This is a genomic window from Treponema bryantii NK4A124, from assembly GCF_000421345.1.
Taxonomy (GTDB): Bacteria; Spirochaetota; Spirochaetia; order Treponematales; family Treponemataceae; genus Treponema_D; species Treponema_D bryantii_B.
Genome location: NZ_ATWV01000002.1, coordinates 1 through 379,140 on the forward strand (window position 1 = coordinate 1; position 379,140 = coordinate 379,140).

Genomic DNA, 379,140 nt, shown 5'->3' on the forward strand with positions numbered 1-379,140 from the left:
CAAACTTTGTCTTTGTTACAGAGGTTTCATGTTCTATCATTCCTCTTTTTTTCTCCCTTTGAATACTTCGCCGGCTTTTATGGAAAATAGCAGCAAGTTCACCTGTGTCAGTTATCCGAGGAAAGAGATTTGTTCCCTTTAGATAAAACTCAAGAACAAGTCGTTCTTCGTATTTAAAATGGGTGAACTTTTTTTTCTTTTCTGCTATTGTTTTCATAGGTTTCTTTCCTCCGTTATTGTTTTTGTGTGGTAACAAAATTATAACAGTTCAAAGAAACCTTTTCTTTTATTTTGACGACATTATATTTTACTGCTTACAATGACGCAATAAAAATGATTGTAATACCAGTTTTGCTCTTGTAAGTTCTTTCTTCAGGCTTAACCGCATTCTGCAATATTCTTTTATGGCTTCCTCATGTTCTGTTGTTACATGAACAGAACTGTAATCTTTTGTGAACAAAGTTTTTGCTAAAAATCTTGCATCAACTTTGTCATTTTTAATTTTATGATTTGACGAATGCTTTAATGAAGTTGGAGCAATTACAACACAAATATATCCGGCTTTTATTAAATCCCTGTAGAGGCCGAATCCTGTTGGACCGGCTTCATATCCACACATTAATAAACAGTCTTCACCAAATTCTTTATTAACCGATTCCAGATATTTTAATACTCTCTTGGATTCGGCATTTACTTTCTTTTCGTAATAGAATCTGTCTTCGTCAGCTTTATAACAGCAGATTGAGTAACTGTCCTTGTGGACATCCATGCCTACATAAATTATACTTTCCATGTTGTGCTCCTTTTGCATTTTGGTAATGCTATTTATAAGATTTGTCTAACTTTATTGTAGCTGAATCCATGATTCTGCAAAAGGAAGACACAACATATTGTCTTAGCCATAAAAAAAATCCGAGGATTTTCGCTTGCGAAAACCGCAGGATTCTTTCACAAAAAAGGGAGAGCGAGCAGATTTTGCAATCGTCGTAACGGAAGCCCATTAGATTTTATAGCGAACCTTCTTTGATTTGAATTTTTTGTAATTTTGTGATATATTATAAATATATGGCAAATAAATTTAAAATAAACCAGAAGGTTGTTTACCCAAGTCAGGGTGTTGGAATTGTAAAGGAAGTTTTTGAAAAGACTTATAAAGATCAGACAACTCCTTACTATAAGATTTATATTGAAGCCTCTGACATGGTTGTGATGGTTCCTGTTGAAAATGCAGAGAACCTTGGAATCCGCCAGATTGTTTCAGCTAAGGAAGCACAGGAAGCCCTTAATCTTCTTTCAGATGATTTTGAACCAATTACTTCAGACTGGAAACTCCGCTATCAGATGAACCTCGACCTTCTTAAAAAAGGAACTGTAAAAGATATTGCGACAATTGTTCGCTGCCTTTATAACAGAAGCAAGGTAAAGGAACTCCCTATCCTTGAGCGCAAGCTTTATGATTCAGCAAAAAAACTCCTTGAAGATGAAATTGCATTTGCTCTTGGTAAATCTTCAAAAGAGGTTGAGCAGGAAATCCATACAAAGCTCGAGCCGCCTGGAGCAGCTCCAAAAATCAAACATACAATGATTCTTGATGATGATGAAGATGATGATTTGATGGATGATATTTCGGAAGGAAACAACAGACGCAGCTCAGATGATTCTGATGATGAAGATGATTCAGCTGACGATATGGGTGCGGATGAAGATTTTGACGACGAAGACGATTCTTTCTAAAATTGCAATTATTATTACTGCGGCCGGTTCTTCTACAAGAATCGGTGGCGGAATAAAAAAAGAATATCTTCCTTTTAAGAACGGCACAGTCCTTTCGGTCTGTGCCCAAGCTTTTTTAAACGCTTGTGCAGATTATGAAATAACTGATTTTATTGTGACTTGTCCGGTTGGGGGAGTTGAAGCCTGTCGTGCGGCCCTGGATGGGGTGGATTGCCACGCGCCTTCGGCGCTCGCAATGACGGAAGGTGTGCGTATTGTCGAAGGCAGCGATACCAGACAGAAGTCTGTTTACAATGGCCTGCTTGCGGTTAATGGCCAGCCAGATATAGTTTTGATTCACGACGGGGCCAGACCCTTTGTCAGCCGCCAGGTTATTATGGATGCTCTGCAGGCTGCCTGCGAGTACGGTGCTTCCGTTCCCGGAGTGACACCAACTGACACCCAGAAAGAAATTGATGCCAACGGCTTTATAAAACGCCACCTTGTAAGAAGTTCACTTACTGCGGTACAGACTCCGCAGTGTTTCCGTTTTAAGGAACTGCTGGAAGCACACGGTCGCGCTGTCGCCGACGGCCACGAGTACACAGACGACACAGAAATCTGGGGAGCCTACTGCGGCCCTGTCCGTGTTACAAAGGGCGATGTAAATAATATTAAAATAACATATCCGTCAGATCTGGAGGCACTTAAATGATTCGCGTTGGACTTGGTTATGATCTTCACCGCCTTGTAGAAGGCCGCCGCTTGATTCTTGGCGGAGTACTTTTTGATTTTGAAAAAGGGGAGGACGGCCATTCAGATGGAGACGTTCTTCTTCACGCAATAACAGATGCTCTTCTTGGAGCTGCCGGACTCGGCGATATTGGTTCATACTTTCCGCCGGAAGACGCTAAGTGGAAGGATGCAGATTCTGCCGACCTTCTTCGCGCAGTCTGGAAAGATGTTCAGGCTGCCGGCTGGTCTCTTGTGAATCTCGACTGTGTAATCAAACTTGAAAAGCCAAAGTTTCTTCCTCGCCGCGACGAAGTAATAGAGAGTATCGTGGCCATACTGGGCGTGGGAAAAAATCAGGTTTTTGTTAAAGCAAAAACCGGCGAGAAACTCCCGCCGGTTGGTACTAGTGAAGCCGTAGAGGCTCAGGTTGTTTGTTTATTGGAATCACTCCGGTAACTGCAAAATCAAATCAACTTCGTTCTCTGTAAGGTTCAAACGTTTTGCTATATCAGCAATTGTCCAGCCCTGTCTCTTAAGCTGTCTTACACTCTCGTTAATCTGAGGGTTGATTGCATTTCCTCTTTTGCTAGGAGACTTAGCTCTTTCCTGCTTTGTAATATTGTTCAAAACTTCGAACTTCTTATCTACATCACGTGAAAGTCCCTGTAAATCAAGCTCTGTTTTCTTAATACCCGTAGTTACAGAATTAAGAGCTTCAATTCTCTTGTCTGTATCAGAAATAATTGCATCAAGGCTTTCGAGTCTGCCGATTGCATCTGTAATCTTAGGACCGTTCTGGAGAATGCGGTCTACGCTGTTCTGAACTTCCTTGATTTCCTGTGGAAGAGAAACTGCCTGGCGGTTACAGTTTGTAAGTCTCTGTTCAAGATCCTTGAGTTTTTCAAACTGAGAATCAACATCAGTCTTAATACGGTTAATAACATCGTCCTTTTTCTCAAGGCGTTCATACTGCTCAGAAACATGCTGGAGGCGGTCGTTGTAATTGCGCACGGTAACTTCCATAGCCTGCAGGTCATCTGAAGTTGTGTTCAAAGACTGAATGCGTTCATCGATTGTGTTAGAAAGTGCTAACATCTTGTTGAACTGCTGCTCAAGACCAACAACGCGGTTCTTCTGGGCTTCCATTCCGGAAAGCTGACGGTTAATTTCTTCATTAATCTTAAGGATTGAGTTGTACTGGATATTCATCTTATCAGCAGCATCTGAATAACCCTTAAGCTTTGTAAATGAAGCGTTGAGTTCAGCAACATTTTCTTCCAGCTGGAGGCGCATTTTGTCTGCTTTTTCGTAGCTCTGAATATTAGCTTTTACATCCTGCAATTCCTTTTCAATTCCACCAAGGTTTGACTGAAGCAGGTTTACTGCGTTCTGCATCTTGTCGGTAAAGGCAGACTGGTTTGCAAGGTTTTTATCCTCTGCTTCCTTAATGCTTTTCTTAAAGGCGTCTGTTCTTTCTTTTGCAGCAGCATCCTGTTCTTCAAGGTGCTTCTTTGTATCTTCAACCATCTGCTTGTAGGTGCTGTTCATCTGCTTCAGAATTTCAGCAGATTTTTGTTCATATTCTTTAATTGAAGCGCCGGTCTTATTTTCAAGGTCAGAAATCTTATCATTAAGTTCATTATGCTGATTCTGAACGGCAAGAGCATAATCATTCATATTCTGAATAAGCTTCTGGCTTTCTTCCTTGATTTTATCATCAGACTGGGCTTTAAAGCTTTCGAGGTCACGGTTGAAAATAGAAGCTGAATCTTCGAACTGACTCTTAAGCTGCTGCTTCCAGGTATTGAATTCTGCAAGAGCCGCATCGATAGAAGAAGATCCATTTTCCTGTCTGACTCTGATTGTTTCTTCAAATGATTTAAGGTCATCAGAAAGTTCATCCTGAAGCTTGGCAAGAGAAGTCTGTACAAGCTGCTTGTTATTTTCGATTTCTTTCTTAAGGGCATCCTGAGAAGCCTTTGTAAGAGAATCAATAGAATTGTCTGTATCATTCTTAAAGCGGTTTACAAAATCCTGAATGTCTTTTATAGAATCCTGCATTTCCTGCTTTGTGCGTTCAATAGCTGCGGCAACCTTTGAGTACTGATCAGAAGCTCTTGTCTGCAGTCCTTCAATTCCATTCTTAAAATCTTCAAGATACTTACTCTCAACTTCCTTACGAGAATCCTCATAAGTATTGGAGATTGTTGTGAGCTTTGAATCAAGGTCGTGCTTCCATTCTGCGAGGTCAGTATCAATTTCGTTGCTCTTTGTGGAAAGAATCTGATTAAACTCAGACTCAAATTCCTGAATCTTAGCACTCATGCTGCCGGTTGCAGTTTCCTTGAGGCTGTCGAGAGAGCGGTTGATTTCGCTGATTTTCTCTTCGATTTCTGCAGAATCTTCCTTAATAGTATTGCTGAATTCTTCGTGCTTCTGCTTCTGATTTGTAGTAAAGCCTTCGAACTCACGCAGTACTCTGTTCTGAACTTCGGCCATTGCAGCTTTGAGGCTCTTTTCAAGAGTATCGATGTCGCTTTCGGAAACCTGAATCTGAGAAAGCTTGTATTCAATATCCTTTTTGTAAGCCTGAAGCTGAGAGTCAACATTCTCGAGAATGTTAAGATGCTTAACCTCACTTTCGCTAACAGCCTTGCGTACAGAATCTGTAATGATTTTGGTAAGACTCTCGAGGCGGGCATCTGTTTCGTTCTGGAAGTTATCCAGGCGGGCAGTAGTGTCACCTTTAAAGCCTTCCAGCTGACGTTCTGTCTCATTGCTAAAGGCTTCAATTTTAGCAAGAGTTTCTTTCTTGAGACTTTCGTACTGATTGTCTGAATCGCCCTGCAGAGATTTGAGAGTCTGAGCAGTTTCTTTCTGAATTGTTTCAAGCTGATTTTCTGCGGCATTCTGGAAGCTGTCGATTTTGCTTGAAGTTTCCTTCTGAATTGCTGCAATCTGGTTTTCTGCACTAGTCTGAAGAGCGCTGATTTTTTCTGAAGTTTCTTTCTGAATTGCTGCGATCTGATTTTCAGAAGAATCCTGGAAAGAGCCGATTTTTGCAGAGGTCTCTTTCTGAATTGCAGCCAGCTGATTTTCTGTAGAGCTCTGGAAGTTTTCAAGCTGAGCAGAGGTTTCTTTTGAAATTGCGGCAAACTGATTTTCTGCAGAGGTCTGCAGTATATCAATTTTTGAAGTAGTATCTTTTGTGATTTCTTCAATTTTGCTTTCTGTTGCAGACTGGAGTCTTTCGAGTTTAGAAATTGTTTCATTCTGAACGTTATCCAGACTCATGTTCATCTGGCTGATTTTTTCTTCGAGTTCCGGCTTAAGTTCTGCGGCCTTGCGTTCTGCTTCATCGCACTGCTGCTTAATTGCCTGAACAGAAGCTTCTGCATTCTGTACTGATGTAGTTGCTTCTGAAGCAACCTGCTTGAGGGTTTCAGAAAGCTTTTCCTGCATGTCTGTAATTTCAGTCTGAAGAGACATTGAACGTTCGTTGCACTGTCGCAGGCTTGTTTCCAGCTGAGTTCGCAGACCTTCAATGCGGGCTTTGTAATCTTCTTCTGTATTAGAAAGTTCTTCTATGCGGTTTCCGAATACATTTTGAAGTCCATCAATCTGCTGAGAGTATTCATCCTGTAAGCCTTCAAAGCGGCCAAGGTATTCTTCCTTGATTTTTGTATATTCAGCATTGTAGAGTTCGTTGAGGTTGTTAATCTGCTGGTCCTGACTTTCTTTAAGCTCAGAAACTTTTCTGTCATTCTCAACCTGAGAAGAATTAAGCAGCTCTGTAAAATCGTTTATAAGGCGCTGATGTTCGTCTGCAAACTTTTTATGCTCTTCAACAAAGAGAAGGTTAAAGTCGTTTACCTTTTTGTTGTTTGTTGCAGTTGCATTTTCAAAGGCTGCTGTATAAGTTTCCTGGAACTTCTTGAAGTCATCATCGAACTTTTCTGAGAGGGCAGAGTAGTTACCTTCGTTCTTCTTCTGAATGCTTTCCATCTGTTTTGTGTATTCAGCTTCGAGCTTGTTGCTGTCTTCGTTAAAGCGGGCCTGGATTTTTCCAATGATACCATCGTTTTTACCGCCAATACTTTCAAGCTGCTGGTTGTATTTTGTCTGGAGTGCATCTACCTTTTCGGCAAAGGCTCCGGAAAGCTGTTCGAGTTTTTCATTAAACTTTTCGTTTATCTTGATAAGGTTTGCCTTTGCATCTGAAAGAAGTTTGCTTTCAGATGCTTTATATGCAGAGCTTGCGGCAGCTGTCTTATCATCAAACCTCTTTGTAAGCTCTTTTGCTTTTGTTTCAAGCTCTTCGTGAATAATGCCGGTTCTGTTTGTAATATCATTTCTGATGGCAAGAGTCTGCTTTTCAAGCTCACTCTGAAGGGCAGCAGTCTGGTCTCCAAGGTCTTTAAGATACTTGTCTGTTCTCTGCTGGGCCTGCTCGCTGAGGTGAATAAAGGCTGTGTTTTCCAGCTTTTCTGCACTGGCAGCAGCCTGATTGTAAGCATCCTGAATACTCTGCTTAATTTCTCCAAGAGCCTTTTCGGCCTCGCTTTGTGAAGCTTTGATTTCTGAGGCAAGCTTCTGGGCACGGTTTTCGTAATTTTCAATGAGGGTAGTGCCAACAGCCTTAAGCTGCTCTGCATTTTTTACAGAAAATTCTTTTGAAACTTCCGGAATACGTTTTTCAATAAGGGTAATCTGCTGCTGCTGTGTAGAAAGCTTTTTGTCGAGAGTGGAGATAATGCCGCTTTCCTTGTGGAGGCGTTCCAGATTTTCTTCTACCTGAGCAGTCATATCATTAAGTTCAGTGAGAATTTTAGAGTAGGCATCAATCTGGGCTTTGATATTTTTTACAGCGTTAATACTCTGGTCAAAAGTCTGCATCTTTGAATTGAATTCATCGTTCTGCTGCTTTAAAAGCTTTACGGCTGCATTAGCCTGAGTCTGCTGCGCCTGGAATTCGGAAATAATCGTATTGAATCTGGTTTGAATTTTTCCAAAGGCTTCGTTCAACTCATTTGTTTTCTTATTTGCAAACTTGTTAATTCTTTCCAAAGGATCATCTTTTTTTCCAAGCATACGGAAGTAAAGCGATACTCCCATTGAAATGACAGTTGAAAAGAGAATTGCAATTACGATTTCCATTTTTTATCCCCACCCAATTTTTTTTTATTTATTTTTCCCCAAAGAATAATTCAGAAAGCTGGCCGTAATGCCAGAATGTAAAGTCAGCGATTTTTGATTTTTTGCCGACCCATCCCATGTGAGGAAGAATCAGCCAGGCTGTTTTCATTCCGATATTATGTGCTCCCTGAATATCGTATGCATGATTATTACCAACGTACAGGATTTGCTCTGGAGGAAGATTTAATTCCTGAGCAAGTCGTAGAAAAGGAGTTGAATCCGGCTTAAGAGCTCCTGCTTCTTCTGAGCCAAGAACTACATCACATAAATCACGGATTCCCCAGATAGAGCCTTTTTGTTCCGGCGGAAAGTCTGAGAGAAGTCCGATTTTGTAGCCTTTTTCTTTAAGCTTTTTTATAAACTCAATTGAACCCCTGCAGGGTTTGATGTTTACAAAGTATTTTTCCAGCCCTTTATAGACAACTTTTTCGAGTTTTTGCTGAGCTTCTTCAGGGCTGCAGTTTAATTTTTTTGCCATATGAGAAGCCTGAACCTTTATGAATTCATTTGTAGCTTCTGTTTTGTGCATAATGCTGCGTACAAGTCCGTATTTGAGAAAGAAAATTGAATGCGCGAGAAAATAAGGTGCAATACGCAAATTGAACTTCCATGCTCTGTAAAGAGTTCCGTCGATGTCAAATGCCACAGCCTTAATCTGTTTTAAATCAACATTATTCACCTTTCTATTATAACATAATATAGAAAAAACGTATATATAATTGTGCAAGGTATGCATTTTAAGTATAATCGTGAACTATGCCTGGTTTTTATGATTATTATGATGTTGCCGTAGTCGGCGCGGGACATGCCGGAATTGAGGCGGGACTTGCCTGTGCCCGCATGGGACTTAAAACTGTATTGATTACCCAGACTCCGGATGCCATTGCCCGCATGAGCTGTAACCCTTCTATCGGCGGAATTGCAAAAGGAAATATTGTCCGCGAAATAGACGCTCTTGGCGGCCAGATGGCCAAGCTGATAGATAAGTCTATGATTCAGTTCCGCATGCTCAACAAGAGCCGGGGCCCTGCAGTTCAGGCTCCTCGTTCCCAGGCAGATAAAATTACCTATTCAATGCTGGCCCGCAAAATCTGCGAGACAACTCCAAATCTCTATACTTTAATGGATACCGTAATTGATATCCTGACAACTGCTTCGTCTACTCCGCTGCCACCAAACAGCGACTCTGCTGCAGAAAAGGGAACTATCCCTGGCGAAAAACGTGGTGAAGCCCGCACCCAGGCGGCCCTCAGCGGAATGCGTCAGAAGGTAACCGGTGTAGTAACAGAACGCGGCCGGGTAATTCCTGTGCGCTCTGTTGTTTTGACAACAGGAACCTTCCTTGGCGGCCGTATTTTTATTGGTGAATATGATGCCCCTTGCGGACGTGTAGGGGAGCCTGCTGCTTACGGACTTACAGAAAGTCTTCACAGACTTGGCTTTACAACCGGCCGACTCAAGACCGGAACTCCACCTCGTATTCTCCGCAAGACTGTAGACTTTAGCAAACTGGACGAACAGCCGGGCGACACTGAGGTTATTCCTTTCAGTTTTGAAACAGAGAAAGTAGAACGCCCTCTTGTAAACTGCCACATTGTTTATACAAACGAAGAAACTCATAAAATCATCCGCGACAACATCGGCCGCTCTCCGCTTTACTCAGGAAAAATCAGCGGAATTGGTCCGCGTTACTGTCCAAGTATTGAAGACAAGGTTATGCGCTTTGCAGAACGTGACCGCCATCAGATTTTCGTAGAGCCGGAAGGTCTTGAAACTGATGAAATCTACCTTAACGGACTTTCTTCCAGCCTGCCGGAATGTGTGCAGGATGCCTTTATGCGCACAATGCATGGTTTTGAAAATGCCGTACAGAGCCGCCCGGGCTATGCTGTAGAATATGACTTTGTTGAACCGACACAATTGTATCCTTCTTTGGAAACTAAGCGTGTTGCAGGTCTCTTTAATGCCGGTCAGATAAACGGAACTTCCGGTTATGAGGAAGCTGCCGGCCAGGGCCTTATAGCAGGAATGAATGCCGGACTTTATGCCCGTGAGCATATAAAAGTATGCGGCCCATTGGCAGAGATTCCACACAGCCTCAACGGTGTGCCAAGCTCAATGGAAAAAGACGCCTTCCATCCTAAGGCTGATATGACAAACGAAGAAAAAGCCCGCTTTGCAGAAATCTCTGAGCGCGAAACTGCCGAACTCAACGCTTACGAGCGGGGTGTTCAGAAGGATGCAGGCTTTGATGCTTTTGACAAGATTCCGGATTTTGAGCCGGTAATTCTCGGCCGCGACGAAGGCTACATTGGAGTTCTTATTGATGACCTTGTAACTCTTGGAACAAAAGAGCCTTACCGCATGTTTACAGCCCGCGCCGAATACCGCTTAAAGCTCCGCCACGATACTGCAGACCGCCGCCTTGCAAAGTACGCCTTCCGCTGCGGTCTTAAAACTCAGGCTCAGTTTGATGCAATAAACGAAAAATATGCCCGCCTTTCCGAAATTGAAGCCCTGCTTCTTAAAAAGCCTGAAATGGAAAATCCCGGCTACCCTGAAGCAGACTGGGAAATGGCAAAGATTGACGCAAAGTATAAGTACTATATTGAAAAGCAGGACAAACGCGTTGAAAAGCTTCACAAAATGGAGAACGCCCGCATTCCTGCAGACTTTGATTACGGCAGCATTCCGTCACTTTCTGCGGAGAGCCGCAATAAGCTGGAAGCAATCAGACCTGTTACATTAGGCCAGGCTAACCGCATAAGTGGAATACGAAACAGTGATATTATGCTGTTAATGGTTTATTTGAAACGGTAGATTGCACCGGTGGTTGAGTAGGCCATAGGCCGTATCGAAACCACATTCTAGTTCTGCGATGGTTTCGATACAACGCTTCGCGTCACTCAACCATCGACTTATAATATTCCTCTAACTGTTGCCGGCACTCAATAAATATCTGGCCAATAACCGGGTCAAAATGCTGGCCCAAATCATTTTTGATAATCTCAAAAGCTTCGTCAAAGGACTTTGCTTCCTTGTAGCAGCGCTTACTTACCAGGGCGTCAAAAACATCAGCCAGGGCCATAATGCGGGCTTCAAGAGGAATTGCTTCTCCCTTAATTCCTTCCGGATATCCGCTGCCGTCCCACTTTTCGTGATGGTAGTGGGCAACGTTTACCGCAATCCGGCGGAATTCTTCATCATCGATGCCGCCCAAAACCTTATCTACTATAACGGCACCCTTGGCTGGATGCTCCTTCATCTTTTCGTATTCTTCGGGAGTGAATTTTCCAGGCTTGCGCAGGATTGCGTCATCAACGGCAATTTTTCCAAGGTCGTGCATAGGAGCAGCTTTTACCAGAAGCTTTAAGAAGGATGGCGAAAGCTTTTCAATTTCCCCGTGCTTTATAAGCTCTTCTGCAAAAATCTGAATACAGTCACTTGTGCGCAGAATATGACCGCCGGTAGAGTTGTCCCGGCTTTCTACCATTGTTGCAATTCCTCTGATGATGGAATCCTGCATGTCGGTAACCTGTTCTGTTTTTTCTTTTACCAGATGAGAGAGCTCTTTGTTAAAGGAATTCAGGCCTTTTATGTAATTCTGCTGTTCAGAATCATCCCTTAATTCAAGAAAATACCCCATCTTCATTCGGCTTGCAGAAAGCTTATGAATGGTACAGATTCCGGCCTTGTCTTCAATGTTAATCTTAAAATCTTCGTTGCAGTGCTTGTTCCAGTCCCAGTCGGGATCTGCATAATGAAGGGTTTCGATGATATTTGAAAAGTCTGCGGGAATATATGAATCGAGAGCAATTTCCTTTAGCTTTGGAAAAAAGGTAAGGGCAAAGTCGTTACAGCCCAGAAATCGTTTTTTATTGTCGAAGGCAATATAGCCGTAGCCGGTTCGGTTCTGTAAAACATTTATAAGATTGAGCTGCAAATCATAAGTATTTGTTTTAGCAGAATAGTAGAGAAAGAGTATTTCAAGAATAAGATAGATGTAAGGCATTAAGTTGAGTCTTGTTCCGGCTGCCATTGGAATAAGGTAGGCAAGAGTTCCCAGAATCAGGGCGCATAAAAGAATCTGAAGAGATTTTTTTGAAACATTCTTTTTTGTAAAGATGGAAGTTATAACTACAAGTATTGCAGAAAGATTTACTCCTCCAAGAAAGGCCATGTACATAAACATTGCCGGGCCCATTTTGAATTTTATGAGGGTGAGACCATGTTCTTTTATAATATATGGATTATCAAAGAAAAGATGTGTTTCTTTTGTTGTTGCAAGAAGAAAGCCGAGTATTGTAGCAAAAATTACAAGGCCAAAACGCAGACCAAAGTAGAAGCGTTTATGACACATGTCAACAATAACAATAAGCCCGAAGAGAATTGTAAAAATACTGCCTACATACGAAAGAAGATTTCCGGAAAGGGCACCCTCCAGGGTATCTGCATGAATGGACATTGCATAACCGAAATTTGAAATAAAGGTTGTAAGAAAAAGGGTGAGATAGTTTTTATTGAGATTATTAGAGTTTATTTCGTAGTAGACGAATAAAGCAATAAGAGAGAGAAATAAAGCTACTAAATAAAAAGGTCTCAAATCCATAAAAATAATTATATGCCTCTTTCCATTATTTCACTAGTTTTTTCGCAGTATATCTACGCAGTGACTGCCGGCTCCCACAAGCTCCGGTCTCTCACAGTTTGCAAGCTGAAAAGCGCAGAAGGCTTCGAACTCTTCCGGGCTCATTTCGTTAAGTTCCCGTCTCATATAGTCCGCGGCTCCGTCCGGTGAAATTATTTTGATTCGCTGGAGGCCGGCGGCATCATTCAGACGGTTTATGTCTTCCAGACGTACATAATCATATAAATCTTCTTCTGTGCAGATTGTGTGGAAGTCTGGAGACAGCCCGCCTTTTGCAGCAACCTCGCTCCACTTGTGTTCCTTAAAGCAGTAAGAGATTACGCTGTACTCATTCATAACGTAGGCAACAAGAATTATGCCGCCTTTCTTTGTGATTCGTTTGGCCTCGTTCAGCGCTTTGAGCTTTTCCTGGTCGCCATGAAGATGATAAAGGGGACCAAAGAGAATGGTAATGTCAAAAGTTTCGTCTTCTAAAAAGGGGAGGCTGCGGGCATCTCCCTGCCAGGTTTTTATGTTTTCGTGCTTGGAACGGAGAATCTCAAGATTGTGTTTTACAAGTTCTACGGCAGTTACATCGTAGCCGCGGTGGCAGAGCTCTACGGAGTAGCGGCCGGTGCCGGCACCTATGTCGGCGATTTTGATTGTTCCGGTGGTTGAGTAGCCCTCAGGGCGTATCGAAAACACATCAGACGTCGTTTCATAAGGTGGTTTCGATACGTTCGCTTCGCGAACACTCAACCACCGTACAGCCTCTTCGATGTAGTGCAGGGTCGTGCGGAATTCTACCTGGCCATGGCGGGTTTTGAGGCGGCCTTCTTCGTGGAATTTGTTGTAGTATTTTTCTAAATCTGCCATGCATCATCAACAGACTTAACAGCCTTTTTCTTATCGGCCTCACTCATAAAGGACTGGCGGAAACTGTTCTTAACAAGGTCTTTAATTTCGTCCATTGTAAAGTTCAGATCTTTGTGACAAATCCAGAACTCGTCGAGCAGGGTAGTCTTAAAGAAAACCGGGTCATCTGTGTTGATGTTTACAGGGAGTCCCTTGTCGTAGAAGGCGCGAACCGGATGATCCTTTGCCTTCTGAACAATTTTCTTTGTAAATGTATTTGAAGTAATACAGATTTCGATTGGAAGCTTTGTCTTTTTGATTTCTTCCATGAGTTTTTCGTCCTGAATTGCTGTAATTCCGTGGCCGATTCGCTGGGCATGGAGGAAATTAATAGAATCCCAGATTGATTCAGGGCCTACATCTTCGCCGGCATGGGCAACTGCCTTAAAGCCGTCTTTGAGAGCCTGCTCGTAAACAGGAGCATACTCTTTTGCAGGTCCCTTTGCTTCTGCACCACCAAGACCAATACCGATGATGTCTTCGCAAGGGAATTCCTTCAAAAGATTATAGTTCTTCATGGCATTTTCGCAGCCAAAGGTGCGGGAAACGTCCATAAGAAGTTTAACAGTAATTCCACGCTTTTCTTTGATTTTGCTGATTTTTTCGTGGAAGATTTTTACCATATCTTCGTATTTAAAGCCCATTTTGAGGAAGGCAGTAGGCGCAAAAAAGACTTCTGTATAGGTAATTCCGTTTTTTACAAGGTATTTTTCAAGCTCGTCAAAAACAATCTTAAAATCATTTACAGATGAGTACATTCCTTGAATCTTAAGGAAAGACTGGATAAAACCGTTTAAATCATTATATGAGAAAAGCTCCTTCTGCTCTTCTTTTGTCATTTCTTTGCCGAATTTATTCTTGTAAAGCTTTTTAATTCCGCTGATAGTGATTACTGCTTCCAGGTGGAGGTGCAGCTCTGCCTTTGGAACAGCTGATAAAAATGTTTTGAATTCCGACTTGTTCACTTTATTCGTCTCCTAACTTTTTCGCACCCATAATAATTTTATCACGGTTCTACAGATAATGCAATTAGTGCACAATTATACCTTATTAATATCGGCGGAAAGTGACGGAAACTTTAGGAAAAAGTTGAATGTCATGCTGAACATGTTTCAGCATCTTTGAATAGATTCCGAAACAAGTTCGGAATGACGGATTTATTGTTTTGAAGCGTGCTTTATCTCTTTTTCTTCGTAGAGCTTTTCGTCTGCGCGGGAGAGAAGGGCATCCAGGTTTGATTTTTCAGGCGTAAAGGCAACATGCCCGAGGCTTAATGAAAGGGTAACCGGCAGCCCTGCTTCCTGAGACAGGAGCAGATTCAGCTGTTCGATTCTGGTCCTTATGGCTGAGATGTAGCCCTTTGTAAGTCCTGTAGAAAGAATTGCAAATTCATCACCGCTCAAGCGGCCTACAATATCAGAATTACGGAAGGCTGCGCTGAGAACCCGTGCTTCTGTCTGGATTGCAAGGTCTCCGACTTTATGTCCATAGGTGTCGTTGATTTTCTTGAGTCCGTCCATATCTGCAAAGAAAACCATGCCGCTCAGGCCGTTTTTTACTGCTCTTTTGAGTTCTTTTTCGGCCTTTTCCATAAAGCCCCGGCGGTTCAGTACCTGGGTAAGCTCGTCTATGCTGTTCTGGAAGTTTAATTCCTGATTATTTCTTAAGAGCCTTTCGTTGCGGCTTGTAAGAGCCTCGTTTTTATTCAGTGCCTGTGTGTATTCCCATGCATTTGCAATGGCATTGATAATAAGCTTAAGGTAAACATGATGCATCTGAAATTTTGAATCTGTAGGCTTTACCATAAGATATCCGTATTGCTTTTCGCCTGCAAATATAGGATGTACAATATATGTACCGGTAGTTACTGAATGAAAGGCTGGCGGAATAAGATTTTTGTGAGGATTTGTTTCAATGCCTTTTTCATCGTAAGGAATAATCTGTCTGTCACCTTCTATATAAACCTTCAGATAAGCCTTGTCTGGAATTTCGATTTTGTCGCTTTTCTTAAAATAGACCGGCTCCTCATATAATACGACTGACATGGAAGCAAATTTTAATTGCCCTGCAATTGCAGTAAGAGAATTAAAAAAGTCTTCCAGCGTATGATTTTTGTGGAAGATGTCTATAAGCGTATAAATTCCATTAATGTCTTTTGAAGATTCTGTATATTCTTCTATTGTGTTGGAGTTTATATGATGATTTTCAACAATTTCGCCTGCCTGATTACGGCTTACGAAGGAAATATTACTTGATTTTACGCAGCCGCAGGACTGACGGTAGATTGGCTCTGTGGTAGTTTTTGTTTCGCGGGGCAGTTTTTCGCCGTTTAAGATTTTCCAGGCAATTTCGGCTGCTTTATAGCCCTGACCGGCAACATTCTGGTCTATTGTAGAAAGAGAAGGGCTTGTAAAGGATGCCCGAACCGAATCGTCAAAGCCGACAAACTTTACATCCTTAGGAACTTTTACTCCCAGCTCCTGAAGAGCCTTCATACAGCCTTCTGCCATAAGGTCGTTTGCAGCAAGAAAGGCATCTACCTTTACATCTTCCTTTGATTTATATTTTTCGCGGGTAATTGTATAGGCTGCCTCGCGGATAAACATTGCTTCTATAACGTTATCCGGGTTAAATATCAGATTATTATTTTCCAGGGCCTTTTTAAAGGCTGCAAGCCTTGCTATTCCTTCGGCAGAGTTTGTTTCTGCTGCAGAAAGAAAACCTATGTTTTTACAGCCGTGCTCCTTTACCAGGTGTTCAATAACCTGATTATAAGCCTGGGTACAATCACTTGTAGTGTAGTGAACATCATCAAAAGGAAGATCTGCTGCAATTGAAACTATAGGCTTTTTTGAAAAGGGCTTAAGAAAGGCTTCCAGCTCCTCTGGCGGAGTAAAGGTTTGATAGGCACTTGTGACTATTATAATCAGGTCTATATCTTCGGCCTTTAAAAGCTCTGCCGAGGTCCAGTACTGGTATTCGTAAAGTCCATGCGGGTAATTAGGCTGATTTGTCTGTGCAAGAATCAGCTTTACATCCTTGTCTGAAGTGAAAAAGGAAGCAACGCCCTGTGCTACTGAAAGAGAGTATTCTACTGTTAGGTTGTGTACAAATAATGCTACTCGCTTCATAAAAACAACACTGTCATTCTGAACTTGTTTCAGAATCTAATGCAAATGAGACCCTGAAATAAATTCAGGGTGACATATTTCTTAATTATGTAACAGTTTTTCCAAATCCGCAACGATTTTCTTGAATTCATCGCAGGCAGCCTGTACAGGCTCTGTTTTTGCCATATCTACACCGGCAACCTTAAGACTTTCGATAGGGTAGCGTGAACCGCCGCTCTTAAGGAAGGCAAAATAGTCGTCCCGCTCTGCTTCTCCACCATTTGTTACGCGTTTTGCAAGTGCAAGGGCTGCAGAAATACCTGTTGCGTACTTATAAACATAGAATGCTGAGTAGAAGTGAGGAATACGCAGACCTTCCATGTCGCTGTTAGGCTCAAAAGTCATTTCAGGACCAAAATAAAGCTCCAGAAGCTCGCGGTAGGTCTTGCGGAGCAGCTCTGCAGTAAGAGGAGTTCCATTTTCTACAAGCTCATGGGCCTTAAGTTCGAACTCTGCGAACATAGTCTGGCGGTAAAGGGTTGCAAGAATATCATCTGCCCGCATAGAAAGCAGGTATTTTTTCATCTCGTCGTCTTTTGCGTTTTTGTAAAGGTATTCGAATACAAGCTCTTCGTTGAAGGTAGAGGCTACTTCTGCTTCGAAAATTGTGTAGTCGTAGCACATAAAAGGATTATAGTGTACGGAATACCAGCTGTGCATAGAGTGTCCGCCTTCGTGTGCCATTGTAAAGACGTCGCGGATGTTGTCTTCATTGTAGTTGAGCAGAATATATGGGTCGCCTATGTAGCAGCCAGAGCTGAAGGCGCCGCTTCTTTTTCCTACATTTTCATAGCGGTCTGCCCAGCCGTTTAAAAGACCATTGCAAAGGCGGTCTGTGTATTCTGCTCCCAGAGGGGCGAGTGCGGCGCGGCAGATTTCTACAGCTTCTTCGTAAGTAGTTTTTGATTTAACAGATTTTACCAGAGGTACATATACGTCGTAATGGCGGAGTTCTCCTTTTGCAAGACCCAGAACCTCGCGGCGCAGCTTGTAATATTCGTGAAGGGCCGGCAGATTCTTATGAACGCAGTCAATCAGGTTGTGATAAACTTCTGTAGGAACCTTGTTGCCGTAGAGGGCCATTTCAAGAGAAGATTTATAGCCGCGGGCACGCATGCTGAATACATCCTGATTTACAGAACCTGCATAAAGGGCCGCAATAGTATTCTGGTGTTCTTCGTATTTAGCATAGAACTTTTTATAAGCTTCTTCGCGTACCTTGCGGTCCTGGGAATGCATGAAAACTCCCCAGGTAGTCTCTGTAAGCTGTTTTTCTTCGCCGTCTTCGGTAACTGTACCAAAGGTTTTGTTCATATCAACATTTGTAAGCACGCTGAAGGCAGTTTCTGCAGTCTGAGCAGGCTGCATGGCAAGAGAAAGAATGCGTTCTTCCTTTTCGCTTAAGATATACTGCTTAAAATGTAAAAGTTTTTCTATATATATACGGTAATCTTTAAATTCTTTGGTTGAAATCCACTTGCGGAGTATACCTTCGTTAATTGCCTGAATCTCCGGGTCAACAAAGCTGAGTTCAGCCTGCATCTGAGTATAAGCCATCATAGCGCGGCCGTCGCGGTCTGTCGCCTTAGGATCGTCTTCATCGGCCTCGTGCTGGAGAGAAGCGTAATGATATACGGTCTCCATTGTAAGATTTACTTTTTCAAGCTCTTTAAGGGCGGCAAGAAGTGTTATGGCTGATTCGCCAAGGCGGCCCTTGTAAGCGGCGGCTTTTTTTGTAAGTTCTGGAAGCGATTTTAAGGCTGCTTCCCATTCATCATCTGATTTGTATATAGAAGATAAGTCCCATTTATCCTTTGCAGGGACATCTTTTCTAGCGGGTATTGTTTTTGCGCACATATTTTTTCCTCTTTTTGATAATTACTGTCCCCCCGAATGGTAACTGTCCCCCCGAATGGTAACTGTCACCCCGAATGATGGCTGTCACCCCGAACTTGATTCGGGGTCTCTTGTTAGAAGTATATAACTTTTTTTATTTATTGTCAGTCATAAAAAAAAGACCCGGCATAATACCGGGCCTGAAAATCAATTATTCTGTCAATTATTAGTACTGAGGCTGTGTTTTATATAATCTCATTATTCTATTATTATCAAATGATACTGAATCAGCACCAAGATAACCGGCTGTAAAGTCGTCTGTTTTTGAAAGGGTTAGTGTTACAGTACCATCTGTATTTGTTATTGAATAGTTAAGGGTTATTGTTTGAGGTATATTGTGAGCAGTACGATAGGTTTCACCGTCCTGAGCTGCAGCAGGATCTCCATAGTCATATTTATATGTACCAGAGATTGTTTTTGAAGCTTCATTAAAAGAAATAAGATAAGCATAAGGATCTGCCTGTTTATTTAAATACAATAGTCCACCAAAGAAACTGATGTTACTGCTTTCACTGCCTAGTAACCAACTTGGATTTACATAATCATCTTCATCCTCGTAATAAGACTTAAAAGCATAGTAGTCATTACTATCTCCTGTCATTTTGTAAGAAAATTGGTATATAAATCCATCTTTAAGAATTTCCCTCGTATAATAAAAATCACTTTGTTCATGTGCTCCTGGAATCATTAATTCAAAACACCTTCTGATGTCACTAGTAGAACAGAGTCTCTTTGTACCGGAGCCGATGTTGTCAGGATCCATAAATAATATTGCAGTTATTTGGTAAGTTATGATATCACCGTCATACTGGTATTGATAGCGTTTCTCAGCTAACCAATCATCATCTTCTGTATTATCAGGAGTATTATTATCGTAATAGGAATATTCCGTAAAATAACTGTACTTTTCATTATCTGCATTAGTTTCAGTGTCATTATCAAATACCCATTTTCTGAGTGAAGCTAAATAATAAGTTTTTCCTAAAAAGCTTTCATCAAAAACATAACTGCTGCTGCTTCCTCCGTTGTCTTGCGTACCACCATTAGTAGTTACAGTTGTTCCAGAGTTTGTATCAGTATCAGAAGTTGAGTTAGCGTCTGAAGTTGAATTTGAATCTGTTTCTGTTTTTTTTGTGGTTGAACTACTTGAAGAAGTAGGCGAAGAACATCCAAAAAATAGAGCAATAATAAGCACTGTACCTAAAAGTTTAATAGTCTTTTTCATTAAAATCTCCTTTTGAAAAAATCCTTTCTTTCATTATAGAATACCCTATACAAAAAAAAAGTAAATCTTCTGTCTACCTGTTTAATTAAAATTAAGAGAAATATGGGAGAATATTGTCATAAAATAAGTTTGAACTAATACTGTCATTCCCGGGCTTGCCCCGTAGTTATACCAAAATCCGTCATCGCCATGTGTAGATTCATCATATTATAGTTTGAGTGTCAATTTTTTTGTATGGCAACTCTGATTCTTCGGTTTCTTCTGCAGGCGTTTCAGGCTTTTTTGGTGTGTTCGAATTTGCACAGCTGATAATAAAGCCGGAAAACAAGGCTGCTGCAAGGATTATCGTAAGATTTTTGATTTTTTTTCATAAAGAGTTATCCATTTTTTATTCAAGGAAAATATAATCTGTAAAATAAATACCGCTGATTTTTCCCAGGGCTAAATCAGCGTTAATTTCTTCCATAATAATCTGAACTATTTTTTCTTCGGTTTCGCTAAGCAGCTGATTTTTTGTTCGAGCCGAAAAGTAAGCCTGGAAGATTCCCTTGATAGCACCGCTTTTTCTGGAAAGCTCTTCAAAGAAAACTGTGTCGCCGGCAGGGTAGGCAAGCCAGGGAGAAAGAACCATGATAGAGCCGCTTTCCTCTGAGTCTGCGGCGGCGCAGGAAACGCGAATTGTACCAAGTTCAAAATAAGCCACCTCGTCGGTATCAGAAGGGGCCATGAGAGAAACTGCTTTTCCCTGAGAAATGAGAACCTCGGGAGTATTTTTCTTTTTTCCAACCAGACCGATTATTGTTCCGACTAATATCACAAGTAAGAGCCCGGCTATTATTCCAAGCAGAATTTTATTGAGCAGGTCCTGGTTGTCTTTCATTTTAATCAATTCCTTCTATATATAAGTGTTATTCTGTGATGTAAGGTGAAAGAAGTGCTGCAAGGCGGCCGGTGGCGCGGGCGGTAATGTGAACTCCGTCATCAAGCCATTCTTCCTTTTCTATGCAGCCGGCCTTTTTAAGTTCGCTGATAAGCAGGCCCTGGGTAGCCGGAAGAATATAGTCTGCAACATCTCCGTAGAGCAGCTCGTAGATCTTAGATTTAAGATCCAGAAAGCCTATTTCCTCTTTTGCACTTATAAGAATTGCATCCGGGAACTTAAGGCGCAGCTTCTGCAGGGTGTGATTATCATCTTCTGTTTTATCAACCTTGTTCAAAAGAATAAGGCGGGGATTTTTATCGGCTCCAATATCTTCTAGAACATTACAAACCGTTTCGTACTGCATTTCTGCGTCCGGGTCAGAAGAGTCCAGAACCAGCAGCAGTAAATCAGCATACACCGCTTCTTCCAGGGTAGACTTAAAGGCATCAATCAGGTGATGGGGAAGATTGCTGATGAAACCAACGGTATCTGTAATAAGAACTCCGGCACTGTCGTTAAGGGGCAGCTTACGGGTAAGAGGATCCAGAGTTGCAAAAAGCTTGTTTTCTACATAGGCATCGGCGCCGGTAAGGGCGTTGAGCAGGGATGATTTTCCGACGTTTGTATAGCCGACCAGGGCGCAGGAAGGCATTTTGTCCCGCTGCTTGCGCTGGGTCTGACGGTTAAGCTCAATTTCTGCCAGTTCTTTTTTGATTGAGCTGATTTTTTCGCGAACAAGGCGCTGATCCAGTTCAAGCTGAGTTTCTCCGGCACCCTTTGCACCAAAAGCGCCACCACGCTGTCGTGAAAAGTCTTTGTTCATGTGAGCCAGGCGGGGCAGGGAGTAGGAAAGACGGGCAAGTTCAACCTGTAAAACGGCCTCTTTTGTCTGGGCCCGCTGACCAAAAATACGGATAATTACTTCCTGGCGGTCAAAGCAGGAGATTCCTGAGAGCTCTTCCCAGTTTCTCTGCTTGCGTGGTTCAAGATTGAAGTCAAAAATGATACAGTCGGCCTCAATCTGCTTAGCCAGCTCAGCAATTTCCTGAGCCTTCCCCTTGCCGATTCCATAAGCCGGATGCACTTCCATGCGGTTTAAGGTGAGACGCTGAACTACATCCATGCCCAGAGTGAGCACAAGACCTTTGAGTTCCTGTAAATTGTTTCCAGGCTCGCCAACAAGCAAAGCGCGTGGCACAGCCGTTTCTTCCTTCTCTACGTCAATCATCGCCTTAAGTTTAACCTATTTATGGCTATTCCGCAAACTTTTTTTATTTGAATAAGCGTCATGCTGAACTTGTTTCAGCATCTTTCTAAATGAGACCCCGAAACAAGTTCGGGGTGACAGTATCTTTTCAGTGCAGAAATCAGCCCTGTATGCCGATAATCTAAGGGTAGAAATGACTTCTGGCCAGAAGATTGCTTTCAGTCTGCTAGCAGCCCTTGCGCTGTTTGCGGTTTTTGTTATGAGCTTGAATTCCAGACTATTTACGGAACTGGAAACGCGCTTTTATGCTCAGGCAAAAATCGAAGAAAACACCGGGCAGCTGGATAAGATTTCAGAAAGCTGTGATTTGTACATTTCGGAAATTCTCTCTCTAATTGAAAAAGGCGACAATGCCTGGGTAAAGAACGCCTCTGTGCGCTCCTATTACGTCCAGAATCCTTCGGAAAGTGATGTAAATACCCGCCGCCGCCTCACAGAATCCCTCTTTTCTGATATACCTGCCCTGCAAGGCATCAGAATTGTGGATAAAAACGGGCGAAACGTTCATTACAGCTCTTTTGACGATACCGACCTCTTAAAACAGAGCGGAATCACCAAGGTTTACAAAAATTACAACGACATAATTAAAGACGCGGGTGAAATACCTTTCGAAACTCTGCAGAAAATCACTTCTGAAACAAAGGCCGTGCTTTTGTGCGACGAAAGCCGCAGCCGCCTTATTATCAGCGTGCCTTTCTGCTGGGTAGACGGTATTTATTCCGGTCTTGCGCTTTTCTACCTCAACATGCACGAGATAGAAAAAACTCTCATCACCCGTGAGGTTATTTCTCTTGGCCAGAGTCTAACCCTTTATTCTGATGATGACTATAACGGCGGTCTTTTACTCAATCTTCCTCATGGAAAGAAAAATGATTTCCGCCTGCCGGTACTCAATTACTGGAAGACCAGAAGCGGTCAGCAGCCGGAAAAACTTCTTGCAATTCCGGACGGTGGTTTTTATCTTGGACTTTCAAGCAACCGCATAGGAAAAATCCGTGTAAGTGCCGTATATACAAGCGACATTTTTGAGCTTTCTACAGAGCTCCGCGTTCTCATTTATATCTGTATTTTCATTTCGATTCTCCTGATTGTCTTTTTGATTTTCAGCTTCTTCCGCGATCCTATGGTTACCCTCAAGAAGCGCATTAAAAAGATTCAGCTTGAGATTATCGAAAATTATATTGACGGCAAAGACAAGCGCGAGTGGGGTGAAGTTGCCCGCCATCTCCGTGTTCGCCGCAACGATTTAAGCGATGACATTATAAAGAGCCTCCACGTTCATTCTAAAAAGCGCCGCAAAGAGCTTTCTGATTATCTGGACAAAAACTGGGATGAGATTTTTGCTATTTTTGATACAAAGGCGGGAGAGACCTCTGGAACAGCAGCTCAGACTGGCGCGGCTGCTTCCGCTGGTGCCGCTGAATTAACAGGGGCTTCAATTGCTGAAATCCGCCGCATGCTGGAAGAAGTGCTTGCAAACAGAAATCTTGTTGCTCCGGTTGCTGCGGGTGCGGCTGTCGGTGCTACTGTGGCTGCGGCAGGTGCTGCAAGTGCGGTTAAGAAGGCCCAGCCTGCGGTTCAGGAAGAAGTTGATGATATTGATGAACTCGACGAGGTAGAAGAGCTTGCAGAAGATGTTGATGAACTTGATGAGGTAGAGGAACTCGCAGAAGACGTTGGTGAGCTTGACGACGCAGAGGAAGTCGAGGAGCTCGCAGAGGATGTTGATGAGCTTGATGACGCAGAGGAAGTAGAAGAGCTTGCAGAAGAAGAGCCTGTTGAAGAACTCGATGATGCAGAAGAAATTGAAGAGGCTGAAGAAGTCGTTGAAGAACTCACAGAGGAAGAGTCTTCTGAAGAAGCCTCTGAAGAAGCCTCTGAAGAAGAAATCGAAGACCTCTCTGATGCAGAAGAGCCTGTAGATGAACTCGACGAAGTAGAAGAGCTGAACGAAGAGGTTGAAGACCTCGATGAAGCAGTAGATGAACTCGATGAACCTGTAGAAGAACTTGAGGGAGACGATGAACTCGAAGTTCTCGAAAGTGCCGAAGATGAAATCGATGCCATGATTAAGAGTATGGCACCTCCTCCAAAAAATTACGTGCCATCGAACGAAACTTACTTCGCTACAGAAAAATTTGCCACAGTAGAAAATCTCTATGCCGAAGAGCTCAAGCTTGGAAACTTCACTTCATATTTCAAGAAAGGTGCAATGCCAATCGAAATCAAAATCTATCCACTCCCGGCATATGAAGCTGAAGAGGCAGAACCCGAAGAAGAGTTGATTGAAGATACAATTGATGATGTCGTAGAAGAGACTCCGGCTGAAACAGCGGTTGAAGAACCTCCGGTCGAGGAGCTCACAGAAGAAGTTCCTGATTATCTTCCAGAACCAGATTTCTCAATGACCAGCTTCGGCGAAAACCTTTCAGACGACCTCCCTGAACTCCAGGAAGAAAAAGTAATCGTCGAACAGGATGACGGCGTTTTCAGCATCGCCGAAGACCTCAAATACACCGACATAATCCAGGACGCCGACTTCAAGAGCCTGGTTGATTCAGTTCTATAATCTCAAATCCCACTTGCCCTAAATCAAGCATAGATTTATAATATTTTCGTTATTTTTTATTTTCAGAAGGTTTCTTATGACTTTAGAGATGCTTGATAAGGCTGTGCGCCGTGTTCCTGATTTTCCAAAACCTGGAATTCTTTTCTATGATATTACCGGAGTTCTTGTAAATCCGGATGCCCTTAAATTCTGTATTGAACAGATGATAGAAAAGTATAAGGACGTAAAGTTTGATGCGGTTGCCGGTGTTGAAAGCCGCGGTTTTATCTTTGCAGCTCCTTTTGCAGAAAAGCTTGGAATCCCTCTTGTTTTGATTCGTAAAAAAGGAAAGCTCCCTGGCGAAACTTACCAGTGCAGCTATTCTCTTGAATATGGTACTGCAACAATCGAAGTGCACAAAGCCGACATTAAAAAAGGCGGACGCTACCTTGTTGTAGATGATTTGATTGCGACTGGCGGCACGCTCGCAGCTGCCAAGAACCTGATAGAGCAGGGAGGCGGGGAAGTTACTGATTTCTTTGGCGTAATCGGTCTTCCCGCATTAAATTATAAGTCTGTTCTTGCTCCGTGTAATGTTACTACATTAATCAATTATGATGGCGAGTAGATTGCCACGTCGCTAACGCTCCTCGCAATGACGGAGCGTCGCAGAACTCCTCGCAATGACAAAAGCGTCATTGCGAGCGTAGCGAAGCAATCCATATTATTAAGAATAAGGATAAATACTATGATAAAACTACCAAGTAAATATAAAGCAATTCTCGGAACTCGTGAAACCGAGCATGCAATTGTTGCAATTAAAGATTTCTTTCAGCTGGCCTTGAGTACAGAACTCAACCTCACCCGCGTTACTGCACCTCTTTTCGTAGATGCAGGAAAAGGTATTAACGATGACCTCAACGGTGTTGAACGCCCTGTAAGCTTCCCGGTTAAAGACCTGGGTGATGCTAAAATGGAAATCGTTCAGTCTCTCGCTAAATGGAAGCGCCTTAAGATTACTTCCCTCGGACTTGAACCAGGCTTTGGTATCTATACAGATATGAATGCCCTTCGCCCGGATGAAGAACTTGATGCAATTCATTCTATTTACGTTGACCAGTGGGACTGGGAAATGGCAATTGATCCAAAGGACCGCACTGTTTTTTACCTTCACGAAATTGTTAAGAAGGTTTACCGCTGTATTCAGAGAACTGAATTCTTCCTTTATGACCGCTATCCACAGCTCAAGCCAATTCTTCCAAAGGATATCAAAATTCTTTACGCAGATGATTTACAGAGACAATATCCGAAGCTGACTCCAAAGGAGCGCGAGGATAAGGTTGCCAAAGAATACGGTGCTGTATTTATTACCGGTATCGGCGGCAAGCTGGACGATGGCACTATTCACGACGGTCGTGCTCCGGATTACGACGACTGGATTACAGAATGTGGAGATGGTCACCGCGGATTGAACGGAGATATTCTTGTATGGAACCCTGTTCTTGAACGAGCTTTTGAGCTTTCTTCTATGGGTATTCGTGTAAGCCCTGAAAGCCTTAAGGCCCAGCTGGAAGAACGCGGCTGTCCTGAGCGCGCTAAGCTTGAATTCCATTCACGCCTGCTTAAGGGTGAACTCACACAGACTCTGGGTGGCGGTATCGGTCAGTCACGTCTTTGTATGTTCCTCCTTCGCAAGGCTCACATCGGTGAAACTCAGGTTAGTGTGTGGACAGACGCAATCAAGGCCGACTGCAAAAAGCACGGTATTGAGTTACTGTAGATTGCCACGTCGCCCTGCGGGCTCCTCGCAATGACGTCATTGCGAGCGTAGCGAAGCAATCCATTGTTATAATTGATAATGAACACTGAATATAAATTCACATCGCAGGAACTTGAGTCTCAGATAGCAACCCTTTCACAGAAAGGTATTACTGAACTTTCTATTACTGATGAAAAGGTTTCTCATGACAAAAACAGGCTCCTGCGACTTATGAAACTTATCGCGCAGCATGCGTCCGAGGTGTTCGTTTCTTTTCTTGTAGATGCAAGTCTTATAGACCGCGAGGTTATTTCTGCTGCTCAGAACATTTTCTGTTCTTTTGACATTCCCCTTGAATGCAGCGAGAAGGGCGGGCATCTTCTTTTTGATAAAAAGTTTTATGCAAACAAAGCCCGCCTCTTAAACGAGTCCGGCCTTGTTTTTGGTTTTCATCTTACCTATGCAGCAACACCCGGCGACAGCTTAAAGCTCTGTTCTGAGCGCCTTGATTTTGCTGTGCAGCAGTATCCGAATCATATTGAATTTCCTCAGATAATGAACAATGAGCTGGAGCCTCCAAAGGTTAGCGGAACTTTTTCTGCCCAGGATATCCGCTGGTGCCGCGACACTGCCTTTGCCTGCCGAACCTTTTACACAGCCGGCCGCGCAGTTCCATGGTTTCTTTCGGTGCTAAAACCTCTGCGCATTTATCCTTCCCGCTTTTTTTCAGATTTTGCAGAATGGCAGCGGGTAAATAACTGCTCTTACAAAAGCGGCTTTTATCCAGAAGGTGAAAATCACAAATCAATAGAAAAAATGCAGCTGCTTTTTCTTGATGAAAAATATGAAGAAAAGCATTGCCACTCTTTAATCAGTCTTATGCATGACATTGTAAAAATAAACGGTGCAATGTCGCGCCTGGCCGGAGAGGGAGAAGAGTCAATAATAACCACTTCCTATAATCCGGATGATTTACTTAGTGAAGAAGCCTTTGATCTTACTGCCTTTGCAGAAAATGTCTGCATGGAAGAGTGTAAGGTAAAGATTTTTTCTAATGGCGAATATCCTGATTATGAGATACAATAATTTGTATGTATAACATAGCTGTTTTTGTACATAACTTTTCGGTCGAATATGCCGACCTGGTAATTCAAGGAATTTATAAGTTTTTCTCAGAACGAAAAGATGCCCGGGTTTTCTTTGTGCAGACAGCAACTCCACATATAAAAGACGGGCTCTATGAATATCAATACTGGGCTTCTACAGAATATCTCAAATCAGAAGTTATAGATGAAATAATCGTTGTTTCTAATACCTATTGTATTTATAAAAAGCAGGATGAACTTAAAGAACTCTTAGAGCCTTTTAAGGGTAAAAAAATAGTTTCCATAGGAATGAAGTTTGATGACCCTGACATTCATTATACAACGGCAAATTGTGATTCTGTTTATGATGAAATTGTGGGGCATTTAAAGAAAGTTCACGGCTGTACAAAAATCGGTTTTTTTTCTGCAAATAAGATTCAGTCTCAGGAAGGCTGGGAACGCTTTGAAGCTTTTATGAGAGCTCTTAATAAACATGGCCTCGAGTTTCATCCGGAATGGGTGCTGGACGGGGCTTTTACAAAATCATCTGCTTTTGCAGAAATGAAGCAGAAGTATCACCGAAAAGAAGATATAAAATACGAAGCTATAATTTGCGCCAACGACCTTATGGGTATGGCCGTCCTCGATTATTTTACTGAGCTTGGAATTAAGATTCCTTCAGAAATGAAAGTCTTTGGTTTTGATAATACTTCTCATTCAGTTTTGAGTGTACCGAGTCTTTCTACAATAGATCAGAATATAGAAGAGCAGGGCTATGCAGCGGCAGAGCTTGGTTTTAAGCTTTTGAAGGAAGGAAATAAAAAGAAGAATAATCAGCAGCTTACTGTAAATACAAATCTTAAAGCAGTTTACCGTCGTTCCTGTGGTTGTGAAGATTTACTTGAACGTAAAAAACGTGACGTATTTAAAGTGGCCGCTTCGCATTATGATGAACTTCGCAGAATCGGAAACCTTTTTGATGTAATGAAGGGAACTTCTAATCTTGATGATTTTGCAAAATCCTTTAAAGCAATTGTTGACAGTTCAGGCTTTTCAAAACTGGTTGTCTTTGCCCTGCGAGAACCGGTAAATGTTTTACGCGATGATGATTTTGTAATGCCGGCGGAAGCAAGACTTCTTCTTAATATCGATACGGAAAATGATATTGCAAAATATTACGAAGATAATGATTATATAGAACTAAAAAAATCTCTCTTTATTAAAAAACAGGCAGATAAGAATTCGGGCTGCTTTATTTTTCAGCCGGTAGCCCAGGGAACTCTGCAGTACGGATATTTGTTTTGTAAGGCAGAACGTACTGATTTTGGCATGAACAATATTCTGCTTAAGGTAATTACCAGTGTAATTGTACAGGCTTATGATTACACCAAAACTCTTAAACAGAAAAATCTTCTTGAGACAATGAATAAAGAGCTGAAGGAAAAGAATATTGACCTTAGCATCAGCTCTAAAACAGATGAACTTACAAAGCTTTTGAATCGCCGAGGTTTTATGGAATACGGCCAGAAGCTGATTTTCTTTTCTCAGGAAATTGACAACGACGGTGTTGTCTTTTTTGCAGATCTGGACGGCCTTAAGAGGATTAATGATAAATATGGTCACGAATATGGTGATAAGGCAATTATCGGTGTAGCAGAGGTTTTAAAAGCTGCTTTCAGAAAAATGGATATTATCGGACGGTTAAGTGGAGATGAATTTGGAATTATTGCTTCCGGAATGGATACAACACATATTGATAAGCTTAGGGAAAAAGTTGATTCTATGTGTGCTGATTATTCTGAAAAAAATAAATTTCCTTTCCTGCTTTCCGTGAGTCTTGGAGTAAGCAGTTTTGATTATATGAATAAAGATTTGAATGAACTTTTGATGGCTGCTGATCAGAGCCTTTACGAGCAGAAGAAAATACATCATGCAAGAATTAAAATTTAGTACAAGCCAGACTGAGCGGCTGGATGAGTTTTTAAGACGGGAATTGCCTGCTGCGGTGGTTGAGTGTGCGGGTTCTAAGCGGTCCCTGAGCGGAGTCGAAGGGATCGAAACCACGCAGAAAAACGAAGTTCCGGTTTTTTCAAATTCAAAAATAAGACGTCTCATATTAGCGGGGGCCGTCCAGGTAAACAGCCGCCCCGTTTTGCGCCCTGCCTTTGAGCTCCGCGGCCACAGCAATATTACGGTTCGCTTTGAAGCAGAGCGCTTTTTTTACGAAAAACAGCCCGACGACCTTGCCTTTGAAATGTCGGACCAGGCCATTTTATATGAAGATGAAAATCTCATATTTGTTAATAAACCCGCAGATTTTCCTGTTGAACAGACAATTACCGGAAACCGTGCAAATCTTCATGATGCACTTGTAGACTATTTGTGGAAAAGAAATCCGTCTCTGCGAAATCCGCCTTATGTTGGAATTATGCACCGCCTGGACCGCACGACCAGCGGAGTAATTATGTTTACAAAAACAAGGACTGTGAATAAGGAAGTGTCGGAAATCTTTCAGAGTCATAATCTTACCAAGCAGTATCTTGCTGTGGTGGAGGCCCCTCGCGGCACCGATGCCTGTCATCCTGAACGCAACTGTAATCACGAACGCAACTGTCATCCTGAACTTGATTCGGGATCTCAATTCACCGTCGAAATGTTCATGGGCCGTATCAATGGAAAATCCCAGCAGGGGAAGTGGGGCCAACTCAGCGAGGCCCGCGGCGGCCAGTATTCAAAAACAGACTTCCGTGTCCTAAAGCCGGTCACTGTTGAAGGCCGCAAGTGTCTTCTTATAGAATGCAGTCTTTACACAGGCCGTACCCATCAGATTCGCGTTCATCTGGCAAGCCGCGGCCTGCCGATTCTGGGCGATACTTTATATGGCGGAGCCCGGGCAAAACGCTTATATCTCCACGCAAATCATCTTTCTTTTACTCTGAATGATAAAAACTACGATGTTTCCGCTCCTTTGAATTTATAATAGTGTCAATATTTACCATTGATTTACGGCCTGAATCGTGTTATAATTTTTAGACTGATTTTATAATCAGATTTTAAAAACAGGATGGAAACATATATGTCATTTATCCCATTTTTGCAGGCAGGTGGAGCAGCAAGTGCTTCTACTTCTGGTTCACTTGTAGGAAGCCTTCTTCCTTTTCTGCTCATTATCGTTATTTTTTATCTCTTTTTGATTCGTCCACAGAACAAGAAACAGAAAGAAACACAGAAAATGCTCGACGCATTGAAGAAGGGCGACAAAGTAATCACCATCGGAGGAATCCACGGAACTGTATCTTCTGTTAAAGAAAATACTGTAATCGTAAAAGTTGATGATGACTGCAAGCTCGAATTCAACCGCACAGCTATTTCTTCTGTAGAGCTCACAGAAGCTGAAAAAGCAAAGCTCGCTGAAGAAGCAAAAAACAAAAAACTTTTCAAAGGTAAAAAATCTTCAGACCCTGTAGCAGCAGAAAAAGCTGCTGAAAATGCTGAAGAAAACAAATAATTGGAGTCTATAAAAAAATGAACAAAAGAACTCGTTTATTGGTTCTGCTGGCTGTTATTGCCCTTTGTTTCGTTTTCCTCTGGCCGTCAATCAGCTGGTACGGAAGAACACCAAAGGAATTGCAGCAGCTTGCTTTAGGTTCAACAGAAAACATTAAGAACTATGCTGAACTTAAGGCTGCAGAAGATGTACGTAAAATTAAGAAGCTTGATTTGTCTTCTACAATCACAGAAGATTATTCATGGCTTAAAAAAGATGTAAGCAAGAGATACAAGGCTCTTGATAAAAAGGTTCCTGCTGAACTTACATGGAAGGATGTCCTTTCTGCATACGACAGTGAACTTGATTTCCTTACTGTTTTCCAGACACGCTATCGTGAGGAAATCCTTAAAGCAAAGCATTACTACGAAAATTCCGTAAAGCTTGGTCTTGACCTTTCCGGCGGTATGAACATTATCGTTAAGGCAGACCTCGATGCAGCCCTTGAATCTATGGGTGATGCAGTTGCTACAGAAAATGCCGCTGACTTCAAAAAGGAAGCAATGGCTAATGCAATTGAAAATCTTTCAAGCCGTATCGATAAGTTTGGTCTTACTTCTCCTGTTATCCGCCAGCAGGGCGATGACAGAATCTACATTGAAATTCCTGGTGCTGCTCAGGCAGACGCAATCAATACATTGATTATGGGTAAGGGTATTTTGAACTTCCGTCTCGTAGATATGGAAGCAACAAACCAGTTCAAAGCATACTATGCTCAGAATCCTGCAACAACCTTCAACGCAATCGGCGAATTGATGGATCCTTCTATTATTCCTGAAGACTGCGAAGTTTTCGGTGAATATAGAAAAGATGAATATGGTCTTGATGAGCGCTATGACTGGGTTGTTGTAAAGAAGGAAATTGCCCTCGATGGTCAGCATGTAAAATCTGCTATCGTAGGTTCTGATGAATTTACAAATCAGCCGGAGGTTCACTTCCAGCTGGACAGCGAAGGTGCTGTAATTTTTGGTGACTTCACAGGTGCTCACGTTGGCGAAAACCTTGCAATCGTAAGCGATAACAAGGTTAAGTCTAATGCCCGCATTCAGACAGCTATCACTGGTGGTTCAGTTTCCCTTTCTGGTGGTTTCAGCTACGAAGAAGCAGACAATATCAAGAAGGTTCTCCAGACAGCATGGCTCAACGTTCCTCTCGAGGTAGAAAGCCAGCAGGTTATCGGTGCTTCTCTTGGTGAAGATGCAATCCGTGCAGGTGCCAAGGCAATTCTTCTTGGTCTCGGCCTTATCCTCATCTTCATGCTGATTTACTATAAGGCTTCTGGTATCAACGCTGTAGTTGCTCAGGTTTTGAACCTCTTTATGATGTTCTCTATCCTTTCTGCTTTCAATCTTACACTTACACTTTCTTCTATTGCCGGTATGATTCTTACAATCGGTATGGCCGTAGATGCTAACGTTTTGATTTTTGAGCGTATCAAGGAAGAGCTTCGTCAGGGTAAGAGCCGTCCAGTAGCAATCTCTATGGGATTTGATAATGCTTTCTGGGCAATTATGGACTCTAACATTACAACATTCATCGCTGCTATCTTCCTGAGTCAGCTTGGAACTGGTGCTATCCAGGGCTTCGCTGTTTCTCTTGCAATCGGTGTTGTTTCATCTGTATTTACAGCTTTGTTTGTATCACGCCTCATTTTCGACTTCGATACAGATGTACTTCATGCTAAGAAAGTAAGCATTGGTTGGGGGATTAAACAATGAAAAAGACAATAAACTTTAGTAAAGGCTTCCTTCCTGCCGCTATTTTTTCTTGTGCAATTATTGCACTTGGTATTGTTGGTTTTTGTGTAAAGGGAATTAACCTTGGCTTGGATTTCCGTCCTGGTCTTATTGAAGAGATTCGTGTAGCAGAGCCTGTTGCAGAAATTTCTTATAAGGGTGCTGCAAATGTTTCTATGGATCTTTCTGCCGGTCAGATGGATATCATCATTTCTGGTACTGGTGCTGATAACGAAACACGTTCCTTCAACTTTGCAGTTCTCAAGACTGTTGGTGAACTTGCTGCTGAAGTAAATAAGCTTGCTGATGTTACAATGACTGTAAAGAATGCTTCTTATGATTCTACAAAGCTCTTCTTGAACTCTGCCGTTACAAATCAGCTTACTTCTACACCTATTTACATTTATCCGGCTGGTACTTCTGAAATTACAACAGATGATATCCGTAACGCTCTTGGCGAGGTTGGCGGAAACATCAAACAGCTTGGTACTGGTGCAGATGCTTCTTACCAGATTCGTATGGGTGTAAGCGAAGGCGATGCTCAGAATGAGATTCAGTCTTCTATTAATGACAAGCTTTACAAGGCCTTTGGAAAAGAGAAGGTAGCTATCGTAAAGACAGACTTTATTGGTGCTGGTATGTCAAAATCAACATCTATCAAGTCTATCATCATGTTCATTGCAGTAGTTGGACTTATCTGGCTCTATGCAACAATCCGCTTCCACTGGGACTTTGCCCTTGGTTCGGTAATTGCCCTGATTCATGATACTTTGATTATGTTCACCTTCATCATCTGGACTCAGATGGAATTCTCTTCTACTGTTCTTGCTGCCGTTCTTACAATCGTAGGTTATTCTATCAACGCTACAGTCGTAATCTTGGACCGCGTCCGCTATAACCTTAAGATGATGCCGGAAGCAAAGACCTTCAACGAGATTCTGAACAAGTCTTTGAGTGATACTTTCACACGTTCTGTTTTGACAACTGTAACAACATTGTTCGCTGTAGTTTCTCTCTTTGTATTTACAAGCGGAAGCATTAAAGACTTCTCTCTTGCAATGATTGTCGGTTTGATTTGTGGTATGTATTCTTCTATCTTCATTTCAAGCGGCTTCATTTCTGCTTCAAGAAAGAACTGGAAAGCAGAGTACGGTGTACACCACTCACTCAAGCACGTTCGTGCTGACGAAGAATAGTATGTCATCCTGAACCTTCGCAGCATAGCTGCTCGGAGACTCGCTAAAAATAGTCCACTGGACTATTTTTGCCCTGCTTTGCAGTGCCGCTCCCTATGTTTCAGGATCTTTCTAAAAGATGCTTTGTTTACACAAGGCATCTTTTTTTTTATACTAACGGAATGGAAATTATTAGAGCTTCGGTGCTGGGGTTTTGTTTTGGTGTAAGACGCGCCGTTGAGCTGGCAGAAAAAGCCCTTGCCGAAAATCCGGGCAAAAAAGTTTATTCTCTGGGGCCTTTGATTCATAACGAAAATGCCTTGCGTGCTCTTGAAGCAAAGGGACTTCATATTTTAGAAGAAACAGAAATCTCCGCTCTCAAAGAGGGCAGTGTAGTAATAATCCGTGCACACGGAGTTGCCCCGAGCGTAACAGATGCCCTGGAAAAACGAAGCTGTCAGATAATTGACGCAACCTGCCCGCGCGTAAAAGCCAGCCAGAAAATGGTTGAGCGGTATTCCTCGGAAAATGATTATGTTGTGCTTACCGGCGACCGTAACCACGGCGAGGTAATTGGAATTGCAGGTTATGCTGGTGAAAACTTCAGTCAGATTCAGGATTTTGAAGAGGCAGAAAAGTTTGATATTCCCCGCAGCGAAGAAAAAAATATAATTCTTTTGAGTCAGACAACCTACAGCCCAAAAGAGTTTGAGAAAATAGAAGGCCTCTTCCGCCAGAAATTTCATAACCTTGCAGTAATGAATACAATCTGCCCGGCTACAAACGAACGCCAGCAGGCTTTGCTTGAGCTTTGTTCTAAGGTAGATGGTGTGCTCGTAGTAGGCGGTAAGAACTCAGCAAACACCAAACGCCTTTATCAAACCGCCGTCGCAAACTGCAAACAGGCAGCCCACATCCAGTCCGCCGCCGACATCCCTCAAGAGTTCTTTAATCTAAAAACAATCGGCATAACAGCCGGCGCATCAACCCCAGACGAAATCATCGAAGAAGTAGAAAATGGATTGCTTCGCTCCGCTCGCAATGACGTGTAGCAGTCTATATATTGAAAAGACTTCCTACTTCCTATATAATAATAAAATTATGAGTAGATGTTTTACAATGTTAAAGCCAGGTGTAGTTAATCGCCGCCTGGTAGGCGAAGTTATTGAGCGCCTCGAAAAAAAAGGTTTTAAACTTGTTGGTATGAAGATGATGCATGTAACTCCTGAACTTGCAGGAAAACACTATGCAGAACATGATGGTAAACCATTTTATAATGACCTCGTAGACTATGTTACTTCTGGTCCTGTAATTGCAATGGTATGGCAGGCTGATGACTGTGTAACTCTTATGCGCAAAGTTGTTGGTGCTACAAAGCCTACAGAAGCAGTTCCTGGAACAATCCGTGGAGATTATTGTATCCACACAGACAGAAATATTATCCACGCTTCTGACAGTGACGAAAGTGCTGAGCGCGAAATCAACCTCTGGTTTAAGCCTGAAGAGCTTTATGACTGGAAGGATTGTGAGGACGGATGGTTTTAATTTCCATCTGTTGAGGGGATAAATCATGTCTGAAAAAACAGTAGGCGTTATTGGTGGTGGTGCCTGGGGAACTGGACTTGCTCAGGCTCTTGCACGCGGTGGACATAAGGTTCAGATCTGGGCTTTGGAAGATGAAGTTGTTAATTCAATCAATAACGAACATGAGAATAAGAAATTTCTTCCAGGTTATATACTAAGTGAAAAAATTACCTGCTCAAAGGATATTATTGAAGTTGCAACTGGAAAAGAATTTCTGATTATTGCATCTCCATCTCTTTATCTTGCTTCTACACTTAAAAAGATTATTGATGTTCCGAACATTGCGGACGGTTCTACTGTTATTACAGCCATAACTAAGGGCTTTGTTCCTTCTGATAAGGGACCAAAATTGATTCTTGAAACTATGGAATCAATTTTGCCTGAAGTTTATAAGGACTGCACTGTTTATGTTGCAGGTCCTAGTCATGCCGAAGAAGTTGCAATGGGTAAGCTTACTGGTCTTGTTGCAGCTTCTTTGAATCCTAAAAACTCTATCCGCGTACGCGAGCTTTTGCGTGTGCCAGGTCTGATGGTATTCTCAAGCTTTGATGTTGTAGGTGTTCAGATCTGTGCCGCTGCTAAAAACGTTATTGCCTGTGTTTATGGTGCACTCGACGCAATTGCCGAAGATTCAACTGTATTTGGTGATAACGCAGAAAGCCTTCTTCTCGCTGCCGGTCTTAATGAAATCCAGACAATTGGTTTTGCTATGGGTGCAACTCATGCTGAAACCTTTACTTCAATTTCCGGAGTAGGTGACCTCGACGTTACCTGTAAATCTAAATATGGACGCAACCGCCGCTTTGGTCAGGATTTAATCAAAACTGATATGCTTTCAAAATTCAAGGATATTGACGATTTAATTGCTAACGTTTCAAAAATCGGATATCTTCCGGAAGGTGCAATTGCCTGCAAATATGTTCACGAAATTGCAGAGAAAAAGGATTTGAAGCTTCCACTTTGCGACGGACTTTATAAAATCTTAAATAAAGAAACAACTATAGAAAACACTTTGTATCAGTTGATGCACCTTTAATAGATTCCGAAACAAGTTCGGAATGACACCGGGGTAAACATGTTAGAAAAAATTACAAGTACCTTCAGTGGCATTGTAAAAACACTGAGCGGTAAATCAACAATCACCGAGAAAAATATTGAAGACGCCGTTGAAGAAATCAAAATGGCTCTTCTCGAGGCCGACGTAAACCTTCGCGTTGTACGCCGCTTTGTTAATTCTACTATAGAAGAAGCTAAGGGTGAAAAGGTTCTTAAGTCTGTAGACCCGGGCCAGCAGTTTACAAAAATCATCTACGACAAGATGGTTTCGATGCTGGGAGATACCAAGGTTGATTTACACCTTAAAGGTCCAGATACTCAGTCTGTGATTTTGATGCTTGGTCTTCAGGGTGCCGGTAAAACTACTGCGGCCCACAAGCTTGCCGCCCGCCTCAAGAAGGAGGGTAGAAAACCGCTTCTTGCTGCCTGTGACCTTGTACGTCCGGCTGCCGTAGAACAGCTCAGCCAGCTGGGTGAGAAAATCGGTGTTCCTGTTTACAAAGAAGATTCTAAAAATGCCGTTCGTAATGCTGAGGATTCTATCAGCTTTGCCCGCAAGAACGGCTACGATACAATCATCATAGATACTGCCGGTCGTCTTCAGATTGATGAAGAGATGATGGCAGAGCTTGTAAAAATCAAAAAGGCAACCGGTCCTGTTGAAGTGCTGCTCGTTGCCGATGCAATGACCGGTCAGAATGCAGTTGATATTGCCAAGACTTTTGATGAACAGCTTGGCCTTACCGGTGTTATCCTTACAAAGTTTGACTCAGATGCCCGCGGTGGTGCGGCTCTTTCTCTTAAAACAATCACAGGAAAGCCAATTCTCTTTATCGGTACCGGTGAAAAAACGGAAGACTTTGAAGTTTTCCATCCTGAACGAATTGCCAGCCGTATTCTTGGTATGGGTGATGTTGTTTCTCTTGTTGAAAAAGCCCAGGAGACAATGGACGCCGAAGCCGCCCTCAAAATGCAGAAAAAGCTTCAGAGAAACGAGTTTACCCTGCAGGACTATCTTGAGCAGTTCCAGCAGGTTAAGAAGATGGGCAATATGCAGTCTATCATCGACATGATTCCTGGAATGAGCGGAATGGATGCTTCTCAGATGGATTTTTCAAGCCTGAAAAAGAACGAAGCAATTATTCAGAGTATGACATATAAAGAGCGCCTTAATCACTTGATTATCGGTCCTAGCCGCCGCAAGAGAATTGCAAAGGGTAGTGGAACATCAGTTGCGGACGTAAACAAGCTTTTGAAGCAGTTTGAAAAGACTAAGCTTATGATGAAGAAGGTTAGCCGAAACCGCGGAATGCAGGGCCGTATGATGAATCAGCTGGGACTTGATCCTTCTATGATGGGTGGCATGGGCGGTGCAGCTGGTCTTGGTGGTGCTCCAGGAGCCGGCGGACTTCCTGGCGGCTTAGATCCAAGTGCCCTCAAAGGCATGGACATGAAAAAGCTGATGGAAATGGCTAAGAAGTTCCGCTAACGTACCGTCAATACACTGGCACTTCGGCCGTCGTTTGTGTAAATCTTCTGAGGATTTGTGTTGTCGAGAACCGGTGTAAGTCCAATATAATAATTGTAATAGTATTTTCCGGCCGGGAGGGGCAGCTCAAGCTCATAAAGTCCCGGCGAAGTTTCTACCATTTCGTAAATCCATGGGTCCCAGTTTGTAAAGGTTCCTGCAAGATTTATTTTCTGGCCGGATTCTCCCTTGTAAATAAAGTGGGCATAATCGTTGCGCGGAGATTCTGTATAAACATTTATGCTTCCAAGATTATCCAGCTTTGAAAAATAGAGATTTACATTCTGGTCGTATTCTTTGTTAGGATTTAAAGGATCCGTTGTCCATAAGCCGTCAAAAACAAGACGGTAACGCAGCTCTGTGAACTTATGCTCCCGTTTGTAAACGTAAAACATATGCTTACGGCTTACTTTTTCTTCATCATCCTTCTGGGTAAGAATCTGGAAGGGGTGAATAACCTTGTATTCTTCAAAATCAAAAGCAATACCAACAAAACGGTGCCTTGTATCCGCAGTGAAAATAATATAATCGTCGGTAACTATAGGAGCCCCCGGCTTGTCAATCCCATGCAAAAGTGTATCAAGCTCAAAATTCTGATAGTTAGTCTGTTCTGCGGCAAAGAGCGGTGCCCCCAAAAGCCCCACACCCGCAATCAAGAGTAAAATAAGCTTTTTCATACTTTGATTATCGGACTTCTGTTTCGAGAGTTTAGTGAAAGTAAATACAAGTATAATATACTTGTCGGGTATGTAATAATGACTTAAGAAAAAAAACTATGATTATAATTTAATATGCGAGAACGGAGATGTATGATTTAATGGACGGGAGCAGAGGCAGAAGCGAAACGCACTCTTGAAGTTTTTGGCGCTTAGCCATAAAAAGAATCCGAGGATTTTCGCTTGCGAAAACCGCAGGATTCTAACCCAAAAAACTGAAAGCCGCGCGGTTTCGCTTATGCCGCCGCGGTAGTCCATTAAATCATAAGATTCGCAGTGGAAGCATATTAAATTATAAGATCTCTTATATTATATATATTTCTCTTAAGTCATTATTAAAATCATCCGTTCATATAATAAGTATATTATACTTGTAATTTACAAGGGTTGTGGGGTAAAATTAAAGTAGTATGCCAGGATTAAGTCAGCTTAAAAAATTCAGCAGCGATCTTCTCTCGCTCGGTGATGAAACAAATCTCCGTGCGGCACGAGGAGAAAAGCCTGTAAAAGTAGAAATTCCAAAAGAAATTGAAGATAAAAACGACTCAGAAGACTTTGTTCTTGGTATGCCTCAGATTGAGGCCGAGGTTGAAGATAACTCAGCCGAAGAAGACCTTTCTGATTTAACTGCCCTTGTTAATCCTGGAGCCGCTGAGAAAAAAGACGGCGGCGAAGCAGAGCCTGCCCCAAGCTTTGAAGCTCCAGATATGTCTGCTCTTTTGAATCCGGTTGCTCCTCCTGCAGATGATGATGCCGGAATGCCGGATCTTTCAATGTTTGATGAACCGGAAGAAGAGCCTGAAGAAATCGTTGAAGAAGAACCGGAAGAAGTTTCAATTGCCGATATGGGCCTTGATGCCCTTCTTGCTGGCGGTGGTTTTGATGAACCTCAGAAAGAAGAGGAAGAAGAAACTGAGGAAGCTTCAGATGCAGATATTGATTTAGACGATTTTGAAGATATTCCTGATTTAGATGATATCGGTTCAGAGCCTGCTGCGCCAGAAGCAGCTTCAGACTCTATCGATGATATAGAGCCACTTGATGAAGCGGAACCTTTAGACGAACCTTCTCCTTTAGAAGAAGCTGCTCCTTTAGATGAACCTGCAGCAATGGACGATCTTCCGTCATTAGATGACATGGCTTCTTTAGATGAGCCTGCGCCTTTGGATGATGCAGACGCACTTGAAGAACCTGCTCCTTTAGACGATTTTGCGGCTCCGGAGGATGCAGCTCCTTTGGATGACTTTGCCGTCCCTGGTGATGCAGCACCTCTGGATGACTTTACAGCTCCAGGTGACGCAGCTCCTTTAGACGACTTTGATTTTGACATACCTGCAGATACAGGCACCGATACTGCTTCTGCAGAAACTCTTGAAGATTTAGGCAACCTTGATTTTGATGCACCTGAGGCAGCTGAAGTTCCAGAGACCACAGAGGCTCCTGAGTCTACAGAGTCTACAGAGTCTACAGAGTCTACAGATGCAGCCCTCGATGATTTTGATTCTTTACCTCCAGATAATTTTGATGAAGATGAGCCTGAAAGTGCGATTCCTTCTGAAACTGAAGCTCCTGCCGAAAGCGAAGATGTGGCTGAAACCGAAGATGCAGCAGAAGCATTTGAAGCTGCCGAACCAGCTGCTGAATCAACTGGTGACTCATTCGGACTTGAAGAATTAGGTAATTTAGATTTTGATGCACCGGATGCTGCAGCAGATTTTTCAAATGCAGAAGCAGCTCCTGCAGCCGACGCTGAATCATCAGAAGAAGACGGCGGAATTCCAGCCGGTCTTTTTGATGCCGGTGATGTAGAAACTCCTGAAACTCCAGAGTTCTCTGCAGAAGATGAAATTCCTGATTTTGATGATACAGCCGGACTGGATGATATTGGTGGAAGTGACGATGCCGGCGGAGAAGAAGGCGATGAAAATGCACCTCTTGAGGTATTTGATACTTCTGAGATGGAGGGCATGGACTTTGGCATTCAGGATACAGACTCGCAGTTGAGTGGTGGCGGAGACGGAGACTTTGAATTCGGCTCACACGACGACTTTGCAATGGAAGGTGAGTTTGAGATTCCGGGCTTCTCAGACGTTACAACTGCAAAAGAAGAAAAATCAGCAAAACCAAAGCTTGCCACAGGAAAAGATAAAAAAGCCAAAGGAAAGGGTAAGAAGGCAAAAGAACTTGATGAGCCGGACTTTAGCGCTGCAGCAGAATCAGAAGAACTGCCTCCAAATACACTTTCTGATGAGCAGTATAAAATCTTCCTTGCTAATCTTGCAGAATATCCGCTGAACGTACGACTTGCTTTTGAAGACTTTATTGTTCAGGATGAATTTACAGATGACGCTGAATTTGAAATCATAGAAAAAATCCTCAACAAAGCACCTGCCCGCCAGGTTGCCGGTATGCTGGAAAAGATGCTCGATACATCTATTCCAATTCCTCGCGACTTTGAACACAGAACTGCGGCAGAATACGAGGCTTATAAAAAGTCTCTTTCATATCAGCTTAGAAATAAAATCATTCCAGGTGTTCTGCTTGGACTTCTGCTTACAATTGTTGGCTGGGGACTTGTTAAATTTACGGACTACTGCATTTACAGACCACTTAAAGCTAATTCCCTCTATAAACAGGGCTACGCTTTACTGCAGGCAGATGAATATCCTCAGGCAGAAATGCGCTTTGAAGAAGCAGTTAAAAAGCGCATAAATAAAAAATGGTTCTTCAGATATGCCCGTGGCTATCGTGAACATAAACAATATCAGCGGGCTGGAAAAATGTACCAGAATATTCTGCGCTACTTTAAGCACGATAAGATGGCTGGTCTTGAGTATGCAGATATGGAGCTTAATGATCTTGCAAATTATGAACGCGCAGAAGAAATAGTCCGCCGTGAGATACTTGATTATCATATAAATGACGCAGATGGAATCCTCAAACTTGGAGATGTATTCCTGGAGTGGGGTACAGAAAAAGATCCGTCTAAGCTTGAGCTTGCCCGTGAACAGTACGCAACACTTATTCAGCTTTACAAACCTACAGATCTTTATCTGTCCAGAATGATGCGTTACTTTATCCGTACAGACAATTTACGCGAAGTAATTCAGATGCAGAAAACCTTTGAGCCTCGCGAAAAATCTCTCAGTTCAGAAGACTGGGCCGAACTCAGCGGTTATCTGCTGGATAAATATTATGGTGCTCTGGCTCCATCAGAAGAATATCTGCGCTACGAAATTGAAGGTCTTCGCGGACTGCTTTTACGTGCTGTTAAGACTAATCCTGATAATCCTATTGCTCAGTATAATCTTGCCAAGTACTTCCTCAAGACAAATGAAACTTCTTCAATTGAAGCAACTCTTCAGCGTGCTATTGAAAAGTTTAATACTGTTCCTTCTATGAAGAAGCGTGATCTTTACAAGTATATTGATTCTTACCGCCTGCTTGGTGAACATTATATTGAAACAACAGATTACCTCCAGGCTCAGGAACAGTTTGCAGAAGGTATTTCTCTCTTTACTACAGAACGCGACAATGCCGGCTTCCAGGGAACTCCTGCGATTGGTAAGCTTTATGAGGATATGGGAGATATCAAGTATTCAATTTCCGGAGACTATGATGATGCTCTCTTTAATTACAAATATTCGGTAGAACTCGAAAACGACAGTCCTTCAATCCGCTACCGCATCGGCTACATCCAGTATAAGAAAAAGAATTATATGGAAGCTCTTGGTGCCTTTATGAAGTCTGGTGATGGAAATATTAAGGAACGAAATCTTATGCTGGCAATGGGTAACACTCTCTTCCTTCGTGGTGATGAATATGCAGCTCAAGGCTATTATGATCAGCTGATTGATGAACTTGACGATAAGATTGCAGAAAATGGTCTTGTGCTTCCACAGGCAAATGTAAAGGATTATGACCTGATTAATACATATCTTTATGCTTCGAATAACTACGGTGTAACTTTGTATAAGCTTGCAAAGCGTACTGGTAACTCTGCCCTTAATGCTCAGGCTATGGTTCAGTTGAGCCAGTCTGTTCGTGCCTGGGATGCTCTTACCCGTAATCAGGAAACTATGATGAGACTTGAAGGCAGCAATCTTGCAGAACAGAATATCAAATATATTACACATCCTATTCCAGAGTTTGAGCCTTCTATTTATACTGATATTTCTAAAACTCTGCTCGACAATGAGCGTTTATAAAATATGGAAGAAAAAAGTATGCCTGGCCAGAGAAATCCGGTTTACGGAATTGTTCAAAGACAGCGACTCAATGCGATTTTTAAGGAACTTTTTCGTAAATCAATTCATATATGTTCAAGCTTTATTCCTTTTTTCCTCAAGCTTGCTTATTGGCCAGTAATCGGTCTTCTTGTTTTTGCCCTTATTATTTATTCTGTCAGTGAAATTCTTCGTTCAAAAAATATTGAGATTCCCCTGATTTCTAAGGTTACTGAAATTGCTGCCCGTAAACGTGATGAGAACCGCTTTGTACTGGGGCCTGTTACTCTTGTCTGCGGAATTATTGCGGCAGCCCTTCTTTTACCATTGGATTGTGCAAGAGTAGGTATTTTTGCTCTTGCTTTTGGAGATGGACTTGCAAGCCTTATGGGCAAGTTGTTTGGTAAAATTACAATTCCGGGTGCTCATGGTAAAACTGCAGCCGGAAGTCTTACCTGTTTTTTTGCGGTTTTCATTACAACCTTCTGCTGCTGCCAGAACACTTTAATTTCTCTGATAGTTGCTTTATGCGCAATGTTTATAGAAATTCTTCCGCTTGCAGATTTTGATAATCTTATTATTCCGCCGGCAATCGGATTGTTATTTTCCCTTTTGTCAGCAGGCACACTTGTAAGCGGCTAGTCAATCCAGAGATAGTGCTTGTGAACCTCATTCAGATAAAGGTAAGAACCTGTTCCAAGTAAAAGAGTTCCTGCAAAAAGTGTCAGAATATTGAAGTTGAAGAAAATCAGAGAATAACCAAAACAAAGAAGTATAAAGCCGATAGTCATTGTCTGACGGTAATCATTTTTATTGTTTGTGCGGAAAAGCGAGATAGCACTCATTGAACAGGTTAGAAAACAAAAGCTTCTGATAGCCTTTTCATATCCATAGGAAATACAGAAATTGGGCATGATTACAGAGGTGTTCAAAGGAATCATTTCAGCGAAGAACATAGAAATAATAACAATTATGATGCTGTTTCTGTCGGTGTTCTGTTTGAAATCTTCTGTGCTTAAAACTGTTGTGCCCATAAGTGCAAGAGGGGCAAGCAGACGGGCAAAGAGATGAAGGTTGCCTACTTTCAGAAGAAAAAGAGAAAAACTTCCGGAAAGGTGGAAAGCAGGAACTAAAAGTCTTGATGTATCGCAAAGACAGGCAAAGAGAAAGAGCAGAAAGAAAACAATATCCGGGGCCTGTGTCTTTTCAAAACTATGATAAATAATCATTGTACTAATGCAGATGTAAATTAAAAGAATGAAAATGCCTGCATAAACACAAAGAGGATGATATTTGAGCAGAAACTTCTGTGAAAGATTGCGGCTGTAAACTTCTGGTAAAACGATTCCGCCGGAAAAGAACTGATAAAGTGTAAAGAAGGTGCCCAGCATCAGGCAGGAAATTGCAATTATAAAGAAGATAAGCGTCATTCTGTTTCTGAATCTGATTGTCATAATTTAAAGATACAGTGAAGACAAATAATAGTAAAGAGTTTATTTTTTCTTCCGAAAATTTAATAGAGAAATCTTGGGAGGATTCGAAAATGAAAAAGACTCTTGTTTGCACTCTTGTAATGGTTCTTGGACTTTCTGCTCTTTGTGCGGGCGATGTTGCAACCTTTGTAGATAAAGGTTTTTCGGAGGACGGAAAATATTACGTGTTTGGTCAGTATGGTAAGACCGACAAAAAATTCCAGGGCTGGGCAGAGCTTTACCAGGTAGATATTGCCGCTAACGATTATACAGATAACGGAGTTTTCAAAACAAAGCCTTCTGCAGTAACTGCCGGCAAAAACGGCCGCGATGTTTTTGAAGCGCTTGAAGGAAAAAGCTTTTATTATTTCAAGGATTTAAAGTGTGAAACAGCAAATATGGATCACGTTCTTTATATTCTTGATGATGTAAATAAAACCGGAACTGATGAAATTGTTTTCAAGGATTTTAGAAGTGCAGATCTGGAAAATGCTGATCTTTATAACATCAGACTTTATCCAACTGTAAATGGAAGCGGAAAAAATGCCCGTTCTTCTTTCTACATCATGCTGGAAAAGAAAAATGCTGAAGGCGAAATTATCATGAGCCGCAAAATTGGAAATCCTGATATCAGCCGTAAGGGCGTAACAAATTATAAGATTGAAAGAATCTTCTGTGATAAATCTGAAAAGAATCTCATTTTCGTAATTGAAAAGATGATGGAAGATGATACAGGAACTTCAATCAGATATATGATTGAAGCTGCAAAATTCTAAAAAAATATTTGTAAAAACTTCCTGAAATGAACAAGTAAGGTCTATATTATATATAGATAATATAAATGAACTTATGAAACACGGCTTTTGAAGGCCGTGTTTTTTTTATTTCTCTGGAGGCTTTTATGAAAAAAAATAATAAAAATATTCATGGCGGCGGAGCCCTGATTTTGCTTGTTCAGACTTTTCTGCTTACAGCCATAACTCTTTTTTGTGTAATTCCTTTTTCCTGCAGGGTTTCAGAAGAAGGAATTATTTTTGTCGGCGGAGATTATAATTCTCCGGTTCTGGAAGATGTAAATGTGCTGGATGAAAAAACTGTGCAGATTACCTTTTCTGAAAAAGTAAAATTACGAAATTATACGGTTTCACAAGTTATTAAGGAAATATCTGATTCGTCTGAACATTCGGAAACAATTGAATTATCACCGGCCTTAAAAGCTGCAAGCGGGGCTTACGGTAAAGTAGAAGCAGACTGTTCGCTTTCTGAAGATGGCTGTGTATTAACATATAGTGTCGCAGACAGATATGAGGTTGGTAAAGCCTATGAAATATTCAGCACTGTAGAAGACCGGGCGGGGAACTCTCTTACCTTTTGTGTTCCTTTTTGCGGCTACAATGCCTGTATTCCAAAACTTATAATGACCGAGCTTCTTGTAAAGCATGATAAAAATACTTCTAAAAATGAGTTTATAGAAATACTTGCCCTGACTTCCGGGAATCTTGCAGGGCTCGAACTTGTGAGCGGTTCTGACGGCGAAAAGAAAAAGTTTGTAATGCCGCCGGTGGAAGTAGAGACAGGCGAGATTCTTCTTATTCATCTTCGCAGCCTTGGTGAGGGCTGTCTGACCGAAACTGATAATCTTGATGAAGCAACAGCTGCTTATGCACAGCCTGGTATTCGTGATATATGGGCAGAGAATGAAGGTTCTGCATTGAGTGATACAAGTGATGTAATCATATTACGGAAGGGAACTGAAGGAGAAATTCTGGATGCCTTTATGTATAACGACAAAAAGGCTGAAGACTGGAAGAAACCGAAGCCTTATGCAGAAAAAGTTTATGAGTCAGGTATTTACGATTCTGTGGCTGTAGAGCAGGCCTTTCCAAGCAGCGGGGCTTCGTCAACAAAATCATTTCAAAGAACGAATGCGGCAGACCTGAGAGCTGCTGCGCTGAATGGCGTTATCGAAGAGTATCCTGTAAAGTATGATGATGAAAACTGGGCTTTACTGAAAGCGACGGCGGGAACGCTTTAATAAAGCGTAATTTTATGATACATTTTCCCCTATGGTAGAATTATTAGCTCCTGCGGGAAATATTGAATCGCTCGACGCCGCTATTGGCGAAGGCGCGGATGCTGTTTATCTTGGTTTGCGCAGTTTTAATGCGCGAATGCGAACAACAAACTTTGCATGGAATCAGTTTGAGGCAGCAGTTGAAAGCCTTCATAAAAAGCAGAAGAAGGTTTATGTAACTGTAAACACTGTCTGCGAAGAGCGCGAAACAGAACGTCTTTATCGTTTTCTCTCTTATCTGAACGAAGTAGGGCCGGATGGTCTTATTGTGCAGGACTATGCTGTTATGCGTATGGCTCAGGAATTCTTCCCGAATCTTGAGCTTCATGCTTCTACCCAGATGAATGTAGAAAGCAGCAATGCTGTTCGTCTTTTGCAGGGCTGCGGTGTTAAGCGCATGGTGCTTGCCCGCGAGCTTGGTCTTGAAGAAATCAAAAAGGTAAAAGCAGAAACTGGTGCTGAACTCGAAGTTTTTGTTCATGGAGCCTTGTGTGTAAGTGAAAGCGGTCTTTGTTTATTCTCAAGCTTCCTTGGAGGTAAATCTGCTAACCGCGGTATGTGTACTCAGGCCTGCCGTCGTTTCTATACTGCAGAGGTTCCAGGTGGAGTTCGCCAGGGCTACTATTTTTCTCCTTGTGACCTTGAACTCATCGAAAAGATTCCGGATTTAATTGAAGCCGGTGTAGATTCCTTTAAAATTGAAGGCCGCATGAAGAGTGCCGAGTATGTAGGAAGCGTAGTTTCTGCCTACCGTTATGTCATTGATCATTACAAAGAAGATAAAAAAGGCGCAATCGCTGCCGGTAAACGTATGCTTGCTTCAGATTTTGCCCGAAGTAAAACTTCTTACTGGTATGGCTTTAAGTCTCTTGAAGATGGTGTAAATAATGCCGCTTCTGCAATTTTGAATCCGGACCAGGCTGGTGGAACAGGTATTTACCTTGGAAAGATTTCTGCAACAAAAGCGGCTCCTAAAGAACTGGTTGCTGCAATTACTGAAAATATGAGCGATGACGTACCGCCAGAACAGCGTCATATTCAGATGGCCCTGCTCAAGGGTGGTTCCTACGATCCTGACCCGGGTGACTCAATCCGTCTGCATAAAAAAGACGATACAGGACGCGTAAGTCATAAGGTGCATTCTGTAGAAGTTGAAGATAATGGAGACCGCTGGCTTGATATTCCGGGCGGCTTTAATACCGGAGACGAAGTATATCTTCTTCAGATTAAAGCAGGTTCTAAACGCTACAACCGTGTACTTCCAAACGACCTTGGCCGTTTCAGAAAACAGCCTAAGGATGAACGTCTCCCTATTCTCGACCTTACTCCTGTTGCTAATAAGGAACTCGTATATTTCCCTGAAGGAATCTATGCACAGGTTTCTTCTGTACAGGACATTTTTGCAGTTCAGGGACTCAAGCCTGTTCGTGTAATTCTTGAATACAACAGCGAAACTTCTTACGACCTGCTTAACCACAAAACTGTTCTGCCTTTCTCTAAAAAGCAGACTTATATTTCGCTTGATCCATTCTGTTCTGCTGCCCAGGAAGACAAACTCAAGGAAGAACTGGACCGCCTTATTGCAGACGGATATTTAAATTTTGTTGCAAATAACATTGCCCACCTGCAGATGCTTAAGGGCTGCAAGGTAAACATTATTGCGGGACCTTATCTCTATACCTTTAACCGCTGGGCTGTGAGCTGGCTGGAAAATCAGAACGTTGGTGCCTTTATTATGCCTTATGAAAATTCAAGACGTAATCTTGAGGCAACCTTTGAGCAGAATGTGCGTGAGCGTGTACTCGTACCTGTATTTGCATATCCGGCACTTTTCCGCATGCGCTTTAAGCTTCCATCTGACTACGACTTTACTTATTTTGAAGACAAGGAAGATTCTGTGTTCAAAGTGAACTCTACTGCCGATGGCTCTTTTGTTATGCCGGAAGAACCTTTTGCAATTACCGACAAAACAGATTTCATTACTTCATCGGGTTTTAAACGTCTCCTTGTAGATTTCTCCAAAACAAAGGTATCACGCAGTCAGATAAAAGCTATTACAACCTCCATGATTAAGGGACAGCCGCTCCCTGGCGTTTCCCGCTTTAACTGGAAGGACGGATTCTATTCTCCTCAGCAGATGGAAGAATACCGCCTTTCCAACGAAAGAGCAGCAGAACGCAAGGCAGCAGCCGGCCGTAAGTCTCCACGCGGTGGTTTCGACAAGCTCAACCACCGTGGTGGACGCAAGCGCCGTTAGTTTTAGAATACTGCCTCCTCTGCAGGAACCTTGACTTCTTCGGCCTTTGCTTCAACAGAGGCTTGAGGAGGAGTTGCTGCTGGTGTCTCTGTACTTTCTCCGGCCTGGGCTTCTGTCTTTTTCATAGGCTTGTATTCAATGTGCTCTGCAACAACGTAGATTCTGCTTGCAGTCTTACCGCTTTCGTCTTTCCAGGTGTCCTGCTTGAGTCTGCCTACAACGCGTACTCCGCGTCCCTTTGTTGCCTTTTTTCCGCACCATTCTGCAACCTGATTATAGGCTTCTACATCAAAAAAGGATGCTTCATTAACATCTTCATTTTTTCTGTTTTTGTAGTAGCGGCTAACACCCATAGTAAAATTACATTTCTTAAAACCTGGTGCCGGCTCCGAAAGTACAGCGTCGCGCACAAGATTTCCTTCCAAAATCAAAGAATTCAACTGGTTCATACTTCAACCTCTTTTAATAAAATTTTAAAATGATGTCCGGCCGGGGCAATCATCATACGGGCTCTAAATCCGTACACATATATAATTGCCCTGATATGTCATTTTTGACACTTTTTGAGAAAAAAAGTTTAAAAAAAGTGAAAAAAAGTCTAGATTCCCCGGTCAAGCCGGGGAATGACAGGTTTTTTACTGGAAATTGCTTACCAGACGCAGCATGTAAAGAATTACGTACTCTGTAAGAGCCTTGTCTTCCTTGATTTTCTGCATGTTAGGTGTGTTTACAAGAGTCTTAGCAAGGTTTTCTACACGCTCCTTTGTGAAGGACGTTGCAGAAAGAGTTTTTACGACACGTCTTGTATAATCTCGGATAAGAGAGTTTACATCCTCGGTAAGATTGTTGTAAGCCTCTTTAGAAATCATTTTGTTCCACTGCTTTGTAAGATAGTTTAATTCGCGGTCAATGGTTGAACCTTCCGGAACAAGGTCTTTTGCAATAGCCTTTGCATTAGATGCAAGTGCCTGAGTTTTAGACTGCTTTGGCGCTGAATCTGCTTTTTTCTCTTCTTCTTCAAAAGGATTTTTTTCAAGGGCAGCAGTGGTTTTAGAGGTTGCCCGTTTTTTGTCTTTGCTTCTTCCGTTGAAAAGGCTGATAATCCATGAAATAACAGGAAGGGTGTAGTAGAAAGGAAGACGGGATTTTGCATTTGCCAGAATTTTTGAATTCTTAAGCATGAGAAGATCGCTGTAAGGTAAAAGCTTTCCGTCTACAAAGAGTCTGAAGCCTTCGAGACTGTCTTCATCATGCTCATAAGAAAGAATTGTCATAAAGTTTGCATTCAAAAGTGCATAAAGAATAGGAGAGTTCTTTTCTACAAGCTCATGAAGACAGGCTTCGAACTCAGAAGCATTGGACATTTCCGGCAGACGTTCATAATCCATCATTACATCATACCAGTGGTCTTCCAGCTGCTTTTCGATAGAGTCATGGGCTTCGTTACAAAGACGCACAACAACCTGGCTTACCTTTTTCTTGTAAACGTAATAGCGGGTGCCTGATTCAACCTTAAATACCAGCAGCTGAGGAAGTTCGTTTGCTTCGCCGTCTGTTGTCATTTTCTGCAGGAACTCTTTAAGGTCGTCTTCGGTATACTGACCGTAGAGAAGGCGGCCGTTCTGATCCTGAAATTTGAGAATCTGAGGCATAGAGAAAAAGTAGGGAGACTTAGCCAGAGCGGATTCCAGTTCCTTTATTGCCTCTGAACGTTTGTGCTCGTTCTGGAATTTTTCTTTAAGATAAGAAGAGTGAGTTTCGAGAATCTGAACAGCCTGTAGAATATTTGTATCTTCTACAGTGCGGTCCTGGATTTTTTCGAAGTCCTGGCGGATATAGTAGAGCGCCTGATTCCAGATGTAATAATCTTCTCCATCCTGAAATTCAGCAAACTGATAGTTTTCTGTATCAACAAAGTGAGTGTAAAAATTCTTGATTGAAATCTCTTTTGTAGGGTTTGTACTTCTAAGCTTTTTTAAGAAGTAATCGTGGAATTCATCTTTCTTAAGAATCTTTCTAACCTTCTGCTGAGCTGTATCGAGCAGGACCTTAATTGGAACGCAGGCCGGAATAAGCATGGAAGGCAGGTCTCTTGCAAAATCCAGAATATAAAGCAGAGGCGATTTTGAATTGTCCTTTTCAATTATTGATGGAATGTACTGGCTGATAACCTTATGTTCAAGCACCTGATTTGGAAACTGTTTAGGCAAATCTGTAACCTGCGGATAAGGGGTAGATTCATTCTTCATCATATCTTTATAAAGATTTGCATATTTTGAAGAAAGAAAAGTTATGGAAACGATAGTCTTTTTATTGTTTGCATTAATTATAGCAACAAGGTGCTTTTCAGAAAGGCCCTGTAACTCTGCAACAACAGTGCCGGAAGGATCTCCAAGATATTTTACGAGCTCACTCTGCTCTTCTACATGGTGCTCTGCATATTTTTTTACATATGCACAGAACTCCTTGAGATCGATAAAAGGTGATTTTTGTTTCTCCGCATAATATCTGATTATTGCACTTAAATTAGATGTTGTTGCCATAGGAGTATTTTATACCATATGTGCGTTTTTTTAAAGGGATTTCCTTGACAGTAAATAAAATCTGCGTTATATTTTACTACGACAGACGTAGTACGACAGTCGTTGCAACGTCACATGAAGTAATTTGATTATTCAGTGGCCTGCCGGCTCAGCCTGTACTGCAGGAGGTTGTATGACAGCAATCAGTAGTGATGTTATACGCGGTTATAACGATACGATGATTTTGTTCTTACTCCACAAAAAGCCTTCCTACGGCTATGAAATTTCCAAGGATATTAAGGCCTTATCCCGGGAAAAATACATCATAAAGGAAACAACCCTTTATTCAGCCTTTACCCGTATGGAAGCAAACGGTTATGTAGAATCCTATTCGCAGGAAGCGGAAAATGGTAAGCGAAGAACCTACTACCGCATAACCGATAAAGGGCGGAGTTATTACAAGGAAAAGTGTGAAGAGTGGAACCTCACAAAAGAGGTTATTGAAAATTTTATAAGTAGAGATAATTAGAGGAGACAGTAATGGAAACAATTAAGAATTATCTGGAATCAATGTTCCGGGGCTTACCGCTTACAGATAAAGTAATGAAGGCAAAGTCAGAGCTTCTTCAGATGATGGAAGACAAATATACCGAGCTTATTCGCAGTGGTAAAACAGAAAATGAGGCTGTTGGAGAGGTTATTCAGAATTTTGGAAACCTTGAAGATTTAGCTGATGATCTTGGCATTCAGGATATTCTGCATCAGACAAAAAATCCGGAAATAAGCCGCAGAAAGCTTTCTTTTGAAGAAATCACAGAATATATTACAGCAAAAAAACGTGTAATTTTATTGAGAGCAGCAGGAATCTTTTTGTGCATCAACTGTGTAATATTCCCTATTCTTACAGATGCAATGCATATTAATGATATTATTGGCGTAGTTCTTATGTTTGTTGCAATTGGATTAGGCGTTGTTCTTATATGCTTTAGCTCAAGTGCCCTTGAACAGTGGCGTTATATCAAGAGTGAACCATGCAGTATAGATGCAGTTTCTATTGATTATCTGAAAAATAAAATCAGAGATTTTACACCTACTTACAGCGTGCTTTCTTCTGTTGGTGTTTTGTTGTGTATCCTCTGTTTTATTCCTGCAGTAATTTTTGATGAACTTGGCGGAAGGTTTATGGATGAGCTTGGCGGTGCATTGCTCTTTATTTTTGTAGGAAGCGGAGTATTTATGATGGTCTATGCAAAGCAGATAAAGAAAACTTACCACAGACTTTTGAATATTAATAATCAGATTGACTTTGAAATGGATGAAAAGAAGTCTATTGAAAAGATTCAAAACAAAAAGGTGCGTGCAATAATGAGTGCTTACTGGGCTGTAGTTACATGTATCTATCTGTGTGTAAGCTTCCTTACTTTCCGCTGGGAAATCACATGGCTTATCTGGCCAATCGCTGCTGCTGTGAACACAATCATCAGAGCTCTCTATACAGTAAATGATGGAGCAAAGAGAAATGAAAAAGCTTTTGAAAAAGAAACTGGAAAGAACGTAGAAAGAATTTATGAAGACTAGAGGTGAGTAAAATGAAAAAAACTGTATTATTAATCATTCTTTGTGTTATTACTGTATTTTGTATAATTATCGGGACAATCAGGAATGTTGGCAGGGGATTTAACCTTTTCAATAATTCTGTCATTAGTCTTGGAGAGGATGAACCTGAAGTTAATTTTAAATGGCATTGGCATTCTGACAATGATGGAAATAAAGAAAGTAATTTCTCTATCAATCAGAGTCTGGATAAGTTCTCTGCAATCAGAATTGATGGAAGTGTTATGGAGATTAGAGTTGAAGAAGGGGATAAATTTTATTTTGACAGTACCTTTACAAGAGACTGGCTGCGACCAAATGTTTCTGTGGAAAACGATACTCTTGTAATTAAGCAGGGAAGACAGAAGAACGGCTTTAAAGGTGGAAATAATAACTGCAGAATTGTTATTACACTTCCCAGTGGCACTAAGCTTTCTGATATTGTTATTGATTCCAATGTTGGTGATATAAAGCTCAGAAATCTTTTTGCAGAAAGGATTGATATCCAGACAAATGTTGGTGAAGTTTCTGTTCGTGATGTAAGCTTTGATAAACTTGAAGTTAATTCTAATGTCGGCGAAATTTCTATTGCCCCGGTTTACAGCATAGATGAATATTCAATTTCTGCTTCAACAGATGTAGGTGAAGTTCGCGTAGACGGTAAAAAGTACAAGCGTAACTACAATTCATCAGGCAGTACTGGCAAGAGAATTAAGCTCTCTGCAAATGTTGGTGAGGTTAATATAAAGTAGTTACGTTATTAAAGAAGCGTTGGAATTGAAATAAACCCGATAAAGGGTTAAAATGGATGTATGATAACTTCAAGTCGTGTAAAAAATCTACATCCATACGTTCCGGGCGAACAGCCTAAGGATCGTGTCTATATAAAGCTTAATGCTAATGAAAATCCATACGCGCCTTCTCCAAAAGTGCAGGAGGCCGTACTGGATTTCGTAAAAAATAATCCAGAAAAACTTGGTTTATATCCTGACCCGGATTCACTCGAGCTTCATGCAGCAATTGCAGATATGCTCAATAAGTGCGGCGGAGTTCTCTGCCGTGCACAGGTTCAGGGTGGCGAGGTACAGCCTGCCCCGGAAGATAAAATCCCATTCACAGTAACTCCTGATATGATTTACACAGGAAACGGAAGTGACGAGGTTTTGTCTTTTGTTTTCTATGCCTTTTTTGATTCTTCTAAAAAATTTGTAATGCCTCAGTTTACCTACAGTTTTTATCCGGTATATGCAGGCTACTATAATATTCCAATGGATCAGGTTCCGCTTAAGGAAGACTGGTCGCTTGATGTTGATGAAATGCTGACTCGTGCCGGCCGTAACGGTGGCGGAATAATTTTTGCAAATCCTAATGCACCAACCTCGCTTGGTTTGACTCGAGATGAAGTGCGCCAGATGATTAAAAAGTCTAGCCCAGACGAGATTTTTATTGTGGACGAAGCTTATGTTGATTTTGGCGGCGAGTCCTGCATTCCTCTCTTAGCTGAGTTTAAGAATCTTGTGATTGTAAGAACCTTCTCTAAGAGCCTTTGCGGCGCGGGGCAGAGACTCGGTTACATTGTTGCGAATCCGGAGCTGGTAAATATTGTTACAACTGTAAAGAACAGCGTAAATCATTTTCCGCTTGATGCAGTAGCACAGGTGAGTGGAACTGCTGCCTGCAGAGATGTGGCTTATTATGTGGAGACTTCAAGAAAGGTTGTCCAGACCCGTGATGATTTTTATAACTTTTTGCGCGATAAAGGGTTTTACGTATTAAAGAGCCAGACAAACTTTTTGTTTGCAAAACATCCGTCTATTGCTGGGGATGAATTGTATCAGAAAGTAAAGGCTCAGGGCCTTTTGATAAGACACTTTAACACACCGGGAATTGAAGATTTTGTGAGAATCACAGTTGGAACTGCTGAGCAGATGGAAGAACTGAAAAACTGTTTTAACAAGATAATATAACAATGTGGTTTCGATACGGCTTACAGCCTACTCAACCACCAGATAAACTGAATAATTACGGTGATTGAGTGATGCGCAGCATCGTATCGAAATCACCAGGAGACTAAAATTATGAAACTTTTAGTAATTAGTGACTTACATGCACACAACGATGTGCTGGATAAAATGGACGAGATTTTCAAGCAGGCTGATGCCGTAGTTTTTGGCGGCGACTTTGCTGAATGTTTTAAACCTGAAACTGGTAAGGAAGCCCTTGAGAGACTCTGCAAAAAGCACGATTCAATTTTTGCCGTTCTTGGTAACTGCGATAACGAAGATTTTCTTGAAGATCTGGAAGATGCCGACATCAGCGTAGAAAAGGCACTTGTGTTCCATGAAGGACTTGCATTTGCGGGAAGCGGCGGCGGAACAAAGTTTACCGGTAAAACTGAGTTTGAGCGCGAGGAAGATGAATGCCTTGCAGATTTTGATATTGTAAAAAACTCTGTAGAGCAGAGCGGGGATGGCAGCCTGTGGAAGAGTCTGATTCTTGTTAGTCATAATCCTCCGGTTGGAGAAAAGATTGACTCTTTTGACGGCGAACATCATGCGGGAAGCCAGAAGTTTACAGACTTCATTAAAGAGAATAAGCCGCTTGCTGTAGTTTGCGGTCATATTCACGAAGGTACAAATATTGAAAAAATTGGTGACACTGTAGTGATTAACCCCGGCAGCCTTGGTGAGGCCGGAACTTATGCCTGGCTGGAAGTAGAAAAAGACGGCGAGGGCTGGAAGGTAAAGAATACAGAGTTGTGTAAATTATAAGTCATTGCGAGGAGCAAGACGGAAGGAGGCGATGGTGAGAAAGAACTGTAAAAAAGCGATTTTTGTTTTATCCTCAATTTTGATGATGGCAGGCGGTTTTGCACAGTCTTCTTCTTTTTCACACATCAGCCTTGTTACCTTTAGAAATAATCTTACCTACACAATAGGAGAAGACACTCAGGCCTATACTGCCGAACGTGAGCTTGCTCCTTTTTCAATAAATAAATTCGAAACAACTTATACCCTCTGGCATTCGGTTCGCCTTAAGGCTGAAAAAATCGGTTACAATTTTGCAAACCCAGGACAGGGCGGTTCTAACGGCAAACGTGGTGCTGCTCCTACGGACGATAATTATGCGCAGCCGGTTACTATGATTAACTGGTATGATGCGGTGGTCTGGTGTAACGCTTTGAGTGAGCTGCGCGGGAGAACTCCATGTTATACATACAACGGAGAAGTAATCCGCGATTCTGCCGACACAGCGGCCTGCGATTTGTGTGAGTGCGACTGGGAAGGTAACGGCTACCGTTTGCCTAGTGAGGCAGAATGGGAGTATGCAGCCAGAAAGACACGCGTGGGCTTTCAGCGCGGCGACTTAGTGAGTGGTCAGGTTTCTGATGATGCCGAAGAAGGTTTACTCTATGCCTGGACCAGTGAGAATTCGGACAGCTCACATAACGTTGGAACTGCCGGTCTTCCTTTTGAACCTGGAGAACAAACTTACCCGGCCAGCGGTAATGCAAACGCTGCAGGCCTTTACGATATGAGCGGAAATGTAATTGAGTTCTGCTGGGACTGGTTTGAAGATTATACCTCTGATAATCCGCATGGACCTAAGGTTGGCTTTGAACGCGTTAGCCGCGGCGGCAGCTGGAGCGAGTACACAATGTTCCTCTATGCCGGCGACCGCTACAGCTACGATCCTAACGAATGCTACAACTATATGGGCTTTAGAATCTGCTGCAGTGCACGATAAGTGGTTTCGATACGCCCTGCGGGCTACTCAACCACCGGTGGTTGAGTGCCGCGAAGCGGTGTATCGAAACCACATTATTTAAGCTTCTTCTCTAACTTATGTAATTTCTTTGTCTCTGCGCGGACCGTGCGTTGCTGCTTGCGGTTCATTTTTTTTGCCTTACGGATGGCGCCTACAGTTTCACGGTTAAAATTGAGCATCCAGCTGCAGAGGAAAACTGAAACAAGACAGATTATAGTTGCAATGAGAACCGGCACGTAGCCCGGCAAATCATCAAACGGCAGTTTAAAGTTCATTCCAAAGAAGCTTGTTACAAAGGTTGGCGCCATCATTACCAGGTTGATGATTGCAAGCTTTTTCATTACAACGTTCAGGTTGTTTGAGATAACCGAAGAGTAAGCATCCATTACGCCAAAGAGAATGTTTGCGTAAGTGTCGGCCATTTCAATAGCCTGTCTGTTATCAATTGTAACGCCTTCAACAAAATCAAGGTCATCTTCATCAAACTTAATAAGACGGGTACTCTTCATTTTCATAAGGAGAAGAGAATTACTTTTAAGTGAAGTAGTAAAGTAAACCAGAGATTTTTCGAGTCCCAGCATGAGGATAATTTCTTTGTTTTCAACCTCAAGTCTCATTTCATTCTGAATGCTGGTAGAACGGCGGTTTATTTCCTTAAGGTAACGGAGGAAGTTTAAGTTTGCCCGGTTGATAATCTGTACGATGAATGAAGGGAAGTCGTTTAGTCTTACATTTCGTACTCGGTTTGAACCAAAGTCCTTGAGTACTTCGCAGTCTGTCCAGCAGATGGTGATGATGGTTTTTCCCTTGATGAGAATACCAACCGGTCCTGTGAAATATGGAGTTTCTGCGGACGGGTCATAAAAAGGAACTCGTACAATTGTAAGAATGTAGCCCGAGTCGCCGTCTTCGATACGCGAAAGCTCATCCGGGTCGAGAATGTCGAGAATGTGGTCCTGTTCTATCTGATATTCTTCCTGAAGAAAGGTTGTTTCATCTCTCGTAACACTGCGGGCATCTACCCAGAGCGGAAGCTTTGAGTTTATTTCTTCTTTTTTGGTCTTTGTAAACTGGCCGTCAATCTGCTGCCAATATGTAATCATGATTAACCTCTCATACTTTTGAGGCCTCTATGACTTTTGCGCGGGTAAATATTTTTAGAAGTGCTGAGTCAGGAGGCTGATTTTATTGATTAGAAAACGTATGGGGTAACTCGATCCACCGTCCATAAAGGCGCCTCCTGAATTAAAAGATGTTTATATTTTACTGCATTTTTTTAGAGCATTCAAGTGCGGGGGCTTTTTCAAAGAAATTTGCACTTTTTTTTAAATTTTTTTCCAAAATTTTGTCAAAAATGACATATCAAATCTACTTTATAGGTGGAGGTTAAAGATCTTGAGACGGACGGTTATGGGAGTGAAAAAGCAAATCAAGAGGGCTCTGATGATTCTCGGGGGTGCACTGGTTTTCTGTCATTTTGCGGTGGCGCAGGGGGCGGTGTACAGCTGGGATTTTTCGGATTGTGAGATTAAGGATATTTTGTTTGCGGTGTCGGTGGACACTGGGATTTCGATTGTGCCCGATGACACTGTCAGTGGTAAGGGTGATTTGAAGTTTGCAGGCGGGAACTTTGATCTGGCTTTTGAGGCTTTTTTGAAAACTAACAGATTGTTTGTGAAGCGCGAAGGCAGTGTTTGGACTGTGAGCAGGTGTAGTGTGTCTGTAGAAAATGGTTTGTATTTTCTTGAGGCTTATGATTTGCTTCCGGTGCAGATTGTGGAAAAACTGTCTGGTGTGATGAATAAGGTGGTGACATATGAGTCTCTGCCGGCGCAGAAAATTTCGGTTTGTTTCAGAGGTGTTAGTGAAGCAGCTCTGGTGGAGTGTCTGGCGAAAAGGTTTGGTGGTATTAACTTTGAGCAGGATGCGACTGGATATCATTTTGTGAAAAATAATTATCTGCAGAAAGGGAGTGATTTTAATAACCTTCGTGGTGAAAGTTTTTCGGGAATGGTAAAAATCGAAGTTCTGGAGAGTGGTTGTTTTTCTGTGGATGTGGAAGATTGCAGATTGTCGGCTGTTCTGGATAATCTGGGACATAAGGCGGGAAAAGAATTTTGTCTGCTGTCTGATGCGCAGTGTAAACTGCAGAGGTCTGTTTTTGTCGGTTCGGATTTCGAAGATACTCTGGAGATTCTTTGCGCTCAGTGTGGATTTGATTTTCTTGTTGAAAACGGAATCTATTACATCTTTGAAAATGCACAGGTTCGAAATGAGCTTGTGAGTGGAAAACGAAGCTGGCGTAAATTCACCCTGTGTTTTACAAAGTCTCAGGATTTTTTAACCTTCATTTTTAAGAGACTGGGTAAGCTGGAAACTATTTTACTTCCTGATGAGTATTCATTTTTGTGTTTTGCAAGTGAGAAGGAAGCTTCTGTGGTTGAGGATTTAATTTGCGAAGCAGACATAAAACAGTCTGTTTATATTGTGAATCTTAAGTATCTTAAACCTTCAGAATTTCTTGAACATTTGCCTCCTTCTGTTGACAGAACTGCTCTTTTTGTGGCAGATGATTCTTCACGTCTTTATTTCAGAGGAACTGAGGATGCTTACAAAAATCTTTGTCAGCAGATTGAAATATGCGACAGACCTGAAATCCGTTTAAGTTACGATCTCTTGATTTTGCAGTATGACGAAACTTTGCAAAATGACTGGGCATCCTCATTCGGGGTAAAGAGACTGGCTTTGGGAGACCGGAATGAAGTGTCTGCCATTCTGGGCTCTGTGATGGGACTCAATCTGAATGTTGTCAGCTCTTTTGGTTTGACCTTTGCAGCAGATTTACAGGCATCTATTGAAGAGAGTAAAACCAGGGTTTATGCAGATACAACTTTGCACGGTATTTCTGGCAGGGAGATTCATTTTCAAAATACAAATACCTATCGCTACAGAGATAACAATGTTGATCCTGAAACCGGAAAGCCTGTATATTCCGGGGTTACCAGGGAAATCGCTTCGGGAATTAAGCTTGATGTTTTGGGCTGGGTAAGCGGGGACGGGATGATAACCAGCAAGGTAACGGCCTCTGTTTCCCGTCAGGGGAATGATACTTCTGCTTCAACAGGTAATCCCCCTCCTACATCTGAAAAAATTGTTACAACAGAAGTCAGGGGGAAAAGCGGTGAGCCTCTTGTTTTGAGCGGGCTTGTTCAAACTGCTCATAGTGAACAGGAAAAAAGAAGTCCCTTAATTTCGAAAATTCCGGTGCTTGGAAATCTCTTCAAATCAAAAAATAAAACAGAAGAAAAAATGCAGATGGTGATTTATCTGGTGCCTCATGTTCAGGGAGAAAAGGCTGAAGAAATAAGCAGCACGTGTAGTAATGAAGATTACAAACGGCTTGAAGAAGGTTTATGGAATTTGTATTCGCATTATGAAAAAGAGGAGGTTTTGTATGAAGAGTAAATATGATTTTACGCTTACTCCAGCTTATTGTCTGTTTAATGGGGCTGCGGTTCTGGAGCAGGATGGAGCATATATAAAATTTCTTATTGAAAATAAAAATGATTCTTTGCTTTGTGGAAGACTTTCCAGGGCTTTTGAAAATCATGTATGGAATATAAGGCGTTTTAAGGATTGCCCTGAAGTATACAGGCGGCTTATAAAAATTGATTTTGAGAAAGCAAGCAGGGCTCAAATAAAAAACTGTATTCTTTCTCTTTATAAGGCTGATTCTGAAAAAAATAGTAGATCTGATAAAGTTGAATCCGCACAGACTGAACGTGAGGCTGCAGCTGTTCTTTTGCTTGATTCTATATTAAATGAAGCCCGGCTGCGAAAGGCAAGTGATATTCATATAGAAAATGCCAGTGTCAAACTGAGGGTCAATGGCGGCCTGGTAAAGCTGATGGAACTTCAAAGCGAAAAAAGCAGGGAATTGATTCAGAGAATAAAACTTCTTGCCGGATTAAATGTAATTGAAAAGAAAAAATGTCAGGATGGTAATTTCGTATACGGAAATAAGAATCCATTTTTTATACGGGTTTCTACTATGTCCGCAATAGGTGAGGTCAGGGAAAAATCCAGTGGCCTTATATCTTCTGTTGAGTCTCTTGTTATGAGAATTCTTGATACTTCAAGGATTCCGCTGGCACTTGGAGAACTCGGATTTAATAATCTTCAGCTGGAAAAAATCGGAGGAAATAAGGGTTTGTGTTCTCTCGCAAATGGTCTTCTTCTGGTGTGCGGACCTACCGGGGCTGGTAAATCTACAACTGCTGCGGCAATGCTGGTTGAAATGAGTAAACTAACTAACGGTAGTATGAAAATTTTAAGTCTGGAAGATCCTCCTGAATATGTTATTCCTGGTGTAACTCAAATAAAAATTGATGATGATAACAGTTTTACAGATGCCTTGAATCATATTTTTCGTCAGGATCCGGATGTAATTATGATAGGGGAGATTCGTGATGAAGAAAGTGCAGCTGCTGCATTAAGAGCCTCTTTGACCGGACATCTGGTGTTAGCAACCCTGCACTGCGGATCTGCTTCGGAGGCTTTCTTTCGTCTGGAAAACCTGGGAGTTGATAAAAGACTCTTGAGTCAGGTGCTTAAGGGAGTTATCTGTCAAAATCTGAATCCAATGGGTGGAAAAATGCGTCTTTATGCTGATGTTGCTCTTGCAGATGATTCATTCGGTGAAAAAGCATTTAAAGCCCTGTCTGGAGATCAGATAGAAAGTCTTTTGGAGCATTATACAAATTACAGCGAAATACTGAAGGAAACAATTGTTGAACTTAAGCATAGAAAGCAACTTCCATTTTATAACAGGAGGCGTGAAAATGCTGGAATTCACAAAGATGTTATATGAGCTTTTTGTTATTCAGGGAATTAATCTTTCAAAAAGCCTTTTGATAATGAGTTCAAAACCCAGGAAAAATGCCGTCAGCAGAACAGCAGGGTATATTTATTCTGCACTTGAGAATGGTTCATATTTTTCAAATGCATTAAAAAGTTGCAGTGAAATTAACTTTGATGATGTTTATGTTTCATTTATAAGTATTGCTGAAAAAAATGGAGATTTAAAAACTGCACTTTCGTATTTAAAAGAAAAAATCGAGCGTGAAAAAGAATGCAGAAAGAAGATTGCAGAAGCATCTGTTTATCCTTTTTTTGTAATTATTCTGGCAGTTACAGCAAGCATCTTTATAGGCCTTTATACAAGTACTGCAGATCTCTGGCTTTTAGCAAAATATGTATCAGCTTTAATTTTCATCAGTATTTTTATGTATCTGGCAGTTATAAAGATATTAAGTGAAAACACTCTTTATGAAGCTTTTTCGGCTGTTGATTTTCTTGTGACTCATGGAGTTGAGCTTTCTGAGGCAGTAGGCTGTGCTATTCAGATTGCAGGACCTTCAACAAAAACTGGAAAACTTTTTGAAAATGCAAGAGTAAATCTTTCTTATGGGATGGATTTACAAAGGGCTTTTAGTTGCAGAAATAAAGTCGGGGCACAGCTTTCTGAAGCTTTTTATTATGCAGATCTTGGTGGCAGTAAAAATGATTTGTTCGGAAAAATCGCTGCATATTTGAAATTAGAAAAAGATAAAAAAAGGATGATTTGTTTTTCCTTAATGGAACCTGTTTTTATTGTGATTACAGGTCTATTCATTCTTTCCATCATGATTACTTTTTTTATGCCACTGATAAATGAAATTGGATTTATATAAATCAAAAAACTATAAGGGGGAAATATGAATAAGCCAAAAAAAATCAGGAGGATTTGTTATGGTAACAAAAAACGAAAGGAAGCGGAAGGTTTTACCTATGTCGAAACTGTGGCTGTCATTGCGATCGGAGCCTTGCTTACGGCAGGGAGTGTATTCTCGGCATCAAAAGTTATTTCCGCCGCGCGAAAGACTGCTGCAAAAACACAGATTGAGCAGTACAGCAGCGCACTGCAAACTTACTTCCTTGACTGCGGACGCTTTCCAACAAGCGAACAGGGACTCAATGCTTTATGGGAAAAACCAGTTTTATATCCGATTCCGGAAAACTGGGATGGACCATACCTTGACCGTGAGCCCGGCAATGATCCGTGGGGAACCGATTATAAGTATCTCAGCTCTGAAAGTTCCATTATGCCGTCAGAGGTTCCTGAGAAACTGCCCTTTGTACTTATCTCATACGGACCAGATGGAAAAGAAGGCTTTGGCGAAAAAGGAGATTCAGATGACATCTGCTCATGGAAATAAAGTTCTGGTTGGGGCCGTTTGTATTTGTCTGGTTTCGTTAATGATTTTGTCGGCGAAAATCCTTTCATCCAGAAAAACAAAACTGCAATTATATGAAAAAAAATATTCAAATGCAGTGTATGCGCTGGAAGTTAAAAATCAGGAAGCAAAAAAATGAGACTGGTCCATATCATCTGTTATGCTTCTCTGCTTGCTTTATCTGCTTCTTTGTTCAGCACCGGCTTTTTTGAAACCAGGGAAATTGACAGGAGAATAGAAAAACTTTGTAAAAAAACTGATTCATTAATTTTTATTTCCAGAAGTTTTTGCAATTCCTGTGAAGGTAAGGGTTTTGAAAATCTGGATGAATGGAAGCAGGTTTGCTGCAGTATGTGGAATTTAACTGATATTAACTGGATTTATTTAGAAGATGAAGACAATGGACTTTTTTATGGGAACTGGAAAGGTCCTTATGGGAGTGGTGAAGTTTATGCAAAAAAGCAATGTGATAAAGAAAACTGATTTTGAGAAGTATGAACTTGTAATTCCTTTTATAAGTTTAACGGGAAAAAAATACAATCATTTTATTTGTTCAGAACTTGAAAAAAGGCATCCCTGTTTTTCTGATGAATTTGCTTTTGATTCCTTTGTAAAGAAAGTTACCAGAAAGGGGCTGACAGAAGAGGTTTATGTAATGAATAAATACAAGCTTGCAGAATATGAAAGCCGCAGGACTTTTCCGGGTCTTGGTTTTTATCTGGAAAATTTAAAACACAGGCGCAGATTTTTTGTTGAAAGAAAATGGAAACTGACTTTCTGGACCTTTTTTTTCTGTTTGTGTCTTGGACTTTCCGGGGCTATTGCTGGAAAGATTAAGGGGCAGAAAATTGCCGAAAAGACAGAAAATGATTCCTTAATTTCTCTTAGTGATTCTTCAGAAGGAGAAATTAAGGAAAAGGAAATGCTAACCCCTTTTTCAAAAACATTTTTTTCAGATGTAAATCAGGTTGATGGAAAAATAAGCAGATACGAATGGAGACTGGAAGAAAAAAAAGGCAATTGGTTTGAAACTGTTACGGCATCTCTTAAAGGGGTTTTTCCGGAAAATTTAAGCGGATATTCTGGCGGAGCTGTAAGTTATTCAAACGGACTTCCTGTTATGGAAATCTCTGTGGTAGAGAAAATCGGGGGACATGATTCAGAAAATCAGATTGTTTCAATTAATAATGACAAAATGCCTAACGCAGATTTTAATCAATTGCTAAGGAAAATAATTTCTGAAAATGAAGCTGTTCTGCTTAATGAAAAAGCTCCTCCCTATCATATTGAATTTCTTTGCAGTACTCAAAAAGAAAATCTGATACACAGAATTCTAAATGAAAGTGCTCTGCTTATTTCAAAAGACTTCCGAATGATTTCCAGCGTAAAAATTCAACAGACAGAAGAAGATAAAATTTTAATTGGCTTTTCAATAGAAGAAGATTCATCTTTATTTCCTGCTGATATGGTTTATATAAATCTTAATTCCATATCTGAATATCTGAAATTATTCATTGAAGAAAGTAAAAAAACAGTTCCTTTACAAACAAAGCAGGAGAAGGAAAATGAGTTTTCTTATAAAGAGCAGAAAGAAAAAGATAAAAAAATTGGAGAAATACGAAGACCGGATAATACGGCCAGTCTTTTTTTCAAAACAGAAGAAGGAAAAATAAAAACTGTAAATGCAATTCTTAAGGAGGATTTATGAAATTAAACATTGGTAAGTTGTGTCTGTTTTTCACAGGCGCTTTTATTTTCTTTTTATTATCATGTGCGTCAAAACCTCATTTTGAGGGGCAGGGTGATTTGTGTGGAATAATAATTGATGAAAATAATAAACCGGTAAAAGATTTTATTGTCTATTGTAAGGTTTCTGATAAAAAAGTTCCTGCAAAAAATCCCGGTCCTGTAAAAACAAATGAAAGTGGGCTCTTTGTAATTTATGGTGTTCCATCTGGTGACTACCTGCTCTCCGGCTCTAAAAATAATTATTTAAGTATAGATCCCGTTTTATATTCTTTTGAAGATCGGACAAGAATTATTTGTCTTCAAACGAGAAGTTATAAGTCTGCAATTTTAAGGGCAGAGGAACTTATTGGAATGGGACAGATAAAAGAAGCTGAGTCTTTAATCGCTAAAATTAACTGCGAGAAAGATTCCAGAGAAGAACTTTACATAAAGTTTTATCAGTTTCTTTTATCAGAAGATAAAGACAACAGAGTATCAATATTCAAAAATTTGAGAAAGAGTAATTTTCCAAATGATTCATTTTTTATGGATTTTACAAATAAACTTGAGGAGATGTTGAAATGAAAATTGTAAGAAGAAAAATATATCGAATTTTGCTTTTCATGATGTTTCTGATTCTTTTTGGAACTGGTTGTAAAACATATTCTCTTGAAAAAATACCTTATGTAATGACAGGTGATTTTGTAATGGAAGAAAGTTCAGCTGATTATTCAATTTGTGGTGTCGATTTTTTTCTATTAAATAAAAGTGAAAAAGAAATCAAAAGCCTTACTGTAGTTTTCTTTTTATTTGATAAAGATGGAGAGCCGGCTTTTGAGTGCCGGAGCAAAATATCAGCTCAAATAGAAAAAGATATATCTGCAGGAGAGGATTGCTCTTTTTGTATGAGTCTGGACAACTTTATGAATTCAATTCCTTCTGAATATCTGATAGTTGATTATCTTTATCTTTCAAAAATCGAATATCAGGATGGAAGTGTATGGGAGGATCCTTATGGGCTTGTCGCATTCAGATAAGAAAAATAATAAACATACATTCCTGGTCTTTATACTCTGTCTTATGTGTTTTTTCTCTGCTTGTTCTTTTAGTGATGATCCGGTCCTGATTACAGATCAGAAGGGAAATAAAAAAATGACTCTTATGATTTATATGGCAGCAGATAATGATCTCGAAAGTTATGCTCTGGCAAACTTGAAAGAAATTGAAAAGACGCTTATTCAGGAAGTAAATGTTCTGGTTTTACTCGACCGTTCCGAAGGTTACGATGAAACTTGTGGAAACTGGACTGATACCAGACTTTACGAAGTACTTCATGATGATGGTGGAAGCAGCTCAATTAATTCCAGAAGACTTGAATGTCCTGCTTTAGATTTGTCTTCTTCTGAAGCAACAGAGCTGGATATGTCAAATTCTTCTGTTCTTCAAAAGTTTATAGAGTTTGGAAAGTCTAAATACAAGTCTGAAAAATATGCTCTTATAATCTGGGGGCACGGTGGCGGCTGGAAGGCATTTGCAATCGATGACAGAAGTAAATCCTATATGAGTGTGAAGGAACTTGGAAATGCTGTTCGGAATCAGGGGCTTGATGTAATTGGCTTTGACACCTGTTTCGGAGGTGTTATTGAAAATATTTATGAACTTAAAGATTGCGCAGAGTTTACAGTAGGTTGTCCTGGAGTTAGTCCGAATAACGGATGGGATTATAAAAGTTTTTTTGAAATGCTTTCAGAAGGAGATTATTCTTCCAATAGTATTGCTTTTGCCATGAGCAAAAGTTCAAGAGCAGCAGCTTCTGTTTTTGAAAATAAAAAGGTATCAGAGCTTATGGCTTTATTTGAAAACTTTTGTAAGGAACTTTCGCTAAGCATTCAGAATGAAAATGACAGAAGACAAATTCTGGACTCTCTATTCGCATCAAAATCATACAGTTACACTCAGTATCCCTGCGATATGTTTCTTGACATAAGGGCAATGGCAGGTCTTTATACTTCCAGTGAAAATACTTTGCTCTCAGCAGCGGCGGTAAGACTTTCAACTGTTGCAAGTGATATATCCGCGACAGGTATAAGTCTTCATTTTATTCCGCTGGATTCTGCAAATATTATGGCTGTAAGGCATTCGGAAGATTATGTCAGGAATGAAAACAAAACAGATCAGTGTGCATTCATAAAAGAGAGCAGATGGTGGGTGCCAAGCCTTTCCGGAGATTCAGGAAGCCTACTTGATAAATTATTTTATACGATTTTTTAAGGGAGGAAACATAAATGAAAAAGATATTTATTTCTATACTTTCCATATTTTTATTATTCAACTTCGCTCTTTATTCGGAGGCAATGGTGCCAGGAGAGTTTCTTCCGGAAAGCAGCAAAGAAGAGGATCCGCCGCCGCCACCACCTCCTCCATCTTATAAAAATGATATTGATAGCGAAGAAGGAAAAACTGCTGCGGTAGAAAAGAGTGACGGTGAGGTTGGTGATGCCGGAGATGCGTCTGGCGAAACAAATGAAACTGTAGCGGGAATAAATGCTAATCAGCAAGAAATAGCTGAAGAAGAAGCAGAGGGTGAAAAAGAACAGCAGAAAAATCTTGTCGAAGTAAATGACAAAAAAGATAAGAAAAATTCTGAAAAAAAGGGTGATCCTGTGAGAATAAGCAGCGGTTACTATGAACAGACGGAAACAGATTTTTCATGCGGAAATGGAGTATCGTTTGAGCTGAAAAGGCAGTATGAATCAGATAATAAAATTGTATCCAGCTTCGGCTATGGCTGGAAAACAAATCTTGATGAAAGGATAATCCTTGGAATTGATGCGAATGTGGCAGATATAGAACAGAAGCTTGTTGATTACTGCCAGAGTATATTGAATGGTATATCTCACCTCGAAGCAAAGTATGCGGAAATTTACGGAGTAAGCAGTATTTATTCAGCAAAGACAGAACTTGATTCAAGAATCTCAAGCTGTGCCAGTAACTACAGTGATGCAGATGGAATTGTTACAAGGCTTACAACTCTTGAGCCAAGTGTAGCAATCGATACAGAAAAAAAACAGATATCAAATGCAATAAGCAATGCTAAAACTGTCCGTAGTAAAATAAGCAGTAAGAAGGGCAGACTGGAAGCAGCAAAGAACAGTGTGGATGGAAACCTTGCAGTAATTGCAGACTTGAGAAACCGTTATGATGCGGCTGTAAAGGCACTGGAAGAATTCAGAAAAAAGATAGAAGAAATAAAGGTGCGTAAAAAGCGTAATGCAAAGGCAATGTTCTCCGGCATGGAAAAGGCCTTTGAAGAAACCGGTCTTAATACAGTCATTGTGATTGATGCAGAAGGTTTTCCTCATATTCTTTATGAAAATAAAGATAAAACAGGGTGGAGCAGTTCTTCAGAAAACAATTATATAAAATGTATGCCTTATGGTAACGGCCTACGACTTTATGAAGCTGACGGGCATGTAAAAGATTTTGATAGTCTTGGTTTTCTTGTAAAAATTACAGATAGAAATGGAAACAATCTTGTTATTCATCGTGATGAAAGTGAGCAGATTGAAAGTGCAGAAAGTTCTTATGGTGAACATTTTAATTTTGAGTATAAGAATGGATTTATAAGCAAAGTTGTAAATATTCGCTCGCCGAATCAGAAATCAGAATATACTTACAACGGAAAACGGCTGGTTTCTGTAACGGACATAGATGGCGATACTGTCAGTATGGAATATAACGAAGGCGGTAGACTTACGGCCTTGAATAAGTGTGACGGCAGCAGTGTAAGTTTTTCGTATAATGAGCAGACTTCTGATGGAAAAATTCTTGCAACCGCTACTACAAATGAAGAAGGTTTCAGTGAATATTTTGAATATAATATAAGCAGCAGACATACAATTTACATAGATCATGACGGAAACAAAACTTCTTACTGGTATGATGACAGACACAGAACAGTAAGGGAAGAGTGTCCGGATGGTAGTGTGATTAAATATGAATATGCAGATGATTCAAATCCAGTCAGTATAAGTGAAAATGGAAACCTTGTACGCTACGGTTATGATGGTCGGGGAAATCTGATTTGGGCTTCATACGAAGATGGTAGCCGCGAATACTGGACTTACGACACTTTTGGACTTGTAACGTCATATACAGACAGAGACGGAGTTCAGGAAGAATGTCTCCGCGATGAAAAGGGAAATGAGATTGAATATCGCAGGGGAGGGGAGACTGTTTACAGTCGCAGCTACGATTTAAAGGGGCAGGTAATAAGGCAGACAATTTACAGCGGAAATCCTGTTGTTACAGATTATGAATATGATGATTTTGGAAATGTTCGTGTTGAAAATTGCGGTGGAGTAAAAAAAGAATATGAATATGATGAACAAAATCGAGTTACTGAAATAAAAGTTTCTGGAAAAACTTTGACGGAATATGAATATGACAAACATAAAATTATTCAGAAGAAATATAATGGCTTGGAATCTGTTTACTTTACAAATGGACGAAAAGACCTTGTGAAGATAACACAGAAAGACTCTGTTACGGGTGTAGTTCACGAGACTCGTCTTGAATATGACAGACGCCATCTTCCTGTCAGATTTTATATCGGAGACGGTGAGACAGAAGAACTTGTTCGCTCATATTCGTATACTCAGGAAGGAAAACTGCACTCAGAAATAATGCATGGTGAAGAAAGCTGGATAAAAGTCTACGAATATAAAAACGGGCAGATAAGCGAATACAAATTATTTAAAACTGCAACAGACCTTACGGTGGTTGAGTCCGTGCAAAGCGCAGGTATCGAGAGCACCGCTAAACACGCTAATATTTATATCCAGAAGATAAATTATTCACATGACTCCCACAACCGAAAGAAACTCACAGTTACAGATGCTCTTGGAATCCAGAATCTGTTTGAATACGACAGTTATGGTAATCTTATAAAGGTTACAGACGGCATCGGCGAAGTGTGTCAAAAGTCTTATACCAGGGCAGGACGCCTTAGTGGTGAGCAGTCTTCCTATGGTGGCTGGTATGAATATGTCTGGGGAAATAATGGTCTGAATTCACAGGCGGGTGAAAAGAATAAGGCAGCGCTTAGTGTGGAATATTTTCCAGATGGAAGTAAAAAGGTACAGACTGACCGTTATGGAAAAACAGTTTATTACACTTATGATTTTCGGGGCCGGCTTGAATCTGAGAAGGGGGATGTATGCAAAGTCTGGTATCAGTATGATGATTTTGACAGACTTGAGAGACAGGTTGTTGGTGAAAGTCAGTCTGTGTCGGGGGCAGTTTATTATGTACAATTTGATTATTCAGAAGATGGAAGAAGTGTTACTGTAACTGAAGGCGGAAAATACAAAACTGTTTATGAACTGGATGCTTTTGGAAATATTATAAAGCAAATAAACGATAATACAAACGAACGTTCGTTAGTATATGATGCACAGAATCAACTTATTGAATCTTATGATGGATATGGAAACAAAAGCTCATACGAATATAATGCACTGGGGCAGGTGAGCAGACAGATATTAGCAGATGGAGCCGAAATAAAATATCATTACAATTATATGGGTTTGCCTGTTAGCGTAACAGACTCTTATGGAATTGTTTACGAAGCGTCTTATGATAAAGCAGGTCGTCTGATAAAAGAACGTAACCGTGCTGACGTTGAGAAATCGTATGAATACGATAAGGCGGGACGCGTTACCCGAATTCTCTGCGGTGGTGAAGTTTTAGAATCTTACACCTACTCAGCAAACTCAAGGACAGTCATTGTAAAAGATGGAAGGGGTGAAAACTATATCTATAACTATGATGATTTCGGAAGGCTTACTAATGAGAGAAACCGTAACTCTCTGGAACAGAATTATTTTTATGACGATGACGGAAAACTAAAATCAAAACAGACTTTCGACGGCTCTACCATAACAATCAACTGGTCAGGCGATAGAACTATCTATACAATATATTATGACGATGGTAGTGAAAATCGCTTCGTTTACGATATGCTTGGAAATATTCTGGAATCCGAAAATTGCTATGGTAAAAGCATCTACCGATATGATCAGGGGGGTAGACTTGTTTATCAGAAAGAATTAAGTACAGATGAAGAAATTAGTTTTGATTATGATCAGGCCGGAAATAGAATAAAGTTATCCAGTACAAATATGGAAACAAAATATGTATATGGAAAAAATAATGAAATAAAAGAAATTTTTGACAATAAGCAGCGTATAAGTATAAAATTAGAATACGATAAAAACGGAAGGGAAGTATTGAGAAGATTCGGAAACGGAACATACGAAGAAACTCTTTATGATAAAGCAGGCCGTGTCACTGTAAAAATGCAGAAATCGGCACGAGGTGATCTGCTCTGGGGAGAGGGCTATGCTTACGCTGAAGATGGAAAACGTATGGCGACTGTTGATAATCAATGCAGAATAACCTTCTATGAATATAACAAAACAGGTCGACTTGAAACTGTTTATTATCCATATACACAGGATTTGGAAGATTGTCAAAAAAAAGAAGCGGAAATTAACGGACTTATAACAGGTACTGCTTCCAGAGAAAATCGATTTATTAGCAGCGAAGAAAAATCAATCTTCAGTCAGCTGCTAAATTCAATGCAATATGGACTTTCTTATCATCTGCCTTCCCTGCATATTTTATTAAAAGAATCATATAAGTACGATAAAAACGGAAACCGTGTGGAAAAACAAATTCCATATGGAAAAATTGAATACACTTATGACAAAGAAAACTGCCTGCTGACAAGCGGTTCAAATGGACAAGCTTTTATTACATATTCATATGATTCCCTTGGCAATCTTATTAAGGAAGAAAGTAAAGAAAAAACTGTCAGATATGCGTATAACTCCCAAAGCAGAATGATTTTCTGCGAGGTAGCAGATAAATCTAAAAAAGAATATGTTCAGACAATTTTTGCCTATGATGCATTTGGACGTCGTGTTAGTGTAAAGGATAAAGATCAGGTTGCAGTCGGAACTCTTTATGATGGACTTACTTTTGATGTGATAAAGCAGAGTCCTGTTTTTGAAAACGGAGTCTTTACCGACTCAAAAGAAAGCGGTATTAAGTTTGAAAAAACAGGCAGACCAACAGGCGATCGTTACCGTTTTATCAGTGATAATGATTTGCACGATGGAAACCGGTATCTGTATTTAGATGAAAGTGCAGATAAAACCGTAAACTCTCGTTACCGGGGAGAGAGACTTTTCTTTTCTGCAAATGGAAGTCTCGGCGCACAGGTAACCACAGATTTCGGAAGCGAATATTTTTCAACTGATCTTCTAGGCAGCATCTCCTGCATCACAGACTCTTACGGGGATTCAAAATCTCAATACACTTACGATGTCTTTGGTAATCTTATCCAGGGTAATTTCACCGCCTCCGCAGATTTCGGTTACCTCAGCAAGCAGCACGACTCCACCGCCAGCCTCTACAACTACGGCTACCGCGACTATCAGCCCCAAACCTCCCGCTTCACCACCCCCGACCCAATCCGCGACGGAAGTAACTGGTTTGCTTATTGTAATGGAGATCCGGTAAATTTTATAGATCCTGATGGATTCTTCTATTATACCGCAAATGGTCAAAAATCAATCAATGATTATAAGCGGACAACTGTAACTATATTGCGTAACGATGATGGATTAGGAAATGAATTTAATTCTATTCGAATTATAAAAAAGACTGATGCGTATGGGAATTCTGAGTATTATACAGATGTTGTTGGGGCAAACTGTAGAGATAAGTATTATAAAGAAAACTTTAATACTACAACGCCTGATGGTGTTTATTATTTAACTTCAAAGAATCTGATTAAACAGGATGATGGTACTTATGATTCAAAAAATTATAAAAATGTTCTTGCACTGGCTACTAGTGATAAAAGTCTTACAAAGCAACAAAGAGATACTGTGAATATAGGAGACCGTTATTTTCATGCAAATCAGAAAAAAGATAGTGCTATTTATACAGATAATAAAACACCCGAAAGTGCTGGCTGTATAATTGGAGAAGGGGGGCAAGAGCATCATGATGAAATGATGGAATTCTTATTGGATAGTGTTGAAAATCCAGAATCAATTACAGTAATTATCAAGTCAATTTCAAATATTGAGGATGTGAAAAATGAAAAAAAAGATTTTTAATGTGATTTTTCTAGTTGTCGGAAGCTTATTGTATGGACAGAATTATACCTTGAATGGAGAGTATCGTTTTACAGTATATTCAGGCTTAGCTAGGATAGACATCGCAGATAAGAATATAATGTATGTACCTTTAGATGATGATAAAGAAAATGTCCAAGATATTTTTAAGATTACTCATATATCTCAAATGCCTTTCATTCAATTAAATAATTCCTTTCCTAAAGAGTATACAAAGGATTATATTTATAATGAAAAGAATGATCTAATAACAGATAATAAAATTCTTTTTCTTTCTGGAAAAACAAAAATAAATGGATATGATAATATAATTCTGCTTACCACAACAAAAGGGTTTGATAAAGAATCGTCTTGTACAGAGTCTTTGATAAGTGAAAAGGTTCAGATCTATAAAGATTGTTCTTCATACTTGAAGGAAAAGAATGTAGATTATCCAGTTACCAATTTATGTGAGTTAGCTATTGATTCTCCATGGGTAGAAGCTGTACAAGGAGATGGTAAAGGTGAAGGTTTTACATTAGTTAATAGTTGGGGAGTTATTTATTCGTATATTTTGTTAATGAATGGCTATATTTCCTACAATAAACCATATCTTTACAAGCAAAATAATCGTATAAAGAAAATCAAAGTAACAGGCCTAAAATCAGGAAAATCACAAATCCTTGATGTTCTCGATACTCCACATCCTCAGACCGTAGACATATCTTTTATTACCGAAGCTGAAGATGTTCGTGTAGAAATTGCAGATGTATATAAAGGAACTAAATACGATGATACTTGTCTGCATTATTGTATAACTTTTAATGAGCCTGTCATTCCGTATGAAGACTCAATAGAAAAATGATATCTTGACTATCAAATTTCTTTTTTCTAAATTTTGTTTGTGAGGTAATAATGCTTTTTCTAACAATTCCCTATGAAATTCAAACAGTAATAAAAAATGAATCTTATCTTACAGGAAAGCCTGCTCGTCAGATTCTAATAGAAAAACTTCGTGGTGAGACTGTTGAAAAAGAATTTTCTCCAGAGCTTAAAAATAATATGTTGAAACTTGATGAAATAAAATCACTTAAAAGAAACTGGAATGGAAACCATGCAAAAAGTATTTCTGGTAAAATTGTAAAAAAAACAAAATCACTTATTATCAATCTTGATAAACAACCACAGATTTTTCCAACAGCTAATGACTCAATCCAAATTGAATACGATGGGGAAAATGATTCATATCTTGAATTACAGATTACGAAAGGAAAAGAATTGTCGTATTATAAAGTAGATAAATCTGGAAAAGAAATAACAGGTACAATTCCATGCTCTTCTTTTGCATTAAATGCTTTAGTGGAGGATTTTTATGAATAAAAACTTTAGTGATAATGAATCCTTGTATAGAGCTGTTTATCCTCCCGAAGTTAGTCATATGTTTTGGAAAGATGAAAATCATATTTCATCTGCAGTCTTTCTTGATAAGAAAGGTGTATCTGTAGAACGTGGAAATTTCCGTTTGGATGAAAATGTTGTATTAGAAATGAAAAAGTTCTTTATTGGTAAAATTGTTGCAATCACAGCTGGCATTTGCCATGAAGTCAATGCAAAAGTTTTATATAAACCTACAAAAAGAAGTGTTTATCATAGTGAGATTCATGGTGGAGAAAAACAGATTGTTTTGACTCCATCACAAAGACACTTTTTAGCTGCTAATTCTAGACTTCTCGAATCTGAGGCCTAAAAACAACACCGGCCCATAAGAGGCCGGTGTTGTTAAGACTATTAATCCAGACAAGCATCCAGGTTTTTGCAGATTTCTTCCTTGTTCAGGTGGCGGCCGATTATGACCAGTTTAATCATGCGGTCGCCGACTTTTTCGTCCCAGTCTTTTTTCATTTCTGGTTCTTCGGCAAGTACGCGTTTCTGTTCTGCAGGAGGGCAGGAAGCAAGCCAGTTTCCTGAGTAGCCTGCCTGAATCTGGCGGCCTGAAGTTTCAAGAACGTAAGCCATATCATCTTCATCGCTGAACCAGATTACGCCCTTAGAACGGATAATGTTGCGTGGCCACTTTGAAGCAAACTCATCCAGTTTCTGGCGGTTGAATGGACGACGGCGGTAGTATACAAATGAACCGATTCCGTATTCGTCTTCACTCTCGCCCTCATGCTTGTGCTCGTGGTGATGGTGATGTCCTTCATGCTCTTCATGATCGTGGTCGCCATGCTCATGATGCTCGTCATGCTCGTCGTGATCATCATCATCATCTTCTGCATCGTGCTCTTCCAGAGCTTTTACCCAGCCGGCACTTGCATAAACCGTTTCAAAATCAAAGCGGTCTGTACCAATAATTTCTTCTACAGGTACATCACATCTTGTAGTTTCAATTACCTTTACAGTAGGCTGAATCTTGTTGATTACGGCACGAACCATTTTCATCTGCTCGTCTGTAACAAGGTCTCTCTTGTTTACGATAAGAGTAGAGCAGAACTCAATCTGCTGAATAAGAAGAGACTCGATATCCTCTTCGTCAATTCCTTCCTTCAGCAGAGCCTTTCCTTCGTCAAATTCATCAACAAGGCGGCTTGCATCAACAACACCAACAACGTTATCAAGCTTACCAATTTCAATCTGTTCAATAGCCTGAGCAATAGGCATAGGCTCGCAGACACCGCTGGCTTCAATCATAATATAGTCGAACTTTCCGGTCTTCATCAGGTTTTCAATCTGATTTACCATGTCGCTCTTGAGAGTACAGCAGATACAACCGTTTGTAAGAGGAACGAGGCTGCTTGAATCCTCAATTTTTGCTTCTTTAGAAATAAGGCGTTCGTCTACGTTTACTTCACCAATATCATTAACGATAACAGCTACCTTGTAGCCCTTCTGATTTGTAAGAACGCGGTTAAGCAGGGTAGTTTTTCCTGCACCAAGATAACCGCACAAAAGTGTAATAGGGATTTTTTTATCAGACATGATTTATACCTCACAATATATTATAAAATATAATAAAAAAAACGCTAAAAGTACATAAAATTTCCTATATTACCCCCTCAGAAAATATGTTATAATTCTAATAATGAAGCGAAAGAGAATCTGTCTTGTAACAATTTCTCCAGAAACCGAATATTCTCGTCGTGTAATAGCGGGTGTTTGTGCTCAATGTAAAAAATACGGCTATGATGTAGTAGTTATTTCGGCACTTGTTTCTATCTGCAATTATTATAAGAATTATCTCAACGGTGAATTAAACATTTACAATCTGATTAATTTTGATCTTTTTGACGGCTTTATAATTACGCCTGTTCCAATGACAGAAGATAACAATAACTTTCTCTATGAAAAACTTCTCGAACAATTCAAAAACTGTCCCAAACCGGTAGTCACCTTAGACAAAGTTTTTGCTGAATATCCTGTTATTTATACTGATGATAAAACTCCTTTTAAGCGCATTACCGAACATCTTATAAAAAAACATAACTGCCGCACTTTTGATATCCTTAGCGGGCCTGATGCATCTGAACTTACAAGCATGCGCATAAACGGAATTATCGAAGCACTTTCAGATAATAGTATCCCTATCGATAACGATCATATTTTCAAAGGCGACTACTGGTATTTTAGCGGCGAACGTCTGGCAAACCGCTATATCTCAGGTGAACTTGAACTCCCGGATGCAGTAATCTGTCTTTCAGATCATATGGCACTTGGCCTGATAAACAGACTCAAAAAAAATAATATCAATGTTCCTGAAGACCTTATAGTTACCGGATTCGGCGCAGTTCGAGAGGCTGCAATAAATACACCGCCGCTCACTTCCTATGTTCCAAGTCAGGCAAAAACCGGAGCTGAGGCGGTTAATTATCTTCGTACAATTATAGATCCTGCTGCTTCAATTATGGACTATGAAGAAAACTTAAATGACACCCTTAAGCTTGGCAGGTCCTGTGGCTGCGAAGAAGATTTTTCTTATACTCGTGCATATTTAAAAGAACAGTTTGGTACAAAATATAATTATGATGATTCCTCTATCTGGGATAATATCAATATGACTATGCTGCAGGAAAGCTATATGGCAGAAACTCTCACTGGAGCAGAAACCCCGGAAGTTTGTCTAGGAAAAATCTATGAATCAAAATATCTCCTCAAGCCTTACAAACGTTTTTACATCTGTCTTAATGAAAACTGGCTGAACACGGATGTAACAATTACTCAGGGCTATACAGATTCAATTCTTCTTGCAATTTCTGCCGAAGCTAACTCAAAACTGCATGGTAAGTATAATCATGTTTTTATAGGCGAGGGTAGAGAACGGCTTTTTAATAAAGCAGAAATGCTTCCTGCCTTTACAGAAGATTTAAAAGAAGCCTTTAAAGAGCCTCAGATTTTTTATTTTGCTCCGCTTCATTTTGGTGATGTTAGCCTTGGCTACGCAGTATTACAAAATGATTTATCTAATCCCGGATTTATAGGAGAAGTTTTCAGAAACTATCTTCGAAACATAAATAATGCTCTGGAAATGAGCCGCACAAAATATCGTTCAATTTATCTTTCCGAACACGATTCTATGACCGGCCTTAAGAATCGTCGTGGTCTGGAATTTTTTATTCAGCAAAAAATACAGAACGCAGCCAGCGATGCAAAAATATTTGCCATTGTAATTGATATGGATGGCCTTAAAAAACGAAACGACACTTATGGTCACGCAGAAGGTGACAAGGGAATTATGGTCGTTGCAAAGGCAGTGCAAAGTATAACTGAAGCTGGAGAAGCCTGTGCCCGGGATGGTGGTGATGAATTTGTAATTCTTGGTGTCGGCGGCTATACTGATTCTCAGATGAGGGAAAAGCTTTCCCGCTTTCATGGTTACCTTGAAACTGCAAATGAAACAATGTCTATTCCTGTAGAAGCAAGTATTGGTTATAGCCTTCAGCCTGTTGATAAAAAAGAAGGTTTTCAGCTGGTACTTGATAAAGCTGATGCAAAGATGTATGAAGATAAAAACTCAAAAAAATCAGCAGCATCAGAAAAGGTAAAAAAATGAAACGCATAATTACAGTTCAGGATATTTCTTGTGTTGGTAAGTGTTCCCTAACAGTTGCACTTCCTGTTATTTCAGCAATGGGCGTAGAAGCCTGTGTTCTCCCAACGGCAGTTCTTTCTACTCATACAGCTTTTAAAGGATTTACATTCCGTGACCTTACCGGCGACCTGCCCGCAATTACCCGTCACTGGCAGGAAGAAAAAATAAATTTTGATGCCATTTACACCGGCTACCTCGGTTCCCTCGAGCAGATAAATCTCATGCATCAGCTTATAAAAGATTTTGGTGCCGGCTCTACACGTGTAATAGTAGACCCCTGCATGGCAGATAATGGTTCCCTTTATTCCGGCTTTACTCCGGAGTTTGCAAAAGCAATGGCGGGGCTCTGTGCAAAGGCAGATGTAATAGTTCCAAATCTTACAGAAGCAAGCTTCTTGTTAGGTCAGCCTTACGTTGCAAGCGGATATAATAAAGATTATATTGAAGAGCTCATTAAAAAACTTGCCGGCCTGGGTGCCCGCCGTGTAGTATTAAAAGGAATTTCTTTTGATGAAAAAAAAATCGGCATCGCAAGCTACGATTCCGATTCTCAAAAAATCAACTGGTATTTTCACGAAAAAATGCCGCAGAACTTCCACGGTACAGGTGACATATTTGCCAGCGTGCTTACAGGAGCCCTGGTCCGCGACTTCAGCTTAGATAAAGCCTGCCGCCTGGCAGCAGATTTTGTCGTAGAATCAATCCGAGCTACACTTTCACACAAAGACTACAACTGGTACGGCGTCGACTTCGAATCTGTACTGCACATGCTCACGGTGGTTGAGTAGGCCGAAGGCCGTATCGAAACCACCGCAGGGCTCAATCATGTGGTTTCGATACGACGCTGCGCGTCTACTCAACCACCGGGTCTACTTTGCCGCCTTCTGGTAGCTGGCGCGAATACCATCTGCAAATAACTTGTTCTGATCTTTGCGCTCTGGTACAGAGAACTGAGGTTTTCCATCAGAATCAGAAACACGCCAGATATGCATAGGGTCGGTAGTATATGCAGGACTGCCCGGGTTGTTAATCCACCAGTCAAGAACAGCCACAAAACACAAAGTATACTTCAAAAGATTTGCATTATTTGCAGTTGTGTTGGCAGTTTTATTCTGGGCACCAAGCAGAACATCCAGACGTTTAGAAACTTCGTTAGGAATATCAAACTTATAGTGTTCCCAAGGATTTTCAATTAAAGAACAGGTTGCCTTAGTTGGAGCCTTCTGATCACACTCATTAATAACCAGAGTCAAAAACTTTCTTGCATAGTCAGTGCGGTGGAATAAAGGTCTGTACTTGCTCTCATCACTAGGGTGCTCAAGCAGAAGCTGCTCAAACTTAAAGTTTGGCATGTAGTGATATGTTGTCTGCCAGAGCAGGGAAGTAATCATCTTTTTACCGATATGAGACTTATCAAAATCAGGCTGAGAATAAACAGAATTTACAAGGTCGCAGAGAGGCTCACAGTAGAGCTGTTCAAAAGTATCTTCACGGTAAGCAGACCAGTCATCCATAACAGCATAAATCGAATCTGCACCTTTTTTCTGTTCACCAGGCTCAGGGAACTTAATGTTTCGGCAGCCCTGGAAGCAGTCTTCAATGATATGCTGCAGAACACAGATAACCTGAATAGGATTTTCCGGAGAAAGAATATTAAATCCATCCTTAAAATTGAAAAGAGGCTGGAAGTAAGGATACATATCCGGATGTTCATCAAGGCGGTCAAAGCCTGCATCAGGGAACATCTGGTTCAAAAGCTTAAGACCGGTAATTACAGTAGAATCTTTAATTCCCTTTTCCGGAGGTGCAGCCTTTGGCTTCTTTTCTTCTGGAGCCGGCTCTTTTGGTTTTTCCGGAAGCAGCAGATCAAATTTATGCAAGCCAACAAACTTCAAAATCTCACCAACCTTTGCATTAAAAAAGTTTGGATAAGATTCGTAAGTGTCGGAACACATGCGCATTAAAAGAGGGTAGAGCTTTTTGATTACTTCAGTTTCAATGTAAAGCCATTCAGTAATAGCCTGCTTTGCATATAAAGAAAGCTTGTCTTTTGGAGAATCCGGATAAGCTGCCTCATCAGAATAAATCTCTTTAATCAGCTTTGGAATTTTTGTGTTACCGAAATAGTAAACTGTAATGAGAGGCTTGTAGATAGCCCTTACTAAAGGAATTAAATCAGCAACAAGAATTTCATTCATTCCCTGAAGGTTTACATATTCAACCTTAATCGGCTGCATAGCCCAGCCCGCAACGTCTCTCAAGAATTTGAATTTAGATTCAGTTCCGCTTGCAATTTTTCCTTTGTAAGTAGAAGGGGCAATCTGAATCAAAGTTTTGATTACAGTAATAAAGCCTTCCATGTGCTCTGTTGCCTGCTTCATTGTATAGAGGTAAAAATCCGGAATGATTTTTTCCATACCGTTTTTCTGGAAGGAGCGGATAAAATTAAACATTCCATAATTTGGTTTGATTTTATATTCAGCAGACATCATGAGCTTGTCCATAATGCTGGCTGCTTTTTTAGAAATAACAGGAAGATCTTCGCGTCTGCGTCTGGCTGCAGAAGCACCACCCATACCGGCAGCTCCAGAGCCTCCTGCTCCACCAGCACCTCCCCGGCTACCGGCTGCTCCAGCCCCTCCCGGAGCCTGACGTACAATTCTTCCGGCCTTGCTGGCTCCACCTGCGGCACCACCACCGGCAGTAGTTCTTTCGTACAAAACTTCACCGCCAAGTTTTTTTGCCATCACAGCAGCATCTTTATCGCTAATTTCACCAATATTCTTTCTTGTTTTGTCCAGAGTACCCGGAGCCCAGTCCGCAGTTCCGTTAATTTTTTCAGCCATATATATCCTCCAGAAATCAGCCTAAAGCCTGAGCATTCCTTTATGAAGCAGGCCAGGAAAATTTTTAAGAATTATTTTATCACCATTAGAATCAAGAAGAACGCCTTCAAAGGTTCCATACATAGTATAATAGTTTGTTCGCAAAGCAATAAGATTCAGCGTGCGTGAATTTACAGAAAGTGGAGTAAAAGTTAAATCCACCATGCTTTCAGTGTCCTGAATAATCCAGTTTTTGTCTATGCCAAAAGGATGAGTCATATAAACCGGAGGCAGGGCAGTCTGCTTTCCATCAACTACAAGTACATTACTGTTATAGGAATCGGAATCAGCTGCATCCATATTTGATGTATTTATATAGAAGATAATATCTTTTCCGCGTACATTTCCAATGCCGTATACACTGGAAGATTTTGAGTGGAACTTATAATAGGCCCGGTTCAAAATCTGCATGCCAAGCCCTTCAGAATCCTGGGCAGGCTCTCCGTTTATGGCAATATGTCCCATAACCTTCATAGAAGAAAACCAGGTAGCAGAACATCGTGAAGAAGCTGGAGAAGGGCAGACAAAAAGAGAATCAGTATGCATATTATCCTGCAGGGGAGAAAAAACATAACCTTCTGCATTCGGGCGGGCACTGTCTCCGCGAACCTTAAAAGTAAGGGCGTGGTGCTTATGCTGCCTTCCCCAGGAAATCTTTATAAAGCGGGCTTTGCGGTAACAGGCACAAATACCACGGGTAGTAAGAACAGGGACAAAACGCCTGCGTGAAGGCATAATTGTATGGTAAACATATTTTTTGCCGGATTCTTTATTCCAGAAGATGATTTCACCAAGACCAATTACCTTAAAATCATAAAACTGTGAAAGGCCAATAAAATCCTTAAGTGAAAAAACATATTCCAGCCGGCTTTTAATTCTGAGGTTTGATATTATAGAAGGAACCGGAATTCCTGCGTAAGGCGCTCTCATTCCCCTGATGTCAGTTTTTGGAGAAACTCCGTCAAAAGAGCCAAAATGCGCCTTTCCGTTTTGAACCAGAAACTCTGGCGGTTCAATAAACTGCCGCGAATACATTCTTTTATTATAAACTAATTATGGAGAAAATACAAATTAACCTTATTGCATAGTTATTCCTGACACTTTTCTAAGAAAAAAGTTATAAAAAGTTAATATTCCTAAGAGATTAACCTTATAAATCTAAATTAAAAGAGATAAAAAATAATATTTTTCTTGACTTCACTATTGCGCCGTGGTAGAATTATAAAAAAAAGAGGATTTTACGCAAAGAACCGTTGGTTTGTAAAATCCACAAATAAAAAGGAGGATTTTTTCAAATGAAAAAAATCGTTGGAATTTTCGCAGCAGCAGCTATGGTTGCTTCTGTATTTGCAGTAGACTTCACTGCTGGTATGCAGATTAAGGGAAGCTTGTTCAACTACGACGGAGCATCTAAAGGCGTTTCTGCTATGAAACTTTGGAGCGCAAACGGTCCAGATGACAAGCCATTCATTTTCTCTGCTTCAGATGATAGAGCTGGTGCAACAATTAAGATTTATGATGCAAAGGCTACAAAAGTTAATGCTGAAGAATTGGCAAAAATGGGAGAAGAAGACTTTGATGAAACAAAGGCATTCTCAACATTCTCTTACATGGAAGCTAACAAGTGGAACATCTGGTTCAAGCCATTCGATATGTTGAAGATTGACTTGGGTACAGTAGATACAAAACTTAACTGCGAAACAATCACTTACTGGAAGGGTAAGGTTCTTGGTGGTGCTGACTGGGCTTACAAAGCAACTGTTAATGTTGATGCAATCACATTCGCTGTAGCACTTGCTACTGGTGGAAATGACGATGGAAAAGCATGGTTCACATTGCCAGATGGTGGAGATGCAGCTCTCGGTGAAACAGATATCTATTTTGCTTACTCAGCTGACTTCGGAACAATCTCTGCTTTGTTCGTAGGAAAAGATACATTCAAGGACATCAGCGTAGGTGCTGGTTACAAGAACACATTCGGTGATCTTTCAATCTTCGCTGATGCTGCATTCTTCCACACAGATGCTGCTAACGGTCTCAAAGTTGATGCTGATGTAAAATATGCTAAGGATGCTCTTACAGCAGAAGCATATGCACAGCTCGGAGCTACAAGCCTCGATGCATTCGCTGATACAATGTCTATCGCTACATATGCTAAGGTTTCATACGCTCTCGACTTCGGTACAGTATATGCTAAGTTCCTTGATGACAACCTCAAGGCTGACCCAGCTGCTCTCGAATTCGAAGCTGGTCTCGACGGAAGCGTTGGAGCTATGTCTTACGAGCTCGCAGCTAACGTTACTTTGAAGGACGAGAAGGTTAACTTCGGTATCCCATTCTGGACACGCTTCAGCTTCTAATCTGAGCTAATTCCAAAATGAAAAAGAAGCTCGCCGTATGGTGAGCTTCTTTTTTTTTATAACCTCTTCCTTTTTATTTTGTTATATAGTTAAAGAATACATAAAAACTGGAGTATAAAGTGAAAAAGACAATTATTTATTCATGTTTATTAGTAGTATCTGCAATCTTAATTTCCTGTGGTACTACTAAAGAGGTACAGAGCACACCTGATTCTTACGTTGCAGAAGGTGAGACTCTTCCTGCAATAGAAGAAAATGCAGATGTTGCTGCAACACCTCAGCAGGCAAAAAAAGCTAAAAAGAAAAAGAATGCAATTGAAGATTTCTTTACCTTTGGAAATAAAGACGACTATATTATTTATGATAACACAACCGTTTTTGCAAAAGAAATAACCGGTATGAAAGAAAAGAATGCAAAAATGGCAATCCGTTATGATAACTACATGGCAGGTTTTGGTTCTTATAATTCAGGACTCTTCTATTTTGTACAGTTCGATAAAGAAAACCGTAAAACTCTCGCTACAGCAATCGAATCTTATTTATCAGATTTTGAAAACAAACGCCTTCAGCGTAAAGGAAAACATACAGAAAGAGCCTATGGAAAAATCAATTACCGCATAGACTGGGGTACAATCTCTTCTTCTACTCCAAATAACGGCCAGGGCGAAGGCTACTGCGGCTATGAATTCTATAAAGGTTCTCCTTATTTTGTAATTTCAAATTATCCTTTCGAAAATAACTACTATGAGCGCTCAGGCGGAGCAGCAAATAGAGAATCTGCATCTTTACAATACTACTTCACCCGTTCACAGTTAAAACAGCTGACAGACCTGCTGGCAGAAGATGTTATCACTAAACACATTGCCGAAAACGACTACGAATTCGCCGCCGGCCCGGCAACAATCGATGAATACTAAAACAAAAGGCTACCCGCAGGTAGCCTTCATTATTTAATAAGGATGGAAATTAACTAAGATTTACATTCAATCAAAATGTAAATAGTTCGTTTTGTAAAATCTTTTCCTGCTCTTTTGTCTGAAATATTTTATCAGTCACAATTTCATTATTTCGTATTACATAAAAATGCTTTCCAAGATTTAGCATTTCATTTATATTGTTTTGAGTTCCCTTACTTAGCCCATCCCAAATCATAAGACCGAAATCTGAATCAGATGCCATTCTCAAATCTTTTAATGTATACTTTGCACGTCCCTGCAGGTTACCGGAAGGAACGTTTTCGGTAGTCCAGTGGCCAATATTATTTCTTATACAATTTCCGGCATAATAAACAACAACATTATTGTAATGGTTATCAGAAAGATATTCCTGTACGATTTTATCAATTCCATTTGCATCACCAACAAGAACGGTAAGATTATTATTCATAATATTGTTTAATTTTTGTTTAGCAATTAATGGGAGCGATTTAATACTTATTGAACCAGAAACAAATACTTTCATTAGTCATTTATCCTTGTATGAGTTAGCGCAAATGCATATAAGTTTTTATAACCATTTTGCTGCAATAAATCAGCTACTACATTCATTGTACTACCACTATCATAAACGTCATCAAAAATAATTATTTTAGATTCTTTATTTACAGAAAGATTTTCAGAATAACTATAACTGCTTTTTAATATATCAATTTTTTTTGCTTTTTCAACCTGTTTAATTTCTACATGGTTATCAGCTTCAATCATATTTTTTATTATTTTTATATTAAATTCTTTTCCAATTGCATCTGCAACAACTTCAACAGGCTGAAACTTTCTGTTTTTGTTTGTCGCAGGAACCATGATAACGAAATCTTTATTTATATATTCAAGAAAAGTATTATCTGATTTTAGCAGTTTTATGATTTCAGGTAGAACTGAAATATTCTGCTTATATTTTAATTGATAAACTAATTCACCCATTGGAGAACGTTTTGTATCAAACTGAGGGTGTCCATATTCATTTTCACCTGTGTAAATACTGTAAATAGTATGAACAGAAAATGCATATCCTTCAATCCACTTGTCTGAAAAAAGATGAACCATAAAAACCTCATCAATTATTATACACTAAAATAAAATATAATATAACAAAAAAAATGCTTTATTATAAAAAAATCAGGCATACCTCCTTTTGAAAAAAAAGGAGGATTTTTTCAAATGAAAAAAATCGTTGGAATTTTCGCAGCAGCAGCAGTTCTTGCTACTTCTGTATTTGCAGCAGATGTTTCTGCTTCAACAAAGATTGGTGGTAAATTGTTCCATTATGATGCTGACAAAACATTTGGTTTGTTGACAGAAAACAATGACAGCCATGACTATGCAAACCCAAATATCACTTTCAGTGCATCTGATGAAAAAGCTGGTGCTACTGTAAAGCTTACTACTGATGGTGGTGACAAAGCTGTAAAGATGACTACACAGACAATCTGGTTCAAGCCATTTGATGCATTGAAACTTACAGTTGGTAACTTCGATGTTGCATTGAACAAGGAACAGATTGACTGGACAGAATCAGTTACTGCTCTTGGTGGAAACGGTTTCTTGGCAACAGTTGATGTTAGCGGATTCACATTAGATGTAGGATTCGAAGCAAATGGTGCTGATTGGATGAACAAGAAAGACGGTGAAGATCCAGTACTCAGCAAGTTCTTCGTAAAGGGTGCTTACTCAGCTGACTTCGGAACAATTGGTGCATATGTAAAGCTCAACGGATCTAAGGCTCCAGATGTAAAAGATCTTCTCAGTGATGATGAAGAAAAAGCTAAGAAAGCTAAAAAAGCTCTTGAAGATTTCTATGCAGCTCCATACAAGTTCGTAATTGCTGAAAAGAGCGGTGCTGTTCAGACTGTTGAATTCGGTGCTGGTTACAAGAACACATTCGATCCAATCACATTGTTCGTAAATGTTGTTGGATTTATGGATGACAAGTTCGAATGGGTACGCCCAGAAGTATATGCTTCAGGTAACTTTGATGCATTTGGATTCCAGGCATTTGCTGCACCTGCTATCGTAATCGACAGCGATGCTAAAGATGCATTGGATGCAATGGACATCAACCCAATCTTCTTCGAAGTACTTGCTAAAGTTACATACCAGATGGACCCATGTACTCTTTATGCATACTTCAAAGATGCTAACCTCTTGGCTAAAGACTTCGCTTGTACACTTAAGTTCGGTGCAACAGGAAGCCTTGGTGCTATGGGATGGGATGCTTGGGCACAGGTTGATGTAGCTGATAAGGTTGGATTCTCAGTTCCATTCGCTTTGACATACAACTTCTAATCTGAGTTAATTCCAGAATAAAAAAGAAGCTCGCCATATGGTGAGCTTCTTTTTTTTATCACCTATTCATTTTCTTTTATAAATAATAAAAGAATGGAGTAATAATGAAAAAAACAATTATTTATTCATGTTTATTAGCTGTTATAACAATTTTTATTTCTTGTGGTACAACAAAAGAAGTGCAAAGTACCCCAGATTCTTATATAAATGAAGATGAAATAACACCTGCTTTAGAAGAAAACGCAGAGTCTTCAACAGGCACAAAAAAAACAAATGCTGGAAGAAAGAAAAAAAATGCAATCGAAGATTTTTTTACACTCGGCAACAAAGATGACTATATAATTTACGATGATACAACTGTTTTTTCAAAAGAACTGTCAGGAATGAAAGAAAAAAAGGCAAAAATGGTTATTCGTTATGATAATCATATGGCAGGTTTTGGGAGCTTTAATTCTGGAGTTTTTTACTATGTACAATTTGATGCTGAAAATCGAAAAAAGTTTGCAAATGCAGTAAATAAATATTTTGATGATTTTGAAAATAAACGTCTTCAGCGTAATGGAAGACATACAGAAAGAACATATGGAAAAATTAATTACATGATAAATTGGGGACAAATCAGTTCCTTAACCCCTGCAAATGGGACTGGAGAAGGCTATTGCGGGTATGAATTCGAAAAAGGTTCTCCATATTTTACAATTTCTAATTTTCCATTCAAAAACGACTACTATGAACGAGCTGGAGATGCAACATCAAGGGAATCTCCATCATTAAAGTATTACTTTACCCGATCTCAGTTAAAAAAATTGCTCGAATTAATGTCAGAAGAAACAATTGCTAAACAGATTGCGGAAAATGATTTTGATTATTCCTCAATTTCAACTGAGGCCGACGAGTATTAAAACCAATCCAAAATAAAGAAGGCTGCCCGTTTGGACAGCCATTTCTGTTTTTTGAGTAATTACTTAATACTCATCGACCTCGGTTGGGGCCCGCATGTAGCCGTTATCAACGAGCTGGGCATTGATTTTGTCTTCGGAGAGAAGTTCTACCAGCTGTTTTATCTGAGCTTTTGTAAAATAATAATGAAGCTGATGAGATTCTCTAGTTACGGAATCGCCAATGATGTCGAAGGCATCGTTGTAGAATGGATAGTTACTTATAGTGAAATATGGAGAACCCTTTATGAATTCATAACCAACGTAACCAGAACCTTCTCCGTGATTAGGAGTAGAAGAGCTTAATGTTCCCCAGTCCAGACGATAGCTGATTTTACCGTAAGCACGTTCTGTATGATTACCCTTTCGCTGCAGATTCTTGTTTTCAAAATCCTGCAGATATGCTTCCATAGCTTCTGCAAGTTTTTTTCGGTTTGTTTCATCAAACTGAACGATATAATAAACTGTTCCATAATAGCAGCCATAACCTGCTTTTTTATCATTTGGGCGAACTAAAATAGTAGCTCTCTTTTCTTTTAATCCAAATTCTTTTACAAAAACAGATGATTCATCATATTTAATGTAATCATCACGGTTTCCGTAAGTAAAAAATTCTTCTAAAGCATTCTTTTTCTTTGGTGTTACTGGTGTATTTGAAGCAGCAGGAGATGAGGTTACTTCTTCTCCCTCTGCATTTATTTCTAAATCAGGTGAATCGTTATAAGTATCGCTTGCAGTTACGTTATTTTTTGAACTCTGACAAGCAGAAAATATAATTGAGGTTGAAAGTAATGAAATTAAAAAGACTTTGTTTTTTTTCATAATTAATCCTGTTTGATAGATTGTCGGGTCAAGCCCGACAATGACACATTATAAAAAAAGGGCTGTCCGTTGAAGGGCAGCCCTTTATGTTAGACTAAAAGTCTATTAGAAGTTAACCTTGAAATTAACTGGTACAGAGATATCAACTTTCTTAGCAATATCGAACTTTACTGCAATTTCGTAGTCCATGATAGATACCTTGCTTGTGAAACCAGGTTTGATTGTGCAAGAGAAATCATCTGCCATCAAGTCAGCATCTTTGAAGTAGAGATATACAGTTCCTGCATCGAGTGTATAAGAAACCTTAGCAAGTGCGAGAAGGTCCATTGTTCCTTTTTCAATTTTCTCAAGATTATTTGCCTTCCACTGTACATATGCCTGAGCGTTCAATGCATCCTGAGCGAATACTACGTCTGCATCAACACCAAGACCGTTTACATCGTCTGCACCTTTGTAGAATGCTACATCAGCGAAGATTGTAAGAGGGTCGAATGTGTTCTTGTAACCAGCACCGATAGCGAGGTCTTTGAATGTGTTCTTAGCATCGAACATAGCAGAGATTGTTCCGAAGTCAGCTGAGTACTGAGCGTAAAAATTGAATTCACCAACTGATGCATCTGGATCAGCAGCACCATTAACAGCTGCTTCTGCCTTTTTACCAGCTTCCTCAATTTCAGCCTTTGATTTATACTCTTCTTTTGCCTTTGCTTCAGCCTCTTCTTTTGCCTTTTTAGCAGCAGCTGCCTTCAAAGTTTTTCCGTCCTGGAACCAGTATGTACCATTTCCAGAAACTACAGAGAATGTCATTGAGAATGCGTCAACATTTACATCCAAAGATGCACCGAAGCTATCATAGTTGATAAGGCGTCCACCGTAATCAATTGTTTCAACGTTCATTGACTTATCAATTGTACCGAGGTTTACCTTAAGCATATCCATTGGCTTGAACCAGATTGCCCACTTGCCAGTTTCGAATGCATTGCTTTCGTTATCTGTGAACTTGAAAGTTCCACCAGCTCTGTCATCAGAAATTGTCAAAGTAAGTGGTGCCTGCCAGAAGTGATTTGCGTTCTTAAGCATAAGAGCCTTAGCACTTTCTGAAGTGCCGTTGTAGTTAAACAAATCTCCTTCAAGTCTTACACCAGCTGTGAGATCTGCTGCAAATACAGAAGTAGCAAGAACTGCTGCTGCTGCGAAAATTCCAACGATTTTTTTCATTTGAAAAAATCCTCCCTTTTTTTCGAAGGGAGGTGTTTCACGCAGAATGTTTCACGGGGGGACGGTGGTTTCGATACATTTGCTTCGCAAACACTCAACCACCGTATGTGAATGTTTGCTTCGCAAAGGCTCAACCACCGTATTTCTTTTATAAATGAATATTTTTTTTCTTCAGGTAGAGGTAGAGCGTAGAAGGGGAGACGTTTAGCTGTTTGCTGATGAGGGTTTTGGGGTAGCCTTCGTGCAGCATCATTCTGATTTTGTATTCGCAGCCGGAAAGTTTGTAGTGGGAGTTGAGTTTGCCTTTTGGGCGGCCGAGTTTTACGCCTTCTGCCTTTTTGCGTTGAAGAGCCTCTTTTGTGCGCTGGGAAATGAGGGATCGTTCAATTTCTGCAGAAATGGAGAAGGCAAAGGCGAGGACCTTGCTGGTAAGGTCTTCGCCAAGTTTGTAGCGCTCTTTAACTGTGTAAATGATTACGCCGCTTTCCATGAGAATGTTGAGAATGGACATTATCATAAACATATTGCGGCCCAGACGGGAAAGTTCGGAGCAGATGATTATGTCGCCTTTTCTGGTTTTGCTGATAAGTTTGCCGAGGTTGCGCTTGTTTGGAGCTACAGTGCCGCTTATTGTTTCTTCAATCCAGGACTCAACGTGGAGTTTACTTTTTTTAATAAATCGATTGATTTCGAATCTCTGGTTTTCTACAGTCTGTTTGTCTGTACTTACTCTGATGTATCCGTAAATCATAAAGCCTCCTTGGGATAATCACTATGTCATGCTGAACTTGTTTCAGCATCTTTACATAGATTCCGAAACAAGTTCGGAATGACGGTCTGTGTTTATCCCCAAAGCTTTATTGTGGATTTATTATTTTTTAGAATCAACCGAGTAGATTCTGGACGGTGCGATTACAGGGAAGTATTCCATTATTTCAAGATAATCCTGAGCAGTAGCGGTCTGAATATAATTGTATTCGGTCAGGTACCATTGAGGGGCTGCCTGATTTGTAAAAACTTCCAGTCCTTTTTGCATAAGAAGGGCAGTGCCGGTGTTTGAAGAGGTTTGAGCCATTTCTTTTTGAATCCAGGTGTTTTTGATTTCGCGGATTATTGTTTCATTTGCCTGGAGGCGGAGCATCTGGTCTTTTGTGCTCTGAATAAGGCTTTTATATTGTGCATCCAGTTCACGGGTATGGGCTACATTTTGAATGGTGATAGAACTGAAATTTAATGAATTTCGTGGAAACCGAAGAGTTACCGGATTATTTTTTTCGAGTTTTGCTCCAAGATAGCACAAAAGTGCGTTATAAAGGGCTGCCTGCCTGCTGCCTGGAGCTGGAGCCTTATTTACATAGATTACCGGGTCTAAAAATTCTGTTGTTGGAATGAGAACTGCCGGCTGGGGACCTGCTTTTTCGGCTGGAATATCGGTTAAGAAGGTGTGGCGGAGTTGAACTGTCAGATTTTTTGCGGAATTGAAGTCTGCTTCAGCTGATGTGACAGATCCTTCAGTTTTTTCTGTATTTTTTTCTGATTTTTGTGCTGCAAGCTGGCCAAGGTTTTCTTCCAGAAGACTTTGAAGATTTTCATGAAGGGCTCCGCAGACTATAACTGAATAGCGTGAAGCATTGAGCATTGCAGGGTAGGCTGCAAGAATCTTTGTGTAGTCTGTTTCCAGTAAGATTTCCTTTTCTGCGTCGAATACAGAATCTATGCTGCCTTTTCCATAAGCTTTCCGGATAAAAGCACTGTAGAGCTGGTTTGAAGCCGTACCGTTTTCCAGTCGTTTTCTGTATTTTCGTGCAGAAACTGCTCTGTCTGCATCAGCTGGAGCAATTTCGCCGTATACTATTGCCTGATAAACTGATTGTAAAACGGCATTTGTGTCTTCTTCATCAAATTCTATAATTATTTTGCCTGTAGAGAGGTCTGTTTCGGAACTTACATAAAAAGCACCGGTTATAAGACCTTCAGACTGGGCGCTCCTGAGCTTTTTTTGAATAAGGGTGGCAGTAAGATTTACCATTACCTCTTCAAAACCATTGTCGTCTGCAGAATTGAATTTTCCACCGGCAATGGAAAGAATCATAGAGGTCTGTTCTGAAAGTGGATTTTGTTTTGTATAAACACGGATTCCGTTTGAAAGGGTGAAGTTAGACATAGAATCCAGATTTTTCTGATAGTAGCTGTTGTCGTCGGCAATCGACTGGGTGGTGTAGAGTTTTTGAACATTTTGTGTCTGTGCTTCGGTCAGGGAATCTTTATAAATCTGCTGTACATACCAGGATGCGTTTTTTTCTGTGATTTCTTCGAAGCCTGCTGCGGCGTAGGCCTTTTTGTTTGCTTTATAGTCTTTGCTGTTTATGATTACAAAAACAAAAGGTTCTTCGCTCTGGAGTTGAGAAAGACTTTCGCTTAATGTACTGGCATGAAGTTTTTCTGGCCGGCTCATAAGCTGTGCCGCAGTCATTGAATTAAAGCCTTCTGGCTCGGTTTCTTCATTTTGAGCATAAGGCTGAACAGCCCAGAATTCCGCCAGGGTATGCATGAGTTCAGAAGGAAGATTTGCCGTACGATTGAGACTGTAGACCAGCTGGTTTTTTGCATATTCGTACTCCTGCGGGTCTACAAGCTGGGGAATCAAAGAAATCTGCTTTAAGAAAAGTTCAGCCTGTTTAAAGGAGTTAGTAGCTGCTGCCTTTTTCTTATCTTCCGGAGTCTGTAAAAGAGTTTGAATGATAAGGCGGGAAGAGTCTTTTTTGTGGGCGGCTGAAACATTTATGTATTCATCGCCGGGAATATTGAGCTCTTCAAAACTCAAGACCTGCTGCTTAAAAAGGGAACCTTCGTAGCCAAGGGCAAGGGCCATTAAATCAGCCTGCTCCATATCCAGCATTGTATATTGAATTACAAGCTGGGTAAGCTCCGGAGAAATCTCGCTGGAGTGGAGAACGTATTTTCTATGATGATTTACAGGCAGGGCAGGCTTTTCTACGGGAGTTCTGAAGTTAGAATAAAAACGGCCAAAGCTGTTTCGCAGCATGAGCAGGGTGTGTTCTGTATTAATGTTACCGCAGATAAAAATGGCGCTGTTTTTTGGGGTATACCACTGTTCGCTTATTTCTTTTATAACCGTGCGGGCTGTTTTTTCGCTGGTTTTGCGGAAAACAGGAGGGTAAATGCCAGAATCGTGTTTCCACGGTGCTGCTGAAAAAACACGGGAATCAATTGCGGCGTTTATACAAACCGACATGGAGTCTTTATTGTCGTTTACTTCTTTTTTGAGGGCGTTAAGCTGACTTCGTAAAAGTTCATCGGTAAAATCCGGATTAAAAAGGGCTTCTGAAAGATTAAAAAGAATGTCGCTTACCTGCGAAGGACTTGCTTCTATATAATAGCGGGAAGAATCGGCATTGCACTGAACATCTGCAAAGTTTATAGAAGGATTTGCAGCCTGAATCAGGCGGGTAAAAAGCTTAAAAAAGCCATTTGTGGTCTGAGTTTGCGAAGAAAAACCTGCCCGGCAGCTGTATTCGATATGTACCTGGGCGTCTGTGGAATCTTCCAGAAGAAAAACCTGCATGCCGTTTTCGAGGGTGTATTCCTGCACCTGATTTACCGGGGAAGAGAAAAGGGGTACGGCGAGGAGAAAGGGTAATAATATCAAAATTCTTCGCATATTTAATCCGGTGGTTGAGTAGACACGTAGTGTCGTATCGAAACCACATTGTAGAGTGCTCTTTTATGGTGGTTTCGATACGCCCTTTGGGCTACTCAACCACCGTTATCATTATTTGAATTTATTCTATCATATAAATATTTTACTTTCCACTTTTTGCAATATAGGTTAAACTGAATTATTATGGTTAAAATTGAAAAGCCTGCAGATTATTCTAAAGTTGTAGTTCCTGCAGAATTATTACAAAATAAACGCCGTCTCACACCAGCCGAAATAGAAATCCTGGAAAAAAATCTGAATCATAATGACGATCCAAGCTGGAGTAATTTTTACGTAGACGATTCAGAAGATGGCTTTGATCCTTCATTAATTCATCTTTCATTCTTTTCGGGTTATGTTGTTCTTGGAAAACTTCAGAATCTTGTTCTCAAATATAACGACCTTAGACTTCAGTGTGGTATCCGCCGTTCTAAGGTAAGTAATACAGTTACCGGTGACTTCTGTGTAATCCGTAATGTATTTTATCTGGATAATTACCGTCTTGGTAACAGGGTAATCCTTTTTAATATCAACGAAATGAGCTGTACCAACCATGCAAAGTTTGGTAACGGTATTTTGAAGAAGGGGGAACCGGAAGAGCACCGCGTATGGATTGGTGTTGCAAACGAAAACGAAGGCCGTAAAATTCTTCCTTTTGAAGATTTGATTCCGGCAGATGCCTATCTCTGGTCTCATTACCGCGATGATGCCGAGCTCTTAAAGCGTTTTGTTGAGCTTACAGAATCCGGAGTTTCTCATGAGCTTGATACCTACGGAATTGTTGCCGATGACGCTGTAATCAAAAATGTAAGCATTATTAAGGATGCAAAAATCGGTCAGGCAGCCTATATCAAAGGTGCCTTTAAGCTTAAAAATATTACCGTTCTTTCTTCCGAAGAAGAAGCTTCGCAGATTGGCGAAGGTGTAGAAATGGTAAACGGTATTATGGGCTATGGCTGTAAGGTCTTTTATCAGGCAATTGCCGTGCGCTTTGTCCTTGGCCGCAATTGTCAGGTAAAGTACGGTGCCCGTGTTCTGAACTCTGTGCTCGGAGATAACTCAACCGTTTCCTGCTGCGAAATCTTAAATAATCTTATTTATCCTTTCCATGAACAGCATCATAACTCTTCATTCCTGATTGCTACAACTGTAATGGGACAGAGTAATATTGCGGCCGGTGCTACAATCGGTAGTAACCATAACAGCCGTTCGCCTGATGGTGAGATTTTTGCAAAACGCGGTTTCTGGCCGGGACTTTGCAGTGACTTTAAACATAATTCCCGCTTTGCTTCCTTCGTACTTGTTTCTAAGGGCAGCTATCAGTATGAGCTGGATATTCCTTATCCTTTTGCTCTGGTTGCTCCGGGAAATAACGGCTCTCCTAAAATCTCTATTATTCCTGCCTGGTGGTTTATGTATGATATGTTTGCCATCACCAGAAATAAAGATAAATTCCTTAAACGAGACAAACGTAAGAAGAAGGTACAGATAATAGAAACAGATCCTCTTGCTCCGGATACAATGCAGGAGATAATGACCGCACTTGACCGTATAATTGGCCTTACAGCCGGCTATTTAAAATCAATTAATGATGAATATATGGAAGGAAAGCTTACTGCAGAAGAACAGTATCAGGCTGCCAAGGACTACCTTCATCAGAATACAGAAGCAGATTTTACACTTGAAGATTCAATCTGTCAGAAAAAATATGGTGCAGTAATTTATAAACCGGTTCAAGCTTACAAGATGTATCGCAAAACTGTAAAGTATTTTGCTACCCGTACCCTTATGGATTTCTGCCAGGACTTGAATCAGGAAATGCTTACACATGAACTGGTTGACCGGATTCGTAAGCTGCCTCTTTACACCGAATGGGAAAATGTGGGTGGCCAGATTATTCCGTCAGAAAAAATCCGTGAGCTTTTTGAAAATATCAAAAATGGCAGCATAAATAACTGGGAATCGGTTCATCAGTTCTATAATCTTTGTAACTGTGCTTATGAGCAGTACAAGGTTCGTTATGCCCTTTATCTTCTTGAGCAGCTTTATTCCCGCCCGATTGAAGAATTCTCTGTAGATTTATACCGCAATATTACAGATGACGTTTCTATTGTGGCTTATGATATTTACAATGCTTCTTTGAAATCTCGCGAAAAGGATTATACCGATTATTACCGCAATATGGTTTACCGCAGCGAAAAAGAAATGGATGAAGTTATCGGCCCTCTGGAAGATAATTCCTTCCTGCTTAAACTTCGTAAAGACACTGCAGATTTTACAACAAAAATCAGGGAAATGTTTGTCGGTTTGACTAAGTAGGGGATAACCGTTAAAATCTATTGTATGAGTGAAAAGACTTTACTGCCGATAAGGCTTGGTATAGATGTTGGTTCCACAACTGTTAAGGTTGCGGTTCTTGATGATGATGACAAACTGATTTATGGTGACTATCAGCGTCACCGTGCAGATATTCGCAGCACAATTATTGCTGTAGTAAATAAAGCGCTTGATTTTTTGGAGCAGAATGTAGAGGGAGGTTCGGCTCGTACAATTACCGCAAAGGTAACCGGTTCGGGCGGTCTTTCTGTTTCTCAGTGGCTGAATATTCCTTTTATTCAGGAAGTTATTGCGGCTACTACTTCTGTAAAAAAGCTGATTCCTCAGACTGATGTTGTAATTGAGCTTGGCGGTGAAGACGCTAAGATTACTTATTTCCGTGGCGGTGTAGAGCAGCGTATGAACGGTACCTGTGCCGGTGGTACTGGTGCCTTTATTGACCAGATGGCAGCCCTGCTCGAAACCGATGCAATGGGACTGAATGAGCTTGCAAAGGGTATGCAGCAGATTTACCCGATTGCGGCCCGCTGTGGTGTATTTGCCAAAACTGATATTCAGCCTTTAATTAACGAAGGCGCCCGCCGCGAGGATATTGCGGCTTCTATTTTTCAGGCTGTTGTGTCGCAGACTATTTCCGGCCTTGCCTGTGGTAAGCCGATTCGCGGTCACGTTGCCTTCCTTGGCGGACCTTTGCACTTTTTGGATCAGCTGCGCCAGCGCTTTATTGAAACTCTTAAGCTTAAAGATGATGAGATAATCGTTCCTGAGGATAGCCAGCTTTTTGTGGCTTCGGGTTGTGCTTTTGGTGCCGAGCGTAAGTTTAATACGGTGGTTGAGCCTGTCGAAACCACCAGTGATTCGAATTCTGGGGTGGTTTCGATACGGCCTGCGGCCTACTCAACCACCGGTGACTTCCATTTCCCTACAATCACCGAGTTCCGCGATAATCTTAAAAATCTTGTAGGTGCTGAGCTTAGCGAAGTTCAGCGTCTTGAGCCGCTCTTCAAAAATCAGGCAGAGCTTGACGAGTTTGAAGTTCGCCACAGCGAGCAGAAGGCTAAGCGCGGAGACTTGAAAAAGACTCACGGACCTGTTTTCCTTGGTCTGGACTCTGGTTCTACAACAACTAAGGCTTGTTTGATAGACAAAGACGGCCGCATTATCTGGGACTTCTACGCTCACAATCAGGGTAATCCGGTTGAGCTTGCAGTTCAGGTTCTTAAAGACTTATATGCTCAGCTTCCTGAAGATGTATATATTGCCCGTGCAGTTTCTACCGGTTATGGTGAAGCTCTTTTCCAGGCAGCACTTGGCGTAGACTCCGGTGAGGTTGAAACAATCACACACTTCCGTGCCGCTAACTTCTTTGTTCCTGGCGTTGAGTTCTTACTGGATATCGGTGGTCAGGATATGAAGTGTCTCCGCATGAAGGACGGTGCAATCGTAAGTATCCAGCTGAACGAAGCATGTTCTTCTGGTTGTGGTTCCTTCCTTGACAACTTTGCCAACACCATGGGCATGGACGTAAAAGAGTTCGGTAAGATTGCTTTGATGGCCCAGAAGCCTGTAGACCTTGGTTCCCGCTGTACTGTATTTATGAACAGCCGCGTTAAGCAGGCTCAGAAGGAAGGTGCTTCTGTTGCAGATATCGCTGCAGGTCTTTCTTATTCTGTAATCAAAAATGCCCTCTTCAAAGTAATCAAACTTCGCAAGGCAAGCGACATAGGTGAAAAGGTAGTAGTTCAGGGTGGTACCTTCTTTAATGATGCCATTCTCCGTGCCTTTGAAAAAATTGCAGGTGTTCAGGTTTATCGCCCGGATGTTGCCGGCCTTATGGGTGCTTATGGTTCTGCCCTTATTGCTTACGACCAGTGGCAGGATCTTATGATGCCAAAGCCTGGCGAGCCGGAAGATACAGTTCATGATGTTCGTTCTGGCATTGCAACTCTTGAGCAGCTGGAAAACTTCCACGTAGACCTTGAGCTCCGCCGCTGCGGTAAGTGCCAGAATAACTGTCTTCTTACAATTAATACCTTCTCAACCGGAGACGAAAAACGAACCTTCATTACAGGTAACCGCTGCGAAAAGGGTGCTGAGCTTGAAGGTAATGTAATTGACGCAAGCAACAAAAAGAATACCGGACTTGATGACGATGACGCAGGTCCATTACCAAATCTTTTTGAATGGAAATACAAGAGACTTTTCAACTACGTGCCTCGTAAGCCGGAAGATGCTCCAATGGGAGACGTTGGTATTCCGCGAGTTCTCAATATGTATGAGAACTACCCGATGTGGTTTACTTTCTTTAACGAGCTTGGCTTCCGCGTAATTTTGAGCCAGCGTTCAAGCCGTAATGTTTACGAAAAAGGTCTTGAAACAATTCCTTCTGAATCTGTCTGCTACCCTGGAAAAATCAGCCATGGACATGTGGTTTCACTTTTGCAGCGTGGCGTTAAATTTATTTTCTATCCTTGTGCACCTTATGAGCACCAGGAAGATGCGGGTGCCGGTAACCACTATAACTGTCCTATCGTAACAAGTTATCCGGAAGTTCTGCGCAACAACGTAGACGAGCTTCGCCAGGATCCGACAGTTACTTATATGGATCCATTCCTTCCTATTTATGATAAGAAAGCACTTGCAGAACGCCTTTGCGAAGAGATGCAGAAAAAGTTCCCGAGTCTTACCCGAGATGCAATTTTTGCCGCTGTAGACAAGGCCTGGGCAGAGCAGGAAAAATTCCGTGAGGAAGTGCGCCAGAAGGGTGAAGAGGCTCTCGAAGAAATCATTACAAAGGGCGGAAGCGGTATTGTACTTGCCGGACGTCCTTATCACCTGGACCCGGAAATTAACCATGGTATTCCTGAGATGATTAACGGGCTTGGACTTGCCGTTCTTACAGAAGACTCTGTTGCTCACCTTGGAAATATTGAACGCCCTCTGCGTATTATTGACCAGTGGGTTTACCATAACCGTCTTTACCGTGCCGCTCAGTTTGTAAGCGAGATGCCGTCGCTTGAACTCGTGCAGCTCACTAGCTTCGGCTGCGGTCTCGACGCCGTAACTGCAGACCAGGTAGACGAAATCCTTCGTGCCAAGAGCCGCATGTACACTCTTATCAAAATTGATGAGGGAAGTAACCTGGGCGCGGTTCGTATCCGTATCCGCTCTCTTATTGCAGCAGTAAAAGAACGACGCCGCAACAAGACTAAGCCTGTAATCAAATCTTCAGCTTATAACCGCGTAATCTTTACAGAAGAGATGCGCAAGAACTATACAATCATCGGCCCTCAGATGTCGCCGATTCACTTCAGAATTCTGGAAAAGGCCTTTGCTGCCTGCGGCTACAACTTTGTTGTTCTCGATGCCGTAGACCCTAAGGCTGTAGAAGCCGGACTTAAGTATGTAAATAACGACGCTTGTTATCCGTCACTGCTGGTAGCCGGTCAGATGATTTCTGCCCTGGAAAGCGGTAAGTATGACTTAGACAGAACTGCCCTTATTATCACACAGACCGGTGGCGGCTGCCGTGCAACTAACTACATCGGCTTTATCCGCCGTGCCTTAAACGATGCGGGCTGGGGACACATTCCTGTTCTGTCACTTTCTGCCCAGGGCTTTGAAAAGAATCCTGGCTTTAAGATTAATTTCCCTCTGATTGATAATCTTGTTAAATCAATTATGGTGGGCGATGTGTTTATGCGCGTGCTTTACCGTACCCGCCCTTATGAGGCAGTGCCGGGCAGCGCAAATCAGCTTTACGAAAAATGGAATGCCCGTGCAGAAGCACTTTTCTCAAAGCGAGTTTCTAACCATGACTACAATAAACTGATTAAGGGAATCATCCAGGATTTTGATAAGCTTCCTCTTAAGCCTATTAAAAAGCCACGCGTTGGTGTAGTTGGAGAAATCCTTGTAAAGTTCCATCCGACTGCAAACAATCAGATTGTTGAAACAATTGAACGCGAGGGTGCTGAGTGTGTAATGCCAGACCTTGCAGACTTCTTCTTCTATTCATTCTCTGATGATATTATCCGTCACAGAGATTTGAAGTTCACAAAGAAATCTGCTCTTATTGCAAGACTTCTTGTATGGGGCCTGGACCTCTACCGCAAGAAGATGATTAAGTACTTAAAGCGCAGCCGTCGTTTTGAAGCTCCTTCTTCGATTTACGAATTGATGAAGGGAGTTGATGATATCGTACAGCTTGGTAACATGACCGGAGAAGGCTGGTTCCTTACTGCCGAAATGGTAGAGCTGATTCACGAGGGTGCTCCAAGCATTGCCTGCGTTCAGCCTTTTGCCTGCCTTCCAAATCACGTTACCGGAAAGGGGATGATTAAGGAATTGCGCCGCCGCTTCCCGGAAGCAAATATCAGCGCAATCGACTACGATCCGGGCAGCTCTGAGGTAAATCAGCTTAACCGTCTTAAGCTTTTGCTTTCTAATGCGCCGGTTGGAAAACATCCGGATGAAGTTGAGAATAATATGATTCGTATGCCGGACGGAAGTCTTGTAAAAGCAGAAATCCGTCTTGCTGCCGGGGCAACAGACACTGACCCTGCCGGAGAGGCAATGAAGGCTTAGCTGCAGGGGTTGGGGGAGGAAAAATTGAAAAAACTGATTTGTCTGATTACTGCGTTATTTGCGCTGCTTCCGCTTTTTGCAGCTTATAACAGACTTGGAATTCCAGATTCTTCAGAAATCCGAGCAGGGCTTGAGGAAGTGTGGTTTACTGCACCTTTGAGTCAGGTTCGAATGAATGCCCCTGAAATCCGTGCGAATAACAACGGTGAAAAATTTCAGATTCGTCTGGAAGAAAATGAAACTACCTTTAATGTTTTTGTTTCTCCTAGAGCCCTCATAAAAGTAAATGTATTTTCCGACAAGGGAATGTATACCGAAGAGCAGGAGCTTTATCCTGGAGATGCGGCCGGCAGCTGGGTATTAATCCGCGATAAAAGAAACGGAAAGCCTTTGCGCATCCGCTACTACTTTTTGAAAAACAGCGAAGTATTTATTCAGTTTACTCCTCAGGGAAAAATTGCCCTGGCTGATCTTGTGATTTTTGGTCACTATGCAGCCCGAGGAGTTCCTACCGGAATGCCTTTTGAAAAATTCTATTCTGCTTCTTTTGAAGATGTAATGAATATTACAGAAACAAAGCTTCCATGGAATTATGTGCTCGCAGATCCTCAGCAATACAATGGAATAAAACAGATGATTGCTGTAATCCGTGAAAAACTGCCTTCAATAACAATTGCCCCGGATGCTATGTACGATGAATCCGGCGACCTGGTTCATATTTCGAATGGAAAAAAGTTTGAAAAAGCTGAAAGGGCTGACCTGCCGGAAAATAATATTATTCTTTCGTCTGCCGGCTTTGTAAAATGGATTGCAGATGGACTTGTTGAACCTATGTCTGGCGGCCTTTTAAAAAGAGATCCGCTTATCAAAGAAACCGTTGAGGTAAAGGACAACGGAAGACAGGGGGTTCTTTCTCAAAAGTATGATCTTTTCTTTTCTCTGAACTGGGTTAGAAACCTTGCTTCTGCGGTTGTTTCTGTTTATTCCGGAAAAAACTATATGTTTAATCAGTCTGGAGTTGATGTAACTGTAAATCCTTTTGCATCATCAATTACAGACAAGGGTGTTGCAAATACAGTTACCTTTGTTGAAAATTCCGGACATACAGTTGCAGTGCTTCCATCGCTGCTTTATGTGCTTGCCTCTACAGAGCCTGGTACACTTTACTTTGGAGCAATAAGAGGTACAGACAGAACTGTTTCGCCTGAAATTATGGCCTTTAATGAGTGTGTTGCCTTATTCCCTTACTTTACAGAGGACGGAGCTTTTGCCTGCTCTGTATTTATGAATGGCCGCGAAATGACACTTGAAAATTTCTGTTACTATTATGCAGATGACTTTGTTTATCTTACAAGGGTAAAATCGTCGGAGAGATTTTTCCCAAAATAGAATTGCTTTTGGTGGTTGAGTAGGCGAAGCCGTATCGAAACCACCGGTGTCTAAAATATGAAACGATTACTTACAACTTTACTACTTCTTACGGCTTCTGCCTTCTGCTTTGCGCAGGCAGAAACGGATGTGCAGCTTTTTAACGAAATAAAGCAGTCTTTTGATAATGGATTTTATCCTGGTGCAGTAACTGCGGCAGATAAACTTCAAAGCAGCTATCCCGAATCATCTTTTTTTCATTCAGCCTTAGCATATAAAGGCCAGGCTCTGATTTATATGGAAAATTATGATGAAGCCATAAGCTCTCTGGAGCAGGCTCTTTCCCGCATGCATTCCGGTTCTCCGGAAATTACCCGCTGTAATTATCTTTTGGGCCGTGCTTTTTTTGCTAAGAAAAAATATCCTGCAGCGCTTGAAAAATTTCATCTTGCCTGCAGCCTTGCCCTTACAAATAAAGATATGGAGTATTATGCTCCCTCTATTTTGTATTCGGGCCGTGCATTTTACGAGCTTGAAAAATGGAAGGAAGCAGCAGGGCCTTTTGAATATGTGACTGCCAATGGAAAACTTTTTGATTCAGCTGATTATGGCGAGGCAGTTCAAAAACTTTTTATCTCTTATAACAAAAGCGGAAATGCAGCAAAAACTGCTGCTCTTTTTAAGAAGTTACCGGAAGAGGGCTTTGAGCCGGCCGTTTATCTTTCTCTCTGTTTTTATTATGGAGATGCCTGCGCTGCATTAAAAAATAATGATGAAGCTTACAAGGCCTACAGCCGGGTTCTGGACAGCAGCAGTAAGAATATTCCCGGCATAAACAGCTTTTTGCTCAGGGTAGCAGTTGATGAATTTAATGCCGGAAATTATGAAAAAGCAGAAACTTATCTTTCTAAAATTGAGATTGAGGAAGATGGTGGAAATACAGAATTAAAGCTTTTCCGAAATCTTTACAAGGCAAAAATTCTTCTTGAGCAGGGGCAGGTTGCAGCCGCAGAAAAAGAACTCTCAGGTCTTGAGTCTCTGGCTAAAAAATCAGAAACTTCGGGTGCGGCAGATTCATATTATTCAACTCTTTTACAGTGTAAAATCCAGAGTGAAAAATGGGAAGAGATTCCGGGCCTTTATGGAAAAATAAAAAATCCGGGGCGCTCTGACCGTCTGGCAATATCATCATATTATTATAAAAAGAGCCAATTCGAAAAAGTGGACCCTATAAGCGGCGAGCTTTATGCTTCTGCCTTGTGTAAGCAGGGAAAGTATAAAGAGGCTTGTGACGAGTATAAAAAATTGATTGACGCGCAGGCTTCTCTGCAAGCCCCGTCTTTTGATTACGCACTTGCTCTCTTCCATTGCGGCCGCTATGACGAGGCTTTGAAAATTGCTGATGCAGCTGAATCTAATCAGAAGGATTATCTTTGCGGCCTTTGCCTGATAAATCAGAAAGTCTGGAAGTCTGCAGCAGACCGTTTTGCTTCTTACATCCGACTGCTTTCTGGAAAGTCCGAACTCAATAAGCTTGCCTATTATTATAAGGGCTATGCTGAATATAATCAGGCTCAATTCAAGGATTCGTATTCGTCTTTTGTAAGATACTGTATGGAAGAGGGGGGAGGTTCACAGACTGGCAGCTCCGCAGGTGCCGGCCTTGCCAGCCCATACATTCTCCGCAGCTACGAGTATGCTGTAAAATCAGCCCTGCAAACCGGCGACTTTAAAAACGCTTCGGTGCAGGCTGCAAATCTCGTACGTTATTCACCGGCCGGCCAGGCCCAGCAAAAAGCTGTGGTCCTCAGTGCCGAAATATTTACCGACTACGAAAACTACGATGCGGCAATAGAACTGCTTGCGCCATATACCAGTGGCCGCGACGATTTTGCGGCCCAAAGCATTTTCATGACTGCAAAAATCTATGAGCGTCAGAATAAGCTTGAGCGAGCAGACGAGCTTTACCGCCGCATTTATGAAGGCCTGCCGCGTTCTTCTTATGCGGAGGAGGCTATGTACCGGGCCGGCGAACTCTATTATACACACGGCGAATATTCACAGGCTTTCTCAAGATTTAATTCTTATATTTATAAGTACGCTAACGGCCGCTTCAGCGATGCGGCACTCTTTTACAGCGGAGAATGTGCCCTGCGTCTTGGAGAAAACGACCGTTGCGTAATGTTGAATAAGACTATGCTGCAGAAGTGGCCGCAAAGTGTTTATGCTTACGGCGCAAATAAAAATCTGCTCGAGGCTTATTATAAACAGGAAGATTATTCTCAGGCGTTGAGTATTGCCCGGGGAATGCTGCGAGATTTTGCCAAGCAGGCGGCAGATGATGAAATTGGAAAACGCGCAAGGGAGCTCGAGAAAATCGTTGGCGGTGTAGACCGCCGCGTTGCAGAAAAAGAGAGTGCTTTTGCTGCGGCCGGGGAGGCTGGCACTGTTGAAGGGCGCAGAGTGGGAACTGAGCTTGTGCGCCTGTATGCGGAAAGTCTTTCTACTCAGCGAGAAGCTTTTGAACTGGCGGAGCGTCTTTTTGCAAAACAGACCGGGGCCGGGGAGAGGGCGGATGCGGCTTACAACGCAGAGTTTATTGCGGAATATAGTCGAAAAAATGGAGAAAATAAAAAGGCTGCCCAGACCTATCTAAAGGCAGCTGAATATTATAGAAGCGTAAAAAATGAGGGTGGGGCGGCAGCAGCCCTTTATGGTGCGGCAGAAGCTTTTGCTGCAGAAGGACTCGCCGGCGATGCCCGTGAGACAGCTGCTCTTCTCAAAGAGCTTTATCCTCAGAGTATTCAGGCAGAGCGTGTTGACCGGGTAACCGGCCAGGCTCGTAACTAGAACGCAACTAGGACGCAAGCAGGAGATTTTTATGAAGTGTAATAAAAAATCAGTAATTATATTATCATCAGTTTTGATTGCCCTTGGAGGCGTAAATACAAATCTCTGGGCTCAGAATATTGAGCTGCCCGAAGTTACTACAGTTATTTCGGGAGATACAGAAAAGGCCGGTGCAGATGCACTTCCAGATTTTAGTGATGTTCTGAAACTACCGGTCGGTAGTGGAGACTTGCAGCCACAATTACCTCAGGAAGATTCAAGCGATAATACAGATATCGCTGCCGGTAAAGCTAAGCCTGTAGAAAAATCTGTTTATGCTGAAGGATTAATCGGCGGCGGATACCCTGCTTTCTTTACAGGAAATATTTCTGTTGCAAGAACAATTGGTGCAAGTCCTTTTAAGTTCAGCTTTGAACATGATGCAGCTTCAGGTTATGCAAAACATTCATTAACAGATGGCTTCAGTGACAGAACTACAAAACTTGCTCTTGAAAAGCAGTACAAAAAAAATCATCTTGAGTGGGGAGCATCCGGGTCTTATAAATCTGCTTCAGACGGTTTGCAGGGAAATCTTATTTTTGATGATTCTAAAATCGGACTCTTAAACCGCGATTTGTATAATGCCGGAGGAAATATTGCTTATTCTTTTGATAACGGTTTTTCTCTTGGAAGTGCTGCCACTGCAGATTTTTATAATCGCTATGCAGATATCGAATGTTCTCAGATTAAAACCGTAAGATACTTTTCTCTAGCTCCTTCTGTATTTTTCCGCTGGCAGGGCTATGGTTTTGATACCGGCTTTACAACAGATTATGATTTTGATAATGAGCTTACTGAAAATATTCTTTTCCCGAAAAGTCATCGTGCAAAATTTACAATTGATTTGCAGTGGAAAAATGACATTATCAGACTTTATGGTAATGCAGCTGCTGTAGTTGGAAAAAATATTATGGAGAATTCTGTTATTGTTCCATTCACTGTAGGTGTGGAATCTTCATTCCCTGTATATTTTGCTAACCGCCGGGTTTCAATTTCTGCAGAAGGTGGAATTGATTCTTATAAGCCTAAAAGCTTGGAGCTGGAAGAAAAATACAAGTTTACAAATCTGAACTGGAATCCTTCAGAAGTTTCAGAATGGTACGGTAAGTTTAATCTGAGTATTCCGCTTAAAGATTCCTTTACAGGAACTGCTGGTATTGAATACAGGCAGACTGCTTATGGCAATGGCAGATGGCAGCCGGCTTATGACGAAACTGCTGCAATCTATGGGTATAGTATAGATGATTATAAGGGACTTTCAACAGACTTTGGGCTTTCTTATCATCAGGGAATATTCGGAGTAAGCGGAAGCTGGCACTCAAACTGGATGGATGTAGCAGTCGGCGAAAATATTCAGACTGTAAAGCTTGATGTTAATGTTCAGGATGAAAATTCAAAATGGGGAGTTGATGTGAATTGTACTCTTCCGATTAATAAAGAAATGGAGACACCGCTTGTGAATGCAGAAGGCTTTGTTCGTGTGACACAGTCGGTGAGAGCAGTTCTTAGTCTTAATGATTTAATCAATCTGTATAAGGGCGAAACAAGAACTTATGCAGGAATATATGAGGGCAGGGGTGGTTCTGCTGCCTTGCTTTTAAAATTCGTATTTTAAGAGATTCCCCGGTCGAGCCGGGGAATGACATGGAGGATATATGTTTCAGACATTAAAATCAGGTGGACCGTTGATGATTCCAATTATCATCTGCGGAATTATTGCAACTTTTATTATTATTGAACGATGCATTTATTTTTTTAATATCAATAAGCGTGATGTGAAATTGATGAGTGATTTAGACGGTTCTCTTGCAGCCGGAAATTATGAGGCCTGCGCCGTTGCCTGTGCTCAGGCAGACACACCTCTTTCTCAGGTTGTTAAAAAGGCTATGGACTGCCGCCGTTATGAAGAGCATGATTTGCGTGAGGCTGTTGAAGCCGAGATGGACTTTGTTGTTCCCCGCCTTGAACATCTTTTAACTCCTCTTGGAACAATTGCAAATATTGCAACTTTGCTCGGTCTTCTGGGAACTGTAACCGGTAACATTAAAGCCTTTGGAGTTCTTGGTGCCGGCGGTTCAATGGGAGATCCTTCGCTGCTTGCAGGCGCAATCGCCGAGGCCCTTGTAACTACCGTTGCAGGTTTGTGTGTTTCAATTCCATCAGTTATTTTCCATAACTATTTCGTTTCGCGCGTAAACCGCCGTCTTGTTGAAATGGAAGCAAGAGTTACTTCTGTACTTTTGCGTCTCACAGGCCGTGTCCGATAGGAGCTGCTTATGAAACTTAAAACAAAGAGGGAAGGTATCCGCTCTAACGTGGATATGACCCCGATGATTGATATTGTATTTCAGCTGATTCTCTTCTTTCTGGTTTCTACAACCTTTGCAACCCTGCCGGGAATCAAACTGAATCTTCCCCAGAGTCATACTGCCGAGTCAACAAGTCTTATGGGAATTACGATTACGGCAGATAGTAACGGGGCTCTGTATTTTAATGATAAGGAAGTTTCCATGACCGGTCTTGGCGAAGAGCTTTTGACTTTTGATACCGGTACTACAAAGAAAGAAGAATTTCCTGTCTCGCTCGAAGCTGATTCAGAAGTAACAAACGGAACCATCGTAAAGATTTTTGATGTGATTCGTGAAAGCGGTTACTGTGTCATTAATTTAAGGACTACTGCAGAAAAATGATAAACTATAGAGGTAAGCCGCTTTTTGGCGAAGACAGTTCAGTTTCCAACACCAGCGAGTTTTTCGCAATTGCCGGCACCATACTCTTCTGGCTGCTTTTTTTGATTTTCTCTTTTGTGATTAAGCCGCAGCCGAAGAAGCAGTACAAGGAAGTGCAGATTGTGCTTTCTTCTACGCCTGTCGTGCAAAAAACTGAAGAAGCTCCGGCCCCGGCAGAAGCGGCGAGTGCGAGCGCAAGTGAGGCGAGCGTACAGAGTGAGCCTGCACAGGTTCAGCCGGTTATCGAAAATCCACCTGCACCAGCCGTAAAGGAAACTCCAAAGCCAGCTCCCAAAAAAGTTGAGACTCCAAAACCTAAGACCCAGCCGAAAAAAGAGCTTGCTCCCGCACCTCAAAAAACTGTCAGTGAACCGATTGAATATGCAGTAGACCCGATGGAAGCCTTTGCAAATCAAACAAAACAACAGCCTAAGAAAAATGTTGATTGGGATGCAATGTTTGCAGATGACGAACCTGAAGAAATTAATGAAAGTGCACAGACTCGTACAGTTCAGAATAATGCACCTGCCTTCTCAGGTTCGGCAGGAACTGCGGCTGCATCAGATTCTTCTAAAATAACAAGTACAAACTCGAATACCGGCAGTAAATCAAATACTGCATCAAGTTCAACTTCAAGTGCGCTTGAGGGAATTAAAAACTCTACTTTCAAAGGCAATGCTGCAAACGGAGTTCAGTCAGAAACATCAGCTAAAGCAAAAACAAGCGGCTCTGGCAAAGTAGAAATGGAAATGTCCAATGGTCGTTCCCGCGCACTTATAAGCCCTGCGAGCCCGGTAATCAATCTTACAGCTCCAGCTGCTGCTACAATCGATGCTTCTATAACAGTTTCTATTTCTTTCAGGGTAAATGAAAAAGGAAATGTTTCCGGTGTAACAATTAGTCCTTCCTCTGCTTTCAAGGATATTGTAAAGCAGGAAATTACAGGTCAGTTACTCGACTGGCTTTTTGAACCTGCAGACTATTCTGCAACTGCTACCTTTGAGTACAAGATTGTTAAAAAGTAAAAGTTAGCCAACAATTTTAAAGTTGACCATAATGTTTTCTCGTGCTATAATCCTTACAGAAAATTAGAAAAGAGGTAAAGCTAAAAAATTGCTGCATCGCAATTTTTTTTAACGCTTTGCTATTGAACACCGGCTGCTCTGACCGGCAGCCTTACACAGGAGGTATCTATGTGCAGAACTTCTATTTATGAGGCGCGCAATAATTTTTCGGCTCTGGTAAAAACGGCCGAAGAGGGCGAGGTTGTTGAGCTTACCCGCTATGATAAGCCTGTGGCGGTGATTATGAGTTATTCTGAATATGAGGACAGAAAAGCAAATAAAATTGACTGGCTTACTAAATGGCGTAATGAGCATAAAGGTGAACTCGATGATATGGGCTTTGATTTTACACCGTCAAGAGAATGTCCTGACTATTCAAAAGATCCATGGGCTTAGGGTAGAGGAGGTAATGAAATGAAAAAGACTTATTTATTGGATACGAATATAGTATCAGAGTTTGTTAAAGAAAGACCTGATGAACAGGTAATTGATTTTTACAATGCAAGAAGAGACTTATGTGCAATATCGGCTGTTACCTGGCAGGAAATAATTCGTGGAATAACACGAATGCCAGAAGGTAAAAGAAAGAAAACATTGTTAAGCTTTTTGAGTGATTTAGATTCGAATATGGATGTAATTTCCTACGACAAATTTGCTTCTCAAATCTGTGGTGAAATTCAGGCTGCTGCAGAAAAAGACGGTAAAAAAGTTCCTTTTTATGATTCTCAGATTGCGGCTACTGCCATTTCTAACGGAATGGTGCTGGTAACACACAATACTTCAGACTTTGAGCAGTTTAAGGAAAAATCATTTCTGCGTCTGGAAGACTGGTTTACAGCGTAAATAATCTTCTGTGGTAAAAGCGGTCGGATTCGGCCGCTATTTTTTTTAGGGATATTTCCTCATTTTTAATATTGTTATACTAGTATGCAAGTATTTTAGTTGATAAATCGATTGACTAATGTTATACTGAAAATACTAGGAGTATATTTTTATGGAAATGACTTTGCGCTGGTATGGAACCGGCTTTGATTCAGTTACTTTGCAGCAGATTAGACAGGTGCCGGGAGTTCACGGTGTTATCACCACTTTGTACGATTCTGTTCCTGGTGATGCCTGGGAACTTGCTGCTATTCAGAAAATCAAAAAGGAAGTTCAGGACGCTGGTCTTAAGATTGCCGGAATTGAAAGCGTAAATATTCACGACGATATTAAAATTGGTGGCGGCGACCGCGATAAATACATCGAAAACTACATTAAGACATTGGAGCGCCTTGGTCAGGAAGATATCCACATGGTTTGCTACAACTTTATGCCTGTTTTCGACTGGACCCGCAGCGAGCTTGCCCGCGTTTGCGAAGATGGTTCTACTGTTCTTGCCTACAACTCTAAGGCAATTGATGGTGTTAAGCCTGAGGAAATGTTTGCTTCTATTGATAAGGATTCAAACGGCTTTATTCTTCCTGGCTGGGAACCAGAGCGCATGGCCCGCGTAAAAGAGCTTTTTGAAATGTACAAGAGTGTAGACGAGGAAAAGCTTTTCAATAATCTCGTTTATTTCCTTAAGGCAATTATGCCTGTCTGCGATAAATACAATATTGATATGGCAATTCATCCGGATGATCCGGCCTGGCCTGTATTTGGTCTGCCACGCATCATCACAAGTCAGGATAAGGTTTGCCGCATGCTCAAGGCTGTAGACAACCCTCACAATGGTTTGACCTTCTGTACAGGAAGCTACGGTACTAACCGCAAGAATGATCTTTGTGAGTTTATTAAGGCTGCTCAGGGACGCATTCACTTTGCACATGTTCGTAACCTTAAGTTCAACACTGCAATTGATGATCCTGTCCTGGACTTCCAGGAATCTGCTCACCTTTCGAGCACAGGTTCTTTTGATATGTTCAAGATTGTAAAGACTTTGTACGAAACAGGCTTCGACGGAGTTATCCGCCCGGATCACGGACGTATGATCTGGGGTGAAAAGGCAATGCCAGGCTATGGTCTTTACGACCGCGCTCTTGGTGCTACATATCTCCAGGGCCTCTGGGAAGCCTGCGAAAAGACAATTGACCGCAGCAATGTAAAACTTTATAGATAGAAGGCACATTATGAAATTAACTATCGAAGGAATAAAAAATACTGCGGAATGGGAAGCAAAAGGTTATTCCCTTCCAAAATTTGACCGTGCAGCTGTTGAAGCTGCCACTAAGGCAAATCCTTTCTGGATTCATTTTGGTGCAGGAAATATTTTCCGCGCCTTCCAGGCTAACGTTGTTCAGGAGCTTTTGAACAAGGGAGTTCTTGACCGCGGTCTTGTTGTAGCAGAAGGCTACGACTACGAAATCATTGAAAAGATGTATCGTCCACACGACAACATCGGCGCTCTTGTTACTTTGAAGTCCAGCGGTTCAGTTGAAAAAACTGTAGTCGGCTCTATTATGGAAGCCCTTGCCGCAGACAGCGAAAACGAAAAAGACTGGGCCCGCCTTTGTGAGATTTTCCGTAATCCATCCCTTCAGATGGTTACTTTTACAATTACAGAAAAGGGCTACCTTCTTCGCAATGCAGCAGGCGTTTCAATGCCTGGTGTTGAAGACGACTTTGCGGCAGGCCCAGTTCTTCCAAAATCATACATTGGTAAGGTAGTAACTCTTCTTCACGAACGCTATGTAAATGGCGAGCTTCCAATCGCTATGGTCAGCATGGATAACTGTTCTCACAACGGTGACAAACTTTATGCTGCTGTAAACGAGTTTGCAAAGGAATGGGAAAACCGCGGTGTATGTAAGCCTGGCTTCCTCGACTATGTAAACAACAATTCTAAGGTCAGCTTCCCTTGGACAATGATTGATAAAATCACTCCTCGCCCTGACGCAAAAATTGAAAAGATTCTGGCTGATGATGGAATTGAGCAGCTTGAGCCGGTTATCACAAGTAAGAAAACTTACGTTGCTCCTTTTGTAAACGCAGAGGAGTGCCAGTATCTTGTTATTGAAGATAATTTCCCTAACGGCCGCCCTGAACTCGAAAAGGCAGGTCTTTACTTTACAGACCGCGCAACTGTAGACAAGGTAGAAAAGATGAAGGTTTGTACATGTCTCAATCCTCTTCATACCTTCCTTGCTGTTAGTGGTTGCTTACTCGGTTACACTTTGATTGCTGATGAAATGAAAGATCCTGATTTGCTGCGTCTTGTTAAGAGACTCGGTTACGACGAAGGACTGCCTGTTGTAGTTGATCCTGGAATCATTAAGCCTCGCGACTTTATTGACGAGGTTGTAAATATCCGTATTCCAAATCCATTTATGCCTGATACACCACAGCGCATTGCCTGCGATACTTCTCAGAAACTCAGCATCCGTTTTGGTGAGACTATAAAGGGATACCTTGGTCGCAGCGACCTCCACGTTGCAGACCTCAAGGTTATTCCTCTTGTATTTGCCCTCTGGCTGCGCTACCTTACAGGAATCGGTGATGACGGAAAAGCTTTTGAACTCAGTCCGGATCCTCTGCTGGATGAATGCAAGAAGTATGTTCCTGACGACATTGATTCACTTCTTCACCGCAAGGAAATTTTTGGCGTAGACTTGTTTGAAGCAGGTCTTGCTGATATAGTGAAAGAGTACTTTGCAAAACTTTCTGCCGGAAAGGGCTCAGTTCGCGAAGTGCTTAAGTCACTATGAAAAAACTTTTCTTTATAATCTTCTTTTTTTCACAATTCTTTGCAATTGCTTTTGCTCAGGAAGAGACACAGCCTCAGCCTGAGCGGGCAGTGCAAAGTCCAAAAAATCTTTTTATTCCAAATCTCACTTTTAAAATGCTTCAGATTGATGAAAAGGACTTTGTCTTTTCACCTTCTGCAAATCTTCAGTACGCCAGAATAAAAGGGCAGAATACTGAAGCTAAAGGACCGGACATGATTATGACTGGTCTCAGTTATTCTCAGGATTATTTTACGCAGGGACTGGGGCCAGATGAAGTAAAGCGGATTCATGGCTGCAGTGCCATGCTGAATATTACGGCCGGAAAAAATGGTTTTATGGGAATGCTGGCTTCTAATGGGGAGGTACCTTTTTCAAGTCTTAAGACTCTGACAGGAGCCTTGCTCTATACCCGCCAGTTTATCAAGACGGAGAATAAAAATCTTACCGGTGGCATTGGACTTATTGTGGGCGACTTTGATGTTAGTTTTAAGGGCATGGATATTTATTTTTTTCTGCTTCCTGTTTTCTCCTTTAATTATAAGAATGATATTTTGTCTGCCTCGATTTCAATGATGGGACCTCCTTCTGTAAAGTTTACTCTGTTTCCCAGGTCAATGTTCCGTTTCAGAGGCAGCCTTGGTCTGATTGGTTTTAAGTCCATAAGAGATTTAGGTTTTGACTGTGCAATTATGTGCTATCCTTTTGTTAATACCAGGGCAAAAGATTTAATTTATTTTGCTGTCGGAGTCATGAATAAAAATTCCAGCTTTGTTCTTAAGGATAAAACAAAATACAGCTTTCAGTATTATTCTTTTTATGGAGAAATTAATGCTTCTTTTGCTTCCCTGCAGTGTGGTTATAATTTTGATGGAAAAAGAATGATAGAAAAAGAAATTGCAGGAGATTTGTATAAAGGACTCTTTGCTTCTCTTAACCTAATGTTTATGTTGTGATATACTAGTATTCGAGGTAAAAACATGAAAACTTTTCTTGATGAAGATTTTATTTTGCAGAGCGAAGCAGCTCAGACTTTATATCATAAATATGCAGAAAATCAGCCGATTTTCGATTTTCATAATCATTTGAGCCCTCTGGAAATTTTTGAAAACAAACCTCTTGGAAATCTTGCAAATGCCTGGCTGGATCATGACCACTACAAATGGCGGGCAATGCGTGCAGCTGGAGTTGATGAAAAGCTGATTACCGGCCATCTCAATAAAGATGGTTCGGTGAAGCCGGTGGTTGAGTGTCCGCAAAGCGGACGTATCGAAACCGCCGAGTACGATTACAACAGATATCTTGCCTTTGTCCGCACTCTTCAGCTCTGTCCGGGAAATCCTTTGTATCACTGGAGTCATCTTGAGCTCAAGCGCTATTTTGGAATTGATGTTCCTGTGACAGAAAAAAATGCCCGCGAAATCTGGGACAAGTGTAATGCCCTTCTTGCAAAAGCAGAATATAGCCCACGCGGCCTGCTCGAAAAAATGAATGTCCGCGAGCTTTGCACAACCGACGACCCTCTGGACACTCTTGAATGGCATAAAAAAATTGCCGGCGATTGGAAGAACTGCAAGGTTCGTCCTTCCTTCCGCCCGGACATCCCTCTGTCTCCTGAAAATCCGGCATATCCGGCATATATCAGCCGCCTGCAGGAAATGGACGGTACAAGATTTACTTCTATAAATGATATGATTGCAGCCCTTGGCCGCCGCATGGACTTTTTTAAGACTAACGGCTCTGTTGTTAGTGACCACTCACTCGAAGGGGATTTTTATCTTCCAACAAAATTTGATGATGTAAACTACATTTTCGAAAAAGCCTGGATTGGTAAAAAACTCCGTCCAGATGAAATTGCACAGTATAAGGGCTGGGTGCTCACAGAACTCGGCAAGCTTTATGCTCAGAAAGGCTTTGTAATGCAGATTCATATCGGAGCCCTTCGCGACAACAACTTTGCAATGCTTTCTGCAGCCGGAAAAAATATCGGCGAAGACAGCCTTAATGATTTTAATTTTGCTCCTCAGCTTGGCGCAGTTCTCAACGCAATTTACAGCGCATTTGGTGGTTTCGATAAACCTGCTTCGCAGGCACTCAACCACCGTGGTCCACGCACAATTCTTTACAATCTCAATCCAAAAGATAACGAAGCTCTTGCTACAATGGCCGCAAACTTCCGCAACTGTCAGTTTGGTCCGGCCTGGTGGTTCAATGATCACAAAGACGGAATCGAAGAACAGCTTCGTGTGTATGCCCGCACAGCTCCCCTGGGCTCTTATGTGGGTATGCTTACAGACAGCCGCAGCTTCCTTTCTTATCCTCGCCACGAATACTTCCGCCGCATTCTCTGCAATTTTGTCGGCAACTTAGTAGAGCAGGGCGAGTTCCCCTGGGATGAAGAAAATCTGGGCGAACTGGTAAAGCGCATTTGCTATGAAAATTCAATTGAGTTCTTTAAGCAATAATATTGCCACACGGATTCGGAATTACTAACGTAATTCCATTATATTTTGTTTATGATTTTGCGTTAGCAAAATCCAATCCGTGTGGTTATATTCTCCACTTGCAAAACACTTATATTTCTTCCATAATCAGACTATGAAGAAAATTGAGATTCTTGATTCGACATTACGAGACGGTGCTCAGGGCGAGGGTATAAGCTTTTCTGTTCAGGACAAGCTTCACATCTGCCGTGAGCTCGACGAGCTTGGTGTTACCTATATTGAAGCGGGGAACCCGGGGTCGAATCCTAAGGATATGGAGTTTTTCAAAGCGGTAGCGGATGTTAAATTTAAGAACGCACAGGTTTGTGCCTTTGGTTCTACCCGCCGTAAAAATTGCCGCTGCGAAGATGATGCAAATCTCAAGAGTCTTCTTGCTGCCAATACAAAAACAGTTGTAATCTTTGGTAAGTCCTGGACTTTCCAGGTAACAGATATTCTCAAAACTACTCCTGAAGAAAATCTCAAAATGATACGCGAGTCCTGCGAGTATCTTGTAAAAAACGGTCGCAAGGTAATCTACGACGCAGAACATTTTTTCACTGCCTACGAAGAAGACAAGGCCTATGCCCTTGAATCTCTCAAGGCAGCTGTAGAAGGCGGTGCCAGTGTACTTTGTCTCTGCGAAACAAAGGGCGGCTTTATGATTGATGAATGCCGACGAGCTGTTGCTGAGGTAGTTAAACTTTACGGCAAAAAGGTTACCGTTGGAATCCACACTCATAATGACTGCGGCTTAGCCGTGGCTAACTCACTTGTTGCGGTAAAAGAAGGCGCTACTCATGTTCAGGGTGTTCTCCTTGGTTTTGGCGAGCGCACCGGTAACGCAAATCTTTCAACAATCATTCCTAATCTTCAGATAAAAATGGGCTATCAGGTTATTCCCCAAGAGAGCCTTAAAAATCTTACTTCTAGCTGCAAGCGTGTTGCGGAGCTCACAAATATCCGGGTAAATCCTCAGTCTCCTTATGTCGGTAAAGATGCCTTTGCCCACAAGGCCGGAATGCATATTGATGCTGTACTCAAAAATCCTTTTGCCTACGAGCATATAGAGCCGGAATCTGTAGGCAACAGCCGCGTTTTCCTTATGAGTGAAGTCGCAGGCCGTTCCACAATTCTCGAAAAAATCCGCCGCTTTGCCCCGGAAGTAAAACGCAACGACCCGATTGTAAGCGACCTTATGGCTAAGGTAAAAGAACTCGAGTCTGCAGGCTATCAGTTTGAAGGTGCCGACGGTTCTTTTGAGCTTCTGGTTCGCAAAATGCTTGGCCAGTATAAGCCTTTCTTTAAGCTTCACTACTATCAGACAACCGGTTCTAATCCGCGGCCGGAAGAGGGCGTTTGCTGCTGTGCCCAGATTAAGGTTGAAGTAGACGGTAACTTTGAAATTACAGCGGGTGAGGGAGACGGTCCTGTCAACGCGCTCGATATTGCCCTTCGTAAGGCTCTGGAAAAGTTTTATCCGGTTGTTTCTAACTTCCGGCTTGTGGACTATAAGGTACGTGTTCTCGACTCTAAGTCTGCAACTGCGGCCCGCGTTCGTGTAATCATTGAATCTACAGACGGCCAGACCAGCTGGACTACCGTGGGCGTTTCTTCCGACGTAATTGAAGCCTCATGGATAGCCCTGGTAGATTCATTTGAATTAAAGCTTAGTAAATAGATTGCTACAAAATCCGTGTGACAAATTCTCTTTCCTATGGTAAAATAGACAAAACTGTTTTTAAGGAAAGTTTATGAGCTCTTATATCAAAAAAAACGGACTTATTTATTCTGAAGATTTACACACTGTTCTTGGTGTTGATGATACAGTTCCAGATTTTACCGGCCGTATTCCTTTTGGCGCCCATATAATTGATGACGAAGTTTTTACAGAATGCCCTTATGAATCAATCTCATTGCCGGATTCTGTAACAAAACTTGGTAATGCTCTTTTTGCAGATTCAAAGGCTCTCGAAAAGGTAAAGCTTCCTTCCGGTCTTACAGAGCTGCCTGATAATCTTTTTGCGGGATGTTCGGCTCTTACTAAAGTTACAATGCCTAATGCAGTTTCAGCTTTTTCTAAAGGGCTTTTTAAAAACTGCGAATCTCTTCCAGAAATTCCTTTCCGTGCAGGAATTACTACTTTACCGGAAAGTGTTTTTGAAGGCTGTAAATCAATTAAATCTCTTGTAATTCCACCAACAGTTCGCCGTATTGAGTCTCGTGCTGTTGCAGATTGTACTTCGCTCGAAAGTGTAGTTTTCCCTACAAGTCTTGAGTATGTAGCCCCAGATGCCTTTGAAGGCTGTACAGCTCTCCGCAATCTTCGTGTAGATGGTGATACAGGTCTTTTCTACATTGGTGAAAATGACGGCTGTTTGTATGAAGCCGCAGACGAAGGAGACAGAATTGTTCTTCGTGTAAACGGTGCTGCAGGTCAGTCAGTTTCTTTCTATAAGGATAATGCTGATGATATTTCTGCCGGTTTTGCAGAAGTTGATGATGAAGATTTCGAAGAGGATGATACCTTCAGCGCAGAAATTGGTGCCTCTGCAGAAGAAGCAGAATTTATGCAGGTAAAGGAGCAGTCAGAAGCATCTGGTCCAGCTGCCTTTGCCGATGAAGGAAAATTTGAGAATAATCCTCCTGAGCCGGTATTTGAAAAGCCTCAGGTTAATGAAGATAGAGCAGTTGATTCTATGCTGGCTGATATTATGGGCGAAGAAAAAGAGCGTTCTGCTGCCACTGAAGATGTAGCTGTAAGTGAAGAAGAAAGTCAGGTGCTTTCACATACTATGTCTGTTATGTCTGATTCTTCACTTTCAACTGAGCCTGCTGTTTCTAATGATGAACTTGAAAAGCTTTTTGCTAAAAACGAAGAGGCTGAACTTGCTACTCACAATGCTGATAATCCAGATGTTCTCGACAGCAAAGCCCAGATTCTCACCGATTCTGTCGGCTTAAGTAAGATAATAGAGTGCCAGCCAAAGGGCCAGCTTCCAGATGATCCTGAATTATTTGTAATTGCTGAAAAGCTTGTTAAAGATGAAAATGGAAAAGATAACTTCTCATCTAAGCTTATAGCCTGCTGTAATTATTTTGCAAAGATTCAGGATTACAAGCGAATCATTATGCTTTATGGACTCCCACTTGATAATGATGAATTTGCAGAGTTCTTCAGACATTTTATTTCTAAAAAGAATGTTATACTTGCCTGTGAGGCAGAATCTCCTTCGACACTTTCTGATTTTGGAAAAACAATCTGCGATTACGCCCGAATCAGTTTGAAAAAAGAAGAGCTTGCCCAGCAGCGACACTCTGCTCTTGAAAAAACAAAAACACTCGTAAAACTTGTCATTAGAGATAAATACGAGTAAAATCACCACGAGGAAAAAAATATGAAAAGTGATAACGCAAAAAAAGGTGTTGCCCGTGCGCCACACCGCTCATTGTTTTACGCAATGGGATATACTGATGAAGAATTAGATCGCCCTCTCGTTGGCGTTTGTTGTGCAAAGAACGAGATTATTCCCGGCCATATTGAACTTGACCGCATTGCCGAGGCTGTAAAAGCCGGCATCCGTATGGCTGGTGGTACTCCTGTAGAGTTCCCTGCAATCGGTGTCTGCGACGGAATTGCCATGGGCCACGAAGGAATGAAGTATTCCCTTGTTACCCGCGAACTCATTGCAGACTCAATTGAATGTATGACAAAGGCTCATCAGTTTGATGCCCTCGTTATGATTCCTAACTGCGACAAAATTGTTCCCGGTATGCTGATGGCCGCAGCCCGCCTGGATCTTCCTACAGTTTTCTGTTCCGGTGGACCTATGATGCCAGGTCACCTGCCTGGAAAGGATGAGTCGAACCCATACAGCGGCCGTAATTTGTCGCTTACTGATATGTTTGAAGCCGTTGGCGCTGTTGCCAGCGGACGTATAAATGAAGACCAGCTTCGCGAAATGGAAACTGTTGCCTGTCCTGGCTGTGGTGCCTGCTCGGGAATGTTTACCGCAAACTCTATGAACTGCCTTACAGAATCTATTGGCCTTGGCCTGCCTGGAAACGGAACAATTCCTGCTGTAAGTGGCCGCCGTATAGCTCTTGCAAAGCACGCCGGTATGAAGGTTATGGAAATGTTTGAAAAGGGGATTACAGCCCGCAAGATGCTCACAATGAAAAACTTTGAGAATGCCCTTGCTGCAGATATGGCTCTGGGCTGTTCTTCGAATACAATGCTGCACCTGCCTGCAATCGCCCACGAAGCAGGCTTAAGCATTGACCTTCACATGGTAAATGAAATCTCTAACAGAACTCCAAATCTCTGTCACCTGGCTCCTGCCGGTCACACCTTTATGTGCGAGCTCGATGATGCTGGTGGTGTACAGGCTGTTCTTGCAGAGCTTGCTAAGAAAAATCTGATTGATACAAGTCTTATGACTGTAACCGGCCACACAGTCGCAGAAAATATCGCCGGAGTTCGCAACCGCAACCCGGAGGTTCTCCGCCCAATTGAAAATCCATTCAGTGACAACGGTGGACTCGCTATTTTGTTTGGAAATCTTGCTCCAAACGGAACTGTTGTAAAACGTTCTGCCTGTGCAAAAGAGCTTATGAAGCACACAGGACCAGCCCGCGTTTTCAACGACGAAAGCGAAGCAATGGATGCAGTACAGAACCGCCAGATTAAGAGCGGGGACGTTGTTGTTATCCGTTACGAAGGACCAAAGGGCGGCCCTGGTATGAGAGAAATGCTTGCTGTAACTGCCGCACTTGCCGGCCAGGGACTGGACAAGGAAGTTGCCCTCATTACAGACGGCCGCTTCTCAGGTGCTACCCGAGGTGCTTCTCTTGGTCACTGTTCTCCTGAAGCTGCCGTAGGCGGTCCAATTGCTCTGGTTCAAGAGGGTGATATGATTACTCTCGACATCAATAACTACAAGATTACCCTTGAAGTAAGCGATGAAGAGCTTGAACGCCGCCGTGCTGCCTGGAAAGCACCGGAACCTAAAGTAAAGTCAGGATATCTGGCACGTTACGCTAAGCTTGTCTCTTCTGCCGATAAAGGTGCTATTCTTGAATAAATAGACAATTTCCAGATTTCTCTATATAATGTAATGATATGAAAAAGCATGTAATTTCATTTTGCGCACTTTTTATTTCTACAGTTTTATTTGCACAGAACATAACAACTGCCAGCGCATATTTTAAGACTATTTCTGAATATTACGGCACAATTAAAGATTACGAAGTAGATTTTGAAATCAAAATAGAAAAGAACGAGTCTCGAGGAAAGCTTTCTTTTAAGGCACCTAATCTTTTGAGAATGGACTACACAAATCCTGAAGAACAGGTAATCTGCTTCAACGGAGATATGCTCACCATCTACATCAAAGAGCCGGCAGAAGCAGTTCTTCAGCAGCAGGTAACTCCAGGTTCTGCCGGTAATGCAACAAATCTTTCAACACCTCAGGGGCTCTCTCTCATGTCCCGCTATTATACTGTCGCTTATGAGACTGGCCAGAACCCGGAACCTCTCGAAGAAGGTTCTGACGAAATGGTTGTAAAACTGATTCTTACAAGAAAGAGTGCTTCAGAAGCCTTCCGTTATATAAAACTTGCAATTAACAATGAAACAAAGCTTATTCGTCGTATAGAAGCAGTTACTCCTAAAGGGGAGGAATTTGTTTTTGACTTCTTTGATTATGTGCTGAATCAGGATCTTTCTGAACAGCGTTTTGTTTACGATGCTCCATCTTCGGCAAACAATTACAATAACTTCCTCTTTACGGAGTAGTGTGGTATGGAAAGCTACGGCGAACTTTTAAGAACAACACGCGAATCAAAGCAGCTTGACCTGGACCGTGCAAGCCGCGAAATCTCAATAGAAAAAAGATATCTTGCAGGACTTGAAGAAGAAGACAATTCTGTTTTCCCTGGCGATGCCTATATGGTGGGCTTTCTTAAGAATTATGCAGATTACCTTGAACTTGATTCTGAATTCATACTTAAGCTTTACCGCAACAAACAGATTCAGGAATCGCCGCTGCCTCAGGGGCTTTACGAGCCTCACCGCCCGCGCTACTTTTTACCGGCAATCATAATTCCTTCTGTTCTTCTTGTAGCAGTTGTCGTAACTGTTCTTATTCTTATCAACGTTAAAAAGAAAAATAAGACAGATGATGGTGTAGTTGTTGCCAGCGGTATGAAAAGCCGTCAGTACGAACTTTCTGATAAAAAGTTTACCCAGCGTGTTTATAAGGGAGATCAGCTTTTTATTCCTACAGAAAACGATGGAAAAATCATTCTTACAGTACGCGATACTCTTTCTGCCTTTGGAATTGATACTCCTTCCGGAGTTTACTATATCGAACTTGCAGAAGAATCTGAACTTGATATAAACGGCGATAATGCGTCGGACATGATTGTTTATGTTTCGGACATTTCTTCAACTGATGAAAGCCGTGGTGCCGAAGTAAGCATTCTTCTCCGCCATGGTGTTGCAGTTGAGCCAACTTCTGTTGTTGCGGCAGAAGAAATTCCATTTGCTTCAGAGGTTAAGTCTTCACATCCATATAAGGTTATTCACGAAGATAACCGTGCATATCCGTTTACGGTTAATGCAAGCTTCCGTGGTCCTTGTCTCTTCCGCGACCGTGTTGATAATTCTCACTCTGTAGAGTCTTACTTTGCCCGTGGCGATCTCTTTACTGCAACTCCACGTAACGGTATCCGCCTCTGGATGTCTAACTTCAACACTGTAAAAATCACAATCATTGCAGATTCCAAGTCTTTCGATCTTGATATTGGTGCTGCAGGTCAGATTTTCGTTGAAGATATCAAGTGGATTAAAGATACAGACGGCAAGTATAAGCTTGTTGTAATCGAACTCGACTAATCATCCCCAGGGAACAATATGAAATTTTTTATAGACCAGCACGGTTGTGCCAAAAACCAGACCGACGGAGAACTCATTGCGGGCTTTTTGATGGAGCGCGGCTATGAGTTTACCCTCAATGCCGATGAAGCAGATTTTATTCTCGTTAATTCCTGCGGCTTTATTCAATCAGCTAAAAAAGAATCAATTGATGCTGTTTGTAATATCAAACAGGCATATCCAAATGCAAAGCTTGTACTTACCGGCTGCCTGGCCGAGCGTTATGCAGACCAGCTTATAGAACAGATGCCCGAACTAGACGGTGTTTTTGGCAACGGCGACCTCTCTAAAATAGCTGATTTTATGGACAGCATAAAAAAGCAGCGTGGAGCAGAAACTTTCCCCCAGAAGGGTGTTTGCGGTGGTGACCGCCCTGTAATTTTCAACTTCCCGGGCTCTGCCTTTGTTAAAATCACAGAAGGCTGTTCAAATCACTGTTCATTCTGTGCAATTCCTCTTATCCGCGGTGAGCTTAGAAGCCGAAAAGAAACAGAAATTCTCCGTGAAATAAAAAAACTTGTAAAAGACGGTGTTTACGAAATCAATCTGATAGGGCAGGATCTTGCTGCTTATGGTAGTGATACAAAGACTTCACTGGCCGAGCTGCTCAAAAAAATCACCGAAATTCCGGGCGACTTTATTGTACGTCCTCTTTACATCCACCCGGATCATTTCTCTGATGATATTATTGAAGCAATTAAGGCCGGAAAAGGCCGCCTGCTTCCATATTTTGATATTCCTTTTCAGAGCGGCGATGACGGAATAATTCTTGCAATGAACCGCACCGGTTCTTTTAAGGAGTATACCGCTCTTGTAAAGAAAATCCGCCGCCAGTTACCGGGAGCTGTCCTCCGCACAACCTTCCTTACAGGCTTTCCCGGCGAATCAGACGAGGCGGCCGAAAATACAGCCCGCTTCCTCGAAGAAATTCAGCCGGACTGGTCTGGCTGCTTCCCTTACAGCCGCGAGGAGGATACTCCTGCCTACAGTATGAAGGGCCGTGTGCCTGCTAAAACCGCCAAAGCCCGTGCAGCACGGCTTGAAGAGCTTCAGACAGCCATTACTGCAGACCACCTGCAGCGCTATGTAGGAAAAGAACTCGAAGTTCTGGTTGAAGAACTTGTGACAGGCGGCGAGAGCCAGGAAAACTCAGAAAATGTGGAAGAAGAAGGCCTCGCAATCGGTCGTGCCTGGTTCCAGGCTCCGGAAGTAGACGGTTCTGTTGTAATCCGCTACGACCTGGATGATAAAGAGGCCCTTACATCCCTAAAAGCCGGCTCGGTAGTAACTGTAAAAGTGCTTGCCAGCACAGGTGTGGACCTGGATTCCAGATTTATCAAAATTTCTCGAAAAAAGAGCGAAAAAAACGAGCGAAAATTTGTTTTCTAGTGTATAATGGTAAAATCGGACTAGAAAAATGAAAGTTATTGCAGTTTTAATTCCGACATTTAATATTGAATACAGCCTTGATGTTTTAAGTGGTATTTCTGATTATTTTCATGACAAAGAAGCTAAGGTAGTAATCATTCAAACACGAATTCCCGGTATAAATACAGGTGCATTTGATTACCAGTACTGTACCGGCTTTGAATATGCAAAATCAAAGGAAGTAGATGCAATAATCTGTGTAAGCGGACTTTATGCTTCCCAAATGAAGGAAGACCGCCTCCGCGAAATGTTCAAAGAATTTGAACCAAAACCTATAATTTCCATTGCTCTGGACCCGCTCACAAAAAACGGCTATGTCATTCAGGCAGACTGCCGCAAAAGCATAAAAGACATTGTAAATCATCTGAAACGTGAGCATGACTGCAAAAAAATTGCCTTCTTTTCTGCAAACGAAACAAAATCCAAAGAAGCCCTTGAGCGCTACGACGCTTTTACAGCAGCTCTTGATGCCTGTAAGCTTACTTTCTATCCGGATATGGTTTATGACGGTAATTTTACAGACTTTAAGGCTCATGATGAAATAATTGCCCGCTTTAAATCAAAAAATGACATTCCTTTTGATGCTGTTGTCTGTGCAAACGACATGATGGCTTCCGGCTGTATCCGAGCCTTTGAAGAAATAGGGGTAAGGGTTCCTCAGGATGTTAAGGTTATTGGATTTGATGATGCCATTGTTGCAAGCATGATGACTCCAAAACTTTCAACAATCAATCAGGATATTTACAGCCAGGGCTATGAAGCAGCGGAAATTGCAGACCGTGTTTTGAACGGCGAAAAAATGAAAAAGATTCTTTTGAATCCTCTGGTTCCAAAGTTCCGTCAGTCCTGTGGCTGCATAGGTATGGACCGTTCAATGCCTATCTACAAAAATGTTGATGGCGAAATCTGTTCTGATTTGAACGAAAAGAATGACGGCGTAATGCAGTTTGTAAATGCTCTGAATGAAAAAAATACAATTGTAACCCTTATGGATACAATCCGGGGCTTTAATACCCTTAAGCAGATGTTCTTCAGCTTAAAGTATATTACAAGTGAGTGTGCTATGAGCGGTCTTGCAATTCACTTTTTTAAGGAAGTTCAGCTTATAGATTCAGAAAAGGAATTTGTTTTGCCGGATAAGGCAGAACTTCATATGTTCTATACTGAATTAAATAAAACAGAAGTTTTCAGACCAGGGCTTACATCAGATCCACATGAAAAGATTTTCCCTGCCAGAACAATGGAAGACATAAGCGGAGTATTTCTTCTTAATCCGATTTTCCTTGGAGAAGCAAACTATGGATACATGATATGCCGCATAAAAGAAAAAAAGTTTGCTGATTATAACGTGTATCTTAAAATCATTATGAATGCTGTTGCTCAGGCTTATGAATATACAAGTAAGATTCAGGAAGGCCGCAATCTTGAACGGGAAAATTCTGATCTTGCACTGCAGTCTCGTATGGATGAGCTTACCGGTATTCTTAACCGCCGCGGCTTTATAGAGCAGGGCCAGGCTGCCCTTGACCTTTTGCAGGAAACCGATACTTCTGGTGTAATCTTTTTTGCAGATATGGACGGCCTCAAAAAAATCAACGATACTTACGGACACGAAATGGGTGACAAGGCAATTATGCTTCAGGCTCGTGTTCTTAAAGATATTTTCCGTTCTTCTGATGTTATTGGCCGTCTGAGTGGAGATGAGTTTGGTATTGTTGCTCTGGGTATGAAAATTGGTTATGTAGAACATACAAAGCTGAAAATTGATATGCTCTGCAAAAAAGTTTCAATAGAAAATCAACTGCCATTTACACTTTCAATAAGTCTTGGTGCGGTTGATTTACAGAAGTCCAGTGTTTTGAAACAGTTACTCAGCGAAGCAGATAAAGATCTTTATAAAGAAAAAAAGAAAAAGCATGCAAGACAATAATTATCTCGATTCACTTAATGAAGAGCAGAGGGCGGCCGTAGTTCACGAAGGTTCGCCCCTTTTAATTCTTGCGGGTGCCGGTTCCGGCAAGACCCGTGTAATTACAACTAAAATTGCCTATCTCATAAAAGAAAAGAATATAGATCCCTGGTCTATCCTTTCGGTAACCTTTACAAAAAAGGCAGCCAACGAAATGCGCGAGCGTGCCGTTGCAATTGATGAACGTGCTTCTGATGCAAAGATTCAGACTTTCCACTCCTTTGGTTCCTGGTTTCTGCGAAAGTTTGCAGAGCATGGTGGGGTAGAGCCAACCTTTTCTGTTTATGATGATGATGATATGGCAACTCTGATAAAAAAGGCAGAACCGTCTCTTTCTGCAAAAGAAGTCCGCCTTGCAGCTCATCAGATTTCTCTTTGTAAGGATTATTGTCTTACACCGGAAGATGACCTTGGAATTATAGGCAGTGAGTTTGATTTAAACGATATCTATTCAAAATATCAGAAGCGGCTTCGGGCAACCGGTAATGCTGATTTTGGTGATTTAATTATGCTGCCGGTACAGATTCTCGAGTCTTACAGTGAAATTGCAGACTACATTCACAATCTTTTTAAAGTGATTATGGTGGATGAGTATCAGGACTCTAACATTGCTCAGTACCGTCTGCTTCAGAACCTTTCCGGGGTAAAGCAGGGCAGCGGAACTTACGTCTGCGTTGTTGGTGATGATGACCAGTCTATTTACAAATTCCGTGGCGCAGAAGTAGAAAATATTCTTACCTTCCCGGAAAAGTTCCCGGGTACTGAAATCATAAAACTTGAGCGAAACTACCGTTCTACTGCAAGTATTCTTAATGCGGCAGGCCTTGTCGTAAAAAAGAACCATCACGGTAGCCTTGAAAAAACTCTGGTTGCCGACCGGGGTGAGGGTGGAAAGCCTGTTCTTGCATTTTTACCTGACCAGAATGCAGAGGCAAAGTTTACGGCAGACCTTGTGTTGAAATCTCTTGAGGGGGAAGGGGGCCGGCCTAAGGCTAAATATTCGGATTGGGCAATTCTTTACCGTACCAATGCTCAGTCTCTCGGCTTTGAAAAAGAATTTCTGCACAGAAAGATTCCTTATGTTGTTGTTGGTTCCCTTAAGTTCTATGAACGCGAAGAAATCAAAGATACTCTTGCCTATATTTCCTTCTGTGCAAACCACAAGGACGAAATTTCCTTCCGTCGAATAATAAATAAACCGCCGAGGGGAATAGGCGAAAAAACACAGGACAAGCTGATGGAAACGGCCTTCACACTTAATCCGGAAGGAGTGCCTGTATATTCTGATTTGCTTGAAAACCTTAAAAACCATAAGGATGGACTTTCCAAAAAGGCAGGCGAGGGGGCCGGTACTTTTATAAAGCTTTTTGAAACTCTTGCCGGCTGCTTTGATGAAAATAAGAATCTTTCTGATTTTGTCGAAAGGGTTATCCGCGATTCCGGCCTGGATGAATACCATAAAGCCGGAGACGAGATTGAAGGAACAACCCGGGTACAGAACCTTCAGGAACTGGTTAATACTGCAGTTCCGTATAAGTGTACAATGGATGGTCTCTTGCAATTCCTTGATGCTATCAACCTGGACCGAACTCTTGATGCAGAAAATCAGGCTGTTGGCGACGATGCAGTTACTCTTATCACACTGCATAATACCAAGGGTCTGGAATATAACCGGGTAATCATAACCGGCCTTGAAGAAGGTGTTTTTCCCCGTATGGAAAAGGTTGGTGCAGAACTGGAAGAAGAACGCCGCCTCTTTTACGTAGGAATTACCCGAGCCCGCGATGAACTGTACGTTACATCAACTGCAAAGCGCTGTCTTTACGGCCGCTGGGATTTTATGCGGCCAAGTCCTTTTATAAAAGAAGCCGCAGAAGCCTTTACGGTGATTGGCCAGGCTCCTTTTGGCTTCTCGACCCGAAAATCTTCTCCTTACGGACAGTTTGGCCGCGATGCCTCTGCTTTTGCTGCTGCAGGTTCTGCTCCTGGGGATTCTGGACTGGCTTCTAAGTGGAAAAAAGGCCTGCACGTTTACCACGATGACTATGGAGACGGTGCAATTGTGAATGCTTACAATAATTCCGGCGAATTTGTAATAGAAGTGCAGTTTTCTACCGGTACAAAAAAGAAATTCCTGCCCCAATATCAGGCCAAATCGCTCGAAATTATAAAGGATTAACTATAATAATTTTTTATAATGACAAACCCATATTTTTCATTTATAATTAACTTAGCCCATAAAGTTAACAATAATTTATTTAAAAATATTTATTTAAAATTTTAATGATTGGTATGAGAGTATGCGAATAGGGCTTATAATCGATTATGTAGTTTCTGAATACGCGGAAAGAATAATCCGTGGTGTCTCGCTTGCGTGTCAGGAAAAAAATGCAGAGCTTATTGTCTTTTCAATAGGACGAATTCAAGATTTAAGCGGTGCATTTGACTATCAGAATGCAGCAGTATCTTCCTTTGTTTCTTCAAAGAATCTTGACGGAGCAATTTTTATTTCCGGTTCAATAATGCATTCTTTTAATAAAACAGAAGCTGCATCTTATATAAAATCCTTTAAACCTCTTCCTATTGCTAACATTTCAATGGAAATACAGGGAATTCCTTCTGTAATTGTAGAAAATGAAGAGGCTTATCAATCAATTATTGATGAACTTATAAAAAGACAGCACTGTCATAAATTCGGTATTCTTGGAGTTCGAGGAAATTTACCGGAAATAAAGAACCGTATTAAAAACATTAAGGCAATTCTTACAGAGCACAATATTGATGAAGATGATATTGTGGTATGGAAATCGGAATTGAGTTATGGTCCGACAATAGAGGATCTCCGTTCTTTTTACAGGGTTACAAGCAACTTTGATTTTGATGCAATTATATGTATGAATGATGAAATGGCCTTTGCCGCAATGGACTTCTGTAATGAAATCGGTAAAAAGGTTCCTGATGATGTTGTAGTTGTTGGTTTTGATAATCTTTACAATGCAGATACCTGTATACCAACTCTTACAACAATAAAGCAGAATTTTGAAGGCCAGGGCTACCTTGCTGCCTTAAATCTTATGAAAGAAATTGAAGGTAAACCCTGCGATAAGCTTACTGTTATGACTGCAATTCCTGTAATGAGGGAATCTACAAGGCGTGTAGCTTACGACAAAACTGCTCCTCATGCAAGAAATTTTGAATTTGAATCTGATGCAGAAAAGCCTTATTTAAGAACAAGCTCTGGCACTGAATGGTATAGAAAAAAGGGCGAGTTCTATCAGACTACAGCCTTTTATACAGAAATGCAGTCAGATATGACTTATGACCAGTTGTGCAAAAGAATAAATGATGATGTTCGTTCTTTTGGAATAAGTGCCTGTGCAATTGTTCTTTATGAAAAGCCTATAGAAATGGCTACTCCTTTTGATTATTTTCATCTTCCAAAGCAGGCTCATCTTTTTTCGGGTTTTGATGATACAACAGGCTTTGATTCAAATCTTGAAAAGAAAGAGATAAAATGTAATCCAAAAGAAATGATGCTTCCGGAAGGGGTAATGAAAATTACATCGGAAGGCGTTATTGTTTTTTCAATCTATCATTCTACCCTGCAGTATGGCTATATCGTTATAAGGCCAGGAAATTATGACAGTATTATTTATGATCTCTTTGTAAGGCTTTTATCTTCCACAATTGCTTCAGTTTATTCTTTCTCACTGGCTCACAGCGAAACTTCCCGTGTTCGTAAAAAGATTGATGAGCTGGATCTTATTGCTTCTACAGATGAGCTCACAGGCCTTTATAACAGACGTGGTCTCTTTTCTTTTGGTGAAACTACGCTTAAATTTGCAAAAGCAATGGGACAGAGCGGTATGGTAATTTACTGCGATATGGATGGTCTCAAAAAAATAAACGACCTTTATGGTCATGAAGCCGGCGACCGTGCAATACTTGCAGAATCAATTATCTTAAAGAGTAACTTCCGTTCTAACGATATTATTTCCCGTATTGGTGGTGATGAATTTGCAATTATAAGCCCGGGCCTTACAAAAAAAGCCTTGAAAAAAATCCGGGAGCAGATAGATGAAGACTGCAGAATCTGGTCGGGAGGAAATGAACAGGGCTTTACTCTTTCTATAAGTATGGGCTTTGTTCCTTATCCATCTACAAAAATGGGCTATAAAATAACCCCGCTTTTAAGCGAGGCTGATGCATTAATGTATATGGAAAAAAGAGCTAAGAAAAAGAAGTCTTAGTTCCAGTCGCGCTGAATGTAAGTGGCACGCGGGCGGGCAATAATACGAACGCGGCGGTTCTGGGCGCGGCCGGCTTCTGTATCATTATCAGCAACAGGCATAGTACCGCCAAAACCCTTATAGGTGAAAATCTTTTCGTCCAGTCCTTCTTTTATAAGGGCATTCATAACTGTGCGGGTTCTTTCAATTGAAAGGTTTAGCTGTCCAACCGGTTTACCTACATCTGCAGTGTGTCCTTCTATCAGAATGGAATATCCTTCATCTTCCAGAATATCCATAAGTTTTTCTGCAATGAGCTCAATGCGGCCTTTTTCTTCAGGTAAGAGCTCTGGAGAATCTGGATAAAAACGCAGGTTCACATCAAACATATAACCAAGACTGGTATCAGAAATTGTAACTCCAGGAATCTTATTTTCATAGAAGTACTGCTTTACGGCATTATATTTTACGTAATAAGCAGGTGTTTTTTCCGGAACACTGATATCATAAATCAGGTTTTTCTTATCCAGGAGAATTACAACCTTGCCTTCCTGCAAAAGCTTAATGTTTTCTGGTACAGTAAGGATTTTAAGTGCATCGCGGTGCTTAATTACCGGGTCTGTGCGGTTGCGGCCGTAAACCTGAGAGGCCTTTATATAAAGCGGGTCTGAACCAACACGGTCTTCGTATTCTGCAACATCATCAGAATAATGATAACCGGCGAGGCCTTTTTCTGTAACAATCGAAGGTGTTACTATATTTTTTTCATAAATGCTGTTCATCTGGTCATCCCAGATTTGAGGGAAGAAGCAGGCATAAACTTCACTTTTTACATATTCACCGTGAACGGGAAAGGCTCCGCGGGCATCAATGATAATTCCGCTGAAGGCTCTTGAAGGAACCGACTCAATTGGTTTCTGCGGATTAAACGGATAGTTGTGTCTTACAAGCTGCTTTCCGATATCATTTATATTTGTCGTATTAGTAGTATTTAAATAATTGAGGTCTTTAGAAAAAACATCCGGTGTTTTGTGGCCGCTCATAATAAAGCTGTAAACCTGGTCTAAAGTAAGGTCTTCGTTTATTACTGCTTCAGAAAGGTCGTTTTCTGAATTCTCAAAAAGTGAAAGCAGGGGAGGCTGAATCAGGGGAAGCATTTTAGATTTGATGTATGCAGAAGCAACCTTTTTTCCAGATGGCATCTGAATATTTGCCTTGTTTGCATCCAGGGAAATATTTGTAACAAATTCCTTAGTAATCCAGTTGATTGAACTGATTGCTTCTATTTTAGTGTCATAATTTTGACTTGCCTGAGCAAAAAGTGGAACAATTGAAAAAACTGCCAGTGCTGCAGCAAGGGCAAGATGTCGTTTGAACATAATGGTTTTCCTCTTCTTCTACAATCGGCTTATTTTGAAGGAATATAAAGTATTTTTCCAATTTTGAGGATTGCGTTTTCCTTTATGCCGTTGAGCTCGCAGATGGCACTTACGCTGGTTTTGTACTTGCGGGAAATAGACCAGAGGGAATCTCCTGCAACAACCGTATACTTAAAAGGAAATTCTACCGGTGTCAGGTTTGCAAGGGCGTCTTCGGCAGACTGTTTCATACCCAGGGGCAGTCGGATTTCGCTTGCTTTAGACGGATGGGTCATGCCCATTGTATAAGAAGGATTAAGGCGTTTGAGTGTTGCTGCATCCATGCGCATTTCCTGGGCCAGCTGATTGATGGAGTAGGCCTTGTGCACTGTAAGATAATCGAAGTTTCCGTTTTTTTCATTTTCCAGAAGCTCATATTCTTCCTTGTGGTTTGGAATGTCTATGCCGTAATACTCACTGTTGATTGCAAGGTCTGCAATGGCAATAAGCTTTGGAACATATTCGGCGGTTTGCTTTGAAAGATAGCCGTTTTCTGCCAGATACCAGAAATCTTTTACCCCGCCGGCTCTTTTAATGGCGCGGTTCATAGCACCAACTCCGCAGTTGTAGGCACCTATTGCAAGCAGCCAGTCATTAAAGATATTGTAGTTATCTGTAAGTTTTCGCAGTGCTGCATCTGTAGACTTCCATGGGTCAAGGCGTTCGTCTACAAAATCGTTGAGTGTAAGGAAGGGCCAGACGCTGTTTGCCATAAACTGCCACATGCCGATTGCACCTGAGCGGCTTTTTGCGCTTGTTTTGTAATTGGATTCTACTACCGGAAGGTATTCCAGCATTTCCGGCATCTGGCGGTCGCTTACTGCCTTTCGTACAAAAAGACGGTATTCCATTGCGCTTTCAAGGTAGCCTCTAAGCAGGGCAGACCATTTTGGGGACAGGTACATTTTTCGAAAGCGCTCAACTTCGGGTTTTGCAATTTCTTCATCAGAAATAAAGGATATGGCTATGTGCTCCGGAGGGGCTCCGTTTTCCTTATCCAGGGGATGCAGTTCTGGAAGGAGGGCGGTTTTTAAAAGCTCAAGAAAAGCTTCGTCTTCTACAACCTCTTCTTCCATAGGTTCTTCGGTAAAGGAGAGGGGAGCTGCGTCATCACTTGCAAGAGGTTCTGCGGCCGAGCTACCGGTGGTTTCGAGGGCCTCAACCACCGCATCTTCAGCAAACATGGAGGCAGAAATAATCAGTGCAGCAAAAATGGTGAAGATTTTTTTCATTACAGCTTATTTCCAAGGTAAATACCGGCCCATTCCCAGTTACCGTGAATATCCGGATCAAGCGGGAAATCAACCTTGCGGAAATACAGGTACCATACAGGAACATAAGAGTTCCAGCCCCAGGTTCTGAGGTATGCTTCGTTAGGGTTAGAGGCTTCGTCCAGACTGTCGTTATAGCGGATTCTCTTTCCACGCATCCATGAGTACATAGAAAACTCTTCCTGGGCATTGGCATCGTTTTCATCCTGCTTCCAGGACATAGAGAAAAAGTTTACCTTAGCCTTATATTTATCCAGAGAACGCCAGTCGTAATTGCGGATAGCCTTTTTAACGGCTTCTTCAAGGGCAGAAAGGCTTTCAAAGGTCCAGTCTTTAGAAGAATTATTAAAATCTACCAGGTGGCGGGCATTTTTGTAAGCATCCGGCTCGCCAGGAATCTGAATTGTAGTTGCATCAGGCTGTTCAAGGAAGAGAGAGTAGGTTTTGAGGGCCTGAGACCACTGGCTGTCGTTCTGATATTCCAGGGCAAGGCGCAGGTAAAGCTCTGTTGTGTTTACATTCTGAGGAAAACGGCTTATCAGTTCATTAAAATACTTAATTCTGTGAGAAGGTGTTTTACTTATCTGAATAAGCTTTTGCAGACAGATAAAGTGAGCCGAATTGCCTTTTATTAAAAGGTCGGGACACTGCTGTAAAATGCGGTCAAAATAGTATTCAGCAACCGGCTCTGCTCCCTGGGCAAGGTAGGCGTCTGCAGTCATCAAAAGCCAGTAGGAGTTGTACATATCATCCGGATTTTTATCTACCCAGTCTGTTAAAAAAAGAATGAGTCCCTGATAGTCCTTTTCGCTGCGAAGGGTATCTGCAATCTGTTTTATGAGGGAATATTTCTGTTTTCCATTAAATGTCTGTGATTCCAGCAGATTCTGCAGTTCCTGCTGGTGGTTTTGTAAAGCTTCTGTTTTCTGGGGATTTTTACTTGTTTTAGTGTTTTTACAGGCCGAAAATAATGTAAGTGGAATAAATAATGATATATATAGAAGATTAGTAATAATTCTTTTTAATTTCATATTTTTGAATTTATCATAGTGAATTGTTATTGTAAAGATTATTTTTTACTAGTATTATAGAAAAATAGGATACAAGCGCATTTCGATTGTAATTGAGTGTTATATTTATAGGGGAGCTGACCTATATGGATACTGAGAAAAATATAAAATCAATTTATGTCCTTTTAGTTTTTGGCATTCTTTTTGCATTTGGTTGTGCTGCCATTGCTCTGGTACAACCAGTCTCTACTTCTGCAAATATCTTAAATATAATTTTCATTGTTGCCCAGGCAGGAATTGGTCTTGCAACTCTTCTTATCGCAAAAAAAGTTACTAAAAAGTTTTTTCACTTTTTCATGGGACTTTTATATTTAAGCTGGAGTTTAATTTATCTTATTACATATATCTTTTTTTCATTTGCACTTCACGAAATGTGGCCTCTTTTAGGTGTTTCTGCAGGCCTTTTATGGTTTGTTGCCGGTAAATGGAAGTATAAGGTTTTAAAATTCGGTTATCTTATTCCTTCCATTACATTGTTTGGTATGGGCTGCTGGTATTCCTTTTTTTCTTTCGGCCTTATTAAACTTTCTTTCAGAACTGTTGCAATTACTCTGGGACCGCTCTTTATGCTCTTAATAGCTGTTTTTTTAATTTGTTTCTTCTTTTTGCAACAAAAGCACAAGGAACTTGTTTTCTCTGATGAGGAGACTGGAGTTTTTGCAGATGAAGAGGCATCTTTTAAGGCAGACGAAGACGACGAATAATCAGGAATAGAAGTTGGAAAAAACTTTTTGGGAAAAATCTATAATTCTCATTGCGCTGGCTGCTTTTGTTTTAAGCAGTCCGGCTTTTTCTGCTTCAAAAAAGAAAAAGAAATCAAAAGAAAAAGATACTGAACTTGTAAAAACAGAAACAACAGAAAATGTAGACGATACTTCTTATTCAATTAAACTTCCTGTAGAAAAAAATAAGAGGGAATATTTTTCTAAAGTTGATCCTGCAGTTTTAACAAATGTTTATAACGGCAGTCCGGATTCATTGCGCGAAGGAATGGCCCTTATGCGTAAGAAGACTACAGAATTTGATGAAAGTGAAAAGGTTCTTGCAGTTGTTTCTGCAGAAATAATGAAGCTTGTCTGGCCTTCGGAAAAAATTACCTGGGATATTCCTGTAGTAACAGAAGACAATCCATATACCGGAGCAATCTCTTCTGTAAAACAGGGTGTATTTGATTCCAGTACCGGTAATGTAGACTTTCTTACAACAATATTACCTGCCCTGGTAATAATGAATAATAATTCTGATATTTCAATTTATGAGCCTTGTGAAAATGCTCTTATGGCAGCCCTGCAGATTCAGGGTGATTCGGTTCTTGCAAATTATCTTTTATCAAAGGTATATGAGAAGAAACGAGGTTTTGAAAATGCAGAAAAATATATTTCACAGGCTTATGCGGCATCGCCAAAAACAAGCGAAATTAATCTTGCCTACTCAAGAATCTTGAGGGCAAACGGTAAACTTGCAGAGGCATCTCAGGTTCTTAATTCAATTGATAATACTGTAAATGATATAGCAGTTCTTAAACAGAATGCCTATATTTCTTTTGATGCAGGAGACTATGATTCTGCAGAAATGTATGTTGCAAGAGTTTTGCAGCAGACTCCAAATGATCTGGAGTTCCTCCTTTTCCGTGCAAAAATTCTTGTAGAAAAGAAAGATTACATACATGCAGTTTCTTTGCTTGATGTTTATGCCCGACAGGATTCTTCTTCTATTGATTATCTTGTTTTACGTGCAAAGGTTCAGCTGGACTGGAGTAAAAATACTGCTGCTGCCTCTGAAACTGTAGAAAAGGCCCTGCAGATGTACCCGGATAATGTGGATGCCCTTATGTTTGCAGCCCGCATTTCTTCTGAAACTGATTCACCTGTGGCAGGAAAATATGCAGATGAACTTGCAGCAAGGGTTCTGGAAAGAAGACCGGGTAATCAGGAAGCAATGACATATGCCTTAGACGGACTTATTCAGAGGGAAAACTGGCAGGAAGCTTATACTGCAAGCCGTAATCTTATTACTTACGGTAATGTCAGTCCTGCTGTTGTAGAAAAGTATGTAAAGGTTTGTCTTAAACTTGGTAAAAACAACGAAGCCTATGAATATGCAAAAACAAGATACGAAGCAAATACTTCAGATGAACTTCTTCTGGAATCCTATATTCTTGCCTATAGCAGGGTAGGTAACAGGGATGCAGTTTTAAAGTATATTGATTCTCTTATGGGGACAGCATCTCCAAAGGTAAAAAGTAATCTTTATTATAGAAGAAGTTATCTTCAGTTGACCGAAGAAAAGGCTCTGGCAGACCTGCGTTCAAGCCTTATCTCAAATCCTCGTAACAGTGATGCACTTTTCCGTCTTTACGAGCTTTATTATGCAAAACAGGACTACCGCAAGGCTCAGTATTACCTGCGCCAGGTAGTTGCCATAAATCCTAACGATTCTTCCTTCAAAAAACTCAACGAAGCCCTTACCAAGCTGATTCAGTAGTTTATAGAGAACGTCATTGCGAGGAGCGCAGCGACGAAGCAATCTATAAAATTCAAAAAAAAATCAAAAAAATATTGACGATTAACCCTCAAAATTAGTAATTTTAACTATAGAATATAATTTTCATGGTGGAAAAGAATGGCTGAAGAAAAAACAGAACAGACTGACCAGACAGAAGAAAAGGCAACTTCACAGAAAACTGCTGATTCACAGGCTGCAGACGGAGCTGAAAAGGCTGCCGAGACTGCTGCAGAAGGTGAAAAAAAGGAACTTACTCCGGAAGAGAAGATTGCTGCTCTTGAAAAAGAGAATGCTGACCTTAAAGATCAGCTCTTGCGCCGTGCAGCGGACTTTGACAACTACCGCAAGCGCATGATGAAAGAAAAGCAGGACACTTACGATTATGCTAACGCAGGACTTTTGGGCGACCTGCTTGATAGTTTGGATAATTTTGACCGTACAATTGATGCTGCAAAGGACGCAAAGGATGCAAAAGCAATTGCCGACGGTATCAAGATGATTAACAAGAATCTTGTAAAGATGCTCGAAGATAAATACGGTCTTACAGGCTACGGCAAGGAAGGAGATGAATTTAATCCTGACGAGCACGAAGCAATCGGCCGTATGGAAGATGAAAAAGCCAAGAAAGAAACTCTGGCTCAGGTTTATCTTAAGGGATATAAACTTAAAGATAAGGTAATTCGCCATGCGAAAGTTATGGTGAAGGTACCGAAGCAGTAATCACGTAAATAATATAGCGAGGTATATAAAATGGGAAAAATTATTGGTATTGACTTAGGAACAACAAACTCTTGTGTTGCCGTAATGGAAAACGGTGAACCAGTAGTAATTCAGAACTCAGAAGGTGGACGTACAACTCCATCTATCGTTGGTTTTACAGCTAAGGGAGACCGCATTGTTGGTGCACCTGCTAAAAACCAGATGGTAACAAATCCAAAGAACACAGTTTACTCTGTAAAGCGTCTTATCGGACACCGCTACAGTGAACTTCAGGGCGAAGCAACAAAGCTTCCATATACAATCATCGATAACGGTTCAGACTGCCGTGTAGAAGTAGAAGAGGGTGGAGCTAAAAAGCGCTACTCACCTCAGGAAATTTCTGCTTTCATTCTTCAGAAAATGAAGAAAACTGCTGAGGATTACCTTGGAACAGAAGTTACAGACGCTGTAATTACAGTACCTGCTTACTTCAACGACTCTCAGCGCCAGGCTACAAAGGATGCCGGTAAGATTGCAGGTTTGAACGTTCAGCGTATTATCAACGAGCCTACAGCCGCTTCTCTTGCTTTCGGTTTCAAACAGGATCAGGACAAGGAAAAGACAATCGCTGTATACGACCTTGGTGGTGGTACATTCGATATTTCTATTCTCGAACTTGCAGACGGCGTATTCGAAGTAAAATCTACAAACGGTGATACACACCTTGGTGGTGATGACTGGGACCGTGTTATTGTAAACTGGCTGATCGACGGCTTTAAGGCTGACACTGGCATTGACCTTTCTAAAGATCCAATGGCTATGCAGCGTCTTCGTGAAGCAGCTGAAAATGCAAAGATTCAGCTTTCTTCTCAGACTTCAACTGATATCAACCTTCCATTTATTACTGCTGATGCAACAGGTCCAAAGCACTTGCAGAAGTCTTTGACACGTGCTCAGTTTGAACAGATGACAGATGACCTTTACGAACGCACAAAGGAACCTTGCCGCAAGGCTCTCCAGGATGCCGGCATCACAGCAGACAAGATTGACGAGGTTCTCCTTGTTGGTGGTTCATCTCGTATGCCAAAGGTACAGGAAGTTGTTAAGGCAATCTTCGGAAAGGAAGGAAGCCGTGCTGTAAACCCAGATGAAGCAGTTGCTGTTGGTGCTGCAATTCAGGGTGGTGTACTCCAGGGTGATGTAAAGGATGTTCTTCTTCTTGATGTAACTCCTCTTTCACTTGGTATTGAAACAATGGGTGGCGTATTCACAAAGCTTATCCCAAGAAATACAACAATTCCTACAAAGAAGAGCCAGATCTTCTCTACAGCAGCTGATGGACAGACTGCAGTATCAATTCACGTACTTCAGGGTGAGCGTGAAATGGCTGATCAGAACCGTACACTTGGCCGCTTCGACCTCGTTGGTATTCCAGCCGCTCCTCGTGGTGTTCCACAGATTGAAGTTACCTTCGATATCGATGCTAACGGTATTGTTCACGTATCTGCTAAGGATCTTGGAACCGGTAAGGAACAGCACATTCAGATTACTTCTTCTTCAGGTTTGAGCGACGAAGAAATCGAAAAGATGGTTAAAGATGCAGAAGCAAATGCAGCTGCAGATAAGGCAAAGCGTGAAGGTGTTGATGCCCGCAACGAAGCAGACAGCCTGATTTATGCTACAGAAAAGACACTTAAGGATCTTGGAGACAAGGTTGACGGTGGCGAAAAGCAGAAGATTGAAGATGCAATGGCAGCCCTTAAGCAGGCTATGCAGGGCGACAATGTAGAAGATATCAAGGCTAAGACAGAAGCCCTCAAACAGGCTTCATACAAGATTGCTGAAGAACTCTATAAGCAGCAGGCCGCAGCCGGACAGGCAGGAGCAGGTGCTCAGGGCGCTGAAGGTGCCGCAGGTGCCGATGCCGGAGCTGATGCAGGTGCTGCAGGTGCTGAAAACAAGAGCGGCTTTGACAAAGGCTCAGCCGACGACGTTGAATACGAAGTTAAAGACGAAGACAAATAAAAAAATGGATTGCCACGTCGCTGCGCTCCTCGCAATGACGTCATTGCGAGCGTAGCGAAGCAATCCATGTATCAGGATAAATCAAAATGGCAAAACGCGATTATTACGAAGTATTAGGTGTAGACAAATCTGCTGATCAGGAAGCTATCAAAAAAGCTTACCGTAAGCTTGCTGTAAAATATCACCCGGACAGAAACCCGGGCGATAAAACTGCCGAGGAAAAATTCCGTGAGGCAACAGAAGCATACGAAGTTCTTTCTGATGCAGAAAAGCGACCTATTTACGACCAGTACGGTTTTGCCGGTCTTGACGGTATGGGAGCCGGAGGCGGTGGTGGAGCACAGTATTCACACGCCTTCCACGACTTCTCAGACCTCTTTGGAGGAGCCGGCGGCGGCTTCTCCGATATTTTTGACTCTATTTTTGGCGGCGGCTTTGGCGGCGGTTCAAGAAGCTCTCGCAGTTCTGGACCTGCAGCCGGTGCAAGTCTCCGCTATGACCTTCATATTCAGTTTAAGGATGCAGTTTACGGAACAACTGCAGACATTCATTTTAAGCACAACGAAGCCTGCGAAGCTTGTAAGGGTAGCGGTGCTGCTGCCGGCGCTTCTAAAAAGACTTGTCCTACCTGTAATGGTATGGGTCAGGTTCGCCAGGGTAACGGCTTCTTTACAATTCAGCAGACTTGTCCTAAGTGCGGTGGCCGCGGTACAACAATTGATAAGCCTTGTCCAAGTTGCCGTGGAACTGGTATTCAGGAAAAATCTAAGCAGATGTCTCTTAAGATTCCAGCTGGAGTTGATAACGGAAAACGTATCGTAATCCGCGGAATGGGAGATGCCGGTGAAAACGGTGGACCTGCAGGAGACCTTGTTGTTGTATTACACGTAGAACAGCATCCATTCTTTGAGCGCGATGGTGCAGATCTTTACTGCGCTGTTCCAATCTCTATTGCTCAGGCTGCTCTTGGCTGTGAAATCACAATTACAGCCCTTGATGGTAAGAAACTTGCCATCAAAATCCCTGATGGAACTGCAAACGGAAAACTTTTGCGCATAAAAGGCGAGGGTGTACCGCTTTCTGGTTCTTCACGCAAGGGTGATTTGTACGTAAAGATTATGGTTCAGGTACCAACACGCCTTTCAAGCAAACAGAAAGAGCTGCTTAAGGCCTATATGGACCTGGAAAATCCTCCTAAGGAACCAAACTTGCTGAATCTGTCTAAGCTCGGCGATTAATACGCACTTTTCCTTATTTATTGAACTTTTTTCCCAATTTTTCCGATAATATGATAGAATAGTATTATTCTATTTAAAATATTTGTTTAGGAATCAGGGGTAATCATGTACAAAACAAGGAAAAGAGCCGTCTTAATCTCTATAAATGTTTTGACAATCATATGCTTTATCGGGGCTTGCCTTCTGCTTTTACCGCAGAAAACCTCAGAAGGTTTTTCATGGATAACGCTGCTTGTTGCGTTTATAGTCTTTTTTGCTACCGTTTTCTGGGGAAACAGATTCCGTTCCTTCCTCATGGCCAAGGTTCGCAAAGACACTCTCGAAACCGGTGAAACAGTTATTCTCAACGACTTTATTGACAGACTTCGTTTCTGTTATTCCCTTGATGATTTTTATGTTGTAATTGGAGATGTTCTTGAAAAGCAGGGTGACTGTTCTGTTCTGCTTATTGACCGTACTAAAAATTACATCCTTTATAACAGTCCTAACCGTACTTCAACCTCTGAAACTGTAAGAAATAAACTGGACCAGCACTTTACAGAAAGCTGGCCTGAAGGTTTTTATTTCTTTGACCGCCATATTGGTGTAACAACAAACTATCGCAAAGCCCGCGGTTTCTTTATGTGCTGCGACGGCTATCATCTTTATGTATTCTGCCGCTATACAAGACTTTTCGACCTGGATGTATATAAGAGACTTTACGAAGAGTATAAGCGTTTTGTAAGCCGTTCAAGAACTATTACAACTCTTTCTGAAATTTCTGCTACAACAAAGGAATGGGAACAGCTTGCCGAAACCCAGCAGTCCTTCCTTCCTCAGAAGATTCCTAATATTCCAAAGCTTAAGATCGCAACTTATTACCGACCTCTCGTAAACGTATCGGGAGACTACTTCTCAATTCTTCCTATTGATTCTTCAAAGACACTGCTCATGCTTGGAGACGTATCAGGTAAGGGACTTCCTGCCGCACTTATCATGGGTCTGGTAATGAACACTGTAAAGATTATCGAAGACAAGGAAGATCTTGTTGGTGTACTTCATGCTATTGATAAGGCTATTAAGGGAATGCACCTTCAGGATAAATATACCGTATTGTTCCTGAGTATTGTTGATACAGAAAAAATGCGTATCCGTTATATCAATGCTTCCATGTCAGACCCTATCATTCTTTCACCTTCTCCAGACGGTTACCGAATCAAGCCTCTTACATCAAATGCTTCTCTTATCGGTATTCTTGATGTAGGTGATGTTACTGTTGCAGAAAAGCGCCTCTTCCGCGGAGACACCATTCTGATGGCAACCGACGGTGTATCTGAAGTTATGGATGATAGTGGAGTAGAGCTTGGTGATACTGATATCTATAAGAAGACACTTATGGCTGGTGCTGCAAAAGAGCCTCAGCAGATGGTTGATGATATTGTAGACCTTATTATGAAATACAACGGTGATAAAAAACTTCATGATGACGTTACAATGATGATTGCCAAGGTAGGTTACTAATATGATTTATATAATTCTTAATATAGTTTGTGCTTTGTTTATAGTCTTCTTTACTCATCTTATTGATAGTAAAGCAAAATCAGATAACCTGGGAGTTTCATCTTTCTCTGTAGCGATGCTCGTTGCAACAATCGAGTCAATTCTTTTTGTACTTGTGCTTATAATGCGTTTCACTAACTTTGAGTCGCTTATAGTTCCTGTAATGAGAATCTGTCTTTCTCTTGATGGAATTTCCTTTGTAATTGTAGGATTTGGTATTTTTGAAATTGGAAGACCTAAAAAACTTTTGATTACTTCGATTTTAAAATATGGTCTCATCATCTTTGCAGTATTCATTTCATTCTTTAAGTTTACAACAATTGATGTTTCCTTTGAACACGGAATCGTAATCGCTTCAGAATATCTTATTCCGGCACCTGCCCGTGAATTCTTCCCGCTTACCTGGACAGCTCTCTTTACATATCTTTACCGTTATGTAATTCCTGTTACAGGACTTCTCTTCCTTGTTATTTTGCAGGAAGATAAGAATGCAACCCAGCTTGAAAAATACCAGACTTCAGTAATGACAGAAGGTGTTCTTTTGATGTGGGCTATCAATCTTGCAATTAAGTATATCTCTGCATCGGCACCAGCCTTCTCACTGCTGTTTATGTTCTCATATCTCTTTATGTACGTTGTATTCTTTATGGCGCTCACAAAGATTTCGGTTCCTTCCGGCAAGGCTATGTTCGTTACTATGTTTAAGACTGTAGTATCATATATCGTGCCGGCTGCCGCAGTAGGTTTCCTTTCTATGATTCTTCAGCCTCTTGGTGGCGCCTATACATCAACCTTTATTGCAGAATTTGTAATTTATTCAATAGTAGCAGTTCTCTTCTCTCTCTGGATTTCTTCTGTGCTTTCTTCTTCTTCAAAACTTTATACTGCAGATTATGAAGCCTCACTCGAAAAGGAACTTGCACGTATTGATTACCGCGAAGCAGAAATGGACCAGATTACTGCTAAGATGTTTGAAATCATGCGCCGCAACGTAGAATCTTCTTCTATGACAGTTTACATTCTTACTGGTCAGAACGAACTTGATGTAGCATATTCTTCAAATAAAATGGAAAATAAGATTCCTTTGAATAACCCGATGTTCGATACTCTTCTTAATATTGGTAAGAGTATTGTCATTAAGAGTCAGATTGAAAAGGAACATGATATTTCTTCAGTTCAGAAGGAACTTACAGCTTTCTTTGAACAGACAAAATCAGATGCCTTCTTTATCTTAAATGAAGGTCACAACATCTTTGGTATCATCACTCTTGGTAAAAAGGCCTCTGGCGACCACTATAAGGAATATGACTACAACGTATTTGTAAAGCTCTATTCTTACTTCTTCGTATTCGGTTACTACATGCGTAACATTTCTAACAAAGATGTATTGAGTGTCGTAAACCGCGAAATTAAGATGTCTTCTCAGATCATTACTTCCATTCAGGAAAACATTGATCATGTTAAGTCTCCAAAGGTTGATATCGGCTATATGATGGTTCCTGCTCACAACATTGGTGGTGAGTTTATTGATATGATTCGTCTTACAGAAAATCGTCACCTCTTTGTAGTAGGCGACCTTTCAGGAAAGGGTATTGCGGCTTCTATGAACATGGTCATCTTAAAGTCCATCATTCGTTCTTATCTTGCAGAAGTTCATGACTTTAAGCAGCTGGTTGTAAAGCTTAATACCTTTGTAAGAGATTCTTTGCCAAAGGGAACAATCTTTGCCGGACTTTTTGCCCTTATTGATTTTGAAACTGATACAATGTACTACATCAACTGTGGTGTTCCAGCCCTCATGATGTATACCCAGGTTTATAACAACGTAATCGAGATTCAGGGTTCGGGCCATGTTCTCGGATTCGTAAAAGACCTTACACCTTATGTTTCTGTAAAAACTACAAAGCTTAACCATGGTGATATCATCATGGCTTGTACAGATGGTTTGATTCAGTCTCACTCACTTCGTGGTGAACAGTTTGGTAAGGAACGCGTTCAGCAGGCTGTTCTTGATAACTCTACTTATCCGGCTCAGCGTATGGCCCAGTTTACTTTTGAAGGACTGTTAAAGTTCATGTCAAAGGAAATGGAAGACGACGTTTCTATTCTCGTAATCAAATACGAAGGTCTGCCGGAAGAGAAGAAGGAAGAAGTGGCTGACGCTCCTGCTGAGGGCGAAAATGTTGCAGCAGAAGCAGGTGAAAATGCGGAAGCTGAATCGGCTGCTTCTGAAGAGGCTCCGGTTGAAGCACCTGTAGATTCTCAGATGGAAGCTGTAGCAGATGAAACTGTAACTCCAGAATCTGCACAGGCAGAAATGGAAGCAGCAGCTGCAGAAGAAACTGCTGCTCCAGAGCCAGAACCTGAAGCTCCTGCAGAAGAAAAAAAGGAAATACCTGTTGATGATATGACAATGCCGGAAGGCTTTGAAATGCCAGATTTAAGCGATCTTGATGCAATGATGAAGGAGGCTGGTTTATAATATGGAACAGTTATCAATTGTAGAAAAAGACGGTGCAAACTATCACTTATATGAACTCGAAGGCGCTTTGAACGCCTATACAATCGGTGAATTTCAGAACACTTTGTATGAGGCTGTTCACAAGAACAACATCGTACTTGATATGTCAAAGCTCGTAGAACTTGATCCTGCAGGAATCGGCTTTTTGATGGCAGCCTTCAACGACAGCGAAGATGTTGGAAATAAATTGTATTTTATGTCGATGTCAAACGAAGCAGAAAAAGCAATTTCTGCGACGGGGTTTAAATACTTATTCAACCTGATAAACTCGGTGACAGAAGTTAATTAACCGGCTCATATAAAAAAATTCCCCGGCTTGCCCGGGGAATAATTATTTAACTTGCCGTCATTGCGAGGAGCGCAGCGACGTGGCAATCTACTTAACTACGATGTTAACCAGTTTGTCCTTAACAACAATACATTTTACTATCTCATGACCATCAGTGAACTTCTTTACACCGTCACGAGCAAATGCAATTTCCTTAAGGCTATCATCAGATGAACCAGGTGCTGCTTCAAATGTATCGCGTTTCTTACCATTAACCATTACAACGATTGTCTTTACATCATCCTTTGCAAAGTCTTCGTTAATCTTTGGCCAAGCCACGTAAGCGATAGTTTCCTTGTTTCCAAGTTTCTCCCAGAGTTCTTCGCCGAGGTGTGGTGCATATGGTGAAAGTACTTTTACGAAGTCGCTCCACATTGCCTTTGGAACTTCAGGAAGCTTTGAGAGCTCGTTGATGAAAATCATCATCTGGCTGATTGCTGTGTTGAAGTTCAAGGTTGCGGTATCATCAGTTACCTTTTTGATTGTCTGGGCAAAAGTCTTGCGGGCAGAAATCAAAGCTTTGTCTTCGAGTTTGCCTGTGATGTCGATGTCGCTCATTGGTTTTTCAGAAACTGACCAAACCTTTTCAAGGAAGCGGTGAATACCAACAATACCCTGAGTAGCCCATGGCTTAGACATTGTAAGAGGTCCCATGAACATTTCGTACATACGTACAGAGTCTGCACCGTAAGCTTTAATTTCATCATCAGGATTTACTACGTTTTTCAAAGATTTAGACATCTTAGCAACAATCTGCTCGAGTTCTTCGCCGGTTGCTTTTTCGTAGTATTTTCCATCATCCTTCTGTTCAACTTCATCAACTGGAACCAGAGTCTTGTTCTTTCTCTGGAAGGCGAATGAAGTAATCATACCCTGGTTTACAAGGCGCTGGAAAGGTTCTTTTGTGCTTACTACACCAATATCATAAAGTACCTTGTGCCAGAAGCGGGCATAGAGAAGGTGAAGAACGGCGTGCTCAGCACCACCAATGTAGAGGTCTACAGGCATCCAGTACTTTTCTTTTTCTGGAGCACAGAAAGCCTTGTCGTTGTGTGGGTCCAGGTAGCGCAGGTAGTACCAGCAGCTTCCTCCCCACTGAGGCATTGTGTTTGTTTCTCGCTTAGCAGGTTTACCGCACTTTGGACACTTGCAGTTTACCCATGAATCAATAGCAGCAAGAGGAGACTCACCGGTTCCTGTAGGCTGATATGATTTTACCTCAGGAAGCTTCAATGGGAGCTCTTCTTCCGGAACCGGAACTGTTCCACAGTCTGGACAGTGTACCAGAGGAATTGGTTCACCCCAGTAGCGCTGGCGGCTGTAAACCCAGTCGCGGAGTTTATAGTTGATAGCCTTGCGGCCGATTTTCTTTTCTTCGAGGAATTCCAGCATCTTTGCAATTGCGTCTGCCTTGTTGAGGCCGTCGAGAAATTCTGAGTTTACGTGGATTCCGTCCTGTGTCCAGGCCTGCTGCTGTACATCAACTTCAGATTTGAGAACTTCGATGATAGGAAGATTGAACTTCTTAGCAAATTCCCAGTCACGGTCATCGTGAGCAGGTACAGCCATAATTGCACCAGTACCGTAAGAAATCAAAACGTAGTCTGCAATCCAGATTGGAATGAGTTTTCCATTTACAGGGTTGATTGCGTAGCTTCCAGAGAATACACCGGTCTTGTCCTTTGCAAGGTCTGTACGCTCAAGATCAGACTTCTTTGCTGCAGCTTCCTGATAAGCCTTAACAGCGTCTGCCTGCTCAGCAGTTGTGATTTCAGGAATAATTTTGTGTTCCGGTGAAACTACCATGTAAGTAGCTCCGAACAATGTGTCGCAGCGGGTAGTGTAAACTGTAAGCTTGTTATCAGTTGGCTTTCCGTCTTTATCTGCTACAGTAAAGGTAACTTCGGCACCTGTTGATTTTCCAATCCAGTTGTGCTGCATTGCCTTTACGCTTTCCGGCCAGTCAAGGCCTTCAAGGTCTGCATCCAGGCGGTCTGCATAATCAGTAATTTTCAAAATCCACTGGCGGATTGTTTTGTGAGTTACTTCTGCACCACAGCGGTCGCACTTTCCGTCTTTTACTTCCTCGTTTGCAAGACCAGTCATACAAGAAGGACACCAGTTGATTGGAGTCTGTGCTTCGTAAGCCAATCCCTTCTTGTAGAGCTGGAGGAAAATCCACTGTGTCCATTTGTAGTAGTCCGGCTCACAGGTAGATACACAGCGGTCCCAGTCGTAGCTGAAGCCGAGCGACTTAATCTGCTGTGTAAAGTGTTCGATATTTGCGTTAGTTGTTGTCTTTGGATGAGTTCCAGTCTTAATTGCATAGTTTTCTGCAGGAAGACCAAAAGCGTCGTATCCCATAGGATGGAGTACGTTATATCCATTCATGCGCAGGTAGCGGCAGTAAATATCTGTTGCAGTGTAGCCTTCCGGATGACCTACATGTAGTCCGGCTGCACTTGGATAAGGGAACATATCAAGGACATACATGCGTTTGTCTGCAGGATACTTTTCGTCCTCTGTTACCTTAAAAGTTTTGTGTTCGTCCCAATACTTCTGCCATTTAGGCTCGATTGATTCAAATGGATACTTGCTCATACACGCCTCACAATTTATTTAAAATGATTGAAATATTATAGTAAAATTTAAGAGGTCTGTGAAGAACTTAAAACTCAACAGAGCTGGCGTCTAGATAATTGTAGGTAATTCCATCATTTTCAATGAGCTTGTAAATGCCGGTTACGGTGATGTCCTGTCCAGGTTCTGGAAAATCGTCCGGATATTTATGATTTCCAGGCCATACGAACTCCAGTCCCTGCTGGCAGCAGGCTGTAGCATCCGGGACAACTACGGCATAGTAGAGTTCACCTGTCTGTGGATCTGTGTAAGTTTCGAACCAGCCTGAAACCTTTATGTTTTTTTCGACATAATCTTCCGGCATTACCAGCATGTCGAACATTGTTGAGTAAATCATTGTTGCGGACATTTTTGTCAGGTCCAGATCGATTTTTGATGGATCGGAGCTGGCGGTGGAGCTGGTTCCGTGAGCCTCAGCCACCGAAGTTTTTGCGGCTGCAGCAGCCTGGAGCCCAGAGTTATCGGTTTTGTCTTTTGCTTTACATGAGAGCAAAGTTAAGCATGTCAGTAAAATCAGAATCTTTTTCATTTTATAAAAACTCCCACAGCTGTAAAGAGCAGGAAGGCTGCAAGGTCAACGGCAACAATTGTGCTTCCAACCGGAGTGCCTGCGAGAACTGAAATCAAAAGACCTGTTACCGAACATACAACAGAAACCACTGCCGAACACACTGTTACAGAACGGAAGCTTTTGAAAACTCTCATTGCAGAGAGGGCGGGGAAAATTACCAGTGCAGAAATCAAAAGGGAACCAACAAGGTTCATTGCAAGCACAATAATCACCGCAATAATAATTGCAATTACAAGATTATAAATCTGAGCATGAGTTCCTACTGCGGTTGCAAAATTTTCATCGAAGGTTACGCAGAAGATTTTGTTATAGAAGATAATGAAGGCAATTATTACTGCCACCGAGAGCCCTGTACAAAGCCATACTTCACCAATGGTGAGCGTTAGGATTGAGGTTGAGCCGAAGAGGGTGCTGCATACGTCGCCGGTGATGTTTGATGAAGTTGAAAAAATATTCATCAAAAGATAACCGATTGCAAGGGATGCTACAGAAATCATGGCAACTGCGGCGTCTCCCTGAATTTTTGTGTTACGGCCGGTACGAAGCAATAGTACGGCACATAAAATTGTAAGAGGGAGAACTATGTACATATCATTAGGAATCTTAATGAAGGTGCCTAAAACAGTTGCAAGACAGATTCCGCCAAAAGCTACGTGAGAAAGTCCGTCGCCTATAAATGAAAAGCGTTTGAGTACCAGGGTAACGCCCAGCAGGGAAGAGCAGAGGGAAATTAAAACTCCTACTATGAAGGCGTAGCGTACAAAGGCAAAACTAAAGTATGTTGCTAAGGTGTCTATCATATTCTTTTACGTCTCCAAAAAAACTTGCGCCGCCACTTCCGATGTGAAGCACATGGCTGGCATATTTTAGCGCGGCATCTGTATCGTGGGAAATCATTATGATTGTGATTCCGTCTTTATTTAACTGTTCTATAAGGTCGTACATTTCCTGGGTGGCTGCAGGGTCAAGACCGGTTACAGGTTCGTCGAGTAAAAGCATTTTCTGGGCGGCGCAGAGGGCACGGGCAAGCAGGGTTCTCTGCTGCTGACCACCGGAAAGTTCACGGTAGCATTTTTTTGCCAGGTGGGTAATACCAAGTTTTTCCATTGCGGCCAGGGCAAGTTCTTTTTCTTCTTTTATATAAAAGGGGCGGCGGCCGCATCGAGACTGACATCCGGAAAGAACAATTTCTCTGACACTGGCCGGGAAGTCTCTCTGCACATCTGTCTGCTGAGGCAGGTAGCTGATTTCATCGGGGAGAAGACCATCGCCGGTTTCAATAGTTCCTGCGAGTGGTTTTAGAAGCCGCAAAATAGTCTTCATCAGCGTGGTTTTTCCAGAGCCGTTTTCGCCCACTATGCAGAGATAGTCGCCCTTGTTTACGCTGAAGGAGAGATTTTCTATTACTGTTTTTGTACCATACCCCAGGGTAAGGTTCTTACATTCTAGTTGAGACATTAAAAAGTCCTGTCACCCCGAACTTGATTCGGGGTCTCAAGTTATAGATGCTGAATCAAGTTCAGCATGACGATTAAAATTGATAATGATTATCAAATTATACATATATTTTATTATTTTACAATATGTATTTTCTATAATATAATTATACAATTATGACAGTATTTGCTACTTTTGTTATAGTATTATTTGCAGTCACTTATGCAAGTGTACTGACATTGAGATGGTTTGCCCTTGAGTTTATTTACAATGATGTTGCCGCCATGTGGGGAGGTACTCTTCCTAATATCATGGTTGCATCTTTGCTTTTGTTTATTGCCGTTGCCATAGGGTATTTTATATCAAAGCCTTTTGATCAGATAGTTAAAAAGATTCAGACGGAAGGGCGAAAAGCCACTAAGGATGAAATTGCAGCCTGCCTTAAAAGCTACAGGGGAATCATTCTTCTTATTATTGCTGCAAACGTAATCGGATTTTTTATCGGTCAGATTATCATTGTGTATATCGGAATTGCAAACGGATCAAACGTGTATTATTTTTCGCGCGTTTTCCTGGTTGTAGCACAGGCTATGGGCTTTGGAGGTATTTCTGCAATTACAGCAATTAAGATTGTAGATTATCTTCTTATCAAAAAGCGTGAGATGCTGGAGATGGGGTCTATTGTCGAATTCAGAAGCCGCTCTTCAAAAATCTCTATTTCAATTGGTCTGGTTTTCTTCCTTTCGCTATACTTCCTGGGTATCAACATGCTTACTGTTCCTTATGGAATTCTTCTGGAATCACACAATGGAACTTTCCAGGGGGATCTGCTGATAGCCTTTTTTAAGAAGGGTGCACTCTGTATCATTCTTTCTACTGTTATTGGTGCAGTTCCATTTCTTACCGTTCTTCACGGCCTTTCACAGCGAATCAAACTTACATCAAGACTTCTTGATGATATTGCAAACAACGGTGACCTTACCTGCCGAATCAATATCAATATGATTGATGACTTTGGTGTTCTTATTTCTTCTGTAAATACTTTGATTGAAAAGCTTTCTTCTATGATTAAGGACTTTAAGGCAGAGACAAATGCCGTAACTGAGTCGGCCGGAATTATTTCAAAATCTGCACGTTATGCTACCGGTGCTATCGGCGTTATGAATCATTCACTTCAACATATTGATGAAAACTCTAAAAAGCAGGATGAGCTTGTTTCTGTTACCGGTGAAAATCTTGTAATGCTTGCAGATTCTATTGATACTGTAAAACTACACGTTACTCAGCAGACAGAAGCAGTTCAGAGTATTTCTACTGCTATTTCTAAGATGACCGACAGTATTTCCAGCGTTGCTAATACTGCTAAGCAGGCCCAGGAGGTTTCTCAGGGGCTTTCTGAACGTTCTGATATTGGTAACACTGCTGTTGAACATGCTGTAAGTACAATGAAAGAGATTCAGACTGTATCAGAAGAAGTTAGAAAGCTTTTGAAGGTTATTCAGGGTATTGCGGCTCAGACAAATCTCCTTTCTATGAACGCTGCAATTGAGGCGGCACATGCAGGTGAATTTGGTGCGGGCTTTGCGGTTGTTGCAGACGAGGTTCGTTCTCTGGCTTCTTCTTCATCTTCAAGTGCCCGCAATATTCAGGTTAAGATTAAAGAGATGATGGAAAAGACTACGGCCGGTGTAGAGGCTATTACTTCTGCCGGTACAGCCTTCCAGGGAATCCGTGATAATGTAATTGAAAATGCGGCTCTCGTAAAGAATATTTATGATGCTATGATTGAGCAGAATCAGGGCGCAGCCGATACTAAGCAGGCTGCCGATGACCTTGTAGAAGCCATTCATGCTATTCGTGATCTGGCGGAAGAGGAAACAGAAGAGGCGGGTAAGCTGCGCGAGTCTATGGATGCGGTAGTTGCGGCTTCTAAGTCTACTGTAGCTGCGGTTCAGGAAAGTATGGAAGCTACGGCTAATATGAAAATGACTGTTGAAAAGGTTGATTCATCTGCAGCCGGCAACGTAGAGTCGGTAGAAAAGATTCACAACCATGTTGAACAGTTTATCGTTTAGAGAAACTGATGTTTGTCTGGTAGTACAATGAACTATTGGACAGACGGATATAAAAGAATAAAGGCTGTGGGATACACTCATTCCTCGTGTAGACCATAGCCTTTCTTCTTTTATGTGTTTTTGTTTAATTAAAAGATCTTTTTAAACTCACCAAGCAAAATGTCTGTTTCGATAGATGCATCGAGGTCGGTAATCTTGCCCTTGTTCTTGTAGTAGTTGATGAGCGGTTCTGTCTGCTCGCGGTAAACGTCCATACGGTGGAGGATAGATTCCTGCTTATCGTCATCGCGCTGATAGAGTTCGCCGCCACACTTGTCGCAAACGCCTTCTACTTTTGGTGGAAGAGTTTTGATGTTGTAGTTAGCTCCACAAGCCTTACAAACACGGCGTGTAGAAAGACGGCCGATTACGATATCATCTGAAATCTGGAAGTTTACAACCTTGAGGTCTGCAACAAGTCCGTCCAGCATTTCTGCCTGTGGAATTGTACGTGGGAAACCGTCAAGAATGTATCCGTTTTTGCAGTCGTCCTGAGCAAGGCGGTCTTTTACAAGTTCAAATGTGAGTTCGTCGCTTACGAGAGAACCTGAATCGATAATTGCCTTTACCTTTACTCCAAGTGGAGTCTGTGCCTTAATATTTGCACGGAAAATATCACCAGTTGAAATGTGTGGGATTTTGTAGTCTTCTGCTACCTTTACTGCGAGAGAACCTTTTCCAGCTCCCGGTGGTCCCAAAAATACGAAATTGTTCATCTATTATCTCCATTAAATTGATTTCTTCTATTTTATTATGAAAGTGACTTTCGGGCAAGGGATTTTTTTTCCACACGGATTGGATTTTGCTAACGCAAAATTTTTATATAATATGGAATTACGTGAGTAATTCCGAATCCGTGTGGAAATTTTAATTGACTATATTACAATTCATTTATAAATTTAAAGTAATGTCATGCTGAACTTGTTTCAGCATCTTGTAATGGATCCCGAATCAAGTTCGGGATGACGGTAGGAGGATTTTTAATGAAAAAGATTTCGAAGGGGCTGATTGCTCTTATTATTGTGCTTGTTTGTGTGCTTGGAGTTTTTTCTTTCTATAAGAATACTTACAACTCGCTGGTTACTATGGATGAAGGCGTTTCGGCTTCCTGGGCTGAGGTGCAGAACCAGTATCAGCGTCGTCTGGACCTGATTCCAAACCTGGTTTCTACAGTAAAAGGTTATGCTAAGCATGAAAGCGATGTATTTACTCAGGTTTCTGAGGCCCGTTCTAAGGCAGGCGGACAAATCAATATCAGTGATGAGGTTTTGAATGATCCTGAGGCTTTTGCCCGCTATCAGCAGATTCAGGATAACTTGGGTGCCAGTCTGCAGCGCCTTTTGATGGTTACAGAGCAGTATCCGGAATTAAAAGCAGACCAGAATTTTATGGCCCTGCAGGATCAGCTGGAAGGAACTGAAAACCGCATTACAGTTGCCCGCAACCGCTTTAATGAAACTGCAAAGACCTATAATACAAAGATCCGCCAGTTCCCTGCAAATATCATTGCAAATATGAGCGGCTTTGAAAAGAAGTCTTACTTTACAGCAAGTGAAGCTGCGCAGTCTGCGCCTAAGGTTGAGTTTTAGATTGCCCGGTCAAGCCGGGCAATGACAATTGTGTCATTCTCGGGCTTGACCCGGGAATCTATACAGGAAGGATAATGTGAAATATAAGACTTTAATTAAAAAACTTAAGCTTAAAGATGAAGATTTCAAATCTATAAAAGATGCTGTTGCAGCGGCCGAGGCTAAGACTACCGGTGAAATTGCAGTAGCAGTTACTCCGGAATCTGCCCGCTACTGCTTCTGGGAATTGCTGGCTGCAGACTTTTTCGGTGCTCTGGTGCTCGTTTGTATGCTTCCTTTTTCGGAAAAGATTCTTGCTCTCTACCACAGGCTTTACTGGCAGAATGAGCCCGGCTGGATTTTACCGCTCTTCTTTGTAATTTCCTGTCTGGCAGCAGTCGTTGTAGGATTTTACATCTGTAATATTCCGGCAATAGACCGTCTGGTAATTCCGCCTTCTGTACGCAGGGCCTGTGTAACAAACCGTGCCTTCCGCTATTTTACAGAAAGCGGAGTTTACGATACAGCAGAGCATTCTGGTATTTTGATTTTTGTTTCATATATGGAACGCCAGGTTCGCATTGTTGCTGATTCCGGTATTTCAAAGCATATTTCTCAGGACTTGTGGAATCTGATTGCAGACGAGCTGGCTGAAAATCTACGCAAAGGCCAGGCTGCTACAGCCTTTACTACAGCTATAGAAAAATGTGGCGAACTTCTTGCAGAACATTTCCCGCCTCATGAAGAGAATCCAAACGAGCTTCCTGATGGCCTTGTAATTCTGGAGGATGCAGAATGGTAAAGAAAAGATTTTTTTCAGCTGCTCTTACAGCTATTTTGATTTCCTCTTCAATTTTTGCCGCAAATGTGCCAACTCTCAAAGGCCGTGTAAACGATTATGCAAAAATAATCCGGGACAGCGACGAGCGTGAAATAGAAGAATACCTTGCTGGAGTAGAGCAGGCTTGTGGTGCTCAGATTGCAGTTCTTACAATGCCTTCTCTGGATGGAGAAGATATTTCTTCTTTTGGAATCAGGGTTGCAGATAAATGGCAGCTTGGTGATAAGGAAAAAGATAACGGCGCAATTCTGATTGTTGCCTATGCAGAGCATGATTTACGCATTGAAACAGGTGATGGACTTGAAGGTTCTCTTACCGATGCAAAGTGCGGCCTGATTTTACGAAACGTAATAGTTCCCGAATTCCGTGACGGAAATTATTCCAAAGGTATTCTTGAAGGCGTTAAAAATATGGGTGCCATTGCGACTGGTGATGAAAGTGCACTTTCCCGTTCTGTAAAAGAAGGAGAAGATAAAAGCTCTAATGACCTTGTTCCAGTTTTTGCAATGCTTATATGGCTGATATTTGTCGTAAGCATGATCAGCGCAAATGCAAGACGTGGTCGCCGCCGTGGCCGCTATTATCATAACGGAAATACTATTGCCTGGATTGCAGCCGATGCAGCACTCCGCTCTATGATGGGTAGTGGCGGACATTCAGGAAGTCATTCATCCGGTGGTTTCGGCGGCTTTAGCGGAGGAGGCGGTCACTTTAGTGGTGGCGGCGCCTCGGCACACTGGTAGGAAGTATACGGTGGTTTCGATACGGCTGCGCCTACTCAACCACCGTGCTTAGATGTGAGTGTTCATTATTTCCATAAGCTCTCTGGCAACTCTTACAGTGCTGTCTGCAAGTTTTGCCAGATTCAGGGCTTCCCGACCCAGGTTTTCTGTGAAGGCTGAAATACCGCTGCTGGCATCGTTTACAGCCTGAGAAGCCTGACAGAGTTCCTGCATATTATTCATTACGCTGGCAGCAAACTTATCCTGGCTTATAATTTCATTCTTCATATGAGCCGCACTTGTTGCAAGGCTTGATACATCTTTTTCAATTGCGTTTCCGGCATTCTGCTGGGCTTTCATTCCTTCCCAGGCAGCATTTACACGTTCAGCACTCTTTACAGAGCCATCTTCAATCTGCAGGAGTGCCTGGTTAACCTTAGAAGTAAGGTCAGCACTGCTATCGATTGAGCTGATAATGGAAGTGATAATTTCTGCAATCTTACCTGACCACTGAGAGGTCTGTGATGCAAGGTCTTTAATTTCGTGGGCAATTACGGCAAATCCTTTTCCTGCTTCTCCCGAATGTGCCGCTTCGATACTTGCGTTCATAGAAAGCAAGTCGATTTTATGGGCAAAGGTAGAAAGTGTACTTGCAACGCCTAAGATTTCTGTTGAGGAGTCCTGAATCTCTTTCATAACAGACATGAGCTTCTTCATGTCGTCACTTCCGGCCTGAGTAAGTTTTGAAAGGGAAGATGTAAACTGGGCTGCAGTAGAAATACCTTCGCCTACAGTTGAAATACCATCAATAATATCCTGAGTACCCTTTGTGGTATCCTGAATCATTATTGTTTCGTTTTCAAATTCCTTTGAAATTGATTTTAAGAAGTTTGTAAGATTATCAATTGCAGTTGCAGTTTCTTCGCGGATGCGGTTCTGTTCGGAAATTGCTTTATTAATATCAGCTACCTTATCTTGAGTCTCTGATGAAGATTCAATCATGGAATCTACAGATTTGTTAAGCTTTTCAGCAACAGAGTTAGAATCTTCTGCCATCAGCTGGGCCTTGGCAACAACGTTAGAAAGCTTATCCTTCTGAGCCTGAGTTTCTTTTGCAAGTCGCTGAACTTCTTTTTTGATGTTTGATTCGCGGATTGCAAGGGTGATAAATACAGAAAGGTCTACAAAGAAGAAGGCAAAGCCCTGGGTCCACATAAAGGGAACTATGCCCGCAACCTGGCAGACAATATCATGAAGGGCACAGCAGGAACCAACAAAGAAACCGACAAAGACAGGAATGGAATCATACTGCTTATGCTTTATACCCTGAACGGTAACAATAAAACCATAAACAATTACAGCCACGGTAGGAAGCATTGCAATTAAGAATAAGTTATCAACTGCAATATCATTTCCTGTGCAGGCCAGGAAAGCAGCAAAGAAAATTACTGTTATAGAAAAGGCAATTATCAGAGTAAGCTTTGTTTTTTTTCTGTTATAGAATCGGTGCAGGAATAACATCAGGAACATCATACTTGACGGTAAACAGGCTCTTGCAAAAGCTCTCTGAAAATTATAATTGAGGACTGTGTTTTCTGAACCCATGTCATAAAAGTAGATAATGATAAAGAGAAGACAGCCTACAAAATACAGGAAGGCTGTGTTTTTTCTATCCATGCAAAACTGCAATAATGAATAAAAGAGAATGAAGGCACACAAAACTCCAATACAAAGGAATATCTTCTGATTGAAAATGTTTTTGATTTTATTCATGAAGTAGCCCTGGGTATCATCATCAATAGAAGGACAGATATCCTTTGCTGTATTACCAGGAGCGTAAACTCTTAAGGCAATTTCTACACTGCCGTCTTTAATGCAGTTTGAAGGAATTAATACATCTGTATTCTGTTCGATTTTTACGCTGACATTAGGCGGGAAGCTTCCGCGGGTACCAACATAAACGCCATCTGCATATACTTCAATGGCACAGTTTGTTTTCTGAAATCCTAACCATATATTAGAGGTCTGGAAGGCTGCTGGTATATTTACCTTTTTTCTAAGCCAGAAATAATGCTGATTATTTTGCATTGCAATGAGCCCGCTGGCATTTGAGTTCTGCCAGGAAGAGTCGTCAAAATCTGCAGCAGCATAGTTTTTGTTATCTCCAAACTTAATTTTCCAGTCTTCGTATATAGGCTGGCTTTTTCCCATTTTCATGGAACATGATGTGAAAAGGATTGTAAAAACAAAAAGTGAATAAAGTGATTTCTTAAAATTTTTCATAATTATTCTCTCGGATTTGAATTAATAGAATAATTATAACATAGGTATTGAGAATTTACGAAGAAAAATTAAGAGTCTATTTTCTTTTGCTTACTGCGATTCTGTCGCCGATTTCATAAAAAGTTGTTTCAAACTCCTGATTTGTGCGAAGGAATTCTGCATACTTCTGGATTTTTTTTACCAGCTTTTTGGTGGAGTAATTATGGGTGAGGGAAAGGTCGTCTACCATACCGTGAAAGGAGAGGTTGTCACTTATGATTACTCCGCCAGGAGCCAGATTTGCCTTGTATTTTTCGAAGAACTTTATGTACTGGGCTTTTGCGGCGTCTATAAAAATCAGGTCAAAACTACCTTCAAGGGGGCAGGTGAGGGCGTCTGCGTGGATTGCGGTGATGCGGTCTGAAAGTTCTGCTGCCTTAAAGTTTTCTACAGCCTTGAGGTGACGGTCTATGTCGAGCTCGATTGTTGTGACCTTTATGTCGTCAGCAAGGCTTGCAAAGCGGATGGAAGAATAGCCGATGGCAGTTCCAATTTCGAGGATATTTTTGCAGCTGTGTTCCTTGATGTAATCGCAGATAAAGTCACAGCCTTCGTCCTGCATGATGGGAACTGCCTCGCGGCTTGCGTATGCTTTTATTGAAAGTAAGTTGTCCATAAGTTCCTTAGATTATCGGGTCAAGCCCGATAATGACACTAACGTTGCATGGCGATTCGTTTCTGGCGAACGTCTGCGAGTAATGATTGTAGCCCATTTGCGTCCTGAGTTTCAATCAGTTTTTTCAGATTATCCAACTGGCTTTCAAAGTTTTCTATATGGGCAACAAGTTTTTCCCGGTTAGCAAGAAAGAGCTCTGTCCAGAGGGGTGCGTTAATCATTGCAATTCTGGTGAGGTCTTCAAAAGAGCCGCCACCGAAGCTTGTGATTTCCGGGTCGCCGGCACTTTCTACCATGGCACTTGCTACAACGTGACAAAGCTGAGAGGTAAAGCCAATCTTGTTGTCGTGGGTATCGGCATCTACTTCGGTGATTCTGGTAAAGCCCATGCCGCGGATAATCTTACGGAAGATTTCTACTGCAGCTTCGTCCTCGTAGCCGCCTTTTGGCTTGATCAGAATATAATTGTGGTTCAAAAAGTATTCGCCTTTTGATGCGGCAAAGCCTTCTTTTTCACCGCCTGCCATTGGGTGGCCTAAAATCAGATGGGCATTTGCCGGCCGGATTTCGTCCTTGTCCAGGGCTGCTGCCAGGTCATGCTTTACACCACTTATGTCGGTGATGATTGCGCCGTCCTTAAAATCTCCCTTGTGCTCCCGTAAAAAATCCAGGGTTGCAGCAGGGTAGAGGCAGATAAAAATCATGTCAGCCTGGCCTAACAAATCTTTTGTTTCGCTTGGCGTAAAGGCGCGGTCGATGATTCCCGAGGTGAGGGCGGCAAAGAGCGACTCATTGTTTTTGTCGAGTGCAAAGATTTTGCCGTCCGGGTCTTCATGTCCGATAATGTTTGAGCGGATTGCCTTTGCGACAGAACCGCCCATTATTCCAAGTCCTATGATTGCGTAAATCATACGTTGCGTCCGTTGATTGCGGCAATCTGAGGAAGAATCTTCATAAGTGAAGCAAACTCTGTTGGGTGCAGAGACTGTTCACCATCGCAAAGTGCTTTTTCAGGATTGTTGTGAACTTCGATGATAAGTCCGTCTGTGTTGCAGGCAACTGCTGCCTTTGCAAGCTCAGGTACCATCCAGCGCTGACCGCAGGCATGGCTTGGGTCAATGATAATTGGAAGATGGCTTACCTTGTGAAGGTATGGAACGATGCTTACATCAAGACAGTTTCTTGTGTAGTTATCGAAAGTGCGGACACCGCGTTCACAAAGAATTACGTCTTCGTTTCCGCTTGCCATAATGTATTCTGCAGACATCAAAAGTTCTTTTACAGTTGCAGCCATACCGCGCTTAAGCAAAATAGGTTTTCCAACCTTTCCCATCTCTTTAAGAAGGTCAAAGTTCTGCATGTTGCGGGCTCCAATCTGGATAACATCAACATCATCAAAATATTTAAGCTGGCGGATATCCATAAGCTCAGTTACGATTGGAAGTCCTGTTTCTTTTTTAGCTGCTACGAGGAACTGAAGTCCTTTTTCACCAAGTCCCTGGAAGCTGTATGGAGAAGTACGTGGCTTGAATGCACCGCCACGGAGAAGTTTTGCTCCGGCTGCCTTAACGTCGCGGGCAATTGAAACAACCTGCTCTTCAGTTTCAACAGAACAAGGTCCTGCAATTACAGGAATTTCGCCGTTACCAAAGCTTGTATTTCCAACTTTAATTACCGAGTTTTCCGGATGGAAAGTGCGGCTTGCCATTTTATATGGAGCAGAAACCCGCTGTACTGTATCAACAAAAGGATTTGCGCTTACCATTTCGGTGTCGAGTGAGCTGGTGTCGCCCAAAAGTCCGAGAATTGTAAGGTTTTCACCCTTTGATACATGTACTCCAAAGCCTTTCTGCTTCCATGAGTCGATGAACTCATTCATCTGCTGATCTGTTGTTCCGTGTTTTAATGTTATGATCATTTATGTTTCCTCTCTTGGTAATTTTACGACAGGCACCGCTTTCGAGTCCCTCTCTTTCAGCGCGCGCATGCAAAAAAAAAGGAACTCTTTTTCAGAGTTCCTTGAAATTACCGATTTATATACATCAGCATCTATTTTGCCAGAACTCTGCAACTTTTGTGAGAATAATAGTAATAATAGTATGCGTAAGTGATGTTTTTCATTTGTTTTTAATTTACTGATATGAAAAAAAAGTGTCAAGTAGTGTTATTGTAAATAGAAACGTTTTTTTTACCGTCATTGCGAGCCGAAGGCGAAGCAATCCATTTATATAGATTGCCACGTCGCCCTGCAGGCTCCTCGCAATGACGAGCATTATGTAGTATAATATATCCGAGGTGATAAAATGAAAGAAGTTTTTGATTTTATAAAAAAATGCGGCACTTATTATTTGGCTACAGTTGAAGCAGATGGACAGCCACGTAACCGTCCATTTGGCACAATAAATCTTTTTGAAGATAAGCTTTACATCCAGACAGGAAAGAAAAAGGATGTTTCTAAGCAGATTCAGAAGAATCCTAAGGTTGAACTTTGCTGCTTTGACGGTGCGACAGGTACCTGGCTCCGTCTTGCCGGAGAACTCGTTCGCGATGACCGCCGTGAGCCAAAGGTTGATATGCTTGAACACTATCCTGACCTTAAGGCTATGTATTCTCCAGATGATGAAAACACAGAGGTCCTTTACTTTAAGAATGCAACTGCAACATTTTCAAGCTTCAGCGCAGCGCCAAAGGTTGTAAAGTTCTAAACGATTAATAAACATATATATCCGGGGCTCCCACTAAGACAGCCCCGGATTTTTTTTTATAAAACTTTAATTTCATCTGCCAGTTCTGCGAATGGACCTGGCAGAACGTGAGTGCCGCGGTGGTTGCCGAAGAAGTCTTCATTGAAGATGATGTCACTTCCGTCGCGGTTTTCAAAGCGCTGTTCAGGTTCAAAGGCAGAGCCGAGAACTTTAGTTGTGATTTCGCCTGTGGTGTAGTTGCCAATCAGTTCTTTAAGGTTGTTCTTTAGGCTGCCAGATTTCAAGCTGATTTTAGCCTTGTTTTTTCCAGCCACTACGAGCTTGTCTTTTTCATGCTTGCAGACTGTAGCCCCGTTCAGGTAAACGTTTCCGCCCAGCCATACAGGGAGGTGACCAAAATGATACTGGGCAAGAGGCCCCATATCAGGCTCTCTGTCCATCATAAAGTTTTTAATCCATTCATCATAAGTAGGGAAGATATCAAATGGAGCAGTGCCGACAACTTCGTAGTCGGCAGCGGCTGCAGTCTTTTCCTTATCCTTTACATCAAATATCTGAACAAAAACATTATTGTAGATTCTGTCGTCGCCGTGAAGAATTGTCATAAAGCCTGCAACCTCTGTGCGGTGGCGGATATGGTAAGGAGTATAGCGTGGTTCGCGCTGGTCGTTTATAATGCTGTCTACGCCGGAATTGATGAGGCTGAAAGAGCCGTGAATCAAATTGTGAACAACGGCAATTCCTTCGCTCGGGATTGTGATGGAAACCTTGGAAAGCAGGAGGTTGTTGTCGATGGTTGTAGGACCATGTCCAACTTCAATAAAGACGTCTGTGCTGAACATTGCGCCTTGAGCGGCTTCGCGGCCTTCCGGTCTCTGGTTGTTGTACATGAGGTTCTGGCTTACACGGGCACCCTGAGCTTCCCAGTCCAGCCATACGCCCATAATGCAGTCGTGAATGTGGTTGCGGCGGATTACAACATCGATTGCGGCATGCAGCTTGATTCCTGCAGTTTCGGCACCGCCCAGCTGCTGGGAGTTACAGATGTGGTGAATGTGGCAGTCTTCGATTGTAGAGAAAACGCCGCCCATACGGCCGACAATACCGGTCTGCTCGCAGTGGTGAACGTGGCAGTGGCGTACGATGTGTGAGCCGATATTTTCTTTTGTCCAGCCGTGATACTGACCGCGGCAAACTGCATCGCGTTCCATCTGAGTAGGGCTCTTGAGGTGCTTTGTATAAAAGTACATGTCGTTTTCTTCGTCGCGGTATTTACCAAGTGAGATTCCGCAGCAGCGGCTGTTGCAGACTTCCAGGTCTTCGAAAATCCAGCCCTTGCTCCAGTGTGGGCCGATGAGTCCATCCTGGTAGGCAGCCGGCGGCGCCCATGTTGTAGCACCGTTACAGATTTTAAAGCCGCTTACGGTGATGTAGTTGAGCCCGTTCTGATCCGGCATAAAGCAGTTGCGGCGAACGAGGATTTCGATATTTTCCTTGTTAGGGTCCAGTCCCTTAAAGTTACAGTAGAAAACTGTAAATTGGCCTCGCTTAATTTCCTTAGCCTGTGCGTTTACGATATATTCAGCTGCTTGTACCGGCACAGTCCCGTCATCATTATACTGGAGGGCAGGGGCCTCTCCTTCCTGCTCGCAGAACCATTTGTATTCCGATTCCTTCTGATTCCAGGCGCAGGGATCTGCTTTTCCTGCAAGACACTCATCTAAGCTTGCAGTTTCATACATCATTCTGTCGTTGAGGACAACGCAGCCTGTGTGGCGAACAGTCGGTGCAAAGTACCAGTCTCCGCAAACATAGCTCGTATAAGGATTGTAGCCACCGAAGATGCCGTTATCTACCTTTGCAGTCCATACGTCGCCCTTGAACTTTTTCCAGCCCTTGAGGGCTTCTGAACCTGTGATTATGGCTCCCAGTGGTTTTTCTGATTTATAGGTGATTCTCTGGTCCGGTTCATCGCCGCAACCGCCGGCCTTTGGAACTACCTGTTCGCGGTAGATTCCCGGCGCAACAAGAACCTGGTCTCCCGCCCTGGCAATGGCAGCCGCCTGATTGATTGTCTTAAAAGGGGAAGCCTTGCTTCCGTTTCCGTTAGTTTTTGCTTTTGCGTTTACATAAAAAATCATTGTGTTCTCCAATTTGTCGTCATTCCGAACTTGTTTCGGAATCTATATAAAAGATGCTGAAACAAGTTCAGCATGACAGTTATTGTTAAATTATATAACGGATTTGAGAATAATATTGAAATTTTATCTACAAGAATAGGAAGAAAATATCTCTATCTGGAATAACCGAAGGCGAGAATTGTAAAGGCTTTTTTTTCTTCACCGGCTGCAGGTTTTATTTCTACAGTGTGCTTTCCGGCCTCAGTCTCATCAATCAGCATTACAATCATGCAGTTATTCCAGCCGCCTTCTTCGTGACCGGCGTAGGTATTCTGTAGCTTGCCGTCTACATAAACTTCGTATTTTCCAAACTTATCAGTATTGGCATTTTTGTAAATCATGATGAGGCTCTTGCAGTTAAGCTCCATTTTGAAGGCCTGAGAAGAACTGCCGTCATTTTTCCAGTTTTCGGGGAAGCATTTTCCGCCATGCAGGTAAGCCTGAATCTCTGTATCTTTTTGACTAAAGCCTCCTGCATTTATTGTGACGTTTTTATCCTGTGTATCTGCATAAAGGGTGGTAAAATTTTCGAATGGATTTTCGTTTTTGTAAGTGGCAGGAATCTCAAAAGAAGAATCTGCTTCTGAAGCGTCGATTTCATCAATAAGATTGATAAGACAGCGGGCCATATATTTGTGACCGTTTTTTGTCGGGTGAACAAAATCAGAATAATAAATCTTTGAATCCTTTTCCTGATTAACACCTGAGCCGGCAAGTCCCTTGCTGATGCTTACCTGAGGCAGCTTATAAAAATCAGCTACAGGAGAAATCTGGCCCTGCTGATTCTGATAGGTTGCGGCGGCATAAAGCATGATTACGGCAGTATTGTTTTCGAGAGCCGTGCGGACAAGCTTTTCCATGGCGCGGGTTTTGGAACATTCAAGCCAGTCGTTTACGGCAAACTCAATTACAAGAAGATCTGGATGTCGGCCGGCGCGGGAAACGACGTCTTTCTGGTAACGGATTAAGCCCATTGGAGAAGGGGTGCCGCCGATTCCTGCAGGAATAAAATTTACTTTTGATTTATCAGCGGCATATTTTTCTATGAACATATCCCGGAACTGATAGGCATAACCTTCTGTGTAAACAGCTGGACCTGCGCCTTCTGTAACGGAGCCTCCGATTGCAGAAATAATAACCTGGTCGCCGGCACGTAGTTTTGCAAGCACCTGCTTTATAAGATAATTGTTTCCTTTTGTTACAAGACTTTTTTTTATGATTTCTTCGTATTTTGAATCAGGAATCTTGAGGCCGTTAGTAGATGGCTCTGTATTTGTATCCTGATTTTTCTGGGCTTCCTGAGACTGCATAAATCTCTGTGCGAGTGGATTCGATTCTTCTGTAGTTACTGGCTGATTCATTCTGCTCTCCTGTTTAGTACAACTGATTAGTGGAAATAAAAAAATGAAAATTGCTCCGGTGAATAAAAATTTGGAGCATTTAGAGAAAGTAATTTTCATGATTTTAGTTATACAACTAAGAGACAGATTTTTTTATCGGAAAAACTACTTATTCCTAGTCATGCTTGCCCTGACCGTGGCGAACCTGCTCAAGTCCCCGCTTGAACTGAGGAATACGGGCACAGGTAACAGTGTTCATGTCGCTGCGGTCGCCGCGCTGGAGGAAGTGGTAGGCAACACCCGCAATCATAGCGCCATTGTCTCCGCAAAGCTTGAGGGGAGGGAAGATGCAGTTGAGGTCACTTCTTTCTGCCAGCATTGCGCGAAGTCGGGAATTAGCTGCAACACCGCCGCCACAAACAACTGTTTTGAGGCCGGTGTCGTCTGCGGCTTTGAGTAATTTTCCTACCAGAGTTTTGATTGCAGTTTCCTGGAAGGCGGCGCACATATTTTCTGTTGAGTGCTCGTAGCCTGGCTGCCAGAAAAGATCGCACTGGTGAATTACTGCAGTTTTAAGACCAGAGAAAGAAACATCATATTTGTGTTCATTTTCATCCAGCTTTGGAACAGGGAACTTTGCAGCCTTGGGGTCACCTTTTTTTGCAAGGTTATCAATGATAACTCCTCCAGGGTAGCCGAGCCCGTAGAACTTAGCAACCTTATCAAAGGCTTCTCCTACAGAGTCATCAACTGTAGTTCCCAAAATTTCAAGGTCATCAAATCCGTTTACCTTACAGATAATAGAATGGCCGCCGCTAACGAGGAGACCGAGGAATGGATATTCAACCGGAGTCTGCAGCTGGGCAGCGTAAAGGTGACCCAGCATATGATTGATTGCGATAAAAGGCTTGTTTGTTGCCCAGGCAAGAGTTTTTCCAAAGGTAAAGCCAACGAGAAGTGAGCCCATGAGACCAGGTCTGTTAGTTGCGGCTATCGCATCAACCTGGTCCAGAGACATGTTTGCTTCTTTGAGGGCCTGACGTACAACCGGCAAAATCCATTCGGCGTGTTTGCGGCTTGCAATTTCCGGAACTACGCCCTTGTATATTTTATGAAAAGGAATCTGTGTTGCAACTACGTTGCTGAGAATTGTTCTTCCGTCTTCTACGATTGCGCAGGCTGTTTCGTCACAGCTGCTTTCTATACCTAAAACTTTCATTTAGATCCTCGTCTATGTCATTGTCGGGCTCGACCCGACAATCTAGTTCTTCTTTGCTTTACTTTTGCTTACCGTGCTGAATGTATATCCCTGAGCTTTAAGCTCCGGGTAAACTTCCTGTAAAAATGCCGGTAGAAAATCTGCACTCCAGATATGGCCTATCATTATAACGCTTCCATTTTTATTTGCAAGGTCAAGGCCTTTTTTAAGCTCCTTAAGGGCATTTTCTTTTGTTTTTTCGTTGTCTAAAAATATGTTGCGCTCGTAGTAAGAATAGCCCAGCTCGCGGGCAACGTAAGGCACTTTTGTTTCGACGTTAGTGCGGCTGTCGAGGAAGTAAATACCTTCCTGGGATGCAAACTGCAGAACTGTCGCCATTTTTTCTGCATCGGCAGTAATTGCAGAACCTTCATGATTATTCAGTCCGGCAATCGGGCCTATTTCTGTTATGTTTTGAAAAAGCAGGGATTTTATCTGCTCTTCGGTCATATCCGGTTTAATTGCACCGGGTCCCGGATTCACACTCGCATTTACAGACTGCATAGGCTGATGAAGAATAAGCTCGTTGCCGGAAGCGCGTACCTGGGCAGCACTTTCTTTCGAGTGGGCAATTTGAGGAAGTACGGCAACTGTTATAGGGAAGGGCAGCTTTAAGAATGGCGCAAGGTGAGAAAGATTCTGTCCGCCGTCGTCAAAAACAAAAATCAGCTGGGCACCGTTTTTTGCTGCCGGGAAGTTGTATTTTGATTTCTGCTCGTTCTGAACTTTTGGGGGTGTGGCCGGGGCAGCCTCTTTTACTTCGGCCGGCTTTTTTTCTTCCTTTGCCTGTGGAGTTTCTATCTTTTTAGGAGCCTCGGTTTTCTTTGGGACTTCCTCTTTTGAAGCTTCCTTTTTCGCAGTTTCTGTTTTTTTGTTATCAGTCTTAGGAGCTTCGGCTTTTTTTGATGGTTCGGCCTTTTTTGTAGCTTCAGTTTTTTTTGCTGTCTCAGTCTTTTTTGATGAATCAGCTTTTTTAGAAACTTCTTTTTCTTTTACTTCTTCAGCTTTATTTTTTGAATCAACAATCTCTTCTTTATATCTTTGAATTGCGGCATCAGAAAGCTTGCGGTCCGGCTCCTTAAGGGTAGTTACCAGCAGAAGACTCATGCAGATAGTAATAATGACGCAACAGAGAATGATTGCCTTGTAAGCAGGAATATAAACCTTAGGCTTTTTCGTCGTTCGGCGGGTCGTGCGTTTTGTGCTTGTCTTACGAGTAGATTTGCTTGATGTAGTTCGAGATGTTTTCTTCTGCGGCATAATGTTTTACGCTTTTACGGCAATCTGCTCCTGTAATTCGAGGACTTTTTTTAGCGGTAACTTTTCGCATTTTGCAATGATTTTCGGGTCTATTTTTTCTTTGAGAAGATTAATTGAGGCTTCAATGGCTTGTTGTTCCCGTCCATAGTCTATATCATAAGTTCTTTGTCTCTCATAATTCATAAACTGAATCCTCCATTGCATATTTTGTTTAGCGTCTTTTACATAACTATCTAGTTCAGATGTATATTGATTTGCCGCTTTATTTGAGATGAGAAATTTAAAGAAAGACTTCAATTCCTCATCTTTAAGCATTTTAGCACATCTTGGAGCAATAAAAAAGTGTTTGTAAGAGCGGTCATTCAGTTTTGTTACACCATCTTCTTGACAGATATTCTCGAAAGTATTTACAGGCAGCCTGTTTTCAAATACGTCTTCCAGACAGATAAAGATTACATGCGAGTCCTTCAGTTTGTTATACTTTTCTCCCGGCTTCAAATTATCTAAGTCCATAAGGGCAGAATAGTACCTCGAACGCTTTGGAAGTTCTGATGTGTTTATGACCTGAAGTTCAATATCATGCATACGCTTTGTTTCGGTAACATATACATCCAGTCTGATGCTTTTTGCATCTTTGTCTACTTCAATAATCTCTTCGTTAGACATTTTCATGCGTTTGATTTTGATATTCAACAACATTTCCAGAAGGTATTTACAAGCTTCCGGATGATGCCGCATGACCTTGTAGAATATGAAGTTGTTTGCTAGAGTCGCCTTTTTCCATTCTTTCAGGATTTCAGAATCGGTTTTACTGGTTTTTGACATATTGTAGCCTCCAACAAAAAAGTGGAGGAATGTCGCTTAGAGACGGAAGTGCGGCTTTTATCCATATATAATATAGTTTGACTTGTTGCAAAAAAGGAAGTTTTTCTGAAAAAAAATCCACGGTTGGCTGATTCTGTGGTATAATTTTACTATTATACAATGAAAAATATATTACACTTGCTTGACATAAAAACTCTCTTCATGAAACAATTCGCAATTCGCAATTCGCAATTCGCAATTCGCAATTCGCAATTCGCAATTGTTGCGTCATACTAACGCAAATCACAGAAAATATACAAAATCTAACTCACCCGGAAGGTTACCCTTGCTCAGGCATTATATGTCTGCGCAAGGTGTCTATATTTAAAAATAATTCAATTTGGAGGAATAAATAATGAAAAAACTTTTATTTGCTTTATTTGCAGCAGTCTTTGCTGTAAGTATAATCGGCTGTTCAAATTCAAGTGGGGGAGACTCACCAGCTGAACAAACGCCACCAGCTGAACAAACGCCACCAGCTGAACCAACTATGCAGGAAACGCCGCTGACGCTTGAGGCTATTGCGGCCGGTACGATTACGCTGGAAAATCCGTGGTCTACGCTTAAGTATAAGAAAAACGGCGGCGATTTTGTGAGCGTAACTGCAAACGCGAACACGATTACTGTTGCTGCTGGCGACAAAGTCGCGTTTTATGCAGACGGCTCGGAGAATATATATGATTTAGATACGCTTACAATGATATTGTTTAACATTAGTTGTAGCAGTGACTGCTACGTTTACGGTAATGTTATGAGCCTTTTGAGTTCATCTAACTTTAAAAATACTACGTTAATTAGTACAGAATATGCATTTGCAGAATTATTCTATTATCACGATTATTCCGCAAACATTTCTACAAATACTCATATAAAAAATCATGCGCAAAAGGCACTTGTGCTTCCTGTGACGACACTGGCAGAAGGTTGCTATTACAGAATGTTCCAAGGTTGTAAAGGATTGACAAGAACGCCGTCTCTTCCTGCTACTACGTTGGCAAAAGAATGTTATTACCAAATGTTTTATGGCTGCACAGGATTGACAAGCGCACCGTCTCTTCCTGCAACGACGCTGAAAGATATTTGCTATATGGAAATGTTCTATGACTGTACAGGGTTGACAAGTGCGCCTACACTTCCTGCGACAACACTGGCAGATTACTGCTACGGCGGTATGTTTTATGGTTGTACAGGATTAACGAGTGCGCCAGCTCTTCCTGCTACTACATTGGCAGGTTCTTGCTATAGCCAAATGTTCTATGGCTGTACAGGATTGACAAGCGCACCTGTACTTCCTGCGACTACGCTATCAGTTAATTGCTACAGTGGTATGTTCTATGGCTGTACAGGATTGACAACTGCGCCAGTGCTTCCTGCTACTACGCTGACAGATTTTTGCTATGCCTCAATGTTCTATGGTTGCACAGGATTGACAACTGCGCCGACTCTTCCAGCTACTACGTTGTCAGATTATTGCTATGAACAAATGTTCTATGGTTGCACAGGATTTACAACCGCACCAGTACTTCCTGCGACTACGCTGACTATTCTTTGTTATTACCAAATGTTCTATGGATGTACAGGATTAACGAGCGCGCCAGTTCTTCTGTCAACTACGCTAGTAAGTGGTTGCTATTGGGGAATGTTCTATGGCTGTACTAATTTATCATCTGTCACTTGTTTGGCTACAAATATTTCTGCATATAATTGTACAGAAGAGTGGTTGTGTGGTGTTGCTTCGACAGGTACATTCACGAAAGCTGCGTCAATGACAAGTTGGGCAACAAGTACAACTGATAATACGTCTGGCATACCTGAAGGCTGGACAGTAGCAGTCTATTCAGCACAATAGCATCGCAGTGCTATGTGCTAGCGATTAAACTATATAACCAGTCTGTATTTGCAGGCTGGTAAGTTATATCAAACTATCCCAATCATGCCAGCTTACATACTGAATGCCGTTGATGGTGCAGGTGATGTCTCCGAGATTTAGATTATTAAGATGGTAAAAATCTAAAGTCAAGAGTGGTAAAAATCTAAAGTCAAAGGTGGTTAAAATCTAAAGTGGGGTTTTAGGGGCGGAGTCCCTAGGTGAGAGGGTAGCGAGCAACGAAGTGCGAGCGAGGGGGAGACTTCCCCCTCCTTTTTTTAATTCCTTGATAATTTTCTATAAATAAGGTATTTTACTTACTATAATAAAAAACGAGAGGAAGAAAAATGATTATTACCTGTCTTGACCTTGAAGGTGTTCTGGTTCCGGAAATCTGGATTGCTTTTGCTGATACTGTTGGAATTCCTGAATTGCGCCGCACAACCCGCGACGAGCCTGATTATGACAAGCTGATGAAATATCGAATCGGGATTCTTAAAGAGCACGGACTCGGTCTTAAAGAAATACAGGATACAATCAAAAAAATTGAACCTCTTCCCGGGGCAAAAAAGTTCCTCGATGAACTTCGTTCCTGCTGCCAGACTATTATTTTGAGTGACACCTTCAGCCAGTTTGCGGCTCCTCTTATGGAAAAACTTGGACAGCCTACAATCTTCTGTAACGAACTGATTGTTTCTGATTCGGGCGAAATTACCGGCTACAAGATGCGCTGCGATAAGAGCAAGCTCACAACTGTTAAGGCTCTTCAGTCTATCGGTTTTGAAACTATTGCATCTGGTGACAGCTTTAATGACCTTGGAATGATTGAAGCTTCTAAGGCTGGCTTCCTCTTCCGCTCAACTGAAAAAATCATTAAAGAGTATCCGCAGTATCCTGCATTTACTGAATACTCGGAACTGCTTGACGCTATCAAAAAATATCTGTAATTTAATCTGAATTAAAAATACAGTCCAATCACTGTACCGGGGGTGGCGGTTTTGCGACGTTGTCGGGGCCGCCTGAGATTATACCCTTAGAACCTGATCCGGATAATACCGGCGGAGGTAGGTATGAAAAAAGTTCATACTCTCATCGTTTTATCAATTCTTATGGTTTGCTCTCTCTTTGCGGGAAGTAAAAAATCCAAAAAATCAACAAAAGCTGATGCAGCTCGTCTTAATGAAGTAATCGTTTACACTTACGATTCTTTCTGCGGTGAATGGGGCTCTGGTCCTGAAATTGCAAAGCGCTTTGAAGAAAAGACTGGCATGAAGGTTACCTTCATTGACTGTGGCGACGGTGTTCAGATTCTTTCTAAGGCTCAGCTCGAAAAGAATGATCCTTATGCTGATGTTTTGTTAGGCCTTGATAACAACCTTACAGAAAAGGCAGCAAAGAGCGGCGTATTCGAAAGCTTTAAGCCTGCTAATGCAACTGTGCTTGACGAAGGACTTGAAGAAGCTCTCGGCGGAAACTGGCTTATGACTCCTTATGATTACAGTCCTTTTGCAATCATCTGGAATTCAAAATCTGGTGTTGAAGCACCAAAGTGTCTCGAAGACCTTACAAAAGACATCTACAAAAAGAAGCTTATCTTGATGGATGCCCGCACAAGTACTCCTGGCCTTGGCTTTGAAACCTGGGTTAATAAGGTTTACGGCAAGAAGGCAGCTGATTATATGAAGCGCCTTACTCCTTCTATTTTGACTATGGCTCCGGGCTGGTCTGTTGGCTACGGTATGTTTACAGACGGAGAGGCTCCTCTCGTAATCAGCTATACAACAAGTCCTGCTTATCATATTGAATATGGCGAGGGCGACCAGTTTAAGGCTCTGACTTTTACAGATGGTCACGTTATGCAGGTTGAAGGTGCCGGCCTTGTAAAGGGTGCTAAGAACCCTGAAGGTGCAAAGAAGTTTATTGAGTTCCTCATCAGTGAGGATGCTCAGAATGTGATTCCGACAACTCAGTGGATGTATCCTTCAAACAAAAATGTAAAACTGCCGGCATGCTACGACACAATTGAGATGCCGGAGATTTTGAAATAAACATAAAGTGTCCCGTCATTGCGAGCGCAGCGAAGCAATCTATTGCAATGGATTGCCACGTCGCTGACGCTCCTCGCAATGACGTATTGTTGATTTCTGTATGTTCCAAATTTACCTTTACACCCTCGAAATTGCGCTTTTCTCAACACTAATCGCGGCGGCGGCCGGCATTCCCGCGGCTTACTTTACAGCCCGCAGGCGTTTTCCCGGCCGCCGTCTGCTCCTGTCTTTTTCGGCGGTTTCACTTTGCGTGCCTTCCCTTATTGTTGCCCTCGGCTATGTAAGCTTCTGGGGAATGAACGGCTTTGTAAACCGCCTCTTTGGAACGGAGTTTTCTTTTCTATATAGTACTGCGGGCATTGTGATTGCCCAGGGCTTTTACAATGTTCCCTTTATTACGGGAATTGTGAGTGAGGCCTGGGAACGCCTGCCCCGCGAGCAGGAAAATGCAGCGAGACTGCTTGGGGCGGGCGAAGCGCGCATCCTTCGCACTGTTACCCTGCGTCAGCTTTCGGGTGCAATCGGCGCTGCCTGCATTCCGGTTTTCCTTTTCTGCTACTTCAGCTTTATGATTGTCCTGCTTTTTTCTCCGGTGGGACGTTCCACTCTCGAAGTAGAAATCTATCATTCAATCAGAACAACTCTGGATATTGGAGCGGGAGCAAAGCTTGCCCTGCTGGAGACAGTGACAGCTTTTGGCATTGTGCTTGCTTACAGCTTTATGGCCCGCAGAAGTCAGACTGCTTCGAGTGGCGTTGATTATGTGCCGGTGGTGAGAAGGCGGATTCGCGGCTCGGCCGTAGCCTTTGTGCCGCTTGTGTTTTTGATTTTGATATTTTTGATTTTTCCTTTGCTGTCGGTTTTTATAAACGGAGCGGGGAATTTTGGAAAAGTTCTTGGGGCCCGGGGCTTTTGGAAGGCTTGTGCTAACTCTGTAAAGTGCGGAGTGGCTACCGGCGCAGCCTGTACACTTCTTGGCTTTGCTTATTCGGTGGCAGTAAAGCTGGCTCGCCGCCAGGCCAACGTTCTTCTTCAGACTATCCCTGTCCTTCCTATGGCGATTTCCTCAGTCGTAATTTCCTGGGGCGCTACTATGATTTTTCACAGGGGAAGTCCTGCACTGCTTGTTGTACTGGAGACGGCTCTTTACTGGCCAATTGCTTACCGGCAGATTCAAAACGGAATTAACAGAATTACTTATGAGACAGATGCTGCAGCCCGTCTTTTGTCGCGCGGATGCTTTGACAGTGTGGTAAGAATCTATCTTCCAGCCTGCCGCCCGGTTTTAATATCAGCCTTTGCCTATTGTTTTGCAATAAGTCTTGGTGATGCGACAATGCCTCTGGTACTTTCAATTCACAATTTTGATACGCTAGCCTTGTATACTTACAAGCTGGCCGGAGCCTATCGCTTTGGTCAGGCCTGTGCCTGCGGTGGTATAGTGGCCCTTTTAAGCATGCTGATTTTCATGCTGGGGAAAAAATAAGGAAGAAAAAATGAGCTATTTTACCGTAAAGAATATTCATAAAACCTGGGAGTCTGTAACCGTAGATTTTTCTCTTGAATGCGAAAAAGGTACTATGACCTGTCTGCTAGGCCCAAGTGGCTGCGGAAAATCTACAGTCCTCAATATAATTTCCGGTCTTGAAAAAAATGACCCGGACTACCAGACTCAACTGGAAATAGAACTCGACGGACAGCGGATTGAAAAGCTGCCACCCCGCCTTCGCGGAGTTGGTATGGTTTTTCAGAGTGGTGCTCTCTTTAATCATATGAACGTAGTAAACAATGTGGCCTATGGACTCATTTCCCAAGGCATGAAAAAGAAAGAAGCACTTGCCCGTGCTTCTGCCTTTCTTCCTGAGTTCGGTCTCGAAGATTTTGACCGCCGCATGCCTCAAACCCTCAGTGGGGGTGAGCGCCAGAGAGTGGCTCTTGCCCGCACCCTCATCACCCAGCCAAAACTCGTTCTCTTAGACGAACCCTTGTCGGCCCTCGATGCAGACTTGCGCCAGCGCCTTGCCAAGCAAATCCGCGAATGGCAGAAGACTATGGGCTTTACCGCCATTATGGTAACCCACGATATCGCCGAGGCCGAAGCTGTAGCCGACAAGATTGTAAGATTTTCAAAATAATGTTATGTTTGCGGAATATAAAATTTCCGGAGGTATAACATGATAAGAAAAAATGATTATCCAGTTTTAGAGTTTGATGATGACAAGGATGCCGTTGTAAATCCATTTAAATGGAACCTCGAGCCTTTCTCTTCCGACAAATTGATTATTACTTTTTTCCCGGATGTAATGAAAAATCTGATGGAAAATAATCAGCTGGAACTTGAGCGCGAAATCAGTGGTGAAAATCCTGTTTATGTTTATCGCTTTAAAGAGCAGCCGGAAATTCTTATTACCCTTGGTTATGTTGGGTGCCCGGCCTGTGCAGGTAACCTTGAGTTTTTTGCGGCTTGCGGCGTAAAGAAGGTTATCTTCTGCGGTGGCGGCGGAGTTCTCGACAAGAATATCAAAGTAGGTCAGCTGCTTGTAGTAGAAGGGGCAATCCGCGATGAAGGTTTTTCTTACCGCTATATAGAGCCTTCCCGCTATATTTATACAGACAAGAACATCACAAAGAAAATTACTTCATATCTGGACCAGCATCAAATCTCATATCTCACTGGTCTTACCTGGACTACAGATGCAATGTTCCGTGAGACCCGTGCTCTTGTTGAACAGCGCAAGGCCGAAGGAGCAAAAATTGTAGAGATGGAGCAGGCCGGCTGTATTGCAATTGCCCAGTACCGCAATTTTGACTACGGCGCAATTATCTACGGAGGCGACGACGTTTCGCAGGATGAGTGGGATACCCGTTCCTGGGATAAGCGAAAGGGCATCCGCTATAATCTTGTGATGTTGTGTAAGGAACTGGTGAAAGAGATTTAATAAATCATCGTTCTACGTAAAATTGCTTACGCAATTTTACTACCAAGTTTGCTACGCAAACTTGCGATTAATATATCATAGTTCCTATACCTCTATCGCTAAACATTTCGATTAGCAGAGAATGTGGCACACGGCCGTCGATGATATGAGTGCGTGGAACTCCACCCTTAAGGGCAGTTTCACAGCAATCGATTTTTGGAATCATACCACCGCCGATAACACCAGTTGCCTTAAGGGAACCGATAGCAGTTCTTTCAATTCTCTTGATGAGTGTGCTCGGGTCATCAATGTTGCGGAGAATTCCTGCAACATTTGTAAGTTGAACAAATTTTTCAGCGTGAAGTGCGACTGCAATCTTAGCCGCTGCAGTATCAGCATTAATATTGTAGCGGGCATTGTCTCCGTCTTCTCCAAGAGCTACAGTTGAAACAACCGGAATAAAGCCCTTGTCAAGAAGAGAAATAAGAATTTCTGGATTTACCTCAGTTACATCACCAACAAAGCCAAGATCCTTTTCGGTTTTTACAGCGCGGAGAAGGCCTGCGTCAACACCGGAAAGACCAACAGCCTTACCGCCTTTATGCAAAAGAATACCAACAATGTCCTTGTTGAGTTTACCAGTCAAAACCATCTGAACAATTTCCATGGTTTCTGCATCTGTGTAGCGGAGTCCGTCAATAAATTTGCTTTCTTTACCAACGCGCTCCAGCATATGATTGATTTCAGGGCCACCGCCGTGTACAAGTACAACCTTAATTCCAATTGTGCTCAGAAGGACAATATCATCCATTACAGCTTCTTTGAGCTCTTCGTTGAGCATTGCGTTTCCGCCGTATTTTACTACGACAACCTTACCGCACCACTGTTTAAAATAGGGCAGAGACTGAACCAGTACTTCTGACCATTGTTCTGTAGTTAATTCCTGCATTTCTGTTGTAGTCATATTTAATTCCACTCTTATATTATCGGCAAATCAGTTTCTTTGATTATGTCCTGTAATCTCCGTTTATCTTAACATAATCATAAGTGAGGTCGCAGCCCCATGCAGTACCAGAGGCGTCTCCGTCGCCGCACTGAACGAGAATCTCAACTGCTTCCTGACTCATAATCTGCTTAGCGAGGTCCTCGTCAAAGTCCAGAGGAACTCCGTCCTTGTAAACCTGAACGCTGTCACTGCCGTGAACCTCGAAGTCATCATAATTTTCAAAATAGCGTTTAGCGCCCTTGTTGCTTGTAAACCAGATGCTGGTCTTGTCCGGGTCAAACTCAATTCCGCTGTAACCCATAGCACAGAGGAAGCGGCCAAAGTTAGCATCACTGCCAAACATTGCAGCCTTAACCAAACTGGAACAAATGATTTCCTTAGCAAGACCGCGAGCCGCTTCAACCGACTTAGCTCCGCGAACGTTACATTCAACGAGGCGGGTAGCGCCTTCACCGTCGGCAGCAATCTTCTTTGCCATTACAGTATTCATTTTGTTGAGTGCAGCAAGGAAAGCGTCGTAGTCTGGGCCGGTCGCAGTGATTTCTGCGTTTCCAGCCAGACCATTTGCAAGAATACATAGCGAGTCGTTAGTAGAAGTGTCGCCATCAACTGATACGCAGTTATAAGTTCCCAAAATAGATTCGTGAAGAGCCTTGCTCAACATCTCCGAGCTGATTGCGCAGTCAGTAGTAATCATGGAAAGCATGGTTCCCATATTAATATGAATCATGCCCGAGCCCTTACACATAGTGCCCATGCGGCAGAGCTTTCCGCCCACAGTAAACTCAACAGCGCATTCCTTAAACTGAGTATCAGTTGTCATGATTGCAATGCGGGCTTCTTTGTTGCCTTCGCGGGAAAGCCCCTTAGCGAGGGCTGCAGCATTATTTTCAACCTTAGTAACATCAAGCTGGGCACCGATAACGCCTGTAGAATAAACAATCACGTCCTCAGCCTTAATGCCAAGCTGGCCGGCCGCAGCCTTAGCCATACGAAGAGCGTTCTCAGCTCCCTGAGCTCCGGTACAGCAGTTAGCGTTGCCGGAAATTGCAATAAGAGCCTGCGCCTTGCCGTCTGCAAGGTGTTTCTGAGTCAGCTTTACACTTTCAGCCTTCACGCGGTTCTGAGTAAAAACACCGGCCGCATTACAAGGAACCTCAGAATAAACAAGTGCAGTATCATTCTTAGTTCTGCTTGCCTTAATGTGGCAGAGCATTCCGTTTGCGGTGAAGCCCAGAGGAGCACAAACACCGCCGTCTATAAATTTAATTTCATTTTGCATAAATATACATTCCCTTTGTATATTTATACTATTTAATCAGAATAAATTCAATAAAAAAATCCCCGATTCTGGGGATTTGCAGGTTTACACTACCGTCCAGTTCTGGCCGTTGTCTTTCATTGGTACACCCTTGAGTTCAAACAATTTCGGTGCAGTAACAAACTCAAAGCCCTGTTCCTTAAGAACCGGAATGGCGCGGTCAACAAGTTTAAGTGTATTTTCGTTACCATCATCCACGTGAAGCAGGTACATAACGCCGTCCTGAACATTGTCCATCATCAGTTTGTAGCGTTCGTCGGCAGTGCGCTCTTTTACCCAGTCTTCGCAGCCGTGGCCGCAGATAAAAGGTACATGAATTACCTCGTGCATCAAATCATTTACACAGATGTAAGGAGGGCGGAACAAAACAGGTTTCTTGCCTGTAATCTTAATGATTGCTTCGTCGCACTTGTTGTATTCTTCAATCATCTCTTCACGAGTAAGCTTTGTCATATCCGGATGGCTCCAGGTATGATTTTCGATGTCGCAGCCCATTTTCACTGCGCGCTCAATAACTGCAGTGTTTTCATCAGAGATTTTATTTGCAATCAAAAAGAAGGATGCAACAACGCCATGTTTTTCCAGAATATCCAGCATTCTGTTCATTGTGTTGTCGCCGGCAAAGTTTGGGCCGTCGTCGAAAGTTAGACTGCAGTATTTCATAATCCTATGCCCTCATCAATACCCATCATGATGTTCATGCACTGAACGGCAGCACCGCTGGCACCTTTACCAAGGTTGTCGAAGCGGGTTGTAATCATAATGCGATCGTCGTTTCCGTATACAAATACCTGCATATTATTTGTACCGGCCAGAGTGTTTGCAGGAATAAACTGTTCTGGCAGCACGCCTTCTCCCATAAAGCCCGCAACCTGAACAAAGCGGCAGCCCTGGTAGTGAGCGGCAAACATTTCCCACACGTCATGTGCAGTAACTTTTTTTGCCAGCAGACGTGCATGCAAACCAACCGTTACCGTCATACCCTGGAAGTAATCACAAACATATGGATTAAAAACAGGCTCAAAGTCCAGGCCACTTATTTTCTTAATTTCAGGCAGGTGCTTATGCTGCTGAGTCAAGGCATAAAGGCGAGGGGAGTCAAGCTCCGGATTTCGCGATGGATCTTCATACTGGGCAATAGCCTTTTTTCCTGCTCCAGAGTATCCGCTTACTGCGTGAATCACTACAGGGTAATCAGATGGCATTATACCGCTCTTTACAAGAGGGTAGCAGATTGCGATAGAGCCCGATGCATAACAGCCCGGCACTGCAACGCGGTTAGATCCCTCAATTTTCGAACGGAACTCTTTTCCAAGCTCCGGGAAACCGTAAGCCCAGTCAGGATTTGTACGGTGTGCTGTAGAAGCATCAATAATTCTTGTTTTAAGATTTGTGCAAAGCCCTGCAGACTCAATTGCGGCCGTATCCGGCAGACAGAGGAAGGTAAAATCCGAGGCATTAATCATTTTTGCCTTTTCTACCGGGTCTTTACGCTTGTCTTCATCAATTGTAATAATTTCAATATCATTGCGCTTTTCAAAACGCTCAAAAATCTTAAGGCCAGTTGTGCCTTCTTTTCCATCAATAAATATTTTGTAAGCCATGGTGATATTATAGATAAAAGCAGGGGCTTTCTCAATATGGGGTTATTAATTGATTGCTTCGCTGCGCTCGCAATGACGGTTTTGCTGCCCTAAAAAGTTTGACCGCTCCAAATTTGTAGATTATAATAATTTGTTAGAAGTAATCGCCAGTTGCTGATTACCTTAAGGACTTTTTTTGCCACAGATTTATCAGTATGCCGTTGCGGCCCTATTCATTGAAGCTGTCATAATTTTTTTCTACTTTCAAAAGAGAAGTCTGCCAACCTTCCAGAATATAATATTCCTTATAATCCTCACTGTTGTAACAATGAATAATATAACAGAATTGAGTGCCGTATATATGGAATGCGAAAGAAGTAATATTTCTGTTACGCCGCTTTATATTGTTAATTGTCTTTATTTTACTTTCAATGTAACCTTTGGAATCCTTTTTGCAATATATAATCTTTCGGCTTTTGATATTTATGGAAAACTTAATAAGCGTGCAATCAGTATATTTAAGCTCAGCCTGCTGCTTCCATATTTTATCTTTCTGGTAGTAATCTGGCTTTCCTGGGCTTTAGACGGCCGCTATACTTTGCTTTTTACAATAGATCCTCTTAATGGATACCAACGTGGAAGTGATTTATGGTTTTACGGTTTTTGTGCAATTAAGGCTTTTTATATTCTATTTTCTTTCATAATCATAATTGCTCATCGTCGTCATATTCCAAAAACAAAAAGGCAGATAATTTATTTCTTCCTGGTTACTATTTCCAGCACGGCACTTTTACAGCTTTTTAATAACGGTCTTTTGATAGAATCCTTTGGTATGGCCCTTGTTACTCTGGTTTATTTCTTCTTTATTCAAAAACCGGAAGAGATGATGGATGCCTCTACCGAAACGCTGAATCATTCTGCCCTGCAAAGGATGCTGCGCTATAATCTTGCCGTAGGTCATAAATTTACCTGCCTTACGATTTATATTGATGATACAGTGTTTATTGCCAACACCTTCGGTATTCTGCAGCTGAATGCTTTTCTTACAGATGTTGGAACTTTTCTTAAGCAGAATTTTTCATATGCAAATGTCTTCAGTCGTCAGCAGGGCTGCTTCTGTATTATCTTAAAAGATGCAGATGAAGACACTATCAATAAAACTCTTACAATTCTTAACAGCCGCTTTCAGGGCACCTGGATCCGCGAAAATGTAGAACTCAAGCTTTATATTCGCCTGTGTATTATTGATTGTCCTAAGGATGCAGAGAGTCCGGAAGAGATAATGGATATAATCAATATGATTTCGACTGATGAGCGTTACCGTCAGAGTGTTGTCTTTGCCAGCGAAATTGATTTGAAGTATCGCCGCCGAACCATTTATATAGAACATTGTTTGCGAAACGGTCTTACAGAAAACCGTTTTGATGTATTCTATCAGCCGATATGGTCTACTGCGGAAAAGAAGCTGATTGGCGCCGAGGCTTTAATTCGCCTTAAGGATGAGCAGGGACATTTTATTTCACCGGAAGATTTTATTCCGATTGCCGAAAAAACAGGTGCCATTCTCCGTATTGGTGAATATGTTTTTGAGTCGGTTTGTCTTGCTTTGTCTCAGATTAATATAGAAGAATATGGCATCAAAAAAATCGACATAAACCTTTCTGTTGCCCAGTGTATGCAGGAGATTCTTGCCGAACAGATTCTGAAAATTCAGAGCATTTATCAGATTCCAACTTCAATTATAAATCTGGAGATTACCGAGACGGCTGCTGCCCATACTCCGGAAATCCTCCTTAAAAATATGCAGGATCTTTCGGATGCCGGATTTGAGCTTTCTCTGGATGATTATGGCTCGGGATATTCAAATATGAGTTATATGCTGAACCTGCCTTTTAAGATGATTAAGATTGATAAGTACATTGTCTGGGCAGCCTTTACCGACAAGAGGGCAGAGAAGGCACTTGCGGCTACAATCAAAATGATTAAGGAAATTGGAATGACAGTTCTTGCAGAAGGTGTTGAAACTCCTGAGCAGGCAGAATGGCTGACTGCCTCTGGCTGCGATTATCTTCAGGGCTTCTATTTTTCACGTCCTATTCCAAAAAAAGATTTTTTGGATATAATGAAACAAAATAAGGAAAACTAAAAATATGACATTTTATAATAAACTTCGCCACGGTATCTGCCGCCGCTTTGCTGCATTACTTGTTTTGTTTAGTGCGGCTGGCATGGGAGCCGGCTCCGGTCTTTTTGCCCAGAATTTAGATTATGTTCAGCCATTTTCTCTCAATCCTGTAAATGAAGGAATTCAGCTTGGTCTTGGCGCGGTTCTGTCAGGCTCAGCTTTAGTTTGCGATAAATTTATTGATTTTAAGAAAAATGAATATAATCCGGATGACTGGAAAAAAAGTGATATTCCAACCTTTGACCAGATTTTCATGAACCCTTATAGTAAGCCTCTTCATATTGCGGGAACAGGAACAACAGCGCTTATGCTTGCGGCACCTGCCATTTTTGCAATAATGCCCAGCAGCGAGTGGCTCACAATAGGTACAATGTATGCAGAAACTTTGCTTCTGGCAAATGGAATTAAGGAATGGACGAAACTTTTAGTTTACCGTGCCCGCCCTTACATGTATTTTGATGATTACCCGGAAGACAAACTCGAGGACGGAGACTGGAACTGCTCTTTCCCTTCCGGACATACAACATTTGCCTTTGCCGGTGCTGCTTTTACAACAATGGTATTCTGCCAGTGCTTTCCTAATTCAAAGTGGAAGTATGCTGTAGCAGGAATTTCCTTTGGTATGGCGGCAATTACCGGTGGTTTAAGAATGGCAAGTGGAAATCATTTCTTTACAGATGTTTTTGTCGGAGCATTGATTGGTACTGCAGTAGGTTTTGCTGTGCCTTATATGCATTCAAAAACCTTCTATGGCAAGTTTGAAAGAAAATCAAAGACAGGTCAGGCTTCTTTAACACCAGCCGGCTTTTCTTTTGTTTATAATTTTTAATAAAAATCAAGGCTCTCCTATTGACAATACTTAGAAAAATCTTTATATTATTAAAACATTCGCAAGAATGGATGGGCTACTAGCTCAGTAGGTAGAGCAACGCCCTTTTAAGGCGTGGGTCACTGGTTCGAATCCAGTGTAGCTCAGTAAAAGGATTCTGGTTGTTCCAGAGTCCTTTTTTTTTGTATCCACATAAAACGAGGTTCTATATGGCAGACGCAAAAGAGACTTGCCGCACTATTATTGCAGCGGCTTTGAATGAGTTTATAAAAGAAAAGAATCCAGATGCAGAGGCTGTTGCCCCTGAAAGCATTGTTGTTCAGAATGCGCCTAATCCGGAAATGGGAGACCTGGGCGCTCCTATGTTCGCTTTTGCAAAGGCTCTCCGTATGGCACCTCCTCAGATTGCAGCGGGAGTTGCTGCAAAAATCACAGACAAATCACTTGGTGAATTTATTGCTGTTGGCCCTTACGTAAACGTAAAACTGGATAAGTCTGGTGCGGCTGCTCCAATTCTCAAGGCTGTAAAAGAGCAGGGCGATAACTACGGTTCTGTAAACAGCGAGGGTAAAAAGCCTCTGGCTGGCCGCCGTGTAATGATAGAATTTTCTTCTCCAAATACAAACAAGCCTCTTCACCTTGGTCACGTGCGCAACGATGCCCTTGGTGAGTCTGTAAGCCGCATTCTTAAGGCTGCCGGTGCGGATGTTTACAAGGTAGACCTGATCAATAACCGCGGTGTTCACATCTGTAAGTCTATGCTGGCTTATAAACTCTTTCACGAAGCAAAGGGCGACACTCCTGAAAGCCTTGGTATGAAGGGTGACCACTTTGTCGGCCAATGCTACGTTGAATTTGATAAATATCTCAAGGGCGAAAAAGACAAGCCTGAAACTGCACATCCTGAAGCAAACCAGATGGCAGAAGATATGCTGATTAAGTGGGAAGCAGGCGATCCTGAAGTCCGCGCCCTCTGGGAAAAGATGAACGGCTGGACTTTTGATGGTGTAAAGGCAACTTACGAGCGCACTGGAATCAGCTTTGATAAATACTACTTTGAAAGCGAAACTTACCTTAAGGGAAAAGACGAGATTATGAAGGGCCTTGAAAAGGGCGTTTTCTTTAAGGCAGAAGACGGCTCTGTGCGCATCGATGTAACCGATGTAGTAGGCAAGGGTAAAGACGAAGACAACCACGAAAAGGTTCTTCTCCGCAAGGACGGAACTTCTGTATATATCACACAGGATATCGGAACTGCAATCAGCCGCCACGACGACTGGGCTTTTAATCAGCTGGTTTACGTTGTTGCAAGCGAACAGAATTATCACTTTAAGATTCTCTTCCACATCCTTAAGAAGCTTGGCTTTGACTGGGCAGATAAGCTCTATCACCTCAGCTATGGTCTTGTAAATCTTCCAAGTGGCCGTATGAAGAGCCGCGAAGGTACTGTAGTTGATGCAGATGACCTTGTAGATTCACTTCACGCAGATGCACTTGCCGCAATCAAAGAGCGTGGCCGCGACGGCGAAGTAGGAGATGCAGACGAAGTTGCAGAAAAGGTTGCTCTTGGTGCTCTTCACTATTATATGCTGCAGGCAACTCCAATTAAGGATATGCTCTTTAATCCGGCAGAATCACTCAGCTTCAACGGAAACACAGGTCCATACCTTCAGTACATGGGTGCCCGCATCAATTCTATTCTTGCTAAGGCTGCAGATAGCGGTCTTGCAGAAGATACAAGCGACGCTGCTGTTGCACTTCTTACCAGTGAAGATGAATGGGCTTTGATTAAGCAGCTGGGAGATTATCCTGCTGTAATTGCAAAGGCAGCAGAAAATCTTGACCCAAGTGCTGTTGCTGCTTATGTTTATGAAACTGCAAAACTCTTCAGTAAGTTCTATCAGAATTGTCCTATTGTTTCTGCCGCAGAAGAAAACAAGCAGCTTGCCGGTGCCCGCCTTTACCTTGCAGACTGTACACTCCAGGTAATCAAGAACGCAATGAAGCTTGTTCTTGTACCTTATTTGGAGAAGATGTAAGGCTAAGGCTACAATCGAAGAAGTTTTTCAATTTCTTCAAATTCGATATTTTCAACTGCCCGGGTCAGCTCGGGCAGTTTTTCTTTTAAAGCGGCCGGCAGTTTTATTTTCTGCAGCTTTGCAAAGTTTTCTTCCAGGCCGGATAAATCACAGTCCTGACAGGCCTGCAGAATATCTTTGATGATTTTATCAATTTTTTCAGGGGCTGCGTCTTCTTTTTCACAGTCATCAGAATCCGAATAATTTTTTACAGGCTCAAGAAGCTTTATATAAGACTGATATTCTTTGAGTAAATCAGCTGCCTTTTGAAGGATGGTACCGGCCTTTTCCTCCTCTTCTGCCATAGAAGAAAGTTTTTCGGCCCCGATAATCCTTGCGGCACTTTTAAGGGCATGTACCTGAATTGTAAAGTTTTTATAATCACCCTTTGTATAATATTCCTGAATCAAAGAGACTTTTTCTTCGATTGATGAAAGAAAAGTTTTTGTTACGCTCAGCCAGTTTTCAAAACCGCTTGCATTTTCAAGAGCCTTTGAAAGATTGATTTTGTCTGCAGGCAGGACAGGGAAATCCTGAGGTATGATTGAATCTCCGGAAATAAATGCCGGCGCTGCTTCAGTACTTTCTGTAGTTTTTATCAGTTCAGGTTTAAGCCACTTAGAAAGGCAGGCAGCAAAATCTTTTCCCTGTACAGGCTTAGACAAAAAATCATTAAAGCCCTTACTCAAAAACATTTCACGGGCTCCGTAAACTGCATTGGCACTAAGTACAATCACAAGGCTCTTTTCAGCCTGCGGCAGCTTCTCTTCCATTGCCCGGATTTTTGCCAGAGTTTCAATGCCGTCCATTCCCGGCATCTGGTGATCCATAAAGATAATGTCGAACTTTTCTTTTTTCAGAATATCTAAAGCCAGGTAGCCGCTCATGCAGCGGGTACATTTAATTCCGAACTTCTGTAAAAGACCGTCTGCAACCTTAAGGTTTACTTCATTATCATCAACAACTAGAATACGGGCTTCCGGCGCGGTAAAAGGCAGAAGGCTTTGTTTTTCGCTGAAGAGGGCTGCATATTCCGGCTTGTTGATTAAGGATAAACTGATTTGCTTTAAGCCTGCCGCGTCACAGCTTTCTGAAGCCGCGTCAAAGAGGGCTTTGTAAGCCTGGCTGCAGCTTTCTTCCGAAACTCTTTCCTGTGGAAGAGTTATAGAAAAAACAGAGCCCTTTCCATATTCAGATTCTACGCTTATTGTACCTTTCATAAGAGTAATAAGATTTTTGCTTATGGAAAGTCCAAGCCCTGTGCCGCCCTTGTAACGGTTTGTCTGCAGGTCTACCTGCTGAAAGGCCTTAAAAAGTTTTCCAAGGTCTTCTTTTTTAATTCCAATTCCAGTATCAATTACACTGATTTTTAAGCCTTCCTTATCCTGGTATTTAGAAAGGTCTTCAACACGAAGTTTTATGTAGCCCTGTTCTGTAAACTTAGAAGAGTTTCCGGCCAGGTTAATTAAAATCTGACGCAGTCTTAAATCATCTCCCCTGTAAACTTTAGAAAGAGAGGGATCTATTTCCAGCATAAGCTCAACAGGCTTGCCGCTAAGACGGACCTCTACGACATTCATAATGTCATTCATCAGTTTTACAAGGTCGTATTCAGCCGGATTTATATCCATCTTGCCGGACTCAATTTTAGACAAATCAAGAATATCATTTATGATTCCAACAAGATTGATTCCTGAAGAACGAATCTGGCGAAGAATATTTTTTTCGCTGTCCTTAAGATCAAAATCCAGAGCCAGTTCGCTCATGCCAACAATGGCATTCATAGGAGTTCGTATTTCGTGGCTCATGTTTGCAAGGAAAAGAGATTTAAGTCTTTCGCGTTCCAGCACTTCGTAAAAATATTTTTCCTTAATAAAGGCAACGCCTGTGCTCATCAGCATAAAAACAATGATGTAAGCCCAGTAAGGTTCATAAGTGGCGGCCATGTTAAAAACTTTTATCAGAATAAAAGTTATGACAAAACAAAGGGCGTCTACAATTATTGTTACCATGCTGTTGATAAAGAGCAGGGCAGAGGTAAGAAGAATGATGATAAAGGCAAAGGTAAAATCAGCTACACCAAAAGTTCTTGCCGTAACAAGAACTGCTATAAAAGAACAGAAGGTAATAAGCAGTCCGTAAATCTGAACAATCTGAAAATAAAAATTATTCCACTGATCATTGCGCAGTCTTTTTCTGGCAACAAGAGTAAATCCAAAAATTACCAGAGAAGAAATAACAAAAATCGCATCAAGAATTACAAAAAGAAGATAAGCATTTACGGTAAAAAAGGGGCGGGTAGCAGAGCCTATTATAAAAAGTTTTTCTGCATAAGCAGGAGACAAAAGTTTTAATAAATCCCTGAAGAATTCTGTAATCAGGTAAAGAGCCATAGAAGGAGCAAAAATCAAAAGCCTTTTAAGATTTGCAAGGTTAGCAAGTTTTTTTGCAGGAGTATCCATGGCTGCCTCTTACGCTGATATTCTAGTTTCCGAAAATCTGATTTACTTTGTTCAGAAAATCAACTCTGTCTGTGTTTTTGAGAATATAGCCCTGAGGTTTGAGTTTTAAGGCTTCCTTTACCTTATCCATATCGCTTACACCTGTAAGGAAGATAACAGGAATGTCTGCATATTCAGGTTCGCTTCTAATCATTTCCAGAGTCTGTACGCCGTCACAAACCGGCATTTCATAATCAAGAAGAATAAGGTCCGGACGGTTTTTGCCCAGGTAAGAAATACAGGCGGCACCGCTTTTTGCAACCGAAACATGATAAAAGTTTTTAAGCCAGTTTGTCATATTGCGGAGGCAGACAGGATCATCATCAACTAAAAGAATGGAATGCATGCGTTCTGCACCTTTAAGCACAGAAGAACTGAGTTCACTGTTTTCACCCAGCATAAATTCAAATTCATAAAGAAAATCTTCAACAGAAAGAGCTTTATCAAAGCAGTGAACATTTTCCTTTTCAGTATATTCCTTATATTTTTCCAGTTCGGCCTGAGAACCGATAAAGCAGAAGATGACATTCTTCAGATACATCATAATTCTGCGCAATTCAAGCATGCTTGCGGCCTTAAGATCTTCTACAAAAATAATTACAAGTTTGTGCCCGTAAGAGGCTGCAGAATTTTCTGCCTGAACAGAATCAAAATCAATAGAAACTGTTTCATATCTGTTTTTGATAAGTGTAAGAATTGCCTCATCTTTTGATTTTTCTTCGCGTATAATCAGGATATCTTTCATAAATAAAATTATAACATTGATTATATTATTTTACAAATTAGACTTTCTGGGTTATCATTTTAGGTATGGGAATGGACGCTAAAATAATTAATGCATTTCTCACGGAAGGAATAAATACATTCCAGAACATGTTTAACATTGGCCCTGTGAATAAGGAACCACATCTTCTTGATATTCATGCAGGTCATCCGTGGGAGATTTCGGGTTTACTGGGAGTTACCGGCGAAATTAAAGGAATTGTAGCATTCCGTCTTCATAAGATTCTTGCAAATAAAATGCTTGAACTTTCAGGCTTGCAGTGTAAGCCGGAAGATTATGAAGATATGGCGGTTGGTCTCGTAAGCGAATTTACAAACATTATTTCAGGACATGCTGTAACAGCACTTAGTGAATACAACATGGATATTTCGCCACCATTCTGTGTAATGGGACACAATCATATGATTGCCTGGCCAAAGAACTATCCTGTAATTGCAATTCCGTTTGTTACACCATATGGACCTTTCGAAGTTGATGTGTGTTTCAAATAAGGAAGCAAATAATGACTTCCCTGCTTTTTTCTGATATAATAGAAGAATGAGTAAAAAAAAGCAGGGGAGAGCCAAACGAATTAAGCGTACTCTTAAGTACGCACTCAAAAATCCTCTAACATATATCTGGCTTCTCATCTTTATAATAATTGCTGCAGCAACTCTTGTTGTCTTTGCATCAGAAACTCAGACTGAAAGCGGCATTGAAACAATGTTCGACTCGGTATGGTTTACTCTGGTTGCGGTTTTTGCTGCATACTTTGATTATTGTGTAAAATCTGTTCCCGGCCGAATGTCTGCACTTGTGCTGCTCGTGCTTGGAATGCTTTTGTTCAGTGCCGTAACCGGTAAGCTTGCATCCTACTTTATGGATCTGCAGATGAAAAAAAATAAGGGGCTTAAAAAGTTGAAGAATATGAAAGGACATTTTTTACTTTGCGGATGGAGACCGGGCTTTGAAAAGATTCTGGATACCGTTCTCACAACAAATCCTGATATAACTCCAGACATGGTGGTAATGATTAATGACGCTTCGGACCAGATAGAGCAGATTCGTTCGCAGCCTCGCTTTAAGGAGCTCAATTATGTTTCGGGTGACTTTGCTGATGAAGCAGTTCTTAAGCGGGCCCAGATTGATACTGCCGAGCGTGCCCTTGTAATCTGCGACCGTTCAAAAAAATATTCTGACCTTGAAATAGACAGCCGTACTGTTCTTGCGGTTTTGACAATGGAAAACCTGAACCCTGGCATTTACATTGCGGCAGAGCTTATTGATGCAAAGTTCCAGAAGCATCTTGAGATGGCCCACTGTGATGAAATTATTCTCACCCAGGATTATGAGCACAGCCTTCTGGCTACTGCTTCTTCGGGAATGGGCTACTCTAATGTTATCCGTGCCCTTATTTCTGACGACGCAGATACAGGAATCATCATCGAAAATATTCCGGCTGCCTTTATTGGAAAGACCTACGGCGAGTATGAAACTCACCTTGAACAGAACGGAAACAAGGGCGGAGTTCTTGTAGGCCTTCTTTTGAATACCGGAAACTTCCACCAGCGCCGTAAAGATGCTTTACGGGAAGCTCAGAAGAACCCGGATATTAAGGCAATTGTAGATAATCTGAAAAAGGTTAAAACTCTCAAGAGTAACGAGCCTGTGCTGACCCCGGCAGCAGATTTTGTAATTCAGAAAAACACCAAGGCAATTCTTGTCCGCGGGTAAGACTTGAGAGAGAGGTTTTGATATGGATAAGTTTGAAGAAGTTTTACCAAAGCTTGTAAAGATACAGCTCTTTTCTGATTTTAGTATTGATAATGAAAATGACTGCCGTATTCTTAAAGCTGTTTACGAGAGTATGGAAATTGAAAACTACCAGAAGGGCGAAGTGATTATTGAAGAAGGAAAGCTTGGAGATGATTTTTATATTCTTTATAGCGGTAAGGTTCATATTTCCAGAAAGACTCCTGCAGGTGATGAAATTGCCCTTGCAGATCTTTCAAGTGAAATGAACATTTTCTTTGGAGAAACTGCACTTATAAGTGATGATCCTAGAACCGCTACTGTAAAGGCTTTGACAGACTGTAAATGTATTGCGCTTTCGAGCACAAAGTTTCTGGAGGTTTGCGACCGCGAACCGCTTTTAGGTTACCGCGTGCTTTTAAAGCTTGCACAGAGAATGGCAAAAACTGTCCGCGATACAAACAGTGATAAGGCAACCTTATACGAAGCCTTGTTCAATGAAATAGAATCAGGAGTGTAAATTGAAAGGCACTGTAATAGCAGGAACAAATAATCTTTTTACTGTTGAATGCGAAGACGAAGTAATCCGTAACTGCACCATTAAAGGCAAGGTTATAAAAACCGAAAAGGAATATTATAACCCGATTGCACCGGGCGATATTGTTGAGATTGAACCTGATGAACTTAATGATGAAAAGGGACAGATTATTTCTCTCGAACCTCGCCGCAATACTTTTTTACGCTGGAACGTAAAAGGCCGTTGTCCTCAGCTTCTGGCCAGTAATCTTGATTATCTGATTCTTGTCTGCACTCCGGACGAACCTCCTTTCCGTCCCCGCTTTACAGACCGTGCTCTGGCTCAGGCAGAGCATCAGGGAATTACTCCGGTAATTGTCTGCAACAAGTGGGATTTAGCCGAAGCCATGCAGACCGATGGCCGTGAAGAAGAGTTTGAAGAAATAGACCACCGTCTTTCCATCTGGGAAGATTTGGGCTACAAGGTTCTTCGCATTTCTGCAAAAACCGGAGAAGGCATGCAGGAGTTTGCAGAGCTGCTTGAAGATAAGCTTTCGGCTTTTGTGGGCCAGTCGGGAGTAGGTAAGTCCAGTCTTATAAACGTTATGGATAATTCCTGCGTTCTTAAAACAGGAAGCCTTTCTAAAAAATACGGTCGGGGAAGCCATACCACAACCAAGGGTACGCTGATTCACCTGACTTTGAATGAGACATTGACAGAAGGAATACAGGGCCGTAAGGCAAATATCATAGATACACCGGGTATCCGCCGTTTTGTGTTAGATGATATCGAAGCCGATGACCTTGCACTCTACTTCCGTGAATTTGAACCATACGTCGGCAAGTGTAAGTTTGGAATGAACTGCCGGCACATAACAGAACCAGACTGCGCGGTGCGCAAGGCTGTTGAAGACGGAGCAATAACTGCAGAACGTTACGACAGCTGGCAGAGAATCAGCGAAGAAATCCGCACAGGTAGCTGGAGCGATTAACTGCGGTGGTTTCGATACACTCGCTTCGCGAGCACTCAACCACCGGTGGTTGGAGTAGTACGGTGCTGACGCACCTATCGTATCGAAACCACCATATTATAAAGAACTATGAATACCAAAACTTTACAGGAAATAGACTATTTTAGAATCCGTGAGGAAATTGCGGGTTATTGTGTTTCGGCAGAAGGCCGCCAGAAATTGCTTGAGCGCGAGCCTTTACGAAAAACCGAAGAAATTGAAAATCTTAAAAATCTCAGCCGAGAATGGAGCACTTATTTTGCTGCCGGCAGGGCAAATCCTGTCTCTGCCTGGGAACCTGTGCATCCGCTTTTAAGCATTATAAAGGCTCGGGGTGCATCCCTCAGCCTTGAGCAGGTGCATTATCTCGGCCAGTTTATTACAAGCATCAACAGTGTTAAAAAAGCAATCCAGCTTCATGCTCAGGAATTGTCTCTTAAGCTGCTTGCAGAACAGGTTGCTTCCCTCCCTGATATTTCTGATATGGAAAAAAAGGTCTTCAGAATTATCACACCGGATGGAGAGATGCGGGAGCTTCCGGAAGTTGTGGCAATCAGAAAGCAGATTGCTTCCCTTAATGCAAAAATCCGTACGATTATGCAGGGCTTTACTTCTGACCAGAAATTGTCAGATGTTCTTCAGAGTAACCTGCCTGTTTTGCGTAACGGCCGTCAGGTGCTTGCTGTAAAGGCCAGCCTGCAGAATCGAATCCCCGGTATTGTGCACGAGGTAAGCCAGACTGCTCAGACAGTTTACGTTGAACCGGAAGAGGCTGTGCTTTGCAGTAACGAGCTTATTCAAAAAGAGTTTGAGCTGCAGGCTGTAATCAAAAAGATTCTTCTGGAATTAACAGAGGCACTGCAGCCATATATTCCGGCTATAAAGCAGGCTCTGCCTGTCATGATATTGTTTGATACAACCCAGGCCGCTGAACGCTGGGGAGCAGAACATAACTGTACCTACGCCCAGGAGGCAGGAAAAGAACCTCCGCTTCTGCTTAAGGCCCGACACCCACTTCTTGGTGACAAGGCTGTGCCAATTGATATCCGCTTTATGGAAGGTAAGCGAGTGCTTATTATCACCGGCCCGAATACCGGCGGTAAAACTGTTTCCCTTAAAACATTTGCTCTGCTTTCCATGCTAAACCAGTCGGGCTTCCCGATTCCTGCCGGAGATGGAACAAGGCTTCCTGTTTTCAGTAATGTCTTTGCTGATATTGGAGATGACCAGTCTCTGGACCAGAGTCTTTCTACCTTCAGCGGCCACATGAAAAATATTGCTCAGGCTGTAAACTCTGCAAAGGCAGACACTTTGATTCTGCTCGATGAGCTTGGAAGCGGAACTGACCCTCAGGAAGGAACTGCAATTTCTATGGCAGTTCTGGACGAGCTGATTAAGAAACAGTCCTTCGTGTTAGTTACAACTCACCAGGGAATTTTAAAAAATTATGGATACACAAATCCCTGCTGTATAAATGCCAGTGTTGAGTTTAATCAGGATACACTTTCGCCATCCTATCATCTTTTGATGGGAGTTCCGGGAGAAAGTCATGCTCTTGATATTGCACAAAAGAGCGGGCTTCCGGGTGGCATCTGTAAGGCTGCCCGTAATTATATTGCAACAGAACAGGCTGATGTTTCTGCTCTTATCCGCGGTCTCAACCGCAAGCACGTAGAGCTCAATAAAGTTCAGAAGGAAGCAGAGCGGCTTGCGGCAGAATCTAAAGAAAAATCTGAAAAGCTCCGACAGAGAGAGCTTGAACTTCGCCGCCTTGAAAATAATCTTAAGAAGGGCAAGCAGCAGGAGCTTAATGATTTTCTTATTCACAGCCGTCGCCAGCTGGAAAATCTTGTGCGCACACTTAAGGAAGGTGAAATCACAAGAGAAAAAACTTTGAGCGTAAAGCAGTACATTGCAGAGCTTACAGAAGACACCATGCGGCTCGACAATAAGATTGAAGCTGAAGAAGAACGCCTTGCCCGTGATGAAAAGCAGTTTGCAGAAGAAAAGGCAAAAGCACCAAAGCATTCAACTTCAAGCAATAAAAAGACAAAGAAAAAGATGAGCAATGCCGAGGCTCTTAAGTATGCAACCTCAAATGCACAGCTGGAAGCACAGACTACAGGCACTGCCGCAGAAAAAAGCCGCCAGTCTGCAGCCACGGTTCCTCTTACCTTTGCACCAGGGGCGCGTGTAAAAGCCGGCAGTTCAGGAAACGAAGGCCTTCTCATTGAACTTGCAAAGAAAGGCGTATGGCAGGTTCAGTTTGGCAGCATCAAAATGCAGATGAAGGAAAAGGACCTGCGTCTTATACAAGGGGCTGCCGCAGAGAGCTCGGCGCCTCTCAAGGCAGACGTTTCCATTGAACTTGCAGACGATGTGTCAAACGGAATTTACGAGCGGCCGGTATTTGAACTGCGCCTTTTAGGAATGCGTTCAGACGAAGCAGTACACGCCCTTGAGCGCCAGATAGACCTCTGCGTGCTTCATAACTTCCCTCATTTTAGTGTAATTCACGGAAAGGGCGACGGAGTTTTGATGCAGGCTGTAAGCGATTATCTTTCCCACTGTTCGGTGGTTGCAGAGTTTTCCAAGGCTCCGGCAGAAGACGGCGGGGCTGGTAAGACTTACGTGACACTAAAGTGACGGGGAAGTTCGGAGAATTTATGGACTGGTTTGAATCAGAAAAGTTCTGGACACAATATGCGCCGATAATGTTCGACGATGCCCGCTGGGCCGAAGCACCGGCGGTAGCACAGTATGTAAAAGACCTGGCAGAGCTGGAAGAGGGCTCTAAGGTGCTGGATGCAGGCTGCGGGCTTGGCCGCATTTCTGTAGAGCTCGCTGCCCTGGGCTTAGACGTAACCGGCGTAGACATAATCCAGAGCGAGCTCGATGCTGCCCGCGACTCCGCCGAAGCAGAAGGTGTTCCACTTACTTTAATCAACCACGACCTCCGTACCTTCCACGCCCCAGAACAATTTGACTGCGCAATAAATCTTTATACATCCTTTGGTTACTGTGCCACAATAGAAGAAGACCTGCAGATTCTCCGCAACATCTGCGAAAGCTTAAAAACTGGCGGTACCTTTATTCTTGAATGCACCAGCCGCGAAACTGCAATTCTCTACTGGACACCCGGCGAGGAATTTGAACGCGCGGGCTATAAGGTTGTAACCCACTTCGAAGTAGTTGGCGCCTGGGAAGGATTACGCTCGCAGTGGACCCTTTATCCCTTAGATACCCCGACATTGCGAGGTACGCAAGAACCCCCGTCATTGCGAGGTGCGCCAGCGACGAAGCAACCTATAATAGATCACACCTTCATTCAGCGCCTTTATCCGGCCAGCTTCCTCAGAGACAAATTAATTGAATTCGGATTTTCAAAAGCAGAAGTCTTCGGAGATTATGATAAATCACCGTATAACGAGAAAGCAAGAACTATGGTGATTATAGGTACAAAATAATTACGGTGGTTGAGCCTGTCGAAACTACCGCAGAATAACGGTAGTTTATGATATAACCCGATTCTTTCCAGAGCTTTTTGCAGTATAAAGCTTTTTATCAACTTCCTGCAGAAGAATATCGTAAGTCATATCTTCTGTACAGGTCATAAAGCCGGCACTTACAGTTATAAAGCGTCCGTCTTTTACTTCAATTGTAGTGCGGGTTTCTTCAAGAATATCTTCTACAATTTTAAGAGCCTCGCTTCTGTTCTTTTTAGGAATCAGTACAAGAAACTCCTCTCCGCCATAGCGGCAAACTGTTGTACCGTTTTTTTCAGTTGCTTTTAAGAGACTGGCAAACTTTCTTAAAATAACGTCTCCAAAAGGATGTCCATATTTATCGTTTACAAACTTAAAATCGTCGATGTCAAACATTGCAATATGGAGTTTTTCTGTATCACCAAGGGTAAGAATTGCTAGCTTTAAGAAATTGTTGAAGTAGCGGCGGTTGTAAAGGCCTGTAAGTTCATCTGTATTAGCCTGTCTTTCATAGAGCATAGAAAGCTGCTGGATGGTATGTCTGTCGTGAGAATTCTGCTTTGAAACAATATAAGAGAAAGTAAAAAGTACACAGCTTGCAATAATCATACTGCAAAGCTGATCTATAAAAGCATCTTCATGTTCCATTGTTGTAAAAAACTGGGGACAATATTGATAGGTAACAAAAAGTCCGGAATACACAAGCAAAATCAGAATAAAAATAATGATTCTTGTTTTTCCTCTGAGGGCCAGAGCTGCACATACTACGGCTACAAGCAGATAAAAAGGCATTCCGCCATGAAGTCCGGCATTTGCGAAAAACATCATAGGAAAAATAATCAAGCCTGTAATAGAAATACAAATTGTTGCAAAAAGATTTGTTTTTTGAGTTTTAATACCCCAGATTGAAAGTCCTGTTAAAAGAAAAAAAGATATTAATGGAAGAAGCCATGCCATAGCAGGAAGGCCTATCAGATAAGATTCAATGGCTCCGAACAACTCTCCAAAACCTGCACATAAAACCATTGCATATGTTATGCGTTTTTGAAGAGTTACTTTTGGAGAGAATATAGTGGAGCGGATTTTTTTTAATGCTGATATAATTCCTTCCATTTTAACTATTATATATCCATAAATGGACTACTGCAAGGTATATTTTCTGCTGTTGAATTATCCGAAAATGGGTATTATAATAAACGAATTATGTCGAGAAAAACAAAAACCAAGAATGTAGCATTCATCAATTTTGCATTGGGAATGGCTGGAAGAATTCATTTAAGCAAGGTCAAAAAGGCCTCTAAAAACTGTAAAAAAGCTTCAGAGAACACATTACGTGGTATTCTTGAGTATGCAAAAGACTCAGAATGGGGTAAAGCACACAATTTCGCTGAAATACTGAAAGCAAGCACGTATGAAGAACTTGTAGAACTCTGGCAGAAGAATGTTCCTCCTCAGGATTACGAAGATTTGCGTCCTTTTGTTGAGCGTCATAAAAATGGCGAGGAAAACGTACTTTTCCCTGGAAAGCCTAAAATGTACGCAACTACCAGCGGTACAACAAATGAACCAAAGTGGATTCCAATCACAAACGAATATTACGACAATGTTTACAGCAAGATGACAAATATCTGGCTATATACTTTCCTTATGCACCGTCGTCATTGTTTTGAAGGACCTGCTATCTCTATTGTAGGAAAGGCTATTGAAGGTTCTGCTCCAGATGGAACTGTTTACGGTTCTGTTTCCGGAGTTACCCGCCGTGATATTCCTGAATTTGTAAAGCCAATTCATTCTGCTCCTGCAGATGTTTTTGATATTAAAGATTATACCGCCCGCTATTACACAATCATGCGAATAGGTATTGAACAGAATGTTCACATTATCATTACAGCAAACCCTTCTACAATTGTAGAAATGCAGAATAACGTTAATCAGTTCTTTGATGAATACTGCAATGATATTGAAAAGGGTACTCTTAACGAAAAACTGGATATTTCGCCGGAAATCCGTGCAGCTTTGCAGCCTGTTTTCCATCCGAATCCAGAACGTGCAGCAGAACTTCGTGCTCTTAAAGCAAAATACGGTCAGGTTCTTCCAAAACACTACTGGCCAGACATGCAGATTCTTACAACCTGGAAGTGCGGAAACACCAGTGTTTACATGGAAAAGTTTAAGAACTCTTTCCCGGAAAAAATGCTCTACCAGGAATTCAGTTACTTCTCTTCTGAATGCAGAACAGGTCTTGTATTGAACGGAAAAAATGATACTGTTCTTTTCCCTCATATGCATTATTTTGAATTTGTAAAAGAAGAAGAAATAGATTCACCTGAAAAGCACTTCTTACAGATTAATGAAGTTGAAGTAGGTAAGCGCTATTCAATTTACGTAACAACTTATGCAGGTCTTTACCGCTACAATATGAATGACCTTGTTGAAGTAACAGGTTACTATGGAACAATTCCTACAATTCAGTTTATTCAGAAGATTAACGGAATTATTTCTATGACTGGTGAAAAGATTCATGAACGTCAGTTTATTGAAGCTGTGCATCTTGCAGAAAAGGAGTCTGGCATTAAGACTAAGTTCTTTGTAGGTTTTGCTGATATTCAGAATTCTGTTTATAACTTTTACTACGAGTTTGAAAATACTTCTCTTGCAGATGAAGAAGTTAAAAAGTTCAATGCTCTCGTAGATAAAAAACTGATGGAAATAAACTGCGAATACCAGGCAAAGAGAGATTCTCTCCGCATTGCAGAACCTCTTCCATTTGTTTTGCAGAAGGATTCTTTTGAAACTTACAAGGAACGCTGCATTTTGGCAGGTGCCCGCGACGGACAGTTTAAGTTGAACCTTCTTATGCAGGATGAAAAACGTCATGCAATGTTCAAAGACCTGGTTAGAAAATAAAGGGATTTCTGCCGTCATTTTTGATTTTGACGGCACTCTTTACGATAACTCAAAGGTTGCAAAATATCTTATAAAAGCAAAGCCTCTTTATATGTTTCGTATGCTTGCAGACCGTAAGACCCGCAAAAACTTAAAAGGTGCTTACTATGAAACAGAAGAGGCCTTTTTGAGAGAGTATTCTAAAACTGCTTCAAAAAAATGCCTTTTCCCTTGCAGTGCAAAATCTTTTCTGGGCTGGTATCAGAATACCTATATGCCGCTTATGACAAAAGTTTTACACGACAAATGCCGGGCAGGGACCGGTTCAGATGGAAACGGTGCATTTGAAGTGAACAAGGTTTTTGCCGAACTTCAGGCCCTTAATATAAAAACTGCAATTTTAAGTGATTATCCTTTTGTAAAAGAAAGAATGGCAGCTCTTGGAATTTCAGAAGAAAACCTGGATCTTATAAAAGCTTCTCAGGAACTTGGCGGACTCAAACCCGCTGCGGCTCTTTTTGAAAAAGTGGCGGGGCAGCTTGGTGTAGAAGCTGGCCGGGTTCTTGTAGTCGGCGACCGGGATGACACAGATGGCCAGGGGGCCAGAAATGCTGGCATGCAGTATCATATTATTAATCGAGAGTTTCCGGCCACATGTTTTGCTCAATACCTGCCATTTTCTGCATCTGATGGTGAGCCTTCTTAAGCATTTCTTCGCAAATCTGGTTACGGCTTTTAGAAGAATCTTTTTCTGCTACAATCGGCTCTCCAATGTTCAGTGTAATGAGAGGATCTGTTTTTCCTAAAAGCTTTCTCAGCTTACCAGGTTCTCTGTAAGAAAAGACCATTGGAATAACAGGCAGGTCATACATCAAAGCCATCTTAAAAGTTCCCTTCTTAAAAGGGCGGATAGGCTGATAATAATCCCAGCGGCAGCTTTCTGGAAAAAGATGAATCCACTTCTTTTTTGCATGGAGTTCATCAAAGGCTTTGTAAAAACGTCTTGTGGCTGCAATGGTCCGAGGAATAGGAATACCGCCTGCACCACGGATTAAATATGAGTCTTTGCTTTGAATCTGCAGGGCACGGGTAGGAAACCACATCCTCCGGAATTTTACTGCCTGCAGAACAGCAAGATAATCCCAACGGTAAACATGATTTGCAACTGTCATGGCACCATTCTTAAAAAGCTTTCGGTTTTTGCGAAGATTTTTTTTGCCTTTTATTTTGAGACCGTATTTAAAAAGATTTACAGGAAAAACAAGAAAAAATATTCCTGCATAAATTCCAAAGTTTAAAAGTCTGCCTTTGAGTGATTTATCTAAAAAAGGGTAGTCGCCTTCAATATCATAATTATGAACAATTTCCGGATTTAATAAAGGAGTGTCAGGAATTGAAGGATAAGTGTTTAAATTTACAGGGATATAGGTGCCGTCTTTTACAATGTGCTCATTCATTCTTTTATTATACAAACTTGTTAAGGTTTAGTGAATTCTTGTATAATACAGAATAACAGATAAGGAGATTTTAATGAAAAAACACATTGCTTTTATGTTTGTACTTGCCTGCTGCCTTTCTTTTGCAGCCGCTTCAGAAAATCAGAAGCTTAAAGAAGTATGTGCAATGCTTTCAGAACATCCTGTTACAAAAGGAAACTTTACACAGATAAAAAGTGTAAAAACCGCCAGAGGCTCAAGAGAATTGAAGTCTTATGGAGATTTTATTTTCTGCCCTGAAGGAATTATGTGGAAAACCACAAAACCTTTTCCATCATCAATGATTGTTGGAAAAGATTTTATTAGCCAGATTGCAGCCGACGGAACAAAAAATGTAACTGATACATCAGATAATCAGACTTTTGCAAGTGTGGCTTCTACCATATCTGCAGTTTTTTCAAACGATTATGATAATCTTACAAAGGCATTTAATACAAGTCTTACTGCCCAGGCAGACGGAAATATAAAAATTACTCTTGTGCCAAAAGATTCCACAATTGCTTCTGTCCTTACTTCTATTGATTTACTCGTTTCTGGAAATCAGATAAATGGAATTGTTATGACAGAGGCTTCTGAAAACAGCACTTCTTATATTTTCGAAAATCAGACATATCCAAAGGAACTTTCAAAGGATGAATTGGCTTTATTCACTAATAAATAAACTTTCAGACAAACACTTTTTAAGAATATGGTTTACCTATCATTTTGGACTTTTAGCTTTCTTTCTGATTGTGCTTGCAGTAAATCCATCACGTATAAAAATTGATGCGGATTTATTTAACATGTTTCCACGTCCTTTTGAAGAAGAAGGCGTTCGCAATGCAGATGAAAAACTTACAGAAATTGTAGGTCAGAATGTTTTTATTCTTGTTTCTCATGAAGATTTTCCTAAGGCTCGTGAAACTGCGGTAAATGTTTATCAGCAGCTTGAAAACAGCGATAACTTTAATACGGTAAGTCTTTATTCTGATATAAATAATCTTTCCGGTATTACAGATTTTCTTTACGACTACCGCTGGAATCTTTTAGATGAGGCTGCCATAAGTATGATTAATTCAGAAGGTGGGGCAGAAGCTTTTGCTGAAAATGCACTTATGCAGGCCTATAGTCCTTTTAATATGATTTCACTTGATAATCTGGAATCTGACCCTTTTATGCTGACTCAGACAAATGCAGATAATCTTCTCGAAAATGTTCGTAAGTCTGGTACGGCTATGTCTGTAAAGGATGGAGTTCTTGCGTCAAATAAAGACGGTATCTGGTATATCATGATTCGCGGAATGCTCAGTAAAAAGGGGGCGGGGCTGGCAAGTAAAGATAATGGAATTACCGAAATCTACAGTATCTGCAACCCTTTAGAAAAAGACGGCATACGCTTTGTATTTTCTGGCACCCCATTTAACAGTCACCAGAGTTCTAACGAAGCCATGAAAGAAATTACGCTGATAACTTCAATTTCTATGCTTTTAGTTATCATCATTCTGCTGCTGGTATTCCGTTCTTCCGTGCCGCTTTTAATGAGTCTTTCTTCAATTCTGATTTCTGTACTTACTGCGGTAATTACAACTCTTGCAGTTTTCAAAAAGATGCATATTCTTACCCTCGTTTTTGGAACTTCCCTAATTGGTTCCTGCATAGATTATAGTCTGCATTATTTTACCCAGTGGGCCGGTAACTCTCTTTTGAAAACAGGAAGCGAGATTCGCCGCCACCTCTTAAAAAGTCTGGGAATGGCAATTATTTCTTCAGTTCTATGTTATTCTATTCTGCTTCTGGCTCCATTTAATATGCTTAAACAGATGTCTCTTTTTTCTGTTTCAGGCCTAATCAGTTCATTTCTTACAACTGTTGCAATATTCCCTTATATTCCTATTCCCAAAAAAGAGCGTACAATTAAGATTTCTTCTCTGGTAAAAGAATCTTCTTCACCGCTGACAAAAAAGATTTTTGGCCGCATTGCAATTACTCTTATGTTTGTTTTTACAATTTTTACGATTATGCTTATGCACAAAAACTTCAGGGTAAAAAATGATTTAACCAGACTTTATACTATGGAAGGCCGTATCTTAGACGACAAACTTCTTTCTAACGAAATTACAAAGTACAATCCAACCGGCTGGTTTATAATACGCGGTACAAGTGAAGAAGAGACTCTTAAAAGAGAAAGTGAATTTTGTAAGATTCTTGATAAAAAGCTTGGAAATGATTTTTCTTATGTAAGTACTTCAAACTTTATTCCGTCAATTGACCAGCAGAAAAAATCAAGAGAAGCAGCAGAAAAACTTCTGGCACTTGCGCCACTTCAGTTCGAAGCCCTGGGCTATTCTGATGAAGATGCTTTATACTTAACTAATCAACTGCTTGCAGATTTTAATGCTTCTTCAGAGAATTATATTTCGATAGAGAAGGGTAATGTACCTGATTATCTTATGAACTCAATTTCTACAGCCTGGCTTGGTTCTATTGGTACAGACTACTATTCGGTAGTTATGCCGGCCTTAGTTCACGACAATGCACTGATGAAAAATCTTGCAGCCGAGGATTCAGATATTTATTTTGTAAATAAGATTGCAGATATGGGAAGAGACCTGGACCGTCTCACAAGCATGGTTCTTTTTCTCTTTGCAATTGCTTATGTAATAATGCTGATTGTGCTTAAGGTCTTTTATAAGTGGAAGCAGACTATGAAAATTATTTCTGTTCCTCTTTTGATTATGCTTATGACCGGGGCAATATTCTCTCTTTCTCATATAGATCTGGAGTTTTTCTCTGTAACAGGCCTTATTCTTGTCTTTGGACTTGGACTTGATTATATCATCTATATGATGGAGAACGAAAAAAATAGAGCAGGCAGCATCAAGACTCTTGAGCCTTTTGCCACCATGCTCTCTTTTATAACAACGATAGTTTCTTTTGGAGCTTTAAGTCTCAGCACTTTCCAGCCGGTACATCTGATGGGCCTTTCCATTTTTATTGGGCTGGCCACAGCGTACACGGCTTCAATGCTTTACGACAGAAGTCTTTAGTTAAAGAAACCTTTTGCCTTCAAAAGTTCTGCATTCAAGATTCCGCCAAGAGCTGCACCACGTTTTGTGTTGTGGCTGAGTGCTACAAACTTAACGTCGAATACGTTACATGGGCGAAGGCGTCCGATAACACATGCCATTCCTTTTTCTGTTTCGCGGTCACGGCGTGGCTGTGGGCGGTTTTCCTCATGACGAACAACGATTGGATGCTCTGGAGCTGATGGAAGCTTAAGCTCCTGTGGAAGTGATGTGTAAGATGTCCATACGCGCTCAATTTCTTCCAGGCTTGGCTTTTTGTCATCAGGCAAATCAAACTCAAGAGATACGCAGGCTGTGTGTCCGTCTACTACAGGAACACGAGTACAAGTAGAAGAAACGATAGGGTAGCTTGCGTTTTCAATCTTTCCGTCCTTTACGCTTCCCAAAATCTTAAGACATTCTTTTTCTGTCTTTTCTTCCTCGCCGCCAATAAATGGAACGATATTATCAATCATATCAAAAGATGCAACACCAGGATAACCTGCACCAGAAGTAGCCTGAAGAGTTGTTACGATCATTCTCTTTACAGGGTAACCAGCCTGAATTAAAGCGTGAAGTGGCATCATGTATGTCTGCAGAGAACAGTTAGGTTTTACAGCAATAAAGCCCTTGTCCCAGCCGTGATGCTTTTTCTGTTCAGCAATTACGTCCAGGTGAGAGTAGTTGATTTCTGGAACCAGCATAGGGACGTCTTCTGTCCAGCGGTTTGCGCTCGCGTTACTTACTACAGGAATGCCTTCAGCAGCATAAGCGGCTTCCAGAGCCTTAATCTCATCCTTACCCATTTCAAGTGCAGAGAATACAAACTGACACTTGCCGAGAGCCTTCTTTTCGTCGTTAGCATCCTCAACGATGAGGTTTGCAACGCCTGCAGGAATCTCAGCGCCAATCAGCCAGCGGTTCTTTACTGCTTCACAGTAAGGTTTACCAGCTGAACGAGGGCTAGCTGCAACGTAAGAAACTTCAAACCATGGATGGTTTTCCAACAATTTAATATATCTCTGGCCTACCATACCAGTAGCGCCAAGTACACCAACCTTAATCTTATCACTCATAATTTATCTCCTTAATGAGACCCCGAAACGAGTTCGGGGTGACAGTGTTCTACAAACCACAGTCCTTAATAGCCTGTTCAATCTGCTTCTTTGCAGCGTCGTTAACTTCAACCAAAGGCAATCTCAAGCCGCCTGCCGGCATGCCCTTTACGTTCATTGCATATTTAATAGACGAAGGGTTTCCGTCGCAGAACTCTGCCTTGAAGAATGGAGCGAGTCTGTAGTGAATCTCGCGGGCCTTCTTAAAGTCGCCGTCGAGTGCAGACTGTGCAAGCTCGTGCATCAAAGCAGGAATCATGTTAGAAGCAACAGAAATAATTCCGTCTCCACCTGCTGCAATCAAAGGAAGGGTAAGACCATCATCGCCGCTCAATACAGCGAAGTCAGGCTTCTTATTCTTAATCTGGCCGATAACTTCCATCATCTGAGCTACGCTTCCGCTTGCTTCCTTTACACCAGCGATGTTAGGGAGCTCTGCAATGCGTGCCAGCAAATCAGTTGGAATATTCAAACCTGTACGGCCTGCAATGTTGTAAACGATGATTGGGATTCCAACCTTGCTAACTGCTGCAAAGTGCTGATAGATTCCTTCCTTTGAAGGCTTGTTGTAATAAGGAGTTACAACAAGTGCTGCATCAGCGCCTGCTGCCTTAGCGCGTTCAACGTAGGCAACTGCATCCTTTGTATTATTTGAACCGGCACCAAGAATTACCGGAATCTTTTTTCCTGTTTCCTTTTCAAAAGCACGAACTTCTTCAAAAACAATCTGTATAATCTGATCTTCTTCGCTGCCCGGCTTTTCATCAAGGGTAGGGGTTTCTGCGGTGGTTCCAAGTGGAACTAAACCATCAATCCCCTGCTGGAGCTGATGTTTGACATTTTTTCGGAAGCCCTCAAAATCAACTGAACCATCAGCCTTCATTGGTGTAATCAAAGCTGTAAAAGCGCCACGAAAAATACTCATAACATACCTCCTGAGTCTATATATATTTTGCGAAATATTTTAATGATTTTTGATGTGAAATTCAATATATATGTAGATTTTAAGTAGAATTAAAAATGGTGGTTGAGTAGGTGAAGCCGTATCGAAACCACCGTTTTAGGGATGTCATCTTATCAGGTGGTCTCGATACACCGCTGCGCGGCACTCGACCACCGTGCATTTTATATTTTTTTAAAGGAGTCAGAATTCTTTAATTTCACCTTATGCGAGTACATGCGTTCGTCGCTGAGTGTAATAACCTTTTCAATATCATCACCAGGAGTATATTCCGCAAGGCCACAGGCAACCATATATTCTGTGGCCTTTAGAGCAGCCTGAAAATCTTCAACAAGCTTTTCGATAAAGCTTTTATCCTGCTTAGTGAAGATTGCCATGAACTCATCGCCGCCTGTTCTGTAAAGCTTTGCGTACTTTGCAAAAACATCTTCCATAATTTCAGAAACAGTAATAAGAGCCCTGTCTCCGGCAGCATGGCCTTTTGTATCATTATAAATTTTAAGATTGTTCAAATCCATGGAAAGAATAATCATTTTTGATTTTTTAAGATGATTAACTTCAAGATAAAAGCAGCGGCGGTTCAGCAGGCGTGTAAGGGTATCGCGCTTGTAAGTCATTGTCATCAGGAAGAAATAATAGAAGATGACAGAAGAAACCAGAACCTGCGAAAGAACAAAATCAAAATCATAAAGCATTTCTACGACCATCGCAGTAAAGGCTGCAAGCTCTATAATTATTACTACCAGAGGTTCATATTTGTTGTGACTAAAATTCTTAAAAGAATAGTAAAGAAGTAAAAGCGAATAAATTAAGCATATCAAATGCGGAGTATAGCCAAAGGGACCTCGGTGAAAAACGTTGTTCTCATCGCAGATAAACATAAGACCTCTTCCAAATGGTAAAGTATTTAATGTACAGATGGCGATACAAAAGAGAAGTGGAAGGGAATATAAAAACGGGTGGCGGGATCTTCTACGTTTTGCAATCAATGTAATCAAATAAATTACCAGAACCCGGAGAATATAACCGACGTCCTTTGAAAAATATCTTAGGAAAGTTGGATGATCCATTCTTGCAGTTACAAAGCGGGTGCTGTCTGCAACAACCAGTAAGAAGACTGATGCACAGGCAACAAAAAAGATTCTGTTAATTATATCTGAAAATGTAACATTCGTTTTAATAAAGGCAACGAGAATGATAATGGAAACAATTGGGGGAAAATTTACAAAAAATAAGAGCCTTGCAGCTGAAAAACTAAACACCATAAGAATTATTATAATATAATCTCTTCAATTAAACTAGACTTTTTATTATAATGTTTTTTTATGAGTAGTAACGGCAATACATTTGGAAAAAGGTTTTGTGTAACAACCTTTGGTGAAAGTCACGGGGTGGCTTTGGGCTGTGTTATTGATGGCTGCCCGGCAGGAATCGAGCTTACTAAAGAAATGATTCAGGCGGCCTTAAATCGTCGTCGTCCGGGGGCTTCGGTTACGGGCCAGGTAAGTGCTTCTGTAACAGCCCGCAAAGAGGCCGACGAAGTTGAGATTTTGTCCGGTGTTTTTGAAGGCCGTACTACAGGAACTCCTATTGCCCTTGAGGTTAGAAATACCTCTCAGCATTCCGGTGATTATGGAAACTTAGATTTAACCTTCCGTCCGGGGCATGCAGATTTTACTTATGATATTAAATACAAGGGTAATCGTGATTACCGCGGCGGCGGACGTTCCAGCGGACGCGAGACTCTAGCGAGAGTTGCAGCGGGTGCGGTGGCACAAGAGGTTCTCAAACAGAAGGGGATTAAAATTACTGCTTATACAATCCGCGCTGCAGGTATTAGTGCAGAAAAGCGGGACCTCAGTCAGATAGAAGAAAATAATCTTCGTGCGCCGGATAATGAGGCTGCGGCAGAGATGAATAAAAAAATCGAAGAACTTCGTGCGGCCGGCGACTCTGCGGGTGGGGTAATTGAATGCTTAGTTACCGGCTGCCCGGTTGGACTTGGCCAGCCTGCATTTGAAAAACTCGATGCCCAGCTGGCGGCTGCAATGCTCAGCATTGGGGCAGTGAAGGGCTTTGAAATTGGAGACGGCTTTGCTGCAGCAGACAGCTTTGGAAGCCAGAATAACGACACTATGCATGCCGAAAACGGAAAGCCCCTTTTTGATTCAAACCATGCAGGCGGAGTTTTGGGTGGCTTGAGCAGTGGAGCTGATATTTTATTCCGCGTGGCTGTAAAGCCTGTTCCTAGTATTTTTAAGAGCCAGCAGACAGTTCGCCGTACAAGTGATTTTAATTCTGATGGCTCTGCAAGCTATGAAAGTACAGAACTTCAGATAAAGGGTCGCCACGACGTTTGTCTTTGTCCCCGCATTGTTCCTGTTGTAGAAGCAATGACTGCTCTTGTTTTAGTTGATTCACTTTTAAGAGATTTACAATAGAGAGAAAATCATGTCAGAGAAAAACAAAGAATCCCGCTTCCGTCTGTGGCAGGCCTTTACAGCCGCAGCAGCCTTACTATTAATCACTTTTTGTGCATATACAGCTTGCCGGGCTTATGATTTTAAGCAGACAGTGGATGCAACTCCTCTCACTGCAGAGCAGATTTACGACCTCAATGAAATCCTTTATTCACAGTATTCTTCTGAACATCAGCTGCTTAAAAAACTTCCTTATAATATAGGGCAGCCTCAGCTGGATGTCTGGGCTAAATCTGCAATTTTGTTAGATGTGTCTAACGGTAATATCCTTTATGAAAAAAATGCAGATGCAATAATTCCTCCTGCTTCTATGACAAAACTTTTTGCCATGTATGTTGTAGAGGAGGAGATTGCCAGCGGTCGTTTCAGCTATGACCAGGTAATTCCGCTTCCGCCGGAAAGCTGGGCCTGCAACATGCCTCCTCACTCTTCCCTTATGTTCCTGGGTAAAGGTCAGCGGGTTACAATGGAGGAACTTCTCCTTGGCCTTTCAATCTGTTCCGGTAACGATGCGGCTTATGCCCTTGCCTATACAGTAAGCGGAAGTATGGAAGCCTTTGTTGAGCGAATGAATCTTGTAGCTAGTGACCTGGGGCTTGAGCACACTCATTTTGTAGAAAGCTCAGGCTACAGCGAAAAGAATCAGACTACTGCCCGCGAAATGGCAGAGTTTGCAACAGTCTATCTTCGCCGCCATCCACAGTCGCTGCACCGCTTTCACAGCGTATTAGATTTTACCTATCCTAAGGCAAAAAATCTTGCACCAGGAGATAAGCCTCTTGCCCAGGATTTTACCCAGGGGCTGCCTCAAAAAATCACAATGCCAATTACTCAGCAGAATACAAATCCGCTGCTTGGAAAACTTCAGGGCTGCGACGGTCTTAAAACAGGTTATATTGATGAAAGCGGATATAATCTTTCGCTCACAGCAGTTCGCGGGGAAACCCGCTTTTTGTCCGTTACAATGGGCGGTCCGGGTAATAATGCAAAAGAAGGTCAGGCAGGCCGTGTACACGACGGTACAGAGCTTATGGAATGGGCTTTTAAGAACTTTGCTGATACTTCCCTCGAGCTTAAGGTTCATCCATATCTGGTACGCAGCTTTAATGCATCAGAAAAAATGATTCGCCTTGTTCCGGCTTTTACAGAAGAAACCTTTACAGTTCCTTACGTCTCAGGCGCTTCTATGGCAGAAAATATTGATTCAGTGCGAATAGAAGTTCAGCTGCCGGATTATTGCTGGGGCGCAGTAGAGCAGGGGAGTATGCAGGGAAAGATTGTGATTTCTCTTGCAGATTACATTCTTCAGGAAATCCCCCTTGTTGCAGACCGAAATCTTAACAAGGGAAACGTTTTATCTGCAATGTCAGACTTGATTTTAATAAAATATAAGCATACAATTAAAGATAAATAAAGGAGCGTCATGCTGAACTTGATTCAACATCTTTTCATGGATCCTGAAACAAGTTCAGGATGACAGTACCTTAAACAACAGGAGATAACAATATGTCATTGAAGAAAACATTCTCAAGTGATGGTAAAAAGTGTACAGTTGTATTTACAGTAAACCCGGAAGCTGCTGCAGGTGCAACAAAGGTTTATCTTGCAGGTGATTTTAACAGCTGGGACCCAACCTCAATTCCTATGAAAAAAGATCCGAATGGTTCTTTCTCAGTAAAGAAGCAGCTCGAGACAAATAAAGAATTCCAGTTCCGCTACTGCCTCGATGGAAACACCTGGATTAACGACTGGAAAGCAGACAAGTATGTTCGCTCAGAGTTCGCAAGTGATGATAACTCTGTAGTAGACACTACAGTTCCAAAGGCTCCAAAAGTAAACAAAAAGCCTACATCAAAAGCTGTAAACAAAACTGCAGACAAGAAGCCGGCCGCAAAAAAGCCTGCTGCTAAAAAAACTGCAAAAAAATAATAAAAATAGGTTTAGACCTGTTGACAAAGTGAGCGTTAATCAATATATTAATACTCACTTATTTATTCCCCGATTGTGTAATGGTAGCACTTCAGATTCTGGTTCTGACTGTGGGGGTTCGAATCCTCCTTGGGGAACTAAGCTGAATCAGGAATGGTTCAGCTTTTTTTTGGCTCCCTCGAATATCGGTTTAGTTCATCGCCCTCTCAAGGCGGAGAGACGGGTTCGACTCCCGTGGGAGCTATAACAAGGATAATCCTAAAACAGACTCGCTGAAAAGCGAGTTTTTTTTTGTCTTTTTTCAAGTTTCCTCCAAAAAAACTGCGTAAAATGATTAAGTTCGGACAATATTATATGTAGAAAAAACTATTGCCGCGGGGCGGTATTGTGCCATGACGAGGAGGGCCTAATGTCTTTTGAAAACAGAGAAATCAAATCAAGTGTATTTGCCGATATTTTCGGAGATGATGAACTGGACGGAAAGAAAAATTTTCTTTCACTTTACAATGCGATTCATGGAACAAATCTGAAGCTTGAAGATACTGTCATTGAACACAAAAAGATTCCACAGTCCATCTGTAAGCCTTACGATAACGACATCAGTATGCTAATAAATGACCGCCTGATAATTCTGGTGGAACATCAAAGTACGCCCAATGAAAATATGCCGCTGCGTTGCCTGGAATACTATGTTCATCTGCTTTATGGAATTATTCCTGCCCGGGCTAGATATAATGAAAACATCGTTAAAATCCCAACTCCCGAGTTTTATGTTTTCTACAACGGGAAAAGAAAAACGGAAAAGGAATATACAATGAAACTTTCAGATGCATTTTGGGAACCTCAGCAAGAACCCTTGTGCGAACTTAAGGTTCGGTTTATGAGCATAATTGGTGACGAGGGAAAAAACTTGCCGGTTGTGCAGAAGTGTGATATGCTAAGGCAGTACTGCGAGTTCATGGATATTGTATTCCGTTATCAGGCTGTGCTGAAAGAAGCACCGACTAAAGACGAGCAGAATACCTGCTACGAAAAAGCAATCCGCGAAGCAATCTCCAGAGGCATACTCGTAGATTATCTTACCAGGAAAGGTACGGCGGTAATCAATATGCTTACAGATGAATATGATTATGAATTAGACATGCAGGCAAAGATTGAAGATGCGACTATAAGAAAAGCGGTGGAAGCTGCCCGTAGCTTCTATGCTAATGGAGTCTCAATTGAAATTATCGCAAAATCCCTGAATATGACTGAAGACCAAGTTCGGGAATTAGTGAAAGAATCTGTTTCTGTGAAAGCATAAGACCTGCCGCTTGAGCAGGTGCTTGAATTACAGAAGCAGATTACTGTTCAGGCTTAGGTGGCTAGACAGTGTTTTAGTCGGCATTGCGGACTACGCGGAAGCCGAGGTATTTAAACCTGTCTTGAGAATAGTCATATGTTGGTCTATGGACTACCTTGTTATTTCCAGCGTCATAGCTATAAGAACCACCTCGTATAATTCGAGAATTGTACATGCCTGCTACTTCTGGTCCATTTGCACCTGTAGTAGCAGGGAGAGGATTATGATTTGTGTATAAATTATAATCCCAACACCATTCATATACGTTTCCACTCATATCATATAAACCTAACGCATTAGGCTTTTTTGTACATACAGGATGTGTTTGTATCTGGCCATCTACTGCAGAATTTCCTGAATACCAGGCTACTTCATCTATATTATCACTGCCACTATATGTGTATCCTTCGGATGAAAGATCTCCACCTCTTGCAAGAAATTCCCACTCTGCATCGGTAGGTAACCTCCAGCCATTAGCGCTTTCATCAAAACGAATTCCGCCATCAGTATCTCCTGAACCCGTATAATCTAATTGTGAAACTTCTTCAATTGTATAATCGCTTTTATTGCGCTTTGCAATACTAGAAAAATATTTTCCGTTTGATTCATTTATAAGTGTTGTACCACATAGTGCTTTCCATGTAGAAATTTCGCGGCCGTTTGCAACTTCATTGCCAGTTGCATCAGCAAGATAATATACAGGAGTAAGGTTCTCTGCTTTACTTCTTAAATTACAATACATAACGGCCTCATACCAGTTTACACAGTAAACTGGATAATCCGGCCCTTTGCCATATTTTTCACTTGGAGCGTTTTTCTCATCATCTGCACAGTATATACAGTACTGCTCGTATTCTCCCTGTGTTACTTCATGAATACATGCAATCAGGTTTTTCATATTTTCAACACTTACTCTGTTATGAACAAAGACTTGAGAATTTGGAAGAGTTGTAGAAGAGTCATAATGACCTGCACCTGAAGTTATTTCTGGATCAGTAACAATAATGTTAAACTCGGCTCCGTGTGGCTGGCCAAGGTAAGTTGCGGTTACCAGGAGTTTGTAGTTGCCAGCTGGCACTGCAGGGAAGGTGAAGCTGTTAGAAGAGAATGCGGCAACCTGAGTACCGCCGTTCATTACCTTTACAGACCAGCTTACATCAGAAGCAATTGAAGAGTAAGCTATTGGTGTTGTTGCAGGATCACTGCCTGCCGGTTCTTTTCTTGTAATTGTTGGAGTAATTGTTATAGTCTTAGTCTGAGTTGGTTCAACCCATCCACAACTTGCCGCAAATGTAAATTCATAATCTGTAGCCAGATACTGGCCGCCGCTTGAACCGGATTTAGCAATGTTTACGGCACCGCCGGCACCCGCAACAATGCTGAAGCCACGGTCGCTTGAAAAGTACTGTGATGGTGAACCTGAGTTTACATAGCCGGTTGCAAAGTCATAGGTGTGACCAATTTGTGTTGGTTCATTTGAAGTATCTGTAGTTACACCAATCTTGGCACCACTACTAAGTGGACCGTCTACGATTATTTTATTACCTGCAGGAAGAATAACATTTGCTTTTTCTGGATTTCCTGCTGTTGTTTTTGTGTTATTTTGAACTTTTGGATTACCCTTTACTTTGAGTGTAGCTCCATTTTCAAGTTCTATACCACCTGCTCTATTCGAAGATATTTCTCCACCATAAAGTTTAAGAACACTTGAATTGTCATATGTCACATAAATACCAGCTGAATGATTTTCTTTTATTACACCACCTGAAATAATACAGTCAGCCGTGCTGGCAGTTTTTATAAAAATGCTGGTGAGATAACTAGATGCATTATTTTTGAATGTTCCACCAGAAATTGTATATGTTCCATTACCTTCAAAATAAACTGCCATTGAAGTATTAGAATCAAACAAGCCGCCCTGAATATCGCAGCGGGTACAATCGTCAACTCGTAGACCTACAGTATTATTTGATACAGTACAGTTCTTTATTGTCAGAGAACCTGTAGTTTGATGTATTGCCTGAGTACAGCCGGTTATTGTTGTTCCATCAATAGTAAGAGTATTCGATGCACTATGTGTAATTCCTGCTCCACTGGTTTCACTATTGATTATCTTAACATTTCCAATAGTAATCTTAAGTGCAGGATCTAATCCGCTGTCGAGGTTGATAGTCTTTAATATTGCCTGAGTAGCACTTGATCTAGGATTCTGGGTAATTACAAGCTCGCCTGTATTTACTTCGTTATCATCAAGTGTGATTTCGCCATTACTTGTTGATGCCACACCAGTAGAATCATAAGTAGTTCCTGTAAAGTCGCCGGCTACGTAGAGTGTGAACTTGGCGTCTTTTCTTTCGCGGCTTTCAATGTCGGCGAGGGCTTCTGCGATTGTTCTGAATGGAGCTCTTTCTGAACCGTCGCGGTTAGAGCCATCGTAAGAATCGCAGGCGGTTACAAAGAGAACGTTGTTGAGGAAGCGGAACTTAACTGTTGTAGTAGAAGAGTTCTCATAGTTAGTAAGAGAAGCATAGGCTTCTACACGGTAGGTGTTCTGAGGAAGTTCTATTGTCTTTGCATCTGTTGTAGTGCCGCTGGTGTAAATGAGGCCGCTTCCTGTTGCTTCATAAACTTTATAATAAACTGTTGTACCGCTTACAGGGTTGCCGAGGTGGTCTTCTGTTGGAGGTATAATTGTAACGGTACCTTTTTTAGTATCTTCATCAAATGGAATACCTGTAAGGCCTTCTTCTGAAACAATACCGCCGTTCTGGTCCATAATAACAGGTTTCACCAGCTTAGAAATACTTGTAGAAGCCTTTACTTCACTTGTAAGGCCTGCGGAATCGCGCAGGATGATTGAATATTCTTTGTCGCCATTTGTAAAGGCGTCGTCGGTTTCAAAGTAAACAGAGTTATTTGCCTTGTGTTCAAAGGCCTTTCCTTTGAGTGTGATGTAGCTGCTGCTGTAAGAGCGTTTAAAGTGTGCATCTGTAAAGGTGTAGCGGGCTACCTGCAGGTTAGGATGTTCCGGGTCTGATGTTGAGTCTGTTTCTGTAGTAACCTGAACCGGATAGCTTACTCCGTTAATTTCTACAGAGGCAAGGTCTTTATGGCGGATAGCCACTTCTTCTTCGTTAGGCATGTCAAAGGCAACTACGAAGGTCTGGTTACCCTTGTTTAAGATTGTAGGATTTAAAATTGCAGGCGGCTTTGAGTTACAGCTCAGACTTACTGAATAGCGGTCAAAGTCACGGCCACTCATAGGCTCGTAAAGATTGATGAGAGGAGTTATGTCTTTTCCTTCGTCTGCCGGAATAAGGAAGTCCTGCGGCAGAGTAAGGTTTATGATTGCAAATTCAGTCTGTTCAATGCCGACTGCAGAACGGCTTATCTGACCGTCCAGGTTTTCAAAGTTTACAGAAGGAACAAGATTAAACTGTTTCGGGTTACGCATGTAGAAGGTGATTTCTACATCCTGATCAGAAGGAATACAGAGCTGGTTTGCAGCGTCGGTGTAAGTTTCTATGCTGAAAGTGTGCTGTTCAATTGCGGCTGTTTCTGTGTATTTTTCCATGAAGTCTGCAACGTCGTTTTCAAAAAGTGCACAGGAAGAAAAAATTAGAGAAAGTCCCAGAAGAAGGGTATGAAGTTTTTTCATTCTAAACTCCTAGAACTGCCAGCCAACAGCAGCAACAGGTTTTACATAGGCCCATGGAAGATTTTCCATAAGAGGCATTACAAAATCAGCACCAATTTCTGCATAAAGTCTGTTTGTAAAATAAACTTGTCCGCTGACACCAGCCATAGCACAGAAGTCCAGACTGTTAAGAGGCTCAGAATTAATGTCGTGAGGGAAGTGGAAAACTGTGTTCTGGAACATAGCAATACCGGCTCCACCGTGAAGTTCAAGAGTTGCAATATGACGAAGCTTTGTTGCATCTTTTTTACTCTTAATACGGATTGGAAGCTGATATATAAAGAGCGCGTTTCCGCAAATGTAGTTACCGTCAAGGTCGTAACCAAGGGTTTTAGTCATAAGTCTTGAGAAGGTAGCATCTACACCAAGACCAAGGTAACCAAAACGGCGCTTAAATGGCATAAGAGAAATTTTTGCATTAACAGAAAGCGGAAGCACGCTTGTGTTAAGGTATTCTTTCATTTTGTCGCCAAATACAATGACAGGGCAGGTGTAACCGCCGGCAACATCAAAGTCTACTGCCTTACGGAATTTTACGGTAAAGGTGTTGTCCTTAGAGTTCTCTGATCTAAGGCCGCTGGCGTCAACTGCAGTAAAGTAATAGGTACCAGTATCAAGTTCATCCATATTAAACTGAACCTTAAGCCTGCGGTTGTTATCGCTGAATTCGGTAATATTAGGAACTATAGGTTCAGAGTTTTTTCTACGACTATTTACTACTTCGTAATTTGTAAATGATGTATCTGTAGGGCCTTCCTGCAGTTCAAAAAGATTTCGTCCGGTAACTGTAAAAATACCATCGTTAATTTCATCAAGATAAATTGTAGAAGAGTGGGTTACAGAAGCTTCCACGCTACGGATTTGTGGAATATATGCTCTGTAAATATTAAATTCAAACCAGTCTGACTCAATTTCCGGAATGCCGATAAGGTCGTAAGTAATTACCTTGTAGCGGTAGAGGCCTGGGGTAAGAAGAGGCTGGATCTGAACACGGGTTGTGTTGTCTTCTGTAAAGAGGCGGTTTATTTCTGTCCAGTCTGCAGTATCATTTTTCTTTTCTTCAATTACAACTTCGTACTTTTGAACGTATTCTGGAAAATCTTCTATCCATTCAAGATACTGCCAGGATGCATCCGGATTTTCGTCGTTTTTAATTTCCTCTTCAGAAACTTCGCCGTTTTCAGTTTTTGCTGTAGCGGCCGCATCTGCAGACGGAGCTGCGGCATTGAATCCGTTTTTTGATTTCTTTTTTGACTTAGCCGAAGCTGCTCCTAAAATCATAAGGGCTATACACAAAGAGCAGAGGAGCTTTTTTCTAATTACCATATGGGTTACGAGCTCCTTTTGCCTTGGTTTTTCTTGGGGTAGGAACATCGGTAGAGAAGGTTGATTCAGCCGAAGGTCCTTCCTGAAGAAGTTTATCTACAATACCGTCTTTGTTGGTATCAATACGTCTTATAGCATGTACGCTCCACTTAAAGGTTCCCTTTGCGAAGGTTGATTTATTTGTCTCATAGAGCTTCATAAAATCAATTTCGTAACTAGGTTTGTCTACCATTTGAGTGAGTACTACTTTATTTTTCTTGTCTTTAATTTCTACTATGTAATCAGTTGCTTCACGTACTTTGTTCCAGCTGAGGGTAATTGTTCTTGGATTTTCCGGATTACGCAGGTAGTCTGCACCGAGCAGCTCTGGAGTAGCAGTAAGACCAATTGTTCCTTCAAGAGGTTCAACCGGCAATACTGTAAAGCGTCCTCTGTACTTGTTGTCTGTGTTAGAAATATCAACGCCGTCTAAGGTTTCTGCGTAAACAACAATTTCGTAACGACCAGGACGAAGACCTTCAGCAGTGTCGAGTTTTACTGTTTTTGGTGCAACTCTCTTACCGTTTGCCATATCTTCATCTGATGGAACCTTAAGAATAACAGAGTTTTTTTCATCTGCTTTTATAAGAACAAACTGAGCTTTTGCAACATCATCAACACTTGTCCATTTAGCAGAAGCAGGATTCAAAACAGCTTCAACACCATTGAACTCAGTTCCCTTTGCAGGGCTTGTAATTTCTACCGGTCTAAGCTTAAGAAGATAGAATGAATTTTCTGCAAGACGTCCTGTTCGGCGGGAAGAAACTCCCGGAATTTCATTTGCAAAGGCCTGAATGCGCCATTTGTAATTTGATTTGTCTACAAAGTCTGCAGGATTAAACATATCTACGTTATCTTCCGGCTCATAAACAACATTTTCATAAATCAATTTGTCGTCAGACTGGCGGAAAATTGACAGCTTGTAGTAATCTGCTCCATCTACGTCTGACCACTTAAACTTAAACGGAATAGTTTCGCGGGCAATAGCACGACCACCTGGTGCCGAAAGCTGTGCCTCTGCAAGGTTACCAATTACGTTGAGGGTCTTTGCAGGAGTAATGAGCTCTGTTTCGTCTGTTGTGCTGGAAGATTTTAAGCGCCAGTAATAAGTTCCAAGAGGCAGGTTTACACCGCGCAGACTTGTAGAGTTTACAGGAGCCTTATAAACAACGTTCCTGAAGCCCTGGTCCTGAGCAATTTCCAGTTCGCTTGTAAAGTTTGCCGGAATATTACGCTTCCAGGTGAACTTTGTATCCGGTAAAAGGTTGAGGGCACATTTGTAGCCTTCTGCAGGTTCAACAGTGTGCTGTTCTGGTACACCCTTCATAGTATAGAAGGTGCGGATTTCTGATACAGGAGAATTGTTGCCTTCTGTATCGCGCATTGTAATTCCCCAGTACCATTTGCCGTCTCTAAGCTTTGTTACATTAGGATTATAGGTATAGAAGTTATCTGTAGTTTCAAAAGAAACTGCCGGATTACGAAGGTTTTCGTTATCTGCAATGCGAACTGTGTAGCTCTGTGCTTCATTTTCAATCTTCCATGAGAAGCTGGTTGGTTTAGCCTTTGTTTCTGTATTTACAATTCCATTTACAGAAGGCACTAAAAGCTCCGGAGCAGTAAGTTCTCCCTTGCGCTCTACCTTAAAACTGCGTACTTCCGAAGGAGCGGCAAAACCTTTTTTATTCATTGTATAGTAAGGAGTTACACGCCAGTAGTAAGTGCCCTGGTCAAGGGTAGAAATAATAGAAGAGGTTGTAGAAGTTCTCTGTTCTATAACCGGATTATTCATATTAGGATTTCTTGAAATTTCAAGCTTGTAGGTAGAAGCGTATGGGCTTTCTGTCCAGATAATACGCACTGCAGGATTTCTTGTGCGGTAGCCGTAGCTGTAGTTTTCTGCCGGAGCAACAGGGGTTGGTGGCAGAGACTGAATTACCTGAACTTTTCCTGTTTTTATCTGGCCGTCGTTTACAGCCTGCTCCAGGGAAACTCCGTCTTCTGAGCCGTCCAGCTTCCAGTACCAGATGCCGGCTTCCAGTTTAATATCAGTTTCGGTTAAGCCGTCTGAATTAAGGCTGTATAAAATATCATTAAAATCTTTATCTTTTGAAATTTGCAGCATGGTTGCAGCTGCAGTCTGGCTCCAGCTAAAGTGTACGTCTGTAGCGCCAGGAGTATGGTAAAGAACTTTCTGGTTGCGGGCAGGGGCGTAAACGGTGAGGGCAGGCTTTGCAGGAATTGTCTGTGCTGTGCCTGTGCTCATATTTAGCTCTTCACCCTGATTGATTGCAAGAGTAGATCCGTCTGCATTCTGCAGGGAAGCAGAACCCTTTAATACCTGTACAGAAAGTCCTGAACCGCTGGCTGCACTTCCTCCACTTCCGCCTTTTGCAACAGAACCTGCGCTCAAACTGGTTCCAGACTTTACATCAACCTGAACTCCGCCCGAAGAAAGGGTCATTCCGTTTTCTGCGTCTGAAGAGTCTACGGTTGCATATCCGTCTTCCAGTTCTACGGCAGCACCCTTATCTTCTGTAAGGAATACCTGAGCCATGGTGTTTTCCATAAGGTCCATAACGTTACCGTCGTTAAACCAGATGGTTGCTTCTGAAAGGGCAGCAGTGTGAATTGTGTCTCCATTGTAAACAGGAGATTCCTGACGTAAGCGGTCCCAGACAACGCGGTCTAAGAATTTTCGCTGGGCAGTTTTATATTTGAATGTAATGGTTGCAATAGGCTGCTCGTTCTGCTTTGTAAGGGCACGGAAGAAGCTTGTATAGAACAACCAGGAGTTTGCTGAAGCACCAATGAGACAGATAAAAATAGTGATGAGGAAAGGAAGAAGCAGACTATTGCTTAACCTGGATCTTGTTTTCTTCTTCATTCAAGTTTACCTTTTCAAATTCTGGGATTGGAATACCAAGGAGGTTACGAACTTCGTTGAGAGTTTTCGGTCCCTTAGGGCCAAGGGCTCTTGCGCAGTCCGGGTCTGCCTTGAAATCCGGTTCATTAGGCTTAAAGAAAGCTTCAATATCAAACTGAGGCATATTTACAACACCGTAGAAGTGCTGTGTTCCTTTACCTTTTACTTCAAATTCTACTGGAATCATCTCTACAATCAGTTCGTTAGGCTTGTCGGCCTCTGCAATTGTAAAATGATTCTCTTCGCACTTGATAAAGCGCTTTTTGAGCAGGCTGTAAGTGTCTTCGGTAATAAGAATATCAGTTCCACAAGGCTTGTTAGAGCTTTCTGTACGAGATGCAAAGTTTACAGCATCTCCAATAGCCGTATATTCCATTTTACCGTCTTTACCCATGTCGGCACCCATAAGGCCACAGGTTGCGCGACCGGTATTCAATCCGCTACCAATGCGGATGTGAGGCTTATATTTAGCTTTCGGTTCTTTTTCGTGTGCTTTTGTAAAGGCTTCTGCTTCCTTATTGTATTTCATAAGGGCATAACGCATGGCAATTGTACCGCGAATGGCGTTTGTAGCATCTTCCATAACGTGTTCGTCGTGGATTTTCTGCAGTTCCTTCTTTTTCGGGTCTGAATCGGGTAGGGATTCAAAGTCAAGACTGTCGTTTCTCATAATTCCCCAAACGGCCATGATAGCGTCACCTTCGAATTTATCGATGTTTCCGTGGCTGAGCACGATACAGTTTACCATTCGGCTCATATAGTCGTTCAAGAAGCCGATGATTTCGCTTGGCGAATCGTTTCCAAAGCGGTTTTTAAAGCCGTCTGAAATAGCTGTAAAGCCTCGGATATCGCTGAAGAAGATTGTTACGTCCTTGAGGTGAGGATTAAAGTCGATTTCCTGGCGGGCAATAGCCTTTGCAACGTTTCTGTTAGTGAATTTTGCGAAGGTGTTCAGGGAGTAAAGTTCATCTTTTGTACTCTGGTTCAAAACACCAATTTCATCCTTTCGTTTAGTGTGAAGGCGTTCAAAAATATCAGATTCAAAGTTACCAAGCTTGATTTCTTCGGCTGCAGCAGTAAGTTTTCGCAGATGTCGCGAAATTGCAAAGCGGGAGAAAACAAGAATGAATATAATAGAAAGGAAGAATACAACACCCATAAGGTAAATGTTGTTTCTGCGGGTTGTAAGAACTCCTTCCAGTACCGAATTGAGCGGTACGGTTGTCATTACAACAATATCACCAAAGGAAAGCTTTTCGTAAGCACCGTAATAGTCAACTTTTTTTTCTTTTCCATCAACAATTTCTGTGTCTACGAATGGAATCTGGCGGCTGTCGTCGTTATTCTGGTTATTCTGGCGCATTGCGGTAACCAGAGGGTAGTTTTTAAGGCTTTCTCCACGTAAAACACGGTCTGTTTCCGGGTGAGAAAGCAGTTCATCTGAATCGTTTATGATAAATGTAGTGTTTGTCTGGTCTGTACCAAGAATATCAGAAATACTTTCGATAGAGAATGTAATTATACAGGTCTGGTCGAGACCATTTTCCTTGTAAGGAAAGAGCATAGACATAACCGGAATGCCAAAAAAAGGAGACGCATTCAGGGCAATTGTTTCACCATTGCAGGAACGGGTAATTGCGCTCTGAGAAGCCTGAATAAAAGTCTCCATTACAGAAGTGTCGAGTTCGTTTGAGAGGAAAAAGCGTGTGTTTAAGATTTTATTGTCTGTACTTTCCGGGCGGGAAAGACTGTTTTCAGAAAGAATATAAATAGAAGCTATATCCTGATTTCTTTCAAAGAAGAAGGCTTCTGCCTGGCGGGCGAGGGCAGCCTGACGACCTCCGCTTACTACGTTCAAAAGGTCCAGTAACTGGAATACATTTGAACGAATTGTGCTGATTTTATCTTCCATGGTAGAAGCAGCACGAGTATTTGTAGAAAGATTGTTGTTTTCGGCAGTGATTTTTACATCTTCACCGACAAAGTGGCTGTTAAGGTAGGTTACTGTTCCAAGAGATACAAGAACAATAAATCCGATGATAAGTGCAAGTTTTACACCTATAGGGAACTTTACTACATAGGCTCCTTTTTTTTCAGGAGTCGATTTTGTTTTGTTACTCACGATATTTCTCTCTCTAGCATAAAAATCGGTAAAATCTCTTACTGATAAAATGCAGAAACTTTTTCACATAATTATAACATTCAATTATAGAAAAAACAAGTTTGGGTATAAAATAACGTATTTTTATATCTGATTTTTTACTTTAATTGATAAATCCGGCTTATAGACAAATTTAAGAATAATGTATATAATAAGAAGTTAGTTGTATTTTAGGCTTTGTGCCGATAATATAACACAGAGTGAGTTTAATTTTATGAAAAAAGTTTTGTCTCTTATCCTGGGTATGCTCCTTGCTGCCGAGGTCTTTACTTATGATTTCACGTTAAAACTTTCGCCTTCAGTAATGTTACCTTTTCTTTCTGCCGGAGAGAAGAAGTACGCAAATGTTGGTTATGGTGGCTTTATAGATGCCGGTATTACCTTTTTTGATCTTTTGAATGTTGGACCAGAATTTGGTTTTATGATTCTTCCAAAATATAACGCAAAAGAGCTTGAAGGTGGTAGTGAGCCTAATGTTTATGTAGTTCCATTTGGTGCACAGGCCGGAATTTTTTATTATCCATTTTCAAGAATAGAACTTGCAGCAGGCCTTGCCGGTGGAGTAGCGGGCAGCTTTACAAACGACCGTTCTCATTACGCTCCCTGGTACCGCGCCTATGCAGATGTAAACTTCCGAATTAATACAAGATTTTCTGCCGGAGTTGACTTTTCATGGTTCAATGTGCAGAACAATACCTGGTTTGGAAATCCGGGTGCGGCAGGCATTACTGCAGGGCTTGTCTTAAATATCAAATTCAGTACAGAAAAAGCTTCGGGAATGGTAGATGCTTCTGTAGAGTGTGATGAAAATGTATTCCCATTAATTTATACGATTTATAAAAACAATCCGATTGGAACTATTACAATTTCGAATAATGAATCAGCTGAAATTCGTAACGTGAATGTAAGATTCCGCTCAGAAGGCTATACAGCATCGGAATTTGAGTGCGGCGAAATCAAAATGCTTAAAAAGCACAGAAGCGAACAGGTTCCTTTTTATGCAGACTTCAGCGACAAGATTCTCCGCTTCTCGGAAGCAGGAAAAGTTTCCGGCGAAATTGTTATTGAATATGAACTTTTGGGCGATAAACGTGTTTCTGTAGTACCGGTTACAATTTCGGTTTACAACAGAAACTCAATGCGCTGGGTAGATTCGTCAATTCTTTCCAGCTATGTTTCTACAAACTCTCAGGAAGTTCTTGAGCTTTCTAAATATTTTGTAGGAGTTGCCCGCAACCACTTCCGAACTGGTTTGAACAAGAACATGCAGTTCTCTATGTATGTTTACGAAGGAATCCGCAGCCTTGGTATTGTCTGCGAAGAAAAATCAGATACTCCTTATAACGAAACCCATCTTGATTTTACTCTACTCGATTATATTCAGTATCCATATCAGACTCTTTCTTACCGCTCTGGCGAAAAAGATGATATTGGAGTTCTCTTTATGTCTATGCTGGAGTCTGTAGGTATTGGCGCGGCTTATCTTCCTTTGCAGGATGATTTTATAGTAGCAATTGAACTTGGTGATAATGAAAGGGCTCTTTTGAATCTCTTTAATAATACAGACAATCTTCTTGTTGTTTACGATAAAATCTGGCTGCCTCTTTCTATGTCTGTAATTCATAAAGATTTTTCTGAAAGCTGGAAAAAAGGTGTAGAGAAGGTAAACGAAGCACTTGAAAATGAAGATGATGTAGAATTCATTATGCTTGCAGATGCATGGCAGACATATCCTCCTTCAGGCTTTTCTTCTGATGATGTTAAAAATAAAATCCCTTCAGAAAAAGATCTTGTACGTGCCGGTGAAGATGCAATTGCCAAATATATCACTCAGGAATTTGGACCACAGATTGCAGCCGTTCAGGCTCAGATTAAGGAAGAAGGAGCTTCGATCACTCTTTATAACAGACTTGGTTTGCTTTATGTACGTGCCGGTCTTTACGACAATGCCGTTTCTGTTTATGAAATTTCTGCAAAGATGGGTTCTGTCCCAGCTATGAATAACCTTGGAAACATTCTTTCCCTTCAGAAAAAATATACTAAGGCTAAAGAATGGTATGAAAAAGTTCTTGCAGTTGATCCTAACAATGAAACTGCCCGCAAGAATCTCTTGAGAATCGAAACGGAACTGGAACAATAAAAAATGTCAGGAAAAATGGCCAGAAGGCTTAGAAAAAAGAATCCTTTCTCAAAAAAGACACTTGCCTTGTGTGCAGGACTCTGCATTTCTTCTGCACCAATTGCAGCCGGCGGTGAATTTTTAGTAAGCGTTTTTCCTCAGTTTACAAAACCTTTTGGCGAAGCTCACAGCATAGAGTACGGAATGGGGGCGGGCTTAAAGGCAACTTACCGTCCAATAAAGTTTCTTAATCTTTTTGCTCAGGGTGAATATCTTTCTGCGTCGCTGCCGGGAATTGCTCCAATCACAATTCTGGATGCATCCCTGGGTACTGGTTATCATATTGATGTTACAGACCGTATTTCTTTTGATTTAAATGTGAATGTCGGCGCATACAATGCAAGAACAGAAAAATCTGTAGCAGGTATTTCTGCCGGCGGTTCTCTTGTTTTTTCTTATAAACTTACTCCTTCCATTTATTTAGATGTAAATGCTTCTGGCAAACATTTTGCGGCAAAGCCTTCTCCTTTGATGATGGTTAATGCAGGCATTGGTCCTGGAGTTACCTTTAACATTACAGAAATATTTAATAACAAGACAAACCTTGGAGTTGAGGTTAACGAGCTTGCACCGGTTTTCCCGGTTTTGTATTTCTGGTATGAAAACAATCCTTTTGGTTCGGTAAATATTACAAATAACGAAGACACTGCAATCAGTGATGTTACAGTAAGCTTCTTTCAGCCGCAGTACATGGCACATGCAAAAGAGTGTGCAACTTTTAAGAGCATTAAGCGTGATGAAACTGTTAGTGTAGACTTACTTGCTTTCTTTAATGAGCAGATGCTTGAGCTTACAGAAAAAACTGATACTTCGAGTTACATCATTGTAAATTATTCCCGCCTTGGTAAAAAACTTTCGCAGAGCTACGCGCTGGACGTTCCTGTTTACGGCCGTAACAACATGTCCTGGGATGACGACCGCCGTGCTGCCGTATTCGTATCTTCTAAAGACCCTGCCGCAATGCAGTTTGGTAAATACGTTGCAAGCTTTGTGCGCGATAACCTTCTTACAGATATGCCGGTAAACATTCAGTACGCAATAGGAATCTTCCAGACATTAAACGAGTTTGGTTTGAACTATGTAGTAGACCCTTCTTCTGCTTTTGAAGATAACGTTGGTACTTCTTCCATAGACTTTTTGCAGTTCCCTTACCAGACCCTTATGTATCGTGGCGGCGACTGTGACGACCTTTCCATTCTTGTATGTTCGCTTTTTGAAGCAGTTGGAATTGAAACCGCTTTTATTACTGTGCCGGGGCATATCTTTATGGCCTTTGATTCGGGCCTTACTCCGGATCAGGCAAAAATGATTTACCGCAATTCTTCTGAATATGTAGTTATAGAAGATCAGGTCTGGATTCCTCTCGAAATTACTCTTTCTGATGAAGGTTTTTACAGAGCCTGCCGTTACGGAGCCCGCGAGTGGAACTCGGCAGATGCCCAGGGTACAGCTGCCCTTTACAGAATGCGTGACTCATGGAAAATCTATCAGCCAATAAGTGTTCCTGGTGCCAGTGCATATTTTAATCTGCCGGAACGCGATGCAATTATTGTTGCATTTAATAAGGGAGCAGAAGAGTGGAAGCACGGTGAACTTAGAAACGATCCTCTTCGTCCGGATATTCAGTTTGTTGCCCTGGAGGAAGAAGAGGAAGATGAGTTTCTTGTAATAAAAGGAAATCCGCTTTCAAGAAAATCTTTAAACGACATAGTTTCTATTGGTAATGCAGTTGCGGCTCTTGCGCCATCTCAGCCTCACGAAGAAGAGGATAAAAAAGATGAAGAGTTTGCAGCCGGTGGTGCAGATGGCGATGGCTTTGGCGGCGATGACGACGAAGAAGAGCTTCTCGAAAATATCATTCCGCTCGACTATGCAATTGCAACTGCAACTTTGCAGACAGACGTTCAGATAAAGCAGAACGAAAACGCAGTGGTTGACTGGTCGCAGGACAAGGAAGACAGCCAGGTGGTTGAGTGGTCGCAGAGCGACCGTATCGAAACCACCGAAGAAAACTTTACCGACGACCTTTCCTTCCTCGAAGATTACTACGAGCGTGTAACTCAGCCAAAGACTCCTGCCGCAGCCCCTGCAGATGATAACAAGTTTGAAACAACAGACGAGTTCTTAGAAGAACTGGAAGCAGCAGCCAGCCAGAAAGACAACACGGTGGTTGAGGGTGAAGCTGCGGTGGTTGAGTTACCGGGCAGCGACAATGACAATGCGGTGGTTGAGTGGTCGCGCAGCGACCGTATCGAAACCACCACAGACGACCGTCATCCTGGCGAGAGTCGTCATCCTGAACTTGGTTCAGGATCCCGCACCAAAACTATCATCATAATTTCATCAGTAACAATCGCCGCAGCCCTTGCTGCCGGCATAATCATAAAAGGTAAAAAGAGAAGAGAAGAGGAATCAAAATGAAAAAAGGATTTTTAATTATTTTATCAGCAGTTTTACTCATTACAAGCTTTTTGTTTACAGCCTGCGATTCATGGATGCAGGACGACGACTTTTATTCTGACATCGAAAACGACGTAAAGGTGGCGAATGCGCAGCAGATTAGCGTATATGTTCGCTATGCCTTAACCCGCCAGGGAAAAACCGACCCGGACGGTACTGCCGTTTTTAAGGTAGAAATACCACATGAAATTTCTGCAACCACAGAACCAGAATTTGGTTTTGTACGCTGGGCTGCCTTCTCTACAGAATTCCTCGCAACCGGTGATAATCAGAGCCAGAACAAAGACATATATTATATAGATGATGAAGATTACAACGAACGTATTGCTCCAAACGAAATTACAGCACCTGCTGTAGTTTTCGAAGATGCCAGTCAGCCTGATACAAAAGTAACAATCAATGTAGCCCGCAACGACATCTTCCTTGTACCTATCGTAGCACAGCGCCCGGCTGTTTCTTTGACAATTCCTGCAAAAGGTCAGAGCAACGTTGTACGAAACATGTCTGTTCGTATCAACTTCTCAAAGCCTATGGATCCGGACTCATTTAAAAATGAAGCCGGAGAATTTGATAAAATTACCATTGAACAGGGAACCCAGGCTTTTGGTGCCGATGGTGATATTGAAATTATAAGTGATGATATTACAAACCGTTTTGAAACTCCTGTCTTCAGTAAGAATAAAAAAATGATTACGCTTAAGTTCAAACCTTCTGAAATCAACGAGGGTTATACAGCGAACTCAATTGTAAGCGTAACAATTTCGAAAGATGTAAAAGATGCCTATGGCTTTACAATGTCAGAAGACGATAAAGTAAGCTTCTCAATCGGAAGCTTTATGGATACTCTTGCGCCTCGTATTACCCAGCTTAACGGATGGACAACTCTCAATACAGCATCTTCATCTTTCAAGACTTTTGAAGGTATGTATAAGGATGCTGCAACACATGACCTTGCCGGTACTTCTATGAAAGACTGGCAGCTCAGTGGTTCAGATATTGGTGCCGACGATGCTCCAACAGCAAATCTTGATTCTGCATTCTATGATCCTTTTGCTCCTCTACAGTCTTCTAGCGAAACTGGTTACCGTGTAACAGATTCTCTTTACATCCGTGTTTATGCAGAAGATATTGCTGCTTCTGGTTCTGGAAACGATGTTGCCGATAAACTTGCTGAAGCAGATGTTGCTATGATTGGTGCACGGGCAACTCTTATGTATGCTGCAGATGGAAGTGCACCATCTTCTCCTGTTGTAAGTGATGTTTCTTCATTCAACTATCTGCCTCAGAACAAGACTTCAGATATTGAAGGATCATATCAGACTATTATTAATTCAATTAACAATGTAGTTACACCAGCTGGAGAAAACCCTGTTTATTCAGCAAATACCGGCTTCCTCTTTAAGTACGACCTCAAATCAATGCCAGACGGTTTGATTCGTATTGACGTATTCGGCGTAGATATGGTACAGAATAGTGGTCTTACAGAAGGCGGTATTTACTCAGCAGAGTACGGAAACGGTTATGCATCTCTCTTTGTTGTTAAGGATACAACTCCTCCGGATGCTCTTGCAAATTCAACTTATGTCATTCCGGATGTAAGCCAGGCAACAGCTGCTCGTTACTTTAACAACACTGCAGGAAACAGTCATAACAGAAGCAAGATTAAGATTAACGGTGATACTTCTTCTATTGTGGATTCTGGTCACGAACGTTTACGCTCTAAGCATAACAACATTAAGTGGGTTGCAAAACTTACTTCAGATACAAGCTGGAAGAATACAGTTTCTGCTTCTGCATGGACATCTGTTACAAATGCTCTTGGTGGAGATACAAATCCTAATTACTTTGCAGCACCTGCAGTTCAGGGACAGATTCCATTTACTTACGCCCTCATGGATGACCTTGGAAATATTTCAAATGTTGTTGCTATTTCTCCTGCAAATCCTGTTTACTATGATAGTGTTATTCCTTCTGTAGGAAGTCTTGAATGGACACCAGAAAGCGGTTCAACAGCCGGAATTGCAAAAGAAAATATTCTTACAAAGCAGACCCTTGTTATTCCAATTACAGAAGCAACTTCTGGTATTAAGGAACTTGAGTTTACAATTACAAGAGATGGCAACAGTGTATCTTCTGATCCTCTGTCTGCAATCACACTTAGCGGCACTTCAATTTCTTATACTAAATCTGGCAAGACTCTTACATTTAATTCTCCGGTAACAGGAAGTCCAAACATTACTGTAAAGGGCTTGACTCTTACAGATACAGATATTGGTGAAAGTGAAAATTATACTGTAGCTGTTAAGGTAAAAGATGCGGCAGATAACATTTCTATAATTAAGAATACACTTATTTCTATAGATTCAGTTGAGCCTGAAATCAAAAAGCTTTATATTCCTGGAATTACGGGAACTGCAGAAATTTCTTCTACTGGTACTGTAGGTACAGAAACTAAGTACTGGATAAATAATACAAGCACAAGCTCTTCTATTCCAAGAACTTATATTGATATTACTTTTGAAGAAACAGGTTCTGGAGCTAAGGTATTCGACTTCGCAGATTCAACAGTTAAGCTTACAACTGATTCAGCACTTTATGTAAACTATGGTACAGCTTCTCAGAGACAGATTTCTGCTACTGTAAATACTGGTAACAAGACTCTTACAGTCAACAGTCATGCAGATGCAGGTGCTTATCTTGCAAAGAAGGATAATTCCGGCAATGCTCTTCCTGTTACAGTAAGAATTACAAATATCGAACTTGCTTCTTCTTCAACAGAGTCTAAGGCTGCTGTTATTATCCGCGATACAGCAACTAATGTTTCTGGATTATTTAAGACAATAGTTAGTGATAACAATTTACAATTAACTCCGAATGCTGATGGATATTCATGCTTCAGATATGATTATGTTACACCAAGTGCTTCTTCACCAAGTCTTACAGACCGTAACTCTACAGAAGTAGAATCAACAGAAACTTCAGCAACTGGTAAAACATCTGCTGAATCCGGCTATACAAACGAAGCTTATATAAATGCAAGTGTTACTTTATATCCAAAATCTTCCGGAATTGCTTCCCTTACAATTTCCGGCGACGCCGTTTTTGATGCAGATACAAAACTCTATATTGGTGAAAACCAGATATTCTATAGCAGGTCTGCAGACGGAAAAACTGCAACTTTCCAGAAATCTGCAACAGATAGCGGCAGCGCAGTTATTACTGCTTCTTCTTCTGTAAGTCTTTCAATTAAAGATCTTAAGCTTACAGCCGGAGAGGGAACAAACCGAGTAAGCTTCTATCCAAAGGGCTTTGGCGGCCTTTACAACTCAAGTATTTCTTCCAGCTCAATAGTTCTGGATACTATACCTCCTGAATGGAGCGGTGCTGGTATTTACGGATATGCTGATTCTGGTTATGAGAATCAGACATATCCTCATTCAACTTCTGCAGCAGCTGGACTTACAAATGTAGACCCTTCTAAAACAAATGATATTTATTTCTACTGCGCTTGTACTACTTATCGTTTCAATATAAAAGGTACATTTTCAGATACAAATAAAAAATCAAGCAATGCAATAGAGTATAAAAAAGGTTCAACTACTTTTACAGTAAGTGATAATTCAGGTTTTTATGATAAAGGTTTTGGAGAATACACCGCAGTTGCCAGAGACAAGGCTGGTAATAAGTCTACAGTAAAAACTTTCCATATTATTCAGGATACAACTTTTGCTTCTGAAGCAGAATGTAAAGCAATTGACAATTACATGACAATCGAAATGCCAGATTCTACTGCCCGTGTATTTGCAAACACCGGAACAAAACTTCATCAGTATTCAGACTTTAATTATCTTGAGTCAACAAACACAGATAACTGTCCTATGATTACCCGTGACTACATCATAAAACAGGCTGCAAATCCATACAAAATTAAAATTAAGCTTGCTAGCGGTACATCTTCTTCAGACAAGCAGGTAGACGGTAAAACTGCCGTCCCAACAGATGGCAATACAGCGTATAACAGACTTAAGGCTACAACAAGTTCTGCCCCTCTGGAATATTATTCTGTTTCACACTGGTATGCACAATTTAGTTCTACATCTGGCGATCTTCAAAATAACAGATTTGAACCATTTAGCCCGGATAATATTCCTGGAACCAAAAAACTGTCTTGGCATAAATATCAGACTTCTTCTTCAGATTATACCGATACCGACATAAAGAGCCGCGTAGATTCCTATGGAAATATTGAAATTGAAATTCCAAGAACTGCAAGCTGCGCACCATTGTCTATTTTCCTTAAAGATGCTTGTGGAAACATTACCTGGCGACTTATAAGACCAGTTAGCTTTAATACAGATGAAGGTTCCTATACAAACAACTATTCTGTAGCCTGGATTGTAGATAAAGAGGTTGGTGTGGATGACTATAAAGGTTTAACCACTTTCACCATATCAAACGCAAAATCATATTCTGATACAGCATTTTATAAAGGAACAGTTACGTTAAATAATGGTTCCAGAGGTGTTGATGATTATGCCTGGAGCGAAACCTGTCGTTACCCTACAACTAATGTTACGGGTGGTGATGCAGGTAACTCAAGTGAATACTCTCTTAAGAGCCGAATTATTGCAAGCTCAAACACACCAAGTCAGAATGATTTTGAGACAGCAGTTACAGGTACAAATGCTTCTGACTGGTACTACAGAAAACAGTCTAACAGTGAAACAGGCAATACAAGTTTTTATCTGGAAAATACTTTCCCTAGACCAACAACACGCACAAAACTCTTCTATATCGTACAGGACACAGTAGGAAACTATAAGATTTACAGAATTGACAATACATCAAATACTACATGTAAATTAGTAGAAGTTTATCCTAATTCAACCTCAAGCTCTTCTGTACAATACTGGCTTTATGATGCAACAGGTCCTACAGTAAGTAATATTAATTATTATAAAATTAATCAGGTATATGCTGGCAGCGAAACTTACAATTATTATAGTAATAACTCTTATGTAACATACAATATTCAAGATTCGGGTTCTGGTGTCTGGAATGCCGGTAAGGATGAAACAACTTATCCTGGCTGGAATTATATAAGTCAAAGACAATCTATTTCAAATTACCAGGTTAATCTGAGTAATTATGCAAGTCTTCGTTCTGATAATACATTAATAATTAATCGTAATAGTATTTATGACTATGCTGTAAACAACCCCGCTTCGGATCTTACACTGAGCAATAACTCAAATGATAAATGGCGAAAACTGACTTATGCTCCAACTCTTGCTGCAAATGCTGCAGTTGCAGTTAATACTACACCTTTCGCTAGTGAAAATGATAATCTTACAGGAAATACAACTACTCAGACAGATTCTGATACCAACGGACAGGAGCTTTTATTAACTGCTAAATGGGGCGTTACAAATATTAAAGTCCAATTAAAAGCTTCTCAGTCTGGTACCGCTACAGGTGACACAGGAATTCTTGGCTGGGTTGTAAGAAGCTCTCCATTTACTTCATTTGCAGACTTCTATTCAACAAGTGATGTTTCATCTGATGTAACCTGGGATTCAACAAATAATTACTGGAAGTATGAATATTCCAAGGGTGTATCTGACTGGGGAACTCCTTGGCATGAATTGCATTCAGGTGCAAAGTATTTCTACCCTGTAAATAAGGCAGGTCTTATCTGCCAGACTCCGGTTAAGGTTAAGTTTAAGACTAATAAAAAACCAACTATTACAAATGGTAGCAGTGCTTCTGGTTATGATTATACAGATAACGGTGCAATCGGTAAGATTAATGCAGATTATCTTAAAGCTGATGCTCCAGAACCTGCACATATTATTAAGGTAAGCGGTACCGGGGCTTCTGCAATCAACTACACAAGAAGCGGGGCTAAGGTTACCTTTACAACTACAGAAGGTCCTACAAAATACAGATTCGTTTACTCTGGTTCAGACGGAGTTCTGGGAACCAATAATGGAACAAATGATGATACCTATGGAAGCTGGGCTACTCTTTCTGGATCTGGCCCTTCATATACAATCAGCTTAGGTTCAGATGCCGTAGGAACTGCATTGGGAATTCAGCTTGCCCGTGGTAACGAAGAGGACTCAGATGTTTATCCATTGTATGGTCCAGGCTTTACTGGTCATGCAGGAAGTAACAACTGGGTTTATGATAGTGTTACACCAGGAATTGCTTTTGCGAATACAAATCCAATAAAGTCTGGTTCGGCTTCTGGTAGTGCTGCAGCTACCTTTACCGGAGATGAAACCGGAACTAAGTACATCCAGGCAGCTGATGCATTTATTAAGTTTACTTTGACTAACACCAGCGCTACTGACCACTACCAGTGGAAGACAAATACCGGTTCAAGCTGGTCTAACTGGACAGATATCCCTTCTTCATATATGGATAGCAGTAATGGACAGCTTACATTCCCGGCTCCGGAAAACAAAACAGAATATATGTTCCGTGTTGTTGATGCTGCCGGTAACATTTCAACTGCAACCGATCCCGAAAAACTTCAGCGTGACCAGTGGGCACCTGAGGCTGATGGTGGACTTTCATATCAGCTTAAAAATGGTACAAACGCCGTAACCACAGCAGGTATGAATATTCCTTATAATAACGCTGGTACAGTTGATGAAGATACCCGTGTTATTTCATACAGTAAGGCTGCAAGTCTTCAGAATGGAAGTGCTAATCCATATTATATAGAAAGTATTTATATCAATCTTTCTAACGTTACAGATAAACGCGACAGCTCTGGTAATGTTTCTTCAGATGGTATTGAACGTTCGGGAATAAATACTTTCAGGGTTTATGAAGGTTCAACTTTAATTGCATCGCCAGATAAGGATTCAACTTATTACGAAATTACCGGACTTAATAATCATGATGATGATACAGTTTATGTATATACAATAAAGGTTATTGATAATCTTGGTCAGGAAAAGACACTTATAACCTTCAGAACAAATGCCGATGGTACTGCTCCTGACCTGGCTCTTAAAACAGGAACTGAACTTGTTCAGAAAGCTTCAGACGCAAATGGGGCTGATGCAACTGACTGGGTAGCAAAGACAACTTCTACCTACTATCTGAATTCAGCTTACACAATCATCAACTTAAAGAAGACTGCAACTGATGTATTTAAGTATCAGGTATCAACAAATGGCGGTTCTTCATGGACAGATATTACACCTCAAGTAGACACATCAACATCGTCTCATACTGTAAAATACATTTTTGCAACACCAGAGACTGCAACTTCTTACCGGTTCAGGGCAATAGACGGTGTAGGAAACGATTCTGCTCCAACTACAGCTATCACAATTCAGAAGGATACAACAGCACCATCTAATACTGTAACCTGGGCATTTAAGAAGGACAGTGGTGCAGAAGCAATTGGCAGTGATTTCTATAACATTACAGTTGACGGTACGGCAATCAAATCTATTACTTATAATGGTAATAAGATGAATAAGTTTGAGTTTGATGTTTCTACAATTGCAAGTGCTTCAGATACATCCGGTATTAGAAGATACTGGCTTAAGATTGGTGATTATGATGCAATTGATTCGCTTACAGCATCAAGTCCGACATTCTCAACTTCAACCAATACATGGGCTCCGGGAATTGCCACAAGTGGTTCTGCTGAAGTAAGCTACAAAATCTGGGCAGAAGACTGGGCTGGTAACACTACTGCCGTAAAAGAGTTTAAGCTCACTAACGATGTTGAAGCGCCTGAAATTTCTTTCGCAGCTTCTGATATAGTTCAGACAAAGGCAGGAGATGAAACTGCAGTTAATGCAACTTTGATTGGCGAAGGCAGCAGTGCGGTTTATTACCTCAATAAAGCAAAGGCTGTAATTAATCTTGGTTCAACTTCAACAGATAATAAAAAATACCTGGTAAGTGTTGGTGGTGCAACTTATTCTGAAATAACAGCTGAGTCTGGTCTTTCTACTTCACCTTTGTCTTATACCTTTGCCGCTCCGACATCACAGACAACTTACAGCTTTAAGGTAATAGATAATGTAGGTAACGAATCTTCTGCTACAGGAACTGTAAAGCTTGTTCAGGATATTACTGCTCCAGCATTCAAAGAGGGTGTAAGTGCACTTTCATATGCAGTTTTGAAAGAGGATGGAAATGCTGCAACTCCTGTTTCAGATTCAAATCCGGTTGCAGATTATATTCTTTCAACCGAAGGAACAACTACAACAGTTACTTATAATCCGGCTGTAGTAAAAACAATTGCATTTAATGCTCTTGCTGATGAATTAACTGAATACGAAACTTCTGGTGCTGATTCAGGTTATGCAAAACTTTATTATAAGATTGGTTCAGGTGATGCTCAGGATATGGGTGGAACTGGCTTTAATGAAATCTCTCTCGGAAACGACTTGAATAATAAAACATACAGCATTTATGCAGAAGATAAAGCTGGAAATCAGTCTGCAGCATTAATGACATTTAAGTTTGTTGCTGATTCTACGGGACCGGTAGTTACAAGTACTGAAGCAACAGTTAATAATCGTAAGGTACAACAAATTAATGGTTATACAAGCTCTGTTGGCGATATTCCTTATGCTAAATGGATACCAAAAGTTGGATTTCAGAGAGCAAGCTGTTTCCCTAGTGGTACACAAATTATGTTTGCGAAGACTGCTATTCCGGGGGCTGTTCAGTATCAGTTGGTACAGACTGTAACTACTGGCGAATCTAAAGATACAGATGGTTATACAGCAGTTGTAGGTGCTAATGGTGCTACATGGGAAAATCTGACTGGTGATGATACAAATTTTGTATTTGACCTTCCGGATATTCACACTCCATATACCCGACTGTCATTCTTCTTCAAAGATTCTGTTGGAAATGTAACAGGTCCTTATTATCTTGGAAATAATACTTCTGGTCAGGTAGGTATTCAGTGGTGGATTACAAGTAATACGTTAACTGCTGATAATATAACAATTGCTTCGGTAACATATAATAATGGAGCTGGTTTAGGATGGAATTCTTCTGCACCACAACAGGATTACACGGTCACTGTTCAACTGCCTGTAGGAACTATTATAAAATCGGTATATCTTGCTCCAAAACCAAATGGTAATAGTACAGGATTAGTTCCTTCATCAACTGGTGCTCTTTTCACTTTAAGTGGATATACAACAGAACAAACAGATAAAATCAAGGAAGCCTACGATGGTGAAGGTTTCATAGTTCTTCCATCTTCTGAAGGCAGCCAGACTGGAGAACTTGTCTGGAAAATTTATCCTCATACTAATGTTACAGATTCTTCCAGTGCATTGATTAAGTTTAATGGTGCTAATGCAGACGCAGCAGGTGTTTCAAAACAGATTTTTGGAACACCTGCCGGTGGAACAAATCCTAATATTGCTTCAAGAGGTACTTCAACCTTTGTTAAAGCGGGAACTTCATTGTTTAGCGGCGAAGATGTTACAGCCGATGCTCCAAAGTCTAGACTTGTTCAGTTTATCAATACTGTAACAGACAGCTTCTCAACTGACTCAGACTTTACTGCTGACAGCAGCGTAATAGAAAAGCCGGCAAAGAAGGCTAAGAAAGCTGCTAAGAAGGCAAAGAAACAGGCTAAGAAGACGAGTGCGAAAGTGGTTTCGACAGGCTCAACCACCACAGCTGCCGAGAAGCCGGTTATGGCTGTAGAGGCTACGGAGATCCTTGAGCAGACTCTTACATCTAACGTACCGGAAGTGGCAGTGGCTGGCGAGTCTGTGGTAAGTGAGATTACCGGAGTTACAGAAAAGGTAAATGCTGCGGAGCAGGTGGTTTCGATACGCCCTACGGGCTACTCAACCACCGCAGAGGCTAGCTCAACCACTGCAGAAGCAGAGGCAACTACTGCGGATGCAGGCGACGCTGCCGACGCTGCTGAAAAGAAGACTCCTTCTAAGTCTGCAAGCATTGTAATAATGCTTGCAATCCTCAGCAGCTTCAGCGCAGTCTGGTACCTTCAGAGGAACCGTAAGAAGTAGTTTTCTAAAAAATAACAGACTTGCTTTTTGAGAAATTCTGTTATATATTAAAAGAAAGGCACCACGCGACAAGCGTCTTGCCCCACTAGTGTGTTTACCTAATTATTAGGTTCGCTCCACTCTGTGGCTAGACAGGGTGGAGCTATTTTTTACTTATCTTCTTCTTTCGCTTTCGTCTGCGATGAAGGGTGCTAAGTACGTCATAGATAAACTTGATGATACGTAGTACCAGATCAAGAATCTCATATAAACTCAATAGCATCGCCTCCCAAATTAGAAATCCAGTTTTTCAACTGGTCATAATTGGGGGCAATCCGCCCATGCCACGGGTGCCAGATTTAGTATAATAGACAACTTGACAAAAAGTCAAGTTGTCACGTATAATTTAATTATGTTAAAGATGACAGTAGGTGAATTAAAAGCGCAGTTTTCAACTGTGATTGATGAAGTGAAAAAAGGTAACTCTGTAGAAGTTCTCTATGGGCGTTTAAAGAAGCCTCTGGCGGTTATTTCGCCGGTTGGTACAATTGAAAAAAAGAAACGCCGGATACCTGGCCTTTGGGTTGGAAAAGGAGAACTTACAGAAGTAGGTGATGGAAAAATTACCCTTGAGGAATTTTTTGGTGTTAATTCATTGGATGAGGTAAAACCAATAATAATATGAAATATTTATTAGATACTCACACATTCTTATGGTACTTATTAAAACCTGAAAAGCTTTCTCCAAAAGTTCTTGATATCATCAATAACGAAGATACTGATATTTATGTAAGTACAACAACAGTTTGGGAAATTGCAATTAAGGTTCAAATTAACAAACTTTCACTCGGAAATATTTCTGTATATCATATTCCAAATGTAATAAAGCAACTAAATTTTACAGCAATAAATCCTGATATTTATGATTATGTTTCTTTTACTGACCTTGCAACAAAAGAAAACCACCGGGATCCCTTTGACCGCATGTTAATTCATACGGCCATCCGGAATAACCTGGTGGTTTTAAGCTGCGATGCCTCCTTCAAACAATACGAAGAAAACGGCCTGCAGCTTTTGTGGGATTAAATTATTATTGACAATACGTATAATGCGCATTATTATGGGATATGAAAGATAAAGAACTTGTAAAACTTTTACAAAACAATGGATGGTCTCTTGATAGAATACATGGAAGCCATTATATCCTTGTAAAAGGTAAGCAGACTTTATCTGTTCCAGTCCATGGAAGAGACATGAAAAAAGGTCTTGAAACTGCAATTTTAAAACAGGCTGGAATAAAATAAATGGAGTTTTATATGAAGTTTACTTATCCTGCAATTTGTCATTATGAAGATGGCGGATACTGGTGCGAATTTCCTGATCTTGAAGGATGTTTTTCACAAGGTGATTCTGAAAGAGAAATAGTAGAAAATGCCCATGATGCTTTAGAAGGTTTTCTTATCTCAGTTCTGGAAAATGGTAAAAAGATTTCAAAACCAAGTAAAATTACAGATCTTAATGTTAAGGGAAAAGACTTTCTGACTTATGTTACTTGTGATATTGAAGGTATAGGAAAATCTGTAAGAAAGAATGTTACTCTTCCAGCCTGGTTAGATAGACTTGCAGAGAAAGCATCCATAAACTTTAGTCAAACTCTTCAGGAATCGTTAATGCAAAAACTAGGATTATATTAATTTCTATGCGTTGAACTGCGCGCGCGAAAGCGTAAGTCAGTTTGAACGTAATTTATAAGGTTGGAAACGAGCGAAGCAAGTTTCCAATCCTTATATGATTGCATTAAACAGCACACGCGAATGCGTGTGTCCGCTTTGAATGCTATTTCTGAAGCAAACGGAAGGTTCCCTTAATCTCGTACTTTGTTCCAACCCATTCCGGATTCATATCTGCCGGGTTTTCAGTGTTGTAAGCAACTCCGAAGTCGTCGGCATCTGTTGGAACCTTGCCCTTAGCAAAGAACTTTTCTGTAAGCTCGATGTAGTAGGTAACAACATTGTCGTGGCTGTTCTGTGCGGCAAGAGCCTTAAAGTCTGCAAGGGCGCCTGTATAGTCACCGGCTTCAAACTTAGTCAGTGCTGTTTCCCAGTCTGCAAGATATTTAAGTACTGCATCATTTGCTTCTGATCTAAAACCAATCAGTTCGTAAAGGCGGATAGGGGTTTTTACGTTTACTACCTGAACACGGTCAAGGCTGCGAACCAGGAACTTGTCCGAAAGCTTTACGCGGGTTGCTTCGCTTATAAGTACACCGCCAGTATGATACTGTTTGTTTACACCTTCGAGGCGGGCAGCAAGGTTTACATTGTTACCCATCATAGTGTAGTTTTTCTTGCTGTCGGAACCCATGTATCCGGCAATCATTTCGCCAGAGTTCAAACCTATGCGGGTGAAAATGCTTCTCTTGTTTGCAACCATAATCTTAAAGGCATCGTAAAGATCCTGCTCCATATCAGCAGGTTTGTCGCCGGCAGCAATTTCTTCGATGTACTTATTCATCTCAAGTTCAGACTGCTTCATTTTAATGGCTGCAGCACAGGCACGTTCAGCATGATCTTCCATTTTGATTGGAGCACCTACAAGGGCGATAATAGCATCTCCTTCATACTTATCTACAGTACCGCGTTCTTCCATAATCAGGTTAGACATTTTTGTAAGATAGAAGTTTAAGAGGGCAACCAGCTGGGCCGCATTCAAAAGTTCACTGAAGCCCGAGAATTTCTGGATGTCGGTAAACATCGCCGTCATCTCAACCCGTTCACCACCAAGCTTGAAAGAAGAAGGGTTAGCAACAATTTCGGCAACTACTTCTTTTGAAAGACACTGGCTGAAGGCACCGGTAATAAACTTCTTATCCTTTGAAGTAGAGATAAGATTTAATACTGTAATTGCAATAAAGGTAACTGCAAGTGAGATTGCAGGAATTGCTGTTCCCACGTAAATCTTAGTTGTTATATAGAAGAGAAGTAAAAGAATTATAGCAGCACCTTCAAGTACACCGCCTGCTACAAGCTGACGTCCTGTGCTGTTGATTTTCTTAGATGCGAATCCATAGCCAAAACACAAAAGAATTGCAATGATTACAGAAATCCACCATGGAGAATCAATTACAAAATCACCTGATAAAAGCTGATTTGCAATAGTGTAGTGTACACCCGGATTAGGATACTTTTCTTCATACTGAATCAAACCAAAGTCGGTTGTACTTGTAGCGGAGGTTCCGAAAATACAGAAGGCTCCTTCTACCTTTTCTTTTACGCGGTCACGGGAAGAAACAAGTTCCTCGTAAATCTTACGTACTGTATTCATATTGTAAGAAATATATTCTGCAGTTTCATCATCACCTTCTACAGATTCAAGAAGAAGTGCTTCTGTGTCGCCATAAAGGAAGTCTTTTGTTCCCTGATAAAAGGCATCTTTGTAAGCAAAATAATCATCATAAGTTACGCCTGAATCATCATTTTCTGTAACAAGGGCATCGTGAATAAAGCCTGAAGCTGCATCATAGAGTTCGTAAGGAAGGTCGCCTTCCCAGAAACTGAAGAAGCCGTTTTCGTTAAGCTCTTTAAGACTCTTTACAAGGTCTTTTTCAAGCAGCAGAATGCGGTAGGCAGACCAGAGGGTAATTGCTTTATAATCGTAATAACTTTTTTTAGGATATTTGATTATTACAGAACCATCCTGAGCAAGAGGAATTTTGAGATCTCGCTTTCCATCAGGGAAGTTGCAGTCTCTAAGGATGATTTTATGGCGGCGAACATCAATATGAGGATTGCCAAGATAATTTAAGATTGGAGCAAAAAGCAGCTGAGGGTAATAGTTTCCTTTGTATTCAAAAACCAGGTGAAGGCGGCGAAGGTAACCGTCGTCATCGGCAGGTGCGTTTACAAAGCCTGCTTTTTTGGCTTCAAAAAGGAAGTCGCTGATTGCAGGTTCAACACCCTTGAATTTTGGAACGCGGGCGTTTTTTGCAACTGAAATATCTTTAAGTGAAAGTTCTTCTGAAAGATAATTTTCTACTACTTCACCTAAAGAAGGAAAGCCATCGTCAAAGGTGAGGGTTAGGTATGAGTTTTCAAAGAACTTAAGGTCCTGGGCAAGAACCTGATCTACATCGCGAACAGAATACTGAATGGCAGTTTTAATTCGGTTCTGAACAGAATCCATTACGCCGTTAAGGTCTTCTGTTACATCGTAGCCCTGGGCTTCTGACACAAGCCAGGCAATCTGTTCTGAAAGCTCACTAAAGTCTTCGTCTACATAGTGGGGAAGTTCACTTTCTACATATTCTTTATTTACCTTTGATTGAGACTTGTCGAGGAAGCTCAAATCGAATACGGCTGCTTCTGCACCAAGGTCTTTTAAGATAACCAGTGCGTCGGCATAAACATCGCGTGAAAATGGCCATGTACCAATTGCATCTACAGAAGAGTCATCAATGTTTACCATTATTACATTGTCTGATTCTTTAAGGTCTGGCAAAGTTCGCTGGAACAAATCTGCAATTTTATAATCGAGACTTGTAAAAACGAGCAGGGTACATACAACAACAGAAATAAAAGGAATTAAAAGGAATGAATACTTTTTCATATTTCTCTCTCTTTTTTGATAATGTCATTCCGAACTTGTTTCGGAATCTAATTAAATAGATGCTGAAACAAGTTCAGCATGACTGCTTTTTGTTTTATAAAAAAAAATCCTGTGTCGGAAAAACCTAAACACAGGATATTTTGTCTTTAATTAAACTGTACTATTCTTCCCAGCTAAAATCTTCTTTTGCCTCGCTGGCACGTGAAGAAGCAGTTACTACAGACTTGCTTGTTTTGTTTGAATCAGCTGCTACAGCAGAACTCTTAAGTGCAGAGCCCTTTTTGATTCCAGCGCTTCCTGAAGAAGCAACAGAAGAAAGGCTTTCGATAGTTCCTTTCTGCATAGCCTTGATGTTTACCTTTGAGCCGTCTGCTGAAAGAACGAGGGTAGAATTAACACCTGTCTGAACAACAGTTGAAGCTGACAATTCCTGTCCGGCTTCTACAGCAACCCATTTTCCTGGTGCAGATTCATAAGTAACCTTACCAGTAAAAGATTCAACCTTGTAACTTGCAGCGAATAATGAAGATGCCGCAAACATTGTTAAAGCTGCACAAACCAAAACCTTAAGTTTTCTCATAGTAATCTCCGAATCGACTTCCGTGGAAATCGTTATATTTTTGATATAGTTCTTCCAACAATAAAGAACTAATATATTATCCACTATAATTAGAAATTTGTCTAGTAAAAAATTACTTTTTTTTTGATTGCCACGCCCTTCGGGCTCGCAATGACGGTGAAATCTTCGGGCTCGCAATGACGTCGAAATCTTTAGGCTCGCAATGACGGTGTAACATTTTGCATAGCAAAATCCATATCACTGTGTTATAATTATATTTATGGCAGATTCATTAAACAGAAGCGCGTTCGATAAGCTTGTTGCCGGCATGGATTCGGAAGAACGCAGTACAATGCTTGAAAAACTTAACTCATCATCTGTTTCTGTAGTTCAGCTTTCGGAGACTGAAAATCAACTGCCAGAAAAAAATATTTCCCTTCATATTCGTTTTAAAGAAGAATCTGCTTTTTATAGACTTTTACTCTGGTTCAGAAGTTTAATTGAAAAGAAAAATCCAGAAAAAATTTATAATGAAGATGTTCTTGCTTCCATGGCCCGCCGCATTAATCGTGACCACCCCGGTATTTTGAATCATAAAAACGGACTTCTGGATTCTGTTTTTTATGAACATTTGCGGGCACTAAAAACCGCCGCAGATTTTTTTAAGCCTTACTTTAATCTGATTGATGATAACCCTGGTGATTTCTATGTTTTTTTAAGTTCCTTTGTTACACCCGAACTTTCTGATCAGATTACCTCAGAAGCAGATCCCTTTTCGCTTCCATTTGATACGGATCCAGATATTGAAAATAAAAACAAGCTCTTAAAAAATCTTGATAATATACTTAAAAATATTGATGGGGGAGCTAAAAGCAGCCTTTATTCGGCTATCAGTTCTTTGAACTGGCTGCGTCAATTTACAAGGCTTCCTTATATTCATTTTACTTCTCAGTTTACAAATCTTACTGAAAATAATTATACCTGTCCTTATAAAAATGCTGCCAGCGATTTTTCTGCATTTGCGGCTGTTTTTACAAATATAATGTCTGTACAGAACGAAGTGCTGGAAGCAATGCTCATGTTCAGTCAGCGTAAAGAAATAACAAAGAATGCCCAGGAAAAAGACATTGAGCGGACTATAAAAGAATTTATTGCAAAAGCAAATCAGTGTCTGGGTGCAATTCAGATGTTTATTTCCAGCGTGCCTATATTAAAAGTTGGAAAAATTATAAATGCTGATTACGACTGGACTCCGGGAATTATCGAAGGTTCAGAGGCATGGTTTCCAAACTTCCGTAACCAGTGGCGTAAAATTATTGAGGTGCGCTGGGGCGACTGGCTGCGCGAACGCAAAAAGAAAAATCTGGAAATATACCTGGGTAACGACTTTGGCCTTTTTGAATTCCCAACCTTAAAATATAGACCCTGGCAGGCTTTGTGGCTGAGGGTACCTTTTGCCTGCGAGCTGACCGGAGGCTTTTTGTCCTGGTTCTGTGAAAACCGTTATGAAGAAATGATGCCTTACTTAAACGATGTTATGATGGAAGGTGTTTTTATTCGTAACGAAAACCGAATTGAGTATTCTGAAGGCTTAAATTTGTTTGTTCAGGCTAACAGTCAGATGAAGGAACTGCTGGACCGGCTGGCACCGGAAGGGGAGTACGGTGCTCAGTTTGATGAATTTGCAACAAGCAGAATCCGTTCCTTCCAGGTGCAGAATCAGATTGATTCTATGATGGCTACAACAGAATCTGAAATACGTGAATGTGTAAAAAAATTCAGTAAGGGCGGTAATATGATGGATAAATGTCTGAGCGGTATTCTTACTGATGAACGCGATAAAGTTCATGAGGGACTGCAGAACATTGCTTCCATAAAAGGCCACCACAACAGGACCTGGAGAGATTCTCTAAGATCATGCTGGGAAGTTTTGAAAAAAGCTGATTTTTATCTTTCTGAGCTGGAGCCGATTGACGCGGCTACAGCGCAATGATGGTGGTTTCGATACGATAGGTGCGTCAGCACCGTACTACTCCAACCACCGGTGGTTGAGTGATGCGAAGCATCGTATCGAAACCACTTTATTACAGCGGAATATTTCCGTGCTTCTTAAGCGGCTTGTTTGTAAAAATCTTTGTTTCGAGGAAGTCAAAGCTTGCAACAATGCGCTTACGGGTTTCTTCCGGCTGAATGATTTCTGTGATGTAGCCGCGTTCTGCTGCAATATAAGGAGTCATAATTTCGTTCTTATATTTTTCTGAAGCAGCCTGAACTTCTGCAGCCTTGTTAGGATCCTTGAGTTCTTTTGCGAACAAAATCTCAATTGCACCTTCTGCACCCATTACGGCAATTTCTGCCTTTGGCCATGCATAAACAAAGTCTGCACCAAGATGCTTAGAACACATTGCAATGTAAGCACCGCCGTAAGCCTTGCGTAAAATTACTGTGAGCTTAGGAACAGTAGCTTCACTGTAAGCATAAATTACCTTTGCACCGTGGCGGATAATACCCTTCTGCTCTTCCTGAGGTCCCGGAATAAAGCCTGGAACATCAACAAAAGTAAGAAGAGGAATATCAAAGCTGTCGCAGTAGCGGATAAAGCGGGCAATCTTATCAGAAGCATCGCAGTCGAGAACGCCGCCAAGTCCCTTAGGGTTGTTAGCAACAATACCAACTGTACGGCCTTCAATCTTACCAAAGCCAACAACACAGTTGATTGCGAACTCCTTCATAATTTCGAGGAAGGAATCTTCATCGATTACGCAGTTGATTACTTCGCGAACGTCGTAACCCTGACGTGGATTTTCAGGAAGGATTTCCCGAATCTTCTTTGCTGCCTTTTTCTCGTCGAACTTGAACTTTTCATTTGGTTCAATCTTGTCACCAAAGTAGTGTGGAATGTAGTCGAGCAGGCGGCGTACTTCTTCGTAGCATGATTTTTCATCTTCGCAGCGGAAGTGTGAAACACCAGATTTTGTTGCGTGAATGTTTGCACCACCCAGGTCTTCTGCAGAAATATCCATGAACATTACAGATTTTACAACCTTAGGTCCTGTAATGAACATCTGAGTTACCTTATCAACAGTAAAAATAAAGTCTGTGATTCCAGGTGAGTATACGGCACCACCGGCACAAGGACCGGCAATGATAGAAATCTGAGGAATGGCACCAGAAGCGCGAACGTTCTGATTAAATACGTTACCGTAACCGCCCAATGCTTCTACACCTTCCTGAATGCGGGCTCCACCCGAGTCGTTAATTCCGATTACAGGGCAGCGGGCATCGATTGCCATTTTTGTAAGGTCTGCAATTTTGCGGCCGTGCATGTGGCCAAGAGAACCGCCCTGAATTGTAAAGTCCTGTGCATATACAGCAACCTTACGTCCGTTTATTTTTCCAAATCCTGTGATTACGCCATCATAAGGAATATCTTTTTTATCCATTCCAAAGCTTGTACAGTTATGCTTAACACCCTGATAAGTCTCTACAAATGAATCTTTGTCGCAAAGTGCATTAATACGTTCAATAGCATGAAGTTTACCTTTTGCGTGCTGTTTTTCAACATTGTATTCCATTGTTTACCTCGTGAGTTTATTATGACAAAAAATGCAACTTTGTCAATATGATGTGGTTTCGATGTGGTTTCGATACGCCCTGGCGGGCTACTCAACCACCGGGTGTGTACTAAGATGTCGGTGGTTGAGTGATGCGAAGCATCGTATCGAAACCACCTACAACCCAAAGTCGCCGAAGGGGTGTTCAATCTGATAGATTATGCGGTCTCGTTCTCTCTGCATTGCAGCATCTTCCGGCAGCCATTCGTATTTTGAGCGCAGGGCATCTACGGCAGGAATTACTTCGCCGTTAGACTTTTTAAGCTCTTCAAAATAATCAGCCTTAAACTTAGCGCAGTCTACATTAAGTTTTATCCGCTTGTTTTCTTCTATATCAGTAATAACCCAGCGGTTCTTTTTGTAGGTGAGGGTGATTGTATCTGTAATTTTATCTACAAGGTAATCAACATCTTCGCCTTCTGTATAAATCATATAGAATTCAATTTTGTGGACAGAAATAGAGCCGTCCTGCAAAGTGACTCCGCCTTCTTCTGTGAGAGGAGGAGCCTTTTCGTTTTTCTTATGAATCTGAGTTACGTGTTCTGCAGGCTTTCCATCAATTTTAAGATTTGTAAGGCCGTATACTCCGGATTTCTGGTACTTTGAATCATCTGTAATATAGAAAAGCCAGTTAGCAGGGTAGCCAAAGCCGTTGTCGCCATAGGTAATGCGCTGCTTGTGCAGAACGTAGATTCTGCTGACCATGTCTGCAAAGCTGTTGGCAGTTTTTCCATCACCAAAATCAGAAAGAAGCATTGTGTCTTTTTGATTTACGCCGTTCATATAGGCGCTGATTGTCTGAGTAGAGGTGAGGCCTACAGAAGTTAAATCTGTGCCCCGGGTTTTGATTGTATTTATAATGATTACAGCAAGAATTACAACTGCGGCAAGTGCTGCAATAATGCTTGTTGAATTGCGTTTAATTGTTCGCTTTGTATTGATTTTTGAGCTTTGTGATTTTTTATAAGCGGCAACTTTTTCTTCAAAATCCTTGTCGCTGCCATTTGCTGCCTGAGCCTGGCTAAGCTTCCAGGCTTCTTCCAGTTTTTCCAGCGGGAAGTCTGCTTTAGGTCGAAGGTCTTCACTGGATTTTCCCTTTTTACGTTTACCGGGAATATTAACAGCTGTAGAGTTCAGTCTCAGGGCTCTGTTTATTTCTCCTGCCAGTTCGCTGTCTATTCCGTTTATGCAATAGTGTACAGGCAGAAAGTTATTATCAAGAATATCTGCATTGCGGGCTATGCTTTCTGTAGCTCCAAAGGCATAGTTTTTTGTGAGCAGACGGTAAACAATTGCAGCCCTTTCAAAGCAGATTGCAGGCAGGTCTTTGATTGTTTCGTTAAGGTAACCGTGCTGCTGGGCAAGAGCATCCTGGGCAGAAAGTGTATTTGCTGCATAACTAAAAAGTTCTTCCGGAACAAAAAGAACCTTGTCTCCGTCTACCATAATTCCACCGGCACCAACCATAGGAATCTGGTTACTATTTTTTGCGGCAGAGGTCAGAGCTCTGCAGACTGCCAGGGCTGCGTCGAAAGCGGCAGGGCCGTCTTCTTCGAGCAGCTCGGCGAGTGTGCGGGCAGAACTGCCAAGCGGATTTTTTGCACAATAGAAAACAAGACGCTCAGCTTTGCCGTTTTTTTCGGCGTCAAAAGATTTTACCTCTTCAAAGGTCCACTGACGAAAGTTTTTCCCGTCGAAGAGGGTGCCTTCGTAACTGAGTATATTGTCGTGCCCTGTTTTTCCAAAGGTGTACTCATCGAGGTTTGAATTAAGTCTAAGTTCGTTGTTTTCAATGTGTAATAAATTCATAAATATGTCTCATGCGCAAGGTGGTTTCGATACGATAGGTGCTTTAGCACCGTACTACTCAACCACCGGTGTACTGTAATGCGGTGGTTGAGTGATGCGAAGCATCGTATCGAAACCACCATTATAATTCATTATCTTTTACCATCTGCACTATACAGATAGTCGAAATAATCCATCTTAGTGCTGTAGGTAGCAGGGTAGTTTTTGAGGTTCTGCTTGTACGATTCCATACTCTTCCAGAAGGTATAGAACTCAAGGTCCTTGTTGTAAGCGGCAGCGTAAATTGCGGCAGCTTCGGCATCGGCAGCACCCTTAATTTCCTCAGACTTGCGGTAAGCTTCAGAAGCGATTGTACGCTTGTCGTTTTCAAGGCGACCAAGCCATTCAGCTTTTTTACCTTCACCAAGTGAGCGGTAAGCCTGTGCAACCTGATTTCGGTCCTTAATCATTGAGTTGTAAACTGATTCATTGAGTTCATCAGAATATTTTACCTGGCGTGGAACAATGTCCAGAAGCTCAATTCCCCAGCCCTGAACTTCGCTCTGGGCCTTTGCGGTCATCTGGCGGCAAAGTTCGCTTCGGCCCTTTGTTACAACTTCGTTTACAGTATCTGCATTTACAAGCTTGTCAATTTCTTTTGTCTCTTCATCCTTTTCAACATTGTCGTTTTTACGCTCGTTGATGATGTTAGAAGAACGAACAATTTCGCTCATACGGTTCTGAGTAATAACAGTGCGGCATGAAGAATCTACGATATCAGAAAGCTTATTGTAAGCATTGTCCAGAGTCTGGAAGTTCTGATAGAAGGCAACCGGGTCTGTAATGCGCCATCTTGATGTAGTATCTACTATTATGTACTGATTTTCTTTGGTGGTGATGCTCTGAGGGTCGCCGTCAAGAGAAAGAATCAGTTTTGGATATTCAGTTACCTGGTCAAGGAATGGCACCTTGATGTAAAGACCTGCTTCTTCGTGAGAATCAACAATTTTACTGAAGCGGGTAATTACAACCTGCTTTCCTTCATTTACAATATAGAAAGGTCCTGTTAATACAAAGAGGATAAATAAAATCACAAGGGCTATCAGCCAGCCTACAAATCTTTTCATTGCTCTAGTCATAATTCTATCCCCCCTTAGTCCTTAATATTATTGAGATTCTTTACCGGAACAAGATTTTCAAGCTCGCTGTCAATCAGCTCAGGCTTTGTCTCGCTGCCGAAAATCTCTGCCATAGTTTCAAGGTAGATTCGCTCTTTAGTTGCCTTTGGAGCGCGCTTGTATTCTTCGTAAACGGCGTTGAAGCGGGCAACATCACCCTTTGCCATATTTACACGCTCAGAAGCATAACCTTCTGCAACCTGAATCTGGCGGTCTGCTTCACCCTGAGCCTTAGGAATTTCTTTGTTGTACTCTTCCTTACCTTCGTTGATAAGGCGCTTCATATCCTGGCTTGCCTTGTTTACGTCTTCAAAAGCAGCCTGAACTTCAACTGGTGGAACTACGTTCTGGAACTGAACTGTTGTAACGTTAATTCCAAGTCCGAGAGCCTTGAAGTTTTCGTTCATCTGCTCCTGGGCCAGGTTCTGAATTGTAGAACGGTCGGCGCTGATTACGTCAAAAATTGCACGGTCTCCAACCAGAGTGTTGATTACCGAGCGGGAAATGTCGCGGATTGTCTGTTCACGCTCGTAAACGTTGAAAAGCCACTGGCGAGGGTCAACAACCTTGTACTGAATTACCCATTCAACATCTACTATATTAAGGTCGCCTGTGAGCATTTCTGATTCTTCGGCAATATTGTTTTTATACTCATTGTTGCGGCCTGATTTAATTGTCTTAAAACCAAACTGCTCGGCGCGGAGAGTTTTAATATCAACATTGTAGTTTTTGTCGATTCCGAATGGCAGCTTTACGTGAAGGCCAGAGCCTACGGTCTGCTGGTATTTTCCAAATCTGGTGATTACCGCATTTTCTGTTTCATCAACTACATAAACACTTGAAAATCCTGCAACTACTGCAAGTGCAAGGACAATCAGCCAGAAAAGCATGGCAGGGCCTACGCTTCTACGCACACGTTTTGCTTTTTTTACTTCTTCGTCAGCCATCAGTGTCTCCTTTTCAGCACGTCATTGCGAGGAGCGCAGCGACGTGGCAATCCATAATGACAATATACTTTAAAGATATTGATTAATAGAAAAAAAAACAACAAAAAAAGCGGATATGGAGTATAATATTTTATATGGAAGAAAAAACTAAGAAATCATCTAAATCAGAAAAAAAACAGAGTTCCCGCAAGGCAGGGCTGGGTACCCGCATCATTCTGCGCATTGTGACGATTCTTTTAATAACCCTGATTGTACTTTGCGGCGGATATTTTGGCTTTAAGCGCTTTACCACCGTAAAATCAGAAAATAAACTGGCCCTGGTAGACCGCCAGCTTTCTTATTGCCAGGAACTGGTTACGGCAAAGTACCGCTACAGCGATATTATTACCCTTAAGAAGACCTCGGGTTTTGCAAAGAGTTACAGCATTATTAAGTACACGGGGCTTGTGAGGGCAGGGCTGGCAGATATAACTGATGTTTCTTACAGTGTTTCTCTCGATGGAAAATCTATAACGCTTACTGTGCCAGAGGCAGAGGTGCTGGGGAATGAGATTGTGAGCCAGAGTGTTTTCGACGAAAAGCAGAGTGTTTTTGTGCCTATTTCTACCCAGGAGATATTTGATGAAATTGACAGGGCAAAGGACCTGGCTGTAGAAGATATGATTGCCGAAGGCATTCTGGAAGACGCCCGTGCTTACTCTGTGCGGATCATCACCCAGTTTATGCTGGCCCTGGGCTTTGAAGAAGTTAGAATTAAATAGAGTCCCCACGGTGGTTGAGTGCCCGCTCAGCGGGCGTATCGAAACCACCGCAGAACACAGAAGATGTGGTTTCGATACGGCCTTCGGCCTACTCAACCACCAGCACTTCCCTTAAATACGGATTTTTCCCCTTGAATTCCCTCTATAATTTTATTACCTTTAATTTATGTCTACAGTCAGAAAGCTTACTCAGGGCCTGAGTAAGAAATATATCGTTAATACTATTCTTTCGCCCCTTGTTATGATTGGCGAAGTAGTAATGGAAGTAATCATTCCTTTTATAATGGCCAGAATTATTGATGTTGGAATTGCAGGAAAAGACCTGCCTTTTGTTGTCCGCTACGGCGCAATCATGATTGGTCTTGCAATAATTTCTTTAACCTGCGGAGTTCTCGGAACCCGCTTTTCTACTGTTGCGGCTCAGGGCTTTGCCTACACTTTGCGCACAAGGATTTATAAAAAAATCCAGACCTTTTCTTTTGCAAATATAGACCACTTCAGCACAGCCTCTCTGGTAACCCGTCTTACAACAGACATTAACATGACTCAGAACGTCTACCGCATGCTCATTCATATGTGCGTACGTTCGCCTTTCATGCTGATTGCCGGAACCATTATGGCCTTTAGAATGAACTCGCAGCTTGCAATTCTCTTTTTGATTGCGGTTCCTGTTATTGTAATTTCTGTACTTGCAATTTCAAATCTTGCACATCCGCGTTTTAAGATTATGATGAAAAAGTTCGACGGAATGAACTCAGCAATTCAGGAAAATCTTATTGGTATCCGTATTGTTAAGGCTTATGTCCGCGGCGAGTTTGAGGAAAAGAAATTCCGTAAGGCTGCCGACGAGGTTCGCCGTGCCCAGGTTCATGCAGAAAAGCTCATTATCTTTATGATGCCTATTATGCAGCTGGTAATGTATGTTTCTATGATTGCCGTTATGTGGTTTGGCGGCCGCCTGGTTGTTGGTGGTCACATGCTCAGCGGTGAGCTTATCAGCTTCTTTACTTATGTAACTCAGGTTCTTTCTTCCATCATGTTCCTGGGAATGGTTTTTGTTTCGCTTGTTATGGTACAGGCTTCTAACCAGCGTATTGTAGAAGTTCTGGATGAAGTTCCGGATATTGAAAATCCTCAGTCGCCGGTTATGGAAGTTCGCAACGGTTCTGTTGAATTTGACCATGTTGATTTCAGTTACAATAAAAAAGCCGATAACTGCATTCTTAAAGATATCAATTTGAAAATTAAGAGCGGCCAGGTTGTTGGAATTATCGGTTCTACCGGTTCTTCCAAAACTTCTCTGGTTGCACTTTTGCCTCGTCTTTATGATGTTCTGAAGGGGTCGGTTAAGATTGGCGGAGTTGATGTTCGCGATTATGACATAACAGTTTTGCGAGACAGCGTTGCCATGGTACTTCAGAAGAATGTTCTTTTCAGCGGGACTATCCGCGATAACTTGAAGTGGGGTAACGAAGCTGCCACAGACGAGCAGATTATTGCAGCCTGTAAAGCAGCCGATGCCGACTCCTTTATCTCTACCTTCCCGGAAGGCTACGACACAATGCTTGGCCAGGGCGGCGTAAACGTTTCCGGCGGTCAGAAGCAGCGTCTTTGTATCGCCAGAGCCCTTTTGAAAAATCCTAAAATTTTGATTCTTGATGATTCTACTTCTGCAGTTGATACTGCAACAGAAGGGCGAATCCGCGGGGCTTTGAAGGAGCTGGCACCTGAGACTACAAAAATCATTATTGCCCAGCGTATTTCTTCTGTAAAAGAAGCAGATATGATTATTGTTATGGACGAGGGCAGCGTAAGTGCGGTAGGAACTCACGACGAGCTTCTGGAAAGCAGTAAGATTTACCGTGAAGTATTTGAATCGCAGCAGCAGGGCAGCGGAGACGCAGACCTTGCAGATGAAAGTGAAGGAGGTAATGCATAATGCCACCTATGAGACAAAAGGGCTTTGGAAAGCCTAAAAATGCTAAAAAGACAATTGGCCGCATCCTCCAGTATATGGGAAAATTCAAGGCTTTATGGATTGTTGTATTTTTGTGTGTACTTATCAGCTCCGGTGCATCTGTAATCGGAACCTATCTGATTAAGCCAGCTCTGAATAATTATATCATTCCAATGATTGGTCAGGAGAATCCGGATTTTGGCGGCTTTGCAAGACTGCTGCTTGGAGTTCTTGCTCTCTTCTGCCTTGGAGTTTTTGCTTCCTGGTGTAACTCCCGCCTCATGATTTATATTTCAACGAACCTGCTTTACAACGTTCGCTGCGATCTCTTTAGCCGGCTGGAAAAGCTTCCAATCAAATATTACGATGGTCATACTCACGGCGAACTCATGTCCCGCTTTACAAACGATACAGATGCCCTGCGCGAAATGATGAGCCAGACAGTTCCTCAGCTTTTCTCTTCAATAATCACAGTAGCTTCGGTATTTGTGATGATGATTTCGCTTAGCCCGCTTCTTACTCTTGTAATGATTATTACAATGTTTTTGATTACTTTGGGCATGGCTGCCGTTGGTAAACGTTCTGCAAAAGCCTTCCGTGAAAATCAGAAGTGTGTCGGCGAATTAAACGGATTTATAGAAGAGATGATTGAAGGCCAGAAGGTAATCAAGGTATTTAATTACGAGCCAAAGGCAATTGAACGCTTTGAAGCTTTGAGTGAAAATCTTCGCAAGGCCGGAACCTCTGCCATGACTTATGGTGGACTTATGGGTCCAATGATGAATAACTTCAGCCATATGCAGTATGCGGTTGTGGCAATTCTTGCAGCTGCCTTGATGATTATGGGCGAGAGCGGTTTGATGTCTTTCAACCTTTTTACCGGCGTTATGAATCTTGGAACCATTGCGGCCTTTTTGCAGTATACAAGATCTTTCAGTCAGCCAATTTCTATGATGTCTATGCAGGCAAACTCTGTGCTCAATGCTCTTGCCGGCGCGGAAAGAATTTTTGCTGTTATTGATGAAGAAGAAGAAATTGACCAGGGCGCTTTCACTTTGGTAAACGCTTATGAAGCAAAGGAAGCAGACGGACAGTCAAAACTTGTTCAGTCTTATGCTTCAACAGGTGAGTGGGCCTGGAAAAATTCTGCAGATAATTCTCTGCGTAAACTGGAAGGGGAGGTCGTTTTTGATCACGTAACCTTCGGTTATAAGCCGGAGAAAACTGTTCTGCACGATATCTGCATTCACGCAAAGCCCGGTCAGAAAATTGCCCTTGTTGGTTCTACCGGTTCGGGTAAAACTACAACAATCAATCTGCTTTCCCGCTTTTACGATGTGCCGGAAGGCTGCGGTAAAATCACTTACGACGGCATTCCTTTGAATGATATTTCTAAGGGCTCTCTGCGTAAGTCGCTTGGTATGGTTCAGCAGACAACACACTTGTTCACAGGAACCATTAAAGATAATATCCGCTATGGAAATCTCGAAGCGTCAGATGCGCAGATTTACGAGGCTGCAAAACTTGCCAATGCAGATCATTTTATCCGCCATCTGGAAAATGGTTACGATACAGTTATTACAGGAGACGGTGCAAGCCTGAGTCAGGGACAGAGACAGCTGCTGGCTATTGCAAGGGCTGCGGTTGCAAATCCACCGGTACTGATTCTTGATGAAGCAACATCTTCTATCGATACCCGAACTGAAAAACTGATTGAAGATGGAATGGACTCACTGATGAAAGGTCGTACAACCTTTGTTATTGCCCACCGCTTATCTACTGTCCGCAATGCCGACGAAATTATCGTTCTGGAACACGGAAATATCATAGAACGCGGTACCCACGACGAGCTTATTGCCGCCAAGGGCCGCTACTACTTCCTCTACACCGGAAATAAAATTACGCTTGATGAATAATTTTTTTTGTCATTCCCCGGCTTGACCGGGGAATCCATTGTGTTATAATTAAATAACAATCTATTAAGATTAAGGAGTTATTGATTATGAAAAAGCTTATAGCTTTAGCAGTGGCTGCTGTAATGACAGCAGGTGTCTTCGCTCTGGATCTTGGCGGAATCAAAGGAACCTGGCAGGACAAAAAATGGGATGCAGACTGGACCTTCTCTGCAGATGGAAAAATTGTGCTTACAAAAACAAGCACCGGCGAAGAAGTCTACACCTTCAAAGACGGCACCGTACAGAATTTTAAGGTAAATGCTGATACTACCGGTGTTTCAATTTCTTTCGACTGCAAGGATACAGAACGCTCTTATTCCTTCAAAAAAGGAATTTCCCTTGATGCAGACCTGGACATGGTCGTAAATCCAGATTGGACAACAGAAGACTACAACACTGTTATTAAATTCAAAAAATAATCAATCTCAAAAAGTAATAAATTAAAAATAATGAATTAACTTGCAAAAATGACATAATAGTCATATAGTTAACAACGCGTGCAGAAAAAAAACTTACTTTTTTCGCACAAAAAACTAAACCCGCGCAAAAAAAGCACGGGAAAAAACAGGAGATATTACTATGAAAATGGTAAAGAAAATTTTGTTGGGAACTCTTGCAGTTGCTGCAATCTTGTCATTCGCTGGCTGTCAGCGTGAAACTGCAGGAAACGAGGATCTCATCCAAGTAAACTCAGCAAGCAGTAAAGCATCAATTAGTTATACAAATGATGGCGACAGTGTAACTCGAGGTTTTAAATCATTAAACACAAAGCACCTTGATGCAATCTGTAAAATTGAAATGAAAGTTACAGATCTTGTTGATAAGACTGTTGAGGGAAGTAAAATTGTTTCTAATGGTACCATGGGATATATTTTCAATATCGTAAAAGGCGCAGATGAAAAATATGCATTCTCAATTGCAGGTGTTAGATACAATCAATCAACTGGTGAAGTTCAGGCTTATGTTGAGTCATTCTCAGGAATTGAAGCTGCAAAACTTGAGGATAAACTTGAAGGTGGTGTTGTAGCAACAGGTCTTCCTAATTATGGACAGTCTTATGGATTTACATTGTTGGATAAGGCTGCTGTTGATGCTCTCCTTACTGCAAACCCAGGAAAAATTACTCTTTGGATTGATTTAGTTGCAAACGGAAAGGCTTCCGCTGATGCTACAGCATATCCACAGGGTCGCGAGAGAGCAGGAAAAGATGGATCTTATACAGTTTCATTCTATGCTACTGATCCAGCAAGAAAATCTTCAGCAACTAACTATGATTTGACATATACAAATCCTGTGGCATTGAAGACTTGTTATGTTGAAGCTGACAATGTTAATGCTAAATATGACGCAACTAAGGGGCTTACATCTATGCAGTCAGATGTAGGTTTCTATGCTAACGTATATGCTGGTCAGACTCTCGAAGGAACTTGGGAATTCTCTGAAATCAAGAAAGAAGCAGAAGAAATCGAAGAATAAGTTTAATTCTTGATTCTTTTGAATGAAGGCCGTCAGTTTGTAACTGGCGGCTTTTTTTGTTTATAAAGAGAATTTTACTGCGATGCCGCTTTTGAGGGAGTGGGTGGCGGCGCCGCTTTTCTGGCAGGGGCTTTTTTCCATGGTGGTGGAGCAGTAATCGGTGTAGATGGGGCCTTTGTCTGGAAAGCCGAAAAGCAGCTGGGCAAATATCTGAAGGGAAATATTTTTGTCTAAAATTATACCGGTGGTCAGGCCGGCTTTGTATTTTGAGAAAAAGCCGAATTGAATGTCTTTTGTTGAAAAGGGATTTTTTACGCCATGGTGGTAGTCGAAACTAAGCTGGTAATTCCATGGAGCCAGCATAAAATCAACCTGAATAAAAAGTTTTGAGAAAGGCTGAACTTTTACTGCGGTCCCTGTAAAAATGAAAAACGAATGTCTTCTATAATCAATTCCATAAACGCGGATGTTTCTGCCATGACGGATACCGCTTCCAATTCCCGCTTTAAAATCATTAAATAAATAATTAAATTGAAGCGCCGGAATTATTGATATTTTTTTACTTACAGGAATCTGATAAGCCAGACTTAATGCTGTATCTATATTTTTTGAACTTTCAATGGGGTGTTTTGTAAGACTGTATTTTTCATCTCCTTCCCAGTCTGAATCATACATGTAAGAAGTGCCTGCAGGCAGACAATAATCAAAATCTGCTGAGATAAAAAAGTTTTTGTAACCGGCACTTGCATTAAGTCCAAGGTTTACGAGAGGCTTTTGTTCCCAGTCCAGCTGACTTACTATTTCGTTGTCAGTATAAAGCAGTTCTGTGAGTTCTCCGACTGTAAATGAAATTCGTGGGGCCAGGGAAAAATGAAAATCAGTCTGTGCAAAGCAGAGCAGGGGAAAGAGAAGCAGAAAGATTACAAGGCAGAAGTTTTTTTTCATTTAATTTAATAATACTCTATTTTATTGCTAATGACAAATAATAGTAAAATCATTATAATTTTGAGCAATATTTTTACAACAAAAATGCTTTTATGGAGGATGACAGAATGAAAGCAATTGAACTTGAAAAGGCCTATGAGCCTAAATCCTTTGAGGACAGAATTTACAACGAATGGGAAAGCAAGGGCTATTTTAAACCAGCCAGCGATGAAGCTTCTCCGGTACATGAACAGTACAAGTGCCAGTGTGCAGACTGCAACAAGAAAACCAATACTTATTCTGTCGTCATTCCTCCTCCTAACGTAACAGGTGTTCTTCACATGGGACACGGTCTCAACAATACTCTCCAGGATATCGTAGTTCGCTACCACCGTATGAAGGGCGACAATACTCTCTGGCTTACAGGTACAGACCATGCCGGAATCGCTACTCAGAACGTAGTTGAACGTCAGCTAAAAAAAGAAGGAAAGACTCGTTTTGACCTTGGTCGTGAAAAGCTTGTTGAACGCACATGGGAAGTAACTCATCAGCACCATGATATTATTGTAAAGCAGCAGAAAAAACTTGGTAACTCAACAGACTGGGACCGCGAGCGCTTTACTTATGATGAAGGTTTAAGTGCCGCAGTTCGCGACGTATTCGTAACTCTTTATGAACGTGGTCTTATGTACAAAGGTAAGCGCCTTGTAAACTGGTGTCCTCGCTGTGGTACAGCTCTTGCAGATGACGAAGTAGACCACGAAGATACACCGGGTGCAATGTATCACCTTTATTATGAATATGCTGATGGAAGCGGAAAAATTGAAGTTGCTACAACTCGTCCAGAAACCTTCTTTGGTGATACAGCCGTTGCCGTAAACCCTAACGATGACCGTTACAAGGCACTCGTTGGAAAAATGCTCAAGCTTCCTCTTACCGGAAAAGAGATTCCAATCATCGCTGATGAATATGTTGATATGGAATTCGGAACTGGTATGGTAAAGATTACTCCGGCTCATGACCCTAACGACTGGGAAGTAGGTCTCCGCCACAATCTGGAAGTAATCAATCTTCTTACTCCAGACGGAAGAATGAATGAAAATGTTCCTGAAAAATACCGTGGACTCAAACCAGAACAGGCTCGTGCATTAGTAATTGAAGATTTGACAGCCGCAGGCCTCTTCAAGGGTGAAGAAAAAATCGTTCACGCAGTTGGTAAATGTTACCGCTGTAAAACAGTTGTAGAACCTTATCTTTCTGACCAGTGGTTCGTAAAAATGAAGCCAATGGCTGAGAAAGCCCTTGAATCATGGAGAAAGGGTGAACTGGTATTCTATCCTAAGAAGTGGGAAAATACTTACAGCCACTGGATGGAAAATATCCGCGACTGGTGTGTAAGCCGTCAGATCTGGTGGGGACACAGAATTCCTGTATGGTACTGTGAATGTGGTGAAACAATCTGCAGCCGTACAGATCCAGTTTGCTGTCCAAAATGTGGTTCAAAAAATATTGAACAGGATCCGGACGTACTTGATACATGGTTCTCTTCATGGCTCTGGCCTTTCTCTACTTTGGGATGGCCTCAGGAAACTGAAGATCTTGCAAACTTCTATCCTACACAGGCACTGCTTACAGCATACGACATTATTCCATTCTGGGTTTGCCGTATGATTATGGCCGGTCTTGAGTTTACAGGAAAAGCTCCTTTCCACGATATTTACATTCATGGTCTCGTTCGCGATAAGCAGGGCCGCAAAATGTCTAAGTCTCTTGGAAACGGAATGGACCCTCTTGAAATTATTGATATGTATGGTGCCGATGCCCTTAAGTTTACACTTGGCTTTATGTGTGCTCAGGGACAGGATGTTCTTATTGATAAAGACTCATTCAAACTTGGTTCTCGCTTCTGTAATAAAGTATGGAATGCTTCACGCTACCTCTTGGGTAACCTCGAAGGACGTAACCTGGTTCCTCTTACTGATGCAGACCTTACAGAACTCGATAAGTGGATTTACAGCCGCCTGAATCACGCTGTAAAGACAGTAAGAGAGGCGCTTGAAGGCTATCGTTATAACGATGCAGCTTCTGCCCTTATGGAATTCTTCTGGAATGAGTTCTGCGACTGGTATGTTGAAGCTACAAAGATAAACTTTAAGAATGGCGATGATAAGGAAAAAGACCGCCAGGCTACAGTTTTGATGGATATCCTCGAAGAAAGCATCCGTCTGCTGCATCCATATCTTCCATTTGTTACTGAAGAGATTTACGGAAAGCTGCCTCTGGCTGAACTTGTTGCTACACGCAATGCTTCAAATAAGATTATTACTACTTCAACATATAATGGCATGCTTATTAATGCTCCTTATCCGGAATTTTCTGAAGCACGTCAGAATGCAGAGGTAGAAGCCCGCTTTGAAGCTCTTAAAGAGCTCATTGGTAAGGTTCGTGCTACAAAGGTAGACTGCGGAATTGACCCTGCAATCAAAATCAATATTGCAATTAAGATTGAAAAGGGCAGTGCTGCAGAAGTTGCCCGCGAAAAGGTTGAAATGATTCAGCTGCTTGGCGGTGTTGCTAAGGTTGATTTTGTTGATGCAAAACCTGCAAGCTCAATTGGTGCTGTTGGAGCCGGCTTTGAAGTATTTGTTCTTGTTGATGAATCTATCAATAAAGAGCAGCTTATGACCCGCTTCCAGAAGGCAATTGAAAAAGAGCAGGGCTATGCAAGAATGAGCGAAAACAAGCTCAACGGAAACTTTGCACAGCATGCTCCTGCAAACCTTGTACAGGAAGAGCGAGACCGCCTCGCAGAAAGCCAGAGAAAGATAAAAACTCTCGAAGGTTATCTTGCAGAATTAAAATAATAAAAAAATCGGTGGTTGAGTTTATCGAAACCACCGATAAATATGTAGCAGGTGGTTTCGATATACCGCTTTGCGGCACTCAACCACCGTGAGGGTTTAATGGGAAAACAGCATTACGAAATGAAAACTGACAGACCTCAGAATATGAATGAGCAGCAGATGCTTCAGCTCAGTAGTATTCACTTTGCTCCCTATATTCAGCTTGCCACAGCCCTGATTGGTAAGGCCCGTCATGCGGGCGGTAATATGTTCCGCCACCAGATGGATACCTTTGCAATTCTTCTGGACTACGGCTACATTGACCCGGTTCTGCTTAAGGCTTCTATTATTCACGATACAATAGAAGATATTCCGGGCTTTATTCCTGAACTGATTATTAATGCTGACGAAGACGGTCCTGATGTTTTAAATCTTGTAAAAGAAGTTACCCGTAAAGAGGGTGAATCTAAAAAAGAATTCCTTTGCCGCATCCTCGACGAAGGCAGCCAGAAGGCAAAAATCTTAAAATGTGCAGACCGCATTTCCAATATGATTTCTCTGGGCTACGTTACAGACCCGGCCTTTATTGAACGCTACTGCGACGAAACCGAATACTTCCTTTTGCCAATGTCTATCCAGGTAGATTTCAACATGTACCAGGAACTTATCAATCTGATTATGACAAGACGCCGCTACCTCGAAGACGGCGGATATTTTGACACAAGAATAAAAGAGTCTTCAAGCAACTAAACGGGGGCGTTACGGGGGCGGAGCCCCCGTTAGAAGGGGTCGGGCGCAACGAAGTGCGCCCGAGGGGGAGACTTCCCCCTCCTTACTTAAAACCTATCTATAGACTATTTCCTGTAAATTCATTATTTTATATGGTATAAAATCTTAATCTAATTTTTAGGAGATATAAAATGGCAGATGTAAGAGTTGCTATTAATGGTTTCGGCCGTATTGGTCGTTTGGCTTTCCGTCAGATGTTTGACGCTAAAGGTTATGAAGTTGTTGCTATCAACGATTTGACAAGCCCAAAGATGCTTGCTCACCTTTTGAAGTATGATACAGCACAGGGTGGTTTCTGTGGTAAGATTGGTGAAGGAAAGCACACAGTATCTGCTACTGATGATTCTATCATCGTAGACGGAAAAGAAATCAAGATTTATGCAGAGAAAGACGCTGCTAACTGTCCATGGGCAGCTAACAAGGTAGACGTTGTTCTCGAGTGTACAGGTTTCTACACATCTAAGGAAAAGGCTCAGGCTCACATCACAGCTGGTGCCCGCAAGGTAGTAATTTCTGCTCCTGCTGGAAACGACCTCCCAACAATCGTTTACAATGTAAACCACAAAACTTTGACAAAGAACGACAACATCATTTCTGCAGCTTCTTGTACAACTAACTGTCTCGCTCCAATGGCTAAGGCTCTTAATGATGCATACCCAATCCAGTCTGGTATCATGTCTACAATCCACGCTTACACTGGTGATCAGATGATTCTTGATGGTCCACAGCGCAAGGGTGACCTCCGCCGTTCACGTGCTGGTGCTCAGAACATCGTTCCAAACTCAACAGGTGCTGCTAAGGCTATCGGTCTTGTAATTCCTGAATTGAACGGAAAATTGATTGGTTCTGCTCAGCGTGTTCCAACACCTACAGGATCTACAACTCTTCTTTTCGCTGTAGTTAAGGGTAAGGACATCACTAAGGAATCTATCAACGCTGCTATGAAGGCTGCTGCTACAGAATCTTTCGGATACAACGAAGACGAAATCGTATCTAGCGATATCATCGGTATGCGCTATGGTTCACTCTTCGATGCTACTCAGACTATGGTATCTAAGATTGATGATGATACATATCAGGTAGAAGTAGTATCTTGGTATGATAATGAAAACAGCTACACATCTCAGATGGTACGTACAATTAAGTACTTCTCTGAGAACTGCTAAGTTTTCACTCAGATAATCTGAGATAAAAAAAACGGTGGTTGAGTGCTTCGCGAAGCGAAGTGTATCGAAACCACCGTTTTTTTATTGTGGTTTCGATACGCCCTTCGGGCTACTCAACCACCGGTATTTTAAGGTTAGCTTAGTCGAGGAGGGCGAGCAGCGATTCCTTTGGCTGAACTCCTACGCTTGATTTGTGGAGCTGGCCGCCTTTGAAGCTTGCTACGAAAGGAATGCTCATAACACCGAACTGCTGAGCCAGGTCTGGCTCATCGTCTACGTTTACTTTGCATACCTTAATTTCCGGATGCTCTTCTGCGAGCTCACTGATAACAGGACCAAGCATGCGGCAAGGGCCACACCATGTTGCCCAAAAATCTACGATAACCGGTTTGTCCGATTCCAAAACTTCACTCTTAAAATTTGCACTTGTGATATTCAATTCTGCCATATAAATCTCCTTGTAATTAAGTTGTGTACAATTAAAAATATATACAATAAATGATTTGTTGTCAAGTAAATTGTATACAATTTAATATTTTTTTTCAAAACTATATTGACATTTATTTAATAACCTAGTAAACCTATAGGTATATTAAACAACACAAGGAGAACTTAATATGAAAAAAATTATTGCACTTGCAGCAGCCGCTGTACTCGCTTCATCTCTCTTCGCAGAGACTATTAAAGTAGGTGCTACACCAGTACCACACGCAGATATCCTTAACCTCGTAAAGGATGACCTTAAGGCAGAAGGAATCGATCTTAAGATTGTTGAGTTCACAGACTACGTTACACCAAACGAAGCTGTAGAATCTGGCGAAATCGACGCTAACTACTTCCAGCACATTCCTTATCTTGAGTCTTTCAACAAAGAAAGAGGATATCACCTTTTCAATGCTGGTGGAATCCATGTTGAACCATTTGCACTTTATTCAAAGTCAAAGAAAGTAAAGTCTATCAAAGACCTTAAGAAAAAGGCTCGCATTGGTGTTCCTAACGATCCTTCAAACGAAGGCCGCGCTCTTCTTCTTCTTCAGGAAGCAGGCCTTATTAAGATTGATCCAAAAGCCGGAATTGAAGCTACTCCTGCAGATATCATTTCAAATCCATTGAACCTTAAGTTTGTAGAAGTTGAAGCTGCTTCTCTTCCACGTGTTCTTGCAGATGTTGATGCTGCCGTAATCAATGGTAACTATGCAATTCCTGCAGGACTTTCTGCAAAGAAGGACGGACTTTTTGTTGAAGGTTCATCTTCTCCATACGTAAACGTAATTGCTGTAAAAGCCGGTAACGAAAACAAGCCTGCAATCAAGGCTCTTGTAAAGGCTTTGCAGAGCGATAAGGTTCGCAAGTACATCGACGACACCTATCCAAACGGTGAAGTTGTTGTAGTATTCTAATTATACGGTGGTTGAGTAGCCCGAAGGGCGTATCGAAACCACCAGCGTGAAAGCCCTGTGCACAAGAGTAGTCTTGCCACAGGGCTTTCTTTTTTCTATCATATCAATATGTCTTTGATAGCTGATTCCAAAAAATACTGGCCGCTGCTGCTTGCAGATGGCTTTTATTATTTATTCACCGGACTTTCTGCTGCAGTAATCAATAAAGAAGTTTATGCAATTTTGTCTCCCCGCCTTATTTCCCTGCAAAGTATAATTGGCTGGGGCGGGGGAGTTCTTCTTGGCTTTATGTGGTCTCACTGGAACAAAAAACTTTTGCCCCTGATGCTGCCATTTTTCCTCATGCAGGCGGCGGCCAGTGTTTTGTATTTTATCTACTCCGAAGCAACCCTCAACATGTTCATCTTCTGGGTAATCAGCATGGGCATGTACATTTTCTTCGGCGGCATCAGCGACAAAGTCTTTGAAGGTGCAAAGGCCTGGTTTTTTAAGAAAAGTGAAGAACGTGCTTCTTATGATAACCTGATTGATATGACGGGCAGTATTTCCGGTTTTGCAGGATACTTTCTTTCGATGATTTATGTTCCTTCTTTGAGAATGGCAATCTTTTTTAATTTTATTGCAACCTTTTTCTGGTGCCTTGGAATCATCTTGTATACACTGCGGCATAAGGATGAACTAAAAGATAAAGCTGACACTACAGTGCAAACAAAAGATAAGTAGGGCGCTTCCTTCGCTTTGTCATTGTCCGGCTTGACCGGACAATCTCCTCTAAAAAATCATTTTTTTTCTTACTTAGTCATTAAATGACTATCCCCCCCCGTTATAATCTTTTCAAATTTTAATAGCATTAAGGAGATTAAAATTATGAGAAAGATTTTTAGTATTTTGGTTGTATTGATGATGGTTGCTGGAACTTTTGTTTCTTGCAGTATGCCTACAAATGATTCTACTGGAGCTGGAACTTCAGTAAGTAATGCCATCACTGAAACTTCAGTAAAGAGTAAGGTTATCGCGGAGAGTTCAGATGGTGCTCTTAAACTTGTTAAAGATGAATATGGTGATTTGCATATCTGTTCAAAAGCATTCAGTGGTGATGTAAAGAACGGAAATAAGCTTATCTGTGGAGCAATCACCTGTATCCCTGGAGTAAAAGATAATGGTATATTCCTCACATATAGTGAGTGGAATGCAAGTGGTACAAATGCCGTATATGATAACGGTAACAGTATGCTTACAATTACCTGTTCTGAGATGCCTGCATCAAATGGTATCCAGACACTTATATACAATGGATACACACTTAAGTATAAGATTAACTAACTTTTGACGGGTCTGCCTCGACTTCATTTTAGTAGTCGGGGTAGATTAAAAACTCAGTAGTGTACTGACGGTCCGAAATACTGTCGGCTCCGGATTATCTATAGAAAAAAACAAAATCTGTGCTATAATATCCCTATGGAAAAACTACAGCTTTTACCGCTTGGCGTGCAGGATTTTAGTATTCTTCGCGAAGGGGATTATCTTTATGTTGATAAGACTTCTTTGATTTATGAGCTTACCCACACTCAAAGGGCTGTCTTTTTAAGCCGTCCCCGCCGCTTTGGTAAAAGCCTTTTACTTTCTACTATAAAGTATTATTTTCTTGGTCGGAAAGATTTGTTTACTGGGCTTGCTATTGAGCAGCTGGAAGAGCAGAGTAAGGAGCCCTGGGCGGAATATCCTGTTATGTACTTTTCACTTGCAGACGGGGAATTTACTGAGAAAGAAGGTCTTGCAGAAAAGCTCAGGGCTTCTTTAAATGATTTTGAAGAAAAGTATGAGCTTCCTCACGATGAGGTAACACTTGCCATCCGCTTTGCAAAAGCTCTGGAAAATGCAAATAAAAAAACAGGCCGAAAGGTTGTTGTCCTCGTAGACGAATATGACAATCCTCTCCTAAAAAACATGACGGTAAATCCCCGGCAGGAAGAAGCCAACCGCAATCTGTACAAGGCCTTTTTTGCGACCCTTAAAGATTGCGATGAGTACCTGCGTTTTTACATGTTCACCGGAGTTACAAAATTCAGCAAGGTAAGTATTTTCAGCGATTTGAATCAGCTTACTGATATATCTTTGATTTCGAAATACAATAATATTTGTGGAATTTCTCAGTCCGAATTGGAAGGTACTTTTGCACCGTATGTAAAGAAGCTTGCAGAATCTTTCGGCTTTTCTGAATCAGAAACTCTTGCTGAATTAAAACGGATGTATGATGGTTATCATTTCAGTGGTGATGGTGAAGGAATGTATAATCCTTTTAGTCTGCTGCATTGTTTTAATGAAAATGATTTTGGCAGCTACTGGTTTGAAAGCGGAACGCCTACATTCCTTATAAATAAACTTAATTCTGCAAATTACGATATTCGTCAGTTTATGTGTGAAGTTAAGGCAAATGAGAGTGAGTTAAAAGATTACCGCCCTGAAGCTGCTGATCCAACGCCACTTTTTTATCAATCCGGTTATCTTACCATAAAAAGCTGGAATCAAAGGCAACGTTCCTTTAAGCTAGGTTTTCCAAATGCAGAGGTAAAATACGGATTTTTAAATTCCCTTGCCCCAAGCTATCTTCATGTAGAAGATAAGCCTGCTCCCTTTAATATTGATCTTTTAGACGATGCCGTAGAAGAAGGCGATACGGATGGAATGCGGAAATGGTTCACTGCGCTCTTTGCTCTTTTGCCATATCCGGCCGGTGCAGACACAGAGACAATAACAGAGCAGAATTTCCAGAATGTGATTTTTATGGCTCTGACAATGATGGGAAAATACGCCCGAACCGAAGTTCATTCAGCAAAGGGCAGGGCAGACTGCATACTTGAAACAGATGACTACGTTTATGTCTTTGAGTTTAAGCGCGATGTCAGCGCTGCTGAAGCACTAAAGCAGATTGAGGAACAGGGCTATGCCGCACCATATTCTGCCGACAAACGCAGGCTCTTCAAAATTGGTGTGAACTTTAGTAGTGCAGAACGAAACAGCACTGAATGGGAAGTTCGGTAAAAAATGCCCGGTCATAAAACAACGCACTCACAGCTGGAACGCTTTCGCCTTATCGACAGTATACTTGCTGGCGGAGATGTGCTTTCTTTTGAAAATATTCTTGATTCTCTGCGACTGGGGCTGCGGGATGATTTGCTTTCAGACAGTTCTCTTCGCCGCGACTTTCGCTACATGAAAAACGAGCTTGGCGCGCCGCTTGCTTATGATAAAAAATTGCATGGCTGGCATTATACCAAGCCCTTCAAACTGCCGGCAGAGGCTTTTAGTGATGATGAGATTCTTTATCTGAAGCTAATACGAGGCCTGGTGAATCAGAATTCAAATGATGATTTTCTATACAAAGCCTTTGATAAGCTGCTGAATAAAATTATCCCTGCAAGACATGCTGAGAAAGAGACCCTGAAACAAGTTCAGGGTGACAGCCTGCGTCATGCTGAACTTGTTTCAGCATCTATACGAGACCGCTTCTACATTGCCCCGCGCCCAAAGCAGCTGATTGACGAAGGCGTGGTAGAAAAAATCCTTGAAGCCATCAAAAATAATTATCTGCTTGATTTTAATTACTTCAGCAAATGGGAGCCGGAAGAGAGGCACAGAAAAATCATGCCCTTTCAGCTCGTCTTTGACAGCGGCAGCATGTATTTGTACGCTGCATCAAGTAATCCAAGAGTGCCCGGCCCCCGCCTTTATAAGCTTTCAAAAATGCACAATGTTCAGGTGATAACTTCAAAAACTTTCGACCTGCCGGCAAATTTCCGTTTTCGAGAAGCTTTTGAAGAGGGGCGTTTTGGTGCCTTTCAGTATGACGAGGCCTATGATTTTAAGCTTGAATTTTCTGGTGAAGCCCGCAGCATAGTCAGAGAGTGTGTCTGGTCTGATAATCAGGAAATAGAAGAAAATCAAAAGGAAGGCACAACTGTAATTTCCTTTACCAGTTCCCAGTGGATTCCAATTTTCAGATGGCTGCTTTCCTTTGGCGAAAATGCCCGCCCCCTCGAGCCTGACTGGTTTGTTGAACAATGGAAAGAAACTGTTCGTAAAATGTCAGAATAAAACTACTTGTGTTTGATAAGGTTGACTATAATGGAACTACTATTTGTAGATGTGAAAATGTAGAAGATCTTTTCTTTGGTGGAGATGATGACTTCCGACTCCAAAAGGGGCAAAAACTTCCTTACGATGTAGAGAAACAGTCAGATGGCAGTTATGTTGCAACTACTCAAATTTTTAAATATTCAGTTGTTATTCCAAGTGCAACTTCAACTACAGGTTATATTGCGGTAGAGCATGAAAATAAAATACTAAAAATTAATATAACTAAGAAATAGTTTTACATACAAAATCGCAGAGAGTACAAATGTCGCCTGTGGTGCCGGGAAGCTTTTTTCCCTGTGAGCGCAGCGATTTTTTTATGCCGTGGCGGCGGTAGTGGGAAAGGCTTTCTTCGTAGCAGATTGGAAAGAAGTTGTAAAAAAGATGTCGGAAAGTATTTAAAAAATTATACCTAGTCATTAAATGAATAAGTGAGTGACTATAATATCAATTGAAACAAACATAAAAAGGGGTATTTTATGAAAAAATTAATTTGTGCTTTGGCAGTATGCCTGGCATTCTGTGTTGGTCTTTTTGCTTTGGAAAGTCCTGATCGTCCAATACGAGTTGAAGCGGATCTTGGTTTTGGTATTTCTAATGCAGAAGTTGAAGCAAGAGGTGCATATCTTTTCCGTATTAATGATACTTTCAGATGGGATGTTGGGGCTGGAATAAGTTTCGTAGATCACGCATTTTTCACTAAAGCATTGGGTGCTTCTGCAAACATTATCGGTTTTGGTTCATTCTGGTTTGGTGACTGGTATGTAACTTATGGAACTGGCGTTGGAATTAATAAGCTTGGAGGTGCTGCTTTTATTCCTGCTGATTTAAGAATCGGCTGGGAGCCTGGTTCTCGTAAAAATAATCGTTGTGCTTTTAAGATGGAATTTGCAGCCATGGGTACTACAGGCTACACTGGTGATGATATAGAAGAAGTATCATTGGATTCTGGCAAAACAGAAGTAAAATTAAAGGATGATGCATCGGTAAGATTTTTAATTGCTCCAACTTTTAATCTTGGAATTGCGTTTAGATTCTAAAAAACAATTGCTAAAGCTATATATCGCTGTGCTTGCAGGGAATGTATTTTCTGTGAGTACAGCGTTTTTTTTCTTGATGTATAGTGGAAGTTTAATTACATTTCTTGCAGACGTAATCGCAGAAACTGCAGATATCGCTGCATTTGCCTGGTAGTTTTTCTTTTTTTTGAACGGAGCAGATTTTTTAGGCCGTGGCGGCGGTAGTGGGAAAGTCCTTCTTCGTAGCAGATTTTTATCATCGGATTAGCGGCGGCTTTTTGAATGATAGTTTCGAAGCTGTCGTGGATTGTGCCTATGAAGAGGGCGGGATTTTCGTTTGCAAAACCGCAGCATGGGGCTATGTTTCCGTCTGCGTGAACGTAGAGAATGTTGCCCGGGCCCTGACAGTAATCTTCCTTGAACCAGCGGCGGGCCTGCCAGGCTCGTGGGTCGTCTGAGGTGTAGGTGCGGGGCAGGTGGAACTCTGTCACCCCGAACTTGTTTCGGGGTCTTCTAGTAGATGCTGAAACAAGTTCAGCATGACGACGTTCTATGGTGGTTTCGATACACCCGCTTTGCGGGCACTCAACCACCGTGTTTTCTGTACCGCCGGTGGTTGAGTAGTCCGAAGGACGTATCGAAACCACTTGTTTTTCTTCTTCCACTGTCTGAATATTTATCGAATCTTCGCCAAAAATCTCCCGAACCTTGCGGATAAAAGCTTCCATACGTTCGGTAGTTTGTCCGTGGTAGGAATCCCAGCTGAGGCCGATTTTTCCGTCGTAGCCGGCGTCGTATAATTTTTGAAGTGTGGCGGTAAGGTCTGACTCGTCACGCCACCAGTCGCCGTTTGTCATAATCTGGTCAAACATCAGGTCGTGAGAAATTGCAGCTTTAGTTACTTCAATCAAAAAATCCATATACAAAAAAGGCTCGCCGCCCGAAAAACCGATGTGGTCAATGTCACTGCCGCTTTCCACGCAGCTTTCAATCAATCTTACAGCATCTGCAATTTCCAGTTTGTGAGGAGTGCGGTTTATAAAACAATGCTCGCAGTGCAGGTTGCAGGCGGTGGTTGTTGAAAAAATAATTTCGGTGGGGTGGAAGCCTTTTGATTTCATAGAATTATTATGTGAAAGAAATGATTTCGGGTCAAGACGATTTTTATTGACACATTGCGAATTACACTATAAAATCTAGTCAGATTGACTAAGGCTAAGCTGACTAATTTGTATAAGGAGGTTTCCTATGTGCCAGATGAATGTTTTGGAAGCAAAAACTAATTTTTCTAAGATTATTGCAATGCTTGAGCGCAAGGAAGAAAAAGAGGTGATTATTGCGAGGGCGGGAAAGCCGGTGGCTAAGGTTGTGCTTTATGATAAGCCGAAATCATTTGATGACATTTTTGGAATTGCAAAAGGAAAGTTTACGATTCCAGATGATTTTGATGAGCCTGATGAAGAAATTGCTCGTATGTTTGGAATGATAGACTAGGAGGATTTTTATGAGAAGAAATGAAATACTGCTTGATACGCATATTATACTTTGGATGATTTTAGGTGATGAAAGGCTTTCGCAAAAAGCCAAAAACTTGATTAAAGAAAATATTGGATCGATTTATTACAGCATAGCTTCTATGTGGGAAGTTCAGATTAAATATGATATAAAGAAGATGCCAATTTCTGGAATAGAATTCATGCATTACTGCGAGCAATCAGGTTATCACAAGCTACCTATAGATGATTTGCATGTGGCTGAGCTTGCTGGTCTTGTACGCGATGAAGCTGCTCCTTATCATAATGACCCTTTTGACCGTATTCTTATTTCGCAGGCAAAAGCAGAAGGTTTTACATTTTTGACTCACGATTCTCTGCTCCGCGGCTATAACGAGCCTTGCCTTGTCGAAGTCTAATTTTTTTACATTGAATTTGTCTATAAAACTCATTATATTTTATTATATATCGTAAATTTCCCTGCATTGTTTGTGGGGTAAATATAAGGAGTTAAACGATGATTAAGACCGTTAAAGACGTAGACTTGAAAGGCAAGCGCATCATTATGCGTGTAGACTTCAACGTACCAATGAAGGACGGAGTTGTACAGGATGATACTCGTATCATGGCTGCACTTCCTACTATTAAATACATTCTCGAGCAGAACCCACGTTCTCTCGTTCTTATGTCTCACCTTGGAGACCCTAAAAAGGACGTAAAAAAGGCTCAGGAAAAAGCTGAAAAGGCTGGAAAGACCTGGACAGACGCTGATGCTGAAAAGTTCATCAACGGAAAGAACCGCATGAAGCCGGTTGTAGAATATTTCGCTTCAAAACTCGGAAAGCCTGTTACTTTCCTCCCAGATGCTCTCGGACAGAAGGCTGCAATCGACGCTCTTCCAGAAGGAGCTGTTGCAATGCTCGAGAACGTTCGCTTCCACAAGGAAGAAACTTCTAAAGATCCTGCAGAACGCGATGTAATGGCAAAAGAGCTTGCTACATACGGAGACATCTTCGTAAACGATGCTTTCGGTACAGCTCACCGCGATCAGGCTTCTACAGCTTCTATCGCAAAGTTCATGCCAGTTCCTTCTGTTGGCGGCTTCCTCATGGAAAAAGAAGTTAAATACATTCAGCCAATGGTAACAAACCCAGAAAAACCAATGACTGCAATCATCGGTGGTGCTAAGGTTTCTTCAAAGATCGCTGTTCTCGAAAGCCTTATGAAGAATGCTTCTACACTCATTATTGGTGGTGGTATGGCTTATACCTTCCTCAAGGCACAGGGACACTCAATCGGTAAGTCTCTTGTTGAAGATGACTTCCTCGATACAGCAAAGGATCTTCTTGCAAAGGCTGAAAAGGCTGGAGTTAAGATTCTTCTTCCTGTTGACCATGTTGGTGGTGCTGAATTTGCTGATAAGGATCCAGTTGCAGTTGATGCAGTTGATCTTCCAGATAACCTTATGGGTATGGATGTTGGTCCTAAGACTGTTGAACTTTACAAGAACGCAATTCTTGCTTCAAAGTCTATCGTATGGAACGGACCTGTTGGAGTATTCGAGTTCGAAAACTTCGCAAAGGGAACTGAAGCTGTAGCCCGCCTCGTTGCAGAAGCAACATCTAAGGGTGCTATGACTGTAGTTGGTGGTGGTGACTCTGTTGCCGCTGTAAACAAGTTCAACCTTGCAGACAAGATGAGCCACGTTTCAACTGGTGGTGGAGCTTCTCTCGAATTCCTCGAAGGAAAGACATTGCCTGGTATCGCAATCCTTGCAACAAAATAGTCGAGTTTTACGAAGTAAAACTCGGTAAGGTCGCGCTAGCGACCGACTTTCACACGGACAGTCAGTCAAGCTGACTGCCGTGTAAAATGTTTAATCTCCCGACAGACCTTCGGTCTGCGGGAGAAATCAATTTCGACACGACAGCTTCGCTGCGTGTCAAATCATAGCGTAGTCACAGAAGCCATTTCGGCATCGACTACAAACTCTTCAGCATTTTCTTGTTTTCGTACATTTCTGTATCTGCACGCTTCATAACATCATTAAAGCATTTGTCGCTTGTTGAATCGTAAATCGCAAAGCCTGCTGCAAAAGATTTCTTTTCAACAAGAGGGCAGTCTTTTGTGATTTCGCTTCTGGTAACATCGTCAACAATCTGTTTCAGACGTTCTATGTTTTCATAATCATCATTCTGCAGAATTGCAACAAACTCATCTCCGCCAATTCTGAAGACTGGACTGTGCTTAAAAATATCACAGATTGTCTTACAGCAGCCGATTATGTATGCGTCACCACTGTCGTGGCCGAAGCTGTCATTTACGATTTTAAGATTATTTAAGTCACATTCGCAGATGGCAAATTCGAGAGAATCAGCCTGAGAAGAAATCTCTTTATCAAAATCTCTGATTTTGTTTTCAAAGGAAACTCGGCTCATAACCCTGGTAAGCGCATCATGATTAGAAATATCCTTTTCCATATTGATTGTTTCTATCATAAGGTGGCGCAAAATAGTTTGAACTAAAATGTAGAGAAGGATAGCCGTAACACAAATACTCATGTAGCCGGAATTAATACTTCCGTCTATGGCATTTGCAACATTTCCTACTATCATAATGGAAGTAATTAAAAGAATGTTAATCAAATAACGAAGCTTAGATCTTATTCCAATCAGAATAAAAACAAAAAGCACATAACCAAAATCTATAGCACAGAAGATAAGATAAGAGGCATAGGCCGGGCCTCTGTGGAAGATTCCGCTGGAATCAATATAAAAAACAATTCCTGTAAAAAGGGAAATAATTTCAACGACGACATTAAGAGTCATAAAGCCCAGCATGAATCTGATTGAATGCTTCATTCCGCTGCTGCGGGCCAGGCAGACACCAAGATAAGGAGAAATACAAAATTCGGAAAAGGTTATGAACCAGTGAATCTTTGGAGAACAGAAATTTGTTTTATCAGCTAAAACGCCCAGATATTCACAAATTGCTCCGAGAGCAGCAAGAATAAAAGTAATTCTGAACCATTTGATGTCATCTTTATTAAGAATGGTATTCTTGCCGGCGTCAATTGCGAGAATAATCATGCTGATAACACAGACTGCAATCGTTACTGTGTAGTTATGATCCATAGATTTATATTATACACCCACAATGTTGAAAGTCTCAATTAAATTTATTAAAATAAATAATCATGTCATTGCGAGGCCGTAAGCCGAAGCAATCTAAAATAAAAGGAGTCATAATTATGGCAAGAACACATTATATTGCTGGTAACTGGAAGATGAACACAACAAAGGCTGAGGCTGTTGCACTCGCAAAAGACCTTGTTGAACAGTTGAAGGGAAAAACAAATAAATATATGATTGGTGTTCCTTTTGTATACCTCGATGCAGTAGCTCAGGTTGTAAAGGGGTCAAACATCATTCTTGCAGCTCAGGACTGTGCTGCTACAGATAACGGAGCTCACACAGGTGAAGTTTCCTGCGCTATGCTCAAGGATATTGGATGTCAGTGTGTAATCCTCGGACACTCAGAGCGCCGTCACGAAATTGGTGAGTCTGATGAACTTATCAACAAGAAGGTTCGCAAGGCACTTGCAAGCGGTCTCGAAGTTGATCTTTGTATCGGTGAGCTTTTGAGCGAACGCGAAGCTGGTGAAGCTGAACAGGTTTGTGCATTCCAGCTTTCTGCAGGTCTCGCAGGTGTTACAGAAGAGCAGATGAAGAACGTAACAATCGCTTACGAACCGGTTTGGGCTATCGGTACAGGTAAAACTGCTACTCCGGATGATGCTCAGGCTATCCACAAGTTCATCCGCGGTTACATCGCAAAACTTTACAATCAGAAAGTAGCTGATGAAGTAATTATCCAGTACGGTGGATCTATGAAGGCTTCTAACGCTCCAGAGCTTCTCGCTCAGCCAGATATCGACGGTGGTTTGATTGGTGGAGCAAGCCTTAAAGCTGAGACATTTGTACCTATTTGTGTACTCTAATTATAGATGCTGAAACAAGTTCAGCATGACGTCATCCCGAAACAAGTACAACTTTACGTCATCCCGAACTAGTTTCGGGATCTAAAAACCGATGGTTTGATGTAGTTAACAACTGCATAGCCATCGGTTTCTTTTTTTAACGGATTTTCGATTGTTGGCTTGTGAAAAATTCATCATTTTTTATGCGTATTTACTGACTACAAGTTTTTCGTAAGTTGCTATTATCTGATACAAGGTTCAAAAGGATTTTATCGGATAGGGTTATGAGAAAAACAATTCTTGTATCAGTAAGTTTTTTTCTTATATTAAACACAAGTCTTCTCTCTGGGCAGGAAACAGAGGTAGAAACTGTTCCAGAAATTGAAGTAGAAGCAGAAAATACCGCCGCAGTTATAGAATCCAGTTTTGATGCCTGCTTTGGTTCTGTTTCTCAGATTGTTCAGAATGCAGCTGGAACTCTTCTTGCCGCTTCTGATGAAAATAGTATTACTGTTTATGACGCAAAGACTTTTACCCCGATAGAAAAGTTTTATGACGGAAAACTTTCCAGATTTTATTTTTATTCTGAAGGTGAAAATGACTTTTTTGCCGTAATAACGGATAACGGACAGTTTGTTGTAAGAAAACTTATAAAACTTGATGAAGGCTGGTGTTTTGAAGAGGGTGAACCCTATTATTCTGCCGATTGTTCCGATGTTTCAGGAAGAAAAAAACTTACGGCAGTTTCATTCAGCAGCAATTCAGACTATGTAGCAGCTGCTTTTAATGATAATTCTGTTCAGGTTCACTTCCGTCTTCGTTCAACAGCTTCTTCTATTTCACATACAATTAATACTCATAGAACTCCAGTTTACGGGCTTGAATTCAGTAAGAATGGAGATTATCTGGCCACGGTTTCAACTGATGGCGAGGCTTATATCTGGAATTCTTATACAACTTCGCGCATCACTCATTTAAAAGGAATATATGCACGTGCGAGAGTTCCTGTCTGTTTTACAGATGATTCAGTCTATATAGTCAGTCTGGACAGCAGAAACTCCTTCCGTATTTCAGATTTTTCGGGAAATACTCTTTATTCAATTTTGACCGGTCGTCCTATTACCGCAATTAAGCCTCTTAAAGATCCGGATCTTCTTGCAATCAGAAACGATAAGAATGAAGTAATGGTTTACAGCATTTCTTCTCGCAGACCACTTTCGGTTACAAGTGCCGTTCGGGAAGATGGCGGGGATGCTGCATTTACAGCCTTTGAGTTTGATGCTTCGTCTGATCTTATGTACGCAGGTTATTCTGATGGAAAAATTTGTCTTATAGAACCCCTTCCATATCTTGATGACACTTCAATGCTTGTTACGGATGCTGCTCTAGCCGGCAAAGGTGAGGGGAACTTTATACATCAGAAGTTTTCAAGCCTTTCTGTCTGCGCCGGAACAAACTATATGACAAAGCCTTATCTGCTTTCTGTAAATCTTCGCGGCGAATATCTTTATTCCGAAGCAATTTCGCCGTTTTTTGTGGGAGGCGGGCTCAGTCTTGCAGTCGGATTTCCTCGTAATGAATATCCTGCCACATACAAGCTTGGGGGTGAGTATGTAGATGCGCCAAAACTGTTTTCTGCAACTCTTTATGCACCGGCAGGTTATGCTTTTTCGCCATGGAATAATGAAATAAGAATCCTTACAACCTTGAAAATGGGCGCAAAAATGTCCTCTCTTACTCTTATAAATGGCGGAAATTACATTCTGGGAGACCCGGTTTTTTCTTTTTTTGCAGCTGTTGGAGCCGGAATGCAGATTAAATGGTTTGAATTTGATTTGAATATTGAATACGACACATTGGGAAAGTTCAGTCCTTCGCTTTATGCAGGCTATGCTTTCCGATGGGGAGAGAAATAATGAAAAAGTTTTTTTTGATAATAGCTGTTGTTCTTTTTGTTTTTGCGGGCTGTGATAATTCTTACGACCAGATGATTGAAGATTTTAACAGTTCATATTTTTCAAAAGGGTATAAAGAACCGGAACCATACACAACCGGCAGCAGTACTTTTGAAGAAGGTCAGATGCTGGATGAAATTGTGAGTATGATTGACGGTTCAGTAACAATGTTTACTGCACCAGAGGGTGGGGAAGGCTGTGTGTATGAATGGAAAGCCCATATTCCATGTAAAGATTCCAATGGAAAGGACTATATGAAAGAGACTGTTGTTGGAAATGAAAGAGTGTTGTGTTATACAGCTCCTGGAGTTTTCAATTCAGATAAAGAAAACAAGCTGACTCTTACGCTTACAGAGGCTTCTGGTAAAACGTATACAGATACAGCAATGGTTTTCATAACAATAGAATAAAAATAAAAAAAATGCCGGCATGTAACCGGCGCGGAGGAAAAATGAAAAGTAAATTTAAGAGTTTGCTTTTGGCTGCAGCAGCAGTTATGCTATTTGCAGGTTGTTCAAACGTTGCATTGGAAGATGCAAGCGCAGAAGGTTCGGATGCAGGCGACAAGTGCGTGCTGTCTATTGGTATTACTGGATATGATGGTTATACAAAAAAATCTAATTCTGTAAATAGTAAACGTACTATTGCTCCAGATCCTATTTCATCAAAGGAAGGATTAACCTTTGAAATTGAAGGTAAATCTGCCCGCAATTATGAACTGGCAAAACAGGCTATTGAGTTTGATGATGATGATAAATCAACCACAAGAATTGCCCTTGAGTATGATGTCTGGTATCTTGTATTGCATGCAAAGCTTGATGGTAAAGAAGTTTTAAGAGGTATGACAACTGTAGACTTAAGAAAGGCTAACAGCGGAGTTGTATTTAATCTTTCTTCAAAGAATCTTACAGGAAACGGTTCTCTTAAAGTTACATTAACAGTTCCTTCAACAGTAATGACAAAATACGAATCTGGTCTTTATGATGTAAATACAGACAAACTTTTGTATTCTCTTACATCAGGAACTGCTCCTGCTAATAATCCAAAAATTATAGAAATTACAGGTAGTGATATTCCTGCTGGTGACTATATTATTAAATTCTTCCCTCTTAATGAAAATGACGAATCTCTTGGTGCCTGGTCAGATGTAATCAATATCCGTCCTGGTCGTGAAACTACAGGTACTGCAACTCTGGATGGTCTTCTTACACCTCCAGATGCACCAGAAGGATTTACGGTAACCCTTGATACAGATGCAGCTAAAGGTCAGTACTATGTAGTAGATCTTGCTTGGAGTGATAAATCATTTAATGAAGAAAACTTTGTTTTGTATCTCTATAATGCAGATTCAGGAAGTAATGTTCTTCTTAAGAAATTTGATAATGATTTCTATGGTGATACAACTTACTGGGTTGAAGGCACTCTTGGTATGTCAACAAAGTCTTGTAAGCTTAAACTCGAAACTGGTCACCTTTATGAAATGGAATTAACTGCAAAGAACAATGCTGGTGAATCTGGTAAAGCACCTCGCGAAGATTCTGCGGATTTTGCTGCAGATAACACAGTAAACCAGCAGAGATTCGTATATCACCTGAATGGTGGAAAATATGAAGGTTCTACAAGAGATAATTTTGATTATGTAACATATCCAAGAGCAAGTACCTTTACACTCTGGACTCCTGCCGCAAGTGATCTTAAATATAATGGTCATAACTTCAGCGGCTGGGTAGATTCAACGGGTGCTGCGCCAAGTATTGCTGCAACTGATTTCTCTAATATTGATTTGTACGCAACTTACCTTAATGACGATACAAACTTCAGTTTTAATTTGGATGATGTAGAAAAATCTAAGACATTAACAGTATCAGTTACAAAGCCTGATTCAAATCGTGTTACACAGACAGGTAATACTTTTGTTGTTAAAACAAAGAATTCTGATGGTAATGCCGGCGGAAATGCAGGTGTTAATGCAAATATCTGGAATTCAAGCCTTACTTTTGCTATTACTGACGAAGATATTGCTGCTGCTGATATTACAAAGATGGCGGTATATGTAAGCTCAGAAGAAAAGGCTTCTGCTACAAATGCTAAATCTTGTGAATGTAGCCTTTCTAACTTCAAGAATGGTGGAAACTTCTACGTTTCTGTAACATGTCAGATTGGCGAAAGAACATACTCTTGTAATCCAATTTTGATAACAGTTGATGTTCAGGAATAATAGTTAGAAGTATATAAATTTCTTTTTATGTATAGAAAGAGCCGGATCGGACCTCTCCCTTCCGGCTTTTTTGTGGCTGTTATTTGTGGTCGAAACATTGACGAAAGCCCCTGTTTTCACTAAAATATAATACACTTTATTTGATTAAAAATTTTTGGAGATATTATTTATGGGTACAATTGGCGTTGTTCTTCTGGTATTTTTTGTAATCGTTTGTCTTTTGCTGGTTCTTCTTGTTTCAATTCAGGACGACGGTGAAAACGGAATGGGACTTCTTGGTGGTCGTGGAACTGCTGCATTTGGTTCACATTCTGCAAGTGTTCTTACCAAGACAACTTTCGTATTAGTTTTCCTTTTCTTTGCTCTTTCTTTTGCTCTTGCTATGGTAAATAAAAAGCCTAAGCTCGATAAGGACCTCGTTCCAGCAACAGCAGTTGAATCAACAGAATCTGCTGCAGAAAGCACTTCAGCTGACTGGTGGGCAGAATCAGAATCTGCTAACTAAGGAGCCTTGAATGCTCAGCAGTTTCATTTCTCCGGCCAGCATAAAAGTAGGGCTGGAGAGTTCCGAAAAAGAAGAAAGCTTTGCGGAACTTCTCGAGATCCTGGTTGCTAAAAATCCCGACTTAAACAGACGGGAGGCAATGGATGCCCTTATCGCAAGGGAAGAGAAAATGTCTACTGCTGTTTTTCCTTTCGTAGCTGTTCCCCACGCTTTATGCTCTTCTGCGGGAACAACTCTGGTTGCTATGGGAATCAGCCGTTCGGGAATTGAGTTTGAAACTCCCGAACCGGAAACAAACCCTGAGCATCCTGTAGTTAATGTAATTTTTGAAATCCTTTTTGAAGAAAAAGATACCGAGACTCACCTTCATGTTTTAAGAGATATTCTTGAAATAGTGAGCAAGCCGGATTTTGTAAAAAATGTTTTGCAGGCTAAAACTTCGCAGGAAGTTTATGAGCTTATAGAATCTTTGGAAATGTAACGGTGGTTGAGTAGGCGAAGCCGTATCGAAACCACAATAGTAGAGGAGGCGGTAAGGATGTCTGAAACAACAATGGAAATAGATGCCATCAATCATCTTCTTGAGGTTGAAAAAAATGCCTCGGCGCTTATAAACGACGCCGCTCAGGAAGTAGACCGCCGCCTTTCCGAAGCCCGTGTAAAATATAATTCAGAATATAAGGCCCGCTACGATCAGATTGCGGCCTCTCTCGAAGCTGAATATCAGACAAATCATAATTCAATAGCAGAAAAATATCAGAAAGAAATTGATTCCTATAAAGAATCGCTTGAAGCAAAAGCCCAGGATTACGAAGCTTTTTCGTCTTTGCTCGACAAGCTGATTTTTTAATAAGCTGGTCTGAATTAGGAGTTCCTTTATGGATAAGACTGGTGCTGGTGCTTACATCTTTGCAAAGGCAAATGGAATCTTAGGCAAATCATTTACAGGTAAACGCGCTCAAAAGCTTTTTGCTGCAAAAAGTCTTGGAGAATTATGGACTCTTCTTTTTCGCAGTCAGCCTCCTATGGTTCCAGAGGTAATGCTTTCCCAGCAGATTGAAGAAAAAGCATTTTCTGATTTTACAAATCAATTTGTTAATTTTATAAGCCTTTACGATAAGCCGGAAGAGGTTCTGAAAGATCAGCTTCTTATGTATGACGGAGAAAATCTTAAGGAACTTGGTGCTGCCCTGTGTAAAGGGGAGCCAAAATGTCCTGCAGTAATCAGCTTAAAAAATTATTCTTCCCTGAATTATGCAGCCTGGCCTGATATCAAAAAAATAACTAAGGGAAGCCCATTTTCATGGTATAATAAAGTACCTGGAATTCATGAGCAGCAGGAACTGGATTTTAAAATTGATATTCAAATCTGCCGTCATCTCTGGGACTCTGCTGCAAGACAGAAGGGAGAAGCGGGGGAGGCTCTGCTTAAGCTTTACCGCCAGGAGTTTATAATAAAAAATATTGTCTGGGTTTTACGCCTCAGACTTTATTATAATATGAAGGCAGAAGACATAACCAAAAATCTGATTTATGTAACTGATAAGCCTGGCCACTCAGACCCTATTGCGGCCCCTGCCTTGAAGATTCTCGACTGGCCTCTTGATGAATATGAGGTATGGAGTAACTGGAGATATGCTTCTCTGGTAAATCCTTATGAGCCGGGCACTGTATGGCAGATAGATCCAATCTGGATTGAAAAAAGAAACCGCGTGGAAATAAACAGAAAGGCAGCAATGCTTTTTCATCAGTTTCCGGGCGAGCCTGCCAGTCTTATCGGCTGGTATAAAATGAAGGAATTTGAACTCAGCTGTATACGTACTGCTGTTGAAAGTATAAGATTAAATGTAAATCCCGAAGAAGCAATGGATGCTATTGGAGGTATAAATGGCTAGAACTGCAGAAATGACACTTCTGGAGCTTATGGTTCTTAAAGATGATATTTCGTCGGTAATAGAATATATAGGTAAAAACGAAAATTTTCAGTTTCAGTCTAAGCTAAAAGAAAGCTCTGCAGGAGCGGGTCCTTCACCTGCCGAAGATTCTTCTGCAGATGCCCTTAATATAGATTCTCAGTTTTACGACGGCCTTTTAAAAGCTTACAAAGAGCTTGGTTTTGAAGATGCCGCTTATGATATTAAAAACTGTTCTGCTCCCCGCGACGAAGACCGCAAAAAGGCTGCAGACGTAATTGCCGCTTATACTCAGCTTAAAACAAGACTTTCAGAAGCAACTGATGAAGCCACAAAGGTAAACGATGCATATAAAGAAGCTATGGCTTTTTCAAATCTTCAGGTTTCTTATTCTGAACTGGAGCATCTTTCCTTTTTGTCTCTCAGGATAGGTCGCATTCCGGAAGATAAGTTTGAAGATTTAAAAGACCGCCTGGAAGGTTCTGCTGTAGTAATCAAGCTTGGAAACGATGCTTCTCACATTCTTGTTGCATCTTCTAAGAAAGGCCGCTTTGCTCTTGATGCAGAGCTTAAAAATCATAACTTTGTTGAGCTTGAAGTTCCTGCTGATTTTAAGGGAGTTCCGGAATCTGCACTAAAAGGACTTGAAGAAAAGAAAGTACAGGCAGAAAAGCTGCTTGAAGAATTGAATACAGAAAAAGCAAACTTTGCAGAAACTCACCGGGCACAGCTGGAGCATCTTCTAGGCTGTTTTACAATTGCCGTTCAGATTGAAGATGTTACCCGCCGCCTTGAGTCTACCGAGCTTGTATACCGTATTACCGGCTGGATTCCTGCCAGTGAAACAGAAAGTTATATGAAGGGGCTGGACGAGCTTACAGAAGGACGTATTGCCATTCGTGCTTATGAGCCTTATGAAGTTCCTTCTGTTATATCCGGAAAAGAACAGGTACCTGTAAAGCTTGAACACGGTAAGCTTGTAAAGAGCTTTGAACGTATGATTTTCTCATACGGTTCTCCGGTTTACGGAGCAATAGACCCGACACCTTTTGTTGCAGTTTTCTTTACAATCCTCTTTGGAATTATGTTCGGAGATTTTGGCCAGGGCCTCTTCTTTGTTCTTTTTGGAATTCTTATGGCCTGCAAGGTAATAAAGGTTGGAGTATGGAATAAGTTTGCGCCGATTTTTATGGCTATTGGTGTATCAAGTTCGATTATGGGACTTTTGACAGGTGAGTTCTTTGGAACAGAGACTGTACTTGAACCATTTGCAGAATTTGTAACAGGTCTTTTCGGAAAGCCTCATGCACCGATTTTACACCTTATGCCTTCTGCAGATCCTAAATCAATTTATGTAATGTTTGGTGTCTTTGGTGTTGCAGTTGCAATTGGTTTTGTAATCAATACCTGCGGCCTGCTTTTGAACATCATCAATAACTTTATGCGCAAAAGATATGCCGAAGCAATTTTTGGTAAAAACGGAATTGCCGGAGCTGTTTTCTTCTGGTATGTAGTTGCCCTTGTACTTCGCATTGTTCTTGCAAAACATACTGTTGCCGCTTACGACATAATCATAATTGCCGTGTCTCTTTTCTTTGCTGCCTTCGCTGAACCTTTTGAGCGGGCAATGGAAGGTAAAAAGCCTCTTTTTGAAAACGGCTTTGGTACATATATAATTTCCAGCCTTGTAGAAATTATCGAAGTTATTTCGGGCTATCTTTCAAATACCGTAAGTTTTGTGCGTGTTGGTGCCTTTGCGCTTTCTCACGCAGTTTTGAATTTTACAATTCTTACGCTTACCAATATGGTTGGCGGACCGGGCAGCATCGGCGGAATCATAGTTCTGATTGCCGGCAATGCGCTCATAATTGTACTGGAAGGAATGATTGTTGCAATTCAGGTAATACGTCTTCAGTATTACGAATTCTTCAGCAAGTTCTTCCATGAAACTGGTAAAGAGTTCAAACCTTTCCGTTTCGAGATGAAGTAAAGGGAAAAGTTTATTTATATAGACTAACTTTTTATATGCCGAAGGTTGAAAAGATACCAGATAACATCATTCCCGTTATCTGGCGTCTTTTCAACCGGGAGGCATATATGATATAGGAGTATTTTTATGAAAAAGAAAATTTTATCTTTCATCACTTTGCTTGGTGCTAGTGCAGCACTTTTTGCTGAGGATACCGCTGCTGCTGCAGCTTCATCAGCTGGTGCAATGAAATACCTCGCAGCTTCAATTGCCGTAGGTCTTGCCTGTATCGCCGGTGGTATGGCAGTAGGAAAAATTGGTGCTGCTGCAATGGGCGCAATGAGCGAAAATCCTGAGCTTTCTGGTAAGGCACTTCCTTTCGTAGGTCTTGCAGAAGGTATCTGTCTCTGGGGTATGCTCGTAGCAGTTCTTATCCTCTTCAGATAAAAAGGATTGGCAGGGGAGCCTTTTGAAATTTTATATAATTGGTGAACGCGAATTAGTTCTTGCCTTTAAGCTGACTGGAATTGATGGTGCGGTGGCAGAAAACAGAGCCGAGGTTCTGGATGCCTTTAACCGCGTAACCGGCAAGGGTGGAATTGTAAATGTCCCTTCCGGAGAAATTCCCCGCGTGCTCATTTTAACGGAGCAGGCGGCAAGTTATATTGAAGACGAAGAAATCGCGTGGCAGAAAACAGGAAAATTTCCTCTGATAGTAGAAGTACCCGGCTTGAACGGACATCTCAAGGGTAAGAAGACCCTTTCTGATGCAATTAAAGAAGCCGTAGGTGTTGAGGTTTAGAATGCAGGAATTACGATCTACAGATATTCTGGATAAAGAGATTCAGGCAGATGCACGAAAAAAAGCGGAGCGCATGCTGGCAAAGGCCGATTTAGACTGCGAAAAACTGCTTGCTTCAGTTGATTCTGATATTGAAAAAGCAAAGCAGGAAAAAGAAGAATTTTTCGCTCATAAACTGGAAGCCTTTGAAAAAGACCGCATGGCAGTAGTGCCTCTGGAAAAAGAACGCTTTAAGGTTTCCTTTATTCAAAATGCTGTTATTCAGAATATAAATAAATATCTGGAAGGGCTTTCAGAAGAAAAAAGACTTGCCCTTGTTGCACGCGATTTTAATTTTAAGACAGACCTTAAGCTTAATGCTTTTGTTTACGGTTTTTCTCTTTCGGGTGCAAAAAAGTTTCTGTCTGAAAAACTTGGCAGCAAGCTCGCTTCTGTTTCAGAAACAAAGTTTGGCGCAGAAACTCTTGAAGATGAAATTGGACTTGAAAAGCCTCAGGGAATTATTCTTGAATCAGAAGATAAAAACTTCCGCTGCCGCCTTACCTTAAGCGAAGTAATAGCAAAGCTTCTCGACACAAAACGTTCAGAACTTTCTGCCACCTTGTTCGGAGGCCAAATATGATAGAAGGAAAAATTACCCGCATCTCTGGTCCTATCGTTTATGCAGAAGGATTGGACGGCTGCGGTCTTTATGATGTAGTTGATGTTGGTGAGAAAAAACTCATCGGTGAAATTATCCGCCAGAACAAGGGAAACGCAACCATTCAGGTTTACGAGGAAGACACCGGTATGCATATTGGTGAAAAGGTTGTGTGTACACAGAGACCTCTTTCTCTACGCCTTGGCCCTGGTGTAGTTGGAAATATTTATGACGGTATTCAGCGTCCGCTTAAGGCAATGTATGAACAGTCAGGCGGATTTTTGCTGCCGGGCGAAAGAACTCAGCCTCTGGATGAAAGCAAGGTCTGGCATTTTGATGCTGTAGAAGGCATAGGCGAGGGTACTCCAATTAAGCCTGGTATGGTGCTTGGAACTGTAAAAGAAACTGAATCAATCACAGAAAAAATAATGGTGCCGCCGACAATTCGTGGCCGCTCTCTTAAGAGCTTCAAAGGCACAGGCGACTACACAGTAAATGACGTAATTGCCACCACAGAACTTGATGAAGAAATTCAGCTGGCCCAGTACTGGCCTGTTCGTAAGCCTCGTCCTTACAGTGCAAAGCTTGGCGTTACAGAACCTCTTATTACCGGTCAGCGCGTAATCGATGTTTTCTTCCCTTTGAGTAAGGGTGGTACAGCAGCCATTCCTGGCGGCTTCGGAACCGGAAAAACAATGACTCAGCATGCCGTTGCAAAATGGTGTGATGCAGATTTAATCGTATATATCGGATGTGGTGAACGCGGAAACGAAATGACCGAGGTACTCACTGAGTTCCCTGAACTTATTGACCCTCGTACCGGCCGCTCAATTATGGAGCGAACAATCCTCATAGCAAATACTTCTAACATGCCGGTTGCGGCGCGAGAAGTTTCCCTTTATTCGGGAATCACTCTTGCAGAATATTTCCGCGATATGGGTATGCATGTTGCAATCATGGCAGACTCAACTTCCCGCTGGGCCGAAGCTTTGCGTGAGCTTTCCGGCCGTATGGAAGAGATGCCTGCAGAAGAAGGCTTCCCGGCTTATCTGCCAACCCGCCTTGCTTCTTTCTATGAACGTGCAGGCCGAGTAATTTCCCTTGAAGGACAGGAAGGTTCTGTCAGCGTAATTGGTGCGGTATCTCCTCCTGGTGGTGACTTTTCTGAGCCTGTTACCCAGCATACAAAGCGCTTTATCCGCTGCTTCTGGGCTCTGGACCGTGAGCTTGCAAACGCCCGCCATTATCCTGCTATCGGCTGGATTGATTCTTACTCAGAATATGCTGATGAAGTACGCGACTGGTGGGAAGTTCATAATCCTCTCTGGGGAAGTCTGCGTCAGGAAGCTCTTGAGCTTTTGAAGAATGAAAACCGTCTTCAGCAGATTGTCCGCCTTATCGGACCTGATGCTCTGCCAGACAGCGAACGCCTTGTCTTAAGAGTTGCAGAAATGATTAAGAACGGCTTCCTTCAGCAGAATGCTTTTGATGATATTGATAAGTATTGTTCAACAGATAAGCAGATTGCCATACTTGAACTGATGATGGAATATTACAAGAGGGCTGCAGCCTGCATTAAGGCCGGAGCAACTCTTTCTCAGGTTGTGGCTCTTCCAGTTTGCGATGAAATTGTCCGAATCAAAATGGTTTACAAAAACGAAGAGATGGACAAAATCAACGAAATCAAGAATCATCTTGATTCTCAGATTAGTGAAGTAGAGCGGCTTTATCGCTAGGTGTGGAGGGAAACAGATGAAAGGTATTGAATATCGTGGTGTTACTTCTGTAGACGGACCAATCGTTGTCCTCAAACGCACCGAAAATGTTTTTTATAATGAAACTGTCTGTGTTCGCGACCGATTGGGTGAAAAGCGTACCGGTAAAGTTGTTGATATTTCAGAAGAGGCTGTTGTAGTTCAGATTTTTGGAAGCACAACAGGTCTCGACCTGGATCAGGCAACCTTCGAGTTTCTTGAAGAGCCACTTGAACTTCGTGTAGGCGAGGGGCTTCTAGGCCGCGTTTTCAATGGACTTGGAAAGCCAATCGACGGATATCCGGAAATCATTTCCAGCGAAAAGCGAAATGTAAATGGAAATCCTATGAATCCTTATGCGCGAATCTATCCGCGCGACTTTATTCAGACTGGAATTTCTTCAATTGATGGAATGAACTCTCTGGTTCGTGGACAGAAGCTTCCTATTTTCTCCGGAAACGGTCTGCCACATAACAAGCTGGCTGCCCAGATTATCCGCCAGGCAAAGCTTCGTAACAGTAACGAAAAGTTCGTTATGGTTTTTGCCGGAATGGGTATTAAATACGACGTTGCAAAATTCTTCGTAGACACTTTTGAAGAGTCCGGAGTTCTTGCAAACGTAGTTATGTTCCAGAGCCTTGCCGATGCTCCTTCAATTGAACGTATTATCACACCGCGCTGTGCACTTACTGCCGCAGAATATCTTGCCTTTGAAAAGGGAATGCACGTACTCGTAGTAATGACAGATATGACAAACTACTGCGAGGCCCTGCGTGAAATTTCTACAACCCGCGGTGAGGTTCCTGGTCGTAAAGGTTACCCTGGATATTTGTATTCAGACCTTGCAGAGCTTTATGAACGTGCAGGTCGTGTAAAGGGCAGTGAAGGTTCAATCACTCAGATTCCAATCCTCACAATGCCTAATGATGATATTTCGCATCCTATTCCGGACCTTACCGGTTACATCACCGAGGGCCAGATTGTACTTGGCCGCGAGCTTGCCCAGCAGGGAATCTATCCGCCTGTTGCGGGCTTGCCAAGCCTGAGCCGTCTTATGAAGGACGGTATTGGACCTGATATGACCCGCGAAGATCACGCAAATGTTTCAAGCCAGCTTTTTGCAAGCTACTCAAAGGTAAAGTCAATCCGAAACCTTGCAGCAATTATTGGTGAAGAAGAGTTGAGCGAACTCGATCGTGCTTACCTTCATTTTGGTGAGCGTCTCGAAAAAGAATTCTTTGGTCAGGGTGAATACGAAGACCGAACAATTGAACAGACCCTCGACCTGGGCTGGAAAATCCTGGCAGAGCTTCCACGCGAAGAGCTTACCCGAATCAAGCCTGAGTTTATAGATAAGTATCTTCCGGAGGTTGAGAACTAACAGTCATCCCGAACTTGTTTCGGGATCTCCTGATAGATGCTGAAACAAGTTCAGCATGACGTGGCTATATAACTATGGCAAGACTAAATATCGCACCAACAAAATCAAACCTTCTCATGATGAAAGAGCAGCTGGCGGTTTCTACCAACGGCTACGAGTTGCTTGAAGAAAAACGCGAGATTCTTGTCCGCGAGCTAATGCATCTTGTAGAGCGCGTAAAGCTTCTGGAAAAGGATATTGATGCGGCAGTTGAAAAAGCATATCCGGCTTTTAAGCGAATGCTTATGCTGGATGGTGCAGACCAGATTGAGCGCATTTCTCACGCTGTTCATTATGATTTTGATTTTACGGAAAAACGTGTAAATATCGGCGGTATGTCCTTCCCGACAATTGATGTACTTATGCCGCAAAAAGAACTCTTTTATTCCTTTATTGGTACCGATGCTAATATGGATGCCACAATAAACTCTTTCTTTGAACTGCTGCTTCTGCTTACCCAGATGGCGTCGATAAGAACGATAGTCTGGCGCCTTGCCGAAGAGGTTCGCAAAACTCAGCGTCGTGTAAATGCGCTGGATAAAATGATTATTCCTCAGGCTAAGGAAACCAAGGCTTATATTGAAAGTGCGCTCGAAGAGCGCGACCGTGAAAATATATTTGTGCTTAAGGCACTAAAGAGGAAAAATGGCGAAAAACTTCTTTAAAAAAATGATTGTCGCAGTAAACGGTCATCGTTCATCAGTGCATTCTGCAATGTATGCAATTATGATGGCCCGCTCTTATAATATTTCCATCAAATTTGTTTACGTAGTTGATACGGCAACCGTAAAGTTTCTTTCAATGAACAAGTTTCTGGTTGCCGATGAACGCTATGATTATGAAGAACGCCTTAAAGAAGACGGCGAGCGTTACCTGGCTTATGCCCAGATGCTTGCGGGGTCTAAGGGAATATCTTGTGAAACGGAGCTTCGAAGCGGCGGTGTATTTACCGAGATTTTAAGGGCTGCCGACGAATACGAAGCAGATTTGATTATTCTTGGTGGAAACGAAGCCGAGGGTGAAAAGCATCAGATAAAGCGCAATGTACTTTCTACTGATCAGAACGAGGTTTTAGCACATTCAAAAGTTCCTGTAATGATTATCCAGAAGCCTGATATTGAAAAAATCTTCAAAATATTCTAAATATTTAAGCCGTAATGAAAGATTTTTATAAGATTCTTGGAGTGCGGCCAAATGCAACTCTTGCAGAAATAAAACGCGCCTATCGTGAAAAAGCAAAACTTCTCCATCCGGACCTCACAGGTGACTCAACCCGCCGGGATGAATTTAACGAAGTAGTGCAGGCTTACCGGGTGCTTTCCGACGTCCGCCAGCGCTCAATTTTCGACGAATCTTTCTTTATCAAAATCAAACGCTCATATAAAAACGCAGATACCTTTAATTACTACGACTGGCTCAAGGCCCGCGAAGACGAAGAAAGCCGGGCCAAGCTGATTTTTTATACCCTCATGCATCAGAAGGAAGACGAAGCTGTTGCCGAGTTCAAGCGCATGCAGATGAATCATGCAGATTTCAGCCTGAAAAAATGGTTTACCCGCGAAGACTTTATGGACTACGGTTACATTCTTGCAGAGGAGCTGGTAATCCGTGGTGAATATTACGATGCAATAATTCTTCTTGAGCAGATTATACAGATGGAATATTCCTATCAGTATTTCTATATTTTCTTCCCGGAAGTAATAGATTTTACCTTGAACATCCTCAAAAAAAATATAGACGGAGTAATTTCCGATGAACTTGCTCTGGACGTCTTCGAACGAGCCCTGGACTTGAACCTGGGTACAAAAAACGACGCCTTCTTCCTCCGCAAAATGAGTGAGGAATATAAACGTTTGGGTGATTTGAGCACCGCAGAGATTTGTTTAAGAGAATCAGAGAAACTATGATATAACATACTTCCGTTGCAGAGGAACCCAAACTGCGGCTGGGCGTAAGTGGTATCCGACTCGTTACGCTTCGCTTCACTCGCGAACGCCCAGATGCAGTTTGTGTCCCTCTTCCACTCGCGTATGTTATATCATGCCTTTGTGAGTTTTACCTAACAACTCTCTAGCCAACAATCACCAAAAGTGTTATATTCTTCACTAAGGACACGTTATTATGATTCAACTCAAAACACCAGAACAAATTGCCGGTATCCGCAAGGTATGTCATATCACAGCCGACATGTTTAATGAACTTATTCCAAAGGTAAAGGCCGGAATGTCTACAAAACAGGTAGACGATATGTTTAAAGATTATATGATTTCCCATGGCGGCAAGCCTGCCTGGTGGCGCGAAGACTTCCCTGGAGCTACCTGCATCAGTATCAATAACGAAGTAATCCATGGAATCCCTTCTAAAAAGCGTATTATCAAAGACGGTGACCTTGTAAGTATCGATGTAGGTATTGATATGAACGGCTATATCAGCGATACAACTCATTCTCTTTTGATTGGAAAAGTAAATCCTAAGGTTCGCAAGCTGCAGGAAGTAACAGCTGAATGTCTTAAAGCCGGAATTGCTGCCTGTGTTGTCGGTAACCGCATCAGCGATATTGCAAATGCAGTTTACGAAATTGCAGACCGCAACGGTTACGGCGTAGTTTATGATTACTGCGGACACGGGGTTGGACTTGATGTTCACGAAGATCCAAGTGTTCCAAACTGTCCTTTCCGCGGTCAAAATCCACGCATTAAGCCTGGTATGGTGCTTGCAATTGAGCCTATGATTAACCTTGGTGTTCCTGATGTAGAAACTGCAGCTGACGGCTGGACAGTTCTTACCTGCGACGGCAAGGTAAGCTGCCACGAAGAGCATACAGTAGCAGTTTTCGAAGACCACACCGAAGTCCTCACAGCCCTGGATTATAAAAAATAAGAAAACATTTATGTTACCTTTTCTCAAAATTTTAGTTATATTTAACGTAAGCGCTAACAAAAAAAATAACTAAAATTTTGAGGAGACATAGATATGAAAAAACTTAAAAAGGTACTTGCAGCAGCCTCTATGCTGCTTCTGTTATCTGCATCACTTTTTGCAGACCCTCCAAAAAAGTCGGCTGACCCTTCTATGAGCGTGGTAGAAGCCCTTCAGAATTCCTTCCGTTCAATCAGTAATACAATGCTTCCTGCTGTAGTAGAAGTTGATGTAACTGAAACAAAAACTTATACAGATCCATTCGGTGGAATGTCAAATCCATTTGAATTCTTTTTTGGAAGCCCAAGAGGAAAGGATAACGAAGACGACAATAAGAAAAATCAGCGTGAATATGAATCAAAAGGTCTTGGTTCGGGCGTAATCGTTCGTAAAACCGGTAACACCTATTACGTACTTACAAATAATCACGTAGCGGGCTCTGCTACAAAAATCAGCATTAAGCTTAATGATGAGCGTGAGTTCGAAGGAAAGCTTGTAGGTGCAGACAGCCGCATAGACGTTGCTCTTGTTTCTTTTGAATCAAAGGATTCTTCAATTCCTGTAGCAAAGCTTGGTGACTCAGACAAGGTTCAGCCTGGCGATATTTGTATGGCCTTTGGTGCTCCTCTAGGTTACAGCCAGTCTGTTACACAGGGAATTATATCTGCAGTAGGCCGAAGCGAAAGCCACATGTCTGCAATCAGTGATTATATTCAGACAGATGCTGCCATCAACCAGGGTAACTCTGGTGGTCCTCTTGTAAACATCTATGGCGAGGTTATCGGTATCAATACCTGGATTGCTTCTTCATCAGGTGGTTCTGTAGGTCTTGGTTTTGCAATCCCAATCAACAATCTTAAATCTGCAATTGATTCCTTTATTAAGAAGGGTAAGGTTGTTTACGGCTGGGTTGGTGTTTCACTTGTTGATGTAACAAATGAATATAAAGAAGAACTTGGAGTTGGTGATACAGTAGGTGCTTTTGCTGCTGAAGTATTCTCTAATTCTCCGGCTTTCAAGGGCGGAATTAAACCTGGTGACTATATCATCGAAGTAAACGGCAAGAAGGTAAAATCTACAAACCAGCTTGTCCGCGATATCGGCAGCCTCGAAGCAGGTTCTACAGCAAACTTTACTGTAATTCGTGGCGGCAAAAAGCTTACTGATATTGTAGTTAAGATTGAAGAGCGCGCTAACGAAAGCGATATCAATAACAGCCGCATGTGGCCTGGCTTTATCGCAAGCCCTCTTACAGACAAGGCCCGCGAGCAGCTCAAGATTGACGACAAGAAAATCAAGGGTGTAATTGCAACTAACGTAGAAGAAAAATCTCCTGCAGCAAGCCTCCGCATCCAGAACGGCGACGTTATCACCGCAGTAAACGGCAAGAAAGTAACAAACCTGGCCGAGTTCTACGATGAACTTGCCGCTGCCCAGAAGTCAGTAAACTTCGACATCTATAGTAACGGCGGAACAATTACCACAGGTACATATAGATTCTAATTTAAACTTCTGATATTACGAACTATAAAAGAAACCCCGAATCCTACGCAGTATAACTGCTTAGAGTTTCGGGGTCTTTTTTTATATCGAAAAAAAATACTCCATACTATTGACAAAAATAATCGGGGGGGGGGTACAATTGTATTGTATTTCTCTACTGAAATACAAGGAGTATGAAAATGAAAAAACTTAAGTTGTTTGGAATGTTCGCTTTGACATTCGCTCTGGTATTTGGAGTAGTATCTTGTTCTAGTGGTTCTTCAAATGATGACCTTGAAGAAGTTCTTAAGGAAGATGATGTAGACCTTTCAGGAACTTGGGAAGTTACAGATATTGATATGGCTTATGATATTGATATTGACGGTGAAGGTATTACATCTGATGCAAAGAAACTTGCTAAGGAAGAATTTGAAAAAAGCATGTTAAAAGGTAAAACAATTGATGATTTGACTCTTGATGAGAAAATCGCAATGGTTGGATGTCCAAAAACAGTTACTCTTTCTACTAAAGAAGAGGCAAAGACATTCTTTGATAGCATGGTTAAGCAGGCTAAAGAAGTAAATGATAAATACAAGAATGGACCTGTTGAAGAAAAAGCATTTGGTGTGTCTGCAAAGGTTACAGAAGAAATGTCTGTAGAAATGAATAAAGACAGAACAAAGTTTATTTACGGAACTGCATTTACATATGAAATGGATTATACAGTTTATAAAATTACAATGGATTCTGATGCTGAAGTTACTTACACAAAGAAGTAATAATATGATTATTCAGTTCTAAAATCCAAAACAGCACTTCGGGCAACCGGGGTGCTGTTTTTTTTATCTTCTCTAAGCCTTGTAAATCTGATATAATCCCACTATGTATCGTTTATATGTAGAGCGCAGACCTGGTTTTGAAAACGAGGCTCGCCGTTATCTTTCTGAAATCAATGGATTTTTGGGAATTGCCGGAGTAAAGGCAGTTCGTTATTTCAACCGCTACGACATTGAAAATGTGAGCGAAGAAGTTGCAAAAATTGCTGCAACCCGCATTTTCTCTGAGCCACAGAGCGACTTTGTTTTTACAGAAAAGTTGCCTGAACACAGCGGAAAAGAAATTATCTGGGAGTTCCTTCCAGGCCAGTACGACCAGCGTGCCGACTCTGCTGAGCAGTGTCTTTCTTTGCTTCGCGCAGGTCTTAAGGGTGTAAAAACTCTTACTGAGCCACCTGTTGTTCGCTGTGCAAAAATCGTTGTTCTTGAAGGCAGCGTAAGCGACGAAGAAATCAAAAAGATTCAGAACTATCTTATCAACCCTGTTGATTCCCGCCTTACTGATGATACAAAACCTGAAACATTAAAAATGCATGTTGAAGAGCCTGCAGACATTCCTGTTGTAGAAGGCTTTATCAAGATGAATGATGAAGAAATTGAAGCATACCGCAACAAGATGGGCCTTGCTATGGATCATGCTGATATCGTATTCCTTCAGGATTATTTTAAGGGTGAAGGCCGCGACCCTGTTGAGACAGAAATCCGCGTTCTCGACACTTACTGGTCAGACCACTGCCGCCATACAACATTCTTAACAGAACTTAAGGATATCAAAATTGAAGATGGTCCTTATGCACCTCTCTTCAAAAAATCCCTTGAAAATTATCAGGCTATGCGTACAGAAATGTATGCCGGCCGCACAGATAAGCCTGTCTGCCTCATGGATATGGCTGTAATCGGAATGAAGTATCTTAAAAAGCACGGAAAGCTTGAAGATATGGAAGTTTCGGAAGAAAACAATGCCTGCTCGGTTTATATAGACGTACATTACACAGCAGATGAAAACGGTAAGCCGCTTGCTGCCGACGACCCTCGTGCAACAGAACGCTGGCTTATGATGTTCAAAAACGAAACTCATAACCACCCTACAGAAATTGAACCATTCGGTGGTGCCGCAACTTGTCTTGGTGGTGCTATCCGCGACCCACTTTCTGGCCGCTCATGGGTTTACCAGTCAATGCGTATTACCGGTGCTGCAGACCCTACAGTACCGCTTTCAGCTACAATGAAGGGTAAGCTCCCTCAGATTAAGCTCTGCCGCGAGGCTGCCCAGGGCTTCAGCTCATACGGTAACCAGATTGGTCTTACAACAGGTCAGGTAGAAGAAATCTACCACCCAGGTTATGCTGCAAAACGTATGGAGCTTGGTGCCGTTATCGCTGCCGCTCCTGTAGATACAGTTATCCGCGAACGTCCTGAGCCGGGCGACATCATCATTCTTCTTGGTGGTGGTACAGGCCGCGACGGTATTGGAGGGGCTACAGGTTCTTCTAAAGTTCACACTGTAAAATCTGTTACAACTGCCGCTGCCGAAGTTCAGAAGGGTAACGCTGTAGAAGAGCGTAAGATTCAGCGCCTCTTCCGCAATAAAGAAGTAAGCCTTATGATTCGCCGCTGTAACGACTTTGGTGCCGGTGGAGTTTCAGTTGCTGTCGGCGAGCTTGCACCAGGACTGGACATCAACCTCGACGCAGTACCAAAGAAGTACGAAGGTCTTAACGGAACTGAGCTTGCAATTTCTGAAAGCCAGGAACGTATGGCTGTTGTAGTTCGCAAAGCAGACGTAGACCGCTTTATTGAAGAAGCAAAGAAAGAAAACTTAAACGCTGTTGTAGTTGCAACAGTTACAGATACAAACCGCCTCGTTATGAAATGGCGCGGTAAAACAATCGTAGACATTGGCCGTGAGTTCTTGGATGCCGCAGGTGCTCATCACGAAGCAACTGCCCTTATCGAACAGCCTGCAGAGCCTGCTAAGTCTCCACTTTGCAACCCTCTTGAGTCTGCAGCTGCAGAACTCAACAAACCTGTTAAGTGTGAAGGCTGCGTAAAGAATCATCTTACAGATGCATGGCTTGCTAACATCAACGACCTTGCCTGCTGTTCTCAGCGCGGTCTTGGTGAACGCTTCGACGGCTCAATCGGTTCAAGCACAGTTCTCTTCCCATACGGAGGAAAATATCAGAATACACCGGAAGCAGGTATGTCTGCAAAGATTCCGGTAATGACACCGCGTGAAACATCAACTGCCAGCCTTATGGCTTACGGCTTTGACCCGCGTGTTGGACAGTGGTCTCCATGGCACGGAGCAAAGACTGCCGTATTGAGCAGCCTTGCAAAAATTACTTGTATTGGTGGTAAGGCCCGCACATCACGCCTTTCCTTCCAGGAATTCTTTGGCCGTGCAGTAAACGAAAAGCGCTGGGGCTATCCTGCAGCCGCTTTGCTCGGTTCTATTGATGCTCAGGTTGAATCTGGTTGTGCTTCAATTGGTGGTAAAGACTCAATGTCTGGTACCTTCGAAGATATCAACGTTCCTCATACTCTCGTAAGCTTTGCCGTAACCCACGACGAGGCTCCGAACGTTTTGAGTGGTTCTTTCAAGGTAAGCGGAAACAATATCTATATGGTAAAGGTTCCATACTCAGACCTTCTCGAACCGGATTACGAAACCTTCCTTAAGAACTCAGATGTACTTTATGAACTCAACAAGGCCCGCCGTATTGCCGCTATGTATCCTGTAGGACCTGGTGGAATTGCAGAAGCAGTTACAAAGATGGCTATGGGTAACATGGTTGGTGCAAGTCTCGACGCTAATGCGGTGGTTGAGTGCTCGCGAAGCGAGTGTATCGAAACCACAGGCAATCTCACTGGTTTCTTCCTTCCAACCTACGGAAACATCATCGTAGAAGTTCCATCTGCTCATGTACCTGAGTTTGAAAAAGCAGCCTTTGTTGAAGGAACTCTCGTACAGCTTGGTATGACAACAGACAAGCCTGCAATCGTAATCAAAAACGCCGTTCTCGGTGGAGTTACAAATCCGGAAGTTGAAATCAGCCTTTATGACTGTGTAAATAAATGGGAAGACAAACTCAAGGAAGTATTCCCTCGCGTTAGTGGAGCAGAGGTACAGCCAAAGCTTCCTGACTGGGCAACAGATATCCACAAGTCTCTCAGCGATATCCGCAAGGCTCCTGCTTTCGTACAGCCGACAAGCCGTCCAAAGGTATTGCTCCCTGTATTCCCTGGAACAAACTGCGAAATCGATATGGCCCGTGCCTTCAACCTGGCCGGCGCAGATACAAAGATTGTAGTTCTTCAGAACCGCACTCAGGCTCAGCTTACTGAGTCACTCGACCGCCTCGCAAAAGAAATGCGCGACGCTCAGATTCTCGCCCTCAGCGGTGGCTTCTCTAGTGGCGATGAACCAGACGGTTCTGCAAAGTTTATTGCAAACGTACTCAAGGCCGGAAACATCAGCGAAGAAGTTATGAATCTTCTTAAGAAGCGCGACGGTCTTGTACTTGGAATCTGTAACGGCTTCCAGGCCCTTGTTAAGACTGGTCTTGCAGTATACGGTGAAATCTGCGATATGACTCCGGATATGCCAACTTTGACCTACAACAGAATCAACCGCCATATCAGCCGCATCGTTCGCACACGCATCGTTTCTGCAACAAGCCCATGGGCAATGCACCCTAGTGTAATCGACCAGCGTAATCACCTTATTGCAATCAGCCATGGTGAAGGCCGCTTTGTTTGTGACGAATCAACTGCAAAACGTCTCTTCGAAAACGGACAGGTATTTACCCAGTACGTAGACGAGTTCGGCCGCCCTGCAATCACAGAGCCAGATAACCCTAACGGATCTGCATTCGCTATCGAAGGTATCACAAGCCCTGACGGACACGTTCTCGGTAAGATGGGACACTCAGAGCGCGGTGTAGGCCTGGATCGCAACGGCGCAAGCTTAGACCTCTTCAAGAATGTAGGCGGAAATCCTCTTACAAACGAAAGCGAAACAACCTGCGAAAACCTCTTTGCAGCCGGAGTTTCATACTTTAAGTAATATGGATTCGAGCCCCTCGCCCTGGATATTTGTAGTACTCATATGCCTTATTGTTCTTTCCATGTTGTTTTCCATTTCGGAAAGCTCCTTTCTTGGAATGAACAAATTAAGGCTTAGAATCCTCAGAAAAAATAAAGATAAGCGCGCTCTCACTGCAGGCCGGCTTTTAGATCACAGAGAGCGTCTTATCAATTCACTGCTTGTTTCAAACGACATTGTAAATATTTTTCTTTCTTCTATTATTACATCACTTGCTCTGGAAACCTTCGGACCAAAGGGTGTAGGAATTGCAACTCTTGTAGCAACTCTGCTGCTTTTAATTTTCGGAGAAATCACACCTAAGACAATTTCAACCCGCTGCCCGGACCGCATTGCCTATGGTCTTGCTCCTTTTGTACAGGTAGTTGTTATAATTATGAGGCCGGTAGTAGCAGTAGTTACTTTTATTGCCCGCTGTGTACTCCGCCTTTTCGGCATAAAAACTAATGCAAAAAAACAGTCTTACACAGAAGAAGAAATTAAAACCTTTTTTGATATGAGTTCGGAGAGCGGTGTAATAGAAGAAAACGAAAACCGCATGATGACTCAGGTTTTTAAGTTCTCAGATCTCGAAGCCCAGGACATCATGGTGCCCCGTACAAAAATCCGGGCAGTTCCTCATAATGCCAGCTACCGCGATATTGTAGAACTTTCTCAGCGCCTTGGTTATACCCGTTTTCCTGTTTACCGCGAATCAATTGATGATATTATCGGAATCATCTATCTTAAGGATATGCTGGCCTATAAGGAAAGCCAGCCTACCTTTGATTTACAGAAGGTAATGCGTCCTCCACTTTTTATTCTGGGAACAAAGAAAATTACTTCTGTACAGGAGCTGCTTTTTGAAAGCCACGACTCAATGGCAATTATTGTAGATGAATATTCCGGCACCGATGGAGTAATTACAGAAAAAGATATTTCCCGCGAGATTTTTGCCCTGCCTGGTGAGGATTCGCTGCGCGGTAAAGTTTTTGATTTTGATAATGTAGAAGATAAAAATGATTTTGAAATTAACGGTTCAGTTCTTTTGCGAGACCTTAAGGAAGATCTGCATATAGGACTTGAATCAAATATAAACGAAACAATAGGTGGCTGGTTTGCAGAACAGATAGACCGTATGCCTGCTGCCGGTGATACAGTAGAATTTGAAGGCTGGCTTTTTACTATTAAAAAGATTCAGGCACATCGTGTAGAGCGCATTCAGCTTTCAAAGCTTCCATCAGAAGAATGATGCATTACATTATTACTGCTGCTGAACTTTTAGTCCTCATTCTTTGTGTCGGATTTTTTACTTCGTCCGAAACAGCCTATCTTTCTCTTCCACGTCTAAAACTTCGCAGCATGGTAGAGCAGGGCCGCCGCAATGCAAAAAAGGTTGCTGCCCTAAAGGCAAATATGGACCGCCTGCTTACAACTGTGTTAATTGGAACTAACTTTCTCAATTCGCTTGCCTCGGCTATTGCAACAGCCCTCGCAATTGAAGTGCTCGGTTCCCGTGGTGCTGTATATGCGCCTTTTGTAACAGCCTTTTTTATTACAACCTTTGCTCAGATTGTTCCAAAAACTGCAGCCGGACTTCACCCCGATAAGTTTACCTGTTTTTCAGCCTGGCCTCTTTTGATACTGGAAAAACTTTTCTTCCCGGTAGTATGGCTTTTTGAAAAGCTTTCTCATGGTGCAGTTGTGCTTGTTGAAAAGATTATGAAGCCTGCAGGCGCAATCGTTACAGAAGAGGAATTAAAAACTCTTATAGATGTAGGTTCACACGAAGGTACTATTGAAAAAGATGAAAGCCGTCTGCTGAATAAAATCATAAAATTTAATGACCTTGCCGTAAACGATGTAATGAAGCACCGTTCACAGGTAAGTATGATAAATCAGACTGCGGATTACGATGAGGTTATAAACCAGTTTTTGAAATCCGGTTTTTCAACACTTACAGTTTATAGCGGCAACCGCGAAAATGTAGTTGGCGTGCTTAATTATAAAAAGGTACTTTTCTGTTCTGAAGATATAGACAAGAGTCAGGGCTTTGCCGGCCGCCAGATGTCAGATGTTCTTTTCATTCCCGGCACTATGAGTGTACTAGATATCCTTCAGCAGTTTAGAACAAGCGAGCATAAGTTTGCTGTGGTTTTGGACGAACAGGGCCAGACAGATGGAATTATCACAATGGAAGATATTCTTAAAGTTGTTTTCGGTCATATGTCTGATGAAAACACTTATGATAATAGTGCTCCGGAAGATAAGGTTGAGTTAGTTTCGCTTAACACCTTTATTGTTCCCGGTGATATGAAGATAGATGATGCAAATGAAATTCTTGGACTTAATCTTGAATCAGACGAAATGAATACAGTAGGTGGCTGGCTGCTCGAGCAGTTCGGTTACCTTCCTGCAACCGGAACTGTATTTATAAAAGATCGCAATCTCTTTACTGCAGAAGATGTAAGCGGCCGCCGGATTGTAAGTGTCAGAGTGAAAAAGAGTAATTAAATCCAAAGGACCAGATAAAGCGTTCTGTGCCACCACCATCTTTTCCAGCTGAAGTCCAGCTGTTTGAAGTAATTTTACCCTCGCTGTCAGTTATACCCTCGAAGGTATCACCTTTTTTAAGGGGAATATATTGAATCTTTCCTGAAAAACCTGCCCTGTGATTTTTAGTGAAGCGATAGAGGGCTGTAAATTCAGAATTCATAAGAGTTAGATTATTAAATCTGTCGTTAAAAGCTTTGTTACGTGTAAGATGATAATCTATTGCATTCAGTTTTGCTAAGTTAGGGCTTATGTTAAAATCGATGTTGATAGATGTACGGGGAATACAGTCTGCTTTCAGTTTTATTCCAAAGAGAACTGTATTTATCTGCTGTTCATAGGAAATAACTTTTCCGGTAAAAGGATACACTTCAAAATCATAAGCCTTGTAAATTCCGTATCCTTGAGAAGAAGAAAACTTTATGAATTCATAGTAATATGCAGCGTAAGGGGTTATCTTGATTTCCAGCGGCAGATAAATGTTTCCCCCCAGACTTACCTGGTAATTAATATATTTATCAAGATGATTTACGTGTTCGGAAAAATTTGTTTGTTCTGTTGGATCATCATTTTTCCAATCTTCTTCGACGGAATTTAACCAGTCATAATCCTGCATATAATCTGAACGCTGAGGAACAGCAAGCGAACATGAAAGACTAAGATTTCCGTATTTTAGAATATTAAAATCTGTATTCAGGTTAAAAACTGCAAGTGCTTTAATATTCCAGTCGAGCTGGCTGAGTTTGTTATCTGTGTTCAGACAGGCTTTGTCAAATACGTATTCATTTATAACTCCGCTGGCAATTTCAAAACGAGGATTAATTGTAAATGAAAAATATTTTTCAATTTTATTGTCTAAAGCAAAAAGACAACTGATGCTTGAAAAGAGAATAATTACAGACAAAAAGAGCCAGCGTTTCATACCAGAGGGTCAACTCCAAAAATCTTTGCAAGCTGTTTTCTGGTTGCTTCCATATCCTTAGGGTAGGGAGCTGTAAAGCTTACACTTTCTTCTGTGCGGGGGTGCTTAAATTCTATTTTGTAAGCATGAAGAGCAAGTCTGCTTAAAAGAGGTCGCTCTTCATACTCATCACCGTTCCACTTCTTTTTGATTTCGCTGAGGCGGACCGGCTTCTGGTTTCCGCTGTAAAGAGGATCGCAGACAATGCAAAGACCATTTTCTGCAAGATGAACACGAATCTGATGAGTTCTTCCTGTTTTTGGCTTTGCTTCTATCCAGGAATAAGGACCACAAGTTCCAATCAGGCGGAAATCTGTAAGAGAAGGTTTTCCAACCTTTTTATTTACAACTGTACGGTGGCGGGCATCTCCATCAGGCAGCAGGGGAAGCTTTACTTCAAGATTTTCCCACAGTGGGTGACCGTAAACCAGAGCATGGTAGGTTTTCTGAACCTCACGTTTTTCAAACTGCATTGAAAGTGAACGCTGAGCTTCGGCATTACGTGCGTAAACAATAATCCCGGATGTATCTTTATCAATTCTGTGAACGGCATAAAGCTTGCCGAATTCTTCCTGGGCAAGCAGGTCAAGGCGTGGTGCATCTTCATTGTATCGGTCTGCCGCAATCAAAATACCGCTTCTTTTGTTTAATACAACAATATCATCATCCGAATAAAGTACGCTGTAATCTAAATTTTTCTGAGCCATATTTTATAATTATAGCATTTTTTTTACAAAAGGTAACCACACGGATTTGGATTTTGCTAACGCAAAATCTTTTTTATATATAAAATGGAAATGCCGTTAGGCATTTCGAATCCGTGTGGGAAAAATTTGTTTTATTGTGAATTACGTTTTATAATTTAACTATTAACATCTATGGGGGTCTAATATGTCAATTAAATGTTTCTCGCTCGGTGCTGCAGAAGAAGTTACCGGTTCAAAGCATATTTTTCAGATTGATGACAGAATGTTTATGATAGACTGCGGTTCTTTTCAGGGAAAGCGAAAGGAGTCGGACGAAAAAAATCGTAATTTTGATATTGACCACGAACGTCTTGAGTCTGTAATTCTTACCCACGGACACCTCGATCACTGTGGTCTTTTACCTCTGCTTACCCGCAAGGGCTACAAGGGAAATATCTATGCAACTCCTGCAACCCGCGATATTGCAAATCTTGTAATGATGGATTCTGCCCGCATTCAGGCCCATGATGCAGAGTTCCTTAGTAAGCAGGCCCGCAAAAAGGGTGAAAAGTTTACCTGGAAACCCCTTTACGACGAAAATGACTGTGTGGCCGCTGCAAATCAGATTGTTTCCCTTTCTTATAATAGAAAGATGTTTATTGCTCCGGATGTCCAGCTGGAGTTTTTTGATGCAGGACATATTCTCGGTTCAGCCTTTGCAAACGTTACAATCAATCCTAATCCAAAAGAGCCTGAAAAAGAAACCCGTCTGCTTTTTACAGGTGATATAGGCCGCAAGTGTAAGCCAATCATCCGTAACCCCGCAACAGATATGCCGGCTCCGGATTACATCTATCTTGAATCTACTTATGGAAACAAGCTTCACGACAATCATGACCTTGCAATGAAGGAGCTTATCCGCATTGTCCGCGATACCTGTGCTAAAAAGGGAAAAATCATAATTCCTTCTTTTGCAATTGAGCGTGCCCAGGAACTTGTTTTCTATTTACATCTTCTTACAGATCAGAAAAAGATTCCTGTTGTGCCTATTTATGTTGATTCACCTATGGCCAGCAACGCAACCTCTGTATTCCGTGTTCATCCGGAATGCTACGACGAAAGTGTAAACGAAGCCTTCCTTAAACATCATAAAAATCCATTCGGTTTCAATTCCCTCATATATACAACCAGTGTAGAAGACTCAAAGGCCCTCAATAAAAAAGAAGGACCTATGATTATTATTTCAGCTGATGGTATGTGCGAAGCAGGACGTGTTCTATATCATCTTGCCAACGAAATTTCAAATCCACGTAATACAATCATGATTGTCGGTTACATGGCAGAAAACACTCTGGGCCGCCGTATTTTCGAAGGCCAGAAGGAAGTAACAATTCTCGGCGATAAGTACAAGGTTGAAGCAAAAGTAGAGAAGTGTAACGGTTTTTCTGCCCATGCTGATTATTCAGAAATGATTGAATGGCTGGGAGAAATTGATACAAGCCGCCTAAAGAAAATCTTCCTTATCCATGGTGAATTAGACCAGCAGGAAGGCTTTAAGCAGCATTTAATCGAAGCCGGCTACCCGAATGTAGAAATTGTCGCTCCTGAAAAAGAATATGAATTAGACTAGAATAATACTTCTAAATTCGTTATTCTAAAAGGACATTATTTTAAATTGTGTCATTTATTTATTGATTTTGTGTTTGACTTTGATTTTTTATGTTAAAAAACACTAGATATAGTGCTTTTTAACTGAAATTCTAGTATAAAAACACTGAATTTACTTGATAAGTTGTACACAATGTATTATTATTAAAACAACCGATACGGAAAGTTTTTCCATTTCGCAGAGGAATCATAAAGGAGTCTCCTGCGGAAATCGGTAAATAAATAAGCTGAGGGAATCATAAAGGAGTCCCAAGGCAAAAGAGGTTTTATATGACTTTAAGACCAGAATGGGAAGGATTTAATCCTGACGGTTTATGGACAAGCGAAATCAACGTTCGCGACTTCATCCAGGCAAACTACACACAGTATGATGGTGACTCATCATTCCTGGCAGGCCCTACAAAGGCTACAGAAAAGCTTTTTGCTGAGCTTCAGAGACTTCAGAAGGAAGAACACAATAAGAAGTCAGTTGGTCTTGATGGAAAGGAGAGATCAGGGGTTCTTGACCTTGATACAGATGTTGTAACAGGCCTTACTTCTCATCCGGCTGGATATATTTGTCCGGAAGGAAAGGAGCTTGAGCAGGTTGTAGGTCTTCAGACTGACAAGCCTTTGAAGAGAGCTTTCATGCCTTTCGGTGGAATCAAAATGGCAGAGCAGTCTTGCGAAATGTATGGCTACAAGCCAAATGCAGAACTTCACAAGATTTTCACAGAGTACCACAAAACTCACTCAGACGCTGTATTTGATGTATATACTCCAGAGATCCGCAAGGCCCGCAAGGCACACATCCTTACTGGTTTGCCAGATACATACGGACGTGGACGTATCGTAGGTGACTACCGCCGTGTTGCTCTTTATGGTATCGACTACCTTATTGAGCAGAAGGAAGCAGACAAGGCTAACTGCGGAAACGGAACAATGACAGAAGACGTTATCCGCCAGCGCGAAGAGCTTGCTGAGCAGATTAAGGCTTTGAAGGGTATGAAGGCTATGGCTGCCCTTTACGGTTTTGATATTTCTAAGCCAGCTACAACAGCAAAAGAAGCATTCCAGTGGCTCTACTTCGGATACCTTGCTGCTATCAAGACACAGAACGGTGCTGCAATGTCTGTAGGACGTATTTCTACATTCCTGGACTGCTACATCGAGCGCGATATTAAGAAGGGAATCCTTAATGAGGAAAAGGCACAGGAACTCGTAGACCATATGGTAATGAAGTTCCGCATGGTACGCTTCGCACGTATCGAATCTTACAACCAGCTCTTCTCTGGTGACCCAATCTGGGCTACTCTTGAAGTTGCAGGTCTTGGACAGGACGGACGTTCACAGGTAACAAAGAACGACTTCCGCTTCCTCCATACACTCGAAAACATGGGACCTTCTCCAGAGCCAAACATCACAGTTCTGTACTCAAAGAGACTCCCAGAAAACTTCCGCAAGTACGCTGCAAAGATTTCTATTGATACATCTTCTATCCAGTATGAAAACGACGACATCATGCGTCCAATTTGGGGTGATGATTACTCAATCTGCTGCTGTGTATCTGCTACACAGACTGGTAAAGAAATGCAGTTCTTCGGTGCCCGCGCTAACTTGGCTAAGGCTCTTCTTTACGCTATCAATGGTGGTAAAGACGAAGGTGCAGGTCTTACTCCTTACGCTCAGGTTGGTCCTGAATTGCAGCCAATCACTTCTGAGTACCTCGACTACGACGAAGTTATGCGCAAGTACGATGTAATGCTTGAATGGCTCTGCGACCTCTATGTAAACACATTGAACGCTATCCATTACATGCACGATAAATACTACTACGAAGCTGCTGAAATGGCTCTCATCGATACAGATGTTCGCCGTACATTCGCAACTGGTATTGCAGGTTTCTCTCACGTAGTAGATTCTCTCTCTGCTATCAAGTATGCAAAGGTTAAGGTTATCCGCGATGACCACGGTCTTGCATGTGACTTCAAGCCAGAAGGAGACTTCCCACGCTACGGTCAGGATGATGACAGAGCAGACGAAATCGCAGTATGGCTCCTTAAGACATTCATTGGAAAGATTAAGAAGCACCCAACATACCGCAATGCTGAGCCTACAACATCTATCCTTACTATTACTTCTAACGTTGTATACGGTAAGGCTACAGGTGCTCTTCCTAACGGACGCCCGGCTCACGCTCCATTCTCACCAGGAGCTTCTCCATCTTACGGTGCAGAAACAAAGGGTCTTATTAAGTCTTTGAACTCTGTTGCTAAGGTTCCATACAAGTACTCACTTGATGGTATCTCTAACACACAGACAATCAACCCTTCTGCTCTTGGACACGATGAAAACGAGCGCGTTTCTAACCTTGTAAACGTTCTTGACGGATACTTCTCTAAGGGTGCTCACCACCTGAACGTAAACGTATTCGGCGTTGAAAAGCTCAAGGACTGCCAGGCTCACCCTGAAAAGCCAGAGTATGCTAACTTCACAGTTCGCGTTTCTGGATACGCAGTTCGCTTCATCAACCTTACAAAGGAACAGCAGGACGACGTTATCGCTCGTACTTGCCACGCATCATTGTAAGATGATACAAACGGTGGTTGAGTGATGCGAAGCATCGTATCGAAACCACCGTGTCACTACAAAAAACGCCGCTTCGGACAACGGAGCGGCGTTTTTTGTATATCCTGTCATTCCCCGGCTTGACCTGCGACGTTTGCGAAGCAAACTCGGTCAGGGAATCTGTTATAACAACAATTTATTACCGTTATCGAATAATTATATATAAAACCTATTGACCAACTAGGTAATTAGATATAATCTAAGCCAACTTTTATTTCTTGATATTTCAGGAGGACAATTTATGAAAAGAGAATTAAAAATTACATTGGCTGCAGCATTTGCTTTGCTTGCCATTTCACCATGCTTTGCAAAATCAGCAAAAGCAAAAAAGTCAAAAGTGCGTACAATTAATGTTGCCCACACAGTTACAAACGTACCATACGACTTCCTCGACGAAAAGGGAAATGCAGATGGTTTTGAAATTGCCGTACTTAAAGCAGTTGATGAACTTCTCCCGGAATATGAGTTCAAGTTCCACGGTGTAAGCGATGAAGAGCTTTTGATTGGAACCGAATCAGGAAAATATCAGGTGGGTACAAAGGGTGCCTGGATTACAGAAGAACGCAAAAAGAAGTTTTTGATTCCAAGTAATCCTCTTGCTGCAAGTGTAATTGGTATTGCCTTCCGTAAAGAAAATGCAAATCAGATAAAAGACCTTGAAAGCTTTGCAAAGTTTTCTGGAAAACTCATTCCAATTTCTCCACAGAGCGCTCAGTACTCAGTAATTCAGGACTTCAACGAAAAGCATCCGTCAAATCAGATTAAGCTTGTTCCTTCTGATGTTTTTGATATTGCTGATTCTTATCTCTGGGTACTCGAAGGCCGCTACGACGCTTACTTTGTTCTCAAGCTTTCTTTCGAAAAAAATGTTCTAAAAGAAAGTGGCCCGTATCATCAGTTTGCAGATAAGCTTGCCTATGTGCCATATAAGGGAATCCCAACCTGGCCTCTTTTCAACAAAAAAGAGACTGAACTTGCAGCTGCCTACGACAAGGCCGTGCAAACTTTGAAAGAAAATGGTACAATATCAAAGTTGTCACTTAAATACTTCGGAGAGGATGTATTTAATTTCGTGACTGAATAATAAAATAACCGACGGTGGTTTCGATACGACACTTCGTGTCTACTCAACCACCGGTGGTTGAGTGCCGCGAAGCGGCGTATCGAAACCACAATTTACAGGAGATTCGATGACTAGACCATTTTCACCAGTTCAAATTTACAAGAGTCTAGTCTCCATTCTTCCCTACATTGGCGTTACCTTCGGTGTTGTTCTTGGAACTGTCTGCCTGGCTCTCCTGCTTGCCGTTGGCCTTTTTGCACAGAAGCAGAGTTCCCGCCGCTGGATACGCGCTCTTGCAGACGGCTACATTAATGTAATCCGCTGTACTCCAAGCATTGTTCTTCTTTTTATTGTCTATTACGGAATTCCAAAACTTGCGCTCGGCCTCTTTGGTCTCGACCTCAATTTTTCTTCAAAAATCATATATGTAATTATTTCACTTTCTCTGCTGTATTCTGCAACTCTGGCAGAAATTATCCGCTCGGCTTATCTTGCCCTTGGCCGGCAGCAGTATGAAGCAGCACTTTCCATAGGACTTAGTCCCTGGCAGGCAATTCGCCGCGTTATGCTGCCTCAGGGACTTGTTATTGCCCTTCCGAATCTGGGCAATTCTCTTATTTCTCTTTTTAAGGAAGGTAGCCTCGCTTTTACAATCGGCCTGATTGATATGATGGGGGCGGGTAATCTTATTATTTCCCGCAACTATGGAGCTTATTCCCTTGAAACTTATATTGCGCTGGCAATTATTTACTGGGCACTTACACTTATTATAGAGCAAATTTTTCTGCGCTTAGAAAAGCATTATTCAAAAGGCAGGAGGAGTCTGAATGCAGCTTGATTTCTCTTACCTGATTCGTACCTTCTGGCTTTGCGTAAAAGCAATTCCTGTTACTCTTGAGATTACAATTGTGTCTCTGCTGCTGGCTCTTATTCCAGCTCTGCTGATAGCCCTTGCCCGTATTCACAAAATCAAAGTGCTGGATCAGCTTTGCCGGATTTTTGTATCTTTTATTCGCGGAACTCCAATTGTTCTCCAGATTCTGATTGTCTACAGTATTATGCCAAGTCTTTTGAACAGTCTTGTAAAATCTGCAGGCTGGTCTCTTAATGTTTTTGAAATAAATCCTGTTGTTTACGCCTTTGTTGTTTTTGGAATTAATTCCAGTGCAGGACTCAGTGAGGTTTTTCGTTCAGCTCTTACTTCTGTGGATCGTGGCCAGCTGGAAGCAGCCTTAAGTATAGGTGAGACACATTTTCAAGCCTTTCGCCGTGTAGTATTTCCTCAGGCTCTTGTTTCTGCATTGCCGAATCTTTGCTCTACAACAGTTATTCTTATAAAAAATACTTCTCTTGCCTTTATGATGACTGTTCGTGAAATTACCGGTGTTGCAAAAATAGAAGCAGCCTACGGTTATAACTATGTTGAATCTTATATTGATATTTTTATTATTTACATATTTGTCTGCCTTGCGGTAGAATTGATTTTCAGAAGAATCGAAAGAAGTCTTGTGTTTGCTGGAGTGCGTCGTGCTAAAACTAACTAACGTTCATAAGTCATTTGATAAAACAGAGGTTCTCAAGGGTATTTCCCTGAATGTAGAAAAGGGAAGTGTAACTGCAATTATAGGACCATCCGGTGCCGGAAAAACAACTCTTCTCCGCTGTATGAATTTTCTGGAAAAAGCAGATTCTGGCACTCTTGATTTTGATGAATTTCACCTTGATTTAGAAAAGGTTTCTAAAAAGACTATGCTGGAAGTTCGTCGAAAGACAGCCTTTGTTTTTCAAAATTATAATCTTTTTGCAAATATGCCTGCCCTGCAAAATGTAATGGAAGGCCTTGTAACAGCCCGTAAAGTTTCAAAAGCAGAAGCAAAAGATCGGGCTTTAAAAGCTCTTGAAAAAGTTGGTCTCAAAGACAAAGCAGATTTTTATCCTTCAAGTCTTTCCGGAGGTCAGCAGCAGCGGGTTGGAATTGCACGTGCCATTGCCGTAAATCCGGAAGTAATTTTATTTGATGAACCTACTTCTGCCCTGGACCCGGAGCTTACCGGCGAGGTTCTCAGTGTAATCAAAGAACTTGCCGCAGAAGGAACTACAATGGTAATTGTAACTCATGAAATGTCCTTTGCCCGCGATACTGCAGACAAAGTTATCTTTATGGATAAGGGTGTGATAGTAGAAGAAGGTTCCGCTGCTGAGCTTTTTACAAATCCAAAGAATGCAAGAACCAGACAGTTTCTGAAGATATAGCCTGCTTCTGTGGCAATCAATTAACCTACGAATTCATAACCCGCATCAGTAACAGCGGCCTTCATTGAATCATCTGCTACTGCCTTTGACAAAGTCAATTTTACTTCGCCTTTTTTATGATCAGCAGAAGCTGCATCAATTCCGTCAATTGCTTCGAGTGCTTTTTTTACATGCATTTCGCAGTGTTCACACATCATTCCATTTACTTTAATTGTTCTTTCTGTCATTTTCTTTTCCTCCAGAATCGCTTTTGTATTTGTATTATTCATCTTAAAGAGATTTAATCTCAATGCATTCGAAACTACACAGAAACTTGAAAGACTCATTGCTGCAGCCCCAAACATAGGATTCATATCTAGTCCAAGCTTATGGTAGACACCTGCCGCAAGAGGTATTAAAAGTACATTGTAGAAAAATGCCCAGAATAGATTTTCGTGAATATTACGAAGAGTTGCCCGGCTCAGTTTTATTGCAGAAGGAATATCAGAAAGTCTGCTCTTTACCAGGACTATATCAGCTGCATCAATTGCAACATCAGTTCCGGCTCCAATTGCAGTACCTGTATCTGCAGAGGTGAGGGCAGGAGCATCATTAATTCCATCTCCAACCATCATAACTTTTCCTTCCTTCTTTAACTTTGTAATTACAGCAGCCTTTTCATCCGGCATTAGGCCCGCAATTATCTGATCAACTCCGGCAGCCTCTCCAACAGCCTTTGCAGTACGTTCATTGTCTCCGGTAAGCATAATGGTTTTTATACCCATCTTTTTAAGTTCGCTTATGGCGGCGGCACTGTCTTCCTTTATAACATCTGCAACAGCAATTATTCCGATTACCTTACTTTCATTATTATATTTTTTTATGAAGAACAAAGGTGTCTTTCCCTGGTCAGAATATTCTTCTGCATGCTGCAAAAATCCGTTATCTATACTGGCAATGCCTTGGGCAAACTTAAGGCTTCCTCCAAACAATTCTGCTGTTCCATCTTTTCCACGAACTCCGCTTCCAGCCATGGCTTTAAAATCACTTATATTGCGAAGACTAAGCCCGCGTTTTTCTGCTTCTTTCATTACCGCTTTTGCAAGAGGATGTTCGCTTCCTGCTTCCAGACTGGCAGCATATTCCAGAAGTTCAAATTCTGAAAAATCAGTTGAAGGTAAAAGATCTGTTACAAGAGGTTCTCCCCTTGTAATTGTTCCAGTTTTATCGAGGACAACAATATTTGTTCTGCCTGCTGCTTCAAGTGCTGCCGAAGTTTTAAATAAAATACCGTTTCTGGCTCCTTTTCCGTTTCCTACCATGATAGCAACCGGAGTTGCAAGTCCCAGTGCGCAGGGGCAGCTTACAACCAGAACTGCAATAGACCTGCTCAAGGCAAAACTGAATTCTGCACCAAGAATCAGCCAGACAGCAAAAGTTACTGCTGCAATTGCAATTACTGACGGAACAAAAACTCCTGCGACCTTATCTGCAATGCGGGCGATTGGTGCCTTTGTTGCCGCCGCATCACTTACCATTTTAATTATCTGAGAAAGGGTAGTGTCTTTTCCAACTCTGGTTGCGCGGCATTTTATAAAGCCTGAAGTGTTGATAGTCGCCGCAGAAACAAAATCTCCGGCCTGCTTATCTACTGGAACTGATTCACCAGTTAGAGCTGCCTCATTAATTGCTGTGTTTCCTTCTATAATTATTCCATCTGCCGGAATGTTTTGTCCTGGTCGAACAATGAAAATGTCATCTATGTGAAGCTGACTGACAGAAACTTCCTTTTCAATTCCATTTTCCAGAATTACTGCTGTTTTCGGTGCAAGCTTCATAAGCCCTTTAAGGGCATCTGTAGTTCGACCCTTAGAAAGTGCTTCAAGAAGTTTTCCCACCGTGATGAGAGTAACAATCATTGCAGCACCTTCAAAATAAAAGTTATGCATATAATGCATAGTGAGCTCATCGTTGCCCTTTGTTACTGAATCAGTCATTCCAAAAAGCATTACCAGGCTGTATATAAAAGAAACTCCGGAGCCCATTGCAACAAGTGTGTCCATATTAGGAGCACCGTGTATGACACTCTTAAATCCGCTGATAAAAAACTTTTTATTAATCAGCATGATTATTGCTGCGAGAATCATCTGTACAAGGCCCATTGCAATGTGATTTCCATTGAACCATGAAGGAAGAGGCCAGCCCCACATAGTGTGTCCCATGCTGATATACATTAAAAGCAGGAGAAAGCCTGTTGAAAGAATAAGGCGTTTTATAAGAATAGGACTTTCTCTGTCTTTAAGAGAATCAACTTCTGTGTCTGGGCTTAAGGACTTGTTCTCGAGCGAAGTCAAGGTTTCTGTTGAAGAGGTTGAACCTGTATCAGTTCCCTGAAGACTTGCTCCGTATCCTGCATTTTCAACAGCCTTAATTATTTCTGCTGCATCTGCATTGCCTTCTACTCCCATTGAATTTGTAAGCAGGCTTACCGAGCAGGAAGAAACTCCCGTTACCTTGTTTACCGCTTTTTCTACGCGTGCCACACAGGCAGCACATGACATTCCTGTAACTGTATATTTTTCCATAAGTTTGTTTGTTGCCTCTAACATATAATATACTAATAAAAGATGTAAAAATCAATTGTATACAATATAAACTGCAAAAAATCTATAGTTATTTATTTATTAAAATGCTACAATGCCACAAGTATGGTAAAAGCATCAACAGAATATAAAAGGGCTCATAAAGCAGATTATGGCCGTGAAAAAATAGAACTTCTCTACCACGATCAGTGGATTGCTGTAATCAATAAACCAAGCGGACTTCTTTCAGTACCTTATCCAGGAAGTAAGGTCCGTACTGCCCAGTCTGTACTTGAAGAAATGCTTCGTAAGCAGGGAGTGGCCAACTCAAAGCATAAGCCTTATGTAGTTCACCGCCTGGACCGCGATACCAGCGGTGTTATGATGTTTGCCCTGACAGAGCAGGCTCAGGAAAAAATTATGAATACCTGGCATCAGATGGTAACTGAGCGCCTTTATCATGCTGTGGCAGAAATTGGAAAGGGAGCGGAGCCCTTGCCTGAATCTGGACTTATTGATGATCCGCTTGCCCAGAATGCCCATAACGTAGGTTTTGTCCCAAAAAAGGGCGATACGGACCGCACAGGCCACGAGTTTAAAACCGTAGCCGCCCGTACTCATTACAAGATGATTTTACAGGGACCAAGTCACATTCTTTTTGAACTTTCTCTGGATACAGGAAAGAAAAATCAGATTCGTGCCCATCTGGCAGCTCACGGCTATCCTCTTGCTGGAGATGAAGAACACAGGGCTCACACAGATCCATTCAACCGGCTCTGCCTTCATGCCAGAACCCTTGAGTTTGACCATCCCTTTACCGGCGAACATATGAAGTTTGAAGTTCCTGAACCGGAGGAGTGGAGCGAGTATGTAAAAAAAGGAGATAAGCATCCTGAGAAGCCTGTCTGGGACTTGCCTCAGAATCGCCCGCATGCAGCCCATTCTGCTTCCCGCGGGCGACATCACGATGAGTTGCAGCTTGGTCAGCGTCGTCTTTCCGCAAAAGATAAAGCCCACATGGACTTTATTTCAAGTGGAAAAAAATACCGAAAATAGTTATATTTAAATTATAAGGAGGCCCTATGGAAGGCTACATTCATCAGCTCGAAAGCTTCGGCTGTGCGGACGGACCAGGAAGCCGTTTTATTATTTTCTTTTCAGGCTGCCCTCTGCGCTGCCTTTACTGTCATAATCCTGATACCTGGAAAATGACAGACGGAAAGCTCTATTCAGTAGAAGAGCTTGTAAAAGAAGCAATGTCCTGCAAGGAATACTGGGGCAAGAAGGGTGGTGTAACCGTCAGCGGTGGTGAGCCTCTTTTCCAGATTGATTTTCTGATTGAACTTTTTACTGCCTTTAAGAAGCTTGGCGTAAATACCTGTATTGATACTTCAGGAGCTCCTTTCCGTAACGGTGAGGCCGCTGATGCTTCAGAAGAAGATAAGGCCTGGTTCGAAAAATTCCAGAAGCTTATGGAAGTAACAGATATTCTTTTGATGGATATAAAGCACATCAACGAAGAAGAACATATTAAGCTTACAGGTAAGAGCGGAAAAAATATCCGCGAGATGTTTGCTTACCTGGACAAAATCAATAAGCCGATCTGGATCCGCCACGTACTGGTTCCAGGTATTACTGATAATGACGAATACCTGACACAGACCCGCGACTTTATCCGCACACTCCACAATGTTTACCGTGTTGAGATTCTTCCATACCACGGCCTTGGTGCAATGAAATATAAGGATCTGGGAATTGATTATGTTCTTAAAGACCTGGAAAGCCCGACACTCGAACGTGTAGCAAACGCAAAGAAAATCCTTGAGTGTGATAAATATACAAAGTGGCAGGAATAGTATGCCTCAGTCATTCCGAACTTAGGGAGCGGCACTGCGTAGCAGGGCAAAAACAGTCCAGTGGACTGTTTTTAGCGAGTCTCCGAGCAGCTATGCTGCGAAGGTTCGGAATCTATTACAAGATGCTGAAACAAGTTCAGCATGACATTAAATTGTAGGAGCAAAATATGTCAAAATACTTAGACCGCGCAAAAGAAATCCGCGCAATCGTTGAACCACATCATAACTGTACACAGTCAGTTCTTATGTCCTTTACCCAGTCGTTGAACCTCGACGATGAAACCGCCTACAAAATTGCCGTTGCCTTTGGTGCCGGAATGAAGAGCGGAATTACTTGTGGTGTAATTACAGGCGGACTAATGGTTCTGGGCCTTTTTGATGTAGATGCTCCTGAAGATACTCAGGCCCTGGTAAAATATTTCCAGAGCCGCCACAGCGACATGCTCAACTGTGCCGACCTCTTAAAAGCCAATGCCGCAGCCGGCGGCCAGCGCAAGCCTCACTGCGACGCTCTTGTTTACGAGATGGTTGAATACGTAGAAAAAATCCTTAGAGAAAAAGGAAAATTATAAGTTTGCCAGCGTAGTGAAAAAAAAGTATGACGACAACATCATTCCGTTGGCGGCATGCTTTTTTTTCACGTAAGCAGGCAAACTTAAGAACTCTTTTTTTATATTGAGATAAGTCTTTTTTTTCTATATAATAAATCATTATTTTGCTTTTTATTTGAGGATAATATGATAGATAAGTGGGAAATTGTAATCGGTTGCGAAATTCATACTCAGCTTCTAACTAAAACCAAGGCCTTCTGTGCCTGCGAAAACCGCTACGGCGGAATGCCGGACACTCGCGTGTGTCCTGTATGCCTTGGCCTCCCGGGTGCTATGCCACGTATTTCAAAAGGTTATGTTGAGCTTGGAGCCGTTGCCGGACAGGCTTTAAACTGCAATATCGCACGCTTTACAAAATTTGACCGCAAGCATTATTTCTATCCTGACTTGGCAAAGGGCTATCAGATTACTCAGTATGATATTCCGCTTTGTACAGACGGTTATGTTGATCTTCCTTTCAGAAGCTATCCGAAAGATGAACAGCCGGGCGGAGCAAAATGCCGCGAAAAGAACTTTATCGGCCAGGATTGTATCGTAGGTGATGGAAAATACCGCCGTGTCCGAGTAGAACGTATTCACCTTGAGGAAGACGTAGGTAAGTCTCTCCACCTTCAGGGCGCTCACTCATACATTGACTACAACCGTTGTGGAACTCCACTTATAGAAATTGTAACAAAACCGGATATGACTTCTCCTGAAGAAGCTGCTCTCTTTATGCAGACTGTTCAGGAAATCCTGCGTTACGTAAAAGTAACAAACGGTAACCTCGAAGAAGGTAACATGCGCTGCGACGCAAATATCAACCTTAACGTTTGGGAAGACGGAAAACTCTGGCACACACCAATTTCCGAAATCAAAAACCTGAACTCTTTCAAGGCAATCCGCGAGGCTTGTACTTACGAAGCACAGCGCCAGCTCAAAGAATTCCAGGAAGACCGTCAGGAATTCAATCCTGGCTTCAAAGTAACAATGGGTTGGGATGAAGAAAAGGGCCAGACTGTTGTTCAGCGTACAAAGAACTCTTTTGTAGACTACCGCTTTACAACTGAACCTGATATCAAGCCTTTCACAGTAAGTGAAGAACTCATTGCAAACGCAAAAGAAAAGGTAGGTGAGCTTCCTGAAGCAAAACGTCAGCGCTACAAGGCTCAGTACGGAATGACTGACTTCGACGTAGAAACTATTACTTCTACCCGCGATCTTGCTCTCTTCTTTGAAGACGCCGCTACAAAATCAAAGAATCCAAAACGCGCAGTAAACCTTATTCTTGCAGAGCTCCTTGCAGTTCTCAACGAAAAGAAAATTGCCATTACAGATATCAGCTTAACACCTGCTCATATCGCAGAACTTGCCGATGCCCTCGAGGATGGAAAAATCACATCAAAGCAGGGTAAGGAAGTATTTGCTGAAATGCTGGATTCTAACAAAATGCCTTCAGTTATCATCAAAGAGAAGGGCATGGAAGTTGTAAGCGATGCCGGTGAAATCGACAAGATTGTTCAGGATGTAATTGCCGCTAACCCTAAAGCTATTGAAGACTGGAAGGGTGGAAAGACAAACGTTGTCGGCTGGCTTATGGGGCAGGTAATGAAGCAGAGTCACGGAAAGGCTAACCCTAAGCAGGCAACTGAGTTATTAAATAAACATCTTGCAACATTGTAAGTTGGTTTCGATACACCGCTAACGCGGCACTCAACCAACGGTGGTTGAGTAGGCCGAAGGCCGTATCGAAACCACCATTACGAGTGTAATTTTATAAACTGCACAAAGTCCTGTTCACTTAATGGCTTAGAGTAGAAGAAGCCCTGTGCCTGGTCGCAATTGATTGAACGCAAAAAGTCTCTCTGAGCCTGAGTTTCAACACCTTCAAAGACTGTCTGCTTTTCAAGATTTTTACTCAATTCAATCAGAATACGGATAAAGCTCTCAGACTTCTTGTCTATGCGGCCTTCATCGTCGGTAGAAGAGTTTAAGAATTCCCGGTCAAATTTTAAAACATCTACAGGAATTTTTGTAAGCATATTCAAGGAGGATTCACCGCTTCCAAAATCATCCATTGCAACAGTAAAACCTTCTTTGTGAAGCTTTGCTGTAATATCCTGAAGATTGTCGTTATCCATTACAGAACGTTCCAGTATCTCAATCTGAATCAGATTTGCAGGAATAGAAAATCTGTTGAAGATTTCCATAAAATCATGTATGAACTTGTCCGGCTTATTATGGTTGCGGGACATATTCACTGAAATAGGAACTACAGGTATATTTTTAGCAAGACTTGCTTGAATAAAGCGGAATACTTCTTCGTATACATAATAGTCAAGTTTTGTTATAAAGCCATTTTTTTCAAAAAGAGGAATAAAATTTTCCGGAGTCATAAGTCCAAGTTTAGGACTGTTCCATCTTACCAGGGCTTCTGCACCAACAATCTTATCATCAGTAAGTGAGATTTTCGGCTGATACATGACAAAGAATTCTTTATCATCAAGAGCCTGCTGCATATGACTTTCTATGAATCGTTCTTCATTAATTTTCTCAAGAAGCTTTGAATTATAAACAGAATACTGAGTAAGCATGTTATCTTTTATAGTACTCTTGGCGAAAGAAGCCTGTCCTATAAGGCTCTGGATTTTATTACCTGTAATATCAGAATCGGGCATAAGAAATGAAATACCGAATTTAGGGAAGAAAGGAATTTCGTATGATTTAGATTCCTGCGCGAAAACTTCCATTTCCTGCTTAAAATAATTCATTGCTTTATGAACAGAAGTTATTTTTATAAACAGATAAAAACGATCAGCAAAGCCACGCCCTATTATAGCATGAAAACCGGAAATCGTTTTTGTAAGCATTTTTGAATAATAAAGAATAAGGTTGTCAGCAGCTTCTTCTCCATAATTCTGATTAATAAACTTAAAGCCGCGGATATCTGCTTCTATAAGCATAAATTTCGAACGGCTGTTTCTAAGCATTTTGTTTGCTTCATTTTCAAAACGCTGTCTTGTCCAGAGATTTGTAAGAGGATCATATACGGTTGCAATCAGCTGTTTTTTCTGGAAAAAATCAAGAAGTTTTGCTTCTGCAGAAACAAGACATAAAACAAAAAGAATAGAAACAATGATAATTGCAATTTCGTTTTTCTTTTCCGGCTTATAGATTTCATTTATTTCAGACATGGAAATTTTCAGGGAAAGAGTCCATCCTGATTCCGGAATTTTTGCGGTGAGCAGGTAAGCAAGCTCTCCAGTATCTGTCTGTGTAATATATGTCGAAGGTGGATTTTTTGCCATATTAGGTGTAGAGGTGTTTGCATACCTTTCATCAGTTGGCGTATAAACTCTTCCGATAATCTCCGGATTCGGGTGAACCAGGAAATATCCGTTTTTATCGAGAAGCATATAGGACTCTTTTTCACCAACTTTTATATCGGTGGTACTTTCTACAAATTTATTTATGAAAATTGAAGCTCCAAGAGCTCCTGCTATTTTTCCATCTTTATAAATAGATTTTTCTATAGAGAAAATTTTGTCGCCGGTTCTGGGATGAATTCTTAATCCACTGACTGCAATATCATTACCTTCTCTAAGTCCTAAATGATTTTCGGGATTAAGTTTTGTTAAAAAATTATCAGATGTATAAATTGTGCCATCCGGTAAAACATAATATAACTCAAAAAAATCTTCCGGCATTGTGTAAGCATATTCATTTATAAATTGAAATATCTTTTGAGGATCAGGATTGTCAAAAATCTTGTCTGTATAGAAAACCTGCATGGAGTGAATATAATCATCTAATTTAAGACTGATGATTTTTGTATAGCTGTCCAGTGTTGTATGAACACTGTCAAAATATTCATTTTCAGCATCCTTCAGCATTCTTTTTGTGTATATACTGGACAGAGAAAGTACGATTGTCATGAAAACAATTGAAACGAGGAGGGTTGAAATTACTTTAGCCTTTTCGGGCGTGATATTCTTTTTTTTCACTAAACTTCTTTCCGAACATTATTTATTTCTTCCACCTTTTTAAATAATATCATACATTTTGGGAAAGTCAAAAGAATTAATTTCTATATATATAGAATAAAGTGACTATATTATTCTTAATTGTTTAGAATTAACCTGATTTAACTTTAAGAAAACGTTGTAGAGGGGAGTGAAAACGTTTTCGAAATTTGAAATGATATAGTTAAACGTTTAATATGATAGAAATTGCCGGAAATTTGCTATTTTTTTTTTGCAAAATAAAAAGATATGAGTTACAATTAACTTAATTAGGGGTTATTACCTAATATAAAAAAAACTTTTTACAAGAGGAAAGGAAAATGAAAAAAATCCTAACAGTATTGTGTGCTCTCACAGTAGCTGCCGCTTTGTTCACAGGTTGTTCAAAGGGTGGTGCAGGAAAAGGTCCTGTAACAATTAATCTCTGGTCATTTACAGACGAGATTCCAGGAATGGTTGAAAAGTATATCGCTGATCATCCAGACTGCGGATTTACTGTAAACAAGACTATCATCGCTACTACAGAAGGTGCTTATCAGCCAGCTCTCGACCAGGCTCTTATGGCAGGTGGTGCAGATGCTCCTGATATGTATGCAGCTGAAGCAGCTTTCATCCTTAAGTATTCACAGGGTGACATGCAGCAGTATGCAATGCCTTACAAAGATCTCGGAATCGATATCGACAACGCTATCAAGGCTGCAGAAATTGCTCCTTATACAGTAGATATCGGATCTAACACAAGTGGTCAGGTAGACGCTCTTGGTTATCAGACAACTGGTGGATGTTTCATCTATCGTCGTGACCTTGCAAAGAAAGTATTCGGAACAGACGATCCAAAAGCTGTAAATGACATCATTGGTGGTGGTTCAAACAGCTGGGCTAAGTTCAATGATGCTGCTGCTAAGCTTGCTGCTGCAGGTGTAGCAATCGTATCTGGTGACGGTGATATCTGGCACGCTTATGAAAACTCTTCAGACAAGGGTTGGATTGTAGATGGAAAACTCTACATCGATCCAAAACGTGAAGCTTTCATCGATGCATCTAAGGCTCTTACAGACAATGGCTGGTCTAACCAGACTCAGGACTGGACAGATGCTTGGTTCGCAGATATGAAGGATGCAGGTGCAAAACCTTGTTTCGGATTCTTCGGACCAGCTTGGCTCATCAACTACGTATTGGCTGGTAACTCAGGTGATACATATGGTAAGTGGGCAGTTTGTAACTCACCAATCGGATTCTTCTGGGGTGGTACATGGGTACTTGCTAACAAGAACATGCCAGCTGCTAAGAAGAACGCTGTAAAGACACTCATCGAATGGATTACACTTGACTACTCTAACGATGGTCTCCTTTACAAGTGGGCTAACGGTACACTCAATGGAGAAGGTGGAACAAAAGATACAGTTTCTTCTGGAGTTGTAATGGCTAAGTCTAACGGTGAACTCGAGTTCCTCGGCGGACAGAACATGTTCGATTACTTCGTACCTGCTAACAAGTACGCAAATGGTAAGAACCTCACACAGTATGATGAAACAATCAACTCACTCTGGCGTGAACAGGTTCGTGCTTATGCAAACGGACAGAAGAGCCGCGACGCTGCTATCAAAGACTTCAAGCAGAACGTTGCTGATAAGCTTGGTGTAGAGTAATAATTAAACCATACGCTTAATATAATTAGGGCTGTCGAAAGGCAGCCCTAATTTGTAAATTTAAATTATTAAAAAAGTTTTTTGAGTTTCTATAAAAAACTAATCTTTTTGAGGTGTCCGACAATGAAAAAAAAAGGAAAAATTAGTTATGCTAAATATGGCTACATATTCAGTATTCCTTTTGTACTTGCGTACTTAATTTTCAGTTTATATCCAACTTTATATACTGCAATTATCGGTTTTACAGATTTAAGAGGTGTAGGTAAAACTTCATGGCATTTTCTGAAGATAACTAACTTCTTTGACAATTATAAAACAATTCTTACTTTGCCAACCTTCCATGTAGCATTGAAAAATACTATAAAATTGTGGGTTTGCAACTTTATTCCACAGATGATTCTGGCACTTTTGCTTTCTGCCTGGTTTACTAACCGTCGTGTTAAAGTACCTGGAGAGGGAGCATTTAAAGTACTTTTCTATATGCCTAACATTATTACAGCTGCTACAGTTGCTATTTTGTTTGGTGCTCTTTTTGGTTATCCAATGGGACCTGTAAATGATGTTCTTACACGTTTCCATATCATTGATAAGCCATACTTCTTCCTTCAAAATAAGAGTGTAGCACAGGGAATCGTAATGTTTATCCAGACCTGGATGTGGTATGGATATACAATGATTATCATTATTTCTGGTGTACTTGGTATTAACCCAGAAATTTTCGAAGCCGCTGATATCGATGGTGCAAATGGATGGCAGGTATTCTGGAAGATTACTATTCCAAGTATCCAGACTATTCTTTTGTTCACTCTTGTAACATCACTTATTGGTGGTTTGAATATGTTCGATATTCCAAACCTCTTTGTACGTGATTCTGGTCCTGATAATGCAACATTAACTACAAGCGTTCTTATTTATACAATGGCCTTCAAGGGAGGTTATATGTATAACAGAGCTTCTGCACTTTCTATGATCATGTTCCTTATTATCGTAGTATGTTCTGCAGCTCTCTTCTTCTCTATGAGAGATAAAGAAGAGGTAAGATTAAAGAAACTTAAGAAGCAGGAAATGAAAGCTCGTAAGCTTGCTATGAAAAATGAAGCAAAAGGAGTTAAAAATGAGTAACAAGTCTAATGTTCAGATTTATAAAATCCTTATTATGATTGTATGTGTAATACTTTCGTTTCTGAGTATTATGCCTTTTATAATCATGTTCGTAAACTCAACTCGTTCTACTTTCGAAATTCAGCAGCATGCAGTTTCATTTGTTCCATCAAAATTCCTGTTAAACAACTGGAGAATTCTTACTTCAAAGAGTTTTAATCCTGCAAAAGGATTCTTGAACTCATTAATTGTTTCTTGTGGTATTACAGGTATTACCTTGTACTTCTCTACACTTACTGCTTATGCACTTGTAATGTACGACTGGAAACTTAAGAACGCATTCTTCAGCTTTATTATGGCAATCATGATGATTCCTGCAACAATTACAATCATTGGTTTCTACCAGATGGTATATAAGATTCATATGACAAACAGTTTCCTCATGTTGATTCTTCCTGCTATTGCATCTCCTTCTCTGGTATTCTTTATGCGTCAGTATATGAAGCCTTCTGTTTCTCCATCACTGGTAGAATCTGCTCGTATTGATGGTGCAAAAGAGTTCTTTACCTTCAATGTAATTGTTCTTCCTATTATGAAACCTGCTATTGCTACACAGGCAATTTTCAGTTTCGTAACAAGCTGGAATGATTTGTTTAAGCCTCTTATCCTTCTTACTAAACAGGATAAGTTTACACTGCCAATCATGGTATCTCTCCTTCGTGGTGATATTTACCGTACAGAATATGGTAGCGTATACCTTGGACTTACACTTACTGCACTTCCACTTATTGTAGTGTACTTGTTCCTTTCTAAGTACATTGTAGCGGGTGTTGCAATGGGTTCTGTAAAGGGTTAAATTTTTAATAGAAATTCAAAAAGGGCTGCGATACAGAAATGTGCCGCAGCTTTTTTTTTATAGATTGCCCGGTCAAGCCGGGCAATGACGTTTGTCGGCTGCGGTTCACAAAGGACTGCAGCCTTTTTTTTAATATAGAGTAAATCCTTTATGGACTTTTGACAAATCATGGGTTAAAGTTGTAATATTAAAGAAAACGTTTTCGTAATTATAATTACGGTGATATACGTCCACGTCAAGGCACGCTACGCTTAAAGCCTTGACATGTCCGTTTATCGGGTTTTTAAGGAGGTTAAACCCGCTATGAAATACGGTTATTTTGATGATGATAAGGCGGAATATGTAATTACCCGCCCTGATACTCCAACTAGCTGGAGTAACTATCTTGGTTCTACAGTCTACGGTGCTGTAATTACAAATAATGCCGGCGGTTATGGCTTTTATAAATCCGGAGCTCAGGGACGTTTTATGCGTCTGCGTTTCAATTCTATTCCAATGGATCAGCCGGGCCGTTATTTTTACCTCCGCGATCAGGAAGACGGAGATTTCTGGTCTGCTTCATGGCAGCCAGTAGGTAAGCCTCTTGATCAGTATAAGAGTGAATGCCGCCATGGTACTGCATATACAACAATCACTTCTGAGTACAAGGGAATTAAGAGCGAAACAAAATACTATGTTCCTCTCGGACAGAACTTTGAGTACTGGCGCCTTAAGGTAACAAATACATCAGATAAAAAACGCAAAATCCGTGTATTCTCTTATTGTGAATTTACTAACCAGTGGAATACAACTCAGGATCAGGTAAACCTTCAGTATTCTCTCTTTATTGTAAAGGGAGAAAAAGTAGGGGATAATCTGCTTCGTTATTCTATTCAGGATAATCTTTACATTCAGCACCCTGAATATGAGGTTGGCGGTGCTTATATGAGCGAGTGGGTTGCCCTTATTGGTACTCCTATGACCGGTTTTGACACAAGCCGCGAAGCCTTTATCGGAACTTACGGTTCTTATGAACACCCTAAGGCTGTCGTAGACGGCGCTTGTACAAACAGCGAAGCTTTTGGTGATAACTCTTGTGGTACTGTACAGGGAGACCTCGAGCTTAATCCTGGCGAGACAAAAGAAATCATGCTTATGCTTGGTATTGATGATGCTCTTGCTGTTGGACAGAAAATTGTAAATGAGTTTGGTAACTTTAAGCGTGCAGACGAAGAATTTGAAAAGCTTGTAAATGCATGGCATGCAAAGCTCGGTTCTTATAAGGCTATTACTCCTGATGAGGATATTAATCATACTGTAAATGTATGGGGACTTTATAACTGTTTGATTACATTTGCCTGGTCACGAGCTGCCAGCCTTGTTTACAACGGAGAACGCGATGGTCTTGGTTACCGCGACTCTGTACAGGATATTCTTGGTGTTTCTGCTGCTATTCCGGAAGAAGCAGAAGAGCGTCTTGTACGTATGATTAGTGGTCAGTGCCAGAATGGTGGTGCAATTCCTGTAATTTCTAAGGACTTTAATGCCGGCCACGAAAAGGCTCCAAAGCCGGAAGAGTTCCGTTCTGATGACTGTGAATGGTTCTTCAATGCAGTGCCTTGCTATGTAGCAGAATCTGGTAATTTTGATTTCTATAATAAAGTAGTTCCTTATGCAGATGGCGGAGAGGCTACTGTTTACGGACACCTTAAGCGTGCCCTTGAATTCAATCTGGAGCGTATGGGTGCAGACGGACTTCCTTGCGGACTTCTCGCAGACTGGAATGACTGTCTTAAACTCGGCTACCACGGAGAATCTCTCTTCGTAGCTTTCCAGCTGCGCCTTGGTCTTACAACTTATGCTGACATAAGCGAAAGACTTGGAAAGAAAGACGAAGCTGCATGGGCTTTGAAGGAGCGCGATGCTCTTGATGCTAATATTCAGAAGAAGTGCTGGGACGGCAAGTGGTTTATCTGGGCTGTAGGCGAGGATGGAACTGTTTACGGAACCAAGTCTATTGAAGAAGGACAGATTTACTTTAATACTCAGGTTTGGGCTGTTATGTCTAGCGCTGCAACAGCAGAGCAGGCTCGCATTTGTATGGAATCTGTAAAGGAAAAGCTTGCAACTCCTTACGGACTAATGCTCTGTGCGCCTCCATTTGTTAAGACTCGCTCAGACATCATGTCTTCTGTAGTATTCCTTCCTGGTATTAAGGAAAATGCAGGTATCTTCAACCATACTCAGGGTTGGGGTGTTATTGCAGAAACTATGCTTGGAAACGGTGACCGTGCTTACGAGTACTGTAAGGCATCTATTCCTGCTGCTTATAATGACAAGGCAGAAATCCGCCAGAGTGAGCCTTATGTAGTTGGTCAGACAACTTATTCTACCTTCAGTAAGCGCCCTGGAAACACTCGTACTTCTTGGCTTTCTGGTGCCGGAACCTGGTCTTACTATGCTATTACTCAGTATATGCTTGGTATTAAACCACAGTACGACGGCCTTTTGATTGATCCATGTATTAAGCACGACTGGGACGGCTACACGGTAGAGCGCCGCTGGAGAAAGATGAACCTCCACATCGAAGTAAAGAATCCTCAGCATGTATGCAAGGGTATTGAATACCTCGAAGTAGACGGTAAGCGTCTTGATGCAGCTGTTATTCCTGTAAGCCAGCTCCATGACGGAAGTAAGATTGTTGCTTACATGGGTAAGGATGCTAAGACTTTCCCTGTTGAGCGTGTATAAAAAGATTGCCCGGTCAAGCCGGGCAATGACACTATTGGATAAAGGCGGCGGCAAAACTGCCTTTAGTTATGTCGTCGTCAATTTGTAACATTTCAAAAGGAGCAGAAAACAGTTTTTTTAATCTGTTTTCTGCTTTTTCTTTTAACATTGGTGTTTTCCAGAAGGTGCTTCCGTTGCAGGCTATGCATACCGGAAATTCTTCACTTTCTTCATCTGCCATAAGAATGGCTGCATAAATAGCTTCTGCAGTAAGATATGCAGAACGTTCTATGATTGCAGAAATAATTTCTCTAAGGAAATCAGCATCTTCTGAACTTCCATTAAGAATAAGAGCAGAAAGTCTGGTCTCTTTTTCACTGTTATAAATGCCGTCAAAGTCTGCAGTAGATAAATGAGTAAATTTATTAAAGCCATTTATAAAAGCTGATGAAAATAACTTTTCTTTACAGGCCTGTGAAATTATTTCGTAAGCAAGATCTCCAAGATATGCACCGGAAGACATTTTTTCTAAAAGAGACTGATCCGGCTGACTTGTCTTACTGCATATTGTTTTGTCAAAATCACTTTGGAGCAGGTTTGAAAACATACCGCATTCAGTTACAATTATTCTCTTTTTGTAGACAAAAGCGCTGTTCATGCCTGTGCCAAGAATAAAGGCAATGCGGCTTTTGCAATTAAGAGAGGAAGTAGAAAGTAAAAGGGCAGTAGTATCGTTTAATACATTTATTTTTTTGATTTTTGTCCAGCCCTGAATTTTTAATTCCTGTAACAGCTCTTTACCAAGATAAGTGCCAACTGCTTCCGGGGCTTTTACTTCTTTTGAAAAACGGATGATTTTTCCATCACCGTCTTCTGTTATTGCCATAGCATAGCTGAAACAAAAACTGATTTTACTTGAACGGTCTTTCAGGCGGGAAATATTATCAGCTATAGCTTTATAAAATTCCTGCCTGTTTAATTCGCGGTCTATGGCAGGCATTAAGGTTTTCTGAAAATCTGAAATCTCAAGTCCTTCGGCAGTCTTTGTCACCAGACAGGAACGGAAGTTTGTTCCCCCTGCATCAATTACAATGGCATTTTCGCCTTCTGCAATTTCATCCACAAGGGCACTGCCGGCTTTAATCATTGCCTGATCAGAGCCGCCTGCTTTTAATCCTCTTTCCATGTCAGCAAGAATTTTATTGTGAAGATTATCGGCAACAGTACTTGAAAAATTGTGACTGCTGAGAAAATCAAGAACCTTATTTTGAATTTTCATTTAACTTTTTTTCCTTTTATTTATCAGCAAATATTCTTTCATAAGAATCTATAATTTTTGCTTCAATTCCGCTGAAATATTTTACAGTACCGACTCTGAGTTTATCGGTGGCAGCATCATCTGCAATCAGGATGGCACTTTTATGCATCTGCAGAATTGTAACCGGCCACATCTGAGAAACAGATTCTTCTACGGCGTGCTGCAGAGCATCTGCCTTAGAAAGACCTGACATCATAATTAATACTTCGCGGGCATCGGTTATTGTGCCGATTCCAACTGTAAGGGCAGTCTTTGGAACCTTTGTTGTGTCACCGTCAAAAAAGCGGGCATTCGCGGCAATTGTATCTTCTGTAAGGGTTTTCATTCTTGTGCGGGAGGTTAGGGAAGAGCCTGGTTCATTAAAGGCAATGTGTCCGTCGCAACCGCAGCCACCCAGAAATAAATCAATACCACCGGCCTGCTTTATCATTTCTTCATAATGCTCGCATTCTTTCTGCGGGTCTGAGGCTGTTCCATCCAGAATGTGAACATTTTCTTTTTTTATATCAATCTTGCTGAAGAAGTTTTCCCACATAAAATAGTGATAGCTTTGAGGATTTTTGTCATCTAAGCCGTAGTATTCGTCCATGTTAAAGGTGATTACGTTTTCAAAAGAAATAAGTTTTTTCTGGTTTAATTCAATCAGACGCTGGTAAACTCCAAGTGGAGTACTGCCGGTTGGAAGCCCCAGTACAAAAGGTTTTTCTTTTGATGGTGCTGCACTTGCAATTTTGCCTGCAATGTAATCTGCAGTCCACTTTGCGCAGTCTTTGTAATTATTTTTTATTATCAGTCTCATTGTTTTCCTCCAGTTTATTCTTTACGATTTTTCCTTCGACCATTACAAGCTTTATACTGAAAAGTTTATCCATTACGATAATGTCGCTGTCATAGGTTGGGCTGATTATTCCTTTGTGAGTATATTTCATTATACGGGCAGGATTTACACAGGCAAACTTTACGGCGTCTGAAAGAGGGTAGCCATACTGGACTATGTTTTTAATAGCCTTTTTCATTGTAAGAGATGAACCTGCAATTACATCATCGGCCTTTCTATGAAAACATCCGTCTTTGAATATAACTTCTTCGCCGTTTGCAAAAAGATGTTCACCTTTTTGTTCTGTCGGAGTGAGTGCATCTGTTACAAGAACTATCTGAGCTCTGTTTTTATCGCGGGAAAGAAGCTTAAATAAATCGGGATGTACATGAACGCCATCTGCAATTATTTCACATGACATTTCAGGATGTATAAGAATTGCACCGACTGTTCCCGGGTTTCTGTGATGAAGCTGACTCATGGCATTAAAGAAATGGGTAGAATGAAGAATACCAACCTGAATGCCCTCTACTATATTTTCATATTCTGCATTTGTGTGACCGGCTTGTAAGATAACGCCTTTTTCAACGCAATGCAGGGCAAGTTCTCTCATTCCCTTAAGCTCAGGAGCAACTGTCATATTTACAATGTGACCTTCAGAAGCTTCCCAGAGTTCATCGAATAATTTTATATCAGGAAGTTTTACGGTTTCAGGTCTCTGTACTCCAAGTTTTTCAGGAGAGATAAAAGGGCCTTCCAGATGGATTCCCATGATTTTGGCTCCTTCTTCGTGACCCATGGCGGCAACAATGGATTGAATAGTTTTTTTCATCTCTTCTGTAGAAGAAGGGTACATTGTGGGATTAAAGGCTGTTACTCCATACTGGGCAAGGTCTTTAGACATCTGAAGGATTCCTTCTGTGGTACAGATATCTGTTCCGTGTCCCTTAAAGCCATGGATGTGAGTATCAATCAATCCAGGCATAATATAGTTTCCCTTTGCATCAATCAGACGTACTTCTGGTCCAAAGTTCATTTTTTCAAAACGTTCTTCGCTGAAGGTATCTTTGACTTTGGAATCTTCTATAAGGACCGCAGAGCGCTGGTCGTTGCTTGTGAGACCTGTAAGAACAATTCCATTATGAATACATATTGTCATAAAGCCTCCTATTCGAGTATTCCCTCGTAATAAAGATAATCGAGCGAGTGCAATAGTTTTTTATGATATTCAAGACGCTGCTTGAAATCTTCAAAGTCTTTTTTTTCTTCCGGCAGCCAGAGACTTTCTGCGGCAGCGCAAAAGCGTGGGAAAAGAAGGTATTCTGCATTTCGGGAGAATGGGAGTTTCTCTGTCCATAAAGCACATTCTCCGCCAAGAATCAGGTCCCGTTGCTCAGCTTTTTCAAGTTTAAGTTCTTTACCAGCAGGAGAGAAGGTGTAGGTCTTTTTTGTTGTAGTTACTCCTAAGCGGCCGGGTTCTTCAAAAGATTCTTTATTCTTTAAGTTCAGATAAAAACGGTCGCAGGGAGACATAATTACCTTGTGATTCATAGAGGCTGCTTTTATTCCGCCTTCTGTACCCCGCCAGCTCTGTACAACTACGTTAGCAGGAAGAGCATTGTGTTTGTTGTTATCGAGAACTTCATCCCAGCCGATAGGAATTTTTCCAAGTCCTGCTACCATAGAAGCAATCTTTGTAGTTCCCCAGGCCTGGAGTTGTGCTGCAGAGTCAAGTCCTTCTTTTTTCATGCGGGCCTGACATTTAGGACAGACATCCCATCTTTCGTGCGGACATTCGTCTCCACCGATGTGAATATATTTACCCGGAAAAAGTTGAACTATTTTTTTGAGGGCTGCTTCATATATTGTAAAAATCTCATCGTTACCAAGGCAGAGAACGTCAGGGAAAATACCCCATCGGTTTTCTACTTTGTAAGGTCCGCCGGTACAGCCGTATTGAGGGTAAGCTGCAAGAAGGGCAGAGGAGTGTCCCGGAAATTCTACTTCAGGAATAATTTCTATACATCGATCCTGAGCATAAGAGATGATTTCTTTTATTTCTTCATCAGTATACCATCTGCGTATATTTTTTCCTTCATCATAAAAACCTTCTTCTGAAGGCGGCATGGTCAGGTCTGAGCGAACAGAGCCTGTTTCTGTAAGTTTTGGATAACCTGGAACTTCAAAGCGCCAGCCCTGATCATCTGTTAAATGCCAGTGGAAAATATTGAGTTTGTGAAGGGCACAGGCATCGAGCATCTTTTTTATAAAAGCAGTTGAATAGAAAGAGCGGCAGGTGTCGAGAAGGAAACCTCGCCATATATGTTTCGGCTGATCTTTTATAGTAAGTTCCGGTAATTCTCCATCACTTCCATTTATGACTTGTGCTGCACTTATACAGGCATAAAAAGCACCGCTTGCAGAGCAGGTCTGTATCTGGATTCCTTCTTCATCAATAGAAAGTATATAAGATTCCTGGTCTGCAGCTGTCTTTTCAGAAAGAAGTGTAATTAAAACCGGAATGCCATTTTCCGAGCTTTGAATGCCTGCAAGGGTAAAGGCTGTCTGTGTTTTTTTGAGAATATCTTCTATTCTTTCTCCATTTATAGATAGAGAAACTGTTTTAGAAGAATATTTGAATATTTTACTGCCTTTTTGAATGTAAAAGGGCTTTGGAATTATTGTCAGTGTATCGTTCATGGCTTGAATTATAAATCAACTTTTGAAGTAAGTACAGAGAAAAAACAAACAATTTTGTAAAAATTCATAAAAATCTGTCCAGAATAAGTAAAATTCCCTAAAATTAACGAAAAATTTAATTGACAAGTCTAATTATCCGGGTTTACTATCTAAGTAAGTACAAAGGTTGTACAAAAGTACAGCAAATTGGAGGAACCTATGAAAAAAATGGTAGCAGCCGTAATGGTAGCGGCAGCAGTACTCGGCTCTGTTTATGCGCTGGGTGACAAAAAATCAAAGCAGACAGTAATTACTGTTTTGGATTATCAGGACGCAACAGCTCCTAACTCATTTGAAGACAACAAGCTGATTTGGGAAGCATTTGAAGCAGCACACCCTGATATTAAGATTGAACGTGAGGTGCTTTTCAACGAACCTTTCCATCAGAAGACTGCAGCTTATGCAGCTTCGGGAAAAATGCCGGATGTATTCTACATGTGGCCAGCTGGACGTTCTTCTGCTATTCACGAAAAAAAACTTGCAAAAGATCTTACTCCATTTATGAAGAAAGATGGAATTTACAACGACTACAGCAAGGCTTGTGTTGATCCTGCAGCTCAGGCTTCCGGTTATGTAGCAGAAATTCCATTTGGACTTACTGTAAGTCACATGCTTTATGTAAACAAGGCTGTTCTTGAAGAATGTGGACTTTCTATTCCTAAGACTTATGATGAACTTAAGGCTCAGGTACCGGTTCTTAAGGCTAAAGGATATGAAACAATTCTTATGGCTAATATGGACGACTGGGTAATGCAGTCTTGTCTCTTCTCTGCAGTAGCAGGACGTTTTGGTGGTGCTGACTGGGCAGATAAGATTAAGGCTGGAAAGGCTAAGTTTACAGACAAGGCTTTCCTTGATGCAGTTAAGTTTATTAAGACTCTTTATGATGACGGTGTTCTTTCACAGAAAACTCTTGCTACTTCTTACGGCGATGTAGTAGGTCAGTTTGCTTCAAAGAAGGGTGCTTATCTTATTGATGGTGACTGGCGTGTAGGAGCTTTCCTTACAGATTCTTCTACAGGAAAGGCTCTTATTTCTCCAGCAGATCAGAAAAAGAACATTGAACTCATCAACTTCCCTGCAATTCCAGGTGAAAAGATTCACGGTTCAAACTCTTCAACACTTGGTGTTGGTTACGGTATGAGCTCAAAGCTTAAGAAGGGTTCAAAAGAAGAAAAGGCTGCATGGGAACTTATTAAGTGGCTTTCTGGACCTTATGTACAGCAGAGAAGACTTGATACAGGTGCTTCATTCCCATCTTTGAACAGTGGAATCAAATATGACAATATTGAACCACTCTCACAGAAGAGAGCAGCATTCTACACAGCTCAGACAATTTCAACTCCAGTATTCGACAGTGTATTTGAAGGCGATGTTCCTTCTGTACTCAATGCTGACCTTCAGGCTCTTGGTCTTGGAAAGATTACTCCTGAACAGGTTTGTAAAGATGTACAGGCTGCCTGGGATGCAAGTAAATAATAAAAACTAATATAAAGGCTTCCGGTTATCCTTTCCTCGGAAGCCTTTTTTATGAGGTTAAAAAAATATGAATAAAAAGAATATAATCCTTGTGAGTAAAGCATGTCTTTTACTTTCTATGCTCGGCTTTTGTATTCCTGTCTTTGATGAAGCTAACGGTTTTGCAGCATTGATTTATTTTCTTAGAGCCGGGGAAGGTGCTTTATATGTTTCGATTGGTATTGCATTGATTCTTTGTTTTCTTGCAATGGCAGCATCAATCCTTTTTTCTTCTCTTTATTTTATTCGGGGTAAAAAAGATAATCTCACTCCGGCAACAGCGGCAGTCGACTGGGCTTTGATGGCTCTCGTAGTTCTTTCCATGCTCTTCTCATTTATTGCCGTAAAAAAGTTTACAGACGAAGATGTAGAATTTTCAACAGGCTTTTACTTTATGGTCTACGGTATGGCTGCACATATAATCGTGTATCTGTATTCAACTCTGCTTGGTGAAAATCTTTCTACAAAATCAGAAGAAAAGCGTGCTTACTGGATGCTTTCTCTTCCAGCCATTCTCTTTTACTTTGGAGTTATGACCTTCCCGTCAATTTTCTCTGTAGTATTGAGTCTTACAAATTATTCGGGCGGTTCTCTTTTTGAAGAAGGGGCTTTAAAATTTGTAGGCTTTAAAAATTATATGAAGGTCTTTGCAGACCAGTATTTTTATATTTCTTTGAAAAATAACTTCTGGATTGTTCTTGTTTCTGTATTTGGACAGCTTCCGCTCGGCTTCTTTCTGGCTTATGTTCTTACACGCGGGCTTGTAAAGGGCAGGGACTTTTTCCAGACAATGATATATCTTCCTTGTGTAATTTCTACAGTTGTAATCGGTATTCTTTTCCAGACTTTCTTTTCTTCTCACGGAGCCTGGACAGAAATAATGAAGTGGATTAATCCTTCTTATGAATGGACAATGAATTCTCAGCCGATGATTCCGGTTCTCTTTGTAATCCTCTGGATGTACACAGGAACCTACCTGATTATTTTTATGGCAAATCTTCAGAAAATTGACCCTCAGATTATGGAGGCTGCAACAATTGATGGTGCCACTGAATGGCAGGTTCTCTGGCATATCATTTTCCCAGAACTTTCCGGAGTATTTGTAATTTCCGCAATTCTTGCAATTTCGGGCTCTCTTAAATCCTTTGACCTGATTTACGTAATGACCGGTGGTGGTCCTGCAAAACAGACTTACGTACTTTCTCTTTATATGTTTGATAAAGCCTTCCGTGGTGCTTCAGACTATCCTATGGCAAATACAATTTCTACAATCATGGTTGTAATCAGTCTTGTTCTTATTGGAATTGTAAAAACTCTTGAAAAGAAATTTGGTGCAAAGGAGGACTAGGAAATGAACGTTTTTGAAAAAAAAGGTGCCAAGCATATTATTGCTCAGATTTTTATTTATATTATTCTGATATTTTTTACCTTTATGGCCTTGTATCCGCTTATCTGGCTTTTATTTTCATCTTTTAAGACTACTCAGGAATATCAGATGACAAGTAAGCTTTCTCTGATTCCTCAAGTCTGGTGGTGGAGAAACTATCTTGATGCCTGGATTCGCGGTAATTTTGGAAGTCTCTTTTTGAACTCTATTTTCTATACAGGAGTTTCTACAATTGCAATTCTCTATTTTTCAATTGCAGCAGGTTTTGCTTTTGCAAAGCTTCCAAATAAAACTACCGGCTTTTTCTATAAGAGCTTTGTAATTGGTGTTTTGATTACCCTGCAATGTATTATGATCCCTCTCTTTTTTATGGCAAACTGGACAGGACTTTATGATACAAGGCTTGGTGTTCTTATTTGTTATATCGGTATAGGTATGCCTATGGGAATCTACCTTACAACAGAGTTTATACGCAGTATTCCAACATCGCTTGTAGAATCTGCAAGAATTGACGGGGCTCCATACCTTCAGATTTTCTTTGACATCATATTCCCAATGTCAAAGCCGGTTGGAATCACCCTTGCAATTCTTACAATTACCGGAACCTGGAATGAGTTTATGCTCATCAACATTCTTGCCAGCAGCGAAAAAATTAAATCTCTGCCGGTTGGTGTTCAGAAATTCTCCGGTGCACTTGCATCTGATTATGGTAAACAGTTTGCAGCCCTTATGATCAGCATTATTCCGATTATTATCTTCTATGGTATTTTCAGAAAGCAGATTACAAAAGGTGTTGCGGCTGGTGCCGTTAAGGGTTAAAATTAGATTATGCACGTAAATAATGACTACCAGCGTAATGCAAATCTTTCCAGGGTTTTTGAAACTGTCTGGAAGAATCCGAACTTCAGCAGAATTGATATTGCAAGAAAACTTGAACTATACCGTTCTACAGTTTCAAATATTATCGGGACGCTGGTGGACTCTGGGCTTATCTGCGAGGGAGAGCGCGGGGAGGCAACAGAGAAGGGTGGCCGAAAGCCGGTGTTTCTTTCGGTGAATCCTTCTTTTGGTTGTGTAATTGGAATTGAGATTCAGCTGGACAGCTTTCATGTAGCAGTAGTCTCTTTTGATGGAACTACAATATTTGAAGATGACGGGCCTACTCCGGTAAATCAGGACTTACTTGATAAGCCGGAAGAGCTCTTTGTCTTTATGATTGATTCAATAATCAAAATGATTGCTCCCGAGATTAATGATAATCCGGTTAGGCCGCTGGCAATCAGTGTTGGGCTGCCTGGTATTATTGATGTTGATTCGGGAATTATAAAAAGATCTGCACCTTTCCGGCTGGATAATTTTAATTATAGCCAGGCTCTTGGTAACCGCTATGGTATTCCTCTTTTTATGGAAAATGATGCCCGCTGCTGTTCCTGGCTTCAGCTGGCTTTAAACAAAGCTTCTGATAAAAAAGATTTTCTCTGCGTACTTGCCCGTAACTACGCTGGTAATCCGCTTTTGACATATCCGGAAAGTTATGGAAAAGGTATAGGTGTGGGACTTTCGATTACAATGAATGGCCGGGTAATCAATGGCAGAAACTATGGCGTTGGTGAATATATTTCCCGCTCCTGGACAACTTACCAGAAGGGACAGACAGGCCTGCCGGAAGCGGTTTTAAAAACTGTAGACAGTGTTGATGACTCATATGCTGAATGGGTAAAAGATTTATTTGGAACCCTTACCATGATGGTGCCTTTGCTGGAGCCGGAAACTGTTTTTGTACATGGTCAGCCTGCCTACCGCCGGGACTTTCTGCTTGAGGTTGTAGAAAAGAATGTACCTCAGTTTACTTCTATAATGAAGTCCTGCGGTTCAGAGCTGGTTATTATGGATGATAACGCCTTTGGAATTTCAAAGGGTGCGGCTTTAATGTGTATTCAAAAATTATATGAAGTTCAGATGCTGGAAGGAAAGGCTTCTAAATCAGTATTAAAATGGGATGATTTATTTGAGCTGCATAGAAAGAGTGAAGATAAGAGTTTGTTGAAAATATAAAAGATTAGAAGATAGCAAAAAAATCCTGCATGCGACATGCAGAATTTTTTAGTCTTAGACGTCTTAGTCTGCTAAGTTCTTATATTCATCAAATGTTTTGAGAACTTCTTCGTCCGGCTTTGTTGCCAGTGAAACAATGATTGTAACTACAAGACATACAATGAATGCTGGAAGAATTTCATATACATCAAAAAGACCACCGTGGAGGTTGTGCCAGATAACAACTGTTGCACCACCGGTAAGAAGACCTGCAACTGCTCCAGGAGCTGTAGTCTTTTTCCAGTAAAGAGCGAGGATGATAAGAGGACCAAAGGTTCCGCCAAAGCCTGCCCATGCGTAAGAAACAAGACCAAAGATTGAAGAGTCAGGGTTAAGAGCGAGAATAAGGCCTACGATGGCAATTACAAATACACTTATTCGGCTGATGAGCATAACAGTTTTGTCGCTTGCATCTTTTTTAATCAGTCCTTTGTAAATATCCTGACCAATTGCAGAAGAAGCTGAAAGAAGCTGTGAGTCTGCTGTAGACATAGAAGCAGCAAGAATACCACAAAGGAAGATTCCTGCAATGAAAGCCGGGAACATGCGGAGCATTGTTTCGCTGAATACTGCTTCCTGAGTTCCTGCTCCAAGAGCCTTAAGACCGCTTGTTGTTACTTCTGAAGCATTTGCACCAAGGATGATACCCTTGTTCAAAAGATAAGCAGTACCAAGGGCACCAATCAGAACGGCACCGATATAAGAAATAATCATCCATGTAATACCAATGCGGCGGGCAGTTTTGATTTCTTTGTTAGAACGGCAGCCCATAAAGCGGATGATGATGTGTGGCATTCCAAAATAACCAAGACACCAGGCAAAAGCAGATACAGCAGACATAGGGCTGAAGCTCTTGTTTCCGGTAAAGGCCTTAAGCATAGCTGAACCAAATTCTCCGCTGAGAGCTCTTTCTGTAAAGCTTGAAACCTGATTTACAGCGTTTCCAAAACCACCGAGGCTTGCAACGATAACGATTCCTGAAACGATGAAAGCGATAAAAATAAGGCTTCCCTGAATGAAGTCTGTTGTACAAACAGCCTTATAACCACCAAGAATTGTATAAGAAAGAATGATTACAAAACCAATCAGAAGTCCTGTGTTCCAGTTGAGGCCGAATACAGAGCGGAAAAGCTTTGCACAGGCAACAAAACCTGAAGCAGTATAAATTGTAAAGAAAACTACAATAAAGAAAACAGATACAATAGAAAGAATATGAGTTTTATCTTTAAAACGGTTTGTAAGGAATTCTGGAATTGTGATTGAATCGCCAAAAGCTATTGAACACTTGCGCAAAGGTTTAGCAATAAAGAGCCATGCAAGATATGTACCAACAATAAGACCAATGGCTGTCCAGAAAGTTTCTTTGAAGCCGCCAAGGTAGCAGAGACCAGGAAGTCCCATTAAAACCCAGGCAGAAGAGTCTGAAGCTTCTGCAGAAAGTGCAGTTACCCAAGGTCCAACTTTTCTTCCACCAAGGAAGAAGTCTGCAGCAGAATTATTGTCTTTTGCATTACGAAGACCAACTAAAACCATAAGGCCAAGGTAAAGAACAAAAGCAATAATCATCGCAATTGTTTGTGAAGTCATTTTTTATACCTCATTTAAAAATAATTAATTTCTTTATTATAACTGTTTAGCGTGTTATTCTCAATAGAAACTAAAGAAAACTCCGTATAAAATCTAAGAGGCTTCCGCTGCACCGATCGCAAAACTGCGGGCGAGCTGGTTTTTGTGAAAAAATCCTGCGGTTTTGCTTCGCAAAATCCTCGGATTTTTTTTATGGCTAAGCGCCAAATACCCCTCGATGCAGTTTTGCATCGGTTCCGCTCACGCCTCTCAGATTTTATACAAGCATTTTCCTTGTCTTTTAATAATATTCTTAGTATATTTTAAATTGAGGTATAAATATGTCTGAATGTACACACGACTGCGGTTCCTGCGGTCAAGATTGTTCAAAGAGAGATTTACAGGTAAGCCTTCACAAAGACAGCAAGGTAAAGAAAGTTATTGGTATTGTTAGTGGAAAGGGCGGTGTTGGTAAATCCCTGGTAACCAGCCTTTTGGCCAGCAAAGTAAATAAAGACGGTTTCCGAACTGCTATTCTGGACGCTGATATTACAGGTCCATCAATTCCTGAAAGCTTTGGAGTAGGCGATGAACGCGCCCAGGCTGTAGAAGGCCAGGATGCACTTACTCCTGTTGTAACTGATTCTGGCATTCAGCTTATGTCTATGAATTTTCTGCTTCAGAATGAAAATGACCCGGTTATCTGGCGTGGTCCTGTAATTGCGGGGGCAGTAAAACAGTTCTGGACAGATGTTATATGGAAGGATGTTGATTTTATGTTCGTGGATATGCCACCTGGAACAGGCGACGTACCGCTTACAGTTTTCCAGTCACTTCCTCTGGACGGAATTATTGTTGTAAGTTCACCACAGCAGCTTGTTCGCGTTATCGTAGAAAAGGCTGTAAACATGGCAAATATGATGAACATTCCAATTCTTGGAATTGTAGAAAACATGAGCTATGTAAAGTGCCCGGACTGCGGAAAAGAAATTACAGTTTTCGGCAAGAGCAACATTGATCAGATTGCAAAGGGCTTTAATATTCCGGTTCTGGCCCGCATTCCAATGCAGGAAGAGACCAGCCGTGCAGTAGACGCCGGCGATATAGAAAGCCTTGATATTCCGGAGTTGAAAGACGCTGCAGAAACAGTTGAGAAATTATTAAATGCCTAAAATCGAAGAACCGTTAAAAAGCAAGCCGAAAGGGTTGCTTTAGGTTCATCGAAAGAATGGCACAGAGGCAAGCTGTGCTTGCCGACTGCCATTGCAAATATCTGAAAATATGCTATACTTGTTTCTATGAATGATAACAAAGAAACAAAAGGTATTACCGAAGAAGAAATTGCTTCTACTATAAAAGAGCTTTGTCATCTGATTAAAAAATCAGATGATGAAGCCTTTATTTATGAGTTTTTCAACTGTCTTTTTACCAAGCCTGAGCTTAAGGATATTGCCAACCGCTGGCTTTTAGTAAAGGAAATTGATGCCGGAACTACTCAGCGAGAAATTGCTAACAAGTTCAGCATGTCACTTTGCAAAATTACCCGCGGCTCGCGAGAGCTTAATAAGGAAGACAGCGCCTTTAGAAAAATGCTGGAATTATTAAAAAATCAGTAAATTGAAAGCCATAATTCCCCGATAAAGACAATAGATATGTATATTCAGAGGGGAATTATGGAAAAAAGAATATCAGGCTTTAAAACTATAACTTTTGCCGGATTTACCGCACTTCTTTTACTTTCCGGCTGTGCAAGTACTAAGCCGGTCGCTTCTAAAAATACACCACAGCAGCTCATTATGCAGAACCGTAAAGCCGAGGCAATGCAGGAATTTGTAATGCCTACGGATATCAACGCAATGGATGAAGACGGAAATACCGTTCTGCATGTTGCCGCTAAAGTTGATGATGCCGAACTGGTAACTTATTTTATTTTTAAGGGAGCAGATCCTGAACTTAAGAATCTAAATGGAGATACTCCTCTGCATGTTGCAATCAAGAATAATTCTTTTGAAGCAGCAAAAGCTCTTTCAGCCGTAAGTTCAACACTCTTTTCACGTGATAATGAAGGTGTAACAGCCCTGGACCGTGGACTTATGGCAGATGATCAGTATTACGACATTTTTATTACAACAAAAGCAGGCGAACTTCGTGATGTAGACGGCCAAACTATTGTTCATTATTTCGTACGTACAAAAAATCTTAAGGGAATCCGTCAGTGTATTGCAGAAGGAATTCCTATTTCTGTAGTTGATGATAATGGTAAAACTCCGCTCGATGTAGCTTTTGAAAATCTAGATGATGAAGATTCAGTAGAAATTGCCGCAGAGCTTATTATGGGCGGTGCAGATGAAGTTGAAACTGAGTTTTCTTATTTCCAGGATGCAATGCTTGCCCGCAATGTTAATTCCCGCTTTGATGACGGCCAGACTCCGCTTCATCTTGCAGCAATTTACGGACATAACGCAATTGCAAAATATCTCCTTGAAAATGATGCCGATACAACTGTGCAGGACAGCTCTGGTGCAACACCACTGCATGAAGCTGTTCGCTATGGAAATATTGAAATTGCAAGAGCTCTTCTTAATTCGGGTGCAAATGTAAATGCCCGCGATAATCTTGGAAAAACACCTGTAATGCTTATTCTTCCAAAGGATAAGTCTGCCGAAATCTATAAGCTTCTTATTACCTACAGAGCAGACCTTAGCCAGAAGGATATGTTTGGTGATACAGTTCTCCATACAGCTTCAATGCTTAATGTGGGAGCAGGAACCTTCTCTGTACTTATCAGTGGAGGAGCTGATGTTGATGCCCGCAATAAGGAAGGTGTAACCCCACTGGCAATTGCAGTACAGAAAAACGACCTTGAAACAGTAAAACTGCTTACAGCAGCAGGAGCAGATATTCATACCCAGGATACAAACGGAAATTCTCCACTTTCTATTGCACTTGCCGGAACTCCTGAAATGCTTGAAGCAGTCGTTAATGAATCAAATGCAGCTTCAACAGATTCAAACGGAAATACACCACTGCATCTGGCACTTTTGTGTGATGCTCCGCTTGCAAAGGTTCAGTACATCATAAGCCTTATGAAGGATGTAAATACCCGTAATAAGGACGGTAACTCAGCTCTCTTCCTTTCTATTTTGAAAAACCGACAGAAGGTAGGGGAGCTGCTGCTTGCAAAAAATGCAGATATTTTCTCTACAAATACAAACAACAATTCACCTCTCCGTCTTGCCCTTAAGTATGGCGGTTCAGTTCAGGACTGGCTCATTACTTCTAAAACTATTAAGTCTAAGGACGGAACTGGAAACACAGTTTTGCATTATGCTGCAGAATGGCAGTATAAGGATGCAATTTCTAGCCTTGTAATGAAGGGTGCAGACATCAGCGTAAAAAATGCAAACGGTGAAACACCTCTCTTTAATGCAGTAAAAACTAATAACCCGGAAATTATTCAGATTGTAGTTGATTCTGGGGCTGACATTCAGGTTCGCGACAATCTTGGTTCGACAGTAATGCATACTGCTGTTCGCTGGGACGCTCCTGCTTCAATTGATAAACTGCTGGAGCTTGGAATTAATGTAAATGCGCAGAATACTTCAGGAAAGTCTCCTCTGGCCGAGGCTGTTGTTGCCGGTAAGTTTGATATTGCTAAAAAACTTCTTGCTTCTGGTGCAGACCCTAATACCTGCGATTCAAACGGCGTAACAGTTTTGATGGATGCAATCCGCGGAAACAGTCGTGATAGCGTAAAGCTTCTTTTGAGCTATGGTGCTAACCCTAACGTTCAGGAAGTAAACGGACAGAATGCTTACCACGAAGCAGCTTATATGGCTGATATTGATATAATCAGACTGATTAGAAATGCCGGTGGAATTCCACTTTCCCGCGATAAGCAGGGAAATACTCCTTTCTCAATTGTTTTGAAAAAGGATATCAGCGTAATCCGTGAAGTACTTGGAAATAATTACACAATTACAGACAGTGACGGAAATACCCCTGTTCATATTGTGGTTAAGGCAAATGCTTCTGATTCCCTTCTGCAGGTTTTGATTGATGAAGGTTACCCGGTTGATACAAGAAATGCAGACGGTTATACAGCCCTTAATTATGCAATTGAAAATGATGATGTAAAGACAGCACTTGTACTTCTTGAGAATGGCGCAAATCCATTCCAACAGATTGATAAGAAGGGTAAAAACGGAATTTCAATTGCTCTGGATAAGGGTAACAAAAAGATGATTTCGAATATCGTAAAATATGCCGGAAAGATGACGGATGTTCAGGGAAATACAATCCTTCATTACGCGGCTAAGACCTGTACTCCTGAAATGGTAAAGACTTTGATTTCTTATGGAATTGATAAGAGTGTGAAGAATGTGAGCGGTGATACTGCTTATACGATTGCCGTTAGATGGAGAAGGCCGGAAATTGCGGCGTTGCTTAAGTAAATGTCATTGCCGGACTTTTGAAATAAATGTCATTCCCGTGCTTGACACGGGAATCTAGAAATCCCTGTCCATTCTAGATCCTCGGGTCAAGCCCGAGGATGACAAAAGCGGAAACTAAGCTTCTTCTTTCGAAAGCATCAGGTTAGTAAGAATACCAAGGATAAGTGCACAGGCTACAGTACGAATCTCAACTGCACCGAAGCTTACTACCATTCCGCCTACACCAGTAATGAAGATTACCGATGCAACGAAGAGGTTGCGGTTCTTGTTCAAATCTACAGTCTGGAAAATCTTAAAGCCTGAAACTGCAATGAAGCCGTAGAGGGCAATACAAACACCACCCATTACACAGCTAGGAATTGTTTCGAGGAAGGCTACGAGAGGACTGATCATAGAGAAGATGATACATGCAAAAGCACAGCCCCAGATAGATACTGTAGAAGCGTTGCGGGTAATTGCTACACAGGCAATAGACTCGCCGTATGTTGTGTTAGGACATCCGCCGAAGAAGGCACCTGCGATAGAACCTACACCGTCACCAAGCAATGTGCGTGTAAGGCCTGGGTTTTCAAGAAGGTCCTGTCCAACGATGCTTGAAAGGTTTTTGTGGTCTGCAAGGTGTTCTGCGAATACTACGAAAGCAACCGGAACATAAGCTGCAAAAATTGCAATGAGGTATTTACCTGTAACTGCACTGAGTCCTTCGCCGCCACCAAGCATAAAGGTGAACTTTGGAAGTGCGAAGATACCGCAGTTCTTAAGGGCGCTGTAGTTAATTACAATAAGCTCTGGATTATTAATTGCCTTGCCGATGAGGGCGAATAAAGAGGCACAAAGATAACCTGCAAGAATACCAATGATAAAAGGAATGAGACGGCCCATCTTTTTGCCGTAAGTAGAGCAGAGCATTGTAACTGCAAGTGTTACGAGACCGCATACAAGGCAGATGTAAGTGCTTCCGCCTTCTACGCTTGACTTCATAAGGTCTCCAACGGCATTGCCGGAAAGGCTTAATCCGATAATAGCAACTGTAGGTCCGATTATTACCGGTGGCATAAGCTTTGAAATCCAGTTAACACCGCAGAACTTTACTACAATTGCGATGATAACATATACGAGACCTGCCATAAGGGCACCAATGATAAGACCCCAGTAGCCGGCCTGTTCTGTAAGGCCAAGAGTTGCGGCACCTGCAAAGGCACTGAACATTGAAGGAAGGAAAGCGAATGAGCTTCCAAGGAAAACAGGGCTTGAGCTCTTTGTAAAGAGAAGGTAAACAATAGAACCAATACCTGCTCCAAAAAGGGCTGCAGAAGCTGAAAGATTATGACCTACAACTGCCGGAACTGCAATTGTGGCAGCCATGATGGCAAGAAGCTGCTGCAAAGCAAACAGCACAACTTTACCGAATTTTGGTTTGTCTTTGATTCCGTAAATCAAATCCATTTTGAATACTCCTTTTATTATGGTTAATTAATTTATTATAATCGCATGGGCTCCAGAATTCAATTATATTTCCAGAATTATATTTCATGTTGCCTGCAGGATTTTTCCTTGTTATATTATATATAAACAGCTGTTATATTTGCGGCTTTACAAGGAAGTTTGTATGGCAGATTTTTTTGATTATTTGAACTGGCGCGGTGATTTAACTTTTGATAAGGTTCCTTTTGGAAAGATTGATGCGCTTTTGCTTGCTCACTTATCCTATTCAATATTTGATGGAGTAGTTCCTTCTTCTTTTGAAGAAAAAAAGACTTTGGGTCAGGTTGCTAAAGATTTTGCGGCCATGCCTGATTATGAAGAAAGAATTAATATAGGATTTCTGATTAACAAGCGTACTGCAGAGCTTATGTTTAAGTGTGCAGAAACCGAGCGCTATAAAAATATGGAGCTTTGTGCTTTCAGAAATATTTATAATGAAGAAAATGTAGAACAGTTTGCAGCTGTAACTTATATTATTAAGGAAAATGGCCGGGAAAAGAAAATAATTGCCCTGCGCGGAACTGATGATACGATTGTAGGCTGGAAGGAAGATTTTAATATTGCATGGATGGAGCAGATTCCGGCTCAAAAGGATGCCCTTGACTATTATAACGAAGCTTGTTCTGCATTAGATGGAGATTTTATTCTTACAGGACATTCAAAGGGTGGAAATCTGGTAATAAATACAGCGGTTATGTGCGGTGATAAACTGCAGAAAAGGATAAGCCAGGTTTATAACTTTGACGGCCCAGGCTTTGCTGCAGATTTCTTTGAAAAGGCAGAATACAAGGCTGTGGAGGAAAGAATTAATTCATTTTATCCGGGCTTTTCTGTAGTAGGAATGATTTTTCATCATCCAAAGAAGTTTGAAATTGTAAAAAGCGATGGTTTTGCCTTCTGGCAGCATGATGCTATGAACTGGCAGATTATGGGCTCAAATTTTATAAATGAAGGTGACTTTACAGAAGAAAGCCAGCTCTTTTATAAAGCTTTTAATGAATGGATAGACAAACTGGATACAGAGCAAAAGAAAGATTTTGTTGAAACTATGTTCTATATATTAGAAGCTTCGGGAGCAAAAACTAATAACGAAATTGAAAAGGATGCCCTTAAATGTACAGCCCGCATGCTTGCTTCCTATGCCGAAATGGGCAAAGATCGCCGCAAAGAGATGAAAAATATTTTAAGCATGTTTAAAGATGTCATTGCAGATGATATTCCAATCTTTAAGCCTCTTGTACTGTTAAAAAATAATTTGCGAATATTAGGGTGAGGTTTTATAATTTAAGTATGAGTGATACAACAATTGTAACAAGCAGTCCTGTAGGACGCCATCTTGATTCTCTTGGGGAAGGAAAGCCTGCCTCATATCTTATGTTCAATCAGAAAAAAGTTGAACTGGTTGCAAAAATTACTATAGGCCGCGATACAGATAATGATGTAGTAGTTGATAATAAGCTTGCCAGCCGTCATCATGCTATGATTCAGAAAATTAAAGACGCATATTTTATAAAAGATGTAGGAAGTACAAACGGAACCTTTATTAATGGAATCCGTATTCCAAATGATAAATATGTAAAACTGAATCCAGGTGATAAAATTTCAATTGGTAATATGAGCCTTGTGGTTTCCTAAGGTTCTGTGGTGCAGGGCGTGGATTCAATCTTTCAAAACATAAAAAAAATACTCACTTCCAGCAGTTTGCCGACTTATGATGAATTCTTTGAAGTATTGAATGAGGCAAGCGAGGTACTTGATTCTGAGCGTGGAAAAGCTTTTGAATACAGGCCTTTGTCTTCTGACGGTAAGCCTGGTTCTCTTCTTGATTTTCACGAAGACCAGCTGCCCCTGCTTGTTGTGCCGGATTTTCATGCCCGCCCTTATTTTCTATTGAATATTCTTGAACATCAGATTTTTGATGAAGCAGACCTGGGGGGCGCGGCTACTGTTTTTGAAGCAGTAGCACAAGGCCGGCTCAGACTTTTGTGTGTAGGAGATATTCTTCATACAGAGCGGGGAACCAGAGAAAGGTGGGCTGCTGCCTATATAGAGTTTTTAAAAGAGATTTATACGGGGCCTTCCATTTCTGCAGAGATGCAGGAGGGACTTTGTCTTTTATGTGCGCTTTTGGTTTTAAAAAAAGAATTCCCGTCTTATGTTCATATACTTAAAGGAAATCATGAAAATATTTTGAATGAAAACGGTGGCGGAGATTTTGCTTTTAAAAAATTTGTAGATGAAGGAGAAATGTGCCGCTGCTTTATTCAGGAATACTACGGAGACGATATTCTTTATTTGATGAATTGCGTGGAAAAGGGACTGCCGCTTTTTTATTTTGGAAAACAATGCAGCGTTTCTCATGCAGAACCAATGAGGGCTTTTGGGCGACAGGAGCTGATTGATGCCAGACAGAATGAAGAGGTTGTGCGTGGGTTAATCTGGACTAACAATGGAGAGGCAGAAGAAAAAAGTGCCCGGGTGACTGTGCAGAATCTTTTTGATGCGGGAGTTCCAAAGGGCTATTTGTATCTTGGCGGACACAGACCTGTACAGGGAAATTACAAGCTTTTGCAGGACGGCTTTTATATTCAGATTCATAATCCGGGAAAACAGAATGTTGTTTTTGTTCAGCCCGATAAAAGTATAGATTTAGAAAGTGATATTATTAATGTTGCAAATAAGGAGATGCTATGAGCGACGAGTTTCCACCAATGATTGGTAAATACAAGGTGCAGGGTATTATTGCAAAAGGCGGAATGGGAGTTGTGTATAAGGCAATTCATCCGTCGCTTAAACGTTATGTCGTAATTAAAAAAATGACGGCACGCGGACATGCAGGGGATGCCGGACGTTTTAAGCGTGAGGCTCAGCTGCTTCTTGATTTACAGAGTCCTTATATTGTTCATCTTTTTGATTATTTTACAGAAGCCGGTTACCGCTACATGGTAGAAGAGCTTGTTGATGGGACGGCTCTTGATGCCCTGATAAAAAGACAGACTTCGCTTCCGGTTCCTGTTGCAATGCTTGTTATGCAGGATGCCTGCTATGCCTTAAAGTACGCTCACTCAAAGGGAATTGTCCACCGCGATATAAAACCGGGAAACATACTTTTGTCGAAGCGGGGTGAAATCAAGCTGGCAGACTTCGGAATCGCAAGTGATCACGCAGAGGGAACTGGAGCCGGAAGCGCGGCGGCTGCAGCTGCAAGACTTGCAGAAAGTTCATCAACCGTAACCAGCAGCGACCTGACACAAAGCGGCGTTGCTCTGGGAACTCCGGCCTATATGCCGCCTGAACAGTTTGAAGACAGTGCCAGAGTTGACCACAGGGCAGACGTTTATGCCCTGGGAATCATGCTTTACGAAATGGTTACCGGTACAAAGCCATACCCAGGTTCAATGTCGCTGGACACCCTCAAGGTAATAAAAAAGGGAAAGTATATTTCACCCCGACAAATTGATAAGAATATTCCAAAAGAAGTTTGCCGCCTGATTCATAAAATGACCAGGCCAAAAGCAAAAAGACGTTACCAGTCTATTGATGCGGTTTTGCGTCAGGTTAAGAAATATCTTAAGCATTATGATACTCATGAACTTAGAGTACAGCTGGCAAAGAGTGTAGTTGCAGGAAAGCTTTATACTTTTGCACCGGAAGCGCTTGTACAGAAAGATAGGGCCAGCCGCATTATTAAACGTATATGTCTGGGAGTTGCCGCTGCGGCCGCAGTTTTTGCCGGCTTGTGGTATTGCGGTTTTATTCATAAGACTCTGCTTTCCAAGTGGTATACCGAAGTCAGTGTAGAAATGCAGATGCCTCGTTCTCTTCTGGAAAATATGGACTTACCTGCAAGGGCAATCTTTTTTGAAAATGATGGTTCTGACATTCCGGAGGTAAGCGGTTCACGAAGAACCTTTACAGAGCAGGGCAAGGCTTTTTACGAAAAAGTTCTTTTCTGGACTCCTCGTCTTAAGGTGGAACGACCTGCGGCAAGAAATAAAACTTACATTATCAGACCGGTTTTCCTCAAAAGAGGTGATTACCGGGTTAAGGTTGTTGTTGGTCCTTATGTCTGGTGGAAGAGCTTTACAGCAGGAGATGAGCCTTGTGTTCTGGACTGTGACTTTTTGAAAAATGCAAAGAGAAAGCTTTCTATTCAGACCAGGGCTTATGACAAAGCCTCTGGAAATGAGATTGAAGCAGCCCAGTTTAAGATCTTGTATAAGAATAAATGGCTGCCACTGGAAGAAGTGCCTCTGGAAGAAATTGAATCAGCTTCTGTATGGAAAATTCGGGCAGAAGCAGAAGGCTACAGGAACGAAGAGTTTTCTCTTTTGATAGACTGGTACCAGGATGCCCTTATGATTTCTTCTGAACTGGAAGCGGAATTATTTGACGATAGGCCATAAAAATTATTATATTTAAAATATGGCTAAAGATGATAATACTAACGAAATAATCCCTTCGGAGCAGATGCTTCCTAATAAATTAACCCTCATTCCTCTTGCGGGCCGTCCAATTTTTCCGGGAATTTTTACTCCCCTTATGATTAATTCCAACGATGACGTAAAGGTTGTAGAAGAGGCTTATGAGAACGAAGGCTTTATTGGAATTGTAATGCTTAAAAACGAAGCTGAATCTCCGACTGTTGCAGACCTGCACAAGGTTGGAACTGCAGCCCGTATCATCAAAAAGGTAAATCTGCCTGATGGCGGAATCAATATCTTTATTTCTACTGTAAAGCGTTTTAAAATCAGAAAGACTCTTCACAACGCAGCTCCTATGGCGGCGGCTGTTGAATATCTTGATGACGAAGAAGCAAATACTTTTGAGGTTAAGGCTCTTACCCGTGCCCTTATTTCCGAGATGAAAGAGGTGAGTGAGAATAATCCTCTCTTTTCCGAAGAGATGCGCCTCAATATGGTAAACATCGATAACCCTGGAAAAATTGCAGACTTTATTGCTTCCATTCTCAATGTTGATAAAGATGAGCAGCAGAAGATTCTTGAGACTGTAAATGTTCGGCAGCGTATGGAACAGGTTCTCGTTTTCATCAAAAAGGAACAGGAGCTGCTTCGCGTTCAGAAAAAAATCCAGAACGAGCTTAATGACCGCATAGAAAAAAATCAGCGTGAATATTTCCTTCGCGAAGAGATGAAGTCTATTCAGGAAGAGCTTGGCGAAACTCCGGATGGTAATGAAACTGACTATCAGAAGTTTAAGAAGAAGATTGAAGAACTGGCCTTTGAAGGTGAAATCAAAGAGACTGTTGAAAGTGAGCTTTCCAAGCTTTCTTTGATGGAGCCTAACTCTTCTGAATGGGTTGTTACCAGAAACTACCTTGAGTTAGTTTGCAGCCTGCCATGGAAGGTTCCTGCTGTTGATGATTACGATTTGACTCGTGCAAAAAAGATTCTCGAAGAGGACCACTTTGGCCTTGAAGATGTAAAGAAGCGAATTATTGAATACCTTGCTGTTCGCAAAATGAAGAAGGATGCAAAGGGCTCTATTCTGCTTCTGGTTGGACCTCCGGGAGTTGGAAAAACTTCTGTCGGTAAATCTATTGCAAATGCAATGAACAAGCCTTTCTACCGCTTTTCTGTAGGTGGTATGAGAGATGAGGCAGAAATCAAAGGTCACCGACGAACCTATATTGGTGCCATGCCTGGAAAAATCATTCAGGGACTCAAAATAACAAAGTCCAGCACTCCGGTATTTTTGATTGATGAAGTTGATAAGATGGGCTCAAGTCACAATGGCGACCCGGCTTCTGCTTTGCTTGAAGTTCTGGATCCGGAACAGAATGTTTCTTTCCGCGATACTTACCTGGATCTGCCATTTGATATTTCGAATGTCTTCTTTATTTTGACTGCAAATACTCTGGATACTGTGCCTGAACCTCTGCTTGACCGTGCGGAGATTATTCAATTGAGCGGATATATAGACCAGGAAAAGCTTGAGATTGCAAAGAAGTATCTTATTCCGAAAAATCTCGCTAAGAATGGCCTTGCCAAAAATCAGGTAAAATATACAAAGGCTGCCCTTCTGGAAATTGCAGAAGAGTACGCACGTGAGTCTGGGGTGCGCAATTACGAAAAGTGTCTGGACAAGATTCATAGAAAGATTGTTACTGAGATGGTCTTTGAAGCTGAGAAAGCAGCGGTGATTGAGTCTGTCGAAAACACATCTAAGTCAGATTCTGTGGTTTCGATACGCCCTTCGGGCTACTCAACCACCGTAACACTCGATGCCCCGGACCTATTCAAATATCTTGGAAAACCGGTCTTTGATGAAAGCCAGATAAAGGTTGCAGCTGTTCCTGGAACTGCTATCGGTCTTGCCTGGACAAGCATGGGCGGTGACACACTTTTAATAGAAGCAACTTCTTTCGCCGGAAAAACAGGCCTTGTTTTGACCGGCCAGATGGGCGATGTAATGAAGGAATCCAGCCAGATTGCTTTTGACTGGGCCCGAAAGTTTGTTCTTGAACGCGGTGACAAAGACGCAAAGTGGTTCGAAGAAAACATTGTTCACCTGCATATTCCGGAAGGGGCAACTCCAAAGGATGGCCCTAGTGCAGGAATCACAATGGCAACTACCTTTGTCTCTCTGCTGCTGGACAAAAAGATAAAGCCTCATCTTGCTATGACAGGCGAGCTTTCTTTGACCGGTCAGGTTCTGCCAATCGGTGGCCTGAGGGAAAAAACAGTTGCCGCAAAGCGTAACAAGATTAAGACAATAATTATTCCAAAAGCAAATGAGCGCGACCTGGAAGATATTCCAGAACACGTAAAGCAGGGAATTAAGTTTATTCCTGTAAGCGATGTTCGCCAGGTGCTTGAGATTGCTCTTGGCGTTTAATCTACCTTAAACTTGCTTACTGCCTCGGTCAGGATTCCTACAGACTCCTGAGCCTGGGCAGAAATCTGGGTAATGTTCTGTGAACTTGCACTCAGGGTTTCTGAGGCACTTGCGCAGTCCTGGATTCCGCTGTCTACCTGTTTCTGCATATCGGAAAGGGAATTGAAGTTTCCTGTTACCTGTGAAGTTCCCGAGCTGATTACGGAAGCACTTTCCTTTACGTTTACACTGCTGTTTTTGATGTCGCTGAGTGAGGCCATAATCTGTTCGGCCTTGTCACCTTGAACGGCAATGGTGTTAGAAAGAGACTTCATGGTTTCTTCAAAGTTCTTTATTTCGGTAATTGTATCTTCAAAGGATTCTTCTACAACGAGAGAAGAACTTGAGATTTCGTTAATCTTAGATTGAATTGCCTTAAGTGATACACTGGAATCTTTTGCCTGCTTACTTGTTGTTTCTGCAAGCTTTCTGATTTCGTCAGCAACTACAGCAAAGCCTTTACCGCTTTCGCCGGCATGGGCAGCCTCAATTGCGGCATTCATTGCAAGAAGGTTAGTCTGGCTTGCAACCGAAGAAATAACCTTGTTCATTTCAAGCAGGGCACCAGACTCTGCCTGAACTTCCTGAATCTGTTCTACAGATTTTTTAAGAGACATTGTATTGTTGCCAGAAGCTTCTACAATTGTTCCAACCTTTGTTGTCATTTCTTCTGTATTTTTTGTGATTGCAAGGAAGTTTTTCATCATATCTTCGATGTTGTTGGAAGAAGACATAATGAGTTCGTTCTGGTTTTCAATTTCAGAATTCAAAACAGCAACCTTCTGGGCCATCTGATTAATAGCTTCGTTTACAGAATCTATAGCAGTACTCTGCATTGTGATTGTTTTGTTCATTCCATTTATAGCATTTTCGGTTGTAGAAACTGAAGAACCAATTACATGTGAATTGTCGGCAAGTTTATTTGAAACATCCTGAATATTTCCAGATGATTCACGGATTGTGCTTACGAGAGAGCTGATGCTTTCTGAAAATTCATTAAAGCCTTTAGAAAGCTGTGATGCTTCCTGTGTAAAATAATCAGGATACTTTTTTGTAAAGTCTCCTTTTGCAATAACCTCGCAGCCTTTTACAATTTCACGGAAGTTATTTGAAACACGGCGGGCAAGAATTATGTATACGCCGATCATAATTAAAACAATGATTAAAAGAATTCCAAAAACCATCAGAACAAGATTTCTATACTGGCTCGAAAAATCTGAGGCAGGGCCTTCTGCAACAATATACCAGTCTGTTCCATCAATTTTGTGAACACCGTAAAATTTTCCACCCTCAATAAAGGCTTTAGCTTCATCATTCAAATATGATGTTTTTGTATAACTAGAGAACCCTGCATTATCAAAATAATTTTTGTTCATTATGGAAGAAAAATCATCATTTGTAATAAAGAGGCCGTCGGAGGTGATAATATTTACCCGGCTGTTATCAGAAAGATGAATGTCATTTACTGCTTCAGAAAGGGCATCAAGCACGATATCTGCGGCAGAAACACCGATTAGTTTTCCATTATTGTCGAGTACACGATAGCTGATGGTAACTATAATTTTTCCTGTATTTGCATCCGTAAAAGGTTCTGTGTAGCATACTTTATTTTGATTATTTACGGCGTTTTTATGCCAGAGCCGGGACTGCATATCAAAATCTGGAGCCGCTTCCCAGCCTGTGTGAGAAATCAAAGTTCCTCCATCCCAAATCTGTTCATAGGTAGCATAATATAGAAGAGTTTCTTCCATCATATTGCGGCCCATGCTTTTGATTACTTCTTTCATTTGATTTCGGTCATCGCCAAGAACTGGAATTACATTTGAAAGATCTATAACCAGATCATTATATTCACCAAGAATTCCAGAAACCTCTTTATTTAAAGTTTCCATGGCCTGATTTACTGTATCTACTGTTGATTTTCTTACTACATTTTGAATTACAAGTGAAAAAGAAAAGCCTAGAAAGAGGGTTATTATAATAATTGAACCGACTGTTCCGATTAGAAGTTCTGACATAAGTGAGAGATGTTTTTTTGCTTTCATATAAACTCCAGAAAATAACTCTTTGTTATTTTATAATTATAATTGAGGATATAAGAATTAACAAATGCTTTTTTAGCGTTTATTGCTTTTTTTTATAGTTTATGTTCTGCAAAGAACTCGATACTTGAGTTTGTTTTACCTTCGCTCTCGAAGATAATGATTTCATTTGTTCCGGTTTTCAGAAGAGGGGCCGGAACATAGAGTCTTCTTTGCGGACCGATTTCCCAGAAGCGGCCAAGATTAAAGCCGTTTAAGAAAATACAGCCTTTTCCCCAGCCGGAAAAATCAAGATAAGTGTCGCAGGCTTCATCCACTTCGAAGTGGAAGCGGGTAAAGCTTGGGCCAGACTGAGGGGTGCCGGCTGCACTTGCGGCGCCTGCTGGACTTGCCTTTGTCCAGTTAATTTTTGAAAGCTGTTCAGCATCCAGATTCAGATTGTAATATTTCCAGTTTTCAAGTGGGGTGTCATCAGCTGTTACTTTGCCGAAGATACCCTTGCGCTGGAAAGGAATCTTTCCTGCAAAGTTTACGCGGCCAAGATTTTCTACAAGAAGGCTAAGTTCGTCACCGGCAGCAGCGGAGATTTTCTGGGCATTTGAGATTTCTTTGTCAAAGACTGTAAAGACTGCTTTGTCATTTATAAAGCCTGTGATTCTATCGTTTGCTTCTTCGATTTTAAGCGTACTTGCGGCTGCCGGCATCTTTGTCTTATACAGAATATATCCGTAATCCTGACCTGTTTCTTCCATGCTCAAAAGCTTTTGGCCTTCGATTGTTTTTTCTTCAGCGATTTCCTGAAGAATGTCAAAAAGAGCAATTGAGTCTTCGGCCATTACTTTCCCGTAAGCCTTCTGCTTAATATTTGTGCTTAAAGGAATTTCTTCGAAGTCCCGGTATTTCTTTATGATTTTCTGGAAGGTAAGATATTTTTCTGTAATCTTTCCGTCTTCTGAAAGAGGGGCGTCATAATCATAAGAAGTTACATCCGGCGTGAGCTTTGTGTAATAGTTTGAACCGTTCATAAAGCCAAAGTTTGTACCGCCGTGGAACATGTAAAAGTTTACATTTCCTTTTTTCAATATGTAATTGAGGTCTTTGATATTTCGTTTGAGTTTTGATTTTTTGTGCTCTGTGTTTCCCCAGGCATCAAACCAGCCAATCCAGAATTCCATGCACATAAGGGGTCCTTTGTTGCCGGTCTTTTTCATCATGCGTTTCATGTTTGAAAAAAGAGGGCGGGCATGGGAGCCGAAGTTTCCAGTTGGAAGGGCACCTGTGAGCTGGCCGTTTATAAACATTTTTCCCCATGGTCCGTCGCTGGTAACGAAAGGTACTGTAATTCCTCCTTCGCGCATTAAATCAGCAAGAAACTGAAGATAGCTCATGTCCTTACCATAGTAGCCGTATTCATTTTCAATCTGCATGAGGATTATGTTTCCACCCTTATCAATCTGATGGTTTACAAGGCGGGGAAGGAGAACCTTGTAATAGTCATGGATATTCTGATAATAAAGTTCATTTTTGCAGCGAAGCTCAAGACCAGGAATTGCAAGGAGCCAGGAAGGAAGGCCGCCAAGCTCCCATTCTGCACAGATGTAAGGAGAAGGGCGTACAATTGCGTAGAGCCCAAGGCTTTGTGCTATATCAAGAAACTTTTCAAAATCACAAAGGCCGTCAAAACAGAATTGGCCCTTGCGTGGTTCTGTGATATTCCATGGGATGTAAGTTTCTACTGTGTTACAGCCCATGTTCTTTAATTTTTCAAGACGGTCTTGCCAGTATTCTGGAACTACGCGGAAGTAGTGGATTGCTCCGGAGATAATCTGGAAGGGTTTTCCATCCAATAAAAATGTATCTTTGATTTCAAATGTACTCATATTTTAATTATCCTATTCCATAAATCCGAGTTCAACCAGCCATTCTTTGAGCGGCTGATTGTAGTGAAACTCTTTCATAAAGTCATTGTCCTTCATTCCAAAGCCGTGTTTGCCCCATGGGTAGCGGGCAAGCTTACTTGGAATGCCTGCTGCCTGCAGAGCCTCGTAGAGTCGGAGTGAGTTTTCAGGAATTACAACCGGGTCATCATCGCAGACAACTACATAGGTCGGTGGCATATCGGCAGAAACGTTGAGTTCCATGGAGAACTCATCTTTGCGGGCTTGAGTCTGATTTTTTGCACCCTTACCGAGCAGACTGTTGCGGCTCCAGCGGTGGGCAATATCATCCTGCATGCTTACAACAGGGTAAACAGGAATTACAAAATCCGGACGCAAACTAACGTTAGTTTGTATTCCAAGCTTTGCAATTTCGTCATGAGTCTGCCAGAACTCACCGGCCATGGTTACAAGGTGACCGCCGGCAGAAAAACCGATTACTCCAACTTTTGCGGGGTCAATATCCCAGTTCTCCGCATTTTCGCGTACCAGCTGAATTGCACGCTGAATATCCTGCAGCATGGCAGGGTGGTGGTAGAGACTTTCTGCAGTACGATATTTTAAAACAAAGGCAGTAACTCCGTTTTCTGCAAACCAGGTTGCGGTAGTAGTTCCTTCGCTTTTTAATCCTAAATGATGATAACTTCCGCCGGGGCAGACAATTACTGCAGTGCGGGTATGTGGAGCTGTGTCGGAAGCCTTATGCATGAACATAACGGAAGGCTCTTTTTCCATTCCTTTTACATTGCGCCAGAGATAAATAGTTGCGTCCTGGGCAAGGGCTGCGGTACAGAATAAAATTGCAGCTGCAAATGCGGTAAAAATCTTTTTCATATTTTAAATATATCATTATTGAGGGGATTTTTCTATTATTCTAAATATGGTAAAATCCCTAAATTATGAGTGAAAAGATGGAAAATATAAAGGCAATAATTTTTGATATGGACGGGGTAATTCTCGATTCAGAATCAATTTCAGATATAACCTGGAGAAAGGCTGCAGAGGAAAAAGGCCTTTCTGTAAATGATGAAATATTGAATGCCTGCCGAGGCTCAAATAAAAACGACACAATCCAGACTTTGAAAAAATATTACGGTGAGGATTTTGACAGCGAAGCCTTTCTTGAGAGAACTTCAGAACTCTTTCACGAAATAGAAGAGAAAGAGGGGATACCGCTGCTGCCTTATGCAAGGGAGATTTTAGAGTATTTGAAGCCACACTACCGTCTGGCTTTGGCATCTTCTACAAGAGGACCTACTGTAGAACGACAGCTTCGCGCAGCCGGCGTAATCGACTTTTTCGAAACCCGCACAACCGGCGAAATGGTAGAACACAGTAAGCCTAATCCGGAAATATATCTTATGGCCTGCAAATCAATCGGTATGAAGCCAGAGGACTGCGTCGCAATCGAAGACAGCCTCAACGGAATCCGCAGCGCCCACGCCGCCGGCCTTCATCCGATTATGGTGATTGATAAGGTTCAGCCGACGGAGGAGATCAAAAAAATGTGTGAAAGTATTTTTGGCTCGCTCGATGGACTAAAAAGTATTTTGTAATTTACTCTAAAACTTTTGCAACTCTGAAGTATTCTGCCTTTCGGCTACAGTCGTAGTTGTACATTCCGCAGTAAGGGCCGTTCATTTTGTAGCTGTAGTCGTTCTTTGGAAGTGACGGATTGTCGCAGATTCCCCAGATGGCTACACAGGTGAGGCTCTTTGTTTCGTGTGCGGCGGCTGCCAGCATTTTGAAGAAGTTTTCATAGTAGTTTGCGTGTTGTTCGGCTTTTTCTTTTTCGTAGTTGCGGAGGGCAAGTTCTGTAACCTGAACTTCAAGGCCCATCTTGCTGTAGAAGTTAATTGCGTTTTTGAATAGGTTGATGTCATTTACATTCATACAGCCAGACTGCTGGCCGTAGCCGCCGACGTAGCCCTGCATGCCGACACCATCACAGAGCTTTTCATCTTTGTTGATGCTTTCGATAAGTTTACCGATAGCCTCGCGTTTTGGAGAAAAGAAGGTGTTGTAGTCGTTGTAGAAAAGCTTGATGTTGGCATTTGCTTTTTTTGCGGCCTGGCGGGCATATTTGAAAGAAAGCTCAACGTAGTCCGGGCCGATTACATCGTAGAAATAGTTTGTAGTTCCACCGCGGCTTGTGCGGACTCTTCGAGGGTCGTCTGCCTTGCATTCGTTAGTGCCGTCTGCAACTGCTTCGTTTACAACATCCCAGCAGTAAACAACTCCAGGGAATTTTTCTTCAAAGTGGGCAACAACTTCTTCTATATAATATTGAAGTCTTTTTTTCATTGTGTCTGAAGAAACAAAGGCACCGTCGTTTTTGTAGCCCTCGCGGAAGAACCAGGCCGGCATATAAGCGTCCCATACAAGAACGTGGCCGCGGATTCCGATTCCGTTAGCCTGGGCAAACTCTGCAATTTTGTCTGCATTGTAATAGTTCATTGCAGGCATGCCGTTTTCGCTTTTCTGACTGGAGCTCTGGTTGAGAAGAGAGTAGGCTTTAAACTCGTTTCCGGCAGTGAGGCTGTTGAAGTCTGCCTTTACCATATCGGTATATGCTTTTTTCTGTAGCTGCTGGGGATTGATTACTGTTCCAAGCTTAAAGCCGTGCTTTGCGGCAAGCTCGTAGAGTGGAGCAGTGATTTCCGGCTGAGCGGACTCGGCCGGCTTTATAACAGTTTCTGTTTTTTCTGCTGATTTCATGATTCTGTCTGCCATGCTTGGTGCGGAAGATTGCTCAGTTTGTACTGGAGCTGATTTTGATTTTCCTGCGCAGGAGATGAGAGTAAGTGCCACGAGTGTTATTGCAGCTAGTGAAAATAGTTTTTTCATTTTTCCGTGTTCCTTCGAATGGTAAGATTAAAAAACGATTATGTAAAAACTTGAGGGACGCGAGTGGAAGAATAGTACAACCTGCATCTTGGCGTTCGCGAGCGGAAGCGAAGCTGAAGCGAGTCGGATACCACTTACGCCAAGCCGCAGGTTGTGCTGTTCTGCAACGGAAGTCCATCAAGTTTTTTATGGTAAAATTATTTTACAATAATCTTACCATTCGAAATATCAAGCAATTTACTTATAAATACCTGATACTCGCTTTCGTGGATTTGACCTGTGATTTTGATTTCGGTTCCGAAGTCTTCGGTTAGGTTGGAGATATGGAAAAGTTCCATATTATTTTTGACCAGTTTATAGAGTGAATAGTCTGTTGAAAAAGTGAAGTCCTTCTTAGCAACGAGTTCTTCGAAAAGCCCGGCCTCGTCGGCGGCGGCAAGAACACCTTTGGCGCCGTTGCCGTAGGCTTTTACAAGGCCTCCAGTTCCCAGTAATGTGCCGCCGAACCAGCGGGTAATTGTTAGAACTGTGTTGGTGCAGGCGCGGCCGCGGAGTATGTCCAGGGCAGGGCGGCCGGCCGTGCCGCTAGGCTCTCCGTCGTCACTCATGCCCATGACCTCGGCACCCGGGCCGATGACGAAGGCGTGAACTACGTGAGTTGCGTCGGCATATTTTGCCTTCTGGGCTTTTACGAGTTCGCGGGCCCCGGCCTGTGAGTCGCAGGGAAAGAGCTCGGAGAGGAAGCGGGAGCCTTTGATTGTTTCTTCGTATTGGATGTAGGATTTTAATATTTCCATATTTTATATTAATTGTCATGCTGAACTTGTTTCAGCATCTATTACATGAGATTCCGAAACAAGTTCGGAATGACACGGTCTTGCGGGGGCGCTACGGGGGCGGAGCCCCCGTTAGAAGGGGTAGCGGAAAACGCCGCAGGCGGTTGGAGCGGCGGCTCAGGCATAGCCTTCGCCGAGACTCGCTAAAAACAGTCCACTGGACTGTTTTTGCCCTGCTACGCAGTGCCGCTCCCTAAGGGGTCGACTTCCCCCTCCTGACTTCTACTCCACAACTATATCCTGTACTTCCTTGCTTACAACGCGAACGCCCTTAGCCTTAAGGCTCTTCTCTTCAAACTTGTCGGCCTTGAACTTTTCCTGAAGAACCTTGATGCGGCCCTTCTTAACGTAATTAAGCTGGAAGGTGAAGGTCTTGCGGGTATCAACGTGGAGAACCTCGCAGCCCTCAGGAGCAAAGAAGTAGTCGCGGTTCATGATGTAGCCCTGAATCTTACAGCGCTTAACGTAGACAAACTGAGTTGCAGGGTCGCGGTAAATAATTGTAAAGAGAACCTTTGAAAGACTTTCTTTGTCGGCAAGACCGCAGTAACGCATTTCCGGACCAACGAAGATTTTTTTCGGCGACTCAGAAACAGAGTAGATTCCGCTCTTGCGGACGTAAAGCACTTTGTCGTAAGGAGTAACCTTGAGAACTTCTACGCCGCCGGAAACTTCTGTTCCAAGGTTTCCGTTTTTCTCGTCGTACTTGAGGGAAAGGTCGCGCTTTGTAACGGCCTTTACGTCTACGGCGTTGATATTTGTAATCTGAGTGTGGCGCTTGAAAGCATCCTCGCCAAGCACGGCCAGCTTCTTTTCGATTCCATCCAGCCAGCTGATTGCGTAATCTACCAGGTGCTTGAGCAGGCGGTTGATTTCCTTGATGCGGGCATTGATTGCTTCAACCTCGGCCTTGTTCTTGCTCATATCGTAAAGGGAAATTCGGCGGATTGGGATTTTCAAAAGGTGATCAACATCTTCGTCTGTAATAGGACGAATCAGCTCTTTTGCAAATGGCTTAAAGCCGTCCTTTACAGCCTTGATTACGCCTTCTTCAGTTTTCTGCTGTTCGATTTTTTTATAGATTCTTTCTTCTACGAAGATTCGCTCGAGGGTACGCAGGTGCAGCTTTTCCATCAGGTCTTCTTTTTCGAGCTGAAGTTCTGCCTTGAGGATTCCTACCAGCTGCTTTGCGTGATGCTCGATTACCTGTGTACAGGTCATCTGCACCGGCATGTTGTCTTTGATAACCAGGAGGTTACAGTAGATTGTCTGCTCGCAGTCGGTGAAGGCGTAGAGAGAATCTACAACGTCCTTTGTATAAACTCCGCGCTGCAGGCGGATTTCGATATTTACTTTATCAGAAGTATAGTCCTGAATTGATGTGGCTTTAATCTTGCCGTTTTTTACAGCCTTTTCAATTGAGTCACACAAACGTTCGGTAGTTGAGCCGTAAGGCAGCTCGGTGATGACGATTTTCTTTTCATCACTGGTATCCATCTTTGCGCGGGTGATGATTTTTCCAAGACCGTCGTTGTAGTCAGATACGTCGATAAGACCGCCGGTAGGGAAGTCCGGGAAGAGCTGGAACTTTTCGCCACGCAGACATTTCTTTTCTGCCTCGATTACCTCGTGAATATTGTGGCTGAGAATATTTGTACTCATACCAACGGCAATACCTTCGGCACCAAGAATAAGGACGAGAGGCAGCTTTGCCTGGAATGCAACCGGCTCAACATCACGGCTGTCGTAAGTATCAACATACTGAGTAATGCGCGGATTTGTGTTTAAAATTTCCTTTGTGATAGGGCGCAGGCGGCACTCAATGTATCGGGGAGCAGAGGCACCATCACCCGTAAACATATTACCAAAGTTTCCCTGCTTGTCTATAAAAAGTTCCTTGTTGGCAAGGTTTACAAGAGCAGTATAAATAGAAGCATCTCCGTGCGGATGGTAAGCCATAACCTTACCGCACACATTTGCAACCTTTGTAAAACGTCCGTCGTCTGTCTTGATTAAAGTGTGAATGATTCGTCTTTGAACAGGTTTAAGTCCGTCCGTAATTTCAGGAATAGCGCGGTCGCGGATAACGTAACTCGCATACTGAATAAAATTCTGGTCAAAGAGATTTTTTACATAAGCCATTATTTTCCCCTAAAGGACAGTAGTCCTCACCCATGTAAAATTATAAATCATAAATTCGGGATTTTCAATAGTTGAGGAGGGGAAGGCCTTCCCCTGCGCGCAAGCCTCCTCGCTTCGCTGCGGTGTCTTGCGCTACCCCTTCTAACGGGGACACCCCGTAACGCCCCGGTTACATCATTGAAAGCAAAAAATGTCATTGCGAGCCGAAGGCGAAGCAATCCATCAAATCTTCTTACCCGCAAGAATCTCCTTGTAATCCACAAGATTCTTGCGGAGCAGTGTCGGAATGTTCAGCTCGTATGGGCAGCGTTTGAGGCAGGCGCCGCAGTCTACGCATCTTTCAATCTTCAGCATTTCTTCCTGCCAGTGTGGAGTGAGCCAGGCCTCAGACGGAGCTCGGCGAATCATCTGGCTCATACGGGCGCACTGGTTGATTGTGATGCCGACAGAACATGGCGAGCAGTAGCCACAGCCACGGCAGAATTCTCCGAGCAGCTCATCCCGGTCTTTTTTTATGATTGCTTCGAGTTCTGCTGTCATGGCCGGCGGCTCTTTGAAAAAGGCCAGCCACTGCTCAAGTTCACTCATTCTCTGAATGCCCCAGATTGGAAGAACTGGGTACTGGCTCATAAAGGCCATGCAGGCGACGGCGTTTGTAAGGAGACCGCCTGACAAGCCTTTCATTGCGATAAAGCCGACGTTGTTTTTCCGGCACTTTTCTACAAGGGCAAGGTCGCGCTCGCTTGCAAGGTAAGAGAATGGGAACTGCAGCGTCTCATAAAGTCCGCTCTCCGCAATCTCTTCGGCAATGCCGATTTTGTGGGCAGTAATTCCAATGTGGCGGATTTTACCCTGAGCTTTTGCTTCGAGCAGAGTCTCATAGAGGCCTGTGCCGTCGCCTGGCCTGTAGCATTGTTTTACGCAGTGCAGCTGGTAAATATCAATATAATCAGTGCGCAGGTTACGGAGGGAAGTTTCAAGGTCTGCCTTAAGCTGGTCCGGACTAGTCGCAGTAGATTTAGTTGCAATATAAATTTTCTCTCGGGAAGGGAATCCGTCGCGGCCGGTAAAGCCCGTAAATGCTTCTCCGATTTTTTCTTCGCTGTCAGAATAGGCTCGGGCAGTGTCAAAAAAAGTCATTCCGCCGTCGTAAGCTCTGTGCAAAATCTCAACGGCAGTTTCCATATTAACGCGCTGAACAGGAAGCGCTCCAAAAGCATTTTGAGGAGTTGTAATTCCGGTGGAACCGAGAGTGATTGTTTTCATACCTAAAATTATAGCACAGGTGGTAAAAAATAGTTAGCAGGCCGCGCTGGTTTTGCCGCGACCTGTCTTGCTGCGTCTATTTCCGTATCACTTCACCTCAATAACCCGAATCGCAAAGGTGTCATCAGCGACGCATATTTCACCGGTGCCAATTACTTTGCCCGCACGAATAATCAGTGATGGATCACCGGCCCGCTGTTTTAAGGTGATGTAAGAGCCCTGGTGAAGCCCTGCAATTTCTTCTTTTTTAAGCGATGCACTTCCCAGTTGAATCGAAATGTAATCTTTTTCGGTGTATTCGATTTCCGAAAGCTGAGTCGTTTCTGCAATCTCTATTCCGAAAAGCTCATCTATGCAGACTGTTTTTCCTGTGTGAATTACCCGGTTTTCGAAAACGATGTTCAGGCCTTCATTTTCTTTTTTATCAAGAATCAGAATTTTACCAGGCTCGAGTTGAACATTTTCCGGATTAAAGCGTCCAAACTCTACAAAAATATTATCCGGCTGTATATGATTTTTGATGTTTGACAGATTCTGAACTTTTACTCTGTTATTCTCACCGCTGAAATAACCGTTCATCAGAAGCTTATCAATAAAAACATCACTAAACTGAAAATTAATATAGCCTTCTGTATTCTCAAGTTTTGCCTTTATTCCCAGCATCAAAAGCATGCGGCGTTCTTCCTGCCGCGAGTTATTTCCACTTCCTGCCGCTCTTCCTTTTTCAAATGGATTCAAATTTTCAAGCTTGACTTTGCCGCCTGTCAGCTGCTCAACATTTTTGTAAAAAACATCAACAATTATCTTCAGAAAATAATTTTTAAAGACATCAAGATCAAAATCTGAGATAGGCGAATACTTAGAAAAATCCTGTTTAAGCAAAAGCTTTGCAATTTGCGGATCAATTTCTACCGTAAAGCCTCCATTTGTCTGGTCTGTATAATTAAAGTCATAGAAAAAGCATTTCTGTGGAATTAAAGCCAGAAACTCTTTATTGATTAACTGATCAACACAAAAGAGTTCTGATTCAAAGCGTTCGTTCAGAATAATAGAATATTCCTTATTTATTGCCTAGCAGATATCTTCTGCAAGCATCCAGATTACATGCTGCATTTCTCTGGAATAACGGTCAGGTCTTTTAAAGTCATAAAATTTAATCGTCTTTCCGCTTACATCCTGACTCAAGGGAATTTCGCCCTTCATGAGGCTATCAACTTCGATTCCAAAGATTTCAGCAAGCTTGGGCAGAACAGTAACATCAGGGCAGCCTTCACCGCGTTCCCATTTTGAAACTGCTTTATCGGTAACATTGCATTTTTCAGCAAGTTCCTTTTGAGTGAGGGCTTTTCTCGTTCTCATCTCATAAATCAATAATCCAGTTTTCTGTGCGTTCATAATTTCTCCTAAAACTCCGCGTTAGCGGGCGCGCATGGCGGGTATTTGTCACTTCTGCCGGCATCTGACATTGTAATATTAGCACAGTATTTTGCCCTTGTAACCCGACGGCTGGTTTATCTGAGTAGAATTTTGAGTAGAGTTTTAAGAAATAATTAAGATTTAAGGCTATTCCGTAGAGTTTCTTTCGTGTTATAATATTTATATGGAAAAAATGAAAAAAGGTTTGATTCTCGAAGGCGGCGCAATGCGGGGAATGTTTACCGCCGGTGTGCTTGATGTTTTTATGGAAAATGGAATTGATTTTGACGGGGCAATCGGTGTTTCTGCCGGAGCAACCTTCGGCTGCAATTTTAAGTCCCGCCAGATTGGTCGTGCCATCCGTTACAACAAACGCTTTTCTCATGACTGGCGCTACTGTTCCATCCGCTCCCTGATTTTTACCGGTGACCTTTACGGGGCAAAGTTCTGCTACGACACTCTGCCTAATAAGCTTGATATTTATGATCTGGAAACCTACCGGAAAAATCCTATGGAATTCTGGTGTGTCGCTTCTGACTGTGTAAGTGGCCAGCCGGTATACAAAAAACTTGAGACCTGCGATGCCAATGACCTTACCTGGATGCGGGCCTCTGCCTCAATGCCTCTTGCAAGCAGAGTTGTAAAAGTTGACGGCTACAAGCTGCTTGACGGCGGAATGACAGATTCCATTCCGCTGAAATATTTTGAGAGCCTGGGCTACAATCGCAATGTCGTGATTTTGACCCAGCCCCGAGACTTTCAGAAAAAGCCTGCTTCGCTGATGGGCCTCATGCGCTTAATGCTGAGAAAATATCCCAAGCTTGTAGCTGCAATGAGTCGCCGTCATATCGTTTACAATGAAGAAACTGTCGATATTTTTGCAAAGGCAGACCGCGGAGAAGTTTTTGTAATATGCCCGGCGGCTCCGCTTGGAATCAGCCGCACAGAAAAAGACCCAAATGAACTTCAACGGGTTTACGAAGAAGGCCGCCGCATTGCGCTTGAAAAGCTCGCGGAAATCAAGAGGTTTTTAGATGAGTAATCATATCTATATAACCCGTCACGGCGAATCGCAGTGGAATCTGGAAGGTAAGGTCCAGGGCGTAACTGATATTCCCCTTACGCCAAAAGGAATTGAACAGGCTCACCAGCTTGCAAAGAAAATCAAAGAGACCGGAATTAAGATAGATGAAGTTCTTTATTCTCCATTGAGCCGGGCTGCCGATACTGCAAAAATTGTCGCCGAAGAAAACGGGCTGCCCCTTACTCTGGAACCACGCCTTATAGAACAGAACTTTGGAGAATACGAGGGTCACGAATGGAAAAAGCACCCCGGAGTTTTTCACGAAGCCAAAAAGCAGTTTGCCTCCGATTATAATGGCGGAGAATCAATGCTGCGACTAGCTCAGAGAATCTATAATCTGCTTGATGAACTGAAGTTACGGAGTAATACAGAAAATAAAACTTTCCTCCTTGTTACACATGGCGGAATTGCCAGAATGATTCATTCCTATTTTAATTCAGAAACAAACGAAGAGTTCAGCTCCACAGAAACCGGAAACTGTGAGATAAAGGAATATTGTTTCTAAACTCAAAAGTACATATTTAAAGCGAAAATCTTCATGGTTAATATGTACTTTTTTCGTGCAAGTACCGGCAATTGACTACTGAAAGGTCTTATCAGCTGTAGTTTTACATATTTAAATGGAAAATCAGTGGCGTTAATATGTACTTCTGGCTACAGGAAGTGTGTTTGCGGGCAAAAAGTACATATTTAAAGCAAAAAACTCGCTGGTTAATATGTACTTTTGCCCGAAGGCACTTTTTATTTATCTTATAAATACACCGCAAAAGGAGTAAAATTGGCTAAAGAATTTGAATGTCTTATGCCGCCGCAATTTACAGAATCAGTTGCTCGCCGGATTTTCTGGCTTGAAAAAGACCTGGGAATAAAGCAGAAATCTCTGGAAAATGCCCCGCCTGGTTCAGTTCGAATAGTCCGAAAAAAGAGAACAAATCAATTTTATCTGCGCGAAAATAATAGTGATTTACAGGGAAAATATATTCCGCGGTCACAGGGTAAAATTGCCCGTGCTCTCTGTCAGAAAGTCTACGATAAAAAAATCGTGTCTGCGCTGCAAAAGGAAATTACATATTTAAAAGACTTCCTGAAAAACTATGAAGAACTAAATGCCTCAAAGGTTTGCCTGAACCTTCCCGTCATCCGTTATAAAGCAGCAGATCCTCTTACACTTTCAGATGTTGAATATGTTGAAAAATGGCTTTCAGTTCCCTACCGGCATAAAACAATTGATCCAGAAACACCTCTCTTGTTTACCGAAAACGGAGAACAAGTTCGTTCAAAATCAGAAGTTATAATTGCAGATACTTTGAAGAACAATCACATTCCATATCGTTATGAGTATCCGGTATTGATAAATAGAAATATCAATAAGTTTAAGGAACCTGATTTTGTGACATTTCATCCAGATTTTTGTTGTCTGAATGTAAGAACCAGAAAAGAGTATTTCTGGGAGCATTTTGGAAAAATGGATGATACTGAATATGCAAGAAGGGCCGTCGAAAAAATCTTTCTATATAGTGAACATGGATATGAGCTTGGAAAAAATCTGATTATTACGATGGAAACTAGTTCCTGTCCAATGTCTGGTGCTCTTGCAAGAGATAATGTTATGAATTTTTTGATGTGATAAACGTACACACTGCCTGTTTTTCAAATCAGGCGTTGGAAATCAGGTGGTGTGTTTTTTTTGTAATCAGTTTCTTCCCGCGGCCTTTTCCAGAATTTCAATAAGTTCGCTGTAATTCTTGCGCACGCTCTTTCTGTGGGCGTCCTGAATGAACTCAAGCTCGTTGCGGAAGAGTCTGTCTTTTGCGGAAACCGGCATGTACTGAATGCTGGTGCGGGTGTAGTAGTGCTCGATGCAGCCGCGCGGTAGGATGTAGATGCGGGCGGCTTCGGCGGCGGCTAAAATAAAGGCGGCGAGATTTTTGATGACTGGAATTGTAGCAGCGGTTGCAGGTGAGAGCAGCGCTGTAAGTTCTTCATCCAGTTTGTTGACGCCCTGCAGCATTACTGTTTTGTAAGTATCTACGGCCTCTGCGTTTTCGTGTTTTTCTCGCAGCTGGCAGAGCTTTTCCATAAGCGGCTGCAGCTTTTCTGGAACCGGATTTTTTTCGCAATACTCATGAAGTTCCTGCGACACTTTTATAAGATATCTTTCCAGCCTGTAAATCAATTTGTCAAAAGTGATTTCCTGAGCCAGTTCTTTCGTAGAAAAAATCGAGCTGTAAAAATCAGCCTGGCGCTCCTTTTGCTTCTCAAGCCAGCCAACTACGCGCTCGTCTTCATTTGCAACATCGCGGAGCTTACCGGAAAACAAAGAATCAAGATCAGTAATAATTCGGCCGTTAGTCCCCAATAACGAACAGACCTTACAGAAAACACCAAGTTCATCCTTACCGCCAACGTCAATAATTCCCGTGCCTGCAGCGCTGTACTCATCTTCAATAAAAGTCAAAAGATAAGTGAACATCTGCTGGTCAGTATAGCCTTCCACAAAAATCTGGTTGTCGGAAAAAAAGAACTGCTTGTGATAGGTATTGAAACGCGGCAAAAATCTGCGGAAAAGTGCGTCATCTTCCTCTGAAAGTTCTTCAATGCTCGTTGGCGCCTTGTTAATGTGACAAACGATGACACCACTAAGCTCCTCAGGCGTGCGCAAATCAATATAAAAAGGGGAGTGCGAAATCAAAAAGAACATGCGCTGCTGACTGTGCGAAACTTCCTTTCGAATCTCATTCATAAAAAAAGTTTGAAACTGAGGGTGCAGGTGCAGCTCCGGCTCATCAATAAAAAGACAATCGTCTGCAGTGGAATCATAAAGATTTACAAGCAGGGAAATGATTTCGCGAAGCCCGTGACACTCCGCCTCTTCCAGCATATATTCCACATTCCAGGCCTTGTTCTCTACAATCGGAATTAGAGTTCCATCAATATCTTCTATAAAAGTAATCGATTTTCCAAACATGCTCGAAAGAACTTTCTCAATTTTCAGGCGGATTTTTTCGTTGTCCTTGAGAATCGAAATCTGGTCGCTGTAATTGCGGTCGGCACGCAGAAATTTTACCGAATAGCCGGCCGCTTCAAACTGCTGTGAAATCTTTTCTGCCAGAAGAGTTTTTCCGCTTCCGTTAGGTCCCACTATCAGATTAATCTGCGACCAGTTAGATTTCTTAAAAACAGTTTTTCCCCAGAGAAAAGGAATTTTCACGCGTGTTTCGAGCTCAATCATAATTATATTATAACACAGCTTTGATTTTATGATATAATAAAAAATATGAAAGTTCTGACAATAATCCCGCCAATCATGCAGCTCAATACCGCCTATCCTTCGGGGGCCTATCTTACTTCTTTTTTTAAGACAGAAGGCTGCGAGGCTTCCTGGTGCGATTTGAATATCCGCCTTTTTTATGAGATTTTTTCAGCCGCCGGATTACGCCGTCTTTTTGAACTTTCAGAGGCCCGTGCCCTGCAGCTTGCCGACCAGGCCGAGCGCAAGGGTGATGATAATACAGCCTTTAATCTCCGCCGCTATATAAGCCAGAAAGAAAACTGGATAGAGTGGATTGATTTTATAACAGCCGTTTTGTGCGGGGGTGGAGCCCGAGAAAAAGAACACCAGTTTTTGTATTCGCCTTTTGCGCCGCGTGGCAGCCGTATGGAAAATTATCTTGCCGGCCTTGCAGAAAATGGCCGTGAGCCTACCGTAGACGACATGCGCTTTTTGTGCTCCTTTGCCCTGGCCGATTTGTCCGACTACATCACCGTTGCCTTTGACCCTCAGTTTTCTCTTGTCCGTTACGCCGAGTCGCTGGCAGTGGACACCCGCACTTTTTCAGATTTCGAGGCCCAGATAGATTCTCCGGTTATGGAGCATTTTTATAAGCCGGTTTTAGAGAAGATGCTTTTGGAGCTTCCCGCCAACAATATTATCTTCTGCATCTCAATTCCCTTTGCAGGAACTTTTCTGCCGGCCCTCTACACTGCGCGCTACCTAAAAGAAAAACTTGGAAGCTCAGCCTTTGTCTGCATCGGCGGCGGCTTCGTAAACACCGAGCTCCGCGAGGCGCGCGATCCGGCCCTTGCAAAATACATCGACGCCATTTCCTACGACCGCGGCTACGGCTCATATCACGCACTGCTAGAAGCCTGTCATGCCTCATTGGATGCCAGTCATGCTGAACACAAAAATTGTCATGCTGAACTTGTTTCAGCATCTCCATTGTACAAGCTCCGCCTCTTCACCCCGCAAGCCGACAGCTCTGTAAAAGTAACCGAGCCCCTCTGGCAGACCCCAGCCGTTGAAAAATACGAAAACGAAATCACTGCAAAAATCATCCCTGATTATTCCGACATAGACTTTTCAATTTACCCCCGCATGTGCGACGATGCCAACGCCATGCACCGCATCTGGACAGACGGCGCCTGGATAAAAGCATATCTTGCTCACGGCTGCTACTGGCACCGCTGTGCCTTCTGCGACACCACACTTGATTACGTTTGCGGCTACAAGCCAACAGATATTGAACCCTTATTTAATGGGCTTCTAAAAACTGCCCGCGACAAGGGAGTCTACGGCATCCATTTTGTAGACGAAGCTCTGCCGCCAGTCGCCCTTAAAAAGTTTGCCCTCTTAAATGCGCGCTCCGGAAATCCTCTTTACTTCTGGGGCAACGTGCGTTTTGAAAAGACCTTTACTAAAGATCTTGCCGCCTTTTTAAGCTACTGCGGCCTTGGAGGAGTATCTGCGGGAATTGAGTCTGCAACCGGTACAGGCCTCGAAGCAATCAACAAGGGAACAGACATCTCTTCCATCATCCGTGCCTGCTGTGCTTTCAAAGAAGCGGGCATTCTCGTCCACGCCTATATGATCTACGGTTTCTGGAATGATACTCCTCAAACCATAATAGACTCCATGGAAACCTTGCGTCAGTTCTTTGAAGCAGGCCTTCTCGACAGCGCCTTCTGGCATAAGTTCGTACTCACAAGAAATTCAACAGTTTATAATCAGTGGCAGAAGGAGGACAACCTCAGTCTTGTTTCCAGCGAGGAAGCCAGTTCTGCCTTTGCCCGTAACAATCTTCATTTTAAGGGCGAAGAAAAGTTTAATAAGTTTGGCACTCCTCTGGAAACAGCCCTCAATTGCTGGATGCATGGCGACAGACTCGATCAGCATGTGCAAAAGTGGTTTGACTTTCAGGTGCCAAAGCCGACTGTAAACCGCAGTTTTATCAATAGTTTAATAGAAAAATATGAAGAGAAAAACCGCCAGCGCGCATCAGTGTTGAACGAAAAAACTGCAGCCAATATCTGGTGGCTGGGTGGCACCCCTGTACTTTGCGGCACTGCCAATGAAAATCAAAAAGAATACCGCTGGCTCTATCTTATGGAAGAGCAGACAGCCCCGGCCGCAAATCTCGAAGATCTCATTCTGCTTCTAAAGTCACTGCGACCTGAGGCCCCGGAAGCCGACCGCAGTACAGCCCTTGCCGAGCTTTCAAAAAATCCTCAGCTTATCAAGCAGCTGAAAAAACTCCACGGCCACGGCCTTGTTCTGTTAGATTTCTAAAATCTATGCTATAATCAAAAGCATGAATTACAAAATGCTGTTTGATAAACCCGCAGAAAAATGGGAGCAATATCTCCCTCTTGGAAACGGCCGTCTTGGCTGTATGGTAAAAGCCCATCCTTCTAATGAAATACTTCAGCTCAACGAGGAAGGAATCTGGTCTGGTGGCCCTCAGGACCGCCTGAATCCTGATGCAAAAAAGAACCTGGAAAAAATCCGTTCCCTTGTAAATGAAGGTCGCGTCCTCGAAGCCCAGTCACTTGGCTTTGAAGCAATGAGCGGTACTTCTTTTAATGAGCGCGCTTATCAGACAGCAGGTGATTTTCACATTGATTTCTTTTCACAAAAAAATAGCGGGCTTGCCTGCGGCTGGCCTCTTGCCCACAAGTCAGATGAAAGTGTTCTTACCAACTATAAGGTTGAACTCTTCCTAGACATGGCCTGCACTCTGGTCACTTACACAGATGATGAAGGAACAATCTTTACCCGCCGCACCTGGATAAGCGCTGTGGATGATATTCTATTTATGCACGTAACCGTCAGTACCCCGGGAAAAATTAATTACTCTGGTTATCTTGACCGGGGAATCTGGTGTGACAAGATATGGGCAGACGCTGGCTGTATCTTCCTTGAAGATTCTCACGGTATACCTTTCTGTGTGGGAGCAGGGGCAATTGCCCGCGGCGGGGAGTTCGGAACTCGCGGTACCTGTCTTTACGGAAAAGCCTGTGACGAGGTTCTATTCTTTATTGATATACAGAGTCTCAAATGGAATAAAAAGTGGAATAAGAAACCTCTTACTAAAAAACAGTATGACAAGTTGATTCTGAAGAACAAATGGACACCACTATGTAAGTCTAATCTAACTAAAATAAAAAATCGCATTTCCGCTGTGGGCCTTTCTGCCGCCGCCGAAGACTTTTTTGCCTGGCACCTTGTTGAATGGAAAAATTACTGGGACCGCTGCGATGTAGAAATCGGTGGGGATGCTTTCCGGTGGTTGAGTAGCCCAGAGGGCGTATCGAAACCACAGGGTAACCGTGCTCTCGGAAAAGGTGGTTTCGATACGGCTGGCGCCTACTCAACCACCCCGGATCTCTTGTTATCTGCCGCCCCGGACAACACTTTCCTCGTAAATCAATACATAAACTTTTCACGCTATCTTATGATTTCCGGCAGCCGTGTCCCGGGCCTGCTGCCGCTAACACTTCAGGGCCTATGGAACGGACAGATTGAGCCGCCCTGGCAGAGTAAATACACAATCAATATAAATGCCCAGATGAACTACTGGCCGGTCAATATGACAAGCCTCAGCGAATGTGAACTTCCTTTCTTTGACCTGCTTGAACGCTGCTATCAGCCAGGCCGAAAGGCTGCCCGCGAAATGTACGGCTGCCGGGGTTATGTCCTTCATCACAATACCGACATCTGGGGAGATGCAGCCCCGCAGGATGCCTGGATTCCTGCTACTTACTGGGTACTCGGCGCCGCCTGGATGGCAACTTATATAATAGAACATTATGAATATACAATGGATAAAAGTTTTCTTGCGCGTTATTACTATTTAATGCACGAAGCAGCTCTTTTCTTTGTTGATTATCTTGTTCCGAGCGAAGAAGCAGGCCTGGCAGAAGACGGAAAGCCATATCTGATTATTAATCCAAGTCTTTCTCCGGAAAACTCTTACGTTACAAAAACAGGCGAGGTTGGTGCCTTTACTCCTGGCTGCGAGATGGACAACATGATTTTAGAGCACCTCTTTACCGGCTGCTTAAAAGCCCACGAAGCCCTCGGCCAGAGCAAGCCTTACCCCCAGTCAGACTTCGAATCTTTCGAATACGTACTATCCCACCTCAAAAAGCCATCTCTCAATTCCGATGGCTCCCTGATGGAGTGGAATCGTGAAGTGGAAGAGGTTGAACCCGGCCACCGCCATATCAGCCACCTTTACGGCCTTTTCCCGGGCCACACAATTACCCTTGAGCGTACCCCGGAACTCTGCGAAGCCGCAAAAAAGACCCTGGCTAAACGCCTTAGCAACGGCGGCGGCCACACCGGCTGGAGCCAGGCCTGGATAATAAACTTTTATGCCCAGCTGGGCATGGGAGACGAAGCACTTTCTTCTATTATAAAGCTCTTCCAGCACTCAACTCTGCCAAATCTTCTCGACAATCATCCTCCATTCCAGATTGACGGAAACTTCGGTGCCCTGGCTGGCATTCTCCGTCTCTTAATACAAAGCGAGTTTGAAGCAGACGGCACAGTAAGAGTAAAACTCCTCCCGGCTCTTCCGTCTGCCCCTGCCTGGCAGTGCGGCCACGTACGCGGTCTTGCAGTAAAAGGCGGCTATACAATCGATTTTGAGTGGAAAGACGGAAAAGTTGTAAATCATACACTCCATCCGGGACCATTTGCTATTGCACAAACTCCACAAATCTGATATATTCTTTGATACGTATTTAGACTTTAGGCTAACTGACGTTTAATCCCCGTTTTACGTGCAGCGGGCGGTCTGAATTACCAGTCTTTTGCAGTATGGATTCTGTTTCCTTGTTCCTCTGCATCGGGCGATTTATAACGAATTATTTTAATAGAGGTATTTTATGTACGCAACTATTGAATTTAAGGGCAAGCAGTACAAGGCTGAGAAAGACGTTGTCCTTACAGTAGATAAGCTTGATGCTGAAAAAGGTTCAAAGATTGACATTGATACTGTTCTTCTCGTAAGCGATGGAGACAAAATCAGTGTAGGAACTCCTTATGTTAAGGGTGCAAAGGTAACTGTAGTTGTTGAGGATTCTTTCCGCGATAAGAAGGTTCTCGTATTCAAGTACAAGTCAAAGAAAGACTATCATCGTTTGATTGGTCACAGACAGCAGTATACAAAGGTACGCGTTGAGTCTATCACTCTCGCATAATTAAATAAGGAGATTACTATGGGAAGAACACGTGGTGGATCTGGTGCAAAAAACGGACGCGATCCGAATCCAAAAAGCTTGGGTATAAAAAGATATGCTGGTGAATCTGTAACTGCAGGTTCTATCATCGTAAAGCAGCGCGGAACAAAATTCTACCCTGGAGCAAATGTTATGAAAGCTGGTGATGACAGCCTTTTTGCTACAGCAGATGGAAAAGTAGTTTTCGGTGAAAGAAATAACCACAAGGTTGTTTCTGTTGAAGCTGCAAAATAAGTTCAGTTTTTACTGAATATGAATGCCCGGTAAGTAAAAGTGCCGGGCTTTTTTTTTGGAGTAATTATGATTGGATTTGCAGATGAAGCTTTGATAGAGGTGCGCTCAGGTAACGGCGGCAACGGCTGTGTTGCCTTCCGGCGCGAAAAATATATTCCTCATGGTGGTCCTAACGGCGGTGACGGCGGTAAGGGCGGTGATGTTATTTTTACTGTAAAGCGGAATCTACGAACTCTTGCAAATATCCGTCACAAGCACTGTTTTAAAGCACGAAACGGCGGCGACGGTCAGGGCTGGAACCGCTACGGTGCAGACGGCGAAGACTGTGTAATTCCTGTTCCTCCTGGAACAACAATCCGCGACGCCGAAACAGAAGAAATCATTTACGACTTTTCAACCGCTAAAGGTGACGAATCTTTTACCTTCCTCAAGGGTGGTAACGGCGGCTGGGGTAACGTTCACTTTAAGTCTTCAACAAATCAGGCACCAAAACAGGCTAACCCGGGACAGAAGGGCGAGACCCGCTTTCTTAAACTTGAGCTTTCTATTATGGCAGATGCCGGTCTGGTAGGCTTTCCTAACGCCGGAAAATCATCTCTCCTTACTTTCTTTACAAATGCCCGTCCAAAGATTGCGCCTTATCCTTTTACGACAATCATTCCAAATCTTGGTGTACTCCGCGTAGACGACGAATCAGATATCATCATTGCAGATATTCCTGGAATCATTGAAGGCGCCAGTGAGGGCCTTGGTCTTGGAGACACCTTCCTTAAGCATATTACCCGTACAGCCTGCCTTATTTTTATGATTGACTGTTCAGACGAAAATTACCTTACGGCCTACGACACTCTCTGCAAGGAGCTTCGTAATTATTCTGATAATCTTATGGAAAAGCCACGCATTGTTCTATGTAACAAAATTGATGTTGAAGGTGCTTTTGACCGCGCTGTTGAAGTTCAGGAAAAAATTAAGGCTGCAGAGCCGGACACTGTAGTTATTCCGGTTTCAGTTCATACAGGCCGCGGCATGAAGGATGCCCAGCATCAGATTATGGAACTGGTTTCTAAGCAGGAAAAACGTGATATGTCGGCAGCTGCAGATGCCGGAATCGGCGACAGTGCAGCAGAAAATGCAAATCAGTTTGGAAGCAGTTTTATGAAAGACCGTGCCTATATTGACGATGACGATGATAATGTTCAGTACCCGGGAAGCGAGCAGTAATGAAAATAGCAGTATTCGGCGGAACCTTTAATCCTCTTCATGTTGGTCATGCAATGCTGGCAGATACAATTATCCGCGAGCTTGGCTACGACAAAGTGCTCTTTGTTCCAACCTTTCAGCCACCGCACAAGGATGCTTCGAAAATAATTTCAGCTCAGCACCGCTTAAAAATGATTGAAGATTTTTGTGCCAGCGAGGGCAGCGGCCACTTTGAACTCGAAACCTGTGAGGTTGACCGGGGCGGCATTTCTTACACCTCAGACACCCTCGAATATCTTACAAAAAAATATGAAGGCAAACTCAGTAAAAAACTGGCCTTTGTAATGGGAGATGAGGTTGCGGCAGAGTTTGATAAATGGCGTAACCCGCAGAAGGTAAGCGCACTTGCCGACCTCATTATCATTCACCGCTACCCGGATGTAAAGGCTATGGAATCAAGCCTTTATGCAAATAAGCCAAGCGGCGACTACAAGGGAGATTTTTCAGTTAAATTTGATTTGAAAAACTTTAAGTATCCCTGTATTTACGTTGAATCCCCGATGTTGCCGGTTTCTTCTACAGATATCCGCCGCCGCATCAGCGAGGGCAAAAGCTTTAGATATCTTGTTCCGCCGGCAGTTTTTGATTATATTATAGAAAACAACTTGTATGATTGATTATATAGAAAAGACCGAAGAAATCCGTGCCTTTACCCAGGCGCATGTAAAAAAGAGCCGCTACGAGCATTCTGTTCGGGTTGCAGAAACCTGTGCCCGCATGTGCCGTCAGTACGGACTTGACTGGCGCAAGGGCTATCTTGCGGGAATCGGCCATGACATGTGTAAAGATTTTTCCAGCGAGGAGCTTTTTGAACTTGCTGCCCGCGATGGAAATGAAATAAGTGATTTTGAAAAGAAAAAGCCGGCACTGCTTCATGGACGTGCAGCCGCAGTTATGCTTAAGGAGCATTTTAAGGTTTACGACCCGGAGATTCTTGAGGCAGTTGCAAATCATACTTCCGGAATCATCGGAATGTGTGATCTTACAAAGTGTCTTTTTCTTGCAGATAAAATTGAACCGGGTCGACCTCAGTCTACAGAGGAGTACCGCGCAAATCTTTTTGCAATGAGTCTGGATGAAATGCTTTATTCTGTGCTCGAAGAAAATTATGAGTATCTTATAAAACATAATGTGGAAATTCAGCCCGGAACAAGGGAAATGATAAATTATTATGCTCAGCAGAAAAGTGAAAAATGAGGGGGAAAGCTGACTGATGAGAAAAATCAAAATTCGAGATGAACAAAAGGGAATTATTTTTATTGCTCTTATCATTATAACAGCGGTGGCACTTTCCTTTGTGTTTGCCTTTTCTCTTAAAACAAATACTGTAGAAGATGCGCTTAAAGAAAAGGGGATTATGCGTACCCTTTTTATTATAGAAGATGATGATTCAAGCATGCTTTTTTCAAGTGTATTGATTTATAATCCTTCTTCTAACAAAGCGGCTCTTGTAAATCTGCCTGGTCATACAGGTGCAATTTATCAGTCTCTTGGGCGTGTAGATAAACTGCAGAAAGTTTATTCCGAGGCCGGTGTAATCAGCTTCCGTAATGAGGTTGAAAAGCTTCTGGGAATGACAATCCCTTATTACGCAATTATAACGCTGGAAAATTTTATTAAGATTTCAGACTACCTTGGTGGTATGCGTGTATTTATTTCTGAGCCGGTAGACTGCCTTTCGGAAGAGGGTGAGAGATGGCTGCTTCCTTCCGGTGCTATTAACCTTGATGGTGATAAAATCAATACTTATCTTCATTACAGACTGGAAGATGAAACAGAAGCTGATGTTCAGGAAAGATATCAGAATGCCATGGCTGCTTTTATTACCGGAATTCACGATAAAAAATTCGTTATTTTCCAGAAGGCAAACCGAAAACGCTACCTTGATTTTATCAAGACAAATCTTAAGGAAGAAGAAGAGACAACGCTTTTCGACGCAATTGCAGATGTTGATGCTGAATCAATAATCAAGCAGACAATTACAGGCTCGCTTCGCCGTGTAGATGGTCAGCAGCTTTTGATGCCTGATAATAACGGTGAGTTCATTAAGGAAGCAGTAAAGACAACAACAAACCTTCTGGCTTCTACAGATGGAACTCTTACCAGCCGTGTATATGTACTGGAAATTCAGAACGGTACTACAACTCAGGGCCTTGCTCGAAATACTGCAATTCTTTTCCAGAATGCAAGTTATGATGTATTGAGTCCTGTAAATGCTCCAAGAAATGACTATGAAGAAACTGTAATCATAGACCATATCGGAAATATGGAAGTTGCAAAAATTGTCGGTGAGTTTATCCGATGTTCAAATATCAGGGAAGCTACCCCTGAAGAGGAAGCCGAAAGTTCAAGCCTTGATGCGGGCGTTGACTTTACGATTATCCTTGGTAGAGATTTTGACGGACGTTATGTTGTTCCGTCTCGAAGGTAAGCGCAGATAAAGCGCAGGTGGTAATTATGAAAACAATGGAAGAAAAAGCAAGAGAAATTGCAAAGTTGATGGAAGATGGAAAGGGTAATGATGTTACTCTTTTGGATATCAGCGGACTTAACAGCTGGACAGATTATTTTGTAATCGTAACAGTTACATCTTCTGCTCACTGGCAGGGACTCTATAAGCAGATTAAAGAATACATCAAGGATAATGACCTTGAGATTCACGTTACAAACCGCAAGAGCCCGGACGGCGACGACTGGAACCTTATTGATTTAGGCGCCATCGTCGTACACCTTATGTCTGAGTCTGCCAGAACTTTCTATGATTTGGAAAAGCTCTGGCACGCCGGAAAAACAATTGATTTCCGAGCCTAACGAAAAATCCGGTGGTTGAGTGATGCGGAGCATCGTATCGAAACCACCATAGAAATCTTTATATACATCGGTGATTTCGATACGTCCTTCGGACTACTCAATCACCGATGTATATCTATTTATTTTGTTACCTTCTTCTTCATGAAAATCAAGAATCCCAACAATACTGCCGCACCGAAAATCCATGAGATGATGGCACTTGCGACAAGTCCGATTCCCTGAGTAATTCCGGCAACAATGTATGTGAGGAAGCTTACTACAGCAACTGTAATGGCGTAAGGCAGCTGAGTTGAAACGTGTTTTACGTGTTCACACTGAGCACCCGCGCTGGCCATAATTGTTGTATCCGAAATTGGAGAACAGTGGTCACCACAAACCGCACCTGCCATACAAGCAGAAATTGAAATAATGCGCAGTGGATTTCCCGGTGCAAAAATTGCAATACAGATTGGAATAAGAATACCAAAGGTTCCCCAGCTTGTTCCTGTAGCAAAAGCGAGGAAGCAGGCAACTACGAAGATGATTGCAGGAAGCATCATCTTAAGACCTGCAGCAGAACCTTCCACAAGACCAGCTACATATTCCTTAGCACCAAGGCTGTCTGTCATAGCTTTAAGTGTCCAGGCCAGAGTCAAAATCAAAATAGCTGGAACCATAGCCTTAAAGCCGTCTGGAACGCAGAGCATGCTGCTCTTGAAAGAAAGAACCTTGCGGCAAACATAGAAGATGATTGTAATAATCAGGGCTGCAAAAGAACCAAGCACAAGGCCAACAGAAGCATCTGAATCAGAGAATGAAGAAATGATGTTGAGGAAGTTTGCATTTGCTTCAGTTGTTCCGTCTTCGAGTACGTTGAACTTTGTAAAGAAACCGCCTGTATAAATCATTCCGAGAATACACATAACAATCAAAACGATGATTGGGAGAATCAGGTCAATTACACGGCCATTTGCATTTGCTCCATCTTCAACTTCGTCAGAATCATTGTTCATAACTTCAAGAGCCTTTTCATACTTAGACATTTCGCCGTATTCAAACTTCATGAATACCATTGCAAACATCATTAATATAGTAAAGAAAGCGTAGAAGTTGAAAGGAATAGCCTTGCAGAAGAGGGTAAAGCCGTTTTCACCTTCGCTTACAAAGCCTGCTACTGCTGCAGCCCAGGAAGAAATCGGTGCAATGATGCAGACTGGAGCGGCAGTAGAGTCAATCAGATAAGAGAGCTTTTCTTTTGAAAGACCATACTTGTCTGTCATAGGGCGCATAACCGAGCCTACAGTAAGACAGTTGAAGTAGTCATCAATAAAGATAAAGATACCAAGCACGATTGTAGCAATCTGTGCACCGGCCTTTGTCTTGATGTGTTTTTTAGCCCAGCGGCCGAAAGCAGCAGATCCTCCAGCCTTGTTCATAAGGGCAACCATAATTCCAAGAACAACGAGGAATACTATGATTCCTACGTTCCAGCTGTCGGAAAGCTGGGCAATCATACCGTCTTTAAAGATGTGATTGAAGAAGCCAGGGAAGCCGGCTGCAGTTTCAATGGCGTAGAAAAGTCCGCCGATTACAATACCAATAAAAAGGGAAGAATAAACTTCCTTTGTCCAGAGGGCCAGAGCAATGGCCACGATTGCAGGCACAAGGGCCCAGAATGTTCCTATCATTTTTTATTCTCCACGTTTTTAAAGTCAGTTGCGAGCGGTTCCTTAACGCCGTCTTTTTCCAGCTTTTCCAGAACTTCAATTGCATAATCCAGTTCCTCAAGCTGTGTAGCAGCGCAGTAAGTTTTTATCTGTCGCAATGCTTTTATAGCTTTTTCGTTTGTCATAATTTCCTCCTGAGAAATATTATAACACACGTTTCCCGTCATTGCGAGTGAAATACCCGTCATTGCGAGGAGCGAAGCGACGTGGCAAGCCATTTGCGAAGAGAATTCCATATTGACAAAAAGTGTTAAAAATGTCATTTTGTAGAAGTGCCTTTTGGCAGAATATTCTTACAGGGGTAAAAGATGAAAAAATATGCATTTTTATTTCCGGGACAGGGTGCACAGGTTCCGGGCATGATTAAGGATATCTGTGATGCTTATCCTGAAGCACGTGCAGTTGTAGATCAGGTAACAAAAATTACCGGCGTTGATATGCCAAAGCTTCTTTGGGAGAGTGATGCGGCAACTTTGAGCCGTTCAGATAACAGTCAGCTTGCAATTACAACTGCCTCGCTCGCAGTTATGGCTGTTTTGAAAACAAAAGGTATTGAGCCAAGTGCCGCAATGGGCTTTTCTCTTGGAGAATTCCCTGCTTTGTATGCAGCCGGCGTTTTGAGCTTTGAAGATGTAATTAAAGTAGTTCGCGAGCGCGGACTTATCATGCAGGCAACATGCGAAAATATTGCAAAGGCAAACGAAGGTCACGCACCTGGTATGACAGCTGTTCTTGGGCTTCCACCAGAGAAGGTAGAAGAGCTTGCTAATGGCATTAAAGATGCTTATGCAGCAAACCTTAACAGCCCTGTTCAGACAGTAGTAAGCGGAACAGCTGATGCTCTCGAACAGATTGAAGCAAAGGCAAAGGAAGCAGGTGCCCGCCGTGCTCTTCGCCTTGCAGTTGCAGGACCTTTCCACAGTCCTCTTATGCAGGAAGCAGCTGATAATTTTGAAAAGGCAATTGCAGGTGTTACCTTCAATAATCCGGATAAAACTCTTTTCAGCAACGTAACAGGTAAGGAAGCAAAGGACGGAGCAGAAATCAAAAAGAATGCCGTTCTCCACCTTACAAATCCTGTTCGCTGGACATCGGAAGAAGCCGTTTTGAACGACCTGATTAAAGCAAGCGGCGACGAATGGGAACTGATTGAACCAGGTGTTGGTGCTGTTTTGACAGGCCTCTGGGGAAAATCAGGATTTGCTGAGACTGCAAACTGTATTGCAGTGAATAGTGCTGACTCTCTCGGAACTCTATAAGTGAATAAATAGTGTCATTCCACGGCTTGACCGGGGAATCTAGATTGTCCGGTCAAGCCGGACAATGACATAAATTGTTATATTAAGGATAAAAAAATGGCAAGACGTGTTGTAATTACTGGAATGGGAGCAATCACTCCTCTTGGAAATACTGTAGAAGAAACCTGGGCTGGAATTAAAGCCGGAAAAAGCGGTATTGGTCCAATCACACTTTTTGATGCATCTGTAAACAAAGTTCACTATGCAGCAGAAGTAAAAAACTTTGATCCTTCTTTGTATATGGATTCAAAGGATGCCCGCAAGATGGCTCGCTTTACACAGCTTGGTGTAGCTGCTGCAAAGATGGCTCTTGACGATGCTGGCCTTATGGGCAATCAGGAAGTTCTTGATGAAACTGGAATCATTCTTGGTGTTGGAATCGGCGGTCTCGAAGAGACAGAAGCAGACGTTCTTGGAATGGGAAGAATGGGTGGTGTAAAAACTAATCCTATGGCTATTCCAAAGCTTATTCCAAATGAAGTAGGCGGAAATATTGCAATTAACTTTGGCGTTCACGGTCCTGTTCAGTCAATTGCAACAGCATGTTCTTCTGGTACAGATGCTCTTGGAGTTGCTTTTGATATGGTAAGAAGCGGCCGCCTCGACTGCTGTCTCAGCGGTGGTGCAGAATCAACAATCTGTCAGTTCGGTGTTGTTGGCTTTGAAGTTCTTCATGCTCTTTCTACAGGTTTTGATGATGACCCGACAAAGGCAAGCCGTCCTTTCGACAAGGACCGCAACGGATTTGTAATGGGCGAGGGCTCTGCAATTCTTATTCTCGAAGAGTATGAGCACGCTAAGGCTCGTGGTGCTAAGATTTATGCTGAAGTTGCAGGTTATGGTGCTTCTTGTGATGGTTACCATCTTACAGCTCCAAATCCAGACGGAATCTGCGGTTCAAAGTGTATGACACGTGCCCTCAAGGATGCCGGAATGGATCCAAGTGAGATTCAGTACTACAACGCTCACGGAACTTCTACAATGAAGAATGATTCGAGCGAAACAAATATGATTAAGATTGCCTTTGGCGAAGAAAATGCCCGCAAGCTTAAGATTTCTTCTACAAAGTCTATGCACGGTCACTGTCTTGGTGCCACAGGTGCTGTAGAAGCTATGATTTGTGTAAAGGCAATCAACGACAGCTTTGTTCCTTGTACAAAGAACCTTGATAATCCTGATATTGAAGGCGGCTGTGACCTCGACTATACACCAAACAAGGGCGTAGAGATGAACATTGATGCTGCAATGTCTGCAACATTTGGTTTTGGTGGACACAACGGTGCAATTATTATCAAGAAAGTAAAATAGTTTCAGACTGACACACTTCGTGTGCAGTCTAAACCGTTTAATCTCCCGACAACCTTCGGTTGCGGGAGAAAGTAATTTCGTCCCGACAGGCTGCGCCTGCGGGACAAATCATAAGGATTTAACAATGCCACTTACTACTGATATAAAATCATTACTTCCACACCGCGAACCATTTTTGTTTGTAGATTCTATTATTTCTGCAGACGAAAAAGGCTGCGTTTGTGAGCATACATTTACAGAAAATGAATTCTTTTTCAAAGGACACTTTCCTGAATACCCTGTAGTTCCTGGAGTTATTCTCTGTGAAACTATGGCACAGGCAGGCGGCGCGGCTTTGCGTTACCTGAATATAGTTCCTGCTGATGGACTTTTCTTCTTTGCCACATTGGACAAGGTAAAATTCCGCAATCAGGTTCGCCCTGGCGACAAGGTTCGCATGGAAATCGAATTCCTCCGCAACAGTCCAAAGATGATTAAACAGGCCGGCAAAGCCTACGTAGGCGACACCTTATGTGCCGAGGCTGAATGGATGTGCCTCGTCGGCGCAGCGAACTAAGTGAGCGAGCCGACGAAGTACAATAACTTCCTTACACAACGCGGCGCCGCAGGCGACGCATGTGTTTGGTAGGTTCTGCGCAATAACATAGCCCTGTCATTGCGAGCCCGAAGGGCGAAGCAATCCATTGTTATGACTACAATATTTATGTAGTCAAACGGCCAGAATTCATATATAATAGAGAGAAAATGAGAAGGGTAAAGAGTTTATTCCATATTTTCATAATCTCTCTATTATTAAACGGCTTTTCTTCCTGTGCACTTTTTGAAAATGATGTTGCAGACTTCATGGAAAAATACACAGAAACAGCCGCAATTGAACAGCACACCTTCAGCATAGAAACTTACACCAACGCTGCAAACCAGCTCTGTATTCCTTCTGATCAGGATGTAGAAATTACCTTCTACATGCGTAACCCGAAACAGTTTAATCTTGTTCCTTCTGTAAACTTTGAAAATCTGGACGGCCAGATAAGCCGTTCTGCAGTCGGCATTGAGCAGACAGAATTTGCAATCATAAACCTTACTCTGCCACAGGACTTCCTTATTCCGGCAGACGAAGGAAAAGACATAACTCCACTCATCAATCTTTACGAGCCAATGAGTGGCCGTGACTTTGACCGCTATTCAGTAAGCCTTAGCTGTAACTCAAAGCCGCCTGCAATTTTAAATCCGACAATCTTAAACAAGGGTAACCAGACCTTCGTAGTTGCCTTTGACATGCCTAACGAAGAAGAAGTGGCTATCCGCCATAAAGACCTTGCTTCTGTAGAAATTAACGGAGTAAGCTATCCGGTTCAGGTTACTACAGAAACAGACTCAACATCAGACCCGGAACATCCTAACCTGCAGGTAGCCCGCTACACCTTTACAGATGCTCACTTTAAGCGTTCTTACAGCAGCAGCTACATCACACTCAAAGGAAAGGCCTTTGAACACAAGACAAATAACTCTGTTTACTTTGAAACTGACGATGCCTTTACAAACGGCGACAAGGAATATTCAATCATCCTGCGCGATTCAGCAGGCCTTACAAGCGAGGTTAAGGCTTCTACAAGTATTTCAAAACTTGTAAAACCTGAAATCTTAGACAGAGACGGGGCTCCTATAGCGGAAGGCCTTCTTGCAGCCGCTCCTTATGACGAAGATACAGAAAAGGGTGTAATTACAATTATACCTCCAACAGAAGACCACCTTGGAAACCCTGTAAGCGGCACAACCGTTTACTACAAGGTTTACGAGGCAACAGGCAGCGGCCGTATCTACACAAGCGGCACTACAACCACTGCAAAGACCATAGAGCTTCCTCAGAACACCTACCGCGTAGAAGCTTACGCAAGTCTTACAAACTACGAAAACTCAGCAACAAATACAGTTAAATTCCGCTTTATGAACAGCGTTATTTATGTAGAAGCAGTAACATCGACTTCAGATTCTAATGCCTCTAACCTTACTACAGGTGATGGTTCTATAGCCGCTCCGTTCCCTACAATTGCAGATGTTATTGAAGATATCAATAGAAACCGAACAGGTAACGACAGAAAGCCTAAGTATACAATCTACATCAAGGGTGACTTTACATCTCCAACTTACGGTATGCAAGATCCTACAGCTCCTCAAGATTACGGAAGCATTATTCTTGATAGTATCGAAACAGATGAACTTATCTTCAAGAAGTGGCAGGGTGCATCGGAAGCTAAGCTAACGGGTATAAACGTGGCTCCAACTTCAACACTCCAGAAGGTAACAATTGGGGATATTACAGTAACTAACAGCAGTGGTGACGGTATTACACATAGCAGCAGCAATACGCTTATAATTGATGGAACAACAATTACTGGCTTTGCTCATGCAATACAACAAAATGCTGGTTATCTTACAATCAAGAATTGTAATATTTCAAATACTAACATAGGTCTGTATGTTAATGAGTGTACCCGCTGTGATGTTCAGGGCGGTGTATTTGAGTCAAATAATTCAAATGCCATTTATTATTCTAATGTAAGTGGTACCTGTACAATTTCTGGTGGAACAATCAAAAATTCAATTAGTACAGGTGGTCCAGGTATTGTAATTGAAAACTCTACATGTACAATTTCTGGTGTTACTATTACAAATTGTGATGCTGGCGGTATTGAGTTAACAGGTACTTCAACACTCAATCTTTCTGGTGGTACAATTACAGGAAATAAGCCATTTGGTATTAATGTTAATAGTGACAGCACACTCAAGATTCATGGAAATCCTAAAGTAACCGGCAATACAGTAAGTAGTGGCACAAGCCCTGCAAACGTAATAATTACAAAGGACAAGACAATAACTATAGATGGTCCATTTACTGCAGGTGCAAGAATTGGTGTAACCACACACACTGATAATGAGCCAACTGCTATCGGTCAAACTTATCCATTCGCAACCGACTACACTAACTCCGGCTCTCCATCTCAGTACTTTACAAGCGACAGAGGCTTCAGCATTGTTGGTGGCTCAGGTGGTGCTGTAAGCATTGCTAAATCCGGTTCAAGCGGCGGCCAGTATCTGGCTACAGATTATAACTTCACCTTTGCGGCAAGCAGTAACGGGGCAATACCAGGTCAGACAAAGGCTATGACTATTACTCCAACAATCACTAGAACAGAACCTGGAAGTACACCGGCAACAAATATAACCTACGCATCAATTGCAGATGATGTTACCTGGTCTGTATTGGTAAAGAACGGTGGAACTCAGGTTGCATCATTTACAAGTAACAGCTTCACCTTCCCTGCAGTGCCAGAGGGTAACTACAAACTCCTGGTAACCGCAACTTACCTTGGCCAGCCACACGGAGCCGAGTTTGACATAGCGGTTAATAACAGTGCCGAAAACGTTGCGGCTTATATCAGCAGCCTCACTACTGCCGGAACTTACAATGTTGTTGTTGAAGGGCCGGTGGGGGCTAGTGCTACACTGGGCAGCGAAGGGGGACTTGCTAAAGTTGCAAACGCAATTAGAAGTTTAACAGAAGGACCTGATAGAGGAGTTAGAATAAATCTTGATGCAAGAGCTACTATAAATTCTGATTTTATTGAAGATTATAACGATGGAATGTATTTTAATAGTAGCGGGGCTTTAGTCTCTATTGCGCTTCCAGACTGGATGGAATACCTGGTTACAGAACTCTTTTTAGATTGCGATGGTCTTGAAAGTATTGAAATTCCAGATACAGTTCAGCTTATTATGTCTTCAGCCTTTGATGGCTGTAGCAGTCTGACAGAAATAACTCTGCCTGCAACAATAAGTGGAAGTGTTGATGACCATGGAATTGAGGAAGGTGCATTTGATCGTTGTACTTCTCTAGCAACAATCAACTTTACAGGAACAATAGACCAGTGGAAGCGAACAAGGCGTGAAGTCAATTGGCACAGAAACGTTCCCGCAACCGTAGTTCACTGTATAGACGGCGACTGCGGTTTGGATTCTATTCTGCCATTAACCGGCGGTGTTACAGTATTGGGTGACATTCCTATAATAATATCGTCGTCGCAAGTATTGACTGCTGAGAGATGCCTTTCTTTTAATAATTTTTGGGTAAGCGACCATGAAACGACACAAGCTGAATATGTGGCTGTAATGGGAATAAACCCAAGCAGTTTTAATGGCAGTTCAGGAAAAGAACCTGACTCTGGTGAAATACAGGAAAACCGTCCTGTAGAAAATGTAAGCTGGTATGATGTCCTTGTTTACTGTAATAAGAGAAGTATGGCAGAAGGACTTACCCCATGCTATACAATGAAAAAAGCTTTAGCTCCTACAGTAGATTCAACAAATCCTGATGACTGGGGAACTGTACCAACTTCAAGCGATACAAGATGGGATGCAGTAACCTGTAACTTTAATGCAAACGGCTACCGTCTGCCGACAGAGGCAGAATGGGAATACTGCGCAAGAGGCGGAGACATTTTAAGAGATGACATGGCAGTCGGAGAGACTTACTACTGCGGAACAAGCGATGAAAGTGACCTTGAAAATTATGCCTGGTATAATAGAACTACAAATGTAAATAGCAAAACTCATGAGATAAGAAAAAAGCACCCGAATATAAAAGGACTTTACGACATGAACGGTAATGTAGCTGAATGGTGCTGGGACTGGTATGCGGCCCATATAGATAGGGATATGCCTGCAACCGGTTGGCCGTCGGGCGGCACTGAACGCGTTAACCGCGGTGATAGTTGGAAAGATTCTAGCTGTGATTTGTTTGGGCGTGATTGTTTTCCTCCGTATGAGCATTTCGACTCATTAGGCTTCCGAGTAGTCCGCACCATTCCGTAATCCCCGCAGACATGTCATCCCCATCTTGCGCAAGTCATGGGGCTTTCCAACAAGTCTTGTCATGTCGAACTTGTTTCGACATGCTATTTCAGGGCTTCAAGAACTTTACCAAGCGGGGTATTCATCTTTTCGGTTGCACGTTCATCACCATATTCTTCAACTATCTGACTGACCATTGAGGTTATGCTTTCACAGAAACAGATTCTTTCACTAATTCCCGAACTTGTTCTTCGGTCATATTAAGGGATTTTGCGATAATTTCTATTGAGACTCCATTTGCATAAAAGTTTCGAGCGGCTTCCTCAGCTTTTTCAGAGCGGCCTTCATTTTTTCCTTCGGTAAATCCATCTTTGTGCCAGATTCTTTTTGCTTCTTCTTCATCAATTTCTGTCAAACACATGCCGATTACCTCCGCTCTATGTATTTTGAAAAAGCCTTCCAGTAAATTTTCTTTTATTGCTTCATCTACAGCCATTTCAATCGCCTGTTTTTTCTCAATTCCTGCTTCTATGTTTGTAGTAATCATAGAAACAAATTTTACATAATGATACAACGGAATACAGCTTTTGTTAAGAGTGCCATTATGATTAGGATGAAGATTTATTATTGTAGCGGTCCATTGAAAATCTCCTGATTCATCCTTACTTAAAAAAGAATCTGATAACTTCATTTTCCAACGTTCCGGCTGTTTTGGTCCTCCATGATAAAATACATAAAACTTTGGAGTAGGAATCATAACTCTTGAACAACTAATAAGATTCTTGTCATTTTCGCTAAGATAAGTCTGATATAGTATTGCAAAATACATATATCCTCTCAGTGGCATGTTTGGATTATAAGAACTTTGTTCTTCAAAAAGATTCATTTCTGTATCTATAAGAAAAGAAATATCATTGTGCATTGTTATGTAAATAACATTTTCAATTGTATTAATTTTCAATTCATCTGGATTCTTAAATTCTGTTCCATTCAAAGCGTTATATAGTTGAAGCCGCCACCTTTTGCTTTGTTCTGTATCTTTTCCAAATATGAATTTGAATAGTCTGTCTTTGTATTCTGGATTCCCCAATGATTTTACCTGATTTTCCATTTCTTTCTCCTGTAATCTTATTTGAACATAGTGCCGCCGCGAGGCAAGCGGTTTTCTCTACATATAATATTGTCCAAACTTGTTCATTTTATGCAGTTTTTTTTGGAAAAAATTTGTGAAATTTGTGAAATGTAACTTGTAAATAATAATGTCGCCAGTTTCTTTAAACTGGTGATATTTTTTTATATTGGAATCTTAAAATTCATACCTATATGTTTTTGAAGTTCCAATTCTGGAGTTGACCCTTTAAGGATTTTTCTCGGATAGTTATTCATCCATTCCTGAACTTCAGCAAAAAGTTTTGGATTCAATTTAGAAAAATCTGTTCCCTTTGGATAAAATCGTCTGAATATCCTGTTGTGATTTTCATTAGTTCCTCGCTCACTTGCACAATAAGGATGCGCAAAATACAAACAAGTTCTTTTTCTTCCATCCTTAGAATTTTCAATTCCTGAGAAATC

At 41.8% G+C, this 379,140-nt stretch carries 289 protein-coding genes, 3 tRNA genes, 3 pseudogenes and 1 riboswitch; of the genes and pseudogenes, 202 read left to right on the forward strand and 93 right to left on the reverse strand.

Annotated elements, in window-relative coordinates:
* The coding region (locus G626_RS15000) for a hypothetical protein (protein WP_033421549.1) at nt 1–217 on the reverse strand (217 nt) is incomplete at its 3' end.
* 90 nt (nt 218–307) lie between these two features.
* Nucleotides 308–793, reverse strand: coding sequence for an IS110 family transposase (locus tag G626_RS15005; protein ID WP_051142184.1), 486 nt, complete (start codon nt 791–793; stop codon nt 308–310).
* 272 nt (nt 794–1,065) lie between these two features.
* Between G626_RS15005 and G626_RS0101710 the strand changes: the two genes are divergently transcribed.
* From G626_RS0101710 to ispF, 3 genes are read left to right on the forward strand one after another with little or no spacing between them, the layout of a single operon-like run.
* On the forward strand, nt 1,066–1,734 hold the full coding sequence (locus tag G626_RS0101710; protein WP_022931064.1) for a CarD family transcriptional regulator: 669 nt from the start codon (nt 1,066–1,068) through the stop codon (nt 1,732–1,734).
* Nucleotides 1,619–2,428 carry an IspD/TarI family cytidylyltransferase gene (locus G626_RS0101715; RefSeq protein WP_231365065.1) on the forward strand — a complete coding sequence of 270 codons (810 nt, stop codon included), beginning with the start codon at nt 1,619–1,621 and terminating at the stop codon, nt 2,426–2,428. Before G626_RS0101710 ends, G626_RS0101715 begins: the two co-directional genes overlap by 116 nt.
* Nucleotides 2,425–2,904, forward strand: coding sequence for a 2-C-methyl-D-erythritol 2,4-cyclodiphosphate synthase (gene ispF / locus G626_RS0101720; protein WP_033421551.1), 480 nt, complete (start codon nt 2,425–2,427; stop codon nt 2,902–2,904). Before G626_RS0101715 ends, ispF begins: the two co-directional genes overlap by 4 nt.
* On the opposite strand, the gene G626_RS0101725 is transcribed toward ispF, so the two are convergent.
* Together G626_RS0101725 and G626_RS0101730 are read right to left on the reverse strand one after the other, a co-directional pair.
* Nucleotides 2,893–7,605 (reverse strand): SpiroCoCo family coiled-coil protein, encoded by a 4,713-nt coding sequence (locus G626_RS0101725; RefSeq protein ID WP_022931065.1) that lies wholly within the window; start codon nt 7,603–7,605, stop codon nt 2,893–2,895. The two genes, ispF and G626_RS0101725, sit on opposite strands and share 12 nt — an antisense overlap.
* 28 nt (nt 7,606–7,633) lie before the next feature.
* Entirely contained in the window at nt 7,634–8,323 is a 690-nt protein-coding gene (locus G626_RS0101730; protein ID WP_022931066.1) for an HAD family hydrolase, read from the reverse strand.
* A gap of 77 nt (nt 8,324–8,400) precedes the next feature.
* On the opposite strand from G626_RS0101730, the pseudogene G626_RS0101735 reads away from it, so the two are divergent.
* Nucleotides 8,401–10,134 (forward strand): annotated as a pseudogene (locus G626_RS0101735) (tRNA uridine-5-carboxymethylaminomethyl modification enzyme MnmG/GidA); the annotation flags it as partial.
* 153 nt (nt 10,135–10,287) lie between these two features.
* Nucleotides 10,288–10,464 (forward strand): annotated as a pseudogene (locus G626_RS18375) (hypothetical protein); the annotation flags it as partial.
* 82 nt (nt 10,465–10,546) lie between these two features.
* Here the strand turns inward: G626_RS18375 and G626_RS17120 are convergent.
* The 8 genes from G626_RS17120 to hflX form a co-directional block, all read right to left on the reverse strand.
* Nucleotides 10,547–12,253 (reverse strand): HD domain-containing phosphohydrolase, encoded by a 1,707-nt coding sequence (locus G626_RS17120; protein ID WP_022931068.1) that lies wholly within the window; start codon nt 12,251–12,253, stop codon nt 10,547–10,549.
* Between the two features lie 33 nt (nt 12,254–12,286).
* Nucleotides 12,287–13,147: a class I SAM-dependent methyltransferase gene (locus G626_RS0101745; protein ID WP_022931069.1), complete on the reverse strand. Its 861-nt coding sequence runs from the start codon at nt 13,145–13,147 to the stop codon at nt 12,287–12,289.
* Nucleotides 13,135–14,151, reverse strand: a complete 1,017-nt coding sequence (add, locus tag G626_RS0101750; protein WP_022931070.1) for an adenosine deaminase — start codon at nt 14,149–14,151, stop codon at nt 13,135–13,137. Before add ends, G626_RS0101745 begins: the two co-directional genes overlap by 13 nt.
* A gap of 192 nt (nt 14,152–14,343) precedes the next feature.
* The gene (locus G626_RS17125) at nt 14,344–16,317 is read right to left on the reverse strand and encodes a substrate-binding and GGDEF domain-containing protein (protein ID WP_022931071.1); all 1,974 of its coding nucleotides are present in this window, start codon (nt 16,315–16,317) and stop codon (nt 14,344–14,346) included.
* Between the two features lie 81 nt (nt 16,318–16,398).
* A complete protein-coding gene (gene pepF / locus G626_RS0101760) occupies nt 16,399–18,213 on the reverse strand; it encodes an oligoendopeptidase F (RefSeq protein WP_022931072.1) in 1,815 nt (604 codons plus the stop codon).
* Between the two features lie 205 nt (nt 18,214–18,418).
* Nucleotides 18,419–19,477 carry a hypothetical protein gene (locus tag G626_RS0101765; RefSeq protein ID WP_022931073.1) on the reverse strand — a complete coding sequence of 353 codons (1,059 nt, stop codon included), beginning with the start codon at nt 19,475–19,477 and terminating at the stop codon, nt 18,419–18,421.
* Nucleotides 19,478–19,865: 388 nt separating this feature from the next.
* Nucleotides 19,866–20,357: a flagellar basal body-associated FliL family protein gene (locus G626_RS0101775; protein WP_022931075.1), complete on the reverse strand. Its 492-nt coding sequence runs from the start codon at nt 20,355–20,357 to the stop codon at nt 19,866–19,868.
* A gap of 28 nt (nt 20,358–20,385) precedes the next feature.
* Nucleotides 20,386–21,627, reverse strand: coding sequence for a GTPase HflX (hflX, locus tag G626_RS0101780; protein ID WP_022931076.1), 1,242 nt, complete (start codon nt 21,625–21,627; stop codon nt 20,386–20,388).
* 130 nt (nt 21,628–21,757) lie between these two features.
* Between hflX and G626_RS17130 the strand changes: the two genes are divergently transcribed.
* The 13 genes from G626_RS17130 (at nt 21,758) to ffh (ending at nt 37,645) form a co-directional block, all read left to right on the forward strand.
* Complete coding sequence (locus G626_RS17130; RefSeq protein WP_196800450.1) at nt 21,758–24,235, forward strand: hypothetical protein; 2,478 nt, start codon at nt 21,758–21,760, stop codon at nt 24,233–24,235.
* A gap of 76 nt (nt 24,236–24,311) precedes the next feature.
* Nucleotides 24,312–24,842: an adenine phosphoribosyltransferase gene (locus G626_RS0101790; RefSeq protein WP_022931078.1), complete on the forward strand. Its 531-nt coding sequence runs from the start codon at nt 24,312–24,314 to the stop codon at nt 24,840–24,842.
* Nucleotides 24,843–24,962: 120 nt separating this feature from the next.
* Nucleotides 24,963–25,994 (forward strand): aspartate--ammonia ligase, encoded by a 1,032-nt coding sequence (asnA, locus tag G626_RS0101795; protein ID WP_022931079.1) that lies wholly within the window; start codon nt 24,963–24,965, stop codon nt 25,992–25,994.
* Nucleotides 25,995–26,072: 78 nt separating this feature from the next.
* Nucleotides 26,073–27,059 (forward strand): hypothetical protein, encoded by a 987-nt coding sequence (locus G626_RS0101800; RefSeq protein ID WP_022931080.1) that lies wholly within the window; start codon nt 26,073–26,075, stop codon nt 27,057–27,059.
* 5 nt (nt 27,060–27,064) lie between these two features.
* A complete protein-coding gene (locus G626_RS0101805) occupies nt 27,065–29,008 on the forward strand; it encodes a substrate-binding and GGDEF domain-containing protein (RefSeq protein ID WP_022931081.1) in 1,944 nt (647 codons plus the stop codon).
* Complete coding sequence (locus tag G626_RS0101810; RefSeq protein WP_022931082.1) at nt 28,989–30,038, forward strand: RluA family pseudouridine synthase; 1,050 nt, start codon at nt 28,989–28,991, stop codon at nt 30,036–30,038. Before G626_RS0101805 ends, G626_RS0101810 begins: the two co-directional genes overlap by 20 nt.
* A gap of 96 nt (nt 30,039–30,134) precedes the next feature.
* Nucleotides 30,135–30,566 carry a preprotein translocase subunit YajC gene (yajC, locus tag G626_RS0101815; protein ID WP_022931083.1) on the forward strand — a complete coding sequence of 144 codons (432 nt, stop codon included), beginning with the start codon at nt 30,135–30,137 and terminating at the stop codon, nt 30,564–30,566.
* Between the two features lie 17 nt (nt 30,567–30,583).
* Nucleotides 30,584–32,323, forward strand: a complete 1,740-nt coding sequence (gene secD / locus G626_RS0101820) for a protein translocase subunit SecD (protein ID WP_022931084.1) — start codon at nt 30,584–30,586, stop codon at nt 32,321–32,323.
* Nucleotides 32,320–33,537 carry a protein translocase subunit SecF gene (gene secF / locus G626_RS0101825; RefSeq protein ID WP_022931085.1) on the forward strand — a complete coding sequence of 406 codons (1,218 nt, stop codon included), beginning with the start codon at nt 32,320–32,322 and terminating at the stop codon, nt 33,535–33,537. Before secD ends, secF begins: the two co-directional genes overlap by 4 nt.
* A gap of 161 nt (nt 33,538–33,698) precedes the next feature.
* Nucleotides 33,699–34,568 (forward strand): 4-hydroxy-3-methylbut-2-enyl diphosphate reductase, encoded by an 870-nt coding sequence (gene ispH / locus G626_RS0101830; RefSeq protein WP_027726924.1) that lies wholly within the window; start codon nt 33,699–33,701, stop codon nt 34,566–34,568.
* 49 nt (nt 34,569–34,617) lie between these two features.
* Entirely contained in the window at nt 34,618–35,061 is a 444-nt protein-coding gene (gene ndk / locus G626_RS0101835) for a nucleoside-diphosphate kinase (RefSeq protein WP_027726925.1), read from the forward strand.
* A gap of 25 nt (nt 35,062–35,086) precedes the next feature.
* Complete coding sequence (locus G626_RS0101840; protein ID WP_022931088.1) at nt 35,087–36,136, forward strand: NAD(P)H-dependent glycerol-3-phosphate dehydrogenase; 1,050 nt, start codon at nt 35,087–35,089, stop codon at nt 36,134–36,136.
* A gap of 39 nt (nt 36,137–36,175) precedes the next feature.
* Nucleotides 36,176–37,645, forward strand: a complete 1,470-nt coding sequence (ffh, locus tag G626_RS15025; protein WP_022931089.1) for a signal recognition particle protein — start codon at nt 36,176–36,178, stop codon at nt 37,643–37,645.
* Here the strand turns inward: ffh and G626_RS0101850 are convergent.
* Nucleotides 37,642–38,361, reverse strand: a complete 720-nt coding sequence (locus tag G626_RS0101850; protein ID WP_022931090.1) for an early set domain-containing protein — start codon at nt 38,359–38,361, stop codon at nt 37,642–37,644. The two genes, ffh and G626_RS0101850, sit on opposite strands and share 4 nt — an antisense overlap.
* A gap of 449 nt (nt 38,362–38,810) precedes the next feature.
* Here G626_RS0101850 and flcA point away from each other — a divergent pair, with 449 nt between their 5' ends.
* Both flcA and G626_RS15030 read left to right on the forward strand, forming a co-directional pair.
* Complete coding sequence (gene flcA / locus G626_RS0101855) at nt 38,811–42,608, forward strand: periplasmic flagellar collar protein FlcA (protein WP_022931091.1); 3,798 nt, start codon at nt 38,811–38,813, stop codon at nt 42,606–42,608.
* Nucleotides 42,609–42,611: 3 nt separating this feature from the next.
* Nucleotides 42,612–43,268, forward strand: coding sequence for a diacylglycerol/polyprenol kinase family protein (locus tag G626_RS15030; protein WP_022931092.1), 657 nt, complete (start codon nt 42,612–42,614; stop codon nt 43,266–43,268).
* Here the strand turns inward: G626_RS15030 and G626_RS0101865 are convergent.
* On the reverse strand, nt 43,265–44,080 hold the full coding sequence (locus tag G626_RS0101865) for a hypothetical protein (protein WP_156003143.1): 816 nt from the start codon (nt 44,078–44,080) through the stop codon (nt 43,265–43,267). The two genes, G626_RS15030 and G626_RS0101865, sit on opposite strands and share 4 nt — an antisense overlap.
* An 89-nt stretch (nt 44,081–44,169) precedes the next feature.
* Between G626_RS0101865 and G626_RS0101870 the strand changes: the two genes are divergently transcribed.
* The 3 genes from G626_RS0101870 to G626_RS0101880 all read left to right on the forward strand — a co-directional run bounded on the left by G626_RS0101870 (nt 44,170) and on the right by G626_RS0101880 (nt 48,429).
* Nucleotides 44,170–44,874, forward strand: a complete 705-nt coding sequence (locus G626_RS0101870; protein WP_022931094.1) for a DUF2259 domain-containing protein — start codon at nt 44,170–44,172, stop codon at nt 44,872–44,874.
* A 125-nt stretch (nt 44,875–44,999) separates the two neighbouring features.
* Nucleotides 45,000–46,133 (forward strand): hypothetical protein, encoded by a 1,134-nt coding sequence (locus tag G626_RS0101875; RefSeq protein WP_022931095.1) that lies wholly within the window; start codon nt 45,000–45,002, stop codon nt 46,131–46,133.
* A gap of 31 nt (nt 46,134–46,164) precedes the next feature.
* Nucleotides 46,165–48,429 (forward strand): U32 family peptidase, encoded by a 2,265-nt coding sequence (locus G626_RS0101880; protein ID WP_022931096.1) that lies wholly within the window; start codon nt 46,165–46,167, stop codon nt 48,427–48,429.
* A gap of 2 nt (nt 48,430–48,431) precedes the next feature.
* On the opposite strand, the gene G626_RS0101885 is transcribed toward G626_RS0101880, so the two are convergent.
* Both G626_RS0101885 and G626_RS0101890 read right to left on the reverse strand, forming a co-directional pair.
* Nucleotides 48,432–48,878 carry a single-stranded DNA-binding protein gene (locus G626_RS0101885; protein ID WP_022931097.1) on the reverse strand — a complete coding sequence of 149 codons (447 nt, stop codon included), beginning with the start codon at nt 48,876–48,878 and terminating at the stop codon, nt 48,432–48,434.
* A 186-nt stretch (nt 48,879–49,064) separates the two neighbouring features.
* Nucleotides 49,065–50,972, reverse strand: coding sequence for a hypothetical protein (locus G626_RS0101890; RefSeq protein WP_022931098.1), 1,908 nt, complete (start codon nt 50,970–50,972; stop codon nt 49,065–49,067).
* A 172-nt stretch (nt 50,973–51,144) separates the two neighbouring features.
* Between G626_RS0101890 and G626_RS0101895 the strand changes: the two genes are divergently transcribed.
* From G626_RS0101895 to G626_RS0101920, 6 genes are all read left to right on the forward strand, one after another.
* On the forward strand, nt 51,145–51,480 hold the full coding sequence (locus tag G626_RS0101895; RefSeq protein WP_022931099.1) for a PadR family transcriptional regulator: 336 nt from the start codon (nt 51,145–51,147) through the stop codon (nt 51,478–51,480).
* 11 nt (nt 51,481–51,491) lie between these two features.
* Nucleotides 51,492–52,529 carry a permease prefix domain 1-containing protein gene (locus G626_RS15035; protein ID WP_022931100.1) on the forward strand — a complete coding sequence of 346 codons (1,038 nt, stop codon included), beginning with the start codon at nt 51,492–51,494 and terminating at the stop codon, nt 52,527–52,529.
* An 11-nt stretch (nt 52,530–52,540) separates the two neighbouring features.
* Nucleotides 52,541–53,296 carry a DUF4097 family beta strand repeat-containing protein gene (locus tag G626_RS0101905; protein WP_022931101.1) on the forward strand — a complete coding sequence of 252 codons (756 nt, stop codon included), beginning with the start codon at nt 52,541–52,543 and terminating at the stop codon, nt 53,294–53,296.
* A 60-nt stretch (nt 53,297–53,356) separates the two neighbouring features.
* On the forward strand, nt 53,357–54,511 hold the full coding sequence (locus G626_RS0101910) for a pyridoxal phosphate-dependent aminotransferase (protein ID WP_022931102.1): 1,155 nt from the start codon (nt 53,357–53,359) through the stop codon (nt 54,509–54,511).
* 111 nt (nt 54,512–54,622) lie between these two features.
* Nucleotides 54,623–55,315, forward strand: coding sequence for a metallophosphoesterase family protein (locus tag G626_RS0101915; RefSeq protein ID WP_022931103.1), 693 nt, complete (start codon nt 54,623–54,625; stop codon nt 55,313–55,315).
* Between the two features lie 34 nt (nt 55,316–55,349).
* Entirely contained in the window at nt 55,350–56,291 is a 942-nt protein-coding gene (locus G626_RS0101920; RefSeq protein WP_022931104.1) for a formylglycine-generating enzyme family protein, read from the forward strand.
* Between the two features lie 74 nt (nt 56,292–56,365).
* On the opposite strand, the gene G626_RS0101925 is transcribed toward G626_RS0101920, so the two are convergent.
* Nucleotides 56,366–57,415 (reverse strand): magnesium transporter CorA family protein, encoded by a 1,050-nt coding sequence (locus G626_RS0101925; RefSeq protein WP_022931105.1) that lies wholly within the window; start codon nt 57,413–57,415, stop codon nt 56,366–56,368.
* Between the two features lie 340 nt (nt 57,416–57,755).
* On the opposite strand from G626_RS0101925, the gene G626_RS0101930 reads away from it, so the two are divergent.
* From G626_RS0101930 to G626_RS0101995, 13 genes are all read left to right on the forward strand, one after another.
* Nucleotides 57,756–59,777 carry a hypothetical protein gene (locus G626_RS0101930; protein ID WP_027726927.1) on the forward strand — a complete coding sequence of 674 codons (2,022 nt, stop codon included), beginning with the start codon at nt 57,756–57,758 and terminating at the stop codon, nt 59,775–59,777.
* Entirely contained in the window at nt 59,767–61,182 is a 1,416-nt protein-coding gene (locus G626_RS17135; RefSeq protein WP_022931107.1) for a GspE/PulE family protein, read from the forward strand. Before G626_RS0101930 ends, G626_RS17135 begins: the two co-directional genes overlap by 11 nt.
* Nucleotides 61,154–62,044 (forward strand): type II secretion system F family protein, encoded by an 891-nt coding sequence (locus tag G626_RS0101940; protein ID WP_022931108.1) that lies wholly within the window; start codon nt 61,154–61,156, stop codon nt 62,042–62,044. The genes G626_RS17135 and G626_RS0101940 overlap by 29 nt, the downstream gene beginning before the upstream one ends.
* Before the next feature lie 24 nt (nt 62,045–62,068).
* Complete coding sequence (gspG, locus tag G626_RS0101945; RefSeq protein WP_022931109.1) at nt 62,069–62,569, forward strand: type II secretion system major pseudopilin GspG; 501 nt, start codon at nt 62,069–62,071, stop codon at nt 62,567–62,569.
* Nucleotides 62,570–62,722: 153 nt separating this feature from the next.
* On the forward strand, nt 62,723–63,070 hold the full coding sequence (locus G626_RS0101955) for a hypothetical protein (protein ID WP_022931111.1): 348 nt from the start codon (nt 62,723–62,725) through the stop codon (nt 63,068–63,070).
* The gene (locus tag G626_RS0101960; RefSeq protein WP_022931112.1) at nt 63,039–64,295 is read left to right on the forward strand and encodes a hypothetical protein; all 1,257 of its coding nucleotides are present in this window, start codon (nt 63,039–63,041) and stop codon (nt 64,293–64,295) included. The genes G626_RS0101955 and G626_RS0101960 overlap by 32 nt, the downstream gene beginning before the upstream one ends.
* Nucleotides 64,292–64,900: a carboxypeptidase-like regulatory domain-containing protein gene (locus G626_RS0101965; protein WP_022931113.1), complete on the forward strand. Its 609-nt coding sequence runs from the start codon at nt 64,292–64,294 to the stop codon at nt 64,898–64,900. The genes G626_RS0101960 and G626_RS0101965 overlap by 4 nt, the downstream gene beginning before the upstream one ends.
* Complete coding sequence (locus tag G626_RS0101970) at nt 64,897–65,352, forward strand: hypothetical protein (RefSeq protein ID WP_022931114.1); 456 nt, start codon at nt 64,897–64,899, stop codon at nt 65,350–65,352. The genes G626_RS0101965 and G626_RS0101970 overlap by 4 nt, the downstream gene beginning before the upstream one ends.
* Nucleotides 65,330–66,586 carry a clostripain-related cysteine peptidase gene (locus G626_RS0101975; RefSeq protein ID WP_022931115.1) on the forward strand — a complete coding sequence of 419 codons (1,257 nt, stop codon included), beginning with the start codon at nt 65,330–65,332 and terminating at the stop codon, nt 66,584–66,586. The genes G626_RS0101970 and G626_RS0101975 overlap by 23 nt, the downstream gene beginning before the upstream one ends.
* A 14-nt stretch (nt 66,587–66,600) precedes the next feature.
* Nucleotides 66,601–72,507: an RHS repeat-associated core domain-containing protein gene (locus tag G626_RS0101980; protein WP_022931116.1), complete on the forward strand. Its 5,907-nt coding sequence runs from the start codon at nt 66,601–66,603 to the stop codon at nt 72,505–72,507.
* Complete coding sequence (locus tag G626_RS18245) at nt 72,488–73,369, forward strand: NADase-type glycan-binding domain-containing protein (RefSeq protein WP_022931117.1); 882 nt, start codon at nt 72,488–72,490, stop codon at nt 73,367–73,369. The genes G626_RS0101980 and G626_RS18245 overlap by 20 nt, the downstream gene beginning before the upstream one ends.
* Before the next feature lie 50 nt (nt 73,370–73,419).
* Nucleotides 73,420–73,884 carry a hypothetical protein gene (locus G626_RS0101990; protein ID WP_022931118.1) on the forward strand — a complete coding sequence of 155 codons (465 nt, stop codon included), beginning with the start codon at nt 73,420–73,422 and terminating at the stop codon, nt 73,882–73,884.
* Nucleotides 73,877–74,251 carry a hypothetical protein gene (locus G626_RS0101995; RefSeq protein ID WP_022931119.1) on the forward strand — a complete coding sequence of 125 codons (375 nt, stop codon included), beginning with the start codon at nt 73,877–73,879 and terminating at the stop codon, nt 74,249–74,251. Before G626_RS0101990 ends, G626_RS0101995 begins: the two co-directional genes overlap by 8 nt.
* 41 nt (nt 74,252–74,292) lie before the next feature.
* On the opposite strand, the gene G626_RS0102000 is transcribed toward G626_RS0101995, so the two are convergent.
* Nucleotides 74,293–75,483, reverse strand: a complete 1,191-nt coding sequence (locus G626_RS0102000) for a CobW family GTP-binding protein (RefSeq protein ID WP_022931120.1) — start codon at nt 75,481–75,483, stop codon at nt 74,293–74,295.
* Between the two features lie 103 nt (nt 75,484–75,586).
* On the opposite strand from G626_RS0102000, the gene G626_RS0102005 reads away from it, so the two are divergent.
* Both G626_RS0102005 and G626_RS0102010 read left to right on the forward strand, forming a co-directional pair.
* Nucleotides 75,587–77,551 (forward strand): substrate-binding and GGDEF domain-containing protein, encoded by a 1,965-nt coding sequence (locus G626_RS0102005; RefSeq protein WP_022931121.1) that lies wholly within the window; start codon nt 75,587–75,589, stop codon nt 77,549–77,551.
* Nucleotides 77,548–78,378, forward strand: coding sequence for a pyridoxamine kinase (locus G626_RS0102010; RefSeq protein ID WP_022931122.1), 831 nt, complete (start codon nt 77,548–77,550; stop codon nt 78,376–78,378). Before G626_RS0102005 ends, G626_RS0102010 begins: the two co-directional genes overlap by 4 nt.
* Before the next feature lie 81 nt (nt 78,379–78,459).
* Here the strand turns inward: G626_RS0102010 and G626_RS0102015 are convergent, their stop codons facing one another.
* Both G626_RS0102015 and G626_RS0102020 read right to left on the reverse strand, forming a co-directional pair.
* Nucleotides 78,460–80,436, reverse strand: a complete 1,977-nt coding sequence (locus tag G626_RS0102015; RefSeq protein WP_022931123.1) for a hypothetical protein — start codon at nt 80,434–80,436, stop codon at nt 78,460–78,462.
* Nucleotides 80,437–80,457: 21 nt separating this feature from the next.
* Entirely contained in the window at nt 80,458–81,510 is a 1,053-nt protein-coding gene (locus G626_RS0102020; RefSeq protein WP_022931124.1) for a DUF2804 family protein, read from the reverse strand.
* 260 nt (nt 81,511–81,770) lie between these two features.
* Between G626_RS0102020 and G626_RS0102025 the strand changes: the two genes are divergently transcribed.
* Nucleotides 81,771–82,835: a hypothetical protein gene (locus G626_RS0102025; RefSeq protein WP_022931125.1), complete on the forward strand. Its 1,065-nt coding sequence runs from the start codon at nt 81,771–81,773 to the stop codon at nt 82,833–82,835.
* Between the two features lie 119 nt (nt 82,836–82,954).
* On the forward strand, nt 82,955–83,752 hold the full coding sequence (locus tag G626_RS0102030) for a hypothetical protein (protein ID WP_022931126.1): 798 nt from the start codon (nt 82,955–82,957) through the stop codon (nt 83,750–83,752).
* Between the two features lie 70 nt (nt 83,753–83,822).
* Here G626_RS0102030 and G626_RS15050 read toward each other — a convergent pair whose 3' ends face one another.
* Entirely contained in the window at nt 83,823–84,296 is a 474-nt protein-coding gene (locus G626_RS15050; RefSeq protein WP_022931127.1) for a hypothetical protein, read from the reverse strand.
* The gene (locus G626_RS0102040) at nt 84,296–84,877 is read right to left on the reverse strand and encodes a ComF family protein (protein ID WP_022931128.1); all 582 of its coding nucleotides are present in this window, start codon (nt 84,875–84,877) and stop codon (nt 84,296–84,298) included. Before G626_RS0102040 ends, G626_RS15050 begins: the two co-directional genes overlap by 1 nt.
* Before the next feature lie 114 nt (nt 84,878–84,991).
* Between G626_RS0102040 and G626_RS0102045 the strand changes: the two genes are divergently transcribed.
* On the forward strand, nt 84,992–86,116 hold the full coding sequence (locus G626_RS0102045) for a hypothetical protein (RefSeq protein WP_022931129.1): 1,125 nt from the start codon (nt 84,992–84,994) through the stop codon (nt 86,114–86,116).
* Nucleotides 86,117–86,220: 104 nt separating this feature from the next.
* On the forward strand, nt 86,221–87,018 hold the full coding sequence (locus tag G626_RS0102050) for a hypothetical protein (RefSeq protein WP_022931130.1): 798 nt from the start codon (nt 86,221–86,223) through the stop codon (nt 87,016–87,018).
* A gap of 63 nt (nt 87,019–87,081) precedes the next feature.
* Here G626_RS0102050 and G626_RS0102055 read toward each other — a convergent pair whose 3' ends face one another.
* From G626_RS0102055 to G626_RS0102070, 4 genes are all read right to left on the reverse strand, one after another.
* The gene (locus tag G626_RS0102055) at nt 87,082–87,876 is read right to left on the reverse strand and encodes a hypothetical protein (protein ID WP_022931131.1); all 795 of its coding nucleotides are present in this window, start codon (nt 87,874–87,876) and stop codon (nt 87,082–87,084) included.
* Between the two features lie 105 nt (nt 87,877–87,981).
* The gene (locus G626_RS18170; RefSeq protein WP_022931132.1) at nt 87,982–89,094 is read right to left on the reverse strand and encodes a hypothetical protein; all 1,113 of its coding nucleotides are present in this window, start codon (nt 89,092–89,094) and stop codon (nt 87,982–87,984) included.
* Nucleotides 89,095–89,242: 148 nt separating this feature from the next.
* A complete protein-coding gene (locus G626_RS0102065; RefSeq protein WP_022931133.1) occupies nt 89,243–89,845 on the reverse strand; it encodes a master DNA invertase Mpi family serine-type recombinase in 603 nt (200 codons plus the stop codon).
* A gap of 120 nt (nt 89,846–89,965) precedes the next feature.
* Nucleotides 89,966–92,776 (reverse strand): M16 family metallopeptidase, encoded by a 2,811-nt coding sequence (locus G626_RS0102070; RefSeq protein WP_081647475.1) that lies wholly within the window; start codon nt 92,774–92,776, stop codon nt 89,966–89,968.
* 183 nt (nt 92,777–92,959) lie between these two features.
* On the opposite strand from G626_RS0102070, the gene G626_RS0102075 reads away from it, so the two are divergent.
* From G626_RS0102075 to G626_RS17145, 23 genes are all read left to right on the forward strand, one after another.
* Nucleotides 92,960–95,134 carry a DUF4954 family protein gene (locus G626_RS0102075; protein ID WP_022931135.1) on the forward strand — a complete coding sequence of 725 codons (2,175 nt, stop codon included), beginning with the start codon at nt 92,960–92,962 and terminating at the stop codon, nt 95,132–95,134.
* Between the two features lie 24 nt (nt 95,135–95,158).
* Complete coding sequence (locus G626_RS0102080) at nt 95,159–99,739, forward strand: 2-hydroxyacyl-CoA dehydratase (RefSeq protein ID WP_022931136.1); 4,581 nt, start codon at nt 95,159–95,161, stop codon at nt 99,737–99,739.
* 24 nt (nt 99,740–99,763) lie between these two features.
* Nucleotides 99,764–101,128, forward strand: coding sequence for a hypothetical protein (locus tag G626_RS0102085; protein ID WP_022931137.1), 1,365 nt, complete (start codon nt 99,764–99,766; stop codon nt 101,126–101,128).
* 57 nt (nt 101,129–101,185) lie between these two features.
* On the forward strand, nt 101,186–103,957 hold the full coding sequence (locus tag G626_RS0102090; RefSeq protein WP_022931138.1) for a tetratricopeptide repeat protein: 2,772 nt from the start codon (nt 101,186–101,188) through the stop codon (nt 103,955–103,957).
* 31 nt (nt 103,958–103,988) lie between these two features.
* Entirely contained in the window at nt 103,989–105,611 is a 1,623-nt protein-coding gene (locus G626_RS0102095) for a hypothetical protein (RefSeq protein WP_022931139.1), read from the forward strand.
* Between the two features lie 40 nt (nt 105,612–105,651).
* Complete coding sequence (locus tag G626_RS0102100; protein WP_022931140.1) at nt 105,652–106,263, forward strand: MotA/TolQ/ExbB proton channel family protein; 612 nt, start codon at nt 105,652–105,654, stop codon at nt 106,261–106,263.
* A 9-nt stretch (nt 106,264–106,272) separates the two neighbouring features.
* A complete protein-coding gene (locus G626_RS0102105; RefSeq protein WP_022931141.1) occupies nt 106,273–106,686 on the forward strand; it encodes an ExbD/TolR family protein in 414 nt (137 codons plus the stop codon).
* Nucleotides 106,683–107,750: a hypothetical protein gene (locus G626_RS0102110; RefSeq protein ID WP_022931142.1), complete on the forward strand. Its 1,068-nt coding sequence runs from the start codon at nt 106,683–106,685 to the stop codon at nt 107,748–107,750. The genes G626_RS0102105 and G626_RS0102110 overlap by 4 nt, the downstream gene beginning before the upstream one ends.
* A 168-nt stretch (nt 107,751–107,918) precedes the next feature.
* Nucleotides 107,919–108,185: a type II toxin-antitoxin system Phd/YefM family antitoxin gene (locus G626_RS15055; protein WP_022931143.1), complete on the forward strand. Its 267-nt coding sequence runs from the start codon at nt 107,919–107,921 to the stop codon at nt 108,183–108,185.
* A gap of 18 nt (nt 108,186–108,203) precedes the next feature.
* The gene (locus G626_RS0102120; RefSeq protein WP_022931144.1) at nt 108,204–108,632 is read left to right on the forward strand and encodes a type II toxin-antitoxin system VapC family toxin; all 429 of its coding nucleotides are present in this window, start codon (nt 108,204–108,206) and stop codon (nt 108,630–108,632) included.
* Between the two features lie 151 nt (nt 108,633–108,783).
* Nucleotides 108,784–109,890, forward strand: coding sequence for a mannonate dehydratase (gene uxuA, locus G626_RS15060; protein WP_022931145.1), 1,107 nt, complete (start codon nt 108,784–108,786; stop codon nt 109,888–109,890).
* A 10-nt stretch (nt 109,891–109,900) separates the two neighbouring features.
* A complete protein-coding gene (locus G626_RS0102130; protein WP_022931146.1) occupies nt 109,901–111,475 on the forward strand; it encodes a mannitol dehydrogenase family protein in 1,575 nt (524 codons plus the stop codon).
* Nucleotides 111,472–112,449, forward strand: a complete 978-nt coding sequence (locus tag G626_RS0102135; protein ID WP_022931147.1) for a hypothetical protein — start codon at nt 111,472–111,474, stop codon at nt 112,447–112,449. Before G626_RS0102130 ends, G626_RS0102135 begins: the two co-directional genes overlap by 4 nt.
* Before the next feature lie 24 nt (nt 112,450–112,473).
* Nucleotides 112,474–113,958, forward strand: a complete 1,485-nt coding sequence (gene uxaC, locus G626_RS0102140) for a glucuronate isomerase (protein WP_022931148.1) — start codon at nt 112,474–112,476, stop codon at nt 113,956–113,958.
* Between the two features lie 133 nt (nt 113,959–114,091).
* Nucleotides 114,092–115,657: a citramalate synthase gene (cimA, locus tag G626_RS0102145; RefSeq protein ID WP_022931149.1), complete on the forward strand. Its 1,566-nt coding sequence runs from the start codon at nt 114,092–114,094 to the stop codon at nt 115,655–115,657.
* A 73-nt stretch (nt 115,658–115,730) separates the two neighbouring features.
* The gene (locus tag G626_RS0102150) at nt 115,731–117,353 is read left to right on the forward strand and encodes a leucine-rich repeat domain-containing protein (RefSeq protein ID WP_022931150.1); all 1,623 of its coding nucleotides are present in this window, start codon (nt 115,731–115,733) and stop codon (nt 117,351–117,353) included.
* A 21-nt stretch (nt 117,354–117,374) separates the two neighbouring features.
* A complete protein-coding gene (gene ilvD, locus G626_RS0102155; protein ID WP_022931151.1) occupies nt 117,375–119,060 on the forward strand; it encodes a dihydroxy-acid dehydratase in 1,686 nt (561 codons plus the stop codon).
* A 38-nt stretch (nt 119,061–119,098) separates the two neighbouring features.
* The gene (locus G626_RS0102160; RefSeq protein ID WP_022931152.1) at nt 119,099–119,773 is read left to right on the forward strand and encodes a LolA family protein; all 675 of its coding nucleotides are present in this window, start codon (nt 119,099–119,101) and stop codon (nt 119,771–119,773) included.
* A 6-nt stretch (nt 119,774–119,779) separates the two neighbouring features.
* Nucleotides 119,780–120,874, forward strand: a complete 1,095-nt coding sequence (locus G626_RS0102165; RefSeq protein WP_022931153.1) for a helix-turn-helix domain-containing protein — start codon at nt 119,780–119,782, stop codon at nt 120,872–120,874.
* Nucleotides 120,875–120,892: 18 nt separating this feature from the next.
* Nucleotides 120,893–122,302 carry a 30S ribosomal protein S12 methylthiotransferase RimO gene (gene rimO, locus G626_RS15065; protein ID WP_022931154.1) on the forward strand — a complete coding sequence of 470 codons (1,410 nt, stop codon included), beginning with the start codon at nt 120,893–120,895 and terminating at the stop codon, nt 122,300–122,302.
* A gap of 28 nt (nt 122,303–122,330) precedes the next feature.
* Nucleotides 122,331–124,271 (forward strand): diguanylate cyclase domain-containing protein, encoded by a 1,941-nt coding sequence (locus G626_RS0102175; RefSeq protein WP_022931155.1) that lies wholly within the window; start codon nt 122,331–122,333, stop codon nt 124,269–124,271.
* Complete coding sequence (locus tag G626_RS0102180; RefSeq protein ID WP_022931156.1) at nt 124,258–126,489, forward strand: ATP-dependent helicase; 2,232 nt, start codon at nt 124,258–124,260, stop codon at nt 126,487–126,489. Before G626_RS0102175 ends, G626_RS0102180 begins: the two co-directional genes overlap by 14 nt.
* 121 nt (nt 126,490–126,610) lie before the next feature.
* Nucleotides 126,611–128,560, forward strand: coding sequence for a GGDEF domain-containing protein (locus tag G626_RS17145; protein ID WP_022931157.1), 1,950 nt, complete (start codon nt 126,611–126,613; stop codon nt 128,558–128,560).
* Here G626_RS17145 and G626_RS0102190 read toward each other — a convergent pair.
* From G626_RS0102190 to G626_RS0102200, 3 genes are read right to left on the reverse strand one after another with little or no spacing between them, the layout of a single operon-like run.
* Nucleotides 128,557–129,918, reverse strand: coding sequence for an OmpA family protein (locus G626_RS0102190; RefSeq protein WP_022931158.1), 1,362 nt, complete (start codon nt 129,916–129,918; stop codon nt 128,557–128,559). The genes G626_RS17145 and G626_RS0102190 overlap by 4 nt on opposite strands.
* 29 nt (nt 129,919–129,947) lie before the next feature.
* Nucleotides 129,948–131,189 (reverse strand): lytic transglycosylase domain-containing protein, encoded by a 1,242-nt coding sequence (locus G626_RS15075; protein ID WP_022931159.1) that lies wholly within the window; start codon nt 131,187–131,189, stop codon nt 129,948–129,950.
* On the reverse strand, nt 131,189–132,259 hold the full coding sequence (locus G626_RS0102200; protein ID WP_022931160.1) for a tetratricopeptide repeat protein: 1,071 nt from the start codon (nt 132,257–132,259) through the stop codon (nt 131,189–131,191). The genes G626_RS15075 and G626_RS0102200 overlap by 1 nt, the downstream gene beginning before the upstream one ends.
* A gap of 125 nt (nt 132,260–132,384) precedes the next feature.
* Here G626_RS0102200 and G626_RS0102205 point away from each other — a divergent pair, with 125 nt between their 5' ends.
* The 8 genes from G626_RS0102205 to G626_RS0102240 all read left to right on the forward strand — a co-directional run bounded on the left by G626_RS0102205 (nt 132,385) and on the right by G626_RS0102240 (nt 143,114).
* Entirely contained in the window at nt 132,385–133,002 is a 618-nt protein-coding gene (locus G626_RS0102205; protein ID WP_022931161.1) for a hypothetical protein, read from the forward strand.
* A 13-nt stretch (nt 133,003–133,015) separates the two neighbouring features.
* Nucleotides 133,016–134,782 (forward strand): tetratricopeptide repeat protein, encoded by a 1,767-nt coding sequence (locus tag G626_RS0102210; RefSeq protein ID WP_022931162.1) that lies wholly within the window; start codon nt 133,016–133,018, stop codon nt 134,780–134,782.
* A gap of 138 nt (nt 134,783–134,920) precedes the next feature.
* A complete protein-coding gene (locus G626_RS0102215) occupies nt 134,921–135,523 on the forward strand; it encodes a nucleotide exchange factor GrpE (protein WP_022931163.1) in 603 nt (200 codons plus the stop codon).
* Between the two features lie 30 nt (nt 135,524–135,553).
* Entirely contained in the window at nt 135,554–137,527 is a 1,974-nt protein-coding gene (gene dnaK, locus G626_RS0102220) for a molecular chaperone DnaK (protein WP_022931164.1), read from the forward strand.
* Nucleotides 137,528–137,613: 86 nt separating this feature from the next.
* Nucleotides 137,614–138,765, forward strand: coding sequence for a molecular chaperone DnaJ (gene dnaJ / locus G626_RS0102225; protein WP_022931165.1), 1,152 nt, complete (start codon nt 137,614–137,616; stop codon nt 138,763–138,765).
* 105 nt (nt 138,766–138,870) lie between these two features.
* Nucleotides 138,871–140,265 carry a PP2C family protein-serine/threonine phosphatase gene (locus tag G626_RS0102230; protein ID WP_022931166.1) on the forward strand — a complete coding sequence of 465 codons (1,395 nt, stop codon included), beginning with the start codon at nt 138,871–138,873 and terminating at the stop codon, nt 140,263–140,265.
* Between the two features lies 1 nt (nt 140,266).
* Nucleotides 140,267–142,786, forward strand: a complete 2,520-nt coding sequence (locus G626_RS0102235; protein ID WP_022931167.1) for a PP2C family protein-serine/threonine phosphatase — start codon at nt 140,267–140,269, stop codon at nt 142,784–142,786.
* A gap of 1 nt (nt 142,787) precedes the next feature.
* The gene (locus tag G626_RS0102240) at nt 142,788–143,114 is read left to right on the forward strand and encodes an STAS domain-containing protein (protein ID WP_022931168.1); all 327 of its coding nucleotides are present in this window, start codon (nt 142,788–142,790) and stop codon (nt 143,112–143,114) included.
* A gap of 87 nt (nt 143,115–143,201) precedes the next feature.
* On the opposite strand, the gene leuS is transcribed toward G626_RS0102240, so the two are convergent.
* The 4 genes from leuS to G626_RS0102260 form a co-directional block, all read right to left on the reverse strand.
* The gene (gene leuS / locus G626_RS0102245; protein WP_022931169.1) at nt 143,202–145,754 is read right to left on the reverse strand and encodes a leucine--tRNA ligase; all 2,553 of its coding nucleotides are present in this window, start codon (nt 145,752–145,754) and stop codon (nt 143,202–143,204) included.
* A 67-nt stretch (nt 145,755–145,821) separates the two neighbouring features.
* Nucleotides 145,822–146,322, reverse strand: a complete 501-nt coding sequence (locus tag G626_RS15080) for a hypothetical protein (RefSeq protein WP_022931170.1) — start codon at nt 146,320–146,322, stop codon at nt 145,822–145,824.
* Complete coding sequence (locus G626_RS0102255; protein ID WP_022931171.1) at nt 146,319–147,164, reverse strand: metal ABC transporter permease; 846 nt, start codon at nt 147,162–147,164, stop codon at nt 146,319–146,321. Before G626_RS0102255 ends, G626_RS15080 begins: the two co-directional genes overlap by 4 nt.
* Nucleotides 147,136–147,822, reverse strand: coding sequence for a metal ABC transporter ATP-binding protein (locus tag G626_RS0102260; RefSeq protein WP_022931172.1), 687 nt, complete (start codon nt 147,820–147,822; stop codon nt 147,136–147,138). The genes G626_RS0102255 and G626_RS0102260 overlap by 29 nt, the downstream gene beginning before the upstream one ends.
* Nucleotides 147,823–147,977: 155 nt before the next feature.
* Here G626_RS0102260 and G626_RS0102265 point away from each other — a divergent pair, with 155 nt between their 5' ends.
* Nucleotides 147,978–149,876, forward strand: a complete 1,899-nt coding sequence (locus tag G626_RS0102265; protein WP_022931173.1) for a methyl-accepting chemotaxis protein — start codon at nt 147,978–147,980, stop codon at nt 149,874–149,876.
* Between the two features lie 128 nt (nt 149,877–150,004).
* Here the strand turns inward: G626_RS0102265 and G626_RS0102270 are convergent, their stop codons facing one another.
* Nucleotides 150,005–150,631 carry an adenylate kinase gene (locus G626_RS0102270; RefSeq protein ID WP_022931174.1) on the reverse strand — a complete coding sequence of 209 codons (627 nt, stop codon included), beginning with the start codon at nt 150,629–150,631 and terminating at the stop codon, nt 150,005–150,007.
* A 267-nt stretch (nt 150,632–150,898) separates the two neighbouring features.
* Between G626_RS0102270 and G626_RS0102275 the strand changes: the two genes are divergently transcribed.
* From G626_RS0102275 to G626_RS0102285, 3 genes are all read left to right on the forward strand, one after another.
* Nucleotides 150,899–151,504, forward strand: coding sequence for a LemA family protein (locus tag G626_RS0102275; protein ID WP_022931175.1), 606 nt, complete (start codon nt 150,899–150,901; stop codon nt 151,502–151,504).
* A 76-nt stretch (nt 151,505–151,580) separates the two neighbouring features.
* Complete coding sequence (locus tag G626_RS0102280) at nt 151,581–152,285, forward strand: TPM domain-containing protein (RefSeq protein ID WP_022931176.1); 705 nt, start codon at nt 151,581–151,583, stop codon at nt 152,283–152,285.
* Entirely contained in the window at nt 152,279–153,067 is a 789-nt protein-coding gene (locus tag G626_RS0102285) for a TPM domain-containing protein (RefSeq protein WP_027726931.1), read from the forward strand. The genes G626_RS0102280 and G626_RS0102285 overlap by 7 nt, the downstream gene beginning before the upstream one ends.
* A gap of 48 nt (nt 153,068–153,115) precedes the next feature.
* Here G626_RS0102285 and G626_RS0102290 read toward each other — a convergent pair whose 3' ends face one another.
* The 4 genes from G626_RS0102290 to aroF form a co-directional block, all read right to left on the reverse strand.
* Nucleotides 153,116–155,329, reverse strand: coding sequence for a methyl-accepting chemotaxis protein (locus G626_RS0102290; protein ID WP_022931177.1), 2,214 nt, complete (start codon nt 155,327–155,329; stop codon nt 153,116–153,118).
* A gap of 76 nt (nt 155,330–155,405) precedes the next feature.
* Entirely contained in the window at nt 155,406–155,984 is a 579-nt protein-coding gene (locus G626_RS0102295) for an O-methyltransferase (protein ID WP_022931178.1), read from the reverse strand.
* 38 nt (nt 155,985–156,022) lie between these two features.
* The gene (locus tag G626_RS0102300) at nt 156,023–156,895 is read right to left on the reverse strand and encodes a prephenate dehydrogenase (RefSeq protein WP_022931179.1); all 873 of its coding nucleotides are present in this window, start codon (nt 156,893–156,895) and stop codon (nt 156,023–156,025) included.
* Complete coding sequence (gene aroF, locus G626_RS0102305) at nt 156,892–157,902, reverse strand: 3-deoxy-7-phosphoheptulonate synthase (RefSeq protein WP_022931180.1); 1,011 nt, start codon at nt 157,900–157,902, stop codon at nt 156,892–156,894. Before aroF ends, G626_RS0102300 begins: the two co-directional genes overlap by 4 nt.
* A 385-nt stretch (nt 157,903–158,287) precedes the next feature.
* Here aroF and G626_RS0102310 point away from each other — a divergent pair, with 385 nt between their 5' ends.
* Nucleotides 158,288–158,689, forward strand: coding sequence for a pyridoxamine 5'-phosphate oxidase family protein (locus G626_RS0102310; protein ID WP_022931181.1), 402 nt, complete (start codon nt 158,288–158,290; stop codon nt 158,687–158,689).
* A gap of 56 nt (nt 158,690–158,745) precedes the next feature.
* On the opposite strand, the gene G626_RS0102315 is transcribed toward G626_RS0102310, so the two are convergent.
* From G626_RS0102315 to G626_RS15085, 5 genes are all read right to left on the reverse strand, one after another.
* Nucleotides 158,746–160,830 (reverse strand): right-handed parallel beta-helix repeat-containing protein, encoded by a 2,085-nt coding sequence (locus tag G626_RS0102315; RefSeq protein WP_022931182.1) that lies wholly within the window; start codon nt 160,828–160,830, stop codon nt 158,746–158,748.
* A 152-nt stretch (nt 160,831–160,982) separates the two neighbouring features.
* A complete protein-coding gene (locus tag G626_RS0102320; protein ID WP_022931183.1) occupies nt 160,983–162,230 on the reverse strand; it encodes an SGNH/GDSL hydrolase family protein in 1,248 nt (415 codons plus the stop codon).
* A gap of 154 nt (nt 162,231–162,384) precedes the next feature.
* A complete protein-coding gene (tsaD, locus tag G626_RS0102325) occupies nt 162,385–163,428 on the reverse strand; it encodes a tRNA (adenosine(37)-N6)-threonylcarbamoyltransferase complex transferase subunit TsaD (RefSeq protein WP_022931184.1) in 1,044 nt (347 codons plus the stop codon).
* Nucleotides 163,429–163,470: 42 nt separating this feature from the next.
* A complete protein-coding gene (locus G626_RS0102330) occupies nt 163,471–164,727 on the reverse strand; it encodes a divergent polysaccharide deacetylase family protein (RefSeq protein WP_022931185.1) in 1,257 nt (418 codons plus the stop codon).
* A 6-nt stretch (nt 164,728–164,733) separates the two neighbouring features.
* Nucleotides 164,734–165,552 carry an Rpn family recombination-promoting nuclease/putative transposase gene (locus G626_RS15085; protein WP_022931186.1) on the reverse strand — a complete coding sequence of 273 codons (819 nt, stop codon included), beginning with the start codon at nt 165,550–165,552 and terminating at the stop codon, nt 164,734–164,736.
* A gap of 394 nt (nt 165,553–165,946) precedes the next feature.
* On the opposite strand from G626_RS15085, the gene G626_RS17150 reads away from it, so the two are divergent.
* The 6 genes from G626_RS17150 to G626_RS0102365 all read left to right on the forward strand — a co-directional run bounded on the left by G626_RS17150 (nt 165,947) and on the right by G626_RS0102365 (nt 172,445).
* Entirely contained in the window at nt 165,947–167,440 is a 1,494-nt protein-coding gene (locus G626_RS17150) for a leucine-rich repeat protein (RefSeq protein ID WP_022931187.1), read from the forward strand.
* 365 nt (nt 167,441–167,805) lie between these two features.
* Complete coding sequence (gene thrH / locus G626_RS0102345; RefSeq protein WP_022931188.1) at nt 167,806–168,405, forward strand: bifunctional phosphoserine phosphatase/homoserine phosphotransferase ThrH; 600 nt, start codon at nt 167,806–167,808, stop codon at nt 168,403–168,405.
* 28 nt (nt 168,406–168,433) lie between these two features.
* A riboswitch (TPP riboswitch) is annotated at nt 168,434–168,542 on the forward strand.
* Nucleotides 168,529–169,506, forward strand: a complete 978-nt coding sequence (locus G626_RS15095) for a thiamine ABC transporter substrate-binding protein (protein WP_022931189.1) — start codon at nt 168,529–168,531, stop codon at nt 169,504–169,506. It overlaps the preceding riboswitch by 14 nt.
* A gap of 100 nt (nt 169,507–169,606) precedes the next feature.
* Nucleotides 169,607–170,992 carry an ABC transporter permease gene (locus tag G626_RS15100; protein ID WP_022931190.1) on the forward strand — a complete coding sequence of 462 codons (1,386 nt, stop codon included), beginning with the start codon at nt 169,607–169,609 and terminating at the stop codon, nt 170,990–170,992.
* 10 nt (nt 170,993–171,002) lie between these two features.
* The gene (locus tag G626_RS0102360) at nt 171,003–171,641 is read left to right on the forward strand and encodes an ABC transporter ATP-binding protein (RefSeq protein WP_022931191.1); all 639 of its coding nucleotides are present in this window, start codon (nt 171,003–171,005) and stop codon (nt 171,639–171,641) included.
* Nucleotides 171,642–171,680: 39 nt separating this feature from the next.
* Nucleotides 171,681–172,445, forward strand: a complete 765-nt coding sequence (locus G626_RS0102365; RefSeq protein WP_022931192.1) for a nucleoside phosphorylase — start codon at nt 171,681–171,683, stop codon at nt 172,443–172,445.
* A gap of 67 nt (nt 172,446–172,512) precedes the next feature.
* Here G626_RS0102365 and argB read toward each other — a convergent pair whose 3' ends face one another.
* The 4 genes from argB to argC form a co-directional block, all read right to left on the reverse strand.
* Entirely contained in the window at nt 172,513–173,388 is an 876-nt protein-coding gene (gene argB / locus G626_RS0102370) for an acetylglutamate kinase (protein WP_022931193.1), read from the reverse strand.
* Between the two features lie 43 nt (nt 173,389–173,431).
* Nucleotides 173,432–174,712 carry a bifunctional glutamate N-acetyltransferase/amino-acid acetyltransferase ArgJ gene (gene argJ, locus G626_RS0102375; RefSeq protein ID WP_022931194.1) on the reverse strand — a complete coding sequence of 427 codons (1,281 nt, stop codon included), beginning with the start codon at nt 174,710–174,712 and terminating at the stop codon, nt 173,432–173,434.
* A gap of 84 nt (nt 174,713–174,796) precedes the next feature.
* The gene (locus G626_RS0102380; RefSeq protein WP_022931195.1) at nt 174,797–175,414 is read right to left on the reverse strand and encodes a polysaccharide deacetylase family protein; all 618 of its coding nucleotides are present in this window, start codon (nt 175,412–175,414) and stop codon (nt 174,797–174,799) included.
* A complete protein-coding gene (gene argC / locus G626_RS0102385; protein ID WP_022931196.1) occupies nt 175,411–176,355 on the reverse strand; it encodes an N-acetyl-gamma-glutamyl-phosphate reductase in 945 nt (314 codons plus the stop codon). Before argC ends, G626_RS0102380 begins: the two co-directional genes overlap by 4 nt.
* Nucleotides 176,356–176,530: 175 nt before the next feature.
* Here argC and G626_RS0102390 point away from each other — a divergent pair, with 175 nt between their 5' ends.
* The 4 genes from G626_RS0102390 to argS all read left to right on the forward strand — a co-directional run bounded on the left by G626_RS0102390 (nt 176,531) and on the right by argS (nt 181,387).
* Nucleotides 176,531–178,480: an EAL domain-containing protein gene (locus tag G626_RS0102390; protein ID WP_022931197.1), complete on the forward strand. Its 1,950-nt coding sequence runs from the start codon at nt 176,531–176,533 to the stop codon at nt 178,478–178,480.
* A gap of 4 nt (nt 178,481–178,484) precedes the next feature.
* Nucleotides 178,485–179,348, forward strand: coding sequence for a phosphatase PAP2 family protein (locus G626_RS17155; protein ID WP_022931198.1), 864 nt, complete (start codon nt 178,485–178,487; stop codon nt 179,346–179,348).
* A 73-nt stretch (nt 179,349–179,421) separates the two neighbouring features.
* Nucleotides 179,422–179,494: transfer RNA gene (locus tag G626_RS0102400), tRNA-Lys, on the forward strand.
* Nucleotides 179,495–179,557: 63 nt separating this feature from the next.
* Nucleotides 179,558–181,387 carry an arginine--tRNA ligase gene (gene argS, locus G626_RS0102405; RefSeq protein WP_022931199.1) on the forward strand — a complete coding sequence of 610 codons (1,830 nt, stop codon included), beginning with the start codon at nt 179,558–179,560 and terminating at the stop codon, nt 181,385–181,387.
* A gap of 8 nt (nt 181,388–181,395) precedes the next feature.
* Here argS and G626_RS17160 read toward each other — a convergent pair whose 3' ends face one another.
* Complete coding sequence (locus G626_RS17160) at nt 181,396–183,888, reverse strand: ATP-binding protein (RefSeq protein WP_022931200.1); 2,493 nt, start codon at nt 183,886–183,888, stop codon at nt 181,396–181,398.
* Nucleotides 183,889–183,910: 22 nt separating this feature from the next.
* Nucleotides 183,911–184,672, reverse strand: coding sequence for a response regulator (locus G626_RS17165; RefSeq protein ID WP_022931201.1), 762 nt, complete (start codon nt 184,670–184,672; stop codon nt 183,911–183,913).
* Nucleotides 184,673–184,737: 65 nt separating this feature from the next.
* Here G626_RS17165 and G626_RS0102420 point away from each other — a divergent pair, with 65 nt between their 5' ends.
* From G626_RS0102420 to G626_RS0102445, 6 genes are all read left to right on the forward strand, one after another.
* Nucleotides 184,738–185,202 (forward strand): chemotaxis protein CheX, encoded by a 465-nt coding sequence (locus G626_RS0102420; protein WP_231365077.1) that lies wholly within the window; start codon nt 184,738–184,740, stop codon nt 185,200–185,202.
* A gap of 46 nt (nt 185,203–185,248) precedes the next feature.
* Nucleotides 185,249–186,424, forward strand: coding sequence for a TrkA-related ion transporter (locus G626_RS15120; protein ID WP_051142186.1), 1,176 nt, complete (start codon nt 185,249–185,251; stop codon nt 186,422–186,424).
* 22 nt (nt 186,425–186,446) lie between these two features.
* The gene (locus G626_RS17170) at nt 186,447–186,962 is read left to right on the forward strand and encodes a cyclic nucleotide-binding domain-containing protein (RefSeq protein ID WP_022931203.1); all 516 of its coding nucleotides are present in this window, start codon (nt 186,447–186,449) and stop codon (nt 186,960–186,962) included.
* Nucleotide 186,963: 1 nt separating this feature from the next.
* The gene (gene rsgA / locus G626_RS0102435; RefSeq protein WP_022931204.1) at nt 186,964–187,950 is read left to right on the forward strand and encodes a ribosome small subunit-dependent GTPase A; all 987 of its coding nucleotides are present in this window, start codon (nt 186,964–186,966) and stop codon (nt 187,948–187,950) included.
* Between the two features lie 108 nt (nt 187,951–188,058).
* Entirely contained in the window at nt 188,059–190,614 is a 2,556-nt protein-coding gene (locus G626_RS0102440) for an endonuclease MutS2 (RefSeq protein WP_022931205.1), read from the forward strand.
* Between the two features lie 20 nt (nt 190,615–190,634).
* The gene (locus tag G626_RS0102445) at nt 190,635–191,435 is read left to right on the forward strand and encodes a class I SAM-dependent methyltransferase (RefSeq protein ID WP_022931206.1); all 801 of its coding nucleotides are present in this window, start codon (nt 190,635–190,637) and stop codon (nt 191,433–191,435) included.
* Nucleotides 191,436–191,480: 45 nt separating this feature from the next.
* On the opposite strand, the gene G626_RS17175 is transcribed toward G626_RS0102445, so the two are convergent.
* Nucleotides 191,481–192,566, reverse strand: a complete 1,086-nt coding sequence (locus tag G626_RS17175; RefSeq protein WP_051142187.1) for a GGDEF domain-containing protein — start codon at nt 192,564–192,566, stop codon at nt 191,481–191,483.
* A gap of 90 nt (nt 192,567–192,656) precedes the next feature.
* Here G626_RS17175 and G626_RS0102455 point away from each other — a divergent pair, with 90 nt between their 5' ends.
* Both G626_RS0102455 and G626_RS0102460 read left to right on the forward strand, forming a co-directional pair.
* On the forward strand, nt 192,657–194,360 hold the full coding sequence (locus tag G626_RS0102455) for a GH3 auxin-responsive promoter family protein (RefSeq protein WP_022931207.1): 1,704 nt from the start codon (nt 192,657–192,659) through the stop codon (nt 194,358–194,360).
* A complete protein-coding gene (locus G626_RS0102460) occupies nt 194,329–195,045 on the forward strand; it encodes an HAD family hydrolase (protein ID WP_022931208.1) in 717 nt (238 codons plus the stop codon). The genes G626_RS0102455 and G626_RS0102460 overlap by 32 nt, the downstream gene beginning before the upstream one ends.
* On the opposite strand, the gene G626_RS0102465 is transcribed toward G626_RS0102460, so the two are convergent.
* On the reverse strand, nt 194,972–195,796 hold the full coding sequence (locus tag G626_RS0102465; protein ID WP_022931209.1) for a lysophospholipid acyltransferase family protein: 825 nt from the start codon (nt 195,794–195,796) through the stop codon (nt 194,972–194,974). The two genes, G626_RS0102460 and G626_RS0102465, sit on opposite strands and share 74 nt — an antisense overlap.
* Nucleotides 195,797–195,869: 73 nt before the next feature.
* Here G626_RS0102465 and G626_RS0102470 point away from each other — a divergent pair, with 73 nt between their 5' ends.
* Together G626_RS0102470 and G626_RS0102475 are read left to right on the forward strand one after the other, a co-directional pair.
* The gene (locus tag G626_RS0102470) at nt 195,870–196,496 is read left to right on the forward strand and encodes an outer membrane lipoprotein carrier protein LolA (RefSeq protein ID WP_022931210.1); all 627 of its coding nucleotides are present in this window, start codon (nt 195,870–195,872) and stop codon (nt 196,494–196,496) included.
* Nucleotides 196,468–198,861, forward strand: coding sequence for an MMPL family transporter (locus G626_RS0102475; protein ID WP_022931211.1), 2,394 nt, complete (start codon nt 196,468–196,470; stop codon nt 198,859–198,861). The genes G626_RS0102470 and G626_RS0102475 overlap by 29 nt, the downstream gene beginning before the upstream one ends.
* On the opposite strand, the gene asd is transcribed toward G626_RS0102475, so the two are convergent.
* From asd to G626_RS0102490, 3 genes are all read right to left on the reverse strand, one after another.
* The gene (gene asd, locus G626_RS0102480) at nt 198,858–199,955 is read right to left on the reverse strand and encodes an aspartate-semialdehyde dehydrogenase (RefSeq protein WP_022931212.1); all 1,098 of its coding nucleotides are present in this window, start codon (nt 199,953–199,955) and stop codon (nt 198,858–198,860) included. The genes G626_RS0102475 and asd overlap by 4 nt on opposite strands.
* 49 nt (nt 199,956–200,004) lie before the next feature.
* Entirely contained in the window at nt 200,005–200,919 is a 915-nt protein-coding gene (gene dapA, locus G626_RS0102485; protein WP_022931213.1) for a 4-hydroxy-tetrahydrodipicolinate synthase, read from the reverse strand.
* A 200-nt stretch (nt 200,920–201,119) separates the two neighbouring features.
* Nucleotides 201,120–202,220, reverse strand: a complete 1,101-nt coding sequence (locus tag G626_RS0102490; protein WP_022931214.1) for a GGDEF domain-containing protein — start codon at nt 202,218–202,220, stop codon at nt 201,120–201,122.
* A 60-nt stretch (nt 202,221–202,280) separates the two neighbouring features.
* Between G626_RS0102490 and aroC the strand changes: the two genes are divergently transcribed.
* From aroC to G626_RS0102520, 6 genes are all read left to right on the forward strand, one after another.
* Nucleotides 202,281–203,396 (forward strand): chorismate synthase, encoded by a 1,116-nt coding sequence (gene aroC, locus G626_RS0102495; RefSeq protein WP_022931215.1) that lies wholly within the window; start codon nt 202,281–202,283, stop codon nt 203,394–203,396.
* 10 nt (nt 203,397–203,406) lie between these two features.
* Nucleotides 203,407–204,849: a D-alanyl-D-alanine carboxypeptidase family protein gene (locus G626_RS15135; protein ID WP_022931216.1), complete on the forward strand. Its 1,443-nt coding sequence runs from the start codon at nt 203,407–203,409 to the stop codon at nt 204,847–204,849.
* A 92-nt stretch (nt 204,850–204,941) separates the two neighbouring features.
* Nucleotides 204,942–205,364 carry an isoamylase early set domain-containing protein gene (locus tag G626_RS15140; protein ID WP_022931217.1) on the forward strand — a complete coding sequence of 141 codons (423 nt, stop codon included), beginning with the start codon at nt 204,942–204,944 and terminating at the stop codon, nt 205,362–205,364.
* Nucleotides 205,365–205,430: 66 nt separating this feature from the next.
* Nucleotides 205,431–205,501: transfer RNA gene (locus G626_RS0102510), tRNA-Gln, on the forward strand.
* 34 nt (nt 205,502–205,535) lie between these two features.
* Nucleotides 205,536–205,608 (forward strand) — tRNA-Glu (locus tag G626_RS0102515).
* A gap of 165 nt (nt 205,609–205,773) precedes the next feature.
* Nucleotides 205,774–206,667: an RpnC/YadD family protein gene (locus tag G626_RS0102520; protein ID WP_022931218.1), complete on the forward strand. Its 894-nt coding sequence runs from the start codon at nt 205,774–205,776 to the stop codon at nt 206,665–206,667.
* A 73-nt stretch (nt 206,668–206,740) separates the two neighbouring features.
* Here G626_RS0102520 and G626_RS17180 read toward each other — a convergent pair whose 3' ends face one another.
* Genes G626_RS17180 through G626_RS0102540 form a run of 4 tightly spaced genes read right to left on the reverse strand, consistent with a single transcriptional unit; the run spans nt 206,741 to nt 216,816 of the window.
* Entirely contained in the window at nt 206,741–210,364 is a 3,624-nt protein-coding gene (locus G626_RS17180; protein ID WP_022931219.1) for an SUMF1/EgtB/PvdO family nonheme iron enzyme, read from the reverse strand.
* Between the two features lie 9 nt (nt 210,365–210,373).
* Entirely contained in the window at nt 210,374–211,729 is a 1,356-nt protein-coding gene (locus G626_RS0102530; RefSeq protein WP_022931220.1) for a fibronectin type III domain-containing protein, read from the reverse strand.
* Entirely contained in the window at nt 211,719–214,655 is a 2,937-nt protein-coding gene (locus tag G626_RS0102535; protein ID WP_022931221.1) for a FecR domain-containing protein, read from the reverse strand. Before G626_RS0102535 ends, G626_RS0102530 begins: the two co-directional genes overlap by 11 nt.
* Nucleotides 214,621–216,816, reverse strand: a complete 2,196-nt coding sequence (locus G626_RS0102540; protein WP_022931222.1) for an adenylate/guanylate cyclase domain-containing protein — start codon at nt 216,814–216,816, stop codon at nt 214,621–214,623. The genes G626_RS0102535 and G626_RS0102540 overlap by 35 nt, the downstream gene beginning before the upstream one ends.
* A 253-nt stretch (nt 216,817–217,069) precedes the next feature.
* Between G626_RS0102540 and G626_RS0102545 the strand changes: the two genes are divergently transcribed.
* The 7 genes from G626_RS0102545 to G626_RS0102575 all read left to right on the forward strand — a co-directional run bounded on the left by G626_RS0102545 (nt 217,070) and on the right by G626_RS0102575 (nt 233,204).
* Entirely contained in the window at nt 217,070–218,995 is a 1,926-nt protein-coding gene (locus tag G626_RS0102545) for a tetratricopeptide repeat protein (RefSeq protein ID WP_022931223.1), read from the forward strand.
* Nucleotides 218,996–218,998: 3 nt separating this feature from the next.
* Entirely contained in the window at nt 218,999–221,455 is a 2,457-nt protein-coding gene (locus G626_RS17185) for a hypothetical protein (RefSeq protein ID WP_022931224.1), read from the forward strand.
* Entirely contained in the window at nt 221,452–231,531 is a 10,080-nt protein-coding gene (locus tag G626_RS0102555; protein ID WP_022931225.1) for an Ig-like domain-containing domain, read from the forward strand. Before G626_RS17185 ends, G626_RS0102555 begins: the two co-directional genes overlap by 4 nt.
* 391 nt (nt 231,532–231,922) lie before the next feature.
* Nucleotides 231,923–232,195 (forward strand): prevent-host-death protein, encoded by a 273-nt coding sequence (locus G626_RS15155; protein WP_022931226.1) that lies wholly within the window; start codon nt 231,923–231,925, stop codon nt 232,193–232,195.
* The gene (locus tag G626_RS0102565; protein ID WP_022931227.1) at nt 232,192–232,596 is read left to right on the forward strand and encodes a type II toxin-antitoxin system VapC family toxin; all 405 of its coding nucleotides are present in this window, start codon (nt 232,192–232,194) and stop codon (nt 232,594–232,596) included. Before G626_RS15155 ends, G626_RS0102565 begins: the two co-directional genes overlap by 4 nt.
* 41 nt (nt 232,597–232,637) lie before the next feature.
* A complete protein-coding gene (locus tag G626_RS17820; protein ID WP_022931228.1) occupies nt 232,638–232,814 on the forward strand; it encodes a type II toxin-antitoxin system HicA family toxin in 177 nt (58 codons plus the stop codon).
* Nucleotides 232,815–232,826: 12 nt separating this feature from the next.
* On the forward strand, nt 232,827–233,204 hold the full coding sequence (locus tag G626_RS0102575; RefSeq protein ID WP_022931229.1) for a type II toxin-antitoxin system HicB family antitoxin: 378 nt from the start codon (nt 232,827–232,829) through the stop codon (nt 233,202–233,204).
* Between the two features lie 142 nt (nt 233,205–233,346).
* On the opposite strand, the gene G626_RS0102580 is transcribed toward G626_RS0102575, so the two are convergent.
* Together G626_RS0102580 and G626_RS0102585 are read right to left on the reverse strand one after the other, a co-directional pair.
* Nucleotides 233,347–236,115, reverse strand: coding sequence for a CHASE2 domain-containing protein (locus tag G626_RS0102580; protein WP_022931230.1), 2,769 nt, complete (start codon nt 236,113–236,115; stop codon nt 233,347–233,349).
* Between the two features lie 160 nt (nt 236,116–236,275).
* Complete coding sequence (locus G626_RS0102585) at nt 236,276–236,695, reverse strand: FecR family protein (protein ID WP_022931231.1); 420 nt, start codon at nt 236,693–236,695, stop codon at nt 236,276–236,278.
* Between the two features lie 259 nt (nt 236,696–236,954).
* On the opposite strand from G626_RS0102585, the gene G626_RS0102590 reads away from it, so the two are divergent.
* A complete protein-coding gene (locus tag G626_RS0102590; RefSeq protein ID WP_022931232.1) occupies nt 236,955–238,667 on the forward strand; it encodes a DUF5312 family protein in 1,713 nt (570 codons plus the stop codon).
* Between the two features lie 91 nt (nt 238,668–238,758).
* Here G626_RS0102590 and G626_RS0102595 read toward each other — a convergent pair whose 3' ends face one another.
* The 4 genes from G626_RS0102595 to hflK all read right to left on the reverse strand — a co-directional run bounded on the left by G626_RS0102595 (nt 238,759) and on the right by hflK (nt 244,201).
* Complete coding sequence (locus tag G626_RS0102595; protein WP_022931233.1) at nt 238,759–240,249, reverse strand: acyl-CoA carboxylase subunit beta; 1,491 nt, start codon at nt 240,247–240,249, stop codon at nt 238,759–238,761.
* Between the two features lie 156 nt (nt 240,250–240,405).
* Complete coding sequence (locus G626_RS0102600; protein ID WP_022931234.1) at nt 240,406–242,097, reverse strand: hypothetical protein; 1,692 nt, start codon at nt 242,095–242,097, stop codon at nt 240,406–240,408.
* Nucleotides 242,098–242,228: 131 nt separating this feature from the next.
* Nucleotides 242,229–243,215 carry a protease modulator HflC gene (gene hflC / locus G626_RS0102605; RefSeq protein ID WP_022931235.1) on the reverse strand — a complete coding sequence of 329 codons (987 nt, stop codon included), beginning with the start codon at nt 243,213–243,215 and terminating at the stop codon, nt 242,229–242,231.
* Nucleotides 243,216–243,229: 14 nt separating this feature from the next.
* Nucleotides 243,230–244,201, reverse strand: coding sequence for an FtsH protease activity modulator HflK (gene hflK / locus G626_RS0102610; RefSeq protein ID WP_022931236.1), 972 nt, complete (start codon nt 244,199–244,201; stop codon nt 243,230–243,232).
* Nucleotides 244,202–244,335: 134 nt separating this feature from the next.
* Between hflK and G626_RS0102615 the strand changes: the two genes are divergently transcribed.
* From G626_RS0102615 to G626_RS0102635, 5 genes are all read left to right on the forward strand, one after another.
* Nucleotides 244,336–244,962 (forward strand): DUF4230 domain-containing protein, encoded by a 627-nt coding sequence (locus tag G626_RS0102615; RefSeq protein ID WP_022931237.1) that lies wholly within the window; start codon nt 244,336–244,338, stop codon nt 244,960–244,962.
* A 166-nt stretch (nt 244,963–245,128) separates the two neighbouring features.
* The gene (locus G626_RS0102620) at nt 245,129–246,901 is read left to right on the forward strand and encodes an ABC transporter ATP-binding protein (protein WP_022931238.1); all 1,773 of its coding nucleotides are present in this window, start codon (nt 245,129–245,131) and stop codon (nt 246,899–246,901) included.
* Nucleotides 246,902–246,909: 8 nt separating this feature from the next.
* Nucleotides 246,910–248,835 (forward strand): ABC transporter ATP-binding protein, encoded by a 1,926-nt coding sequence (locus G626_RS0102625; protein WP_414503151.1) that lies wholly within the window; start codon nt 246,910–246,912, stop codon nt 248,833–248,835.
* An 86-nt stretch (nt 248,836–248,921) separates the two neighbouring features.
* Complete coding sequence (locus G626_RS0102630) at nt 248,922–249,293, forward strand: hypothetical protein (protein ID WP_022931240.1); 372 nt, start codon at nt 248,922–248,924, stop codon at nt 249,291–249,293.
* 160 nt (nt 249,294–249,453) lie between these two features.
* The gene (locus tag G626_RS0102635; protein WP_022931241.1) at nt 249,454–250,350 is read left to right on the forward strand and encodes a hypothetical protein; all 897 of its coding nucleotides are present in this window, start codon (nt 249,454–249,456) and stop codon (nt 250,348–250,350) included.
* A gap of 60 nt (nt 250,351–250,410) precedes the next feature.
* Here the strand turns inward: G626_RS0102635 and G626_RS0102640 are convergent, their stop codons facing one another.
* Nucleotides 250,411–251,295, reverse strand: a complete 885-nt coding sequence (locus G626_RS0102640) for an omptin family outer membrane protease (RefSeq protein ID WP_022931242.1) — start codon at nt 251,293–251,295, stop codon at nt 250,411–250,413.
* A 107-nt stretch (nt 251,296–251,402) separates the two neighbouring features.
* Between G626_RS0102640 and G626_RS0102645 the strand changes: the two genes are divergently transcribed.
* The 3 genes from G626_RS0102645 to gap all read left to right on the forward strand — a co-directional run bounded on the left by G626_RS0102645 (nt 251,403) and on the right by gap (nt 256,072).
* The gene (locus G626_RS0102645; protein ID WP_022931243.1) at nt 251,403–254,138 is read left to right on the forward strand and encodes a valine--tRNA ligase; all 2,736 of its coding nucleotides are present in this window, start codon (nt 251,403–251,405) and stop codon (nt 254,136–254,138) included.
* Nucleotides 254,139–254,258: 120 nt separating this feature from the next.
* On the forward strand, nt 254,259–254,867 hold the full coding sequence (locus G626_RS0102650) for a hypothetical protein (protein WP_196800454.1): 609 nt from the start codon (nt 254,259–254,261) through the stop codon (nt 254,865–254,867).
* Between the two features lie 170 nt (nt 254,868–255,037).
* Nucleotides 255,038–256,072: a type I glyceraldehyde-3-phosphate dehydrogenase gene (gene gap, locus G626_RS0102655; RefSeq protein ID WP_022931245.1), complete on the forward strand. Its 1,035-nt coding sequence runs from the start codon at nt 255,038–255,040 to the stop codon at nt 256,070–256,072.
* A 139-nt stretch (nt 256,073–256,211) separates the two neighbouring features.
* Here the strand turns inward: gap and trxA are convergent, their stop codons facing one another.
* Nucleotides 256,212–256,520: a thioredoxin gene (gene trxA, locus G626_RS0102660; protein WP_022931246.1), complete on the reverse strand. Its 309-nt coding sequence runs from the start codon at nt 256,518–256,520 to the stop codon at nt 256,212–256,214.
* Nucleotides 256,521–256,689: 169 nt separating this feature from the next.
* Between trxA and G626_RS0102665 the strand changes: the two genes are divergently transcribed.
* From G626_RS0102665 to G626_RS0102690, 6 genes are all read left to right on the forward strand, one after another.
* The gene (locus tag G626_RS0102665; RefSeq protein WP_022931247.1) at nt 256,690–257,472 is read left to right on the forward strand and encodes a MetQ/NlpA family ABC transporter substrate-binding protein; all 783 of its coding nucleotides are present in this window, start codon (nt 256,690–256,692) and stop codon (nt 257,470–257,472) included.
* A 108-nt stretch (nt 257,473–257,580) separates the two neighbouring features.
* Complete coding sequence (locus tag G626_RS0102670) at nt 257,581–258,195, forward strand: hypothetical protein (protein ID WP_022931248.1); 615 nt, start codon at nt 257,581–257,583, stop codon at nt 258,193–258,195.
* A 144-nt stretch (nt 258,196–258,339) separates the two neighbouring features.
* Entirely contained in the window at nt 258,340–258,795 is a 456-nt protein-coding gene (locus tag G626_RS0102675; protein WP_022931249.1) for a hypothetical protein, read from the forward strand.
* Nucleotides 258,796–258,930: 135 nt separating this feature from the next.
* A complete protein-coding gene (locus G626_RS0102680; protein ID WP_022931250.1) occupies nt 258,931–260,514 on the forward strand; it encodes an ATP-binding protein in 1,584 nt (527 codons plus the stop codon).
* A 3-nt stretch (nt 260,515–260,517) separates the two neighbouring features.
* Nucleotides 260,518–261,567 carry a helix-turn-helix transcriptional regulator gene (locus tag G626_RS0102685; protein ID WP_022931251.1) on the forward strand — a complete coding sequence of 350 codons (1,050 nt, stop codon included), beginning with the start codon at nt 260,518–260,520 and terminating at the stop codon, nt 261,565–261,567.
* Nucleotides 261,568–261,575: 8 nt separating this feature from the next.
* On the forward strand, nt 261,576–261,842 hold the full coding sequence (locus tag G626_RS0102690; protein ID WP_022931252.1) for a hypothetical protein: 267 nt from the start codon (nt 261,576–261,578) through the stop codon (nt 261,840–261,842).
* Here the strand turns inward: G626_RS0102690 and G626_RS0102695 are convergent.
* Entirely contained in the window at nt 261,832–262,026 is a 195-nt protein-coding gene (locus G626_RS0102695; RefSeq protein ID WP_022931253.1) for a hypothetical protein, read from the reverse strand. The two genes, G626_RS0102690 and G626_RS0102695, sit on opposite strands and share 11 nt — an antisense overlap.
* Nucleotides 262,027–262,085: 59 nt before the next feature.
* Between G626_RS0102695 and G626_RS0102700 the strand changes: the two genes are divergently transcribed.
* Nucleotides 262,086–262,646: a hypothetical protein gene (locus tag G626_RS0102700; protein WP_022931254.1), complete on the forward strand. Its 561-nt coding sequence runs from the start codon at nt 262,086–262,088 to the stop codon at nt 262,644–262,646.
* A 95-nt stretch (nt 262,647–262,741) separates the two neighbouring features.
* Here the strand turns inward: G626_RS0102700 and G626_RS0102705 are convergent, their stop codons facing one another.
* Complete coding sequence (locus G626_RS0102705; RefSeq protein ID WP_022931255.1) at nt 262,742–263,746, reverse strand: radical SAM/SPASM domain-containing protein; 1,005 nt, start codon at nt 263,744–263,746, stop codon at nt 262,742–262,744.
* Between the two features lie 127 nt (nt 263,747–263,873).
* Here G626_RS0102705 and G626_RS0102710 point away from each other — a divergent pair, with 127 nt between their 5' ends.
* The 3 genes from G626_RS0102710 to G626_RS0102720 all read left to right on the forward strand — a co-directional run bounded on the left by G626_RS0102710 (nt 263,874) and on the right by G626_RS0102720 (nt 265,904).
* A complete protein-coding gene (locus G626_RS0102710) occupies nt 263,874–264,119 on the forward strand; it encodes a type II toxin-antitoxin system Phd/YefM family antitoxin (RefSeq protein ID WP_022931256.1) in 246 nt (81 codons plus the stop codon).
* A 10-nt stretch (nt 264,120–264,129) separates the two neighbouring features.
* On the forward strand, nt 264,130–264,537 hold the full coding sequence (locus G626_RS0102715) for a type II toxin-antitoxin system VapC family toxin (RefSeq protein ID WP_022931257.1): 408 nt from the start codon (nt 264,130–264,132) through the stop codon (nt 264,535–264,537).
* 98 nt (nt 264,538–264,635) lie between these two features.
* Nucleotides 264,636–265,904: a phosphoglycerate kinase gene (locus G626_RS0102720; protein ID WP_022931258.1), complete on the forward strand. Its 1,269-nt coding sequence runs from the start codon at nt 264,636–264,638 to the stop codon at nt 265,902–265,904.
* Between the two features lie 196 nt (nt 265,905–266,100).
* Here G626_RS0102720 and G626_RS17190 read toward each other — a convergent pair whose 3' ends face one another.
* Nucleotides 266,101–267,252 carry a GGDEF domain-containing protein gene (locus G626_RS17190; RefSeq protein ID WP_022931259.1) on the reverse strand — a complete coding sequence of 384 codons (1,152 nt, stop codon included), beginning with the start codon at nt 267,250–267,252 and terminating at the stop codon, nt 266,101–266,103.
* A 116-nt stretch (nt 267,253–267,368) separates the two neighbouring features.
* Here G626_RS17190 and tpiA point away from each other — a divergent pair, with 116 nt between their 5' ends.
* The 23 genes from tpiA (at nt 267,369) to G626_RS0102840 (ending at nt 293,111) form a co-directional block, all read left to right on the forward strand.
* Entirely contained in the window at nt 267,369–268,118 is a 750-nt protein-coding gene (gene tpiA, locus G626_RS0102730) for a triose-phosphate isomerase (protein WP_022931260.1), read from the forward strand.
* A gap of 263 nt (nt 268,119–268,381) precedes the next feature.
* The gene (locus G626_RS0102735; protein WP_022931261.1) at nt 268,382–270,013 is read left to right on the forward strand and encodes a WD40 repeat domain-containing protein; all 1,632 of its coding nucleotides are present in this window, start codon (nt 268,382–268,384) and stop codon (nt 270,011–270,013) included.
* Nucleotides 270,013–270,462, forward strand: coding sequence for a hypothetical protein (locus G626_RS0102740; RefSeq protein WP_022931262.1), 450 nt, complete (start codon nt 270,013–270,015; stop codon nt 270,460–270,462). Before G626_RS0102735 ends, G626_RS0102740 begins: the two co-directional genes overlap by 1 nt.
* 41 nt (nt 270,463–270,503) lie before the next feature.
* The gene (locus G626_RS0102745) at nt 270,504–272,270 is read left to right on the forward strand and encodes a hypothetical protein (protein WP_022931263.1); all 1,767 of its coding nucleotides are present in this window, start codon (nt 270,504–270,506) and stop codon (nt 272,268–272,270) included.
* Nucleotides 272,271–272,439: 169 nt separating this feature from the next.
* Complete coding sequence (gene secG, locus G626_RS15165; protein ID WP_022931264.1) at nt 272,440–272,775, forward strand: preprotein translocase subunit SecG; 336 nt, start codon at nt 272,440–272,442, stop codon at nt 272,773–272,775.
* 10 nt (nt 272,776–272,785) lie between these two features.
* Nucleotides 272,786–273,256: a PTS sugar transporter subunit IIA gene (locus tag G626_RS0102755; protein WP_022931265.1), complete on the forward strand. Its 471-nt coding sequence runs from the start codon at nt 272,786–272,788 to the stop codon at nt 273,254–273,256.
* Nucleotides 273,257–273,313: 57 nt separating this feature from the next.
* Complete coding sequence (locus G626_RS0102760) at nt 273,314–273,625, forward strand: hypothetical protein (protein WP_022931266.1); 312 nt, start codon at nt 273,314–273,316, stop codon at nt 273,623–273,625.
* Between the two features lie 28 nt (nt 273,626–273,653).
* Nucleotides 273,654–274,670 (forward strand): V0D/AC39 family V-type ATPase subunit, encoded by a 1,017-nt coding sequence (locus tag G626_RS0102765; RefSeq protein WP_022931267.1) that lies wholly within the window; start codon nt 273,654–273,656, stop codon nt 274,668–274,670.
* Entirely contained in the window at nt 274,663–276,678 is a 2,016-nt protein-coding gene (locus G626_RS0102770; protein ID WP_022931268.1) for a V-type ATP synthase subunit I, read from the forward strand. The genes G626_RS0102765 and G626_RS0102770 overlap by 8 nt, the downstream gene beginning before the upstream one ends.
* A 126-nt stretch (nt 276,679–276,804) precedes the next feature.
* On the forward strand, nt 276,805–277,104 hold the full coding sequence (locus tag G626_RS0102775) for an ATP synthase subunit C (protein ID WP_022931269.1): 300 nt from the start codon (nt 276,805–276,807) through the stop codon (nt 277,102–277,104).
* Between the two features lie 22 nt (nt 277,105–277,126).
* Complete coding sequence (locus G626_RS0102780; RefSeq protein ID WP_022931270.1) at nt 277,127–277,459, forward strand: V-type ATP synthase subunit F; 333 nt, start codon at nt 277,127–277,129, stop codon at nt 277,457–277,459.
* A gap of 1 nt (nt 277,460) precedes the next feature.
* Nucleotides 277,461–278,081, forward strand: coding sequence for a V-type ATP synthase subunit E family protein (locus G626_RS17195; RefSeq protein WP_022931271.1), 621 nt, complete (start codon nt 277,461–277,463; stop codon nt 278,079–278,081).
* Complete coding sequence (locus G626_RS0102790) at nt 278,078–279,835, forward strand: V-type ATP synthase subunit A (protein WP_022931272.1); 1,758 nt, start codon at nt 278,078–278,080, stop codon at nt 279,833–279,835. Before G626_RS17195 ends, G626_RS0102790 begins: the two co-directional genes overlap by 4 nt.
* A gap of 16 nt (nt 279,836–279,851) precedes the next feature.
* Nucleotides 279,852–281,234: a V-type ATP synthase subunit B gene (locus G626_RS0102795; RefSeq protein WP_022931273.1), complete on the forward strand. Its 1,383-nt coding sequence runs from the start codon at nt 279,852–279,854 to the stop codon at nt 281,232–281,234.
* Between the two features lie 74 nt (nt 281,235–281,308).
* On the forward strand, nt 281,309–281,938 hold the full coding sequence (locus G626_RS0102800) for a V-type ATP synthase subunit D (RefSeq protein ID WP_022931274.1): 630 nt from the start codon (nt 281,309–281,311) through the stop codon (nt 281,936–281,938).
* Nucleotides 281,919–282,416: a universal stress protein gene (locus G626_RS0102805; protein ID WP_022931275.1), complete on the forward strand. Its 498-nt coding sequence runs from the start codon at nt 281,919–281,921 to the stop codon at nt 282,414–282,416. Before G626_RS0102800 ends, G626_RS0102805 begins: the two co-directional genes overlap by 20 nt.
* Before the next feature lie 14 nt (nt 282,417–282,430).
* Nucleotides 282,431–283,180: a J domain-containing protein gene (locus G626_RS0102810; RefSeq protein WP_022931276.1), complete on the forward strand. Its 750-nt coding sequence runs from the start codon at nt 282,431–282,433 to the stop codon at nt 283,178–283,180.
* A 214-nt stretch (nt 283,181–283,394) separates the two neighbouring features.
* Nucleotides 283,395–284,153, forward strand: a complete 759-nt coding sequence (gene map, locus G626_RS0102815) for a type I methionyl aminopeptidase (protein WP_022931277.1) — start codon at nt 283,395–283,397, stop codon at nt 284,151–284,153.
* A gap of 93 nt (nt 284,154–284,246) precedes the next feature.
* Nucleotides 284,247–285,695, forward strand: coding sequence for a Do family serine endopeptidase (locus G626_RS0102820; protein WP_022931278.1), 1,449 nt, complete (start codon nt 284,247–284,249; stop codon nt 285,693–285,695).
* Nucleotides 285,696–285,874: 179 nt separating this feature from the next.
* Nucleotides 285,875–286,453, forward strand: a complete 579-nt coding sequence (locus tag G626_RS0102825; RefSeq protein ID WP_022931279.1) for a hypothetical protein — start codon at nt 285,875–285,877, stop codon at nt 286,451–286,453.
* A 103-nt stretch (nt 286,454–286,556) separates the two neighbouring features.
* Complete coding sequence (locus G626_RS0102830) at nt 286,557–290,579, forward strand: phosphoribosylformylglycinamidine synthase (protein ID WP_022931280.1); 4,023 nt, start codon at nt 286,557–286,559, stop codon at nt 290,577–290,579.
* 1 nt (nt 290,580) lies between these two features.
* Nucleotides 290,581–291,849, forward strand: a complete 1,269-nt coding sequence (locus G626_RS0102835; RefSeq protein ID WP_022931281.1) for a hemolysin family protein — start codon at nt 290,581–290,583, stop codon at nt 291,847–291,849.
* Nucleotides 291,846–293,111 carry a hemolysin family protein gene (locus G626_RS0102840; protein WP_081647478.1) on the forward strand — a complete coding sequence of 422 codons (1,266 nt, stop codon included), beginning with the start codon at nt 291,846–291,848 and terminating at the stop codon, nt 293,109–293,111. Before G626_RS0102835 ends, G626_RS0102840 begins: the two co-directional genes overlap by 4 nt.
* Here the strand turns inward: G626_RS0102840 and G626_RS0102845 are convergent.
* Complete coding sequence (locus tag G626_RS0102845) at nt 293,089–294,072, reverse strand: omptin family outer membrane protease (protein ID WP_022931283.1); 984 nt, start codon at nt 294,070–294,072, stop codon at nt 293,089–293,091. The genes G626_RS0102840 and G626_RS0102845 overlap by 23 nt on opposite strands.
* On the reverse strand, nt 294,069–294,818 hold the full coding sequence (locus G626_RS0102850; protein WP_022931284.1) for an RluA family pseudouridine synthase: 750 nt from the start codon (nt 294,816–294,818) through the stop codon (nt 294,069–294,071). Before G626_RS0102850 ends, G626_RS0102845 begins: the two co-directional genes overlap by 4 nt.
* 184 nt (nt 294,819–295,002) lie before the next feature.
* Here G626_RS0102850 and G626_RS0102855 point away from each other — a divergent pair, with 184 nt between their 5' ends.
* From G626_RS0102855 to G626_RS0102880, 6 genes are all read left to right on the forward strand, one after another.
* Nucleotides 295,003–296,427 carry an MBL fold metallo-hydrolase RNA specificity domain-containing protein gene (locus G626_RS0102855; protein ID WP_022931285.1) on the forward strand — a complete coding sequence of 475 codons (1,425 nt, stop codon included), beginning with the start codon at nt 295,003–295,005 and terminating at the stop codon, nt 296,425–296,427.
* A gap of 308 nt (nt 296,428–296,735) precedes the next feature.
* Nucleotides 296,736–299,033, forward strand: coding sequence for a formate C-acetyltransferase (pflB, locus tag G626_RS0102860; protein WP_022931286.1), 2,298 nt, complete (start codon nt 296,736–296,738; stop codon nt 299,031–299,033).
* 280 nt (nt 299,034–299,313) lie between these two features.
* The gene (locus tag G626_RS15175) at nt 299,314–300,156 is read left to right on the forward strand and encodes a transporter substrate-binding domain-containing protein (protein ID WP_022931287.1); all 843 of its coding nucleotides are present in this window, start codon (nt 299,314–299,316) and stop codon (nt 300,154–300,156) included.
* 106 nt (nt 300,157–300,262) lie between these two features.
* On the forward strand, nt 300,263–300,973 hold the full coding sequence (locus tag G626_RS0102870; RefSeq protein WP_022931288.1) for an amino acid ABC transporter permease: 711 nt from the start codon (nt 300,263–300,265) through the stop codon (nt 300,971–300,973).
* Nucleotides 300,963–301,679, forward strand: a complete 717-nt coding sequence (locus G626_RS0102875) for an amino acid ABC transporter permease (protein WP_022931289.1) — start codon at nt 300,963–300,965, stop codon at nt 301,677–301,679. Before G626_RS0102870 ends, G626_RS0102875 begins: the two co-directional genes overlap by 11 nt.
* Entirely contained in the window at nt 301,663–302,388 is a 726-nt protein-coding gene (locus G626_RS0102880; RefSeq protein ID WP_022931290.1) for an amino acid ABC transporter ATP-binding protein, read from the forward strand. Before G626_RS0102875 ends, G626_RS0102880 begins: the two co-directional genes overlap by 17 nt.
* 20 nt (nt 302,389–302,408) lie before the next feature.
* Here the strand turns inward: G626_RS0102880 and G626_RS0102885 are convergent, their stop codons facing one another.
* Nucleotides 302,409–304,952: a heavy metal translocating P-type ATPase gene (locus G626_RS0102885; protein ID WP_027726940.1), complete on the reverse strand. Its 2,544-nt coding sequence runs from the start codon at nt 304,950–304,952 to the stop codon at nt 302,409–302,411.
* 123 nt (nt 304,953–305,075) lie between these two features.
* Between G626_RS0102885 and G626_RS15180 the strand changes: the two genes are divergently transcribed.
* The 4 genes from G626_RS15180 to gatB all read left to right on the forward strand — a co-directional run bounded on the left by G626_RS15180 (nt 305,076) and on the right by gatB (nt 309,078).
* Entirely contained in the window at nt 305,076–306,005 is a 930-nt protein-coding gene (locus tag G626_RS15180) for an RluA family pseudouridine synthase (RefSeq protein ID WP_022931292.1), read from the forward strand.
* A 26-nt stretch (nt 306,006–306,031) separates the two neighbouring features.
* The gene (pflA, locus tag G626_RS0102895; protein WP_022931293.1) at nt 306,032–306,805 is read left to right on the forward strand and encodes a pyruvate formate-lyase-activating protein; all 774 of its coding nucleotides are present in this window, start codon (nt 306,032–306,034) and stop codon (nt 306,803–306,805) included.
* A 167-nt stretch (nt 306,806–306,972) separates the two neighbouring features.
* The gene (locus tag G626_RS0102900) at nt 306,973–307,377 is read left to right on the forward strand and encodes a C-GCAxxG-C-C family protein (RefSeq protein WP_022931294.1); all 405 of its coding nucleotides are present in this window, start codon (nt 306,973–306,975) and stop codon (nt 307,375–307,377) included.
* 165 nt (nt 307,378–307,542) lie between these two features.
* A complete protein-coding gene (gene gatB, locus G626_RS0102905) occupies nt 307,543–309,078 on the forward strand; it encodes an Asp-tRNA(Asn)/Glu-tRNA(Gln) amidotransferase subunit GatB (RefSeq protein ID WP_022931295.1) in 1,536 nt (511 codons plus the stop codon).
* A 77-nt stretch (nt 309,079–309,155) separates the two neighbouring features.
* Here the strand turns inward: gatB and G626_RS0102910 are convergent, their stop codons facing one another.
* Nucleotides 309,156–311,399 (reverse strand): GGDEF domain-containing protein, encoded by a 2,244-nt coding sequence (locus G626_RS0102910; protein ID WP_022931296.1) that lies wholly within the window; start codon nt 311,397–311,399, stop codon nt 309,156–309,158.
* Between the two features lie 338 nt (nt 311,400–311,737).
* Here G626_RS0102910 and G626_RS0102915 point away from each other — a divergent pair, with 338 nt between their 5' ends.
* The 4 genes from G626_RS0102915 to G626_RS0102935 all read left to right on the forward strand — a co-directional run bounded on the left by G626_RS0102915 (nt 311,738) and on the right by G626_RS0102935 (nt 317,753).
* Nucleotides 311,738–313,066 carry an ABC transporter substrate-binding protein gene (locus G626_RS0102915; protein WP_022931297.1) on the forward strand — a complete coding sequence of 443 codons (1,329 nt, stop codon included), beginning with the start codon at nt 311,738–311,740 and terminating at the stop codon, nt 313,064–313,066.
* A 123-nt stretch (nt 313,067–313,189) separates the two neighbouring features.
* The gene (locus tag G626_RS0102920; protein WP_022931298.1) at nt 313,190–314,188 is read left to right on the forward strand and encodes a carbohydrate ABC transporter permease; all 999 of its coding nucleotides are present in this window, start codon (nt 313,190–313,192) and stop codon (nt 314,186–314,188) included.
* The gene (locus G626_RS0102925) at nt 314,181–315,023 is read left to right on the forward strand and encodes a carbohydrate ABC transporter permease (protein ID WP_022931299.1); all 843 of its coding nucleotides are present in this window, start codon (nt 314,181–314,183) and stop codon (nt 315,021–315,023) included. The genes G626_RS0102920 and G626_RS0102925 overlap by 8 nt, the downstream gene beginning before the upstream one ends.
* Nucleotides 315,024–315,326: 303 nt before the next feature.
* Nucleotides 315,327–317,753, forward strand: a complete 2,427-nt coding sequence (locus tag G626_RS0102935) for a GH36-type glycosyl hydrolase domain-containing protein (RefSeq protein WP_022931301.1) — start codon at nt 315,327–315,329, stop codon at nt 317,751–317,753.
* Between the two features lie 31 nt (nt 317,754–317,784).
* Here G626_RS0102935 and G626_RS0102940 read toward each other — a convergent pair whose 3' ends face one another.
* Genes G626_RS0102940 through G626_RS15185 form a run of 4 tightly spaced genes read right to left on the reverse strand, consistent with a single transcriptional unit; the run spans nt 317,785 to nt 322,567 of the window.
* A complete protein-coding gene (locus tag G626_RS0102940) occupies nt 317,785–319,011 on the reverse strand; it encodes a hexokinase family protein (RefSeq protein ID WP_022931302.1) in 1,227 nt (408 codons plus the stop codon).
* Nucleotides 319,012–319,027: 16 nt separating this feature from the next.
* The gene (gene nagB / locus G626_RS0102945; protein ID WP_022931303.1) at nt 319,028–319,849 is read right to left on the reverse strand and encodes a glucosamine-6-phosphate deaminase; all 822 of its coding nucleotides are present in this window, start codon (nt 319,847–319,849) and stop codon (nt 319,028–319,030) included.
* Complete coding sequence (gene nagA / locus G626_RS0102950) at nt 319,827–321,026, reverse strand: N-acetylglucosamine-6-phosphate deacetylase (protein WP_022931304.1); 1,200 nt, start codon at nt 321,024–321,026, stop codon at nt 319,827–319,829. Before nagA ends, nagB begins: the two co-directional genes overlap by 23 nt.
* 8 nt (nt 321,027–321,034) lie before the next feature.
* Nucleotides 321,035–322,567, reverse strand: a complete 1,533-nt coding sequence (locus G626_RS15185) for a beta-N-acetylhexosaminidase (protein ID WP_022931305.1) — start codon at nt 322,565–322,567, stop codon at nt 321,035–321,037.
* A gap of 198 nt (nt 322,568–322,765) precedes the next feature.
* Here G626_RS15185 and G626_RS0102960 point away from each other — a divergent pair, with 198 nt between their 5' ends.
* From G626_RS0102960 to G626_RS0102975, 4 genes are all read left to right on the forward strand, one after another.
* Nucleotides 322,766–324,085 carry an ABC transporter substrate-binding protein gene (locus G626_RS0102960; RefSeq protein WP_022931306.1) on the forward strand — a complete coding sequence of 440 codons (1,320 nt, stop codon included), beginning with the start codon at nt 322,766–322,768 and terminating at the stop codon, nt 324,083–324,085.
* A gap of 67 nt (nt 324,086–324,152) precedes the next feature.
* Nucleotides 324,153–325,472 (forward strand): carbohydrate ABC transporter permease, encoded by a 1,320-nt coding sequence (locus tag G626_RS0102965; RefSeq protein WP_022931307.1) that lies wholly within the window; start codon nt 324,153–324,155, stop codon nt 325,470–325,472.
* A 3-nt stretch (nt 325,473–325,475) separates the two neighbouring features.
* Nucleotides 325,476–326,330, forward strand: coding sequence for a carbohydrate ABC transporter permease (locus G626_RS0102970; protein ID WP_022931308.1), 855 nt, complete (start codon nt 325,476–325,478; stop codon nt 326,328–326,330).
* A gap of 9 nt (nt 326,331–326,339) precedes the next feature.
* Nucleotides 326,340–327,566 carry an ROK family transcriptional regulator gene (locus G626_RS0102975; RefSeq protein ID WP_022931309.1) on the forward strand — a complete coding sequence of 409 codons (1,227 nt, stop codon included), beginning with the start codon at nt 326,340–326,342 and terminating at the stop codon, nt 327,564–327,566.
* A gap of 63 nt (nt 327,567–327,629) precedes the next feature.
* Here G626_RS0102975 and putP read toward each other — a convergent pair whose 3' ends face one another.
* Nucleotides 327,630–329,192, reverse strand: a complete 1,563-nt coding sequence (putP, locus tag G626_RS0102980; RefSeq protein WP_022931310.1) for a sodium/proline symporter PutP — start codon at nt 329,190–329,192, stop codon at nt 327,630–327,632.
* A 320-nt stretch (nt 329,193–329,512) separates the two neighbouring features.
* On the opposite strand from putP, the gene G626_RS0102985 reads away from it, so the two are divergent.
* The 3 genes from G626_RS0102985 (at nt 329,513) to G626_RS15190 (ending at nt 333,625) form a co-directional block, all read left to right on the forward strand.
* Nucleotides 329,513–330,343, forward strand: a complete 831-nt coding sequence (locus G626_RS0102985; RefSeq protein WP_022931311.1) for an Mrp/NBP35 family ATP-binding protein — start codon at nt 329,513–329,515, stop codon at nt 330,341–330,343.
* A gap of 126 nt (nt 330,344–330,469) precedes the next feature.
* Nucleotides 330,470–330,787 carry a Trp family transcriptional regulator gene (locus tag G626_RS0102990; protein WP_022931312.1) on the forward strand — a complete coding sequence of 106 codons (318 nt, stop codon included), beginning with the start codon at nt 330,470–330,472 and terminating at the stop codon, nt 330,785–330,787.
* A gap of 57 nt (nt 330,788–330,844) precedes the next feature.
* Nucleotides 330,845–333,625, forward strand: coding sequence for an ankyrin repeat domain-containing protein (locus tag G626_RS15190; protein ID WP_022931313.1), 2,781 nt, complete (start codon nt 330,845–330,847; stop codon nt 333,623–333,625).
* 114 nt (nt 333,626–333,739) lie between these two features.
* On the opposite strand, the gene G626_RS0103000 is transcribed toward G626_RS15190, so the two are convergent.
* The gene (locus tag G626_RS0103000; RefSeq protein WP_022931314.1) at nt 333,740–335,071 is read right to left on the reverse strand and encodes a uracil-xanthine permease family protein; all 1,332 of its coding nucleotides are present in this window, start codon (nt 335,069–335,071) and stop codon (nt 333,740–333,742) included.
* Nucleotides 335,072–335,234: 163 nt separating this feature from the next.
* Here G626_RS0103000 and G626_RS0103005 point away from each other — a divergent pair, with 163 nt between their 5' ends.
* The 5 genes from G626_RS0103005 to lon are packed head-to-tail and all read left to right on the forward strand — an operon-like array spanning nt 335,235 to nt 341,968.
* Nucleotides 335,235–336,383 (forward strand): Mbeg1-like protein, encoded by a 1,149-nt coding sequence (locus G626_RS0103005; protein ID WP_022931315.1) that lies wholly within the window; start codon nt 335,235–335,237, stop codon nt 336,381–336,383.
* A 17-nt stretch (nt 336,384–336,400) separates the two neighbouring features.
* On the forward strand, nt 336,401–336,745 hold the full coding sequence (locus tag G626_RS0103010; protein WP_022931316.1) for an FHA domain-containing protein: 345 nt from the start codon (nt 336,401–336,403) through the stop codon (nt 336,743–336,745).
* A gap of 18 nt (nt 336,746–336,763) precedes the next feature.
* Nucleotides 336,764–337,804 (forward strand): hypothetical protein, encoded by a 1,041-nt coding sequence (locus tag G626_RS15195; protein ID WP_022931317.1) that lies wholly within the window; start codon nt 336,764–336,766, stop codon nt 337,802–337,804.
* A complete protein-coding gene (locus G626_RS0103020; RefSeq protein WP_022931318.1) occupies nt 337,801–339,516 on the forward strand; it encodes a serine/threonine protein kinase in 1,716 nt (571 codons plus the stop codon). The genes G626_RS15195 and G626_RS0103020 overlap by 4 nt, the downstream gene beginning before the upstream one ends.
* A 19-nt stretch (nt 339,517–339,535) precedes the next feature.
* Complete coding sequence (lon, locus tag G626_RS0103025) at nt 339,536–341,968, forward strand: endopeptidase La (protein WP_022931319.1); 2,433 nt, start codon at nt 339,536–339,538, stop codon at nt 341,966–341,968.
* Here lon and G626_RS0103030 read toward each other — a convergent pair.
* The 3 genes from G626_RS0103030 to G626_RS15200 all read right to left on the reverse strand — a co-directional run bounded on the left by G626_RS0103030 (nt 341,965) and on the right by G626_RS15200 (nt 346,820).
* Nucleotides 341,965–344,052, reverse strand: a complete 2,088-nt coding sequence (locus G626_RS0103030) for a methyl-accepting chemotaxis protein (RefSeq protein ID WP_022931320.1) — start codon at nt 344,050–344,052, stop codon at nt 341,965–341,967. The genes lon and G626_RS0103030 overlap by 4 nt on opposite strands.
* A 92-nt stretch (nt 344,053–344,144) precedes the next feature.
* Nucleotides 344,145–345,929 (reverse strand): glycoside hydrolase family 35 protein, encoded by a 1,785-nt coding sequence (locus tag G626_RS0103035; protein WP_022931321.1) that lies wholly within the window; start codon nt 345,927–345,929, stop codon nt 344,145–344,147.
* Between the two features lie 12 nt (nt 345,930–345,941).
* On the reverse strand, nt 345,942–346,820 hold the full coding sequence (locus G626_RS15200) for an alpha/beta hydrolase (RefSeq protein WP_022931322.1): 879 nt from the start codon (nt 346,818–346,820) through the stop codon (nt 345,942–345,944).
* A gap of 65 nt (nt 346,821–346,885) precedes the next feature.
* Here G626_RS15200 and G626_RS0103045 point away from each other — a divergent pair, with 65 nt between their 5' ends.
* Nucleotides 346,886–347,542: an HAD family hydrolase gene (locus G626_RS0103045; protein WP_231365090.1), complete on the forward strand. Its 657-nt coding sequence runs from the start codon at nt 346,886–346,888 to the stop codon at nt 347,540–347,542.
* 1 nt (nt 347,543) lies between these two features.
* Here the strand turns inward: G626_RS0103045 and G626_RS0103050 are convergent, their stop codons facing one another.
* From G626_RS0103050 to G626_RS15210, 6 genes are all read right to left on the reverse strand, one after another.
* Nucleotides 347,544–348,833: an endo-1,4-beta-xylanase gene (locus tag G626_RS0103050; RefSeq protein ID WP_081647479.1), complete on the reverse strand. Its 1,290-nt coding sequence runs from the start codon at nt 348,831–348,833 to the stop codon at nt 347,544–347,546.
* 197 nt (nt 348,834–349,030) lie between these two features.
* The gene (locus G626_RS0103060) at nt 349,031–349,630 is read right to left on the reverse strand and encodes an IMPACT family protein (RefSeq protein ID WP_022931326.1); all 600 of its coding nucleotides are present in this window, start codon (nt 349,628–349,630) and stop codon (nt 349,031–349,033) included.
* A gap of 261 nt (nt 349,631–349,891) precedes the next feature.
* Nucleotides 349,892–351,811, reverse strand: a complete 1,920-nt coding sequence (locus G626_RS0103065; protein WP_022931327.1) for a DNA topoisomerase IV subunit A — start codon at nt 351,809–351,811, stop codon at nt 349,892–349,894.
* A 222-nt stretch (nt 351,812–352,033) separates the two neighbouring features.
* Nucleotides 352,034–353,077, reverse strand: a complete 1,044-nt coding sequence (locus tag G626_RS0103070; RefSeq protein WP_022931328.1) for an aldo/keto reductase — start codon at nt 353,075–353,077, stop codon at nt 352,034–352,036.
* An 87-nt stretch (nt 353,078–353,164) separates the two neighbouring features.
* A complete protein-coding gene (locus G626_RS17200) occupies nt 353,165–353,959 on the reverse strand; it encodes a FliM/FliN family flagellar motor switch protein (protein WP_022931329.1) in 795 nt (264 codons plus the stop codon).
* Between the two features lie 189 nt (nt 353,960–354,148).
* Nucleotides 354,149–354,472 (reverse strand): helix-turn-helix domain-containing protein, encoded by a 324-nt coding sequence (locus G626_RS15210; protein WP_022931330.1) that lies wholly within the window; start codon nt 354,470–354,472, stop codon nt 354,149–354,151.
* A 205-nt stretch (nt 354,473–354,677) separates the two neighbouring features.
* Between G626_RS15210 and G626_RS0103085 the strand changes: the two genes are divergently transcribed.
* From G626_RS0103085 to G626_RS15215, 3 genes are all read left to right on the forward strand, one after another.
* Entirely contained in the window at nt 354,678–355,535 is an 858-nt protein-coding gene (locus G626_RS0103085) for a patatin-like phospholipase family protein (RefSeq protein WP_022931331.1), read from the forward strand.
* Complete coding sequence (locus G626_RS0103090; RefSeq protein WP_022931332.1) at nt 355,528–356,082, forward strand: histidine phosphatase family protein; 555 nt, start codon at nt 355,528–355,530, stop codon at nt 356,080–356,082. Before G626_RS0103085 ends, G626_RS0103090 begins: the two co-directional genes overlap by 8 nt.
* Before the next feature lie 273 nt (nt 356,083–356,355).
* Nucleotides 356,356–357,204: a hypothetical protein gene (locus G626_RS15215; RefSeq protein WP_022931333.1), complete on the forward strand. Its 849-nt coding sequence runs from the start codon at nt 356,356–356,358 to the stop codon at nt 357,202–357,204.
* A gap of 66 nt (nt 357,205–357,270) precedes the next feature.
* On the opposite strand, the gene G626_RS0103100 is transcribed toward G626_RS15215, so the two are convergent.
* A complete protein-coding gene (locus G626_RS0103100) occupies nt 357,271–358,809 on the reverse strand; it encodes an ATP-dependent nuclease (protein WP_022931334.1) in 1,539 nt (512 codons plus the stop codon).
* A gap of 45 nt (nt 358,810–358,854) precedes the next feature.
* Between G626_RS0103100 and G626_RS0103105 the strand changes: the two genes are divergently transcribed.
* From G626_RS0103105 to rsfS, 9 genes are all read left to right on the forward strand, one after another.
* Nucleotides 358,855–361,146: a radical SAM protein gene (locus G626_RS0103105; protein WP_022931335.1), complete on the forward strand. Its 2,292-nt coding sequence runs from the start codon at nt 358,855–358,857 to the stop codon at nt 361,144–361,146.
* 22 nt (nt 361,147–361,168) lie between these two features.
* A complete protein-coding gene (locus G626_RS15220) occupies nt 361,169–363,586 on the forward strand; it encodes a glycoside hydrolase family 95 protein (protein ID WP_022931336.1) in 2,418 nt (805 codons plus the stop codon).
* A gap of 163 nt (nt 363,587–363,749) precedes the next feature.
* Nucleotides 363,750–364,064: a 50S ribosomal protein L21 gene (gene rplU, locus G626_RS0103115; RefSeq protein WP_022931337.1), complete on the forward strand. Its 315-nt coding sequence runs from the start codon at nt 363,750–363,752 to the stop codon at nt 364,062–364,064.
* A gap of 18 nt (nt 364,065–364,082) precedes the next feature.
* Complete coding sequence (locus G626_RS0103120) at nt 364,083–364,337, forward strand: 50S ribosomal protein L27 (protein WP_022931338.1); 255 nt, start codon at nt 364,083–364,085, stop codon at nt 364,335–364,337.
* Between the two features lie 66 nt (nt 364,338–364,403).
* Nucleotides 364,404–365,558, forward strand: coding sequence for a GTPase ObgE (obgE, locus tag G626_RS0103125; RefSeq protein WP_022931339.1), 1,155 nt, complete (start codon nt 364,404–364,406; stop codon nt 365,556–365,558).
* Nucleotides 365,558–366,214, forward strand: a complete 657-nt coding sequence (gene nadD / locus G626_RS0103130; RefSeq protein ID WP_022931340.1) for a nicotinate (nicotinamide) nucleotide adenylyltransferase — start codon at nt 365,558–365,560, stop codon at nt 366,212–366,214. Before obgE ends, nadD begins: the two co-directional genes overlap by 1 nt.
* Complete coding sequence (gene yqeK / locus G626_RS0103135; protein ID WP_022931341.1) at nt 366,207–366,794, forward strand: bis(5'-nucleosyl)-tetraphosphatase (symmetrical) YqeK; 588 nt, start codon at nt 366,207–366,209, stop codon at nt 366,792–366,794. The genes nadD and yqeK overlap by 8 nt, the downstream gene beginning before the upstream one ends.
* Before the next feature lie 16 nt (nt 366,795–366,810).
* Nucleotides 366,811–368,028 (forward strand): LCP family protein, encoded by a 1,218-nt coding sequence (locus G626_RS0103140; RefSeq protein ID WP_022931342.1) that lies wholly within the window; start codon nt 366,811–366,813, stop codon nt 368,026–368,028.
* A 26-nt stretch (nt 368,029–368,054) separates the two neighbouring features.
* Entirely contained in the window at nt 368,055–368,408 is a 354-nt protein-coding gene (rsfS, locus tag G626_RS0103145) for a ribosome silencing factor (RefSeq protein ID WP_022931343.1), read from the forward strand.
* A 119-nt stretch (nt 368,409–368,527) separates the two neighbouring features.
* Here the strand turns inward: rsfS and G626_RS0103150 are convergent, their stop codons facing one another.
* Both G626_RS0103150 and G626_RS18175 read right to left on the reverse strand, forming a co-directional pair.
* Nucleotides 368,528–370,075, reverse strand: coding sequence for a Na+/H+ antiporter NhaC family protein (locus tag G626_RS0103150; protein ID WP_022931344.1), 1,548 nt, complete (start codon nt 370,073–370,075; stop codon nt 368,528–368,530).
* A complete protein-coding gene (locus G626_RS18175) occupies nt 370,072–370,239 on the reverse strand; it encodes a hypothetical protein (RefSeq protein ID WP_196800451.1) in 168 nt (55 codons plus the stop codon). The genes G626_RS0103150 and G626_RS18175 overlap by 4 nt, the downstream gene beginning before the upstream one ends.
* 183 nt (nt 370,240–370,422) lie before the next feature.
* On the opposite strand from G626_RS18175, the gene G626_RS0103160 reads away from it, so the two are divergent.
* The 4 genes from G626_RS0103160 to G626_RS17205 all read left to right on the forward strand — a co-directional run bounded on the left by G626_RS0103160 (nt 370,423) and on the right by G626_RS17205 (nt 377,589).
* Nucleotides 370,423–371,373: an ACP S-malonyltransferase gene (locus G626_RS0103160; protein WP_022931346.1), complete on the forward strand. Its 951-nt coding sequence runs from the start codon at nt 370,423–370,425 to the stop codon at nt 371,371–371,373.
* Nucleotides 371,374–371,469: 96 nt separating this feature from the next.
* On the forward strand, nt 371,470–372,720 hold the full coding sequence (fabF, locus tag G626_RS0103165) for a beta-ketoacyl-ACP synthase II (protein WP_022931347.1): 1,251 nt from the start codon (nt 371,470–371,472) through the stop codon (nt 372,718–372,720).
* A gap of 124 nt (nt 372,721–372,844) precedes the next feature.
* A complete protein-coding gene (fabZ, locus tag G626_RS0103170) occupies nt 372,845–373,276 on the forward strand; it encodes a 3-hydroxyacyl-ACP dehydratase FabZ (RefSeq protein ID WP_022931348.1) in 432 nt (143 codons plus the stop codon).
* Between the two features lie 188 nt (nt 373,277–373,464).
* On the forward strand, nt 373,465–377,589 hold the full coding sequence (locus G626_RS17205; protein WP_022931349.1) for an SUMF1/EgtB/PvdO family nonheme iron enzyme: 4,125 nt from the start codon (nt 373,465–373,467) through the stop codon (nt 377,587–377,589).
* 181 nt (nt 377,590–377,770) lie between these two features.
* On the opposite strand, the gene G626_RS15230 is transcribed toward G626_RS17205, so the two are convergent.
* Together G626_RS15230 and G626_RS18180 are read right to left on the reverse strand one after the other, a co-directional pair.
* A complete protein-coding gene (locus G626_RS15230; RefSeq protein WP_022931351.1) occupies nt 377,771–378,679 on the reverse strand; it encodes a hypothetical protein in 909 nt (302 codons plus the stop codon).
* A 182-nt stretch (nt 378,680–378,861) separates the two neighbouring features.
* Nucleotides 378,862–379,140 (reverse strand): annotated as a pseudogene (locus G626_RS18180) (IS30 family transposase); the annotation flags it as partial.

Coding starts and splice junctions, on each gene's coding strand:
- G626_RS0102180 (WP_022931156.1), top strand. CDS start 124,258: ATGCAAGACAATAATTATCTCGATTCACTTAATGAAGAGCAGAGGGCG.
- G626_RS0101930 (WP_027726927.1), top strand. CDS start 57,756: ATGATTCTCGGGGGTGCACTGGTTTTCTGTCATTTTGCGGTGGCGCAG.
- ispH (WP_027726924.1), top strand. CDS start 33,699: ATGGAAATTATTAGAGCTTCGGTGCTGGGGTTTTGTTTTGGTGTAAGA.
- thrH (WP_022931188.1), top strand. CDS start 167,806: ATGATTATTACCTGTCTTGACCTTGAAGGTGTTCTGGTTCCGGAAATC.
- G626_RS0102845 (WP_022931283.1), bottom strand. CDS start 294,072: ATGAAACGCTGGCTCTTTTTGTCTGTAATTATTCTCTTTTCAAGCATC.
- G626_RS0102585 (WP_022931231.1), bottom strand. CDS start 236,695: ATGAGAAAACTTAAGGTTTTGGTTTGTGCAGCTTTAACAATGTTTGCG.
- G626_RS15120 (WP_051142186.1), top strand. CDS start 185,249: ATGAGTAAAAAAAAGCAGGGGAGAGCCAAACGAATTAAGCGTACTCTT.
- G626_RS0102850 (WP_022931284.1), bottom strand. CDS start 294,818: ATGGCTCAGAAAAATTTAGATTACAGCGTACTTTATTCGGATGATGAT.
- G626_RS0102635 (WP_022931241.1), top strand. CDS start 249,454: ATGAAAATGGTAAAGAAAATTTTGTTGGGAACTCTTGCAGTTGCTGCA.
- G626_RS15035 (WP_022931100.1), top strand. CDS start 51,492: ATGGAAACAATTAAGAATTATCTGGAATCAATGTTCCGGGGCTTACCG.
- G626_RS0102575 (WP_022931229.1), top strand. CDS start 232,827: ATGAAGTTTACTTATCCTGCAATTTGTCATTATGAAGATGGCGGATAC.
- G626_RS17150 (WP_022931187.1), top strand. CDS start 165,947: ATGAAAAAACTTTTATTTGCTTTATTTGCAGCAGTCTTTGCTGTAAGT.
- G626_RS17120 (WP_022931068.1), bottom strand. CDS start 12,253: ATGGATTTGAGACCTTTTTATTTAGTAGCTTTATTTCTCTCTCTTATT.
- G626_RS0102840 (WP_081647478.1), top strand. CDS start 291,846: ATGATGCATTACATTATTACTGCTGCTGAACTTTTAGTCCTCATTCTT.
- G626_RS0102310 (WP_022931181.1), top strand. CDS start 158,288: ATGAAAGAAGTTTTTGATTTTATAAAAAAATGCGGCACTTATTATTTG.
- G626_RS0101890 (WP_022931098.1), bottom strand. CDS start 50,972: ATGGCAACAACATCTAATTTAAGTGCAATAATCAGATATTATGCGGAG.
- G626_RS0102130 (WP_022931146.1), top strand. CDS start 109,901: ATGAAATTAACTATCGAAGGAATAAAAAATACTGCGGAATGGGAAGCA.
- G626_RS0102455 (WP_022931207.1), top strand. CDS start 192,657: ATGTCGAGAAAAACAAAAACCAAGAATGTAGCATTCATCAATTTTGCA.
- G626_RS0102685 (WP_022931251.1), top strand. CDS start 260,518: ATGCCCGGTCATAAAACAACGCACTCACAGCTGGAACGCTTTCGCCTT.
- G626_RS0102790 (WP_022931272.1), top strand. CDS start 278,078: ATGATAGAAGGAAAAATTACCCGCATCTCTGGTCCTATCGTTTATGCA.
- hflX (WP_022931076.1), bottom strand. CDS start 21,627: ATGATTGACGTAGAGAAGGAAGAAACGGCTGTGCCACGCGCTTTGCTT.
- G626_RS0102460 (WP_022931208.1), top strand. CDS start 194,329: ATGCAATGTTCAAAGACCTGGTTAGAAAATAAAGGGATTTCTGCCGTC.
- G626_RS0102190 (WP_022931158.1), bottom strand. CDS start 129,918: ATGTTCAAACGACATCTTGCCCTTGCTGCAGCACTGGCAGTTTTTTCA.
- G626_RS0103085 (WP_022931331.1), top strand. CDS start 354,678: ATGGAAAAAATGAAAAAAGGTTTGATTCTCGAAGGCGGCGCAATGCGG.
- G626_RS17165 (WP_022931201.1), bottom strand. CDS start 184,672: ATGAAAGATATCCTGATTATACGCGAAGAAAAATCAAAAGATGAGGCA.
- G626_RS0101870 (WP_022931094.1), top strand. CDS start 44,170: ATGAAAAAGACTCTTGTTTGCACTCTTGTAATGGTTCTTGGACTTTCT.
- G626_RS0102000 (WP_022931120.1), bottom strand. CDS start 75,483: ATGTCTGATAAAAAAATCCCTATTACACTTTTGTGCGGTTATCTTGGT.
- tpiA (WP_022931260.1), top strand. CDS start 267,369: ATGGCAAGAACACATTATATTGCTGGTAACTGGAAGATGAACACAACA.
- nagA (WP_022931304.1), bottom strand. CDS start 321,026: ATGACAATATGTATTCATAATGGAATTGTTCTTACAGGTCTCACAAGC.
- secF (WP_022931085.1), top strand. CDS start 32,320: ATGAAAAAGACAATAAACTTTAGTAAAGGCTTCCTTCCTGCCGCTATT.
- G626_RS0101800 (WP_022931080.1), top strand. CDS start 26,073: ATGAACACTGAATATAAATTCACATCGCAGGAACTTGAGTCTCAGATA.
- G626_RS0103045 (WP_231365090.1), top strand. CDS start 346,886: ATGAGTGAAAAGATGGAAAATATAAAGGCAATAATTTTTGATATGGAC.
- G626_RS0102080 (WP_022931136.1), top strand. CDS start 95,159: ATGAGTGAAAAGACTTTACTGCCGATAAGGCTTGGTATAGATGTTGGT.
- G626_RS0102420 (WP_231365077.1), top strand. CDS start 184,738: ATGGGAATGGACGCTAAAATAATTAATGCATTTCTCACGGAAGGAATA.
- G626_RS18245 (WP_022931117.1), top strand. CDS start 72,488: ATGAAAAAAAAGATTTTTAATGTGATTTTTCTAGTTGTCGGAAGCTTA.
- G626_RS0101905 (WP_022931101.1), top strand. CDS start 52,541: ATGAAAAAAACTGTATTATTAATCATTCTTTGTGTTATTACTGTATTT.
- G626_RS0102985 (WP_022931311.1), top strand. CDS start 329,513: ATGTCTGAATGTACACACGACTGCGGTTCCTGCGGTCAAGATTGTTCA.
- G626_RS0101715 (WP_231365065.1), top strand. CDS start 1,619: ATGATATTTCGGAAGGAAACAACAGACGCAGCTCAGATGATTCTGATG.
- secD (WP_022931084.1), top strand. CDS start 30,584: ATGAACAAAAGAACTCGTTTATTGGTTCTGCTGGCTGTTATTGCCCTT.
- G626_RS17125 (WP_022931071.1), bottom strand. CDS start 16,317: ATGAAGCGAGTAGCATTATTTGTACACAACCTAACAGTAGAATACTCT.
- G626_RS0102740 (WP_022931262.1), top strand. CDS start 270,013: ATGAAAAAGTTTTTTTTGATAATAGCTGTTGTTCTTTTTGTTTTTGCG.
- pepF (WP_022931072.1), bottom strand. CDS start 18,213: ATGTGCGCAAAAACAATACCCGCTAGAAAAGATGTCCCTGCAAAGGAT.
- G626_RS17820 (WP_022931228.1), top strand. CDS start 232,638: ATGAAAGATAAAGAACTTGTAAAACTTTTACAAAACAATGGATGGTCT.
- aroF (WP_022931180.1), bottom strand. CDS start 157,902: ATGATCATAACATTAAAACACGGAACAACAGATCAGCAGATGAATGAG.
- G626_RS0102295 (WP_022931178.1), bottom strand. CDS start 155,984: ATGGACAACTTACTTTCAATAAAAGCATACGCAAGCCGCGAGGCAGTT.
- G626_RS15080 (WP_022931170.1), bottom strand. CDS start 146,322: ATGAAAAAGATTCTGATTTTACTGACATGCTTAACTTTGCTCTCATGT.
- leuS (WP_022931169.1), bottom strand. CDS start 145,754: ATGAGCAAGTATCCATTTGAATCAATCGAGCCTAAATGGCAGAAGTAT.
- G626_RS0102330 (WP_022931185.1), bottom strand. CDS start 164,727: ATGCCGCAGAAGAAAACATCTCGAACTACATCAAGCAAATCTACTCGT.
- G626_RS0102320 (WP_022931183.1), bottom strand. CDS start 162,230: ATGAATCAGCCAGTAACTACAGAAGAATCGAATCCACTCGCACAGAGA.
- rsfS (WP_022931343.1), top strand. CDS start 368,055: ATGAAAACAATGGAAGAAAAAGCAAGAGAAATTGCAAAGTTGATGGAA.
- G626_RS0102065 (WP_022931133.1), bottom strand. CDS start 89,845: ATGATTTACGGATACATCAGAGTAAGTACAGACAAACAGACTGTAGAA.
- G626_RS0102710 (WP_022931256.1), top strand. CDS start 263,874: ATGTGCCAGATGAATGTTTTGGAAGCAAAAACTAATTTTTCTAAGATT.
- G626_RS0102990 (WP_022931312.1), top strand. CDS start 330,470: ATGAATGATAACAAAGAAACAAAAGGTATTACCGAAGAAGAAATTGCT.
- G626_RS0102440 (WP_022931205.1), top strand. CDS start 188,059: ATGAATACCAAAACTTTACAGGAAATAGACTATTTTAGAATCCGTGAG.
- G626_RS0102535 (WP_022931221.1), bottom strand. CDS start 214,655: ATGAAGAAGAAAACAAGATCCAGGTTAAGCAATAGTCTGCTTCTTCCT.
- argJ (WP_022931194.1), bottom strand. CDS start 174,712: ATGCAAAATGAAATTAAATTTATAGACGGCGGTGTTTGTGCTCCTCTG.
- G626_RS15185 (WP_022931305.1), bottom strand. CDS start 322,567: ATGAACGATACACTGACAATAATTCCAAAGCCCTTTTACATTCAAAAA.
- G626_RS0102590 (WP_022931232.1), top strand. CDS start 236,955: ATGGCAGATTCATTAAACAGAAGCGCGTTCGATAAGCTTGTTGCCGGC.
- G626_RS0101840 (WP_022931088.1), top strand. CDS start 35,087: ATGTCTGAAAAAACAGTAGGCGTTATTGGTGGTGGTGCCTGGGGAACT.
- G626_RS15075 (WP_022931159.1), bottom strand. CDS start 131,189: ATGAAAAAAATCTTCACCATTTTTGCTGCACTGATTATTTCTGCCTCC.
- G626_RS0102165 (WP_022931153.1), top strand. CDS start 119,780: ATGGAAAGCTACGGCGAACTTTTAAGAACAACACGCGAATCAAAGCAG.
- G626_RS0102940 (WP_022931302.1), bottom strand. CDS start 319,011: ATGAAAATTCAAAATAAGGTTCTTGATTTTCTCAGCAGTCACAATTTT.
- asd (WP_022931212.1), bottom strand. CDS start 199,955: ATGAGTGATAAGATTAAGGTTGGTGTACTTGGCGCTACTGGTATGGTA.
- G626_RS0101885 (WP_022931097.1), bottom strand. CDS start 48,878: ATGAACCAGTTGAATTCTTTGATTTTGGAAGGAAATCTTGTGCGCGAC.
- G626_RS0102270 (WP_022931174.1), bottom strand. CDS start 150,631: ATGAACAATTTCGTATTTTTGGGACCACCGGGAGCTGGAAAAGGTTCT.
- G626_RS0102700 (WP_022931254.1), top strand. CDS start 262,086: ATGAAAAAATTAATTTGTGCTTTGGCAGTATGCCTGGCATTCTGTGTT.
- rimO (WP_022931154.1), top strand. CDS start 120,893: ATGAAATTTTTTATAGACCAGCACGGTTGTGCCAAAAACCAGACCGAC.
- G626_RS0101775 (WP_022931075.1), bottom strand. CDS start 20,357: ATGAAAGACAACCAGGACCTGCTCAATAAAATTCTGCTTGGAATAATA.
- cimA (WP_022931149.1), top strand. CDS start 114,092: ATGAAGAAAATTGAGATTCTTGATTCGACATTACGAGACGGTGCTCAG.
- G626_RS0101965 (WP_022931113.1), top strand. CDS start 64,292: ATGAAATTAAACATTGGTAAGTTGTGTCTGTTTTTCACAGGCGCTTTT.
- G626_RS0102040 (WP_022931128.1), bottom strand. CDS start 84,877: ATGGTTCATCTTTTTTCAGACAAGTGGATTGAAGGATATGCATTTTCT.
- G626_RS0102640 (WP_022931242.1), bottom strand. CDS start 251,295: ATGAAAAAAAACTTCTGCCTTGTAATCTTTCTGCTTCTCTTTCCCCTG.
- G626_RS17190 (WP_022931259.1), bottom strand. CDS start 267,252: ATGGATCATAACTACACAGTAACGATTGCAGTCTGTGTTATCAGCATG.
- G626_RS0103070 (WP_022931328.1), bottom strand. CDS start 353,077: ATGAAAACAATCACTCTCGGTTCCACCGGAATTACAACTCCTCAAAAT.
- G626_RS0102380 (WP_022931195.1), bottom strand. CDS start 175,414: ATGAAATACTGCAGTCTAACTTTCGACGACGGCCCAAACTTTGCCGGC.
- G626_RS0103010 (WP_022931316.1), top strand. CDS start 336,401: ATGAGTGATACAACAATTGTAACAAGCAGTCCTGTAGGACGCCATCTT.
- G626_RS0102915 (WP_022931297.1), top strand. CDS start 311,738: ATGAAAAAAATCCTAACAGTATTGTGTGCTCTCACAGTAGCTGCCGCT.
- G626_RS0103000 (WP_022931314.1), bottom strand. CDS start 335,071: ATGGATTTGATTTACGGAATCAAAGACAAACCAAAATTCGGTAAAGTT.
- G626_RS0102490 (WP_022931214.1), bottom strand. CDS start 202,220: ATGGTGTTTAGTTTTTCAGCTGCAAGGCTCTTATTTTTTGTAAATTTT.
- G626_RS0102900 (WP_022931294.1), top strand. CDS start 306,973: ATGTCAAAATACTTAGACCGCGCAAAAGAAATCCGCGCAATCGTTGAA.
- G626_RS0102150 (WP_022931150.1), top strand. CDS start 115,731: ATGAGCTCTTATATCAAAAAAAACGGACTTATTTATTCTGAAGATTTA.
- gap (WP_022931245.1), top strand. CDS start 255,038: ATGGCAGATGTAAGAGTTGCTATTAATGGTTTCGGCCGTATTGGTCGT.
- G626_RS0102120 (WP_022931144.1), top strand. CDS start 108,204: ATGAAAAAGACTTATTTATTGGATACGAATATAGTATCAGAGTTTGTT.
- G626_RS17170 (WP_022931203.1), top strand. CDS start 186,447: ATGGATAAGTTTGAAGAAGTTTTACCAAAGCTTGTAAAGATACAGCTC.
- G626_RS17145 (WP_022931157.1), top strand. CDS start 126,611: ATGCGAATAGGGCTTATAATCGATTATGTAGTTTCTGAATACGCGGAA.
- G626_RS0102755 (WP_022931265.1), top strand. CDS start 272,786: ATGCTCAGCAGTTTCATTTCTCCGGCCAGCATAAAAGTAGGGCTGGAG.
- fabF (WP_022931347.1), top strand. CDS start 371,470: ATGGCAAGACGTGTTGTAATTACTGGAATGGGAGCAATCACTCCTCTT.
- tsaD (WP_022931184.1), bottom strand. CDS start 163,428: ATGAAAGTTTTAGGTATAGAAAGCAGCTGTGACGAAACAGCCTGCGCA.
- G626_RS15155 (WP_022931226.1), top strand. CDS start 231,923: ATGTTAAAGATGACAGTAGGTGAATTAAAAGCGCAGTTTTCAACTGTG.
- obgE (WP_022931339.1), top strand. CDS start 364,404: ATGATTGGATTTGCAGATGAAGCTTTGATAGAGGTGCGCTCAGGTAAC.
- G626_RS0102075 (WP_022931135.1), top strand. CDS start 92,960: ATGGTTAAAATTGAAAAGCCTGCAGATTATTCTAAAGTTGTAGTTCCT.
- G626_RS18175 (WP_196800451.1), bottom strand. CDS start 370,239: ATGACAAACGAAAAAGCTATAAAAGCATTGCGACAGATAAAAACTTAC.
- G626_RS0103030 (WP_022931320.1), bottom strand. CDS start 344,052: ATGAAAGCAAAAAAACATCTCTCACTTATGTCAGAACTTCTAATCGGA.
- G626_RS0102595 (WP_022931233.1), bottom strand. CDS start 240,249: ATGGAATACAATGTTGAAAAACAGCACGCAAAAGGTAAACTTCATGCT.
- G626_RS0102580 (WP_022931230.1), bottom strand. CDS start 236,115: ATGAAAAAGTATTCATTCCTTTTAATTCCTTTTATTTCTGTTGTTGTA.
- G626_RS0102670 (WP_022931248.1), top strand. CDS start 257,581: ATGTCTTTGATAGCTGATTCCAAAAAATACTGGCCGCTGCTGCTTGCA.
- G626_RS0103090 (WP_022931332.1), top strand. CDS start 355,528: ATGAGTAATCATATCTATATAACCCGTCACGGCGAATCGCAGTGGAAT.
- fabZ (WP_022931348.1), top strand. CDS start 372,845: ATGCCACTTACTACTGATATAAAATCATTACTTCCACACCGCGAACCA.
- G626_RS0102745 (WP_022931263.1), top strand. CDS start 270,504: ATGAAAAGTAAATTTAAGAGTTTGCTTTTGGCTGCAGCAGCAGTTATG.
- G626_RS0102520 (WP_022931218.1), top strand. CDS start 205,774: ATGTCTTTTGAAAACAGAGAAATCAAATCAAGTGTATTTGCCGATATT.
- G626_RS0102005 (WP_022931121.1), top strand. CDS start 75,587: ATGAAGCGAAAGAGAATCTGTCTTGTAACAATTTCTCCAGAAACCGAA.
- G626_RS0102050 (WP_022931130.1), top strand. CDS start 86,221: ATGAAAAAAACAATTATTTATTCATGTTTATTAGCTGTTATAACAATT.
- argC (WP_022931196.1), bottom strand. CDS start 176,355: ATGGCTTACAAAATATTTATTGATGGAAAAGAAGGCACAACTGGCCTT.
- dapA (WP_022931213.1), bottom strand. CDS start 200,919: ATGAGTATTTTTCGTGGCGCTTTTACAGCTTTGATTACACCAATGAAG.
- G626_RS0102665 (WP_022931247.1), top strand. CDS start 256,690: ATGAAAAAAATTATTGCACTTGCAGCAGCCGCTGTACTCGCTTCATCT.
- G626_RS0101875 (WP_022931095.1), top strand. CDS start 45,000: ATGAAAAAAAATAATAAAAATATTCATGGCGGCGGAGCCCTGATTTTG.
- rplU (WP_022931337.1), top strand. CDS start 363,750: ATGTACGCAACTATTGAATTTAAGGGCAAGCAGTACAAGGCTGAGAAA.
- G626_RS15030 (WP_022931092.1), top strand. CDS start 42,612: ATGGAAGAAAAAAGTATGCCTGGCCAGAGAAATCCGGTTTACGGAATT.
- G626_RS0102620 (WP_022931238.1), top strand. CDS start 245,129: ATGTCTACAGTCAGAAAGCTTACTCAGGGCCTGAGTAAGAAATATATC.
- G626_RS17175 (WP_051142187.1), bottom strand. CDS start 192,566: ATGGAAGGAATTATATCAGCATTAAAAAAAATCCGCTCCACTATATTC.
- G626_RS0102565 (WP_022931227.1), top strand. CDS start 232,192: ATGAAATATTTATTAGATACTCACACATTCTTATGGTACTTATTAAAA.
- G626_RS0102175 (WP_022931155.1), top strand. CDS start 122,331: ATGAAAGTTATTGCAGTTTTAATTCCGACATTTAATATTGAATACAGC.
- G626_RS0102820 (WP_022931278.1), top strand. CDS start 284,247: ATGAAAAAACTTAAAAAGGTACTTGCAGCAGCCTCTATGCTGCTTCTG.
- G626_RS0103150 (WP_022931344.1), bottom strand. CDS start 370,075: ATGATAGGAACATTCTGGGCCCTTGTGCCTGCAATCGTGGCCATTGCT.
- G626_RS0101805 (WP_022931081.1), top strand. CDS start 27,065: ATGTATAACATAGCTGTTTTTGTACATAACTTTTCGGTCGAATATGCC.
- G626_RS0102475 (WP_022931211.1), top strand. CDS start 196,468: ATGAATTGGCTTTATTCACTAATAAATAAACTTTCAGACAAACACTTT.
- G626_RS0102365 (WP_022931192.1), top strand. CDS start 171,681: ATGATAAGAAAAAATGATTATCCAGTTTTAGAGTTTGATGATGACAAG.
- G626_RS0102055 (WP_022931131.1), bottom strand. CDS start 87,876: ATGAAAAAAAACAAAGTCTTTTTAATTTCATTACTTTCAACCTCAATT.
- map (WP_022931277.1), top strand. CDS start 283,395: ATGATTCAACTCAAAACACCAGAACAAATTGCCGGTATCCGCAAGGTA.
- G626_RS0102630 (WP_022931240.1), top strand. CDS start 248,922: ATGAAAAAGCTTATAGCTTTAGCAGTGGCTGCTGTAATGACAGCAGGT.
- argB (WP_022931193.1), bottom strand. CDS start 173,388: ATGACTACAACAGAAATGCAGGAATTAACTACAGAACAATGGTCAGAA.
- G626_RS0102265 (WP_022931173.1), top strand. CDS start 147,978: ATGACAGTATTTGCTACTTTTGTTATAGTATTATTTGCAGTCACTTAT.
- G626_RS0101990 (WP_022931118.1), top strand. CDS start 73,420: ATGCTTTTTCTAACAATTCCCTATGAAATTCAAACAGTAATAAAAAAT.
- G626_RS0103050 (WP_081647479.1), bottom strand. CDS start 348,833: ATGAAAAAACTATTTTCACTAGCTGCAATAACACTCGTGGCACTTACT.
- G626_RS15200 (WP_022931322.1), bottom strand. CDS start 346,820: ATGAAAAAGATTTTTACCGCATTTGCAGCTGCAATTTTATTCTGTACC.
- G626_RS0102795 (WP_022931273.1), top strand. CDS start 279,852: ATGAAAGGTATTGAATATCGTGGTGTTACTTCTGTAGACGGACCAATC.
- G626_RS0101915 (WP_022931103.1), top strand. CDS start 54,623: ATGAAACTTTTAGTAATTAGTGACTTACATGCACACAACGATGTGCTG.
- G626_RS0102885 (WP_027726940.1), bottom strand. CDS start 304,952: ATGGAAAAATATACAGTTACAGGAATGTCATGTGCTGCCTGTGTGGCA.
- G626_RS0102205 (WP_022931161.1), top strand. CDS start 132,385: ATGGATACTGAGAAAAATATAAAATCAATTTATGTCCTTTTAGTTTTT.
- G626_RS0101980 (WP_022931116.1), top strand. CDS start 66,601: ATGAAAAAGATATTTATTTCTATACTTTCCATATTTTTATTATTCAAC.
- G626_RS0102160 (WP_022931152.1), top strand. CDS start 119,099: ATGAAAAAGCATGTAATTTCATTTTGCGCACTTTTTATTTCTACAGTT.
- G626_RS0101850 (WP_022931090.1), bottom strand. CDS start 38,361: ATGAAAAAGCTTATTTTACTCTTGATTGCGGGTGTGGGGCTTTTGGGG.
- G626_RS0102545 (WP_022931223.1), top strand. CDS start 217,070: ATGAAAAAAGTTTTGTCTCTTATCCTGGGTATGCTCCTTGCTGCCGAG.
- flcA (WP_022931091.1), top strand. CDS start 38,811: ATGCCAGGATTAAGTCAGCTTAAAAAATTCAGCAGCGATCTTCTCTCG.
- G626_RS0101880 (WP_022931096.1), top strand. CDS start 46,165: ATGGTAGAATTATTAGCTCCTGCGGGAAATATTGAATCGCTCGACGCC.
- G626_RS0102960 (WP_022931306.1), top strand. CDS start 322,766: ATGAAAAAAATGGTAGCAGCCGTAATGGTAGCGGCAGCAGTACTCGGC.
- G626_RS15175 (WP_022931287.1), top strand. CDS start 299,314: ATGAAAAGAGAATTAAAAATTACATTGGCTGCAGCATTTGCTTTGCTT.
- G626_RS0102825 (WP_022931279.1), top strand. CDS start 285,875: ATGAAAAAACTTAAGTTGTTTGGAATGTTCGCTTTGACATTCGCTCTG.
- G626_RS0102445 (WP_022931206.1), top strand. CDS start 190,635: ATGGACTGGTTTGAATCAGAAAAGTTCTGGACACAATATGCGCCGATA.
- G626_RS17195 (WP_022931271.1), top strand. CDS start 277,461: ATGCAGGAATTACGATCTACAGATATTCTGGATAAAGAGATTCAGGCA.
- dnaK (WP_022931164.1), top strand. CDS start 135,554: ATGGGAAAAATTATTGGTATTGACTTAGGAACAACAAACTCTTGTGTT.
- G626_RS0103035 (WP_022931321.1), bottom strand. CDS start 345,929: ATGAGTACATTTGAAATCAAAGATACATTTTTATTGGATGGAAAACCC.
- G626_RS15135 (WP_022931216.1), top strand. CDS start 203,407: ATGTCAGAGAAAAACAAAGAATCCCGCTTCCGTCTGTGGCAGGCCTTT.
- G626_RS17160 (WP_022931200.1), bottom strand. CDS start 183,888: ATGGATACTCCTGCAAAAAAACTTGCTAACCTTGCAAATCTTAAAAGG.
- pflA (WP_022931293.1), top strand. CDS start 306,032: ATGGAAGGCTACATTCATCAGCTCGAAAGCTTCGGCTGTGCGGACGGA.
- dnaJ (WP_022931165.1), top strand. CDS start 137,614: ATGGCAAAACGCGATTATTACGAAGTATTAGGTGTAGACAAATCTGCT.
- yajC (WP_022931083.1), top strand. CDS start 30,135: ATGTCATTTATCCCATTTTTGCAGGCAGGTGGAGCAGCAAGTGCTTCT.
- G626_RS15100 (WP_022931190.1), top strand. CDS start 169,607: ATGTTCCAAATTTACCTTTACACCCTCGAAATTGCGCTTTTCTCAACA.
- G626_RS0102300 (WP_022931179.1), bottom strand. CDS start 156,895: ATGATTTACGCAATCATAGGACTTGGAATAATGGGCGGTTCTGTCGCA.
- uxaC (WP_022931148.1), top strand. CDS start 112,474: ATGAAAACTTTTCTTGATGAAGATTTTATTTTGCAGAGCGAAGCAGCT.
- G626_RS0102200 (WP_022931160.1), bottom strand. CDS start 132,259: ATGAAATTAAAAAGAATTATTACTAATCTTCTATATATATCATTATTT.
- G626_RS0103160 (WP_022931346.1), top strand. CDS start 370,423: ATGAAAAAATATGCATTTTTATTTCCGGGACAGGGTGCACAGGTTCCG.
- lon (WP_022931319.1), top strand. CDS start 339,536: ATGGCTAAAGATGATAATACTAACGAAATAATCCCTTCGGAGCAGATG.
- nadD (WP_022931340.1), top strand. CDS start 365,558: ATGAAAATAGCAGTATTCGGCGGAACCTTTAATCCTCTTCATGTTGGT.
- G626_RS15050 (WP_022931127.1), bottom strand. CDS start 84,296: ATGAAAGTATTTGTTTCTGGTTCAATAAGTATTAAATCGCTCCCATTA.
- G626_RS0102970 (WP_022931308.1), top strand. CDS start 325,476: ATGAACGTTTTTGAAAAAAAAGGTGCCAAGCATATTATTGCTCAGATT.
- uxuA (WP_022931145.1), top strand. CDS start 108,784: ATGGAAATGACTTTGCGCTGGTATGGAACCGGCTTTGATTCAGTTACT.
- G626_RS0102360 (WP_022931191.1), top strand. CDS start 171,003: ATGAGCTATTTTACCGTAAAGAATATTCATAAAACCTGGGAGTCTGTA.
- G626_RS15210 (WP_022931330.1), bottom strand. CDS start 354,472: ATGAACGCACAGAAAACTGGATTATTGATTTATGAGATGAGAACGAGA.
- G626_RS0101970 (WP_022931114.1), top strand. CDS start 64,897: ATGAAAATTGTAAGAAGAAAAATATATCGAATTTTGCTTTTCATGATG.
- aroC (WP_022931215.1), top strand. CDS start 202,281: ATGAGTAGTAACGGCAATACATTTGGAAAAAGGTTTTGTGTAACAACC.
- G626_RS0101710 (WP_022931064.1), top strand. CDS start 1,066: ATGGCAAATAAATTTAAAATAAACCAGAAGGTTGTTTACCCAAGTCAG.
- nagB (WP_022931303.1), bottom strand. CDS start 319,849: ATGAGACTGATAATAAAAAATAATTACAAAGACTGCGCAAAGTGGACT.
- G626_RS0101940 (WP_022931108.1), top strand. CDS start 61,154: ATGCTGGAATTCACAAAGATGTTATATGAGCTTTTTGTTATTCAGGGA.
- G626_RS0102110 (WP_022931142.1), top strand. CDS start 106,683: ATGATAAACTATAGAGGTAAGCCGCTTTTTGGCGAAGACAGTTCAGTT.
- G626_RS0102615 (WP_022931237.1), top strand. CDS start 244,336: ATGGAAGAAAAAACTAAGAAATCATCTAAATCAGAAAAAAAACAGAGT.
- G626_RS15140 (WP_022931217.1), top strand. CDS start 204,942: ATGTCATTGAAGAAAACATTCTCAAGTGATGGTAAAAAGTGTACAGTT.
- G626_RS0101745 (WP_022931069.1), bottom strand. CDS start 13,147: ATGGCAGATTTAGAAAAATACTACAACAAATTCCACGAAGAAGGCCGC.
- putP (WP_022931310.1), bottom strand. CDS start 329,192: ATGACTTCACAAACAATTGCGATGATTATTGCTTTTGTTCTTTACCTT.
- G626_RS0102290 (WP_022931177.1), bottom strand. CDS start 155,329: ATGAAAAATTTTAAGAAATCACTTTATTCACTTTTTGTTTTTACAATC.
- G626_RS0102680 (WP_022931250.1), top strand. CDS start 258,931: ATGGAAAAACTACAGCTTTTACCGCTTGGCGTGCAGGATTTTAGTATT.
- G626_RS0102215 (WP_022931163.1), top strand. CDS start 134,921: ATGGCTGAAGAAAAAACAGAACAGACTGACCAGACAGAAGAAAAGGCA.
- G626_RS0102965 (WP_022931307.1), top strand. CDS start 324,153: ATGAATAAAAAGAATATAATCCTTGTGAGTAAAGCATGTCTTTTACTT.
- G626_RS0102875 (WP_022931289.1), top strand. CDS start 300,963: ATGCAGCTTGATTTCTCTTACCTGATTCGTACCTTCTGGCTTTGCGTA.
- G626_RS0103105 (WP_022931335.1), top strand. CDS start 358,855: ATGAAAGTTCTGACAATAATCCCGCCAATCATGCAGCTCAATACCGCC.
- G626_RS0101810 (WP_022931082.1), top strand. CDS start 28,989: ATGCAAGAATTAAAATTTAGTACAAGCCAGACTGAGCGGCTGGATGAG.
- G626_RS15085 (WP_022931186.1), bottom strand. CDS start 165,552: ATGTCAAAAACCAGTAAAACCGATTCTGAAATCCTGAAAGAATGGAAA.
- G626_RS15220 (WP_022931336.1), top strand. CDS start 361,169: ATGAATTACAAAATGCTGTTTGATAAACCCGCAGAAAAATGGGAGCAA.
- G626_RS0102935 (WP_022931301.1), top strand. CDS start 315,327: ATGAAATACGGTTATTTTGATGATGATAAGGCGGAATATGTAATTACC.
- G626_RS0102070 (WP_081647475.1), bottom strand. CDS start 92,776: ATGCGAAGAATTTTGATATTATTACCCTTTCTCCTCGCCGTACCCCTT.
- G626_RS0102650 (WP_196800454.1), top strand. CDS start 254,259: ATGAAAACTGACAGACCTCAGAATATGAATGAGCAGCAGATGCTTCAG.
- G626_RS15190 (WP_022931313.1), top strand. CDS start 330,845: ATGGAAAAAAGAATATCAGGCTTTAAAACTATAACTTTTGCCGGATTT.
- hflC (WP_022931235.1), bottom strand. CDS start 243,215: ATGACTAGAGCAATGAAAAGATTTGTAGGCTGGCTGATAGCCCTTGTG.
- hflK (WP_022931236.1), bottom strand. CDS start 244,201: ATGGCTGACGAAGAAGTAAAAAAAGCAAAACGTGTGCGTAGAAGCGTA.
- G626_RS0103100 (WP_022931334.1), bottom strand. CDS start 358,809: ATGATTGAGCTCGAAACACGCGTGAAAATTCCTTTTCTCTGGGGAAAA.
- G626_RS0101910 (WP_022931102.1), top strand. CDS start 53,357: ATGATAACTTCAAGTCGTGTAAAAAATCTACATCCATACGTTCCGGGC.
- G626_RS0102835 (WP_022931281.1), top strand. CDS start 290,581: ATGGATTCGAGCCCCTCGCCCTGGATATTTGTAGTACTCATATGCCTT.
- G626_RS0103060 (WP_022931326.1), bottom strand. CDS start 349,630: ATGGAAATATTAAAATCCTACATCCAATACGAAGAAACAATCAAAGGC.
- G626_RS15095 (WP_022931189.1), top strand. CDS start 168,529: ATGAAAAAAGTTCATACTCTCATCGTTTTATCAATTCTTATGGTTTGC.
- G626_RS0102230 (WP_022931166.1), top strand. CDS start 138,871: ATGTACAAAACAAGGAAAAGAGCCGTCTTAATCTCTATAAATGTTTTG.
- G626_RS0102855 (WP_022931285.1), top strand. CDS start 295,003: ATGTCAATTAAATGTTTCTCGCTCGGTGCTGCAGAAGAAGTTACCGGT.
- G626_RS0102770 (WP_022931268.1), top strand. CDS start 274,663: ATGGCTAGAACTGCAGAAATGACACTTCTGGAGCTTATGGTTCTTAAA.
- G626_RS0102235 (WP_022931167.1), top strand. CDS start 140,267: ATGATTTATATAATTCTTAATATAGTTTGTGCTTTGTTTATAGTCTTC.
- G626_RS17180 (WP_022931219.1), bottom strand. CDS start 210,364: ATGAAAAAACTTCATACCCTTCTTCTGGGACTTTCTCTAATTTTTTCT.
- G626_RS17135 (WP_022931107.1), top strand. CDS start 59,767: ATGAAGAGTAAATATGATTTTACGCTTACTCCAGCTTATTGTCTGTTT.
- G626_RS0102135 (WP_022931147.1), top strand. CDS start 111,472: ATGAAAAAACTTTTCTTTATAATCTTCTTTTTTTCACAATTCTTTGCA.
- G626_RS0101955 (WP_022931111.1), top strand. CDS start 62,723: ATGAGACTGGTCCATATCATCTGTTATGCTTCTCTGCTTGCTTTATCT.
- G626_RS0102555 (WP_022931225.1), top strand. CDS start 221,452: ATGAAAAAAGGATTTTTAATTATTTTATCAGCAGTTTTACTCATTACA.
- G626_RS0102920 (WP_022931298.1), top strand. CDS start 313,190: ATGAAAAAAAAAGGAAAAATTAGTTATGCTAAATATGGCTACATATTC.
- G626_RS17185 (WP_022931224.1), top strand. CDS start 218,999: ATGTCAGGAAAAATGGCCAGAAGGCTTAGAAAAAAGAATCCTTTCTCA.
- G626_RS0102720 (WP_022931258.1), top strand. CDS start 264,636: ATGATTAAGACCGTTAAAGACGTAGACTTGAAAGGCAAGCGCATCATT.
- G626_RS0102810 (WP_022931276.1), top strand. CDS start 282,431: ATGAAAGATTTTTATAAGATTCTTGGAGTGCGGCCAAATGCAACTCTT.
- ffh (WP_022931089.1), top strand. CDS start 36,176: ATGTTAGAAAAAATTACAAGTACCTTCAGTGGCATTGTAAAAACACTG.
- pflB (WP_022931286.1), top strand. CDS start 296,736: ATGACTTTAAGACCAGAATGGGAAGGATTTAATCCTGACGGTTTATGG.
- G626_RS0102045 (WP_022931129.1), top strand. CDS start 84,992: ATGAAAAAAATCGTTGGAATTTTCGCAGCAGCAGCAGTTCTTGCTACT.
- G626_RS0102870 (WP_022931288.1), top strand. CDS start 300,263: ATGACTAGACCATTTTCACCAGTTCAAATTTACAAGAGTCTAGTCTCC.
- G626_RS0102830 (WP_022931280.1), top strand. CDS start 286,557: ATGTATCGTTTATATGTAGAGCGCAGACCTGGTTTTGAAAACGAGGCT.
- G626_RS0101925 (WP_022931105.1), bottom strand. CDS start 57,415: ATGATTACATATTGGCAGCAGATTGACGGCCAGTTTACAAAGACCAAA.
- G626_RS0102470 (WP_022931210.1), top strand. CDS start 195,870: ATGAAAAAACACATTGCTTTTATGTTTGTACTTGCCTGCTGCCTTTCT.
- G626_RS0102715 (WP_022931257.1), top strand. CDS start 264,130: ATGAGAAGAAATGAAATACTGCTTGATACGCATATTATACTTTGGATG.
- G626_RS0102090 (WP_022931138.1), top strand. CDS start 101,186: ATGAAACGATTACTTACAACTTTACTACTTCTTACGGCTTCTGCCTTC.
- asnA (WP_022931079.1), top strand. CDS start 24,963: ATGATAAAACTACCAAGTAAATATAAAGCAATTCTCGGAACTCGTGAA.
- G626_RS0102260 (WP_022931172.1), bottom strand. CDS start 147,822: ATGTCTCAACTAGAATGTAAGAACCTTACCCTGGGGTATGGTACAAAA.
- G626_RS0101975 (WP_022931115.1), top strand. CDS start 65,330: ATGGGCTTGTCGCATTCAGATAAGAAAAATAATAAACATACATTCCTG.
- G626_RS0102020 (WP_022931124.1), bottom strand. CDS start 81,510: ATGTATTCGCGGCAGTTTATTGAACCGCCAGAGTTTCTGGTTCAAAAC.
- G626_RS0101790 (WP_022931078.1), top strand. CDS start 24,312: ATGACTTTAGAGATGCTTGATAAGGCTGTGCGCCGTGTTCCTGATTTT.
- G626_RS0102465 (WP_022931209.1), bottom strand. CDS start 195,796: ATGAATGAGCACATTGTAAAAGACGGCACCTATATCCCTGTAAATTTA.
- G626_RS0102015 (WP_022931123.1), bottom strand. CDS start 80,436: ATGGCTGAAAAAATTAACGGAACTGCGGACTGGGCTCCGGGTACTCTG.
- G626_RS17205 (WP_022931349.1), top strand. CDS start 373,465: ATGAGAAGGGTAAAGAGTTTATTCCATATTTTCATAATCTCTCTATTA.
- argS (WP_022931199.1), top strand. CDS start 179,558: ATGGCAGACGCAAAAGAGACTTGCCGCACTATTATTGCAGCGGCTTTG.
- G626_RS0102255 (WP_022931171.1), bottom strand. CDS start 147,164: ATGATAGACACCTTAGCAACATACTTTAGTTTTGCCTTTGTACGCTAC.
- G626_RS0103065 (WP_022931327.1), bottom strand. CDS start 351,811: ATGGCTTATGTAAAAAATCTCTTTGACCAGAATTTTATTCAGTATGCG.
- G626_RS0102105 (WP_022931141.1), top strand. CDS start 106,273: ATGAAACTTAAAACAAAGAGGGAAGGTATCCGCTCTAACGTGGATATG.
- G626_RS18170 (WP_022931132.1), bottom strand. CDS start 89,094: ATGAAAAAAATCGTTGGAATTTTCGCAGCAGCAGCAGTTCTTGCTACT.
- ndk (WP_027726925.1), top strand. CDS start 34,618: ATGAGTAGATGTTTTACAATGTTAAAGCCAGGTGTAGTTAATCGCCGC.
- G626_RS0102315 (WP_022931182.1), bottom strand. CDS start 160,830: ATGATTTTTTATGTAAACGCAAAAGCAAAAACTAACGGAAACGGAAGC.
- G626_RS0103005 (WP_022931315.1), top strand. CDS start 335,235: ATGGCAGATTTTTTTGATTATTTGAACTGGCGCGGTGATTTAACTTTT.
- G626_RS0102775 (WP_022931269.1), top strand. CDS start 276,805: ATGAAAAAGAAAATTTTATCTTTCATCACTTTGCTTGGTGCTAGTGCA.
- G626_RS0102530 (WP_022931220.1), bottom strand. CDS start 211,729: ATGGTAATTAGAAAAAAGCTCCTCTGCTCTTTGTGTATAGCCCTTATG.
- G626_RS0101895 (WP_022931099.1), top strand. CDS start 51,145: ATGACAGCAATCAGTAGTGATGTTATACGCGGTTATAACGATACGATG.
- G626_RS15180 (WP_022931292.1), top strand. CDS start 305,076: ATGGTAAAAGCATCAACAGAATATAAAAGGGCTCATAAAGCAGATTAT.
- yqeK (WP_022931341.1), top strand. CDS start 366,207: ATGATTGATTATATAGAAAAGACCGAAGAAATCCGTGCCTTTACCCAG.
- G626_RS15055 (WP_022931143.1), top strand. CDS start 107,919: ATGTGCAGAACTTCTATTTATGAGGCGCGCAATAATTTTTCGGCTCTG.
- G626_RS0102705 (WP_022931255.1), bottom strand. CDS start 263,746: ATGAAATCAAAAGGCTTCCACCCCACCGAAATTATTTTTTCAACAACC.
- G626_RS0101865 (WP_156003143.1), bottom strand. CDS start 44,080: ATGACAATCAGATTCAGAAACAGAATGACGCTTATCTTCTTTATAATT.
- G626_RS0102975 (WP_022931309.1), top strand. CDS start 326,340: ATGCACGTAAATAATGACTACCAGCGTAATGCAAATCTTTCCAGGGTT.
- G626_RS0102275 (WP_022931175.1), top strand. CDS start 150,899: ATGAAAAAGATTTCGAAGGGGCTGATTGCTCTTATTATTGTGCTTGTT.
- G626_RS0101765 (WP_022931073.1), bottom strand. CDS start 19,477: ATGAAAAAGACTATTAAACTTTTAGGTACAGTGCTTATTATTGCTCTA.
- G626_RS0102095 (WP_022931139.1), top strand. CDS start 103,989: ATGAAGTGTAATAAAAAATCAGTAATTATATTATCATCAGTTTTGATT.
- G626_RS0103120 (WP_022931338.1), top strand. CDS start 364,083: ATGGGAAGAACACGTGGTGGATCTGGTGCAAAAAACGGACGCGATCCG.
- ispF (WP_033421551.1), top strand. CDS start 2,425: ATGATTCGCGTTGGACTTGGTTATGATCTTCACCGCCTTGTAGAAGGC.
- gspG (WP_022931109.1), top strand. CDS start 62,069: ATGAATAAGCCAAAAAAAATCAGGAGGATTTGTTATGGTAACAAAAAA.
- G626_RS0101995 (WP_022931119.1), top strand. CDS start 73,877: ATGAATAAAAACTTTAGTGATAATGAATCCTTGTATAGAGCTGTTTAT.
- gatB (WP_022931295.1), top strand. CDS start 307,543: ATGATAGATAAGTGGGAAATTGTAATCGGTTGCGAAATTCATACTCAG.
- G626_RS0102760 (WP_022931266.1), top strand. CDS start 273,314: ATGTCTGAAACAACAATGGAAATAGATGCCATCAATCATCTTCTTGAG.
- G626_RS0101960 (WP_022931112.1), top strand. CDS start 63,039: ATGCAAAAAAGCAATGTGATAAAGAAAACTGATTTTGAGAAGTATGAA.
- G626_RS0103020 (WP_022931318.1), top strand. CDS start 337,801: ATGAGCGACGAGTTTCCACCAATGATTGGTAAATACAAGGTGCAGGGT.
- trxA (WP_022931246.1), bottom strand. CDS start 256,520: ATGGCAGAATTGAATATCACAAGTGCAAATTTTAAGAGTGAAGTTTTG.
- G626_RS0102925 (WP_022931299.1), top strand. CDS start 314,181: ATGAGTAACAAGTCTAATGTTCAGATTTATAAAATCCTTATTATGATT.
- G626_RS15005 (WP_051142184.1), bottom strand. CDS start 793: ATGGAAAGTATAATTTATGTAGGCATGGATGTCCACAAGGACAGTTAC.
- G626_RS0102765 (WP_022931267.1), top strand. CDS start 273,654: ATGGATAAGACTGGTGCTGGTGCTTACATCTTTGCAAAGGCAAATGGA.
- G626_RS15230 (WP_022931351.1), bottom strand. CDS start 378,679: ATGGAAAATCAGGTAAAATCATTGGGGAATCCAGAATACAAAGACAGA.
- G626_RS0102805 (WP_022931275.1), top strand. CDS start 281,919: ATGGCGAAAAACTTCTTTAAAAAAATGATTGTCGCAGTAAACGGTCAT.
- secG (WP_022931264.1), top strand. CDS start 272,440: ATGGGTACAATTGGCGTTGTTCTTCTGGTATTTTTTGTAATCGTTTGT.
- G626_RS0102025 (WP_022931125.1), top strand. CDS start 81,771: ATGAAAAAAATCGTTGGAATTTTCGCAGCAGCAGCTATGGTTGCTTCT.
- ilvD (WP_022931151.1), top strand. CDS start 117,375: ATGAAAAGTGATAACGCAAAAAAAGGTGTTGCCCGTGCGCCACACCGC.
- G626_RS0102645 (WP_022931243.1), top strand. CDS start 251,403: ATGAAAGCAATTGAACTTGAAAAGGCCTATGAGCCTAAATCCTTTGAG.
- G626_RS0103140 (WP_022931342.1), top strand. CDS start 366,811: ATGAGAAAAATCAAAATTCGAGATGAACAAAAGGGAATTATTTTTATT.
- G626_RS0102010 (WP_022931122.1), top strand. CDS start 77,548: ATGAAACGCATAATTACAGTTCAGGATATTTCTTGTGTTGGTAAGTGT.
- G626_RS0102800 (WP_022931274.1), top strand. CDS start 281,309: ATGGCAAGACTAAATATCGCACCAACAAAATCAAACCTTCTCATGATG.
- G626_RS0102695 (WP_022931253.1), bottom strand. CDS start 262,026: ATGACTAGGTATAATTTTTTAAATACTTTCCGACATCTTTTTTACAAC.
- G626_RS0102625 (WP_414503151.1), top strand. CDS start 246,910: ATGAGACAAAAGGGCTTTGGAAAGCCTAAAAATGCTAAAAAGACAATT.
- G626_RS0102285 (WP_027726931.1), top strand. CDS start 152,279: ATGGTAAAGAAAAGATTTTTTTCAGCTGCTCTTACAGCTATTTTGATT.
- G626_RS0101725 (WP_022931065.1), bottom strand. CDS start 7,605: ATGGAAATCGTAATTGCAATTCTCTTTTCAACTGTCATTTCAATGGGA.
- G626_RS0102240 (WP_022931168.1), top strand. CDS start 142,788: ATGGAACAGTTATCAATTGTAGAAAAAGACGGTGCAAACTATCACTTA.
- G626_RS17155 (WP_022931198.1), top strand. CDS start 178,485: ATGACATTTTATAATAAACTTCGCCACGGTATCTGCCGCCGCTTTGCT.
- G626_RS0102735 (WP_022931261.1), top strand. CDS start 268,382: ATGAGAAAAACAATTCTTGTATCAGTAAGTTTTTTTCTTATATTAAAC.
- G626_RS0102675 (WP_022931249.1), top strand. CDS start 258,340: ATGAGAAAGATTTTTAGTATTTTGGTTGTATTGATGATGGTTGCTGGA.
- G626_RS0102100 (WP_022931140.1), top strand. CDS start 105,652: ATGTTTCAGACATTAAAATCAGGTGGACCGTTGATGATTCCAATTATC.
- G626_RS0102600 (WP_022931234.1), bottom strand. CDS start 242,097: ATGAATTTATTACACATTGAAAACAACGAACTTAGACTTAATTCAAAC.